General features: G+C 56.2%; 423 protein-coding genes, 13 tRNA genes, 1 other RNA gene, 2 pseudogenes, 1 riboswitch and 1 other annotated feature (2 of these 441 running past the window's edge). Of the genes and pseudogenes, 202 read left to right on the top strand and 237 right to left on the bottom strand.

The annotated features are described in order from the left end of the window. The 3 genes in view from ACWKXX_RS02500 to ACWKXX_RS02490 are tightly spaced (at most 57 nt apart) and all read left to right on the top strand, a layout consistent with a single transcriptional unit that may run on beyond the window. Positions 1-1,005, top strand: partial view of an ATP-binding cassette domain-containing protein gene (locus tag ACWKXX_RS02500; RefSeq protein ID WP_015571076.1) — the 3' portion only. The gene continues 735 nt to the left of window position 1, outside the view; the window shows 1,005 of its 1,740 coding nt (coding positions 736-1,740); its start codon lies beyond the left edge, outside the window; it ends in the stop codon at positions 1,003-1,005. After that, positions 995-2,128, top strand: coding sequence for an ABC transporter permease (locus ACWKXX_RS02495; RefSeq protein ID WP_023296150.1), 1,134 nt, complete (start codon positions 995-997; stop codon positions 2,126-2,128). Before ACWKXX_RS02500 ends, ACWKXX_RS02495 begins: the two co-directional genes overlap by 11 nt. 57 nt (positions 2,129-2,185) lie before the next feature. Beyond that, entirely contained in the window at positions 2,186-3,292 is a 1,107-nt protein-coding gene (locus ACWKXX_RS02490; protein WP_017384932.1) for an ABC transporter permease, read from the top strand. Here the strand turns inward: ACWKXX_RS02490 and ACWKXX_RS02485 are convergent. Beyond that, positions 3,254-3,664 carry a YbhQ family protein gene (locus ACWKXX_RS02485; RefSeq protein ID WP_003858499.1) on the bottom strand — a complete coding sequence of 137 codons (411 nt, stop codon included), beginning with the start codon at positions 3,662-3,664 and terminating at the stop codon, positions 3,254-3,256. The two genes, ACWKXX_RS02490 and ACWKXX_RS02485, sit on opposite strands and share 39 nt — an antisense overlap. Before the next feature lie 133 nt (positions 3,665-3,797). On the opposite strand from ACWKXX_RS02485, the gene ACWKXX_RS02480 reads away from it, so the two are divergent. Genes ACWKXX_RS02480 through ACWKXX_RS02470 form a run of 3 tightly spaced genes read left to right on the top strand, consistent with a single transcriptional unit; the run spans position 3,798 to position 6,756 of the window. Beyond that, positions 3,798-4,559, top strand: a complete 762-nt coding sequence (locus tag ACWKXX_RS02480) for an endonuclease/exonuclease/phosphatase family protein (protein WP_017384933.1) — start codon at positions 3,798-3,800, stop codon at positions 4,557-4,559. Then, the gene (clsB, locus tag ACWKXX_RS02475; protein ID WP_015571079.1) at positions 4,556-5,794 is read left to right on the top strand and encodes a cardiolipin synthase ClsB; all 1,239 of its coding nucleotides are present in this window, start codon (positions 4,556-4,558) and stop codon (positions 5,792-5,794) included. The genes ACWKXX_RS02480 and clsB overlap by 4 nt, the downstream gene beginning before the upstream one ends. Further along, the gene (locus ACWKXX_RS02470) at positions 5,794-6,756 is read left to right on the top strand and encodes a lysylphosphatidylglycerol synthase domain-containing protein (RefSeq protein ID WP_032670295.1); all 963 of its coding nucleotides are present in this window, start codon (positions 5,794-5,796) and stop codon (positions 6,754-6,756) included. The genes clsB and ACWKXX_RS02470 overlap by 1 nt, the downstream gene beginning before the upstream one ends. Positions 6,757-6,882: 126 nt before the next feature. Here ACWKXX_RS02470 and ACWKXX_RS02465 read toward each other — a convergent pair whose 3' ends face one another. The 6 genes from ACWKXX_RS02465 to moaA all read right to left on the bottom strand — a co-directional run bounded on the left by ACWKXX_RS02465 (position 6,883) and on the right by moaA (position 10,356). Then, positions 6,883-7,590: a Bax inhibitor-1/YccA family protein gene (locus tag ACWKXX_RS02465; protein ID WP_015571081.1), complete on the bottom strand. Its 708-nt coding sequence runs from the start codon at positions 7,588-7,590 to the stop codon at positions 6,883-6,885. A 58-nt stretch (positions 7,591-7,648) separates the two neighbouring features. Then, positions 7,649-8,101: a molybdopterin synthase catalytic subunit MoaE gene (gene moaE, locus ACWKXX_RS02460; RefSeq protein ID WP_015571082.1), complete on the bottom strand. Its 453-nt coding sequence runs from the start codon at positions 8,099-8,101 to the stop codon at positions 7,649-7,651. A gap of 1 nt (position 8,102) precedes the next feature. After that, on the bottom strand, positions 8,103-8,348 hold the full coding sequence (gene moaD / locus ACWKXX_RS02455; protein ID WP_003858510.1) for a molybdopterin synthase sulfur carrier subunit: 246 nt from the start codon (positions 8,346-8,348) through the stop codon (positions 8,103-8,105). Continuing rightward, positions 8,341-8,826 (bottom strand): cyclic pyranopterin monophosphate synthase MoaC, encoded by a 486-nt coding sequence (gene moaC, locus ACWKXX_RS02450; RefSeq protein WP_017384934.1) that lies wholly within the window; start codon positions 8,824-8,826, stop codon positions 8,341-8,343. The genes moaD and moaC overlap by 8 nt, the downstream gene beginning before the upstream one ends. A gap of 3 nt (positions 8,827-8,829) precedes the next feature. Beyond that, positions 8,830-9,342, bottom strand: a complete 513-nt coding sequence (gene moaB / locus ACWKXX_RS02445) for a molybdenum cofactor biosynthesis protein B (protein WP_015571084.1) — start codon at positions 9,340-9,342, stop codon at positions 8,830-8,832. 24 nt (positions 9,343-9,366) lie between these two features. Further along, the gene (moaA, locus tag ACWKXX_RS02440) at positions 9,367-10,356 is read right to left on the bottom strand and encodes a GTP 3',8-cyclase MoaA (RefSeq protein ID WP_017384935.1); all 990 of its coding nucleotides are present in this window, start codon (positions 10,354-10,356) and stop codon (positions 9,367-9,369) included. Beyond that, a riboswitch (molybdenum cofactor riboswitch) is annotated at positions 10,344-10,477 on the bottom strand. Its footprint overlaps the gene before it by 13 nt. Before the next feature lie 226 nt (positions 10,478-10,703). Between moaA and yvcK the strand changes: the two genes are divergently transcribed. Then, a complete protein-coding gene (yvcK, locus tag ACWKXX_RS02435) occupies positions 10,704-11,612 on the top strand; it encodes a uridine diphosphate-N-acetylglucosamine-binding protein YvcK (RefSeq protein ID WP_017384936.1) in 909 nt (302 codons plus the stop codon). 78 nt (positions 11,613-11,690) lie between these two features. Here yvcK and uvrB read toward each other — a convergent pair whose 3' ends face one another. Then, entirely contained in the window at positions 11,691-13,706 is a 2,016-nt protein-coding gene (uvrB, locus tag ACWKXX_RS02430; RefSeq protein WP_023303330.1) for an excinuclease ABC subunit UvrB, read from the bottom strand. A gap of 748 nt (positions 13,707-14,454) precedes the next feature. Here uvrB and ACWKXX_RS02425 point away from each other — a divergent pair. Next, entirely contained in the window at positions 14,455-15,177 is a 723-nt protein-coding gene (locus tag ACWKXX_RS02425; protein WP_015571086.1) for an ABC transporter ATP-binding protein, read from the top strand. Here ACWKXX_RS02425 and bioD read toward each other — a convergent pair. The 4 genes from bioD to bioB are packed head-to-tail and all read right to left on the bottom strand — an operon-like array spanning position 15,140 to position 18,767. Further along, the gene (gene bioD / locus ACWKXX_RS02420; protein ID WP_023303329.1) at positions 15,140-15,841 is read right to left on the bottom strand and encodes a dethiobiotin synthase; all 702 of its coding nucleotides are present in this window, start codon (positions 15,839-15,841) and stop codon (positions 15,140-15,142) included. The genes ACWKXX_RS02425 and bioD overlap by 38 nt on opposite strands. Next, positions 15,834-16,589 carry a malonyl-ACP O-methyltransferase BioC gene (gene bioC / locus ACWKXX_RS02415; RefSeq protein ID WP_048247634.1) on the bottom strand — a complete coding sequence of 252 codons (756 nt, stop codon included), beginning with the start codon at positions 16,587-16,589 and terminating at the stop codon, positions 15,834-15,836. The genes bioD and bioC overlap by 8 nt, the downstream gene beginning before the upstream one ends. After that, positions 16,573-17,730, bottom strand: a complete 1,158-nt coding sequence (gene bioF, locus ACWKXX_RS02410; RefSeq protein WP_032102637.1) for an 8-amino-7-oxononanoate synthase — start codon at positions 17,728-17,730, stop codon at positions 16,573-16,575. Before bioF ends, bioC begins: the two co-directional genes overlap by 17 nt. Next, a complete protein-coding gene (gene bioB, locus ACWKXX_RS02405; RefSeq protein ID WP_017694116.1) occupies positions 17,727-18,767 on the bottom strand; it encodes a biotin synthase BioB in 1,041 nt (346 codons plus the stop codon). The genes bioF and bioB overlap by 4 nt, the downstream gene beginning before the upstream one ends. 86 nt (positions 18,768-18,853) lie before the next feature. Here bioB and bioA point away from each other — a divergent pair, with 86 nt between their 5' ends. Next, on the top strand, positions 18,854-20,143 hold the full coding sequence (bioA, locus tag ACWKXX_RS02400) for an adenosylmethionine--8-amino-7-oxononanoate transaminase (protein WP_039271302.1): 1,290 nt from the start codon (positions 18,854-18,856) through the stop codon (positions 20,141-20,143). Between the two features lie 47 nt (positions 20,144-20,190). Then, positions 20,191-20,667, top strand: coding sequence for a kinase inhibitor (locus tag ACWKXX_RS02395; protein WP_003858531.1), 477 nt, complete (start codon positions 20,191-20,193; stop codon positions 20,665-20,667). 103 nt (positions 20,668-20,770) lie between these two features. Here ACWKXX_RS02395 and hutH read toward each other — a convergent pair whose 3' ends face one another. From hutH to hutI, 5 genes are all read right to left on the bottom strand, one after another. After that, positions 20,771-22,291 (bottom strand): histidine ammonia-lyase, encoded by a 1,521-nt coding sequence (gene hutH, locus ACWKXX_RS02390; RefSeq protein WP_015571090.1) that lies wholly within the window; start codon positions 22,289-22,291, stop codon positions 20,771-20,773. Beyond that, positions 22,288-23,976 carry a urocanate hydratase gene (gene hutU / locus ACWKXX_RS02385; RefSeq protein WP_003858533.1) on the bottom strand — a complete coding sequence of 563 codons (1,689 nt, stop codon included), beginning with the start codon at positions 23,974-23,976 and terminating at the stop codon, positions 22,288-22,290. The genes hutH and hutU overlap by 4 nt, the downstream gene beginning before the upstream one ends. Positions 23,977-24,103: 127 nt before the next feature. Beyond that, positions 24,104-24,838, bottom strand: a complete 735-nt coding sequence (locus ACWKXX_RS02380) for a histidine utilization repressor (RefSeq protein ID WP_017694120.1) — start codon at positions 24,836-24,838, stop codon at positions 24,104-24,106. Positions 24,839-24,857: 19 nt separating this feature from the next. Continuing rightward, the gene (hutG, locus tag ACWKXX_RS02375; RefSeq protein ID WP_261666359.1) at positions 24,858-25,796 is read right to left on the bottom strand and encodes a formimidoylglutamase; all 939 of its coding nucleotides are present in this window, start codon (positions 25,794-25,796) and stop codon (positions 24,858-24,860) included. Further along, the gene (hutI, locus tag ACWKXX_RS02370; RefSeq protein WP_261666360.1) at positions 25,793-27,016 is read right to left on the bottom strand and encodes an imidazolonepropionase; all 1,224 of its coding nucleotides are present in this window, start codon (positions 27,014-27,016) and stop codon (positions 25,793-25,795) included. Before hutI ends, hutG begins: the two co-directional genes overlap by 4 nt. Positions 27,017-27,239: 223 nt before the next feature. Between hutI and ACWKXX_RS02365 the strand changes: the two genes are divergently transcribed. After that, positions 27,240-28,523, top strand: a complete 1,284-nt coding sequence (locus ACWKXX_RS02365; RefSeq protein ID WP_017384948.1) for a putative acyl-CoA thioester hydrolase — start codon at positions 27,240-27,242, stop codon at positions 28,521-28,523. Between the two features lie 103 nt (positions 28,524-28,626). Here ACWKXX_RS02365 and pgl read toward each other — a convergent pair whose 3' ends face one another. Next, positions 28,627-29,622 (bottom strand): 6-phosphogluconolactonase, encoded by a 996-nt coding sequence (gene pgl / locus ACWKXX_RS02360; RefSeq protein ID WP_015571095.1) that lies wholly within the window; start codon positions 29,620-29,622, stop codon positions 28,627-28,629. Positions 29,623-29,741: 119 nt separating this feature from the next. Between pgl and ACWKXX_RS02355 the strand changes: the two genes are divergently transcribed. After that, the gene (locus ACWKXX_RS02355; RefSeq protein WP_260673301.1) at positions 29,742-30,560 is read left to right on the top strand and encodes a pyridoxal phosphatase; all 819 of its coding nucleotides are present in this window, start codon (positions 29,742-29,744) and stop codon (positions 30,558-30,560) included. On the opposite strand, the gene modC is transcribed toward ACWKXX_RS02355, so the two are convergent. From modC to ACWKXX_RS02335, 4 genes are all read right to left on the bottom strand, one after another. Beyond that, positions 30,561-31,619, bottom strand: a complete 1,059-nt coding sequence (gene modC, locus ACWKXX_RS02350; RefSeq protein ID WP_017694124.1) for a molybdenum ABC transporter ATP-binding protein ModC — start codon at positions 31,617-31,619, stop codon at positions 30,561-30,563. After that, a complete protein-coding gene (gene modB, locus ACWKXX_RS02345; RefSeq protein ID WP_003858545.1) occupies positions 31,619-32,311 on the bottom strand; it encodes a molybdate ABC transporter permease subunit in 693 nt (230 codons plus the stop codon). Before modB ends, modC begins: the two co-directional genes overlap by 1 nt. After that, complete coding sequence (gene modA / locus ACWKXX_RS02340; protein WP_047741160.1) at positions 32,308-33,084, bottom strand: molybdate ABC transporter substrate-binding protein; 777 nt, start codon at positions 33,082-33,084, stop codon at positions 32,308-32,310. Before modA ends, modB begins: the two co-directional genes overlap by 4 nt. A gap of 178 nt (positions 33,085-33,262) precedes the next feature. Then, positions 33,263-33,415 (bottom strand): AcrZ family multidrug efflux pump-associated protein, encoded by a 153-nt coding sequence (locus ACWKXX_RS02335; RefSeq protein ID WP_003858549.1) that lies wholly within the window; start codon positions 33,413-33,415, stop codon positions 33,263-33,265. A 127-nt stretch (positions 33,416-33,542) separates the two neighbouring features. On the opposite strand from ACWKXX_RS02335, the gene modE reads away from it, so the two are divergent. The 7 genes from modE (at position 33,543) to gpmA (ending at position 41,352) form a co-directional block, all read left to right on the top strand. Then, positions 33,543-34,331, top strand: a complete 789-nt coding sequence (gene modE / locus ACWKXX_RS02330; protein WP_015571099.1) for a molybdenum-dependent transcriptional regulator — start codon at positions 33,543-33,545, stop codon at positions 34,329-34,331. A 67-nt stretch (positions 34,332-34,398) separates the two neighbouring features. Further along, positions 34,399-35,871: a molybdate ABC transporter ATP-binding protein ModF gene (modF, locus tag ACWKXX_RS02325; RefSeq protein WP_261666361.1), complete on the top strand. Its 1,473-nt coding sequence runs from the start codon at positions 34,399-34,401 to the stop codon at positions 35,869-35,871. Between the two features lie 201 nt (positions 35,872-36,072). Continuing rightward, positions 36,073-37,089, top strand: coding sequence for a UDP-glucose 4-epimerase GalE (gene galE / locus ACWKXX_RS02320; RefSeq protein WP_003858554.1), 1,017 nt, complete (start codon positions 36,073-36,075; stop codon positions 37,087-37,089). A 9-nt stretch (positions 37,090-37,098) separates the two neighbouring features. Continuing rightward, complete coding sequence (gene galT, locus ACWKXX_RS02315) at positions 37,099-38,145, top strand: galactose-1-phosphate uridylyltransferase (RefSeq protein ID WP_017384954.1); 1,047 nt, start codon at positions 37,099-37,101, stop codon at positions 38,143-38,145. Between the two features lie 3 nt (positions 38,146-38,148). After that, positions 38,149-39,297 (top strand): galactokinase, encoded by a 1,149-nt coding sequence (galK, locus tag ACWKXX_RS02310; protein WP_023324336.1) that lies wholly within the window; start codon positions 38,149-38,151, stop codon positions 39,295-39,297. Then, complete coding sequence (galM, locus tag ACWKXX_RS02305) at positions 39,291-40,334, top strand: galactose-1-epimerase (RefSeq protein ID WP_045328178.1); 1,044 nt, start codon at positions 39,291-39,293, stop codon at positions 40,332-40,334. The genes galK and galM overlap by 7 nt, the downstream gene beginning before the upstream one ends. A gap of 265 nt (positions 40,335-40,599) precedes the next feature. Beyond that, positions 40,600-41,352 carry a 2,3-diphosphoglycerate-dependent phosphoglycerate mutase gene (gene gpmA, locus ACWKXX_RS02300; RefSeq protein ID WP_006809557.1) on the top strand — a complete coding sequence of 251 codons (753 nt, stop codon included), beginning with the start codon at positions 40,600-40,602 and terminating at the stop codon, positions 41,350-41,352. A 61-nt stretch (positions 41,353-41,413) separates the two neighbouring features. On the opposite strand, the gene aroG is transcribed toward gpmA, so the two are convergent. Continuing rightward, complete coding sequence (gene aroG / locus ACWKXX_RS02295; RefSeq protein ID WP_003858564.1) at positions 41,414-42,466, bottom strand: 3-deoxy-7-phosphoheptulonate synthase AroG; 1,053 nt, start codon at positions 42,464-42,466, stop codon at positions 41,414-41,416. A gap of 304 nt (positions 42,467-42,770) precedes the next feature. On the opposite strand from aroG, the gene ACWKXX_RS02290 reads away from it, so the two are divergent. Together ACWKXX_RS02290 and zitB are read left to right on the top strand one after the other, a co-directional pair. Then, a complete protein-coding gene (locus ACWKXX_RS02290; protein ID WP_017384957.1) occupies positions 42,771-43,130 on the top strand; it encodes a protein YbgS in 360 nt (119 codons plus the stop codon). 99 nt (positions 43,131-43,229) lie between these two features. After that, a complete protein-coding gene (gene zitB, locus ACWKXX_RS02285) occupies positions 43,230-44,168 on the top strand; it encodes a CDF family zinc transporter ZitB (protein ID WP_015571102.1) in 939 nt (312 codons plus the stop codon). Here zitB and pnuC read toward each other — a convergent pair. From pnuC to mngA, 20 genes are all read right to left on the bottom strand, one after another. Next, positions 44,165-44,884 (bottom strand): nicotinamide riboside transporter PnuC, encoded by a 720-nt coding sequence (gene pnuC, locus ACWKXX_RS02280; RefSeq protein ID WP_023303313.1) that lies wholly within the window; start codon positions 44,882-44,884, stop codon positions 44,165-44,167. The genes zitB and pnuC overlap by 4 nt on opposite strands. A gap of 22 nt (positions 44,885-44,906) precedes the next feature. Then, complete coding sequence (gene nadA, locus ACWKXX_RS02275) at positions 44,907-45,950, bottom strand: quinolinate synthase NadA (protein WP_023303312.1); 1,044 nt, start codon at positions 45,948-45,950, stop codon at positions 44,907-44,909. A 230-nt stretch (positions 45,951-46,180) separates the two neighbouring features. Then, positions 46,181-46,256: transfer RNA gene (locus tag ACWKXX_RS02270), tRNA-Lys, on the bottom strand. A 31-nt stretch (positions 46,257-46,287) separates the two neighbouring features. Then, a tRNA-Lys gene (locus ACWKXX_RS02265) sits at positions 46,288-46,363 on the bottom strand. Positions 46,364-46,404: 41 nt separating this feature from the next. Beyond that, positions 46,405-46,480 (bottom strand) — tRNA-Lys (locus tag ACWKXX_RS02260). A 3-nt stretch (positions 46,481-46,483) separates the two neighbouring features. Further along, positions 46,484-46,559, bottom strand: a tRNA-Val gene (locus tag ACWKXX_RS02255). A gap of 27 nt (positions 46,560-46,586) precedes the next feature. Continuing rightward, a tRNA-Lys gene (locus ACWKXX_RS02250) sits at positions 46,587-46,662 on the bottom strand. A 161-nt stretch (positions 46,663-46,823) separates the two neighbouring features. Next, positions 46,824-47,612 carry a cell division protein CpoB gene (cpoB, locus tag ACWKXX_RS02245; protein WP_003858574.1) on the bottom strand — a complete coding sequence of 263 codons (789 nt, stop codon included), beginning with the start codon at positions 47,610-47,612 and terminating at the stop codon, positions 46,824-46,826. A 9-nt stretch (positions 47,613-47,621) separates the two neighbouring features. After that, complete coding sequence (gene pal / locus ACWKXX_RS02240) at positions 47,622-48,143, bottom strand: peptidoglycan-associated lipoprotein Pal (protein WP_003858578.1); 522 nt, start codon at positions 48,141-48,143, stop codon at positions 47,622-47,624. A gap of 34 nt (positions 48,144-48,177) precedes the next feature. After that, the gene (gene tolB, locus ACWKXX_RS02235) at positions 48,178-49,470 is read right to left on the bottom strand and encodes a Tol-Pal system beta propeller repeat protein TolB (RefSeq protein WP_017384962.1); all 1,293 of its coding nucleotides are present in this window, start codon (positions 49,468-49,470) and stop codon (positions 48,178-48,180) included. A 100-nt stretch (positions 49,471-49,570) separates the two neighbouring features. Continuing rightward, a complete protein-coding gene (gene tolA / locus ACWKXX_RS02230; RefSeq protein ID WP_047063386.1) occupies positions 49,571-50,800 on the bottom strand; it encodes a cell envelope integrity protein TolA in 1,230 nt (409 codons plus the stop codon). Positions 50,801-50,828: 28 nt separating this feature from the next. Next, positions 50,829-51,257, bottom strand: coding sequence for a colicin uptake protein TolR (gene tolR / locus ACWKXX_RS02225; RefSeq protein ID WP_003858589.1), 429 nt, complete (start codon positions 51,255-51,257; stop codon positions 50,829-50,831). Positions 51,258-51,260: 3 nt separating this feature from the next. Beyond that, positions 51,261-51,953, bottom strand: coding sequence for a Tol-Pal system protein TolQ (gene tolQ / locus ACWKXX_RS02220; RefSeq protein ID WP_003858590.1), 693 nt, complete (start codon positions 51,951-51,953; stop codon positions 51,261-51,263). After that, positions 51,950-52,354, bottom strand: coding sequence for a tol-pal system-associated acyl-CoA thioesterase (gene ybgC, locus ACWKXX_RS02215; protein ID WP_003858593.1), 405 nt, complete (start codon positions 52,352-52,354; stop codon positions 51,950-51,952). Before ybgC ends, tolQ begins: the two co-directional genes overlap by 4 nt. Before the next feature lie 148 nt (positions 52,355-52,502). After that, positions 52,503-52,793 (bottom strand): cyd operon protein YbgE, encoded by a 291-nt coding sequence (gene ybgE, locus ACWKXX_RS02210; protein ID WP_003858596.1) that lies wholly within the window; start codon positions 52,791-52,793, stop codon positions 52,503-52,505. Next, entirely contained in the window at positions 52,793-52,906 is a 114-nt protein-coding gene (gene cydX / locus ACWKXX_RS02205; RefSeq protein ID WP_003858598.1) for a cytochrome bd-I oxidase subunit CydX, read from the bottom strand. Before cydX ends, ybgE begins: the two co-directional genes overlap by 1 nt. A 14-nt stretch (positions 52,907-52,920) precedes the next feature. After that, the gene (cydB, locus tag ACWKXX_RS02200; protein WP_023303309.1) at positions 52,921-54,060 is read right to left on the bottom strand and encodes a cytochrome d ubiquinol oxidase subunit II; all 1,140 of its coding nucleotides are present in this window, start codon (positions 54,058-54,060) and stop codon (positions 52,921-52,923) included. Between the two features lie 15 nt (positions 54,061-54,075). Next, positions 54,076-55,644, bottom strand: coding sequence for a cytochrome ubiquinol oxidase subunit I (cydA, locus tag ACWKXX_RS02195; RefSeq protein ID WP_003858601.1), 1,569 nt, complete (start codon positions 55,642-55,644; stop codon positions 54,076-54,078). A 679-nt stretch (positions 55,645-56,323) separates the two neighbouring features. Next, positions 56,324-58,960 carry a mannosylglycerate hydrolase gene (mngB, locus tag ACWKXX_RS02190; RefSeq protein WP_261666362.1) on the bottom strand — a complete coding sequence of 879 codons (2,637 nt, stop codon included), beginning with the start codon at positions 58,958-58,960 and terminating at the stop codon, positions 56,324-56,326. Between the two features lie 23 nt (positions 58,961-58,983). Beyond that, positions 58,984-60,900: a PTS 2-O-a-mannosyl-D-glycerate transporter subunit IIABC gene (gene mngA / locus ACWKXX_RS02185; protein ID WP_261666363.1), complete on the bottom strand. Its 1,917-nt coding sequence runs from the start codon at positions 60,898-60,900 to the stop codon at positions 58,984-58,986. 171 nt (positions 60,901-61,071) lie between these two features. On the opposite strand from mngA, the gene ACWKXX_RS02180 reads away from it, so the two are divergent. Then, positions 61,072-61,788, top strand: a complete 717-nt coding sequence (locus ACWKXX_RS02180; RefSeq protein ID WP_017384967.1) for a GntR family transcriptional regulator — start codon at positions 61,072-61,074, stop codon at positions 61,786-61,788. 86 nt (positions 61,789-61,874) lie between these two features. On the opposite strand, the gene sucD is transcribed toward ACWKXX_RS02180, so the two are convergent. The 8 genes from sucD to sdhC all read right to left on the bottom strand — a co-directional run bounded on the left by sucD (position 61,875) and on the right by sdhC (position 71,525). After that, on the bottom strand, positions 61,875-62,744 hold the full coding sequence (gene sucD / locus ACWKXX_RS02175) for a succinate--CoA ligase subunit alpha (protein WP_003858609.1): 870 nt from the start codon (positions 62,742-62,744) through the stop codon (positions 61,875-61,877). Beyond that, positions 62,744-63,910, bottom strand: coding sequence for an ADP-forming succinate--CoA ligase subunit beta (gene sucC, locus ACWKXX_RS02170; protein WP_017384968.1), 1,167 nt, complete (start codon positions 63,908-63,910; stop codon positions 62,744-62,746). The genes sucD and sucC overlap by 1 nt, the downstream gene beginning before the upstream one ends. 84 nt (positions 63,911-63,994) lie before the next feature. Continuing rightward, on the bottom strand, positions 63,995-65,221 hold the full coding sequence (gene odhB / locus ACWKXX_RS02165; protein WP_003858613.1) for a 2-oxoglutarate dehydrogenase complex dihydrolipoyllysine-residue succinyltransferase: 1,227 nt from the start codon (positions 65,219-65,221) through the stop codon (positions 63,995-63,997). Between the two features lie 14 nt (positions 65,222-65,235). Beyond that, complete coding sequence (gene sucA / locus ACWKXX_RS02160; RefSeq protein ID WP_003858615.1) at positions 65,236-68,043, bottom strand: 2-oxoglutarate dehydrogenase E1 component; 2,808 nt, start codon at positions 68,041-68,043, stop codon at positions 65,236-65,238. A 238-nt stretch (positions 68,044-68,281) separates the two neighbouring features. Further along, complete coding sequence (locus ACWKXX_RS02155) at positions 68,282-68,998, bottom strand: succinate dehydrogenase iron-sulfur subunit (protein ID WP_023303307.1); 717 nt, start codon at positions 68,996-68,998, stop codon at positions 68,282-68,284. Between the two features lie 15 nt (positions 68,999-69,013). Continuing rightward, positions 69,014-70,780: a succinate dehydrogenase flavoprotein subunit gene (sdhA, locus tag ACWKXX_RS02150; protein WP_003858619.1), complete on the bottom strand. Its 1,767-nt coding sequence runs from the start codon at positions 70,778-70,780 to the stop codon at positions 69,014-69,016. Beyond that, the gene (gene sdhD, locus ACWKXX_RS02145) at positions 70,780-71,127 is read right to left on the bottom strand and encodes a succinate dehydrogenase membrane anchor subunit (protein ID WP_003858621.1); all 348 of its coding nucleotides are present in this window, start codon (positions 71,125-71,127) and stop codon (positions 70,780-70,782) included. Before sdhD ends, sdhA begins: the two co-directional genes overlap by 1 nt. Next, positions 71,121-71,525 (bottom strand): succinate dehydrogenase cytochrome b556 subunit, encoded by a 405-nt coding sequence (gene sdhC / locus ACWKXX_RS02140; protein WP_026080740.1) that lies wholly within the window; start codon positions 71,523-71,525, stop codon positions 71,121-71,123. Before sdhC ends, sdhD begins: the two co-directional genes overlap by 7 nt. Positions 71,526-72,164: 639 nt before the next feature. Here sdhC and ACWKXX_RS02135 point away from each other — a divergent pair. After that, entirely contained in the window at positions 72,165-73,448 is a 1,284-nt protein-coding gene (locus ACWKXX_RS02135; RefSeq protein ID WP_006809584.1) for a citrate synthase, read from the top strand. An 84-nt stretch (positions 73,449-73,532) separates the two neighbouring features. Here the strand turns inward: ACWKXX_RS02135 and nei are convergent, their stop codons facing one another. From nei to ACWKXX_RS02100, 7 genes are all read right to left on the bottom strand, one after another. Continuing rightward, positions 73,533-74,324 (bottom strand): endonuclease VIII, encoded by a 792-nt coding sequence (nei, locus tag ACWKXX_RS02130; RefSeq protein ID WP_261666365.1) that lies wholly within the window; start codon positions 74,322-74,324, stop codon positions 73,533-73,535. A gap of 18 nt (positions 74,325-74,342) precedes the next feature. Further along, entirely contained in the window at positions 74,343-75,107 is a 765-nt protein-coding gene (pxpA, locus tag ACWKXX_RS02125) for a 5-oxoprolinase subunit PxpA (RefSeq protein ID WP_454540758.1), read from the bottom strand. Then, a complete protein-coding gene (gene pxpC, locus ACWKXX_RS02120; RefSeq protein ID WP_284329779.1) occupies positions 75,094-76,026 on the bottom strand; it encodes a 5-oxoprolinase subunit PxpC in 933 nt (310 codons plus the stop codon). Before pxpC ends, pxpA begins: the two co-directional genes overlap by 14 nt. Next, entirely contained in the window at positions 76,020-76,676 is a 657-nt protein-coding gene (pxpB, locus tag ACWKXX_RS02115) for a 5-oxoprolinase subunit PxpB (RefSeq protein WP_045340891.1), read from the bottom strand. The genes pxpC and pxpB overlap by 7 nt, the downstream gene beginning before the upstream one ends. Positions 76,677-76,690: 14 nt before the next feature. Beyond that, positions 76,691-77,434, bottom strand: a complete 744-nt coding sequence (locus tag ACWKXX_RS02110) for a type 2 GTP cyclohydrolase I (RefSeq protein WP_026094364.1) — start codon at positions 77,432-77,434, stop codon at positions 76,691-76,693. A gap of 10 nt (positions 77,435-77,444) precedes the next feature. Beyond that, positions 77,445-78,857: a deoxyribodipyrimidine photo-lyase gene (gene phrB, locus ACWKXX_RS02105; RefSeq protein WP_023303302.1), complete on the bottom strand. Its 1,413-nt coding sequence runs from the start codon at positions 78,855-78,857 to the stop codon at positions 77,445-77,447. Positions 78,858-79,458: 601 nt separating this feature from the next. Then, the gene (locus ACWKXX_RS02100) at positions 79,459-79,665 is read right to left on the bottom strand and encodes a YbfA family protein (RefSeq protein ID WP_003858637.1); all 207 of its coding nucleotides are present in this window, start codon (positions 79,663-79,665) and stop codon (positions 79,459-79,461) included. 309 nt (positions 79,666-79,974) lie between these two features. On the opposite strand from ACWKXX_RS02100, the gene kdpF reads away from it, so the two are divergent. From kdpF to potE, 9 genes are all read left to right on the top strand, one after another. After that, positions 79,975-80,064 (top strand): K(+)-transporting ATPase subunit F, encoded by a 90-nt coding sequence (gene kdpF / locus ACWKXX_RS02095; protein ID WP_003858638.1) that lies wholly within the window; start codon positions 79,975-79,977, stop codon positions 80,062-80,064. After that, positions 80,064-81,743 carry a potassium-transporting ATPase subunit KdpA gene (gene kdpA / locus ACWKXX_RS02090; protein ID WP_261666366.1) on the top strand — a complete coding sequence of 560 codons (1,680 nt, stop codon included), beginning with the start codon at positions 80,064-80,066 and terminating at the stop codon, positions 81,741-81,743. The genes kdpF and kdpA overlap by 1 nt, the downstream gene beginning before the upstream one ends. Positions 81,744-81,761: 18 nt before the next feature. Continuing rightward, positions 81,762-83,810: a potassium-transporting ATPase subunit KdpB gene (gene kdpB, locus ACWKXX_RS02085; RefSeq protein ID WP_110870917.1), complete on the top strand. Its 2,049-nt coding sequence runs from the start codon at positions 81,762-81,764 to the stop codon at positions 83,808-83,810. 12 nt (positions 83,811-83,822) lie between these two features. Then, on the top strand, positions 83,823-84,398 hold the full coding sequence (gene kdpC, locus ACWKXX_RS02080; protein ID WP_261666367.1) for a potassium-transporting ATPase subunit KdpC: 576 nt from the start codon (positions 83,823-83,825) through the stop codon (positions 84,396-84,398). After that, a complete protein-coding gene (kdpD, locus tag ACWKXX_RS02075; RefSeq protein WP_047057821.1) occupies positions 84,399-87,086 on the top strand; it encodes a two-component system sensor histidine kinase KdpD in 2,688 nt (895 codons plus the stop codon). Next, positions 87,083-87,760 carry a two-component system response regulator KdpE gene (gene kdpE / locus ACWKXX_RS02070; RefSeq protein WP_003858643.1) on the top strand — a complete coding sequence of 226 codons (678 nt, stop codon included), beginning with the start codon at positions 87,083-87,085 and terminating at the stop codon, positions 87,758-87,760. The genes kdpD and kdpE overlap by 4 nt, the downstream gene beginning before the upstream one ends. A gap of 279 nt (positions 87,761-88,039) precedes the next feature. Beyond that, a complete protein-coding gene (gene speFL / locus ACWKXX_RS02065; protein ID WP_003858645.1) occupies positions 88,040-88,144 on the top strand; it encodes a leader peptide SpeFL in 105 nt (34 codons plus the stop codon). 256 nt (positions 88,145-88,400) lie between these two features. Continuing rightward, on the top strand, positions 88,401-90,599 hold the full coding sequence (gene speF / locus ACWKXX_RS02060) for an ornithine decarboxylase SpeF (RefSeq protein WP_015571121.1): 2,199 nt from the start codon (positions 88,401-88,403) through the stop codon (positions 90,597-90,599). Continuing rightward, entirely contained in the window at positions 90,596-91,909 is a 1,314-nt protein-coding gene (gene potE / locus ACWKXX_RS02055; RefSeq protein ID WP_003858648.1) for a putrescine-ornithine antiporter, read from the top strand. The genes speF and potE overlap by 4 nt, the downstream gene beginning before the upstream one ends. A gap of 89 nt (positions 91,910-91,998) precedes the next feature. Here potE and pgm read toward each other — a convergent pair whose 3' ends face one another. Together pgm and seqA are read right to left on the bottom strand one after the other, a co-directional pair. Continuing rightward, positions 91,999-93,639 (bottom strand): phosphoglucomutase (alpha-D-glucose-1,6-bisphosphate-dependent), encoded by a 1,641-nt coding sequence (gene pgm, locus ACWKXX_RS02050; RefSeq protein WP_017384980.1) that lies wholly within the window; start codon positions 93,637-93,639, stop codon positions 91,999-92,001. A 24-nt stretch (positions 93,640-93,663) separates the two neighbouring features. Further along, a complete protein-coding gene (gene seqA / locus ACWKXX_RS02045) occupies positions 93,664-94,209 on the bottom strand; it encodes a replication initiation negative regulator SeqA (RefSeq protein WP_003858650.1) in 546 nt (181 codons plus the stop codon). Between the two features lie 183 nt (positions 94,210-94,392). On the opposite strand from seqA, the gene ybfF reads away from it, so the two are divergent. The 4 genes from ybfF to fur all read left to right on the top strand — a co-directional run bounded on the left by ybfF (position 94,393) and on the right by fur (position 97,006). Then, positions 94,393-95,166, top strand: coding sequence for an esterase (gene ybfF / locus ACWKXX_RS02040; protein WP_015571124.1), 774 nt, complete (start codon positions 94,393-94,395; stop codon positions 95,164-95,166). Between the two features lie 128 nt (positions 95,167-95,294). Then, the gene (gene ybfE, locus ACWKXX_RS02035) at positions 95,295-95,582 is read left to right on the top strand and encodes a LexA regulated protein (RefSeq protein ID WP_003858652.1); all 288 of its coding nucleotides are present in this window, start codon (positions 95,295-95,297) and stop codon (positions 95,580-95,582) included. 155 nt (positions 95,583-95,737) lie between these two features. Beyond that, entirely contained in the window at positions 95,738-96,268 is a 531-nt protein-coding gene (gene fldA, locus ACWKXX_RS02030; protein ID WP_003858653.1) for a flavodoxin FldA, read from the top strand. 291 nt (positions 96,269-96,559) lie between these two features. After that, positions 96,560-97,006, top strand: coding sequence for a ferric iron uptake transcriptional regulator (gene fur / locus ACWKXX_RS02025; RefSeq protein WP_010428651.1), 447 nt, complete (start codon positions 96,560-96,562; stop codon positions 97,004-97,006). A gap of 142 nt (positions 97,007-97,148) precedes the next feature. Here the strand turns inward: fur and chiQ are convergent, their stop codons facing one another. The 4 genes from chiQ to nagE form a co-directional block, all read right to left on the bottom strand. Then, entirely contained in the window at positions 97,149-97,475 is a 327-nt protein-coding gene (gene chiQ, locus ACWKXX_RS02020) for a ChiQ/YbfN family lipoprotein (RefSeq protein WP_032102682.1), read from the bottom strand. 47 nt (positions 97,476-97,522) lie between these two features. Further along, the gene (chiP, locus tag ACWKXX_RS02015) at positions 97,523-98,920 is read right to left on the bottom strand and encodes a chitoporin ChiP (protein ID WP_017694280.1); all 1,398 of its coding nucleotides are present in this window, start codon (positions 98,918-98,920) and stop codon (positions 97,523-97,525) included. A 446-nt stretch (positions 98,921-99,366) separates the two neighbouring features. Next, the gene (gene glnS, locus ACWKXX_RS02010; protein ID WP_023303298.1) at positions 99,367-101,034 is read right to left on the bottom strand and encodes a glutamine--tRNA ligase; all 1,668 of its coding nucleotides are present in this window, start codon (positions 101,032-101,034) and stop codon (positions 99,367-99,369) included. Between the two features lie 169 nt (positions 101,035-101,203). Continuing rightward, the gene (gene nagE / locus ACWKXX_RS02005) at positions 101,204-103,153 is read right to left on the bottom strand and encodes a PTS N-acetyl glucosamine transporter subunit IIABC (protein WP_023296120.1); all 1,950 of its coding nucleotides are present in this window, start codon (positions 103,151-103,153) and stop codon (positions 101,204-101,206) included. A 325-nt stretch (positions 103,154-103,478) separates the two neighbouring features. On the opposite strand from nagE, the gene nagB reads away from it, so the two are divergent. The 12 genes from nagB (at position 103,479) to ACWKXX_RS01945 (ending at position 110,345) form a co-directional block, all read left to right on the top strand. After that, entirely contained in the window at positions 103,479-104,279 is an 801-nt protein-coding gene (nagB, locus tag ACWKXX_RS02000) for a glucosamine-6-phosphate deaminase (protein WP_003858663.1), read from the top strand. A 56-nt stretch (positions 104,280-104,335) separates the two neighbouring features. Beyond that, a complete protein-coding gene (gene nagA, locus ACWKXX_RS01995; RefSeq protein WP_045328931.1) occupies positions 104,336-105,484 on the top strand; it encodes an N-acetylglucosamine-6-phosphate deacetylase in 1,149 nt (382 codons plus the stop codon). Positions 105,485-105,492: 8 nt separating this feature from the next. Then, positions 105,493-106,713 carry a DNA-binding transcriptional regulator NagC gene (gene nagC / locus ACWKXX_RS01990; RefSeq protein WP_261666369.1) on the top strand — a complete coding sequence of 407 codons (1,221 nt, stop codon included), beginning with the start codon at positions 105,493-105,495 and terminating at the stop codon, positions 106,711-106,713. A gap of 45 nt (positions 106,714-106,758) precedes the next feature. Beyond that, a complete protein-coding gene (gene nagD, locus ACWKXX_RS01985) occupies positions 106,759-107,511 on the top strand; it encodes a ribonucleotide monophosphatase NagD (RefSeq protein WP_003858667.1) in 753 nt (250 codons plus the stop codon). 250 nt (positions 107,512-107,761) lie between these two features. After that, the gene (asnB, locus tag ACWKXX_RS01980) at positions 107,762-109,426 is read left to right on the top strand and encodes an asparagine synthase B (RefSeq protein ID WP_015571128.1); all 1,665 of its coding nucleotides are present in this window, start codon (positions 107,762-107,764) and stop codon (positions 109,424-109,426) included. A gap of 225 nt (positions 109,427-109,651) precedes the next feature. Further along, a tRNA-Met gene (locus tag ACWKXX_RS01975) sits at positions 109,652-109,728 on the top strand. Between the two features lie 8 nt (positions 109,729-109,736). Then, positions 109,737-109,821: transfer RNA gene (locus ACWKXX_RS01970), tRNA-Leu, on the top strand. Positions 109,822-109,844: 23 nt separating this feature from the next. Then, a tRNA-Gln gene (locus ACWKXX_RS01965) sits at positions 109,845-109,919 on the top strand. Between the two features lie 32 nt (positions 109,920-109,951). Beyond that, positions 109,952-110,026 (top strand) — tRNA-Gln (locus ACWKXX_RS01960). 17 nt (positions 110,027-110,043) lie between these two features. Continuing rightward, positions 110,044-110,120: transfer RNA gene (locus tag ACWKXX_RS01955), tRNA-Met, on the top strand. A 41-nt stretch (positions 110,121-110,161) separates the two neighbouring features. Then, positions 110,162-110,236: transfer RNA gene (locus ACWKXX_RS01950), tRNA-Gln, on the top strand. A gap of 34 nt (positions 110,237-110,270) precedes the next feature. Then, a tRNA-Gln gene (locus ACWKXX_RS01945) sits at positions 110,271-110,345 on the top strand. Positions 110,346-110,453: 108 nt separating this feature from the next. Here the strand turns inward: ACWKXX_RS01945 and ubiF are convergent. Beyond that, positions 110,454-111,629, bottom strand: coding sequence for a 3-demethoxyubiquinol 3-hydroxylase (gene ubiF, locus ACWKXX_RS01940; RefSeq protein WP_015571129.1), 1,176 nt, complete (start codon positions 111,627-111,629; stop codon positions 110,454-110,456). 135 nt (positions 111,630-111,764) lie between these two features. On the opposite strand from ubiF, the gene miaB reads away from it, so the two are divergent. The 10 genes from miaB to rihA all read left to right on the top strand — a co-directional run bounded on the left by miaB (position 111,765) and on the right by rihA (position 122,013). Further along, positions 111,765-113,189 (top strand): tRNA (N6-isopentenyl adenosine(37)-C2)-methylthiotransferase MiaB, encoded by a 1,425-nt coding sequence (gene miaB / locus ACWKXX_RS01935; RefSeq protein ID WP_015571130.1) that lies wholly within the window; start codon positions 111,765-111,767, stop codon positions 113,187-113,189. 163 nt (positions 113,190-113,352) lie between these two features. Continuing rightward, positions 113,353-114,399, top strand: coding sequence for a PhoH family protein (locus ACWKXX_RS01930; RefSeq protein ID WP_003858674.1), 1,047 nt, complete (start codon positions 113,353-113,355; stop codon positions 114,397-114,399). Then, complete coding sequence (ybeY, locus tag ACWKXX_RS01925) at positions 114,396-114,863, top strand: rRNA maturation RNase YbeY (RefSeq protein WP_023296118.1); 468 nt, start codon at positions 114,396-114,398, stop codon at positions 114,861-114,863. The genes ACWKXX_RS01930 and ybeY overlap by 4 nt, the downstream gene beginning before the upstream one ends. Positions 114,864-114,947: 84 nt before the next feature. Continuing rightward, entirely contained in the window at positions 114,948-115,826 is an 879-nt protein-coding gene (gene corC / locus ACWKXX_RS01920; RefSeq protein ID WP_003858679.1) for a CNNM family magnesium/cobalt transport protein CorC, read from the top strand. Between the two features lie 5 nt (positions 115,827-115,831). Then, positions 115,832-117,370 carry an apolipoprotein N-acyltransferase gene (gene lnt, locus ACWKXX_RS01915; protein WP_017382463.1) on the top strand — a complete coding sequence of 513 codons (1,539 nt, stop codon included), beginning with the start codon at positions 115,832-115,834 and terminating at the stop codon, positions 117,368-117,370. 380 nt (positions 117,371-117,750) lie between these two features. Beyond that, entirely contained in the window at positions 117,751-118,656 is a 906-nt protein-coding gene (locus ACWKXX_RS01910; protein WP_003858681.1) for an amino acid ABC transporter substrate-binding protein, read from the top strand. Between the two features lie 155 nt (positions 118,657-118,811). Beyond that, a complete protein-coding gene (gltJ, locus tag ACWKXX_RS01905) occupies positions 118,812-119,552 on the top strand; it encodes a glutamate/aspartate ABC transporter permease GltJ (protein ID WP_015571133.1) in 741 nt (246 codons plus the stop codon). Beyond that, complete coding sequence (gltK, locus tag ACWKXX_RS01900) at positions 119,553-120,227, top strand: glutamate/aspartate ABC transporter permease GltK (protein ID WP_003858686.1); 675 nt, start codon at positions 119,553-119,555, stop codon at positions 120,225-120,227. It abuts the gene before it with no gap. After that, on the top strand, positions 120,227-120,952 hold the full coding sequence (locus ACWKXX_RS01895; RefSeq protein ID WP_017382465.1) for an amino acid ABC transporter ATP-binding protein: 726 nt from the start codon (positions 120,227-120,229) through the stop codon (positions 120,950-120,952). The genes gltK and ACWKXX_RS01895 overlap by 1 nt, the downstream gene beginning before the upstream one ends. Positions 120,953-121,071: 119 nt before the next feature. Then, entirely contained in the window at positions 121,072-122,013 is a 942-nt protein-coding gene (rihA, locus tag ACWKXX_RS01890; RefSeq protein ID WP_023296115.1) for a pyrimidine-specific ribonucleoside hydrolase RihA, read from the top strand. A 56-nt stretch (positions 122,014-122,069) separates the two neighbouring features. Here rihA and ACWKXX_RS01885 read toward each other — a convergent pair whose 3' ends face one another. Continuing rightward, the gene (locus ACWKXX_RS01885) at positions 122,070-122,552 is read right to left on the bottom strand and encodes a zinc ribbon-containing protein (RefSeq protein ID WP_003858689.1); all 483 of its coding nucleotides are present in this window, start codon (positions 122,550-122,552) and stop codon (positions 122,070-122,072) included. Positions 122,553-122,766: 214 nt separating this feature from the next. Here ACWKXX_RS01885 and leuS point away from each other — a divergent pair, with 214 nt between their 5' ends. The 14 genes from leuS to lipA all read left to right on the top strand — a co-directional run bounded on the left by leuS (position 122,767) and on the right by lipA (position 137,723). Continuing rightward, on the top strand, positions 122,767-125,349 hold the full coding sequence (gene leuS / locus ACWKXX_RS01880) for a leucine--tRNA ligase (protein ID WP_261666370.1): 2,583 nt from the start codon (positions 122,767-122,769) through the stop codon (positions 125,347-125,349). A gap of 14 nt (positions 125,350-125,363) precedes the next feature. Beyond that, on the top strand, positions 125,364-125,933 hold the full coding sequence (gene lptE, locus ACWKXX_RS01875) for an LPS assembly lipoprotein LptE (RefSeq protein WP_006809628.1): 570 nt from the start codon (positions 125,364-125,366) through the stop codon (positions 125,931-125,933). Beyond that, a complete protein-coding gene (gene holA / locus ACWKXX_RS01870) occupies positions 125,933-126,964 on the top strand; it encodes a DNA polymerase III subunit delta (protein WP_015571137.1) in 1,032 nt (343 codons plus the stop codon). Before lptE ends, holA begins: the two co-directional genes overlap by 1 nt. Continuing rightward, complete coding sequence (nadD, locus tag ACWKXX_RS01865) at positions 126,957-127,622, top strand: nicotinate-nucleotide adenylyltransferase (protein ID WP_003858694.1); 666 nt, start codon at positions 126,957-126,959, stop codon at positions 127,620-127,622. Before holA ends, nadD begins: the two co-directional genes overlap by 8 nt. A gap of 268 nt (positions 127,623-127,890) precedes the next feature. Next, positions 127,891-128,208, top strand: a complete 318-nt coding sequence (gene rsfS / locus ACWKXX_RS01860) for a ribosome silencing factor (RefSeq protein WP_003858696.1) — start codon at positions 127,891-127,893, stop codon at positions 128,206-128,208. A 3-nt stretch (positions 128,209-128,211) separates the two neighbouring features. Beyond that, a complete protein-coding gene (gene rlmH, locus ACWKXX_RS01855; RefSeq protein ID WP_003858701.1) occupies positions 128,212-128,679 on the top strand; it encodes a 23S rRNA (pseudouridine(1915)-N(3))-methyltransferase RlmH in 468 nt (155 codons plus the stop codon). 28 nt (positions 128,680-128,707) lie between these two features. Continuing rightward, the gene (mrdA, locus tag ACWKXX_RS01850; protein ID WP_284329778.1) at positions 128,708-130,609 is read left to right on the top strand and encodes a peptidoglycan DD-transpeptidase MrdA; all 1,902 of its coding nucleotides are present in this window, start codon (positions 128,708-128,710) and stop codon (positions 130,607-130,609) included. A gap of 2 nt (positions 130,610-130,611) precedes the next feature. Further along, positions 130,612-131,724 (top strand): peptidoglycan glycosyltransferase MrdB, encoded by a 1,113-nt coding sequence (gene mrdB, locus ACWKXX_RS01845; protein WP_015571139.1) that lies wholly within the window; start codon positions 130,612-130,614, stop codon positions 131,722-131,724. A 16-nt stretch (positions 131,725-131,740) separates the two neighbouring features. Further along, a complete protein-coding gene (rlpA, locus tag ACWKXX_RS01840) occupies positions 131,741-132,847 on the top strand; it encodes an endolytic peptidoglycan transglycosylase RlpA (RefSeq protein WP_261666371.1) in 1,107 nt (368 codons plus the stop codon). Between the two features lie 139 nt (positions 132,848-132,986). Continuing rightward, entirely contained in the window at positions 132,987-134,198 is a 1,212-nt protein-coding gene (gene dacA, locus ACWKXX_RS01835; RefSeq protein ID WP_003858714.1) for a D-alanyl-D-alanine carboxypeptidase DacA, read from the top strand. Positions 134,199-134,305: 107 nt separating this feature from the next. Next, positions 134,306-134,569 carry a DUF493 family protein YbeD gene (gene ybeD / locus ACWKXX_RS01830; protein WP_003858718.1) on the top strand — a complete coding sequence of 88 codons (264 nt, stop codon included), beginning with the start codon at positions 134,306-134,308 and terminating at the stop codon, positions 134,567-134,569. A gap of 94 nt (positions 134,570-134,663) precedes the next feature. Continuing rightward, positions 134,664-135,305, top strand: a complete 642-nt coding sequence (gene lipB / locus ACWKXX_RS01825) for a lipoyl(octanoyl) transferase LipB (RefSeq protein WP_017382471.1) — start codon at positions 134,664-134,666, stop codon at positions 135,303-135,305. A 291-nt stretch (positions 135,306-135,596) separates the two neighbouring features. Continuing rightward, on the top strand, positions 135,597-136,550 hold the full coding sequence (locus tag ACWKXX_RS01820) for a YbeF family transcriptional regulator (protein ID WP_017694314.1): 954 nt from the start codon (positions 135,597-135,599) through the stop codon (positions 136,548-136,550). Positions 136,551-136,757: 207 nt separating this feature from the next. After that, complete coding sequence (gene lipA, locus ACWKXX_RS01815; protein ID WP_006809637.1) at positions 136,758-137,723, top strand: lipoyl synthase; 966 nt, start codon at positions 136,758-136,760, stop codon at positions 137,721-137,723. A gap of 80 nt (positions 137,724-137,803) precedes the next feature. Here lipA and tatE read toward each other — a convergent pair whose 3' ends face one another. Continuing rightward, on the bottom strand, positions 137,804-138,007 hold the full coding sequence (gene tatE / locus ACWKXX_RS01810) for a twin-arginine translocase subunit TatE (protein ID WP_003858723.1): 204 nt from the start codon (positions 138,005-138,007) through the stop codon (positions 137,804-137,806). A 125-nt stretch (positions 138,008-138,132) separates the two neighbouring features. Further along, positions 138,133-138,921 (bottom strand): deaminated glutathione amidase, encoded by a 789-nt coding sequence (locus tag ACWKXX_RS01805; protein WP_032103123.1) that lies wholly within the window; start codon positions 138,919-138,921, stop codon positions 138,133-138,135. Between the two features lie 67 nt (positions 138,922-138,988). On the opposite strand from ACWKXX_RS01805, the gene crcB reads away from it, so the two are divergent. Then, positions 138,989-139,372, top strand: coding sequence for a fluoride efflux transporter CrcB (gene crcB / locus ACWKXX_RS01800; protein WP_017382474.1), 384 nt, complete (start codon positions 138,989-138,991; stop codon positions 139,370-139,372). Between the two features lie 219 nt (positions 139,373-139,591). Here the strand turns inward: crcB and cspE are convergent, their stop codons facing one another. The 7 genes and pseudogenes from cspE to ACWKXX_RS01765 form a co-directional block, all read right to left on the bottom strand. Continuing rightward, a complete protein-coding gene (cspE, locus tag ACWKXX_RS01795) occupies positions 139,592-139,801 on the bottom strand; it encodes a transcription antiterminator/RNA stability regulator CspE (RefSeq protein WP_002439184.1) in 210 nt (69 codons plus the stop codon). Between the two features lie 190 nt (positions 139,802-139,991). Then, the gene (gene pagP, locus ACWKXX_RS01790; protein WP_261666372.1) at positions 139,992-140,567 is read right to left on the bottom strand and encodes a lipid IV(A) palmitoyltransferase PagP; all 576 of its coding nucleotides are present in this window, start codon (positions 140,565-140,567) and stop codon (positions 139,992-139,994) included. Positions 140,568-140,728: 161 nt separating this feature from the next. After that, positions 140,729-143,845: pseudogene (locus tag ACWKXX_RS01785) on the bottom strand (efflux RND transporter permease subunit). Next, positions 143,842-145,041: an efflux RND transporter periplasmic adaptor subunit gene (locus ACWKXX_RS01780; RefSeq protein ID WP_261666373.1), complete on the bottom strand. Its 1,200-nt coding sequence runs from the start codon at positions 145,039-145,041 to the stop codon at positions 143,842-143,844. Before ACWKXX_RS01780 ends, ACWKXX_RS01785 begins: the two are co-directional and overlap by 4 nt. Beyond that, positions 145,038-146,294, bottom strand: coding sequence for a TolC family protein (locus ACWKXX_RS01775; protein ID WP_023303289.1), 1,257 nt, complete (start codon positions 146,292-146,294; stop codon positions 145,038-145,040). The genes ACWKXX_RS01780 and ACWKXX_RS01775 overlap by 4 nt, the downstream gene beginning before the upstream one ends. 11 nt (positions 146,295-146,305) lie before the next feature. Continuing rightward, on the bottom strand, positions 146,306-146,599 hold the full coding sequence (locus ACWKXX_RS01770) for a copper-binding protein (protein ID WP_017694319.1): 294 nt from the start codon (positions 146,597-146,599) through the stop codon (positions 146,306-146,308). A 53-nt stretch (positions 146,600-146,652) separates the two neighbouring features. Beyond that, the gene (locus ACWKXX_RS01765) at positions 146,653-147,054 is read right to left on the bottom strand and encodes a hypothetical protein (RefSeq protein ID WP_032620077.1); all 402 of its coding nucleotides are present in this window, start codon (positions 147,052-147,054) and stop codon (positions 146,653-146,655) included. Between the two features lie 339 nt (positions 147,055-147,393). Here ACWKXX_RS01765 and dcuC point away from each other — a divergent pair, with 339 nt between their 5' ends. The 7 genes from dcuC (at position 147,394) to ptsP (ending at position 156,095) form a co-directional block, all read left to right on the top strand. Continuing rightward, positions 147,394-148,761, top strand: coding sequence for an anaerobic C4-dicarboxylate transporter DcuC (gene dcuC, locus ACWKXX_RS01760; RefSeq protein WP_017382481.1), 1,368 nt, complete (start codon positions 147,394-147,396; stop codon positions 148,759-148,761). A gap of 94 nt (positions 148,762-148,855) precedes the next feature. Continuing rightward, on the top strand, positions 148,856-149,665 hold the full coding sequence (rna, locus tag ACWKXX_RS01755; RefSeq protein WP_003858741.1) for a ribonuclease I: 810 nt from the start codon (positions 148,856-148,858) through the stop codon (positions 149,663-149,665). 173 nt (positions 149,666-149,838) lie between these two features. Beyond that, the gene (locus ACWKXX_RS01750) at positions 149,839-150,162 is read left to right on the top strand and encodes a PTS fructose transporter subunit IIB (protein WP_017382483.1); all 324 of its coding nucleotides are present in this window, start codon (positions 149,839-149,841) and stop codon (positions 150,160-150,162) included. Positions 150,163-150,189: 27 nt separating this feature from the next. Beyond that, positions 150,190-151,440, top strand: a complete 1,251-nt coding sequence (locus ACWKXX_RS01745; RefSeq protein WP_017382484.1) for a PTS fructose transporter subunit IIC — start codon at positions 150,190-150,192, stop codon at positions 151,438-151,440. 11 nt (positions 151,441-151,451) lie between these two features. Next, positions 151,452-152,564: an aminopeptidase gene (ypdF, locus tag ACWKXX_RS01740; RefSeq protein WP_261666374.1), complete on the top strand. Its 1,113-nt coding sequence runs from the start codon at positions 151,452-151,454 to the stop codon at positions 152,562-152,564. Then, a complete protein-coding gene (gene ypdE / locus ACWKXX_RS01735; RefSeq protein ID WP_261666375.1) occupies positions 152,537-153,577 on the top strand; it encodes an aminopeptidase in 1,041 nt (346 codons plus the stop codon). Before ypdF ends, ypdE begins: the two co-directional genes overlap by 28 nt. A gap of 22 nt (positions 153,578-153,599) precedes the next feature. After that, positions 153,600-156,095, top strand: coding sequence for a phosphoenolpyruvate--protein phosphotransferase (gene ptsP / locus ACWKXX_RS01730; RefSeq protein ID WP_047737904.1), 2,496 nt, complete (start codon positions 153,600-153,602; stop codon positions 156,093-156,095). Between the two features lie 3 nt (positions 156,096-156,098). Here ptsP and ACWKXX_RS01725 read toward each other — a convergent pair whose 3' ends face one another. Both ACWKXX_RS01725 and ACWKXX_RS01720 read right to left on the bottom strand, forming a co-directional pair. Next, positions 156,099-156,953 (bottom strand): helix-turn-helix domain-containing protein, encoded by an 855-nt coding sequence (locus tag ACWKXX_RS01725; RefSeq protein WP_026094381.1) that lies wholly within the window; start codon positions 156,951-156,953, stop codon positions 156,099-156,101. A 1-nt stretch (position 156,954) separates the two neighbouring features. Beyond that, positions 156,955-157,575: a flavin reductase family protein gene (locus tag ACWKXX_RS01720; protein WP_003858756.1), complete on the bottom strand. Its 621-nt coding sequence runs from the start codon at positions 157,573-157,575 to the stop codon at positions 156,955-156,957. Between the two features lie 262 nt (positions 157,576-157,837). On the opposite strand from ACWKXX_RS01720, the gene rnk reads away from it, so the two are divergent. Both rnk and yldA read left to right on the top strand, forming a co-directional pair. Continuing rightward, a complete protein-coding gene (rnk, locus tag ACWKXX_RS01715; RefSeq protein ID WP_261666376.1) occupies positions 157,838-158,248 on the top strand; it encodes a nucleoside diphosphate kinase regulator in 411 nt (136 codons plus the stop codon). A gap of 137 nt (positions 158,249-158,385) precedes the next feature. After that, on the top strand, positions 158,386-158,475 hold the full coding sequence (gene yldA / locus ACWKXX_RS01710) for a small membrane protein YldA (RefSeq protein ID WP_015571155.1): 90 nt from the start codon (positions 158,386-158,388) through the stop codon (positions 158,473-158,475). A gap of 10 nt (positions 158,476-158,485) precedes the next feature. Here the strand turns inward: yldA and ACWKXX_RS01705 are convergent, their stop codons facing one another. Continuing rightward, on the bottom strand, positions 158,486-159,724 hold the full coding sequence (locus ACWKXX_RS01705) for a zinc-dependent alcohol dehydrogenase (protein ID WP_015571156.1): 1,239 nt from the start codon (positions 159,722-159,724) through the stop codon (positions 158,486-158,488). 181 nt (positions 159,725-159,905) lie between these two features. On the opposite strand from ACWKXX_RS01705, the gene uspG reads away from it, so the two are divergent. Then, positions 159,906-160,334: a universal stress protein UspG gene (gene uspG / locus ACWKXX_RS01700; protein WP_006809652.1), complete on the top strand. Its 429-nt coding sequence runs from the start codon at positions 159,906-159,908 to the stop codon at positions 160,332-160,334. Between the two features lie 59 nt (positions 160,335-160,393). Here the strand turns inward: uspG and ahpF are convergent, their stop codons facing one another. Both ahpF and ahpC read right to left on the bottom strand, forming a co-directional pair. Beyond that, positions 160,394-161,959, bottom strand: coding sequence for an alkyl hydroperoxide reductase subunit F (gene ahpF / locus ACWKXX_RS01695; RefSeq protein WP_022650587.1), 1,566 nt, complete (start codon positions 161,957-161,959; stop codon positions 160,394-160,396). A gap of 187 nt (positions 161,960-162,146) precedes the next feature. Beyond that, positions 162,147-162,710, bottom strand: coding sequence for an alkyl hydroperoxide reductase subunit C (ahpC, locus tag ACWKXX_RS01690; protein ID WP_014882974.1), 564 nt, complete (start codon positions 162,708-162,710; stop codon positions 162,147-162,149). Between the two features lie 621 nt (positions 162,711-163,331). On the opposite strand from ahpC, the gene citR reads away from it, so the two are divergent. From citR to ACWKXX_RS01675, 3 genes are all read left to right on the top strand, one after another. Beyond that, on the top strand, positions 163,332-164,252 hold the full coding sequence (citR, locus tag ACWKXX_RS01685; RefSeq protein WP_032620085.1) for a DNA-binding transcriptional repressor CitR: 921 nt from the start codon (positions 163,332-163,334) through the stop codon (positions 164,250-164,252). A 126-nt stretch (positions 164,253-164,378) separates the two neighbouring features. Further along, the gene (locus ACWKXX_RS01680) at positions 164,379-165,602 is read left to right on the top strand and encodes a phosphoadenosine phosphosulfate reductase (protein ID WP_032103104.1); all 1,224 of its coding nucleotides are present in this window, start codon (positions 164,379-164,381) and stop codon (positions 165,600-165,602) included. Beyond that, positions 165,587-166,213 (top strand): IbrB-like domain-containing protein, encoded by a 627-nt coding sequence (locus ACWKXX_RS01675; RefSeq protein WP_023303279.1) that lies wholly within the window; start codon positions 165,587-165,589, stop codon positions 166,211-166,213. Before ACWKXX_RS01680 ends, ACWKXX_RS01675 begins: the two co-directional genes overlap by 16 nt. Here the strand turns inward: ACWKXX_RS01675 and ACWKXX_RS01670 are convergent, their stop codons facing one another. Next, positions 166,214-167,374 carry a pyridoxal phosphate-dependent aminotransferase gene (locus tag ACWKXX_RS01670; RefSeq protein ID WP_261666377.1) on the bottom strand — a complete coding sequence of 387 codons (1,161 nt, stop codon included), beginning with the start codon at positions 167,372-167,374 and terminating at the stop codon, positions 166,214-166,216. A 122-nt stretch (positions 167,375-167,496) separates the two neighbouring features. Here ACWKXX_RS01670 and ACWKXX_RS01665 point away from each other — a divergent pair, with 122 nt between their 5' ends. From ACWKXX_RS01665 to ACWKXX_RS01655, 3 genes are read left to right on the top strand one after another with little or no spacing between them, the layout of a single operon-like run. Next, positions 167,497-168,111, top strand: coding sequence for a methylthioribulose 1-phosphate dehydratase (locus ACWKXX_RS01665; RefSeq protein WP_261666378.1), 615 nt, complete (start codon positions 167,497-167,499; stop codon positions 168,109-168,111). Then, positions 168,108-168,797 carry an acireductone synthase gene (gene mtnC, locus ACWKXX_RS01660; protein ID WP_047052951.1) on the top strand — a complete coding sequence of 230 codons (690 nt, stop codon included), beginning with the start codon at positions 168,108-168,110 and terminating at the stop codon, positions 168,795-168,797. The genes ACWKXX_RS01665 and mtnC overlap by 4 nt, the downstream gene beginning before the upstream one ends. Continuing rightward, the gene (locus ACWKXX_RS01655; protein ID WP_261666379.1) at positions 168,794-169,336 is read left to right on the top strand and encodes a 1,2-dihydroxy-3-keto-5-methylthiopentene dioxygenase; all 543 of its coding nucleotides are present in this window, start codon (positions 168,794-168,796) and stop codon (positions 169,334-169,336) included. Before mtnC ends, ACWKXX_RS01655 begins: the two co-directional genes overlap by 4 nt. A 70-nt stretch (positions 169,337-169,406) precedes the next feature. Here the strand turns inward: ACWKXX_RS01655 and ACWKXX_RS01650 are convergent, their stop codons facing one another. Together ACWKXX_RS01650 and ACWKXX_RS01645 are read right to left on the bottom strand one after the other, a co-directional pair. Next, on the bottom strand, positions 169,407-170,726 hold the full coding sequence (locus ACWKXX_RS01650; protein ID WP_261666380.1) for a DUF6602 domain-containing protein: 1,320 nt from the start codon (positions 170,724-170,726) through the stop codon (positions 169,407-169,409). Positions 170,727-170,739: 13 nt separating this feature from the next. Next, the gene (locus ACWKXX_RS01645; RefSeq protein WP_045349844.1) at positions 170,740-170,976 is read right to left on the bottom strand and encodes a helix-turn-helix domain-containing protein; all 237 of its coding nucleotides are present in this window, start codon (positions 170,974-170,976) and stop codon (positions 170,740-170,742) included. Positions 170,977-171,082: 106 nt separating this feature from the next. Here ACWKXX_RS01645 and ACWKXX_RS01640 point away from each other — a divergent pair, with 106 nt between their 5' ends. After that, positions 171,083-171,355, top strand: a complete 273-nt coding sequence (locus ACWKXX_RS01640) for a helix-turn-helix domain-containing protein (protein ID WP_045325706.1) — start codon at positions 171,083-171,085, stop codon at positions 171,353-171,355. Positions 171,356-171,390: 35 nt separating this feature from the next. On the opposite strand, the gene ACWKXX_RS01635 is transcribed toward ACWKXX_RS01640, so the two are convergent. Together ACWKXX_RS01635 and mtnA are read right to left on the bottom strand one after the other, a co-directional pair. Continuing rightward, positions 171,391-171,870 (bottom strand): SRPBCC family protein, encoded by a 480-nt coding sequence (locus tag ACWKXX_RS01635; protein WP_213813006.1) that lies wholly within the window; start codon positions 171,868-171,870, stop codon positions 171,391-171,393. A gap of 42 nt (positions 171,871-171,912) precedes the next feature. After that, the gene (mtnA, locus tag ACWKXX_RS01630; protein WP_261666382.1) at positions 171,913-172,929 is read right to left on the bottom strand and encodes an S-methyl-5-thioribose-1-phosphate isomerase; all 1,017 of its coding nucleotides are present in this window, start codon (positions 172,927-172,929) and stop codon (positions 171,913-171,915) included. Between the two features lie 102 nt (positions 172,930-173,031). On the opposite strand from mtnA, the gene mtnK reads away from it, so the two are divergent. Next, complete coding sequence (mtnK, locus tag ACWKXX_RS01625; protein WP_017694331.1) at positions 173,032-174,231, top strand: S-methyl-5-thioribose kinase; 1,200 nt, start codon at positions 173,032-173,034, stop codon at positions 174,229-174,231. Positions 174,232-174,318: 87 nt separating this feature from the next. Here the strand turns inward: mtnK and ACWKXX_RS01620 are convergent, their stop codons facing one another. From ACWKXX_RS01620 to ACWKXX_RS01605, 4 genes are all read right to left on the bottom strand, one after another. Beyond that, positions 174,319-175,560, bottom strand: a complete 1,242-nt coding sequence (locus ACWKXX_RS01620; protein ID WP_261666383.1) for an LVIVD repeat-containing protein — start codon at positions 175,558-175,560, stop codon at positions 174,319-174,321. A gap of 83 nt (positions 175,561-175,643) precedes the next feature. Continuing rightward, the gene (locus ACWKXX_RS01615) at positions 175,644-176,708 is read right to left on the bottom strand and encodes a sugar ABC transporter substrate-binding protein (protein WP_032103097.1); all 1,065 of its coding nucleotides are present in this window, start codon (positions 176,706-176,708) and stop codon (positions 175,644-175,646) included. A gap of 19 nt (positions 176,709-176,727) precedes the next feature. After that, a complete protein-coding gene (locus tag ACWKXX_RS01610; RefSeq protein ID WP_032103096.1) occupies positions 176,728-177,723 on the bottom strand; it encodes an ABC transporter permease in 996 nt (331 codons plus the stop codon). Then, on the bottom strand, positions 177,720-179,222 hold the full coding sequence (locus ACWKXX_RS01605) for a sugar ABC transporter ATP-binding protein (RefSeq protein WP_261666384.1): 1,503 nt from the start codon (positions 179,220-179,222) through the stop codon (positions 177,720-177,722). The genes ACWKXX_RS01610 and ACWKXX_RS01605 overlap by 4 nt, the downstream gene beginning before the upstream one ends. A gap of 159 nt (positions 179,223-179,381) precedes the next feature. Here ACWKXX_RS01605 and ACWKXX_RS01600 point away from each other — a divergent pair, with 159 nt between their 5' ends. The 3 genes from ACWKXX_RS01600 (at position 179,382) to ACWKXX_RS01590 (ending at position 181,508) form a co-directional block, all read left to right on the top strand. Next, complete coding sequence (locus ACWKXX_RS01600; protein WP_261666385.1) at positions 179,382-180,470, top strand: oxidoreductase; 1,089 nt, start codon at positions 179,382-179,384, stop codon at positions 180,468-180,470. 356 nt (positions 180,471-180,826) lie between these two features. Further along, positions 180,827-181,132, top strand: a complete 306-nt coding sequence (locus ACWKXX_RS01595) for a type II toxin-antitoxin system RelE family toxin (protein WP_045142683.1) — start codon at positions 180,827-180,829, stop codon at positions 181,130-181,132. Then, a complete protein-coding gene (locus ACWKXX_RS01590) occupies positions 181,104-181,508 on the top strand; it encodes a helix-turn-helix domain-containing protein (protein WP_032670385.1) in 405 nt (134 codons plus the stop codon). Before ACWKXX_RS01595 ends, ACWKXX_RS01590 begins: the two co-directional genes overlap by 29 nt. Here the strand turns inward: ACWKXX_RS01590 and ACWKXX_RS01585 are convergent. The 7 genes from ACWKXX_RS01585 to entC all read right to left on the bottom strand — a co-directional run bounded on the left by ACWKXX_RS01585 (position 181,505) and on the right by entC (position 188,843). After that, a complete protein-coding gene (locus tag ACWKXX_RS01585; RefSeq protein WP_126818659.1) occupies positions 181,505-181,702 on the bottom strand; it encodes a YbdD/YjiX family protein in 198 nt (65 codons plus the stop codon). The genes ACWKXX_RS01590 and ACWKXX_RS01585 overlap by 4 nt on opposite strands. A gap of 60 nt (positions 181,703-181,762) precedes the next feature. Further along, positions 181,763-183,868 carry a pyruvate/proton symporter CstA gene (cstA, locus tag ACWKXX_RS01580; protein ID WP_261666386.1) on the bottom strand — a complete coding sequence of 702 codons (2,106 nt, stop codon included), beginning with the start codon at positions 183,866-183,868 and terminating at the stop codon, positions 181,763-181,765. Positions 183,869-184,017: 149 nt separating this feature from the next. Next, positions 184,018-184,431: a proofreading thioesterase EntH gene (gene entH / locus ACWKXX_RS01575; protein ID WP_196278037.1), complete on the bottom strand. Its 414-nt coding sequence runs from the start codon at positions 184,429-184,431 to the stop codon at positions 184,018-184,020. Beyond that, positions 184,431-185,183 carry a 2,3-dihydro-2,3-dihydroxybenzoate dehydrogenase EntA gene (entA, locus tag ACWKXX_RS01570; protein WP_165768964.1) on the bottom strand — a complete coding sequence of 251 codons (753 nt, stop codon included), beginning with the start codon at positions 185,181-185,183 and terminating at the stop codon, positions 184,431-184,433. The genes entH and entA overlap by 1 nt, the downstream gene beginning before the upstream one ends. Next, positions 185,183-186,037 carry an isochorismatase gene (locus tag ACWKXX_RS01565; protein WP_047734276.1) on the bottom strand — a complete coding sequence of 285 codons (855 nt, stop codon included), beginning with the start codon at positions 186,035-186,037 and terminating at the stop codon, positions 185,183-185,185. The genes entA and ACWKXX_RS01565 overlap by 1 nt, the downstream gene beginning before the upstream one ends. Positions 186,038-186,047: 10 nt before the next feature. Next, the gene (gene entE / locus ACWKXX_RS01560) at positions 186,048-187,658 is read right to left on the bottom strand and encodes a (2,3-dihydroxybenzoyl)adenylate synthase EntE (RefSeq protein WP_196278035.1); all 1,611 of its coding nucleotides are present in this window, start codon (positions 187,656-187,658) and stop codon (positions 186,048-186,050) included. A gap of 9 nt (positions 187,659-187,667) precedes the next feature. Continuing rightward, positions 187,668-188,843, bottom strand: a complete 1,176-nt coding sequence (gene entC, locus ACWKXX_RS01555) for an isochorismate synthase EntC (RefSeq protein ID WP_017382512.1) — start codon at positions 188,841-188,843, stop codon at positions 187,668-187,670. Between the two features lie 187 nt (positions 188,844-189,030). Here entC and fepB point away from each other — a divergent pair, with 187 nt between their 5' ends. Then, positions 189,031-189,990, top strand: a complete 960-nt coding sequence (fepB, locus tag ACWKXX_RS01550; RefSeq protein ID WP_261666387.1) for a Fe2+-enterobactin ABC transporter substrate-binding protein — start codon at positions 189,031-189,033, stop codon at positions 189,988-189,990. 77 nt (positions 189,991-190,067) lie between these two features. Here fepB and entS read toward each other — a convergent pair whose 3' ends face one another. Beyond that, the gene (gene entS / locus ACWKXX_RS01545) at positions 190,068-191,294 is read right to left on the bottom strand and encodes an enterobactin transporter EntS (protein WP_023296096.1); all 1,227 of its coding nucleotides are present in this window, start codon (positions 191,292-191,294) and stop codon (positions 190,068-190,070) included. 109 nt (positions 191,295-191,403) lie between these two features. Here entS and fepD point away from each other — a divergent pair, with 109 nt between their 5' ends. Genes fepD through fepC form a run of 3 tightly spaced genes read left to right on the top strand, consistent with a single transcriptional unit; the run spans position 191,404 to position 194,194 of the window. After that, on the top strand, positions 191,404-192,408 hold the full coding sequence (gene fepD, locus ACWKXX_RS01540; protein WP_017382515.1) for a Fe(3+)-siderophore ABC transporter permease: 1,005 nt from the start codon (positions 191,404-191,406) through the stop codon (positions 192,406-192,408). After that, positions 192,408-193,397 (top strand): iron-enterobactin ABC transporter permease, encoded by a 990-nt coding sequence (gene fepG / locus ACWKXX_RS01535; protein ID WP_072203935.1) that lies wholly within the window; start codon positions 192,408-192,410, stop codon positions 193,395-193,397. The genes fepD and fepG overlap by 1 nt, the downstream gene beginning before the upstream one ends. Continuing rightward, on the top strand, positions 193,394-194,194 hold the full coding sequence (gene fepC / locus ACWKXX_RS01530; RefSeq protein WP_032647637.1) for an iron-enterobactin ABC transporter ATP-binding protein: 801 nt from the start codon (positions 193,394-193,396) through the stop codon (positions 194,192-194,194). The genes fepG and fepC overlap by 4 nt, the downstream gene beginning before the upstream one ends. Positions 194,195-194,283: 89 nt before the next feature. On the opposite strand, the gene entF is transcribed toward fepC, so the two are convergent. The 3 genes from entF to fes are packed head-to-tail and all read right to left on the bottom strand — an operon-like array spanning position 194,284 to position 199,560. Then, on the bottom strand, positions 194,284-198,141 hold the full coding sequence (entF, locus tag ACWKXX_RS01525; protein WP_261666388.1) for an enterobactin non-ribosomal peptide synthetase EntF: 3,858 nt from the start codon (positions 198,139-198,141) through the stop codon (positions 194,284-194,286). After that, the gene (locus tag ACWKXX_RS01520) at positions 198,138-198,350 is read right to left on the bottom strand and encodes an MbtH family protein (RefSeq protein WP_015571182.1); all 213 of its coding nucleotides are present in this window, start codon (positions 198,348-198,350) and stop codon (positions 198,138-198,140) included. The genes entF and ACWKXX_RS01520 overlap by 4 nt, the downstream gene beginning before the upstream one ends. A 10-nt stretch (positions 198,351-198,360) precedes the next feature. Beyond that, complete coding sequence (gene fes / locus ACWKXX_RS01515; RefSeq protein ID WP_017694342.1) at positions 198,361-199,560, bottom strand: enterochelin esterase; 1,200 nt, start codon at positions 199,558-199,560, stop codon at positions 198,361-198,363. 146 nt (positions 199,561-199,706) lie between these two features. On the opposite strand from fes, the gene ACWKXX_RS01510 reads away from it, so the two are divergent. Together ACWKXX_RS01510 and entD are read left to right on the top strand one after the other, a co-directional pair. After that, positions 199,707-201,956, top strand: a complete 2,250-nt coding sequence (locus tag ACWKXX_RS01510; RefSeq protein ID WP_017382520.1) for a TonB-dependent siderophore receptor — start codon at positions 199,707-199,709, stop codon at positions 201,954-201,956. Positions 201,957-202,018: 62 nt separating this feature from the next. Next, complete coding sequence (gene entD, locus ACWKXX_RS01505; RefSeq protein ID WP_261666389.1) at positions 202,019-202,708, top strand: enterobactin synthase subunit EntD; 690 nt, start codon at positions 202,019-202,021, stop codon at positions 202,706-202,708. Here the strand turns inward: entD and ACWKXX_RS01500 are convergent. The 5 genes from ACWKXX_RS01500 to betT form a co-directional block, all read right to left on the bottom strand. Beyond that, positions 202,644-203,483, bottom strand: a complete 840-nt coding sequence (locus ACWKXX_RS01500) for a metal ABC transporter permease (protein WP_045907147.1) — start codon at positions 203,481-203,483, stop codon at positions 202,644-202,646. The two genes, entD and ACWKXX_RS01500, sit on opposite strands and share 65 nt — an antisense overlap. After that, positions 203,477-204,328: an iron/manganese ABC transporter permease subunit SitC gene (sitC, locus tag ACWKXX_RS01495; RefSeq protein ID WP_261666390.1), complete on the bottom strand. Its 852-nt coding sequence runs from the start codon at positions 204,326-204,328 to the stop codon at positions 203,477-203,479. Before sitC ends, ACWKXX_RS01500 begins: the two co-directional genes overlap by 7 nt. Further along, positions 204,325-205,131, bottom strand: coding sequence for an iron/manganese ABC transporter ATP-binding protein SitB (gene sitB / locus ACWKXX_RS01490; RefSeq protein WP_032647626.1), 807 nt, complete (start codon positions 205,129-205,131; stop codon positions 204,325-204,327). Before sitB ends, sitC begins: the two co-directional genes overlap by 4 nt. Positions 205,132-205,133: 2 nt before the next feature. After that, positions 205,134-206,045, bottom strand: a complete 912-nt coding sequence (gene sitA / locus ACWKXX_RS01485; RefSeq protein ID WP_059295218.1) for an iron/manganese ABC transporter substrate-binding protein SitA — start codon at positions 206,043-206,045, stop codon at positions 205,134-205,136. 235 nt (positions 206,046-206,280) lie between these two features. Beyond that, the gene (gene betT / locus ACWKXX_RS01480) at positions 206,281-208,314 is read right to left on the bottom strand and encodes a choline BCCT transporter BetT (protein ID WP_045329137.1); all 2,034 of its coding nucleotides are present in this window, start codon (positions 208,312-208,314) and stop codon (positions 206,281-206,283) included. A gap of 128 nt (positions 208,315-208,442) precedes the next feature. Between betT and betI the strand changes: the two genes are divergently transcribed. Genes betI through betA form a run of 3 tightly spaced genes read left to right on the top strand, consistent with a single transcriptional unit; the run spans position 208,443 to position 212,194 of the window. Further along, complete coding sequence (betI, locus tag ACWKXX_RS01475) at positions 208,443-209,030, top strand: transcriptional regulator BetI (protein WP_017382531.1); 588 nt, start codon at positions 208,443-208,445, stop codon at positions 209,028-209,030. 13 nt (positions 209,031-209,043) lie between these two features. Then, the gene (betB, locus tag ACWKXX_RS01470; RefSeq protein WP_261666391.1) at positions 209,044-210,516 is read left to right on the top strand and encodes a betaine-aldehyde dehydrogenase; all 1,473 of its coding nucleotides are present in this window, start codon (positions 209,044-209,046) and stop codon (positions 210,514-210,516) included. Positions 210,517-210,529: 13 nt separating this feature from the next. After that, on the top strand, positions 210,530-212,194 hold the full coding sequence (gene betA / locus ACWKXX_RS01465) for a choline dehydrogenase (RefSeq protein ID WP_032647619.1): 1,665 nt from the start codon (positions 210,530-210,532) through the stop codon (positions 212,192-212,194). A 62-nt stretch (positions 212,195-212,256) separates the two neighbouring features. Here the strand turns inward: betA and ACWKXX_RS01460 are convergent, their stop codons facing one another. Beyond that, the gene (locus ACWKXX_RS01460; RefSeq protein WP_047737941.1) at positions 212,257-212,955 is read right to left on the bottom strand and encodes a GNAT family N-acetyltransferase; all 699 of its coding nucleotides are present in this window, start codon (positions 212,953-212,955) and stop codon (positions 212,257-212,259) included. A gap of 200 nt (positions 212,956-213,155) precedes the next feature. On the opposite strand from ACWKXX_RS01460, the gene ACWKXX_RS01455 reads away from it, so the two are divergent. From ACWKXX_RS01455 to ACWKXX_RS01435, 5 genes are all read left to right on the top strand, one after another. Continuing rightward, positions 213,156-214,724, top strand: coding sequence for an ABC transporter substrate-binding protein (locus ACWKXX_RS01455; protein WP_261666392.1), 1,569 nt, complete (start codon positions 213,156-213,158; stop codon positions 214,722-214,724). Between the two features lie 98 nt (positions 214,725-214,822). After that, positions 214,823-215,836 carry an ABC transporter permease gene (locus ACWKXX_RS01450; RefSeq protein WP_032652907.1) on the top strand — a complete coding sequence of 338 codons (1,014 nt, stop codon included), beginning with the start codon at positions 214,823-214,825 and terminating at the stop codon, positions 215,834-215,836. After that, positions 215,836-216,669: an ABC transporter permease gene (locus ACWKXX_RS01445; protein ID WP_015571190.1), complete on the top strand. Its 834-nt coding sequence runs from the start codon at positions 215,836-215,838 to the stop codon at positions 216,667-216,669. The genes ACWKXX_RS01450 and ACWKXX_RS01445 overlap by 1 nt, the downstream gene beginning before the upstream one ends. Further along, positions 216,662-217,498, top strand: coding sequence for an ABC transporter ATP-binding protein (locus tag ACWKXX_RS01440; protein WP_032652905.1), 837 nt, complete (start codon positions 216,662-216,664; stop codon positions 217,496-217,498). Before ACWKXX_RS01445 ends, ACWKXX_RS01440 begins: the two co-directional genes overlap by 8 nt. Further along, positions 217,485-218,189: an ABC transporter ATP-binding protein gene (locus ACWKXX_RS01435; RefSeq protein ID WP_110870967.1), complete on the top strand. Its 705-nt coding sequence runs from the start codon at positions 217,485-217,487 to the stop codon at positions 218,187-218,189. The genes ACWKXX_RS01440 and ACWKXX_RS01435 overlap by 14 nt, the downstream gene beginning before the upstream one ends. A gap of 69 nt (positions 218,190-218,258) precedes the next feature. Here the strand turns inward: ACWKXX_RS01435 and ACWKXX_RS01430 are convergent, their stop codons facing one another. From ACWKXX_RS01430 to budA, 4 genes are all read right to left on the bottom strand, one after another. Continuing rightward, the gene (locus ACWKXX_RS01430; RefSeq protein ID WP_015571193.1) at positions 218,259-218,732 is read right to left on the bottom strand and encodes a cold-shock protein; all 474 of its coding nucleotides are present in this window, start codon (positions 218,730-218,732) and stop codon (positions 218,259-218,261) included. Between the two features lie 137 nt (positions 218,733-218,869). Then, complete coding sequence (locus ACWKXX_RS01425) at positions 218,870-219,640, bottom strand: (S)-acetoin forming diacetyl reductase (protein ID WP_003858846.1); 771 nt, start codon at positions 219,638-219,640, stop codon at positions 218,870-218,872. 20 nt (positions 219,641-219,660) lie between these two features. Continuing rightward, positions 219,661-221,382, bottom strand: a complete 1,722-nt coding sequence (alsS, locus tag ACWKXX_RS01420; RefSeq protein ID WP_152818972.1) for an acetolactate synthase AlsS — start codon at positions 221,380-221,382, stop codon at positions 219,661-219,663. Next, on the bottom strand, positions 221,354-222,133 hold the full coding sequence (gene budA / locus ACWKXX_RS01415) for an acetolactate decarboxylase (protein ID WP_003858848.1): 780 nt from the start codon (positions 222,131-222,133) through the stop codon (positions 221,354-221,356). The genes alsS and budA overlap by 29 nt, the downstream gene beginning before the upstream one ends. A 105-nt stretch (positions 222,134-222,238) precedes the next feature. Here budA and ACWKXX_RS01410 point away from each other — a divergent pair, with 105 nt between their 5' ends. The 3 genes from ACWKXX_RS01410 to ACWKXX_RS01400 all read left to right on the top strand — a co-directional run bounded on the left by ACWKXX_RS01410 (position 222,239) and on the right by ACWKXX_RS01400 (position 224,012). Then, positions 222,239-223,120: a LysR family transcriptional regulator gene (locus ACWKXX_RS01410; protein WP_003858850.1), complete on the top strand. Its 882-nt coding sequence runs from the start codon at positions 222,239-222,241 to the stop codon at positions 223,118-223,120. 302 nt (positions 223,121-223,422) lie between these two features. Then, the gene (locus ACWKXX_RS01405) at positions 223,423-223,530 is read left to right on the top strand and encodes an ash family protein (protein WP_157843337.1); all 108 of its coding nucleotides are present in this window, start codon (positions 223,423-223,425) and stop codon (positions 223,528-223,530) included. 26 nt (positions 223,531-223,556) lie between these two features. Continuing rightward, positions 223,557-224,012, top strand: a complete 456-nt coding sequence (locus tag ACWKXX_RS01400; protein WP_045142667.1) for a hypothetical protein — start codon at positions 223,557-223,559, stop codon at positions 224,010-224,012. Between the two features lie 251 nt (positions 224,013-224,263). On the opposite strand, the gene ACWKXX_RS01395 is transcribed toward ACWKXX_RS01400, so the two are convergent. The 4 genes from ACWKXX_RS01395 to ACWKXX_RS01380 form a co-directional block, all read right to left on the bottom strand. Then, a complete protein-coding gene (locus tag ACWKXX_RS01395; protein ID WP_196277483.1) occupies positions 224,264-227,896 on the bottom strand; it encodes a YobI family P-loop NTPase in 3,633 nt (1,210 codons plus the stop codon). A 398-nt stretch (positions 227,897-228,294) separates the two neighbouring features. Then, the gene (locus ACWKXX_RS01390; RefSeq protein WP_045344561.1) at positions 228,295-228,897 is read right to left on the bottom strand and encodes a site-specific integrase; all 603 of its coding nucleotides are present in this window, start codon (positions 228,895-228,897) and stop codon (positions 228,295-228,297) included. Positions 228,898-229,087: 190 nt separating this feature from the next. After that, a complete protein-coding gene (locus ACWKXX_RS01385) occupies positions 229,088-229,483 on the bottom strand; it encodes a VOC family protein (RefSeq protein WP_045344562.1) in 396 nt (131 codons plus the stop codon). 11 nt (positions 229,484-229,494) lie between these two features. After that, positions 229,495-230,097 carry a TetR/AcrR family transcriptional regulator gene (locus ACWKXX_RS01380; RefSeq protein WP_045344563.1) on the bottom strand — a complete coding sequence of 201 codons (603 nt, stop codon included), beginning with the start codon at positions 230,095-230,097 and terminating at the stop codon, positions 229,495-229,497. Positions 230,098-230,235: 138 nt separating this feature from the next. Between ACWKXX_RS01380 and ACWKXX_RS01375 the strand changes: the two genes are divergently transcribed. The 3 genes from ACWKXX_RS01375 (at position 230,236) to ACWKXX_RS01365 (ending at position 232,292) form a co-directional block, all read left to right on the top strand. Continuing rightward, positions 230,236-230,982 carry an SDR family NAD(P)-dependent oxidoreductase gene (locus ACWKXX_RS01375; RefSeq protein ID WP_045344564.1) on the top strand — a complete coding sequence of 249 codons (747 nt, stop codon included), beginning with the start codon at positions 230,236-230,238 and terminating at the stop codon, positions 230,980-230,982. A 90-nt stretch (positions 230,983-231,072) separates the two neighbouring features. Next, positions 231,073-231,555 carry a nuclear transport factor 2 family protein gene (locus tag ACWKXX_RS01370; protein ID WP_048242175.1) on the top strand — a complete coding sequence of 161 codons (483 nt, stop codon included), beginning with the start codon at positions 231,073-231,075 and terminating at the stop codon, positions 231,553-231,555. Further along, entirely contained in the window at positions 231,552-232,292 is a 741-nt protein-coding gene (locus tag ACWKXX_RS01365) for an SDR family oxidoreductase (protein ID WP_045344566.1), read from the top strand. Before ACWKXX_RS01370 ends, ACWKXX_RS01365 begins: the two co-directional genes overlap by 4 nt. Before the next feature lie 56 nt (positions 232,293-232,348). Here ACWKXX_RS01365 and ACWKXX_RS01360 read toward each other — a convergent pair whose 3' ends face one another. The 3 genes from ACWKXX_RS01360 to ACWKXX_RS01350 form a co-directional block, all read right to left on the bottom strand. After that, the gene (locus ACWKXX_RS01360; protein ID WP_251993203.1) at positions 232,349-233,344 is read right to left on the bottom strand and encodes a saccharopine dehydrogenase family protein; all 996 of its coding nucleotides are present in this window, start codon (positions 233,342-233,344) and stop codon (positions 232,349-232,351) included. Between the two features lie 93 nt (positions 233,345-233,437). Further along, positions 233,438-233,839 (bottom strand): VOC family protein, encoded by a 402-nt coding sequence (locus tag ACWKXX_RS01355; RefSeq protein ID WP_032611598.1) that lies wholly within the window; start codon positions 233,837-233,839, stop codon positions 233,438-233,440. Positions 233,840-233,853: 14 nt separating this feature from the next. Further along, on the bottom strand, positions 233,854-234,597 hold the full coding sequence (locus tag ACWKXX_RS01350; protein ID WP_045344568.1) for an SDR family NAD(P)-dependent oxidoreductase: 744 nt from the start codon (positions 234,595-234,597) through the stop codon (positions 233,854-233,856). Between the two features lie 136 nt (positions 234,598-234,733). Here ACWKXX_RS01350 and ACWKXX_RS01345 point away from each other — a divergent pair, with 136 nt between their 5' ends. Further along, positions 234,734-235,621, top strand: coding sequence for an AraC family transcriptional regulator (locus tag ACWKXX_RS01345; RefSeq protein ID WP_045344569.1), 888 nt, complete (start codon positions 234,734-234,736; stop codon positions 235,619-235,621). A gap of 169 nt (positions 235,622-235,790) precedes the next feature. Here ACWKXX_RS01345 and ACWKXX_RS01340 read toward each other — a convergent pair whose 3' ends face one another. Then, positions 235,791-236,681 carry an oxidoreductase gene (locus ACWKXX_RS01340; protein ID WP_126290932.1) on the bottom strand — a complete coding sequence of 297 codons (891 nt, stop codon included), beginning with the start codon at positions 236,679-236,681 and terminating at the stop codon, positions 235,791-235,793. A gap of 105 nt (positions 236,682-236,786) precedes the next feature. On the opposite strand from ACWKXX_RS01340, the gene ACWKXX_RS01335 reads away from it, so the two are divergent. Further along, positions 236,787-237,908, top strand: a complete 1,122-nt coding sequence (locus ACWKXX_RS01335) for a YbdK family carboxylate-amine ligase (RefSeq protein WP_015571201.1) — start codon at positions 236,787-236,789, stop codon at positions 237,906-237,908. Here the strand turns inward: ACWKXX_RS01335 and ACWKXX_RS01330 are convergent. From ACWKXX_RS01330 to ACWKXX_RS01320, 3 genes are all read right to left on the bottom strand, one after another. After that, on the bottom strand, positions 237,838-240,993 hold the full coding sequence (locus ACWKXX_RS01330; RefSeq protein ID WP_261666393.1) for an efflux RND transporter permease subunit: 3,156 nt from the start codon (positions 240,991-240,993) through the stop codon (positions 237,838-237,840). The two genes, ACWKXX_RS01335 and ACWKXX_RS01330, sit on opposite strands and share 71 nt — an antisense overlap. A gap of 9 nt (positions 240,994-241,002) precedes the next feature. Beyond that, entirely contained in the window at positions 241,003-242,067 is a 1,065-nt protein-coding gene (locus ACWKXX_RS01325) for an efflux RND transporter periplasmic adaptor subunit (protein WP_017694366.1), read from the bottom strand. Between the two features lie 106 nt (positions 242,068-242,173). Further along, positions 242,174-244,882 carry a cation-transporting P-type ATPase gene (locus ACWKXX_RS01320; protein ID WP_454540757.1) on the bottom strand — a complete coding sequence of 903 codons (2,709 nt, stop codon included), beginning with the start codon at positions 244,880-244,882 and terminating at the stop codon, positions 242,174-242,176. A 488-nt stretch (positions 244,883-245,370) separates the two neighbouring features. On the opposite strand from ACWKXX_RS01320, the gene ACWKXX_RS01315 reads away from it, so the two are divergent. Then, on the top strand, positions 245,371-245,619 hold the full coding sequence (locus ACWKXX_RS01315) for a DUF1158 domain-containing protein (RefSeq protein ID WP_003858875.1): 249 nt from the start codon (positions 245,371-245,373) through the stop codon (positions 245,617-245,619). Here ACWKXX_RS01315 and ACWKXX_RS01310 read toward each other — a convergent pair. Then, a complete protein-coding gene (locus ACWKXX_RS01310) occupies positions 245,605-247,173 on the bottom strand; it encodes an alpha/beta hydrolase-fold protein (RefSeq protein WP_261666394.1) in 1,569 nt (522 codons plus the stop codon). The genes ACWKXX_RS01315 and ACWKXX_RS01310 overlap by 15 nt on opposite strands. Positions 247,174-247,296: 123 nt before the next feature. On the opposite strand from ACWKXX_RS01310, the gene ACWKXX_RS01305 reads away from it, so the two are divergent. Next, on the top strand, positions 247,297-249,441 hold the full coding sequence (locus ACWKXX_RS01305; protein ID WP_261666395.1) for a TonB-dependent siderophore receptor: 2,145 nt from the start codon (positions 247,297-247,299) through the stop codon (positions 249,439-249,441). A gap of 106 nt (positions 249,442-249,547) precedes the next feature. Here ACWKXX_RS01305 and ACWKXX_RS01300 read toward each other — a convergent pair whose 3' ends face one another. Together ACWKXX_RS01300 and ACWKXX_RS01295 are read right to left on the bottom strand one after the other, a co-directional pair. Next, complete coding sequence (locus ACWKXX_RS01300) at positions 249,548-249,889, bottom strand: RamA family antibiotic efflux transcriptional regulator (RefSeq protein ID WP_003858880.1); 342 nt, start codon at positions 249,887-249,889, stop codon at positions 249,548-249,550. Between the two features lie 32 nt (positions 249,890-249,921). Then, on the bottom strand, positions 249,922-251,025 hold the full coding sequence (locus ACWKXX_RS01295; RefSeq protein WP_149604001.1) for a RomA family MBL fold metallo-hydrolase: 1,104 nt from the start codon (positions 251,023-251,025) through the stop codon (positions 249,922-249,924). Between the two features lie 191 nt (positions 251,026-251,216). On the opposite strand from ACWKXX_RS01295, the gene ACWKXX_RS01290 reads away from it, so the two are divergent. The 3 genes from ACWKXX_RS01290 (at position 251,217) to nfsB (ending at position 252,939) form a co-directional block, all read left to right on the top strand. Then, entirely contained in the window at positions 251,217-251,807 is a 591-nt protein-coding gene (locus ACWKXX_RS01290; RefSeq protein ID WP_003858882.1) for a TetR/AcrR family transcriptional regulator, read from the top strand. After that, the gene (locus ACWKXX_RS01285) at positions 251,797-252,165 is read left to right on the top strand and encodes an MmcQ/YjbR family DNA-binding protein (RefSeq protein WP_063136474.1); all 369 of its coding nucleotides are present in this window, start codon (positions 251,797-251,799) and stop codon (positions 252,163-252,165) included. The genes ACWKXX_RS01290 and ACWKXX_RS01285 overlap by 11 nt, the downstream gene beginning before the upstream one ends. A 120-nt stretch (positions 252,166-252,285) precedes the next feature. Beyond that, positions 252,286-252,939: an oxygen-insensitive NAD(P)H nitroreductase gene (gene nfsB / locus ACWKXX_RS01280; protein WP_003858884.1), complete on the top strand. Its 654-nt coding sequence runs from the start codon at positions 252,286-252,288 to the stop codon at positions 252,937-252,939. 36 nt (positions 252,940-252,975) lie between these two features. On the opposite strand, the gene ACWKXX_RS01275 is transcribed toward nfsB, so the two are convergent. From ACWKXX_RS01275 to ACWKXX_RS01265, 3 genes are all read right to left on the bottom strand, one after another. Next, on the bottom strand, positions 252,976-253,263 hold the full coding sequence (locus ACWKXX_RS01275; protein ID WP_015571209.1) for a helix-turn-helix domain-containing protein: 288 nt from the start codon (positions 253,261-253,263) through the stop codon (positions 252,976-252,978). Continuing rightward, positions 253,244-253,573, bottom strand: a complete 330-nt coding sequence (locus tag ACWKXX_RS01270) for a type II toxin-antitoxin system RelE/ParE family toxin (RefSeq protein WP_017382553.1) — start codon at positions 253,571-253,573, stop codon at positions 253,244-253,246. The genes ACWKXX_RS01275 and ACWKXX_RS01270 overlap by 20 nt, the downstream gene beginning before the upstream one ends. Positions 253,574-253,712: 139 nt before the next feature. Next, positions 253,713-254,582 carry a helix-turn-helix transcriptional regulator gene (locus tag ACWKXX_RS01265; protein ID WP_017382554.1) on the bottom strand — a complete coding sequence of 290 codons (870 nt, stop codon included), beginning with the start codon at positions 254,580-254,582 and terminating at the stop codon, positions 253,713-253,715. A 107-nt stretch (positions 254,583-254,689) separates the two neighbouring features. Between ACWKXX_RS01265 and ACWKXX_RS01260 the strand changes: the two genes are divergently transcribed. Continuing rightward, the gene (locus tag ACWKXX_RS01260; RefSeq protein WP_017382555.1) at positions 254,690-256,126 is read left to right on the top strand and encodes an MFS transporter; all 1,437 of its coding nucleotides are present in this window, start codon (positions 254,690-254,692) and stop codon (positions 256,124-256,126) included. 67 nt (positions 256,127-256,193) lie between these two features. After that, the gene (locus ACWKXX_RS01255; protein WP_015571212.1) at positions 256,194-257,438 is read left to right on the top strand and encodes a mechanosensitive ion channel family protein; all 1,245 of its coding nucleotides are present in this window, start codon (positions 256,194-256,196) and stop codon (positions 257,436-257,438) included. On the opposite strand, the gene ACWKXX_RS01250 is transcribed toward ACWKXX_RS01255, so the two are convergent. The 9 genes from ACWKXX_RS01250 to ACWKXX_RS01210 form a co-directional block, all read right to left on the bottom strand. Further along, the gene (locus tag ACWKXX_RS01250) at positions 257,439-258,410 is read right to left on the bottom strand and encodes a LacI family DNA-binding transcriptional regulator (RefSeq protein ID WP_015571213.1); all 972 of its coding nucleotides are present in this window, start codon (positions 258,408-258,410) and stop codon (positions 257,439-257,441) included. 75 nt (positions 258,411-258,485) lie between these two features. Then, the gene (locus tag ACWKXX_RS01245) at positions 258,486-259,628 is read right to left on the bottom strand and encodes a Gfo/Idh/MocA family protein (RefSeq protein ID WP_032620131.1); all 1,143 of its coding nucleotides are present in this window, start codon (positions 259,626-259,628) and stop codon (positions 258,486-258,488) included. After that, the gene (locus tag ACWKXX_RS01240) at positions 259,621-260,646 is read right to left on the bottom strand and encodes a sugar phosphate isomerase/epimerase family protein (protein WP_032620133.1); all 1,026 of its coding nucleotides are present in this window, start codon (positions 260,644-260,646) and stop codon (positions 259,621-259,623) included. The genes ACWKXX_RS01245 and ACWKXX_RS01240 overlap by 8 nt, the downstream gene beginning before the upstream one ends. A gap of 15 nt (positions 260,647-260,661) precedes the next feature. Next, positions 260,662-261,897 (bottom strand): MFS transporter, encoded by a 1,236-nt coding sequence (locus tag ACWKXX_RS01235; protein ID WP_261666396.1) that lies wholly within the window; start codon positions 261,895-261,897, stop codon positions 260,662-260,664. 294 nt (positions 261,898-262,191) lie between these two features. Further along, a complete protein-coding gene (gene pheP / locus ACWKXX_RS01230) occupies positions 262,192-263,580 on the bottom strand; it encodes a phenylalanine transporter (RefSeq protein ID WP_017382559.1) in 1,389 nt (462 codons plus the stop codon). A gap of 102 nt (positions 263,581-263,682) precedes the next feature. Next, positions 263,683-265,656: a PhoX family protein gene (locus ACWKXX_RS01225; RefSeq protein ID WP_045348589.1), complete on the bottom strand. Its 1,974-nt coding sequence runs from the start codon at positions 265,654-265,656 to the stop codon at positions 263,683-263,685. 127 nt (positions 265,657-265,783) lie between these two features. Beyond that, positions 265,784-267,967: a TonB-dependent receptor gene (locus ACWKXX_RS01220; RefSeq protein WP_017382561.1), complete on the bottom strand. Its 2,184-nt coding sequence runs from the start codon at positions 267,965-267,967 to the stop codon at positions 265,784-265,786. 200 nt (positions 267,968-268,167) lie between these two features. Continuing rightward, on the bottom strand, positions 268,168-268,443 hold the full coding sequence (gene yahO / locus ACWKXX_RS01215; protein WP_015571217.1) for a DUF1471 family periplasmic protein YahO: 276 nt from the start codon (positions 268,441-268,443) through the stop codon (positions 268,168-268,170). Between the two features lie 225 nt (positions 268,444-268,668). Then, positions 268,669-268,745 (bottom strand) — tRNA-Arg (locus ACWKXX_RS01210). A gap of 303 nt (positions 268,746-269,048) precedes the next feature. Between ACWKXX_RS01210 and ACWKXX_RS01205 the strand changes: the two genes are divergently transcribed. From ACWKXX_RS01205 to fimZ, 3 genes are all read left to right on the top strand, one after another. Then, entirely contained in the window at positions 269,049-269,711 is a 663-nt protein-coding gene (locus ACWKXX_RS01205) for an EAL domain-containing protein (RefSeq protein ID WP_017383241.1), read from the top strand. Between the two features lie 24 nt (positions 269,712-269,735). Next, positions 269,736-270,452, top strand: a complete 717-nt coding sequence (locus ACWKXX_RS01200) for a helix-turn-helix transcriptional regulator (protein WP_017383240.1) — start codon at positions 269,736-269,738, stop codon at positions 270,450-270,452. Between the two features lie 809 nt (positions 270,453-271,261). Further along, complete coding sequence (gene fimZ, locus ACWKXX_RS01195) at positions 271,262-271,894, top strand: fimbria biosynthesis transcriptional regulator FimZ (protein WP_003858901.1); 633 nt, start codon at positions 271,262-271,264, stop codon at positions 271,892-271,894. Positions 271,895-271,944: 50 nt separating this feature from the next. On the opposite strand, the gene sfmF is transcribed toward fimZ, so the two are convergent. The 6 genes from sfmF to fimA all read right to left on the bottom strand — a co-directional run bounded on the left by sfmF (position 271,945) and on the right by fimA (position 277,951). Further along, the gene (sfmF, locus tag ACWKXX_RS01190) at positions 271,945-272,466 is read right to left on the bottom strand and encodes a fimbria assembly protein (protein ID WP_017383239.1); all 522 of its coding nucleotides are present in this window, start codon (positions 272,464-272,466) and stop codon (positions 271,945-271,947) included. Positions 272,467-272,475: 9 nt separating this feature from the next. Next, positions 272,476-273,483, bottom strand: a complete 1,008-nt coding sequence (fimH, locus tag ACWKXX_RS01185; RefSeq protein ID WP_047063265.1) for a type 1 fimbria D-mannose specific adhesin FimH — start codon at positions 273,481-273,483, stop codon at positions 272,476-272,478. After that, complete coding sequence (locus tag ACWKXX_RS01180) at positions 273,476-276,034, bottom strand: fimbrial biogenesis usher protein (protein WP_015571221.1); 2,559 nt, start codon at positions 276,032-276,034, stop codon at positions 273,476-273,478. Before ACWKXX_RS01180 ends, fimH begins: the two co-directional genes overlap by 8 nt. A gap of 14 nt (positions 276,035-276,048) precedes the next feature. Continuing rightward, positions 276,049-276,741, bottom strand: coding sequence for a type 1 fimbria chaperone FimC (gene fimC, locus ACWKXX_RS01175; protein WP_015571222.1), 693 nt, complete (start codon positions 276,739-276,741; stop codon positions 276,049-276,051). Between the two features lie 34 nt (positions 276,742-276,775). Then, positions 276,776-277,318 carry a type 1 fimbrial protein subunit FimI gene (gene fimI, locus ACWKXX_RS01170; RefSeq protein ID WP_017383235.1) on the bottom strand — a complete coding sequence of 181 codons (543 nt, stop codon included), beginning with the start codon at positions 277,316-277,318 and terminating at the stop codon, positions 276,776-276,778. Positions 277,319-277,387: 69 nt separating this feature from the next. Then, a complete protein-coding gene (gene fimA, locus ACWKXX_RS01165) occupies positions 277,388-277,951 on the bottom strand; it encodes a type 1 fimbrial major subunit FimA (protein WP_454540756.1) in 564 nt (187 codons plus the stop codon). A gap of 310 nt (positions 277,952-278,261) precedes the next feature. On the opposite strand from fimA, the gene folD reads away from it, so the two are divergent. The 5 genes from folD (at position 278,262) to ACWKXX_RS01140 (ending at position 282,819) form a co-directional block, all read left to right on the top strand. Further along, positions 278,262-279,128 (top strand): bifunctional methylenetetrahydrofolate dehydrogenase/methenyltetrahydrofolate cyclohydrolase FolD, encoded by an 867-nt coding sequence (gene folD, locus ACWKXX_RS01160; RefSeq protein WP_006809817.1) that lies wholly within the window; start codon positions 278,262-278,264, stop codon positions 279,126-279,128. A gap of 2 nt (positions 279,129-279,130) precedes the next feature. Continuing rightward, positions 279,131-279,343, top strand: coding sequence for a ribosome-associated protein YbcJ (gene ybcJ / locus ACWKXX_RS01155; RefSeq protein ID WP_017694378.1), 213 nt, complete (start codon positions 279,131-279,133; stop codon positions 279,341-279,343). Between the two features lie 281 nt (positions 279,344-279,624). Then, a complete protein-coding gene (locus ACWKXX_RS01150) occupies positions 279,625-281,124 on the top strand; it encodes a PTS transporter subunit EIIC (RefSeq protein ID WP_003858916.1) in 1,500 nt (499 codons plus the stop codon). Between the two features lie 83 nt (positions 281,125-281,207). After that, the gene (gene malI, locus ACWKXX_RS01145; RefSeq protein ID WP_017383234.1) at positions 281,208-282,224 is read left to right on the top strand and encodes a Mal regulon transcriptional regulator MalI; all 1,017 of its coding nucleotides are present in this window, start codon (positions 281,208-281,210) and stop codon (positions 282,222-282,224) included. A gap of 73 nt (positions 282,225-282,297) precedes the next feature. Then, complete coding sequence (locus ACWKXX_RS01140; RefSeq protein WP_017383233.1) at positions 282,298-282,819, top strand: metal-dependent hydrolase; 522 nt, start codon at positions 282,298-282,300, stop codon at positions 282,817-282,819. A 91-nt stretch (positions 282,820-282,910) separates the two neighbouring features. On the opposite strand, the gene cysS is transcribed toward ACWKXX_RS01140, so the two are convergent. Beyond that, entirely contained in the window at positions 282,911-284,296 is a 1,386-nt protein-coding gene (gene cysS / locus ACWKXX_RS01135; protein ID WP_261666397.1) for a cysteine--tRNA ligase, read from the bottom strand. Positions 284,297-284,471: 175 nt separating this feature from the next. On the opposite strand from cysS, the gene ppiB reads away from it, so the two are divergent. The 5 genes from ppiB to mnmH all read left to right on the top strand — a co-directional run bounded on the left by ppiB (position 284,472) and on the right by mnmH (position 288,540). Next, on the top strand, positions 284,472-284,966 hold the full coding sequence (gene ppiB, locus ACWKXX_RS01130; protein WP_045334435.1) for a peptidylprolyl isomerase B: 495 nt from the start codon (positions 284,472-284,474) through the stop codon (positions 284,964-284,966). A gap of 3 nt (positions 284,967-284,969) precedes the next feature. Then, complete coding sequence (lpxH, locus tag ACWKXX_RS01125) at positions 284,970-285,692, top strand: UDP-2,3-diacylglucosamine diphosphatase (protein ID WP_023303214.1); 723 nt, start codon at positions 284,970-284,972, stop codon at positions 285,690-285,692. 119 nt (positions 285,693-285,811) lie between these two features. After that, complete coding sequence (purE, locus tag ACWKXX_RS01120; protein ID WP_006809824.1) at positions 285,812-286,321, top strand: 5-(carboxyamino)imidazole ribonucleotide mutase; 510 nt, start codon at positions 285,812-285,814, stop codon at positions 286,319-286,321. Continuing rightward, entirely contained in the window at positions 286,318-287,385 is a 1,068-nt protein-coding gene (gene purK / locus ACWKXX_RS01115) for a 5-(carboxyamino)imidazole ribonucleotide synthase (RefSeq protein ID WP_003858922.1), read from the top strand. Before purE ends, purK begins: the two co-directional genes overlap by 4 nt. 84 nt (positions 287,386-287,469) lie before the next feature. Further along, on the top strand, positions 287,470-288,540 hold the full coding sequence (mnmH, locus tag ACWKXX_RS01110; protein WP_126804812.1) for a tRNA 2-selenouridine(34) synthase MnmH: 1,071 nt from the start codon (positions 287,470-287,472) through the stop codon (positions 288,538-288,540). A 125-nt stretch (positions 288,541-288,665) separates the two neighbouring features. Here mnmH and ACWKXX_RS01105 read toward each other — a convergent pair whose 3' ends face one another. The 3 genes from ACWKXX_RS01105 to ybbA form a co-directional block, all read right to left on the bottom strand. After that, on the bottom strand, positions 288,666-289,811 hold the full coding sequence (locus ACWKXX_RS01105; protein WP_261666398.1) for a porin: 1,146 nt from the start codon (positions 289,809-289,811) through the stop codon (positions 288,666-288,668). Between the two features lie 182 nt (positions 289,812-289,993). Beyond that, entirely contained in the window at positions 289,994-292,408 is a 2,415-nt protein-coding gene (gene ybbP, locus ACWKXX_RS01100; protein ID WP_261666399.1) for a putative ABC transporter permease subunit YbbP, read from the bottom strand. Further along, positions 292,405-293,091: a putative ABC transporter ATP-binding protein YbbA gene (gene ybbA, locus ACWKXX_RS01095; protein WP_017383226.1), complete on the bottom strand. Its 687-nt coding sequence runs from the start codon at positions 293,089-293,091 to the stop codon at positions 292,405-292,407. The genes ybbP and ybbA overlap by 4 nt, the downstream gene beginning before the upstream one ends. On the opposite strand from ybbA, the gene tesA reads away from it, so the two are divergent. Genes tesA through ACWKXX_RS01080 form a run of 3 tightly spaced genes read left to right on the top strand, consistent with a single transcriptional unit; the run spans position 293,062 to position 295,397 of the window. Then, positions 293,062-293,694, top strand: coding sequence for a multifunctional acyl-CoA thioesterase I/protease I/lysophospholipase L1 (gene tesA, locus ACWKXX_RS01090; RefSeq protein ID WP_003858933.1), 633 nt, complete (start codon positions 293,062-293,064; stop codon positions 293,692-293,694). The two genes, ybbA and tesA, sit on opposite strands and share 30 nt — an antisense overlap. Continuing rightward, the gene (locus tag ACWKXX_RS01085) at positions 293,675-294,484 is read left to right on the top strand and encodes an SDR family oxidoreductase (protein ID WP_006809829.1); all 810 of its coding nucleotides are present in this window, start codon (positions 293,675-293,677) and stop codon (positions 294,482-294,484) included. Before tesA ends, ACWKXX_RS01085 begins: the two co-directional genes overlap by 20 nt. Positions 294,485-294,542: 58 nt before the next feature. Beyond that, positions 294,543-295,397, top strand: coding sequence for a co-chaperone YbbN (locus ACWKXX_RS01080; RefSeq protein WP_017383224.1), 855 nt, complete (start codon positions 294,543-294,545; stop codon positions 295,395-295,397). A 51-nt stretch (positions 295,398-295,448) separates the two neighbouring features. Here the strand turns inward: ACWKXX_RS01080 and fetB are convergent, their stop codons facing one another. Then, a complete protein-coding gene (gene fetB, locus ACWKXX_RS01075; protein ID WP_017383223.1) occupies positions 295,449-296,231 on the bottom strand; it encodes an iron efflux ABC transporter permease subunit FetB in 783 nt (260 codons plus the stop codon). Further along, positions 296,224-296,895 carry an iron efflux ABC transporter ATP-binding subunit FetA gene (fetA, locus tag ACWKXX_RS01070; RefSeq protein WP_015571235.1) on the bottom strand — a complete coding sequence of 224 codons (672 nt, stop codon included), beginning with the start codon at positions 296,893-296,895 and terminating at the stop codon, positions 296,224-296,226. Before fetA ends, fetB begins: the two co-directional genes overlap by 8 nt. Positions 296,896-297,037: 142 nt before the next feature. On the opposite strand from fetA, the gene ACWKXX_RS01065 reads away from it, so the two are divergent. From ACWKXX_RS01065 to ACWKXX_RS01055, 3 genes are all read left to right on the top strand, one after another. Next, a complete protein-coding gene (locus ACWKXX_RS01065; RefSeq protein ID WP_015571236.1) occupies positions 297,038-297,892 on the top strand; it encodes a hypothetical protein in 855 nt (284 codons plus the stop codon). 154 nt (positions 297,893-298,046) lie between these two features. Continuing rightward, positions 298,047-298,961, top strand: coding sequence for an SPFH domain-containing protein (locus ACWKXX_RS01060; protein ID WP_003858941.1), 915 nt, complete (start codon positions 298,047-298,049; stop codon positions 298,959-298,961). Continuing rightward, positions 298,958-299,410: an NfeD family protein gene (locus tag ACWKXX_RS01055; protein ID WP_015571238.1), complete on the top strand. Its 453-nt coding sequence runs from the start codon at positions 298,958-298,960 to the stop codon at positions 299,408-299,410. Before ACWKXX_RS01060 ends, ACWKXX_RS01055 begins: the two co-directional genes overlap by 4 nt. Here the strand turns inward: ACWKXX_RS01055 and cueR are convergent. After that, positions 299,407-299,817, bottom strand: coding sequence for a Cu(I)-responsive transcriptional regulator (gene cueR / locus ACWKXX_RS01050; protein WP_017383222.1), 411 nt, complete (start codon positions 299,815-299,817; stop codon positions 299,407-299,409). The genes ACWKXX_RS01055 and cueR overlap by 4 nt on opposite strands. Positions 299,818-299,925: 108 nt before the next feature. Between cueR and copA the strand changes: the two genes are divergently transcribed. From copA to ybaK, 3 genes are all read left to right on the top strand, one after another. Further along, entirely contained in the window at positions 299,926-302,424 is a 2,499-nt protein-coding gene (copA, locus tag ACWKXX_RS01045; RefSeq protein WP_023303209.1) for a copper-exporting P-type ATPase CopA, read from the top strand. A gap of 50 nt (positions 302,425-302,474) precedes the next feature. Continuing rightward, positions 302,475-303,269, top strand: a complete 795-nt coding sequence (locus ACWKXX_RS01040) for a TraB/GumN family protein (RefSeq protein WP_023303208.1) — start codon at positions 302,475-302,477, stop codon at positions 303,267-303,269. Positions 303,270-303,467: 198 nt separating this feature from the next. Continuing rightward, positions 303,468-303,947, top strand: coding sequence for a Cys-tRNA(Pro)/Cys-tRNA(Cys) deacylase YbaK (gene ybaK / locus ACWKXX_RS01035; protein WP_010428207.1), 480 nt, complete (start codon positions 303,468-303,470; stop codon positions 303,945-303,947). A gap of 89 nt (positions 303,948-304,036) precedes the next feature. Here ybaK and ushA read toward each other — a convergent pair whose 3' ends face one another. After that, positions 304,037-305,689: a bifunctional UDP-sugar hydrolase/5'-nucleotidase UshA gene (gene ushA / locus ACWKXX_RS01030; RefSeq protein ID WP_261666400.1), complete on the bottom strand. Its 1,653-nt coding sequence runs from the start codon at positions 305,687-305,689 to the stop codon at positions 304,037-304,039. Between the two features lie 164 nt (positions 305,690-305,853). Between ushA and ACWKXX_RS01025 the strand changes: the two genes are divergently transcribed. Both ACWKXX_RS01025 and ybaL read left to right on the top strand, forming a co-directional pair. Beyond that, on the top strand, positions 305,854-307,074 hold the full coding sequence (locus ACWKXX_RS01025; RefSeq protein WP_015571242.1) for an MFS transporter: 1,221 nt from the start codon (positions 305,854-305,856) through the stop codon (positions 307,072-307,074). Positions 307,075-307,306: 232 nt separating this feature from the next. Then, a complete protein-coding gene (gene ybaL, locus ACWKXX_RS01020; protein WP_017383218.1) occupies positions 307,307-308,983 on the top strand; it encodes a YbaL family putative K(+) efflux transporter in 1,677 nt (558 codons plus the stop codon). A gap of 93 nt (positions 308,984-309,076) precedes the next feature. On the opposite strand, the gene ACWKXX_RS01015 is transcribed toward ybaL, so the two are convergent. The 9 genes from ACWKXX_RS01015 to ACWKXX_RS00975 all read right to left on the bottom strand — a co-directional run bounded on the left by ACWKXX_RS01015 (position 309,077) and on the right by ACWKXX_RS00975 (position 318,436). Further along, the gene (locus ACWKXX_RS01015) at positions 309,077-310,381 is read right to left on the bottom strand and encodes an inosine/guanosine kinase (protein ID WP_032647466.1); all 1,305 of its coding nucleotides are present in this window, start codon (positions 310,379-310,381) and stop codon (positions 309,077-309,079) included. 62 nt (positions 310,382-310,443) lie between these two features. After that, the gene (gene hemH / locus ACWKXX_RS01010; RefSeq protein ID WP_017383216.1) at positions 310,444-311,406 is read right to left on the bottom strand and encodes a ferrochelatase; all 963 of its coding nucleotides are present in this window, start codon (positions 311,404-311,406) and stop codon (positions 310,444-310,446) included. Positions 311,407-311,530: 124 nt separating this feature from the next. Then, entirely contained in the window at positions 311,531-312,175 is a 645-nt protein-coding gene (adk, locus tag ACWKXX_RS01005) for an adenylate kinase (RefSeq protein WP_006809841.1), read from the bottom strand. 187 nt (positions 312,176-312,362) lie between these two features. Further along, complete coding sequence (gene htpG / locus ACWKXX_RS01000) at positions 312,363-314,237, bottom strand: molecular chaperone HtpG (protein WP_015571245.1); 1,875 nt, start codon at positions 314,235-314,237, stop codon at positions 312,363-312,365. A gap of 110 nt (positions 314,238-314,347) precedes the next feature. Continuing rightward, entirely contained in the window at positions 314,348-314,953 is a 606-nt protein-coding gene (gene recR / locus ACWKXX_RS00995) for a recombination mediator RecR (protein WP_006809843.1), read from the bottom strand. After that, on the bottom strand, positions 314,953-315,285 hold the full coding sequence (locus ACWKXX_RS00990) for a YbaB/EbfC family nucleoid-associated protein (RefSeq protein ID WP_003858972.1): 333 nt from the start codon (positions 315,283-315,285) through the stop codon (positions 314,953-314,955). Before ACWKXX_RS00990 ends, recR begins: the two co-directional genes overlap by 1 nt. Positions 315,286-315,338: 53 nt before the next feature. Continuing rightward, positions 315,339-317,267 carry a DNA polymerase III subunit gamma/tau gene (dnaX, locus tag ACWKXX_RS00985; protein WP_017383214.1) on the bottom strand — a complete coding sequence of 643 codons (1,929 nt, stop codon included), beginning with the start codon at positions 317,265-317,267 and terminating at the stop codon, positions 315,339-315,341. Continuing rightward, positions 315,945-316,009 (bottom strand) — a sequence feature (DnaX frameshifting element). (Overlaps the previous gene by 65 nt.) An 88-nt stretch (positions 317,268-317,355) precedes the next feature. Beyond that, positions 317,356-317,907: an adenine phosphoribosyltransferase gene (apt, locus tag ACWKXX_RS00980; RefSeq protein ID WP_000127359.1), complete on the bottom strand. Its 552-nt coding sequence runs from the start codon at positions 317,905-317,907 to the stop codon at positions 317,356-317,358. Between the two features lie 151 nt (positions 317,908-318,058). Next, a complete protein-coding gene (locus ACWKXX_RS00975) occupies positions 318,059-318,436 on the bottom strand; it encodes a DUF454 family protein (protein ID WP_015571246.1) in 378 nt (125 codons plus the stop codon). Positions 318,437-318,486: 50 nt separating this feature from the next. Between ACWKXX_RS00975 and priC the strand changes: the two genes are divergently transcribed. Together priC and rsmS are read left to right on the top strand one after the other, a co-directional pair. Continuing rightward, a complete protein-coding gene (gene priC / locus ACWKXX_RS00970; RefSeq protein WP_017383213.1) occupies positions 318,487-319,014 on the top strand; it encodes a primosomal replication protein N'' in 528 nt (175 codons plus the stop codon). A gap of 12 nt (positions 319,015-319,026) precedes the next feature. Then, a complete protein-coding gene (gene rsmS / locus ACWKXX_RS00965) occupies positions 319,027-319,203 on the top strand; it encodes a pleiotropic regulatory protein RsmS (protein ID WP_017694394.1) in 177 nt (58 codons plus the stop codon). Between the two features lies 1 nt (position 319,204). Here the strand turns inward: rsmS and mscK are convergent, their stop codons facing one another. Both mscK and acrR read right to left on the bottom strand, forming a co-directional pair. After that, entirely contained in the window at positions 319,205-322,552 is a 3,348-nt protein-coding gene (gene mscK, locus ACWKXX_RS00960) for a mechanosensitive channel MscK (RefSeq protein WP_023296044.1), read from the bottom strand. Positions 322,553-322,665: 113 nt separating this feature from the next. Beyond that, positions 322,666-323,319: a multidrug efflux transporter transcriptional repressor AcrR gene (gene acrR, locus ACWKXX_RS00955; RefSeq protein WP_015571247.1), complete on the bottom strand. Its 654-nt coding sequence runs from the start codon at positions 323,317-323,319 to the stop codon at positions 322,666-322,668. A gap of 141 nt (positions 323,320-323,460) precedes the next feature. Here acrR and acrA point away from each other — a divergent pair, with 141 nt between their 5' ends. The 6 genes from acrA to ACWKXX_RS00925 all read left to right on the top strand — a co-directional run bounded on the left by acrA (position 323,461) and on the right by ACWKXX_RS00925 (position 330,298). After that, positions 323,461-324,654 (top strand): multidrug efflux RND transporter periplasmic adaptor subunit AcrA, encoded by a 1,194-nt coding sequence (acrA, locus tag ACWKXX_RS00950; protein ID WP_047365350.1) that lies wholly within the window; start codon positions 323,461-323,463, stop codon positions 324,652-324,654. A 22-nt stretch (positions 324,655-324,676) separates the two neighbouring features. Then, positions 324,677-327,823, top strand: coding sequence for a multidrug efflux RND transporter permease subunit AcrB (gene acrB, locus ACWKXX_RS00945; RefSeq protein ID WP_015571248.1), 3,147 nt, complete (start codon positions 324,677-324,679; stop codon positions 327,821-327,823). 510 nt (positions 327,824-328,333) lie between these two features. After that, on the top strand, positions 328,334-328,708 hold the full coding sequence (tomB, locus tag ACWKXX_RS00940; protein ID WP_006809850.1) for an Hha toxicity modulator TomB: 375 nt from the start codon (positions 328,334-328,336) through the stop codon (positions 328,706-328,708). A 27-nt stretch (positions 328,709-328,735) separates the two neighbouring features. Continuing rightward, positions 328,736-328,954 carry an HHA domain-containing protein gene (locus ACWKXX_RS00935; RefSeq protein WP_015571250.1) on the top strand — a complete coding sequence of 73 codons (219 nt, stop codon included), beginning with the start codon at positions 328,736-328,738 and terminating at the stop codon, positions 328,952-328,954. A 208-nt stretch (positions 328,955-329,162) separates the two neighbouring features. Next, positions 329,163-329,714: a maltose O-acetyltransferase gene (maa, locus tag ACWKXX_RS00930; protein WP_015571251.1), complete on the top strand. Its 552-nt coding sequence runs from the start codon at positions 329,163-329,165 to the stop codon at positions 329,712-329,714. Positions 329,715-329,830: 116 nt separating this feature from the next. Continuing rightward, positions 329,831-330,298: a YlaC family protein gene (locus ACWKXX_RS00925; RefSeq protein ID WP_015571252.1), complete on the top strand. Its 468-nt coding sequence runs from the start codon at positions 329,831-329,833 to the stop codon at positions 330,296-330,298. On the opposite strand, the gene pdxR is transcribed toward ACWKXX_RS00925, so the two are convergent. Continuing rightward, positions 330,270-331,730 (bottom strand): MocR-like pyridoxine biosynthesis transcription factor PdxR, encoded by a 1,461-nt coding sequence (gene pdxR / locus ACWKXX_RS00920; protein ID WP_032647455.1) that lies wholly within the window; start codon positions 331,728-331,730, stop codon positions 330,270-330,272. The two genes, ACWKXX_RS00925 and pdxR, sit on opposite strands and share 29 nt — an antisense overlap. A gap of 101 nt (positions 331,731-331,831) precedes the next feature. Here pdxR and ACWKXX_RS00915 point away from each other — a divergent pair, with 101 nt between their 5' ends. Then, positions 331,832-332,542: a GNAT family N-acetyltransferase gene (locus tag ACWKXX_RS00915; protein WP_017383207.1), complete on the top strand. Its 711-nt coding sequence runs from the start codon at positions 331,832-331,834 to the stop codon at positions 332,540-332,542. On the opposite strand, the gene ykgO is transcribed toward ACWKXX_RS00915, so the two are convergent. Both ykgO and ACWKXX_RS00905 read right to left on the bottom strand, forming a co-directional pair. Then, a complete protein-coding gene (gene ykgO / locus ACWKXX_RS00910) occupies positions 332,539-332,679 on the bottom strand; it encodes a type B 50S ribosomal protein L36 (RefSeq protein WP_003859006.1) in 141 nt (46 codons plus the stop codon). The two genes, ACWKXX_RS00915 and ykgO, sit on opposite strands and share 4 nt — an antisense overlap. A 2-nt stretch (positions 332,680-332,681) precedes the next feature. Then, complete coding sequence (locus tag ACWKXX_RS00905) at positions 332,682-332,942, bottom strand: type B 50S ribosomal protein L31 (RefSeq protein ID WP_015571255.1); 261 nt, start codon at positions 332,940-332,942, stop codon at positions 332,682-332,684. A gap of 217 nt (positions 332,943-333,159) precedes the next feature. Here ACWKXX_RS00905 and ACWKXX_RS00900 point away from each other — a divergent pair, with 217 nt between their 5' ends. Continuing rightward, positions 333,160-334,728 (top strand): EAL domain-containing protein, encoded by a 1,569-nt coding sequence (locus ACWKXX_RS00900; RefSeq protein WP_086524294.1) that lies wholly within the window; start codon positions 333,160-333,162, stop codon positions 334,726-334,728. Here ACWKXX_RS00900 and ACWKXX_RS00895 read toward each other — a convergent pair. Next, positions 334,721-334,993, bottom strand: a complete 273-nt coding sequence (locus ACWKXX_RS00895) for a metal-sensing transcriptional repressor (RefSeq protein ID WP_015571258.1) — start codon at positions 334,991-334,993, stop codon at positions 334,721-334,723. The genes ACWKXX_RS00900 and ACWKXX_RS00895 overlap by 8 nt on opposite strands. 134 nt (positions 334,994-335,127) lie before the next feature. Between ACWKXX_RS00895 and ACWKXX_RS00890 the strand changes: the two genes are divergently transcribed. Next, positions 335,128-335,943 carry a nickel/cobalt efflux protein RcnA gene (locus ACWKXX_RS00890; protein ID WP_261666401.1) on the top strand — a complete coding sequence of 272 codons (816 nt, stop codon included), beginning with the start codon at positions 335,128-335,130 and terminating at the stop codon, positions 335,941-335,943. 35 nt (positions 335,944-335,978) lie between these two features. On the opposite strand, the gene ACWKXX_RS00885 is transcribed toward ACWKXX_RS00890, so the two are convergent. From ACWKXX_RS00885 to yczE, 3 genes are all read right to left on the bottom strand, one after another. Then, positions 335,979-339,068 carry a beta-galactosidase gene (locus ACWKXX_RS00885; protein ID WP_039271544.1) on the bottom strand — a complete coding sequence of 1,030 codons (3,090 nt, stop codon included), beginning with the start codon at positions 339,066-339,068 and terminating at the stop codon, positions 335,979-335,981. Positions 339,069-339,171: 103 nt separating this feature from the next. Then, complete coding sequence (locus tag ACWKXX_RS00880) at positions 339,172-340,242, bottom strand: LacI family DNA-binding transcriptional regulator (RefSeq protein WP_017694402.1); 1,071 nt, start codon at positions 340,240-340,242, stop codon at positions 339,172-339,174. Between the two features lie 76 nt (positions 340,243-340,318). Next, a complete protein-coding gene (gene yczE, locus ACWKXX_RS00875) occupies positions 340,319-340,930 on the bottom strand; it encodes a membrane protein YczE (RefSeq protein ID WP_017694403.1) in 612 nt (203 codons plus the stop codon). 84 nt (positions 340,931-341,014) lie between these two features. Here yczE and yczR point away from each other — a divergent pair, with 84 nt between their 5' ends. Next, positions 341,015-342,436, top strand: a complete 1,422-nt coding sequence (gene yczR, locus ACWKXX_RS00870; protein WP_045614997.1) for a MocR-like transcription factor YczR — start codon at positions 341,015-341,017, stop codon at positions 342,434-342,436. Between the two features lie 70 nt (positions 342,437-342,506). Here the strand turns inward: yczR and ACWKXX_RS00865 are convergent, their stop codons facing one another. From ACWKXX_RS00865 to ffs, 3 genes are all read right to left on the bottom strand, one after another. Beyond that, a complete protein-coding gene (locus tag ACWKXX_RS00865) occupies positions 342,507-342,722 on the bottom strand; it encodes a hypothetical protein (RefSeq protein WP_015571263.1) in 216 nt (71 codons plus the stop codon). Further along, positions 342,719-342,970 (bottom strand): hypothetical protein, encoded by a 252-nt coding sequence (locus tag ACWKXX_RS00860; protein WP_006809862.1) that lies wholly within the window; start codon positions 342,968-342,970, stop codon positions 342,719-342,721. The genes ACWKXX_RS00865 and ACWKXX_RS00860 overlap by 4 nt, the downstream gene beginning before the upstream one ends. A gap of 247 nt (positions 342,971-343,217) precedes the next feature. Beyond that, positions 343,218-343,314, bottom strand: an RNA gene (gene ffs, locus ACWKXX_RS00855) — signal recognition particle sRNA small type. Positions 343,315-343,484: 170 nt separating this feature from the next. Between ffs and ACWKXX_RS00850 the strand changes: the two genes are divergently transcribed. Then, positions 343,485-343,796 (top strand): MGMT family protein, encoded by a 312-nt coding sequence (locus tag ACWKXX_RS00850; protein WP_003859016.1) that lies wholly within the window; start codon positions 343,485-343,487, stop codon positions 343,794-343,796. 37 nt (positions 343,797-343,833) lie between these two features. Here the strand turns inward: ACWKXX_RS00850 and ACWKXX_RS00845 are convergent, their stop codons facing one another. Beyond that, positions 343,834-344,361, bottom strand: a complete 528-nt coding sequence (locus ACWKXX_RS00845; protein WP_017383199.1) for a YbaY family lipoprotein — start codon at positions 344,359-344,361, stop codon at positions 343,834-343,836. Positions 344,362-344,564: 203 nt separating this feature from the next. Between ACWKXX_RS00845 and tesB the strand changes: the two genes are divergently transcribed. After that, the gene (tesB, locus tag ACWKXX_RS00840; protein ID WP_039271549.1) at positions 344,565-345,425 is read left to right on the top strand and encodes an acyl-CoA thioesterase II; all 861 of its coding nucleotides are present in this window, start codon (positions 344,565-344,567) and stop codon (positions 345,423-345,425) included. A gap of 95 nt (positions 345,426-345,520) precedes the next feature. Here the strand turns inward: tesB and amtB are convergent, their stop codons facing one another. The 5 genes from amtB to ACWKXX_RS00815 all read right to left on the bottom strand — a co-directional run bounded on the left by amtB (position 345,521) and on the right by ACWKXX_RS00815 (position 351,410). Then, positions 345,521-346,807 carry an ammonium transporter AmtB gene (gene amtB / locus ACWKXX_RS00835; protein WP_015571265.1) on the bottom strand — a complete coding sequence of 429 codons (1,287 nt, stop codon included), beginning with the start codon at positions 346,805-346,807 and terminating at the stop codon, positions 345,521-345,523. Between the two features lie 35 nt (positions 346,808-346,842). Beyond that, the gene (gene glnK, locus ACWKXX_RS00830) at positions 346,843-347,181 is read right to left on the bottom strand and encodes a P-II family nitrogen regulator (RefSeq protein WP_006809867.1); all 339 of its coding nucleotides are present in this window, start codon (positions 347,179-347,181) and stop codon (positions 346,843-346,845) included. 211 nt (positions 347,182-347,392) lie between these two features. Beyond that, the gene (locus tag ACWKXX_RS00825; RefSeq protein WP_261666402.1) at positions 347,393-349,174 is read right to left on the bottom strand and encodes a SmdB family multidrug efflux ABC transporter permease/ATP-binding protein; all 1,782 of its coding nucleotides are present in this window, start codon (positions 349,172-349,174) and stop codon (positions 347,393-347,395) included. Beyond that, positions 349,167-350,921 carry a SmdA family multidrug ABC transporter permease/ATP-binding protein gene (locus ACWKXX_RS00820; RefSeq protein ID WP_039271554.1) on the bottom strand — a complete coding sequence of 585 codons (1,755 nt, stop codon included), beginning with the start codon at positions 350,919-350,921 and terminating at the stop codon, positions 349,167-349,169. The genes ACWKXX_RS00825 and ACWKXX_RS00820 overlap by 8 nt, the downstream gene beginning before the upstream one ends. 30 nt (positions 350,922-350,951) lie before the next feature. After that, positions 350,952-351,410, bottom strand: coding sequence for an Lrp/AsnC family transcriptional regulator (locus tag ACWKXX_RS00815; RefSeq protein ID WP_015571267.1), 459 nt, complete (start codon positions 351,408-351,410; stop codon positions 350,952-350,954). 115 nt (positions 351,411-351,525) lie between these two features. Between ACWKXX_RS00815 and ACWKXX_RS00810 the strand changes: the two genes are divergently transcribed. Beyond that, positions 351,526-352,572 (top strand): PLP-dependent cysteine synthase family protein, encoded by a 1,047-nt coding sequence (locus ACWKXX_RS00810; RefSeq protein ID WP_015571268.1) that lies wholly within the window; start codon positions 351,526-351,528, stop codon positions 352,570-352,572. A gap of 41 nt (positions 352,573-352,613) precedes the next feature. Here ACWKXX_RS00810 and cof read toward each other — a convergent pair whose 3' ends face one another. Next, positions 352,614-353,432: an HMP-PP phosphatase gene (cof, locus tag ACWKXX_RS00805; RefSeq protein ID WP_017383195.1), complete on the bottom strand. Its 819-nt coding sequence runs from the start codon at positions 353,430-353,432 to the stop codon at positions 352,614-352,616. 101 nt (positions 353,433-353,533) lie between these two features. On the opposite strand from cof, the gene ACWKXX_RS00800 reads away from it, so the two are divergent. Then, the gene (locus ACWKXX_RS00800) at positions 353,534-355,234 is read left to right on the top strand and encodes an SgrR family transcriptional regulator (RefSeq protein WP_252066784.1); all 1,701 of its coding nucleotides are present in this window, start codon (positions 353,534-353,536) and stop codon (positions 355,232-355,234) included. A gap of 66 nt (positions 355,235-355,300) precedes the next feature. Further along, positions 355,301-355,996 (top strand): 7-cyano-7-deazaguanine synthase QueC, encoded by a 696-nt coding sequence (gene queC / locus ACWKXX_RS00795; RefSeq protein WP_015571271.1) that lies wholly within the window; start codon positions 355,301-355,303, stop codon positions 355,994-355,996. A gap of 62 nt (positions 355,997-356,058) precedes the next feature. On the opposite strand, the gene ACWKXX_RS00790 is transcribed toward queC, so the two are convergent. From ACWKXX_RS00790 to bolA, 9 genes are all read right to left on the bottom strand, one after another. Then, on the bottom strand, positions 356,059-356,457 hold the full coding sequence (locus ACWKXX_RS00790; protein ID WP_017694410.1) for a YbgC/FadM family acyl-CoA thioesterase: 399 nt from the start codon (positions 356,455-356,457) through the stop codon (positions 356,059-356,061). A gap of 97 nt (positions 356,458-356,554) precedes the next feature. Next, positions 356,555-356,935: a helix-hairpin-helix domain-containing protein gene (locus ACWKXX_RS00785; RefSeq protein ID WP_017383193.1), complete on the bottom strand. Its 381-nt coding sequence runs from the start codon at positions 356,933-356,935 to the stop codon at positions 356,555-356,557. Between the two features lie 148 nt (positions 356,936-357,083). Next, positions 357,084-358,955 carry a peptidylprolyl isomerase gene (gene ppiD, locus ACWKXX_RS00780; protein ID WP_017383192.1) on the bottom strand — a complete coding sequence of 624 codons (1,872 nt, stop codon included), beginning with the start codon at positions 358,953-358,955 and terminating at the stop codon, positions 357,084-357,086. Positions 358,956-359,167: 212 nt separating this feature from the next. Continuing rightward, a complete protein-coding gene (gene hupB, locus ACWKXX_RS00775) occupies positions 359,168-359,440 on the bottom strand; it encodes a nucleoid-associated protein HU-beta (RefSeq protein ID WP_002444653.1) in 273 nt (90 codons plus the stop codon). Positions 359,441-359,650: 210 nt separating this feature from the next. Then, on the bottom strand, positions 359,651-362,005 hold the full coding sequence (gene lon / locus ACWKXX_RS00770; RefSeq protein ID WP_014882775.1) for an endopeptidase La: 2,355 nt from the start codon (positions 362,003-362,005) through the stop codon (positions 359,651-359,653). A gap of 184 nt (positions 362,006-362,189) precedes the next feature. Continuing rightward, positions 362,190-363,464 carry an ATP-dependent protease ATP-binding subunit ClpX gene (gene clpX / locus ACWKXX_RS00765; RefSeq protein WP_015571275.1) on the bottom strand — a complete coding sequence of 425 codons (1,275 nt, stop codon included), beginning with the start codon at positions 363,462-363,464 and terminating at the stop codon, positions 362,190-362,192. Between the two features lie 127 nt (positions 363,465-363,591). Further along, positions 363,592-364,215, bottom strand: a complete 624-nt coding sequence (gene clpP / locus ACWKXX_RS00760; RefSeq protein WP_006809880.1) for an ATP-dependent Clp endopeptidase proteolytic subunit ClpP — start codon at positions 364,213-364,215, stop codon at positions 363,592-363,594. A gap of 260 nt (positions 364,216-364,475) precedes the next feature. After that, positions 364,476-365,774, bottom strand: a complete 1,299-nt coding sequence (gene tig / locus ACWKXX_RS00755; protein WP_015571277.1) for a trigger factor — start codon at positions 365,772-365,774, stop codon at positions 364,476-364,478. Positions 365,775-366,105: 331 nt separating this feature from the next. Then, on the bottom strand, positions 366,106-366,423 hold the full coding sequence (gene bolA / locus ACWKXX_RS00750; RefSeq protein ID WP_003859051.1) for a transcriptional regulator BolA: 318 nt from the start codon (positions 366,421-366,423) through the stop codon (positions 366,106-366,108). Between the two features lie 303 nt (positions 366,424-366,726). Here bolA and ACWKXX_RS00745 point away from each other — a divergent pair, with 303 nt between their 5' ends. The 7 genes from ACWKXX_RS00745 (at position 366,727) to cyoE (ending at position 374,089) form a co-directional block, all read left to right on the top strand. Then, on the top strand, positions 366,727-367,305 hold the full coding sequence (locus ACWKXX_RS00745) for a lipoprotein (RefSeq protein ID WP_003859052.1): 579 nt from the start codon (positions 366,727-366,729) through the stop codon (positions 367,303-367,305). Between the two features lie 45 nt (positions 367,306-367,350). Next, entirely contained in the window at positions 367,351-368,826 is a 1,476-nt protein-coding gene (ampG, locus tag ACWKXX_RS00740) for a muropeptide MFS transporter AmpG (protein WP_017383190.1), read from the top strand. Between the two features lie 478 nt (positions 368,827-369,304). After that, positions 369,305-370,252: a cytochrome o ubiquinol oxidase subunit II gene (gene cyoA, locus ACWKXX_RS00735; RefSeq protein ID WP_006809886.1), complete on the top strand. Its 948-nt coding sequence runs from the start codon at positions 369,305-369,307 to the stop codon at positions 370,250-370,252. Between the two features lie 16 nt (positions 370,253-370,268). After that, positions 370,269-372,260, top strand: a complete 1,992-nt coding sequence (gene cyoB / locus ACWKXX_RS00730; RefSeq protein WP_017383189.1) for a cytochrome o ubiquinol oxidase subunit I — start codon at positions 370,269-370,271, stop codon at positions 372,258-372,260. After that, entirely contained in the window at positions 372,250-372,864 is a 615-nt protein-coding gene (locus ACWKXX_RS00725) for a cytochrome o ubiquinol oxidase subunit III (RefSeq protein ID WP_003859057.1), read from the top strand. Before cyoB ends, ACWKXX_RS00725 begins: the two co-directional genes overlap by 11 nt. After that, entirely contained in the window at positions 372,864-373,190 is a 327-nt protein-coding gene (locus ACWKXX_RS00720; RefSeq protein WP_006809888.1) for a cytochrome o ubiquinol oxidase subunit IV, read from the top strand. Before ACWKXX_RS00725 ends, ACWKXX_RS00720 begins: the two co-directional genes overlap by 1 nt. An 11-nt stretch (positions 373,191-373,201) precedes the next feature. Next, the gene (gene cyoE, locus ACWKXX_RS00715; RefSeq protein WP_017383188.1) at positions 373,202-374,089 is read left to right on the top strand and encodes a heme o synthase; all 888 of its coding nucleotides are present in this window, start codon (positions 373,202-373,204) and stop codon (positions 374,087-374,089) included. Between the two features lie 40 nt (positions 374,090-374,129). Here cyoE and fucU read toward each other — a convergent pair whose 3' ends face one another. Genes fucU through fucI form a run of 3 tightly spaced genes read right to left on the bottom strand, consistent with a single transcriptional unit; the run spans position 374,130 to position 377,782 of the window. Then, the gene (fucU, locus tag ACWKXX_RS00710; protein WP_022647241.1) at positions 374,130-374,558 is read right to left on the bottom strand and encodes an L-fucose mutarotase; all 429 of its coding nucleotides are present in this window, start codon (positions 374,556-374,558) and stop codon (positions 374,130-374,132) included. After that, positions 374,551-375,954, bottom strand: a complete 1,404-nt coding sequence (gene fucK / locus ACWKXX_RS00705) for an L-fuculokinase (protein WP_261666485.1) — start codon at positions 375,952-375,954, stop codon at positions 374,551-374,553. The genes fucU and fucK overlap by 8 nt, the downstream gene beginning before the upstream one ends. 49 nt (positions 375,955-376,003) lie before the next feature. Beyond that, entirely contained in the window at positions 376,004-377,782 is a 1,779-nt protein-coding gene (gene fucI / locus ACWKXX_RS00700; protein WP_017383185.1) for an L-fucose isomerase, read from the bottom strand. A gap of 407 nt (positions 377,783-378,189) precedes the next feature. On the opposite strand from fucI, the gene ACWKXX_RS00695 reads away from it, so the two are divergent. From ACWKXX_RS00695 to ACWKXX_RS00665, 7 genes are all read left to right on the top strand, one after another. Continuing rightward, positions 378,190-379,689 carry a sugar ABC transporter ATP-binding protein gene (locus ACWKXX_RS00695; protein WP_017383184.1) on the top strand — a complete coding sequence of 500 codons (1,500 nt, stop codon included), beginning with the start codon at positions 378,190-378,192 and terminating at the stop codon, positions 379,687-379,689. Positions 379,690-379,691: 2 nt separating this feature from the next. Next, positions 379,692-380,675, top strand: coding sequence for an ABC transporter permease (locus tag ACWKXX_RS00690; RefSeq protein ID WP_017383183.1), 984 nt, complete (start codon positions 379,692-379,694; stop codon positions 380,673-380,675). A gap of 46 nt (positions 380,676-380,721) precedes the next feature. Continuing rightward, positions 380,722-381,672: an ABC transporter substrate-binding protein gene (locus ACWKXX_RS00685; protein ID WP_000858088.1), complete on the top strand. Its 951-nt coding sequence runs from the start codon at positions 380,722-380,724 to the stop codon at positions 381,670-381,672. Positions 381,673-381,683: 11 nt separating this feature from the next. Next, entirely contained in the window at positions 381,684-383,273 is a 1,590-nt protein-coding gene (locus ACWKXX_RS00680; RefSeq protein WP_261666486.1) for an FGGY-family carbohydrate kinase, read from the top strand. Positions 383,274-383,334: 61 nt separating this feature from the next. Next, a complete protein-coding gene (locus ACWKXX_RS00675; protein ID WP_015571284.1) occupies positions 383,335-384,330 on the top strand; it encodes a LacI family DNA-binding transcriptional regulator in 996 nt (331 codons plus the stop codon). 28 nt (positions 384,331-384,358) lie between these two features. Beyond that, on the top strand, positions 384,359-385,006 hold the full coding sequence (fucA, locus tag ACWKXX_RS00670; protein WP_017383181.1) for an L-fuculose-phosphate aldolase: 648 nt from the start codon (positions 384,359-384,361) through the stop codon (positions 385,004-385,006). 114 nt (positions 385,007-385,120) lie between these two features. Then, the gene (locus ACWKXX_RS00665) at positions 385,121-386,482 is read left to right on the top strand and encodes an MFS transporter (protein ID WP_261666404.1); all 1,362 of its coding nucleotides are present in this window, start codon (positions 385,121-385,123) and stop codon (positions 386,480-386,482) included. Positions 386,483-386,514: 32 nt separating this feature from the next. On the opposite strand, the gene ACWKXX_RS00660 is transcribed toward ACWKXX_RS00665, so the two are convergent. Further along, on the bottom strand, positions 386,515-387,006 hold the full coding sequence (locus ACWKXX_RS00660; RefSeq protein WP_017383179.1) for a YajQ family cyclic di-GMP-binding protein: 492 nt from the start codon (positions 387,004-387,006) through the stop codon (positions 386,515-386,517). A 125-nt stretch (positions 387,007-387,131) separates the two neighbouring features. Between ACWKXX_RS00660 and panE the strand changes: the two genes are divergently transcribed. From panE to ACWKXX_RS00635, 5 genes are all read left to right on the top strand, one after another. Further along, complete coding sequence (gene panE, locus ACWKXX_RS00655) at positions 387,132-388,043, top strand: 2-dehydropantoate 2-reductase (protein WP_017383178.1); 912 nt, start codon at positions 387,132-387,134, stop codon at positions 388,041-388,043. Then, positions 388,006-388,599, top strand: a complete 594-nt coding sequence (gene yajL / locus ACWKXX_RS00650) for a protein deglycase YajL (protein ID WP_039271576.1) — start codon at positions 388,006-388,008, stop codon at positions 388,597-388,599. The genes panE and yajL overlap by 38 nt, the downstream gene beginning before the upstream one ends. Before the next feature lie 300 nt (positions 388,600-388,899). After that, positions 388,900-390,168, top strand: a complete 1,269-nt coding sequence (locus ACWKXX_RS00645; protein WP_454540755.1) for a PTS sugar transporter subunit IIC — start codon at positions 388,900-388,902, stop codon at positions 390,166-390,168. Positions 390,169-390,180: 12 nt separating this feature from the next. Continuing rightward, positions 390,181-391,506 carry a 6-phospho-beta-glucosidase gene (locus ACWKXX_RS00640; RefSeq protein WP_017383176.1) on the top strand — a complete coding sequence of 442 codons (1,326 nt, stop codon included), beginning with the start codon at positions 390,181-390,183 and terminating at the stop codon, positions 391,504-391,506. After that, complete coding sequence (locus tag ACWKXX_RS00635; RefSeq protein WP_023303188.1) at positions 391,503-392,225, top strand: glucosamine-6-phosphate deaminase; 723 nt, start codon at positions 391,503-391,505, stop codon at positions 392,223-392,225. The genes ACWKXX_RS00640 and ACWKXX_RS00635 overlap by 4 nt, the downstream gene beginning before the upstream one ends. Positions 392,226-392,251: 26 nt before the next feature. Here the strand turns inward: ACWKXX_RS00635 and ACWKXX_RS00630 are convergent, their stop codons facing one another. Together ACWKXX_RS00630 and thiI are read right to left on the bottom strand one after the other, a co-directional pair. Beyond that, entirely contained in the window at positions 392,252-392,986 is a 735-nt protein-coding gene (locus ACWKXX_RS00630; RefSeq protein WP_015571291.1) for a GntR family transcriptional regulator, read from the bottom strand. 69 nt (positions 392,987-393,055) lie between these two features. After that, complete coding sequence (gene thiI, locus ACWKXX_RS00625; protein ID WP_006809903.1) at positions 393,056-394,504, bottom strand: tRNA uracil 4-sulfurtransferase ThiI; 1,449 nt, start codon at positions 394,502-394,504, stop codon at positions 393,056-393,058. Between the two features lie 178 nt (positions 394,505-394,682). Here thiI and xseB point away from each other — a divergent pair, with 178 nt between their 5' ends. The 4 genes from xseB (at position 394,683) to ACWKXX_RS00605 (ending at position 398,749) form a co-directional block, all read left to right on the top strand. Further along, the gene (gene xseB, locus ACWKXX_RS00620) at positions 394,683-394,925 is read left to right on the top strand and encodes an exodeoxyribonuclease VII small subunit (protein ID WP_003859094.1); all 243 of its coding nucleotides are present in this window, start codon (positions 394,683-394,685) and stop codon (positions 394,923-394,925) included. After that, positions 394,926-395,825: a (2E,6E)-farnesyl diphosphate synthase gene (ispA, locus tag ACWKXX_RS00615; RefSeq protein ID WP_015571293.1), complete on the top strand. Its 900-nt coding sequence runs from the start codon at positions 394,926-394,928 to the stop codon at positions 395,823-395,825. Between the two features lie 24 nt (positions 395,826-395,849). Further along, positions 395,850-397,712 (top strand): 1-deoxy-D-xylulose-5-phosphate synthase, encoded by a 1,863-nt coding sequence (dxs, locus tag ACWKXX_RS00610; protein WP_015571294.1) that lies wholly within the window; start codon positions 395,850-395,852, stop codon positions 397,710-397,712. A 62-nt stretch (positions 397,713-397,774) separates the two neighbouring features. Beyond that, the gene (locus tag ACWKXX_RS00605; RefSeq protein WP_261666405.1) at positions 397,775-398,749 is read left to right on the top strand and encodes an aldo/keto reductase; all 975 of its coding nucleotides are present in this window, start codon (positions 397,775-397,777) and stop codon (positions 398,747-398,749) included. Between the two features lie 66 nt (positions 398,750-398,815). Here the strand turns inward: ACWKXX_RS00605 and ACWKXX_RS00600 are convergent, their stop codons facing one another. The 3 genes from ACWKXX_RS00600 to ACWKXX_RS00590 all read right to left on the bottom strand — a co-directional run bounded on the left by ACWKXX_RS00600 (position 398,816) and on the right by ACWKXX_RS00590 (position 400,628). Continuing rightward, positions 398,816-399,253 (bottom strand): DUF943 family protein, encoded by a 438-nt coding sequence (locus ACWKXX_RS00600; RefSeq protein ID WP_261666406.1) that lies wholly within the window; start codon positions 399,251-399,253, stop codon positions 398,816-398,818. A 66-nt stretch (positions 399,254-399,319) separates the two neighbouring features. After that, positions 399,320-399,781, bottom strand: coding sequence for a DUF943 family protein (locus ACWKXX_RS00595; RefSeq protein ID WP_196356809.1), 462 nt, complete (start codon positions 399,779-399,781; stop codon positions 399,320-399,322). A gap of 7 nt (positions 399,782-399,788) precedes the next feature. Next, positions 399,789-400,628 (bottom strand): DUF3289 family protein, encoded by an 840-nt coding sequence (locus ACWKXX_RS00590; protein WP_261666407.1) that lies wholly within the window; start codon positions 400,626-400,628, stop codon positions 399,789-399,791. Between the two features lie 209 nt (positions 400,629-400,837). On the opposite strand from ACWKXX_RS00590, the pseudogene ACWKXX_RS00585 reads away from it, so the two are divergent. Next, a pseudogene (locus ACWKXX_RS00585) lies at positions 400,838-400,948 on the top strand (IS630 family transposase); the annotation flags it as partial. Between the two features lie 19 nt (positions 400,949-400,967). Here the strand turns inward: ACWKXX_RS00585 and thiL are convergent. From thiL to nrdR, 5 genes are all read right to left on the bottom strand, one after another. Next, positions 400,968-401,939: a thiamine-phosphate kinase gene (gene thiL, locus ACWKXX_RS00580; protein ID WP_261666408.1), complete on the bottom strand. Its 972-nt coding sequence runs from the start codon at positions 401,937-401,939 to the stop codon at positions 400,968-400,970. A 78-nt stretch (positions 401,940-402,017) separates the two neighbouring features. Further along, entirely contained in the window at positions 402,018-402,437 is a 420-nt protein-coding gene (gene nusB / locus ACWKXX_RS00575; RefSeq protein ID WP_006809908.1) for a transcription antitermination factor NusB, read from the bottom strand. A 21-nt stretch (positions 402,438-402,458) separates the two neighbouring features. Then, on the bottom strand, positions 402,459-402,929 hold the full coding sequence (ribH, locus tag ACWKXX_RS00570) for a 6,7-dimethyl-8-ribityllumazine synthase (protein WP_003859098.1): 471 nt from the start codon (positions 402,927-402,929) through the stop codon (positions 402,459-402,461). An 87-nt stretch (positions 402,930-403,016) separates the two neighbouring features. Beyond that, positions 403,017-404,120: a bifunctional diaminohydroxyphosphoribosylaminopyrimidine deaminase/5-amino-6-(5-phosphoribosylamino)uracil reductase RibD gene (gene ribD, locus ACWKXX_RS00565; RefSeq protein ID WP_454540754.1), complete on the bottom strand. Its 1,104-nt coding sequence runs from the start codon at positions 404,118-404,120 to the stop codon at positions 403,017-403,019. A gap of 4 nt (positions 404,121-404,124) precedes the next feature. Continuing rightward, entirely contained in the window at positions 404,125-404,574 is a 450-nt protein-coding gene (gene nrdR / locus ACWKXX_RS00560) for a transcriptional regulator NrdR (RefSeq protein ID WP_003859099.1), read from the bottom strand. 152 nt (positions 404,575-404,726) lie between these two features. Between nrdR and ACWKXX_RS00555 the strand changes: the two genes are divergently transcribed. Both ACWKXX_RS00555 and ACWKXX_RS00550 read left to right on the top strand, forming a co-directional pair. After that, positions 404,727-405,266 (top strand): SadB/YajI family lipoprotein, encoded by a 540-nt coding sequence (locus ACWKXX_RS00555; protein WP_003859100.1) that lies wholly within the window; start codon positions 404,727-404,729, stop codon positions 405,264-405,266. Between the two features lie 268 nt (positions 405,267-405,534). Next, positions 405,535-406,419 (top strand): nucleoside-specific channel-forming protein Tsx, encoded by an 885-nt coding sequence (locus ACWKXX_RS00550; protein ID WP_026080602.1) that lies wholly within the window; start codon positions 405,535-405,537, stop codon positions 406,417-406,419. Positions 406,420-406,507: 88 nt separating this feature from the next. On the opposite strand, the gene ACWKXX_RS00545 is transcribed toward ACWKXX_RS00550, so the two are convergent. The 7 genes from ACWKXX_RS00545 to queA all read right to left on the bottom strand — a co-directional run bounded on the left by ACWKXX_RS00545 (position 406,508) and on the right by queA (position 413,165). After that, positions 406,508-407,188: a helix-turn-helix transcriptional regulator gene (locus ACWKXX_RS00545; RefSeq protein WP_017694425.1), complete on the bottom strand. Its 681-nt coding sequence runs from the start codon at positions 407,186-407,188 to the stop codon at positions 406,508-406,510. A 10-nt stretch (positions 407,189-407,198) separates the two neighbouring features. Then, positions 407,199-407,564 (bottom strand): VOC family protein, encoded by a 366-nt coding sequence (locus ACWKXX_RS00540; RefSeq protein WP_017383165.1) that lies wholly within the window; start codon positions 407,562-407,564, stop codon positions 407,199-407,201. Between the two features lie 137 nt (positions 407,565-407,701). Further along, entirely contained in the window at positions 407,702-408,673 is a 972-nt protein-coding gene (gene secF, locus ACWKXX_RS00535) for a protein translocase subunit SecF (protein WP_003859105.1), read from the bottom strand. 10 nt (positions 408,674-408,683) lie between these two features. After that, positions 408,684-410,531, bottom strand: a complete 1,848-nt coding sequence (secD, locus tag ACWKXX_RS00530; protein ID WP_017383164.1) for a protein translocase subunit SecD — start codon at positions 410,529-410,531, stop codon at positions 408,684-408,686. A 27-nt stretch (positions 410,532-410,558) separates the two neighbouring features. After that, positions 410,559-410,891, bottom strand: coding sequence for a preprotein translocase subunit YajC (yajC, locus tag ACWKXX_RS00525; protein ID WP_003859109.1), 333 nt, complete (start codon positions 410,889-410,891; stop codon positions 410,559-410,561). A 22-nt stretch (positions 410,892-410,913) separates the two neighbouring features. Next, on the bottom strand, positions 410,914-412,041 hold the full coding sequence (gene tgt / locus ACWKXX_RS00520) for a tRNA guanosine(34) transglycosylase Tgt (RefSeq protein ID WP_015571303.1): 1,128 nt from the start codon (positions 412,039-412,041) through the stop codon (positions 410,914-410,916). Between the two features lie 53 nt (positions 412,042-412,094). After that, a complete protein-coding gene (gene queA / locus ACWKXX_RS00515) occupies positions 412,095-413,165 on the bottom strand; it encodes a tRNA preQ1(34) S-adenosylmethionine ribosyltransferase-isomerase QueA (RefSeq protein ID WP_039271583.1) in 1,071 nt (356 codons plus the stop codon). Between the two features lie 92 nt (positions 413,166-413,257). On the opposite strand from queA, the gene acpH reads away from it, so the two are divergent. Continuing rightward, positions 413,258-413,839 (top strand): ACP phosphodiesterase, encoded by a 582-nt coding sequence (gene acpH / locus ACWKXX_RS00510; RefSeq protein WP_261666410.1) that lies wholly within the window; start codon positions 413,258-413,260, stop codon positions 413,837-413,839. A gap of 127 nt (positions 413,840-413,966) precedes the next feature. Further along, positions 413,967-414,569 carry a peroxiredoxin C gene (locus ACWKXX_RS00505; RefSeq protein WP_003859113.1) on the top strand — a complete coding sequence of 201 codons (603 nt, stop codon included), beginning with the start codon at positions 413,967-413,969 and terminating at the stop codon, positions 414,567-414,569. A gap of 49 nt (positions 414,570-414,618) precedes the next feature. Here the strand turns inward: ACWKXX_RS00505 and ACWKXX_RS00500 are convergent, their stop codons facing one another. The 7 genes from ACWKXX_RS00500 to phoB form a co-directional block, all read right to left on the bottom strand. Then, the gene (locus ACWKXX_RS00500; RefSeq protein WP_040117263.1) at positions 414,619-415,998 is read right to left on the bottom strand and encodes a DUF3999 domain-containing protein; all 1,380 of its coding nucleotides are present in this window, start codon (positions 415,996-415,998) and stop codon (positions 414,619-414,621) included. Then, positions 415,995-418,604 (bottom strand): DUF2339 domain-containing protein, encoded by a 2,610-nt coding sequence (locus ACWKXX_RS00495; protein ID WP_261666411.1) that lies wholly within the window; start codon positions 418,602-418,604, stop codon positions 415,995-415,997. Before ACWKXX_RS00495 ends, ACWKXX_RS00500 begins: the two co-directional genes overlap by 4 nt. Before the next feature lie 91 nt (positions 418,605-418,695). Beyond that, complete coding sequence (gene malZ, locus ACWKXX_RS00490) at positions 418,696-420,513, bottom strand: maltodextrin glucosidase (RefSeq protein WP_261666412.1); 1,818 nt, start codon at positions 420,511-420,513, stop codon at positions 418,696-418,698. Between the two features lie 163 nt (positions 420,514-420,676). Next, on the bottom strand, positions 420,677-422,050 hold the full coding sequence (gene proY, locus ACWKXX_RS00485; protein ID WP_017383160.1) for a proline-specific permease ProY: 1,374 nt from the start codon (positions 422,048-422,050) through the stop codon (positions 420,677-420,679). A gap of 81 nt (positions 422,051-422,131) precedes the next feature. After that, entirely contained in the window at positions 422,132-423,451 is a 1,320-nt protein-coding gene (gene brnQ / locus ACWKXX_RS00480; protein WP_017694430.1) for a branched-chain amino acid transporter carrier protein BrnQ, read from the bottom strand. A 409-nt stretch (positions 423,452-423,860) separates the two neighbouring features. Then, positions 423,861-425,156 (bottom strand): phosphate regulon sensor histidine kinase PhoR, encoded by a 1,296-nt coding sequence (phoR, locus tag ACWKXX_RS00475; protein WP_023303180.1) that lies wholly within the window; start codon positions 425,154-425,156, stop codon positions 423,861-423,863. Between the two features lie 21 nt (positions 425,157-425,177). Next, on the bottom strand, positions 425,178-425,867 hold the full coding sequence (phoB, locus tag ACWKXX_RS00470) for a phosphate response regulator transcription factor PhoB (protein WP_003859122.1): 690 nt from the start codon (positions 425,865-425,867) through the stop codon (positions 425,178-425,180). 187 nt (positions 425,868-426,054) lie between these two features. On the opposite strand from phoB, the gene sbcD reads away from it, so the two are divergent. Further along, on the top strand, positions 426,055-427,260 hold the full coding sequence (gene sbcD, locus ACWKXX_RS00465) for an exonuclease subunit SbcD (RefSeq protein WP_284329777.1): 1,206 nt from the start codon (positions 426,055-426,057) through the stop codon (positions 427,258-427,260). Continuing rightward, the gene (gene sbcC, locus ACWKXX_RS00460) at positions 427,257-430,388 is read left to right on the top strand and encodes an exonuclease subunit SbcC (protein WP_045331384.1); all 3,132 of its coding nucleotides are present in this window, start codon (positions 427,257-427,259) and stop codon (positions 430,386-430,388) included. Before sbcD ends, sbcC begins: the two co-directional genes overlap by 4 nt. Positions 430,389-430,471: 83 nt before the next feature. On the opposite strand, the gene mak is transcribed toward sbcC, so the two are convergent. Next, a complete protein-coding gene (gene mak, locus ACWKXX_RS00455) occupies positions 430,472-431,377 on the bottom strand; it encodes a fructokinase (RefSeq protein ID WP_023303177.1) in 906 nt (301 codons plus the stop codon). Positions 431,378-431,500: 123 nt separating this feature from the next. Between mak and rdgC the strand changes: the two genes are divergently transcribed. After that, the gene (gene rdgC, locus ACWKXX_RS00450) at positions 431,501-432,415 is read left to right on the top strand and encodes a recombination-associated protein RdgC (protein ID WP_006809928.1); all 915 of its coding nucleotides are present in this window, start codon (positions 431,501-431,503) and stop codon (positions 432,413-432,415) included. 47 nt (positions 432,416-432,462) lie between these two features. On the opposite strand, the gene ppnP is transcribed toward rdgC, so the two are convergent. From ppnP to ACWKXX_RS00425, 5 genes are all read right to left on the bottom strand, one after another. Beyond that, positions 432,463-432,750, bottom strand: coding sequence for a pyrimidine/purine nucleoside phosphorylase (ppnP, locus tag ACWKXX_RS00445; protein ID WP_003859131.1), 288 nt, complete (start codon positions 432,748-432,750; stop codon positions 432,463-432,465). Between the two features lie 71 nt (positions 432,751-432,821). Continuing rightward, positions 432,822-433,499 (bottom strand): AroM family protein, encoded by a 678-nt coding sequence (locus ACWKXX_RS00440; protein WP_045344925.1) that lies wholly within the window; start codon positions 433,497-433,499, stop codon positions 432,822-432,824. A gap of 236 nt (positions 433,500-433,735) precedes the next feature. Beyond that, on the bottom strand, positions 433,736-433,927 hold the full coding sequence (gene yaiA, locus ACWKXX_RS00435; RefSeq protein WP_003859135.1) for a protein YaiA: 192 nt from the start codon (positions 433,925-433,927) through the stop codon (positions 433,736-433,738). A 44-nt stretch (positions 433,928-433,971) separates the two neighbouring features. After that, positions 433,972-434,496 (bottom strand): shikimate kinase AroL, encoded by a 525-nt coding sequence (gene aroL, locus ACWKXX_RS00430; protein WP_017383154.1) that lies wholly within the window; start codon positions 434,494-434,496, stop codon positions 433,972-433,974. 144 nt (positions 434,497-434,640) lie between these two features. Then, on the bottom strand, positions 434,641-435,099 hold the full coding sequence (locus tag ACWKXX_RS00425; protein ID WP_045142035.1) for a YaiI/YqxD family protein: 459 nt from the start codon (positions 435,097-435,099) through the stop codon (positions 434,641-434,643). Between the two features lie 97 nt (positions 435,100-435,196). Here ACWKXX_RS00425 and proC point away from each other — a divergent pair, with 97 nt between their 5' ends. Next, positions 435,197-436,006 carry a pyrroline-5-carboxylate reductase gene (proC, locus tag ACWKXX_RS00420; protein ID WP_261666413.1) on the top strand — a complete coding sequence of 270 codons (810 nt, stop codon included), beginning with the start codon at positions 435,197-435,199 and terminating at the stop codon, positions 436,004-436,006. A gap of 16 nt (positions 436,007-436,022) precedes the next feature. Here the strand turns inward: proC and adrA are convergent, their stop codons facing one another. The 5 genes from adrA to ACWKXX_RS00395 all read right to left on the bottom strand — a co-directional run bounded on the left by adrA (position 436,023) and on the right by ACWKXX_RS00395 (position 440,380). Continuing rightward, positions 436,023-437,126 carry a diguanylate cyclase AdrA gene (gene adrA / locus ACWKXX_RS00415; protein ID WP_261666414.1) on the bottom strand — a complete coding sequence of 368 codons (1,104 nt, stop codon included), beginning with the start codon at positions 437,124-437,126 and terminating at the stop codon, positions 436,023-436,025. A gap of 102 nt (positions 437,127-437,228) precedes the next feature. After that, positions 437,229-437,549 (bottom strand): phosphate starvation-inducible protein PsiF, encoded by a 321-nt coding sequence (gene psiF, locus ACWKXX_RS00410; RefSeq protein WP_032102863.1) that lies wholly within the window; start codon positions 437,547-437,549, stop codon positions 437,229-437,231. Between the two features lie 294 nt (positions 437,550-437,843). Beyond that, positions 437,844-438,104, bottom strand: a complete 261-nt coding sequence (gene iraP / locus ACWKXX_RS00405; RefSeq protein ID WP_003859148.1) for an anti-adapter protein IraP — start codon at positions 438,102-438,104, stop codon at positions 437,844-437,846. Positions 438,105-438,312: 208 nt separating this feature from the next. Further along, a complete protein-coding gene (locus ACWKXX_RS00400) occupies positions 438,313-439,527 on the bottom strand; it encodes a multidrug efflux MFS transporter (RefSeq protein WP_015571317.1) in 1,215 nt (404 codons plus the stop codon). A 169-nt stretch (positions 439,528-439,696) separates the two neighbouring features. Continuing rightward, entirely contained in the window at positions 439,697-440,380 is a 684-nt protein-coding gene (locus ACWKXX_RS00395) for an extensin-like domain-containing protein (protein ID WP_017383151.1), read from the bottom strand. A gap of 104 nt (positions 440,381-440,484) precedes the next feature. On the opposite strand from ACWKXX_RS00395, the gene ddlA reads away from it, so the two are divergent. Further along, a complete protein-coding gene (gene ddlA / locus ACWKXX_RS00390; protein ID WP_017383150.1) occupies positions 440,485-441,582 on the top strand; it encodes a D-alanine--D-alanine ligase in 1,098 nt (365 codons plus the stop codon). Between the two features lie 3 nt (positions 441,583-441,585). On the opposite strand, the gene ACWKXX_RS00385 is transcribed toward ddlA, so the two are convergent. Then, entirely contained in the window at positions 441,586-441,807 is a 222-nt protein-coding gene (locus ACWKXX_RS00385; protein WP_015571318.1) for a DUF2754 domain-containing protein, read from the bottom strand. A gap of 248 nt (positions 441,808-442,055) precedes the next feature. On the opposite strand from ACWKXX_RS00385, the gene ACWKXX_RS00380 reads away from it, so the two are divergent. Continuing rightward, entirely contained in the window at positions 442,056-442,358 is a 303-nt protein-coding gene (locus tag ACWKXX_RS00380) for a DUF2755 family protein (protein WP_003859159.1), read from the top strand. Here the strand turns inward: ACWKXX_RS00380 and ACWKXX_RS00375 are convergent, their stop codons facing one another. Both ACWKXX_RS00375 and sbmA read right to left on the bottom strand, forming a co-directional pair. Next, entirely contained in the window at positions 442,359-443,456 is a 1,098-nt protein-coding gene (locus ACWKXX_RS00375) for a DUF1615 domain-containing protein (RefSeq protein ID WP_017383149.1), read from the bottom strand. Positions 443,457-443,468: 12 nt separating this feature from the next. Then, positions 443,469-444,689, bottom strand: a complete 1,221-nt coding sequence (gene sbmA, locus ACWKXX_RS00370; protein ID WP_261666415.1) for a peptide antibiotic transporter SbmA — start codon at positions 444,687-444,689, stop codon at positions 443,469-443,471. A gap of 351 nt (positions 444,690-445,040) precedes the next feature. Between sbmA and ampH the strand changes: the two genes are divergently transcribed. Further along, positions 445,041-446,201 (top strand): D-alanyl-D-alanine-carboxypeptidase/endopeptidase AmpH, encoded by a 1,161-nt coding sequence (gene ampH, locus ACWKXX_RS00365; RefSeq protein WP_003859164.1) that lies wholly within the window; start codon positions 445,041-445,043, stop codon positions 446,199-446,201. A gap of 2 nt (positions 446,202-446,203) precedes the next feature. Here the strand turns inward: ampH and ACWKXX_RS00360 are convergent, their stop codons facing one another. Beyond that, positions 446,204-446,830, bottom strand: coding sequence for a helix-turn-helix domain-containing protein (locus tag ACWKXX_RS00360; protein WP_015571320.1), 627 nt, complete (start codon positions 446,828-446,830; stop codon positions 446,204-446,206). 88 nt (positions 446,831-446,918) lie between these two features. Further along, positions 446,919-449,693: an autotransporter outer membrane beta-barrel domain-containing protein gene (locus ACWKXX_RS00355; RefSeq protein ID WP_032652677.1), complete on the bottom strand. Its 2,775-nt coding sequence runs from the start codon at positions 449,691-449,693 to the stop codon at positions 446,919-446,921. Between the two features lie 452 nt (positions 449,694-450,145). Here ACWKXX_RS00355 and hemB point away from each other — a divergent pair, with 452 nt between their 5' ends. Both hemB and ACWKXX_RS00345 read left to right on the top strand, forming a co-directional pair. After that, positions 450,146-451,120 (top strand): porphobilinogen synthase, encoded by a 975-nt coding sequence (gene hemB / locus ACWKXX_RS00350; RefSeq protein WP_015571323.1) that lies wholly within the window; start codon positions 450,146-450,148, stop codon positions 451,118-451,120. 128 nt (positions 451,121-451,248) lie between these two features. Beyond that, the gene (locus tag ACWKXX_RS00345) at positions 451,249-452,949 is read left to right on the top strand and encodes a lysophospholipid acyltransferase family protein (protein WP_261666416.1); all 1,701 of its coding nucleotides are present in this window, start codon (positions 451,249-451,251) and stop codon (positions 452,947-452,949) included. A 79-nt stretch (positions 452,950-453,028) separates the two neighbouring features. On the opposite strand, the gene tauD is transcribed toward ACWKXX_RS00345, so the two are convergent. The 6 genes from tauD to mmuP form a co-directional block, all read right to left on the bottom strand. Then, entirely contained in the window at positions 453,029-453,880 is an 852-nt protein-coding gene (gene tauD, locus ACWKXX_RS00340) for a taurine dioxygenase (RefSeq protein WP_017694443.1), read from the bottom strand. After that, positions 453,877-454,704, bottom strand: coding sequence for a taurine ABC transporter permease TauC (gene tauC, locus ACWKXX_RS00335; protein WP_017383144.1), 828 nt, complete (start codon positions 454,702-454,704; stop codon positions 453,877-453,879). The genes tauD and tauC overlap by 4 nt, the downstream gene beginning before the upstream one ends. Further along, complete coding sequence (gene tauB, locus ACWKXX_RS00330) at positions 454,701-455,468, bottom strand: taurine ABC transporter ATP-binding subunit (RefSeq protein ID WP_015571326.1); 768 nt, start codon at positions 455,466-455,468, stop codon at positions 454,701-454,703. Before tauB ends, tauC begins: the two co-directional genes overlap by 4 nt. A gap of 10 nt (positions 455,469-455,478) precedes the next feature. After that, positions 455,479-456,441, bottom strand: a complete 963-nt coding sequence (gene tauA, locus ACWKXX_RS00325) for a taurine ABC transporter substrate-binding protein (RefSeq protein ID WP_032647375.1) — start codon at positions 456,439-456,441, stop codon at positions 455,479-455,481. Positions 456,442-456,663: 222 nt separating this feature from the next. Next, positions 456,664-457,596, bottom strand: coding sequence for a homocysteine S-methyltransferase (mmuM, locus tag ACWKXX_RS00320; protein ID WP_116481041.1), 933 nt, complete (start codon positions 457,594-457,596; stop codon positions 456,664-456,666). Continuing rightward, a complete protein-coding gene (mmuP, locus tag ACWKXX_RS00315) occupies positions 457,583-458,983 on the bottom strand; it encodes an S-methylmethionine permease (protein WP_116481040.1) in 1,401 nt (466 codons plus the stop codon). The genes mmuM and mmuP overlap by 14 nt, the downstream gene beginning before the upstream one ends. 157 nt (positions 458,984-459,140) lie before the next feature. Here mmuP and ACWKXX_RS00310 point away from each other — a divergent pair, with 157 nt between their 5' ends. Next, a protein-coding gene (locus ACWKXX_RS00310) for an AI-2E family transporter (RefSeq protein ID WP_017383139.1) crosses the window boundary here: on the top strand, positions 459,141-459,453 show its 5' end (the start). 797 nt of this gene lie beyond the right edge of the window; 313 of the gene's 1,110 nt are visible here — the first part of the coding sequence; it begins with the start codon at positions 459,141-459,143; the stop codon falls past the right edge of the window.

Below are 459,453 nucleotides of genomic sequence, written 5' to 3'. Positions count from 1 at the left end.
CTGCAACGGGTACTGAAGCTGCCGCAGGTGAGCGATGGGATGATTCAGGGCCGTTCGGTGCGCGTGATCCTCAAAAAAGAGACTACCGCCGACGATATCCGCCGTGCGCAGGGTATGCCTGAGATCGACATGACAGAGACCGCGCCGCGCTTTGAAGATGCGTTTATCGATCTGCTGGGCGGGGCGGGAACCTCAGAATCACCGCTTGGCGCCATCCTGCACACGGTGGAAGGCACGCCGGGCGAAACGGTCATTGAAGCAAAATCGCTCACCAAAAAATTCGGCGATTTCGCCGCCACCGATAACGTCAATTTTGCCGTGAAGCGCGGCGAGATATTTGGCCTGCTCGGGCCGAACGGCGCGGGGAAATCCACCACCTTTAAAATGATGTGCGGCCTGCTGGTACCGACCTCCGGCAAAGCGCTGGTGCTGAACATGGATCTCAAAGTCAGCTCCGGCAAGGCGCGCCAGCACCTGGGCTATATGGCGCAGAAGTTTTCGCTCTACGGCAACCTGACGGTGGAGCAAAATCTGCGATTTTTCTCCGGCGTCTACGGCCTGCGGGGACGGGCACAGAATGAGAAGATCGGCCGCATGTGCGACGCCTTCGGCCTGACCGATATCGCCTCACACGCTACCGAAGCGCTGCCGCTTGGCTTCAAACAGCGGCTGGCGCTGGCCTGCTCACTGATGCACGAGCCGGATATCCTGTTTCTTGATGAACCGACTTCAGGCGTGGACCCCCTCACCCGCCGAGAATTCTGGTTGCATATCAATAGCATGGTGGAAAAAGGCGTGACCGTGATGGTCACCACCCACTTTATGGACGAGGCAGAGTATTGCGACCGCATCGGGCTGGTCTATCGCGGCAAGCTGATTGCCCACGGCACGCCGGATGACCTGAAAGCGCAGGCCGCCGACGACGCGCAGCCAGACCCGACCATGGAGCAGGCGTTTATCACCCTCATCCAAGACTGGGATAAGGAGAATACTCATGCGCAGTAACACCCTTTCCTGGCGCCGGGTGCGCGCCCTGTGCGTCAAAGAGACGCGGCAGATTGTGCGTGACCCCAGCAGCTGGCTGATTGCGGTGGTGATCCCCCTGCTGCTGCTGTTTATTTTCGGCTACGGGATTAACCTCGACTCCAGCAAGCTGCGGGTCGGGATTTTGCTGGAGCAGCAGAGCGAAGAGGCGCTGGACTTCACCCACGCCATGACCGGCTCGCCCTACATCGATGCCACCATCAGCGACAACCGGCAGGAACTGATCCAGAAAATGCAGGCCGGAAAAATTCGCGGTCTGATCGTCATTCCGGTCGATTTTGCCGCCAATATGGCACGCCCGGGCGCCGATGCGCCAATTCAGGTGATCACCGACGGCAGCGAGCCGAACACCGCCAACTTCGTGCAGGGCTACGCGGAGGGTATCTGGCAGCTCTGGCAGATGCAGCGCGCCGAAGACCGGGGGGAGGAGTTTGAACCGCTGATTGACGTGCAGACGCGCTACTGGTTTAACCCCGCCGCCATCAGCCAGCATTTTATTATTCCGGGGGCGGTCACCATCATCATGACGGTGATTGGCGCGATCCTCACCTCGCTGGTGATCGCCCGCGAATGGGAGCGCGGCACCATGGAGGCGCTGCTCTCGACCGAAGTAACGCGCGTCGAGCTGCTGCTCTGCAAGCTGATCCCCTACTACTTCCTCGGCATGCTGGCGATGCTGCTGTGTATGCTGGTCTCGGTATTTATTCTTGGCGTGCCGTACCGCGGCTCGCTGGTGCTGCTGTTCTTTATTACCAGCCTGTTTTTGCTCAGCACGCTGGGGATGGGACTGTTAATTTCCACCATCACCCGCAACCAGTTTAACGCCGCGCAGGTGGCGCTTAATGCCGCCTTCCTGCCGTCGATTATGCTCTCCGGCTTTATCTTCCAGATAGACAGTATGCCGGCGGTGATCCGCGCCGTGACGTACATCATTCCGGCGCGCTACTTTGTGAGCACCCTGCAAAGCCTGTTCCTGGCGGGAAATATTCCGGTGGTGCTGATTATCAACACCCTGTTTTTGCTGGCGTCGGCGGTGATGTTTATCGGGCTGACGTGGATGAAAACGAAAAGAAGATTAGATTAGCCATCGGATTTTGTAGGTCGGGTAAGCGCAAGCGCCACCCGACAGGAGGACGACGCGATGTTTCACCGTTTATGGACATTGATCCGCAAAGAGCTGCAATCCTTGCTGCGCGAGCCGCAGACCCGCGCCATTCTGGTGCTGCCGGTGCTGCTTCAGGTTGTACTGTTTCCGTTTGCCGCCACGCTGGAGGTCACCAACGCCACCATCGCCATTTACAACGAAGACAACGGCAAGCATTCCGTCGAGTTGACGCAGCGTTTCGCCCGCGCCAAAGCCTTTACCCATGTCCTGCTTCTGGAAAGCCCGCAGGCGATCCAGCCCACCATCGACACGCAAAAAGCATTATTGCTGGTACGCTTCCCGGCGGACTTCTCCCGCAACCTGGACACATTCCAGACCGCGCCGATGCAGCTGATCCTCGACGGACGTAACTCCAACAGCGCCCAGATTGCGGCGAACTATTTGCAACAGGTGGTGAAGGATTACCAGCAGGAGCTGATGGCGGGCAAACCCAAACCCAACAACAGCGAACTGGTGGTGCGCAACTGGTACAACCCGAACCTGGACTACAAATGGTTTGTGGTGCCGTCGCTGATCGCCATGATCACCACCATTGGCGTGATGATTGTCACCTCGCTGTCCGTGGCGCGCGAACGTGAGCAAGGTACGCTGGATCAGCTGCTGGTCTCACCGCTCGCCACCTGGCAGATATTTGTCGGCAAGGCGGTGCCGGCACTGATTGTCGCGACGTTCCAGGCCACCATCGTGCTGGGGGTGGGAATATGGGCGTACCAGATCCCGTTTGCCGGATCGCTGGCGCTGTTTTACTTCACGATGGTGATTTACGGCCTGTCGCTGGTGGGGTTTGGGCTGCTGATTTCCGCGCTCTGCTCAACGCAGCAGCAGGCGTTTATCGGGGTGTTTGTCTTTATGATGCCGGCGATTTTGCTTTCAGGGTACGTTTCGCCAGTGGAGAACATGCCGGTGTGGTTACAGGATTTGACGTGGATAAACCCGATTCGTCACTTCACGGATATCACCAAGCAAATCTATCTGAAGGATGCGAGTCTGGATATTGTGTGGGGAAGTTTGTGGCCGCTACTGGTCATCGCGGCCACAACGGGCTCAGTGGCCTATGCGATGTTTAGACGAAACATCGCGTAGTTTTTTCTCTTTGGTGAGCAATGACACCACCGCAGGCCCTGCGAGGATAGCCAGACCCGCCAGGGCCAGCAGCAGGTTGTTTTGCAGCACGCGTGACAACAGCCACAGGACGATCATTGCCGCACCAAAATACCAGGTGGTGGTGAGCTCTTCGAGCACATCACCCACTTCACGCCAGCGCGCGTCGTGGTGACGCTGTAAAAACAGCATCGACAGCACGGTCACGCCGTAAACCACGCATAACCCTAAGCCGACACGCACCAGCGTGCCGCTCATCCAGCCCATCACCAGTACGGCCACGACCAGTAAATGCAACATTATCTGCCAGCAACTCAACCCGGTTGCGACACGAACGCGTTGTTGCCACTTCATGGCTTCTCTCCTGAAGGATTTTTCTCTGCTAATTCAGACTACCGCACTTTACGGAAAATTCCGTAACGCCGCATCTTTTTGTGACGCCTACTACACTTTATTTTCATCGGGATAGTCACCCAGGAAGGTGTTTATGAGCAAAAAAACGCAGCATTTCTCGCTTAAGGTGCTGACGATAAACATTCATAAGGGCTTCACAGCATTTAACCGCCGCTTCATTTTACCGGAGCTGCGCGACGCGGTACGCACCGTCAGCGCCGATATTGTCTGCCTCCAGGAGGTCATGGGCGCGCACGAAGTGCACCCGATGCATTTCGAAAACTGGCCCGACACGCCCCACTACGAGTTTCTGGCGGATACCATGTGGAGCGATTACGCCTACGGGCGCAATGCGGTCTACCCGGAGGGGCATCACGGTAACGCGGTGCTGTCGCGTTTTCCTATCGAGCATTATGAGAACCGCGACGTCTCCGTTGGCGAGAGCGAAAAACGCGGGCTGTTATACTGTCGTATCACCCCCCCGGCGCTCGATTTTCCCATTCATGTGGGCTGTGTTCATCTTGGCCTGCGTGAAGCCCACCGTCAGGCCCAGCTACAGATGCTGGCAGACTGGACCAATGCGCTGCCGGAGGGCGAGCCCGTCGTGGTGGCCGGTGATTTCAACGACTGGCGACAGCGGGCCAACCATCCGCTGAAGGTGAAGGCGGGGCTGGAGGAGATCTTTACCCGCTCACGCGGTCGTCCCGCGCGGACGTTTCCGGTGCGCTTCCCCCTGCTGCGCCTTGACCGCATCTACGTAAAAAATGCCCACGCCAGCAGCCCGACGGCGCTGGCTTTACTCAACTGGCGACATCTCTCCGACCATGCCCCACTCAGCGCGGAGATCCACTTATGAAATGCACATGGCAGGAAGGTAACCGTATTACGCTGCTGGAAAATGGCGATAACTTTTATCCGGCGGTTTTTGAGGCGATTAGCCACGCACAGCAGAAAGTCTTTCTGGAAACGTTTATCTGGTTTGAAGACGACGTGGGCAGGCAGTTGCACAGCGCACTGCTGCATGCCGCCCGTCGCGGTGTAAAAATCGAGGTTCTGCTCGACGGATATGGTTCGCCGGATCTCAGCGACGAATTTGTTAACGAGCTCACCGCCGCAGGGGTGGTGTTCCGCTATTACGATCCCGGCCCGCGTCTGTTCGGCATGCGCACCAACCTGTTCCGCCGAATGCACCGCAAAATTGTGGTGGTGGATGAAACGGTGGCCTTCGTTGGCGGCATTAACTACTCCGCCGAGCATATGTCGGATTACGGTCCCGAAGCTAAACAGGACTACGCGATCCGTATCGAAGGACCGGTGGTTCAGGACATCCAGCTGTTCGTGCTGGAAAACTTACCCGGCAAAGAGGCCGCTCGCCGCTGGTGGCGACGCCGTCATCGCCCGGAAGAGAACCGCAAGCCCGGCGAGGCGCAGGCGCTGTTCGTCTGGCGGGATAACGAGGAGCACCGGGACGATATCGAGCGTCATTACCTGAAGATGCTGGCGAACGCGAAGCGCGAGGTGATTATCGCCAACGCCTATTTCTTCCCTGGTTACCGGATTTTGCACGCCATGCGCAACGCGGCCCGACGCGGCGTGAGCGTGAAGCTTATCGTGCAGGGTGAGCCCGATATGCCGATTGTGAAGGTCGGCGCGCGTCTGCTCTATCGCTATCTGGTCAAAAGCGGCGTGCAGATCTATGAATATCGCCGCCGCCCGCTGCACGGCAAAGTCGCCGTGATGGATGACCACTGGGCGACCGTTGGCTCCAGCAACCTCGATCCGCTGAGCTTATCGCTCAATCTGGAAGCGAACCTGATCATCCACGATCGCCAGTTTAATCAGACCCTGCGCGATAACCTTCAGGGTCTTATCAATAAAGACTGCGTGCGTGTGGATGAGTCCATGGTGCCGAAACGGAGCTGGTGGAACGTGGGCATCGGCGTGGTGGTGTTCCACTTCCTGCGCCACTTCCCGGCCATGGTGGGCTGGCTGCCCGCGCATACGCCGAAACTGGCGCTGGTGGATCCGCCTGTGCAACCCGAAATGGAAACCCAGGACCGCGTAGAGGCGGAAGATGGAGGGAAAACCTGATGTCGAAATCTCATCCTCGCTGGCGGCTGGCGAAAAAAATCCTGACCTGGCTGTTCTTCATTGCCGTCGCGGTCCTGCTGGTGGTGTATGCCCAAAAGGTGGACTGGGAAGAGGTGTGGAAAGTTATTCGCAACTACAACCGGACAGTCCTGCTGGGGGCCGTTGGGCTGGTGATTGTGAGCTACCTGATGTACGGCTGCTATGACCTGCTGGGACGTGCCTACTGCGGACATAAGCTTGCCAAACGGCAGGTTATGCTGGTGTCATTCATCTGCTACGCCTTTAACCTGACGCTGAGCACCTGGGTGGGCGGGATTGGTATGCGCTATCGCCTGTACTCCCGCCTTGGCTTACCGGGCGGCACCATCACGCGTATTTTCTCCTTAAGCATCACCACCAACTGGCTGGGGTATATCCTGCTGGGCGGGGTGATTTTCACCATCGGCGTGGTGCAGCTGCCTGCGCACTGGTACATCGATGAGGCTACCCTGCGCATCCTGGGCATCGTACTGCTGATGATCATCGCCGCCTACCTGTGGGCCTGCGCCTTTGCCAAACGTCGTCACATGACCATTAAAGGCCAGAAGCTGGTGCTGCCGTCATGGAAGTTTGCCGTCCTGCAAATGGTGGTTTCCAGCGCTAACTGGATGGCGATGGGGGCCATTATCTGGCTGTTGATTGGCGAAGATGTGAACTACTTCTTCGTGCTGGGCGTGCTGCTGGTAAGCAGTATTGCCGGGGTGATTGTGCATATTCCGGCGGGTATTGGCGTACTGGAGGCGGTGTTTATCGCGCTGCTTGCGGGGGAGCATGTGTCTCACGGGACGATTATCGCCGCCCTGCTCGCGTACCGCATGATCTACTACTTCCTGCCGCTGGCGCTGGCAACGGTCTGTTATCTGGTGCTGGAGAGTCGGGCGAAGAAGCTGCGCGCGAAGAACGAGAGGATGTTGGCGAAGTGAGTTGTGTCGGGTAGCGCTGCGGTCTGATGCCCTCACCCCGGCCCTCTCCCACGGGGAGAGGGAGAAAAGCCCGCACCGTGCAATCCCCTCTCCCTGAGGGAGAGGGTTAGGGTGAGGGGGAAATAACTAGCGACGGTTGCCAAAAATACGCAGCAGCATCAGGAACAGGTTGATGAAATCCAGATAAAGCGTCAGCGCGCCCAGAATCGAGTATTTGCGCAGGTTTGAACTGTCGCGAACATCAATTTGTTCACCGATGTTTTTCAGCTTCTGGGTGTCGTAAGCGGTTAAGCCCACGAAGATCACCACCCCGATATAGGTCACCGCCCACATCAGCGCGTCACTCTTCAGCCACAGGTTAACCAGCGACGCCAGCACAATCCCAATCAGCCCCATAAACAGCATGTTGCCGAAGCCGCTCAGGTCACGTTTGGTGGTGTAACCGTACAGGCTCATCACACCGAACATCCCGCCAGTCACCACAAACGTGCTGGCGATGGAAGAGTAGGTGTAAACGATGAAAATACTGGAAAGCGTCAGCCCGGTCAGCGCCGAATAGAGCATAAACAGCGTGGTCGCCATACCCGCGCTGAGCTTGTGCACCAGCCCGGAGAGCACGAACACCAGCGCCAGTTGCGCAATAATCAGCCCAAAGAAGGTGATTTTGCTTGAGAAGATAAACATCATCAGTTCAGGCGTATTTGCCGCATACCACGCGATAAACGCGGTAAGCAGCAGGCCAACCGTCATCCAGCCATACACCTGAGCCATGTAGGTTTGCAGCCCGCTACGGGTCTGCTGAACTATCGAATCGGAACGCGGAAATCGGTCCATGATTCACTCCTGATTAAGTAAACACACACGTTAAGAGTAACACATCCGCGTAAACCAACTACCAACGGCTGGCGGCATGTTTATCGCTGTCGCGTGATTCCACCCAGCGCTCACCTTCCGGCGTCGCTTCACGCTTCCAGAACGGCGCTTTGGTTTTAAGGTAATCCATGATGAACTCCCCCGCCGCAAAAGCACTCCCGCGATGGGCGCTGGTGACGCCGACAAACACAATCTCTTCGCCGGGCCACATTTCGCCGATGCGATGGATAACCGTAACGCGCCCTAGTGGCCAGCGGCCTCGCGCCTCTTCCACAATGGCCGCCAGCGATTTTTCGGTCATTCCCGGATAGTGCTCCAGCGTCAGCGCTTTTACGCTGTCGCCGAGATTATGATTACGCACTTTCCCGGTAAACGTCACGACCGCGCCGTCTTCGTCGCGCCCGGCCAGCCAGTCATATTCCGTGCCCACGTTAAAACGCTCATGGCCGACCAGAATTCGGGTTTCCGTCATCTTAACCCCCTGTGACCGGCGGGAAGAAGGCCACTTCGTCCCCATCGGCCAGCGGGTGGGTCAACTCCACCAGCGTCTGGTTCACGGCGGCCAGCAGTTTGCCTTCGTCCAGCGCCAGCGCCCAGCGGTCGCCTTGCGCCGCCAGATGCGCACGCAGGGCGGCGACATTTTCGAAAGAGCCGTCCAGCGTCAGGCTGTCGGTATTGACCAGCTCACGGACCTGGGCAAAAAAGAGCACCTTAATCATGGCTTTCCACCTTAAAATCACCGGATTTGCCGCCGCTTTTTGCCAGCAGACGCACCGGGCCAATCACCATATCTTTCTGTACCGCTTTACACATGTCGTAGATGGTCAGCGCCGCCACGGAGGCCGCCGTCAACGCCTCCATCTCCACGCCGGTTTTCCCGGTTAAGCGGCACAGGGACTCGATACGCACACGGTTATGCGCCGGCTGCGCCTGCAAATTTACCTCCACTTTGCTGAGCATCAGCGGATGGCAGAGCGGGATGAGGTCCCAGGTACGTTTAGCGGCCTGAATACCGGCGATGCGGGCGGTGGCAAACACGTCACCCTTGTGATGGCTGCCGTCGATAATCATCGCCAGCGTCTCCGGCAGCATGGTGACGAACGCTTCAGCACGCGCCTCGCGCACCGTTTCGGCTTTGGCGGAGACATCCACCATATGCGCTTCGCCAGCGGCGTTTATGTGGGTCAGTTGTGACATAGCTTATTTCTTTAAATGGGGATGAAAATTACACGGACGGGTACGGGCATCCAGCTGCGGGGCAATAATGTTTTCCCACGCGGTGCGGCAGGCTTTGGTCGACCCCGGCATGGCGAAGATCAGCGTCTTATTCGCCACCCCCGCGACGGCACGGGACTGAAGCGTAGAGGTGCCAATCTCTTCAAAGGAGAGCATGCGGAACACTTCGCCGAAGCCTTCCACTTCGCGATCGAACAGCGGGAGCAGCGCTTCCGGTGCCTGGTCGCCTGCGGTAAAGCCGGTGCCGCCAGTGATCAGCACCACCTGGACGTCATCACCCGCAATCCACTGTGAGACCTGAGCGCGAATGGCGTAACGGTTTTCTTTGACGATCGCTTTATCAACAATCTGGTGTCCGGCTTCGTGTGCCGCCTCGCGCAGCCAGTGGCCAGAGGTATCATCCTCTTCACCACGACGTTCGGAAACGGTAAGAATAGCAATGCGTGTCGGGATAAATTCCGCGCTTACCTGACTCATCTTCTGGTTCCTTCTAAAGCCTGATTACCCGCCGATATAGGACAGGTTCTGAGTAATGCCGGTGTTGCCCTGATGCAGGAAATGGGTCTGCTTTTTGTGCGTCAGCGCCTCGGAAATACGTGCTTCAAGCGCGTCCTGCTGGGCGTCATCTTCCAGCAAATCGCGTAGATCGACGCCGCCATCCCCGAACAGGCAAAGATGGAGCTTGCCGACGGAGGAGACGCGCAGGCGGTTGCAGCTGGCACAGAAGTCTTTTTCATAGGGCATGATCAGGCCGATTTCGCCTTCATAATCCGGATGACAAAAGACCTGCGCCGGGCCATCGCTGCGCTGGCGGATCTGGTGGATCCAGCCGCGTTTCAGCAGTTCGTCGCGCAGAACCATGCCGGAGATATGATGGCGACGGAACAGCTCGCTACCCTCCCCGGTCTCCATCAGCTCAATAAAACGCAGTTGAATGCGGCGCGGTTTGATCCACGCCAGGAAAGTGTCCAGCTGATGGTGGTTCACATCACGCATCAACACGGTATTGACTTTGACCTTGTCGAAACCGGCGGTGAACGCGGCATCGATGCCGTCCATCACCTGCTGGAACTTATCCTGGCCGGTAATGGCGTGGAACTGACGGGCGTCCAGGCTATCGACGCTGACGTTGATCGCCGTCAGCCCCGCATCGCGCCAGTTCGCCACGTCACGCGCCATGCGGTAACCGTTGGTGGTCACCGCGATCTGGCGGATACGTTCGTTTTCACGCACGGCGGCAATGATGTCAGGGAAATCACGGCGCAGGGAGGGCTCTCCCCCGGTAAGACGCACTTTTTCCGTGCCAAGTTCAGAGAACGCGCGCGTGACGCGGCGTACTTCATCCACGGAGAGAAAGCCATTATTGGTGACGCTGCCCGGCTTGTAGCCATCGGGCAGGCAGTAGGTGCAACGGAAGTTACACACGTCGGTAATCGACAAACGTAAGTAGAAAAACTTACGCGCGAAAGCATCAGTAAGTTGTGAAGCCATGTACACCTTTCCAGATCGGGAGGCACAGTCATTTCTTTCTGTACCCTGGTGGCAAATCCGCCACGGCCAGGGCGCCATATCTCTCGACACAGGCGCCAGGGCTAGAGTGTATGTTTTCAGTTTTGAAAACGGGGTTATGGCGATAGTAGCGTGGAAATCGCCACTTCGCCATTGTCGCTTTTCGCTATATAAATTTATATATAACGATGTTATCGTGCATTTTCACTACAGAATACGCAAAAACAGCGCTTTCGCATTGATATACGTCATTATGGTTTGTGAGAGGCATCGTCTTTTAGGAGTAGTTGCGTTACTGTGACGCAAGCTTAACAGGATAAGGAATAGGTATGCGCAATCGCACTTTTGCGGATCTGGACCGTGTGGTCGCTCTTGGCGGAGGTCACGGTCTGGGACGAGTGATGTCGTCGTTATCGTCACTGGGCTCGCGCCTGACGGGCATCGTGACAACAACGGACAACGGCGGCTCAACCGGGCGGATCCGACGTGCTGAAGGCGGGATAGCCTGGGGTGACATGCGCAATTGCCTCAACCAGCTCATCACGGAGCCAAGCGTGGCCTCGGCAATGTTTGAGTACCGTTTTGGCGGAAATGGTGAACTTTCAGGCCATAACCTTGGAAATCTGATGTTAAAGGCGTTGGATCACCTGAGCGTGCGCCCTCTGGAAGCGATCAATTTAATTCGTAACCTGTTAAAGGTGGATGCATTCCTGATCCCGATGTCCGAACAGCCGGTGGATTTAATGGCGATCGATGCCGACGATCACGAAGTGTATGGTGAAGTGAATATCGACCAGCTTCTTCTTCCGCCAAAAGAGCTAATGACCTACCCCAGCGTACCCGCAACGCGTGAAGCGGTAGAAGCGATTGCCGAGGCCGATCTGATCCTGATTGGGCCGGGAAGTTTTTATACCAGCCTGATGCCGATCCTGCTGGTGAAAGAGCTGGCGCAGGCGCTGCGCAGAACGCCTGCGCCCATGGTCTATATCGGTAATTTAGGCCGCGAACTCAGCCCGGCGGCGGCAAGCCTGTCGCTGGCGGATAAGCTGGACCTGATGGAACAGTACGTTGGTAAGAAAATTATCGATGGTGTCGTGGTCGGGCCGAAAGTGGATGTATCGGGGATTGGCGATCGCGTGGTGGTGCAGGAGCCGCTGGAAGCCAGCGATATTAAATATCGCCACGACCGCCATCTGCTGCGCGAGGCGCTGGAGAAGGCGATTCAGGCATTAGGTTAGGTTCGTTTTGTGCGGCCTGATGCCCTCACCCCGGCCCTCTCCCACAGGGAGAGGGAGAAAACGCCACCGGGCAAAAAACTACGATGCCGCAATAAACAGATCCCGCAGCTGATGCAGCTGATCGCGGATTTGCGCGGCCTCTTCGAACTCCAGGTTCTGCGCGTGCTGCATCATCTGCCCTTCCAGCTCGTGGATCTTCTGCTGCAACGCTTTCGGCGTCAGCGCGACGGTATCCTCTTCCACCACTGAACGGGCCTTGCTGCGGCCTTTCGCTTTGGTCTTCGCAATGTTCTGACCCAGCGCCAGGATATCCACCACCTTCTTGTTCAGCCCCTGCGGCGTGATGCCGTGCTCTTCGTTGTAGCGCTGCTGCTTCTCGCGACGACGTTCCGTTTCGCCAATCGCTTTGGCCATCGACGGGGTGATTTTATCCCCGTACAGGATCGCCTTCCCGTTGACGTTACGCGCGGCGCGGCCTATGGTCTGGATCAGCGAGCGCTCGGAACGCAGGAAGCCCTCTTTGTCCGCGTCCAGAATCGCCACCAGCGACACCTCAGGCATATCCAGCCCTTCTCGCAGAAGGTTAATACCGACCAGCACGTCGAACTCGCCCAGACGCAGATCGCGGATGATCTCCATACGCTCCACGGTATCGATATCCGAGTGCAGATACCGCACCTTCTCACCGTGTTCTTCCAGATACTCCGTCAAATCTTCCGCCATACGTTTGGTGAGCGTGGTAACCAGCACGCGCTCGTTGATGGCGGAACGGGCACGTATTTCCGAGAGCAGATCGTCCACCTGCGTCGCCACCGGACGCACCTCGATAATCGGATCCAGCAGCCCGGTCGGACGCACCACCTGGTCCACCACGTCATCACCGGATTTTTCCAGCTCGTAGTTGCCCGGCGTGGCCGATACGTAGATGGTCTGCGGAGCAAGCGCCTCAAATTCTTCAAACTTCATCGGACGGTTGTCCAGCGCTGACGGCAGTCGGAACCCGTACTCCACCAGCGTCTCTTTACGCGCGCGGTCACCGCGGTACATCCCGCCGATCTGGGGGATCGTAACGTGGGATTCGTCGATCACCAGCAGGCCGTCCGCCGGAAGGTAGTCAAACAGCGTCGGCGGCGCTTCGCCCGGCCCGCGCCCGGAGAGGTAGCGCGAGTAGTTTTCGATGCCGGAGCAGTAGCCCAGCTCGTTCATCATCTCCAGATCGAACTGGGTACGCTGGCTCAGGCGCTGCTCTTCCAGCAGCTTATTGTTCGCCAGCAGCACCTTGCGGCGGTCCGCCAGCTCGGTTTTGATCTCTTCCATCGCCTGCACAATACGCTCGCGCGGCGTTACATAGTGCGTTTTCGGGTAGATGGTGAAGCGCTGGATCACCGACTCGACGTGACCGGTCAACGGATCGAACAGCGACAGGCGTTCAACCTCTTCGTCGAACAGCTCCACGCGCAGCGCCATATCGTCCGACTCCGCCGGGAAGATATCAATCACCTCGCCGCGCACGCGGAAGGTCCCGCGCTGGAACGCCTGATCGTTACGGGTGTACTGCAACTCCGCCAGACGGCGCAAAATCGCACGCTGATCGATGATCATCCCCTGCGTCAGGTGCAGCATCATCTTGAGATAGAGATCCGGATCGCCCAGGCCGTAGATCGCCGACACCGAGGCCACCACCACCACATCACGACGCTCCAGCAGCGCCTTGGTCGCCGACAAACGCATCTGCTCGATATGTTCGTTCACCGAGGCATCTTTCTCGATAAACGTGTCGGAGCTGGGAACGTAGGCTTCCGGCTGGTAGTAGTCGTAGTAGGAGACGAAATACTCCACCGCGTTTTCCGGGAAGAACTCTTTCATCTCACCATACAGCTGCGCCGCCAGCGTTTTGTTCGGCGCGAGAACCATCGTCGGACGCTGGAGATCGGCAATGACGTTGGCAATGGTGAAGGTTTTGCCCGAACCGGTAACCCCCAGCAGGGTCTGGTGCGCCAGCCCGTCCTCCAGCCCCTCTTCCAGGCGACGAATAGCCTCGGGCTGATCCCCGGAAGGACGGAAAGCAGAATTCAGTTTAAACGGTTTACTCATGGGCGACGACCTGATGACAGAATAAGCGGCAGGTGAGTAATTTTACTCGTTGTGGCCAGGATTGCCAGTAAAAAACACTGGATGAAAAACCAGTAGCGTGTCAGGATATTTAGCGTAGCGCAGAGAGGATTAGTGCGTTCGCGAGCCAAATTTCGACTGTGACAAAATAAAACACCAGCCTCAGGGGGTTATCCCCAGAACTATTACTTTTTTAACATTTGTCAAGGGCGGTTATGAAAGTTTTATGGCAACAGGTCTCGCTGGCGTTGAGGGAATTGCTTTTATCTAATTCGTTAAAAAATAAAGACTAATTTATTAAGCCGCGTTTCGCATCAATTTGGTTGTAACCCGCGTATTCTCTCGCTTATCGCGGGTTTTCTAACTCTAATGCACAAGGTTATCCACAGGAATAGTGGATAACTGCCTCCAGCCCGTACAGCATGCACTCCAGCAAATTCCCGGTTTTTCCCACGAAGCGGCAGTAAAAAATTTTTATCACTCTTTTTTGCCTGGAAAACGTTCATTTTTTCATAAGCGACTGGCGAGATCTTAATCACAATTCTGTCATTTCTCCTGCACCACAATTTGACATACGCAGCACCGGGAGTGTGCAATTCGTATAAACGTTCAGCTTTTGATAGTGAGTTATTCCTAAAAATGGCCTTTATTTAATCATTATGAAGTTCCTGGCAGGCGTTTTGCAGACATCACTCTGTGCATCACCCCACACATTTTTAAGGAGAGAAAGATGTTGAGTCTGCGTGCTGTAAATCAGTTTTACGGAAGCCAACATACGCTATGGAACGTGAATATCGATTTCCCGCAAGGCATCTGTACGGGCATTGTTGGCCTGCCTGGCATGGGCAAATCCACGCTTATGAACTGCATTACCGGAAAGGTGCCCGTCGAGAGCGGCACCATCATCTGGCATGAGGCTGGCGCGCCGCCGCATAACTTGCTCAACCCTGCGTCCGCATTCCCGGCGCCGCCGACGATAGGCTACGTCCCGCAGGATCGGCGAATATTTTCCCAGCTCACCGTCGATGAAAATCTGCATATCGCTATGCGGGCGACGGGGAAACCCGACCCGGCATCAAAAAGTGACGTGTATGCCCTGTTTCCGGAGCTCTATCCGCTGCGACAGAGCCGTGCCTCTGCGCTGTCCCCTGACGACCAGTATCAGCTGGCCCTCGCCAGTGCGCTGGTTAATCGTCCGCGCGTGCTGATTCTGGATGAGCCCATGCATGGCGCAGGGCACGGTTTCGCGCGCAGGCTGGGGCAGCTGCTGGTGCGGCTGAATCGGGAGCTGGGAATGACGGTGCTGTTAGCGGAGCAACAGCTGTCGTTTATCCGCCGGGTAGCGGATCGTTTCTGCATGCTCTATCGCGGGCGTAACGTGGCACAGGGCCACGTTAACGAGCTGGATGACGACCTTATTGCGCACTGGATGGCGCGGGACATAAGGCGCTGAGGTCGAGATAGCGTCCGGTTTCCGCCTGCTCTGCGCCGTCGGCAAGCCACGGGATCTCGCCGAGAAACGGCGCAGGCAGCACCCGCTTCAGCGTCGCCAGATACTCAGCATGACGTTTACCCGGCGCTACCACGTCATTGGCAATCCACCCTGCCAGACGCAACCCGGCCTGCTGCACGGCCTGGGCGGTCAGCATGGCGTGATTGATACAGCCAAGCTTCACGCCAACCACCAGAATGACCGGAAGCTGCTCGGCCTGCACCCAGTCAGCAAATGTCTGCTCGTCGGACAGCGGGGTAAACCAGCCGCCAGCCCCCTCCACCAGCACCCAGTCGGCCTGCGTTTCCAGGACGCGTAACCCGGAAGAGAGCACCGAAAAATCAATCGGACGATCTTCATCGACGCTGACGATGTGCGGCGAGGTGGGTTCAGCAAAGGTATAGGGGTTCACCGCAGAATAGGCCAGCGTAAGGCTGCTGTTACGCTGTAGCGCCAGCGCATCGGTATTACGTAAGCCTTCCGGCGTCATCTCGCTGCCGGAGGCTACGGGCTTATACCCGGCCGTAGTTTTCCCCAGCAGACGCGCCGCCTGCAACAGCGCGGCGCTGGCAACCGTTTTACCGACTTCAGTGTCCGTGCCGGTAACAAAATAACGTTCAGTCACGTTCAATAATCCCATGAAAAAGATGATAAGAGAGCGGGAACCGGCCCCGCTCCTGCGGCCAGGCCAGCTCGAGACGCTGGAGTTGGCCACGGGTAAGGGGTTTCTTCTCCCGTCCGGCGTGCAGGTGCGTCGCGCCTATGCCCTTAAGCGATCGCATGGCGCTTAACGCATCGCTAAATTCGAGGGTGACGGTCTGGACCACGCTGCGATAGCGCCAGCCTGCCAGCGCCTGAGTGACCTGTTGGTGCGAGAGAAACCGGTTGGCGTGCGGCTGCGCATCCACTGCCCTCCACGCCTGATTTAGCTCTGGCAACGAACTTTCCAGCATGGTGGTAAAGGCCACCGCTCCGCCGGGCCGCGCCACGCGGTATAGCTCGCGTAGGGCCTGCGGCAGGCTGGCGCACCACTGCACCGCCAGATGGCTCCAGACAAGGTCAAACAGCGCATCCTCCAGCGGGATGGCCTCGATATCGGCCACCAGATAACGGTCTGCTGACTGCTGCTGGCGGGCCTCATCCAGCATCTGCGCGGATAAATCCAGCGCCGTGACGTGGCTACCCGTTGCGCGCCAGTAGCGGCTATTGCCGCCAGGCCCGCAGCCAGCGTCGAGCACCTGCGCAAAACGCCCCTCACCGAGCGCGGCCAGCAGCCCGCGGGCGCTCAGGCGTTGCAGCTCATCGTGCTGTGAATAGCTTTGCGCTGCCCGGCCAAACGCGGCGGCAACGGCCTGTTTATTGACAGGAGACATACAGTGCCTCCAGAAGCGTATCGATATCCTGCGGCTCGTGCGCTGCCGTGAGCGTCAGACGCAAGCGCGCGGTGCCTGGCGGCACGGTGGGTGGGCGGATCGCCGTGACCCACTGCCCGCGTTCTCGTAGCGCCTGTGCCAGCATCAGCGCCCGATGGTTTTCACCCACAATCACGGGCTGAATGGCGCTGTGCGAGTCGGTAAGCCGGTAAGGCAGTGCGCTTACCCCCCGGCGAAAACGCTGAATATGGTCGGCCAGGCGCGCCCGGCGTTCAGCGCCGTCTTCGCCGCGGATCACCGCAAGCGACGCAGAGAGCGCCACGGCCTGCGCCGGGGGCATGCTGGTGCTGTAGATCAGGTGCCGGGCGAACTGCACCAGGTAATCGGCCACCGGCTCGCTGCACAACACCGCGGCGCCGCTGACGCCGAAGCCTTTGCCGAAGGTGACCACCAGCAGTTCCGGCCTGACGCGTTGCTGGTGCGCGCTTCCGCGCCCCTCCTCGCCGGTGACGCCAATGCCGTGGGCATCGTCGACCAGCAGCCAGGCGTTCTGCTGTTTTGCGACGTCATGCAAGGTGGCAAGGGGCGCGCTGTCGCCGTCCATGCTGAATACCCCTTCCGTCACCGCCAGCTGAAGCCCTGAACAGGGTTTACCCAGCAGGACGTTCAGCTGAGAGGCATCGTTATGGGCAAAACGCCGCAGCTGCGCCGGGCTGAGACTGGCCGCTTCAAGCAGGGACGCGTGGCTCAGGCGGTCCGCGATGATGCGGTCGTCTTTGCCCATCAGGGCGGCAATCACCGCCTGATTCGCGGCAAAACCGGAGATAAACAGCAGCGCCCGCGGGTAGCCCAGCCAGTCGGCCAGCTCTTCCTCCAGCGCCTGATGCGCCGTGGTGTAGCCGCTGACGTGCCCGGAGCCACCGCTGCCCACGCCGTAACGATCCGCGCCCTGCTGCCAGGCGCGAACGATCTGCGGGTGCTGGCTCAGGCCCAGATAATCGTTGCTGGAGAAATTACAGAACCGCTCTCCTTCCCGGGAGAGAAAACGGCCTGCACCGTTTTCCACTACCCTGCGCACCCGAAACGCATCCGCCGCCCGCCGCTCGTCGAGCGCGGTCCTGATACGTGCCTGCCAGGTCATACGGCTGCCGCGTTGTAGAACTGGTCGGTGTCGGCGTTAAAAATCTGCTGCTCCAGCTGCTGCTGTTGCTCGTTATCCCCCGCCTGTACCTCGGTCTGGTGTGGGTTCAGCCCCAGCTTACGGAACAGCTGGACATCTTTGTCCTCTTCCGGGTTTGGCGTGGTCAGCAGTTTGCAGCCGTAGAAGATGGAGTTGGCCCCGGCCATGAAGCACATCGCCTGGGTCTGCTCGCTCATCTGCTCGCGACCGGCAGAGAGGCGAACGTAAGAGGTCGGCATCATGATGCGCGCCACCGCGATGGTGCGGATGAAATCGAAGGCATCCACGTCCTCGTTATCCGCCAGCGGCGTCCCTTTTACCTTCACCAGCATGTTGATGGGCACGCTTTCCGGCGGGGTCGGCAGGTTTGCCAGCTGTAACAGCAGGCCGGCACGATCTTTTACCGTCTCGCCCAGTCCCACGATCCCGCCGGAACAGACCTTGATCCCCGCATCACGCACTTTATCCAGCGTGTCCAGACGCTCCTGATAGGTGCGCGTGGTGATGATGTTGCCGTAAAACTCCGGCGAAGTATCGAGGTTGTGGTTGTAGTAATCCAGCCCCGCCGCCGAGAGACGCTGCGCCTGCTCCTCGTTCAGCGTGCCCAGGGTCATGCAGGCTTCAAGCCCCATCGCCTTCACCCCCTTCACCATCTGCTCCAGATAGGGCATGTCGCGGTCATGTGGATTTTTCCACGCCGCGCCCATGCAGAAGCGGGTCGAGCCAGCGTTTTTGGCCTTGCGCGCGGAGTCGAGCACCTGCTCGACTTCCATCAGGCGTTCGGATTCGAGACCGGTTTTATAGCGCGCGCTTTGCGGGCAATATTTGCAGTCTTCCGGGCAAGCCCCGGTTTTGATCGACAGCAGCGTGCTGACCTGAACATGACGCGGATCGAAGTGCTGGCGGTGCACCTGTTGCGCTTCAAACATCAGCTCCAGGAAAGGTTTATTGAATAATTCAGTGACTTGCGACATCGTCCAGCGTGCGTGGTGAGCCATCGGGCTTCTCCAAAGGGTTTTGTTAATTGTCGGTTCGGTTTATACTTGTAAACCTAAAACTTTTCAAAATGGTTTACAAGTCGATTATGACCCAGGACGATCTCGCCTTCGACAAGCAGCATATCTGGCACCCTTACACCTCCACGACCCGCCCCCTTCCCGTCTATCCGGTGGCCTCTGCCCACGGCTGCGAGCTGCATCTCGCCAGCGGCGAGCGGCTTGTTGACGGGATGTCCTCCTGGTGGGCAGCGATCCATGGCTACAACCACCCGCGACTGAACGCGGCGATGAAAGCGCAGATTGACCAGATGTCACACGTGATGTTTGGCGGGATCACGCATCAGCCCGCGGTGGATTTATGCCGTCGCCTGGTAGCGATGACGCCTGAATCGCTGGAGTGCGTTTTCCTGGCCGACTCCGGCTCGGTGGCCGTGGAAGTGGCGATGAAAATGGCGTTGCAGTACTGGCATGCGAAGGGCGAAACGCGCCAGCGGTTCCTTACCTTCCGCAACGGCTATCACGGCGACACTTTCGGCGCGATGTCGGTATGTGATCCGGACAACTCCATGCACAGCCTGTGGAAAGGCTATCTGCCGGAAAACCTGTTTGCGCCAGCCCCGCAGAGCCGCTTCGACGGCGAATGGGACGAGATGGACATGGTGGGCTTCGCGCGGCTGATGGCGGCCCATCGCCACGAGATTGCCGCCGTTATTCTCGAACCGATTGTGCAGGGCGCGGGCGGAATGCGGATGTACCATCCCGAGTGGCTGAAGCGCATTCGGAAGATGTGCGACCGCGAAGGGATCCTGTTGATTGCCGATGAGATCGCCACCGGCTTTGGCCGCACCGGGAAGCTGTTCGCCTGCGAGCATGCGGGGATCGCGCCGGATATTCTGTGCCTGGGGAAAGCGCTCACCGGCGGCACCATGACGCTCTCCGCCACGCTTACCACCCGCCAGGTTGCCGATACCATCAGCGACGGCGACGCGGGCTGCTTTATGCACGGCCCGACATTTATGGGCAACCCGCTGGCCTGCGCCGTGGCAAGCGAAAGCCTCGCCATTCTGGAAAGCGGCGCGTGGCAGACGCAGGTGGCGGCGATTGAGGCGCAGCTGAAGCAGCAGTTAAGCGCGGCGGCGGAGGCGGAATACGTCGCGGACGTCCGCGTACTGGGCGCCATCGGGGTAATCGAGACAACGCATCCGGTGAACATGGCCGCGTTGCAGCGCTTCTTCGTTGACCAGGGCGTGTGGGTGCGACCTTTCGGTAAGCTGATTTACCTCATGCCGCCGTACACCATTTCTGCGGATCAGCTCCGCAAGCTGACCGGGGCAGTGGTTGAAGCCGTTAACACTTCAGCGCATTTCGCGATTTAACCCCATGCGTTACACTTTCTGAATGAGTGAGTAACGAGGGAAATCGGATGAAAATCATCAGTAAAGATTTGCGCGACGGCGAAAAGCTGCCGGAACGTCACGTGTTTAACGGGATGGGTTATCAGGGGGATAATATCTCTCCCCATCTGGCGTGGGACGATGTGCCAGCGGGAACCAAAAGTTTTGTCGTGACCTGCTACGATCCGGATGCGCCAACCGGGTCGGGCTGGTGGCACTGGATCGTGGCAAACCTGCCCGCCGACACGCGCGTGCTGCCGCAGGGCTCCGGTTCCGATCTGGTTGCTCTGCCTGACGGTGCGATTCAGACGCGCACTGACTTTGGCAAAGCGGGCTACGGCGGCGCGGCGCCGCCAAAAGGGGAAACGCACCGCTATATCTTCACCGTGCACGCGCTGGATGTGGACAAGATTGAGGTCGACGAAGGGGCGAGCGGCGCGATGGTAGGCTTTAACGTGCATTTCCATTCGCTGGGTAGCGCGTCGATTACGGCGATGTATTCGTAATCGTGCGGGCTGATGCCCTCACCCCGGCCCTCTCCCACAGGGAGAGGGAGAAAACCTAACAATTCCCTCTCCCTGTGGGAGAGGGTTAGGGTGAGGGTAAAAATCACAGCACCGAAGGTAACAGCCCCACCAGCCGTCCTTCTTCCAGAAGTTGCATTGCCTTATCAATATCCGGCGCAAAGAAGCGGTCGTCATCGTAGTGCGTAACGTGCTCGCGCAGTTCCTGGCGCGCCTGCTCCAGCAGTGGGCTGGATTTTAACCCTTCGCGCAAATCAATACCCTGACACGCCGCCAGCCACTCCACCGCCAGCACGCCGCGGGTGTTAGAGGCCATCTCCCAGAGGCGACGCCCGGCAGCCGGGGCCATCGAAACGTGATCTTCCTGGTTGGCTGAGGTTGGCAGGCTGTCCACGCTGTGCGGATGCGACAGGGCTTTGTTCTCGCTTGCCAGTGCCGCGGCGGTGACCTGGGCTATCATGAAGCCCGAGTTCACGCCGCCGTTGCGCACCAGGAATGGCGGTAGCTGGGACATGTGCTTATCCATCATCAGCGCGATTCGACGCTCAGACAGCGCCCCGATTTCGGCAATCGCCAGGGCGATATTATCTGCGGCCATCGCCACCGGCTCGGCGTGGAAGTTACCGCCAGAAACCACCTCATTTTCCTGAGCAAATACCAGTGGGTTATCGGACACCGCATTGGCTTCGACCAGCAGCACTTCTGCCGCCTGGCGCAGCTGCGTCAGGCATGCGCCCATCACCTGCGGCTGGCAGCGCAGGGAATACGGATCCTGCACCTTCTCACAGTTGTGATGCGAATCGGCAATGTCGCTGGTATCGGTAAGTACGTGGCGGTACATGGCAGCGGCATCAATCTGCCCGCGCTGGCCGCGCACCTCGTGGATGCGGGCATCGAACGGACGACGCGAGCCGAGCACCGCCTCAGTGGTCAGTGCACCGCACACCACCGCCGAGGCGAACAGATCTTCCGCTTCAAACAGACCGCGCAGCGCGAAAGCGGTCGACGCCTGCGTGCCGTTGAGCAGCGCCAGCCCCTCTTTTGCCGCGAGGGTGATCGGCGTTAAGCCAGCTTTTTTCAGCGCCTCTTTCGCAGGCAGCCACTCCCCTTGCCAGCGCGCCTGGCCTTCACCCAGCAGGAGCAGCGACATATGCGCCAGCGGCGCCAGATCGCCGGAGGCGCCGACGGAGCCCTTCGCCGGGATCCACGGATAAACTTCCGCATTGACCAGCGCCATCAGCGCCTGGATCACGCTCAGACGAATGCCGGAAAACCCACGCGCCAGGCTGTTGATTTTCAACACCATCATCAGGCGGACGATCTCATCGTCCAGCGGCTGGCCAACCCCCGCCGCGTGCGACAGCACCAGCGAACGCTGTAAATTCTCCAGATCGTGCGTGGCGATGCGGGTCTGCGCCAGCAGGCCAAACCCGGTATTGATGCCGTAGGCGGTGCGCCCCTCCGCCACAATCGCCTCCACGCAGGCCACGCTGTCGTTAATGGCACGGTGGGCGCTTTCATCAAGGGAGAGTGTCACCGGCTGACGCCAGACGTGACGCAGCTGTTTGAGCGTCAGCGAGCCGGGAGTAAGTGTTAACGCGTTCATGCAGGCTTTCCTTGTGTGGCGGGGATCATCGGCAGGTTCAGGCCCTGCTCTTTGGCACAATCAATGGCAATCTCGTAACCCGCATCCGCGTGACGCATCACGCCGGTTGCCGGGTCGTTGTGCAGCACGCGAGCGATACGCGCGGCCGCTTCATCAGTTCCGTCACAGACGATGACCATCCCGGAGTGCTGGGAGAAGCCCATCCCGACGCCGCCGCCGTGGTGCAGCGACACCCAGGTCGCGCCGCTGGCGGTGTTCAGCAGGGCATTCAGCAGCGGCCAGTCGGAGACCGCATCCGAGCCGTCGCGCATGGCTTCGGTTTCACGGTTCGGACTGGCGACAGAGCCGGAGTCCAGGTGGTCGCGGCCAATGACGATCGGCGCGGAGACTTCGCCGCTGCGCACCATTTCGTTAAAGGCGAGGCCGAGTTTTTGCCGCCACTCCAGCCCGACCCAGCAGATACGCGCCGGCAGGCCCTGGAAGTTAATGCGTTCGCGCGCCATATCCAGCCAGCGATGCAGGTGTTCGTCATCGGCGACAATCTCTTTCACTCTGGCGTCGGTTTTGTAGATATCCTCCGGGTCGCCGGACAGGGCAACCCAGCGGAACGGCCCGATGCCGCGGCAGAACAGAGGACGAATATAGGCGGGCACGAAGCCGGGGAAGTCAAAGGCGTTATTCACCCCCATCTCTTTCGCCATCTGGCGGATGTTATTCCCGTAATCAAAGGTCGGAATACCCATCTTACTGAAGGCCAGCATCGCGGAGACGTGTTCCGCCATGGCGCGTTTAGCCGCCAGTACCGTGCCCTCAGGATCGGTTTCCGCTTTTTGCTGGTAGTCTTCCCACGTCCAGCCTTTTGGCAGATAGCCGTGGAGCGGATCGTGAGCGCTGGTCTGGTCGGTGACCAGATCCGGACGCACGCCGCGCGCCACCAGTTCCGGCAGAATATCCGCCGCGTTGCCGCACAGGGCAACCGACACGGCTTTGCCTTCAGCGGTGTACTTTTTGATGCGCGCCAGCGCGTCATCGAGGTTGTCGGCCTGTTCATCAACATAGCGGGTACGCAGACGGAAATCGATGCGGCTCTGCTGGCACTCAATGTTCAGGGAGCACGCGCCCGCCAGCGTCGCGGCCAGCGGCTGCGCGCCGCCCATGCCGCCCAGTCCGGCGGTGAGCACCCAGCGGCCTTTCAGTGATCCGTTATAGTGCTGACGGCCCGCTTCCACGAAGGTTTCATACGTGCCCTGCACAATCCCCTGGCTGCCGATGTAGATCCAGCTACCCGCGGTCATCTGGCCGTACATGGCCAGCCCTTTTGCGTCCAGCTCGTTGAAGTGTTCCCACGTCGCCCAGTGCGGCACCAGGTTGGAGTTGGCAATCAGCACGCGGGGCGCATTTTTATGGGTTTTGAATACGCCAACCGGTTTGCCGGATTGCACCAGCAGCGTTTCGTCGTTTTCGAGATTCGTCAAAGACTCAACAATCGCGTCATAGCACGCCCAGTTGCGCGCGGCGCGGCCAATGCCGCCGTAGACCACCAGCTCGTGGGGATTTTCTGCTACCTCAGGATCAAGGTTGTTCATCAACATGCGCAGCGGTGCTTCGGTGAGCCAGCTTTTTGCGGTGAGCGTGGTGCCGCGCGCGGCGCGGACATCCTGCTTGCGGTATTTATCTGACGACATTGTGTGTTCCTCATAAGGGCCAGGTGATGCATTTAGATATACTTGTATAGACAAGCACACACAAGGTCGGATTTAACAAAAAAGATACAATTTTGCTATATTGCGTTAGCGATCACGCTTATAAAACTTATGACATAAAGTGGCCCTGCAACCGGTAGCGATTCCCCGGGAATAGCAGCTTCGCATGCGACACAATTTGCGAGGACGACCAGGTACGACGGCGGATCAGCAGACAGGGATCGTGCTCTTTAATACGCAACAGCACGCACTCCTGCGGCGTGGCGCGCACGGCTTCCACGATATGCTCCCCTTCCGTCAGCGGGGCGACGAGCGAGAGATACGCATGCGGTGTGGTTTGGGTGTAATCCTGGCTCAGGTAATCCGGTATCCGCTCCGCGTTGACGCAGCGATCTTCAATCTGGACCGGAATGTCGTTCTCATAATGCACCATCACCGAATGGAAAATCCGGGTGCCCTCGGTAACGTTCAGCTCGATGGCCTGTTCGGCGCTGGCCTGCGTCTCTTCAAGCACCAGCACCTCGCAGTGGTGCTGATGGTTGCGGGCGGCAATTTCATCGGCAATGCTGCGGATTTCAAACAGCGCCGACTGTCCTTTTGGCTCGGCGACAAAGGTTCCGACACCCTGCAAACGCACCAGCAACCCTTCATCGGTCAGTTCACGCAGTGCGCGGTTGATGGTCATTCGGCTAAAGCCAAACTGCGCCACCAGCTCGGCCTCGGACGGAATGCGGTCGTGCGGGCGCCAGACGCCGGCGGCGATTTTTTCGCTGATCGCCTGCTTCACCTTTTCGTAAAAAGGCGCGGGAGGGCTCGGCTGCGGCAGGGGCGAGCGTGAAAACATCATGACTCCTTGAATGTTGTTATGCCCACCAGTGAGCAATTTGCCAGGCCAGTCGGGCGGCGAGCTTAGCGCCCTGTCCGTCCCGATCGTAGTGCGGATTAAATTCCACCAGATCCGCCGCCTGTAGTTTACCGCTTCGGCAGATACGCTCAATCACCGGGAACAGATCCAGCGCCGGGATCCCCAACGCCGCAGGGGCGGACACGGCGGGCATTTCTGCGGCAGGCAACACATCAAGGTCAACGGTGAGATAAACCCGGTCTGCCTGCGCAAGCACGCTATCCAGCGCGGATAGCGCATCCCGGCGAAAATCGAGATCTTCAACCAGCGTCACGTTCAACCGCTCAGCTTCCTCCCACAGCGCCTGAGTATTCGCCGCACGGCTTACCCCCAGGCAGGCGTAGTGAAACACCCGCGACTGAGACGCGCAGTAGTGCGCCAGCTGGCGGAACGGCGTGCCGGACGTTGCCCGTTCGGCCTTGCGTAAATCGAGGTGCGCATCCAGGTTGATCACCGCAAGGCGATCGTTCGGAAAGGCGTCCAGCACGCCGCGCCCGTGCGCCCAGGCGGTTTCATGTCCACCGCCGAAAACCAGAGTACGCATCCCGGATTGCTGGCACGCGGTTATGGCCTCGCTCAGCGCCTGCTGTGCCGCCTCCAGCGCGTGGCCTTCAACATAAATAGCGCCCATATCCACGAGGCGCGCATGCCCCTGATGGCTCGCCATATTCGCCAGCGCGCCACGCAACACATCGGGCGCCTGTGCAGCACCGGGCCTGCCCTGGTTACGCTTAACACCTTCATCACATTCAAAGCCCAGCAGGGCGATGCCTGACGGCGCGGGAGAAAAGTCTTCGCGCTGCTGTATGGTCTGGAAGAGACGTTTCGCGGTGCTGGACTCGGCGCTGTCGTCACGACCCTGCCAGACCTGCGGAGAGACGGGATGCCACAGTTTCATGCTACCTGCCCCCGAAACACGCGTTGATACAAAGGATTCCGCCCCGGCTCGTAAACCATCTCAACCGGATGATTCGCCTCCCAGACGACGAAATCAGCCACATAACCTGGCTTTAACTGCCCGTGCGTCGCACCACGTCCTAGCGCCTGCGCCGCATGCCGCGTCACGCCAGCCCAGGCCTCTTCCGGCGTGAGGCCAAACTGGACGCAGGCCATGTTCATTGCCAGATGCAGGCTGGCAAACGGGCTGGTGCCCGGATTGTAGTCGGTAGCCACCGCCATCGGCACGCCCTGCTCTCTCAGCTGCGCCACCGGTGGACGCTGGCGCTCCTGAAGAAAATAGAACGCGCCGGGGAGCAATACCGCCACCGTGCCGCTTTGCGCCATCGCCTGAATACCTGAATCATCGAGATACTCAATATGATCGGCCGACAGCCCTTTATACTGGCTGACCAGCGCCGCGCCGCCGAGATTCGACAGTTGTTCTACATGCCCTTTTACCGGGATCCCGAGCGCGGCGGCGGCCCGGAACAGGCGCTCGGTTTGCGCCGGGGTAAAGCCGACGTTTTCACAAAACACGTCCACCGCTTCAAATAACTCTTTTTGCCACAGCGTGGGCATGATCTGCTCACAGACCAGCGCCAGATAGGCATCCGGATCCTGTCGGTACTCGGCAGGAACGGCGTGCGCGGCCAGCAGCGTCGGGCTGATATCGACCAGATTATTCAGGCTGAGCTGGCGGGCAACCAGCAGCATTTTCTCTTCGGCTTCGGCATTCAGTCCGTATCCCGATTTGATTTCAACGGTCGTTACGCCTTCATTCATCAGCCGCTGGAGTCGCTGCTGCGCCACCGTCAGGAGCGTTTCCGGCGAACTGTTGCGGGTGGCCGTGACCGTGGCGTTAATTCCGCCGCCCTGCGCGCTAATGGTCTGATATGACACGCCGTTAAGCCGTTGCTCCCATTCCGCTGCGCGATCGCCGCCGAACACCAGATGGGTGTGGCAATCGATCAGGCCGGGGGTAACCAGACGCCCGTCGAGATCGACACACTGACGATGCCCGGAGGGGATCTCGGATTCAGGAACAATGGCCAGAATCGTCTGGCCGCGCACAACGAGGGCATGTTGTTCTCTCAGGCCGTAGGGCTCCGCCTCACCTGTCGCCAGGGTTGCCAGTCGCGCATTTCGCCATATCACATCATCGGGATGAAGCTGCTGCATGTGCCTTCCACTTGTCATGGGTTGTATAGACATTTATTTTCATCTGCCGCCTGCTGTCAACCGCATTGGGGGAAAATGTTATTTATTTGTGATGACTTTCCCGTCGCCTGCGGGCAAAAATGCAACTTTTCCGGTTTTTATCTTCCCGTTTCGCTCAACTTAGTATAAAAAAGCAGGCTATTTCGTCTATCCAGATAAGACTTGCATACCCAGGAGCATTACCTTGAATATTTCCAGGATTTCCCGTCTGGCGTTGGCACTCGCCTTTGGCGTGACTTTATCCGCTTGCAGTTCAACACCACCGGATCAGCAACCTTCTGAGCAGGTTGCTCCGGGCACCGCTTCCCGTCCGATCCTGTCAGCGGCTGAAGCGAAGAACTTCACCCGTGCGCACTATTTCTCGGCGATGGATCCCAATGCAGCCCCGTGGACGCCTTCTTCTATTAACCTGCCGAAACAGCCAGACTTCGTTGTCGGCCCGGCCGGGGCAGAGGGCGTTACACACACCTCTATTCAGGCAGCCGTTGATGCCGCAATTACCAAACACAGCGCATCTCGTCAGTACATTGCCATCCTGCCGGGTGAATACGAAGGAACCGTTTATGTTCCGGCGGCACCGGGAAGCATTACGCTTTACGGCTTGGGCGAAAAAGCGGTCGACGTAAAAATTGGCCTGGCGATTGATTCAGAGATCGACAGCACCACCTGGCGCCATCTGGTGAACCCGGCCGGTAAATACATGCCAGGTAAACCGGCGTGGTATATGTTTGATAACTGCCAGCGCAAGCGTGCCGCCACCATTGGCGTGATGTGTTCAGCGGTATTCTGGTCACAGAACAATGGCCTGCAATTGCAGAACCTGACCATTCAGAACACCCTGGGCGACAGCGTTGACGCAGGTAATCATCAGGCCGTGGCGCTGCGTAGCGATGGCGACAAGGTACAGATTAACAACGTCAATATCCTGGGCCGCCAGAACACCTTCTTCGTGACCAACAGCGGCGTGCAGAATACCCTTCAGAACAACCGTCTGACGCGTACTCTGGTCACCAACAGCTACATTGAAGGCGACGTGGATATGGTCTCTGGCCGCGGCGCGGTGGTATTTGATAACACCGACTTCCGCGTGGTGAATTCACGTACGCAGCAGGAAGGTTACGTCTTTGCCCCGGCCACGCAGTCTAACCTGTTCTATGGCTTCCTGGCCGTGAATAGCCGCTTTACTGCTGCTGGCGATGGCGTGGCGCAGCTTGGTCGCTCGCTGGACGTGGACTCCGCCACTAACGGCCAGGTCGTGATCCGCGACAGCGTGATTAACGAAGGCTTTAACATGGCAAAACCGTGGGCGGATGCGGCGATCTCGAAACGTCCTTTCTCCGGCAACACCGGCACGGTGGATGATAAAGACAATGTGCAGCGTAACCTGAACGACGCTAACTTTAACCGCATGTGGGAATACAACAACCGCGGTCTGGGTAGCAAAGTGGTTGCTGAGCCGAAGCAGTAAAATGCCTGCTGCCGGGTGGCGGCTGCGCCTTACCCGGCCTACCTCATGCATTAACCGCGCATAAAAAAAACCTCGCATTTGCGAGGTTTTTTTCGTCTACGGATCAATGAGCGTTAATCACAACCCACATCGGCCCTTGTCCGACCGCATAGCGTCCTTTCTCTTCCAGTAGACCCTGCACGCCCTGGATTTCATAGAGCGCAATGTGGTGGGATTTCTGCCCCGCCGCAATCAGGTATTTGCCGCTGTGATCGACATTAAAGCCGCGCGGCTGGGTTTCTGTCGGCTGGAAGCCTTCAACTGCCAGAACGCTGCCGTCTTCAGAGACGCTGAAGATGGTGATCAGACTGGAGGTACGGTCACAGGCATACAGGTGACGGCCATCCGGCGTAATGTGAATGTCTGCCGCCCAGCGTGTGTCGGAGAAATCAGATGGCATCATGTCCAGCGTCTGTACGCACTCGATCTGTCCATTAGGATCGTTCAGTTCCCACACGTCTACCGAGCTGTTCAGCTCGTTAACGACATAGGCATACTGCTGATTCGGGTGGAAGACCATGTGGCGCGGGCCTGCGCCTTCCACGGTGGTGACTTCCGCCGGGCTCTGCGCGACCAGATGGCCGTCATCGCTCAGGGTGAACAGGCAGATGCGGTCCTGCTTAAGCGCTGGCACCCACAGCGTGCGGTTATCCGGCGAAATGTTGGCGGAGTGGCAACCTTCTAGCCCTTCTACCACGTCGACGGTTTCAACGGGAATACCGTCTTCCAGGCGGGTGACGCTCACGCAGCCTGCATTGTAGGAGCCGCTGAAGATAAAGTTGCCTTTATGGTCAGTGGAAATATGGGTCGGGCTGCCCGGCAGCGGGGCTTCTGCGGTATAGGTCAGCGCGCCGTCATCCGGGGAGATACGGTATGCCAGTACGCGGAATTCCGGGCGTACGCCGACATAAAGAAAACGTTTATCCGGGCTGACGACCATCGGCTGCACCTGGCCTGGCACATCAACAACCTGAACCAGCGTAAGCGAACCTTCTGTATTCAAACGCCAGACATGGATCTGCTGACTTTCAGGACTGGCGGTATAAACGGTTTGTTTCATGAATACTCCTGATTATTTTTAACGGTGAATGCTGAATTGTAGTCCGGGATTTTGCAGGGTTCCGCTCTCGGTGTACCATCCCGACAGACCTTAAATTCAACATTAACCCGGAAGAAAAAATGACCTCGCGAGTGATTGCCCTGGATTTAGACGGAACACTGCTTACCCCTCAGAAAACCCTGCTCCCCTCTTCTCTTGAGGCCCTCAAACGAGCCCAGGAAGCGGGGTATCAACTTCTCATCGTAACGGGTCGACATCACGTAGCCATTCATCCTTTTTATCAGGCACTGGGCTTAGATACACCTGCAATTTGTTGTAATGGCACCTATTTGTATGATTATCAGGCAAAAAAGGTTTTAGCCTCCGATCCGCTTCCCGTTACGCAGGCGCTGCAATTGATTGATTTACTGGATGAGCATGCCATTCACGGCCTGATGTATGTGGACAACGCCATGGTGTATGAACGCCCTACCGGCCATGTGATCCGCACCAGCAACTGGGCTCTGTCTCTGCCGGAAGCGCAGCGTCCGGAGTTCACTCAGGTTTCCTCCCTGCGCCAGGCGGCGGAAGACGTCGACGCAATCTGGAAATTTGCCCTGACCGATGAAGACACCGCCAAACTGAATACCTTCGCAAAACATGTCGAGCATACGCTGGGTCTGGAATGTGAATGGTCCTGGCACGATCAGGTGGATATCGCCCGCAAAGGCAACAGCAAAGGAAAGCGTCTGACCCAGTTCGTCGAATCGCAGGGCGGATCAATGCAGGACGTAATTGCCTTCGGCGATAACTATAACGACATCAGCATGCTGGAAGCGTCCGGAACGGGCGTGGCGATGGGTAATGCCGATGACGCGGTGAAAGCGCGCGCTGACGTGGTGATTGGCGATAACACCACCGACAGCATCGCGCAATATATTTATACCCACCTGCTGTAATCAGGCGGTTATGGAAACGCTCTTGATTTGCGCGTAAAGCCACAGGCCAGGCTTGATGCCCAGCTCATCCCTGGCCCACGGGCTGATGCGCGCCCACAGCGTTCTGTTGCCTACTTCCAGCTGCACTTCCACCTGGCCGTTATCATCAAAACACTGCGCCACTTTTGCGCGCAAAATATTGCGGATACTGGTTTGCAGCGGCGGTTGCAGGACCAGGGAGACATCCGACGCCTGAATGCGGATCCGTAACGTGGACTGAATCGGCGTATCGATTTTATTCACCCACAAATGCTGATCGCCCAGCGCCAGCGCGGTCATCGCGTAGTGCGGATGGTGCTCCAGCACGCTCACCTTCAGAATGCTGCTCTGCTGCTCCTTTGGCAGCCATGGATGCATAACGCTGCTGCCCCACACCTCCTCCAGATTGCCGAATGCCTTCACCCTGCCCGCTTCCAGCACCAGCACTTTGTCGGCCAGATGTAAGATCTCATCCAGCGAATGGCTGACGTAGAGCATTGGCACATTGATTTCCCGCGCCAGACGTTGCAGATACGGCAGCAGCTCGCGCTTGCGCGGAATATCCAGCGAGGCCAGCGGCTCATCCAGCAGCAACAGTTCCGGCGCGGTTAACAGGGCGCGGCCAATCGCCACGCGCTGTTTTTCACCACCCGACAGCGACGACGGCAGACGATCCAGCAGCGGTTCGATGCCCAGCAGCGCCACCAGCTTATCGAACTGTCCGGCCATGTTTTTTGCCATGCCGTAACGCAGGTTCCCGCGAACGCTGTAGTGCGGAAACAGGCGCGCATCCTGAAACACATAGCCGATACGGCGTTTGTCCGGTGACAGGCAGACCTTCTTCTCCGCGTCATTTAAGACGCGGTTATTTAGCACAATACGGCCAGACTGGGGACGCGTCAGGCCGCTAATCGCATTAATCAGCGACGTTTTCCCCGCCCCGGACACGCCAAAAATGGCGGTGATACCGCTGGCAGGCAGCGTTTCGTTCAGCGTCAGGGTGTGGCTGCCCAGGGTTTGCGTAAAGTTGAGTTCCAGCATCACGATTTCCCCATCCGTTCACGGCTGAGGCGCGCCAGCCACTCAGATACCAGCAGCGAGACCAGAGCGAGCACAATCGAAATAATACACAGCCGGGCCGCCGCACCTTCGCCGCCCGGGGTCTGAATCAGGGTATACATGGCCGACGGGATGGTCCGCGTCTCGCCGGGAATGTTCGACACAAAGGTGATGGTCGCGCCAAACTCACCCAACGAGCGGGCGAAGGCTAACACCGTACCGACGATAATGCCCGGTAACGTGAGCGGAAGCGTAATGGTCAGGAATACCCGCCAGCGGCCTGCGCCCAGCGTGCGGGCGGCCTGTTCTAACCGGATATCTACCCCTTCCAGCGCCAGGCGGATAGCGCGCACCATCAGCGGGAAGGACATTACTGCCGCGGCCAGAACCGCGCCGCGCCAGCTGAAAGCAAAGGTCAGTCCGAACCAGTCGTACAGCCATTCGCCGATAAAACCGCGCCGCCCCATGGAGATCAGCAGCAGATATCCGACCACCACAGGCGGTAAGACAAGCGGAAGATGGAGAACACTGTCGAGCAGGGCTTTGCCTGGAAACTTCACGCGAACCAGTAACCAGGCAAAGAACACCCCAAAGGGCAAACTCAGCGCAACCGCCAGGGAAGAGACTTTCAGGCTCAGCAGCACGGCCTGCCATTCAGGTTCGGTCAATATCATTCGTGAGTCGTAAATCCGTAACGTTTAAAGATCGCGGACGCTTCCGGCCCCTTCAGGTAGTCAACAAAGGCCGTCACGGTCGCATTTTTATGTCCATCAACTATCGCAACAGGATATTCTACTTTCTTATGCGAGTCTTCCGGGAAGGTGCCCACCACCTTCACACCTTTACTGGCGACGGCATCGGAGCCGTAAACGATCCCGAGTGGCGCTTCGTTACGCTCCACCAGCGCCAGCGCGCCACGCACATCTTCTGCGGGAGCCAGCTTCGGCGATAAGGTCTCCCATGCACCCAGTTTTTGTAGCGCTTCTTTCGCATAAATCCCGGCAGGAACATGCTCCGGATCGCCTACCGCCAGACGGCCACCGTTGAGCAGACGGGTCCAGTCCGTCTGTTTGTTGATGGCGATGTCGTCCTGCTTGCTGTTTGTGGGCGCGACCACCACCAGGCTATTTCCCAGCAGCGTTTCGCGGGTAGCCGTATCAACAGATTTTTTCTCCACCGCGTAATCCATCCATTTCTGATCGGCAGAGATGAACAGATCCGCGGGTGCCCCCGCTTCAATCTGGCGGGCCAGCGTGGACGAGGAGGCAAACGACGAGACCACCTCGACGTTTTTCTCTTTTTTGTATACCGCAGCAATATCCTGCATCGCGTTAGTCAGCGACGCCGCCGCAAAGACCGTGATTTTTCCTTCATCCGCCAGCGCGTGGCCGGTGAGTGAGAGAGTCAGCGTTGCCCCTGCGAAAAGGCGTACCCATGAACGTGCCATTTGAAGCTCCTGTGCGTATCGTTATATACAAATAAATATAACGACATATCGCAGGTGTTCCTAGCGCTAAATCGTACCCATTAATGCGTAAACTCAAGGAACGTTGTAAAAGATATCGGCGGGAAAGGAATAAACTTGAGAGCAAAACGCCCGGGCTGGCCGGGCGTTTTGGAGGAAATCATTGCTGCTTTTTAGGCTGGTCACGACGATGACCAATGTTCGAAAAGACGTTGAACACTTCACCCAGGCCGTAGATGGCACCGAGGATGATAGCCATCACTACTGGCACCATGATTACCGCGAATACCAGACTTTTCAACAATTCTAACATGGTTTTCTCCAGATCTTGTGAACGGCTTATTCTACCCTGAAAAGCAAGAAAAACATCCCCTTTTGTGCGGTGCGCTTTCCGCCCCCGGGCATTTGGGTCACAATAGCCTTTTTGCCGGGACACTGTTATGCAGGCCGAAATTCTCCTCACACTACGACTTCAGCAGAAGCTTTTCGCCGATCCGCGACGCATCGCCCTGTTAAAACAAATAGAACAAACTGGCTCGATTAGCCAGGGAGCCAAAAACGCCGGCATCAGCTATAAAAGCGCCTGGGATGCGATTAACGACATGAACACCCTGAGCGAACACACGCTGGTTGAGCGCGCCACCGGCGGGAAAGGCGGCGGCGGCGCCGTGTTGACGCGTTACGGGCAACGTCTGATCCAGCTCTACGATTTACTGGCGCAGATCCAGCAAAAAGCATTTGATGTGCTGAGCGATGACGACAACCTGCCGCTGGACAGCCTGCTGGGCGCCATCTCCCGTTTCTCTTTGCAGACCAGCGCCCGCAACCAGTGGTTTGGTACGGTGACGGGGCGCGATCATTCGCAGGTGCAGGAGCATATAGAGATTCTGCTCGCGGACGGTACGACGCGCCTGAAAGCCGCCATCACCGCGCAAAGTGGTCAACGCCTTGGGCTGAACGAAGGTCAGGAGGTGCTGGTATTACTCAAAGCGCCCTGGATCAGCATCGCACTCAACCCTGAGCAGGCCGCAGAGGCCGACAACCAGCTACGCGGGCGTATCAGCCACATCGAGCGCGGCGCAGAACAATGTGAAGTGCTGATGACCCTGCCGGATGGACAGTTGCTCTGCGCCACCGTTCCGGTGAACGACGCGACCGAATTAGACGAAGGTGCTGTGGTGACCGCATATTTCAATGCAGACAGGGTAATTATCGCCACATTATGCTAAGCGCATTGACAACCCTGCTTACACTGAGTATCCCTGACATCTGTTGCTGCAAAAAATGGGATAACACATGTCATCATTGCATATTTCGCAAGGCACGTTTCGTCTTAGTGATACCCGTACCTTATCGCTGCCAGAGTTAACCCTTCGCGCCGGAGAAAGCTGGGCGTTTGTGGGCACGAATGGCAGCGGAAAATCCGCGCTGGCCCGCGCTCTGGCAGGCGAATTAACCCAACTGAAGGGTGAACGTCGCTGCACCTTTACCCGGCTGACGCGCCTTTCCTTCGAACAGCTGCAAAAGCTGGTCAGCGATGAGTGGCAGCGTAACAATACCGATTTGCTCAGCCCCGGCGAAGAAGATACCGGCCGCACGACGGCGGAAATTATCCAGGATGAGATAAAAGATCCTGCCCGCTGTCAGCAGCTGGCGGAGCAATTTGGCATTACCGCCCTGCTTAATCGCCGCTTTAAATACCTTTCAACCGGTGAAACGCGCAAAACGCTGCTGTGTCAGGCGCTGATGAGCGAGCCGGAACTCCTGATCCTGGATGAACCGTTTGACGGACTGGATGTGCAATCCCGCGCGCAACTGGCAGCGTTGCTGGCGTCGCTTAACCAGCAGGGATACACGCTTGTGCTGGTTCTTAACCGCTTTGATGAGATCCCGGATTTCGTACATTATGCGGGCGTGCTGGCGGACTGTAGCCTGACCAAAACCGGCGAGAAAGCCGTACTGCTTCGGCAGGCGCTGATTGCGCAGCTGGCGCACAGCGAGAAACTGGACGGTATTGCCCTGCCGGAGCCGGATGCGCCTTCAGCACGCCACGGGCTGGACCCTGACCAGCCGCGCATTGTGCTGCGCGATGGGGTGGTTGCTTACGACGATCGCCCTATTCTTAATCACCTCAGCTGGACGGTTAATCCTGGTGAGCACTGGCAGATCGTCGGCCCCAACGGGGCGGGTAAATCCACGCTGCTGAGCCTGATCACCGGGGATCACCCGCAGGGATACAGCAACGATCTCACCCTGTTCGGCCGTCGCCGCGGCAGCGGGGAAACCATCTGGGATATCAAAAAGCACATCGGCTATGTCAGCAGCAGCCTGCACCTGGACTACCGGGTGAGCACCACGGTGCGAAACGTGATCCTCTCTGGCTTCTTCGACTCCATTGGTATTTATCAGGCGGTATCCGACAAGCAGCACAAGCTGGCGCAGCAGTGGCTGGATATTCTGGGTATGGATAACCGGGTCGCCGATGCGCCATTCCACAGCCTGTCGTGGGGGCAGCAGCGGCTGGCATTGATCGTCCGCGCGCTGGTCAAGCACCCTACGCTGCTGATTCTTGACGAACCGTTGCAGGGGCTGGATCCGCTCAACCGTCAGCTGATCCGCCGCTTTGTGGATGTCCTGATTAGCGAAGGTGAAACCCAGCTGCTGTTTGTGTCCCACCATGCTGAAGATGCCCCGTCCTGCATCACCCATCGGCTGGAATTTGTCCCTGACGGCGAGCAATACCGCTACCTGCTGAGCAAAATCGATTAACGCGTGGAGGGCGCTGCCCTCCGCTTTTCAGACAACCTGCAACAATACATCTCTATCTCTTTGATCTACAATGCACTCAGTCTGTGAAAAAGCGCGTGTGAAAACCAGTGTAAACGATACCACTATTTTATCCCATGTCACACTTTTCGCGTCTCTGATATGCTATGGTTAATTCATACCATAAGCCTAATGGAGCGAAATATGCGAGTTCTGGTAACAGGTGGTAGCGGTTACATAGGAAGTCATACCTGTGTGCAACTGCTGCAAAGCGGCCACGATGTCGTCATTCTTGATAACCTGTGCAACAGTAAGCGCAGCGTGCTGCCGGTCATTGAACGCCTTTCGGGTAAACAGCCGACTTTCGTGGAAGGCGACATCCGCAATGAAGCGTTGATGACTGAAATCCTTCACGATCACGCGATTGAAACCGTTATCCACTTCGCGGGCCTGAAAGCGGTTGGCGAATCGGTGGCAAAACCGCTTGAGTACTATGACAACAACGTCAACGGTACCCTGCGTCTGATCTCCGCCATGCGTGCGGCCAACGTTAAAAATTTTATCTTCAGCTCCTCCGCGACCGTCTACGGCGATCAGCCAAAAATCCCTTACGTTGAAAGCTTCCCGACCGGTACGCCGCAAAGCCCGTATGGCAAAAGCAAGCTGATGGTAGAGCAGATCCTGACCGACCTGCAAAAAGCCCAGCCTGAGTGGAGCATCGCCTTGCTGCGCTACTTCAACCCGGTCGGCGCACATCCGTCAGGTGATATGGGCGAAGATCCGCAGGGCATTCCTAATAACCTGATGCCGTATATCGCGCAGGTTGCCGTAGGGCGCCGCGATTCCCTGGCGATTTTTGGTAACGATTATCCCACCGAAGATGGCACCGGCGTGCGCGATTACATTCACGTCATGGATCTGGCCGACGGCCACGTGGCGGCGATGCAGCAGCTGGCTGATAAACCGGGCGTGCATATTTACAACCTCGGCGCCGGGATCGGCAGCAGCGTGCTGGACGTGGTGAATGCCTTCAGTAAAGCCTGCGGCAAGCCGGTGAAGTATCACTTCGCTCCCCGCCGGGATGGCGACCTCCCGGCTTACTGGGCCGATGCCACCAAAGCGGATAAAGAGCTTAACTGGCGTGTCACCCGCACGCTTGATGAAATGGCACAGGATACCTGGCACTGGCAGTCGCGCCATCCGCAAGGCTATCCAGATTAAGGATTTGTCATGACGCAATTCAATCCCGTCGATCACCCGCATCGTCGTTTTAACCCGCTCAGCGGGCAATGGATTTTAGTTTCACCGCATCGCGCCAAGCGCCCCTGGCAGGGGGCGCAAGAGACGCCTGCCAAACAGACGCTGCCGCAGCATGATCCGGACTGTTTCCTCTGCCCGGGCAATACGCGCGTGACGGGCGATAAAAACCCGGACTACCAAGGCACCTTCGTGTTTACTAACGACTTTGCCGCGCTGATGACCGATACGCCGGACGCGCCGGAAAGCCATGACCCGCTGATGCGCTGCGAAAGCGCCCGCGGCACCAGCCGCGTGATCTGCTTCTCGCCCGATCACAGCAAAACGCTGCCGGAGCTGAGCGTGGAGGCGCTGAAAGAGGTGGTCAGCACCTGGCAGGCGCAAACCGCAGAGCTGGGGCAGAGCTATCCCTGGGTGCAGGTGTTCGAAAACAAAGGCGCGGCGATGGGCTGCTCCAACCCGCATCCGCACGGTCAGATCTGGGCGAACAGCTTCCTGCCGAATGAAGCCGAGCGTGAGGACCGACTGCAAAAAGCGTATTTCGCCCAGAACGGTTCGCCGATGCTGGTGGATTACACCCAGCGTGAGCTGGCAGATGGCAGCCGTACCGTAGTGGAAACCGAGCACTGGCTTGCGGTGGTCCCTTACTGGGCGGCGTGGCCGTTTGAGACGCTGCTGCTGCCGAAGGCCCATGTTCAGCGCATTACCGAACTCAGCGACGCCCAGCGAGACGACCTTGCGCTGGCGCTGAAAAAACTGACCAGCCGCTACGACAACCTCTTCCAGTGCTCCTTCCCCTACTCCATGGGCTGGCACGGCGCGCCGTTTAACGGCGAAGAGAATCAACACTGGCAGTTACATGCACACTTCTACCCGCCGCTGCTGCGTTCTGCGACGGTACGTAAATTCATGGTGGGCTATGAAATGCTGGCGGAAACCCAGCGCGACCTGACGGCGGAACAGGCGGCAGAACGTCTGCGTGCCGTTAGCGACGTCCATTACCGCGAATCAGGAGTCTAAAAAATGAGTCTGAAAGATAAAACACAATCCCTGTTTGCTGAAAAATTTGGCTACCCTGCCACCCATGTTATCCAGGCGCCAGGCCGCGTTAATCTGATCGGCGAGCACACCGACTATAACGACGGTTTTGTCCTGCCGTGTGCCATCGACTACCAGACGGTGATCAGCTGCGCGAAACGCGACGATCGTCATGTGCGAGTGATCGCCGCGGATTACGGCAACGAAATTGACGAATTTTCCCTCGATGCGCCGATCGTGACCCACGACAGCCAGCAGTGGTCGAACTATGTTCGCGGCGTGGTGAAGCACCTGCAAAAGCGTAACAAGAATTTCGGCGGGGCCGATCTGGTGATCAGCGGCAACGTGCCGCAGGGGGCGGGATTAAGCTCTTCCGCATCGCTGGAAGTGGCGGTCGGCACCGTGTTCCAGCAGCTTTATCATCTGCCGCTGGACGGGGCGCAAATCGCCCTCAACGGTCAGGAAGCGGAAAACCAGTTCGTAGGCTGCAACTGCGGCATTATGGATCAGCTGATTTCCGCGCTGGGCAAGAAAGAACACGCTTTGCTGATTGACTGCCGCTCCCTCGGGACCAAAGCGGTTCCGCTGCCTAAAGGGGCGGCTGTGGTGATCATCAACAGCAACTTCAAACGCACCCTGGTGGGCAGCGAGTACAACACCCGTCGCGAACAGTGCGAAACCGGCGCGCGCTTCTTCCAGCAGCCAGCCCTGCGTGATGTCTCACTTGATGAATTTAACAAGGTTGCCCACGAGCTGGACCCGGTTGTCACGAAGCGCGTGCGTCATATACTGACGGAAAATGCCCGTACCGTAGAAGCCGCCTCCGCGCTGGCAAAAGGTGACCTGAAGCGGATGGGCGAGCTGATGGCCGAATCGCATGCCTCCATGCGTGACGATTTCGAAATCACCGTGCCGCAAATCGACACCCTGGTTGAAATTGTGAAAGCCACGATTGGCGACAAAGGCGGCGTGCGTATGACCGGCGGCGGATTTGGCGGGTGCGTCGTCGCCCTGGTGCCGGAAGAGCTGGTCCCTGCCATTCAGGACGCGGTGGCTAAACAGTACGAAGCCAAAACGGGCATCAAAGAAACTTTCTATGTCTGCAAAGCATCACAAGGAGCCGGACAGTGCTAAACGAAACACCGACACTCGCACCGGATGGTCTGCCGTATCGCCTGTTAACCCTGCGCAACAGCGCCGGTATGGTGGTTACGCTGATGGACTGGGGCGCAACGTTACTTTCTGCCCGCGTACCGATGCCTGACGGCAGCGTGCGCGAAACCCTGCTTGGCTGCGCATCGCCGGAGCAGTATATCGAGCAGACCGCTTTTCTGGGCGCATCCATAGGCCGCTACGCTAACCGCATCGCCAGAAGCCAGTTTACGCTGGACGGCGTAACGTATTCCCTGCTTGCCAGCCAGGGCGAAAATCAGCTACACGGCGGCCCGGAAGGGTTTGATAAACGTCGCTGGAAGATTGTGCAGCAAAATGACGGTGAGGTCTGGTTCTCTCTGGACTCCCTCGATGGAGACCAGGGCTTCCCGGGCAATCTCACCGCAACCGCGCGCTTCACCCTGACCGAAGATAATCGCATCGCCATTGAGTACCGCGCGACCGTCGATAAGCCGTGCCCGGTCAACCTGACTAACCACGCCTATTTCAACCTTGACGGTAATCAGACCGATGTCCGCAGCCACAAACTCCAGATCCTGGCGGATGAGTATCTGCCGGTCGATGAGATGGGTATCCCTTATCAGGGGCTGAAACCGGTAAGCGGAAATAGCTTTGATTTCCGTCAGCCGAAAACCATCGCCCAGGATTTCCTGAGTGATGACGATCAGCGCAAGGTGAAAGGCTACGACCACGCGTTCCTGTTGCAGGCGAAAGGCGATCTTTCTCAACCTGCCGCACAGGTCTGGTCTGCTGATGAGAAGTTACAGATGACGGTCTACACCACCGCCCCTGCCCTACAGTTCTACTCCGGTAACTATCTGGAGGGTACTACGGCGCGTGAACATGACGCCTACGGCGCCTGGCAAGGACTGGCGCTGGAGAGCGAGTTCCTGCCGGACACGCCTAACCATCCTGAATGGCCGCAGCCGGACTGCGTGCTACGTCCGGGTGAAGAGTACGTAAGCGTCACCGAGTATCATTTCATTCCGCGCGCTTAATGTCCGGCGGCGCACGGGCCTACGAATATAGGCCTGATAAGCGAAGCGCCATCCGGCAAAAAAGACTGGCCCTCATCGCGAGGGCTTTTTTATCTCCGCCTTGCTGAAAATAGCGGCGATCGCAGACAAAATCATAACCCTGGATTCACATGCATCTTACACTCTCGAACTATTTTCGCTATGGTTAGGGTTAAGCGTTGCTGCTGGCACAGTCACGGCAATATAATGAGAATTGTTATCATTCAAAATGCTTGAGGAGTAAGAAATGGCTAATACTAAGCTTGTCCTGGTGCGCCACGGCGAAAGCCAGTGGAACAACGAAAACCGCTTCACCGGTTGGTATGACGTTGATCTGTCCGAGAAAGGCGTGAGCGAAGCAAAAGCGGCAGGTAAACTGCTGAAAGAAGAAGGCTTCACCTTTGACTTTGCTTACACCTCTGTGCTGAAACGTGCCATCCATACCCTGTGGAACGTTCTGGACGAGCTGGATCAGGCCTGGCTGCCGGTTGAGAAATCCTGGAAACTGAACGAGCGTCACTACGGTGCGCTGCAAGGTCTGAACAAAGCGGAAACCGCAGAAAAATACGGTGACGAGCAGGTTAAGCAGTGGCGTCGTGGTTTTGCGGTCACGCCTCCAGAGCTGAGCAAAGATGACGAGCGCTACCCGGGCCACGATCCGCGTTACGCGAAGCTGACTGAGGCTGAACTGCCGCAGACCGAAAGCCTGGCGCTGACCATCGACCGCGTTGTGCCTTACTGGAACGAAACCATTCTGCCACGCCTGAAAAGCGGCGAGCGCGTCATTATCGCTGCTCACGGTAACTCCCTGCGTGCGCTGGTGAAATACCTGGACAACATGGGTGAAGATGAAATCCTCGAGCTGAATATCCCTACCGGCGTGCCGCTGGTGTACGAGTTCGACGAAAACTTCAAGCCAGTTAAACATTACTACCTGGGTAACGCCGACGAAATCGCTGCAAAAGCGGCGGCCGTGGCGAACCAGGGTAAAGCGAAGTAATATTCGCCGGACATAAAAAAAGCGTGGAGCAATCCACGCTTTTTTATTGCCCGGGACAAACTTAGCCGCGACGCGCTTTAACCGCATCCGCCAACTGACGCAGGATCGCATCGGTATCGTCCCAGCCAATGCAGGCATCCGTCACGCTCTTACCGTAGACCAGCGGCTCACTGCCCTCCAGGTTCTGGTTGCCTTCCACCAGATGGCTCTCAATCATCACCCCAATCACTGCGCGTTCACCGCTGGCGATTTGCTGACACACATCTGCGCCGACTTCCATCTGCTTTTTGAACTGTTTGCTGGAGTTGGCATGGCTGAAATCGATCATCACCTGCGGTGCCAGACCCGCTTTCTCCAGCCCTGCTTTTACCTCCGCTACGTGTTTAGCACTGTAGTTAGGCTCTTTACCGCCGCGCAGTATAATATGGCAATCGCCATTACCGCTGGTATTCACGATAGCGGAGTGGCCCCACTTGGTCACCGACAGGAAGCAGTGCGGCGCGCCAGCCGCATTAATGGCGTCAATAGCGACTTTAATGGTGCCATCAGTGCCATTTTTGAACCCCACCGGGCATGACAGGCCAGACGCCAGCTCACGGTGAACCTGAGATTCCGTCGTACGCGCGCCAATAGCGCCCCAGCTCATCAGGTCAGCCAGATACTGCGGGGTGATCATATCGAGGAATTCTCCGGCAGCAGGCAGCCCGCTGTCGTTGATCTCCAGCAGCAGCTTACGCGCAATGCGCAGGCCGTCGTTGATCTGGAAACTGTTGTCCATATGCGGATCGTTGATCAACCCTTTCCAGCCCACGGTGGTACGCGGTTTTTCGAAATAAACGCGCATCACGATTTCCAGTTCGCCTTTCAGCTCTTCACGCAGGGCGAGCAGACGGGACGCATACTCTTTGGCCGCAGCAGGATCGTGAATGGAGCACGGCCCAATGACCACCAGAAGACGATCGTCGCTACCTTTCAGGATCTTGTGGATCGCCTTGCGGGCATGAGACACCGTGTTGGCGGCATTTTCGGTGGCGGGGAATTTTTCAAGGAGCGCTACGGGAGGTAATAACTCATTGATCTCTTTAATGCGTAAATCGTCGTTCTGATAATTCATCTTCTTTCCGGCTCTGCCATATCTTTAGTAATGAAAGCAATCCTTTCAATCTAACTTGTCGGCCACGAAGTGTAAACGGGCTTTTACACTTCGCGCAGATAATTCCTGGAATTCGCCTAAAATACACAACAAAATAGCGAAAAATGAGATCTGGCCTAAGCTTTTTACTTGTAACGACTGTTTTTAAATATTTATACGCGATTCCATCCTGACATAAATCAGGAAACTGGGATCTTTCGCCACTGAACAAGATGCACTGTTGGAGAATGTTATCCAGCGTAACGATAAGAACAGGAGCACCATGATGAAAATGACGAAACTGACTACGCTTTTCCTGACGGCAACCCTTACTCTGGCAAGCGGTAGCGTACTGGCTGCTGACGCAGGCTCATCCGGCAGCAACGGCGACGCGAATGCCGCTGCCGAAGCAGGCCAGGTTGCGCCGGATGCAAAACAGAATATTGCGCCAAACAATGTTGATAACAGTAATATCAACACGGGCAATACCAACACCGGCGGGACGAGCACAGGCACGATGAACCATGAGGGTATGACCACCGACGAGGTTCATAAAAACTCTGTGTGTAAAGACGGGAAATGCCCGGACCCGAATGACAAAGTAGGCAGCGATGCCAATACCAAAACGGACGGTACTACCCAGTAACCTTCCGTAAGGTAAAACAGGGAGAGCGAATGCTCTCCTTTTTTATTTAAGCTCTTAAAAACGCTACACTAAAAATAATAATAAATCAGGAACGATACCATGGCGCACTCCCACTCCCATTCCCACTCCACTGGCGATGAAAATGCCAAACGGCTTCTGCTGGCTTTTGGCGTCACTGCCACCTTTATGATAATTGAGGTAACAGGCGGGCTGATATCCGGATCGCTGGCGCTGCTGGCCGATGCCGGGCATATGCTGACCGACGCTGCCGCGCTCCTGTTTGCTCTGCTGGCCGTGCAGTTTGCCCGTCGCCCTCCCAATACTCGCCACACCTTTGGCTGGCTCAGACTGACCACGCTTGCCGCCTTTGTGAATGCGATTGCACTGGTGGTCATTACTCTTCTTATCGTCTGGGAGGCTTTTCAGCGCTTTCGGCATCCACAACCGATAGCCGGGACGACAATGATGGTTATCGCCATTGCCGGGTTGGTCGCCAATATTCTGGCGTTCTGGATATTGCACCGCGGCAGCAGTGAAAAAAATCTGAACGTACGGGCCGCGGCGCTTCATGTGCTGGGCGATCTGCTGGGTTCCGTAGGGGCCATCGTAGCCGCGCTGATCATTATGGGCACGGGCTGGACTCCCATCGACCCGATTCTTTCCGTGCTGGTATCGTGCCTTGTATTACGCAGTGCCTGGCGGCTGTTGAAAGAGAGCGTCAATGAGCTGCTGGAAGGCGCTCCCACGTCGCTGGATATTGGCGAGCTAAAACGCAATCTGTGTCGTTCCATTCCTGAAGTCCGTAACGTTCACCACGTTCACGTCTGGCTGGTGGGTGAGAAACCGCTTATGACGCTGCACGTTCAGGTTATTCCGCCCCACGATCACGATGCGTTGCTTGAACGTATTCGGCACTTCCTTGAGCATCACTACGAAATTGCGCACGCCACCATCCAGATGGAGTATCAGCCATGTAACGGGCCAGACTGTCACCTGAACGAGGCGCAGTCCGGCCACTCACACGCCCATCACCATTAACGGGAAAGCGCGCGCGAGCCACGCTCACGCGCGCTGTTAATCCACATGCGGCTACCGTTCAGGGCAATGACCGTCAGCAGCATGTACTCCAGCGACATGGCATAAACACCCTGGCGGGCAAAAATCACCACGCTAATGACGTTGATGACCACCCACAGCAGCCAGTTCTCAACGTATTTACGGGTCATCAGGATCATTGCGGCAATCGACAGTACCATCATGCAGGAATCCCAGAACGGGAAGGCATCCGGCTGAAGCTCAGCCATCGTCACGTTTAATCCCAGACCCGACATGACCGAGACCGCCACGCGCGTCAGGAAGGCAAATACCGGATCAATAAAGACGGTCATAAAGCCGATAGCTACCACGCAGGCCGCGAACCAGGTGATGGCTTTTGGCAACGGCAGCCAGCGGATTTGCAGTTCCGCCTCCTGCTGACTGTTTTGCCGAGACCAGGCGTACCAGCCATAGATATTGGCTGCGAAGAAGAACAGCTGTAGAAGCAGGCTGGCGTAGAGCTGGATCTGGAAAAAGATGATCGCAAACAGCGTGACGTTTATCAGCCCGAACGCATAGTTGCTGATCTTCTCAAGGCTGGCCAGCCAGATACAGAGTAAACCGGCCAGCGTACCCACCGCTTCAATCCACGACAGGTCATAGCCGCCCGCACCAATCGGGATATGAACCAGGATGTTCTGTGTGCTAAAAAAATCCATTTTTTCTCCGGGGCGTAATAAGTTAAGTACGTAGTGTAGCCGCAAAATCCAGCATACGGTTAAGTGGAATTAACGCGCCTTCACGCAGAGCGGCATCCACGTGGATCTCATGCGCTGCGCCACCGTTTTCCAGCCCCTCCGCAATCGCTTTGAGCCCATTCATCGCCATCCACGGGCAATGCGCGCAGCTTCGGCAGGTCGCCCCTTCTCCGGCGGTCGGCGCTTCGAGCAACGTTTTTTCCGGCACGGCCTGCTGCATCTTGTAGAAGATACCGCGATCGGTCGCCACAATGAGCTGCTTGTGTGACAGGGTTTTCGCAGCATGAATGAGCTGGCTGGTTGACCCGACGGCATCCGCCATGTCGACGATGGACTGCGGGGATTCCGGGTGCACCAGAATCGCGGCGTCTGGGTATAACCCTCTCATGCGCGTCAGGGCCTGGGTCTTAAACTCGTCGTGAACGATACAGGCGCCCTGCCAGCACAGCACATCCGCACCGGTTTGTTTTTGTACATAGTTTCCCAGGTGACGATCGGGCGCCCAGATGATTTTCTCCCCCAGGCTGTCCAGATGCTCAATCAGCTCAACGGCGATACTGGAGGTCACTACCCAGTCTGCCCGGGCTTTCACCGCCGCAGACGTGTTGGCATAGACCACCACGGTACGATCAGGGTGGGCATCACAGAAGGCGGTGAACTCATCAATCGGGCAACCGAGGTCAAGGGAGCATTCGGCATTCAGCGTCGGCAACAGTATGGTTTTTTCCGGGCTGAGAATTTTTGCCGTTTCGCCCATGAAGCGCACACCTGCAACCAGCAGCGTGGAGGCAGGATGTTTTGCACCGAAACGCGCCATTTCCAGGGAGTCTGAGATACAGCCGCCCGTCTCTTCTGCCAGCTGCTGAATTTCCGGGTCGGTGTAGTAATGCGCCACCATCACCGCATCACGCTCTTTAAGCAGGCGCTTAATTTTTTCACGATAGAACTGTTTTTCATCCCGGCTTAGCGGAGCGGGCTTCGGCGGGAAGGGATAGATTGCGGTTTCGGGATCAAACATCACACTCATTATGGCTTCTCGTTTTACTGGCTTAACAATATTGCCTTTGTTTTGCATGAGATAACAAAAATGAGGCAATGGTGTTTTGTATACTAAACAAGATAGCGAATTTGAGGGGGAATGTCATCGGGAATTGATGCCGGTAGCATCTGTCGGGTGGCGGCTTCGCCTTACCCGACCTATAAGGCACTGGCGAACGACAGATAGCAAAAAGGCGCCTTTAGGGCGCCTTTCAACACTGGTGGGTCGTGCAGGATTCGAACCTGCGACCAATTGATTAAAAGTCAACTGCTCTACCAACTGAGCTAACGACCCCTTGCGGGATGTACTTCAAATCTATTCAGGCTGGTGGGTCGTGCAGGATTCGAACCTGCGACCAATTGATTAAAAGTCAACTGCTCTACCAACTGAGCTAACGACCCGTTCGGGTGTTGCCTGAATTATCACTCGGAACCAATAAAATTGGTGGGTCGTGCAGGATTCGAACCTGCGACCAATTGATTAAAAGTCAACTGCTCTACCAACTGAGCTAACGACCCGAGTGGTGGGTGATGACGGGCTCGAACCGCCGACCCCCTCCGTGTAAAGGAGATGCTCTACCAACTGAGCTAATCACCCACTCTGTACTGCCAGAACTGCTTTAAGTGGTGGGTCGTGCAGGATTCGAACCTGCGACCAATTGATTAAAAGTCAACTGCTCTACCAACTGAGCTAACGACCCACTTTTGCGCTGCTTTCACGTTGTTTGATATCCCGTGGCAACGGCGGCATATATTACTGATTTAAGAATTCTGCGCAACAAAAATTTCGATGAAGATCACTTAACTGCTTAGGAATCATGCTGCACGACCAGAAATGACGCGATTTCTGGTCATGCGATAATCAACCCATCGAACTTAAACGTTTTTGCGCTTGTTTGGCGCCGTCTGTACCCGGGAATTTTGCAACCACCTGCTGATAAACCGCTTTGGCTTTTGCAGTGTCGCCTTTGTCCTGCATGATCACGCCGACTTTATACATCGCATCAGGCGCTTTCGGTGATTTCGGGTAATTTTTCACCACAGAGGCAAAATAAAACGCCGCATCATCCTTTTTACCCTTGTTGTAATTCAACTGACCCAGCCAGTAGTTCGCATTTGGCTGGTAAGTGGAATCAGGGTACTTCTTAACGAAGTTCTGAAACGCAACGATAGCATCGTCCTGGCGCGATTTGTCCTGCACCAGGGCAATGGCCGCGTTGTAGTCCGTATTCGCGTCACCGCTCTGTACAGGCGCACCAGACGACGCGGAGGCATCTGCCGCAGGTGCAGGCGTTGCCGCACCGCTTTGATCGCCTGCTGCTGGCTGTGCTGCTGCTCCGCCGCTGTTAAGGCTATCCATCTGCAACAAAATTTGCTTCTGGCGCTCCACAACCTGATTAAGCTGATACTGACTCTCCTGGATCTGACCACGAAGGGAATCAATATCATTCTGGTTATCGGAAAGCTGCTGCTGGAGTTGAGTTAAAAGCTGGCTGTGAGCGTTAGAAATACGCTCGAGTTGAGTGACCCGGTCTTCTACCGAGCCTGAGCCGACACTACTGATTGGTGCCTGAGCAAAAGCGGCCCAGGGGGCCGCTATTCCAACCAGTAACGACAGACTCATCAGATGATGTCTGAAGTTACTGCTCATGCAATTCTCTTAGTAAACGAGTACGGCACGACGGTTTTTGGAGTAAGCCGCTTCGTCGTGACCCAGTACTGCTGGTTTTTCTTTACCGTAAGAAACGATGGAGATCTGGTCAGCAGAAACGCCTTTACCCTGGAGGTACATTTTAACAGCGTTTGCACGACGTTCACCCAGGGAGATGTTGTACTCCGGAGTACCACGTTCGTCCGCATGACCTTCTACGGTGACTTTGTAAGACGGGTTGCTACGCAGGAAGTTTGCGTGCGCATCCAGCATTGCAGCGAAGTCAGAACGGATGTCGTATTTATCCAGATCGAAGTAAACGATGTTGTTCTGCTGTAACTGCTGCATCTGAAGACGCGCTTGCTCTTCAGAAGACATATTGCCATTGCCGTTAGCGTCCATACCGGTGCCGGCACCCATCATGCCTTCGCCGCTCTGGTCATTGCTTGCGTTCTTGTTAGAAGAACACGCTGCGATTGCCATAACAGGCAGAGCGATCATCAGCCCCTTCAGCACTTTGTTCAGTTGCATTTCTAAGATTCCTTTAGTAATCAATTAATTATTATTACAGATACGGCGACCAGGCAGGTGATTTTACCTGTCCATCAGTTGCCGGAAGACGCGCTTTGAAACGCCCATCTGTAGAAACCAGATTCAGCACGGATCCCATCCCCTGAGAAGAGCTGTAGATTACCATGGTGCCGTTAGGTGCCAGACTTGGCGTTTCATCCAGGAACGTTGACGACAGTACTTGTACGCCCCCCGTTACCAGATCTTGTTTGGCAATGTGCTGCTGACCACCCGCAGTACTGACCATTACCATTGTTTTACCATCGGCACTGACGTCAGCATCCTGGTTCTGAGAACCTTCCCAGGTAATACGCTGCGCTGCTCCGCCGTTGATATTCACTTTATAAACTTGTGGACGACCTGCCTGGTCAGACGTAAAGGCCAGATTCTGGCTGTCCGGGAACCAGGTTGGCTCAGTGTTGTTGCTACGACCATCCGTGACCTGACGGATCTGACCAGAACCAATATCCATCACGTACAGGTTCAGGCTACCGGTTTTAGACAGGGCAAACGCCAGTTTGGTACCGTCCGGAGAGAACGCAGGCGCACCGTTGTGACGCGGGAATGACGCAACCTGACGCACAGCACCGTTAGAGAGCGTCTGGATAACCAGCGCGGAACGGCCGCTTTCGAAGGTCACGTACGCCAGCTTAGAGCCGTCCGGAGACCATGCCGGAGACATCAGCGGCTGTGGTGAACGGTGTACGGTGAACTGGTTGTAGCCATCGTAATCAGAGACGCGCAGCTCATAAGGGAACTGGCCGCCGTTGGTCTGTACTACGTACGCGATACGAGTACGGAACGCACCTTTAATACCGGTCAGCTTCTCAAACACTTCGTCACTCGCCGTATGGCCTGCGTAACGCAGCCACTGCTTGTTCACCTTATACGTGTTTTGAGCCAGAACGGTACCCGGCGCACCGCCGGTATCCACCAGCTGATAAGCGACGTTATAGCCGCCGTCTGGCGCAGGAGTAACCTGTCCGACAACCACGGCATCAATACCCAGTGCAGACCATGCAGCAGGTTGAACTTCCTGAGCGGTACCCGGCTGCTGCGGCAGACGAGAACGATCTAAGGGGTTAAATTTACCGCTGTTACGCAGGTCAGCTGCAACAATGCCGCCAATGTCTTCAGGCGCAGCGCCCGGGCCTGCCCACTGGAACGGAACGACACCGATTGGACGCGCTGAGTCGTTCCAGTCGGTAATGTCGATGCTTACTGTGGCATGCACTGCTGACGTCAACAGTACTAAAAAACCAAAAGCTAATCGTAATGCCTGCTTCATCATATCTCCCTTATCCGAACAATAAGTCCTGGATAATTTAGCAGAAGGTTAACAAACTCAAATACACAAAACTATCAGAACCCGATAACCGCAGCTCTGCTTATGGCTTAAAGTTCAGCGAAGCGTCTTTGAACACTTCATAGACAGCCTGTGACGGAGGTTTTGGCAGTTTTGCCTGATTCACTGCCACAAGTGCAGCCTGGCATAATGCGTCATCGCCTCCTTCAGACTCAACGCTCAGCACGGTACCATCAGTATGCAGTTTAATATGCAGTCTGCATGTTTTCCCTGTATACAATGATTTATCGTTAAGCCTGCTGGATATAGCCGCAGCAATCTGGTTCTTGTAGTCGTTAATCTCAGCGCCAGAAGCACCGTTGTTCTTAGTGTTACCGCTTCCCGCCGGGGCTGCATTACTCCCTTTTGCCCCACCGCCAGTTTTCGGCGCATTCTTACCAGAACTCAGGTCGCCAATGATATCGTCAGCGGTGGCTGCTTCAGCGGCAGCTTTTTCAGCAGCGGCCTTCCTGGCAGCGGCTTTTTCAGCGGCAGCTTTCTTGTCGGCTGCGGCTTTTTCGGCAGCAGCTTTTTTATCAGCCGCAGCTTTTTCAGCGGCAGCCGCTTTTTCAGCCGCTTTCTTCGCAGCATCGGCAGCAGCTTTCTTCTCTGCTTCCTGAGCGGCTTTCTTCGCGGCTTCTGCTTCCGCTTTCTTCTGGGCATCAGCAGCGGCTTTCTTCGCAGCTTCTGCTTCCGCTTTCTTCTGGGCATCAGCAGCGGCTTTCTTCGCAGCTTCTGCTTCCGCTTTTTTCTGAGCATCAGCAGCGGCTTTCTTCGCCGCGTCAGCCGCTAATTTCGCCTGTGCGTCAGCCTGCGCTTTTGCATCAGCCGCGGCTTTGGCTGCCGCCTCTTCCGCCTGCTTCTGCTGTTCCTGCGCCTTCTTCGCAGCGGCTTCAGCCTGCTTCTGCTGCTCTGCCTGCTCTTTCGCCGCTTCCTGCGCCTGCAAACGCTCTTTCTCTAGCTGCTTCAGACGTTCCTGCTCAGCGGCCTGCTTTTCACGCAGCTCTTCCGCCTGCTGTTGCGCCTGTTTTTCTCGCTGCTCTTCAGCACGTTTAGAGCTCGCCTGCTGCTGTTGCTGACGATTATAGTTCTGAACGATCGCACCAGGATCCACCATAACGGCGTCGATGGAGGACCCCCCACCGCCGCCTGATGCATCAAGGTGCTCATCGAACGAACTCCAGATCAGCGCTGCAAAAAGAATTACGTGCAGCACTGCGGAGACGATTATCGCTCGCTTAAGCTTGTCGTTCTGTTCGGTTGCCTTTGACACTATCGGTTCCCAAAAACTACGCAGATGATCAAATAGGCTGAGTCATTAAGCCAACTGACTTAACGCCCGCGCTATGTAGCAAGTTCAGCGCTTTGATAATTTCATCATATGGTACGTCTTTCGCACCACCGATTAAGAAGACCGTCTTCGGATTTGACTCCAGGCGTCGTTGCGCTTCAGCAATAACCTGCTCTGGCGGAAGCTGATCCATACGATCTTTCTCTACCACCACGCTGTACTGCCCTACGCCGGAAACCTCAATGATGACCGGAGGATCGTCATTGGTGCTTACCGCCTGTGATTCTGTCGCATCCGGCAGATCAACTTCCACGCTCTGGGTGATGATGGGCGCCGTCGCCATAAAGATCAGCAGCAGCACCAGCAGCACGTCCAGTAACGGAACGATATTGATTTCGGACTTGAGCTCGCGACGACCTCGTCCACGCGATCTGGCCATGGTTTACCCCTTGTTGCTCTCGGTGCTGGTAAACGCCTGACGATGCAGAATCGCGGTGAACTCTTCCATAAAGTTGTCGTAGTTCAGTTCCAGTTTGTTCACGCGCTGGTTCAGACGGTTGTACGCCATTACCGCCGGAATTGCGGCGAACAGACCGATTGCGGTCGCGATCAGTGCTTCTGCGATACCCGGCGCAACCATCTGCAACGTTGCCTGCTTCACCGCCCCAAGGGCGATAAAGGCGTGCATGATCCCCCACACCGTACCAAACAGGCCGATATACGGGCTGATGGAGCCAACGGTTCCGAGGAAAGGAATATGCGTTTCAAGATTTTCCAGTTCGCGGTTCATGGAGATGCGCATCGCACGCGACGCTCCTTCTACCACGGCTTCCGGCGCATGGCTGTTAGCGCGATGTAAGCGAGCGAACTCTTTGAAACCGCTATAGAAAATTTGTTCGGAGCCTGAAAGGTTATCACGGCGTCCCTGGCTTTCCTGGTACAGACGAGAAAGCTCAATACCCGACCAGAACTTATCTTCAAACGCTTCGGCTTCGCGGCCAGCGGCATTGAGGATACGCGTTCTCTGGATGATGATGGCCCAGGATGCGATTGAAAAACCAATCAAAATCAACATGATAAGTTTAACCAGAAGGCTTGCCTTCAGGAACAAATCAAGGATATTCATGTCAGTCACTGCTTAAACTCCGCGACAATAGACTTAGGAAGCGCACGAGGCTTCATTATGGTTGGATCAACACAGACAATCAGGACTTCAGCTGAGTTCAGTACCGTATTCTCTGCATTGACTATCCGCTGCGTGAAAACCAGTGAAGTTCCGCGCATTGATGTAATTTCTGTTTGAACTTCGAGCATATCGTCGAGTCTGGCAGGCGCAAAATACTCAAGCGTCATCTTGCGTACCACGAAGGCAACTCGCTCAGCCAACAGCACCTGTTGACTAAAGTGATGATGGCGCAGCATCTCTGTGCGTGCCCGTTCATAAAAAGCAACGTAGCTGGCGTGGTAGACCACACCACCGGCATCAGTATCTTCGTAATAGACACGTACCGGCCATCGAAACAGCGTTGTATTCACTTTACATCCCGGTAATACAAGAAAAGTTGGAGCTTTCAAACTTCGCTACTATACGCGCGGGAATGATGGTTTGGAATGGGGGAAAGTAAACGGAGAGTAAATTTTTATGGGCCAGGGTAAGCCCATAACGTTAACGGACATTTCTTATTCAGAAGAAGAAGAAAATCAAACCGGCGAGGAGAACCAGATCGGCAATCAGTGGGCAGAAGATGCCCTGCCAGTGAAGCGCTTTCGGACGAAAGCCGACACCGTGAATCACGCCTGCGCACACCGCCCACATAATCAGGAAGCCGTGCCAGATTTCAAGCTCGCTGGTTTTCGCCGCGAAGCGCGACGGGTCCCAGAAGATACAGCCTGCCAGCAGTAATGCCATAATGAGGGAAAGCGCCCTCAAAGGGCGCTTATCCATTACCGCATATAACGTTGCGATAATATTCATTAGTGCTTTTCTTCACCTGCTTTGGTCGCTTCTACATGCTCAAGCGCCAGGGCAGTGATGACACCAAACGCACAGGCAAGAAGCGTCCCTAAAATCCATGCGAAATACCACATATTCAGCTCCTTACTTAGTACATAGAGTGGGTGTTGCTTTCGATATGTTCTTTAGTGATACGACCGAACATTTTCCAGTAACACCAGATGGTGTAAGCCAGAACAATCGGAACGAACACGCAAGCAACATAGGTCATTAAGTTAAGCGTCATATGGCTGGACGTTGCATCCCACATGGTCAGGCTGGCATTCATCATGGTGCTGGATGGCATCACGAACGGGAACATCGCAATACCGGCCGTCAGGATGATGCACGCCAGCGTCAGGGAAGAGAATACGAACGCCAGAGCGCCTTTCTCCAGACGAGACGTCAGCACGGTCAGCAGTGGCAGCAGCACACCCAGAGCCGGGATAGCCCACAGCACAGGGGTATTGTTGAAGTTCACCAGCCATGCACCGGCCTGACGCGCCACCTCTTTGGTCAGCGGGTTAGACGGCGCAGCATGGTTGATAGCAGACGTCACCACGTATCCATCAATACCATACACCACCCACACGCCTGCCAGCGCGAAGCAGACCAGCGTCACCAGCGCCGCCACCTGAGCGGTAGCGCGGGAACGCAGGTGCAGTTCACCTACGGTACGCATCTGGAGATAGGTTGCGCCCTGGGTGATGATCATCGCCACGCTCACCACGCCTGCCAGCAGACCAAACGGATTCAGCAGCTGGAAGAAGTTACCGGTGTAGAACAGACGCATATATTCGTCGACGTGGAACGGTACGCCCTGCAACAGGTTACCAAACGCCACACCAATGACCAGCGGTGGAACGAAGCTACCGATGAAGATGCCCCAGTCCCACATGTTACGCCAGCGGGTGTCTTCAATCTTGGAACGGTAGTCGAAACCCACCGGACGGAAGAATAAAGAAGCCAGCACCAGAATCATCGCCACATAGAAGCCGGAGAACGCAGCCGCGTAGACCATCGGCCAGGCAGCGAACAGCGCGCCGCCTGCGGTGATCAGCCACACCTGGTTACCGTCCCAGTGCGGGGCGATGGAGTTGATCATGATTCGACGCTCGGTGTCATTACGACCGAGGAAACGGGTGAGCATGCCCACGCCCATGTCGAAACCATCGGTGACCGCGAAACCAATCAGCAGAACACCGATCAGCAGCCACCAGATAAAACGCAATACTTCATAATCGATCATTTGATGACTCCTGTCTTAGCGTGCCGGCTGAGTAGTCGCAACAGACTGCTCGTAGTGGTAGCGACCGGTTTTCAGGCTGCTTGGGCCAAGGCGCGCGAACTTGAACATCAGGAACAGTTCAGCCACCAGGAACAGGGTGTACAGACCGCAAATGAGCAGCATGGAGAAGATCAGGTCGCCTGCGGTCAGGGAGGAGTTTGCTACCGCTGTTGGCAGCACCTCACCGATCGCCCACGGCTGACGGCCATATTCCGCAACAAACCAGCCGGACTCGATAGCAATCCATGGCAGTGGGATACCGTACAGCGCGGTGCGCAGCAGCCATTTTTTCTCACCGATACGGTTACGAATGACTGACCAGAACGAGGCCGCGATGATCAGCAGCATGATAATGCCGCAACCCACCATGATGCGGAACGCGAAGTACAGCGGCGCAACGCGTGGAATAGAGTCTTTGGTTGCCATCTGGATCTGCGCTTCCGTCGCGTCGGAGACGTTCGGGGTATAGCGTTTCAGCAGCAGACCGTAACCGAGGTCTTTCTTCACGTCGTTAAATTGATCGCGAACGGCCTGGTCGGTAGAGCCGGCGCGCAGCTGTTCCAGCAGCGAGTAAGCTTTCATCCCGTTACGGATACGCTCTTCATGCTGCACCATCAGATCTTTCAGGCCAGTCACCTGTTTGTCGACGGAGCGCGTGGCGATAATACCCAGCGCGTAAGGAATTTGAATGGCGAAGCGGTTTTCCTGCGCTTCCTGGTCAGGCACACCGAACAGGGTAAACGCTGCCGGTGCCGGCTGGGTTTCCCATTCAGCTTCAATTGCGGCGAGTTTGGTTTTCTGCACGTCGCCCATTTCGTAACCGGATTCATCACCCAGAACAATAACGGACAGAATCGCGGCCATACCGAAGCTTGCTGCGATAGCAAAAGAACGCTTGGCAAAGGCGAAGTCGCGGCCGCGCAGCATATAGTAGGAGCTGATGCCCAGCACGAACATCGCGCCGCACACATAGCCAGACGCCACGGTGTGAACGAATTTAACCTGAGCAACCGGGTTCAGGACCAGCTCAGCGAAGCTGACCATCTCCATACGCATGGTTTCGAAGTTGAAATCAGATGCGATTGGGTTTTGCATCCAGCCGTTCGCCACCAGGATCCACAGTGCGGACAAGTTGGAGCCTAATGCCACCAGCCAGGTTACCGCCATATGCTGGACTTTACCCAGACGGTCCCAACCGAAGAAGAACAGACCTACAAAGGTGGATTCGAGGAAGAAGGCCATCAGACCTTCAATGGCCAGCGGCGCACCGAAAATATCCCCCACATAATGGGAATAGTAAGACCAGTTTGTCCCGAACTGGAACTCCATGGTCAGACCGGTTGCCACGCCCAGCGCAAAGTTGATACCAAACAACTTGCCCCAGAACTTGGTCATATCTTTATAAATCTGTTTGCCGGAGAGGACGTAAACCGTTTCCATGATGGCCAGCAGGAACGCCATACCGAGCGTCAGCGGCACAAACAGGAAGTGGTACATCGCGGTCAAGGCAAACTGTAAGCGCGACAGTTCGACTACGTCTAACATTATGACTCCTTGCTCATCGCATGAAGACTCCGAGAGTGAACCCCGTTAGATAAGGATCCACACGCATGCCCCAATACAAAGTTATCTGCTTCCCTTCTTCGTTGCTTATTCTCTTCAGGAGGAAAAAGCAATGATGAAAGGTTACAAATACGTTAAGAAAAAACCAAATTGATCCCGTAAATATAATACGCTGCAAAACCCTTACAATAAACAGGTTTTTATTCGAACAGATTTACGTTTTTCGACGGCGATCAATTTATAGCAAAATTACCACTTTTCGGCCATTTTGATCGGGAACAATTTAACGCCTTTCGGAGCCTTTTTCCAAGTATTAAACATTGATTTAAATCAAAAACAGTCAGAGCTGTTAATGATGTTTCTTTGTGGTGCGGATAGTAAAAACCTTGTTAACAATATGTATATTTAAAGGCGTTATTGGTTATAAAAGCCAGAAGATAATATAAACAGTTGTGATTTTTATTAACGCGCAAGAAAAAACGCATTTTGCCGGAAGATAAACATATAATGTTATCTGCTTCACAGTATTTTTCTTTCGCTTTGCTACCCGCCGAAGCGATTACATTTCATTCACCTTTAATAATCTTAAAATTAACACCCTTTCGTGACTATTTGATGAAATAAAGGCCGCATTCCTGCGGCCTTTATTTTGTTCGGAGGATTACCTTTCAATTTTTATGCTAAAGGTGCGTGACTGGCATGGCCGGAACGACCCCGTAATGGCTGAACCCTCCTCCCCTTGCGCCTTGCGCACCTCATTCATGTCCGTTTCGCAACAGGCCTGGACCTCACGGTTCACAGACAAAGCCACGTCACCGGAGCGGGTCTCCGCAGGATTGTACAGACGAAGAATCATCTCGTCACGATCCTCCGCTTTTTTCAGCGCACTGAGTACGCATCCGTTAGGCGCCAGCGTTAACAGGCTATAGCTACAAGGGGTGGTGAAAGAGGCGCGGTTAAGCTTCATCGCATCCCACGGGATTTTGTTATAGCAGTGCACTGGCGTTAACCACGACTTCGCCTGCTGCGCAACGCCAGCACTGACGGGCGTACCATTAAAACTGAACAGGCTAAAGCGACAGGTTAACTGGCCCCGCATCTGCGAATCAGGCACCGGCATTTTGATCCCGGACGGTCTGCCGGGGCGCAGCAGTAAATCTTCCTTCCCAAGCACCCCCACGCCGCGAAGCAACGTCAGGGCAAACGTTTTTTGACGCTCGCCAGTCACTTCAAATTCGCGCAACCCTTCGGTAAACAGCGCCATCCCGTTACGCCGTTCCTGGAGCACAGCGTAGTTAAGCAGATTCCACACCGGCAGCGGCGCTTCCTTCCAGCCCTCCTCCTGCCAGTTCGCCATCGCTTCATCCTGTACAGGACGCGTCAGCGAACCGAACTGGGTATCGGCTAACACCGTGTCTGTGGTAAATGGCGTCGGGATCAGCACCCGCACACGGTGGTCATCCGCGTGATTTCCGAGACGCGCCTCAACGTCGATACGTCGGCTGTTATGGCTGAGCGTGACCGTGAGTTCTGCCTCAAGCGTTCCCGTCTGCTGACGCGCAGAACGTTCAGCGAGATCCGCTGGCACCGCCATGCGATGGCGGATCACCGCCCTGCTCTGCCAGGCCTCGTGGATCACCTCAACCTCATGCTCGCCCTGAGTGGAAGTGAGTCTCCACTCTTCCCGTGAAGGCGAGTAGTCGTACTCATCGCCATCATCCGAGCTCTCTTCTATTTCCAGCGCGCGGTCATAGATAAGCCCGGACGCTTTATCGAGCAGACGCAGGGTGCCGTCGTCGTTTAACGTTATTTCCCAGAAAGCATTATCCAGCAACGCCTCCGACGATTTTTCTGCCGCCAGCAGCTTGCCGGCCACGTGCGGCTCGATATAGAGCGTGCGGTAACCCATTGATGGCAGGATCTGATTGAGCTGGATATCAAACTCCATAAAGGGATCGTAGTTACCGTAATGCACAATTTGCCGGTCAATCAAGCCGGGGTCGATTTCACGCGCGCTGCGCAGGCAGTAAGGGATTTCATTCCCCCTATCGTCCAGCAGGCGGAACTGGCTGGCGCGCAGACGTATCGTGGTGTTAATCACTTCCTCACGCGGCCAGGGCGTGAGGTTAAACATCACCAGTTTGTCTTCCTCGCTCTGCGGCATGTTGTCGACAATCTTGCGCATATAGAAGCATGTCAGGTTATCGGCCATGTCTTCCGCCAGCTCGAAGCGTGACATCACCTCACGATGCACTTTGTCACTACAGCAGCAGCCGATACTGTCATGGGCGTGATTCTTGAGGATCTCTTTCCACATTTTTTCCAGCAAGCCGTGGTGATACTCAAAGCCCAGCGTCCAGGCAAGCGTGGCCAGCGGCTCAAGGACGTTGACGATTTTATTCTCTATCCGGGCGTGGGCGATTTTGATATCCATCCGCGTGGAGCCTATCGTCCGGTGCACCCGCATATATTTACCGTCAATAAACTCCCCTTTCAGCGTCGCCAGTTCATCGCGGTGCGCGTCAATGTGGTCAAACACGTCCTCGAAGCGGCTCAACACAAACTGACGCTGCGGATAGATTTCGCGCAGCTTATCCATCACCGCAAAGATGTTCTGCTGGAGCGGCATCTGATCATGGCCGTTAGGCAGCAAAATTTCTTTCGTCACGGAGGCTTTTTCCAGCACCTCGAAGTACGTGTCGAGCCGTTTGCGCAGCCCGGCCTCATCCTCCGGTAAGTACTTACCAATCGCGTAGCCCAGCGGCAGCACCTGTGCCGTCACTTCGCTGCCGTCCTGACTTTGCCAGAGAAATTCGGTTTTATCGGTACCGTGCCGCTCGGAACACCCGCGCCAGAACATGGTACGCGTGATGCCAAAACCATTGTAAATGTGCGGCAGCTGGGAAGACATGCCGAAGGAGTCCGGCAGATAGCCAATTTTCATCGGCTCGCCAAAGGCCAGACAGTCGCGTATACCGTACATCAGATTTCGGACAATCGACTCGCCGGAAACAAGGGTGGTATCCGTCTGGGTATACCACGGCCCGATAATCAGCTTCCCGGCCGCCACCAGTGCCTTCACGCGTGGCCTGTTTTCCGGTTTCACGGCAAAATAATCTTCCAGCACCGCCGTCTGGCCGTCGAGTACGTAGTATTTATACTCTGTGTCCTGCTCAAGACGAGTGAGGATCTCTTCCATATTATTGACCAGAAGAATACGTGACGCTTCGGTGGTGAAGTACCACTCCCGGTCCCAGTGCATATGTGGCGTGATATGAACGCGAGATACAGCTTTCATCTTCGTTTCCTGTCAGTGCGTGTTTACGATGGTATGTCTTCAGTCACGTAGGTGCCGCTCTTCACGGCCTGGCGTCGCCAGAGCAGTAAAATGAGCGTAGAGATTGCGGCGCCAGCCAGCGCGGCGCCAAACCAGCCGACAGCGGCCATCACGCCGCCCAGCCCGGCATCATGCAGTAAGAAGAGCGAGAAAATGCCCGCGCCGGGGGTGGATAGCCCAATCCCCATCGCCCCGACAATCGCTCCGGTCACCATTGACCCCAGAACAAATGAGCCAATGACCCGCAACGGATCCTCGATAGCCATCGGAATTGCCCCTTCGGTGATGCCCGCCAGCCCCAGCAGCCAGGTGGACTTGCCGGTTTCAATTTCGAACTGTTTGAACAGGTTCGGAGCCAACATCGTTGATGCCGTCACGGTAAAGGCCGATACCATTTTGACGGAGGCAAAAATCGCATAAGGCCCGTATACGCCATTCGCCATCGCCCCCAGACAGAACGCGTAAGAGGCTTTGTTGACCGGACCGCCCAGATCGAACGAGCACATAAAGCCCAGGATCGCCCCCAGCAGCAGCGCATTCGCGCCGGACAGACCGTTAAGCCAGGCGGTCAGGGCGTTATTGATCCAGGCTACCGGTTCGCCGATCACAAACAGCATCAGGCTGCCTGCGCCCAGCACGCCAATCACCGGATAGAGATAAAAGGTCAGAAAGCCGTTGTAGCGGCTACTCAGCCGGATGTGGTTTTTCACCCAGCGCATCAGGTAGCCCGCAATCAGCCCGCCGACGATGGCCCCGAGAAAACCAGAGCCGATCATATTGGCGGCAAGACCCGCCGCAAAGCCGGGCGTAAGTGCAGGTTTATCCGCCAGCGAGTAAGCGGTATAGGCCGCCAGAACAGGCACCATCAGAATACCGAGCATCCCGCCGCCCAGTTTGCGGTACATCCACAGCCACGAATTTTCCTGATCGAACAGATGCTGCAAGCCCAGGATTTGCGCCAGCAGTACCGACACGGCCAGCACCGTGCCGCCAGCGACAATCAGCGGCACCGCAAAGGAGATACCGCTGAGCAGCGCCTGCTTGAGTTCGGTTTTAACGCACTTTTTCGCGTCCGTGTCGACGTGCGCAGGACGCGCATCGGATACAGGCTGTAGCGCCAGCGCACGCTCAATGAGCGCTTCCGCATGGCGTAAGGGTTCCGCGACGGGCACGGAAATGGCGGGGATCCCCTGAAAACGCTCACGCTCTTTGATCGCCACTTCCGCCGCGAAGATACACGCTTTTGCCTCCTGCAACTGCTGCGCGGTGATGCGCCCCTCAATACCATTTGCCCCCTGCTTTTCGACCACCACATTGACGCCGAGCTTACGTCCCGCTTTTTCGAGATACTCCGCTGCCATGTAAGTATGGGCGATCCCGGCCGGACAGGCGGTTACGCAGACGATCGTCGGGGCATTCACCGCAACGGCGGTTTCTTGTGCGTCAGGCGCCGTCTCCATCGCCGCAAGCACCGCTTCCGCGCTGGTCGCCGTCATCACGCGCGCCCTGAGCTCGTCATCCGCCAGGCGAGACGTCAGTTCCGTCAGGACCTGAATATGCGTTGACCCCGCTTGAGCGGGAGGAATGGCGAGCAGAAAAATCAGCTCGACCTCCTCCGGCCCGTCCACGCCTTCCCAGGCCAGCGGCTCGCGCAGTGTGGCCACGGCAAAAGCCGCTTCCTTTACCGCCACTGATTTACCATGGGGTACGGCCAGCCCCTCGCCCAACGCCGTCGGGCCAAGCGATTCCCGATGGAAAACGTCTGCCAGAAACGTATCGGCGTCGGCTATTTTGCCCAACGCCACCAGCCGCGTCGCAAGCTGACGGATTGCCTCATCACGGCTGGTAAACTGCGCCTGCACGCAGACAGCACGGGGGTCGGTCAGAGTCGTCAGGTTCATAAAGATCCTCACCTATCCAAAGTTATTGTCTGGGGAGGATTGTGGCAGACCAGATAATACATTTATGTGATCATTTTCACTAACATCAATATTTGTATCTTATTTGTATTATTTACAAATTCACCACTGAAGGCATAATTCCCTGAAAAGGTATTAAAAAGGCGCGACACAATGGGCAATAAACCGATGTACCGGCAGATCGCCGATGCGTTCCGCGAGAAAATTAATGCCGGTGAGTTAAAACCTGGCGACGCGCTGCCGACGGAATCCAGCCTTCAGGAGGCGTTTAGCGTCAGCCGGGTCACCGTGCGGCAGGCTTTGAAGCTGCTCGCCGACGAGCAGATCATCGAAAGTATTCAGGGCAGCGGCTCGTATGTAAAAGAGGAGCGGGTGAATTACGATATTTATCAGCTCACCGGCTTTTACGAAAAGTTAGCGGATCGCAACGTCGATACGCACAGCGACGTCAGCGTCTTCGAAGTGGTGAAAGCCGATGAGCGGCTCGCGGCAAAACTTGCGCTCAATCCGGATGATAAGGTCTGGCACGTCAAGCGCGTACGCTTCATCAGGGAAAAGCCGGTGAATCTGGAAGAGACATGGATGCCGCTGGCGATGTTCCCCGACCTCACCTGGGAAGTGATGGAACAGTCGAAATACCATTACATTGAGCAGATCAAAAAGATGGTGATCGATCGCAGCGAGCAGGAGCTGGTGCCAGTCATGCCATCGGATGAGGCGATTGCCGCCCTGGCGCTCGATCCGGCAAAACCGATTCTGGAAAAAGTCTCTCGTGGCTTTCTGAAAGACGGCCGGGTATTTGAATACAGTCGCAACGTGTTTAACACCGACGACTATAAATTCACTCTGGTGGCTAAACGCAGGCAATAAAAAAAGGCCGCTTTACAGCGGCCAACCATGTCGAAACGGACATTTTTTTATACTTCAACGCGCCCCAATCGGGGAGCAGAGAGGACTTACTTAATGATGGATTTCAGTGCTTCACCGATATCCGCCAGGCTGCGAACGGTTTTCACGCCTGCGGCTTCCAGTGCTGCGAATTTCTCATCAGCCGTACCTTTACCGCCTGCGATAATCGCGCCCGCGTGACCCATACGTTTGCCTTTCGGCGCGGTCACACCTGCGATGTAACCCACCACCGGCTTGGTCACATGATCTTTGATGTAAGCAGCCGCTTCTTCTTCCGCGCTACCACCGATCTCACCGATCATCACGATCGCTTCGGTCTGTGGATCTTCCTGGAACAGCTTCAGGATGTCGATGAAGTTAGAGCCCGGGATCGGGTCACCGCCGATGCCCACGCAGGTGGACTGGCCGAAACCGTAGTCGGTGGTCTGCTTAACCGCTTCATAGGTCAGGGTACCGGAACGGGACACGATACCCACTTTGCCTGGGCGATGAATGTGGCCCGGCATGATGCCGATTTTGCATTCGCCTGGAGTGATAACGCCTGGGCAGTTCGGGCCGATCATGCGCACGCCTGCTTCGTCCAGCTTCACCTTCACGGTCAGCATATCCAGCGTCGGGATGCCTTCGGTGATGGTGATGATCAGCTTAATGCCTGCGTCGATCGCTTCCAGAATAGAGTCTTTGCAGAACGGCGCCGGTACGTAGATCACGGTCGCGGTTGCGCCCGTCGCTTCTACCGCTTCACGCACGGTGTTGAACACCGGCAGGCCCAGGTGCGTGGTGCCGCCTTTACCTGGCGTTACGCCGCCAACCATCTGCGTACCGTAGGCAATCGCCTGTTCGGAGTGGAAAGTCCCCTGGCTACCGGTGAAGCCCTGGCAGATAACCTTGGTATCTTTATTAATTAAAACGGACATTATTTCCCCTCCACTGCGGCAACAACCTGCTGAGCTGCATCCGTCAGACTTTTCGCTGCAATAATATTCAGGCCGCTGTCAGCCAGTTTTTTCGCGCCGAGTTCAGCGTTGTTCCCTTCCAGACGTACAACAACCGGAACGTTAACGCCCACTTCTTCTACCGCGCCGATGATACCGTCGGCGATCAGGTCGCAACGTACGATACCGCCGAAGATGTTCACCAGAACCGCTTTCACGTTGCTGTCAGAGAGAATGATTTTGAACGCTTCGGTTACGCGCTCTTTGGTTGCGCCACCGCCCACGTCGAGGAAGTTCGCTGGCTCACCGCCGTGCAGCTTAACGATGTCCATGGTGCCCATTGCCAGGCCCGCACCGTTAACCATGCAGCCGATGTTGCCATCCAGCGCCACGTAGTTCAGTTCCCACTGTGCAGCCTGCGCTTCACGCGGATCTTCCTGAGACTGGTCGCGCATTTCGCGCAGATCGGACTGGCGGAACAGCGCGTTGCCGTCAGCGCCCAGCTTGCCGTCGAGGCAGATCAGGTCACCTTGGGTGGTGATCACCAGCGGGTTGATCTCGATCAGCGCCAGATCGCGCTCCAGGAAAATGGTCGCCAGACCCATGAAGATCTTGGTGAACTGCTGAACCAGCTTGCCTTCCAGACCCAGTTTGAATGCCAGCTCACGACCCTGGTAAGGCATTGGGCCCGCCAGCGGATCGATAGCCACTTTGTGGATCAGGTGCGGGGTTTCTTCCGCCACTTTTTCGATTTCCACGCCGCCTTCGGTAGACGCCATGAACACCACGCGACGGGAGCTACGGTCTACGACTGCGCCGAGGTACAGTTCTTTCGCGATGTCGGTTGCCGCTTCCACCAGGATCTGGTTAACCGGCTGCCCGTTCGCATCTGTCTGGTAGGTTACCAGACGCTTGCCGAGCCAATGTTCAGCAAACGCACGGATCTCTTCTTTGCTCTTAACAACCTTCACACCGCCCGCTTTACCACGGCCACCAGCGTGAACCTGACATTTAACTACCCACGGGCCGGAACCGATTTTAGACGCGGCTTCTTCTGCTTCACGCGGGGTAGTACAGGCATAACCCACCGGAGCCGGTAAGCCATACCGGGCAAACAGCTGTTTGGCCTGATATTCATGTAAGTTCATGTGTTCTATCCATCCTTCAGGTAATCGTTAGGTAGTGCTTTGTAGGCCCGGCAAGCAACGCGCCGCCGGGCAAGACTGCAAAAACTAGACGTCCAGCAGCAGACGCGTTGGATCTTCCAGCAGCTCTTTAATGGCAACCAGGAAGCCTACGGACTCGCGGCCGTCGATCAGGCGGTGATCGTAAGAGAGCGCCAGGTACATCATCGGCAGGATCTCCACTTTACCGTCTACCGCCATTGGACGATCTTTAATGGCGTGCATACCCAGGATCGCGCTCTGCGGCGGGTTGATGATCGGGGTAGACATCAGCGAGCCGAACACACCACCGTTGGTAATGGTGAAGTTACCGCCAGTCAGGTCCTCAACGGTCAGCTTGCCGTCGCGGCCTTTCACGGCCAGCTCTTTGATTTTCTTCTCGATGTCAGCCATACCCAGGGTATCCACGTCACGCAGAACCGGGGTAACCAGGCCGCGTGGGGTAGAAACCGCCATGCTGACGTCGAAGTAGTTGTGGTAAACCACGTCATCGCCATCGATAGACGCGTTCACTTCCGGGTAGCGTTTCAGCGCTTCAACTACCGCTTTCACGTAGAAGGACATGAAGCCCAGACGGATACCGTGACGTTTTTCAAACGCGTCACCGTACTGCTTGCGCAGATCCATGATTGGCTTCATGTTGACTTCGTTAAAGGTGGTCAGCATCGCGGTGGAGTTTTTCGCTTCCAGCAGACGCTCGGCCACGCGCTTACGCAGGCGGGTCATCGGCACGCGTTTTTCGCTACGTGCGCCCAGAGCTGGCTGTGCCGCTGGTGCTGCCGCAGGGGCTTTCGCTTCCGCTTTCGCCTCAGAAGGCGCTTTTGCCAGATGCTTGTCGATGTCTTCGCGCGTCAGACGGCCACCCACGCCGGTGCCTTTGATGGCTGCCGGATCGAGGCTGTGCTCAGCCAGCAGGCGACGGATCGCCGGGCTGAGCGCGTCATTGGTCTGATCGGACAGAGACGCCTGCTGGCGCTGGGCCGGAGTAGACGCTTTCTCTTCAGATTTGGCGCTGGACTCTTTGCCCGCGCTATTGCCTTCACGCAGGCGACCCAGGATCTGGCGAGAAGTGACGGTCGTACCTTCATCTTCCAGGACTGCATCCAGAATGCCATCCGCTGAAGCCGGTACTTCCAGTACCACTTTGTCAGTTTCGATTTCTACCAGCACTTCGTCACGGGTTACCGCGTCGCCTGGTTTTTTGTGCCAGGTGGCGACGGTTGCATCTGCTACGGACTCAGGCAGGTCGGGAACAAGAATATCTACGCTACTCATTATGTATCCTTTAATTAATCGACGTTCAGCGCGTCATTGACCAGATCTTGTTGCTGCTTCTGGTGAACGGACATATACCCTACCGCCGGAGAGGCGGAGGCCGGGCGACCTGCATAACGCAGGGCAGACCCAAATGGAATCACTTCACGGAAATGATGCTGGCTGCAATACCATGCGCCCTGGTTGAGCGGCTCTTCCTGGCACCAGACAAAATCATGAACGTGAGCGTACTGTTTCAGCACTTCCTGCATCGCCTGATGCGGGAACGGATAAAGCTGTTCGATACGCACGATGGCGACATCTTTCTGATCGTTCTTACGGCGCTGTTCCAGCAGGTCGTAATAAACCTTACCAGAACACATTACGACACGCTTAACGGCCTGCGGATCCAGCTCGTCAATTTCACCGATGGCCGGCAGGAAGGTGCCGTTTGCCAGCTCTTCCAGGCTGGAGACCGCCAGTGGATGGCGCAGCAGGGATTTTGGCGACATGACCACCAGCGGACGGCGCATACCGCGCAGCGCCTGACGACGCAGCATGTGGTAAACCTGAGCCGGAGTGGACGGCACGCAAACCTGCATATTCTGCTCGGCGCAGAGTTGCAGATAACGCTCCAGACGCGCGGAGGAGTGCTCCGGACCTTGTCCTTCATAGCCGTGCGGCAGCAGCATCACCAGACCGCACATACGGCCCCACTTCTGCTCACCGGAGGAGATGAACTGGTCGATGACGACCTGCGCACCGTTGGCGAAGTCACCGAACTGCGCTTCCCAGATGGTCAGGGTGCGGGGTTCTGCGGTGGCGTAGCCGTATTCGAAGGCCAGAACCGCTTCTTCTGACAGCACGGAGTCCCAGACCTTGAACTGGCCCTGACCGTTATGCACGTGCTGAAGCGGAGTGTACGTTGAACCGTTAGACTGGTTGTGTACAACCGCATGACGGTGGAAGAAGGTGCCACGACCCGCATCTTCACCGGACAGACGAACCGGAATACCTTCGTCAACCAGCGTCGCATAGGCCAGCGTTTCCGCGCCGCCCCAGTCGAACAGCTTCTCACCCGCCGCCATTGCCTGGCGATCGCCATAGATCTTGGCCACGCGGGACTGCATCTCGATCGCTTCCGGCACGGTGCTGATGCGTTTAGCCAGTTCCTGCAAACGCTTCATCTCAACCTTGTTCGGGTAGCTCTCGTCCCACTCGTGGTTGAGATACGGCGACCAGGTAAAGGAGTGCATGTTCATTGGGCGCAGCTCTTTCACTACGCATTCACCCGCATCCAGCGCGTCGCGATAAAGATTGACCATCTCGGTCGCATCTTCCAGCGTCGCCACTTTTTCGCTTTCCAGCTTGTCAGCGTAGATTTTACGCGGCGTCGGGTGTTTTTTGATTTTCTGGTACATCAGCGGCTGGGTTGCACTTGGCTCATCCGCTTCGTTGTGGCCGTGACGGCGGTAGCAGAAGAGGTCAATGAACACATCGCGCTTGAAGGTGTTACGGAAGTCCAGCGCCAGACGGGTAACGAAAGCAACGGCTTCAGGGTCATCCGCGTTAACGTGGAAGATGGGCGCCTGAACCATTTTACCGATGTCGGTGCAGTACGGGGTGGAACGCGCATCCAGCGGGTTAGAGGTGGTGAAGCCCACCTGGTTGTTGATTACGATGCGAACGGTACCGCCCACTTCATAACCACGCGCTTTCGACATGTTCAGGGTTTCCTGAACCACGCCCTGCCCTGTGACCGCCGCATCACCGTGAATAGTGATTGGCAGTACTTTATTGCTGCTCGGCTCGTCCAGACGATCCAGACGCGCACGCACGGAACCGATAACCACCGGGCTGACGATTTCCAGGTGCGACGGGTTAAACGCCAGCGCCAGGTGAACCTGACCGCCCTCGGTTTCGATATCCGACGAGAAGCCCATGTGGTACTTCACGTCACCGGTGCCGAGGTGCTCTTTATGTTTACCCGCAAATTCGTCGAACAGATCCTGCGGCTTTTTACCCAGCACGTTAACCAGCACGTTCAGGCGACCACGGTGCGCCATGCCCAGCACCACTTCGCGCGTGCCGCTCTTACCGGCATGACGAATCAGCTCTTTCAGCATCGGGACTAACGCATCGCCGCCCTCCAGTGAGAAGCGTTTTGCGCCAGGGAATTTCGCGCCCAGATAGCGCTCAAGGCCTTCCGCTGCGGTCAGTTCGCTGAGGAAACGTTTTTTCTCTTCTGCTGAGAAATTCGCGTGGCCTGCCACGGATTCGATACGCTGCTGGATCCAGCGTTTCTCTTCGGTGGAGGTAATGTGCATATATTCCGCGCCGATGGAGCCGCAGTAGGTTTGCTTGAGCGCGTCAATCAGATCGCCCAGCTTCATCGTGTCTTTGCCGATGGCAAAGGAACCTACGTTAAAGCTTTCCTGGAAATCGGCCTCGGTCAGATCGTGATAAGCCGGATCGAGATCCGCTACACGTTCCTGCTGCCACAGTCCCAGCGGATCGAGATTCGCATGCTGGTGACCACGGAAGCGATAAGCGTTGATAAGTTGCAGGACTTTAACCTGCTTCGCATTGGTGTCAGGGTCGGAAATCGCAGAAGAGTAACGTGAGGCATCCTTCGCCAGACGACGGAAATAATCACGTGTTTTTGAATGGAATTGATCCGGTTTGACCCCTGTACCAGGCAACTGCTGGAACATGGAACGCCAGTTTGCGTCCACTGAGTCAGGATCGGTTAAGAAGTCTTCATAGAGCTGTTCTATCCAGCTCTGGTTTGAACCAGAGAGGTAAGAAGAGTCCAGCCAGGCTTTCATTGCGCCGTTCTGCATCGTGATCCCTTAAGCATTTTTATGCTTACTTTCGCCGTAGAAACTACCACGCACACCACGTGTACGTGCCGGGGTTCACCTGCGAGCTCTTTTCATTTGGCCCGCGAAGGAACCTTTAGAAACTGTCTAAACTTCAGGGCAGTTTTTAAAGGTTTCTGCAATTTGCCCGGTGACGCTACGCTTACCGGGCCTACTGTTACGTAGGCCGGATAAGCGCAGCGCCATCCGGCGTTGTTACTTACGCACTGCGCTGCAACAACATCGACTTAATATGGCCGATGGCGCGCGTCGGGTTCAGCCCCTTAGGACACACACTGACGCAGTTCATGATGCTATGGCAGCGGAATACGCTGAAAGCGTCACTTAGCCCTTCCAGACGATTCTCGGTTTCGGTATCGCGGCTGTCGATCAGGAAGCGATAGGCAGCCAGCAGACCCGCAGGGCCGATAAATTTATCCGGGTTCCACCAGAAAGACGGGCATGACGTTGAACAGCATGCACAGAGAATACACTCGTACAACCCATCGAGTTTTTCACGCTGCTCAGGAGACTGTAAGTGCTCGCGAGCGGGTGGATTTTGCCCATTATTCAATAAGTAAGGCTTAATCTTCTCATATTGTGCATAGAATTGCCCCATGTCCACCACCAAATCACGCACGACCGGCAGGCCAGGCAAAGGACGGATCACAATTTTCTGGCCAGAACGCTGTAGCGCTGAAATTGGCGTAATACAGGCCAGACCGTTTTTGCCGTTCATGTTTACACCGTCAGAGCCACACACCCCTTCACGGCAGGAGCGGCGGAACGACAGCGTAGGATCTTTCTCTTTCAGCTGGATTAAGGCATCCAGCAGCATCATGTCACGACCTTCTTCCGCTTCGAGGGTGTAATCCTGCATACGCGGAGCATCGTCTACATCCGGGTTATAACGATAAACTGAGAATTCGAGTTTCATTATCCTGTCTCCGCATTAGTAGGTACGAATCTTCGGCGGGAACGCCGGACGCAGTTTCGGTTCCATGTTAACGCTACGACGCGTCATGGTTTCCGACTCTGGCAGATACAGGGAATGGCACAGCCAGTTTTCGTCATCACGATCCGGGAAGTCGAAGCGGCTATGGGCGCCACGGCTTTCGGTACGGAAGTTTGCCGACATCGCAGTGGCGAACGCGGTTTCCATCAGGTTATCCAGCTCCAGGCACTCAACGCGCTGGGTGTTGAACTCGCTTGAGGTATCGTCCAGACGGGCATTCTTCAGACGCTCACGGATCGCTTTCAGCTGCTCAAGCCCTTTGGCCATCGCGTCACCTTCACGGAATACCGAGAAGTTGTGCTGCATACACTCCTGCAACGCCTTACGGATCTCCACCGGATCTTCGCCGTTACGATTACCGTTCCAGCGATTGAGGCGCTCAAGAGAGGCATCTATTTCGTCATCGGTCGCATCACGCAGCGCGCCCTGCTCGGCAATAGATTCCTGGAGATGCAGCCCCACCGCACGACCAAATACCACCAGGTCCAGCAGGGAGTTGCCGCCCAGACGGTTTGCGCCGTGCACGGATACGCAGGCAATTTCGCCTACCGCGAACAGGCCAGGGATGACCACGTCTTCGCCCTGCTCGTTCACGGTCAGCGCCTGACCGGTCACTTTGGTCGGAATACCGCCCATCATGTAGTGACAGGTTGGGATAACCGGAATTGGCTCTTTCACAGGGTCGACGTGCGCGAAGGTGCGGGACAGTTCCAGAATGCCCGGTAGACGGGATTCCAACACTTCTTTACCCAGATGGTCGAGTTTCAGCTTCGCGTGTGGACCCCAAGGGCCGTCACAGCCGCGGCCTTCACGGATTTCGATCATGATGGAACGCGCCACCACGTCACGGCCCGCAAGGTCTTTTGCGTTTGGCGCATAACGCTCCATGAAGCGCTCGCCATGTTTGTTCAGCAGGTAACCACCTTCACCACGGCAGCCTTCTGTCACCAGTACGCCCGCACCGGCGATACCGGTTGGGTGGAACTGCCACATCTCCATGTCCTGCACCGGCACGCCAGCGCGGATCGCCATCCCTACGCCGTCACCGGTGTTGATATGGGCGTTGGTAGTGGACTGATAGATACGGCCTGCGCCGCCGGTCGCCAGCACGGTTGCGCGGGCTTTGAAGTAGACCACTTCACCGGTTTCGATGCACAGGGCGGTACATCCCACCACGGCGCCATCGGCGTTTTTCACCAGATCCAGCGCATACCACTCGGAGAAAATTGTGGTGTGGTTTTTCAGGTTCTGCTGATACAGCGTGTGCAGCAGCGCGTGGCCGGTACGGTCAGCCGCCGCTGCGGTACGTGCCGCCTGCTCGCCGCCGAAGTTTTTCGACTGGCCGCCAAACGGACGCTGATAGATGGTGCCATTTTCCAGACGAGAGAACGGCAGACCCATGTGGTCCAGCTCCAGAATCGCTTCCGGGCCGGTTTTACACATATATTCGATGGCATCCTGGTCACCGATGTAATCGGAACCTTTTACCGTATCGTACATATGCCATTCCCAGTTATCTTCATGGGAATTACCCAGCGCAACGGTGATACCGCCCTGCGCAGACACAGTGTGGGAACGGGTAGGGAATACTTTAGAGAGCAGCGCACAGGTCTGGCCGCTCTGGGAAATTTGTAGTGCGGCGCGCATACCTGCGCCACCCGCACCAATCACAACAGCATCAAATTCTCTGACTGGCAGTTTCATTACACACCCCACACCACAACAAATCCATAAATGACGTAAACCAGCAGAGCAACAACAATAATCAGTTGCAGCGGAAGGCGAATCGCCAGCGGTTTAACGTAATCGGTCAACACCTGCCACATGCCAATCCAGGCATGAATAAGGATGGAGAACAGGGCCAGCAGGGTGAACACTTTGGTGAAGGCCGATCCGAAGAAACCACTCCAGATTTCCCACGTCAGCGTGCCGCTGGTCGCGAAGAAACCGATCATATAGATGATGTAAAGGGTGAGAACGATGGCGGTAGCACGGACCAGGATGAAGTCATGTACGCCATTGCGTCCTAATGCGGAGGCGTTGCTTACCATACGAGAACTCCTGCGAGAAGTGAAAGCACGACAGTGATCACAAATGAAATGTTAGCGGTACGTTTACCGGCCTCGAACGTCTCTTCCAGGTAGCCAAAGTCCATCAGCATATGGCGAACGCCGCCAACCACGTGATAGGCCAGCGCGGTCAGAATGCCCCACATGATAAATTTCACGAAGAAGCTATTCATAATGGCTGAGGCCTGGAGGAATCCTTCAGGGGATGAGAGGCTGGTTCCCAGTAACCACAGCAAGATACCGACCGCCACAAACGTAATCACACCAGAAACACGGTGCAGAATGGACGCTATTGCTGTTACAGGGAATCGGATCGTTTTCAGATCCAGATTGACAGGTCTTTGTTTTTTCACATTTCTTATCATGAATAACGCCCACATGCTGTTCTTATTGTTTCCTTCCTCCGGACTGCGATGCGGGTCAGACAGCGTTCCTTTTCTATAACTGCGCGTCATGCAAAACATTGCTTCCAAATGCTAAAACGACACGTTACAACGCTGGGTGGCTCGGGATTGCAGGGTGTTCCGGAGACCTGGCGGCAGTATAGGCCGTTCACAAAATCATTACAATTAACCTACATACAGTTTGTTGGGTTTTCTCTGGAACAGTGATCGGGGTCACGATAACAACATCTTTTTAATTTTTAATCATCTGATTTGACAAATATTAAACAATATTGTTACAAACGTCAGCAGAAAAGGCATATAATGCGCAAAAGTTATGAGGTCTCACTTTCACCTGACAAATAGTTATGTAACAGTGTGATGGTATTGACCGAAGTTATCAGGACAGTTATTAGTGATATACAGGTTTGAATAATTCGGACTGCAAAAACGCTGATTTGCTGTTGTTTCACTGATATTTCATTCGTTTACCTGCAAGGCGCCATAGCTCTGTACCCTGGTTTCTCCTCGTGAGCTGAGCGGTAAGCCAAATAACAATCTGGTAACGATGATTAACAGCTGAAAGCAAATCCGGTAAAGCGCAGTCTTAAGCATAAGGCGCTAAGGAGACCGTAAATGGCTGATACAAAGGCAAAACTCACCCTAAATGGTGATGATGCTATTGAACTGGATGTGCTAAAAGGCACGCTCGGTCAGGATGTTATTGATATCCGTACGCTGGGTTCCAAAGGGGTATTCACCTTTGACCCTGGATTCACCTCCACCGCATCTTGCGAATCCAAAATCACCTACATTGACGGTGACGAAGGTATCCTGCTCCATCGCGGCTTCCCCATCGATCAGTTAGCCACCGAATCCAACTATCTGGAAGTGTGCTACATCCTGCTGAACGGCGAAAAACCGACGCAGGCCCAATACGATGAATTTAAAACCACCGTGACCCGTCACACCATGATCCATGAGCAGATTACCCGTCTGTTCCATGCGTTCCGTCGTGACTCTCATCCGATGGCGGTCATGTGCGGTATTACCGGTGCGCTGGCGGCGTTCTACCACGATTCTCTGGACGTGAATAACCCACGTCACCGTGATATCGCGGCGTTCCGTCTGCTGTCTAAAATGCCTACCATGGCGGCGATGTGTTACAAATACTCTATCGGTCAGCCGTTTGTGTACCCACGCAACGACCTCTCCTACGCGGGTAACTTCCTGCGTATGATGTTCTCCACGCCGTGCGAAGAGTACGAAGTGAACCCGGTGCTGGAACGCGCGATGGACCGTATTCTGATCCTGCACGCTGACCACGAACAAAACGCCTCGACCTCTACCGTCCGTACCGCGGGCTCTTCCGGCGCGAACCCGTTCGCCTGTATCGCTGCGGGCATCGCCTCCCTGTGGGGACCGGCGCACGGCGGCGCGAACGAAGCGGCACTGAAGATGCTGGAAGAGATCAGCTCCGTTGAGCACATTCCTGAGTTCGTGCGCCGCGCGAAAGACAAGAATGACTCCTTCCGTCTGATGGGCTTCGGTCACCGTGTTTACAAAAACTACGACCCGCGCGCGACCGTCATGCGTGAGACCTGCCACGAAGTGCTGAAAGAGCTGGGCACCAAAGATGATCTGCTGGAAGTGGCGATGGAGCTGGAACACATCGCGCTGAACGACCCGTACTTCATCGAGAAGAAACTCTACCCGAACGTCGATTTCTACTCTGGCATTATTCTGAAAGCGATGGGCATTCCGTCTTCCATGTTCACCGTAATCTTCGCCATGGCGCGTACCGTGGGCTGGATTGCGCACTGGAACGAAATGCACAGCGAAGGCATGAAAATCGCGCGTCCTCGTCAGCTGTATACCGGCTACGAGCAGCGTGATTTTAAGTCTGACATTAAGCGCTAAAAAACACGCCCGGCGGCGCTTCGCTTGCCGGGCCTACAAGTGCGAGATGTAGGCCGGGTAAGGCGTAGCCACCACCCGGCTTTTTTACATCTGGCACCCAGGACACCAGTAAAACGGCCTGGAAGAGATCGTCGCCTTCTCAATCACCCCGCCGCACCGCTCACACTTTTTACCTGCCCGATGAAACACCTTGAAGCGGAACAGCGCCCCGTGATGCTTGTTCTCATCCACCACGCCGCGCGTGTTGTACGACAGCCGTGGAATATCCAGTAACGCGTGCGACAGCGCCTCCAGCTGTTCATCGCTCAGTTGCGACGCTTTGCGCTGCGGCGCCAGCCCCACTTCCCAGAGGATCTCCACCCGCAGGTAGTTTCCCAGCCCCGCCAGAAATGCCTGATCGAGCAATAGCCCGGAAAACTGCCGGTTGCGGAATGTGGGGGATAACAACCGGGCTTTCACATCGCTTGCCGTCAGACGCATGTCGAGCACGTCCGGCCCGACCCGCTGTAAGAACGGATGCGTCAGCAGTTGCTCCGGCGTTAACATTTCGATATCAGAGGCGCTGTAGAGCAGGATCGCCTTATCCGCCGTTTGTAGCCGCACGCGCAGCACGCGGGTCGTTTGCGGCTGCTCGTCCGCCTCCACCACCCGCCAGACACCGTAAAGCTGATTATGGCTGTATAACGTCAGGTTATGGGAAAAGTGGGTGAGTAACGCCTTGCCGCACGTTTCAATGTGGGTCACCGTCTGCCCCACCAGCTGCGATTCAAACGGCTTGAGTTGAGGAAAGGCAAACCAGACGTGTGTCAGAGGTTTGCCCTTTATCGCCGCCTCCAGGCTATCCGCCGCGCGGCGGATCTCCGGACCTTCTGGCATGTTATTGTCCTTTCATGATTATTCTGCGCTGACAACAATGCCCTCTTCCGAGAACGCCGCCCGCAGGCGTCGCGCAAACTGGAGCGCATGCTCGCCGTCACCGTGCAAGCACACCGTATCAGCCTGAACGTTTGCCGTTGTACCCTCCGTTGAGGTTACTCGCCCGAAGCGCACCATCTCCAGCGTCTGCGCCAGTGCTTTACCTTCGTCGGTGATCAGCGCACCGGCCTGCGTACGCGGAACCAGACTACCGTCCGGCAGGTATCCCCGATCGGCAAACACTTCCTGCCGCGTAGTCAGCCCCAGCCGTTCTCCGGCACGAATAAGCTCGCTGCCCGCCAGGCCTACCAGAATCAGTTGCGGATTACAGTCCCGCACCGCACGGGCAATGGCATCCGCCAGCACCGGATCTTTCGCCGCCTGGTTATAGAGCATGCCGTGCGGCTTGACGTGGCGCAACACGCCATTCTCAGCGCGCACTATCGCCTCCAGCGCGCCGATCTGGTAGAGCATTTGCGCGTAAACCGTCTCAGGCGGCAGATCCATCGCTGTGCGACCAAAGTTTTCCCGGTCGGGAAAGCTGGGGTGAGCGCCAATCGCCACGCCGTTTTTCATGGCATTGCGCACGCTCGCCAGCATGGTCTGCGCATCGCCGGCATGAAACCCGCAGGCGATATTCACCGAGGAGACCAGCGTCATCAGCGCCGCATCGGCGTTGCTGCCCTCCCCCAGATCGGCGTTGCTGCCCTCCCCCAGATCGGCGTTTAAATCAATCTTTACCATCGAGCCTCCACGCCAGCTGTTCGAGATAACGCTGCTGATCCTGCCGGGCTTTCAGCGCCTCCTCCAACGAACACTGCACAAAATGAATGGGCTGACCGAGAGGAATTTGCGCCAGATGGTAGCGATCCGCTTCGATAATGCAGGCAATACGCGGATATCCCCCCGTGGTTTGCGCATCGTTCATCAGTACGATGGGCTGCCCGTTGCCCGGCACCTGAATCACCCCGGGCAACAGACCATGGGAAAGCAGCTCCCGGTCAGTCGTGCGGGTCAGCGGCTGGCCCTGAAGCCGGTAACCCATGCGGTTACTCTGCGGGCTGATCTTCCACGGCGAGCGCCAGAAAGACTCTTTCGAGGCTTCATCAAACTCCTGATATTCCGGCCCCGGTAAGGCGCGGATCACGTTCCCCCACAGCAGCTGTTTCACGCCCTGCGTGGTGGTGAAATGGCGCGTTGAGGTCTTTATTCGCAGACGATCGCCGTCACGCAGCAGCCGTCCTTCATGGCCGCCCATTCCCGCTTTCTGATCGGTGCTGGATGAGCCCAGCACCTCCGGCACGTCGATCCCCCCCGCCACCGCAAGATAGCTGCGCACGCCGTGCAGAGGACGCTTGAGCGTCAGACGCTGTCCGGCCTTCGCCCGCAGGCGCCAGCCGGTCCACACCGCTTTGCCGTCCAGCGTCGCGTCACAGCCCGCGCCGGTTAAGGCAAACCAGGTTTCCTGACCAAACTCAATCACGCACTGACCCAGCGTAATTTCTAACGCCGCCGTGCTGCCTGCGTTACCTACCAGCAGGTTGGCAATCTCCAGCGAAGGGCGATCGAGCGCACCGCAGTAGCTCACGCCCGACTGACGCAGCCCAAAACGCCCGGCATCCTGTACCGAGGTGTAAAGCCCTGCGCGAATAAGCGTTAACATACCCCCTCCTTCTGCGGGATAAAGCGCAGGGTATCCCCCGGACGCAGAAGTATGGGCGCGTCCTGGCCTGGTTCAAATAACGGCGTGGACGTGTGCCCAATCAGCTGCCAGCCTCCCGGTGAGGCGAGCGGATAAATTCCCGTTTGCTCGCCACCAATCGCCACGCTGCCCGCCGGTACGCTCAGGCGCGGCTCAGCCCGGCGCGGAGTATGCAGCTGGGGCGATAACCCGCCCAGATAGGGGAAACCCGGCTGAAATCCCAAAAACCAGACAACATAGTCGACTGAGCTATGCAGCTCCACAACCTGCTTCTCCGTTAATCCACAGTGTTCGGCCACCACGCCAAGGTCGGGACCTCCCTTGCCGCCATAGACAACCGGGATCTCAATCGTCCGCGATTCCGGCTCCAGCGCCTCGCTCTCCTCCCACCAGCGTTGCAGACGCTCAATGGCATCCAGCGCCCCCGTGTGCGGATCATGCAGCACCACGGTGATATTATTCATACCCGGAATAGCTTCAACCACGCCGGGTAGCTCGGGCAGTCGCTGAGCCAGACGCCAGATACGCTTTTGCGTGGCAAGCGTCACCGGAGGCTCAAGCTCCAGAACTACCGCGGTTTCACCCAGAAGATAACAACGCGCTCGCTGCACTTAACTACCTCTCATCAGGCCGGATTAGGGATATCAATAAACGTCACATCCAGATCGGTATTTTCCGTCAGCCACTCGCTGAGGGCGCGGATGCCGCCACGCTCGGTGGCGTGATGGCCCGCCGCGTAAAAATGCAGGCCTTGTTCACGGGCTGAGTGAATGGTCTGCTCGGAGACTTCGCCGGTAATGAAGGCGTCGACACCAAAACGCGCCGCGCTGTCAATAAAGCCCTGGCCGCCGCCGGTGCACCATGCTACGCGCTTCACGGTATCCGGCCCGGTGTCGCCGCACCACAGCGGACGACGCCCCAGGCGCGCTTCGATCCACGAAGCCAGCTCCAGACCCGGAACCGGCATCGACAGTTCGCCCCACGGCACCAGAGGTTCAATTTCACCCATCACGGTAATCCCCAGCAGCTGCGCAAGCTGAACGTTATTTCCCAGTTCAGGATGCGCATCGAGCGGCAGGTGATAGCCGTACAGATTGATGTCATTCGCCAGCAGCGTTTTAAGTCGGTTGCGCTTCATGCCGCGAATAATCGGTGATTCGTTTTTCCAGAAATAACCGTGGTGGACAATCACCGCATCGGCTTCCTGACGCACCGCCTCATCCAGCAGCGCCTGGCTTGCCGTTACGCCGGTGATGATTTTTTGCACCGCCTCGCGCCCCTCCACCTGCAAGCCATTCGGGCCGTAGTCGCTAAACGAAGCCGTGTTGAGTTTTTCGTTAATCAGGCGTTCCAGTTCACTGTTTTTCATCATCATTCTCTCAAACTTTTCGGGCGGCTTCGTACGCCGCCAGCGTGGCGACGCGCGCCTGTTTATGGTCGACAATGGGACGGGGATAGTTCAGGGTAACACGCTGTTTATCCGCCCATACCCAGGGTTCATGAATGGCTTTGGCCGGGACATCCTTTAGCTCAGGCAGCCAGCGACGGATAAACTCGCCGTCGGCGTCAAATCGTTGTCCCTGCGTGGTCGGATTGAAGATCCGAAAATAGGGAGCCGCATCCGTTCCGGTGGAGGCCGCCCACTGCCAGCCGCCGTTATTCGCCGCCAGATCGCCATCGATCAGCTGAGAGATAAAATAACGCTCTCCGGTTCGCCAGTCGATAAGCAGATCCTTCACCAGGAAGCTGGCGGTAATCATACGCAGGCGGTTATGCATCCACCCGGTTTCATTGAGCTGCCGCATAGCCGCATCAACAATCGGGAAGCCGGTGAGCCCACGCTGCCATGCTTTAAGCAGCTTCTCATTCGACTGCCACTGTACCTGTTCGGTCCAACGAATAAAGGGCCGATGTTTACACAAATCAGGATGATACGTCATCAGATGGCGATAAAACTCACGCCAGATCAGTTCGTTCAGCCACACTGCGCCCGCCCCCCCGTCTAAGGCCTGAGGCTGTTCCGCCAGCAGGCGATGTAAACACTGGCGCGGAGAGAGCGCGCCCAGCGCTAAACAGGCCGACAAGCGGCTGGTGCCTTCAGTCGCTGGAAAATCCCGACGCGCCTCGTACTCTGCCGCCCCCTGCGTGCAGAACTGACGCAACCGGTCAATAGCTGCTTTCTCACTGGCGGGGAATACTGTTTCATCGAACGACTGCTGGGGATAATTCAGCCTGATCGCCGGCAGATCCGTTATCGTTTCCCCTCTCACGGTCGGGGCGGTAACGCACTCAGGTAGTCCCTCTTTCAGGCGTTTGATAAAGGCATTTTTAAACGGCGTGAAAACTTTATACATTTCGTGGCTACCGGTCATTACGCTGCCCGGCGCGAGCATCACGCTGTCATCAAAGCCTTCACAGACCACGCCCGCAAGGGTTTTCTCCAGCTGACGATCCCGCTGTTGCTCGTTGAATTCATACTGATAGTTGTAATAAAGATGCGTTACTGCGTGCTGCTGGCAGATTGCCTGCACCGTCTGGCGCTGCGCGGCAAAATCATGGGCCTCTTTATAGATCAGCGGAATGCCTTTTTCAGCCAGTGAATGTTGCAGGTCATTCAGATACGCGCTGAGTAGTGCCGCTTGCCGGGGCGCCATGTCGTGCTGCCGCCACTGTTCAGGCGTGGCGATAAACAGGGCCAGCACATTCGCGTCTTTAGCGCGGCAGGCCGCCGCGAGAGCGAAGTTGTCGTGAATGCGTAAATCCGCGCGAAACCAAACCAGATGGGTGGGCATAAAACTCCAGGCAATTGTCCATTATGTCCGTAAGGGCATGCCGTAAAAGGAAAAAGGCATGCATTGAACTACTTTGCCATGAAGTGTAGACGGGATGAAATAAAAAAGGCCGCCCGAGGCGGCCTTAACGCTACTTGTCCTGCGCTATCAGGGTAAAGGCAATAAACACATCCGGTTTATCACTCTTTACAACGAGTGCGCTGGCGACAATGAACGCGATGCATAAATAGCGTTTCACTATGCGGTCCCTGCTGCTAACCGCTCCACCTATCACCACCGGTGATATATCGGTGGACACAAGCTCTGTGTGGAGCCTGACTCACGGTTGTGGTAACACCTTTCCCGGGACCGGTGCCCATTTGCGAGATGGCGGAAAGGGACGCTGCATAGTAGGCATCACGTGAGCAAAACGTCATCCATTGAACCTGTTTTTAAGAATTTATTTAGGAGTGAAGCGTTTGCTTATTAAACCAGCAGAAGTATGCTTGTAAGCCTCTGTGTGAGAGCTTGAAAACTACCCAACGGACCGCGAATCCCGAGGGACAAAAAAACCGCCACATTGCTGTAGGCGGTTTTTTTATGGCTACGATGTCACACCGTATCAGTAGAAATCGCAGGTCGCTTTCTCGGCCTGATCCATCCACACCGGCTTCTCGCTGGTTTTCGCCCAGACGCGGTGCAGGTAACTGTAGAAACGTGCGCGATCTTTCCAGAACAGCATCACCGGCAGGGCCAGCACGCCAGCCACTACGGCGAAAGTGCGACGCATGAAAATGATATGAGCCGGAAACTCTTTATAAAGATCCATAATTTTCTCCCCTGTAGTTGGCCGGAAACCGTCTCCGGAAAATGTGAAATCTGTGACCTGGTTAAAATAATACCGCTTTGTTTGTAATTTTACTACTCATCCGACCACTTATTTTCATTCATTTCGTGAATATTTACATTCCCGCCTGTAATTAAGTTACAAAAAAGTTAACGATTTACTTACCAATAGTTAAATTGTGGTCTTTCCCTTTTTATACTTTTTTTACACCTGCCCTTCTGATTTTTGCGAAATCTTTGCGCCATAAATCCTACCGTTTGTACAACAACAAAAGTCACCCGGAGGTGGATTGTGAGTGCAGGTCTGATTGCCGGCATCGTGCTGGTGTTCCTGTTATTGGGTTATCTGATTTATGCCCTGATTAATGCGGAGGCATTCTGATGGCTGCTCAGGCGTTTTTGCTTATTGCCAGCTTTTTACTGGTGCTGTTTGTGCTCGCCAGGCCGCTGGGAACAGCGCTGGCGCGTCTGATAAATAACGTGCCATTGCCGGGCACGCGAAATATTGAAAACGTGCTCTGGCGCATTTCAGGTATCAGCGATCGGGAAATGAACTGGCGCCAGTACCTGATGGCGATACTGCTTCTGAATATCCTGGGGCTTATTGCCCTCTTTACGCTGCTGATGCTCCAGGGCAGTCTGCCGTTGAACCCGCAGCAGTTACCGGGTTTATCCTGGCATCTGGCGCTGAACACGGCGGTCAGCTTTGTCACCAACACCAACTGGCAGTCTTACGCCGGTGAAACCACGCTCAGCTACTTCAGCCAGATGGCCGGGTTAACCGTGCAAAACTTTCTTTCTGCGGCCAGCGGTATCGCGGTGATCTTCGCCCTGACGCGCGCGTTTGCCCGTCAGAATGTCAGCACCCTCGGCAACGCCTGGGTTGATGTCACGCGCATCACCCTTTGGATCCTGGTGCCTGTTGCGCTGATTATTGCCCTGTTCTTTATTCAGCAAGGCACTCTGCAAAACCTGCTGCCTTATACCCCTTACACCTCGCTTGAAGGGGCCAGGGAACTCCTTCCTATGGGGCCGGTGGCGTCGCAGGAAGCGATCAAGATACTGGGCACCAACGGCGGCGGCTTCTTCAACGCCAACTCATCGCATCCGTTTGAAAACCCAACGGCATTAACCAATTTTGTACAGATGCTGGCGATCTTCCTGATCCCCGCCGCGCTCTGCTTCGCCTTTGGCGATGTGGTTAACGATCGCCGCCAGGGACGTACGCTGCTGTGGGCGATGTCGTTGATCTTCGTGGTCTGCGTAGCACTGGTGATGTGGGCCGAATGGAACGGCAACAGCCACTTCATGCAGCTGGGGGCTAACAGCAATATCAACCTGGAAGGCAAAGAGAGCCGCTTCGGCATTCTTGCCAGCAGCCTCTATGCGGTGGTCACCACGGCGGCCTCCTGCGGGGCAGTGAACGCCATGCACGACTCTTTTACCGCGCTCGGCGGCATGATCCCGATGTGGCTGATGCAGATTGGCGAGGTAGTTTTCGGTGGGGTCGGTTCGGGGCTGTACGGCATGCTGTTGTTCGTTCTGCTCGCCGTGTTTATCGCCGGGCTAATGATCGGTCGCACGCCGGAGTATCTCGGCAAAAAAATCGACGTCCGCGAAATGAAATTAACCGCGCTGGCAATTCTGGTCACCCCCACCCTTGTGCTGCTCGGTACCGCGCTGGCGCTGATGACCGACGCCGGGCGCAGCGGCATCTTTAACCCGGGCATTCACGGCTTTAGCGAAGTGCTTTACGCCGTTTCGTCTGCCGCCAACAACAACGGCAGCGCCTTTGCAGGGTTAAGCGCCAACTCGCCGTTCTGGAACTGTTTGCTGGCGTTCTGCATGTTCATCGGACGTTTCGGCGTGATTATTCCCGTCATGGCGATCGCTGGAACACTGGTGAATAAGAAGATCCAGCCGACCACCACCGGTACGTTACCGACTCACGGCGCGCTGTTCGTCGGCCTGCTGATTGGCACCGTTTTGCTGGTGGGTGCCCTGACCTTTATCCCCGCCCTCGCGTTAGGCCCGGTTGCGGAATATCTCTCTTTACGCTGATTTTGCGGAGAATTTGTCATGAGTCGTAAACAACTGGCCCTGCTCGAACCGACGTTAGTTCGTCAGGCCCTCATGGATGCGGTAAAAAAACTGAGCCCGCGCGTGCAGTGGCACAACCCGGTGATGTTTATTGTCTGGACTGGAAGTTTACTCACCACCGCACTGGCGATTGCCATGGGAACGGGACACCTTTCAGGGAATGCAACCTTTACCGCCGCCATCAGCCTGTGGCTGTGGTTTACCGTGCTGTTCGCCAACTTCGCCGAAGCGTTAGCGGAAGGCCGCAGTAAGGCACAGGCCAACAGCCTGAAAGGGGTAAAAAAGACCGCCTTTGCGCGCAAATTACGCGAACCTAAATACGGCGCGCAGATGGACCACGTTCCGGCGGATGAACTGCGCAAAGGTGACGTGGTGCTGGTGGAAGCTGGCGACATCATCCCCTGCGACGGTGAGGTGATTGAGGGCGGCGCGTCGGTAGACGAAAGCGCCATTACCGGGGAATCTGCACCGGTGATCCGTGAGTCGGGCGGAGATTTCGCCTCAGTTACCGGCGGAACGCGCATTCTTTCCGACTGGCTGGTGATCCAGTGCAGCGTTAACCCGGGCGAAACCTTTCTCGACCGGATGATCGCCATGGTGGAAGGCGCACAGCGTCGTAAAACGCCGAACGAGATCGCCCTGACCATTCTGCTGGTGGCGCTCACCATTGTCTTCCTGCTGGCAACGGCGACCCTGTGGCCCTTCTCCGCCTACGGCGGTACAGCGGTTAGCATCACCGTACTGATCGCCCTGCTCGTCTGTCTGATCCCCACCACTATCGGCGGCCTGCTTTCCGCGATTGGCGTGGCGGGGATGAGCCGGATGCTGGGCGCGAACGTCATCGCCACCAGCGGACGCGCCGTTGAAGCGGCGGGTGACGTAGACGTGCTGCTGCTGGATAAAACCGGGACCATCACCCTGGGCAATCGTCAGGCCTCTGACTTTCTACCTGCTCCCGGCGTGGATGAAAAAACGCTGGCTGACGCGGCGCAGCTTTCCTCGCTGGCCGATGAAACGCCGGAAGGCCGCAGTATCGTGATCCTCGCCAAGCAGCGCTTTAACCTGCGCCAGCGCGACGTTCAGAGCCTGCACGCCACGTTCGTGCCCTTCACAGCGCAAACCCGAATGAGCGGAATTAACATTCAGGACCGGATGATCCGTAAAGGGTCCGTTGATGCCATTCGCCGTCATATTGAAGCCAATAATGGACACTTCCCCCCGGAAGTCGACCACCTGGTGGAAAGCGTGGCGCGTCAGGGAGCAACCCCGCTGGTGGTGGCGGAAGGTGCAAGCGTTCTGGGGGTTATCGCCCTGAAGGATATCGTTAAAGGCGGTATTAAAGAGCGTTTCGCCCAGATGCGTAAGATGGGCATTAAAACAGTGATGATCACCGGGGATAACCGTCTGACTGCGGCGGCCATTGCCGCCGAAGCGGGCGTGGATGATTTCCTTTCCGAAGCGACGCCGGAAGCGAAGCTGGCACTCATTCGCCAGTATCAGGCGGAAGGCCGTCTGGTGGCGATGACCGGCGACGGCACCAACGACGCCCCGGCGCTGGCGCAGGCCGACGTGGCGGTGGCGATGAACTCCGGTACCCAGGCGGCAAAAGAGGCGGGCAACATGGTGGATCTCGACTCGAACCCGACCAAGCTGATCGAAGTGGTACATATCGGGAAGCAGATGCTGATGACGCGCGGCTCGCTGACCACGTTCAGTATCGCCAACGACGTGGCGAAGTATTTCGCCATCATTCCGGCGGCTTTTGCGGCAACCTACCCGCAGTTGAATGCCCTGAACGTGATGCACCTGCACTCTCCGGCCTCGGCCATTTTGAGCGCGGTGATCTTCAACGCGCTGATTATTGTCTTTCTTATTCCGCTGGCGCTGAAAGGGGTGAGCTATAAGCCGCTGTCGGCCGCCGCCATGCTACGCCGTAACCTGTGGATTTACGGTCTGGGTGGGCTGGTGGTGCCCTTTATTGGGATCAAGGTTATCGACATGCTGTTAACGCTGTTCGGGCTGGTTTAAAAGGTGGATCCAATGACGATGTTACGTCCCGCTATACTGTTGTTTATTCTGCTGTCTCTGATTACCGGCGGGCTTTACCCGCTGATGACTACCGCGCTGGGCCAGTGGTGGTTTAAAGATCAGGCCAACGGCTCGCTGATTATCCAGAACGGTGAAAACCGCGGCTCGCGTCTGATTGGGCAGAACTTTACGGACCCGCGCTACTTCCAGGGACGCCCTTCCGCCACTGCGGAAAGCCCGTATAATCCAATGGCCTCCGGCGGCAGCAATCAGGCTGGCAGTAATCCTGACCTGGACAAAGCCGTTGCTGAACGCGTTGCCGCCCTGCGCGCCGCGAATCCGCAGGCCAGCCGTGAGGTGCCGGTTGAGCTGATCACCGCTTCCGGGAGCGGGCTGGATTACAGCCTGACGCCGGATGCGGTGGTGTGGCAGATCCCACGCGTGGCAGCCGCCCGTCAGCTGACCGTCGAGCAGGTGAGCCAGCTGGTCGCAGAACATACGCAAAAGCCGCTGGTCAGCTTCATCGGCATGCCGGTAGTGAACATTGTTGAGCTGAATCTGGCGCTGGACGCGCTAAGGAAGAACTAAATGACCGACGAGCCCATGCGCCCGGATCCGGACAGGCTGCTTGAACAGACGGCTGAAGCCCACCGCGGCAAGCTGAAAATTTTCTTCGGCGCCTGCGCGGGCGTCGGGAAAACCTTCGCCATGCTGACGGAAGCCCAGCGGCTTCGGGCGCAGGGGCTTGATATTCTCATCGGCGTGGTGGAAACCCACGGTCGCAAAGAGACGGCTGCGCTGCTGACGGGGCTGGCGACGCAGCCGCCCCAGCGTATCAGCCATCGCGGGCGGCTGGTCACGGAGTTTGATCTTGATGCCGCCCTCGCCCGCCGCCCTGCCCTGATCCTGATGGACGAACTGGCGCACAGCAATGCGCCAGGCTCCCGCCATCCGAAGCGCTGGCAGGATGTTGAGGAGCTGCTTGAGGCAGGCATTGACGTCTTCACCACGGTGAATGTTCAGCATCTGGAAAGCCTGAACGACGTAGTGAGCGGCGTAACCGGTATCCAGGTGCGGGAAACCGTCCCCGATCCGTTTTTTGATTCTGCCGATGAAGTCGTACTGGTTGACCTGCCGCCGGACGATCTACGCCAGCGCCTGCACGAAGGCAAAGTGTATATTGCCGGCCAGGCCGAACGCGCCATCGAACATTTTTTCCGCAAAGGAAACCTGATTGCCCTGCGCGAGCTGGCCCTGCGCCGCACCGCCGATCGCGTTGATGACCAGATGCGCGCCTGGCGAGACCTACAGGGACAAGAGCGCGTCTGGCACACGCGGGACGCCATTCTGTTATGCATTGGTCACGGCAGCGGCAACGAAAAACTGGTTCGCACCGCCGCCCGGCTGGCAGCGAAATTTGGCAGCGTCTGGCACGCGGTCTACGTCGAAACGCCGCAGCTGCATGGTCTGCCAGAAAATCAGCGTCGCGCCATTTTGAGCGCGCTGCGGCTGGCGCAGGAGCTGGGTGCCGAAACCGCCACCCTTTCCGAACCGCAGGAAGATAAAGCCATTCTGCGCTACGCGCGCGAGCACAACCTGGGCAAGATTGTCATTGGACGTCGACAGCATCGCCGCTGGTTTAGCCGCGAATCTTTTGCCGACAGGCTGGCCCGCCGCGCGCCGGATCTTGATTTAGTCATCGTCGCGCTGGATGACAAGCCCGCCCCTCTGCCCAACCGTACGCCGGATGCTCGCACCTTTGGCGATAAATGGCGCATTCAGATCCGGGGTTGCCTGGTGGCCGTGGTCCTTTGCGCCCTGATTACGGTGATTGCCAGCCAGTGGCTCATCGCCTTCGACGCCGCCAATCTGGTCATGATTTATCTGCTCGGCGTCGTTGTGGTCGCGCTCTTTTATGGCCGCTGGCCGTCGGTGCTGGCAACGGTGATCAACGTCATCAGCTTCGACCTTTTTTTTATCGCTCCGCGCGGGACGCTTGCTGTCTCGGACGTGCAGTACATTCTGACCTTTGCCGTGATGCTTACCGTCGGGCTGGTGATCGGGAATCTGACGGCAGGCGTACGCTACCAGGCACGCATTGCCCGCTATCGCGAGCAGCGCACGCGCCATCTGTATGAAATGTCAAAATCGCTGGCGGTTGGCCGCACGCAGCGAGATATCGTGCAGACCAGCGAGCAGTTTATTCGTTCGACCTTTCATGCCATTAACCTGATTTTGCTCCCCGACGAACAGGGGCGCCTTCGCCCGCTGACCTCCCCTTCGGGGATGACGCCCTGGGATGAAGCGATTGCCCGCTGGAGTTTCGATAAGGGGTTACCTGCCGGCGCCGGCACCGACACTCTGCCCGGCGTGCCTTACCAGATCCTGCCGCTGCGCAGCGCGGATAAAAATCACGGGCTGGTCATCGTCGAGCCGTCTAACCTGCGTCAGCTGATGATCCCAGAGCAGCAGCGCCTGCTGGAAACCTTCACCCTGCTGGTCGCCAGCGCCCTTGAACGGCTGGCGCTCACCGCCAGCGAAGAGCAGGCGCGGCTGGCAAGCGAGCGCGAAAGTATTCGCAATTCGCTGCTGGCAGCGCTGTCTCACGATTTACGCACCCCGCTTACCGTGCTGTTTGGCCAGTCCGAAATTCTGACGCTGGATCTGGCGGCAGAAGGATCAAAGCACGCGATGCAGGCCAGCGAAATTCGCCAGCATGTGCTGAATACCACGCGACTGGTGAACAATCTGCTGGACATGGCGCGCATTCAGTCCGGCGGGTTTAACCTCAAAAAAGAGTGGCTCACCCTTGAGGAGGTTGTCGGCAGTGCGCTGAAGATGCTGGAGCCGGGTCTCGGCGGGCGCCATATCGAGCTGGACATGCCGGAACCCCTGACGTTAATCCATGTGGATGGCCCGCTGTTTGAGCGCGTGCTGATTAATCTGCTGGAAAACGCGGCTAAATACGCCGGGGCAAAGGCCCGGCTGGGGATTGCGGCCAGGGTGGATAAACGTGTGCTGCGGCTCGACGTCTGGGATACCGGGCCGGGTATTCCGGCCGGTCAGGAGCGCGCCATATTCGAAAAATTTGCTCGCGGTAATAAGGAATCCGCCATTCCGGGCGTTGGGCTGGGGCTGGCGATCTGCCAGGCGATTGTCGACGTGCATGGCGGCACCATTTCAGCCGAGAACCGCCCGGAAGGTGGGGCACGCTTTTGTGTTACACTTCCTCTTGAAACCCCACCAGAACTTGATGAATTACCAGAGGATTTGTGATTAACGTTCTGATTGTTGAAGATGAGCTCGCTATCAGCCGATTTCTGCGTACCGCGCTGGAAGGCGACGGTTTGCGCGTGCATGAAGCCGGTACGCTTCAACGGGGGTTAATTGAAGCCGCCACCCGCAAGCCAGATCTGGTGATCCTGGATCTGGGACTTCCGGATGGCGACGGCATCGATTTTATTCGTGAGGTGCGTCAGTGGAGCCAGATGCCCATTCTGGTGCTCTCTGCCCGCACCGAAGAGACGGATAAAATCGCCGCGCTGGATGCCGGAGCAGATGATTATCTGATCAAACCGTTTGGCATTGGCGAGTTACAGGCCCGGCTTCGTGTGGCGCTGCGTCGACACAGTGCCACGTCCCCTTCCGATCCGGTGTACGCCTTTGGCGATATCCGCGTCGATCTTGCCGCCCGCCGCATCGTGCGGGGGGAAGAAGAGATCCACCTTACGCCTATCGAATTTCGTCTGCTGGCCGTGCTGCTCAATAACCACGGAAAAGTGTTAACGCAGCGACAGCTGTTAAGCCAGGTCTGGGGACCGAATGCTGTCGAGCATAGTCACTATTTACGCATTTATATGGGACACCTTCGCCAGAAACTTGAAGCCGATCCCGCGCGTCCTCGTCATTTATTAACAGAAACCGGTATCGGATATCGGTTTATGATATGAATAAGTATTCAATTTAATTTTAAATAAAAAACATACCAGCCTGAATATAGCCATGAAAATAACGATGAGATTATTTTCATGGCTATATTCGCCCTTTTTTAAACACAATTAAAACATCAATTTAACACCAAACCAACAAAACAGCATTTTGATCTGCGTTATTCACTCAAAACGACTAATTATTTCTGAAATGATCGGTTATTGGTGATCTGTTTCACAGTTAATCCCTTTTTCCTGGATAAAATGACCATGCTTTCAATTACTGAAAGGAAACTGAACATGGAAAACAATAATCGTTTAATGCCCCATATAAGGCGGACAACACATATCATGATGTTTGCCCACCGTAACTGTTTTGACTTTCATCTCTTTAACGCCCGGTAGTCCTTCGACTTCTGGCGCATCTGCTTACAGGTTATCCTGAAAAACGCTATTTTACAGGCTGTTGCCTGTGAACACCTGCGCTCACTCCTTGTGATTCAGATTCTCCGCAACCGGGCGGACTGAATTCTACTCAGCAAAAAAGCAATTAACTGATTTCGTATCAGCGGACACGCTTTGCTTTTTTTTCCGGAAATAATCGATTTCTTTACCGCAAGAAGTCGAGGGCCCCATATTGCCTGAAAATAAAGAGATAAAGATGAAAACGTTAAAAATTGCCGTCAGCCGTGCCTGCCCTGAATGCTTTACCACTTCGCGCGACATCGTGGATATCACCGCATCGGATTATATTGATGTGGCAGCCGTGGTTCTGGCCGTCAGCGATATTTTCAATGGCGCCATAGAAGAAATAGAAGCCACGGGATTCGGTATCCCGGTGTTTATTGCCACGCATAAAGAAGAAAGGGTTCCGGCTGAATTTCTGTCGCGTATTCACGGCGTTTTTGAGTACTCCGACACCAGCAATGCGTACTACGGACGCCAGCTTGAAGCGGCTGCGCAGAAGTACGAAACCCAGCTCCGCCCGCCGTTCTTCCGCGCGCTGGTCGATTACGTCCAGCAGGGGAACAGCGCGTTTGACTGCCCCGGACATCAGGGAGGCCAGTTCTTCCGCCGCCATCCGGCCGGAAACCAGTTTGTCGATTTCTTTGGCGAAACGCTTTTCCGCGCCGATCTGTGCAATGCCGACGTGGCAATGGGCGATCTGCTGATCCACGAAGGCGCGCCATGCATCGCCCAGCAGCATGCGGCAAAAGTCTTTAATGCGGATAAAACCTACTTCGTGCTGAACGGCACCTCCTCTTCCAACAAGGTGGTGCTCAATGCCCTGCTCACGCCAGGCGATCTGGTGCTGTTCGATCGCAATAACCATAAATCTAATCACCACGGGGCGCTGTTACAGGCGGGCGCGACGCCGGTGTATCTGGAAACGGCGCGCAACCCGTACGGGTTTATCGGCGGTATCGACGCACACTGTTTCGACGAGAGCTACCTGCGGGAGCTGGTGTCAGAGGTCGCGCCTGGCCGTGCGCGGGATGAACGTCCGTTCCGTCTGGCGGTGATCCAGCTGGGCACCTACGACGGTACCATTTATAACGCCCGTCAGGTGGTGGATAAGATTGGTCACCTGTGCGATTACATTCTGTTTGACTCCGCCTGGGTGGGTTACGAGCAGTTTATCCCGATGATGGCCGACTGCTCGCCGCTGCTGCTGGAGCTGAACGAAAACGATCCGGGCATTCTGGTGACCCAGTCGGTGCATAAGCAGCAGGCGGGCTTCTCGCAAACCTCGCAAATCCATAAGAAGGACAGCCACATAAAAGGCCAGCCGCGCTATGTCCCGCATAAACGCCTCAACAACGCCTTTATGATGCACGCCTCCACCAGCCCGTTTTATCCGCTGTTTGCCGCCCTGGATATCAACGCCCGCATGCACGAGGGGCAAAGTGGGCGCAACATGTGGATGGACTGCGTGGTGACGGGTATCGAAGCGCGGAAACTGATCCTTCAGAACTGTCAGTTTATTCGTCCGTTCGTGCCGGAGACGGTGGATGGCCGTCCATGGGAAAGCTGGGATACGGCCGAGATTGCTACCGATCTGCGCTTCTTCCATTTCGTTCCGGGCGAACGCTGGCACGCCTTTGAGGGATATGCCGAGCATCAGTATTTTATCGATCCCTGCAAACTGCTGCTGACTACGCCGGGCATCAACGCCCGCACCGGTGAGTACGATGATTTCGGCGTGCCCGCCACCATCCTCGCCAACTTCCTGCGTGAAAACGGTATCGTGCCGGAAAAATGCGACCTCAATTCCATTCTGTTCCTGCTCACCCCGGCGGAGGACATGGGCAAATTGCAGCAGCTCGTCGCCCAGCTGGTGCGCTTCGAAAAACTGCTCCAGAGCGATGTGCCGCTGAAAGAGGTTCTGCCCTCTCTTTATAAGCAACATCCGGAACGTTATGCGGATTATACCCTGCGTCAGATTTGTCAGGAGATGCATGACCTCTACGCCCGCCATAACGTGAAGCAACTGCAAAAAGAGATGTTCCGCAAGTCTCACTTCCCACGCGTCATGATGAACCCGCAGGAGGCGAACTATGCCTATCTGCGCGGTGAGGTCGAGCTGGTGTCCCTGCGCGACGCGGAAGGCCGTATCGCCGCGGAAGGCGCGCTGCCTTACCCACCGGGGGTGTTGTGCGTGGTGCCGGGAGAAGTCTGGGGCGGTTCCGTGCTGCGCTATTTCGCCGCGCTGGAAGACGGGATCAATCTGCTGCCGGGTTTTGCGCCGGAGTTACAGGGGGTTTACGTCGAGGAGTGTGACGGTCGCAAACAGGTGCGCTGCTACGTCATCAAACAACCTGCCGCTCAGCCATCGCTGCTGAAAGGAGAAAAATTATGAGTAAGGCCAACAAGATGGGCGTGGTGCAACTCACTATTCTCACCATGGTGAATATGATGGGTTCGGGGATCATCATGCTCCCCACCAAGCTCGCTGAAGTGGGGACGATTTCGATTATCTCCTGGCTTGTTACCGCCGTGGGTTCGATGGCGCTGGCGTGGGCGTTTGCCAAGTGCGGTATGTTCAGCCGCAAGTCCGGCGGCATGGGCGGCTATGCCGAATATGCGTTTGGTAAGTCCGGTAACTTTATGGCGAACTATACCTATGGCGTGTCGCTGCTGATCGCCAATGTGGCGATTGCCATTTCCGCTGTCGGTTACGGCACAGAGCTGTTTGGCGCGACGCTGACCCCGGTGCAAATTGGGCTGGCGACCATCGGCGTGCTCTGGATCTGCACCGTCGCTAACTTTGGCGGCGCGCGCATCACCGGACAGCTCAGCAGCATCACCGTCTGGGGCGTCATCATCCCGGTTGTCGGCCTGTGCATCATCGGCTGGTTCTGGTTCAGCCCGACGCTGTACGCCAATTCCTGGAATCCGCATCACGTACCATTCTTCACCGCCGTGGGATCGTCCATCGCCATGACGCTGTGGGCCTTCCTCGGGCTGGAGTCGGCCTGTGCGAATGCGGAAGTGGTGGAAAACCCGGAGAAAAATGTGCCGATCGCGGTACTCGGCGGGACGCTGGGGGCGGCGGTGATCTATATCGTCTCAACCAACGTGATTGCGGGAATTGTGCCCAACATGGATCTGGCTAACTCCACGGCGCCGTTCGGACTGGCGTTTGCGCAGATGTTTACGCCGGAGGTAGGGAAAGTGATCATGGGACTGATGGTGATGTCCTGCTGCGGCTCGCTGCTGGGCTGGCAGTTCACCATCGCCCAGGTATTCAAATCTTCCGCTGACGAAGGTTATTTCCCGAAAATCTTCTCCCGCGTCACCAAAGCGGATGCGCCGGTGCAGGGTATGCTGGCGATTGTGATTTTCCAGAGCGGTTTGTCGCTGATGACCATCAGCCCGTCACTGAACAGCCAGTTTAACGTGCTGGTCAACCTGGCGGTGGTGACGAACATCATTCCGTACATTCTGTCGATGGCGGCGCTGGTGATTATTCAGAAGGTGGCGAAGGTGGATCCGCGCAAAGCCCGGGCGGCCAATATCGTGGCGCTGATTGGGGCGATTTACAGCTTCTATGCGCTCTACTCGTCCGGTCAGGAGGCGATGCTGTATGGGGCGATGGTGACCTTTATGGGCTGGACGCTGTACGGTCTGGTGTCGCCGAGATTTGAATTGAAGAACAAACATAGCTAAAAAAAGCCCGGTGGCGCTAACGCTTACCGGGCCTACGATCGCTGTTGTAGGCCGGGCAAACGCAGTGCCGCCCGGCACACAAACCGCACTTACGCGTTTTTCAGCACTTCGCTGACAATCTCTACCGCTTCTTTCTCAATCTGCTGACGGTGCTCAGCGCCGAGGAAACTTTCGCAATAGATTTTGTACGCATCTTCCGTACCGGATGGACGCGCGGCGAACCAGCCGTTTTCGGTCATCACTTTCAGGCCGCCGATGGATGCGCCGTTACCCGGCGCCGCCGTCAGACGCGCGGTGATCGGGTCACCTGCCAGGGTACTGGCACTGACCATCTCCGGAGAGAGTTTTGACAGAGCTGCTTTTTGCGCAGACGTGGCGCTAGCCTGAATACGGTTATAGCTTGGCGCACCAAAACGTTCCGCCAGCTCGTTGTAATGTTCCTGCGGGTTCTTACCGGTGACCGCGGTGATTTCCGCCGCCAGCAGGCACATGATGATGCCGTCTTTATCGGTTGACCATGGGGTGCCGTCGAAGCGCAGGAAGGATGCCCCCGCGCTCTCTTCACCGCCAAAGCCGAAGCTGCCGTCGTGCAGACCATCAACAAACCACTTAAAGCCCACCGGCACTTCCACCAGCTTGCGACCCAGCGCGTCGACCACACGGTCAATCATAGCGGAAGAGACCAGCGTTTTACCCACCGCGACCTCTTTGCCCCACTGCGGACGGTGCTGGAAGAGATAATTGATTGCAACAGCCAGGTAGTGGTTCGGGTTCATCAGCCCTGCCGGGGTGACGATACCGTGGCGGTCGTAGTCCGGGTCGTTGGCAAACGCCAGATCGAACTTGTCGCGCAGCGCCAGCAGGCCAGCCATTGCGCATTCGGAGGAGCAGTCCATACGGATCGCGCCGTCTTTGTCCAGGTGCATAAAGCGGAAGGTCTGATCGACGTGATCGTTCACGATGGTCAGATCCAGCTTGTAGTGCTCGGCAATGCGTTTCCAGTATTCAATACCGGAGCCGCCCAGTGGATCCACGCCCAGCTTCAGACCGGCTTTCTGGATAGCGGCCATATCGACGATATCCGCCAGCCCTTCCACGAACGGCTGCACCAGATCCTGCTCTTTCACGTGGCCGGAGGCCATGGCTTCATCCAGCGAGATGCGTTTCACACCGTTCAGACCGTTAGCCAGTAACGCGTTGGCACGATCTTCCACCACTTTCGTGACGTTGGTATCCGCCGGGCCACCGTTAGGTGGGTTGTACTTGATGCCGCCATCTTCCGGTGGGTTGTGGGACGGGGTGATCACAATGCCGTCAGCCTGCGCGCCACCTTTTTTGTTGTGTACCAGAATAGCGTTAGAAACCGCTGGCGTTGGCGTAAAACCGTTGTTCTCCTGAACAATCACGTCTACGCCGTTCGCCGCCAGCACTTCCAGCACGGAGATAAAAGCAGGTTCAGACAGGGCGTGGGTATCTTTCCCTACATAGCACGGACCGGTGACGCCATTTTTGGCGCGCTCTTCCGCGATGGCCTGAGCAATGGCCAGAATGTGCGGTTCGTTAAAGCTGTGGCGCGCCGCACTACCGCGGTGGCCAGATGTACCAAACTTCACTGCGTGTTCTGCGTTGCCCACCACCGGCTTCAGCACGTAGTACTGCGCGGTCAGTTGAGCGACGTTAATCAAATCGCGTTGTTGTGCAGGTTGTCCTGCACGGCTGTGATTTGCCATTGCCTGGTCCTTCTGATGCAAGGGTTAAATTGTACCGCAAACCTTTTCGATCAATTCCGCCGGGAACTGCATGGACTGCATGATATGTTCGATCATGCTGCACTTACGGCCCGTATTGGTGTTGGTGATCACCCAGTATGGTGTACCGGGAACGTGTTTGGGTTTGGTTTGGTTGCCATTTTGCAGCAGGGTCTGCTCGTCGCCTGCGAAGTAAACGCGCGTGCGACCGTGCAGCGACTCTGTCGCTTCTGCAAATGCGTTGTTATCCAGTGAGTAAAGTGTAGACAGCACCAGCATAAAGCGGTTAACCGCCTTTTTCTGCTCGGCATATTCATCGGACAGCAGCAGCTCGCGCATCGCTCGCACTTTGTCTTTTGCCGGCATGACGGCAGGTTTTACTTGTGCAACAACGCTCGGCTGAGACACGACATCTTTAGTGACAGGAGTGGGCTGTGAGGCGGCGGAAATTTTGAGCATGCGCCGTAAAATGTCGGACGCGCTCTCCCCAATATGCCGCGTCTGGCTGGCAATATACTGATAGAGTTCGTCATCAACTTCGATTGTTTTCATCTTAATCCAGTGCGATATCTTATCTGAATACAAGTCGTTGAGATTATAAGGTCAAATCCCAACAGCGGATAGCGTCAAACCAGGTTGGCGGCAAAAGTCAGATTAAACTGGATCCTTGCCCCCGGGCGGCAGAATGGTCAACATGATACCCTAACCTGACAAACCTAAAAAAAGAACTTTGCCATGAAATTGAATACCCGAGCGCAAACTGCACAATCGCCGAACAATAATTCTCCCATCGTACTGGTTCACGGCCTGTTTGGTAGCCTGGATAATCTGGGTGTGCTTGCGCGCGATTTAGTGGCCGATCACGCGATCCTCCAGGTTGATATGCGCAATCACGGTCTTTCTGGGCGCTCGGAGGAGATGACCTACGCAGCCATGGCGCAGGATCTGCGGGACACCCTCGATGCGAATAATATCCAGAAAGCGACGCTTATCGGGCATTCAATGGGCGGCAAAGCGGTGATGGCGCTCACTGCGCTGGCCCCTGAGCGAATTTCCGGGCTGGTGGTCATCGACGTTGCGCCCGTCAATTACGACGTTCGCCGTCACGATGAGATTTTTGCCGCCATCAATGCGGTCACCGAAGCGGGTGTCGCAACCCGCCAGCAGGCGGCTGCCGTTATGCGTGAGCATCTTGATGAGGAAGGCGTGGTCCAGTTCCTGCTGAAATCGTTTGTTGACGGACAATGGCGCTTTAACGTCCCGGTATTGTGGGATCAGTATTCGCATATTGTGGGCTGGGAAACCGTCCCCGCCTGGCCGCACCCTACCCTTTTTATTCGCGGCGGCAACTCCCCTTACGTCACTGATGCATACCGTGACACGCTGCTGGCGCAATTCCCGCAGGCTCGCGCTCACGTTATTGCGGGTGCCGGGCACTGGGTACACGCGGAAAAACCGGATGCCGTCCTGCGCGCCATTCGCCGCTATCTTACTGATACAGCGAATTGATTAAAAAGCCAGCGACCGGAAGACGACGGGCTTCCAGTCGTTGGCGTGTGGATTTGGGTGATGTATGATGGCGCGCTTATCGCCCGGGCATTAGCAGGGCGGCGTGTTTCCCCCGAAGTCTCAGAATCATGGCCAAAGAACAAACGGACCGTACGACACTAGATCTGTTCGCGAATGAGCGTCGACCGGGACGACCGAAAACGAATCCGCTTTCGCGCGATGAACAGCTGCGTATCAATAAACGCAACCAGCTTAAACGCGATAAAAATCGTGGGCTTAAGCGTGTCGAACTGAAGCTGAATGCCGATGCCGTCGATGCGCTTAACGAGTTAGCTGACGCGCGCAACATCAGCCGCAGCGAACTGATCGAAGAGATGCTGATCGCCCAGCTTGAGACGTTACGCGGCAAGGCGTGAGTCAGAAAATCCCCAATATTACCTTTTTCATGTAGCACAGAGTGCAGTCCTGCGTGATAGCTGTTTCCGCAGGGTTGCCTGTTCTGCTATTATTGCCCTTATCCGTGGACAATTTGCGCCACCATACCATTAAGTTTCAAGAGGTTATTTTACTCATGGCAATCATCGGCATTTTCTTTGGCAGTGATACCGGCAATACTGAAAATATCGCAAAAAACATTCAAAAACAGCTCGGTAAAGACGTTGCTGATGTGCATGACATCGCCAAGAGCAGCAAAGAAGATCTCGAGGGCTATGACATCCTGCTGCTGGGCATCCCGACCTGGTACTACGGTGAAGCACAGTGTGACTGGGACGATTTCTTCCCGACGCTGGAAGAAGTAGACTTCAACGGCAAGCTGGTTGCCCTGTTTGGCTGTGGCGATCAGGAAGACTATGCTGAGTATTTCTGTGATGCGCTGGGCACTATTCGCGACATCATTGAGCCACGCGGTGCGGCGATCGTCGGTCACTGGCCAACGGCGGGTTACCATTTCGAAGCGTCCAAAGGTCTGGCAGATGACGATCACTTCGTTGGCCTGGCCATTGATGAAGACCGTCAGCCAGAGCTGACCGCTGAGCGTGTAGAAAAATGGGTTAAGCAGGTTCGTGAAGAGCTGAACCTGGACGATATCCTTAACGCCTGATATCCCTGCGGCGCAACTCCGGTTGCGCCCGTTTTCCAGGTAAAACCGATTAAATTAATTGCTACAAACTTTTAACTTTTTCGCCCAGACCTGTACAATATCCCCCTGGTAAAAAGTGGGTGCCATCGAACAAGTTTGTTGGTGATACCACGTTTTTATAAGCATACTTTGCTTGAGACTTGCAGTTTTCATTTAGCCATGGCAGTTCTATAATGAGACGCATTATCCCAAGTGCATTTTCTGTCACTTCTTCTTTTGAAGTGAATCGTTTAGCAACAGGACAGATTCCGCATGACTGACAACAATACCGCATTAAAGAAAGCTGGCCTGAAAGTAACGCTTCCTCGGTTAAAAATCCTTGAAGTGCTTCAGGGGCCAGACAATCACCATGTCAGTGCGGAAGACCTTTATAAGCGTCTTATCGATATGGGTGAAGAGATTGGGCTGGCAACCGTCTATCGTGTGCTGAACCAGTTTGATGACGCGGGCATTGTTACTCGTCATAATTTCGAAGGCGGTAAATCCGTGTTCGAGCTGACTCAGCAGCATCACCACGATCACCTGATCTGCCTCGACTGTGGCAAGGTCATTGAATTTAGCGATGATTCCATTGAATCACGCCAGCGTGAAATCGCCGCCCGTCATGGCATCCGCCTGACCAACCACAGCCTGTACCTGTACGGTCACTGCGCTGAAGGCGATTGCCGCGAAGACGACCACGCGCACGACGCGAAATAATATCGTGTTCATACTCTGAGCCAGCCGTAAGGTTGGCTTTTTTTTGCCTGAAAAAAGTCCGGTGGCGCTGCGCTTACCGGGCCTACGGGCTGTGACACCGTTGTAGGCCCGGTAAGCGCAGCGCCACCGGGCATAAAGCAACTTATTTATTGTTATTGCGAATCTCGTCCCAGATCTTATCGCAACGCTTCGCCACTTCCTGATCGTTACCGCTTTTCCGCGCCTGGATACAGGCCTGGTAATCCATCACGCGAACATTTTCCTGCGTCGCAAACTGCTCATGCGCTTTCTCTTTTTTCAGCACATTCAGCACGCTCTGGCAGGCTTCAATCTTCTCTGGCGATCCTTGTGCTGTATTGATGCAGGCGCTATACGCCTCCTTCAGACGGGAGTCTTCTTTCTGCGCCTGATCCTGCGCACACGCCACCAGCCCCGATGCCAGCAGCGCAACGATTACCATTTTTTTCATCATATGCAGTCTCCATGCAGGCGGGATTTCGCCCGCCTGCGTATTCATCAGAAGATTGTGAATGGCGCAATGACCATGAATTTCACGTCACGTTCATCCTGGAAGATGTTGCCGTAACCGCCCGCGTAGCTCGGGATATCGGAGTGGTTGTCATACTGGGTGAAGTGCAGTTTGAACATCGTGCCTTTCGCACGGCCCTCCTGAAGGGTGTAAATCGCATCCAGACTGTATGAAGACTCTTTCAGACGGTAATTCGGATCGTAGTAGGCGTCTGGCGTAGCCATATCTGCTGGCTTCGCGTCCCAGGCGTACGCGTAGGACGCACCCACTGCCCAGCCAGGCAGGTTCCAGTTCTTCAGGTCATACATTGCGCCGAAGAAGACCGCCTTTTCGCCGTCGGCGTTGAAGTCAGAGCGGTTATCCCACCAGATATCCAGACGACCATTGGAAGAGGCGTAGGTTGGCGTCATACGTTGCAGGAAGTAGCCCTGCTGCCCTTCTGCCTTGACCCATGTTCCCTCCAGACGTAAATCAACCTGACCTACCTTGTAGCCGAAGGTCAACGCCTGTAACCACGCGGTGCCGTCATAGATATCATTTACGCTGCCATCACTGACTTTGTCGCGCGTACCGTAGAACTGATAGCTGGTGCTCAGCGGGCTACCCGCGATATCAAATTTGTAGCTGGCTTTAGCAAAGTACTGATCGATATAGCCTTCAGCCTGACCAAAAGCAGCTTCCAGCACCAGATCGTTTTTGAAGTCGTACTTCGCCCCCAGCGAGTGGAGATAATCAACTTTGGTTTTTTTATCATTCTGATAGAACTTGTCCATCTCAATGTGCCACGGCGCTTTGTACTCGTTGGTCCACATATAGGAGAAGCTCAACGCCCCCGCATCGCCGTAGTCAAAATTAGCACCGGCTTCCGCACCCTGATAGGTACCTGGCATAAAGCTCCAGTGCGGTGCTAACAGCGTCTGGCCGGTTGGCTGGATATAACCTCCACGCGCCCAGACCGGACCATATTTGAATTTTGCAGCCGCTTTATACAGGCTGATTCCGCTTTTATCGCCGGACCAGTCTTCGTCGTAGGCTTTATTGCTGGAGGAGAACGCAATTTCGTTCGGATGGCCGCTGTCGCCATTTTCGGCCATTTCAATTGCGGTGAACGCTGCAATATCGATCCCGAACATATCGGCGGCATATCCCGACTGGAAATCAAGGTTAGCGTTCCAGGTCGAGTGAGAAAGGTTGGTTTTGTATTTATCTTCAGTGACGTCTTTACGGTCACGCTCACGCTGCCAGTAATAAATACCGCCCGTGAGGGTGGAATCTTCGATGAAACCTGCTGCTTTTGCCTCTGGCGCAACCACCAGGCCCGACATTGCTGTCACACCGGCGATAGCCAGCGCCAGCGCACTACGTTTGCCACTGAACGTACGCATAGATTATTCCTCTTTGACGAATTAAAACGCCTTAAACGGCGAAAAACAGAAAAGACCAAGTGGTCAGGGGTAGTCAGAAATACCCTCGAATTAACTACCGTCTTTAGGTTATTTTTCGCGACGCGAATTATCAATGCTTTTAATCAGGCAAAAGTCAGGATTATGACGAAGAGCACATATTTCGTAGTGCTTTGTAACATTTACCGGGAAGCAAGTACTGGCGGGGGAATACGCTAATTTTCAGTAAGTAACATTGATATTGTGAATATATTTTTCAGCGTTTCTGTTTTTGGAAAACAACAAACTTTTTTAAATAAAATAAGTAGCACCACATTGACCTGGAATGTTGGCTTTAATTCATCATCCCGATGCTTAACGACATGATCGTTAAATAAAAAAACGCCGCATTATGCGGCGTTTGTTTCTCATTGACCATGCCAGCGTGATTATTCGCCGATCTTAGTCCAGGTATCACGCAGACCGACGGTACGGTTAAATACCGGTTTTTCCGCCGTGCTGTAACGGCTGTCCAGGCAGAAGTAACCCTCACGTTCAAACTGGAACGCTTTACCGGCTTCAGCGGCTTTCAGAGACGGCTCGGCATACCCCTGCTTGATAATCAGCGACTCAGGGTTGATAACCGCCAGGAAGTCCTCCGCAGCACCTGGGTTAGGTACGCTGAACAGACGATCGTAGAGACGGATCTCAACCGGCAGCGCATGCTGCGCGCTCACCCAGTGGATCACACCTTTCACTTTACGGCCATCCGCCGGATCTTTACTCAGCGTCTCTGCGTCGTACGTACAGAAGATGGTCGTGATGTTACCTTCCGCATCTTTCTCTACGCGCTCGGCTTTGATCACATAGGCGTTACGCAGACGCACTTCTTTGCCCAGCACCAGACGCTTGTACTGCTTGTTCGCTTCTTCGCGGAAGTCGGCGCGATCGATCCAGATTTCACCGCTGAACGGCACGTCGCGGGTGCCCATTTCCGGTTTGTTCGGATGGTTAGGCATCGAGACCAGTTCGCTTCCACCCTGCGGATAGTTTTCGATGACCAGTTTCACTGGATCGATCACTGCCATCGCGCGCGGCGCGTTTTCGTTCAGGTCTTCGCGAATGCAGGATTCCAGAGACGCCATTTCGATGGTGTTGTCCTGCTTGGTAACGCCAATACGTTTGCAGAACTCACGAATGGACGCCGAGGTGTAGCCACGACGACGCAGGCCAGAGATGGTCGGCATACGCGGGTCGTCCCAGCCTTCAACGTGCTTGTCGGTGACCAGCAGGTTCAGCTTACGCTTGGACATCACGGTGTATTCCAGGTTCAGACGAGAGAATTCGTACTGACGCGGATGCACAGGAATGGTGATGTTATCCAGCACCCAGTCGTACAGACGACGGTTGTCCTGGAATTCCAGCGTGCACAGAGAGTGCGTAATGCCTTCCAGCGCATCGCTGATGCAGTGGGTGAAGTCGTACATCGGGTAGATGCACCACTTGTTACCGGTCTGGTGGTGTTCAGCGAACTTAATGCGGTACAGCACCGGATCGCGCATCACGATGAACGGAGACGCCATATCGATTTTGGCACGCAGACACGCTTTACCTTCTTCGAAGCCACCGGCACGCATTTTTTCAAACAGCGCCAGGTTCTCTTCCACGCTACGATCGCGGAACGGGCTGTTTTTACCAGGCTGAGTCAGCGTACCGCGGTATTCACGGATTTCGTCACCAGACAATTCGTCGACGTATGCCAGACCTTTGTTAATCAGTTCAACCGCATAGGCATACAGCTGATCGAAATAGTCTGAGGAGTAGCAGATATCGCCAGACCAGTTGAAGCCCAGCCATTGCACGTCGTTTTTAATCGACTCAACGTATTCGATGTCTTCTTTTACTGGGTTGGTGTCATCGAAACGCAGGTTGCACTGCCCCTGGTAATCTTGCGCAATACCAAAGTTCAGGCAGATCGATTTGGCGTGACCAATGTGCAGGTAGCCATTTGGCTCCGGCGGGAAACGCGTGTGGACTGTGGTGTGCTTACCACTGGCCAGATCTTCATCGATGATCTGACGAATAAAGTTACTCGGGCGGGCTTCTGCCTCACTCATCGTGGATTCCTCAAAGCGTAAACAACGTATAACGGCATATGATCTTATAAGCCGGACGTAGTGACAACCCTTAAAACGTCCCGGAAGAAAATAATGGGGGCAATTGCTGCAAAAAAAAGCGGCGGAGGATATCCCCCGCCGCTAAAGGCATAACTCTACTCAGGAGCGATTACTTGCCTTTAATCTCATACAGTGGCGTCTGGCCTGCAACCACCTGCCCCTGCGCCTGGATCACCAGACCGCTGAAGTCGTCGATGTTGCTGCACACGACCGGGCTTATCATGGAGCGCGCGTTGGCGTTCAGGAAGTCCAGATCCATTTCCAGAATCGGCTGACCTGCCGCCACTTCAGCACCCTCTTCCACCAGACGAGTAAAGCCCTGACCGTTCAGCGCAACGGTATCGATACCCATATGGACAACGATCTCCGCGCCTTTTTCCGTTTCCAGGCAGAACGCGTGGTTGGTGTTGAAGATTTTCACGATAGTACCGGCAGCCGGAGAGACCACGGTTTTGTCCGTTGGTTTCACCGCCACGCCGTCACCGACCGCTTTGCTGGCGAACGCTTCGTCAGGCACCTGCTCAAGCGCAACAACGTCACCTGTCACCGGAGAAACCAGCGCAGCGATGGTCACCGCGTTTGGCACAGCCTGCGGTTTTGCAACCGGCGCGTCAGCCACTGGCGCGTTATCCGTTGAGGCGGCAGCGACCGGCCCACGGGCAACCACTTTTTTCATTTCATCGCCGATAGATTCGGCTTTCGCACCCACGATAACCTGGATGGTTTGTTTGTTCAGTTTCACCACACCAGACGCACCCAGGCGTTTGCACATTGCATCGCTCACGCGCGCGGAGTCACCTACGGTCAGACGCAGACGGGTAATACAGGCATCGATCGCTTTCAGGTTGTCGGTGCCACCCACAGCGGCAATGTAGTTGGTTGCCAGCTGGGTTAAACCCTCTTCGGTATTGCTGTTGGCTTCACTGGTCACAACATCATCTTTCGTATCTTCGCGGCCCGGCGTCTTCAGGTTAAACATACGAATAACCGCGCTGAACAGAACGAAGTAGATAACGAAGAAGATCAGGCCCATCACCATCAGGATCCAGACGTTGCTGCTTGCCGCCGGCAGGTTGTACATCAACACATAGTCGATGGCGCCTGCGGAGAAGGAGAAGCCAGCATGGATACCCAGAAGGGTGGCGACGAACAGGCTGATACCGGTCAGGATCGCGTGCATCAGATACAGCAGCGGAGCCAGGAACATGAACAGGAATTCCAGTGGCTCGGTCACGCCGGTCAGGAAGGCGGTGATCGCAACGGACAGCAGCATCCCGCCAACCATTGAGCGACGCGCTTTCGGCGCAGCCAGGTACATTGCCAGCGCCGCGCCAGGCAGACCAAACATCATGATTGGGAAGAAGCCAGACATGAACATGCCCGCGGTGCCGTCGCCTGCGTAGAAGCGGTTGATATCACCGTGGAATACCGCGCCGGCCGCGTTGGTGAACTCACCAATCTGGAACCAGGCGATGGTGTTCAGTACCTGATGCAGACCGGTTGGGATCAGCAGACGGTTAATGAAACCGAAGATGCCCGCGCCCATTGCGCCCGCAGACACGATCCACTCGCCACCCGCATGGATAGCATGCTGCACCGGTGGCCAAACGTAGCCAAAGATGGCGGCGAGGATCAGACAGAAAAAGCCCGTCGCAATCGGCACAAAACGTTTACCGCCGAAGAAGCTCAGGAAGTCAGGAAGTTTGATACCTGCCCAACGGTTGTACACGGCGCCACCCACCAGGCCGGTAATGATACCTGCCAGCACACCCATATTGATTTCAGGGTTGATGGTTACCATCGCTTTCGTGAGGATGAAGTAACCGACAGCCCCTGCCAGTGCCGCGGCACCAGCGCTGTCTTTTGACCAGCTTGACGCCACACCGATGGCGAAAATCAGCGCCAGGTTGTCAAAAATTGCGCCGCCTGCCTGGGCGATAAACGGCACGTTAAGAAGATCGGGTTGCCCGAATCGCAGCAGCAACGCTGCAACCGGTAGCACGGCGATAGGGAGCTGCAAAGCCCTACCGAGGCGCTGGAAAAAACCTAAAATATTCATCCTATTCCCCCTACGAGACCCTTTGTTAAGACTCGCGCATAAACTATGTTTTTATTGTGTCACGAACGATAGATACAGTTGATGATTCACTGGCAGTGTGAGTGTGTGAAAAATTAATTCGTATCGCAAATTAAACACCTATTTTTTGTGATTATTGTCACCAAATATCGTATTAAACCCTCCCTTTCACTGGCTAACGACGAAAACTTATTTTATCATTCAAAAAATCAAGACGGATTGATCCGGCCTGAAAGGTTCCAGGTTACGCTTAGTTCAGGTTGCACTAATCATCCGCCCACTTTTACTTAAACTTTAGAGGTGAATAATGAGACTGATTCCCCTGGCAACAGCTGAACAAGTCGGAAAATGGGCTGCTCGTCATATCGTTAACCGCATCAACGCGTTCAAACCAACAGCCGATCGTCCTTTCGTTCTCGGTCTTCCAACCGGTGGCACGCCCCTGACCGCGTATAAAGCTCTGGTTGAAATGCACAAAGCGGGCCAGGTTAGCTTTAAACACGTTGTGACCTTCAACATGGACGAATATGTCGGCCTGCCGAAGGAACATCCGGAAAGTTACCACAGCTTTATGCACCGTAATTTCTTCGATCACGTTGATATTCCGGCTGAAAACATTAACCTGCTGAATGGAAACGCGCCTGATATTGACGCAGAATGCCGTCAGTATGAAGAAAAAATCCGTTCCTACGGTAAAATCCACCTGTTTATGGGCGGCGTAGGCAACGATGGTCATATCGCGTTCAACGAACCGGCATCTTCACTGGCTTCCCGTACCCGTATTAAAACGCTGACCCATGATACGCGCGTGGCTAACTCCCGCTTCTTTGACGGCGACGTCAATCAGGTGCCTAAATACGCGCTGACCGTGGGCGTGGGCACGCTGCTGGATGCCGAAGAAGTGATGATTCTGGTGCTGGGCGCGGTGAAAGCGCAAGCGCTTCAGGCTGCCGTTGAAGGTAACGTGAACCATATGTGGACGATCAGCTGCTTACAGCTGCATCCAAAAGCGGTTGTCGTGTGTGACGAACCGTCCACCATGGAGCTGAAAGTGAAAACGCTGAAATACTTCAACGAGCTGGAAGCTGAGAACATCAAAGGTCTGTAATTGAATAACCGCCTCTTTATATCCGGGGCGGTCGATTTTTTTAACCGGGGGTCGATATGTACGCTTTAACCCACGGTCGGATTTATACCGGCCATGAAATTCTGGATGACCATGCGATTGTAATCGCCAATGGCCTGATTGAACGTGTTTGCCCGCTGGCAGAACTGCCGCCGGAGATCGAACAGCGTTCCCTCAATGGAGCAGTAATCTCCCCCGGTTTCATCGACGTACAGCTCAACGGCTGCGGCGGTGTCCAGTTTAACGATACCGCAGAGGCGGTATCGGTTGAAACGCTGGAAATCATGCAAAAAGCCAACGAGAAATCGGGCTGCACCAGCTATCTGCCTACGCTTATCACCAGCAGCGATGACCTGATGAAACAGGGTATCCGCGTCATGCGCGAATACCTGGCAAAGCATCCGAACCAGGCGCTGGGCCTGCACCTGGAAGGGCCCTGGCTGAATATGGTCAAGAAAGGCACCCATAACCCAAACTACGTGCGCAAACCGGATGCCGAGCTGGTGGATTACATGTGCGCCAATGCCGATGTGATCGCCAAAGTGACGCTGGCCCCGGAAATGACCGGCACGGACGTTATCAGCAAACTGGCCGCTGCCGGGATTGTGGTATCTGCGGGTCATTCGAACGCGACGCTGAAAGAGGCGAAGGCCGGTTTCCGCGCAGGCATTACGTTTGCCACACACCTTTATAACGCGATGCCCTATATTACTGGCCGCGAACCGGGACTGGTTGGCGCCATTCTGGATGAACCAGACGTCTACTGCGGCATTATCGCCGACGGTTTGCATGTCGATTACACCAACATCCGCAATGCCAAGCGGCTGAAAGGTGACAAGCTCTGTCTGGTAACAGATGCCACCGCTCCGGCAGGAGCGAATATTGAGCAGTTCATTTTTGCTGGTAAAACAATATACTACCGGAATGGACTGTGTGTGGATGAGAACGGCACGCTGAGCGGTTCTTCTCTGACGATGATCGAAGGGGTACGTAACCTCGTTGAACATTGCGGCATCGCGCTTGAGGAAGTGCTGCGCATGGCCACGCTTTATCCGGCGCGCGCCATTGGCGTCGATAAACAGCTCGGCGGTATTGCGCCAGGTATGGTTGCAAACCTGACGGCGTTCACACACGATTATAAAATTATTAAGACCATCGTTAATGGTAACGAGGTCGTCACTGAGTAAGTAAAAGTATGACACCAGACGGACAAGCTCAAATCGGTAATGTCGATCTCGTTAAACAACTTAACAGCGCGGCGGTTTATCGCCTGATTGACCAGCACGGGCCAATCTCGCGCATTCAGATAGCCGAACAAAGCCAGCTTGCTCCCGCCAGCGTGACAAAAATTACACGTCAGCTTATTGAGCGCGGCCTGATCAAAGAAGTCGATCAGCAGGCCTCCACTGGGGGCCGCCGCGCGATTTCCATCGTCACGGAAACCCGCAATTTTCAGGCCATTGGCGTTCGCTTAGGACGTCATGACACCACGCTTACGCTCTACGATCTGAGCAGCAAGGCCATTGCCGAAGAGCACTACCCCCTTCCTGAGCGCACGCAGGAGACGCTTGAACACGCGTTACTGAATACCATTGCGCAGTTTATCGAAAGCTGTCAGCGCAAGATCCGTGAACTCATCTCCATCTCGGTGATTTTGCCCGGCCTGGTTGACCCGGAAAGCGGCGTTATTCGCTACATGCCGCATATTAAGGTAGAGAACTGGGGGCTGGTTGAGGCGCTGGAAAAGCGCTTCAAGCTGACCTGCTTTGTTGGTCACGATATTCGCTCGCTCGCGCTGGCGGAGCACTACTTTGGTGCGAGCCAGGACTGCGAAGACTCTATTCTGGTGCGCGTTCACCGTGGTACAGGTGCGGGCATCATCTCGAATGGCCGCATTTTTATTGGCCGTAACGGTAACGTAGGCGAGATTGGTCATATCCAGGTGGAACCGCTTGGCGAGCGCTGCCACTGCGGTAACTTTGGCTGTCTTGAAACCGTTGCCGCCAATGCCGCCATTGAACATCGCGTTCGCCATCTGCTGGAGCAGGGTTACCAGAGCCGCGTCACGCTGGACGATTGTAAGATCGGTGCCATCTGCAAAGCGGCAAACAAAGGCGATGCGCTGGCCTGCGAAGTGATCGAACAGGTAGGACGCCACCTGGGTAAGACCATCGCCATTGCCATCAACCTGTTTAATCCGCAGAAAGTGGTGATTGCCGGCGAGATCGTTGAAGCCGAAAAAGTGTTACTGCCCGCCATTGAAGGCTGCATCAATACCCAGGCGCTGAAGGCATTTCGCCAGAATTTGCCGGTGGTGCGATCTACGCTCGATCACCGCTCGGCAATTGGCGCATTCGCCCTGGTAAAACGTGCCATGCTCAACGGGATCCTGCTGCAACATTTGCTGGAATCCTGATCGGACCTTATAGTAACGCCTTCTTTTTTTGATGTCGGATTGTCCATGACCATTAAGAATGTAATTTGTGATATCGACGGCGTGCTGATGCACGACAACGTTGCCGTGCCGGGTGCTGCGGAGTTTCTTCACCGCATCATCGACAAAGGAATGCCACTGGTTCTTCTCACGAACTACCCTTCACAGACTGGTCAGGATCTGGCAAACCGCTTTGCTACCGCAGGCGTCAACGTCCCGGACAGCGTGTTCTATACCTCTGCGATGGCGACCGCGGATTTCCTGAAGCGTCAGGAAGGCAAAAAAGCCTATGTCGTTGGTGAAGGTGCGCTGATCCACGAGCTGTATAAAGCGGGCTTCACCATCACCGACGTGAACCCGGACTTTGTCATCGTGGGCGAAACGCGCTCCTTTAACTGGGAGATGATGCATAAGGCAGCCTACTTTGTCGCCAACGGTGCGCGTTTTATCGCCACCAACCCGGACACGCACGGTCGTGGTTTTTATCCCGCCTGCGGTGCGCTGTGCGCCGGTATCGAAAAAATCTCGGGTCGTAAGCCGTTTGTTGTCGGTAAACCGAGCCCGTGGATCATCCGCGCCGCACTGAATACGATGCAGGCACACTCAGAAGAAACCGTCATTGTGGGCGACAACCTGCGTACCGATATTCTGGCTGGCTTCCAGGCGGGGCTTGAAACCATCCTGGTGCTTTCTGGCGTTTCACAGCTTGATGACATTGATACGATGCCGTTCCGGCCAAGCTGGATTTACCCCTCTGTCGACGAAATCGACGTTATTTGATTCAGAACCACGCCTCAGGGCGTGGTTTTTCATTTCTGCCGTCTGAAAACATCACTTCATCTAACGAAATCAGCCCTTCATTGAGAAATCATCAATAGAATTGCTTAAGACATACTCTTTTTTTAAGATTCGGCAATCGCCATTGCACTTTTTACGTTTTCATCGGTAAAACGCTTGCGCCCCCTCCCCCTTTTGCGGCATTTTCATAAGCAAGCAACATCACAACGCAACAGGGTTAACGGAGAAGGTTATGTGTTCTATTTTTGGCGTACTGGATATTAAAACTGACGCGGGCGAACTGCGTAAAAAAGCACTCGAATTGTCCCGCCTGATGCGCCATCGCGGTCCGGACTGGTCAGGCGTATACGCCAGCGATAAAGCGATTCTGGCTCACGAACGTCTCTCCATTGTTGATGTCAACGCTGGCGCACAGCCGCTGTATAACGAGAAAAAAACGCACGCGCTGGCTGTTAACGGTGAAATTTACAACCATCAGGCGCTGCGCGCCGAGTACGGCGATCGCTACGCGTTTCAGACCGGCTCAGACTGCGAAGTGATCCTGGCGCTGTATCAGGAGAAAGGCCCGGAGTTCCTCGACGATCTGCAAGGTATGTTCGCCTTCGCGCTGTACGACAGCGAAAAAGACGCTTACCTGATTGGCCGCGACCATATCGGTATTATCCCGCTGTACATGGGACACGATGAGCACGGCAACTTCTACGTTGCCTCAGAGATGAAAGCCCTGGTACCGGTGTGCCGCACCATCAAAGAGTTCCCGGCAGGTAGCTACCTCTGGAGTAAAGACGGCGAGATCCGCCCGTACTACCAGCGCGACTGGTTTGATTATGAGGCGGTGAAAGACAACGTGACGGACAAAGCCGAACTGCGTCAGGCCCTGGAAGAGTCAGTGAAAAGCCACCTGATGTCAGACGTACCTTACGGCGTACTGCTCTCCGGCGGTCTGGACTCCTCCGTGATCTCCGCGATCACCAAGAAATTCGCCGCACGTCGCGTGGAAGATCAGGAGCGCTCTGAAGCCTGGTGGCCGCAGCTGCACTCCTTTGCCGTGGGTCTGGAAGGGGCACCTGACCTGAAAGCCGCCCAGGAAGTGGCAAATCATCTCGGCACGGTGCACCATGAAATTCACTTCACCGTACAGGAAGGTCTGGATGCGATCCGCGATGTGATCTATCACATTGAAACCTATGATGTGACCACCATTCGCGCCTCCACGCCGATGTATTTGATGTCGCGGAAGATCAAAGCGATGGGCATCAAGATGGTGCTCTCCGGCGAGGGTTCTGACGAAGTATTTGGCGGTTACCTCTATTTCCACAAAGCGCCAAACGCCAAAGAGCTGCATGAAGAAACGGTGCGTAAGCTACAGGCGCTGCACATGTTTGACTGCGCGCGCGCCAACAAAGCGATGTCCGCCTGGGGTGTGGAAGCCCGCGTGCCGTTCCTCGATAAGAAATTCCTTGATGTGGCGATGCGCATCAACCCGCAGGACAAAATGTGCGGCAACGGCAAAATGGAGAAACATATCCTGCGAGAATGTTTTGAATCCTACCTGCCGGCGAGCGTGGCGTGGCGTCAGAAAGAGCAGTTCTCGGATGGCGTGGGTTACAGCTGGATCGACACCCTGAAAGAGGTGGCGGCGAAACAGGTTTCTGATCAACAACTGGAAACTGCGAGCTTCCGTTTCCCGTACAACACGCCAGCCTCGAAAGAAGCGTATTTGTACCGTGAGATCTTTGAGGAGCTGTTCCCGGTTCCAAGCGCAGCAGAGTGCGTACCGGGTGGCCCATCGGTCGCCTGCTCTTCTGCTAAAGCCATTGAATGGGATGAATCATTCAAAGCGATGAACGATCCGTCAGGACGCGCGGTGGGCGTTCACCAGTCTGCCTATAAATAATGTTCAGAGTATCATCAGGCCCTCCGGGGCCTGATTTTTTTGCCTCTCTTTTCTCCGCATAAAATCGATTAATAACCAATAATTGTCGAATATTCGGCCTCGCTGTTCGCAACCTAACCAAACAGTCACATTCCGGCTATTTTCATTGAAAAAGGTGTTGACGCTGCAAGGGTCTATACGCATAATGCGCCCCGCAACGCCGATAAGGTAACGCGAAAAAAAGATGGCTACGTAGCTCAGTTGGTTAGAGCACATCACTCATAATGATGGGGTCACAGGTTCGAATCCCGTCGTAGCCACCATCTTTTTTGCGGGAGTGGCGAAATTGGTAGACGCACCAGATTTAGGTTCTGGCGCCGCAAGGTGTGCGAGTTCAAGTCTCGCCTCCCGCACCATTCCCAAGTAAGCGTTGCACGGATGGGGTATCGCCAAGCGGTAAGGCACCGGTTTTTGATACCGGCATTCCCTGGTTCGAATCCAGGTACCCCAGCCATATTTCTTCGATTATGCGGTTCTCCGCGGTATTGGGGTATCGCCAAGCGGTAAGGCACCGGTTTTTGATACCGGCATTCCCTGGTTCGAATCCAGGTACCCCAGCCATCGAAGATTGCAGTACTGGCTACGTAGCTCAGTTGGTTAGAGCACATCACTCATAATGATGGGGTCACAGGTTCGAATCCCGTCGTAGCCACCATATTTATGTTATCGAATACGATTCGGTAAACTGAACATTGTTGGGGTATCGCCAAGCGGTAAGGCACCGGATTCTGATTCCGGCATTCCGAGGTTCGAATCCTCGTACCCCAGCCACTTTAAAGTCGTTAAGCAGTTTGTTTAACGCAATTGGGGTGTCGCCAAGCGGTAAGGCTCTGGTTTCTGATACCAGCATTCCGGGGTTCGAATCCCTGCACCCCAGCCACTTAAAACAAACAAGCCCGCTCTGCGGGCTTTTTTGTTTTTGTTGCTCAGAATAGTGCGGCCTGATGCCCTCACCCTAACCCTCTCCCACGGGGAGAGGGAATAAAGATCAGAGTCCGAGGGCATATTTCAGGGCCTGACGCTTCAGACCACCGGCACGCTCCGCCGCCATCAATCCAATATTGCGCACTATACGCACCGGACCAACATCATTGCTGAACCCGGCATAGAACAGATCCATCCCCGACTGCATAATGAAGTTATCCGCCATACGGCGCGTCTGGTAGCGCTTCAGTACCTGATGGCTGGCCCAGGCTTCCGCGTGGGCGCGAGCGTTACCCAGCACATCCAGTAACGCATCGACGTCACGGTATCCCAGATTCACCCCCTGCCCCGCCAGCGGATGAATGGTGTGCGCCGCGTCCCCCACCAGCACCAGTCCTTCACGGGCATACTGTAACGCATGGCGTCGCATCAGCGGGAATGCGCCGGCGGCAACCGGGGTCACGTTACCCAGACGACTCGGGAAGTGCTGGCGAATTTCGCGCTGCAACTGATCCATGGACAGCCCCTGCAACTGTCGAATGCGCGCCGGTTTGTCGTACCACACCAGCGAGGCCCAGTTATCAAACAGCGGTAAGAATGCATGCGGGCCGTTCGGCGTAAAATGCTGCCAGGTGCTTTCGCCCGGCGCGTTTTCTGACTGAACGGTGATCAGCATGCAGGACTGCTGGTACTGCCAGGCATGGATCCCAATGCCTGCCATCTGCCTGACCTGCGAGTTCGCGCCATCCGCCCCCACCACCAGCTTCACGGCCAGCTCATCGTCGTTGTCCAGCGTCAGGAGATACCCGCCATCATGACGATGCAGGGCTTTCAGCGAGTCCGGAACGCGCAGCGTCACCTTCGGGTGCGCCTCCAGCGCCTGCCAGAGTGCCTGCTGGAGCACGTTGTTTTCCACCATATAGCCCAGGCGCGGCAGTTTCAGCTCGGCGGCATCAAACGACACGTGAGCATTTTCCCACTCCCAGGTTTCAAGACGGCTGTATGGGTGCGCGCGCATCGCCAGCACCGCCTCCCAGACGCCCAGCCCGCGAAGCAGATCAACAGAGGCCGCGCTGATGGCGGAAATACGCACGTCCGGTTGGCTGGCAGGATCGAATGCCGGCGGAGCCGCCTGTTCAATAACGGTTACGTCAAATCCCTGCTGCGCCAGCCCCAGCGCCAGTGCGCCGCCGACCATACCGCCGCCAACAACGGCAACTTCGGTGTTCAGGAGTGTCATGGTCACTATTCCTTATTGAAGAATACCTTAAGTTTACCGGATTTTTGCGGCCCTGAGGTTGACAACCTTCATACTGGTCACAACCGCACCAAAGCATTACAATACGCGGCTTGCAATCCTGAGCTGAGCAAGTCGATGACTAAAAAACTCCATATAAAAACCTGGGGCTGTCAGATGAACGAATACGATTCATCGAAGATGGCCGATCTGCTGGATACCACCCACGGATACCAGCTGACTGAAAATGCGAAAGAAGCCGATGTGCTGCTGCTGAACACCTGTTCAATTCGTGAAAAAGCACAGGAAAAAGTTTTTCATGTGTTAGGCCGCTGGAAGCTTCTCAAACGGAAAAATCCGGACCTGATTATTGGCGTGGGTGGCTGCGTCGCATCGCAGGAAGGTAAGCTGATCCGCCAGAGAGCCCCCTATGTGGATATCGTTTTTGGCCCTCAGACCCTGCACCGCCTGCCAGAGATGATTAATCAGGTTCGCGGCAGCCGTAGCCCGGTGGTTGACGTGAGCTTCCCGGAGATCGAGAAATTTGACCGTCTGCCAGAGCCGCGCGCTGATGGCCCGACCGCCTTCGTCTCCATCATGGAAGGCTGCAACAAATACTGTACTTACTGCGTGGTGCCTTACACCCGCGGTGAAGAAGTGAGCCGCCCGGCAGACGATATCCTGTTTGAAATCGCGCAGCTTGCCGCGCAGGGCGTTCGTGAAGTGAACCTGCTGGGTCAGAACGTGAACGCCTGGCGCGGGGAAAACTACGACGGTACCACCGGCAGCTTTGCTGAACTGCTACGTCTGGTGGCGGCGATTGACGGCATCGACCGCATTCGCTTTACCACCAGCCATCCGATGGAATTTACCGACGACATTATTGACGTCTATCGCGATACGCCAGAGCTGGTGAGCTTCCTGCACCTGCCGATCCAGTGCGGTTCTGATCGCGTGCTGAACCTGATGGGTCGTCCACATACGGTGCTCGAGTATAAGTCCACCATCCGCAAGCTGCGTGAAGCGCGCCCGGATATCCAGATTAGCTCCGACTTTATCGTCGGCTTCCCTGGCGAAACCGCTGATGACTTTGAGCGCACCATGAAGCTCATCGGCGAGGTGAATTTCGACGTCAGCTACAGCTTTATCTTCTCTGCGCGCCCGGGCACCCCTGCGGCCGATATGGTTGACGATGTGCCGGAAGAAGAGAAAAAGCAGCGTCTGTATATTCTACAGGAGCGTATCAACCAGCAGGCCAACGCCTGGAGTCGTCGTATGCTCGGTACTGTCCAGCGTATTCTGGTGGAAGGCACCTCCCGTAAGAGCGTCATGGAACTGTCTGGTCGAACCGAAAATAACCGCGTGGTGAATTTTGAAGGCACCCCGGACATGATCGGTAAGTTTGTGGACGTCGAGATTGTCGAAGTACTCACGAACTCGCTGCGCGGGAAGGTGGTACGCACTGAGGACGAAATGGGTCTGCGAATTGCACAGACTCCGGAATCCGTTATCTCTCGCACCCGCAAAGTCAACGACTCTGGCGTGGGTATTTACCAGCCTTGATCCTTCTGGCCTGCCTGTCCGGCAGGCCTTGTATTTCCTCTCATCACCCCCAATATCTACCGCAACGCTTGCGCCTTTATTGTGTGGCGTGAATAATTTCGGTAATGACCGTTTTATTACGCCGTGTGGCGGCGAGTCAGTTAACTACTCAAAGAGGAACAGTTTGAACATAGATACGCGTGAAATTAGCCTTGAGCCAGCAGACAACGCTCGCCTGCTGAGCCTGTGCGGGCCGTTTGATGACAACATCAAACAACTTGAGCGACGTCTGGGTATCGAAATCAATCGTCGCGATAACCATTTCAAACTCACCGGACGCCCAATCTGCGTCAACGCCGCGGCGGATATTCTCCGCAGCCTGTATGTTGATACCGCCCCGATGCGCGGTGAGATCCAGGATATTGAACCTGAACAGATCCACCTGGCCATTAAAGAGGCGCGCGTGCTTGAGCAGAGCGCGGAGAGCGTGCCGGACTATGGCAAAGCCATCAACATCAAAACTAAACGCGGCGTGATTAAGCCTCGTACCCCGAACCAGGCGCAGTACATCGCCAACATTCTCGACCACGACATCACCTTCGGTGTAGGCCCGGCGGGTACGGGTAAAACCTATCTGGCGGTTGCCGCTGCGGTTGATGCGCTCGAGCGTCAGGAGATCCGCCGTATCCTGCTGACCCGCCCTGCTGTTGAAGCCGGTGAAAAACTGGGCTTCTTGCCGGGTGATTTGAGTCAGAAAGTAGATCCCTACCTGCGTCCGCTGTATGACGCGCTGTTCGAAATGCTCGGCTTCGAGAAAGTTGAAAAGCTCATCGAGCGTAACGTGATTGAAGTTGCTCCGCTGGCCTACATGCGTGGCCGTACGCTTAACGACGCGTTCATCATTCTGGATGAGAGCCAGAACACCACCATCGAACAGATGAAGATGTTCCTGACGCGTATTGGCTTTAACTCGAAAGCGGTTATCACCGGTGACGTCACCCAGATTGACCTGCCGCGTAACACCAAATCGGGTCTGCGTCACGCCATCGAAGTCCTGGCCGAGGTAGAGGAAATCAGCTTTAACTTCTTCCACAGTGAAGACGTGGTACGCCATCCGGTCGTCGCGCGTATCGTTAACGCTTATGAGGCCTGGGAAGAGGCAGATCAGAAGCGCAGGGCCGAACTGGCCGCAGAACGTAAGCGCGAAGCGCAGGAGCATGAACAGAAATGAGTCAGGTGATCCTCGATTTACAGCTGGCCTGTGAAGATAATTCCGACATGCCAGAAGAGGCACAGTTTCAGAAATGGCTGGATGCCGTTATCCCCCAGTTTCAGGAAGAATCAGAGGTCACGATTCGCCTGGTGGATGAAGCAGAAAGCCATGAGCTCAACCTGACCTACCGCGGGAAAGATAAGCCGACCAACGTGCTCTCTTTCCCGTTCGAAGCCCCTCCGGGCATTGAGATGCCGCTGCTGGGCGATCTGATCATCTGCCGTCAGGTGGTTGAGCAGGAAGCCAAAGAGCAGCAAAAGCCGCTGGAAGCGCACTGGGCACACATGGTGGTGCACGGTAGCCTGCATCTTCTGGGTTACGACCATATTGAAGATGACGAAGCGGAAGAGATGGAATCCCTCGAGACAGAGATAATGCTTGCTCTGGGCTATGAGGATCCGTACATTGCCGAGAAAGAATAGTCAGTCACTGACTACCATGCCGCCGCGCAGGGACATAGCGCGGCGGTTAACATTGAACTAACAAGAGAACCCTTAACAAACGCCATGAGCGACGACAATTCACACAGTAGCGACACGACAACCACTAAAAAGGGATTTTTCTCCCTCATTCTGAACCAGCTTTTCCACGGCGAACCGAAAAACCGTGATGAACTGCTGGAGCTGATTCGTGATTCCGGGCAGAACGACCTTATCGACGAAGATACACGCGAAATGCTCGAAGGGGTTATGGACATCGCCGACCAGCGCGTCCGCGACATCATGATCCCCCGCTCGCAGATGATTACCCTGAAACGCAACCAGACGCTGGACGAGTGCCTCGATGTGATTATCGAATCGGCTCACTCACGTTTCCCGGTCATCAGCGAAGACAAAGATCACATTGAAGGGATTTTGATGGCGAAAGATCTGCTGCCGTTTATGCGCAGCGATGCCGAAGCCTTCAGTATGGAAAAGGTGTTACGCCCGGCCGTGGTTGTGCCGGAAAGTAAACGTGTGGATCGGATGCTGAAGGAGTTTCGCTCCCAGCGCTATCACATGGCGATTGTTATTGATGAATTTGGTGGCGTTTCCGGTCTGGTCACAATCGAAGATATCCTTGAGCTGATCGTGGGCGAAATCGAAGATGAGTATGACGAAGAAGAGGATATCGACTTCCGTCAGCTGAGCCGCCACACCTGGACCGTGCGCGCGCTGGCCTCCATTGAAGACTTCAACGATACCTTTGGCACCAGCTTCAGCGATGAAGAAGTGGACACCATTGGTGGTCTGGTGATGCAGGCCTTCGGCCATCTTCCGGCCCGCGGTGAAACCGTTGACATCGATGGTTACCAGTTCAAGGTCGCAATGGCTGACAGCCGACGTATTATTCAGGTTCACGTCAGAATGCCGGACGACTCACCGGTGCCAAAACTGGAAGATTAATGTAAATGGCATTTGCCCCACTCTTTGAACGCCAGCGCGTCCGTTTGCTGCTGGCGCTGTTACTCGGAGCCAGCGGTACGCTGGCTTTTTCTCCTTACGATATCTGGCCGGCCGCTATTCTCTCCCTGATGGGGCTACAGGGTCTTACCCTGAACCGTCGTCCGGTACAGGCCGCGGCCATTGGCTACTTCTGGGGGCTGGGGCTGTTCGGCTCTGGTATCAACTGGGTCTACGTCAGTATCGCGCAATTTGGCGGAATGCCGGGGCCGGTTAACGTCTTCCTGGTTGTGCTGCTCGCCGCCTATCTCTCACTCTACACCGGCCTGTTCGCGGGCATCCTGTCTCGCCTGTGGCCAAAAACGACCTGGCTGCGCGTGGCGATAGCGGCACCCGTTGTCTGGCAAATCACCGAATTTCTGCGCGGCTGGGTACTGACCGGCTTCCCGTGGTTGCAGTTCGGCTATAGCCAGGTAGACGGCCCGCTGAAAGGCCTGGCCCCGGTCATGGGCGTGGAGGCGATCAACTTCCTGCTCATGGCGGTCAGCGGCCTTCTGGTGCTGGCTCTGGTGACACGTAACTGGAAGCCGCTGGTTGCCGCGTTGATCCTGTTTGCCCTGCCCTTCCCGCTGCGTTATATCCAGTGGTTTACGCTGGAGCCCGCGCGCGCCACGCAGGTTTCTCTGGTACAGGGCGATATCCCGCAGTCCCTGAAATGGGATGAGAATCAGCTGCTGAACACGCTGAAAATCTACGCCAACGCCACTGAAAAGGTGATGGGCAAATCGCAGCTCATCATCTGGCCTGAGTCTGCGATCCCGGACCTGGAGATCAATCAGCAGCCCTTCCTGAAGATGATGGACGATCTGCTGCGCGCGCGCGGCAGTACGCTGATCACCGGAATTGTGGATGCGCGTCTCAATCAGCAGAACCGCTATGACACGTACAACACGATCATTACGCTCGGTAAGGACAGCGAATACAGCTATACCTCCACCAATCGCTACAACAAAAACCACCTTGTACCGTTTGGCGAATTTGTTCCGCTGGAGTCTATTTTGCGCCCACTGGCACCGTTCTTTGATTTGCCGATGTCCTCATTCAGCCGGGGCCCTTACGTTCAGCCGCAGCTGCATGCGCACGGTTTTGCCCTGACGGCCGCCATTTGCTACGAGATTATCCTCGGCGAGCAGGTGCGCGATAATTTCCGCCCGGACACCGACTATCTGCTGACCATCTCAAACGATGCGTGGTTCGGTAAATCGATTGGCCCGTGGCAGCACTTCCAGATGGCGCGAATGCGTTCTCTGGAGCTGGCACGTCCGTTGCTGCGCAGCACCAATAACGGCATTACCGCCGTGATTGGTCCGCAGGGTGAAATCCAGGCCATGATCCCGCAATTTACCCGTGAGGTGCTGACTACTAACGTCACGCCAACTACCGGGCTTACGCCTTACGCGCGCACCGGGAACTGGCCGCTGTGGATTTTGACCTTGCTCTTCGGCTTTGGCGCAGTACTGATGAGCCTGCGTCAGCGTCGTAAATAACCTTACCTTCTGTTGCCGGGTGGCGGCTACGCCTTACCCGGCCTACTCTCCGCCGCCCCCACCCGACAATTTCCTCCCAAACTTCAATTCTGGCACGCCTGTTGCTTTGTTTATTCATATCAACGCTGTCTGGCTTAACGTGCAACTTTGTCGCACCAGCGTAGATCATCGGTAGCACCGAAACGGTGCAACGAGGGATTATTGCCTCTGAATGGTGCGGCGCGCTTCGCAAAAATAAACAATAACGCAGCAAAATCTTTACATTAAGCCAGACTAAATGTTAACAAGCTTGCATAACACTGCACTCGCATTGCGCGAGATATAACAACATCACAATGGGTATCTATGCGTCACTGGCGCTGATAAGAAAGGAGTTGGGTATGCAATTACGTAAACTGGCCACAGCAATGCTGGTTATGGGAATGTCTGCGGGGGTTGTCCACGCTGAAGACGCTCCGGCAGCAGGAAGCACTCTCGACAAGATTGCCAAAAACGGCGTGATCGTGGTCGGCCACCGTGAATCTTCTGTCCCGTTCTCTTACTACGACAACACGCAAAAAGTCGTGGGCTATTCACAGGATTACTCCAACGCCATCGTTGAAGCCGTGAAGAAAAAGCTGAACAAACCTGACCTGCAAGTGAAGCTGATCCCCATCACTTCACAGAACCGTATTCCTCTGCTGCAAAACGGCACATTTGATTTTGAATGTGGCTCAACCACCAACAACCTTGAACGTCAGAAACAGGCCGCTTTCTCGGACACCATCTTCGTTGTGGGCACCCGCCTGCTGACGAAGAAAGGCGGCGACATCAAAGATTTTGCTGACCTGAAAGGCAAAGCGGTTGTCGTGACCTCCGGTACCACGTCCGAAGTGCTGCTGCACAAGCTGAACGACGAGAAGAAAATGGACATGCGCATCATCAGCGCGAAAGACCATGGCGACTCCTTCCGTACCCTGGAAAGCGGCCGTGCTGTCGCGTTTATGATGGATGACGCCCTGCTGGCGGGCGAACGCGCGAAAGCGAAGAAACCAGACAACTGGGAAATCGTCGGTACCGCCCAGTCGAAAGAAGCCTACGGCTGTATGCTGCGTAAAGGTGACGAGGACTTCAAGAAACTGATCGATGACACCATCGCTCAGGCGCAAACCTCCGGCGAAGCGGCAAAATGGTTCGACAAATGGTTCAAGAACCCAATTCCACCAAAAAACCTGAACATGAACTTTGAACTGTCTGACGACATGAAAGCGCTGTTCAAATCACCAAACGACAAAGCTCTTAACTAATTAGAACGACAGGGGCGGGATCTCCTGCCCTCTCGATTGTCGGGAAGCATGGACAGACTATACGTTGAGTGGTCGTTCCCCACTCAGCGCAAAAATTGAGCTTCTCACCAATCTTCGAGGGTAGCGCTGCTACCCTTTTTTTTCTGGAGTTTACTATGTCAATTGACTGGAACTGGGGCATCTTTCTGCAACAAGCCCCGTTCGGCAACACCACCTATCTCGGCTGGCTGTGGAGCGGCTTTCAGGTTACCGTTGCGTTATCGATAACGGCGTGGATTATCGCGTTTCTTGTCGGTTCGCTGTTCGGTATTCTGCGTACCGTCCCTAACCGTTTTCTCTCTTCGATTGGCACGCTCTATGTGGAACTGTTCCGTAACGTTCCGCTGATCGTGCAGTTCTTTACCTGGTATCTGGTGATCCCGGAACTGCTGCCGGAAGATCTCGGCATGTGGTTTAAGGCCGAGCTGGATCCTAACGTACAATTTTTTGTCTCCTCTATGCTGTGTCTGGGGCTGTTCACCGCTGCGCGCGTCTGCGAGCAGGTACGTGCCGCCATACAGTCACTGCCGCGCGGGCAAAAGAATGCGGCACTGGCAATGGGCCTGACTCTGCCCCAGGCCTACCGTTACGTACTGCTGCCTAACGCTTACCGCGTCATCGTTCCGCCGATGACGTCCGAGATGATGAACCTGGTAAAAAACTCGGCTATCGCCTCAACCATCGGTCTGGTGGATATGGCGGCACAGGCGGGCAAACTGCTGGATTACTCCGCTCACGCCTGGGAATCCTTCACGGCGATCACGCTCGCCTATGTTCTGATTAACGCTTTCATCATGCTGGTGATGAACCTGGTTGAACGCAAAGTACGCCTGCCGGGCAATCTGGGGGGCAAATAAATGTACGATTTTGACTGGAGTTCCATTGTTCCCTCCATGCCCTATCTGCTGGATGGACTGGCAATCACCTTAAAGATCACCGTTATCGCCATTATCGTCGGTATTGTCTGGGGCACCCTGCTGGCAGTGATGCGCCTGTCGAGCTTTAAGCCGCTCGCCTGGTTTGCCACGGCTTACGTTAACGTATTCCGCTCCATTCCACTGGTCATGGTGCTGCTGTGGTTTTATCTGATTGTTCCCGGCTTTTTACAGAACGTACTGGGACTGTCGCCAAAGACCGATATCCGCCTGATCTCTGCCATGGTGGCGTTTTCCATGTTTGAAGCCGCCTACTACTCAGAGATCATCCGCGCAGGTATTCAGAGTATCTCTCGCGGGCAGTCCAGCGCTGCGCTGGCGCTCGGTATGACGCACTGGCAGTCCATGAAGCTCATTATTTTGCCGCAGGCGTTTCGCGCCATGGTTCCGCTGCTGCTGACGCAGGGCATCGTCCTGTTCCAGGATACCTCCCTGGTCTACGTGCTGAGTCTGGCAGACTTCTTCCGTACCGCCTCCACCATTGGCGAACGTGACGGAACGCAGGTTGAGATGATCCTCTTCGCGGGCGGGGTCTATTTTGTGATTAGTTTAAGCGCATCGCTGTTGGTCAGCTGGCTGAAGAAAAGGACGGTATAATGATTTCCCTGAAAAATGTTTCTAAATGGTATGGGCACTTTCAGGTGCTGACCGACTGCTCAACGGAAGTGAAAAAAGGCGATGTGGTGGTGGTATGCGGCCCGTCCGGTTCCGGTAAGTCGACGCTTATCAAAACCGTTAATGGGCTGGAACCTGTCCAGCAGGGCGAGATTGTCGTTAACGGTACCAAAGTAAATGACCGCAAAACCAACCTTGCCCAGCTTCGCTCTCACGTAGGGATGGTGTTCCAGCATTTTGAGCTGTTCCCTCACCTGTCCATCATTGAGAACCTGACGCTGGCGCAGGTCAAAGTGCTGAAGCGCGACAAAAAAGCGGCGCGCGAAAAGGGGCTGAAGCTGCTGGAACGCGTCGGGCTGTCTGCGCATGCGAATAAGTTCCCGGCCCAGCTTTCGGGCGGCCAACAGCAGCGTGTGGCAATCGCGCGTGCGCTGTGCATGGATCCGGTGGCAATGCTGTTTGATGAGCCGACGTCCGCGCTCGACCCTGAGATGATCAACGAAGTGCTGGACGTCATGGTGGAGCTGGCGCACGAAGGGATGACCATGATGGTGGTGACGCACGAAATGGGCTTCGCCCGTAAAGTGGCCAACCGCGTGATCTTCATGGATGAAGGGAAAATTGTTGAAGACTCACCAAAAGAAGAGTTCTTCGCAAATCCTAAATCTGAACGTGCAAAAGACTTCCTCGCCAAAATCCTGCATTAATCTTTTTAGTGCGCAATCTGCGGATTGCGCACTGCTTCACGCTTTAGATCTCTTTTTCTATTCGGCGTCACATCGCAGCGTTAACCTTGTCACAAATAATGCTGAGAATGGAGAACGCTATGGCACAGCCAATTATTCTCGACTGCGATCCGGGTCATGATGACGCGATCGCACTCGTCCTTGCTCTTGCTTCCCCTGAACTGGACGTAAAAGCTGTCACCTCCTCCGCCGGGAACCAGACGCCGGATAAAACCTTGCGAAACGTGTTGCGCATGTTGACGCTGCTGAAACGCACCGATATTCCGGTCGCAGGTGGCGCCGTTAAGCCACTGATGCGCGAGCTGATCATTGCGGATAATGTTCACGGTGAGAGTGGGCTGGATGGCCCGGCGCTACCGGAGCCGAATTTCGCACCGCAAAACTGCACTGCCGTCGAGCTCATGGCGAAGGTGCTGCGTGAGAGCGCAGAGCCCGTGACGCTGGTGGCGACCGGCCCGCAGACCAACGTTGCGCTGCTGCTGAACAGCCATCCTGAACTGCACAGCAACATCGCCCGTATCGTCATCATGGGCGGGGCAATGGGGCTGGGGAACTGGACGCCAGCAGCAGAGTTCAACATCTTCGTTGACCCGGAAGCCGCGGAAATCGTCTTCCAGTCGGGCCTGCCGATTGTGATGGCGGGGCTGGACGTGACGCATCGGGCACAGATTATGACAGACGATATTGAACGCTTCCGCGCCGTGGGCAACCCGGTTGCAACGACCGTGGCCGAGCTGCTCGACTTCTTTATGGAGTATCACAAAGCCGAGAAGTGGGGCTTCCACGGCGCCCCGCTGCATGACCCATGCACCATCGCCTGGCTGCTGAAGCCGGAAATGTTTACCACGGTCGAGCGTTGGGTTGGTGTGGAAACACAGGGGAAATATACCCAGGGAATGACGGTGGTGGACTATTACTCGCTGACGGGAAACAAGCCGAATACCACGGTAATGGTGGATATCGATCGGGAAGCGTTTGTGGATTTGCTGGCGGAGCGGCTGCCTTATTATTCTGCGGCCTGATGCCCTCACCCCGCCCCTCTCCCACAGGGAGAGGGTGCAAACAGTTTTGCTTTTACCTACGGCTCAAATGGCCGACGCTGGAACTGGTCGTGCCCGCACTTCGGACACAGCGACAGCACCTCCGGCGTATAAACGGCGATATGGTGGTGGCACTTCTCACACACCAGGTTCCCCAACCCCACTACTTCGCCGCTGTGATAGACACCGTGGTGGTTTAAATCCTGAAACACCTCACGCCATTCCAGCTGAGTTTTATCGGTAATATCCGCCAGCTCCTGCCACAGGCTCTCTTTGATGACCCGCATAAAAACGCTGTCGGCGATCTCGTCCTGGCTCTCTTCATAGCTTCGCGCGAACTCCTCCAGGTCACGGCGCACGGCGCGCGTCACCTCTTCCACTTCGGTTCGCGTTAACTCACCCGTTTGCGTCACGCGTGCGCGTGCCTGTTCGACCAGCGCGTCGATATCACGCTCGCCGTTACGCAGCCGTTCCGTCAGAGTCGCTACCAGTTCACGGTAAAATTGAGCAACCTTGTTCATCATTTTGCCTCCCGGGTAAGTAACTGTCTCTAATAATAGACCTTATTTCGCCGCCGCTTTGTCAGGTGAAGCACAGACCCGGTAAATTCCTGCAAAGTGCATTTGCGTGAAAGGCTGTTTTGACGCGGGCGTTTGGGCTATGCTATGCGGATCTGAATTACCACATCCATTGGCTACATTTGTAGCTGTATTGAACACAGGACCACTGGCTGCCATGCAAGAGCAATACCGCCCGGAAGAGATAGAATCAAAAGTCCAGCAACACTGGGACGAGAAGCGCACCTTTGAAGTAACCGAAGACGAGAGCAAAGAGAAGTATTACTGCCTGTCGATGCTTCCCTATCCTTCTGGTCGACTACACATGGGCCACGTGCGTAACTACACCATCGGAGACGTGATTGCGCGCTACCAGCGTATGCTGGGCAAAAACGTTCTTCAGCCTATCGGCTGGGATGCGTTCGGCCTGCCTGCTGAAGGCGCGGCGGTGAAAAACAACACGGCACCGGCTCCGTGGACGTACGACAACATTGCGTACATGAAAAACCAGCTGAAAATGCTGGGCTTTGGCTATGACTGGAGTCGCGAGCTGGCAACCTGTACCCCGGAATACTACCGCTGGGAGCAGAAATTCTTTACCGAGCTGTATAAAAAAGGCCTGGTGTACAAGAAGACCTCTGCCGTTAACTGGTGCCCGAATGACCAGACCGTTCTCGCGAACGAACAGGTTATCGACGGCTGCTGCTGGCGCTGCGACACCAAAGTAGAGCGTAAAGAGATCCCGCAGTGGTTTATCAAAATCACCGCCTACGCTGACGAACTGCTGAACGATCTGGATAATCTGGACCACTGGCCAGATACCGTTAAGACCATGCAGCGCAACTGGATCGGCCGTTCCGAAGGTGTGGAAATTACCTTCAACGTTGAGAACTACGACCAGACCCTGACCGTCTATACCACCCGTCCGGACACCTTCATGGGCGCGACCTACCTGGCCGTGGCCGCAGGTCACCCGCTGGCGCAGAAAGCGGCAGAAAACAATCCGGAACTGGCGACCTTCATCGACGAATGCCGCAATACTAAAGTGGCCGAAGCCGACATGGCGACGATGGAGAAAAAAGGCGTTGATACCGGCTTTAAAGCCATTCACCCGCTGACGGGCGAAGCGATCCCTGTCTGGGCAGCCAACTTCGTACTGATGGAATACGGCACAGGCGCAGTGATGGCCGTGCCGGGTCACGACCAGCGCGACTACGAATTTGCCACCAAATACGGCCTGACCATCAAGCCTGTTATTCTTGCCGCTGACGGCTCTGAGCCCGATCTCTCTGAGCAAGCGCTGACTGAAAAAGGCACCCTGTTTAACTCCGGTGAGTTCAGCGGCCTGAGCTTCGAAGAAGGCTTCAACGCCATCGCCGACAAGCTGGCCTCCCTGGGCGTGGGCGAGCGTAAAGTGAACTACCGTCTGCGCGACTGGGGCGTTTCCCGTCAGCGTTACTGGGGTGCGCCAATCCCAATGGTGACTCTGGAAGATGGCACCGTGATGCCAACGCCGGAAGATCAGCTGCCGGTGATCCTGCCGGAAGACGTGGTCATGGACGGCATCACCAGCCCGATCAAAGCCGATCCTGAGTGGGCGAAAACCACCGTCAACGGTCAGCCAGCGCTGCGTGAAACCGACACCTTCGACACCTTTATGGAATCCTCCTGGTACTATGCGCGCTACACCTGCCCGCAGTACAAAGAAGGCATGCTGGATTCCGATGCAGCAAACTACTGGCTGCCGGTAGACATCTACATCGGTGGCATTGAACACGCCATCATGCACCTGCTCTACTTCCGCTTCTTCCACAAACTGATGCGTGACGCAGGCCTCGTCAACTCCGACGAGCCGGCAAAACAGCTGCTGTGTCAGGGTATGGTGCTGGCAGATGCGTTCTACTACGTTGGCGCGAACGGCGAGCGTAACTGGGTTTCTCCGGTTGATGCGATTGTGGAGCGCGACGAGAAAGGCCGTATCGTGAAGGCGAAAGACGCCGAAGGTCATGAACTGGTGTATACCGGCATGAGCAAGATGTCCAAGTCGAAAAATAACGGTATCGACCCGCAGGTAATGGTTGAGCGTTACGGCGCTGACACCGTGCGTCTGTTCATGATGTTCGCCTCCCCGGCAGATATGACGCTGGAATGGCAGGAATCCGGCGTTGAAGGGGCAAACCGCTTCCTGAAACGCGTCTGGAAACTGGTGTACGAGCACACCTCTCAGGGTGATGCGCCAGCGCTGAACGTGGCTGCACTGAGCGAAGATCAGCAGGCGCTGCGTCGTGATGTTCATAAAACCATTGCGAAAGTCACCGATGATATTGGTCGTCGTCAGACCTTCAATACCGCAATTGCGGCTATTATGGAACTGATGAACAAGCTGGCGAAAGCCCCGCAGGACGGCGAGCAGGATCGCGCCTTAATGCGTGAAGCGCTGCTGGCGGTCGTTCGCATGCTTAACCCGTTCACGCCGCACGTTAGCTTCACCCTGTGGCAGGAGCTGAAAGGCGAAGGCGATATCGACAACGCGCCGTGGCCAGTGGCGGATGAATCCGCTATGGTGGAAAACACCACGCTGGTGGTGGTGCAGGTTAACGGTAAAGTGCGCGGTAAAATTACCGTCGCGGTCGACGCAACCGAAGAACAGGTTCGCGAGCGCGCAAGCCAGGAGCATCTGGTCGCGAAATACCTTGAGGGCTTTACCGTACGTAAAGTGATCTACGTACCTGGTAAACTGCTGAATCTGGTCGTTGGCTAAGCGCGGGAGGAAACGTGCGACAACTGGCAACAATACTCTTATCTCTGGCGGTGCTGGTCACCGCTGGCTGCGGCTGGCACCTGCGCAACACCACGGCAGTGCCTGCTCAGATGAAAACAATGATCTTCGACTCATCCGATCCGAACGGACCGCTGAGCCGGGCCATTCGTAACCAGCTGCGTTTGAACGATGTTGAGCTGATCGAGAAGGGAACCCTGCGTCAGGATGTTCCTTCGCTTCGCGTCCTGAAATCAACGCTGTCACAAGATACGGCCTCGATCTTCCAGGATGGGCGGACGGCGGAATATCAGATGGTGCTTACCGTTGATGCGGCCGTCTTGATGCCAGGTAAAGATATTTACCCTATCAATACCAAAGTCTACCGCTCGTTCTTCGATAACCCGCAGACGGCGCTGGCAAAAGACGCCGAACAGCAGATTATCATCAAAGAGATGTACGATAAGGCCGCGGAACAGCTGATCCGCAGACTGCCTGCCATTGCCGCGTCGACGAAAAAAGGCGCTGACGTCATCGAAACACCGGATGCCAGCACGCCGGATATGCCAACGTCTCTGGGTAACTGATGATCAGGTTGTATCCTGAACAACTCCGCGCGCAGCTCAACGAAGGGCTGCGCGCGGCCTATCTGCTACTCGGCAATGACCCCCTGTTACTTCAGGAAAGCCTTGATGCGGTTCGCCATGCGGCAGCCGCGCAGGGTTTCGATGAGCATCATACGTTCCAGATCGATAACAGTACCGACTGGAACGCTATCTTCTCGCTTTGTCAGGCCATGAGCCTGTTTGCCTCTCGTCAGACAATCCAGATCCTGCTGCCAGAGAATGGACCTAACGCTGCTATCAATGAACAGCTGGCCATGCTGGTAAGTTTGTTACACGACGATCTGCTGCTTATCGTACGCGGCAACAAACTCACAAAAGCGCAGGAAAACGCGGCCTGGTTTACCCGGCTAGCCCCCAGTGCGGTGCTGGTCACCTGCCAGACGCCAGAGCAGGCGCATCTGCCAAAATGGGTTGCCGCGCGAGCAAAGCAGCACAATTTGCAGCTGGATGAGGCCGCCAGTCAGCTCCTGTGCTACTGCTACGAAGGCAACCTTCTGGCACTGGCGCAGGCGCTGGACAGGCTCGCCCTGCTGTGGCCCGATGGTAAGCTGACGCTGCCGCGCGTGGAACAGGCGGTGAATGATGCCGCGCACTTTACCCCCTTCCACTGGGTTGATGCGCTGCTGTCGGCGAAAAGTAAGCGTGCCCTGCACATCCTGCAACAGCTGCGCCTGGAAGGGAGTGAGCCGGTCATCCTGCTCCGTACGCTCCAGCGCGAATTACTGCTGCTGAACAACCTTAAACGCCAGTCAGCACACACGCCCCTGCGCGCCTTATTCGACAAACATCGCGTCTGGCAAAACCGTCGGGCGATGACCACGGAGGCGATAAACCGCCTGAGCCAGGAGCAGTTGCGTCAGGCAGTACAACTTCTGATGCGCGCCGAACTGACGTTAAAACAGGATTACGGCCAGTCTGTCTGGGCGGAGCTGGAGAGCCTCTCTTTGCTGCTCTGCCATAAGGCGCTGGCAGACGTATTTATCGATGGGTGATATGCATTCTTTACAGGCAATGTATGGCGGGACCTTCGACCCGGTACACTATGGGCATCTTAAGCCGGTAGAAATCCTCGCGAATTTGATTGGGTTGCAGCGGGTAATCATCATGCCCAACAATGTTCCGCCGCACCGTCCTCAGCCAGAAGCAACCAGCGAGCAGCGTAAAGCGATGCTCGCGCTGGCTATCGCCGATAAGCCTCTCTTCACGCTGGATGAGCGTGAACTGCGCAGGGATACCCCTTCCTGGACATCGCAAACGCTGCGGGAGTGGCGCGCTGAGCAAGGGCCCATGAAACCGCTGGCGTTTATTATCGGCCAGGATTCCTTGCTCAACTTTCCCAGCTGGTACCAGTACGAAACCATTCTGGAAAACAGTCATCTGCTGGTCTGCCGCCGTCCGGGCTACCCGCTGACCATGCGCGACGCACAGCATCAGCAGTGGCTTGACGCGCATCTGACGGACAATATAGAAGACCTGCACAGTCTCCCCGCCGGGAAAATTTATCTCGCTGAAACGCCGTGGTTTGATATTTCCGCAACCCTCATCCGCGAGCGTCTCCAGCAGGGTTTAGACTGTGACGATCTCCTCCCCTCGCCCGTGCTGGCCTATATCCACGCACACGGTCTGTATCAGAAAAGTACAGATGTCTGAGCATCGCCGGCGAAATTGTCCGTTAATGATTATCCTGCCTTGACAGGCTAAGCCATACTGATATCCTCCGCTGCCAGACTTTCCCGCCGATCGCTGCTTTACAGAAATTGTTTTACAAAAATGGCGATGCAATATCAGGCGGAGGGTGGGATGATACCCGCCTTCAAAAGCCGGGCGGTGACATTTGTCCCGCGACTGGCGTCAGTTCAGGTATACTGACTGACCACGAATTCATAGTTGTACAATCTCATTCACCCAGGGGGAAAACTTGCAGGGTAAAGCACTCCAGGATTTTGTTATCGACAAAATTGATGACCTGAAAGGTCAGGACATCATCGCTATCGACGTTAAGGGTAAATCCAGCATCACCGACTGCATGATCATCTGCACCGGGACCTCAACTCGTCACGTTGTTTCGATTGCTGACCATGTTGTTCAGGAATCGCGCGCGGCAGGGCTGCTTCCGCTGGGCGTTGAAGGTGAAGCGACCGCTGACTGGGTGGTTGTCGATCTCGGCGATGTGATTGTCCACGTCATGCAGGAAGAGAGCCGTCGCCTGTATGAGCTGGAAAAACTCTGGGGTTAATGCGTGAAGTTGCAACTGGTCGCCGTCGGCACCAAAATGCCGGACTGGGTACAAACCGGTTTTACTGAGTATCTGCGTCGTTTTCCAAAAGATATGCCGTTCGAACTGGTGGAGATCCCAGCAGGAAAGCGCGGCAAGAACGCAGATATCAAACGTATTCTCGATAAAGAGGGAGAACTGATGCTGGCTGCCGCAGGCAAAAACCGCATCGTGACCCTCGATATTCCGGGCAAACCCTGGGATACGCCGCAGCTGGCGCACGAACTGGAGCGCTGGAAGCAGGATGGTCGGGACGTCAGTCTGTTGATTGGCGGACCAGAGGGGTTATCTCCCGCCTGCAAAGCGGCAGCAGAACAAAGTTGGTCACTCTCGGCGCTGACGCTGCCCCACCCGCTTGTACGGGTTCTCGTGGCAGAAAGTTTGTATCGCGCATGGAGCATCACTACCAACCACCCTTATCACCGCGAGTAATGACTGACCAGGGTAATTTAAGCAGCGGATGAAACTACAGAATTCTTTTCGCGACTATACGGCTGAGTCCGCGCTGTTTGTGCGCCGGGCGCTGGTCGCCTTTACGGGGATTTTGCTGCTTACCGGCGTGCTGATCGCCAACCTCTATAATCTGCAAATTGTCCGCTATACCGATTACCAGACCCGCTCAAACGAAAACCGTATCAAGCTGGTGCCCATCGCGCCCAGCCGCGGCATTATCTACGATCGTAACGGCACGCCGCTGGCGCTTAATCGCACCATCTACCAGATAGAGATGATGCCCGAGAAAGTGGATAACGTGCAGGATACCCTGAACGCGCTGAGAAGCGTTGTCGACCTGACTGATGACGATATCGCTGCGTTCAAAAAAGAGCGCGCACGTTCTCACCGCTTCACCTCCATTCCGGTAAAAACCAACCTGACGGAAGTGCAGGTCGCCCGTTTTGCCGTTAACCAGTACCGTTTCCCCGGTGTGGAAGTCAAAGGCTATAAACGCCGCTACTATCCTTACGGCTCCGCGCTGACGCACGTCATTGGTTACGTCTCCAAAATCAACGATAAAGACGTCGAACGCCTTGATAAAGACGGCAAGCTGGCTAACTACGCCGCCACCCATGATATTGGCAAGCTGGGGATCGAACGTTATTACGAAGACGTGCTGCACGGTCAGACCGGGTATGAAGAGGTTGAAGTTAACAACCGTGGCCGCGTGATCCGTCAGCTGAAAGAGGTTCCCCCCCAGGCGGGGCATGACGTCTATCTGACGCTCGACCTGAAGCTACAGCAGTATATCGAGACGCTGCTGGCGGGTAGCCGTGCCGCGGTTATTGTGACCGACCCGCGTACCGGCGGCATTCTGGCGATGGTTTCGATGCCAAGCTACGATCCGAACCTGTTCGTGGATGGCATCTCCAGCAAGGATTACTCCGGCCTGCTCAACGATCCAAACACGCCGCTGGTGAATCGCGCGACGCAGGGGGTTTATCCTCCAGCTTCAACGGTTAAACCGTATGTCGCCGTGTCTGCGCTAAGCGCGGGCGTCATCACCCGTAATACCAGTCTGTTTGACCCCGGCTGGTGGCAGTTGCCTGGCTCTGAGAAACGCTACCGCGACTGGAAAAAATGGGGCCACGGCCATCTGAACGTGACCAAATCACTGGAGGAGTCGGCGGATACCTTCTTCTATCAGGTCGCCTACGACATGGGTATTGACCGTCTGTCTGAATGGATGAGCAAATTCGGCTACGGGCATTACACCGGCATAGATTTGGCGGAAGAGCGTTCCGGCAACATGCCAACCCGCGAATGGAAGCTGAAGCGCTTTAAAAAACCCTGGTATCAGGGTGACACCATTCCGGTAGGGATCGGCCAGGGCTACTGGACGGCAACGCCGCTGCAAATGAACAAGGCGATGATGATCCTCATTAACGATGGCGTTGTGAAAGTGCCGCACCTGCTGCAAAGCACCGTTGAAGACGGCAAAAAAGTGCCGTGGATACAGCCGCACGAGCCGCCGGTGGGTGACATTCATTCCGGGTACTGGGAAATCGCGAAAGACGGCATGTACGGTGTAGCCAACCGCCCTAACGGGACGGCGCACAAATATTTCGCTAGCGCACCGTATAAGGTAGCCGCGAAATCAGGTACGGCTCAGGTCTTCGGTCTGAAAGCGAATGAAACCTATAACGCACATAAAATTGCCGAACGTCTGCGTGACCACAAGCTCATGACGGCGTTTGCCCCTTATGATAACCCGCAGGTTGCGGTGGCGATGATTCTGGAGAACGGCGGCGCAGGCCCGGCGGTGGGTACCATCATGCGTCAAATCCTCGACCACATCATGCTGGGTGACAACAACACCGAACTGCCAGCTGAAAACCCGGCAGCCGCTGCGGCGGAGGACCAATAATCATGACGGATAATCCGAATAAAAAATCGCTGTGGGACAAGATCCACATCGACCCTGCCATGCTGCTGATCCTGCTGGCTCTGCTGGTCTATAGCGCCCTCGTTATCTGGAGCGCCAGCGGCCAGGATATCGGCATGATGGAGCGTAAAATCGGCCAGATCGCCATGGGTCTGGTCATTATGGTGGTGATGGCGCAAATACCGCCACGCGTGTACGAGGGCTGGGCACCCTATCTCTATATTTTTTGTATCATTTTGTTGGTGGCAGTAGATGCTTTCGGCGCCATCTCGAAGGGGGCGCAACGCTGGCTGGATCTGGGGATTGTCCGCTTCCAGCCGTCGGAAATCGCCAAAATCGCCGTCCCGCTGATGGTGGCGCGCTTTATTAACCGCGACGTCTGCCCGCCGTCGTTGAAAAATACCGCCATTGCGCTGGTGCTGATTTTCCTGCCGACGCTGCTCGTGGCCGCACAGCCGGACCTTGGTACTTCAATTCTTATCGCCCTCTCCGGCCTGTTCGTCCTGTTCCTGTCCGGCCTGAGCTGGCGTCTGATCGGTATCGCCGTGGTGCTGGTTGCCGCGTTTATCCCTATCCTCTGGTTCTTCCTGATGCATGATTACCAGCGTCAGCGCGTTATGATGCTGCTCGATCCCGAGACCGATCCGCTGGGCGCAGGCTATCATATTATTCAGTCGAAGATTGCGATTGGCTCCGGCGGCCTGCGTGGTAAAGGCTGGCTGCACGGTACGCAGTCGCAGCTCGAATTTTTACCGGAACGCCACACCGACTTTATCTTTGCCGTTCTGGCTGAGGAGTTAGGGCTGGTTGGCATCCTGGTGCTGCTTGCACTCTACGTGCTGCTGATCATGCGAGGTTTGTGGATCGCCGCGCGCGCGCAAACCACCTTTGGTCGCGTGATGGCAGGCGGATTAATGTTGATTTTGTTCGTTTATGTCTTCGTAAATATTGGTATGGTGAGTGGTATTCTGCCGGTTGTTGGCGTACCGCTGCCGCTGGTGAGTTACGGGGGCTCGGCACTGATCGTGTTGATGGCCGGGTTTGGTATCGTCATGTCGATCCATACCCACAGGAAAATGTTGTCCAAAAGCGTATAAAAATAAGGGGATCGCAATGCGTAAGCAGTGGCTGGGGATCTGCATCGCAGCAAGTTTACTTGCCGCCTGTACAAGTGATGATGGTCAGCAACAGGCAACCGTCGCGCCGCCGCAGCCTGCGGTCTGTAATGGCCCGATTGTTGAGATTAGCGGTGCCGATCCCATTTATGAACCGCTGAACGCCAGCGTGAATCAGGATTATCAGCGCGACGGTAAAAGCTATAAAATCGTTCAGGATCCTTCCCGTTTCAGCCAGGCTGGCTTTGCTGCCATCTATGATGCTGAGCCCGGCAGCAATCTGACCGCGTCGGGTGAAACCTTCGATCCGATGCAGATCACGGCGGCACACCCGACGTTGCCTGTCCCGAGCTATGCACGCATCACTAACCTGGCGAATGGCCGAATGATCGTGGTGCGTATCAACGATCGCGGTCCTTACGGCACCGATCGCGTGATCTCCCTGTCCCGCGCGGCGGCCGACCGTCTGAACACCTCAAACAATACTAAAGTGCGTATCGACCCGATTATCGTGGCGCAGGATGGTTCACTGTCTGGCCCGGGCACGGCCTGTACCACGGTCGCGAAACAGACCTATGCCCTGCCCGCTCGCCCGGATCTGAGCGGTGGTATGGGGGGCGCTTCAACGCCGGCAGAGCCCGCACAGCCGCAGGGTGAAGTGCGTGCTATCAGCAACGATACGCTGCAAAGTGAAGACGCGACCGGCGCCCCGGTGAAAAGCAGTGGTTTCCTTGGCGCACCCACCACGTTAGCGCCGGGCGTGATTGAATCAAATGAACCTGCCCCAGCGCCTGCGCCCGTCGTTGCTGCACCCGCTACACAACCCGCCCCGGTAACCGCGCCTGCTGCTACGCAGACTGCGGCGCCTGCGACTGCGAGCGGCAGCTACATGGTTCAGGTTGGTGCCGTCAGCGATCGGACCCGTGCAGAGCAATATCAGCAGCGTTTAAGCAAGCAGTTTGGCGTGCCAGGCCGCGTTGAGCAAAACGGTGCGGTATGGCGTATCCAGATGGGTCCGTTTGCCAGTAAATCGCAGGCAGCATCCCTGCAACAGCGTTTGCAGAGCGAGGCGCAGCTCCAGTCGTTTATCGCTGTTGCAAAATAATTAATCGGTGGTATCCGAAATGTCAGTTTGTGTAAACCACGTTAACACTCTCATGATGAAAGTCGGATGCCTGCCCGTATAGCATTTGCTATAGTAAGGCACTTTTTTTAATTCCATCACGGATGTCGTAGTTCTGACCATGAAGACCACTTTTTCTGCTCGTTTTGTGCAGCGCATGGCGCTGACCACGGCCCTTTGCGCTGCTGCGTTCTCCGCAGCTCACGCGGACGACCTGAACATCAAGACCATGATCCCTGGCGTTCCGCAGATCGACGCGGAATCCTACATCCTGATTGATTACAACTCCGGCAAAGTTCTGGCAGAACAGAACGCCGATGCCCGCCGCGATCCGGCCAGCCTGACCAAAATGATGACCAGCTATGTTATCGGCCAGGCCATGAAAGCAGGCAAATTCAAAGAAACCGACCTGGTGACCATCGGTAACGATGCGTGGGCAACCGGCAACCCGGTGTTCAAAGGTTCATCGCTGATGTTCCTGAAGCCAGGCATGCAGGTTCCGGTCTCTCAGCTTATCCGTGGCATCAACTTGCAGTCCGGTAACGACGCCTGCGTGGCCATGGCCGATTTTGCAGCGGGCAGCCAGGACGCGTTTGTGGGCCTGATGAACAGCTACGTCTCCGCCCTGGGCCTGAAAAACAGCCACTTCCAGACCGTTCACGGCCTGGACGCCGAGGGTCAGTACAGCTCCGCGCGTGACATGGCGCTGATCGGTCAGGCGCTGATCCGCGATGTGCCAAACGAGTACTCTATCTACAAAGAGAAAGAGTTCACCTTCAACGGCATTCGTCAGACCAACCGTAACGGCCTGCTGTGGGACAACAGCCTGAACGTCGACGGCATCAAAACTGGCCACACCGATAAAGCCGGCTATAACCTGGTGGCCTCCGCCACTGAAGGCCAGATGCGTCTGATCTCTGCCGTGATGGGGGGACGTACGTTTAAAGGCCGCGAAACGGAAAGCAAAAAGCTGCTGACCTGGGGCTTCCGCTTCTTCGAAACCGTGAACCCGCTGAAAGCCGGTAAAGAATTTGCCTCTGAACCTGTCTGGTTTGGCGATAACGATCGCGCTTCCCTGGGCGTGGACAAAGATCTCTATCTGACGATCCCACGCGGTCGTATGAAAGATCTGAAAGCCAGCTACGTGCTGAATACCACCGAGCTGCACGCCCCGCTGCAAAAGAATCAGGTCGTGGGTACGATTAACTTCCAGCTGGATGGCAAAACCATCGATCAGCGCCCGCTGGTGGTGCTGGAGGAAATTCCTGAAGGCAATTTCTTCGGCAAAATCATTGATTACATTAAGCTGATGTTCCATCACTGGTTTGGTTAAAAATCGAACACTTGAAAGTGTGATTTTGATCCCCATATACTACGTATCAGTAAAACTCCCGCCCCGTGGCGGGAGTTATTATTTTTTATACACACGCCGGAGCTGACATGAAAACCAAACTTAACGAACTGCTTGAATTCCCTACCCCTTTTACTTACAAAGTAATGGGTCTGGCGAAACCTGAGCTGGTTGATCAGGTGGTTGAAGTGGTACAGCGCCATGCGCCGGGTGACTACTCTCCATCAGTCAAACCGAGCAGCAAAGGTAACTACCACTCGGTCTCAATCACCATCACTGCGACACACATTGAGCAGGTTGAGACGCTGTACGAAGAGCTCGGCAATATCGAAATTGTTCGTATGGTGCTGTAGTCCCTCAGCGGTTACCCGGTTTGCCGGGTAACCCACTTCCCCGCTGTGATATACTCCCCGTTACCTATTCTCCCTTGTCTTCGGAGACGTCCTTTTGTACCAGGATAAAATTCTTGTCCGCCATCTTGGGCTACAGCCTTACGAGCCAGTCTCTCAGGCTATGCATGACTTTACCGATATGCGCGATGACACCACCCCTGATGAAATCTGGCTGGTTGAACACTTGCCGGTGTTTACTCAAGGCCAGGCAGGAAAAGCCGAACATTTGTTGATGACGGGTGATATCCCGGTGATCCAGAGCGATCGCGGTGGACAGGTAACCTACCACGGCCCGGGCCAGCAGGTAATGTATGTCCTGCTTAACCTGAAACGCAGAAAGCTGGGCGTGCGTGAGCTCGTGACCTTACTGGAACAAACCGTGGTGAACACGCTCGCTGAGTACGGTATCGATGCTCACCCTCGCGCCGATGCCCCGGGCGTCTACGTGGGAGAGATGAAGATCTGTTCGCTGGGGCTGCGTATCCGTAAAGGTTGCTCGTTCCACGGGCTGGCGCTGAATATCAATATGGATCTGACTCCTTTCCAGCGCATCAACCCATGCGGGTATGCCGGTATGGAAATGACGCAAATGCGCCAGTGGGTCGATACCGCCACCCCTGAGAATATCCGCCCCGTGCTTCTGAAGAAGTTTTTAGCGCTGCTTAACAATCCTGACTACGAATATATTGCTGCTTAACACACTTCCGGCAGTGGTTCGGTTATTTGACCAGCCACTGCTTAATTGCCGCATTTACGCTTTACAATAAACCGCATATTCTATATTTTCGAGTCGCCCATATATTAGCGTCCCATATTAATTAGAACCTTAATAGTACCATCACCGGGTATCGTGTAACGTGCGTGATAATCACCCAACTGCTTGTTTTCGATAAACAAGGGAAGCTTACGAAACACTTTACGAATCTCTGCAAGCATAATAAATAAATTCAACTATCATTCATATTGTGAATGGATACGGAGTAAGAGCGTGGAGCCTACTAATTTACCAGCCAAACGCCTGAATGAAACCAGCGGCGAAGATAAGCCGCAAATTTTCCGGACTTTACGTAATATTGATCTCAATTTATTGACTATTTTTGAGGCGGTATATGTCCACAAAGGTATCGTTAATGCTGCGAAAATTCTTAATCTCACGCCCTCTGCTATTAGCCAGTCAATTCAAAAATTGCGCGCGATATTTCCCGATCCCTTATTTATTCGTAAAGGCCAGGGCGTAACCCCCACCGCGTACGCCACCCATCTGCATGAGTACATCAGCCAGGGTCTTGAATCGATTCTGGGCGCGCTGGATCTCACCGGCAGTTACGATAAGCAACGAACCATCACCATAGGCACCTCTCCCTCTGTGGGCGTTCTGGTCATGCCCGCTATTTACCAGGCTGTTAAACAGCATGCGCCACAGCTGCTGATCCGCAACGTGCCCGTTAACGATCCGGAAACTCAGCTGGCACAATTCCAGACGGACTTGATCATCGACAGCAACAGCTTCGCGGCCAGGGCATTAGGGCATAACGTTCTCTATACCGACTCTCTGGCGCTCGTGTGTCGTCAGAATCATCCTGCATTGGGCGCAGCTTTGACGCCTGAAAATTTGCGTCATTACGAACATGCAACCTTTATGTCCGAGGGACAGGGTCCGGATCCGCTGCGCCAGCGTATTGACGAACTGTTCCCGGACCGTCTGATCAGCTTCAGCAGTTACAATATGTTTACCCTCGCGGCCCTGATTGGCAGCAGCGATTTGCTCTGTATTATGCCTGTGCGTCTCTTCACTCTGCTTCAAAAGTGCTGGCCGCTGGAGAGCATTCCATTGAGTCAACTTACGACGGAATCTGTTGAAATCTCACTGCATTACAACAAGCTAAGCCTGCGCGATCCGGTGCTGGAAAACGTCATTAACGTGATCCGCCAGGCGTTCTGATCCCGCCTTTCAGCACAAGCCCCTGCCGCAAGCGGGGCAAAAGGCACAAAACAACAACTATTTTACAAATTGGCGACCTGGCAGGCTGCTTTATCGCCCCTTTAAATGATATACTGCCTGTCGTTCGTTCAAAAATAGTTGATAATTACAACATTCCCTTGAATTGAAACGCTTTCCTTCGATATTCGCAACTGGAACACGCACGCTATGAGTAAACCCATTGTGATGGAACGCGGTGTTAAATACCGCGATGCCGATAAAATGGCCCTTATCCCGGTTAAAAACGTGGCTACAGAGCGCGAGGCGCTGTTAAGAAAACCGGAATGGATGAAAATCAAACTTCCGGCCGACTCTTCGCGTATCCAGGGGATCAAAGCGGCGATGCGCAAAAATGGCCTTCACTCTGTCTGTGAAGAGGCCTCCTGCCCTAACCTTGCTGAATGTTTCAATCACGGTACCGCGACATTTATGATTCTGGGTGCCATCTGCACCCGCCGCTGTCCGTTCTGTGACGTTGCCCATGGCCGTCCTGTTGCGCCTGACGCAAACGAACCGCAAAAACTGGCGCAGACGATTGCCGATATGGCGCTGCGTTATGTTGTTATCACCTCCGTTGACCGTGACGATCTGCGCGATGGCGGTGCTCAGCATTTTGCTGACTGTATTACCGCCATCCGCGAAAAAAGCCCGAACATTAAGATTGAGACGCTGGTGCCGGACTTCCGTGGCCGTATGGATCGCGCGCTCGATATCCTGACCGCGACGCCACCAGACGTATTCAACCACAACCTGGAGAACGTACCGCGTATCTACCGTCAGGTACGTCCCGGTGCAGACTACAACTGGTCGCTGAAGCTGCTGGAGCGCTTTAAAGAAGCCCATCCGCATATTCCAACCAAGTCCGGCCTGATGGTCGGCCTGGGTGAAACCAACGCTGAGATCATTGAAGTGATGCGCGATCTGCGCCGCCACGGCGTCACCATGCTGACGCTGGGCCAGTACCTCCAGCCAAGCCGTCACCACCTGCCTGTACAGCGTTACGTGAGCCCGGATGAGTTCGATGAAATGAAAGCCGAAGCGATGGCGATGGGCTTTACCCATGCCGCGTGCGGTCCGTTTGTTCGCTCCTCTTATCACGCCGATATGCAGGCGAAGGGCGAAGAAGTGAAATAAAGCTGTAAAATTTATTTACAGTAAAACAAAAAACCGGCCTCGTGAGCCGGTTTTTTTATGCAAGCCTTGCAGCATTGCCATTACTCTTTGTGTGAAAGCTTCTGTGCAGTGATGTCATCTTCGGCGCTTTTCTTTGCTGCCGCGTCGTCATCGTTCATTGCTTTCTTAAAGCCCTTAATGGCAGCACCCAGGTCTCCACCCAGCGTGCGTAACTTCTTGGTACCGAACAGCAGGACGACCAGTGCGGCAACCACCAGCAGTTTGGTAATACTAATCTCACCCATAAATACCTTCTTTACATGAAACAGGCTGCATTCCGCCAAAAAACCTGAACGTATTAACGGTCATTTGGCGCGTGCACACAATAGCAATCTGTAACAAGGTGAATCAAGCATTGTTGAAAAAAACATCACATTAATTGCGGTGGCGCAAACCTGCGGTTGCGCAGAACAGGTAATTGCTGACGCGCAAGCGCTATTCGGGCGGAAATTATCTCCGTCAGCAATAACGCAGGCGTCTCCGCTGCTGCCGCAACCGTCACCCCCAGCGGATCGACAACCCTGCTCTGCCCGATATTTTTGTTACCACATTCACCCGCGGCTACCACGTAACAGGTGGTATCCAGCGCACGTGCTGCCAGCAGCGTCGCCCAGTGATGCTCCTTAAGCGGTCCTTTGACCCACGCGGCAGGCAGAACCAGCACCTCGGCCCCCTGCAATGCCAGGTTCAGCGCCAGCTCGGGAAAACGGATATCGTAGCAGGTCATCAGGCCAATCTTAAAACCCTCGACCTCAATCAGCGGCGGAATTACACTCCCCGGATCGACCAGGCGCGACTCCTGAACGCTGAACGCATCATACAGATGAAGTTTGGCGTAGCTCGCGACGATGGCACCCTCACGTATCGCCACCAGCGTGTTTACCGCGCGCCCCGGCGAGGACGGAATATGGACCGTCAAGATGGTGGTGAGCGTGTTGCCAACGCTTTCGGCCAGCAGTCGTTTCAGAAACGCCCCTTCCAGCGTTTGCGCAGACTTTACCGACAGGTCTGGATCGCCATCATCACGGGCCAGTAACGCCTCGGGAAGTACCAGCAACGACGCCCCCTTTTGCTTCGCCTGATGCATCAGGGAGACGCATTTTTCCGCGTTTTCATTCCAGTCCGGCGTCACCGCGAACTGCCCTACTGCAACATACATAATTGTCTCCCGGTTAAAAACAGCGTTACACTCGATGCACTTACACAGCAAATAGCAGGTATTGACAGTGTTACAACTACTTATAGCCGTTTTTATTGGTGGAGGCACGGGTAGCGTTGCGCGGTGGCTCTTAAGCATGCGGTTTAACCCCCTGCATCAGGCCATTCCGATGGGGACACTGGCGGCAAATCTGATCGGGGCGTTTATTATTGGGATGGGGCTGGCCTGGTTTAATCGCATGACCAACATCGACCCTATGTGGAAGGTTCTGATTACAACTGGTTTCTGCGGCGGCTTAACAACGTTTTCTACCTTCTCTGCGGAGGTGGTGTTTCTGTTTCAGGAAGGCCGGATGGGCTGGGCGCTGACGAACATTGCCGTTAACATGCTTGGCTCGTTTGCGATGACTGCGATCGCATTCTGGTTATTTTCCTCCGCCAGCGGACATTAAGCACGGCAACCTTAATGTTGGCTTAATTTTTCTCTGTCACTCTTGGCTCAATATTGAACGAGGGTGATAGCATGAAAGAAAATCTCTTAGGCGCAGGTATGGTATTGCTAAGCGTCGCGATCGTCGCCAGCTTCCTGAAGATCTATCTTATTGGTTGATTCAGAACGAAAAAAACCCGCTCATTGAGCGGGTTTTGAAATTCTTGCTGACGCGTCTGAATTACAGAGCGATTACGTTAGCAGCAGAAGGGCCTTTGGCACCGTTAGTGATTTCGAACTCTACGCGCTGACCTTCAGCCAGAGTTTTGAAACCATTAGACTGGATTGCAGAGAAGTGTACGAACACGTCTTTGCTGCCATCTTCAGGAGTAATGAAACCGAATCCTTTGGACTCATTAAACCACTTAACGTTACCTTTAATCTTAGACATCAAAATTACCTTTACATTAAAAAACGACACAAATGCTGTGTCGGGTATCAGTACAACAATTGTGAGGCGTTTTGTCCAGCGGATCTTTGATAAAAAGTGACAAAAGTCGCGTTAATTTTCGCTGTTCGATTTTTATCCTTTACATTTCAATGTCTGTGCGTTTTTTGGCCGATTTAGCAGAAAAATTCAGTTAAAACTGAAACCGCATCCAGGCAAAGTAAACGTTACCGTTGTTATAGGTACCCGGTATGTAGGTCATCTGAAACGTTGCCGGACCATAGCCGATGGAGGCAAGCGGCAGCAGTACCGGAACAGGAATGTATTTCCAGTTATCACGCGCCGTGAACCCTGCCGTATAGCCCAGCCCCAGACGGAAGTTGTCGTCTGATAACGGACGCCAGGTTTTTTCCCAGCCGTAGCCACCAATAGGCTCCCATTTATTGTAGGAGTCCTTAAACGCCATCAGGTACAGGCCATGCCAGTTACCTTTTTCATCCCAGCGAGACTGACCGAAGCCGGCCCCCCACGGACGCTCGTTATAACGTTCAGTTTTTTCTTTATCGTAGGCAAAACGTGCATGCCACGTAATGGCCGGAATATAGAGATCGTAATGCTCAGGTTCATTCCATGTTTGCGCCACGTTATCCGTGAAGGTGGTGAACCAGCCTTTATCCGCTGTATTGCTGTCTGCATTAACCGCAGACGCAAACGATAACTGCCCAATAATAAACAACAAAATCAGGGGGAATTTAATTCGTACAATCACAATGCCATTACCATATTTAGTATTCGGTGCAGACCTTAACACAGAATACTTGAATGAACGCTTAACAGCATGGGTGTTATTCCTAATTACCATCCCGTTCCTGGGAATAATCTGAGGATACATAAACTGCATGCCTGAATAAGCACATGCAGTTGACATATTTAACGTTGATGTAACAATTTGTAGAGTGCGGGAATAACTAACATCGACAATAACGGTGCCGTTACCATGCCACCAATCATCGGCGCGGCAATACGTTGCATCACCTCCGAACCACTCCCACTCCCCCACATGATGGGCAGCAGTCCTGCCATAATAGTGGCGACCGTCATCACCTTCGGACGCACGCGCAGCACGGCACCTTCGTGGATCGCCCGCATCAGCACCGTATTTCCCCCTTCTGGCTCCAGCCTGTGATATTTATCGAGCGCATGATTCAAATAAAGAACCATAATTACGCCGAATTCTGCCGCCACCCCGGAAAGGGCGATAAAGCCAACGGCCCCCGCCACTGACAAATTATATTCAAGCAGCCACAGTAACCACACGCCCCCAATAAGCGCGAAAGGCAATGTCCCCATTATTATCAGGACATTTGATATCCGCCTGAAGGTTAACCATAAAAGGACGAATATAATCATCAGCGTGACAGGTAAAACTATTTTGAGCGTCGCGGTCGCCCGTTCCAGATATTCAAACTGCCCGGACCAGGAGAGAGACACGCCCTGCGGCAATACCACCTTCTCCTCCACCCGTTTTTGCATTTCATCCACGGCGGACTTCAGATCGCGCCCGCGCAAGTCCACATAGATCCAGCTGGAAAGGCGCGCGTTTTCACTTTTTAGCATCGGTGGGCCTTCCGTCACGACGATATCGGCCAATTCCCCCAGCGCCACCTGGTTACCGCTGGCGGTCACTACCGGCAACACCCGCAACGTGCCGACGTTATCACGCAAATCGCGGGGATAACGCAGGTTGATGGGATACCGCTCGCGTCCCTGGATCACCTCGCCAATGTTATCCCCCCCGACCAGCGTGGAGACCAGGCTTTGCAGTTCATCGACGGAAACGCCGTAGCGCGCGGCTTTTTGCCGGTCGATACGTATATCCACATAGCGCCCGCCTTCCAGACGCTCCGCCAGCGCAGAGGAGACGCCAGGAACGTCCTTCACCACCTGCTCAATCTGCCGGGCCACACGCTCAATGTCGGCAATATTATTGCCGTTCACCTTAATGCCGACCGGGCTTTTGATCCCGGTTGCCAGCATGTCCAGGCGGTTACGGACAGGCGGCACCCACACATTGGCAATACCCGGCAGCGACACGGTTTTATCAAGCGCCTCCACCAGCTTTTGCGGCGTCATTCCTGGCCGCCACTGCTCGCGGGGCTTAAAGTGAATGGTTGTTTCCAGCATGGTTAATGGCGCGGGATCGGTTGCCGACTCCGCGCGACCGGCTTTGCCAAACACACTCGCGACCTCCGGTACGCTTTTGATCAAGCGGTCCGTCTGCTGAAGCAGCCGCGATGCCTCGCGAGCAGAGATCCCCGGCAGCGTGGAGGGCATATAGAGTAAATCCCCTTCATCCAGCGGCGGCATAAATTCGCTTCCCAGGCGGCTCAGCGGCCAGAGCGTGGCGATCAGCAGCAGACATGCCAGTGCCATCGTCATTTTCGGGAAGGTCAGTACCTTGTCCAGCAGCGGCTCATACAGGCGGATCAGGAGGCGGTTGATCGGGTTTGCCTTTTCATCCGGGATTCTCCCGCGAATGAAAAAGCCCATTAGCACCGGCACCAGGGTGATCCCAAGCCCGGCGGCCACGGCCATCGACCAGGTTTTGGTGAACGCCAGCGGCGAGAACATTCGCCCCTCCTGCGCTTCCAGCGAAAAAACCGGTATAAATGACAGCGTGATGATTAACAGGCTGCAAAACAGCGCCGGTCCCACTTCAACCGCCGCCTTTTCCGCCAGACGCCAGTATTCCCCCGGCGCGGGCTCCTTGCCCGGATTATCATGCCGCCACTGCTCCAGCACCTTGTGCATGTTTTCAATCATCACAATTGCCGCATCCACCATCGCCCCGATGGCAATGGCGATCCCGCCGAGCGACATCATATTCGCGTTAATGCCCTGATAGTGCATCACCACAAAAGCACCGAGGATCCCCAGCGGCAGAGAGACCATCGCCACCAGCGCGGAGCGCAGGTGGAACAGGAACAGCGCGCACACCAGTACCACCACGGCAAACTCTTCGAGCAGCTTATGCGTCAGCGTTTTGACCGAGTCCTCAATCAGCGTGGAGCGATCGTAGACGGGAACAATCTCGACGCCCTGCGGCAGCGTTTTTTGAAGCTCGCTCAGTTTCGCTTTTACCGCACGAAGCGTGTCCAGCGCATTCTGCCCGTAGCGCATCACGATCACGCCGCCAGCGACCTCCCCTTCACCGTTAAGCTCTGCCACGCCCCGGCGGATCTCCGGGCCAATGCCAAGGGTGGCGACATCTTTCAGCAGAACAGGTACGCCATCGCGGGTGGCGATCACCACATTGCGAAAATCCTCCAGCGAGCGCAAATAGCCTGTTGTCCGCACCATATACTCCGCTTCGCCCATCTCCAGCAGGGCGCCGCCGCTCTCTTTATTGGCGTCCTGCACCGCGCCGGATAGCTGGCTGTGGGTAATATTCAGCGCGCGCATCTTCGCCGGGTCCGCCATGATCTGATACTGACGCACCATTCCGCCAATGCTTGCCACTTCAGATACATTCGGTACTGTCTTAAGCTCGAACTTAAGCGTCCAGTCCTGAAGGGCCCGCAGATCTGCCAGGCTGTGTTTTCCACTACGGTCGATCAGCGCATATTCGTAGATCCAGCCCACGCCCGTCGCATCCGGCCCCAGCGACACCTTCACGCCCGGCGGAAACTGCGCCTATACCTGGCTTAAATATTCCAGTACCCGGGATCGCGCCCAGTAGAGATCGGTGCCATCCTCAAACAGCACATACACATAAGCGTCACCAAACATTGAAAAACCACGCACGGTTTTAGCGCCCGGCACAGACAACATGGAAGTTGTCAGCGGCCAGGTCACCTGATCTTCAATCACCTGCGGCGCTTTTCCGGGGTAACTCGCCTTGATAATGACCTGCACATCAGACAGATCGGGCAACGCGTCCAGCGGCGCGCGCTGCACCGCCCACCAGCCCCAGCCGGCCATCATCAGCGCGGCCAGGATCACCAGCAGGCGGTTACGCAACGAGGCGCGAATCACAGCGGCAATCATGGCGTCACCTCCGGCATCACGCTACGCAGGCTGGCTTCGGAATCAATGAGGAATTGCCCGGACGTCACCACCTTATCGCCCTCTTTGACCCCGGACAGGATCGCCGTCCAGCCCTGCGCCGTCAGGCCGGTTGTCACCGTCACAGGCTGGAAATAACCGTCCCCGGTGGCCAGCAGCAGACGCGCAGACTCTCCGCTGTTAATCACCGCCTCTTCCGGCACCGCCAGCACCGGCGGGCCTTTCATCTCTTCCGCACGCCTGACGGAGAGGTACATGCCTGGCTTCAGCTTATGTGCGGTATTTTCCAGCACGATACGGGCTTTCAGGGTTCGCGTGGTCGCCTCCATCTGCGGCAGCAATTCGCTGACCGTGCCGTGGAATTGCTCCCCCGGCCAGCTTTCTGACGTTGCTACCACGTAGCTGCCCACTGCCAGAGACTGCGCCTGCGTTTGCGGGTAGTCGACCACCAGCCAGACCGGATCGAGGCTGGCGATCTCAAACAGCGGCGCCGTTGCGGTGATTTGCGCCCCTTCCCGCACGTCCAGCTTCACCACATAGCCCGCCCGGTCAGCGCGCAGGGTGAGCGTGGTCTGCGGCTTACCGCTACGCTCCAGCAAACGAATGACCTCTTCCGGCATAAACTGCAACGCCAGCCGCTCGCGTGCGGCGCGGGTCAATGCGGCATCGCCAAGCTGACGAACCGCGAGGTACTCCTGCTGGGCGGTGGTCCATTGCGGGATCCACAGTTGCGCCAGCGCCTCTCCGGCTTTCACCTGCTGCTCTGGCGCATTAACAAACAATTTTGACACCACGCCATTGGCCGGGGCTGACACCACCGAGACGTTACGTTCATCCGTTGCAACCGTGGCAAAGGCCGAGAACGGCGAAACCAGCTGGCGCATCTCAACGTTGGCGGTTTTCATCCCCAGGTTTTGCTGCTGTTGAGTGCTGATGGCCACGCCTGACGCCGCCTGCGCTTCATCGGCGTAGCGCGGGACCAGATCCATATCCATAAAGGGGGATTTACCCGGCTTATCGAAGCGCTGACCGGGCACCATAGGGTCGTACCAGTAAAGCACCTTACGTTCAGAGGGTTGTGCAGCCGCAGCCGGCTGATGCGTCTGCTTCTTTCCGACAAAATAGCCGCCAGCGGCAGCTATCGCGATGGCAATAGCCATTAACGTTATTTTTTTCATTGCGCCAGCTCCTGCGGGATCAGCCAGTTCACGGCAGCCCAGGTTCGCGCCATTTCGCGCTCCGCCTGGTTCACCGCCAGTTCCGTATCCAGTACGCCACGACGCGCCTCCAGCAGGGCCGGAAGCGCCGACTGTCCAGAGCGATATTGCGCCGTCAGCACCGCCAGCCGTTGACGTTGCAACGGCAGTACCTCGTCCCGCTGACGCTGCCACACCGTTTGCGCAGCCTGATACTGCGCCACCAGCGTTTGCACCTGGGCAATGTGTTCACGTTTGAGCAGCGTCAGTTGATCCACCGCCTGCATTGAGCGGGAAACATCGGCGGCGTAATCCTTGTCCTGACGTTTTGACTGGAACAAAGGCAGATCCACGCTGAACATCACGCCAGCCATATCGTCATAGCCTTCGGCGCGGTGGGCGTAATAGACCTCCACATCCACATCGGGTATCGCCGCCACGGCAGATTGCGCTGAACGCGCTTTCGCGGTCTCGGCTTCACGTCGTGCGGCCTCCACTTCCGGGTGCCTGACGATCCCCTCCTGCAACGTTTTTTCATCGGCAGGAAGACGCTGATAGCGCGGCAGCGGACCGCGAACCGCCGTAATCGCGTGCCCCGTAAGCTCCAGCAGACGGCTTTGCGCCAGCTGCACATCCCGCTGCGCCAGCGTCTCTTTGTCGCGCATGGCGCTGAGGATCATTTGCAGGGCCAGTACGCTGTCCGGCGTGGCGCTTCCCGCCCCGACGCTCGCCTTCTGCACGCCCCGCTGGCGTTCGGTTTCACGGACCAGCGTTCTGGCCGTGTTCAGCGCCTGCTGGGCCAGCGCCAGATCCAGCCAGGCCTGGGCGGTATCACGCTGAAGCGCGGCGCGGACGGCTTCGGATTTTGCCAGCACGCTTCGCGCCTGCGCCTGAAAGGTCTGCGCTTTACGTTCCCGCTTCTCTGAGCTGACGTAGCTTTGCATGATGCCAACCTTCTGCATGGTCATCCCTTCGCGCGTCAGCCGCCGATCGTTGCTGCCCTGTACCGGCACGTTTTCGATACCGAATTTCAGTTTTGGGTCAGGTAATTGCGTGGCGGAATCCGCCATCGCATCCAGCGCCTGCGCTTCGTTACGGCTGGCGGAGAGTTCTGCTGAGTAGCGCTGGGCTTCGGTCAGGGTGTGTTCGAGCGTCCACGGCTCCGCCTGCGCGGCGGAGGTTAACAGGCCGAACAACACCCCACCGAGCCACAGGCTCAGTGTGTGTTGTTTCATGGTGACCTCGCTTAGCGTGCTGGCGTCAGCGAGATAATCTGGAAACCGTCACCCGCACGCTCAAGCGTGAAGGTCACTTCATCCCCTGGTTTGGCGTCATTCAGCGTGGCGCCGGCAGATAAAGTAAACGGCATGGTCATTGCTGGCCATTTTAGTTCCGGTATGGCCTCGTGCCGGAGCATGACGGCGCTGTCAGAGATCGACTGAACCACGCCGTGGCCCTGCCAGGTCTGGTTTGCCTGAACGGTATAAGAAGCGAAAGAGACGGACGCGCCAACCAGCGCGGAAAGGAATATAGTACGCATGATAAATCTCCTGTTAAACGTTAAGTAAATAAAATCAACGAATTAACAGGTTTTTACTCCCGAAACCGGCAGTAGCGGATCGTTGCCGGCGGCCCCACAGCAGGAGGGGTAACGGACCACGCAGAATGGCTTGCAGATGAGCACTCTGGGGTCGTTAAGGTCAGGGTCATGGCGGCAGGCAGCGCCACCAGATGCGGCTGGGCAGGATCTTTTTGTACCTGATCCGGCACACAATGCTTTTCACACAGCGGTGAAGCACCGGCAGCATAATGCGGCCCCGGTTGCGCCATCATCTCCATATGCTGGATGGTGGCCACCTCGCCGCGCAAATCCATTGAACATTGATGGGAGGCGACGGCCACCTGACTCTGGATCAACAGCCAGCCAAACGCCAGCAAAAACATCAGCAGATGTTTTTTGATAAAGCGCAGGCGATATGTCCAGCTGGCGTGCATATTCAGATCGTCGGACAGGAGAAAGTGAACCGAGTATAAGCAGGCAAAAGAATGAAAGAGAAGTGGTTTTAAAGAGATTTACGTTTTAAATCGATTCTCGGCAAGTAATACTCAAAACCTTAACACTTCACCATCAATTTAATGACATATAATATCTATTCATCAGGTCAATAACGTCTTAATATAAATGACGCAGGGTTAGCAAAAATATCGTCATCAGTGCCTTTAGTAGTCTCTTTCTTGATTTTAATCAGCAAGGACTGGACATTTATTCGGCACATTTCAGCTTCTTTTTTATTGATTATTTGTCTCTCGGGCAGCAAGGATACAGGGGAAATCATGCTTACTTTTCTCGAACTCCTCATTGGAGTCGTGGTCATTGTCGGTGTAGCACGCTACATCATTAAAGGTTACTCAGCCACCGGCGTGCTATTTGTCGGCGGCCTGACGCTGCTGATCATTAGCGCGCTAATGGGTCATCAGGTTTTACCCGCCAGTGAAGCCAGCACCGGATATACCGCTACCGATATTGTGGAATATATAAAAATTCTGCTGATGAGCCGCGGCGGCGATCTGGGCATGATGATCATGATGCTCTGCGGATTTGCTGCCTATATGACCCATATCGGCGCGAATGATATGGTGGTAAAGCTGGCTTCTAAGCCGCTGCAATATATTAATTCCCCCTATCTGCTGATGGTCGCGGCCTATTTCCTGGCCTGTCTGATGTCATTAGCCGTTTCCTCAGCAACGGGTCTTGGTGTGCTGTTAATGGCAACGTTGTTCCCGGTAATGGTTAACGTCGGGATCAGCCGTGGCGCAGCGGCGGCTATTTGCGCCTCTCCGGCGGCGATTATTCTCTCCCCGACTTCCGGTGACGTAGTGCTGGCCGCAAAAGCCGCGGAAATGTCGTTGATTGACTTCGCCTTCAAAACCACACTACCGATCTCCATCACCGCTATTCTCGGCATGGGCGTGGCGCATTTCTTCTGGCAGCGCTATCTCGATAAGAAAGAGAACGTCAGCCACGAAATGATGGACGTCAGCGAAATCACCACTACCGCCCCGGCGTTTTATTCCATCCTGCCCTTCACGCCGATTATTGGCGTGCTTATTTTCGACGGCAAATGGGGCCCGCAGCTGCACATCATCACTATCCTGGTGATCTGTATGCTGCTGGCGGCCATCCTGGAATTCGTTCGTGGTTTTAACACCCAGAAAGTGTTCACGGGTCTGGAAGTTGCCTTCCGCGGTATGGCGGATGCCTTCGCGGGCGTGGTGATGCTGCTGGTTGCCGCGGGGGTGTTTGCCCAGGGGCTGAGCACCATCGGCTTTATTCAGAGCCTGATCTCTATCGCCACCTCGTTCGGCTCGGCCAGCATTATCCTGATGCTGGTGCTGGTGGTGCTGACCATGCTGGCGGCGATGACCACCGGCTCCGGTAACGCGCCGTTCTACGCCTTTGTTGAGATGATCCCTAAGCTGGCGCACTCCTCCGGCATCAACCCGGCTTACCTGTCCATTCCAATGCTTCAGGCTTCCAACCTGGGTCGTACCATTTCTCCGGTATCGGGCGTGGTGGTTGCGGTTGCGGGGATGGCGAAAATCTCTCCGTTTGAAGTGGTAAAACGCACGTCAGTGCCAGTGCTGGTTGGCCTGATTATCGTTATTATCGCCACCGAAGTACTGGTTCCCGGCGCTGCCTAAGCGAAATTCCTGATTTCCAAAAAGCGCCTGCGGGCGCTTTTTGTGCTTTAATAACCCCCAGAAATTAATCGCGCCCAACCAATCAGGAAAGCAAATGTTCAGGAAGGATATCGTTATCCCGTCTGGCGCAGTAGCGCTTGCACTCTGTGTCTTCTCAATTCAGGCAGATCCGCTTAAGCCAACCCAGTACGGCGATTTCGATCGCTACGTTCTGGCCCTTTCCTGGCAAACCGGATTTTGCCAGAGCATGGTCGAACGTAACCGTGACGAACCGGAAGAGTGTCGCCTGCAAAAAGAGAGCAGCAACAAAACCGATTTTCTGACCGTCCACGGCTTATGGCCCGCGCTGCCGAAATCTATTGCCGCTCGCGGAGTGGATGAACGCCGCTGGATGCGCTTCGGCTGTGCCACTCGTCCGGTTCCAAATATGCCGGAAGCAAAAGCCAGCCGCAAATGTGACGCCGCAGAGACCGGGCTATCGCTAACCGGCGCGGCGAAGCTGAACAGCGTGATGCCCGGCGCGGGCGGCAACTCCTGCCTTGAACGTTATGAATACGCGAAACACGGCGTCTGCTTTGGTTTTGATCCCGACGCTTACTTCGGCACCATGGTGCGCATGAACCAGGAAGTGAAGCACAGCGCGGCAGGAAAATTTCTGGCGGAAAATTATGGCAAAACCGTCCGCCGCAGCGACTTCGATGCAGCCGTGGCCAAAAGCTGGGGGAAACAGAGCGTAAAAGCGTTCAAGCTTACCTGCCACGGCAATCCGGCTTATCTGACCGAGATGCAGATCTCGCTGAACGCCAGCACCATCAACAACCCGCTCTCTGCCGGCTCCTTTGCGCCACAGCCGCATCCGGGCAACTGCGGCAAACAGTTTGTCATTGATAAAGCCGGTTACTGATGCTGCGCCGGGCACCTTTTTGCCCGGTTTTTCATTGATTTCCGTGATATGACGATTAACCTCACACTTCCGCTCACACGCATCATTTTTCCAGCTAAAGCATTATTAATCCGGTAAACATCACTGAAACCTCCCCGCCATAATCATGGCGTTATCTACAGGAGGAATTTCACATGGCTAAAAAACTGATTGCACTGTGCGCCTGCCCGATGGGCCTGGCACATACCTTCATGGCAGCCCAGGCGCTGGAAGACGCGGCGACGGAAGCCGGTTATGAGGTAAAAATTGAAACCCAGGGCGCGGACGGGATCCAGAATCGCCTGACCCCGCAGGATATTGCCGACGCTGACATTATTATCCACGCCATCGCGATCACCCCGGAAGACAATGAGCGCTTCGAAACGCGCGACGTGTATGAGATTACGCTTCAGGACGCTATTAAAAACGCGGCAGGCACCCTGAAAGAGATCGAAGAGATGATTGCAGCAGAACAATAATAATCCTCACACCCAGGGGTTTTCGTCATGGCTATTAAAAAACGCAGCGCGGTTCGCCCGGACAGTCACGAGGGTGACACACTTGCCATCAAATCCGCACCGGTTGCCGCCGGTGCGTCTTTCTGGAAAGAGCTTCCACAGCACATTATGTCGGGGATATCCCGCATGGTGCCAACGCTTATCATGGGCGGGGTTATCCTCGCCATTTCACAGCTCATCGCCTACGTCTGGCTGGAGATCCCGCCTGACACCGGTATTCTCGACGCGCTTAACTCTGGCAAATTCACCGGTTTCAATCTCTCGGTATTGAAATTTGGCTATCTGACCGAATCGTTCGGCGGGCTGCTGTTCAGCTTCGCCATCCCGATGTTTGCCGCCTTTGTCGCCAACTCTATCGGCGGAAAGCTGGCCTTCCCGGCCGGGTTTATCGGTGGCCTTGTCGCCACGCAGCCGACGCTGGTGCTGAACTTTGATGCGGAAAAACTGACCTGGCTTGCCACCAAACCCGTGCCCTCCACGTTTATTGGCGCGCTGATTATCGCCATAGCCGCAGGCTATCTGGTCAAATGGCTGAATAGCCGTATTAACGTACCGCAGTATCTGCTGGCCTTTAAAAGCACCTTTCTGATCCCAATCCTCTCGGCGCTGTTTGTGATGCTGGCGATGTATTACATCATCACGCCGATTGGCGGCTGGCTGAATGCAGGTATGCGGACCGTACTGCTGGCGGCGGGTCAGGCGGGCTCCATGATGTATGCCATCGGGATGGCGGCGGCCACGGCGATTGATCTTGGCGGCCCCATTAACAAAGCGGCGGGATTTGTTGGCCTGGGGCTGACAACCGATCATGTCCTGCCCATCACCTCCCGCGCCGTGGCGATTGTTATTCCGCCCATTGGTCTGGGGCTGGCCACGCTGATTGACCATCGTCTGACCGGCAAACGACTGTTTAGTCCGCAGCTTTATCCGCAAGGCAAAACGGCCATGTTCCTCGCCTTTATGGGCATCAGTGAAGGGGCCATCCCGTTCCTGCTGGAAAATCCGCTTGCGACGCTGCCGGCGTATATGGCGGGTGCGATCGCGGGTGCGATGACCGCCACCGCGCTCGGTGCCGTGCAGTGGTTCCCTGAATCGGCGATCTGGGCGTGGCCGCTGGTCACCAATCTGGGGGCGTACATGCTCAGTATTGTGGTCGGGGCGGCGATCACCGCGCTGTTGGTCGTGATTATTCGTAACAGTCTGCACAAGCGCGGAAAACTCGCTATCGACACGCTGTAACGGGGTGAACCATGGAATTACTGAGAAGGCTTCATGCCTGGCTGGCTGCGGAAAAACTGGACGGCGTGCTCATCTCTTCGCGCCAGAATAAACAGCCGCACCTGGGCATTTCAACCGGTTCGGGATATGTGCTGGTGACACAAACCGCGGCACATATCCTGGTGGATTTCCGTTACTACAGCGATATCGCTTCACGAGCGGCGGGCTATGAAATGCACCTGCTTAACACGGAGAACCCGTTTGCGCAGGCGGTGAATCAGATTATTGCGAAGGAAGATCTTACCCGTCTTGGCTTTGAGGGTGAATACGTGAGCTGGCAAACAGGCGTGCTGTGGCGCGATACGCTGAATACCACCCTTTGCAGCACCTCGCTAGACGCGCTGCGGCAGATAAAAACCGCTGACGAAATCGACCGTATCCGTGCAGCATGCGGCATTGCCGACCGCGCCGCACAGCACATCCGGCGTTTCATTCAGCCCGGTATGCGCGAGCGTGAAGTCGCTGCCGAGCTGGAGTGGTTTATGAAGCAGGAGGGTGCGGACAAGCCCTCTTTCGACACCATTGTCGCCAGCGGGCCGCGCGGTGCGCTGCCCCACGGCAAAGCCTCTGACAAAGTGATTATGCCTGGCGAGATGATCACCCTTGATTTCGGCGCCCGACACCAGGGGTATTGCTCGGATATGACAAGGACCTTTCTTGTCGCCGGGCAAAACACGCCGCCGGAGGAGCACCCTCTCTATGCGGTGTACCAGATCGTTCTGGCGGCACAACAGGCGGCCATTGATGCCATCCGCCCCGGCGTTTCCTGTCATCAGATCGATAGCGCCGCACGTTCCGTGATTGAACGTGCAGGTTACGGTCCGCAGTTCGGGCATAACACCGGTCATGCCATTGGTATTGATGTCCATGAAAATCCACGTTTTTCCCCTACCGACCGCACCCCGTTGCAGCCCGGCATGGTGCTGACCGTTGAACCGGGGATCTACCTTGAACACCAGGGCGGGGTACGAATTGAAGATGTGGTGCTGGTGACGGAAACGGGCGCCGAGGTGCTTTATACCCTCGACAAACGGCTATTGCTGACGGGAGAACAAGAGTGGACAGAGATTTACTGCGCGCCCTGAGCGAAGCAGACGCCATTGCGGCCTCAGAGCAAGAGGTGCGCGACATCCTGCTCAGTGAGGCGCAAAAATACCATAAAGAGGTTCAGTTTGATGGGCTGGGTTCCGTGCTTATCCGCGTCAACCAGAGCCGGGGCCCGAAGGTGATGGTCTGCGCCCATATGGATGAAGTCGGTTTTATGGTGCGTAGCGTCTCGCGCGAAGGGGCCATTGATGTCCTGCCCATCGGCAACGTGCGCATGATGGCCCGTACCCTTCAGCCGGTGCGCATCACCACGCGTAACGGGGAAAAAATACCGGGACTGCTGGATGGGGATCTGAAAGGAGAAAACGTTGACAATTTACGTGTCGACATTGGCGCGACGTCGGCGGAGGAGGTGTTCGCCGCCGGTATCGACTCAGGCGACCGCGTGGCGTTCGATACACCCTTTCAGACCCTTCCCCACAATCGGGTGATGGGTAAAGCCTTCGACGATCGTCTCGGCTGTTACCTGCTGATCGCGCTGCTGCGTGAGCTGCACCAGACGCCGCTCGACTGCGAGCTTTGGCTGGTGGCCAGCTCAAGTGAAGAGGTCGGCCTGCGCGGCGGCCAGACCGCCACGCGCGCCATTCATCCTGATATCGCGCTGGTGCTGGATACCGCCTGCTGGTCAAAAAATTTCGATTATGGCAGCGCCAACCATCGCCAGATCGGTGCGGGCCCGATGCTGGTGCTGTACGACAAAACGCTCATCGCCCCAGCCAAACTGATTGCGCTGGCTGAGACGATCGCGCGCTCGCAAGGGATCCCGCTGCAAAAAGACATGTTCAGCAACGGCGGAACGGACGGCGGGGCGATCCATCTCTCCGGCACTGGCGTGCCGACTCTTGTGCTTGGTCCCCCAACCCGACACGGGCACTGCGCGGCATCCATTGCCGACGAAAAAGACATTCATCACACCCAACAACTGCTTGTCGCGCTTGTGGCATGCATGAACCGTGAGACCGTGGATCATCTGACGGACTTCAGATGCTGATCTCACGCGGCCAGGAGGAAGTATGCTTTCAATTGAATTTTTCTGCCCACTGCCCAACGGCCTGCATGCGCGTCCGGCCTGGGCGTTAAAAGAGCAGTGCAGCGCATGGCGCAGCGACATCCGTTTTATCAACAGACGGCTTAACACTCACGCGGATGCCAAAAGCTCGCTGGCGCTGATCAGTACCGGTACGCTGTTTAATGACAGCTGCGTGCTGGAAATTAACGGCAGCGACGAGGAGCAGGCCCGACGCGTGCTGGAGGCGTATCTCACCGGCGCGTTTATCGACAGCGACAGTATTCCTTCCGGCGACGCGCCGCACGTTGCGCATCCCCTGCCCCGCTCGCTTGTAAGGCTTGCTCCCCATCTTCAGCACGGCATTACGCTCGCCAGTGGCATCGGGGCTGGCACTCTGCGAGGCTGGCAGAGCGATAACCTCAAACGTTATTGTCAGATCCCCGCCTCACCGGAAGATATTACCCGCCTGGAACACAGCCTGGCAACGCTGGCTGAACAGCTCAACCACCGTCTGCGCGGGCTGGACGGCGAGAGTAAAACCATTCTCAGCGCGCATCTTTCGCTGATCCAGGATGAGGAGTTTGGCGGCACCATACGCCGACTGATCGCCGAGGAGCGGCTAAGCCTTGCGGAGGCGATCATTCGTAATATGGAGCTGATCTGCGACAAGCTGTCGCTCTCCGCCAGCGACTACCTGCGTGAACGCGTCAGCGATATTCGCGACATCAGCGAGCAGCTTCTTAACATTACCTGGCCGGAGTTGCAGCAAACCTCCGCATTCACCCTCAGCGCTCCCACTATTCTGGTGGCGGAAGATCTGACGCCCAGCCAGTTTCTCAGCCTCGACACGCAGTATCTGAAAGGCATGGTGCTTGAAAAAACAGGCCGGACGTCGCATACGCTGATCCTGGCACGCGCGGCCTCCGTGCCTGTGCTGAGTGGTTTAACGGTCGCCTCGCTGGCGCCGTTGATGGGAAAAGAGGTCATTCTGGACGGCATCTGTAGCGTGCTGGTCGTTGAACCCAACGACGCGGTGAATGATTACTATAGCGTGGCGCAGCGCCTTGCCGACCGACGCCACCAGCAGCAGATCAAAGATGCGGGTCTTCCAGCACTCACCCGCGACAACGTACCGGTAGAGATTGCCGCTAACATCGGCAGCGCGCTGGAAGCGCCCGGGGCGTTTACCTGCGGCGCGCAGGGTATCGGGCTGTTTCGCACTGAAATGCTGTATATGGACAGAGACTCCGCGCCGGACGAGCAGGAGCAATTCGAAGCCTATCAGCAGGTGCTGCTCTCCGCGCAGGGCAAGCCGGTCATCTTTCGCACAATGGACATCGGCGGCGATAAGCAGATCCCTTACCTGAACATTCCCCAGGAAGAAAACCCGTTCCTCGGCTATCGCGCCGTTCGTATTTATCCCGAATTTGCCGATCTCTTCCGCACCCAACTGCGCGCGATCTTACGCGCAGGCGCGAGCGGCAATGCGCTGTTGATGATCCCGATGGTGCACAGTCTCGATCAGATTTTATGGATCAAACAGGAGCTGCAAAACGTTCGTGACGCCCTGGCCTCACAGGGGTTACGTCACACCGCGCACCTGCCGCTGGGGATCATGGTTGAAGTGCCTTCAGTCTGCTTTATCATCGATCACTTCTGCGAAGAGGTGGATTTCTTCAGTATCGGCTCGAACGATATGACTCAGTATCTCTACGCTGTCGATCGCAACAACCCGCGCGTTTCGGGGCTGTATAACCCCATCACACCGTCTTTTTTACGCATGGTTCGCCAGATTGTCGCCGCAGCGCATCGTCACGGGAAATGGGTCGGCATTTGCGGGGAACTTGGCGGAGAGCAGCGCTACCTCCCTCTTCTGCTTGGTCTGGGCTTAGATGAGTTCAGCATGAGCGGGCCGCGCATCCCTGCGGTAAAAACCCAGCTGCGTCAGCTGGACATGGCAACCTGCCGGGCGCTGGCGGAAAAGGCCTGCGACAGCCGCAGCGCAGAGGAGATTGAAGCCCTGTTGGCGGATTTCACACCGGAAGCGCCGCCGCGTCCCTTGCTGGCCCTGGAGACTATCGTGGTCAATGAGCCGCTGACCTCAAAAGAGCAGGTGCTTCAGTTCTTATGCGGAAATCTTGCGATTCATGGCAGGACCGAAAACCCGCTCGAACTTGAAGAAGATCTCTGGCAGCGCGAAGAGATTGTCACCACCGCCGTCGGGTTTGGCGTGGCGATCCCTCACACCAAATCGCAATGGATACGCCACTCCAGCATCAGCATTGCACGCCTGGACAAGGCGATTGACTGGGAGTCGGATTTGGGCGACGTCGAGCTGGTGATCATGCTGACGCTCGGCGCTCAGGAAGGGATTAATCACGTGAAGGTCTTTTCCCAGCTGGCGCGGAAGCTGGTCAATAAAACGTTTCGCGAGTCGCTGTTTGCAGCAACGACGCCGCAAAGTATCCTGGATCTGCTGAACGCTGAAATCACGTTCTGACTGTCACTGAAAGCGTGCGCGATACTCCCCCGGCGTCAGGCCAAACTGGCGCCGGAACAGACGGCTAAAATAGTCGCTATCGGCATAGCCGCAGCGCTTCGCCACTTCCCCCACCGGCAGGTGGTATTTTTGCAGGATGGTTCTCGCCTTCGCCATACGCACCCAACGAACGTAATCCACAAAACTCATCGTCCCCTGTTGGGAGAACAGGCGTGACAGATGGTTAGCCGAAATATTAAAAAGCGCGGCGACGCTGTCCCGCGACAGGGATTCAGCATAGTTTTCCTGCACCCAGTTACAAATGCTCTGATAGAGAAAATCCCCGCGCGACAGTCCCGGTTCAGGCAGCGACGACACCACTTTCCGGCACCAGTGCAGCAGGCTCAGCACCAGCGGTTGAATAATGGCCTGATCCTGCGGGGAAGCGCTCAGGTGCGTCAGGGCCATCAGCATCGCAGCACATTCGCCTCGTTCAGGGTGAGGAAGCTCAACGTGTCGCTGCGCAGGCACGGAGCGCCCGTGACGGGTATCATGAAACACCAGCCCCAGCCACGACGGCGCAAAAAGAATGCTCAGCAGCATGACCGGTCGTTCAAACACCGGGACGCTGGCGGCCTGGGCGGGAAGAAACAGCATTTCCCCCTGGCAGAGGGTCTGCTGCCCGGTAACCAGTCTGTTGCCATATTCCCCGCGAAGAACGACATCAAGCCGTGGCCAGTCGCGGCTCACGCTTCCGACAGCGTCAGACGCGCCACGTTGAGCAAACCAGACTCGCCCCAGCTGCTGTGGGTTGAGCACCAGGCCGCTCAACAGATCGGCAAAAAACTGCTGATCGGCGGGCAACAGGGTTGCGCGCATATCACCCCCTGCGCGCATCCGGGCGTACCAGGTCGAAGCGATGGCTGTCACTGATGGCGTAGTAGGCTGTAGGTCCACCCGCACGCAGAATGGGCTGCGCTTTCGCGGTCTGGTAAATCCCCTCTTCCAGCAAACTCTCGGCGATATGGACGCCCACGACTTCGCCGAGCACCAGCCAGGTATCAATCGGTGTCCCATCCGCGCCGGTAAGCTGAATGCACTGTGACAATCGACACTCGAAATTCACCGGGCTTTCCGCCACGCGCGGCGAGCTCACAAGCTGGCTGGCTACGGGCGTCAGGCCGGCAAAGGTAAATTCATCCTCGCCATGAGGGAGCGTGGCGGAGGTTTCATTCATCGCCTCGGCCAGATCGCGCGTTGCGAGGTTCCAGACAAACTCCCCCGTTTCGGTAATATTCCGCACGCTATCCTTCCAGCCGTTGCTGGAAAAACCAATGATCGGTGGGCGATAGTTAAAGCAGTTAAAGAAGCTGTACGGGGCAAGGTTCAGTTGACCGGCCTTGTCACAGGATGAGATCCAGCCAATCGGACGTGGACCGATAATGGCGTTCAGCGGGTCGTGCGGCAGGCCGTGCCCCTGAGACGGTTGGTAAAAGTACATATCGCTCTCTCTACGCTGGGGCTGCAACGCGCATTGCCCGGGTTCAGTCTTTCCAGCGTAACGAAATTTCCGTTCAGCGTGAATCGGGACGCCGGGTTTATTGCCAAAAATTCATATGGCGCATGATTGTGACCTTCATCACTTCAAACTTACGGTTTCAGACAGTATCATCAGATAAGTTAAACCCTCGCTGCCAGACGGCGAGGGTTTTCTTTTGGATTGGTTTCTGCGTTACACGCAGCATTAACGACATGGAGTAAAAATGTCCAGACCTACGATTATCATCAATGAACTCGACGCAGAACGTATTGACCGACTGTTGGAGAAACCAGAATTCGCCTCGCTGCCGGTAGCCGATGCGCTGAACGAAGAGCTCGACCGGGCGCAGATGTGTACGCCTGAGACCATGCCGCATGATGTGGTCACCATGAACAGCCAGGTGAAGTTCCGCAACCTGACCACCGGAGAGGAGCTCACCCGTACGCTGGTCTATCCGGCGCAGATGACCGACAGCAGCACGCAACTGTCGGTACTGGCACCCGTGGGCGCAGCGCTGCTTGGACTGCGCACGGGCGATACCATCCACTGGGAACTCCCGGGCTGTGCCTCAGCTCACCTGGAAGTGCTTGAGCTGCTCTACCAGCCCGAAGCCGCTGGCGATTACCTGCGTTAATCCCTTCTGAACAAGCGACCCCGCTTTGCACAGAGGATGCACCCGCATCCTCTTTCCGCAAATTCACCCTATTGTGCTATACCGGACAAAAACCGCTTAATCCACGCTTAGTCTGTTGTAGTGCCGTGGGGACGGTCATGGGTGAGATACTTGTTATCACACTGGTTTTTCTCATCATCCTGGCGATCCTCGTCGTGGCGGTGCTGTATCTTGAGCGCCACTGGTGAGTGAGGAACCTCACACAACGCCGCCGGGGAAGGCATTCACCAGTCCCTTCACTTTCTGCTGCGCTGCCTCCGGGGTATCTGCGCCAGGCACCAGGATCACCTTGCGGCACTCCTCCTCCCGTTTTTCGAAGATCTTATAGGCGCGTTCCGCATCAGCCAGCGGAAGATAGTGGGTCACAATATCTTCTGGGGTAAGCAGCCCTTTTTCGATGAGCGGCAGCAGCTCTCCCAGCCAGGCATGGACGTGGGTCTGCCCCATCTTAAAGCTCAGCCCTTTATCGAAGGCATCGCCAAACAGGAAGCCGTGAATAAAACCGGCGTACACGCCCGGCACGCTGACCACGCCGCCGCGCCGCACCGCAGCAATGCACTGGCGCAGGGCTTTGCCGCTGCTGCCTTCAATTTTCAGGTTACTGAGGATCGTTTCCGTGGTGCTGCCTTTGGCCTCAAACCCGACGGCATCAATCACCGCATCCACTCCGCGCTGTCCGGCCGTTTGCTCAATGATTTTCTCCGCCGCGTCGTTATCGTCATCAAAGTTAATCGGGATCGCGCCGTAGCGCTCCTGGGCAAACCGCAGTCGATAGGGATGATGGTCAACCACGAAAATCTGCTCTGCGCCGAGAAGCCGCGCGCAGGCAATGGTCAGTAACCCCACCGGCCCGGCCCCGAATACGGCGACGCTGGAGCCTTTCTGGATCTGCGCATTTTTTGCCGCCTGCCAGGCGGTAGGCAGAATATCTGACAGGAAAAGCGCTTTGTCGTCAGACAGCAGCTGGGGCACTTTAAACGGCCCCACGTTGCCTTTCGGGACGCGCACATACTCCGCCTGTCCGCCCGGCACGCCGCCGTAAAGATGGCTGTAGCCAAACAGCGCGGCAGGGGCGGGAATTTGCTTTTTGTTCAGCGCCGCGCCCTGCCCGCGGTTCGTGTTTTCGCAGGCCGCGTACTGTTGCATCTGGCAAAAGAAGCAGTCACCGCAGGCAATCACAAACGGGATCACCACCCGGTCACCTTTCTGCACGTTTTTCACTTCGCTCCCGCACTCCACCACCTCGCCCATAAATTCATGACCAAAGATATCGCCGTGCTGGACCTTGGGAATTTTTCCGCGATAAAGATGCAAATCAGAACCACAGATCGCCGTGGCCGTTACGCGCAGGATGATATCGTCAGGCTGTTCGATGCCCGGATCGGGGACATTATCGACCCGAACATGATGTGGACCGTGATAGGTGAGAGCTTTCATGCAACCTCCGAAAGGGTGTGGGTAAGCTTATAAAAGGGTAGCTACCTCTCGGGATCTGCCCCGGAATCCGGCTGTTTTGAGATTTATCCTGGCGAGATAAAAAAGTGCTGTCGGGATTACAGAAACCTTTTATATTTTGTGGTTGAATGATTTCAGCGTTTATAAACAAGGAGAAACGGTTATGTATCAAACAATCATTATGCCGGTTGATGTTTTCGAAATGGAACTGAGTGATAAGGCTGTACGTCACGCGGAATTTCTCGCGCAGCAGGACGGAGTTATTCATCTTCTGCATGTTTTACCGGGCTCTGCCAGCCTGAGCCTGCATCGTTTCGCTGCTGATGTGCGTCGTTTTGAAGAGCATTTACAGCATGAAGCCGAGACACGCCTGCAAACCATGGTCGGGCACTTCAGCATCGATCCTTCCCGCATCAAAACCCACGTCCGGTTCGGTAGCGTGCGCGACGCCGTTAATGAGCTGGCGGGAGAATTAAATGCCGACGTGGTAGTGATTGGTTCACGTAACCCTTCCATCACCACTCACCTGCTGGGGTCGAACGCCTCCAGCGTAATCCGCCACACCCACATTCCGGTGATGGTCGTGAGATAAAAAAAGAGGCCACCTTTTGGTGGCCTCTGGCATTGCAGGTGTCGTCTTGCTTTCTTTTATTATGCGGTTTTGGTGCGGATCAGATAATCAAACGAGCTCAGCGACGCTTTCGCACCTTCGCCAGTGGCGATGATGATCTGTTTGTACGGCACGGTGGTGCAGTCGCCCGCCGCAAACACGCCCTTCACGCTGGTTTCGCATTTCGCATCAATGATGATCTCGCCCATGCGGTTGCGCTCAATCGCGCCTTCCAGCCAGGTGGTGTTTGGCAGCAGGCCAATCTGAACAAAGATCCCTGCCAGCGCCACGCTGTGGATATCGCCACTCACGCGGTCACGGTATTCCAGACCGGTCACTTTGCTGCCGTCGCCTTTCACTTCTGTCGTCTGGGCATTGAGCACAATATCGACGTTATTCAGGCTACGCACCTTATCCTGCAACACCTGGTCCGCTTTCATCTCCGGGGCGAACTCCAGCAGGGTAACGTGTTCAACAATTCCCGCCAGATCGATAGCCGCTTCCACGCCGGAGTTACCGCCGCCGATCACCGCGACGCGTTTACCTTTGAACAGCGGGCCGTCACAGTGCGGGCAATAGGTCACGCCTTTGGTGCGATACTGATCTTCGCCCGGGACGTTCATGTTGCGCCATTTCGCGCCGGTGGCAATGATCACGCTGCGCGCCTTCAGCACCGCGCCGGACGCCGTTTCAATCTGGTGCAAACCACCCTCGACCGCCGCCGGAACCAGTTTGCTGGCGCTCTGGCTGTCAATGACATCCACGTCGTAGTCGCTGACGTGCGCCTTCAGCGCCCCGGCCAGTTTCTGGCCTTCAGTTTTCGGCACGGAAATGTAGTTTTCAATGTCTACGGTATCCAGAACCTGACCACCGAAACGCTCGCCCATCAGACCGGTACGGATCCCTTTACGTGCGGAGTAGACCGCCGCTGCCGCGCCCGCCGGGCCGGAGCCAACAATCAGCACGTCATAAGCATCGCGTTGATTCAACTCTTCCGCCGCGCGTTTTTCTGCGCCAGTATCCACTTTGGCGACGATTTCGGTCAGCGTCATACGCCCCTGGCCGAACTCCTGACCATTCAGGTAAACCGCCGGAACGCCCATCACGTTGCGCTCGGTGATTTCGTTCTGGAACGTACCGCCGTCAATCGCCGTGTGCTTAATGCGCGGGTTGAGGACTGACATCAGGTTCAGCGCCTGCACCACGTCCGGGCAGTTGTGGCAGGAGAGTGAGTAATAGGTTTCAAACTCAAAATCACCGTCGATATCGCGGATCTGCTCCAGCAGCGCCTGCGCTTCTTTTGACGGATGACCACCGGTCCACAGCAGCGCCAGCACCAGGGACGTAAATTCGTGCCCCAGCGGAGAACCCGCGAAACGTGGCCCCTGGTCAGACCCTGGGTTGGCGATCAGGAAAGAAGGTTTACGGACTGCCAGGGTGTTGTCTTCTTTGAAGGTCACTTTCGGCGACAGCTCAGCAATCTCTGTCAGCAGTGCTTTGATTTCTGCCGATTTCGCGCTGTCGTCCAGCGTGGCAATCAGCTCAACAGGTTTGGTCAGTTTCTCAAGGTAGGCCTTGAGCTGGGTTTTCATGTTAGTGTCGAGCATTATTCTTCCCTCTCTTAAAACGTCATCATGCAAGCCGCCTTATACGGGCTGCCTGAATGCAACTTGCATCATGGTGCTGGAATGAAATGGGCGCGGGTGCGCCCATTGATTGCCGGGTGGCACTTCGTTTACCCGGCCTACGATACTGTAAGCCTGTGCAAGCGCAGCGCCGCCAGGTTTTACAGACTTAGATCTTGCCAACCAGGTCCAGAGATGGCGCCAGCGTCGCTTCGCCTTCTTTCCATTTCGCCGGGCACACTTCGCCTGGGTGAGAAGCAACGTACTGAGCCGCTTTCACTTTGCGCAGCAGGTCAGATGCATCACGGCCGATACCTTCAGCGGTAACTTCGATAGCCTGGATAATGCCCTGCGGGTCAACAACGAAGGTCGCACGGTCAGCCAGGCCTTCATCTTCACGCATGTTGTCGAAGTTACGGGTCAGGGCGCCAGTCGGGTCGCCGATCATCGCGTATTTGATTTTCGCGATAGTTTCAGAGCTGCTGTGCCACGCTTTGTGGGTGAAGTGGGTATCAGTAGACACAGAGTAAACGTCTACGCCCAGCTTTTGCAGTTCTTCGTAGTGGTCTGCCACGTCACCCAGTTCAGTCGGGCAAACGAAGGTGAAGTCAGCCGGATAGAAGAAGAACACGCTCCAGCGGCCTTCGGTATCTTTCTCGGTCACTTCGATGAACTCACCGTTTTTGAACGCCTGGTTTTTGAAAGGTTTAATTTTGGTGTTAATCAAGGACATCTGTACTTCCTCCGTGTTTTCGTTGAGATGTAAGGTAACCAACTTTGTTCATCGGGGCTAATGCGTATGCTTTATCAAATCAATCAGCCAAACCTTACAACAGCAACAAGACAGCAAGGTGAACCTTTTACAGGAAAGCCTGAAAGTAAAAAGGCCGCCTCAACGGGCGGCCCTGATACCTGAATTCCCCGCAGGTACATTCAGTGCCAGCCGAAGCTGGCGTTGCGTTGCGCTCTACATACCTTGTATCAAGGCCGTAACAGCGGTTTGATTACAGCATCCGTGCGCGCATTGAGCAATGCATAAGAGGGATAGTCCTGCCTATGGTTGTGATAGGCAGAATCGAACAGGCCTCAGAAACGTTATAAATTTAATTTCATTATAAATTCCGCGCTATATATAAATGCCAGTTGTCATTCAAATAATTCAATCACACTTTAAAGATAAAATTATCTTAATAAATCTTGAAGTTGTGTTTCAATAATCCAAAGCCGTGATATATTAAGATCACTTAATTTTTAAATTAAGCGAGTTACCCCCACGGATTGTTAAAGGTAACTTCCCTCTGTCGTACTCCATGATGTGATAACGACAGCAAACACAGCACACTCAGGACGAAACATGGCCAACCTCTACGACCTAAAAAAATTCGATCTCAATCTGTTAGTCATCTTCGAATGCATTTACCAACATCTCAGTATCAGTAAGGCTGCCGAGACACTTTATATCACGCCATCCGCCGTGAGCCAGTCGCTGCAACGTCTGCGTGGCCAGCTCAATGACCCCCTGTTCATCCGCTCAGGTAAGGGAATTACGCCGACCACGGTGGGCACCAACCTGCATCATCATCTTGAACAGAATCTCAACCAAATTGAGCAGACGATCAACATGATGCATCACTCGGACATCAAGAAAAAGTTCGTTATCTATTGCTCTCAAATGATGTCGCCCGGCTATATGCTCGAACCAATGAAGCTGCTAATGTCAGAGGAAAATTACGAGATAGAACAACGAGATATGCTTATCTCTCCGGAATCCGCAGAGGACCTGCTCGCCTACCGTAAAGCCGACCTGATCTTTACTATTGCCCCAATTAAGAATCGCTCTGTGGTGTGTTCTCACTTTGCCACGGTGCCAATAGCGTTAATCTGCCGAGAAAACCATCCAAGACTCGCCGATACGGTCAGTCTTGAAGCGTTATACCGGGAAAAATTCACCTTTTACCAGAGTGCGCACCCGGGCGTTAAAGAGTTCCAGAATCGTGCCAATGACCTTTTCCCGGAAAGAGATATTGCTTTTCGCACGGACTCCATCATTTCGCTTATCTCCATGGTCAGTTCATCTGATCTGTTAGGCTTTATACCCGTATCAATCTATGAAGCCTATAAAGAGACGTTAAAAATAAAACGGATCGCCGACCCATTTGAATTGCCCGAAATACATGTCTATATGCTTTACAGCCGTTCATCGCTGAACAGCAGCGTTTTTTCAACGTTCATTGAGAAAATGCATAAACTCTGTCTTTCCGCTCCGTCTGCGTAAAATCATTTATATGATGAATACAAAAATCGCAAACTGAAAAAATGATCCCGTGAAAATAATGAAAAATGATTTCATAATATCGTCTTAATTTTTTCCAGACATTTAACACGCAGGATGCGATTAACCATGTCGATCTATAAAATCCCTTTACAGGAAAATGTTTTAGACGCTTCAGCGGAACGCATAGACTGGACGCTAAACAATTTCTCCAGGGTATGCGTTTCCTTTTCCGGTGGAAAAGATTCTACCGTGATGCTGCATCTCGTTGCCCAGCAAGCACGGCAATTAAAGCGAAAAATAGATGTCATCTTTCTGGACTGGGAAGCGCAATTCTCCTCAACCATTCAGCATGTTGACACGATGAGAACGCAGTATCGGGATGTTATCCATCAGTTCTGGTGGGTAGCGCTTCCGCTCACGACCCAGAACGCCCTGTCACAGTTTCAACCTGAATGGCAGTGCTGGGAACCCGGGACAAACTGGGTTCGCCAGCCACCGGAAGATGCCATTACCGATTATCACTATTTCGATTTTTATCAGCAGGGAATGACGTTTGAAGTCTTCGTGCGAGAGTTTGCCGAATGGTATGCGCAAAAACGTCCTGCCGCCGTCATGGTGGGGATCCGCGCCGATGAATCCTACAACCGCTTTCTGGCTATCGCGTCGGCACGTAAGCAGCGCTTTTCTGACGATAAACCCTGGACGACCGTCGCACCGGGCGGGCACACCTGGTATATCTACCCTTTGTACGACTGGAAAACCGCCGACATCTGGACGTGGTTCGCGAAATCGAAATGTTGCTATAACCCGTTATACGACCTGATGTACAAGGCGGGGGTGCCGCCGCGTTATATGCGCATCTGCGAACCGTTTGGCCCGGAACAGCGTCAGGGCTTGTGGCTCTATCATGTCATTGAACCCGAACGCTGGGCGGCGATGTGTGAGCGTGCCTGCGGGGTGCGCAGCGGCGGTATTTATGCCGGGCACGATAACCATTTTTATGGCCACCGGAAGATCCTGAAACCAGACCATCTTGGCTGGCGCGAATACGCCATGCTGCTACTCGACAGCATGCCGCAAAATACGGCGGAACATTACCGCAATAAAATCGCGGTTTATCTCCACTGGTATCAAAAGCGAGGCATGAACGATATTCCCGATACGCAGGAGGGTGACATTGGTGCAAAAGATATCCCCTCCTGGCGACGCATTTGTAAGGTTTTACTCAACAATGACTATTGGTGCCGGGCACTTTCGTTTAGCCCAAATAAGCCCAAACACTATCAGCGCTACAGCGACAGAGTGAAAGCAAAACGCAAGGAATGGGGGATTTTATGCAACAACGAATAATCACCGAAATGGAAACGTACCTTCAGGCACTTTCTGAGGAAGAGCGAATAGCCGCTATTAATGCGTTTCGTCAGGCATTACATGAAATCAGCCCTTTTCGCGATCAGCCCGTCGATTGCGTATTGTGGATAAAAAAGACAAACATCAGCGCTAACGATTACAACCCAAATAACGTCGCGCCACCGGAAAAGCGGCTGCTCAGCAAGTCACTGGAGCTGGATGGATTCACACAGCCTATCGTGGTGACGGAAAATGCGCCACAGCACTACGAAATTGTCGATGGTTTTCACCGCCATGATATCGGCAGTAACCGGGCGACCCTGAAGCGCCAGCTTAAGGGTTACCTTCCTGTCACCTGCCTGCGTAAAGCGCGGCAGGAAAAGTTCGACCGCATGGCTGCGACCATTCGCCACAACCGCGCGCGCGGACGCCACCAGATCAACGCCATGTCAGAAATCGTGCGCGAGCTGGTGCTTATGGGCTGGAGTGAGCAGAAAATTGGCCAGGAGTTGGGTATGGACAGCGATGAAGTACTGCGTCTGAAGCAGATCAACGGTCTGCTCGAACTCTTCGCAGACCGTCGTTTTTCTGAAGCCTGGACGGTGAAATAGTCAGAGCGCGTTTAACCGCGCTGCCGCTGCCAGCAGCGTCGATTCCTGCTTCGCAAAGCAAAGTCGGATCAGCTTATGCGGGAAGGGATCGGCGCAGAACACCGACAGCGGAATGGCCGCCACGCCCACCTCTTTCGTCAGCCACTGGCAGAAACTCACGTCGTCCAGATCGGAAATCGCGCTGTAGTCGGCCAGCAAGAAATAGGTCCCTTCACAGGGTAAAATCTCCAGACGGCTTTTGCTCAACGCAGCCACAAACCGATCCCGACGCGCACGGTAGAAATCCGGTAGCTCACGGTAGTGTCCGGGTTCGCTGCGCAGCATATCCGCCAGCGCCAGCTGAGCGGGTGTGTTCACCGCAAACGTCAGATACTGATGCACTTTACGCAGCTCAGCGCTGATGGCGGCGGGCGCCACGCAGTACCCGACCTTCCAGCCGGTCATATGGTAGGTTTTGCCAAATGACGATACCGCGATTGCACGCTCACGAAGCTGCGGATGCGCCAGCACGCTGGCATGCCCCTCTTCGGCGAAGCAGATATGCTCATACACCTCGTCGCTCAGAACATAGATTTCACGTTCGGCGATGGCCTGCCACAGGGCGGCAAAATCGCTCTTCTGCCACACCGTCGCCGATGGGTTGTGCGGCGTATTCAGGATCACCAGCCGGGTTTTATCGCTCAGCAGCGCGGCAAACGCCTGCCAGTCCGGACGAAAATGCGGCGGCTGGAGCGCCACGCGTTTCACTACGCCGCCGGCCAGTTCAATCGCCGGGGCGTAGCTATCGTAGCTGGGGTCAAAACAAATAACCTCGTCGCCGGTACGCACCAGGGCGGTTATCGCCGCATACAGCGCTTCGGTCGCCCCTGCGGTTACCGTGATATCGCTGTTCGCGTCAGGCTTATGGCCGTATAACTCCGCCGTTTTATCCGCAATGGCTTCACGCAACGCCTGCACGCCGGTCATCGGCGCATACTGGTTGGCTCCCTGCGCAACGTGGTACGCCAGACGCTCCTGCAAATATTTCGGCCCGTCAAAATCCGGGAAACCTTGTGAGAGGTTAATGGCGTTGTGCTGCTGCGCCAGGGCGCTCATCTGCGTAAAAATCGTCGTGCCGAGATTCGGAAGTTTACTCTGCGGGATCAACGGGTTATTGCTCATTGTAGTGTGCCTGCCTGTAATACTTATGTTGCTGACACTATAACACGATGTTAGTCTTTGGCAATCAAGACGCTTAGACGTCTAAACGATATAAATATTCCTGGCCGAGAGGGTAAAAGGAAATGACAGACAACCTGCAACTCACACACCTTGTCGAGGCCTGCCGCTGGATTGGCGCTAAAGGCTGGGCGCCCGCTACCGGCGGCAATATGTCCGTGCGTCAGGATGAACACCTGTGCTGGCTGAGCGAATCCGGAAAAGACAAAGGCAGCCTGACCACCGCCGATTTTCTACAGGTTGAAATCGCCACCAACCGGGCGCCGCCTGGCCGTAAACCGTCGGCAGAGACCGGGCTGCATACCCTCATCTATCGCCTGTTCCCCGAGGCTAACGCCGTCCTGCACGTTCACACCGTCAATGCCACGGTACTGTCGCGTCTGGTCAACGAGGCCGAGCTGAAGATCACCGGTTTTGAGATGCAAAAATCCCTTACCGGGCAGACCACGCACCGGGATACGGTGGCCATCCCCGTGTTTGATAACGACCAGGACATCGACGCCCTCGCCTCACGCATCGCCCATTACGCGCAGGAACGCCCGCTTAATTATGGTTTTCTTCTGCGCGGCCATGGCTTAACCTGCTGGGGACGCGACGTGGCCGAAGCCCGCCGTCATCTGGAAGGTTTAGAATTCTTATTTGAATGCGAAATGCGTTTACGACAATGGGAGAGAGTATGATTCGCGCGATTGTGACGGATATTGAAGGGACTACCAGCGATATCCGTTTTGTCCATGATGTTTTGTTCCCCTACGCGCGTGAGCGGCTGGCGGCCTTTGTGACCGCGCAGCAGTACGCCGAGCCGGTCAAATCGATTCTGGACAACCTGCGCGATGAAATCAGCGCTCCGCATGCCAGCGTCAGCGATCTCATCAACGTGCTGTTTACCTTTATGGATGAAGACCGCAAATCAACGGCGCTCAAAGCCCTGCAAGGCATCATCTGGCAGGACGGTTACGTCAACGGTGACTTTACCGGACATCTCTATCCTGACGTACTGCCCGCGCTGGAAAAATGGAAGGCGCAAGGAATTGATCTTTATGTTTATTCCTCTGGCTCCGTCGCCGCGCAGAAACTGTTATTTGGCTACAGCGACGAAGGTGATATTACTCATCTGTTCAGCGGCTATTTTGATACCCACATTGGCGCCAAGCGCGAGGTGCAGTCTTATCAAAATATTGCGACGCAAACGGGCATCGCCCCGTCGCAGATCCTGTTCCTGTCGGATATTCATCAGGAGCTGGACGCGGCTGAACAGGCGGGTTTTCGCACCCTGCAACTGATTCGCGGTGAAGATGACGGCGCAAGCCATCATCATCAGATCCACCAGTTTGACGAGATTAATCCGGAGCAGATCCCTTCATGAGCGCATTGACCATTTATTCCGATAAAGACGCCAGTCAGCACCAGTGGCACAGCACCGACGCCGCCGAGATTGCTCAACAGCTGAACGCCAAAGGCGTGCGTTTTGAACGCTGGGCGGCGGATCGCGATTTAGGGCACGATCCCGCGCCTGAAGCCGTGATCGCGGCGTATCAGCATGCGATCGACAAGCTGGTGGCAGAGAAAGGTTACCAGAGCTGGGATGTGATCAGCCTGCGCGCCGACAATCCGCAGAAAGAGGCGCTGCGCGCGAAGTTCCTGAACGAACACACCCACGGCGAAGACGAAGTGCGCTTTTTCGTGGAAGGGGCGGGATTATTCTGCCTGCACATCGGCGATGAGGTGTATCAGGTGCTGTGCGAGAAAAACGACCTGATTTCCGTTCCCGCGGGCACGCCGCACTGGTTTGATATGGGCTCAGAGCCGAACTTTACCGCCATTCGTATTTTCGATAACCCGGAGGGTTGGGTCGCACAGTTTACCGGGGATGCGATTGCGGATGCGTATCCACGCTTAGATTAAACATTCTACTAGTACTTCAGTCATTCCATTACCGTGTTGAATGTTGTGACTGAAGTCATAAAGAAAAGTATCACTCTATAACAATCAAATGAATATAATCTTTTGCCACCCCTTTTTTATCACACCATATATCCAAATTCTCTCGATTTGACGTTAAATAGCTAAAACCATCAATATCGGTAACAAGCAATAAACAGGAAGAAATCGGACGAATGTAATGCTCAACTTGTTTAAATAAAAACAAACTCATCATTTCTCCCATTAACTCTTTCTGCGTAACATGATAATTTTCAGCAATCGATGCCAAATGATCCTCATGAATATAACCGCCATTTATTAACATGATATGAAAAACAGCTAGTAGTTTTTTGTCTATACGTTCCGGCTCCCAATTTTTTAGAAATACTCTCTTTTTTAATTCATTTTCTTTCATTTCTACATATCTAAAGTTCCAACCAGTACGTCCGTCCTGATGTACGGGTATAGCATACAATAACGGTGCCAGAATTTCATCTTTTGGATTATTTCCCCATGGCATTTTTACATCAAAATAAAATGATATTTTTGACCAGATTATTTCCAACATAATTCTTGCAGCATTGTCCCTCATTGATACCAACGCCGACCATTGCTGATCTTTATTGATAGCAAGAAAAGGCATGCCATTAGCCTTAACAATACTGATATTATTAGTTGTCACCAATGTAGGAAAGCTGGGTACTCCGAAGCCTTCCCCAGATAACTTACTTTTCTCAATTAAGATATCAACAAAGGCATTCCGGATTCCATATTCAGTTGTATATCCACCATATCCATGGATAATGCTTGATGGGGCCAGACTTTCTTGTACCAAAGCATAGAAAAGAATGGCATCTGTTTTGGATAAGGAATGAATATCTCTATAAAAAGTCGGTGCATCTCTTCCTGTTATTTGAGAATAGTGCTTACTTGCAATAGAAATATTAGGATTAAATGTTGGATCTCTCAATTTAAGTTCAAAATATTTAGCAAATTCCTTCCTAATAAACCTTAGATGGTCAAAAGCATCTGCGTAATCTGACTTATTCAAAGTTTTCTTCACTTCAAAAACACATAAAACTTGATCTATAGGATAAATAAAGTCACTAGTTAATCCATACCTTTTCCCTTCTCCATGAACAAGCATTCCATCAATTTGGTTAGATAAAATTTTATCACGTATAGAGATAAACCCCGAAACTACTTTAAGCTCTAATCCGCTAGGGATAATAAACTCTTGATCAATACTTTGCTTTGTAATTTCTTCATAAGCAGAACCAAGTGTAGGCATATGAGGCATTTCAACTTCATTAAGTTTACTTCTTTCGATTTCTATAAACCGCTCTAATAACTCAGAAGCTTTCTCAATCATAAAACCTCACATTTTAATCATGGGATTTTATAGTATTAATCACAGTTGATGGTTCTAATCCTATCATCTGCGCCAGATGCACAAACTCCACCACATCTAACCTGCGCTCCCCGTTTTCCACTTTAGCGATAAACGACTGCGGTTTGCCCAGTGCCTCAGCAAGCTGTGCCTGAGTAATTCCCTTCTCCTTACGAGCTTTCTTCAACGCATTGATAACACGTTGGTATTCTTCTGAATAGACTGAGGCCATTGTTCCGATTCCATACAAATATCCTGAAATCGAATATCCTCCCATTGCGTTTTTATCCCAAAACAGGATAATTGAGTGCGTAACGAACACATGTAAGGAGGACACAATGCGTCATCAGAACTGGCATCCTGCCGATATCATCGCCGCACTAAAGAAACATGGAACAAGCCTCGCAGCCTTGTCTCGAAAGGCTGGGCTTTCATCATCCACACTGGCAAATGCGCTTACCCGACCATGGCCTAAAGGTGAATTGCTTATCGCTCAGGCGCTAGACATTCCGCCTGATGTGATATGGCCGGAAAGATATTTTGATGAAAAGGGAGCGCCAGTATTTCGTCAGATGAGGAATACAAAAAAGAGAAATCTGTCTTCAACATGATCAACGCCTTCTCCCCCTCACCCCAACCCTCTCCCTCAAGGGAGAGGGGGTTGAAGAGACTTCACATACCCCACCAGCTGATCCAGCACCACGCCCCACCCCTCGTCGAAGCCCATTTGCTCATGCTGCTCGCGGATTTCCTTCGTCGGATGACGCGCAATCGCCGTGTAGCGGGTTTTGCCCTCCCCAACGTCCTCCAGCAGCAGGATCGCCGTCATAAACGGCTTTTCGGCAGGCTTCCAGCCCTCGGTATAACCGTCGGTAAAGACCAGCTTGTTCCCCGGGTCGATTTCAAGAAACACGCCCCGGTTATCCATCCGCTGCCCATCCACCTCAAATATGGTGTTGAACCGCCCACCCACGCGCAGATCGAGGTCGCAGTCGATCACCTTATGCGGTGCAGGAATGAAGAAGTTTTTGATGTGCTCCGGCGTGGTCCAGCAGAGCCACAGCAGGTCGCGCGGTGCATCCACCACGCGCTCCAGTTTTAAGTCTGTGTCAGGATCGAGCGTCACGATGTTGTCCTCTCAGGAAACCCCCTTAAAGAATAGCCGGACTCAGGCAAATTTCCCTTCCGCCACCTCGTCCGGTGTGACCACGCCTGTATCCAGCACCCAGCCGCTAATCAGCGAGGCGGGCGTGACGTCAAACGCCGGGTTATAAACCTGCGCCTCTTGCGGCGCCCACTGCACCGCGCCAAAGCTTCCCGCCACGCCCGTCACTTCGCTGGCGGCGCGCTGCTCAATCGGGATTGCGTCACCGTTCGGGCAGTCCGGGTCGAGGGTCGTTTGCGGGGCAGCGACGTAGAACGGAATGCCGTGAAACTTCGCCAGCACCGCCAGGGAATAGGTGCCGATTTTGTTCGCCACGTCGCCGTTGGCGGCAATGCGGTCTGCACCCACCCACACGGCGTCCACCTGCCCTTTTGCCATCAGGCTGGCGGCCATGGAGTCGGTAATCAGCTGATACGGTACGCCCAGCTCGCCGAGTTCCCACGCGGTCAGCCTGCCGCCCTGCAATAGCGGACGGGTTTCATCCACCCAGACGTTGCTTACCTTGCCTTCCTGATGCGCGCGAGCAATCACCCCCAGCGCGGTACCGACGCCCGCCGTCGCCAGCCCGCCGGTGTTGCAGTGGGTCAGCAGACGGCTGCCGGGCTTCACCAGCGCGCTGCCCGCACTGGCAATAGCGTCACAGAGCCGTTTGTCTTCGTCAATCAGCCGCAGCGCTTCAGCCACCAGCGCCGGAATATAATCTTCCTGCCACAGCGCAATCTTCATGCGATCGAGGTTATTCATCAGGTTCACCGCCGTCGGGCGGGAGGCGCGCAGGGTTTCCAGCGCCACCGCCAGCTCGTCGCGGCTTTTGCCGCTTTCCGCTAACAGCGCCAGCAGCAGGCTTGCAGAGAGTCCAATCAGCGGCGCGCCGCGCACCCGCAGGGCGTGGATGTGCCCGACCAGCGCCTCGACCGTCGAGGCATCCAGCCAGCGTTTCTCCTGTGGAAGCGCCTGCTGGTCGAGAATAAAGAGCTGATTATCCGCCACCCGCAGGCTGGTCGTCTGTAATGTCTGCATGTCGTTAATTCCCTGTTGCGTTGTTGTAGCACATTGTGTCAGGATGAAATCCAGATGTATAGACGTCTACATGTCTTAATTAGCAAAACTGAGGAGCAGTCCATGTCGCAATACCGTACCTTTACCGCTCAGGACGCCGTGGAGTATGCCAGGCAGTTTGGCGGACTTGACGATCCTTCATCGCTGGTAGAGGCGCAGGAAATCGGCGACGGCAACCTCAACCTGGTCTTTAAAATTTTCGACCGCGCGGGCGTGAGCCGCATCGTCGTTAAGCAGGCGCTGCCCTATGTACGCTGCGTCGGCGAATCCTGGCCGCTGACGCTGGATCGTGCCCGTCTTGAAGCGCAAACCCTGGTCGAGCATTACCAGCACAGCCCGCAGCACACGGTGAAAATCCACCACTTTGACCCGGAACTGGCGGTGATGGTGATGGAAGATCTCTCCAGCCATCGCATCTGGCGCGGCGAGCTGATTAACAACATTTACTACCCCCAGGCGGCGCGTCAGCTGGGGGAATATCTGGCTCACACCCTGTTTCACACCAGCGATTTTTATCTGCATCCGCACGATAAAAAAGCGCAGGTAGCGAAATTCATCAACCCGGAGATGTGCGAGATCACCGAAGATCTGTTCTTTAACGATCCGTACCAGATCCACGCGCGCAACAGCTACCCGGCCGAGCTGGAAAACGATGTTGCCGCCCTGCGCGACGACGCCCAGCTTAAAATCGCCGTGGCCTCCCTCAAGCACCGCTTTTTCTCGCACGCCGAAGCCCTGCTGCACGGAGACATTCACAGCGGTTCGATTTTTGTGGCCGACGGCAGCCTGAAGGCCATCGACGCTGAGTTCGGCTATTTTGGGCCGATTGGCTTTGACGTTGGCACCGCCATCGGCAACCTGCTGCTGAACTTCTGCGGCCTGCCTGGGCACCTCGGCATTCGCGATGCCGCCGCCGCGCGCGAGCAGCGCCTGACCGATATTCAGGAACTGTGGAACACCTTCGCGGAGCGCTTCCAGGCGCTGGCAAACGAGAAAGCCCGCGACGCCGCACTCAGCGCGCCGGGCTATGCCTCCGCGTTCCTGAAAAAGGTCTGGCATGACGCCATCGGGTTTTGCGGCACCGAGTTGATTCGCCGCAGCGTCGGGCTTTCACACGTGGCGGATATCGATACCATCCAGGATGAAGCCATGCGCCACGAATGCCTCCGCCATGCAATATCCCTCGGTAAAGCGCTGATTGTCATTGCCGACCGCATCGACAGCGCGGAAGAGCTGGTGGCGAGAGTGCGGCAGTACAGTTGAGAACGTTTGCCCGGTGGCACTGCGCTTACCGGGCCTACGGGTGCAAAATGTAGGCCGGGTAAGGCGAAGCTGCCACCCGGCAAAAACTCACCCCAGATACTCAATCACCGACATCCCGCCGTTATAGTCCGTGCTGTAAATAATCCCCTGCGCATCCACAAATACGTCACACGACTGGATCACCTGCGGGCGGTTGGGCCGCGTATCCATCATCCTCTCCGGCGCCGCGGGCACCAGTGCTCCCGTTTCTACCGGGCGATACGGATTGGAAATGTCATACGCGCGCACGCCCGCGTTCTGGTACGTCGCGAAGATCAGCGTTGAGCTGACGAAGCTCCCCGGCCGGTTTTCGTGCAGGTTGTGCGGGCCGAAATGCGCCCCTTTCGCCACGTAGTCAGTTTCATCCGGCTGCGGGAAGGTGGCAATACTTACCGGATTCGACGGCTCGCGGATATCAAACAGCCAGATCAGCTTTTCGCCGTCCTGCTGGTTATCCAGCACCGCCTCGTCCAGCACCACCAGCAGGTCGCGGTCCGGCAGCGGCAGCGCGGTGTGCGTCCCACCGCCAAACGGCGGGCTCCAGTTACGGTGGCTAATGAGCTTAGGCCGGGTGCGGTCCTTCACGTCCAGCAGCGTCAGGCCGCCGTCACGCCAGCTGCCATACGCGGTGTCGCCGGCAATAATCGCATGGTGCAGCGCGTAGCGTTTGCCTTCCGGCCAGTCCGGCTTCTCACCTTCGGCCTGGTTCATCCCGGGCAGCCACCAGCGCCCCGCGACTTCAGGCTTACGCGGGTCCGCAAGATCGATGATCAGAAAGATGTAATCGGTAAAGCCGTCGATCAGCGCTGAAACGTAGGCCCAGCGGCCGCCGACGTACCAGATGCGGTGAATGCCGATGCCGCTCAGCGACAGAAAGCCGATTTCGCGTGGCCTGTCCGGCGTGGAGATATCAAAGACGCGAAGCCCGGCGCTCCAGACTTTATCCTGCACGTCGCTGACGGTCTCCCCCACCTGGCGGGTGTAGTAGACCTTCTCATCGGCAAAACGCGCATCGGCAAACAGATCCCGGGCGTTGATCACCAGCAGCAGATCGTCGTGCGCCTGGAGGTGTACGTTCCAGGTACCCGGCGGCGCGGGCACGTAACCTGCGGCTTTTGGTTTTTTCGGATCGCGCACGTCAACAATGGAAAAGCCCTGCGACACCATATGACCGATATAGGCGAAACCACGGTGCACCATCAGCTGTACACCGTCCGGACGACCGCCCTGGTCGCTGTGGCCAATCAGCCGCATATTGCGGCTGTATTCGGGTTGAGGTAATGCAGACATGTATAAGTCCTTTCGCCGGATGGCGGCTGCGCCTTATCCGGCCTACAACACCGTAGGCCCGGTAAGCGAAGCGCCACCGGGCATTATTTTGACCTGGCTTCAAGCGTCGCAAACCACGGCGCGATAAAATCTTCCGTCTGGCCCCAGCCCGGAATGATTTTCCCCAGAGACGCCACGTTCACCGCGCCCGGCTGGGCGGTCAGCAGCGCCTGCGGAATAGCCGCCGCCTTGAAATCGTAGGTGGCAGGCGTCGCTTCTCCGGCAATCTTATTGGCGATCAGGCGTACGTTGGTCGCGCCAATCAGCTTCGGATCTACCGCCACGCTCACCTTCCACGGGCTACCCGGCTCGCGCATCAGCTGGAGATCCTGGTTGGAGATGTCGATGCTGTAGAGCTTGATCTCGGTGCGACCATTCTCTTTCAGCGCCTTATACGCGCCCTGACTGAAGGCATCCCAGGTCCCCCAGATGGCGTCGATTTTACCTTTCGGGTATTTCGCGAGGATCGCCCCCACCTTGTTGGCGGTGTCGCCCTGCACGTCCGAGGAGACCGCGCCGATGGACTCCAGCTCTTTAATCTCCGGATACTGTTTTTGCAGTTCTTTGTAGGCCGCCTGACGGCGCTCCATCGGTGGGAAGCCCGCGACCCACAGCTTGACGATATTGGCCTTGCCGTTGAAATCTTTCGCCAGTTGACCAAAAGAGAGGTTGGTCAGGGAGGCATCGTCCTGCTGGGTAACGGTTACGCCCGGGATCTCGCCGTTCACGGCGGTATCAAACACCGAAACTTTAATCCCGGCATCCACCGCCTTCTTTACCAGCGCGGTGGAGTACGGATCGCGCCCCTGAGAGAGAATAATCCCGTCGTATTTCTGGCTGATGGCCTGGTTCACGAAATCCTGGAATCTGGCGTCGTCCCCGTTACTTAAAAACGTGCTGACCTTAAAGCCGAGCTTTTTCCCTTCCTGAATCGCCCCGGCAACAAACTGCGTGGTGTTGTCGTCCGAGCCCAGGTTGCGGATCACCGCAATGCGAATGGGGCCGTCATGGCTGGCAATGGCGGCCGGAACCGGCGCGGGGGTAGCCGCCAGGCCCGGCAAAGAAGTGAGTAATCCAAGAGCTACCAAAGAGAGCGCAATCTTTTTCATTTATTATCCCGTTGTGTTGTCAGCGTTTTTGTATGTAAGTAATCGCCAGTGCCATCGCGAGCACCAGCCCTTTTATAATGTCCATGGCGTAATACGGCACGGAGAGCATCACCAGCCCGTTCGACAGCACGCCGAGGATCACCGCCCCCACCAGCGTGCCCAGCGCGTTCGGCTTGCCGGACCCGGCCAGCGAGAACCCGATCCACGCCGCCGCCACCGCATCCATCAGGTAGCCGCCCCCCGCATTCACCTGCGATGAACCGATACGCGAAGCCAGCAAAATTCCGCCCAGTCCCGCCAGCAGCGAGGCGATCACGTAGGCCGCCACCTTGTAGCGCGTGGTGCGAATACCGGAGAGACGCGCAGCTTCCGGGTTGCCGCCAATGGCGTACATCCGGCGTCCGTGGGTGGTCAGCGACAGGCCAAGCTGCGCCAGAATCGTCACCACCAGCATGACGATCACAATGGTCGGCACCTGCCCCAGCAGGCTGAACGCCGCCGGAATGGTCCCTTCCGCCATGTCGCCGCTCGGCAGCACCATGTTCTCGGTAATCGACCCGCCGTAGCTGTAGGTCATCGCCACGCCCTGGATGACAAACAGGCTGGCAAGGGTCGCGAGCATGTCCGGAATGCGCAGGATGACGATCAGAAAGGCGTTAAACAGGCCGACCAGCGTGCAGAGCGCAAGGGTCAGCAGAATCGACTCGGTGGTGCCGAAGCCGTGCCAGACGAAAAGCGAAATCACCAGCGCGTTCGCCAGCGACGCGGTTGACCCCACCGAGAGATCGAACCCGCCGACGGTCAGCGAAATCGAGACGCCGATGGCAATCACCGTCACGATGGCAATCGAGCGCAGAATGTTGATGATGTTGTTCGGATCGAGGAAGCTGTCCGACGCCAGGCCAAACACCGCCACCAGCGCGACGACGGTCAACAGCATGCCCCACCTGTAGAGAAAATCGAAAATCTGCTGACGGCCAGACGCCGCCGCGTTCACTGAAAGGGCCTTGCTCACGACGCCGTTCCTCCGGTTGAATAATAAAGTAGTGTCTCTTCCCGGGCCTCGGCTCCGGCGATTTCCGCCACGATGCGTCCGTCCCACAGCACGCAGATGCGGTCGCACAGCCCGACCAGCTCGGCGAACTCGCCCGAGGCGTAAATGACACCTTTGCCCTCGCGCGCCAGGCCGTCGATCAGCTGAAACAGATCGGTTTTGGCCTTCACGTCCACGCCTTTGGTCGGCTCGTCGAATATCAGCACGCTGGCGTCATTGCGCAGCCATTTGCCGATGGCGACCTTCTGCTGGTTACCGCCGGAAAGCCGACGCAGCACCTGCCCCGGCCCGCGCGTGCGCACACCGACGCGGGCAATCACCTCTTCTGCCCAGCGCCACGCCTGACGATGACCAAACAGGCTCCAGCGCGAGAAGCTGTTATCGGCGCACACGGCAAGGTTCATGCTCACCGGCTCGTCGATAAAAATGCCCTCTTTGCGCCGCTCCTCCGGCACCAGCGCCAGACCGCGCAGTACCGAGTCTGCCGGATCGCGCGGTTTCCAGGCCTGATGGTTCAGCTCGCCGCTCGCGACGCGGCTTTTGCTGGCGCCAAACAGCGCCTTGCAGAGTTCCGTTTTCCCCGCTCCCGCCAGCCCGGCAATGCCGAGGATTTCGCCTTTGCGCAGGTGCAGGGAGATATCTTTCAGCAGCGCGTCGTCGTGCAGCCCTTCCACCCGCAGCAGCGTCTCTTCACCGTGCGGCGGACGCGGGGGCGGATAGATATCGCTCAGCTCGTGGCCGAGCATCTTCTCGACGATCTCCTCTCCGCTCAGATCCGCCATCGGGCCGGACTCAATCAGCCTGCCGTCGCGCAGCACCGTCAGGGTGTCGCAGATGGCCTTCAGCTCGTGAATGCGGTGAGAGATAAACACCACGCCGATATCCTGCTGTTGCAGACGTCTTACTACCGCAAACAGACGCTCACTCTCGTGCGCGTCCAGCGGCGCGGTGGGCTCATCAAGAATGAGAAAACGGCAGTGGTGCGACAGCGCCCGCGCCAGCAAAATCTGCTGTTTTTCAGCCAGCGAACAGCTGTCGATGGAGCGGCGAACGTCAAGCGAAACATCCAGCTGCGCCAGCGCCTGCCTTGCCTGCTGACGAATTGTGCGCCAGCTGTAGCGGTGCCCCGGCTGCGCCAGCTGGTCGAGCATGATGTTTTCGGCAATGCTTAACCCGGGGATAAGCGCCACATCCACCTCCTGCTGCACGAGGTGGATACCCAGTCGTTTAGCGTCCAGCGGCTCGCGGATGCTTACCGGCTGGTTGTTAATGCAGATTTCGCCTTCATAACGATCGTGCGTCCCGCACAGCACCGCCATCAGCGTCGATTTCCCCGCACCGTTGGCGCCGGTCAGCGCATGCACCGACCCGCCGTTCAGGGTGAAATCCACGCGTGACAGGGCCTGAAAGCCGGAAAAGGCCAGGCTTATACCGCGCATCTCAAGGCGACTGGAAACCATCCGCGTAAATCCTTCATTACTCTTCTGATTTAGCGAATTTTTCACAGCTCCTGTTGACTGACAACGACGGAAAAGGCATAAGATAAAGCGAAATATTATTAGCCATCCGGATGTCCAGACATAACATCGGGTTAGCGCTTGCTAAAAAAGGACAACTTCATGAGCAACACCGATATCCGCGTCGTGCCCGGCCCGGCGAACTACTTCTCTCATCCGGGAAGCCTTGCGCGCCTGGATGATTTCTTTACTCCGGAACAGCTTTCCCGCGCGGTGTGGATCTACGGCGAGCGGGCAATCGAGGGCGCACGCCCTTATCTGCCGCAGAGTTTTAACGCGACGGGGGCAAAACATCTGTTGTTTAAGGGCCATTGCAGCGAGCGTGACGTCACTCATCTGGTGAACGAGTCGGGAAATGAAGCCAGCGTGGTGATTGGCGTGGGCGGCGGCGCGGTGATGGATACGGTCAAGGCCGTGGCGCGTCGTCTGGGCGTGCCGTTCGTGGGCATTCCCACCATCGCCGCCACCTGCGCGGCGTGGACCCCGCTCTCCGTCTGGTACAACGATGCCGGTCAGGCGCTACAGTTTGAGATTTTTGACGACGCCAACTTTCTGGTGCTGGTGGAGCCGCAGATCATCCTTAACGCCCCGGCGGAATATCTGCTGGCGGGCATCGGCGATACGCTGGCGAAGTGGTACGAAGCGGCGGTGCTCGCCCCTCAACCTGAGAGTCTGCCGCTGACCGTGCGTCTTGGCCTGAACGGTGCGCTGGCGATCCGTGACGTGCTGCTGGCACGCAGCGAAGAGGCGCTTGCGGATCAGCAGCGCGGCGAACAGACGCAGGCGTTCCGGGACGTGGTGGATGCGATTATTGCCGGAGGCGGAATGGTCGGCGGTCTGGGTGAGCGCTATACCCGCGTGGCGGCGGCGCACGCGGTGCACAACGGGTTAACCGTGCTGCCGCAGACGGAAAAATACCTGCACGGCACCAAGGTGGCCTACGGCATTCTGGTGCAGAGCGCCCTGCTCGGTCAGGACGACGTGCTGGCGCAGCTGGTGGCGGCGTACCAGCGCTTCAATCTGCCGACCACGCTTCGCGAGCTGGACGTCGATATTCACAACCGCGACGAGCTGGATAAGGTCATTGCCCACACCCTGCGCCCGGTGGAGTCGATTCACTATCTGCCGGTGACGTTAACGCCTGAGGTGCTGCGCGCCGCGTTTGAGAAGGTGGAATCCTTCAGCCGCTAATCGCGCCGACGGGCTATACCTAATGATGATTCTCTCCACTCTTGCAACGAGGTCATCATGCAGATCGATTTAACAGGTAAAAAGGCGCTGGTTACTGGCGCCAGTCGTGGGCTGGGGCCGCGGGGCAAATTTCCGGCACCGGTCTGGATGTCGACGGCGGTCTGAACGCCTGATCGCAAATTTACTGCAAGCCTCTGTCGCCCGGCAGAGGCCTGTTCGAGGCGCCTCGACGATTCGCGTTTTGCCGCTTTCACCCGTTTTTTCTCCGCTCTACAGTACCCCATTAGAAATTCGGAATTTATCTAATAGTCTTATTATTTCCTTATATTTTGTGTGGGCGTACAGTGGAGGTACGGATGAAGATTGTCTGGTCCAATGGTGCAAAAAAGGCATTTTCCAGAATTGACGAGCGGTATCAGCGTCGCATTGAGGTAAAGCTTACTGAGCTGGATGACCGCTCGGCTCCCCGGCCCGATATCAAAAAAATATCGGCGACCGAAGATCATTTCCGGCTTCGCGTAGGCGATTACCGCATCGTCTATACGCTTCGGGACAATCCTGATAACCATTGTTATGTTTTGGCCGTCAAGCGCAGAACTTCAACGACTTACCTGCATGAGGAGAGTGCCACCTATGGCTGTTCAGCTAATCAAGGACGATAACGGGAAAACGCAGTACGCCGTTATTCCCTATCACGAATATTTTCGTATGCTCTTACAAATGTCAGAAATTGACGACGAAACCGACGACGATCTGGAGGATATTGAAGTCGAACACGATAGTCTGGATGACGTGGAATTGCCCGGAGAAGTATGCAGCATCATGACCTGGCAAAACGTCAGCCTACAGGCCGCCTGGCGCATTTTACGCGGCATGTCCCAGCAGGAGGTGGCGGAGAAGCTTGGCATCAGCCAGTCCGCCGTGTCACAGCTGGAAGCGCTGGACTCCCGACCGCAAAAGCGCACCCGCGAAAAGCTGGCGGCAATTTACGGCTGTAAACAGGAGCAGATCAGCCTCTATTTACCAAAAGAGGGTTAACAGCACTTCGCCCCGCCCTTGCCGCCGTAGCGGGCGTCCTGACGGTCGCGGAAAAATTCTTCGTAGGTCATGGGCGTCTGATCCGGGTGGTTGACGCGCATATGCTCGATGTAGTTGTCGTAATCCGGCACGCCAATCATCATTTTAGCGGCCTGGCCCAGGTATTTACCTGCTTTGGAAAGGGTGTCGAACATAGTTCTGATCTCACAGGAAATGTAGGCCGGGTAAGGCGAAGCCGCCACCCGGCACACGGGTTAATGCGCCCCTTTCGCCTGGGTGACAATCTCGTCCAGGTTCTCAGGCATTGGCTCATACGGCGTCTCTTTCGCCGTCGGTGTGTCGACTTTCAACGCCGCCAGCGCGGTTTTCAGAGAATACAACGCCAGCACCACAACCACCACCATAAAGAAGATGGTCAGCCCGGCGTCCAGACGGTTGTTAAACACCAACTGCGACAGTTGAGATTCGGTGTACTGTGCCGGGATCTTACCGCTGTCGATCATCGCCTGGAACTTGTTGGCGATCGCCAGGAAGCCCACCTTATTGTCCGGGCTGAAGGCTTTCTGCCAGCCCGCGGTCAGGGTACAGATCAGCAGCCACGCCGTTGGCACCAGCGCCACCCATGCGTAACGCTGGCGCTTCATCTTGAACAGGACTACGGCACAGAGCATCAGGGCCATGCCCGCCAGCATCTGGTTGGCGATACCGAACAGCGGCCACAGGGTGTTAATCCCGCCCAGCGGATCGACCACGCCCTGATGCAGGAAGTAGCCCCACGCCAGCACGCACAGCGCCGTCGCCAGCAGGTTAGCCGGGAGTGAATCGGTACGCTTCAGGTTCGGGGAGATCACCCCCAGCAGATCCTGCAACATAAAGCGCGCCGCACGCGTACCGGCATCCACCGCCGTCAGAATAAACAGCGCCTCGAACAGAATGGCGAAGTGATACCAGAACGAGACATCCATCAGCCCGCCCAGCGCGCCGTGCAGAATGTAGGCCATGCCCACCGCCAGCGTTGGTGCCCCGCCTGCACGAGAGATAATCGACTGCTCGCCGACCTCATTAGCGATATGCGTCAACGTTTCAGGGGTAATCGCAAAGCCCCAGCCGCTGACCACCTGCGCGGCAGAGGCCACCACGTCAACGGTGCCCACCGGGGCCAGTACCGCCATTGGGCTGTTCATCGCAAAGTAAACGCCCGGGTCAATAATACAGGCCGAAACCAGCGCCATAATCGCCACGAAGGACTCCATCAGCATGCCGCCATAGCCGATCAGGCAGGCCTGATTTTCATTCGCCAGCATCTTCGGCGTGGTCCCGGAGGCGATCAGCGCGTGGAAGCCCGACACCGCCCCACAGGCGATGGTGATAAACAGGAACGGGAACAGGTTGCCGGTCCAGACCGGGCCGGTGCCGTCAATAAATTTGGTCAGCGCAGGCATGGTCAGAGTCGGGCGCATAATCAGAATGCCGATCGCCAGCCCGACGATGGTGCCGATTTTCAGGAAGGTGGAGAGGTAGTCACGCGGGGCCAGCAGCAGCCACACCGGCAGCACCGCCGCCACAAAGCCATAGCCCACCAGCATCCAGGTCAGCTGCACGCCGGTGAAGTCGAAGAACGGCGCCCAGGTCGGGCTTTCCGCTACCCAGCCGCCGGAGATAATGGCAAACACCAGGAACACCAGGCCAATAACTGAAACTTCACCAATGCGCCCCGGACGCAGATAGCGGATATAGATCCCCATAAACAGCGCCAGCGGAATGGTGAAGGCGACGGTATAGGTTCCCCACGGGCTGTGGGTCAAGGCTTTCACAACGATCATCGCCAGCACCGCGAGGATGATCACCATGATCATAAAGGTCGCCACCAGCGCAATCACCCCGGCGGTTGCGCCCATCTCCTCTTTCACCAGCTCACCCAGCGAACGACCGTCGCGGCGGGTGGAGACGAACAGCACCATGAAGTCCTGCACCGCGCCCGCCAGCACCACCCCCGCGAGGATCCAGATCATCCCTGGCAGGTAGCCCATCTGCGCGGCCAGTACCGGCCCCACCAGCGGGCCTGCCCCGGCAATCGCCGCGAAATGGTGACCGAACAGCACTTTTTTATCGGTCGGCACGTAGTCCAGACCGTCGTTATGACGCACGGCCGGCGTCATGCGCGTGCCGTCTACGCCCAGTACCGTCTTAGCGATATAGCGGCCATAAAAACGGTATGCGATCAGATAAATGCAGACGGAGGCGACGACGATCCACAGCGCGTTGATCTGCTCCCCCCGGTTGAGGGCGATATAGCCCAGGGCAAAGGCTCCCACCACGGAGAGCACCGCCCACGTAAGGTATTTCCCTGAGTTGTTCATAGTTGTTGTCCGTTGTTGTGAAACAGTGAGATGTTACATTTTGTTTCTAGAACAACGGATAAAATTTAACAACTTTGAAACGCAATAATGCGTGGTCAAACCAGAGATTTACACCACAGTGTTAAGCCGATCACTTTCAGCTGAATGACTTACCCCAACACCATCGTACTCAACCGACAGGTACAGCACCGCCGCCCCTGCTCGTCGAACACCACGATCTCCCAGCTCTGGCTGGAACGGCCCAGATGCAGCGGCTGACACACGCCGCGTACCTTACCGTGAGAGACCGCGCGGTGGTGCGTGGCATTCAGTTCCGTGCCCACCACGTTCTGCCCGTCACGGGTCATCAGAAAACCGGCCATTGAGCCCAGCGTTTCCGCCAGCGCCGCCGAGGCGCCGCCATGCAGCAGGCCAAACGGCTGGTGGGTGCGGGCATCCACCGGCATCTCCGCTTCCAGCGTATCGTCCCCGAGGCGGGTATAGACGATGCCAAGGTGCCCCACCATCGTATTCAGGCTGGTGACGTTCAGCTCCTCGAGCGTTAAATGACGTTTCCAGATCATTACGCCCCCAGCGTGGAGCCGCCGTCCACCACGATATCCTGCAAGGTGATATGGCTGGCGGCATCGGATGCCAGGAACAGCACGGTCGCAGCAATCTCCTGTGGACGGGCAATTTTACCGAGCGGAATGCCGAGCTTGAACTGCTCGCCAAAGCCGCGAATGCGCCGCTGTTCCGCATCATCGCTGGTCCACAGGGTGCGCTGCATGTCGGTATCCGTTGAACCCGGCGACACCAGGTTACAGCGTACGCCGCTGCCCGCCAGTTCCAGCCCGACGGTCAGCGCCAGGCTTTTCAGCGCCGCTTTCGACGCGCCGTAGGCGCTCATGCCGATGCGCGGCGTGTGCGCCGCGTCAGAGGCCACCGTCACAATCGCCCCCCCCTGCTGATGACGGAACTGGCCCATCGTCTGCTGGAACAGGTTGAACGCGCCGCCGACGTTGACCGCAAAGGTCTGCTGCCAGTCCTCCTGCGAGAGCTGATCCGTCGCGCCCATACGCAGAATGCCCGCCGCGTTAACCAGCACATCGAGCCGCTCAAGGCTGCTGAGCAAACGCCCGCAGACGTCACTCGCCTGCACCGCATCCGCCACGTCCAGCGTTTCGGTGGCAAACGGATATTCGCCGTGAGGGAAAGCCAGATCGAACCCGGTCACCTGCGCCCCGGCCTCCACAAATGCCAGCGCGGTCGCATAACCAATGCCCTTACCCGCGCCCGTCACCCAGACCGTTTTACCGGTGAAATCAAAAGCCATCACTTCACCTCGCGGGAGAGCAGCGCCCACCAGGCATCGAGGGTCGGATTTTTTGCCAGCATCACGAAATCAATGTCGCCGTGCACTTTGCGCCAGCGGGCGGCCAGCGCCATCATGCGCACTGAATCCAGACCGTAGTCGATCAGGTTTTCGTCATCCATCGGCTCGTCGGACTCGTCCAGCAGCGGCAGGATCAGCTCACGCAGCGCGGCTTTCGTTGTCGGAACGGACGGCAGCAGCTCGTCGGTCATCACCACGCGGCCCGAACGTCCTGCCACGTATTTCAGCGACATCAGGTGCTCGTCGCGGGTGAAATCCGCCAGCGCGTCGGCGATAAAGAACGGTTTGATGTCGCGCATAAAGGCGTCGGTGGCGGTGGTCATGCAGCCGATGTGGGCGTACACGCCGGTGATCAAAAGCTGGTTGCGCCCGGTCTCTTTAAGCATCTGCTCCAGCGGCGAGCGGTGAAACGCGCTGTAGCGCCACTTCACCAGCACAGTGTCCGCTTCGTCCGGGGTCAGCTCAGCGACGATGCGCTGCTGATCCGGCGAGCGAGTCAGGCCCGGCCCCCACATATCGTTCAGCAGGGCGCGGTCTTCATCGCTCTGATCTTTCGGCTGCGCGGTGTAGTACACTGGAATATTGTGCTCTTTGCAGTACGCGCGCAGTTTAGCGATGTTCGCCACTACCTGCTGCATCATGTCGCTATTTTCGCCCCAGAAGTTCAGGAAGTACTCCTGCATATCGTGGATCAGCAGCGCGGCGCGCTCCGGTTCAAACGCCCAGTTCACTTTACTGGTCGGCAGTTCGGCGGCGGTTGGCAGCGCGTATGCGGTTAATTTTGGAATGGCCATTCTCTGTTCCTCAGCCCCGGGCGCGTTCAGCAAGCCACAGGCGCAACTGTTTCTTATCAACTTTGCCGACCGGCGTGAGCGGAAGCGCATCCACGCTCTCCACGCGGTCCGGCAGCTTAAATTCGGCGACGCCCTGCTCGCGCAGGAAGCGGCGCACCTCCACCGCGCGCAGGGGCTGTTTCACCACCAGGTACGCGCAGCTTTTTTCGCCCAGCAGGCTGTCTTCCATGCTCACCAGCGCGGCGTGGATCACCGCGTCGTGGCGCAGCAGCAGGTTTTCGATCTCTTCGGCGGCGATCTTCTCGCCACCGCGGTTGATCTGATCTTTCTCGCGCCCCTGCACGGTGATGTAACCCTGCTCATCGATGGCGATCAGATCGCCCGAGCAGTAGAAACCGTTGGCATCAAAGGCGCTGGCGTTGTGTTCCGGGCTATTGAAATAGCCGCGGAAGGTGTAAGGGCCGCGCGTCATCAGACGCCCGACTTCCCCGCGCGGCAGCGGGTTGCCGTCCTCGTCCGCCACCCACACTTCATCGTCCGGGCACATCGGGCGGCCCTGGGTATTGATGATGCGCTCCGGCGCATCGTCGAGGGCGGTGTAGTTCACCAGCCCTTCCGCCATGCCAAACACCTGCTGAAGCTGGCAGCCAATTTCCGCCGGAATACGTGCCGCAAGCGTGGCGGAGAGACGTGCGCCGCCTACCTGGAGCAGTTCAAGGGATTTCAGCTGGGCGTTCCCCGCGCCGTCGGCAATCGCCTGCAACCACAGGCTGACCGCGGGCGGCACCAGTGAGGTGACGTTTATCTGATGCTGCTCAATCAGCGGGAAGCAGAGCGTGGCGCTCGGATCGTTCGCCAGCACCACGCAGCCGCCCGCGGTGAAGACGCCTAACGATCCCGGCGAGCTCATGGCGTAGTTATGCGCCGCGGGAAGCGCGTTCAGATAGCGGGTGTGCGCAGTGATACCGCAGATTTCGTTGCTGCGACGGATGCTGTAGTCGTAGTCGTTGTGCGTACGCGGGATCAGCTTCGGCGTGCCGGTGCTGCCGCCGGAGAGCTGGAAGAACGCCACTTCGTCGGCGGGCGTCGGGTTCGGGATGAAATTGTCCGCCGGGCGTGCAATCGCCGCCTCCAGCGCGTGTTCGCCCTTATCGCCGCGTAGCAGCACAACGCGTACCGAGCGATGCGCATCCACAAAGGTATTGAGAAAATCATCACCCGCGAACAGCGTGTGGTCGCGGTCGGCAATCAGCACGGCGGGTTTGATCTGCTCCGCGTAGGCGTTGAGTTCGCTGCGCTGATGGCTAAAGAGCGCGTTGACCGGTGCGACGCCGATTTGCAGCAGCGCGAAGAAGGTGATGTAGAACTCGGCCACGTTGCCGAGCTGCACCAGCGCGGTCTCGCCGCGATGCAGCCCCTGCGCCTGAAAGACAGACGCCAGATTCGTCACCGCCTGATTAAACGCGCGGTAGGTGATGCGGCGATCGCCGTCAATTATCGCGACCGCATCGTTGTCCGCATGGTCCGTCAGGATGTGGGTCAGCGGCAGATCCTGCCAGTAGCCTTTTTCACGGTAGCGGCGGGCAAAATCCTCAGGCCAGCGGGTAAAAGGGATGGTCATGAGTATTCCTTAGTGCAAACCAAACACGTTGAGCATGGTGGAGAGCTTCACGCCCGTCTCGCGCCACTCGCCCACCGGGGAGGAAGCAGGCACAATGCCCGCGCCGGCAAACAGGCGAACGGTATTTTGATGCAGCCGCGCGCAGCGGATAGTTACCACCCACTCGCCGTTACCTTCGCTGTCGCACCAGCCGACGATGCCGCCGAACAGCTCACGATCGAACGGCTCCAGCTCGGCAATCAGCTCTTTTGCCGCCTGATGCGGGAAGCCGCTTAGCGCTGGCGTCGGGTGCAGCAGACAGGCCAGCGTCAGAGCGTTCTCGTTTTCACGCGCGTCACCTTCTACCGGCGTCGCCAGATGCCACAGCGTCGGGGTGGTGATGAGCTGCGGGGAAGCCGGCATGGTCAGATGATGGCTGCGCGGTTCCAGAATGGTTTTCATCGCCTGCGTTACCAGGTCGTGCTCGTGACGGTCTTTTTCGGAGGCCAGCAGCTTAGTGCCCGCTTCGCGATCCAGCACATCGTCCGGCTGACGGCGCGCAGAGCCCGCCAGCGGCAGCGAGCTAAAGTGCGCGCCCTCTTTACGCAGCAGCAGTTCCGGGCTGGCGCCCAGCAGCACGCCGCCGTCTTCCAGCGGTACGTGGAAGTTAAAGCTCGCCGGGTTCTGGGCGATAAGACGCTCCATCAGCGCGCTGCTATCAATCTGTTTGTCGGTGGCGATATCAATCAGGCGCGACAGCACCACCTTATTCACCTGCGGCGTGGCGGTGAGCGACGCGGCGCGGGCGACCATCTCCTCGAAAACCGGCTGCGGCGGGATCTCGGTGCGTTGTTGCACATTCAGCGTCTGCGCGCCGGAGGCGTAGCGTGCGGACTGCTGACGCGCCGGGCGAGAGAAGGTTTGCCAGCGTTGCGGAATAAACAGCGATGACGGTTTGCGGGTATCGAAGGGGATCGCCCCTACCATCACCGGATGGGCAATGCCGCTGTTTTTCGCATTCTGGAAAGCCTGAGCTAATTTCTGCTGAAAGGGGCCCGCCGGATCGTCACCGCCGACGGCGGGTTCAGAAAAACGGGCAAAACAGCCTGACGTGGTAAAACTGCGATAGGGCGACATAAAGAAAAAGCTGTCTGATTGCAGCGTGGTCGCGGTGTGCTGAAGGTCCTCAGCCAATGACGTATCCATATCATCCTCCTAAAATGATAAAAGCAGTAATAATGATTATCATTTATATTTTCGTCGGCTAACCTAATCCCACATCGCCCTGGTGTCAACCGCAGAGCAAACAACTTGTGCGACTAACGCTTGCATACCTTCCCCGCAATCATGAAAATGAGAAGCATTAACTTCAACAAAAACAGGATGCCGCTCTGTGAAACTCCCTGCCGTTTGCCGTAATGCCTTTCTTTTAACAGGACTTTTTGTTTTAGGACTAACCTCAGCGACGGCCGCCGACTGGCCGCGTCAGGTCACAGACAGCCGCGGCGTACATACGCTGGAGAGCAAACCGACGCGCATTGTCTCCACCAGCGTGACCCTAACCGGCTCCCTGCTGGCCATTGACGCCCCGGTTATTGCCAGCGGAGCCACCACGCCAAACAACCGCGTGGCGGATGCACAGGGCTTTTTACGTCAGTGGGGCGATATCGCGAAACAGCGTAAGGTTGCCCGGCTGTACATCGGCGAGCCGAGCGCCGAAGCGGTCGCGGCCCAGATGCCGGACCTGATTTTGATCAGCGCCACCGGCGGGGATTCCGCTCTGGCACTCTACGATCAGCTTTCCGCCATCGCCCCGACGCTTATCATTAACTACGACGACAAAAGCTGGCAGGAACTGCTGACCCAGCTGGGGACGATCACCGGGCAGGAAACACAGGCCGCAGAGCGCCTCGCTGCCTTCGATAAACAGCTCGCCCAGGTGAAGCAGCAGATGAAGCTGCCGCCGCAGCCGGTGAACGCCATCGTCTACACCGCCGCGGCGCACACGGCGAACCTGTGGACGACAGACTCGGCTCAGGGCAAGCTGCTGCACCAGCTGGGCTTCACGCTGGCGGCGTTACCTGATGGATTGCACACCTCGCAAAGCCAGGGCAAGCGTCACGACATTATTCAGTTGGGCGGGGAAAACCTGGCGACGGGGCTGAACGGCGAAGGGCTGTTCGTGTTTGCCGGCGACCAGAAAGACGTGGACGCGATTTACGCCAATCCGCTGCTGGCGCATCTGCCGTCGGTCAAGAACAAGCGCGTCTGGGCGCTGGGAACGGAGACGTTCCGCCTGGATTATTACAGCGCGTTGTTGGTGTTGCAGCGTTTGAATTCAATTTTTAAATAAGTGGCACGTTTCCCGTAGGCCCGGTAAGCGCAGCGCCACCGGGCGTTTTGTCGGGTGGCGGCTACGCCTTACCCGACCTACAGGTTCTGCCTGAACCGACGCAACTCCACCAAAACCGCCAATAAAATTACGCCAACCACGGCTAACACAAACCCGCTGCTGCTCGCCGACGCCACCGGGGTCATTATCGCCCCCAGCCCGCCGAGGATCGCTGCGCCAATCGCATCGCCCGTGACGTTCTGCGCCGTCCACAGGCCGTTAATGCGCCCGAGCATCCCTTCCGGCGTCTGGGTCTGGATCAGGGTGTACTGTAAAAGAGAGCTGACCGCGCTCAGCCAGCCAAAAATCACCAGACACATCACCCCCAGCGCCCACACCGGCATCAGGCTGAAGAAACCAATCGCGATAAACGAGGCCAGCGTCGCCACCAGCATGATTAACCCCGGTCTCGCGCTCTGCGCCAGATTTCCGCTGGTCAGCGCCCCGCACGCGGCGCCGAGCGGAATGGCGGCGTACAGCACCCCAATCTCTGAGGCGCTCATCTGCCACTCGCCCGCCAGCGCCGGGTACAGCACGCGCACGGCGCTCGCCATCGTCAGCAGGCCGCCGAGCAGCGCAATGCCGCCAATCAGCGGGTTGCTGAACAGGAAACGAATCGCGGCCATCAGGGACTTCAGCGGATGCTCGCGCGGCTGCGGCGGGGGTGGCAGGAGCGGCAGACGCAGCAGCGTCAGGGTGGTGATAAAGGTTCCCGCCGCGGCAAGGCCGTAGTTCCACGCCACGTTGCCGGTCGCCAGCAGCAGGCCGCCGAACATCGGCGAAATCACCGATCCCAGACGCACGGTGAGCATGGTGATCGCCCCCGCCTGCATCAGGTTCTCGCGCCCGACCAGCGCGGGCGTGGCCGCCAGCAGCGCCGTCACGCCTAACGAGGCAAAAAAGCCGTCCCACAGGCCCAGGGCATAAATCGCCATCAGCGACGGCTCCGGCAGCATTGCGTTCAGACACAGCCCGACAAAGCCCACCCCGCAGGTGCCGCGCGCCAGCAGGATCAGTTTTTTACGCTCGTAGCGGTCCGCCAGCACGCCGCCCACCATCAGGCCGATAAACATCGCCCCGCCGGTTAAGGTGACGGATAACCCCACCAGCCAGCTGGAGTGGGTCATGGTCTGGATCTGTACCGGCACGGCGACCCCGAGCAGGCCGAGGGATAAAATGGAGATAAAGCGGGCGATAAAAACCGCTCGAAACGCCGGGTGCGTTTTCAGCAGGCTGAGGTTGAGCAGCCAGGATTTTTGATTCATGACAAGGCCTTGAGGTATCGGTCTACCATTTCCATGGGCGCACATGCTAACATAGCCAAATAAGATAGATAACGATAATTACTATCATTATCACATCATGGACGTTGCTATGTCGTTTTCCTCTTCCGCGGTGCGCGCCGTAGCCGTGCCCGTTTTATTGCTGCTGTTGATCCTTGCGATTGCACTCAGTTTGCTGGTTGGCGCGAAGCCGCTGCCCGCGTCCGTTATTGTCGATGCGCTCTCCGGTACCTGCCAGAGCGCCGACTGCATTATCGTGCTCGACGCCCGCCTGCCCCGCACCCTTGCCGGCCTGCTGGCCGGTGGCGCACTCGGGCTTGCCGGTGCCCTGATGCAAACCCTCACCCGCAACCCGCTGGCGGACCCTGGCATTCTCGGCGTGAACTCTGGTGCCAGTTTCGCCATTGTGCTCGGCGCGGCGCTGTTTGGTTTCACCTCTCCGTCTGAACAGCTGGTGATGGCCTTCTGCGGCGCGCTGGCCGCCTCGCTGGTGGTGGCCTTTACCGGCAGCCAGGGCGGCGGACAGCTCAGCCCGGTACGTCTGACACTGGCGGGCGTGGCGCTCGCGGCGGTGCTGGAAGGCTTATCGAACGGCATCGCCCTGCTCAACCCGGACGTGTATGACCAGCTGCGCTTCTGGCAGGCCGGTTCGCTGGATATCCGTACCCTTGATACCCTGAAAGTGGTGGCATTCCCGGTGTTTATCTCTGCCGCCGTAGCGCTGTGTTTAAGCCGGGCGCTCAACAGCCTGAGCCTCGGCAGCGACACCGCGACCGCCCTCGGCAACCGCGTGGCGCGCACGCAGCTGACGGGCCTGCTTGTCATCACCGTGCTGTGCGGCAGCGCGACCGCCGTCGTCGGGCCGATTGCCTTTATCGGCCTGATGATGCCGCACATGGCGCGCTGGCTGGTGGGGGCGGATCACCGCTGGTCACTGCCGGTCACGCTGCTGGCGACCCCTGCCCTGCTGCTGTTTGCCGACGTACTGGGCCGCCTGCTGGTGCCGGGTGAATTGCGCGTCTCGGTGGTCAGCGCCTTTATCGGCGCGCCGGTGCTGATCTTCCTGGTACGACGCAGACGCGGGGGTGGCGCATGATGGCCCCGTCCCGTCGATTACTCACCAGCGTCGCCCTGCTGGTCGTCGCCAGTCTGCTGCTGGCGGTCTGGAGCCTGCAAAGCGGTGCCGTAACGCTTGATTTCGCGCAGGTCTTTCATGCTCTCACCGGCAGCGCGCCGCGTAACATCACCATGGTGGTCACCGAATGGCGACTGCCGCGCGTGGCGATGGCGATCCTGGTTGGCGCGGCGCTTGGCGTCAGCGGCGCGATATTCCAGTCGCTGATGCGTAACCCCCTCGGCAGCCCGGACGTGATGGGCCTGAATACCGGCGCGTGGAGCGGCGTGCTGGTGGCGATGGTGCTGTTCGGGCAGCATCTCATGGCCATTACCTTTACGGCGATGGCGGGCGGCATTCTCACCTCCCTGCTTATCTGGGCCCTGGCCTGGCGCAACGGCATCGACACCTTCCGCCTGATCATCATCGGGATCGGCATCCGCGCGATGCTGATGGCGTTTAACACCTGGCTTCTGCTACAGGCGTCGCTGGAAACCGCACTCTCCGCCGGGCTGTGGTACGCCGGTTCCCTCAACGGTCTGACGTGGGGAAAAACCTGGCCCGCCGCGCCGCTGATTATCCTGATGTTTATTGGCGCGTTGCTGCTGGTCAGGCGCATGCGGCTGCTGGAGATGGGCGACGACAGCGCCTGCGCGCTGGGCGTGAGCGTAGAGCGCTCGCGCCTGATGCTGATGCTGGTGGCGGTCTTGCTGACCGCAGCGTCTACCGCCATCGCCGGGCCGATCTCGTTTATTGCCCTTGTCGCGCCGCATATCGCGCGGCGACTTAGCGGCACCGCGCGCTGGGGATTAACCCAAGCAGCGCTGTGCGGCGCAGTATTACTGCTGGCCGCCGATCTCTGCGCTCAGCAGCTGTTTACGCCTTATCAACTGCCGGTGGGCGTGGTGACCGTCAGCCTCGGCGGGATTTACCTCATCGTCTTGCTCGTTCAGGAGTCACGCAAGAAATGACAGATTCAACACCCCGCTTGCGCGGCGAAAACTTGACCCTCGGCTACGGTAAAAAAATCATTGCCCGGGACTTATCCGTTGCCATTCCGGACGGCCACTTCACCGCCATTATCGGGCCAAACGGCTGCGGCAAATCGACATTGCTGCGCACGCTGAGCCGCCTGATGTCGCCGGTTGAGGGCAGCGTGTTCCTCGACGGGGAGCAGATCCAGCGCTTCGCCAGCAAAGAGGTGGCGCGCCGAATTGGGCTGCTGGCGCAAAACGCCACCACGCCGGGGGATATTACCGTGCAGGAGCTGGTCTCCCGCGGGCGCTATCCGCACCAGCCGCTGTTTACCCGCTGGCGCAAGGAGGACGACGAGGCCGTGAAGCGCGCGATGCAGGCGACGGGCATCACCGATCTGGCCCAGCAAAGCGTCGATACCCTCTCCGGCGGACAGCGCCAGCGCGCGTGGATCGCGATGGTGCTGGCGCAGGAGACCTCCATCATGCTGCTGGACGAGCCGACGACCTGGCTGGATATCAGCCATCAGATTGACCTGCTGGAGCTGCTGAGCGAACTGAATCGTACGCAGGGGTACACCCTGGCGGCAGTGCTGCACGACTTAAACCAGGCGTGCCGCTACGCGACGCATTTGATTGCGCTGCGCGACGGCGAGATTGTGGCGCAGGGCGCGCCGAAAGAGATTGTGACGCCGGATCTGATCGCGCGGATCTACGGAATGCGCTGCATGATTATTGACGATCCGGTGGCGGGTACGCCGTTGGTGGTGCCGTTGGGCAAGCGTGCGGTCTGATGCCCTCACCCCGGCCCTCTCCCACGGGGAGAGGGAGCAAACCATCCCCTCTCCCCGTGGGAGAGGGTTAGGGTGAGGGGCTTTAAACGTTACCCAAAAATTTCCTTCAGTACCGGCCCAATCTTTTCAAACGCCTGCGGTGAAATAATATCCACGTGGGCGCAGTCCTGGCTGTATACCTCCAGCTCACCCACCCACGGCGCCCACGCGGCCTGCGGATCCAGGGTTCGCGTTCGCTCGGCGACAAACAGCGTCGCTTTACCGTCAAACCGCGCGCTGTGCGCCGTGGTGAGCAGCCGCACCGCGTCGGTGTAGTTGCCTTCGATAGCGTTAAACAACTCGCTGGAGCCCTGCCCCTGCTGGGCAGCGATAAACGCCTGGCGTTCGCGCTCAATTTCCGCCAGCACCTCCGGATCGAGGCCGTTGGCCTCTTTCTCCGCCCAGTTCTGGGTTTCCGGTGGCCAGGTATCCAGCAGGCCGAGGAACGCTACGTCTTCACCCTGCTCGCGCAGACGCGCCGCAATGCCCTGCGCCAGCGTGCCGCCGAGGGAATAGCCGAACAGATAATACGGCCCCTGCGGCTGTTGCTTACGCAACGTGTTCAGATGATGTTCGATCACCGCATCGAGATCCGCACACTGCTGCATCGGCCCCTCAGGCCGGGGAGACTGAATGCCGACGATTGACCAGCGCGGGCTGAGGTAGCGCGCCAGGACGCTAAACTGCCAGGCAAAGCCGGACGCCGGATGGAAGCAGAACAGCGTGGGGCCGTTGCTTTCACGCAGCGGGAGAACGGTTTCATACCCCAGACGCTGCGCCTGCTCGTCGCTCATCTGCGAGTCCAGCAGGGCGCTAAGCTTGCTCACCGTCGAGGCGACCATAATCTGCCCCGGCGTGACCTTGCGGCTGAACGCACGGCTGAGCTGAGCCGCAAGGCGCATCGCCAGCAGCGAGTGGCCGCCGAGGGCAAAGAAATCGGCCTCGATATCGTTCACCGCGCAGCCCAGCAGGGCAGAAAACGCCTGCGCCACGGTGACTTCAGTTTGCGTCTCGGGCGCGCGACCGGAAGTTTTGCTGGTCAGCTCCGGCAGCGGCAGCGCCTTACGATCCAGCTTGCCGTTGGCGCTTAACGGCAGCGCGCTGATTTGCAGCAGCACCACCGGCACCATATGCGGCGGCAGCTGGGCTTTGAGTGATGCAAGCAGCGCGTCGCGATCCAGCGGTAAGCCGGATTCAGAGACAACGTATCCCACCAGCTGGCGGGCATCGCCGCCCGTGGCAGCCGCCTGGTTGAACACGCAGGCGTGCGCCACCGCCTGGGCCACATCCGGCAGCGCGAGCATCGCCCGGTCGATTTCGCCCAGCTCAATGCGCTGGCCGCGGATTTTCAGCTGATCGTCGCTGCGGCCCAGATATTCCACCGCGCCGTTGTCCAGCCAGCGGGCAACGTCCCCGGTGCGGTACATTCGCTCGCCGGGGGCAAACGGATCGGCGATAAAGCGGCTGGCGGTAAGGTCGGGGCGTCCCAGATACCCCTGCGCCAGCTGAATGCCGGTGAGATAGAGATCCCCCGCCACGCCGAACGGCACCGGGCGCATCATCGCGTCCAGAATGCGCAGCCCCGTATTCCACACCGGGAAGCCGATAGGCACGCTGTTGCCTTCCACCGCCGCCAGCTCGGGGCCGTACGCCGGATACCAGCTCACATCCACCGCCGCTTCGGTCGGGCCATAGAGGTTGTGCAGCGGCGCATGGGTGAGCTGTTCCCACTCGCGACACAGCGCAGTCGGCAACGCCTCGCCGCTACAGAACACCTGCTTCAGCGTCCTGCAACAGTCGACGTTTTCCGGCGTCAGCGAGGCGACGAACGCCGCCAGCATCGACGGCACGAAGTGGGTGGTGGTCACGCCGTACTGCGCGAAGAAACTCTGCATTGCCTGCGGATCGCGGTGCGCGTCCGGCTCGGCCATCACCAGCTTCGCCCCGGCGATAAACGGCCACCAGAACTCCCACACCGACACGTCAAAGCTGCACGGCGTTTTCTGCGCCACCACGTCATGCGCCGCCAGTGGATAATGATCCTGCATCCACTTCAGGCGGTTAACGATGGCGGTATGGCCGACCATCACCCCTTTTGGACGCCCCGTCGAACCGGAGGTAAATATGATGTACGCGGTCTGCTCCGGCTTCGCCAGTCGCAGAGGTTCAGCATCGGTGGCCGGTAATAGTGTGTTGTAACTAAAGGTGGCGATCGGCAGATCGTTAAAGCGCGGAAGCTGCTCGTCGGTGGTAATGAGCAGCGACGGCTTCGCGTCCTCCAGCATCATCCGCAGACGGTCATCCGGGTAACCGGTATCCAGCGGCAGCCAGGCGGCGCCTGCTTCAACAATCCCGTGCAGCGCCAGGGTCAGGAACACCGAGCGCGGGAGCGCCACCGCCACGCTGTCGCCCGGCTTCACGCCGCGCGCGCGCAGCAGGTTTGCCAGCGCGACCACCTGCTCGCGCAGCTGGCGGTAGTTCAGTTCAGTATGGGCATCCGCCAGCGCGGGGGCGTCCGGCGTTTTGCTCGCCTGCTCCGCCACAAGATCCGCCAGCGTGGTGGACGGCAGCGCCAGCCCGGTATCGTTGATGCGCGCCAGCCGGGCGTATTCCTGCTCTGATACGGTTTCCACGTCGCCACAGCGCAGGTCCGGATTGGCGGCAAACTGCGTCAGCATTGCGTTCAGGCGCGCCGCGTGCCCCTTCAGCGTCGCCTCGTCGTAACGCTGCCCGTTGGCGAGGATCTCAATGCTCAGTCCGCCCTGCTCGTCCGGGAACAGCGCCAGCTCGAGATCGTTCACCGGGCCGGTTGCCAGCGTATGGGTGATGGCCTCCACGCCATCGATATCCAGCTGATAATCGAACACCTTAACGTTCAGCACCGGACCAAAAAGGGCTTCGTCGCCTGCGGCACGTCCGCTGTCGCGCACGATCTGCTCGGCGTCGTAACGCTGATGGCGGCGCATCTTTTTCAGCTGGTTCGCCAGGCGCAGCGCCAGTTCCGGCAGGCTCTCCTGCGGGCGAATATTCACCGCCAGCGGCAGGACGTTGAGCACCGGTCCGGTCGCGGTCAGCGCGGCGGAGCCCATGCGGCGCATAAAGATAAACCCGGCGGCGTAGTCCAGCCGTCCGGTCAGGCGGCCCAGCCACAGCGCCACCAGCGCAAGCGCCAGATCGGTACGCTGCGCCTGGCCTGCCATCTGTGTAAGCTGGCTGAACGCACGGCCGTCCATCGCAATTTTCAGGCGCAGGATGTCGGTGGTGGCGGCGCGTCCCGGCAGCGGCGCGGAAGAGAGCGAGACCGGAGAAGGAAGCTGTTTGCGCTGCTCGGCCCAGAAAGCACCGTCGCGCTGATACGCCTCGCTGTCGCGATAGCGCTGATACTCCTCCACCACCTCGGCGAACGGGGTGAACGGCGAGGCGGGCGCGGGTTCACCTTTCTGCCACGCAGCGTAAATGGCGGCGATCTGACGGGTAATGGCCGGGAAGCTGAAGCCATCTACCACCAGATGATGATACCGCTGATACCAGTACCAGTGGCTTTCTCCCACCTGGATCAGCTGGTGAAACGCCAGCGGCTGACCGCTGTCGACGCGCAGGTTCTGGTTGAGATCGGCCTCCATCAGCGCCACGGCGGCGTCGTGGGAGTCAACGCGCACGATGGACGGCTCCGGCAGGAGCATGGCCTCATCGATCCACTGCCACACCTCACCGTTATCTTCGGCAAAACGCATCCGCAGGGTGTCGGCCTGCATCATGCCTTCAGCGATGGCTTTTGCCAGCAATGGCGCATCGATAGCGCCGTTCAGCTCGGTGTAGTGCGCGACGCTCCAGGCGTTTGGCAGGGAGGAAAGCTGCTCTGCCATCCAGATCCCCGGCTGGGCGGCGACAAGAGGGAGACGGTTCATGCGCGCTCCCCCGCAAAACATGACGGCTCAAGCGTCTGCCACTGTTCCGCCAGCCACTGCTGGCACGCCTCCTGAGATTGCGGTTCGCAGACCACGCGCCAGCCCGCGGGCAACTCGCACTGCTGCGGCCACAGGCTGTACTGCCCCTGGTCATTTTGCAAAATGGCGAACTGTCCCTGCGGATTATCGAAAGGATTGCTGAATTCCATACAGACTCCGTTATTGAATAAGCGGCTGCCAGAGGGTCATCAGCCCCTGCGTCAGCCCACCGCGCCAGCAAAGCGCATCGTGTCCGCCGTCGACCTGACGCCAGAAAACCGGTTGCTGAGTGTGTAGTTCGGCGAGGATCGCCTGGTTTGCGCGCAAAATAAGCGGCTCGTTGCGCCCGGCCTCAAGGACGATGCGCAGCCCGCGAGCGGTTTTGTCACCCGCTTTGAGTTGTTCGATGAGCAGCCCGTCCTGCTGCGCGCCGCGGTGCGGCCACCAGTAGGATCCGGACTGGCTGAGGATGCAGCCAAAACGCTGCGGCCAGTTGAGGCCCGCATAGAGGGAAGAGAGCCCGCCGAAGCTCTGACCCGCCACCACGGTATGGTCGGCGCGGTCGCTGAACGGGGCCATGCTTTTCACCTGCGGGAGAAGTTCGTCCTGCACCGCCAGCCAGAAATCAGGGTTACACGGCAGCTCGCGGCTGCGGTGTGCGGTGTCAATCACGTCGATTAAGACATAGACCGCAGGCGGCAGTTTGCCTTCAAGGGTGAGCGACGCCAGCGCAGGCCAGACGGGCATGCTTTCGGCCCAGAACTGCCCGTCGAGCAGCACCGCCAGCGGGCGCTCGGGGCTTTCATCCCCGGTGGTAAAAATCCACACGCGGCGACGGTTCTTCAGACGCGCGCTGTGCCACTCAATGCAGACAGGCTTTTTGTAAGGGGTATCGGGATGGTTCCAGCCGGGCTGTACGGGCGCCTCCGGCATCTCCAGCGCCGAGACGGCGTGCCCGCGCCCGCCGCGCCAGCTCTGGGCATTCAGCGGGTCGGACACCGCGTGCGGCAATAGTTTGCGCCAGCCTTCGCGCAGCGCCATGCGGTCCGGCTGATCGCCTTCAAACACTGCGCTGGCAAAATCGTTTTCATTGTCGGAGGGGATAAAACAGTAGCTGCCGCGCCATTCCGGGCTGAACTCGCCCTGCCACTGCCAGACGTCGGTATCCGGGATACGTTCAAGGGACTGCGGACGGGCATTTTGATGGTGATCGGTCACACCGGTGACGTAGAGCCAGACGCGTTTAACCGTCGACGTTTTCTGCGTTCCCGCCGGGTCCCGCCACCAGAATGTCACGCGATAGTTTTCCTGATGACGTTCCCGTTCCGGCCCGTCTTTCGCCTGCCACCACGCTTCACTTCCGGTTGTTAACGCCGTCACCCTTATAACCCCATGTTTAACAGTCTTTTTCGTTTCAGAGCAAATTTTATTGATAATATTATTGATAACTATTTGCATTTGCAATAGCGTAATGCCCGCGCTGTGGGAAGCGCGCTCATTAAATAACCATAAAAGCGGGACGTACAATGAATAAGAAGATTCACTCTCTGGCCTTGCTGGTCAATTTAGGGATTTATGGTGTCGCGCTGCCCGTCATGGCAGACGACAACACCGCCTCCGCGCAGCATGAAGACACCATGGTGATCACCGCCGCCGAGCAGAATTTGCAGGCGCCGGGCGTGTCGACCATCACCGCCGACGAGATCCGCAAAAACCCGCCCGCGCGCGACGTGGCGGAAATCATCCGCACCATGCCGGGCGTTAACCTGACCGGCAACTCCACCAGCGGCCAGCGCGGGAATAACCGTCAGATTGACATTCGCGGCATGGGCCCGGAAAACACCCTGATCCTGATCGACGGCAAGCCGGTCACCAGCCGCAACTCCATCCGTCTGGGCTGGCGCGGCGAGCGTGATACCCGCGGCGATACCGGCTGGGTCCCGCCGGAGATGATCGAGCGCATCGAAGTGATCCGTGGCCCGGCTGCTGCCCGCTACGGTAACGGTGCGGCGGGCGGCGTGGTGAACATCATCACCAAAAAATTTGACGACCAGTGGCACGGCTCCTGGAACACCTACCTGAATGCGCCAGAGCATAAAGACGAAGGTTCCACCAAACGCACTAACTTCAGCCTGAGCGGCCCGCTGGGCGGGGATTTCAGCTTCCGCATGTACGGTAACCTGGATAAAACTCAGGCCGACGCCTGGGACATTAACCAGGGCCATCAGTCTGACCGTACCGGCGCATATGCCGACACGCTGCCGGCAGGCCGTGAAGGGGTCGAGAATAAAGACATCAACGGCGTGGTGCGCTGGGACTTTGCGCCTATGCAGTCCCTGGAGTTTGAGGCGGGATACAGCCGCCAGAACAACCTTTACGCGGGCGATACCCAGAATACCAACAACGACAACAGCTCAAGCGGGCTGGTGAAGAAGAACTACGGTAAAGAGACTAACCGTATCTATCGTCAGAACTTCGCCGTGACCTGGAACGGCGGCTGGGATAACGGCATTACCACCAGCAACTGGGCGCAGTACGAGCACACCCGCAACTCGCGTCTGGGCGAAGGCCTGGCGGGCGGTCTGGAAGGATTGTTCAACAGCAATAAATTCACCGATACCGACCTGGCCGACGTGATGCTGCACAGCGAAATCAACCTGCCGATTGATTTCATTGTGAATCAAAACCTGACGCTCGGCACCGAGTGGAACCAGCAGCGCATGAAGGACTCGACCTCCTTCACGCAAACCCAGCAGGGCGGCACCATTCCGGGCATGAGCGAAGACCGTAGCCCGTACACTTCAGCGGAGATCTTCTCCCTGTTTGCCGAAAACAACATGGAGTTGACCGACAGCACCATGCTGACCCCTGCCCTGCGCTTCGACCACCACACCATTGTGGGTAATAACTGGAGCCCGTCCCTGAACCTGTCGCAGGGTCTGGGGGATGACTTCACCCTGAAGATGGGCATCGCGCGCGCCTATAAAGCGCCAAGCCTGTACCAGACCAACCCGAACTATCTGCTGTACAGTAAAGGCCAGGGCTGCTACGCAAGTTCCGACGGCGTGGGCTGCTACATGATGGGTAACGACGATCTGAAAGCGGAAACCAGCATCAACAAAGAGATTGGCCTGGAGTGGAAACGCGACGGCTGGCTGGCGGGCGTGACCTGGTTCCGCAACGACTACCGCAACAAGATTGAAGCGGGCTACGCGCCGATTGGCCAGACGTCCACCGGCAAAGTCACCACCGATATCTACCAGTGGGAAAACGTGCCGAAGGCGGTAGTAGAAGGTCTGGAAGGCTCCCTGAACGTGCCGGTCAGCGATACCATCAACTGGACCAACAACATCACTTACATGCTGCAAAGCAAGAACAAGGAGACCGGCGATCGTCTGTCGATCATTCCTGAGTACACGCTGAACTCAACCCTGAGCTGGCAGGTGCATCAGGACGTATCGCTCCAGTCGACCTTCACCTGGTACGGCAAGCAGCAGCCGAAGAAGTACAACTACAAAGGTCAGCCGGTCACCGGGTCTGAGAAAGACGAAGTCAGCCCGTACAGCATCGTGGGCCTGAGCGCGACCTGGGACGTGACCAAAAACGTCAGCCTGACCGGCGGCGTGGACAACGTCTTCGACAAGCGCCAGTGGCGTGCGGGTAACGCCCAGACCACGGGTAATACCACCACCGGCGCGTATATGTACGGTGCGGGCGCGTATACGTATAATGAACCGGGCCGTACCTGGTATATGAGCGTGAATACGCGTTTTTAAGGGACTGAAGTCAATCCTTCCCTCTCCCCTCCGGGGAGAGGGTCAGGGTGAGGGGAAAAACCATGCACACCACCCACAGCACATTTTCTCTCGCCGGCCACACCCTCCACCGCATCACTTTCGACCCCGCCACCTTTACCGACGCCGATCTCCTCTGGCTCCCCCATCACGCGCAGCTTGCTGACGCCGGACGCAAACGCAAGGCCGACCACCTGGCAGGCCGCATCGCCGCCGCGCACGCCTTACCTGACCACACCATGCCCGCCATCGGCCCCAGCGGGGAACCGCTCTGGCCGCAAGGTATTTCCGGCAGCATCACCCACAGCGGCACGCAGGCGATATCCGTCGTCACGCAATACCCGGCGCTTATCGGCATCGATTGTGAAACGATCCTCTTCGAAAACGAAGCCAGGGAAATCAAAGACGGCATTATTGATACGCAGGAAGAACCTGTGCTTTCCCGCCAGGGATACCCGTTCGCCCTCGCCCTGACGCTGGTCTTCAGCGCCAAAGAGAGCCTGTTCAAGGCCCTCTTTCCGCAGGTACAGGCCTGGATGGGTTTTGACAGCGCCCGCGTTACCAAGCTCGACGACAAGACGCTCACGCTGGCGTTGACCCGTCAACTGGCAGGCTTTGAAGAAGGCACCGCCTTCCGCCTGCACTGGCAGCAGCACGGCGAACAGGTCATCACCCTGCTGTCACACGCTCCTGGCGACGAGCCTTCACGCTGGTCACCACAAACGTCACGATAAACACCATCGCGAACAGGACCACAATGGTCGGCGCAGGCGCGCTGTCGAGATAAAACGAGGCATAAACGCCGCTTACCGACACCAGCGCTGAAACGGCGACCGCCACCAGCAGCGCCATGTGAAAGCGTCGGGTAATCAGCACCGCCACGGCGCCGGGCGCAATCAGCAGGGAAATCGACAGAATGATCCCCACCGCTTTCAGCGTCGCAACGATGGTCAGCGAAACCATGCACAGTAAGCCGTAGTGCAGCCAGTGGGTGCGCAAGCCACTCGCCTGCGCCTGCTGATAGTCAAAGCAGAACAGCAGAAAATCGCGCCACTTCAGGCCAATCACCAGCGCAATCAGCCCCGCGACGAGACCGCTTTGCAGAATGTCCATCCCGTTAATACCCAGCATATCGCCGAACAGAATGTGGTCGAGATGCACCTCAGGTTTGACGGCGATATAGAGGATCAGCCCGGCGCCGAACATGCCGGAAAAGACGATCCCCATGACCGTATCCTGTTTGATGCGGCTGTTATCCTTCAGATATCCGGTGGCGACCGCGCAGAAAAGACCGGCTACGAACGCGCCCAGCGCCAGCGGCAGGCCCATCATCCAGGCCAGCACGACGCCGGGAAACACCGCGTGGCTCATGGCGTCGCCCATCAGCGCCCAGCCTTTCAGCACCAGAAAAACCGACAGCAGCGCGCAGGGCACGGCCACCATGAGTGAAATCAGCAGCGCGTTGTTCATAAACGCAAACTGGAACGGTTCGAGAAGCAGCGTCAACATGGGTGTGCCTCCCGCGCCCGACGGCGGCTGGCAAGCAGTCCGTGCTTCGGCGCAAAGACGAACGCCATCAGGAACAGCAGCGTCTGGGCGACCACGATAATGCCGCCGGTGGCGCCGTCCAGGTAATAGCTGGCCCACGCGCCGAGGAAGCTGGTGATGCTGCCAATGGCGACCGCAATCATCAGCAGGCGCGGGAAGCGGTCGGTCAGCAGCCACGCGGTCGCGCCGGGCGTGACCACCAGACAGATCACCAGAAATGCGCCGACGGTTTGCAGCGCCGCCACGGTAGAGACCGCCAGCAGCGTGAAGAAGAGAATTTTCAGGCGTTCAGGACGCAGGCCGATGGCGCGGGCGTGGTTCTCATCAAAAAAGGTCACCATCAGATCTTTCCATTTGAACAGCAGGATAACTATCGACACCACGCCGATAATCGCCAGCTGGACGATATCTTCCGGGGCGATAGCCAGAATATTGCCGAGGACGATGGTCTGAATGTTCACCGAGGTCGGGTTGAGCGAGACCATAAACAGCCCCAACCCGAAAAACGAGGAGAAGATCAGCCCGATAATGGCGTCCTCCTTCAGGCGGCTGCGCTGGTTGAGAAACAGCATGCTGCCCGCCGCCAGCCCGCCCGATAAAAACGCCCCCAGCGAGAACGGCAGCCCGAGCATGTAGGCCCCCGCTATGCCCGGCACGATGGAGTGCGACAGCGCATCGCCGATCAGCGACCAGCCTTTGAGCATCAGATAGCAGGAGAGAAACGCGCACAGCCCGCCCACCATCGCCGAGACCCACATCGCGTTGAGCATGTACTCGTAGCCGAAGGGTTCGAGAAGCACGTTCATTTGGCCTCCTGACGGTGCGTGACGAAGGGGCGTTCGTCGTCGGTAATAATGCGATCTTCCGAGCCGCTGAGCACCACGTGGCGCAGCACGCCGCTAAAGGCGCGCTCGAGATTCTCGGCGGTAAAGGTGGTTTCCGTCGGGCCGCTCGCCAGCACGGTGCCTTTGACCATCACCGTGTAATCGCAGAATTCCGTGACCGAGCCCAGGTTATGGGTCGAGACCAGCATCGTTTTGCCCTCGTCGCGCAGCTCCCGCAGCAGGCTGATGATCCTGGCTTCGGTTTTGACGTCCACGCCGGTAAACGGCTCGTCGAGCAGGATCACCTCGCCCTGCTGGGCAATCGCCCGCGCCAGAAACACGCGCTTCTTCTGCCCGCCGGACAGCTCGCCAATCTGCCGATGGCGCAGCTCGAGCATATCTACACGCTTCAGGGCGTCGGTGACGATCTGCTTATCGCATTCTTTGGGACGACGCAGAAACCCCATATGCCCGTAGCGGCCCATCATCACCACGTCCTCGACGAGCACCGGAAACGACCAGTCGACCTCTTCCGACTGCGGCACGTAGGCGACCAGGTTCTGACGCAGCGCCCGGTGAGGCGGCAACCCCAGAATGGAGATAGTGCCGCTCGCCGCCCGCACAAACCCCATCACCGCCTTAAACAGCGTGGACTTGCCGGAACCGTTCACCCCCACCAGGGCGGCAATCGATCCGCCCGGCACGCTGAACGACGCGTCGCGCAGCGCCGTGTGGCCGTTGCGGTAGGTCACGGTCACGTCGGTTACAACAATCCCTTTCTGCATGGTTACTCCTTCATCCCGTCGCGGATGCCCTGCACCAGCGTGCGGGTGGTGACGTTCAGCAGATCGATATAGGTCGGCACCGGGCCGTTTTCCGCGCTCAGAGAGTCGACGTACAGCACGCCGCCATAGTGGGCGCCGGTTTCACGCGCCACCTGACGGGCGGGCTTATCCGAGACCGTACTTTCGCTAAACACCGCCGGAATGTGATGTTTTTTCACCATGTCGATAACCTTGCGCACCTGCTGGGGCGTGCCCTGCTGATCGGCGTTGATCGGCCACAGGTAAAGCTCCTTCAGGCCCAAATCCCGCGCCAGATAGGAGAACGCCCCTTCGCTGGTTACCATCCAGCGTTTGTCTTCAGGTATCTCCGCGACCTGCTTGCGCAGCGGTTCGAGAGTGGCGGTGATCTTATGCTTGTAGGCTTCCGCATTGCGCTGATAGGTCTGTGCGTTGGCCGGATCGTACTTCACCAGCGCGTCGCGGATGTTATCGACGTAAATCAGGGCGTTGTCCGGCGACATCCACGCGTGCGGATTGGGCTTGCCGTTATAGGGCCCTTCGCTGATGCCCATCGGGGTGATGCCTTTGGTGACAATCACCTCCGGCACGCCGTTCAGATGCTGATAAAAGCGCTGGAACCACAGCTCCAGATTCATGCCGTTCGCCAGGATCAGCTGTGCCTTCTGCGCGCGTTTGATATCGCCCGGGGTGGGCTGGTATTCGTGAATTTCCGCGCCCGGTTTGGTGATGGAGGTGACCTCTGCGGCATCCCCCGCCACGTTTTTCGCCATATCAGCGATAACGGTAAAAGTGGTGATGACCTGGAACTTTTCAGCCGCCAGCGCGCCGGTCGTGGTCGCAGTCATGAGCAGCGCGCCGAGCAACAGACGCTTCAATCCTTGCCGTGGATGCATCGCAGAAGTCTCCTGAGGTGATTAAATTCAAAGCAAAATTAGCCTGTGCTATAAGGTATAGCACAGGCTATGTTTAAATGAAAATAATTATCATTAAAGTTGTGTCAATGAAGGGCGTGCCTGATGACGCTTCGCTTATCAGGCCTACGGTAAAGCAGATTTGTAGGCCGGGTAAGCTCAGCGCCACCCGGCAAGAAAGATGGCTGGATTGTTAACGACAGGGGTTTGTCATCATTTAAACATCCGGAAACATCACGCTATTCCCCGGCGCTTCCCTGTGCAGATGGATAAAGTTCAGGTGCCGTTCATACTGGTCCAGAATGTCAGTGATCACCTGCTCCTTGCTGTAATCCATCAAATCATTCCCCTGGCTGCCTTCCAGCAGGAAGGTCTCAAGCCGGTAGTAGGTCGACTTCCCGCTGCGCGCCCGGTAGGTAAACCCGGGCACCGAATACTGCTGCGGCCAGATTTGATAGACAAAGTTCTGCTCGTCGCCCATGTGCACCAGCAGATCCAGGTGCCCCAGGGTTTCGCCCTCCTCCGGCGGCAGGTTTTTCAGCTCCACGTAGGCGCCACGCAGCTTCAGCTCCTGGGCCACCTCTTCCATCGCCGGGAAACAGACCGTCTCCATCATCTGGCTGGTGTAGCGCGTGCCGGGGTAGTTCATCAGGCGCGAGAGACGTTTTTTCCAGCTCAGCCTGTCCTGCGCGCCCAGCGGACGCGGGGCGGTGTCGCGGCTGGCGCTGACGCGGCGGTAGTCTTCCACCTTAAGCGATTTATACAGCCCGGCCATCACGAAGAAGATCACGAAGCTGAACGGCAGGCCCATGATCACCGTGGTGTTCTGCAACGCCGAGATACCGTTGGTCATCAGCATGCCGAGCGTCAGCAGGCCGATGGCGACGGACCAGAAGATGCGCAGCCAGTTCGGCGCGTCGCTGTTAATGTCCTTGAGCTTCGAGGTGAAGTTCCCCAGCACCAGCGCGCCGGAGTCCGCCGAGGTGACGTAGAACAGCAGGCCGGTAATGGTCGCTACGGACGCGCTAAAGGTAAACGCCGGATACTGCGCCAGCAGGCTGTAGAAGCCGCGCTCCGGGTGCGCCATCGCTTCCTGGGCAAAAGTCGCATTGCCGTGGATGATCTCGTGCAGCGCGCTGTTGCCGAAAATCGACAGCCACAGCAGGGTAAAGGTGAACGGGATGATCAGCGTGCCCATCACGAACTGACGGATGGTGCGCCCACGCGAAATACGCGCCAGGAACAGGCCGACAAACGGCGACCACGCCACCCACCACGCCCAGAAGAAGAGCGTCCAGTTGTTCATCCACTCTGTCGGACGGTCAAAGGCGAAGCTGTTCAGCGTCATGCCCATAAAGCGGTTCACGTAATCACCCACGTTCAGCACTAAGGCATTGAGCAGGAACGAGGTGTCGCCCATAAACAGCACGAACAGGATCAGCCCCAGCGCCAGCGCGACGTTCAGCTCGGAGAGCACGCGAATCCCTTTATCCACGCCGGAGGTCACCGAGATGGTGGCGATAATCACCGACAGCGCAATCAGCGCCGCCTTCGCCGCCATCGAATCCGGGATGTCAAACAGCACGCTCAGCCCGTAGTTAAGCTGCACTACGCCAATTCCGAGCGTTGTCGCGATACCAAAGATGGTGCCGATCACCGCCGCGATGTCTACCGTGTGCCCAATAGGGCCGTTGATCTTTTTGCCGAAAATCGGGTACAGCGCGGAGCGGATAGTGAGAGGCAAATTATAACGATAGCTAAAGTATCCAAGCGCCATGCCCATCAGAGCGTACATCGACCAGCCCGTCAGGCCGTAGTGGAACAGCGTCCAGACCATCGCCTGGCGCGCGGCCTCCATCGTCTGCCCTGCCCCTTCCGGCGGCTGCATATACTGCGTGACCGGTTCCGCCACGGAGAAGAACATCAGGTCGATGCCGATGCCCGCGGCAAACAGCATCGCGGCCCAGCTCAGCAGGCTGAACTCGGGCTTGGACTGCTCAGGCCCGAGCTTCACCGAACCGAAGCGCGAGCAGGCAATGCAGACCACGAAGACAATATAGAGCGTCGCCGCCAGCAGATAGTACCAGCCGAAGGTCTTCGACACCCAGTTCAGGGTGCGCCCAATCCACTCGGCAGAAAAATCACGAAAGAAAATGGTCGTCAGGGAAAACAACAAAATCAGCCCGGCGGACGTATAAAAAACGACCGGGTTGATTTTGTCTTTTTCTCTGTCCTGTGAAAGGTCTGTCATCCAGTATCCCCACTGTTTTTGTAACTATTGAAATCCAAATCCGCAACAATTAAGACACATTTTATATTGAACGTCCAATCAAAAACCGCTTTAATGGTTAACCAACGCTGATGAATGGAGTGGCAAAAATGCCCAAAGTGGGGATGCAGCCGATCCGGCGCAGGCAGCTAATCGATGCCACGCTGGAAGCAATTAATGAAGTGGGAATGCATGACGCAACCATCGCGCAAATCGCCCGTCGGGCGGGCGTATCCACGGGGATCATCAGCCACTATTTCAAAGATAAAAACGGTCTGCTGGAAGCGACCATGCGTGACATCACCGGTCAGCTGCGCGACGCGGTATTAAGCCGTTTACGCGCCCTGCCGGACGGCAGCGCAGAGCAGCGATTGCAGGCGATTGTCGGCGGCAATTTTGATGAAACCCAGATCAGCGGCGCGGCGATGAAGGCCTGGCTGGCCTTCTGGGCCAGCAGCATGCATCAGCCGATGCTCTACCGTTTGCAGCAGGTCAGCAGCCGCCGATTGCTCTCTAACCTGGTGTACGAGTTCCGCCGCGAGCTGCCGCGTGAACAGGCTGAAGAGGCGGGCTACGGGCTCGCCGCACTGATTGACGGGCTATGGCTGCGCGCTGCGCTCAGCGGCAAACCGCTGGATAAAACCCTGGCCCAGTCGCTCACCAGCCACTTTATCAGCCAGCATTTACCGACCGATTAACCGAGGAGAATTTATGTCCCGAATGGCAGAACAGCAGCTTTATATCAATGGTGGTTACACATCGGCCACCAGCGGTCGCACCTTCGAGACCATCAACCCGGCGAACGGTGAAGTTCTGGCAACCGTGCAGGCCGCCGGGCGCGAAGACGTGGACCGCGCCGTGGAAAGCGCACAGCGCGGGCAGAAGATCTGGGCGGCGATGACCGCCATGGAGCGCTCGCGCATTTTGCGCCGCGCCGTCGATATCCTGCGCGAGCGCAACGACGAGCTGGCAACGCTGGAAACCCTCGACACCGGTAAAGCGTATTCCGAAACCTCGACCGTCGACATCGTTACCGGCGCGGACGTGCTGGAGTACTACGCGGGGCTGATCCCGGCGCTGGAAGGCAGCCAGATCCCGCTGCGCGACACCTCGTTCGTCTACACCCGCCGCGAGCCGCTGGGCGTGGTGGCGGGCATCGGCGCGTGGAACTACCCGATCCAGATCGCCCTGTGGAAATCGGCCCCGGCGCTGGCGGCGGGCAACGCGATGATCTTCAAGCCGAGCGAAGTGACGCCGCTTACCGCCCTGAAACTGGCGGAGATCTACACCGAAGCGGGCGTGCCGGACGGCGTGTTTAACGTCCTGCCGGGCGTGGGCGCAGAGACCGGCCAGTTTCTGACCGAGCATCCGGGCATCGCCAAAGTCTCCTTTACCGGCGGCGTCGCCAGCGGCAAAAAGGTGATGGCGAACTCGGCGGCCTCGTCCCTGAAAGAGGTGACGATGGAGCTGGGCGGTAAATCCCCACTGATTGTTTTCGACGATGCGGATCTGGATCTCGCGGCAGATATCGCCATGATGGCGAACTTCTTCAGCTCCGGCCAGGTGTGCACCAACGGCACCCGCGTGTTCGTGCCCGCGAAGGTCAAAGCCGCGTTTGAGCAAAAAATCGTTGAGCGCGTGGGCCGCATCCGCGCGGGCGACCTGTTCGATGAAAACACCAACTTTGGCCCGATGGTCAGCTTCCCGCACCGCGAGAGCGTGCTGCGCTACATCGCCAGAGGCAAAGAGGAAGGCGCGCGCGTGCTGTGCGGCGGCGACGTGCTGAAGGGCGACGGCTTTGATAACGGCGCGTGGGTGGCCCCGACCGTGTTCACCGACTGCACCGACGAAATGACCATCGTGCGCGAAGAGATCTTCGGCCCGGTGATGTCCATTCTTACCTATGACACTGACGAAGAAGCCATTCGCCGCGCCAATGATACCGACTACGGTCTGGCGGTGGGCATCGTCACTGCCGATCTGAACCGCGCCCACGGCGCCATTCATCAGCTCGAAGCGGGCATCTGCTGGATCAACACCTGGGGCGAATCCGCCGCAGAGATGCCGGTCGGTGGCTACAAACACTCCGGCATTGGCCGTGAGAACGGCGTCATGACGCTTCAGAGTTACACCCAGGTGAAGTCCATCCAGGTTGAGATGGGTAAATTCCAGTCCATATTTTAACCGGGAGGTTTATTTGCAATTTGACTACATCATTATCGGGGCCGGCTCTGCCGGCAACGTACTGGCAACACGACTGACTGAAGATCCGAACACCACCGTCCTGCTGCTTGAGGCGGGCGGGCCGGACTACCGCTTTGACTTCCGCACCCAGATGCCTGCCGCGCTGGCCTTCCCGTTGCAGGGCAAGCGCTACAACTGGGCGTATGAAACCGAGCCTGAGCCTTTCATGAACAATCGCCGCATGGAATGCGGACGGGGTAAAGGGCTGGGCGGCTCGTCGCTGATCAACGGCATGTGCTACGTGCGCGGTAACGCGATGGATCTGGACAACTGGGCGAAACAATCGGGTCTGGAGCACTGGAGCTACCTCAACTGCCTGCCCTATTACCGCAAGGCAGAGACCCGCGACGTGGGGCCGAACGACTACCACGGCGGCGACGGTCCGGTGAGCGTCACCACCTCTAAGCCGGGCGTGAACCCGCTGTTTGAAGCGATGGTAGAGGCGGGCGTGCAGGCGGGATACCCGCGCACCGACGATCTCAACGGCTACCAGCAGGAAGGCTTTGGCCCGATGGACCGTACGGTCACGCCGCAGGGCCGACGCGCCAGCACCGCGCGCGGCTATCTGGACCAGGCCAAACCGCGCCCGAATCTGACCATCCGCACCCACGCCATGACCGATCACATTATCTTTGACGGCAAGCGCGCGGTGGGCGTCGAGTGGCTGGAAGGCGAAAGCACCATTCCGTCAAAAGCGACAGCGAAGAAAGAGGTGCTGCTGTGCGCGGGCGCCATCGCGTCTCCGCAGATCCTCCAGCGCTCCGGCGTGGGCAACGCTGAACTGCTGAAGCAGTTTGATATCCCGCTGGTGCATGATTTACCCGGGGTGGGTGAAAACTTGCAGGATCACCTGGAGATGTACCTTCAGTATGAATGTAAGGAGCCGGTCTCCCTCTACCCTGCCCTGCAATGGTGGAACCAGCCGAAGATTGGCGCGGAGTGGCTGTTTGGCGGCACAGGCGTGGGCGCGAGCAACCACTTCGAAGCGGGCGGGTTTATCCGCAGCCGCGAGGAGTTCGAGTGGCCGAACATTCAGTATCACTTCCTGCCGGTGGCGATTAACTACAACGGCTCGAACGCGGTGAAAGAACATGGCTTCCAGTGCCACGTTGGCTCCATGCGCTCGCCGAGCCGCGGCCACGTGCGCATCAAGTCGCGCGATCCGCAACAGCATCCGGCGATCCTGTTCAACTACATGTCCCACGAGCAGGACTGGCAGGAGTTCCGCGACGCGATCCGCATCACCCGCGAGATCATGCACCAGCCTGCGCTGGACAAGTATCGCGGTCGTGAAATCAGCCCAGGTGTCGAATGCCAGACCGACGAACAGCTGGACGAGTTCGTGCGCAACCACGCCGAAACCGCCTTCCACCCGTGCGGCACCTGCAAAATGGGCTACGACGAAATGGCGGTGGTTGACGGCGAAGGCCGGGTTCACGGGCTGGAAGGGTTACGCGTAGTGGATGCGTCGATTATGCCGCAGATTATCACCGGCAACCTGAACGCCACCACCATTATGATTGGCGAAAAGATTGCCGACGCCATTCGCGGGCGCGAGCCGCTGGCGAAGAGCACGGCGGCGTATTATGTGGCGGATGGGGCGCCGGTTCGCCGCTGAGTGCGAACTTCTCCCCTCACCCCGGCCCTCTCCCAAAGGGAGAGGGTTAGGGTGAGGGGAAATTATTGCCGAAATGCTTCAAGCCGCTTAACCTGCCGTCCTTCCCCGTCAAAATTCTCCGCCGCCAGCCAGGCGCGCAGCTCTGCATCGCGCTGCGGCCATTCGCCGTCAATAATCGAAAGCATATCGCTGTCGCGGTTGCGTCCTTTACGCACCAGCTTCTGGCGCAGGCGCCCTTCCAGGACAAACCCCAGCCGCTCCGCCGCGTTGCGTGAGGCGATGTTCATCGAATCGCACTTCCACTCCAGCCGGCGATATTGATGCTCAAAGGCATTTTTCAGCAGCAGCCACACCGCTTCGGTACCCACGCGGGTGCCCTTCATTCTGCGCGACCAGGTGACGTGGCCGATCTCAACCGAGCCCTGAAAGCGTTCTATCGCCATATAGCTGACCAGCCCTACCGCCTTTTCGGTGCGCAGATCGATAACGGCAAAGGGCACCAGGTCGTCATCCAGCACCTTTCCCAGCACCCAGTGCGCAGTGGCCTCAACGCTCCCAGGCTGGGTGCTGGCAAGCCACGTCCAGTCGCTGTCGTCACCCAGCGCATAGGCTTCAAACAAATCAGCCGAATGGCGGTCGGCATCCAGCGGCTCCAGGCGGCAATACTGCCCGGTGAGCAGGGTACGGGTTAACGCGCGGGCGCATTTCCAGTCCGGGACAATATCGTTAACGGTTTGACCATGTTGATTGATTTCGGGCACGGCGGTGACTCCCTGAAAGGTAAGGAGTTTGTTATAGCAGGTTAAAAAGCGAACGAAAAGAGAGGTGACTCATAACCAGACCGAATGCGTTATTCCCGGAGGGCATAAGCAAAGCAGAATTTCGACTTTGAGGAAATCCTCAGCCAGCCTACCGTAACGGTGCATAAAACAATCACAATATATTTTCTTCAGGGATCGCTATGAATAAAAAACTGCTGCCGTTACTGGTGCTGGCTGCGCTCTCAAGCGCTGCTCACGCCGCTACCCCGCCCAACACGCTGGTTGTCGCCCAGGGTCTGGATGATATCGTGAGCCTTGACCCGGCCGAAGCCAACGAACTTTCCAGCATCCAGACCGTACCGAGTTTGTATCAGCGTCTGGTACAGCCGGACCGCGATAACCCGGAAAAAATCACCCCGGTTCTGGCCGAAAGCTGGGAAGCGGACGCGGCAGCAAAAACCCTGACCATCAAACTTAAGCCCGATGCAAAATTTGCCTCCGGCAACCCGCTGCGCCCGGAAGATGTGATCTTCTCATATACCCGCGCCGTGACGCTGAACAAATCCCCGGCGTTTATCCTCAACGTACTGGGCTGGGACGCCAGCAACATCGCCAGCCAGCTGAAGAAAGTGGACGACCATACCCTCACGCTTCGCTGGACGGCGGACGTCAGCCCGTCGGTAGCGCTGAATATACTCTCCACGCCGATTGCCTCCATCGTCGATGAAAAGCAGGTTGCGGCGAACGTGAAGGATAACGACTTCGGCAACGCGTGGTTAAAAATGCACTCTGCGGGCAGCGGCGCGTTCAAAATGCGCGTTTACCAGCCGCATCAGGCCATCGTGCTGGAAGCCAACGAATCCGCGCCCGGCGGCGCGCCGAAGCTTAAAAGCATCATCATTAAAAACGTCCCCGATCCCGCTTCCCGCCGCCTGCTGATCCAGCAGGGTGATGCGGACGTGGCGCGCGATCTGGGTGCAGACCAGATAAGCGCCCTCAGCGGCAAGCCGGGCGTGAAGGTGCTGAGCATCCCTTCTGCCGAGCAAAACTATCTGGTGTTTAACACCGGCAACAGCGCTAACCCGCTGCTGAATAATCCAGCGTTCTGGGAAGCCTCGCGCTGGCTGGTGGATTATGAAGGCATCACCAAGGACCTGCTGAAAGGCCAGTATTTTGTTCATCAGAGCTTCCTGCCGGTCGGCCTGCCGGGCGCGCTGGAGGACAATCCGTTCACGTTTGACCCGGCAAAAGCAAAAGCGATCCTCGCCAGGGCGGGCATCAAAGACGCGCATTTCACGCTGGACGTAGAGAATAAACCGCCGTTCATCACCATCGCGCAATCCATGCAGGCGAGCTTCGCTCAGGGCGGCGTGAAGGTGGATCTGCTGCCCGCGGCGGGTAGCCAGGTGTACGCCCGCGTGCGTGCGAAACAGCATCAGGCGGCCATACGTCTGTGGATCCCGGACTACTTCGATGCACACTCCAACGCCAGCGCCTTCGCATGGAATGACGGGAAATCCAGCACCGTGGCCGGGCTTAACGGCTGGAAAATTCCGAAGCTGAACAACGCTACGCTGGCGGCGGTTGCCGAGCCGGATCCGGCAAAACGTCTGGATCTGTATAAGAAGATGCAGGAACAGTTACAGCATAACTCGCCGTATGTGTTCGTTGACCAGGGCAAAACCCAGATCGTGGTGCGCGATAACGTGAAGGGGTATCAGCAGGGGCTGAACGCGGATATGGTCTGGTACGATCGCGTTACGAAGTAGCCCTTGTTGCCGGGTGGCGCTGCGCTTACCCGGCCTACGTTCCTGGTTTTTGTAGGCCGGGTAAGGCGAAGCCGCCACCCGGCATAAAGAGATTTCCCATGCCACATCTTTCCACCCGCGTGCTTCAGGGTCTGCTGACTCTCCTGCTCACGCTGTTCGGGCTACTGCTGGTCACGTTTGCGCTCTCTGCCTTTTCCCCGGTCGATCGCGTATTGCAGATCGTCGGCGATCACGCCAGCCAGTCCACTTACGATCAGGTTCGCCACCAGCTTGGGCTGGATCGGCCCCTGCCGGTGCAGTTCTTGCACTACCTGCAAAACCTCGCTCACGGGGATTTAGGCACCGCCAGCGCTACCGGTCAGCCGGTATTGCAGGACCTGCTGCACGCCTTTCCCGCCACGCTGGAACTGGCAACGCTGGCGCTAATTATCGGCACGGTACTCGGCGTGATTGCGGGTGTACTGTGCGCCCGCTACGCCGGTTCGCCACTGGACTTAGCGATCAGAACGCTCACCCTGCTCGGCAATTCGGTGCCAATATTCTGGCTCGGACTGCTGATGCTGGCTCTGTTCTACGCGAAACTACAGTGGAGCGCTGGCCCCGGCAGGCTGGACGACATCTGGCAATTCACCGTCGAGCCACGAACCGGATTTGCGCTGGTTGATACCTGGCTTTCCGGCGACCGCGAGGCGTTCCGCAACGCCATCAGCCACCTGGTGCTGCCGGTGCTGCTGCTGGCCTACTACTCGCTGGCAAGTATCACCCGCCTGACGCGCTCCGCCTGTCTGAGCGAGATGAACAAAGAGTACATATTGCTCGCCCGCGCCAAGGGCGCTGGAGAGATGACCATCCTGCTGCGTCACGTGCTGCCGAACATTCGCAGCACCCTGCTGACGGTGATTGCCCTGGCCTACACCAGCATGCTGGAGGGCGCGGTATTAACCGAAACCGTCTTCTCGTGGCCGGGCATCGGGCGCTACCTCACCACGGCCCTGTTCGCCGGTGACACCACCGCCGTGATGGGCGGCACGCTGCTGATTGGCGTCTGCTTTGTTCTGATCAATAACCTTACCGACCTGCTTGTGCGGGCGACCGATCCCAGGGTGCGCTAATGCCGTTTTATCTCTTCTTACGCCGCCTGCGCCGCTCCCCTGCCGCGTTTTGCGGGCTGATCGCCATCGCGCTGCTGGTGCTTATTGCCCTGTTCGCACCGTGGCTTGCGCCGCATGACCCCAACTGGCAGGACGCCGCCGCGCGTCTGCAACCGCCCAACGCGCAGCACTGGCTGGGTACCGATAGCTATGGGCGGGATCTGCTCTCCCGATTAATCTACGGCACCCGTCCGGCACTGGGGCTGGTGGCCTTAGTCACCGTTATTACCCTCCCCGCCGGTCTGCTGGTTGGGATTTTGTCAGGCTACTACGGCGGCTGGATGGAGCGCATCCTGATGCGCTTTACCGACGTGGTGATGTCGATGCCGCGCCTGATCCTCGCCTTCGCGTTTGTCGCGATGCTCGGCCCCGGTCTGGTGAACGGCGCGCTGGCGCTGGCCTTAACGACCTGGCCTGCCTATGCGCGCCAGGCGCGCAGTGAAATCCAGCGTCTGCGCCACAGCGATTATCTGGCCGCCGCGGAGATGATGGGCATTCGCGGCCCGCGCCTGCTGGTCGGCCATATTCTGCCCCTGTGCCTGCCCTCCGCGATTGTACGGCTGGCGCTGGATCTGGCCGGGATCATTCTGGCCGCCGCCGGGCTGGGCTTCCTTGGCCTGGGCGCACGTCCACCGATGGCGGAATGGGGCGCGATGATAGCCGACGGCATGCAGGTCATTTTTGACCAGTGGTGGATTGCCGCCATTCCAGGTGGGGCGATTCTGTTTGCCAGCCTGGCCTTTAACCTGCTGGGCGATGGCCTGCGCGACGTACTGGAGCCACAGCATGACTGAACACCGCGTCATCGTCGATGCGCTAAATATCGACTACCCCGCCGCGCGCGTGGTCAACAACCTGAGCTTTACGTTAGGCAACGAGCGGCTGGCGCTGGTGGGAGAATCCGGCTCCGGCAAGTCCATGTCTGCCCGCGCCCTGCTGGGGCTGGTGCGCAAGCCCGGCATCGTGAGCGCTAAGCGGCTTAACGTGCTTGGCAACGACCTGCTGACCCTGAACAGCCGCCGCTGGCAGGCGCTGCGCGGCAACGGCATTGCGATGGTTCTACAGGACCCGCGCTACGCGCTAAACCCGGTGAAAACCGTCGCCGCCCAGCTTGATGAGGCGCTGACCCTCCATCAGCGCCTGCCCCGCGCCGAACGCCTGGCGCGCATTCACGATATCATCCGCGCCGTGGGGCTGAACGAGCACGTGCTCCAGCGCTATCCCAGCGAACTCTCCGGCGGCATGGGCCAGCGCGTGATGATCGCCATTGCGCTCGTCAACAACCCGCAGGTGCTGATCGCCGACGAACCGACTTCCGCGCTGGACGCACGCCTGCGCAACCAGATCCTGGAGCTGCTGGTACAGCAGTGCGAGGCGCGGCAGATGGCGATGCTGTTAATCAGCCACGATTTGCCGCTCGTCGCGGAACACTGTGACCGCGTGCTGGTGATGTATCAGGGTGAGAAAGTTGATGAAATGGCGGCGAGCCAGTTGCCGCAGGCAACCCATCCTTACACGCGCACGCTCTGGACCTGCCGCCCGAACGCCGGGACGTTTGGCCAGATGCTGCCGACGCTCGACCGTTCGCAACCGTGGAAGGAGGCCGACAATGGCACTCGTTGAGGTTAACCAGCTCCGGGTGAGTTTTGGTGAAAAAACGGCGGTTTCCGCCGCCAGTTTTGCGATCGAAAAAGGCGAAACCTTCAGCCTGATCGGTGAATCCGGCTGCGGCAAATCGACTATTCTGCGCGTGCTGGCGGGGCTGCTGCGCGAGTGGAATGGCCACATTTCCGTCCTCGGGGAAAATTTACGGCCAGGACGACGTTTTGAAGGCGCGCTTCGACGTAACGTGCAGATGGTGTTCCAGGATCCGTGGGCGTCTTTGCACCCGAACCACACCATTGCCCGCACCCTGTCGGAGCCGTTAAACATCCACGGCGAAACCCAGGTTGCCGAAAAGGTGGCGGATGCGCTGCAACAGGTGGGTCTGGCTGCCGACGCCAGCAGGCGTTACCCGCATCAGCTTTCCGGCGGACAGCGTCAGCGCGTGGCCATTGCCCGCGCGCTGCTGCTGCGCCCGCAGCTTCTGCTGCTGGATGAACCGACCTCGGCGCTGGATATGTCGGTACAGGCGGAGATCCTGAACCTGCTCAACCGCCTGAAGGCGCAGCACGGCATGACCTACCTGCTGGTGAGCCACGATGCGGACGTGATTGCGCATATGTCCGACCGGGCGGCATTTATGGCGCACGGGAAGATCCAGCGGGTATTTGACCGTGAAGCAATGTTGCGGGGGGAGCACAGGATGGGGTAAACCGTGCGGCGGCGAGTGCCGCACGCATTTCGTAGGCCGGGTAAGGCGTAGCCGCCACCCGGCAAAACGTTACTTCAGCAGCTTCACCGTGGCATCGATGTCGATCTCATCTTCAGTGAAGATCAGCGTCGTGTTCTGGAAGGTAGTGATCGCCAGCTTCTTCACCGTGCGCATTTCGCCCGGCTTTTTCTCGGTTTTGGGTTTGATGCTGTTCATCAGCAGCCCCACCGACAGCACCGCATTCTCTTTGTCGATTTTGGTCTCAACGGGCTCTTCCTCGCTGAACACCACGAAGGATTTAATTGAGGTGAGCTTCACGCGCTCGCCCGCAATATAAAGATGCTTACTCTCCGGGATCACCTTCACCGCATACGCGGAAAGGCCTTTGCTGTTGGTGGTTGGCTCGAAGGTCACCGCCGCATCTTTCTTAATCAGATCAGGGTTGGCGACCTTAATCACATGAAAATAGCGGTTGTCGCCGTTTTCATCTTTGATAAATCCAAAGCCTTTATCTTTAAACCACGTTGTGATTGTACCGTTCATCGCTGTTACCGCCTGTCAGATCTCAAGACTAAAGTTTTGCAGCGCGCAGTGTAATGCACAATGGCTGACGAGACAAAAAAAAGCCCCTGCACGGGAGCAGGGGAAAGTTCATGTCAGAGCTTTTTAGTATTGTGTATTTAGTTGAACACCATCCCACCATCAATCAGCAGCGACTGACCGGTCATGTAGTCGGAATCCGGCCCGGCGAGGTAAGAGACGCAGGCGGCCACGTCTTCCGGTTCGGACAAACGGCCAAGCGTGATGCGTTTGGCAAAGGTTTCCGTCCCGTAGCCAAGCGGTTTACCCGCCGCCTCGGAGACCTGACGGTCGATTTCCGCCCACATCGGCGTTTTGACGATCCCCGGGCAGTAGGCGTTAACAGTGATCCCCAGCGGCGCGAGATCCCGCGCGGCGGTCTGGGTTAAGCCACGCACCGCGAACTTGCTGGAGCTGTAGACCGCCAGCTCCGGGTTGCCGGTGTGGCCCGCCTGAGAGCAGGCGTTGATAATTTTGCCGCCGTGCCCCTCTTTGCGAAAGGCGTCAATCGCGGCCTGAATGCCCCAGATCACCCCTTTCACGTTGATGTTGTAGACCTTGTCGACAATCTCCGGCGTGATGGATTCGATGGGCGTGGACGGCGCCACCCCGGCGTTATTGACGATGACGTTAAAACCGCCCAGCGCGGTGCGGGCTTTTTCCACCGCCGCGAACACCTGCTCGCGGTCAGAGACGTCCACCTTCACGGCGACGGCCTTCCCGCCGTTACGGGTGATCTCATCCGCGACCGCTTTCGCCGTCTCTTCGTTGTAATCCGCAATAGCAACGGCAAAACCATCCTTCACCAGGCGAAGCGCGATCGCTTTGCCAATCCCCTGACCGGAGCCGGTTACGAGAGCCACTTTTTGCATTTCTCTGTCCTTATATTGATTCACAAAATCTGGCTGAGATGGAGCTGGCCCATCAGCAGCGGGTTATCGCTGTAGTCAACGGGAATGGCCACCACGGCCGGGCCATCGACATCCATTGCCGCACGCAGCGTCGGTTCGAGCGCATCGGCGCTCTCGACGGCAAAGCCTTTCGCACCGAACGCGTCGGCATAGGCTTTGAAATCGACCGGGCCGAACTCGACGCCGGAAAGCCTCTGGTATTTTTTCTCTTCCTGGATGGCCACCATGTTGTAGGCGTTATCCACCCAGATGATGTGCAGCACGTTGGCGTTGAGGCGTACGGCGGTTTCCAGCTCCATGCTCGACTGCAAAAAGCCGCCGTCCCCGGAGACCGAGACCACCTTGCGCCCCGGGTTGACCAGCCACGCGCCAATCGCCCACGGCAGCGCCACGCCCATGGTCTGCTGACCGTTGGAGATCATCACCTGACGCGCCCGGAAGCTGTAGAGGTAGCGGGCGATCCAGATATGGAAGCTGCCCATGTCGACGGTGAGCGTCACGTCGTTGTTCACGATATCCTGCATGGCGCGCACGATGCGCAGCGGATGCAGGGCAAACTGGTTGAGCGAGGCGCCGCGACGGTCGAGGAGGTCCCGCTGATGCTGGCGATCGACAAGAATTTCCGAGGCGCGCTGGCTGAGTTCAAGTTTGTGCTCGATTCGACTGGCAAGCAGATTCAGCGTGGCGGCAATATCCCCGACCAGTTCCAGATCGGGAACATACTTGCGCTCCTCATAGGCGGGCAGCACGTCAATGTGCACCAGCGTGGCGTCGCCGCTGTTCCACATGGACGGCTCGTACTCCACCGGGCTGTAGCCGATGCAGATAATCAGGTCCGCCAGATGCAGCAGCCGGTCGCCCGCCTGGTTGTTAAAGAGGCCGACGCGTCCGGCGAAGCGGGTGAAGTGTTCCTGATTCACCGCCCCGGCGGCCTGATAGGTGCTGGTGACCGGAATACGGCTTCTCTCCAGCAGCTTATGCAGCGCGGCGCTGTTGGCGGGCTGGCTGGCCATCAGGCCGAGTAAGATGACCGGGTTTTTGGCCTTCGCGATAAGCTTCGCCACGTCGTTGATGGCTGACTCCGGCGCCGGGCCCATCAGCGCCGCGGTGCTGGCGGGTAAAATCGCCCCAGTGGTGGGCTGGTCGACAATATCCTGCGGCAGGCTGACAAACGCCCCGCCCGGCCTGCCCTGCTCGGCAGCGCGAAACGCGTTCGACACCACCTCGGCAATCGCGTCCGGTGAATTGACTTCGACGGCGTATTTGGTGACCGGGCTGAACATGGCGACGGTATCCATGCTCTGGTGCACCAGTTTCGCTTTATCTGCCCGCTTCACCGCCCCGCCCAGCGCCACCACCGGGTCACCTTCGCTGTTGGCGGTGGCAATGCCGGTGATCAGGTTGGAGCAGCCCGGCCCGGAGGTGACCAGCGCGACCCCGGCCTTACCGGTTAGCCGCCCTACCGCTGCCGCCATAAACGCCGCGTTCGCCTCGTGACGCACCGGGATAATCTCGATGGAGGAGTCCAGCAGGGAGTCAAAGACCTTGTCGATTTTTGCGCCCGGTATGCCGAACACCTGCTTCACACCCTGCGCTTCCAGCTGGCCGACAACCATATCGGCGCCGTGCGCCCACTGACGTGACTGTTTCTCACTGTTCACGGTAGTTCTCCTGTTAGTTTTCGACGGCGCGGATAGCCGCATCAAGGTTGCTGGGGTGCAGGTTGGCCTGTAAAAACGCGCTGTCGGCGGGCAGGTCAATCATCAGCTTGTGGATTTCGCCGAAGGTGAGCACGCCGTTCTCCAGCTGATAGTCGAGCAGGTGGCCCCCGCCCTGACGGTCGTCGGTGATAAAGTGTTCGTGATAGCCCGCCACGTTAATGCCCTGCATATGCTGTGGGGTGCGGAACCCGACCAGCACGCCCTCGCGCTGGTTAAAGCGGAACACCGGCTGGTCATCCAGCACGTCGGTCATCGCCCGGTACGGCGGTGTCTGGCGCGGTACGGTGCGGGTGTGCGCGTGGCGGAAATTGCCGTCGATGCGCAGCGCACAGAACAGGTTATCGGAGGGGATTTGCTGGTCGATCACGTCGTGGATCTGCTGACGGCTGACCGGCCCGTCGAAGGTTTTGCGGTACTGCGGCTGGAACCAGGTCATCACCGCGAACGGCGTTTTTTGCTCCGGCTTCGCGGCGCGGGCGCTGCCGTCGGCGCGCAGCTGGTACACCTGGCTGCTGAAGGCAATCATTTCGCCATCCAGCTCGTTAAAGGTACCGAGACCAAAATCACCGTGTGCCAGCAGGTCGGCGATGGTGGTCTCTCCTTCGTAGACGCCGCTTAGCAGCGCGCTCATTAGCGATGTCTGATAGATCACGCTGTCAGGATGCTGAGCCGAGAACCCGCGCAGGGTCTCGCATAAACTCGCCTCACAGTCGCATGCAGATGAATGCATCATCATGCCCGTCCTCTTCAACTTTATTTATAAAGGTTAAATAAATGTTGACCCGATTCAGCAGAGAGTTCCAATATAGAATCCATGCTGGTTTGAGATGTTTTTGATATGGAACTTCGTTATCTGCGCTATTTTGTCGCGGTAGCACGCGAGCGACACTTCACCAGGGCGGCCAAAGCGCTGGGTATTTCACAGCCTCCTCTGAGTCAGCAGATCAAACGGCTCGAAGAGGAAGTGGGCACGCCGCTGTTCAGGCGCCTGACACGGGGCGTGGAGCTGACCGAAGCGGGAGAGGCCTTCTATGAGGACGCCTGTAAGATACTGGCGCTGAGCGATGCCGCGCTGGAGAAAGCCCGGGGCATCGCGCGCGGGCTGAACGGCAGCCTGTCGATTGGCATCACCAGTTCAGATGCTTTTCATCCCAAAATCTTCGCCCTGATTCGCCAGTTTCAGGTGCAGAACATGGCGGTGCAGGTTCACCAGGTGGAAGCCAATATGTCGTCGCTGACGACGATGCTGGCGGAGGGTGAGCTGGATATCGCCTTTGTGCGCCTGCCGTGCGAGAGCAGCAAGGTGTTTGAGTTAAAAATCCTCGATCGGGAGCCGATGGTGGTGGCGCTGCATCGCGATCATCCTCTGGCGGCATGTGGCGATCTGGCGCTGGATGAGCTGCGGGATACGCCGGTGGTGCTGTTCCCCCAGGAGGTAGCACCGGGGCTGTATGACCGCGTTTACGGCAGCTGCGAGCGGGCCGGGATCGATATGCAACACACGCTGCAATCCTCACAACTTTCCTCTTCCCTGAGCATGGTCTCCGCTGGCGGCGGGTTCGCGCTGGTGCCGAAATCCATGGCCGCTATTTCTCCGCCGAATGTCACCTACCATGCGCTGCGCTCGCCGGAGCTTTATACCGATATCGCGCTCTGCTGGCGGCGTTTTGAACGCTCGCGGACGGTGAAACGGTTTCTGGCGATGATGAGCGAGGGGTAGCTACGGTGTGGCTGTGCCCGGCGGCGCTGCGCTTGCGCGGGCCTACGGTTCGTGTCGCGGATAGGTTGGCTGGTTGGCGGTTTTGTAGGCCGGGTAAGGCGCAGCCGCCACCCGGCAATGCCCTTTGGAAGCCGCCTCGCAAACTTTTAAGCAACCTTATGTAATTCAGGGGCATCCCTTTTCATCCCTTCTTCGCGGTTTTAAAGTGCCTGCGTTGCGGCACATCCGTAACCGGGCGTAGGAACCCGTTAGCATAAAGCGATATTTTTTGTCGCGACAGCGCATATCCCGTTAGAATCACGGTGGCGCTGACGGAGCAGTCGAAAGGCTGGCCGTTTTTCTTTATGCACGGTATTCCTACCTCCGTCAGCGCTACCCCCTCTGAGCGTAGGAACTCATCGGGCGGTTAACATTTTTTGCATAAAGAGGATGCCTTATGGCTACTATCCCTGGATTTTCTTACGCGCTTACTGAAGAAAGCGCTCTTCATCACCTTCTTCACCTGCAACTTCCCGATTCTGCGGATCTCTTTGAATTGGCTGACACCTGTGCGGCGTACGTAAGCGTACTGGTGGAAACGGACGATGCGGTGACATTTGCCACGCTCTGTAAGCAACTGCTGGCTGCGCTAAAACGAATGCGTGAGCGCTGTGACTCGGAACTTCCGCCGTATCTGGTGGAACAGCTAATTGCGGGGGAAAAGATCGCCTCCTGCGTACCGGACTGCTGGCAGGATACGGCGTTGCAGGTGGATTATGCTGTGGCGTTAACGCTGGCGGTAATGGGCGGGACGTTGCCTGTGAGCGTGGCGAAAGAACTCACCGGGCTACTGCATGATATGGTCTGGCTGCTGGCGGAGTTTGTGAAGGAGCCTTATATAACGGCGCACTGAGGCGGGTGATGGGAGGCCGGGGCTCTGCTGGGGTAAAAAGCAGGATTTCGGCCTTATGCATAATGCAATGTGGTTTGTTGAATGTCCGTTAAGAGCGAGGAGCGGACGCTCGCATCTTTCCCAACACACAGAGGGCTTAACGAACACCTAGGAGTACATGTCAACTGAGAAAAAGTCAGATTAGCTACGTAAGTTTCAGCGTAAAAATTGGGCACTATAAAAGTGCCCAAACTGTAGAAAAATACATAATGCTATGTATCTGAGCCAAACATTGAGCGCCGCCTTGTTATTTTATAATAAGTGGGATTTTCATCATCCACCTCAAAATCAGAGAAGAAATGGTTATCTCGTAATGCTGTTAATAAAATTTGATTAGTTGTATCAACTTCAATTTTAGGTTTGCCTCGCCCCAAAATTTTACTGAACTCCGATAAACCAAGCAGATCAAGATACTCTTTGCAAGTCGTCTTACTCAAATCCTTACCCGGCAGCAGAGCGATTAGCAGTGCTATTTTATTCTGCATATTCAGTCCCTCTGCGACAAACAGATCTTTTAGTAACAGCTCAGCAACATCATCAGGGTTTGCTATCAATGTCGATATATCCTGTATTGCTCTGATCAGAATGAGTGACTGAGTAGAGGTTCCCCAATTTTTATAAGATGACGTCAAGCTTAATAATTCGCCTGAATTAAAATTATTCTCTAAAATATAATCATTAACGACCGGAGGGTATTTTTTATCATGAATAGTTAATGGTACTTTAATCAATTCGAGTAACTTAATTTTCAAATCATCATCAACTTTCCAAGAAAGAATTGATATGGCTTCATCTAAGACAAAATTATCAATTGTCATTAACTCAACGTAGGTTTGGATATTTTTCTTAATGTAGTAGGAGTTTTGTTCAGGATAATTGTCTCGTATGAAATCAAGTGAACTAAGACTCATACGAATAATGTTCTTATCCACTAATATTTTAAATTTATCACCAGCAATATTAGCAGTGCCAAAGGAGGTCGGATAAATCCTATTTAGCGAGCAAATTAATTCATCATATTTATTATTTGATAAATCATTACAGACAATAATCGATCTAAATAATTTGATTCTCTGCTCGTCTTCGAGGTCAATTTTTTTAAAATCAAGCTCGGTATCAGTTCTATTGATAAATTCGATAAGTGAACCATCCAGTCCATCAACATGTTCAAAGTAAGAAACAATATTTCCCTCAGAGCAAATTGCTCTATCTTTATCCAACAAAGATGACCATAAGGATTCGCTCTCAACCTCACTCAGAGAGGTCACGAAAGTTTGCAAAGAGTTTATATACTGCCCTTTTTGTTCATCAGTTATTTCCTCATTATTAAGAACGGATAAAACAATGGCTTCATCATCCACGATTGATCCATCACAACTAGATAAAACCATATCCAGATAGTCACTAATATGGTTATTAACATAACTAGCCAAGGGGGAATCAGGCTGTGACATAACTAGGGTATAGTTCTTATGGCGAATATCATCTTCACTGTTAAATGTGTAAACCTTACTCAGCATTAAGGTCAGGTTGGCAAAATTAATATCATAAAGTGAATGCTGATAAACCGCATCAAAGAGTACTTTATTTGCGCTTTCGAATTTAATACTGACAAATGAGACATTAAGCAACTTAAAACCACTGATTAACTTGTCAACCTTCGGTTCTGATATTGCTAAATAATCCGACGAGTCAGAGAGGTAATCAGTCAGACAATCATCAATGTTAATAGCCTCAATGGCGTTACTGGCAGAATAATAAAGTGTGCCTATAGAGTAGCGTTTAACCCAATCAGCAGAAAATTCACTATCGGTTAGCGCATAAGAAAAGAATTCAGGCCACTGCGTATTTAATCGATTGATGAAGCCTGACTGAGCCCTCTCAGTTTCAAAGTAGCTACGAATAAACTCAACTCTTCTATCTTTTCTTAGTTGTTTGAATAAACGTTCTATTAAGTTTACTTGGGCTGGCGTTTGAAGCAGATAAGCTAATAGATCAAAATTAAGCGCCTCTTCCTTTTCAAAATCCACTTCTCGAAGGCGGGTAACGACCAGTTTGGGGTTCTTGAGTTGATAAGTGAAATCTTTGCCTTTTTGATCGGTAATGCTGCGTAAAAACATCTTATCATTTCGACTCAGGCTATTTTCATAAAAATAGGTCATATAGTCGGTATAGGTTTCATCAATATATCCATCACGAATAAGGTATTTAAGCAAGTCAAAATACTCACTACTTTTTATTTCATTAAAATCTCTTTTTTCTCCAATTTCATTAGTGTAGGTGAGCTTAAATATTTCATCAATGTTTTCTCTTGTTATTATTTCTTTAAGTCTTTTATTCCTAGAGTCAACCAAACTATCTCTTGATTTTGATATAAGTTCATTGATTTCTTCTATTTTTCCATTGGTTTTATTTTCAACACTTTCCCTTCTAGCTGCTCTTCTCTTTTCTATATCAGCTTTCTCAGCCTGATTATAGTAATGATGACTGTTATATTTAGACAATTCCTTATCATATATAGCATCAACCTCTTGGCTAGAATTGAGCATTTCATTCTTGATTACCTCAATCTCCTTTTTTCTATCGCTAATGTATTTTTCTATATCTTTTATCTCTTTTATAATAAGATTATCCCGTTCACTAAATATGGAATAAACCATACCTTGATTAAGTTGTAACTCACTAAAATCTCGTGGGAATATATTTTTATAGGCAATAATGGCCAGCATTTTATTACAGTCAAGTTCTGTTGTATTTAATTTATTGTAATAAATTTGAAATTCATTATAAATGTTCTTCAATATTCTCATATCATCAATATACAGAGACATCCCTTGTAGGAATCTTTCGTTGAACAATTTGAGAATACCACCATTGTTAAAATGTGAGATAAACTGATCGTAAGAGTTAGAACTATCAACAACAGGAATAACTGGAATGATATAATCAAAGAATTTGGTTCTATCCTTTGAAATGAAGATATCATCACGAAGCAAGTAAATAAAACGTAACGTCGATTTCTTGTGCCCTGCCAGGGTTCGTTGAATATTAACCAGTCTATTCACTTCATGAAGACGTTCAAAGATATGATTGCTATTAAAACGATCCATGTCTTCAAAAATAATGGCATCAGCATTAACATTCTCGAAAAGGTATAATACTTCATTTAAATACCGATCAAAATAAGACTCTTCGCTCTCTTCGAAAATCTCTATTTCATTGCCTTGTAAATTTATTTTTTTAAGGACATTGCGATTTTTTTGGGTTTTTATTAATTTATAAATAAAGATGCAAGAAAGGATTGTAGCTATAAAACCGCTAATTAATAAAGAATCGTGTCTAGTAGATAATGTTAGTAGTGTCTTTGCAACTCCATCAGATAAAAGTGAAACAAAGTCACCCCATTTATTAAATAGAGTAATATGCAGTGCCGTGGCGATAAATAATACCGTGAAGATAGTATTCATCACAATGCTGCTCGTTTTTACTTTTTTCTTTACTTTAAAATGCGTTTGGGGAATATCTTCAGCATTAATTTGGTGAATTAACTGGTTTAGAATTTTACCTTCTAACGCGGTTTCACTCATGACTCTACCGGGTTCATTAGTTTCAGCTTCCTCCGTCGCTCTGAAATGGGCAAGTGAAATATGAACAAACTTTATATTCGAATGACTTTTCTTATAGGACTCTACAAGACTACTTTTTCCTGCACTATATTGCCCTGATATAGCAACATTTTTTAAATCGTCATTGGCAAAAACAAAATCTATCGCATTTTTATATATACCCAGCTCAACATCGCTTATCGGTGTTAGCTTTTGAAATTTATAGCTGTCATCACTCATTGATATCCCTTCCCCATCTTCACCGAGAGACCTACTTCTCGCAGTTAATCAAACAAAATCATACCTATAAAAGTTAGCGTTATTATACCAGAAACAACGCTAAAGATTAGCTAAAGCCAGTTCATTTTCTTCAGCTATCCCTCTGATTTTACTCTATTGTTAGCACAGATTATGCCTGAAAGCCTTGTTCGTAAAGAGCGCGATCGTAAGTCATGTAAAACATGACTTTGCAATTAGGCGCCACTAAAACATAGCTGAACCGTGACAGGCTCAACAGAAATCTCAGAGTTCAACAATAGGGCAGTATTGTCTGCCAGAGTGGGGGGGCCAATATCGAAATTACATGCGACGACAACGACTGTTTTTGGCACAGGGCTGCTGTTGCAGCCCTGACAACCTTAGACTTCAATCGATTCAGATATCTCTAACGCATCATCGACTTCGATGCCCAGATAACGGACTGTGCTTTCCAGTTTCTTATGGCCCAACAGAATTTGTATCACCCGGAGATTCTTGGTTTTCTTGTATATCAAGTAAGGTTTTGTTCTTCTCATGGAATGTGTGCTGTAAAGCGAAGCTTCGAGACCAAGCTTTTCTACCCACCCATGAAAAATTCGGCTGTATTGTCGGGTTGATATGTGCCGGTTAGTTCCGATCCGAGACCGAAACAAGAAGTCTTTACTGTGCAAATTGCCAAGCTTTATCAATGCAGCAACAGCTTCTCTTGTCCCTTTGGTTATCTCAAATTGCACAGGGCTACCGGTTTTCTGTTGCAGCACCGTAGCTCTGCTTGAAACCGAGCTACCATATGCAACATCAGATACTTTGAGGCTCACCAGATCGCAGCCTCGTAGCTTACTGTCTAAGGCCATATTGAACAGAGCTAAATCACGCGTTTTACCTTCCAGTTCAAGCCGGATTCGGATCCCCCAGATATGAGATATCTGAAGTGGTCTTTTTTGGCCTATGATACGGTCTTTATTCCACGGTGACGTGTTCATACTCAAATCTCCTGCAATGTGGGAGATTTGAGTATGGTTGTCCTTTATGAGCGAGGTGCGGACGATTTTGGCGTTAAGCAACGCACATGACAAACCACGAAGCGAGCAAATCCGGGCAAAAATTTCGCGTGTCATTTCCACCCAGATTAAGCTGCGGGTTAACATAATAAGCGTAGCATGGACGACTTGATTAACTTACCTGCTGGCAGACGACTTCCAGATTATTACCGTCAGGATCAAAAACGTACGCTGCATAGTATTGTGAATGATAATGCTTACGAATTCCCGGTGCTCCGTTATCTTTCCCGCCCGCCAGAAGAGCCTGTTTCCAGAACTGATCCACAATGCTGCGCTTATCAGTAGAAAAAGCCAGATGCAACGATGCACCGGTTTCCTCATTGTCATGCAGCCATAACCGGGGGTAGCCCTGCGGCCCAAGCCCGTAACGAAAACCGCCGGTTCGTGTTTTGGCTGGCTCCTGGGTAATAACCAGCCTGAAGCCTAACGGCTCAAGTGCCTGCTGATAGAAGCGCAGCGATAACGGCGCATTTTTCACTGAAATCTCAAGATGGTCGATGGCAGACATAAAAACTCCCGTTATGTGTCAGGGTTTAGACTGAGTAACGCAGCAAAAGCTTGCCCGTTCATGCGGGCCACTTTTAACAGGCGGGGACGTGATAAGCCGGTGACCGCCGCAGCCGAAAATCCGCGCAGTGTGGTGACGACGAAATCGCTCAGTTCTTTCGCTCTTTCCGGTTCTGACTGGCGGATGTAATCTTCAATAAACAGTATTCCTGGTCTTGCATACTGGTTTGCCAGTTCTCGCGCCTGTTCATCGTCAGCACGCATACCTTCTGCGACGAGGCATCCCCGCTGCAGCGGAGATTTCACGTACAGACGCGCGGCCGTGATAAATAATTCTTCAATGGCTTCGGCCAGAGAGCGTCCGGCGATGAGGATCTTATCCGCCGGCAGGTTGCCTTCATCAACGTATCGCGCAAGGCACCGGCCAAACAGGCCTGCTTTACTGCCATAGGCGGCGTAAAGGCTTGGCGGATTAATATTTAATGCTTTTGTCAGTTCAGAAATACCAACAGCGTCATATCCTCTCTGATGAAACAGTGCCTGAGCTGTCTCAATCCCTGCTTCCCGGTCAAATGCACGCCTGCGTGTCCTGACGTTATTTTCTGTCTCACTCATATGCTCATTACCCGGCTGTGCCCGTAAAAATATACGGCTATTTTACGCCATTATTGTAGTGGTCGCTACAAATTAATGGTGACAGATTATCTGCTTCTGTTTATAGTGACCACTACATAAAATGAAGGGGGAGCGCAAATGAACCAGCCACTCAAAGGCAAATTTGCCGTAGTTACTGGCGGAAGCAGTGGTATTGGCCTGGCTATAGCCAGACGCCTGATCGATGACGGTGCGGACGTGGTGATTACTGGAAGAACCGCAGTAAAACTGAATCGGGCAGTTATGACGCTGGGAGAAAAAGCGAATGGAGTTGTGACTGATGTCAGCAGTAGAGCAAGTCTTGATGAACTTTACCAGCAGATCAAAACAGCAACTGGTCATATCGATATCCTGGTGGCAAATGCAGGGGGCGGTATTCATGCGCCTCTCGGTCAAATAACTGAACAGCAGATTGATGAACAGTTCGCGACCAACGTTAAAGGCGTGGTTCTGACTGTTCAGCAGGCGCTGCCTTTGCTTGGACAAGGCTCCAGCGTGGTCATCATCGGTTCAACATCCTCCTTTGATCCCGGACCGGCAATGAGTATTTACGGTGCAACCAAAGCCGCAGTGCGCAACATGGTCAGGAGCTGGGTGGCAGAACTCCATGGTTCAGGCATTCGCCTCAACATCGTTAGTCCGGGGCCGACGAACACGCCTTCTCTACGGGCTGCTTTTGGCGATAAGGCTGAAGAGGGACTTGCCTTCCTTACCGCGAAAAGCCCGCTGGGCCGTATCGGCGAGCCGGAAGAAATTGCTGCCGCTGTGGCATTCCTGGCCAGTGATGATTCAGGCTATGTGAACGGCATCGAGTTATTCGCTGACGGTGGCGCATCGCAAACCTAACAGGCCCGGCCATAAACCTGCACGGTGGCACACAACCATCGTGTTCCTGTTGTATCTCGTTTTTTCCATGAAACAAAAGGAAACGCTATTATGTATCCGCAAAATGAAAAAGATCTGGTCTCTGTTCTGCAGGCTGAGCGCGACATTACCCGTCTCATCAACTCTTACCCTTATCTGCTCGACAGTGGAAAATTTAGTGAAGTTGCAGGACTTTTACGCCATGCCACGCTGGAGGTGCCCGGTCATCAGATTACGGGCAGGAATGAGATTGAGAGATTTCTGTCGTCGGGCATTCAGCTGCACCAGGACGGCACGCCTCGCACCTGGCACGCCGTCTCCAATATTCTGGTTGAGGGAAACCCCTTCAGCGGTGAAGCTTCAGCGACCAGTTATTTTACCGTTCATCAGGAACTGCCCGGCTTCCCCCTGCAACCGATTTGCACTGGTCATTACAAAGACCGCTTTGCACTCATCGGCGATGAATGGCAGTTCGTACACCGTGCCGTTGTGCCTCATCTGATAGGGGATATCCGGTTTCATGTCAGCGGTGCAAATGCAGAGGCAAATCTATGACTGCGAAAACATCGGATAACCGTACGGCACTGATTACGGGAGCCAATAAAGGCATTGGACTGGCGATCGCAAAAGGACTGGCACGGCAGGGATTTCGTGTCTGGATCACAGCGCGCGATCGGCGACGCGGCGAAGAGGCTGTTCAGCAACTAAAGGCAGAAGGACTCACTGTCCAGCTACTGATAATGGATGTAACTGACGACGCAAGTGTACAGCAGGCAGCGGCAATTTTATCGGCAGTCACTGACAGGCTGGACGTACTGATCAATAACGCAGGCGTGTTGCTTGATGTCTCAGCTACGCCGAGCCAGACACGTTTATCAGACATGAAAAACACGTTTGAGGTTAATTTCTTCGGTCCGGTACGGGTAACCCAGGCGTTTCTTCCCCTGCTTCAAACAGCAGAAAATGCCAGTGTTATCATGTTGGGAAGCGGTCTGGGATCTCTTGCTCTGATTACTGATGAGGCATCAATTTACTCAACCGTAAACCTGCTCAGCTATAGTGCCTCAAAAGTGGCGCTCAATGCGGCCACGGTGTGTTTTGCCAAAGAGTTAGCCGAACAGGGCATTAAGATCAATGTCGTCGAGCCGGGTAACGTCAAAACCGATCTCAATGGCAATACCGGTGCGCTTACACCGGAACAGGGGGCGATGCCGGTTATCAGGCTAGCACTGGCGGAAAGACATGGCCCGACAGGAAAATTCTTTGGCCCGGAAGGCCGACGACCCTGGTAATTCATTTTCACAAGCTCCTTCCGGAAAAAACGGACGGAGCTTGTATTTCCTTCTTTTCAGCGCAGAGCTTCAGATGTCGTAATCCGGGTATCGGCGATGGTTTCGGCAAAGTGTTTGCCGAATAGCGCCGCCGGTGTCTGGAATCCCGGACGATATTCTCCCGCCAGCACTCTGCGCCCGGCTTCGGCAGCCGCCAGCGCAGTGAAGCTATATCCATTAACCGCATCCAGTAGCATATGCAGGGTCTCGCCATCTGCATTTAGCACTTCCGCAACGGCCTTATAACGACTGGCCTCACGTTCCTGAGCTGTCGGGCCATCGGGCAGTTCAGCCAAATTGCCCTGCGGAAAACCCTCACCGGAAATATGTACGAAAGTTTTGATATCAGAAATGCCAGTCGCTTTCCAGACGGTGATTACATCAGGAAGCGTCACAGGAAAACAGGCCTGCAGACCGTTGCCAAAATCGAAGCCCCGCAGCTCACCTGACTCGCTCTGCATCAGCTGGCCGTTACGGCGAATCAGGCACTGGGTTGATAAATTCTCAGCTGCGCTTACCGCAGAGCCGCGAGACATCGTGCCGGTGATATGCAGCGCCAGTGAGATACTGGCCGGATTTTTGACCCGCGTGGCCGCGTGAGCTGCGAGGCATCCCAGCATTGCTACGCTCCCGCCACAGCCAGGAAGCAGCATAACGCCCGCTGAAGAAGCGGCTTCATCGAGGATTTCTGCAAGCTGGTAACTGTCCAGTTCGGCAGCCACATCAAGGTAGTGTACCTTCTGGCGGATTGCTGCCTCCATTAACGGCCGTGCGGTATGCAAAAACGGACCGGCACAATTTAAGACAGCGTTAATATCCGCTAAGCCACCATCAATGGTGTCAGGATTATCCAGCCTGAAAGCCCGGAAAGGGACATCCAGAACAGACGACATCGCTGCCAGTTTTTCCCGATCGCGCCCGGCAATAATTATCTGCAGGCTGGATTCCAGCGCATGTCGTACGATCATACTGCCGGTATAGCCTGTCGCACCGTAAATCATGAGTTTTTTCATACAGAAATAGCATCCTTAAAGCGGAATGATTAAGGTCGGCATTAGTGGGGTTACACCCATATAAAATTTTTTCTGGCCAGCACCACCCTGTTATCAGCGCCCGTGCTGCCAGCTTTTATAAACAAACTCCAGGCTGTATCCATCCGGATCTCTGACCTGGGCGGCGTAATAGCGCGGGTCATAATGAAGTTGTGCTCCTGGCGGATGAATTTCTGTTGCTCCCGCCGCGATTGCTTCTGCATAAGCCTGGTTAACCATCGTTTCAGAATCCGCCGCGAACCCCACATGAACGGCCTGCGGACATGGCATTCCTGGCCTAAGCCAGAAAAATACGCGGCCACTGGCTCCAAATCCCTTAAGATCGGGATGGCCTGACGGGCCATCGCTGCCGTCATAATCGTGGCGGTTGATGATGCCGAGAAGAGGAAGCACGCGTTCATAGAAGGTAATTGAGCGCTCGGTATCGCTTACGGTAATAAAGATATGGTCCAGCATAAAAAGCTCCGTTGTCAGATGTTATAACCGCCCGCGACTTCGATCGTCTGTGCATTAATCCAGCCGCCATCGGCTGTCAGTAATCCGGCGATAACACGGGCAACTTCATCAGGTTCACCAATTCGTCCAAGTGCCGTTTGTCCGGCGAGCAATGCTTCAAACTCATCACTTAGGCCCCCTCCCAGTTCAGTACGGATCGGGCCTGGCGATACGGCGTTTACCCTAATCCCCCGTTCACCAAACTCTTTGGCCATATAACGTGTCAGCACTTCGAGGCCACCCTTAAAAGTGGCGTAAGGTGCCACACCAGCGGTCGCCACGCGGGTGGTGGCACTGGTGAGATTAACAATAGCGGCATCCCGCTGAAGAAGTGGAAGCAGCGTCTGAGTTAGAAAGAAGGGGCCCTTCAGATGCACATTCATTAAGCTGTCAAACTGCGCTTCAGTCACGGTTTCAATGGGGTTATACAAACCATATCCTGCATTGTTTACCAGCCCGTTCAGTCCCCTGGCGCCCCAGTGTGTCTCCATTGTCATAGCCAGTTGTGAACGAAAAGTACTGAAACTGCCGACATCCTCTAAATCCAGCCGCAATGCTAACGCGCGTCCCCCCTCGTTTTTAATCCGCTTAACGACCTGGCTGGCCGCTTCCGGCTGGCTATTCCAGGTGAGAATGACGCCGTAGCCGCGATGTGCACATTCAATCGCCGTACTGGCTCCGATGCCGCGGCTTCCGCCGGTAATCAAGACATGTTTCATAAAAGCTCCTGACAGAATGGATGACGAGTTCAAGATTACGCACAGCACCAGGCTCTGGCTCCTGTAATCCTCTCTGACATTTGCCTAATCCTGCTTTAATCTTGTTGCCTGTCCCGTGCCGTGTTATTTTACGAAGATGCAAAAACAATTAACTGAACTGCGACTGCTGGCTTCCGGAGCCGGAAACAAGGCCACAGAAACCGGTATACCGCGTGTCGCAATGGTGCAGGGAGAAATTCCTGAACACAGACTTTCAGCGGTATATGAACCGATGATTAACCTGATCCTGACTGGCTCCAAGAGCATGACGGTTGGGAATAAAACCTGGCAGTATGACCCTGCCACCTACTTTGTGATGTCGGTTGATTTGCCCGCCGTGGGTAAGGTCTGTGCAGATGAGAAAACCGGCGCGCCGTATCTTGCTGTGAGCCTGACGCCGAAGCCGGAAATTATTGCTGAACTGCTGGATGACATGCCGGCTGTTGACAAGATGCATCTTTACCATGCGGGATTTTCTGTGGCTCCGGTTACGTCTGAATTGCTGGATGCATGGCTGAGGATGCTGCGATTAATCAACAAGCCTGAGGAGATATCTGCTCTGGCACCGGCCTATGAGCGTGAAATTTTATTCCGGGTGTTGCAGGGGCCGCTTGGCTGGATGCTGCGTAATATCGCCACGCCGGAATCGCATCTTTCCCGGATTTATAGGGTAATTAACTGGTTGAAGCTCAACTACATGCAGGCCGTGCGGGTGGAAGAATTGGCAGCGATGGCCGCGCTGAGCGTTTCGGCATTTCATCGTCATTTTCAGGCTATAACGGCGCTCAGCCCCATGCAGTATCAGAAACGGGTGCGGCTCATGCAGGCACGGCTGAGATTAGCCACTACCGGTGATAGCATTACTGCCATAGCGCATTCTGTTGGTTATCAAAGTCATACTCAGTTCAGTCGCGAATATGCGCGCCATTTTGGTCTTTCTCCCTCATCAGATTTGAAAAATATTTTGTTAACCAAGAACGCATAAGCTGTGAGTTATGTCCGCTTATGGCACAGAGCGGACATTCATATTCATCTCTCTTCCTCTCTATCGGCCCGCCGCCACTCTCAGGTATGAATGCGTTTATCACCTTGTTTAGAAAAGCGATGGGCAGCACGGCCGCCCATTACTATGCCGAACGGAAAAACAGCGGCCGTTAGCCCGGCCCCTCGCTCCCCGCCGCCAGCAGCGGCACCACCACATCGCTGACGGGCACCGCAATCCCGTGCCTGCGGCCATAGCGCTGGATCACACCGTTGCGGATGTCCCACTCCATCGGGCGATCCGCCTGACGGTCGGCAAGGATCGACGTGCCTAAATCCACTGGCGCACGCTGGAAATTCGCCAGGATCTCCTCAGCCACCGCATCGTCCAGCTTCGCCCCTTCGGCGCGGGCGACGGTAAGCCCCTCGCGCAGGTAGGCCAGCGCCAGCTCGCTGATATCCTCGCGCCTGAACATCCCGGCGCGGCGATTGGCCAGCACCATCAGCCCGGCGACCGCGTTTTGCAGCAGCTTGCGCCAGGCGACGGTAGTGAAATCTGTCGAGAGCTCAACGTCACAGCGCGTGCCGCGAAGCGCCTCCACCACCCGCTGCGCCTGCGGCACGTCCGGCAGCGTAAGGCGCGGTTTGGCGCGCAGCCAGACGGAGGCATCCGGCTCGCGCTGGGCAGGGAACCAGACCACCGAGGGCAGCACCGTTGCGCCATTGACCAAAGGCGCAAGCTGGGCTTTCTGCTCCACGCCGTTTTGCAGCGCGCAGACCACGGTGTTTTCATCGCACAGAGCGCGCAGCCACCCGGCGCTGTCGGCATTTTGCGTCGTTTTGACCGCCAAAAAAACGAGGTCAACGGGGCGCGTAATGACGCTGGGATCGGTGAGTACCGGACCGGGCACCACAATTTCACCCTCATCATGACGCAGGCGCAGTTCCGGATGCGCGGTGCGCCCACACAGCAGCGGCGTGCGGCCCGCTTCATGCAGCACCGCGGCGATGGTGGTCCCTATCGCACCGGGTCCTGTCAGCGCAATGGTTGGATAGTCAGACATGGATCACTCCCCTTTTGCTAAGCCTGCTATCAGTTATACCACCCTGAGACGAGCGCGCCACGCCCATTGTCTATACTCAACTCATAACAGACAACGGAGTGCGCCATGCCTTTACCCGACTTCAAATCCTCTGAACCTTATACCCTCGGCATTGAGCTCGAACTCCAGGTGGTTAACCCGCCGGGTTACGATCTGAGCCAGGACTCCTCTGCCCTCATCGCCGCCGTCAAAGACGACATCAAAGGGGGGGAAGTCAAACACGACATCACCGAAAGCATGCTCGAAATCGCCACCGGCGTGTGCCAGACCATCGACCAGGCAGCGGCGCAGTTTTCAGTGATGCAGCAGAGCATCCTGCGCGCGGCGGAAGATCAGCATATCCAGATCTGCGGCGGTGGGACGCATCCGTTCCAGAAATGGCAGCGGCAGGAAGTGTGCGACGACGAGCGCTATAACGTCACGCTGGAGCGCTTTGGCTATCTGATTTTGCAGGCGACGGTGTTCGGCCAGCACGTACACGTCGGCTGTCGGACCGGGGACGACGCCATTTACCTGCTGCACGGCCTGTCGCGCTTTGTGCCGCACTTTATCGCCCTGGCCGCCGCATCACCGTATATGCAGGGCACGGACACGAAGTTCGCCTCATCGCGTCTCAACATCTTCTCGGGCTTCCCGGATAACGGTCAGATGCCGTGGGTCAACAGCTGGCAGGAGTTCGAGGGGCTGTTCCGCCGCCTGAGCTCCACCAGCATGATCGACAGCATTAAGGATCTGCACTGGGACATCCGCCCCAGCCCGCACTTCGGCACCGTCGAGGTGCGGGTGATGGATACGCCGCTGACGCTCAGCCACGCCATTAACATCGCCGGGCTTATTCAGGCGACGTCGCACTGGCTGCTGACCGCGCGGCCGTATAAGCATCAGGAACGGGATTTTTTGCTGTATCGCTTTAACCGTTTTCAGGCCTGTCGCTACGGGCTGGAAGGCATTCTGACGGACGTACATACCGGCGAGCACAAAACCGTGGCGGAAGATATCGCCTGGCTGCTCGAGCAGGTTGCGCCGTCGGCCGAGAAGCTCGGCGCGACAAGCGCAATCAATGAGATTGCCCTGCTGTTAAAGCAGGGCAAGAGCGAGGCGCAGCGCATGCGGGACTTTATCGCCGATGGCGGCTCGCTGATTTCTCTGGTGCAGAAGCACTGTGAGCTGTGGGCGACGAGTCCGTAAGGCCGTGGCCCCACTCGCGCAGGTGCTGGAACAGCACGAACAGCGCCGGGATGAACACTATCCCCACCACGGTCGCCACCAGCATGCCGCTGAACACCGTAGTGCCGATGATGCGGCGGCTCTGGGCACCCGCCCCGGTCGCCAGCATCATCGGCAGGACGCCGATAATGAACGACACGGCGGTCATCATTACCGCGCGGAAGCGGCGCGATGCCCCCTCCCGTGCGGCATCGACAATCGCCATTCCATCCATGCGCCGGGCGCGGGCAAACTCCACGATAAGAATTGCGTTCTTGGCGGCGAGGGCTATCAGTAGCACCAGACCTATCTGCACATACACGTCGTTGGCGTAGCCCGCCAGCCACAGCCAGACCAGCGCCCCGCCGATGGCGAACAGCACCGAGAGCATCACGCTCGCCGGCAGCGTCCAGCTCTCATACTGGGCGACGAGAAACAGCCACGCCATCACCACCGCCGCCAGCACAATCCATATCGCCTGATTGCCGGTCTGCTGCTCCTGATACGACATGCCGCTCCAGGCGTAGTCGTACCCGGCTGGCAGGTTTTCCGCCAGAATCTCGCCCATCGCCGCCATTGCGGTGCTGCTGCTCACCCCTTCCGCTGCCGAGCCGCTCACCGATACCGACGGGAACTGGTTGTACTGCTGAATAAATGGCGCGCCGACGGTCGGCGTGATGGTGATGAGGTTGCTCAGACGCACCCGCTCGCCGCTGTTGCTGCGCACGAACAGCTCGCTGATTTGCTCCGCGCGCTCGCGCCACTGCATCTCGTTCTGCATCACTACGTGGTAGACGCGGTTGTTGACGCTGAAATCCCCGGCGCGCGTGCCGCCAAAGGCGGTTTGCAGGCTGCTGAAGATGCGTGACACCGGCACGTCGAGGCGGGCCGCGCGCTCGCGGTCAACGGTGAGCGTCATCTGCGGCACGTTGCTGCTCCAGGTGGTGAACACGCGGCTCAGCTGCGGGTTCTGGTTGGCTTTCGCCAGCACCTCACGCGTCACGCGCTCCAGCTCCGCCGGACTTTGCCCCGCCTGCGCCTGAATGCGCAGGTCGAAGCCGGAGGCGTTGCCCAGCCCCGGCAGCGTCGGCGGCGCAAAGGTCATGATGGTGGCTTCCGGCAGGGCCAGCAGCTGGCGCTGAAGGATGCCCATCACCTCATCCAGCGGCGGACGCTCGCTCCAGTCTTTGAGCATGATGGAGATAAACCCGCCGTTCGATGCGCTGGTGCCGTTGAGGATGTTAAACCCGGAGACCTGAATCACGTCTTCTACCGCCGGGTTGTTAGCGATCAGCTCGCGCGCGGTGGTCATCACCGCTTCGGTGCGCTCCAGCGAGGCTGCCTCCGGCAGCTGGACGCTGGCGAAGAAGTAGCCCTGATCCTCCTGCGGCAGGAAGCCCTTTGGCATCGACATAAAGCTGAATACCACCACCGCCGCCGCGCCTGCGGTGGCCAGCAGCGCCAGCCACGGGCGCAGGTTTAAAACGTTCACGATGCGGGTGTAGAAACCGCGCGTGGCGTCCAGCCCGTGGTTAAAGGCGCGATAGAGTGCCGCAGGTTTCTCCGGTCGCGGGCGCAGCAACAGCGCGCACAGGGCGGGCGTAAGAGTCAACGCCACCAGGCTTGAGAGCGTGACGGCAGTCGAGAGCGTCACCGCGAACTGGCGGTACAGCTCGCCGACAATCCCCGGCAGGAGCGCCACCGGCACAAACACCGCCAGCAGCACCAGCGTGGTGGCAATCACTGGCCCGGCGATCTGGCGCAGCGCCAGCGCGGTCGCCGCCGTACGGCTCTGCCCTTCCGCCATCAGCGTTTCGACGCTCTCCACCACCACGATGGCGTCATCCACCACCATGGTCAGCGCCAGAATGATAGCGAACAGGCTCAGCGTATTGGCGGAGTAGCCGAGCGTATAGAGCACCGCGAAGGTGCCCACCAGCGACACCGGAATGGCAAGGGCAACAATCAGCGTCGCGCGCCAGCTTTGCAGGAACAGGGACACCACGACCACCACCGCCAGCATCGTCAGCGCCAGCGAGACGCCAATCTCTTTGATGGTGGCGGCCACAAACGAGGTGGTGTCGAATTTGACTTCATAGACCAGATCGTCCGGGAAGCGCGTGGATAACCGTTCCAGCTCCGCGCGCACCGCATCGGCCACGCGCAGGGCGTTAGCGGACGGCGTCGGGTAGATGCCGAGGTAGGCGGAGTCGTGCCCGTTCAGCTGCGCGCCAGAGCTGTAGCTGCGCGAGCCAAGCTCGATGGTGGCGACGTCCTTCAGGCGCACCAGCTGACCCATCTCCCCGGCGCGGATAATGATGTTGGCAAAGTCATCGGCCTGATTTAAGCGCCCCAGCCCGTTAATGGTCAGGGTCTGCTGCTGGCCGTTAAACACCGGCGGCGTGCCGACCTGGCCTGCCGCCCCCTGCACGTTCTGCTCGCGCAGCGCCTGCGCCACGTCATCGCTGGTCACGTTCAGGGCGTTCATGCGGTCCGGACGCAGCCAGATGCGCATGCTGTAGTCCCGTGCGCCAAACATCTGTACCTGCCCGACGCCCGGCAGACGCGACAGCGCCTCGCGCACCTGGGTGCTGGCGTAGTTGCTGACGAACAGCGGCGTGTGGGTGTTGTTCGGTGAGTAAAGGCTTACCCCCATCATCAGGTTGGTGGCGCGCTTGCGCACCTGCACGCCGTTTTGCTGTGCCTCGGTCGGCAGTTGCGCCACGGCCTGCGCCACGCGGTTCTGCACGTCGATGGCGGCGAGATCCGGGTCGGTGCCTGCCGCAAAGGTAATGTTCAGGCTATAGCTACCCTCGTCCGAACTGGTGGACTCCATATAGAGCATATGATCCACCCCGTTCAGCTGGGTTTCCAGCGGCGTGGCGATGGCCTCCGCCACGTCAGCCGAGCTGGCGCCCGGCCATGACGCTGACACATTCACGACCGGCGGGGTGATCTGCGGGTACTGCTCCACCGGAATAATCCTCAGCGCGATGGCCCCCAGCAGGGTGATGACCAGCGCTATCACCATCGCAAAGCGCGGGCGTTTGATGAAAAACGTCAGCATGATGGCTCCTTAATTCAGTATCTGGACGGCAACGCCTGGCTGCACGCGCTGCGCACCGTCAGTAATCGCTCGCTCACCGGGCTTCAGGCCGGAGGCAATCTGGAACTGCTGGCCGATCTGTCCGGCGACCTTCAGCGGACGCATTTCGGCTTTATCCTCGGCGTTAACCACCCATGCGAAGAACCCGTGGCCATTCTGCTGTACGGCAGCGGCGGGCAGAGTCAGCACTGGTTGCTCACTTGACGGACGCAGGTAGACGTTCACGTTGCCGCCGGGCAGCAGCTGATGGCGCGGGTTGGCGAACTCGGCGCGCAGCATCACGCTGGCGGTGCGCGGGTCGATGCGGTTGTCCACGGAGGTGAGTTCCCCGCTGATGCGCTGGCCGTTGCTGTCAATCAGCGCCTGCCAGGCCTGCTTCATGGCGCTGATATCCGCATGCTGTCCGGCTTTAGTGGCAAACGTGCCCTCTTCCAGCGCAAAGGCAATGCGGATGGGATCGAGCTGCACCACCTCCACCAGCACACCGCTGGCAGGATTCACCAGGCTGCCGACGTGAAAGTTGCTGTGCCCCACGCGCCCGTCAATCGGTGAGGTAATGCGCGTGTAGTTGAGGGTGACGCTGCGGGTGTCGAGACGGGCTTTCGCCTGCTCCAGCGCGGCGCTCGCTACGTCGCGCTGCATGCGGGCGTTGTCCACGTCGTGGCGGCTGATGGCGTTGCTGCTGCCCAGGCTTTCGAAGCGTGACAGCTGCTGCTGCGCCTGACGCAGCGTGGCTTCGGCGCTTCTCACTTCGGCCTGCGCCAGACGCAGGGCGGCGCGCGGCTCGGCGTCGTCCAGTTCGAACAACACGTCGCCTTTTTTCACGTACTGCCCGTCGCGGAAGTGGATTCTGGTGATGACGCCTTCCGTGCGGGCGCGCAGTTCAACGGTGTGGATAGCTTCAATGCGACCCGGGATCTGACGCTCGGCGGCGTGGGCGGTCTGCTCCACGGTGGCGACACGCACGGGAATGGCCGCGGCGAATGCGGGTGGCAGGGTGCAGGCGAGGAGCGCGAACAGGAGTGGGAATTTCATGGGAGTACCTCGGCGTTGTTTTCCCTCACCCCGGCCCTCTCCCACAGGGAGAGGGAGGTCAGAGTTCCCTCTCCCTGTGGGAGAGGGTTAGGGTGAGGGCAAAAGGTTATGCAGCCTTACGGAACCTGCGGGTCAGTCGCTTCTCGATTTCGACGACGAAGAACATCACGCCCGCCACCGCCAGCGTCACGAACCAGTAGCGCAGCGGCAGCGCTTCGGTGCCGAACAGCATCTGCATAAACGGCAGGTAGATAATCGCCGCCTGGAGCAGGAACAGTACGCCCGTTACCAGCCAGATCCCTTTGTTCGCCAGCAGGCCGTGGTTCAGGGAGAACCCGTCGGTGTTGCGGCAGTTAATCATGTATACCCACTGGGCGCAGACCAGCATCTGCAACAGCACGGTGCGGATGAACTCCGCGCTGTGGCCGCGCGGGGCCAGCCAGGCTTCCAGCGCAAAGGCGGCGATGGCAATCATGGTGCCGACGAAGGCCACGCGCCAGACGGCGTAGGCGTCCATCACGTGCTGCCCGGTCTGACGCGGCGGGCGGCGCATAATGTTGCGCTCGGCGGCCTCGAAGGCCAGGCCGAAGGAGAGCGTGGCGGAGGTCGCCATGTTCATCCACAGGATCAGCACTGGCGTCAGCGGAATGATGTTCCCCGCCAGCAGCGCAATCACAATCAATAGCCCCTGCGCCAGGTTGGTCGGCATGATGAACAGGATGGTCTTCTTCAGGTTGTCGTAAACGCGACGCCCCTCTTTTACCGCGCTGGCGATGGTGGCGAAGTTATCGTCCGTCAGGACCATGTCCGCCGCCTCTTTGGTCACTTCCGTGCCTTTGATGCCCATCGCGATACCCACGTCCGCCTGGCGCAGCGCCGGGGCATCGTTCACGCCGTCACCGGTCATGCCGACGATTTCGCCTTTGTCCTGCAACGCTTTCACCAGGCGCAGCTTATGCTCCGGGCTGGTACGGGCGAAGATGTCATACTTCACCGCCGCTTCCGCCAGCTCGGCGTCGTCCATCTTCTCCAGCTGGTAGCCGGTAACCGCCTGCTCGCTGTTGGTGATCCCCAGCATCTGGCCGATGCTCATCGCCGTCTGTGGGTGATCCCCGGTGATCATCTTCACGCGGATCCCCGCCTGCTGGCAGGCGTTAATCGCCTCAATCGCTTCCGGACGCGGCGGATCCATCATCCCGGCAATGCCGAGGAAGATCAGACCGTGGCTCAGGTCGTCGTGAGTTAATGCCTGCTCGCCGTTCGCTGGCTTGAACGCCGCGGCGACCATGCGCAGCCCCTGACGCGCATAGCGCTCCATCTCCGTTTCCCAGTACGCGCGGTCAAAGGCTTGCGCACCGTTGCGGGTCTCCTGCTGCTCACACAGGGCGAAAATCACGTCCGGCGCGCCGGTAATCAAAATCTGCTCCTCACTGCCAATCTGGTAGTGGGTGCTCATGTACTTGTACTGAGAGTCGAACGGGATCTTGTTAACCAGCGTGGTCACGACCGGCTCGAGGTGGGCCTTGGCCGCCAGCACCTTCAGCGCGCCCTCGGTTGGCCCGCCGGTGATGCCCCACAGGCCACGCTCGTCCTGAATCAGCTGGCTGTCGTTACACAGGTCGATGGTGCGCAGATACTGCTCCAGCACGGTGCCCGGCTGGATCTGCACCGGCTCGTCGCTGCCTTCGAGGTAGATGTTGCCCACCGGCTCGTAGCTGTTGCCGTCCACGCGATAGCAGGTGTCGGCGGTGATGATGGCTTTCACCGTCATCTCGTTCATGGTCAGGGTGCCGGTTTTATCCGAGCAGACCACGGTCATCGCGCCCAGGGTTTCAACCGTCGGCAGCTTGCGGATGATGGCCCGCTTGCGCGCCATCGCCTGTACGCCCAGCGAGAGGATGATGGAGATAATCGCTGGCAGACCTTCCGGTACGGAGGCTACCGCCAGGCTAATCAGGGAGAGCAGCAGCTCGCCCATCGGGATCTCGCGGAACACCAGGCTGAAGACAAACAGCGCGGCCATCATCGCCAGAATGATGGCGAAGATCGCTTTACCCAGCTTGTCCATCTGCACCAGCAGCGGGGTGCGGTGTTTTTCAATGCCCGCCATCATCTGGTTGATGTGGCCGAGTTCGGTCTCCTGGCCCGTGGCAATGACCACGCCAACGCCGCCGCCCGCGCTTACCGTCGTACCGGAAAAGACCAGGTTCGTGCGGTCGCCCAGCGGTAATTCGCCGTTCAGCGGGTTCGTGTGTTTATCCACCACGGTGGATTCACCGGTCAGAATTGCCTCTTCCACGCGTAAATTATGCGCTTCGATTAAGCGCATATCCGCCGGTATACGATCTCCTGCGCGCAACACAATAATATCGCCCGGGACGATTTCCGTCGTCGGGATAGTTTCATGGTTGCCGTTACGAATAACGCGCGCCTCGCTGGAGAGCATATTGCGAATACTCTTCAGGGATTTTTCCGCGTTACTTTCCTGAATGTGGCCAATTAAGGCATTGATTACCGCCACGCCCAGAATAACCAGCGTATCAACCCAGTGTCCCATTACTGCCGTTAATACGGCGGCTGCCAGCAGGACGTAAATCAGGACATCGTTAAAATGCGCGAGAAAACGCAGCCAGCCCGGCTTGCCTTTTTTCTCCGGCAGCGCGTTCGGGCCATGCTTCTGTAAACGCGCCTGCGCCTCGGCACGGTCCAGGCCATTAGCCTGGCTCTGCGCCTGAGCAAGCACCTGCTCTACGGTCTGCTGGTACGCCTGCCCGCCTGCGGGTGGCATATTCTGCGAGAAATTTTTTTTGGTCATGGTATTTTTCCTTCAATATCCGGTGGACGGAAGCCGGAATTCCTTTCTGGCTTTAAATAATTCATTTTTAAGTCTTGCGGGTTAAATTGATCTACCGCAATATATTGACTACCCGGTTATTCAAAACTGATTAAAATTATTTCGACGCGTTGATTTTTACAAAATATTTCTAAACCAACACTAAACGAGGAGGAAGCATGTTTGGTATTTATCGCGGACGGCGTCTGGCGTTATACATTGTCGCAGCCATTGTTATTGCGACGTTAATTGGATATAGCACCTATAGCTTTGTAAAATTATTTTCGTGAGAAAGACGTTTATTTACATAACGCGATATTAATTTAATCGCCCCGAAAATATTATCTATTTTCTGTTATTAATTCGCAGAATAACGGTGGCCTTTTACCCAATTTTGCCAGCGGGGATGATATTGCTTTACGTTTCAGGATGCCGGACAATGACATTTTTAACTGACGATTAACATTACGATGAAACACCCGTTAGAATCGCTGCTCACCGCAGGGGGCATTTTGCTGATGGCCCTGCTCTCCTGCCTGCTGTTACCCGCGCCGTCGCTGGGTCTGGTGCTGGCGCAGAAGCTGGTTCAGACCTTTCATATGGTCGATCTGAATCAGCTGTACACCATTCTGTTCTGTCTGTGGTTTTTGGTGCTCGGCGCCATCGAATTCTTTATCCTGCGTTTCATCTGGCGCCGCTGGTTTTCACTGGCGTCGTAAGCCAGTGAGATCGCGCATCCCGTGGATCAGCGCTTCACACCAGGCCGCGTAGTCGTGGCCGCTGGATGAGGGGTGGAAGCTGACGCGGTAGCCTTTATTCCTCAGCACCTGTTCAAAATCCTGCGTGGTGCGATAGATGCCGCCGCCCGGTCCCGTGGTTTCAAACTTCCCGGCCTGTAACCAGAAGCGCACCGGATACGGTGGAGACTGTTGGTACTGACGCGTCAGCCAGCCGGGAGCGTCACCTTCTGGTGCCCACCAGTAAGAACCGGAAAGGCTCAGCACGTTGCCAAACAGGCGCGGATAGCGCAGCGCCACCCATGAAGAGGCAATTCCCCCGTAGCTTGATCCTGCCAGTACGGTTTTCTGCCGCTGCATGCCGATGCCCTTCCCCCGCAGCCACGGCAGCAGCTCGTGCGCCATAAAGTCAGCAAAATCCGGGTTCGGCGGCAGCTCGTTGCCGCGACGGGCGTGATCGAGGCTGTCGATAAACACCACGTTAATCGGAGGCAGGTGATGTCGGGCAATCAGACCGTCCAGCACGTTGGCAAAATGGTATTCGTCCTGATAAACCTGTCCGTCGAAAAGGATGAGCGTCCAGCGTGCAAGCTGTGCGCCGCGCGGTTGGTAGATCATCACGTCGCGGGCATTGCCGAGGATGTTGCTGCTCAGCCTCTGGCGGCTCAACGTCCCGTGTAACAGCGGCTGTGCCGTAGCCCGAACGGAGCAGTAGCGCGCCGGGCTGAGATCGAGCAGAGAATAGCGATTCCAGCGATCGGTCTTCTGCTCCCCAAAGCTATTCGGGTTAAGCGGATCGGCCTGCGCGCTTACCAGGATGGCGCGGCGTTGATCGCGGGCAGAGCCTTCAACGATCGGCACATCGGGGGCGAGCTTGTACTGCATCACCGTATCAGCGGGGACCACGTAGCTGCGGAACCAGACGTCGCTGTTGCCCAGGCGGAACAGCGGATCGTGATCCCCCGCCGGCGAGCCGAGAATGAAGACGTTATCCCGCGCGCCGCGCCACAGAAAGGTCACGCGCTTATGGCTCGCATCTACCGGCTCCACCATCGGCGTTCCCTGTCGACGCTGCGCCTGCCAGAACGCCTCGGTACTTCCACCGGCAGAAATGACGTTTGCCAGCGCCTTCAGCGTCGGGCTTTCTGGCGCCAGCATCTGCACGCGTGGTAACGGAGAGGTCTCTTTCATCCGCCACTGAAAACGCCACGGCTTGCCAGCTTCGCCGTGTAGCACCAGCGAGGTGTTCTGTTTCACCGGCAGGGCAAACAGCAGCGTGTGTTCCCCGTCCGCAGGACCGTTTTCGATCAGCGTGCGGATGCGACGGTTTTGCCCATCCAGCAGGCGCGCATCCGTCACGCCATGCAGCGTGGCGGAAACGTAATTTTCATCCAGCTCGGGCAGGGAAAAGCAGACTTCGGCGCTGGCATCAAACTTTCCCTGAACATCGCCCTGCCGGGACGACTGCTCGCACGTTGCCGCCACGGCGGGCAGCGCGCCGATCCCCAACAGCAACCCACTCCATACCCTCTTCATTACCGCTTGTTCCCCAACGAAATTTGTTAACAACGCTAATGCAAATGGTAATAATTTGCAATATCATCAACGGCGTTTTACCGGTGTTTTTATGGCGATAGCAACCAAGGACGTTCAATAAAAATGTTTAAAAATAATAAGATAATACAGCTCTGGCTGCTGAGTCTGGCGACGACCAGCGTCGCGGCTCAGGCAGAAACGAAAGAAGAAACGATTACAGTGACGCAGGGCGTGAGTGAAGAGCCCACTGCGCCCGTAAAAGGCATTGTGGCGACGAAAACGCTCTCCGCCACCAAGACCAGCGCGGAGATCGTGAAGACGCCGCAGTCGGTATCAGTGATCACCCGCGATCAGATGAACATGCAGGACGTCACCTCCGTTTCGCAGGCGCTGCGCTACTCGGCGGGCGTGTTTACCGAGTACCGGGGCTCGTCTAACCGTAACGACGAGGTGTTTGTGCGCGGCTTTAGCTACGTGCCGAAATTCCTCGACGGCTTAAGCTTTGGCGCAACGGCTTCCTCACAGACGGGCACAGTTGACCCGTGGCTGCTGGAGCGCGTGGAGCTGGTGCGCGGCCCGGCGTCGGTGCTGTTTGGACAGGTGAATCCGGGCGGATTAATCAGCATGACCAGCAAGCGCCCGACGGCGGAGGCCATTCACAACGTGCAGTTCCGCACCGGCAATAACGATCTCGCCGAAGGTGCGTTTGATTTCGGCGGCAAGCTGAGCGACGACGGCCGCGTGCTGTATCGCGTGAACGGTATCGCCCGTACGCAGCATAATCAGGTGGACGATTATAAAGAGACGCGGATGGCGATTGCCCCGGCGATCACCTGGTACCCGAACGATCAGACCCGCTTTACGCTGCTGACCAGCTACCAGAAAGATCCGGATGCCGGATACCGCAACTTCCTGCCCGCGTATGGCACGGTGAAAAGTGCCGACGGGAAGTACATCCCGCGCGACTTTAACGTCAGCGATCCGAATTACAATCAATCCTGGCGCGAGCAGACGATGATTGGCTACGAGCTGGAACACCAGTTCGCCGACAACCTCACCTTCCGCCAGAACGCCCGTTACGCCACCATCAAGCAGAAATATCGTTATCTGGTTTACGCCAACAGCGCGGCCAACAGCACGGTGTTGACCCGTCGCGCCCAGCGTGAAGAGCGCACGACCAACGAATTTGGCCTTGATAACCAGCTGGAATATCTGCTGGAGACCGGAAGCGTCAACCACACCCTGCTCGGCGGGTTTGATTACAAGACCAGTAAGGATAAACAGCTGCTGGCGCGCGGGAGCGGCTCACAGTATGACCTCGACTGGACAAACCCGGTTTACGGCGTGAACGTGGATGAAAGTACCTTCAAAACGGCCACCGACGAGCAGCAAAATCTCGACCAGATGGGCCTGTATCTTCAGGATCAGATGAGCTGGAACAACTGGGAGTGGCTGGTTTCCGGGCGCTACGACTGGAGCGAAGTGCGTACCAACGACTTCACCGATAACAGCTTTACGCAGCAGAACGACAACAAATTTACCTGGCGCACTGGCCTGCTGTACGCGTTTGATTCTGGCCTGTCGCCGTACATCAGCTACAGCACCTCGTTTGAACCGAACCTGCAAACCAACCGTGCGCCGGGCGTTGCGCCATTCAGGCCTACTACCGGGGAGCAGACCGAGATTGGCATGAAATATCAGCCGGTCGACACCACGCTGATGACCCTGGCGCTGTACGATTTGACTCAGGACAACGTCGCGACCTATAACAGCGCTGAAGGCTGGTTCGAAAATGCGGGCAAGGTGCGTTCGAAAGGCGCTGAAGCGGAAATCCACGCCACGCTGATGGATAACATCAACCTGATTGGCTCCTACACTTACACCGATGCAAAAACCGAAAGCACCACGGTGGCGGGAACTGAAGGCAAAACGCCTGCGCGCATTCCAGCGCATATGGCATCGGCGTTCGCCAGCTATACCGTTCCGGGCGGAGCGCTGAAGAGCCTGACCGCTGGCGTGGGGATGCGCTACATCGGCACCAGCTACGGCGATGCGAAGAACACCTTCAAGGTGCCATCGGTGGATCTGTATGACGCGATGCTGCGCTACGATCTGGGCGAGATGAACCGCAGCCTGAAAGGGGCAAGCGTGCAGTTCAACGTCAATAACGTGGCAGACACGAAGTATGTGGCGTCATGCGCAAGCGATACGGCGTGCTTCTACGGGATTGGCCGGACGGTGACGGCGACGGTGAATTACAGCTGGTAAGCATGGTGCTGTCTGATCCCCTCACCCCGGCCCTCTCCCCAAAGGGGCGAGGGTGTAATCGTCCCCTCTCCCCTTTGGGGAGAGGGTTAGGGTGAGGGGATGTTTTTCAGTGCGCCCGACCGTGGTTTTCTTTGCGATACGCCCCGGGCGGCTGGTTGAAGGTGCGGGTAAAGATGCGGGTAAACGTCTGCTGCGAGTCAAACCCGTAGCGCAGGCAGATATCGTACACGCGCTCGTCTGACTCACGCAGATCGCGCGCCGCCATCAGCAGCTTGCGTTCGCGGATGTAGCGCCCCAGACTTTCGCCTTTGTACTGCATAAACAGCCGCTGTAGATGCCATTTTGAGTAACCCGCATGGCGGGCAATCTCTTCGATGCGTAACGGCTGGTGTAGATTGTCATCAATCCATTCGACAATCGTATCAATGACCTGAGCGGAAATCGTCATACTGCTCTCCCCCTCTGCTTCTCGCTTAAACATTATTCCCACCACTCGCGAAATTGTTGCGTGGTATCACTCACCCGCACGGGCTCGCCCAGCTCCGGCGTCAGCAGCCGGTAGTTTTTATCCTTACTGGCTTTCGCCAGCTGGATCAGTGGATCGTTCCAGGTATGTTTCGCCAGCACAAAACGCCCGTTATGTCCCGGTACGACCGCTTTGGCATTGAGATCTGCCGAGGCCTGCGCCGTTTCTACCGGGTGCATATGGATGTACTTCCAGTCCTGGTCGTACTGGCCGTTTTCCATGATGGCTAAGTCAACTCCGCCAAACTGCTCGCCAATCGCTTTGAAGTGCGGGCCGTAACCGGAGTCTCCGCTGTAGTAGACCTTTCGCTCTGGGGTGACAAACATAAAGCTGCCCCACAGGGTCTGGTTACGCTTAATGCCGCGCCCGGAAAAATGGCGCGCCGGCAGAACGTGTACCGTCAGCGCATCGCTGATATGCACCGACTGGTTCCAGTCCCGCTCGTCGATAATCTCAGGGTTCATCCCCCAGTAGCGCAGATGCGACCCCACGCCCAGCGGGGTGACCACGCGCTTAACCTTCGGCAGCAGCGCCTTGATGGTGGCGTAATCCAGATGGTCATAGTGATCGTGGGAGATAATCAGCAGGTCGATCTCCGGCATGCTCTCCGCACGCCACGGGTACTCCCCCGCAAACGCTTTATTGAGGAAGGAGAACGGTGCGGCGTAGCTACTCAGAACCGGATCGATCAGGATGCGTTTCCCCGCCAGCTGCATATACCAGGAGGAGTGGCCGAGCCACACCAGCGTGTCCTGTTCAGGCGACAGGCTCGCCAGATCGGTTTTCACCAGCGGCAGCGGCTGCGCAGGACGGGCGTTTTCGGTTTTACGGGTAAGGAACTGCCACCACGCCACCAGCATATTTTGTTGCCCGGTAAAGCCCGGCGTAGGGAGCGTGTTATGGAATTGCCCGTCGCGATAGTGCGGAGAGGCTTCCACTTCAGAGAGCTGCGCACCCTGCGGTGGCTGGCCAAATCCGGCATTCAGTACAAACGGTAAACTGGCAGCTGAAGCAATAATCATGACTAACACCACGCAGATGAATAGAGGCTTTTTCATTTCCTGACCCGCCTACGCGCCCCATCCGATGGTTTGCGCGGGTGACACTTGATTATGAGTGAGTAAGCACTCATTATAGATAGGATGATTACGCCGTCAAGAAGGTTTTCGTTCTTTGACATTCCGCGTTGCAGCGTATCAAGGCTCGTGTTTCAATCAGGGCTTTTACAATTGACGGGAGGAAAAATTTAGTGGCACGTCCGAAGAGTGAAGATAAAAAACAGGCCTTACTGGAAGCAGCAACGGCTGCGTTTGCGCAGTCAGGTATTGCCGCCTCAACGGCGTTAATTGCCCGTAATGCGGGCGTCGCTGAAGGGACACTGTTTCGCTACTTTGCTACCAAAGACGATCTGCTGAATGCCCTCTACCTGCATCTGAAGCAGGATCTCTGCCAGACCATGCTGGCGAATCTCGATCGCACCATCACCGAGCCAAAAGAGCATACCCGCAATATCTGGAACAGCTATGTAGACTGGGGTATTCGTAACCCCCTGGCGCATGCGGCTATCCGCCAGATTGGCGTCAGTGAAAAGCTGAACGCCGAAACCGAGCAGGCGGTGAAAGACATGTTCCCGGAACTGCATGAACTGTGTCGTCGTTCGATCCGCCCGGTGTTTATGTCTGACGAGTTTAAGACCTTCGGTGATGCAATGTTCTTATCGCTGGCTGAAACCACCATGGAGTTTGCCGCGCGCGATCCGTCCCGAGCCGTCGATTTTAAAGCGCTGGGCTTTGAAGCCATGTGGCGCGGGCTTGCTGAGGAAGATAACCATGGACAGTAAATCCTTGCAGGAACATGCCAGACGCGTCGCGCTGGAGATGCCTTTTACCGAACATTGCTGGCCGTTTGGCCCGGAGTATGACGTGTTTAAGGTGGGCGGGAAAATTTTTATGCTGATGGCGACCGCACACGGTCGGGCCCACGTCAGCCTGAAATCCGATCCGGAAAAATCGCTGCTCAATCAGCAGATCTACCGTGGCGTGGAGCCCGGTTACCATCTGAATAAAAAACACTGGATCTCACTTTATGGCACGGACGACATCACGCCTGAACTGGTCAGCGACCTGATTACGGATTCGTGGAATCTGGTCGTTGATAAACTGCCGAAAAAAGATCAGAAGTGGATTCGGCCAGCCTGATTGTTCGTCTGAGACGAACAGAATAAGCGCTCGAATCGCACTTATCTTTTCCCGCTTCGCGCGGTAATCTGCTTTCCTTTCACGCCCGCCCGCGGGCGAATTTCATCACCAGGAGTTGTTATGGATATTATTTCTGTCGCCCTGAAACGCCACTCTACCAAGGCGTTCGACCCAGCCAAAAAACTGACCGCAGAAGAAGCGGAAAAAATCAAAACGCTGCTGCAATACAGCCCGTCCAGCACCAACTCCCAGCCGTGGCACTTTATTGTTGCCAGCACTGAAGAGGGTAAAGCGCGCGTGGCAAAATCCGCGGCGGGCACCTATGTGTTTAACGAACGCAAAATGCTGGACGCCTCTCACGTGGTGGTGTTCTGCGCGAAAACCGCGATGGACGATGCCTGGCTTGAGCGCGTTGTCGATCAGGAAGAGGCTGACGGCCGTTTCGCCACGCCAGAAGCAAAAGCCGCGAACCACAAAGGCCGCTGCTATTTTGCCGACATGCACCGCGTGGATCTGAAAGATGACGACCAGTGGATGGCGAAGCAGGTTTACCTGAACGTCGGCAACTTCCTGCTGGGCGTGGCCGCGATGGGCCTGGATGCGGTACCCATCGAAGGGTTTGACGCCGCGATCCTCGACGAAGAGTTTGGCCTGAAAGAGAAAGGCTTCACCAGCCTGGTGGTGGTCCCGGTCGGGCATCACAGCGTGGAAGATTTCAACGCCACGCTGCCGAAATCTCGCCTGCCGCTGAGCACGATTGTGACTGAATGCTAAGCGCTTCTGGCACGCCGGCTATCGGCGTGCCCGTTTTCAGTAAAGCGTTATCTGCGGATGCTTTACCCCGCACACCAGCGCATAACGCGTTAATGTATCGAGACTCGCCCGGGTAATATTTGCTTCCATTCGTGATACCGTCGGTGCGCTGACGCCCATCCGCTCCGCCACCTGGGCGCGCGTCAGACCAGCATGATTGCGCCATTGCGCCAGCATCTCCCGCAGACGCTCCTTGCGCTCTTCTGCATCAAAGGAAGCCTGTACCTCTGAATCGCTTAACAGTTCAGCTCTGAGTTCGTCCCAGTCAATAATCTTTTTGCTCATCCAACATCTCCTGTTGTCGTTTCAGTGCCAGACGGAGTTCAGCAGAGGGCGTTTTTTGCGTCTTCTTGATAAACACCCGCAGCAGAAAAATGGTTCTTTCCCGCTGATAAACGTAGATCCCACGAGTATGGATCAGCCCGACGGTTCGGATTTCGAACAAACCATTGGGTAAGGGTTTGCTGTCAGGTTCACGCAATACTGTCGGGTTGTTGCGTAATTTATCAAGCTGGCGAATCAGCTTCGCCTGTACTCCCGCAGGCAATGAGAGGATCTCCTCCCTGACTGCCGCATGAACGATAAGTCTGAACACTGTATTTCATCCCTGATAATATTAGCATGTAAGGCAATTTGCATTAAAGGCTAATTTTGCCTTTCGTGATTCACCTTACCAGCTTATTCCAGGCAGGACCGGATCCGCGTTGATTCCCTCAAAGCCCCTCGCAAAAAACTTATTTCCCCTGCTCCGCCAGCCACGCCATCGCCCTCTCCCCTGCCTCATCCACGGGTAAATAGACCAGCAGCCGCGATCCGTTTCGCGGGGCGGAGTACCAGTACATCTGCTGGAGATGAAAATCCCCCAGCTCGGGATGGGTAAACAGCTTGAGCTGGTTCTCCACGCCGCGCACGTCGTTACGCTGGTGCCACAGGGTTTTGAACTCTTCGGACACCGCAAAAAAACGCGCCAGCTTCGCTTCCCAGAGCGGGTCACCACGGTGCTCAGCCATGGCCGCGCGGAAGTAGGAGACGAAAATCGGCAGCACGTCGTCACGTTTGCCGAGCCGCGCGCGCCACGCCGGATGGGTGAGGAACAGGTAAATACAGTTGCGATCTTCCGGCGGGATGGCGTTGAAATCGACGCCCATCAGGTGTCCGAAGCTGTCGTTCCAGGCCACGATATCGAAATTCGGTTTCTGAATACTGGCTGGTTTCGGCATCAGGGTATCCAGCAGGCGACGCGTGCCTTCGCTGATCCCCTCGCAGCACACCGCCTGCGGGGCTTCGCCCGGCGGCAAACCGGCGAGCACAAAAAGATGCCGGGCTTCGGTCGGGGTGCATTGCAGCGCTTTTGCGATGGCGGCCATCACCGCGCTGGACGGATTGACGTCCCGGCCCTGTTCCAGCCAGGTGTACCAGGTCACGCCGACATCCGCGAGCATCGCCACCTCCTCCCGGCGCAGGCCCGGCGTGCGGCGGCGGCCGCTGCGCGGTAAGCCGAGCCGCTGCGGATCGAGGCTTTCGCGCCGGGCACGCAAAAACGCGCCCAGCTGCTTGCGGGTGTCATCCTGAAGAGAGGTGACAGGTTCAGACATCAGCGCCATAACATCTCCTGCATGGTAGTGTCAGTACCAGTATAAGCAAGAACTGGTACCCGTTTATCAGATGGTTGATGCTACGACTCTACGCTGTTTGACGCAATGGAGTCACCATGAATACGTCAGTTGTTTCACCGGGTCGTGCGGGCCTGATACTGCTGTTAACCGGCCAGATGCTGCCGCTGATTGATACCTCAATCACCAACGTGGCGCTGGATTCCATCACCCATTCGTTACACGCCACCGCCACCGAACTGGAGCTGATCGTCGCCCTCTACGGCGTGGCCTTTGCCGTCTGCCTGGCCCCCGGCAGCAAGCTGGGCGATAACCTTGGCCGCCGTCGCCTGTTTATGTGGGGCGTGGCGTGTTTTGGCCTGGCCTCGCTGCTGTGCGGCATGGCGGGCAATATCGAACAGTTGCTTGGCGCGCGCATTCTTCAGGGCGCGGGCGCCGCGCTGATCATGCCGCAAATTCTCGCGACGTTGCATGTGACGTTAAAAGGAACGGCACACGCCAGGGCGATCAGCCTGTTCGGGGGTATCGGCGGAATTGCATTTATCGTCGGCCAGATGGGTGGCGGCTGGCTGGTGTCGGCGGACATCGCCGGGCTGGGCTGGCGCAACGCCTTCTTTATCAACGTGCCGATTTGTCTGGTGGTGCTGGCGCTGAGCCGTCGCTACGTGCCGGAAACCCGCCGCGACACGCCGTCGCGCATTGACTGGACCGGGACTGTCCTGCTGACGGCAATACTGTGCTGTCTGCTGTTCCCGATGGCGCTCGGCCCGCAGTGGCACTGGTCGTGGCCGCTGAAAGCCGCACTGCTGGCGATTGTACCGCTGGCCTGTTTGATGGTGCTGAACGCGCGCAAAAAAGAGCGTGAGAATGCCCACCCGCTCATCGCGCCGCGCCTGTTGCAGCTGCGCAGCATCCGCTTTGGCGTGCTGATCGGGATACTCTTTTTCAGCGTCTGGTCCGGGTTCATGTTCTGTATGGCGCTGACCATGCAAAGCGGTCTGGGGATGGCGCCGTGGCAGTCCGGGAACAGCTTTATCGCGCTTGGCGTCACCTATTTTATTTCTGCCTGGTTCGCCCCACGCCTGATTGCCCGCTACAGCACCAGCGCCATCCTGCTGACCGGGCTTGCGATTCAGCTTGTCGGCCTGGTGGCGTTGATCGCCACGTTCCGTCACTGGGGAATGCAGAATACCGCGCTGACGCTGGCCCCGGCCACCGGGCTGGTGGGTTACGGGCAGGCGCTGATTGTAAACAGCTTCTACCGTATCGGGATGCGCGATATTCAGCCTGACGACGCGGGGGCCGCGAGCGCGATTTTAAGCACGCTGCAACAGGCTGCGCTGGGGCTTGGCCCGGCCATTTTCGGCGCGATTTTGCTGCACGGGCTGCAAAATCATCACGGAGATTATACCCAGGCGGTCAACGTCTTCCTGATGGTGGAAACGGCCATGATGGTGGTGCTGGCGCTGGTCACGCTGCGTATGCGTCATCGTCTGTGTTTACCGGTCGTCAAGGCCTGTCCGGCGACAAAATAAAACTGCCTGAATTTGCATAATAGATCCGCAGCCGCCATTATGGGGCTGCATCAATACAGGAGACGTTATGCAGGAATTAATTGCTCAGGTTGAAGAGTTAGGGATTGAAATTAATCACACCACCTCTTTAGTGATTATCTTTGGTATTATTTTTCTTACGGCCATTATCGTTCATTTTATTCTGCACAAAGTGGTGCTGCGCGCATTCGAGAAACGCGCCCAGGCCAGCAGTCATTTATGGTTGCAGATCATTACGCAGAACAAATTATTTCACCGTCTGGCGTTTACCCTCCAGGGGATAATCGTCAACGTTCAGGCGGTTCTGTGGCTGCAAAAAGGCAGCGAAGCGGCGGAATTACTCACCACCTGCGCGAAATTGTGGGTGATGGTTTATGCCCTGCTCTCCTTCTTCTCGTTGCTGGACGTGATTTTCAATCTGTCGCAGAAAATGGCTACCGCCTCGCAGCTGCCGCTGAAGGGGATATTCCAGGGCGTTAAGCTGGTGAGTGCCATTCTGGTGGGGATACTGATTATCTCCCTGCTGATCGGTCAGTCACCCGCCATTCTGATAAGCGGCCTGGGTGCAATGGCTGCCGTTCTGATGCTGGTCTTTAAAGACCCGATACTCGGCCTGGTGGCGGGTATTCAGCTCTCCGCCAACGACATGCTCAAGCTCGGCGACTGGCTGGAGATGCCGAAGTACGGCGCCAACGGCACGGTGACGGACATCGGCCTGACCACCGTGAAAGTGCGCAATTTCGATAACACCATCACCACCATCCCGACGTGGGCGCTGGTGTCCGATGCGTTCATCAACTGGAGCGGCATGTCCGCCTCCGGCGGACGCCGCATCAAGCGCAGCCTGAATATCGATACCACCAGCATTCATTTCCTCGACGAGCAGGAGCAGCAGAAGCTGATTCAGGCGAAACTGCTGAAGCCGTATCTGGCGGCGCGTCATGAGGAAATTAACCTGTGGAATCAGCAGAACGGCGAAGGGGAATCGGTATTAAACCTGCGCAAGATGACCAATATCGGCACCTTCCGTGCCTACCTGAATGAATATCTGCGTAACCACCCGCGCATTCGCAAAGATATGACGCTGATGGTGCGCCAGCTCGCGCCGGATGCCAACGGGCTGCCGATTGAAATATATGCCTTTACCAACACGGTGATCTGGGCGGAATACGAAGATATTCAGGCCGACATCTTCGATCATATTTTCGCGGTGGTAGATGAATTTGGCCTGCGTATTCACCAGTCGCCAACCGGAAACGATATTCGCTCGCTGGCTGGCGTCATCGCCAGATAATCAGGAGCTGGCGCGGGAAATAAAGCGCCAGTCCATCATGACCCTTTCCGTGGGCGCATCCGGGTTGTCGATCTTATTTAACAGCAGATTGACCGCCTTGCGCCCGATATCCCGCGACGGCTGTTCAATAGTGGTGAGTGAAATCATCTCCGCCAGCTCAGTGCCGTCAAAGCCGACCACCGCGATATCTTCTGGCACCCGCAGCCCTGCCTGCTGAATGGCGCGCAGCGCCCCCGCCGCCAGCGTATCGGAAACGGCAAACACCGCATCCGGCGGGTTTGCTTTTAACAGATTTTGCATCGCCGCCATGCCCGCACCAGAGCTGAGCTCACTGGCGTACTCCACCGCCTGATAATCCAGATCCCGCAGGTGTATGACGCTCTTATAGCCGCGCTCGCGCAGACGGGCATATTTGTAGCTGAGGTCGTGGTTGATGAGCGCAATGCGTTTGCGTCCCCCGTCGGCAAGCTGGCTGACAACGTGCTGGGAGGCATCAACATCATTAATCCCCACGCAGGAGACCGCGCCCGCATCGGCGTATTCAGCGCACTGCACCCACGGCGCGTTGCCAATCAGCGCGGCCAGCTCCGGCAGTTTCGAGAATGCATCCATGGTGATAATGCCGTCGACGATTTTGCCGGAGAGCAGGCTTAAGCCCGAGCGGGAGCGCTCAATATCCGAGCCGGAGTTGCAAAGCAGAATGCGATAGCCGTTCTTTTCTGCCTCGGCTTCAATGCCCTTCACCACTTCGGCGCAGAACGGGTTGGCGATGTTCGAGACCATCACCAGGATCATATAGCTGCGGGCAGTGCGCAGCTGACGCGCCAGCAGATTGGGCTGATAGTTACTCTCCTGGATCGCCTGCAAAACGCGCTCGCGGTTTTTCGCCTTCACGGTATCGCTGTTATTCAGTACGCGGGAGACCGTTGCTACGGATACCCCGGCCAGTTGAGCGATTTTCTGAATTGACATAGCGACGATACATCCTGCGGTTAGCGTTTTGTGCAGGCTACCATAAATTGATTGCCCGGCGAACCGGGCAATGCGTCAGTATTCCACGCGCACCCAGCGCTGCTGCTGATGACTTTTCATAATCGCATCAATGATATACATCACACAGGCGCCATCGTGGAAGGTGGCAAACTGCGGATTATCCGGCATCGCGCCCGCCTGCACGGCACGGTAAAACTGCGCCATCATATTTTTAAAGGCATCCGGCCAGCCTTCAATGTGCCCGCCGGGGAAGTGGGCGCTGTCGGCCACGTCACGGTTCATAAGGCCCGGATCGTCGCAGAGTATCTGGTTTGCCCTGGCGCGATGGCCGACCCACAGCTGCTGCGGGATTTCCTGATCCCACGCCACCGACTGCTCGCTGCCGTTAATTTCAAAGGTCAGGCGATTTTTTCGCCCCGCGCTCACCTGCGAGACGCTAAAGCTGCCCTTGCTGCCGTCGTCAAAGCGGAACAGCACCGAGCCAAAGTCTTCGGTGGTGACCGGTTTGTCTTCATACTCCGCCTGCTCGTCATGGGAGAAGGTCTGATGACCGCCCGCGCTGGCCTTGCGCGTCGGCCAGACGGTGGATAAATCAGCCATCACCCCGGTAATACGCCTGCCGGTCACATACTGTACCGTATCGCACCAGTGGGAGCCGATGTCCGCCACCGCCCGCGACGCGCCGCCGAGCGCGGCATCCACCCGCCAGTTGTAGTCGGTTTCCAGCAGCATCCAGTCCTGTAAATAGCTGCCGTGCGAAGCAAACAGCCGCCCGAGGCTGCCCGCACGCATCATGCTCGCCGCCTGGCGCACCATCGCAAACTGGCGATAGACAAAACTCACGCCATGCACCACGCCTGCCTGCTCCGCCAGCGCCACCAGCTCGCGCGCCTCGTCCGGCGTCATGCACAGCGGCTTTTCGGAAAACACGTGCTTGCCCGCACGCAGGATCTGGCGGTTAATCTCCGCGTGCAGGTGGTTCGGCGTGCAGTTGTGCACCGCGTGCAGATTAGGGAGCGCGAGCAGTTCCTCCACGCTGGCACAGGCGTGCGGCACATTGAGCTGGTGCGCCTTTTCCTGCGCCTTAACGAGCGAGCCGTCACAGAGCGCGACCACCTGCACAAACCCGAGACGCCTGAGCGCCTCGATATGCGCCGGGCCAATAAACCCGCTGCCGATAATCCCGACGTTAATCATGGCTGCCCCCTGCGGCGAAATCATCAAACGCCCGTCCGGAAACCGGGATGATATGACGGCGGATAAATTCGCTGCCCTCACTCGCGCCGGTATCGCCATCCTTCAGGCAGCACTCCCACTCCAGCACCGCCCAGCCGTCGTAGTCGTACTGGGTCAGCTTGCTGAAAATGCCCTTAAAGTCGATCTGTCCGTCGCCGGGCGAGCGGAAGCGTCCGGCGCGGTTGATCCACGGCTGGTAGCCGCCGTAGACGCCGCTGCGCCCGCTGGGGCGGAACTCGGCGTCCTTCACGTGGAACGCTTTAATGCGCGCATGGTAGATATCAATAAAGGTCAGATAGTCCATCTGCTGGAGCAGCATATGGCTTGGATCGTAGAGAATATTACAGCGCGGATGGTTGTCGACCAGCGCCAGAAAACGCTCGAAGGTGACGCCGTCGTGCAGATCTTCCCCCGGATGCAGCTCAAAGCAGACGTCCACGCCCTGCTCGTCGAAGGTATCCAGAATCGGCCGCCAGCGGGTTGCCAGCGCCTGGAACGCCTCCTGAAAGCGCTGCTCGTTGTGCGGCGGCCACGGATAGAAAAACGGCCAGGCCAGCGATCCGGAGAAGGTAGCGTGCGCTTTCAGGCCTAATCGGGCCGAGGCGACCGCCGCCTGCTTCAGCTTTTCCGTCGCCCACGCCTGACGCGCCGCCTCGTTACCGCGCACGGAAGCAGGGGCGAAGTGGTCAAACGCCTCGCTGTAAACCGGGTTTACCGCCACAAGCTGCCCTTCCAGATGGGTCGACAGCTCGCTGATGACCAGCCCGTGCGCGGCCAGCTTGCCCGCGATTTCATCGCAGTAGGCCTGACTCTCTGCGGCTTTCTCCACATCAAAGATATGCGGATGGTTGCAGGGGATCTGCACCGCTTTGTAACCCTTCCCCGCCGCCCATCCTGCCAGCCCGTCGAGCGTGTTGAAGGGCGCTTCCCCGCCAATAAACTGCGACAGAAAAATGCCAGGTCCTTTCATTGTCCTCATACCACCTCCTGAACATTACGCCTTGTCATCGTCATACTTAAACGTGAGAAGGAAAATCAGCGCGATCGCCGCGGCAGCCACCGCCGGGATCCACCAGAATGTGACCCACGCCTGCGGCACGGTCTGCCCTGCCACCAGACGGTTGTAGAGCGCGCCGGAAATCTGCGAGCCGAGCAGCATGCCGATGCCGTAGGTGAACATCACGATCATGCTCTGCGCCTGACCTTTCACCTTTTCGCCCGCCACGCGGTCGGTATAGATAAAGCCGACGACAAAGAAGAAATCGTAGCAGACGCCGTGGAGCAGAATGCCGAGATACAGCAGAATGCGCCCCTCCTCGCTGACGCCCAGCGCGAACATGGCATAACGCACGAACCACGCCAGCATGCCGATCAGCAGCATATATTTCACGCCCAGGCGGCGGAACAGCAGAGGGATGACCAACATGAAGACGATCTCAGACATCTGCCCGAAGGACATGGCGGTGCTGACGTCGGCAATCCCGGCATCCGCCAGATACGAGGCGGTGTAGGCGTAGTAGGTGCCGAGCGGGACGGAGATCAGCATCGCGCAGACGGAGAAGACGAAGAAGTGGCGGGTTTTAAGCAGCGCGAAGGCGTCCGCGCAGAAGAGATCCCGCACCTTTACCGGCAGGCCTTTCGCCGGGGCGGGCGTGTGCGGCAGCGTCAGGCTGTAGAGCGCCAGCAGCACGGAGCTTATCGCCGCCACCTGGAAGATGGTGACGCTGGACGCCACGCCGGTGACGCCGATGAAAATGCCCGCCGCGATCCAGCCGATGGTGCCGAACACGCGCACTACCGGGAAGGTTTTATCCACGTTCGCCAGGCTGTGAAACGCAATGTTGTTGGTCAGCGCCAGCGTCGGCATATAGCAGAGCGTGTAGCCAAACAGCAGGCCAATCAGCAGCGCGCCGTTCTCAGCAATCAGCGCCCCCGGCACGAACCAGAGGATCGCCGCGCCCGCGAGGTGCATCACCGCCATCACCTTCTGCGAGGCAAAGAAGCGGTCCACCAGCATCCCGAGCACGAACGGCGAAAGAATGGAAGCGATAGGCCCGGCAGAGAACGCGTCGCCAATCAGCAAAGACATGTTGTGCTGGCTCATCACCAGGCCAAGCGTGACCGACCAGCTACCCCAGATAAAAAATTGCAGAAACATCATCAGCGACAGACGCGGCACCAGCAGCCGGTGCTGTGTTATCGCCTTTTCACTACTCTCAGTTGACACCATGATAAGCCTCACCCGGAAAAAGTAATCGATTACAAATTCGTTCAAATGAAAAGTAATCGATTACAAAATAAAGATCCTGTGGATCGAAACAGAATTGGGAGAGGGGTCACGATAAAGGTGAAGGGGAGGTGCCGGGTGACGGCTGCGCCTTACCCGGCCTACTAAATAACGTCCCCGAACATGTAGGCCCGGTAAGCGCAGCGCCACCGGGCGTGAAGGCGGGTGCGGTCTGGTTTGGTGCGGTCTGGTGCCCTCACCCCGGCCCTCTCCCACAGGGAGAGGGAGAAAACCGCGCTACTTTTTGCGTGAAAGCTTAAATGCGATAAACAGGAACACCACCCACACCGGCAGCAGCATCGCTGACAGGCGCATCTCATCCATGGTGCACATCAGCACCAGAATCAGGCCGAGGAAGGCGATACAGAGGTAGTTCCCCGCCGGATAGAGCAGCGCTTTAAACTGCGTCTCGCGCCCCTTGCGTCGCATCGCCGCGCGGAAGCGAAGGTGCGCCAGGCAGATCATGATCCAGTTCAGCAGCAGCGTGGCGACAACCAGCGCCATCAGCAGGCCAAACGCCTCTTTCGGCAGCAGATAGTTAATCAGCACCACCAGCGAGGTGATAGCGCCAGAAAGGAACAGCGAATTGATCGGCACGCCGCGACGGCTGACGCGGGTGAGGAACTTCGGCGCGTTGCCCTGTACGGAGAGGCCAAACAGCATGCGGCTGTTGGAGTAAACCCCGCTGTTGTAAACCGACAATGACGCCACGAGAATGACGAAGTTCAGCGCCGAAGCCACCACGTTACTGTTCAAATCGTGGAAAATCATCACGAACGGGCTACTGTCAGATTTCACTTCTACCCACGGATAGAGCGCCAGCAGCACCACCAGCGAGCCGATATAGAACAGCAGGATACGGTACACCACCTGGTTGACCGCTTTCGGAATGCTTTTGTGCGGATCGCGCGCTTCAGCTGCGGTGATGCCAATCAGCTCCAGCCCGCCGAAGGAGAACATAATGACCGCCAGCGAGAGGATCAGCCCTTTCCAGCCGGTCGCCAGAAAGCCGCCGTGCTGCCAAAGGTTGTCGATGCTTGCACGCTCGCCGCCGTGACCGGAGAACAGCAGCCACAGGCCAAAGCCGATCATGCCAATAATCGCCAGCACCTTGATCAGCGCAAACCAGAACTCGGTCTCGCCATACAGGCGCACGTTCACAAGGTTAACGGCGTTAATGATGATGAAGAAGGCCGCGGCCCAAATCCACGTCGGCACGTCCGGGAGCCAGTACTGCATATAGATGCCGGCGGCGGTCAGCTCTGCCATGCCCACCAGCACGAACATCACCCAGTAGTTCCAGCCGGAGAGGAAGCCTGCGAACGGCCCCCAGTATTTATAGGCAAAGTGTGCGAAGGAGCCGGACACCGGCTCTTCAACGACCATCTCGCCGAGCTGGCGCATGATCAGGAAGGCGATAATCCCGGCGATAGCGTAACCCAGCAGAACCGCCGGGCCAGCCATTTGAATGGCGGGGCCGATGCCGAGAAACAGCCCGGTACCGATCGCGCCGCCAAGGGCAATTAACTGAATATGTCGATTTTGCAAACCACGTTGCAGCGTCGGACTCTGATCCGACGAAGCTTCAGCGCTACCATGGCCTGAAGCGGATGACGCGTCTTTCACGCCCTACCCCTGTCTCTTTTTTAGAAGGGGCACGTTTTAACACTTCATGCTGGTGGTAGCAAGCTTAACGCCGGGCCAGCGCATGCGCCCGGCGGATAAACGTCACGACCCGATGATCCCGCCGTCCGCTTTGGTAATCACCACCGTTGACGATCGCGGACGCCCGTTCGGGCTGGCGTCTGGCCAGTTGGAAACAGCGCGCGGATTGGCCGGGTCGGTAATATCATCCCCGCCCTCCCCCGGATGCTGAATGTTGATAAACAGCGTGCGGTTGTCCGGCGTAAACGCAATGCCGGTGATTTCACATCCGCGCGGCCCGGTCAGGAAACGGCGATACTCGTTGGTGCCTGGAATGGTGGCGACCATCTGGTTATTGCCCATCCCCTCGTACGCTTTCTTATTGATGGTGCTGGAGGAGACGTCGGTCTGGATCCACAGGACGCCCTGGTGATCGAACGACAACCCATCCGGGCTGCCGAATGCCGCGCCCTGCATGGAGCCTTTGGCCTTCGGATCGTCGCCGTCGGTGCGCCCGGCCATAACCAGAATATCCCACTTAAAGCGTGCGGCGGCAGGATCGGCACCCTCTTCGTGCCAGTGCATGATGTGACCAAACACGTTGTTGGCGCGCGGGTTAGCGGCATCGACCGGTGCCTTCCCCTCTTTACCGCGATCGCTGTTGTTGGTGAGCGTACAGTAGACGCTGCCGCTGGCGTGCGGATCGACGGCAATCCACTCGGGACGATCCATTTTCGTTGCCCCCACCGCGTCGGCCGCCAGGCGGGTTTTGATCAGCAGATCGCCCTGGCTTTCAAACCCGTTGCTTTTATCCAGGCCGTTTTGCCCGAAGATCAGCGGCAGCCAGTCGCCGCTTCCGTCCTGGTTGAACCTGGCGACGTACAGCGTGCCGGACGTCAGCAGCTGCATATTGGCTTCCCGGTTCGCGGGATCGTATTTTTTGTCGGAGACAAACTTATAGATGTACTCAAACTTCTGGTCGTCGCCCATGTAGACCACCACGCGATTATCGGCGGCAAGCGTGACGGCGGCCCCCTCATGCTTGAAGCGGCCCAGCGCGGTGTGCTTGCGCGGGGTGGAGGTCGGGTTGAAGGGATCGATCTCCACCACCCAGCCGAAACGGTTGGGTTCGTTAGGGGTTTTATCGACGCTAAACCGCTCATCCACCTCGTTCCAGCGATAGGACTCATCGCTGTCGCTGATGCCGTAGCGTTTTTCCAGCGGATTGAGATCGGCTTTTTTCACAAAAATGTCCGACCAGTTCTCCTCGCAGGTGAGATAGGTGCCCCACGGCGTGTGGCCGTTGGCGCAGTTCTGCATGGTGCCCAGAACGCGTTCCCCCTGCGGATCGGCGGCGGTTTTCATTAACTCCTGATGCCGCGCCGGGCCGGTAAGCTGCATCGGCGTATTGACGGTAATACGCCGGGCGAAGGAAGACGGACGCACCACCTCCCAGCCGCTGCCCGTTTTTTTCACTTCCACCACCGACACGCCCATCGCGTTCTGCCCCTTGCGGGCTTTATCGAGGCTCCAGTTCGCCGTACCGTCGGTAAACAGCATCCCGTTATCGATGTATTCATGGTTCAGCGCCAGCAGGCCATGTTCCGGGTTTTGCGCCCCCTGCGGCAGGCTAAACCACGCCATGCCGTCGTGGTGCATGCCCGCCTGCACAGCCTGTTCGTCTGTGGTATTACTGGCGTCCGGCTTAAATGCCGGCATGTTGTCTTTGATTCCCGTCGGATCACCCCAGCGATAGAACGGGCGGGCAATATAGCCTTCTGGCACCCTGACCGTGTCTTCCGTGGAGACGTCGATGCTGGTAAAGCCCAGGGAAACCGCTTTTGCCAGCGCGGAAGGCTTCGATACCGCGGCAATGGCATTTTCGGGTGTGATCAGATACGGGAATGATACGGCGGCCCCCGCTACGGCCCCCATCTGGAGAAAACGGCGGCGGGAGAGGAACACCTCTGCAACCTCGGAGAATACCGGGTTAGCGCTGCGGTTACTGATATCGTCGCGATGTTCTTTTTTAAATACGGATTTGAGGGGTCTGCCCATAGCGGCTTCCTGTCATTGGCCAAGAGGTAAGGATGTGGCGACCAGTGTAAGAAGCTTTTATTACAATTTTATAACACGACAACGAAGGGATTGGGGCGTCCCTGCCCCGGATAACGAGGTGGAACGCTTAGAACTCGTAGCCAACCGAGACCTTAAAGGTACGCGGCTCGCCCTGAGTGATGTAAGTACCGGAATCGTCCACGCTTGACCAGTAGTTCTCGTTGGTCACGTTGTCGATGCCTGCCCGCACGGTCATCTGGTTTTCATTGTGGTTCACCGCGAAGCGATAGCGCATGCCCAGATCCAGCGTGGTGTAGCTGTCCAGCTTTTTGGTGTTCGCAAGATCGGCATACTGCGTGCCGGAGTGGTTAACGCGTGCGGTCGCCGTCAGGCCTTCAATCGGCTTGATATCGTACTCTGCGCCCAGCACGGCGTAGAAGCTCGGAATACCGATCGCATCGTTGCCCTGATTGACGCCGTTTTTGGTTTTGGTCAGCTCGGCCTGCAACCAGGTGGCGCTGGCATTCAGACGCATCCCAAGCATTGGCTCGCCGAAGACGTTCAGCTCCACGCCGCGGTTACGCTGTTCTGCATCCAGGCCGTAGTGACCGCTGTCGTCAAGGATCGCCGACGGCATTTTGATCTCAAACAGCGCCAGGGAGCCGCCCACGCGGCCAAAGTCCGCCTTTACGCCCACTTCGTTCTGCTTAGAGTGCACGATACCGGTGCTCTGGCCGTAGTTAGTAGCAGTGTTCGGCGCAGTTTCACCGGGCTGTAACGCCTCGGTGTGGTTGGCGTAGAGGGAAATTTCCTCCCACGGTTTATAGACTACGCCGTAGGTTGGCATCCAGCGGCTGCCGTCGAAACCGTCCGCGTCGTTTTCCGCGCCGGTGATTTTGTTGTACCCGCGGATGACAACTTTCTGATGACGTGCGCCTGCGGTGAACAGCAGCTTGTCGTCCAGTACGCCCAGCGTATCGCTCAGCAGCCAGCCCTGGGTACGGGTGCGCCCGCTGGTCAGCGGATCGCTGTATTTCCCGCCTAAGCCGTTGAAGTTAGTGCTGTCCGGCATATCAACGCCGGTGTTGTGATAGATGTTGGTGGTCGGATTATCCGCCGCCGCCGACATTTTCCACGCGATTTTTTCGTTTTTGGTCATCGCTGAATACCCGACGTTGACCTTGTGCGAGACAAAACCGGTGTCAAAGTTACCGCGAATGCCCGCCATGCCGCTGACGGAATCGCTGATGCGGTTGGTATCAAGGCGGCTGACCGTCGCATTACCGCTCTTATCGAGGAGCTTCGGCGCGCTGTAGATCCCTTCTTCGTGCGCGTGCTGCGCGCCGAGACCGGTATATGCCGTCCAGCTATCGGTGATGTCATACTCGCTGCGCCACATCCCGAACTCGTTTTCGATATCGCTGTAGGCCCACTTCTGCGAGAAGTTGCGATCGTTCTTCGGCGGCTCAGGCACAAAGTCCACCGCCGAGATGTTGACGCTGGTTGGGCTGCCGTGGAAGGTTTTTTTCTGGTAGCCCAGGTCCAGCGAGGTGCGGAAGCGGTCGCCTTTGTAATCCAGGCCGGTGGAGAGCAGCGTGGTGCGGCGGCGGTCGTTCGGCACGCCGGTTTCCCCTTCGCGATGCACGAGGTTCACGCGCGCGCCAAACTGGTCGTTATCGCCAAAGCGACGACCCGCATCCAGCGTGGTGCCAATCTGGGAATCCGAGGTGTAGTCAACGCCCACTTTCGCCTGCGGGGTGTCGCCCGCGTGTTTGGGCTCAAGGTTGATCATCCCGCCCACGCCGGAGCTTGCTGCACCGTTCATCAGGGAGTTGGCCCCTTTGAAGATCTCGATGCGGTCGACCATCTGGGCATCCACCACCTGACGCGGCAGCACCCCGGACAATCCGCCAAAGGTCATATCGTCGCCGTCAAACTTCAGGCCGCGAATGCGGAAGGTTTCCGCGCTGTTGCCGTAACCCTGAACAAATTGCACGCCCGCGTCGTTGGCAACCACGTCAGCAATGGTTTTTGCCTGCTGATCTTCCACCAGCTTCGAGGTGTAGCTGATGATGTTGAACGGCACGTCCATGGCGTTCTGCTGACCGAGCATACCCATGCGCCCGCCGTTCGCCACCTGGCCGTCGAGGAAGGCTGGAAGCAGCTGGTCACCACCGGGTTTGAAATCACTCCCCGCCGTGGACTGGACCACGATGGTGTCCTCTTTTTTCTCATCCGCCGCAAAAGCGGAGTGTGTAACCGCGCCGATGGCAATCGCCAGCAGCGTTTTGTGCATTGTGGTGTTGTTCATAATGAGCTCTTAACGTGCGCGCAAAAATGACCCGTTGTCGGGCCTTAAAAGTTATTAAAAGAAATGCAAATGAGAACTATACGCATTATGAATGCGTAATCAAGTGTCAACGGACATCTCTGAGCGAGAAGAGACAAGAAACAAGGCTGGCGGGAGGTATGGCGCGCAACCACCCCGAAACAGGGGTGGTTGCTAAGGCATTATTTTTTCTTGAAAATATCGGCGGTACCGTGAATTTTGTTGTTGGTGTTGCCGGAAGTCAGCACCAGAACATCAGCACCTTCTTTATCGGCTTTCTCGATCAGCTCTTTTTTCGCGTCGTCTACCGAGACTTCATTGGAAGTGCTAACCGTACCGATTTTTTCATACTGTGATTCCACTTTCTCAAACTCGTTTTTCGTCAGCAGTTCAGCCGCAAAGGTATTGGTGGTAAACAGAAATGCAGCGCCCATCAAAATAGCAGTCGTTTTTTTCATAACCTTTTTCCTTGAGATTAATCAGCAACTACGAAAAGCCCCACGAGTAAGAGTGAGGTGATATGAGCATGGTAGAGGAATAGCAAAATTGCCATAGGGTAAGAAAAATACTGTTATAACAGTCAATTGTGCTGTGAAAAATGTGCGTTAACGCTACTTTCGCGAGGGGTATTTCATGGAGAAAATCAGCAGGACGTCGCGCAGGCGGCAATCTGTGAAATTTAATGGCACGCCCTGTAGGATTCGAACCTACGACCTACGGCTTAGAAGGCCGTTGCTCTATCCAACTGAGCTAAGGGCGCACGGAGAAGAGTGTACTTCGCGGTGGTGAAACGCCTGGAATTATACGGTCAATGCGTAGTGAGTCAATGCCTTTTCCGCCTTCTCTGGCGATAATGACTAGCTGATTGTAAATACGGCTGTTTTTTCAACATTTATCCCTCTTTTACGGGCTGCGAAAAGGCTTAGCCGCTTTTAAGTAACGCCTGCTGTTTTCCTGTTTACTTCACCTTCACACTGTCCAGCGGTAACCCGGCCGCCTGGAGGCTGGAAGTGAACAGGACGACGGAGTGACAGCGCCAGACCAGACAGGTTTTCCCTCGTGCGTGCAGCACATCTCACACGATATTACAGGCATTAAGCTTGAACCCATTGTCGCCCTCTCATCTTCGCGCACGGTGGGGGCCGAAGTGCTCAGCGTGCTGTCGCCGCATCAGCAAAACGAAAGCTTTTTCCAGGACTGGTCCGCCGCCCGGGCGCTTATGCTGCTGGAAGCACAGATCGCCGCGTTAAAAAACCCCTTCCCCTGTGACAACCTTTTCATAAATTTGCCGATAACCGTTCTGACCATACCGGAAATGTTCCAGCGTTTACTGCAACTTAACAGCCCACCGCTGAACATTGAACTCGTGGAGCCTGCCTCGTTCTTTACACTCTCAGACCCGGCGCGTCTGAGGGTGAGTTGTGCGCTTCAGCAGTTGACCGCGCGAGGACACCGGATCTGGCTGGATGATATTGATGAAGCGTCAGGACAAGCATTTTTATCCTGCCGCCTGCCATTAAGCGGAATAAAAATCGATAAGATCGCTTTCTGGCGTTTACGTGAAACGCAGGCGCTGACACAGCTGGTCACCCTTTGTTCAAAAATCGCTGCGAATGTGCTTATTGAAGGCATTGAAACAGAACGGGACCGTACTTGCGCGCTTCATGCTGGCGCGCGCTTCGGTCAGGGATATTATTGGCCATCCTGGAGATGGCAGGAGGACTGAACGGTCATCGCCAAGAGGGAAGCTATGCGAATGACAGTGCGCCGTTACCGGCGTCGTCGGACAGGAAGTGATTCACTGGGTTCTACGCACTCGCCTTTTGCTCTCCCATTTTTTGATCGTCTCGAATATTTGAGCCAGTCAATCAACCAGACCCGCAAAACCGATGCTCCCTTTATCATTCTGGTCACACAGGATAATTTTTTCCGTTCCGGTTTACTGAGCGGGCAGTCGCCCCTGAGCAATTGCTGCGACTATTCCACGCTGGAAGCCGCCCTCAGTGATTTAAATCACTGGCCTTCATCGCGTCTGGTAATAGACATTGAGAGCCGCGCCTCGCCGCTCATCGACCTGCTGGACCGATTACGCCGCCACAGCCTGTTCGCCCCCTACCTGACACCCTACCTGCTCGTCCGCGCCGATGATTATGATGCTCGCCTGTTTTGTAAAGCGGCTGGCCCTTTTCATGTGCTTGAACGCCAGCTAACGGCGCTGGCTATGCAACAAACCTTGCTGGAAGCACCGTCACCCGCCGGCAACCGCAAAGAGTGGTTTTCACGGGATGAATGGCCGATCTTACAGGCGCTGTCGCAGGGGAGCTCCTTGCGGCAGATCGCGCAGTTACAGAACCGCCCCTACAGCCGCATTATTTACCGTCTCAGCTGCATCCTGGCGAAACTTGGGCTGAATCATCGTCATGAGTTGCTACATCTTCTCAACAACCTCTCAGATTTCACGTATTAACGTATTCAGTAACTTCTTAATTCCTAAAGACCTTTAGGAAATTACTTAGGATGTATGTTAAATTTTTGTGTTTTTTAACAAAACTTTCGATTTTATAACTATTCCTAATTCCAGGTCTTAAACCATGCGAAATGCTGCCGGTACGCTCAACGAGAGTGATTTTATCCATGCCTTAAGGTTCTGGCGCTTCAGTTAACAGGATGATAATGGTGTAAAAACAAGCGATTCACCTGTAAAAGAATGCGATGAGAGGTGAAGAAAACAGCAGATAGTACTGTTCTGTTGTTGGGAACGGCAATTTGCCAGGAGGCGTTTGAAACGGAGAGATGACGCACGAAATGGCGGATTTCAGGGATGGCAGGCAGGCGGGATGTTGGTTGTCACAGTCTGCCCGCTGTTAACATTAATTTAACATACAGTAAAATCGTTTATTTTTTGTTATTACATAAAGATGAAAGTGTGTGGTAAATGCAATATCAGGACATTTTTGCTAATTTTAAAAAGTTAGTGATTCAGATCCAGAACATAATAATCAGCAATATATGGATATTAATTTACAGGCTTTTCGGACAATACTTAAACGGTATAATAAGACGTGTTTGACACGCGAATAAGAAAAATCATTTTGCCATAACCAGCCTTATGAGATAACTGCGCTGAGGCATTGATATCACCACTACGTAAACAAGGATGCTTTCGCTCTTCCCAGGGACATTTACCGTACAAGGATCTGCGCAATTATCCTTCCGGCTTTTCGAGAGTTTTAACAAAACTCAGCATAACGCTTTTAACAATCTGAGGCATAAAAAATGAAACCGGCATCCGTTATCATTATGGACGAACACCCTATCGTCAGAATGTCGATAGAAGTCCTGCTACAGAAAAATAAAAACATCCAGGTCAAACTGAAGTCAGGCGACAGCCACGAGGTGCTTGACTGTATACGCAACCACCCCATTGACCTGGTCATTCTCGATATTGAAATGACGGGCACGGATGGGTTCGTATTACTGAAAAGAATCAGGAACTTAAATAAAGACATTAAGGTTCTTTTCCTCTCTTCGAAATCTGAAGCCTTCTACGCAGGACGCGCCATCCGCGCCGGGGCAAATGGTTTTGTCAGTAAGCGAAAAGATCTGGGGGAAATTTATAACGCGGTGGAAATGATCCTGACGGGCTATTCCTTCTTCCCCTCAGAAACATTGAGTTTTATAAACCATCTGGGCTCGCGGACGGGCGCCGCTGTGGATATGCCATTATCAAATCGTGAAGTGACGGTTCTGCGATATCTGGCGAACGGATTATCTAATAAGGAGATTGCGGATCAATTATTACTTAGCAACAAAACAATTAGCGCCCATAAGTCTAATATCTTTTCCAAGCTGGGCGTGCAAAGTATCGTTGAATTAATTGATTACGCGAAGGCGCACGAATTACTATAATCCTACCCTCTCCCTGCAACATATAACCGTTACAGGGAGAGTGGATACGATTAATTATAATTAATCATGAAAGTTGCATCGGCGTCAGCCCGTCCCGGCTGCGGGTTATCCGCCGTGGCGATATAATTGGCATAAAACGACAGTTCGGCATTTCCCTGCGCATCTACCGCCACCGTCTGGCTGGTCTGCTGCAACGCGAGGCGCGTTTTATCCCGGTCGAGGATCTCCACGGCCACGTTGCTGGCCGCGCTGGCATCATTCAGCGCCAGCAGGCTATTATCATGCCCGTCCATCTTCCCCGTAAATGTGACCGAAGCCGCCCCCGGCGGACATCCGGTCAGCTTCAGGGTGAACGGTACAGGCTGCGTCCGGCTCCCCGTTGTGCGAAGCTGTTTCGTGGGCCAGGTGCCGAGCGTGACGGTTTTATTGCTGTCGTCCCCCTCCGCCACGCAGGTAAAATCCACGATATTGCCGTAGAGCTGAATGTTAATTTCCCCAAGCGCCGTCTCTGCGTGTGCAGGGGAGCAAAGCGCAAAGAGCGCGACGGCTAAATACCGCATTCCGTTTCGCATACCTGCTCCTTAGTCGTAGTCGACGCGTAAATAGCCGCGAGAGGTAAAACGCCCCTCGGCAGGTTTTTTACCGGTTACGCTGACGGGCCACGCGCGGATCCCCACCTGCGCCTGAGCGCTGTCGTCCAGACGGAACGGGATTTTGCTGGTCAGGTTGTTGGGCGTCAGCGGCACGCCATTACTGTTGGCAATCACAAAACCCACATCCGCGTTATCGGAAACCAGCGCACTGCCTGAAACCTTCTCCGCTTCAACACGCATCGTGAGCATGGCGTTCGCCTCGACGTTGGTGCATTTGATGCCGATGGTTTTGCTTTGCGCTGAGATCCCCTCCGGCTTATTCCCGATGCCTGCTTTACTGAACAGGGAGGCGCCGATGTCTCCGAAATCGAACTCCACCACATTCCCGGCATTAATTTCACAGCTCTGAGGCACCTGAATAGTCCCGCTGTAGCTGATGGTATAAACCGGCGTGGTGAGCGGATCCGAGGAGGTCGTGGTGACGTAAACCCGGAACATGGTCGCCCGGGGGATCACCACCATATTGATAAAGCGTCGGGTCACTTTAAGCCGGAAGACGAGGCTGGAATCCTGTACGCCAAACGGTTTGTTTTTAGACACATTCGGGTGGCTCCCCATCTGGATGTAGCTTTTGGGCGGATAAAACGTGCCAGCGTAGCTGTCGGTAATTTTCATCGCCCCGTCCAGATAGTCGTTTAGCTTCAGATACTGGTAGCCATCGCTGGTGCCCGTAACAGGGAAATCGGTAACATAGCTGCGCTTGGTGGTGTTCCCGGACGTTCCCTTAGGGCAGACGGCGTTGACGCCCACCCACTGGGACTTCTCGCTGAGCGTGACAATCTGCCCCACCTGGTTATTGGAGCTGTTAAATTTATCCGTCAGGTCGTAATACACCTCCGTCGGCACGCCATTTTCATTGACGCAGACCGTGGCGAAGGCCTCAGATAGCGGAAAAAACGCCAGCAGGGATAGCCCCAGATAATGGATTTTATTCACAGCGGATCCCCTTAAGTGTGATCGCCTGTTGCAGGCTTTGTTCTGGCAGGCTGTAGGGCGCACGACACTGGGACTGTTTCCCGTCTCCCCACTGAATCAGCAGTTCTCCGCTCAGCGGCAGCCCGCTCAGGTAAATCTGACCGTCATCTCCCACCATGCTGGTTACGCCGCTCTGCGTCTCGCGTACCACCGCCCCAAACGGTACAGGCTGGTTATCACGCTTCACGGTGAGCAGCGCACGCACGCCGATGCGGGTGTCAAAACTGGCGCGCACCAGCGCACCGTTCGTCGGCACGACACTGGAAACGTTATTTTCAATGTCGGTGTTGTTGCTCATGGTGTTGGTGTCGAGCGCCACGCGGTTGTAACGGTACACCGTGGCGTACGGCATCACCGCATAGCCACGCCAGTCTGTTTTGACGCCGGTCTGGTTTTCGACGCTCACGCCTGACGCGCCCGGCGCTTTGATCAAGACGTTGGTATCGCCCAGCGGCTGACTGAATGTGATGCCGTCTGAATGCCCTACCACGCCGCCGGAGAGCTGCCAGTTGAGGTCGTGCTGATCCCGGGCGTAGTTGTAGCCCACGCCCAGCGTGCCGTACGTCGCCTGCCAGTTAGCGCTGGCGCTGCCGCTGGCACCGTTATTGCTGGTGTGACCCTGCGTGACGCTGTAGTTCAGGTTACGATCCTGGAGCAGCGTTCCGCTGATCCCGGTCTGCCAGCTGGTATCACCATCGCTGTTACGGCTGGCAGAGGCTGTGGCATAGGCCCGGTCGATCGCGTTATCGCGACGGTAGCCGTGACGGGTGAACAGGCTGAACGGGACGGAGACGTTGAACGAGGCGATCCGGTCGGTTCCGTCAATGCCGACGGCCTTGTTCCACGACCAGGATAAGGCGTAGCTGACCCCTTTCACCCCGCCCGCGTAGCCAAGCTGATACCAGACGTTGGATTCGCTGGTGCCCCAGTAACTCTGCTGGCTGCCCGACACGTACACCGAGCCGTAATCGCCGAGAGACTGGGAGATATTGAGCTGGAAACGCCCTTTTTTATTCAGCGTCAGGTTGTGATAGCTCTGCACGTCCGGCACGCCGTCATCGTCCTGATCGTCGCCATACTGGTAGCCTTCCATTGTGCGCCAGGCCACATCGTCGAGGGTGTAGAAGCCTTTGGTCGAGTAGCGATAGCCCAGCAGCTGGAAGTTGGTGCCGAATCCGTTAAGGGATTTTGCGTACAGGAACCGCAGGGACTGCCCTTCATGGCGGCTGTCATCGGCAAGCTGGCTGCGGGCATGGGTGAGATCAAGTGAAACCGCCCCCCAGTCACCGAGGTTTTTACCCGCGCCAATAGCGATGGCAGTATAGCGCGAGGCCAGCTGCGTTCCGCCGTACAGCGTGTAGCCGTCGGCAAGACCCGCAATCATCGTACCCTGAGTAAAGAACGGCGTGTCCTGCTCGCTGTTGCCGCTGCGATAGTCCCCTGCCACCAGATCGTATTTCCAGCGTCCTTCACGCTGGAGCAGCGGAACGGTGGAATACGGGACGGTGTAGCGCTGCTGGCTGCCGTCCTTCTCTTCCACCGTCACCTCCAGGTCACCGCTTGAGGAGGTCGGGTTAAGATCAGTTATCGCAAAAGCCCCCGGCTGCACATAGCTCTGGTAAATCACGTATCCGTTCTGGCGGATCACCACTTTGGCAGGGGTGCGGGCGATTCCGCGCACGGTAGGCGCGTAACCTTGCAGGCTGTCCGGGTACATACTGTCGGACGAATAGAGGCGACCACCGCGAAAACCAACGCTGTCGAAGACATCGTTACCGGTGTTGCTGTCGCCAAGCACCAGCTCGCTTTTCAGCGGGATGATCGTACGCTGCGCCCAGGTACCAATATTTTGCCAGCTGCTGTGCCGCTGGCCGTTGCTTTCGGTATAACGCCACGCGCCGTTATTGCGTAATCGCCAGGCGCCATAGTTCAACCCGCTTTGCAGGTTCAGATAGTAGCTGTCGTCGTCGCTGCCCCGGTTGCCGGTAAAGCTGTAGTTCAGCAGCGCGGCGGGGATGCCTTCATCCCACTGTTCAGGCGGAATATACCCGCGGGCGCTGTTTTGCATCGCCACCTGAGGCAGGCTGACGTTCAGGCGCAACGAGGCGAAGTTGAACGCCGTTTCGCTGCCCGGAATAGCCGTGGTGAGCGGAACGCAGGTATCGCCCTGCACGTTGCTCAGTTCCGGGAAGGCGGCGATATTGACCCCAAAGCGATCGAGCATCGCGCGCGTAATGCACGGCGACAAACCGCCCGCGACCGGCGGCGTGTTGTCAGCTTGCTCAAACCGCACGTCCTGCGTGCCGATAAACTCATCGTTACGCCAGATATCGACGCGATAGACGCCCGGTGCCTGCTGGTGGCCTTTTTCAAAACGCGACAAATCCGCCACGTTCGCCGTGTCATCGGAGAGAAACGCCGGGTTAAAGTAGCTTTCGCCCCAGCCAGCGAGTGGCCAGAGCGTTGCCATCAGTGCCAGCGCAACCGGGCAGTAACGCCATTGAGTGTTCATCGCCCTGTCTCTGCTCACAGGCTGACGCTACGCGCCGGCGTAATGGCGCCATAGTCATTCACACTCTGCCAGGAGAGCGTGCCGCTCGCAGCGGCAGGCAGCACCTGCTGCGCCGAGCTTTTAGGAGCAACCATCAGGTTATCCAGCGTCTGACCGCCGAGCTTCAGATTGACCAGCGTGACGTAATACGGCGAGGCATTGCTCACCTTAAGATGGTTGCCGACGCGCTCAAAGCGCAGCTGTGAGAGCGCCTCTTCCGGCGGCATCGCCAGGTTAGCCGGGCGAACAAACAGCTTGATACGTGACAGAATAGCCAGTTGCAGGACGTTGTTGCCGTCCTGATGTTTTTTGCTGACGGAGGGAATCGCTTTGACGTTCATGTAAAAGAGCGATTCGCGATCGGCAGGCAGCGCCGGGCCTGCGTAGATAATGCGCAGGGTGTTTTCGCTGGCCGGCTCGCTGACAAACAGCGGCGGCGTGACGGCAAAGGTTTTTTCCTTTTGCCCGTTGGCATTTTCTATCCACGCGTTAATTAAATAGCGCTCTTGTTTATTGCTGTTGGTGATCGCCAGCGACGTTTGTTTGGCATCGGCCGGATAAATAACGCGCGTCGCGCCCAGCGCAATTCCGCCGGACGCATTCGCGCTGGCAGAAACCATCATCAAAATAAAAGCTAAAAACAGTCCAGGTTTAATCAGGGTGTTCATCACAACCGTACCTTTAATAATTAGTTCGCAGGCGTCAGGGATAAATCAACGTAAACCAGACATTCGACTGAATAGTGCCTGGTACAAGGTGTTCGGAAATTGCCCGGTAGCGGGCGCTGAAATGAAATACCAGCTCGCGGGTGTCAATGGGTAACCAGCTCACCGCCGTCGCGTTCGGGATGATCTGACGTTGCTGTTCGTCAAAAAGCGCCAGCCCGACACCACTGCTGACCGCATTTTCCCCCGGCCGCGATGTCGCCAGGAAAACCTGCGGATCTTCTGCCGGTGTCACTCCCTGGAACTGGATCCCCACGGTGCGGGAGACGTCCACGCTGCAATCCAGCAGACGTACGGTGAAAGGCACATTAACCGTGGAAAAGCTGCCGACGCCGGAAAAGGCGTTTGTGCGGTATTGCCCCATATCCACGCGCATATTCTGGCTGTCCGGGGCCACGGCGCAGCCGCCGTTAACCAGCTCTCCCCTGAGGTGTACTTTGCCGCCGTCTATGACCACGGTATGTGCGTTTACCGCTGAGGCAATCGCAAGGGCACACAGCAGTATCCCAGTCCTTGTCATCCTTCGCTCCCGGTATAGGCGATCAAAAGACCTCTTCCCTGAGGCCAGCCACATCCCTGTACTCAGTCATTACTCGTATTTCATTACGAATGTTGCGTCCGCGTTTGCCTGGCCTGGCTCGGTGGTCGCCGCCGTGGCTTTATAGCGCGCGGTGAAGTTCAGGGTGTTAGTCCCTTCAATCAGGTTCTGCGCCGCAGAGAAGGTGGCGCCGTCCGGGGTCAGCGTGGAGGATTTGCTGTCGAGGATCTCAATACCCACGCCCTTCGCGGAGTTGTCGTTATTACCGGAGCTTACCGCCAGCAGCGTTTTGTCGGTGGCGTCGATCTGGCCGGTAAACGCGACAGCAGCGGTTTTCGCTACCGCAGGATCGCAGTCGTTCAGTTCGATGGTGAACGGAATATTGGAGGTGGTGTCACCTACTTTAGTGAATTTCGCGGTACGGTACTGGCCAAGATTAACCGTCTGCTCTGAAGAGTCAGTATTCACTGAGCACGCGGCATTCACTAATTCACCTTTAAAATGCACCGTACCACCGTTTACAGATACAGGCGTGGTAGTATCTTCTGCGTGAGCGGCACCCGCGACCAGGGCCAGAGTTGCAATAACAGTAGAAGCAATGTTGCTGAGTTCCATGTCTATTCCTTTAAAATGTAAATAACCCTTCCCGCGCATATTCGGGAATAAGAAATACGATCAATTAAAAAATTGAAGGCTTATTTCGGAGAGGACAAAGTAGCTCAGGAATCTATTTTGTAATATGTCAAAACGCTGCCATTTTGCCAGGTCACATCCTAATCACCTCTAAGAAATTGACCATGCCCTGAGAAGGGATTTTGCGGGACATCGATGAAATCTCGTAAAGGGTGACTGACAGCGGCGCTCGCTTCTGACAAAATACAGGCAATCCCTCCTTTCTAACGTTACAGACGGAATCTTCTCTCTGATGGCAGCAAAGATTATTGACGGTAAAACGATTGCGCAGCAGGTGCGCTCTGAGGTTGCGGAAAAAGTGAAGGCGCGTAAAGCCGCCGGATTTCGCGCCCCCGGGCTGGCCGTTGTGCTGGTTGGCAGCAACCCGGCTTCGCAAATTTATGTCGGCAGCAAACGCAAAGCGTGTGAAGAGGTGGGGTTCGTCTCCCGCTCTTACGATCTGCCGGAAACCACCAGCGAAGCGGAACTGCTGGAACTGATCGACACTCTGAATGCCGATAAGGAGATCGACGGCATCCTGGTTCAGCTGCCGCTGCCTGCGGGCATTGACAACGTGAAGGTGCTGGAGCGCATCGCGCCGGACAAAGACGTTGACGGTTTCCATCCGTATAACGTAGGCCGACTGTGCCAGCGCGCGCCACGCCTGCGTCCGTGCACCCCGCGCGGCATCGTGACGCTGCTGGAGCGTTATAACATCGATACCTACGGCCTCAACGCCGTGGTGATTGGCGCCTCCAACATCGTGGGCCGCCCGATGAGCATGGAGCTGCTGCTGGCGGGCTGTACCACCACCGTTACCCACCGCTTCACTAAAAACCTGCGTCACCACGTCGAAAACGCCGATCTGCTGATCGTTGCGGTCGGCAAGCCGGGCTTTATTCCGGGCGAGTGGATCAAAGAGGGCGCAATCGTCGTGGACGTGGGTATTAACCGTCTGGAAAATGGCAAAGTGGTCGGCGACGTGGTGTATGAAGATGCCGCAGCGCGCGCATCCTATATCACTCCGGTCCCGGGCGGCGTAGGCCCGATGACGGTAGCAACACTGATTCAGAATACCTTGCAGGCGTGCGAGGAGTATCACGACGTAGAGGACGCGTAATCATGGCAACTTTTTCTTTAGGTAAACATCCGCACGTTGAGCTGTGCGATCTGCTGAAGCTGGAAGGCTGGAGCGAAAGCGGTGCGCAGGCGAAGATCGTCATCGCCGACGGGCAGGTAAAAGTAGACGGCGCGGTGGAAACCCGCAAGCGCTGCAAAATTGTCGCGGGTCAGACCGTGAGCTTTGCAGGTCAGAGCGTGACCGTGACGGCGTAAGCTGTCTGATGCCCGGTGGCGCTGCGCTTACCGGGCCTACGTACGGTCTCCGTTTGTAAGCCGGGTAAGGCGAAGCCGCCACCCGGCAATTTCTCTCACAATCCCCTCACACCCATCACGGTTAATTATCGATCAACTTCAAATAATCACTATTCCCTCTGGCGAAATGTGAAATTTAAGTTGCGCGATTTTCAGACTTTCCTCACGATAAGTAGAACGTTCTACTAAAACGTTCTACTTACAATAACAGCGCGAAAAAGCGCTACTCGGGGGAAATCAGCATGAGCCTGATATCAGGGTTTGTTAAATCGCTGTCTAAGTTATCGATGATTGGTCGCGCCTTAATGCTGCCAATTTCACTGCTTCCCGCTGCGGGCCTGCTGCTGGCCTTCGGCGATAAGTTCCATCTGCCGCTGATGATGAACGCCGGCGGGGTTATCTTTGATAACCTGCCGATGCTGTTCGCCATCGGCTCTGCCGTCGGTCTGGCTTCGGAATCCGGCATTGCCGCACTCTCTGCGGCGGTCTCCGTGTTTGTCACCAACATCACCATCAGCACCGTGCTGAGCATCACGCCAGAAATGGCCTCTCAGGGCGGCAAATACGCCATGGTCGTTGGCATTCCGACGTTGCAGATGGGCGTCTTTGGCGGCCTGATCTGCGGTATTCTTGCGGCCTGGTGTTACAACCGCTTTCACACCATGCAGCTGCCGGAGTTCCTCGGCTTCTTCTCCGGCAAGCGCTTTGTGGCGATTGCGACGGCGTTTCTGTCGTTCCTGCTCGGCCTGCTGCTGCCGTACGTCTGGCAGCATATTCAGTCCGGGATCGACGCCCTGTCCGTGGTGGTGAACGGCGATAACCAGGCGGCCTCGACCTTTATCTTCGGGCTGGTGGAGCGCGCGTTGATCCCGCTCGGCCTGCACCATATCTGGTATCCCTCCTTCTGGTATTCGTTCGGGGATTACACTACCCAGGCGGGACAGGTGATCCACGGTGACCAGACCATCTGGTTCAAGATGCTGGAAGAGGGAGTGAAATCCTTCAGCAGCGACACCTACCAGAACGCCGGGAAATTCATGCAGGGCGAGTTCCCGCTGATGCTGTTCGCACTGCCCGCGGCGTGTCTGGCGATGTACCACGAAGCGCACACGAAGAATAAGAAAATCGCGGCCGGTATTCTGTTCTCTGCGGCCCTCACCTGCTTCCTGACGGGCATCACCGAGCCGGTAGAGTTCACCTTTATCTTCGTGGCGCCGATCCTTTACGTCTTCAACGCCATCATGGCGGGCCTGGCGTACATGACCATGTACCTGCTGCATGCGCACATCGCCAAGTCGTTCTCGGCGGGCTTTATCGACTACCTGTCGTTCGGGATCCTGCCGTCGTTTAACGGCTATCAGACCAACTTCCTGAGCGCCATTATCATCGGCATTCCGATGGCATTGATCTACTACTTCACCTTCCGCTTCGTGATCCGTCGCTTCGACGTGAAAACGCCGGGCCGCACCGAAGTGACCGCCAGTGCGAATGACAAGTCCGATTCCGAACTTGCCACCGAAATCATCGGCCTACTGGGCGGTGCGCAGAACATTGATTCCGTCGGCTCCTGCATCACACGTCTGCGTCTGGAAGTGGCGAAGAGCGAAGCGGTGGACCGGGACGGGCTGAACGGGCTTGGCGCGCGCGGCGTGGTGTTCGTTGGCGATAACGGAATACAGGTGATTTTCGGGGCCAGAGCACAGTTTATCGCCCAGACCATGTCCACGATGATTGGCAAATAATAAGATGCCTGAAGGAGGCGTCTCCTGTACGCTGGGGGACGCCTCTTATCTGGCTGATAATCGGGAAATTTCAGGGAGCGGTTTTGAAGAAAGTCAGCATCATTGATGTCGCAAAGCATGCGGGCGTGTCGGTTTCTACCGTTTCGCTGGTGCTGCGCCAGAAAGGGAAGATCTCAGAGGCGACGATCGGGAAGGTCAATGCCGCCATCACAACGCTGGGCTATGTTCATAACGTCGCCGCTGCCAATCTTCGCGCCAACACCTCCAACTTAATCGGCCTGATCCTGCGCGACTTCAGCGACAGCTTTTCCATCAAGGTGATGGCGAGCATCGTTCAGGAGCTGGAGAAACAGGGTTATATGGTATTTCTCGGTCAGCCGCTGAACGACGGCGAACATCTTGAGCGTACCCTGCTCTCATTTAAGCAGCAGGGCGTGGCGGGCGTCATCTACCTGGCGTCGGACACCCGCGCCGCCTCTCTTCCGGAACACATTCGTCACTGCCCGCTGCCGCTTGTGGCGGTTTCGCAGTCGTTGCTGGAAGAGAAATGCAACCTGGTGATGCGCGATAATCGCCAGGCGGCGAACCTGGCCGCGCGTTATCTTATCGAGCGCGGGCACCGTAACATCGCCTACATTGGCGGGCGCGACGGGTGCCGTATCCGCGAGCAGCGCCTGCTTGGTTTTCGCAGCGCGATGACGCAGAGCGGCCTGGTCTGGCGTGAGGAATATTCTCCCGCCTGCACCGATGACACGCAGGCGGCGGCCATGGCGACTCGTCAGCTGCTGGAGAAGAACAACACGATTACCGCCCTGCTCTGCCATTCACCGGACGCGATGATCGGTTCAATCTCAGGTATTCACCAGGTGGGGCGCACGGTGGGTAAAGACGTGTTTTTAACCCAGCAGGTGGCGCTGATTGGTTTTGAAGATATGCTCCACATTAATCTCACGTCGCCGTCACTAACTTACGTTTCGTCTGCCAGCGAAGAGACCGGCCGCCAGGCGGCAGGGCTGATGATCCGCAGGCTGAAAGAGCCGGATCTGCAAACGCAGCGCATTACCCTCTCCGGGCAGCTTATCGCGCGGGAATCGGCGTAAAATCAGAATTTAGCACAGGTTTGCTGCGGCGGATCTGCTGCTATATTCCCATGATTTGCCATGGATAAATGCAATGCCTACCGTTATCACCCACGCTGCCGTACCTCTGTGTATGGGCTTAGGGCTCGGAACCAAAGTCATCCCACCCCGCCTGCTGTTTGCCGGGATCGTCCTCGCCATGCTGCCCGATGCCGACGTACTGGCGTTTAAATTCGGTGTCGCCTACGGGAATATTTTCGGCCACCGCGGTTTCACTCATTCGCTACTGTTTGCCCTGGTGGTGCCGATACTCTGCGTGCTGGCAGGCCGACGTTGGTTCAGGGCCAGCCTGACGCGGTGCTGGCTGTTTTTAACCGTGTCATTGCTGTCGCACAGCCTGCTGGATTCAATAACGACAGGCGGGAAAGGCGTCGGCTGGCTGTGGCCCTGGTCAGATGAGCGCTTCTTTGCGCCGTGGCAGGTGATCAAGGTCGCGCCGTTTGCGCTGTCGCGCTATACCACGCCGTACGGGCATCAGGTAATCATTTCAGAACTGCTGTGGGTGTGGCTGCCGGGGATGGTGCTGATGGGGTTGCTGTGGTGGAGGCGGAGGTAAAAGAAAAGCCGGGTGGCGGCTACGCCTTACCCGGCCTACGGTCGTGATTTTGTAGGCCCGGTAAGCGTTAGCGCCACCGGGCGTTACGGACCTACTTACGACGCCAGGTGGTTCCCTGCGGGCCGTCTTCCAGAATAATGCCCATCTCGGTCAGACGGTTACGCGCCGCATCCGCCGCCGCCCAGTCTTTCGCCTGACGCGCTTCGAGACGTGCTTTGATCAGTGCTTCAATTTCCGCCACTTCACCGTCGTCCGCCTGCGCGCCGCTTTGCAGGAACAGGTCCGGCTCCTGCTCCAGCAGGCCGAGCACGGAAGAGAGCTTACGCAGATGAGACGCCAGCGCATTGGCCGCCGCCATATCTTCTGACTTCAGGCGGTTCACCTCACGCGCCATGTCGAACAGCACGGAGTAGGCTTCCGGGGTGTTGAAGTCGTCGTTCATGACCTCAACGAAGCGGGCCTCGAACGCCTCACCGCCTGCGGCCGGAACAGATTTATCGGTGCCGCGCAAGGCGGTATACAGACGCTCCAGCGCAGCGCGCGCCTGCTTCAGGTTCTCTTCGCTGTAGTTCAGCTGGCTGCGATAGTGGCCAGACATCAGGAAGTAGCGCACGGTTTCCGCGTCGTAATACTTCAGCACGTCGCGCACGGTGAAGAAGTTACCCAGCGATTTCGACATCTTCTCGCGGTCAACCATCACCATCCCGGAGTGCATCCAGTAGTTCACGTACTCGCCGCCGTGTGCACAGGTGGACTGCGCGATTTCGTTTTCATGGTGCGGGAACATCAGATCCGAACCGCCGCCATGGATGTCGAAATGGTTGCCCAGCTGCTTGCAGTTCATCGCGGAACATTCAATGTGCCAGCCCGGACGCCCTTCGCCCCACGGGGATGGCCAGCTCGGTTCGCCCGCTTTGGACATCTTCCACAGCACGAAGTCCATCGGATTACGCTTCACGTCAACCACGTCCACGCGCGCACCGGCCTGGAGCTGGTCCAGATCCTGGCGGGAAAGCGCACCGTAGGTTGGGTCCGTTGGCACCGAGAACATCACGTCGCCGTTGTCCGCCACATAGGCGTGACCGCGCTCGATCAGCTTTTGGGTGATATCAATGATTTCAAGGATATGGTGGGTCGCACGCGGCTCGCTGTCCGGGCGCAGAATATTTAAGGCATCAAAATCCTTGTGCATTTCGGCGATCATGCGATCCACCAGCGCGACAAAGCTTTCGCCATTTTCATTAGCACGTTTAATGATTTTGTCGTCGATATCGGTGATGTTGCGCACGTACTTCAGGTTGTAGCCCAGGAAGCGCAGGTAGCGTGACACCACGTCGAACGCGACAAAGGTACGGCCATGGCCGATATGACAGAGATCGTAAACCGTAATACCACACACGTACATGCCGACTTCCCCGGCATGGATAGGTTTAAATTCCTCTTTTTGGCGCGTCATTGTATTAAAGATTTTTAACATCGAAGATTCCATGTAAACACGTGTGTGGATTGTTTGTTCCTTATAATACCCATAATTCGGAGTACGGTCAGCACACAATGCAAGGTGATCGTGTCCTGTGGTTATGCTATAACAAGCCCCTATATGTGACCCGAGCACGGGTCGACGCACCACAATAACGGAACAGGATGCAAAAATGGTTACTTTCCACACTAATCATGGCGATATCGTAATCAAAACCTTTGATGACAAAGCGCCTGAAACAGTTAAAAACTTCCTGGACTACTGCCGCGAAGGTTTCTACAACAACACTATTTTCCACCGTGTGATCAACGGCTTTATGATCCAGGGCGGCGGTTTCGAGCCTGGCATGCGCCAGAAAGATACGAAAGAAGCGATCAAAAACGAAGCGAACAACGGCCTGAAAAACACCCGTGGTACGCTGGCAATGGCCCGTACTCAAGCGCCACACTCTGCGACCGCACAGTTCTTCATCAACGTAGCGGACAACGACTTCCTGAACTTCTCTGGCGAAAGTCTGCAAGGCTGGGGCTACTGCGTATTCGCAGAAGTGGTTGAAGGGATGGACGTGGTCGACAAGATCAAAGCCGTTTCTACTGGCCGCAGCGGTATGCACCAGGACGTTCCTAAAGAAGACGTTGTGATCACAAGCGTGACCGTCAGCGAGTAATTCGTGGCGACACTCTTTATTGCGGATCTGCATCTGCAAACAGAAGAACCGGCGATAACCGCCGGTTTTCTGCGTTTTTTACGCGGTGAAGCGAAAAGCGCCGACGCGCTGTACATTCTGGGCGACCTGTTTGAGGCCTGGATTGGCGACGACGATCCGAACCCGCTGCACCGTGAGATGGCGGCGGCCATTAAAGCACTGGTGGATTCCGGCGTCCCCTGCTATTTCATTCACGGCAACCGTGATTTCCTGATCGGCCAGCGCTACGCCCGCGAGAGCGGTATGACGCTGCTGCCGGAAGAGCAGGTGCTCAACCTCTATGGCCGCAATATTCTGATCATGCACGGCGACACGCTCTGCACTGACGATACCGGCTACCTGGCGTTTCGCGCCAAAGTTCACACCCCGTGGATCCAGAAAGTGTTCCTCGCCCTGCCGCTGTTTATCCGCAACCGCATCGCCGCCAGAATGCGCGCGGGCAGCAAGGCCGCCAACAGCAGCAAATCGATGACCATCATGGACGTCAATCCGCAGGCGGTGGTGAAGGTGATGGAGAAGCATCGCGTTCAGTGGCTGATCCACGGCCATACCCATCGTCCCGATGTGCATTCCCTTATCGCCAACGGCGAGCCCGCCCATCGCGTGGTTTTAGGCGCCTGGCACAGCGAAGGATCGATGGTCAAAGTTACGCCGGAAGGTGTCGAACTGATCGCCTTCCCGTTTTAACGCCTCCCCGTCTTTTCGCTCATTTCCCGACCACGCAACCGTTTTCCTTGCCGGTATTACATGCTATTCTCTGTGCCCTCGAAAGCAGTGTGTTCCGCACCACAGGAGTTTTAAGACGCATGTCTTCCCGCAATAATCCGGCGCGTGTCGCCATCGTGATGGGGTCCAAAAGCGACTGGGCTACCATGCAGTTCGCCGCCGAAATCTTTGAAATCCTGAATGTTCCGCACCACGTCGAAGTGGTTTCCGCGCACCGTACGCCGGATAAACTGTTCAGCTTCGCCGAAAGCGCCGAAGAGAACGGTTACGAGGTGATCATTGCCGGTGCGGGCGGCGCAGCACATCTGCCGGGCATGATTGCCGCCAAAACGCTGGTGCCGGTACTGGGTGTTCCCGTGCAAAGCGCCGCGTTAAGCGGGGTGGATAGCCTTTACTCTATTGTCCAGATGCCGCGCGGTATTCCTGTCGGTACCCTGGCGATTGGTAAAGCAGGTGCGGCAAATGCCGCCCTGCTGGCCGCGCAGATCCTGGCGACGCATGATAAAGATTTGCACCAGCGTCTGGCGGAGTGGCGTAAAGCCCAGACCGATGAGGTGCTGGATAACCCGGATCCGCGGGGTGCAGCATGAAGCAGGTTTGCGTTCTTGGTAATGGTCAGCTTGGCCGGATGCTGCGTCAGGCCGGTGAGCCGCTGGGTATTGCCGTCTGGCCTGTCGGGCTGGATGCCGAGCCGGAAGCCGTGCCGTTCCATCAGAGCGTGATCACCGCCGAAATTGAACGCTGGCCGGAAACCGCCCTGACCCGCGAGCTGGCGCGCCATAACGCCTTTGTGAACCGCGACGTCTTCCCGATCATTGCCGACCGTCTCACGCAAAAACAGCTTTTCGACAAGCTCGGCCTCGCGACCGCGCCGTGGCAGCTGCTTTCCGATAAGCGCGAGTGGGATGACGTGTTTGCGATGCTGGGAGACCTGGCGATTGTGAAGCGTCGCGTCGGCGGCTACGACGGCCGCGGGCAGTGGCGCCTGCGCGCGAACGACACCGCCGAGCTGCCGGACGACTGCTACGGCGAGTGCATTGTTGAGCAGGGCATAAACTTTAGCGGTGAAGTGTCGCTGGTTGGCGCGCGCGGGCATGACGGGCACACCGTTTTTTATCCGCTAACGCATAACCTGCATCAGGACGGGATTCTGCGCACCAGCGTCGCCTTCCCGCAGGCCAATGCTGACCAGCAGGCGCAGGCGGAAGAGATGCTCTCTGCCATCATGCATGAGCTGGGCTATGTGGGCGTGATGGCGATGGAGTGTTTCGTCACGCCGTCGGGTCTGCTGATCAACGAACTTGCGCCGCGCGTGCACAACAGCGGCCACTGGACGCAAAACGGCGCCTCCATCAGCCAGTTCGAGCTGCACCTGCGCGCCATCACTGACCTGCCGCTGCCGCAGCCGGTGGTGACCAGCCCGTCGGTGATGATCAACCTGATCGGCACCGATCTGAACTACAACTGGCTGAAGCTACCGCTGGTGCACCTGCACTGGTACGACAAAGAGGTGCGTCCGGGGCGTAAGGTCGGCCATCTGAACCTGAACGATACCGACACGGACCGACTGAGCGCCACGCTGGAAGCGATTGTTCCCCTGCTGCCGCCAGAATATGCGAGCGGTATTGTCTGGGCGCAGTCAAAACTGAAGTAAGTATCCCTCGCCGGGGAGTTGACCTTCCCCTTCCCCGGCGTACAATCCCCGCCCATTGCTGCTCAGTTTTCTTCTGGAACCACCATGAACGATGGAACGGACTATCGCGCGATCCTCGCGTCCGATACCCCTTTAATCGACGTTCGCGCGCCGATCGAATTTGCCCAGGGTGCGATGCCCGCCGCACTCAACCTGCCCTTAATGAACGACGACGAGCGTGCCGCCGTCGGCACCTGCTATAAACGCCAGGGTCCAGACGCCGCGCTGGCGCTCGGCCATAGCCTGGTCAACGGCGAGACGCGCGAGGCGCGCATCAGCGCCTGGCGGGAAGCCAGCCTTGCCCATCCTGAGGGCTACCTTTGCTGCGCGCGCGGTGGCCAGCGCTCACACATCTCCCAGGCCTGGCTGAAAGAGGCGGGCATCGACTACCCGCTGATCCGCGGCGGCTATAAGGCCCTGCGTCAGACGGCGATTCAGGCGACCATTGAGCAGTCACAAAAGCCGATGGTGCTTATCGGCGGCTGTACCGGTAACGGTAAAACGCTGCTGGTGAAGCAGCATGCGCAGGGCATCGATCTGGAAGGGCTGGCGCACCATCGCGGCTCGTCGTTTGGTCGCACGCTCACCCCGCAGCTTTCACAGGCGAGCTTCGAGAATCACCTTGCGGTTGAGCTATTGAAAAAAGACGCCGCGCGCTGGGTGCTGGAAGATGAAGGCCGGATGATTGGCTCTAACCACCTGCCGGAGTGCCTGCGCGACCGCATGGCTGAAGCGCCTGTCGTGGTGGTCGACGATCCGTTTGAGATCCGTCTTGAGCGCCTGCGCGAAGAGTATTTCGTCCACATGTGGGCCGACTTTTCTGCCGCCTGCGGTGAAGAGGCGGGCTGGAAAGCGTACAGCGAATATCTGCATCACGGCCTGTACGCCATTCGTCGCCGTCTGGGGCTGCAACGCTTTGCGGAATTTACCGCCCTGCTGGATGCCGCGCTTGTCGAGCAACAGCGTACTGGCAGCACTGACGCGCACTTCAGCTGGCTTGTGCCGTTGCTGAAGGACTATTACGACCCGATGTACGGCTATCAGCTGGAGAAAAAGGCGGAGAAGATTGTGTATCGCGGGACGTACGAAGAAATTGCTGAGTGGCTCGATCGCTGAAAAATAAAGCCGGGTGGCGAGGTAAAAGCAAAACGGCAACCTGGGTTGCCGTTTTTAATGTTTTTTCCCTCTCCCCGTGGGAGAGGGTCAGGGTGAGGGCATCAGGCCGCACCCTACATGACAACTTAGAAGTCGTAACGCAGACGCACCAGGTTCATATCGCCCAGGTTGTCGGTGCTGGAGGTGAACACGTGTTCGTAATCCACGCGGAAACCGTAATCCAGCTGGAAGCTGATACCCACACCGTTGTCGATGCGCTGGTAGTTACGGCCATTCACGTACTCAATACGGTCGCCCATGAAGTACGGCTGGATGGATTTCACCGCATACTGACCAACCGGGAACTTGTAACCCGCAAAGTATTCAATACCCCATGCATCACCGGCGAAGTAGTCGTTAACGGACACTTTTTTGGTGGTCAGGAAGTTCTGATACCAGCCGCCGCCTGCGGAGAAGGTCCAGTTATCCGGCGTCCAGCTCAGGGCGGTACCAAGGATGTTCTGGTCGTAGGATTTGCTGTCGCCGTTGTCCGGGTTACGCATGTCCGCGCGGGTGTAGTTCCACGCTGCGCCCCAGGTCAGATCGGTAGTCAGGTGATAATCGATACCCAGTGAACCGCCGCCTTTACGTTTGTAACGCAGGCCGTTGCCCGGCAGGTATTCGCTGTCTTCAAACAGGTAAGAGGCGTAGATGTCAGCATCGCCCACGGTTTTCTTGTACTTCAGCATCTGGCGTGAACGGTAAGAGCCGTCATAGTCGCCGTTGATCCCGTTACCTGGCGCCTGACCAATCATGTCGTAGTCCCAGATATCGGTTTTTACGCCCACTACGTCATAGTACACGCTGTTCTGCTGGCCGAAGGTCAGCGTACCCCAGGTGTCGCTCTTCAGACCGGTGTAGAGCATACGACGAGAGGTGTCGTGCGCGCCGTCGGCATAGTGATGATCCCAGTTGAACTGCGCCGGAATGTTCACACCCAGCTCGTAGTAGCTGATCCAGCTGATGTCATCGAACAGGTAGTAATCCGCAGCGAAACGGAAGCGGGTGCCGCCGTCAAAGCCGTTGCGCTTGTAGCTGTTTTTGCCGTCATCACCGGTCATATTCTGGAACTGAGGACGAATACTGCCGCCAACGGTGAAGTTCAGGCGGCTCAGCGGGTTACCCGCCTGCGGATCCTGTTTCAGAAGGGTGATTTCCGCCTGAGATGCGAAAGAAGCCAATGCCACTGCTGCGCCGATCGTTGTCGCCAGCGCTGTTTTTCTTATAGTCATTCTTTTTCCTTGATAGACACGCTGCTAAATATTTAGCTGGTGAATATTAACCGGAAAAATTCGGGCTGTGTGGGCGGGTTTTTAATGTTTTGTGCTACTAAATGCAGGGGCATTAACGATTTGTGCCGTTAAGCGATGACGCACCAGCAGAAATGCCGGTGCGTCATCATCACGTCAGTAAACTAGCTGACAAACTGGCGGAATAGCGCTTTACCTTTCAACAGCCGGGTTCCGAGCCAGCCGCCGCACAGGGACAGCAGCACGGCGCCGCAGACGGGCAGCGTGAGCCACAGCCGCCAGTCGGGCTCCCACGGGAAGTCGAAGACTTTGCTCTGGAGTACCGCCAGCGCGGTTTCCGCTCCGATGGCCGCCACCAGGCCCGCCACCAGCCCGAGCAGGGCAAATTCGCTCCACAGCGTGGCGCGCAGCAGCCGTTTACTGGCCCCCAGCGTGCGGTAGACCACCAGCTCCTGATGACGCTGACGCATGCCCACCTGCACCTGCGCCAGCAGCAACAGCACACCGCAGACGGTCACCAGCACTACCATCACCTCCAGCGCGCGGCTCACCTGCTCCAGCACCTGCCCCACCTGTTTAAGGATCGCGCCGATATCCAGCAGGCTCACGGTCGGAAATTCCCGGTTAAGCTGCGTCAGCATGCCGTTGCCGTTTTCCCAGCGGAAGCTGGTCAGCCAGCTCTGGGGCTGACCGTCCAGCGCACCCGGCGGGAAGATGAAGAAGAAGTTTGGCCGCAGGCTTTCCCAGTCCACTTTACGCAGGCTGGTAACTTTGGCGGTGAAATCCTGGGTATCACCGGTGAAGGTCACGCTGTCGCCGGGCTTCACGTTCAGGCGTGTCGCCAGCCCCTCCTCCATCGACACTTCCCCCGCTTTCGGCGGCCAGGTGCCGGCAACGATCGGGTTATGGTCCGGACGTTTCGCCTGCCAGGTCAGGTTGAGTTCGCGATTGAGCGATTCATCCTTATTTCCCTCCGTGGACTGGCCGTTGATCTGCGTCAGGCGGGCGCGCACGATCGGATAGAACGATTCCGGAATAATGTGATGCTCAGACAGGAAACCCTTCAGCGGCGTCACCTGTTCGGGAGCAATGTTGATCAGGAAATAGTTCGGGCTTTCCGGCGGAAGCTGCTGCTGCCAGCGATCCAGCAGATCCCCGCGCAGCACCAGCAGAAGCGCCAGCAGCATAAAAGACAGCGAAAATGCCGAGAGCTGGCTGAGGGTAGACCACGGCTGGTGCAGCAGTCGGTTAACCGCTAACCGTATGGGGAGTGATTTAACTGTCAGCTTTCTCAGGACATTAAGCAGTATCCAGCCCACTACGCCGCACAGCAGCGCCAGCACCACCGCGCCCGCCAGCACCGCCCACAGCAGCGTACTGCCGCCCATCAGCCAGGCCAACAGCCCGACCGCCACCGCAATAATCACCGGCAGATAGAACTTCAGCGGCCAGACGCTGGCCACCACATCGCGGCGCAGCACGCGCAGCGGCTGGGTGGCGAGCAGCAGCCGGTACGGGCGAAGCCCCACCAGCAGGGAGATCGTCGTCATCGCGCCGATGGCCCACAGCCACGGCCAGAGGCTGGCAGGCGGTAATGCGGCGGGGAGTACCGGTTTGAGCAGCACCATCAGCAGCTTTTCAAACAGCAGCCCTATCGCCCCGCCGGTCAGAGCCGACAGCGCCAGCACCATCAGCCACTGGCCGACAATCAGCTTGCGCAGCTGCGCGCGGCCCGCGCCGAGGGTTTTGAGGATCGCCGCCAGATCGTAACGGCTGCGGCAGTAGTGCCCCATCGCCACGGCAACCGCCGCAATGGCAAGCAGCAGAGTTAACAGCGCCGACAGCAGCAGGAACTGCTGGGAACGTTCGAGGGATTTGCCGAGCGCCCCGTCATCCTGCTCCAGCCCGTACCAGCGGTGTTCCGGCTTGAGCTGCGGCAGGAGCCATTTTTCGTACGCCTCCAGCTGCGCAGGCGTCCCGCCAAACTTATACCGCCAGGTGACACGGCTTCCCGGCTGGACGGCGTTGGTTTTCGCCACATCAGCGCTGTTCATCAGCAGGCGCGGCGCAAGCTGGAACGGATTAAATCCAGAGTCGGGCTCCTGCACCACTTCCCCGGCAATTTTGAGTGTCGCGTCGCCGACGTCGATACTGTCGCCGGGTTTCAGGTTCAGCAGCGCCATCAGTCGCGATGCCAGCAGGACCGTACCGGCCGTCGGTTTTAGCCCCGGCGGGCTGGTTTGTAAGTCACCGTACATCGGGTAGATGTCATCCACGGCTTTTACGCTTGCAAGCTGCGGCGTGTCGCCCGCAAAGGTCATAGTCTGAAAGGTGATCTGCTCCCCTACCTTCAGCCCCTCTTTGCGCGCTTCCTCAATCCAGCCCGGCGGCACGGGGCGAGAACTTTGCAGAGCCCGGTCCCCGGCCATAAATTCCCGACTCTGCTGGCTAAGCCCTTTCTCCATACGATCGCTGACGCTACCGAGCGCCAGCACGCAGGCCACCGCCAGGCTCAACGCCAGCCAGACAATCAGCAGCGAGGGCGAGCGCCACTCGCGCCAGAACCAGCGGGCAATCATGCTTCCTCCTGAAGAATACCGTTCACCAGCCGCAGGCGGCGGTCGCAGCGGGCGGCCAGCTGCGGATCGTGGGTAACCAGAATCAGCGTGGTGCCGTGCTCGCGGTTGAGGGAAAACAGCAGATCGGCAATTTTGTCCCCGGTTTTACGGTCGAGATTGCCCGTTGGCTCATCGGCAAACAGCACTTCCGGGCGGCCGTTAAACGCCCGGGCCAGCGCCACGCGCTGCTGCTCACCGCCGGAAAGCTGTGCCGGAAGGTGGTCGAGACGTTTGCCCAGCCCCAGCTGTTCCAGCAACGCCTTCGCGTGATCGCGGCTTTCACGAGTATTGTCACCGCGCAGCAGGCCGGGCAGCTCAACGTTTTCCAGCGCGTTCAGCGTCGGGATCAGCATGAATGACTGAAAGACAAACCCGATATGCCGGGCACGCAGCGCGGCGCGGGCCTCTTCATCAAGCGCGTGGAGGGGCTGGCCGACCAGGTTCACTTCCCCACTGCTGCCATCGTCCAGACCGGCGAGAATGGCCAGCAGCGTGGACTTACCGGAACCGGATTCACCAATCAGGGCGATGGTTTCGGCACGTTTGACAACGAGTTCAACTCCGGTGAGGATGGAAAGCTCGTGTTCTCCCTGACCGACGGACTTCTTAAGACGATGAACTTCAACAATGTTTTCCGCTGGCATTTGCCCTTCCTGTTTTTGATGCTGATGACCTTCCGCGCGGCGGCTGCGGACACGTTATTGATTCTGGGCGACAGCCTGAGTGCGGGCTATCGTATGGCCGCCAGTGCGGCCTGGCCCGCCCTGCTCAATGATAAATGGCAGTCCCGGGCGTCTGTCGTGAACGGCAGCATCAGCGGCGATACGTCGCAGCAAGGCTTATCGCGCCTGCCTGCCCTGCTTAAGCAGCATCAACCGCGTTGGGTGCTGGTTGAACTGGGCGGTAATGATGGTTTGCGCGGCTTCCAGCCTCAGCAAACGGAGCAAACGCTGCGGACCATTTTGCAGACCATTAAGGCCGCCAATGCCCAGCCGCTGCTGATGCAAATTCGCCTGCCCGCCAACTACGGCCGTCGGTATAATGAGGCGTTTAGCGCGATCTATCCTAAGCTTGCCAAAGAGTTTGATATTCCGCTGCTGCCATTTTTCATGGAAGAGGTCTATCTGAAACCCCAGTGGATGCAGGATGATGGCATTCACCCCAATCGCGATGCCCAGCCGTTCATTGCCGACTGGATGGCAACCCGGCTGGCTCCTTTAGTAAAACATGACTCGTCAAACAGCTGAGAACCTGACAGGTAAAGTTATGCAAAAATCGGTCTTAATAACAGGATGTTCCAGCGGAATTGGCCTTGAAAGCGCCCTTGAACTGAAACGTCAGGGGTTTTGGGTACTGGCAGCCTGCCGCAAACCCGAGGATGTCGAACGCATGCGAGGGCTGGGATTTACCGGCATTCTGCTGGATCTCGATTCGCCAGAGAGCGTAGAGCAGGCCGCCGATGAGGTTATCGCCCTGACCAACAACCGTCTTTACGGTCTCTTCAACAATGCGGGCTACGGCGTGTACGGCCCGCTACAGACTCTCTCACGGGAACAGCTGGAGCAGCAGTTCTCCGCAAACTTTTTCGGGGCGCATCAGCTTACCATGCGCCTTCTCCCCGCCATGCTGCCGCACGGCGAAGGGCGCATCGTGATGACCTCCTCGGTCATGGGCCTGATCTCCACGCCGGGCCGCGGGGCTTACGCCGCCAGCAAATATGCGCTTGAAGCCTGGTCCGATGCGTTGCGCATGGAGCTGCGCCACAGCGGTATTAAGGTCAGCCTGATTGAACCGGGCCCGATCCGCACCCGCTTTACGGAAAACGTTAACCAGACGCAGGCGGACAAACCGGTCGAAAACCCCGGCATCGCGGCGCGTTTTACGCTTGGGCCAGAAGCCGTCGTTGCCAAAGTGCGCCACGCGTTTGAGAGCGATACCCCTAAAATGCGCTATCCGGTCACGCTGGTAACCCATGCCGTCGGCTGGTTGAAACGCCTGCTGCCGGGGCGGATGATGGACAAAATTTTGCAGGGTTGAGTTGAAGCGACGACGCTTACCCCCATGTAAAGAGTAAACCGATAAAAGAGAATGCCGCATGTCCGTACAGAATATCGTCAACATAACTGAAGCTAACCTGCAACAGACGCTCGAACAGTCAATGATTAAACCGGTGCTGTTCTACTTCTGGTCTGAACGCAGCCAACACTGCCTGCAACTGACGCCGGTCCTGGAAAGCCTTGCCGCGCAGTACAACGGTCAGTTCATTCTGGCGAAGCTGGATTGTGACGCCGAACCAATGGTGGCTTCCCAGTTTGGCCTGCGCGCGATCCCAACCGTCTACCTGTTCCAGAACGGTCAGCCGGTGGATGGCTTCCAGGGGCCGCAGCCGGAAGAGGCGATCCGCGCCCTGCTGGATAAAGTTCTGCCGCGCGAAGAAGAGCTGAAAGCGCAGGAAGCCATGGCGCTGATGCAGGAAGGTAAGTACGACGAGGCGCTGCCGCTGTTAAAAGACGCGTGGCAGCTGTCGAACCAGAACAGCCAGATTGGTCTGCTGCTGGCAGAGACCCAGATTGCGCTGCACCGCCCTGAAGACGCGGAAGCCGTGCTGAAAACGGTGCCGATGCAGGATCAGGATACCCGTTATCAGGGTCTGGTGGCGCAGATTGACCTGCTGAAACAGGCGGCCGATACCCCTGAAATTCAACAGCTTCAGCAGCAGGTTGCGGACAACCCGCAGGATGCCGCGCTGGCAAGCCAGCTGGCGCTTCAGCTTCATCAGGTGGGGCGTAACGAAGAGGCGCTGGAGCTGCTGTTTAGCCATCTTCAGAAGGACCTGGGCGCCGCAGACGGACAGGCGCGGAAGATGTTCCAGGAGATCCTGGCCGCGCTGGGTACCGGTGACGCGCTGGCGTCGAAATATCGTCGTCAGCTGTACGCGTTGCTCTACTAGTAAAAAAATGCCCGGTGGCGCTAACGCTTACCGGGCCTACAAAAGCCGATATTACCCCGTCTTTTTCAACTGCGTCACCACCAGCTGGTGGCGCGCGTTGTAAAACTTCCGATAGGTCAGGTAGCAGGCAATGATGGTGGACAGGCTCGCCGTAGAGAGCAGCATAAACGTCACCATAATCTGGTACTTAATCGCTTTTACCGGATCGATACCGGCAAAAATCAGCCCCGACATCATGCCCGGCAGGCTCACCAGACCCACCGTTTTGGCGGAATCCACCGTTGGGATCAGCGAAGAGCGAATGCTGTCGCGGATCAACCGCGCAGAGGCCACCTTCGGCGTCGCGCCCAGGCTTAGCTTCTCCTGAAGCTGCTGCTGTTCACTGCTGAACCGTTGCCCCAGATTGTTGTAGCACAACCCGACCGCCACCATCGCATTGCCCGCAATCATCCCGGAAATGGGGATCACCTGCATCGGCGTAAATTCTATCGAGCCGGAGAGTACCAGTACCGCCAGCGTTAACGCGGTCCCGGTAGTGATGGCGATCAACGACGAAATGAACGCTTTATCGATGTATTTACTGCGTTTCTGCGCGTTCCATGCCGCGTTAAAGCAGATAAACAGCACCATCAACAGGGTCAGCACGGCATGATTGACGTTGAAGATGTATTTCAGCACATAGCCGACGATGATGAGCTGAATGACCGCGCGGGCGATACTCCAAAGAATATCTTTTTCCAGCCCCAGCTTTTCCCGGTAGCTGACCACAATCGCCACCAGCACCAGGACCATCGACAGCGCCAGCGATTCGTTGGTTATGTTATGTTCACCCACGATGAGCCTCCTCCATTTTCCCGCCCTGCGGCCTGAGCGTGATGACATCATCCGCATGGGTAATTTCATTTGAATCATGCGTCACCCACAGCACGGCAATATTCTGCTCCCGGGCGTAGCGATGGATAATGTCATTGACGTTGCGCTTGTTAGCGTCATCCAGCGCGCTGGTGATTTCGTCCAGCAACAGCGCCTTCGGCAAGAATTGCAGGTTACGGATCAGCGAGACGCGCTGCTTTTCCCCTCCCGACAGTTCGGCGATCGATTTGGTCAGCGTCTCCGGCGAAAGCCCGAACCGAGTCAGATCGTCGGTAAACTTTTTTGGATCAGGCGTTTGGTTGCGGATGTGCCAGGGGAAAACCAGATTGTCGTACACCGTGTCGCCAAACAGGGACGGCGTTTGCACGCAGTATGACACCTGCTGGCGATAGCTTTCCGGTGAAAGCGTGGCGATATCTTTTCCTGCAAACAGGATGGTTCCCTCCGTTGGGCTCAGTAGCGAAGCCACGATTTTCAGGAGGGTGCTTTTGCCGCAGCCGGAGGGGCCAGTTATCAGTTTAAATTCGCCCGGAGAGAGACAAAAATCAACGTGCTGAAGGATGGTGTTATCACCCACACGAAAGCCAACATCCCTGATATCCAGAAGATTTTTTTTATTATTCATTCCGATTCCATTAACCGCTGTAATAAGAACAGCCTTTAGCATAATCCTTTCCGCTACGCAGCGCGAATAGCCTTAACCTATAGCAAGTGTTAAACTTTTTGCTCGCTAATTGTCACCTCTATAACTACAGGAAGTCAGCAACATGACACATATCTTTTATGAGTTCTCTTCCCTGAAGCCTGGTGTTCCTGATGTGGAAACATTAATGGAAGTCATCAATTCTTCTGAACTCACGCGTTTTGTCATGGGTGCAGAGGTGGTCGATTTTGTTAAGAAGGCGCTCATCGTTAACACCACAATCGGTAGCTTTAAAAACTGCTATTTTGCTTTCGATGATGGGGCTTACTTTCTCGAGTTTGACGGCAAGGGTAAATCCAGACGCTTTACTGAGGTGCCGGACTGGTTCGTTTCCCCCGCGGAATTTGCCCGCTCGCAATGGCTGATTAACCATGATCTGGCCGATGTGAAGGCGACGGCGTTTATTGACGTGCTGATGTCCTATCCGCTTAAAGAGCGCCGGGCGCACTGCAATCTGCTGTTTGGTCTGGATCTGCATAAGGTCAATGTGGTTCCGGCGCCTACAGCCCCTGCCGGAAAAATGGGCAATAAAAACGGAAAAACCACCAAGCCTCGCGTCACAGACCTCGGCTCTTTTGAGCTTTTTACCGCGTTCTTTGCGCGTATGAAAACCGCCGTCAATGCTAATGAATTCCCTACCCTACAGGTGCTGACCGGCCAGGAGGATCTTACAAAAGCGCCGCACAGCTTAAAGCAAGGGATCAGAACCTGGTTTAAGGCGATTACCGGCGATCTGCCGCCGAACAACAAACGTGTCGGGGCGGGCAATGCGGTATTGTTCTGCGCTCCCGTTCGCGAGCAGATCCAGCAGATAGAGGCCATCGGCCTGGAAAAATACTATCAGGGCTTATCAAAAGCTATCGCTGACGCCGGGGATGGGTTTATCACTGACTTCAGCTATACCTGGTCTGAAAAGTAACGCTTTGCGCCCCGCATCCCGAACGGGGCGTTTTATTTCTGCCAGTCCGGTTCCCACCTCTTTACAGGGGCGAAATCCTGTTCGTTAGCCGATATACTTACGTTCAACAAATACGCAGTTTTTCTCGTTACGGCATGCAAAACAGGAGGTTTTTATGCTCATCGTTGTTCCTGTCCTTATATTCGTTGCGCTGGTTATCGTGGGCGCAGGCGTCAAAATTGTCCCGCAGGGTTACCAGTGGACCGTCGAACGCTTCGGTCGCTACACCAATACTCTTCAGCCGGGTTTAAGCCTGATCGTCCCGTTCATGGACAGAATTGGGCGTAAGATCAATATGATGGAGCAGGTGCTGGATATCCCTTCCCAGGAAGTCATCTCCAAGGATAACGCCAACGTCACCATCGATGCGGTTTGCTTTATTCAGGTGATTGATGCGCCGAAAGCGGCCTATGAGGTGAGCAACCTGGAGCTGGCGATCGTCAACCTGACCATGACCAACATCCGTACCGTGCTTGGCTCAATGGAGCTGGACGAAATGCTCTCCCAGCGCGACAGCATAAATACCCGCCTGCTGCACATTGTGGATGAAGCCACCAATCCGTGGGGGATCAAAGTGACCCGCATTGAGATCCGCGACGTGCGCCCACCGGCAGAGCTGATTGCTTCCATGAACGCGCAGATGAAGGCCGAGCGTACCAAGCGTGCCTATATTCTTGAAGCCGAAGGGGTGCGTCAGGCTGAAATCCTGAAAGCGGAAGGGGAAAAACAGTCGCAGATCCTGAAAGCCGAGGGCGACCGTCAGTCTGCCTTCCTCCAGGCGGAAGCGCGTGAACGTTCGGCAGAAGCGGAAGCCCGCGCGACGCAAATGGTCTCCGAGGCGATTGCCGCCGGGGATATCCAGGCCGTGAACTACTTCGTCGCGCAAAAATATACCGATGCGCTGAAGGAGATCGGCTCCGCGAACAACAGCAAGGTGGTAATGATGCCGCTGGATGCCAGCAGTCTGATGGGATCTATCGCCGGAATTGCCGAGTTGATCAAAGACGGCGGAAACGAGCGTAAAAAATGATTGAGCTCATCGTTGCACATCCTCATGCGTTCTGGCTAAGCCTTGGCGGTTTACTGCTGGCCGCCGAGATGCTTGGCGGCAACGGTTATCTGCTGTGGAGCGGGGTTGCCGCGGTGATTACCGGGCTGGTCGTCTGGCTGCTGCCTGTCGGCTGGGAGTGGCAGGGCGCGCTGTTTGCCGTGCTGACGCTGCTGGCCGCCTGGCTGTGGTGGCGCTGGCTGAACAAACGGGTGAAGGCGCAGAAGCCGGTCGACGCGCACCTCAACCAGCGTGGGCAGCAGATCGTGGGTAGACGCTTTACGCTTGATAACGCGCTGATCAACGGACGCGGTCATATGCGCGTGGGGGACAGTTCGTGGCCGGTGGTGGCCGACGATGACCTCAGCGCCGGCACGCGGGTTGAGGTCATTGCGGTGGAAGGCATTACCCTGCGGGTTAAAGCCTGTTAGGCGTGGGTTTTACGGTGGCAGCAGCCGGAAAGATTGTCGATAATCGGGCACTCGGCGCTGTCATCTCCCGGGCAGGATTCTGCCAGCTGTAACAGTTGCTCACGCATCGCCTGTAATTCGATGATATGGCGTTCGATCTCCGCCACTTTTTCCAGCGTACGTTTTTTCACGTCGGCACTGTGGCGTTTCGGATCGTTAAACAGGTTAACCAGCTCGCCGCACTCTTCAAGGTTAAATCCTACCTGTCTTGCCTGGCGCAGTAACGTCAGTTCATCAAGATGCAGCTGCGTATAGCTGCGGTAGCCGTTTTCACTGCGCAACGGTGGCGTCACCAGCCCTTTTTCCTCATAAAAGCGAATCGCTTTGCTGGTTAAGCCGGTTTTTTTCGCAACATCGCTGATATTCACATTTCCCCCTTGACCTTCCCCTTGATGGAAGGTTTAACCTTCATAACAGTTAGCGAAAAGCAGAGTGAAGGTCAACAATTGACCAGAACATTATACGGGAGTTTTGTTATGTCTCACACTATTGACCTGACACTGGACGGCCTCTCCTGCGGCCACTGTGTCAAACGCGTTAAAGAAAGCCTGGAGCAGCGTCCTGACGTGGAAAGCGCTGAGGTGAGTATCGATCATGCCGCCGTGACCGGCAGCGCCAGCGCCGACGCGCTGATTGATACCATTAAACAGGCCGGTTACGGGGCGGAGTTAAGCCACCCAAAGGCTAAACCGCTGGCAGAGTCATCATCCCCGTCGGAAGCACTGACAGCGGCCACTCCTGAGCTTCCGGTAGCTGATGATATTGATGACAGCCAACAGCTGCTGATCAACGGCATGAGCTGCGCCAGCTGCGTCTCCCGGGTACAAAACGCCTTACAGGCGGTACCGGGCGTCGCACAGGCACGGGTAAACCTGGCGGAGCGTACTGCGCTGGTGATGGGCAGCGCCTCCGCCGCAGAGTTAGTGCAGGCCGTGGAGAAAGCGGGCTACGGGGCGGAGGCCATCGAAGATGATGCCGAGCGCCGCGAGCGCCAGCAGGAAACGGCTGTCGCCACTATGAAGCGTTTCCGCTGGCAGGCGATTGTCGCCCTGCTGGTCGGTATTCCGGTGATGGTGTGGGGCATGATGGGTGACAACATGATGGTCACCGCTGACAACCGCACCCTGTGGCTGGTGATTGGTCTGATTACCCTTGCGGTGATGGTGTTTGCTGGCGGACATTTCTATACCAGCGCCTGGAAGAGCCTGAAAAACCGCACCGCGACGATGGACACGCTGGTCGCGCTCGGTACCGGCGCGGCGTGGCTGTATTCGATGAGCGTGAACGTCTGGCCGCAGTGGTTCCCGATGGAGGCGCGCCATCTCTATTATGAAGCGAGTGCGATGATTATCGGTCTGATTAACTTAGGCCATATGCTCGAAGCCCGAGCGCGTCAGCGCTCGTCGAAAGCGCTGGAAAGATTACTCGATTTAACCCCGCCGACGGCCCGCGTGGTCACGGACGACGGGGAAAAAAGCGTTCCGCTCTCAGAGGTACAGCCGGGAATGACGCTGCGCCTGACCACCGGCGACCGCGTGCCCGTCGACGGTGAAATCACCCAGGGCGATGCCTGGCTGGATGAAGCGATGCTGACCGGCGAGCCGATACCCCAGCAGAAATCTCAGGGCGATGCGGTGCATGCGGGTACGGTGGTACAGGACGGCAGCGTACTGTTCCGCGCCAGCGCGGTCGGGAGCCATACCACGCTGTCACGCATCATTCGCATGGTCCGCCAGGCGCAGAGCAGTAAGCCGGAGATTGGTCAGCTTGCCGATAAAATCTCCGCCATTTTTGTGCCGGTGGTCGTCGGTATTGCCCTGCTGAGCGCGGCGATCTGGTATTTCTTCGGCCCGGCGCCGCAGATTGTCTACACCCTGGTGATCGCCACCACGGTGCTGATCATCGCCTGCCCTTGTGCCCTTGGCCTGGCCACGCCGATGTCGATTATCTCTGGCGTCGGACGCGCCGCCGAATTTGGCGTACTGGTCCGTGATGCTGACGCCCTGCAACGGGCAAGCACGCTGGACACCCTTGTCTTTGATAAAACCGGCACGCTCACCGAGGGCAAACCGCAGGTGGTGGCCGTCAGTACCGTTGGCTGTACGGAGACGGACGCCCTGCGCCTTGCCGCCGCGCTGGAACAAGGTTCCAGCCACCCGCTGGCGCGCGCCATCCTGGAGAAAGCCGGTGATGGCCGTCTGCCGCAGGTCAGCAACTTCCGCACCCTGCGCGGTTTAGGGGTCAGCGGTGAAGCCGAAGGCCATACGCTGCTGCTGGGCAACCAGGCACTGCTGACTGAACACGGCGTTGATACGTCCGCGCTGGACGCAGAGCTAAACGCGCAGGCCTCTCAGGGCGCGACGCCGGTTCTGCTGGCGAGGGATGGTCAGGTGGCGGCGCTGCTGGCCGTGCGCGATCCGTTACGCCAGGACAGCGTAGATGCCTTACAGCGCCTGCACCGCGCGGGCTATCGTCTGGTGATGCTGACCGGGGACAACCCGACCACCGCCAACGCCATTGCGAAAGAAGCCGGTATTGATGAGGTGATCGCGGGCGTGCTGCCGGACGGCAAAGCGGACGCCATCAAGAACCTGCAAAGTCAGGGTCGCCAGGTGGCGATGGTGGGCGACGGCATCAACGACGCCCCGGCGCTGGCGCAGGCTGACGTAGGCATTGCGATGGGCGGCGGGAGCGATGTCGCCATTGAAACCGCGGCGATCACCCTGATGCGCCACAGCCTGATGGGGGTGGCGGATGCGCTGGCGATTTCGCAAGCCACGTTGCGCAACATGAAGCAGAACCTGCTGGGGGCCTTCGTCTATAACTCGCTCGGCATTCCGATTGCCGCCGGGATTTTGTGGCCGCTGACCGGTACCCTGCTGAACCCGGTTGTTGCGGGTGCGGCGATGGCGCTCTCGTCAATTACCGTGGTGAGCAACGCTAACCGTCTGCTGCGGTTTAAACCGAAGGATTGAACCTTGTACCCGTACGCGCTAGCATGAACCTTTCCGATCATGGAGCGCGTATGGGTCTGTTTAATCGTCTAAAAACATCGTTTCGCGCCCTTTTTCCCCGCCGTTATGCCTGGCCCGGTATGGATATTTCGCTTCCGGGCGGGCAGCATCTGCACCTGGTGGGAAGCATTCATATGGGCACGCAGGACATGTCCCCCCTGCCCTCCGGCCTGATTAAACTGCTGAAGCGCGCCGACGCGCTGATCGTCGAAGCCGACATCTCCGGCCATGAATCGCCGTTTGCCGGGCTGGAAAGCGATCGCCCCCTGGCGGAACGTCTTAACGGGACGCAGCTGGCTGAGCTTACCCGTCTTGCGGATGAGACCGGCGTCTCGCTCTCAATGCTCGACACTCTGCCCCTGTGGCAAATTGCCATGGTGTTACAGGCCACCCAGGCGCAGCGCCTGGGGCTGCGCGGCGATTACGGTATCGATTATCAACTGCTGAATGCGGCAAGGGCGCGCAACCTGTCCGTCATTGAACTGGAAGGCACGGACAGCCAGATTGCGCTTCTTCGCCAGCTTCCCGATGACGGCCTGATGCTGCTGGATGATACCCTGACCCACTGGCACACCAACGCGCGTCTGCTGCAAACGATGATTGGCTGGTGGCTGGATGCGCCGCCCGCAGACGGTAAGCTGGCGTTACCGTCGACGTTCAGTGAATCGTTGTATGATGTGCTGATGAACGCGCGCAACCAGGCGTGGCGGGAGATACTATATGCCCTGCCTGCCGGTCGTTATGTTGTCGCGGTTGGCGCGTTGCATTTGTACGGAGAAGGGAATTTGCCGTCGCTGCTGAAATAAAAAAATGGCCAATATCTCTATTGGCCCGTCAAAGAGGAATTTCATCGTTTTTATTATACCGAAGTGACCTTCGGCTACGCCGATTGTCGCTCAAAGTAACCATCACTGCCAATACTATTGCGCAAGATGGTGCTATTTTTTAGACAAACGTCAGGCGTATGCTGCTGGTATGAATCGTCTGTCGTAAGAAGGATAGCCATGACTCCCGCCGTTAAATTACTCGAAAAAAACAAAATTTCTTTCCGGATCCACACATACGATCACGATCCGAACGAAACCAACTTTGGTGATGAAGTGGTGCGCAAGCTGGGGCTGAACGCGGACCAGGTCTACAAAACGCTGCTGGTCGCGGTGAACGGCGATATGAAGCACCTCGCCGTGGCAGTGACGCCCGTCGCCGGACAGCTTGATCTGAAGAAAGTGGCCAAAGCGCTGGGAGCGAAAAAGGTCGATATGGCTGACCCGATGGTTGCGCAACGCACAACGGGTTATCTGGTCGGCGGGATCAGCCCGCTCGGCCAGAAAAAGCGTCTGCCGACGCTGATCGATGCGCCTTCGCAGGAATTTGAGACGATCTATATTTCTGGCGGCAAACGCGGGCTGGATATCGAACTGGCCGCAGGCGATCTGGCGAAAATGCTGGACGCGAAATTTGCGGATATTGCGCGCCGGGATTGAGAAAATTGCCCGGTGGCGCTGCGCTTACCGGGCCTACGATTCAAATGTAGGCCGCGTAAGGCGAAGCCGCCACCCGGCAAAAAAACGCACTACTGCCAGCTCACCTCGCCTTTCGGCTCATACATGTTCACGTCAATCGGTGAATTTTGCTGGATAAACTGCTTCAACACTTCCGCATCAATAAACCCGGTATTTACATAGCCCGGTTTGTTATCGATATGCGGATAGCCGTCGCCGCCGGTGGCGTTAAAGCTTAACGTTGCCAGGCGGTAGGTTTTCGCCGGATCAACCGGTTCGCCTTTGATTTTGAGATCGTTAAGCTTGCCGTCCTTCGCGACGAAGCTGACGTTAGCAAACTGCGGATACGCCCCGGAATCCGGCTTCATCTGCGCCACGGCGGTCAGGTAGTCAATCACCTCCTTCCCGCTCATGTCCGCATAGACCACCACGTTGCCAAACGGCTGCACTTTGAGCACGTCTTTATAGGTGATGTCTCCGCCTTCAATGGAATCACGAATACCGCCGCCGCTCATCACGCCGAAATCAGCATTCGTGCGCGCCATCTGCGCGGCCAGCACCAGACGCCCCATGTTGGTCTGTACAAAGCGGACTTTGCTGCGGTCCCCTTCCAGTCGTCCGTTAAGCGTGCCAATCTTCACGTCCAGCTGCGCTTTCCCTTTGCTCTGGAACGGCGTCAGCAAAGAGAGCATCTGCTGGTTTTCAGCGATCTCTGGCGTGTAGAGTACCCGCTCGCTTTTGCCATCCGGGTAGGTCACTTTCTTCTTCAGGTTGACCGGGATGAGCTGATAGTGCACCAGCTTCATTTCGCCGTTACGGAATTCGAAATCCGCGCGGCCAACGTATTTACCCCACTCGTGGGCCTGTACAATCCAGATTCCGTTCTGACGATCAGGCGCGCACGGCGTGCCGGGCACATAATCTGCCTGCTTTTTATTCTCAGAAGCCATGCAGACCGGATCCTGTGAGTGACCGCCCACAATCATCGCCAGCGAGCCCGCAGGAAGGCTGCGCGCCATCTCCACGTCGCCCGGCGCGTTAGAGCCGTGCTGACCGTTATCGTAATGCCCCATGTGGGTGGTCGCGATAATCACATCCGGTTTTTCATTCTGCTGCAACTCCTGGATCACCAGCTTCGCTTCGTCCGCCGGTTTACGGAATTCAATGTCGGTGAAAAATTCAGGATTACCAATTTTGGCCGTATCGTCGGTGGTTAAGCCGATGACCGCGATCTTCAGATCCTGACGCTTAAACAGCGCCCACGGTTTAAACAGGCGCTCGCCGGTGCTTTTCTGATAAATATTGGCGGAAAGGAACGGGAATTTGGACCACTTCTCCTGCTGGTGCAACACGCTCAGCGGATTATCAAACTCGTGGTTTCCGACCGCCATCGCGTCGTAACCAATTAAATTCATGCCGCGGAAATCAGGCTCGGCATCCTGTAAATCAGATTCCGGCACCCCGGTATTAATATCCCCGCCCGACAGCAGCAGGACGCTGCCGCCCTGGGCCGCGACCTCTTTACGAATGCCGTCCACCAGCGTTTTTTGCGCCGCCAGGCCATATTCACCGTATTCGCTGCGCCAGAAATGGCCGTGATGATCGTTAGTATGCAGAATGGTAATTTTATAGGTTTTATCTTTTTCATACGCCTGCGCGGGCTGGCTTGTCAGCCCCCATGCGGCGATGAGCGCCAGCGCGACGCCACGCTTCATTAACTTCATCTTCTCTCTCCCTGACCCATAGACAAACGCAAAAATTACAGTGACTCACAAGAATAGACAAATAAGTTTTCAGAATTGCGACTTTCTTCAAATGTCACGGACGGGTATGTTAGTCGGATAATAATTACTCCCTGCATCTCTAATAACAAATCGACGTGGTATTTATGGCAATCAGTGAATCAACCCAGCCCGTCCAGGGCGCTCCGGCGTCGCCGCCGAAATCGCGCACTTCCTTTAAAGTATTAGGCGCAATCAGTCTCTCTCATCTGCTCAACGACATGATCCAGTCGCTGATTCTGGCGATCTACCCGCTGTTGCAATCTGAGTTCTCATTAACCTTCGTGCAGATCGGGATGATCACCCTGACCTTCCAGCTGGCCTCTTCGCTGCTACAGCCGGTGGTGGGCTACTGGACGGACAAATACCCGATGCCATGGTCGCTGCCCATTGGGATGTGCTTTACCCTGAGCGGGCTGGTGCTGCTGGCCATGGCGGGCAGCTTTGAGGCGGTACTGGTTGCCGCGGCGCTGGTGGGAACCGGTTCATCGGTGTTCCATCCGGAATCGTCCCGCGTGGCACGTATGGCCTCCGGCGGACGTCACGGGCTGGCGCAGTCTCTGTTCCAGGTGGGGGGTAACTTTGGTAGCTCCCTCGGTCCTCTGCTGGCGGCGGTAATTATCGCGCCTTACGGCAAAGGCAACGTGGCGTGGTTTGTGCTGGCCGCGCTGCTGGCGATTGTCGTCCTGGCGCAAATCAGCCGCTGGTATGCCGCGCAGCATCGCGTAAATAAGGGAAAACCTGCCGCGAAGATAACCAATCCCCTTCCGCGCAATAAGGTGATCCTTGCCGTCAGCGTGCTGCTGGTGCTGATTTTCTCGAAATATTTCTATATGGCGAGCATCAGCAGCTATTACACCTTCTATCTGATGCAAAAATTCGGATTATCAGTACAAAACGCCCAGTTCCACCTCTTTGCCTTCCTGTTTGCGGTGGCGGCAGGCACGGTGATAGGCGGCCCTGTAGGGGATAAAATTGGACGTAAATATGTGATTTGGGGCTCTATCCTCGGCGTCGCGCCGTTTACGCTTGTTTTACCGTACGCAACGCTGGAATGGACCGGAATATTGACGGTGATTATTGGTTTTATTCTCGCATCGGCATTTTCAGCCATCCTGGTCTACGCGCAGGAGCTGCTGCCGGGACGTATCGGTATGGTTTCCGGCCTCTTTTTCGGTTTTGCCTTTGGCATGGGCGGCCTTGGCGCAGCCGTGTTGGGGATGGTTGCAGACCACACCAGCATCTTCCTGGTCTATAAAATCTGCGCTTTCCTGCCACTTCTGGGGATGTTGACCATATTCCTGCCTGACAATCGTCATAAAGCGTGACTTCACGGCTGCCAAAGTTAAACTTTGGCAGCCGGATAACCTGATGCCATAAGGCTTTCCTCTCCCTCCCCTCAGCAAATTTATCAAAATCTGCCTTTTTTCATGCTTATTGCCTTTTTATTGTGATTTCAACAATTATTCATAAACATAAGCGTAAAAATTGTCATAAACTATTAATCGGCTTTTTGGTATTTGCACCAAAAATGGATCACCCATCGCGAAAGGAGACGGAATGCACCACGCCACACCGCTTATCACCACCATTGTTGGTGGACTTGTGCTCGCTTTTATTCTCGGCATGATTGCCAATAAACTGCGTATTTCGCCCCTTGTAGGCTATTTGCTGGCGGGCGTGCTGGCAGGGCCCTTTACGCCGGGTTTTGTCGCAGATACCAAACTGGCGCCTGAGCTGGCGGAATTGGGCGTGATCCTGCTGATGTTTGGCGTCGGACTGCATTTTTCCCTGAAGGATCTGATGGCGGTAAAGTCGATCGCCATACCGGGAGCGATCGCCCAGATAGGGGTGGCGACGCTGCTGGGCATGGCGCTTTCGGCGGTGCTGGGCTGGTCAATCATGACCGGTATCGTATTTGGGCTGTGTCTTTCAACCGCCAGTACCGTGGTGCTGCTGCGCGCGCTTGAAGAGAGACAGCTGATAGACAGCCAGCGCGGACAAATCGCGATAGGCTGGCTGATTGTTGAAGATCTGGTAATGGTGTTGACGCTGGTTCTGCTGCCTGCCGTTGCCGGGATGATGGAAAAAGAGAATATCGGCTTCGCCTCGCTGGCGCTGGATATGAGCATTACCATCGGTAAAGTCGTGGCGTTTATCGCCATCATGATGCTGGTGGGCCGCCGTCTGGTGCCGTGGATCATGTCCCGCAGCGCCGCCACGGGCTCGCGTGAACTGTTCACGCTTTCGGTCCTTGCGCTGGCGCTGGGCATTGCCTTTGGCGCCGTCGAGCTGTTTGACGTCTCCTTTGCGCTGGGCGCGTTCTTCGCCGGGATGGTGCTGAACGAGTCCGAGCTGAGCCACCGTGCCGCGCACGATACCCTGCCGCTACGTGATGCATTCGCGGTGCTGTTCTTTGTCTCCGTCGGGATGCTGTTCGACCCGCTGATCCTCATTCAGCAGCCGCTGGCCGTGCTGGGTACGCTGGCAATCATCATCTTTGGTAAGTCCGTTGCCGCCTTCTTCCTGGTACGGATGTTCGGTCACTCGCCGCGCACGGCGCTGACCATCGCCGCCAGCCTGGCGCAGATTGGCGAGTTCGCCTTTATTCTTGCTGGTCTGGGGATGGCCCTGAACCTGCTGCCACAGGCGGGGCAAAATCTGGTGCTGGCGGGGGCGATCCTCTCCATCATGCTAAACCCGGTATTGTTTGCCCTGCTGGAGAAATATCTCGAGAAGACCGAAACCCTCGAAGAGCAAACCCTGGAAGAAGCGATTGAGGAGGAGAAACAGATCCCCGTAGATATCTGCAACCACGCGCTGCTGGTCGGTTTTGGCCGCGTCGGCAGCCTGCTCGGTGAGAAGCTGATGGCCCAGGGGATCCCCCTGGTAGTGATTGAAACCTCCCGCACTCGCGTCGACGAGCTTCGCGAGCGCGGCATCCGCGCGGTGCTGGGCAACGCGGCTAACGAAGAGATTATGAATCTGGCGCATCTGGACTGCGCTCGCTGGCTGCTGCTCACTATCCCGAACGGTTACGAGGCTGGCGAGATTGTCGCCACAGCCCGTGAAAAATGCCCACATATCGAAATCATTGCCCGCGCCCATTATGATGACGAAGTGGAGTACATCACCGAGCGCGGCGCGAATCAGGTGGTGATGGGTGAGCGTGAGATTGCGAATACAATGCTGACAATGCTGACGAAACCGCCAGTTGAAGAGGCGGTGACGGGGTAAGTTTTGTGCGGCCTGATGCCCTCACCCTGGCCCTCTCCCACAGGGAGAGGGAACAAACACTAAAAACGGCAACCACAGGTTGCCGTTTTGCTTTTACCTGTCCCAATACGCCTCTTCGAGGCTGTCTTCCCGTTCCGGCAGCCCCCGCGTTAAGCGCGGTGAATGCTGGTTCAGCACCTGATAACTCACGCGGTTCGCGTACTTGCACACCTGCGCCAGCGAGGAGTAGGTCAGCCAGTTGAAGGTGTGCTTGCTGGAATTCGGCACATTGGTTTTGTGGTAGGCGTTGGCGGTGATGTCGTGCAGCAGCGCGGCCAGCGCGCCGTCGCCCGCGCCGTTGGTGTTCATGATCTTCTCGGGGCCACCCATATACGGTGCGATGTGGGAGAAGATACGCAGCGGGTTGATGCAGTCTTTATAACGCATGGCGCGGCTGAACTCGTACTGGTTAAATTCGGCGATTGCGCCCGGCAGCAGCGGGTGCTGGGTTTTCCGCTTGCTCTCTTCTTCCGTGAAGCCCGCCATATACAGCCCGACCGGCCCGGCGGTGCAGAGCACCAGATCTACCCAGTCCAGCGCCTTATCAGACGCCAGCAGCGGATCGCTTTCGCCGGTCAGCGCTTCGGCTTCTTCTTCATTCATCGCCAGAATCGAGACGTGTTCTTTCAGGAAGGCCTGCCACCACTCCGGGTTGTCGGCAATGACGAATTTGGTGCCCAGCGTCAGAACCACAGGCACGTTGTATTTCTTCGCGTACTCAATTGCCTTCATGGTTGCGTCCGGCATTGGTTCGCCCGGCTTGCAGCGCACCAGATAGGAGGTCAGTACCAGCGCAGACGCGCCCGCGATCACCTCTTCCGGGATACTTTCAGCGCGCAGCTTGTTCATATGGCCGGGGCTGATGGCAAAGGTACGCTCGCCGGAATCGCTTATCAGCGTAAAGCAGCGGCCAATCGGCCCGTCAACGCCCTGCAAATAGTTCAGATCGGTGCGGCTGGAGGTATTGCACAGGTAGCGGTAGGCATAGCCACCGATTTCGATATTGCTGCACATCACGCCAAGCAGCACCGAGCGGTCGTCTGCCAGTACGGAGTAGTTGTGCATGGTGTTGCCGATGGTGCCGCCGGCAAACTGGTGGGTGATAAGATTTTCGCGCACCAGCTCCTGATACAGCGCTTCAGCAACGTCATCCTCAATCACCAGCGAGTGCCCGGCGCTCAGACCGTAACGTGCGACAAACGCATCATCCACTTTGGCTTCAATGTCCACCAGCGTCTGATCGATACCGACCACCCAGGCAGCGCTGGTTTCGCTTTCCTGCTGAATTTGCTGTAACAGCGGATCGCGGGCATCGACGGGGAAATAGTGTTTGGACTTACGTTTACCGGGAAATTTCATGGTCTGAACTGTGCAAAGAATACGGGCCGGGAATGGTAGCACAAACCCGGCCCGTAACGCGATCAGCGGCGGGTGGTGACCAGTGACACCATCATGTCGATGTGTTCAGGGGAGTCGTTAAGCGCAGGAATGTATTCGTATTTCGTTCCGCCCGCCTCCATAAAGAACTCTTTGTTCTGGACAGCAATCTCTTCCAGCGTTTCCAGACAGTCCGCCGAGAAGCCCGGCGACATCACCTGAATGTGCTTCACGCCCTTCTCGCCCAGCATCTTAAGCGTTTCATCAGTATACGGGGTGAGCCACGGTTCACGGCCGAAGCGCGACTGGAAGGTCATCATCACCTTCTCAGGCGGCAGGCCGAGGGCGGAGACCAGCTCGCGGGTGGTATCGCGGCAACGCTGGGGGTAATCATCCCCTTCGTTCGCGAAACGCTGCGGAATACCGTGATAGGAGAGCAGCAGCAGATCCGGCTCGCCGTGTTTTTCAAACGACGCGCGCGCGCTGCTGGCAAGCGCCTGAATGTACAGCTCGTTATCGGCGTAGTCGCGGATAAAGGTGATACCCGGTATACGGCGGCGGGTCGCCAGAATGCGCGCCAGTTCGTCCCAGACGGCAGCTACCGTGGAGCACGAATACTGCGGATAAAGGGCCAGCACCACAATGTGTTCAACGCCCTGCGCCAGCAGAGAGTCGACGGCGCTTTCCAGGGACGGCTTACCGTAGCTCATGCCGAGCGCAACGGGCATGTCCGGCAGGCGGGCGGCCAGCGCCTTCTCCTGACGACGGCTGTACACCATCAGCGGCGAGCCCTCTTCCATCCACACGGACTGATAGAGCTTTGCCACACGCGGGGAACGAATCGGCAGAATGACGCCACGCAGCAGTGGCCACCACAGCAGTCTTGGGGTATCCACGACGCGCGTGTCGCTTAAAAATTGTCGCAGGTAGCGTTTGACCGCCGCTGGAGTAGGTGCTTCTGGGGTGCCCAGATTGGCAAGCAGGATGCCGGTTTTCGCCTGACTCATTCACGCCTCTTAACCATTTGATAGGCTGTCAATTGTAGCGGAAATGCGTTTAAACGAAACCCATTGCTGTAATAGGTAAGATGAGAATTTTTCTCACCCGGGGCTCCGGGTGAGAGAGGTGCGCTTAGCCGAGGATTTTTTCCAGCTCTGCACGTACGTCAGCCACGGCTTTGGTGCCGTCCACTTTCGCGTATTTGGTGTTACCCGCCTGCGCTTCTTTGGTGTAGTAGCCGATCAGCGGTGCGGTCATCTGATGATATTCCACCAGGCGTTTACGCACGGTTTCTTCCTGATCGTCTTTACGGGTGGTCAGCTCTTCGCCGGTCACGTCGTCTTTGCCTTCAACCTTAGGTGGGTTGAATTTGATGTGGTAAACGCGGCCAGAAGCAGCGTGTACGCGACGGCCAACGATACGGTCAACGATCAGCTCGTCTGGTACGTCGAACTCCAGCACGTAATCCACGTTGATGCCCGCTTCTTTCATGGCGTCAGCCTGAGGAATGGTGCGCGGGAAGCCGTCCAGCAGGAAACCGTTACGGCAGTCTTCCTGAGCAATGCGCTCTTTAACCAGCGCGATAACCAGTTCGTCGGTCACCAGTTTGCCTGCGTCCATGATGTCTTTCGCTTGTTTACCCAGCTCGGAGCCAGATTTAACAGCGGCGCGCAGCATGTCACCGGTGGAGATTTGCGGAATACCGTATTTCTCCATGATGAACTGAGCCTGAGTTCCTTTACCCGCGCCCGGAGCGCCAAGCAGAATAATACGCATTGCGAAAATCCCCTCAAAAGTCGATTCAATTTTTCAAAAAGCGCTAAACAATACCACCAGAACGGGTATGGCTCAAGGAAGGTGGGAAGGCTGAAACGGTTAACGGGGGGAGATAATTTGGGAGAGTGCGGTCTGGTGCCCTCACCCTAACCCTCTCCCACAGGGAGAGGGCCGGGGTGAGGGAAGATTACGCCAGCAGCAGCGCATTCACACGTTTAATGAACAGGTTAGGATCTTCCAGCGTACCGCGCTCGGCCAGCAGGGACTGATCCAGCAGCAGTTCAACCCACTCCGCAAAGCGGGCGTCGTCCTGGGTATCCGCCGCGCGTTTCACCAGCGGGTGATCCGGATTAAGCTCAAAGATATATTTCACTTCCGGCACGGCCTGGCCCGCCGCAGCGAACAGTTTCGCCATCTGGGTGCTCATTTCGTCCGCATCGGTGGTGACAATGGCTGGCGTATCGGTCAGACGGTGCGTGAAGCGCACCTCTTTCACGCGGTCGCCCAGCAGCGTTTTAACGCGCTCAACGAACGGCTCCAGCGCCTTCTCGGCTTCTTTCGCGCTGTCGTCCACTTCATCCGCCAGCTTATCGATAGACTCGTCGGCTTTGGCAACGGACTGGAAGGATTTACCGTCGAACTCGGTCAGGTAGTTCATCATCCACTCGTCGATGCGGTCAGACAGCAGCAGCACTTCGATGCCTTTCTTACGCAGCAGTTCCAGATGCGGGCTGCTCTTCGCTGCCGCATAGCTGTCGGCGGTGATGTAGTAGATCTTCTCCTGCCCTTCTTTCATGCGGGAGACGTACTCTTCCAGCGACACGGTCTGGGCGGAGGAGTCGTTGTGCGTAGAGGCGAAGCGCAGCAGTTTAGCGATAGCTTCCACGTTCGCAGTATCTTCCGCCGGACCTTCTTTCAGCACCAGGCCAAACTGTTTCCAGAAGGTCTGGTATTTTTCCGCATCGTCCTTCGCCAGTTTTTCCAGCATCTGCAACGCACGTTTGGTCAGGGCGTTGCGCAGGTTACGGGTGACGGTGCTGTCCTGAAGAATTTCACGGGAGACGTTCAGCGGCAGATCGTTGGAGTCTATCAGGCCACGCACAAAGCGCAGGTAGTTCGGCATGAACTGCTCGGCGTCGTCCATGATGAAGACGCGCTGCACGTACAGCTTCAGGCCGTGCTTGTGATCGCGGTTCCACATGTCCCACGGCGCCTGCGCCGGAATGTACAGCAGGCTGGTGTACTCCTGTTTCCCTTCCACACGGTTGTGGCTCCAGGTCAGCGGATCGGTGAAGTCGTGGGCGATGTGCTTGTAAAACTCGTTGTACTCGTCGTCTTTAATTTCAGCTTTATTACGCGTCCACAGCGCCTGCGCCTTGTTGATTTTCTCCCAGGAAACCACGGTTTCGCCGTCTTTCTCTTCCTGTTTTTCAATCTCTACCGGCAGCGCGATATGGTCGGAATATTTGCTGATGATGGAGCGTACGCGCCAGTCGTTCAGGAAATCGTCTTCGCCTTCACGCAGGTGCAGGGTGATTTCGGTGCCGCGATCCGCTTTGGTGATGTCATCAACGGTGTACTCGCCTTCACCTTTAGACTCCCACAGCACGCCGTTCTCGGCGCTGTCGCCCGCGGCGCGGGTGCGCACGGTGACTTTGTCCGCCACGATGAACGCCGAGTAGAAGCCTACGCCGAACTGACCGATCAGCTGGCTGTCTTTCGCCTGGTCAGAGCCCATGGACTCAAGGAACGCTTTGGTGCCGGATTTGGCGATGGTTCCGAGGTGGTCAATCACCTCGTCGCGGTTCATCCCGATGCCGTTATCGGCGATGGTCAGGGTGCGGTTCTCTTTATTAAACGAGACGCGCACGCGCAGCTCGCCGTCGCCTTCATACAGATCCGGGTTAGACAGCGCGCGGAAGCGCAGCTTGTCCGCCGCATCAGAGGCGTTGGAAATCAGCTCACGCAGGAAGATTTCTTTGTTGGAATACAGGGAATGGATCATCAGGTGCAGAAGCTGTTTTACTTCTGACTGGAAACCACGGGTTTCTTGTCCTTTCATCTAAGTCGACCTCAACAATGCCATTTAATGGGGTTGTAAAACGTTGAGTGAGAGATGGGGATAAGGGGAGGAATTTTCAAGCGGAGGCCGCGCGCGCAGCCTCCGTTTGGTCAGAAAATAATCTTGTGACGTCCGGCCAGCGAGTGTGACAGCGTGGTGCCGTCGACCATCTCCAGCTCACCGCCGACCGGCACGCCGTGGGCGATGCGGCTGGCGTCAACGCCGTACTGCGCGCACAGCTCGGCGATGTAGTTGGCGGTTGCCTCCCCTTCCACCGTCGGGTTGGTGGCGAGGATCACCTCTTTGATGGTTTCCGACTCCAGGCGCTGCTCCAGGCGATCGAGACCGATATCGTCCGGGCCGATGCCATCCAGCGGGGAGAGATGCCCCATCAGCACGAAATAGCGGCCGGAAAACTGCCCGGTTTGTTCGATGGCGTAGATGTCCGCCGGACTCTCCACCACGCAAATCTGACCGTTTTCCTGACGACGCGGGTTCGTACAAATGTTACATACGTCCTGCTCGGTAAAGGTCCGGCAATCCGCACAGTGGCCAATTTCTGACATGGCGCGGGTCAGAGCCTGCGCCAGGCGCATCCCGCCGCTGCGGTCGCGCTGCAATAGCGTAAACGCCATACGCTGCGCCGACTTCGGGCCAACGCCCGGCAGGCAGCGCAGTGCTTCCATTAACTGCGTGAGCAGCGGACTGGTTTGCATCAGAATGGCATCTTAAAGCCCGGCGGCAGTTGCATACCGCTGGAAACAGAGGCCATTTTCTCTTTCTGGGTTTCGTCGATACGGCGAGCGGCATCGTTAAACGCGGCTGCAACCAGATCTTCCAGCATCTCTTTGTCGTCTTCGAGCAGGCTCGGGTCGATTTCAACGCGACGGCAGTTATGCGCACCGTTGATGGTCACCTTGACCAGACCGGCACCGGATTCACCCGTGACTTCCAGCTGAGCGATCTCTTCCTGCATCTTCTGCATTTTTTCCTGCATCTGCTGAGCCTGCTTCATCAGACCACCCAGACCGCCTTTTCCACCAAACATAGGCTTCTCTCTTCTTTCACGTTAAGGATTACAACCGTAAGTCAGACTCACGATCAAATGGGGCGAATACTCTCTTCATCCAGATCGGCGTCGAAGAACCGACGCAGGGTCTGGATGTTGTTATCCGCAATTATCGCCTCGCGCGCCTGCGCGAGCTTCTCTTCATAAATGGCCTGACGCCACTCGAGCGGCGTTTTCACCGCCGGATTATCATCTTCAATGATAGTCAATTCAACCGGTACACCCTGTAATGCGGTAAGCGCCTCGGCCAGCGCCTTTTGCGCGCCAGGGGAGTTGAGGTGCCGCTGGCCAGGGCGCAGGTGCAGACGCACCTGATTACCGTCCTGCTCTTTCCAGGCGTTCAGCGCGACCTGCTCCACCAGCTTCGGCAGTTGCAGTTTGCTGACCTCGGCGGCCCAGGCATCGCGCTCAATGGATTCTTCCGCGAGCTTCGCGGATAGCTCCGGCGTTTTTTCATGCTCCAGCGCCTTTTTCAGCGCTTTTGGCGTGGCGACCACTTCCTTGACCGTTTCAACAACGGTGGTCGCCTTCCAGCGGTATGCCTCTTCTTTCGCCGGGGCTTTTTGCTCGAGCGCGGACGGTGCCGGACGCGACTGCACGCGCTCCGTTACCGAGGCCAGTCGTTCAAGCGCGGCGTTGTTCACCGGCCGCGCTCTTGCAGGCGCTGCCGGTTCACTCTTTTTTGGTTTGGTTGCTCCCTGCGCACGTTGCAACTGGCTTCGTGCGGCAAGCACCGAACTGGTGGCATCCGACAGTGGCACGTTTTGCGGCGGCGGCGATGCCGGTTGCGGTGGCACCTGCTGCGGTGACATTACCGCGGTCGGCGCAACCGGCGCAAAGGACTGCCGGGGCGTTTCCGGCTCCGGTAATGGCTTGCGCGGATGGAAGGCCAGCGCGCGCAGCAGCGTCATTTCAACGCCCATCCGGCGATCCGGTGCAAACGGCAGCTCTTTGCGGCCAATCAGCAGCGTCTGATAATAAAGCTGAACGTCAGCTGGCGGCACGGTGCGCGCAAGTTCACGCATCCTCTGTTCAATGGTCGCCATGTCCGCGCCAATAGCCGACGGAGACAGTTGCAGCATCGCCACGCGGTGCAGCAGGCTGAGCATCTCGACCAGCAGCGCTTCCCACTCAATGCCACGGGCAGCGGCGTCGTTGACGAGGGTCATTACCCGCTCACCGTTGGCGGCAATCATCGCTTCAATAAGCGACAGCGCCTGATCGTCATCCAGCGTGCCGAGCATGGTACTGACCGCGTCGGTGGAGAGTTTACCGTCACCGCTGGCAATCGCCTGATCGGTCAGGCTCAACGCATCGCGCAGGCTGCCGTCCGCGGCACGGGCCAGCAGTTGCAGCGCACGCGGCTCGTGGACAATGTTCTCTTCATCGAGGATATGCTCAAGCTGAGCGCGGATCTGCTCAACGTCGAGCGCCTTCAGGTGGAATTGCAGGCAGCGCGAGAGGATCGTGACCGGCAGCTTTTGCGGATCGGTGGTCGCCAGCAGGAATTTGACATGCGCAGGCGGCTCTTCCAGCGTTTTCAGCAGGGCGTTGAAGCTGTGGCGCGACAGCATGTGCACTTCATCGATCAGATAGACCTTGAAGCGGCCGCGCGCCGGGGCGTACTGCACGTTGTCGAGCAGATCGCGGGTATCTTCCACTTTGGTGCGCGAGGCGGCGTCGATCTCAATCAGATCGACAAAACGCCCCTGCTCGATCTCACGACAGTTGTCGCACACGCCGCACGGGGTGGCGGTGATCCCGGTTTCGCAGTTCAGACCTTTTGCCAGCAGACGGGCAATAGAGGTTTTACCGACGCCGCGGGTGCCGGAAAAAAGATAGGCGTGATGGATGCGACCTAGCGACAAGCCGTTCGCCAGGGCCGTCAGCACATGTTCCTGACCGACAACGTCAGCAAAGGTTTGTGGTCGCCATTTACGGGCTAACACCTGATAACTCATGGGCAGGCTCTGCAACGCTGGAAGGTGAATTAATGGAGGGGAATGCTATCACAACCTCACCCATTGAGCGAGGTTGTGAGATACGGGATTAATGTCCCGGGAATGGCACCAGGCTGTAGCTGGTAATACCCTGTTTTTCCAGGCGCTGCTCGCCGCCGAGATCGAACAGGTTGATGATGAATGCCGCGTCGGTCACTTCCCCGCCCAGACGACGGATCAGCTTCACGGTCGCTTCGATGGTGCCGCCGGTTGCCAGCAGATCGTCCACCACCAGCACTTTGTCGCCTGGCTTGATGGCATCAACGTGAATTTCCAGCTGATCGGTGCCGTATTCCAGCTCATAGCTCTCAGCAATGGTTTCACGCGGCAGTTTGCGCGGCTTACGCACCGGCACAAAACCCACGCCCATCGCCAGCGCAACCGGTGCGCCAAACAGGAAGCCACGGGCTTCAGTACCTACTACTTTGGTGATCCCGGCGTTTTTATAACGCTCAACCAGCAGTTCAATGCTGAGGGCGTACGCTTTCGGGTCTTCCAGCAAGCTGGTGACATCGCGGAAAAGAATGCCAGGTTTTGGATAGTCCTGGATACTTTTGATGCTATTTTTCAGATATTCAAGCTGCTGTGCAGTTGCGGTCATCGGTTTGTGCCTAAATGAAACAGTGTTACTCACGGCGCGCGACGAGTCGGTCAAAGTAACAGTTGTTTAACCTTTGACCAGGCGCACCTGTGCTCGAAAACGGTCGAATTTACTGGCTGTGCGCCATAATTGCAACCGCCATGATGAGGCTTCAGTGCTTTTGTTGCTTTTCATCAACCACGGGGATCCGCCACATAAAGATCAGCAGGCAAACCAGGATCGCCAGCAGCAGAATGCGCACCCACATCATTTTCACCAGCCATAACGAGACGGCGAAGGTGATCAAGATGAAGGCAATGGCGCGCGGCTTAGCCCCGGGCGGCATGGCCCGGTGTTTTTGCCAGTGCCGCAGGTAGCCGCCAAACCACGAGCGGTACAGAAGCCAGTGGTGAAAACGCGGCGACGAGCGGGCGAAGCACCAGGCGGCCAACAGGATAAACGGGGTGGTCGGCAGCAAGGGTAAAACCACACCCAGCGTGCCCAGCACTACCGCGAGCCAGCCAATGATGATTAAAATAGTACGCTGCATAATGCGAATCGTTATCAAACTGAACGGCTACTTTACCACTGGAGAGCGCCTTGAAAACAGCACTGCTTCTTGAGAGGCTGCAAAATCAGCTGATCGCGCTGCGGGCGCAGGCCACGCCGTTGATGGGCCACGCCACGCTGAAACCGCGCTTTGACCGGCAGCTCTTCCGCACCCGCAGCACCGTCATTGAGGATTATCTTGCTGAAGCGCAGACCAATCTCGACGAGCTTCGTCACGCGGTTGAGAGTGAACAGCAGGAACAGGTCGCGTGGCTTGCGGAGCATCTTACCGAGCAGATCACCGCCCTGCACCGGGAAATCGCCGCCTGGCCGTTACGGGCGTGGGACAGCGCCTCGCCGGGGCTCGGTAAATGGCAGCGCAAGCGGCTGGAGAACCAGGAGTTTGAGCGCCGTCTGTTTGAGATGAAGCGCGAGCGCGAAGCCCGCCTGAACACCAGCGAAACGCTGGAAGAGCAGCAGTTATTAATGCGTGAAATCAGCGCGCTGGAAGGCCGTATCGTCCGCTGCCGTCAGGCGCTGGATGAGATTGAACGCGTCATTGAACGCCTGACCCGTTAACAGGAGCCACTGATGTCACTGGAAAATGCCCCCGACGAGGTCAAGCTGGCCGTCGATTTAATTATGCTGCTGGAAAATCACGAGATCCCGGCGGAGACGGTGCTGAAAGCGCTGGAGATTGTGCGACGAGATTTTGAGGGGAAACTTCCCCCTCACCCTACCCTCTCCCCAGAGGGGAGAGGGAAATAGATTAGGCGGGAGTAGGGTCGTCCCCCTTAATCTCGCGCTTCACTTCCGTATGCTCATCGCCTTTCTCGTTGCGCAGATGAACCTCAAGCTGGTTAAAGGCGATATTAATATCGTTTTCACGACACAGACGGTCAATGGTGCGGTTCAGCTCATCGACGGTGTAGCTGCGATCGCGCAGTTCGCGTACGTACAGGCGCAGCTCATGATCCAAAGTGCTCGGCCCGAAGGTGGTGAAGAATACCGCTGGCGCAGGATCGTGCATCACTTTTGGATGGTCAGCTGCCGCCTTCAGCAGTACCTCTTTCACCTTGTCCAGATCCGAGCCATAGGCCACCCCGAGTCGGATCACCACGCGAGTGGTGGTATCCGAGAGCGACCAGTTGATCAGACGCTCGGTCACAAACGCTTTGTTCGGGATGATCACCTCTTTACGATCGAAGTCGGTAATGGTGGTCGCACGAATGCGGATCTTGCTGACGGTCCCGGAGAAAGTACCGATGGTGACGGTATCGCCGATACGCACCGGACGTTCGAACAGGATAATCAGGCCAGAGACAAAGTTACCGAAGATCTCCTGCAAGCCGAAGCCCAGACCCACCGACAACGCCGCCGCCAGCCACTGGAGTTTATCCCACGAGACGCCCAGCGAGCCGAATACCGTCATCGCCCCGACAATAATAATGACATAGTTCAGGATGGTGGTAATGGCGTACGACGCCCCCTGACGCAGGTTCAGCCTTGAGAGCACCAGCACTTCCAGCAGACCCGGCAGGTTGCGGATCAACGCCCAGGCAACCACTGACGACACCAGCGCAAAGAGCAGACTGCCCATGGTGACGCTTTTCATTACCGCAGCGCCCGCTTCGGTACCGTTGTATTGCCAGAGCGTGATACTGTCGAGGTAGGCGAAGACGGTAATTAAATCAGACCAGATGGCCCAGAACATCACAGCAAACAGGGCGATCATCACCAGCATGGTAATACGCATCGTTTGCTGGTTAACCTGCTCCAGAGCAATGGTCGGCTCTTCCTGCGGCTCTGCCCCTTCAGCCCCCTCTTTCACCTGATGCTGCCGACGGGCAACAGCACGACGATAAGCAATGCGGCGCGCCGCCACGCTCAAACCACGCAGCACGGTCTGGAACAGCAGGTTCCATACAATCACCAGATAAACCGTTTCGATCCAGCGGCCGGACAGACGCAGCGTGGTATAGAAGTAACCCGTCGCCGTCAGCACCATCAGCGCCAGAGGAATGATCGCCAGTACCGTTACGGTAGCCAGACGAAGATTGTGGGACTCTTTATCCCGCCAGCTGTCGCGGCACATTGGCCACATCAGAACGGCAATCAGCAGCAGGTTCAGCATAATCACCAGTTGCCCCAGCACGTCATCCATCAGGTGCAGCGGGGAAAGCTCCGCCACAACTGACCAGAAGTGCAGCGGCAGCAGCGCGAGGCTGATGCGCACAATCTGGCGACGCCAGTGGCTGGTGAGTTTTTCCGGCATGTTGAAGTGGCGGACGGCGACGCCATCTTTTTCCAGCACTTTCCAGCACAGACCAAACACCAGCCAGAACAGCGCCAGCTTCTTGCTGAACGCCCACAGCAGATCGCTGATATTCAGCTGCATGGTCAGCAGGATCAGGCCCACGGCGAGTATCAACAGGCAGACCGGCAGAGCACGGATCAGATCGATCAGGATCGCTTTCGGGGTGTGCAGCTGGCTGTCGTTACGCAGTTGCCCCACTTCCGAGGCCAGCTTCGCCTGGTACTGTTTCAGCCATTTCAAACGCCAGCGTATGACGCCAGCGATGAGCAGCAAAGGCAGCCCCGTCAGGAAGGCAATCATCACCGCAGGCCAGGCTTTCTCCCAGTTCACGGTAATTTTCATGCTTTTGATCTGGGATTTCAGCGTTTCCGGGAAAGATTTAAACCAGTCCCAGTCCATGGGTTTATTGCTGTTCACCCAGAAAATCTGCTGGGTCAGGATCTCCTGGAGGCTTTTAGAAACGCTCACCAGCTGCTGCTGGTTGATTTGCAGGTTAATCGCCATCATCAGCTGGTTGCCCAGCTGCTTGTTAAGCTGATCGAGCAATTCGCGGCGCATGTCCACCACCTGCAACAGCGCGTCGTGAACTTCAGCGTTCACTTCACCTGAATGGCCCTCTTCCACTTTGGCAACGAAGGTATCGCTCTGGAATAGCGCATCGCGCTGCTGGTTAACGTCAAACTGTTCAAGACGCAAATCCGCAATGCGGTTGGTCATGTCTTCCAGCTCGTCGGCGGACGGCAGCGTCTGCTGTTGCTGGTAGAGAATGCGCGACAGCAGCAGGCTGCCCTTCAGGACGGCAATCTGCTCCTTGACGTTGCGCTCGGCCTGCAAAGCGCGATCCAGCCAGTTTTTGACCTTAATATTCTGCTGCACCAGCGCGCTGCCGCTTTCAGTCGCCTGAATCAGACGCTCGCTCAGCTGGTGGTTAATCTCCAGCTCCTGCTTCACCAGCGGGTTGGCCTGAATACGGGCCGTCTCGTCTGGCGAAACCGCTTCTTGCGCCGTTTTTTCAGTCAGCGTCAGGCGCTTGCTGTTCACCGCTTCCTGCAACAGCTGAAGCTGATGCTCAAGCCGGTTGATATTCGCGGTCACGTAGTCACGCTGTTTTTGCAGCGCATCCTGTAGCACCGTGTTGCCTTCCAGGCTCTTACGCTGCTGTTCAATCTCCGCGTTTAGCAGCGTCTGCTGGATGTTCAGCAGCGTTTGCTGGGTGGGACGAAGCGCCCCTTCCCCCACGGTGATGCCATTCAGACGGTTACGTATCTGCTGTAGCTGTTGCGACGCCGAGTACATGGCGTTCTGCACGCGCTCAGGCTGGGTTTGCAGCGAAACCAGCTGGCTGTTGTAGGTTGAGAGATCGGATTGCGCCGTTTGCAGATCGTCCAGCAGCTGCGCCACGCGCGACTCAAGCTGGCGCAACGACAGCGTGGCAAGCGTTTTTCGGGTTTCATCGTCGTTATCGACGTCGCTGAGCGCACTCAGCGCCTCCGTTGCCTTACGCATGTTCTCCGGCGCCTGAGCGACCTTCTGCCGTAGCTGGGCCGTTTCGGCTTTGATGCGATCGATCTTGTCCAGCGTTTCCAGGGTTTCCGTCAGATCCTGCTGAACGAGCTTTTCCTGGGCGGAGAGATCTTTTTGCTTATTCAGGGTGTCGAGTTGCGACTGAACATCAGCACGCGTGGGAATGTCACTGCCGTTGTCTGCACGTGCCCATGAAAGCGGCGCGGCTGCAAAGTAAAACAGCAGGATCAAAAACAGGGCCAGAACAGGATGTTGCGAGCGATTGATGTGCAGCATAGTTGTGAATGTGATGTGAGAAATGACCGGAAATAGTCGGGCATGAAGGATATCACGCCCGGCTGAAGCAGAATAGTACGACGGAAAGGGTCTACGATTTTTCCCATGCCCGATCAGGCAGAGCGCGGGCTAAGTTTACTTTGAAGGGTCGGACAGAGCTGGCACATCTCAAGAAAAATTTCGACGTAGCTGCGCGCCTCTGATCTGAGATCGAACGACTCCGGAGCAAAAAGCCAGTTTTCCATCAGGCCGGAAATATAGCTGCGCATCAGGATCGCCGCCCGGCGGGTGAGTAATGTGGCAGGAAGCATTTTGGCCTGCATGCACTCCGTGAGGACCTGTTCGATGCGATCGTAGCTTTCCAGACACAGGTCGCGCTGCGCCTGCTGAACCACCGCCATTTCACCAACGAACTCACATTTATGGAAGATGATTTCCATCATCAGACGACGACGCTCTTCAACAACCGTCGCTTCAAGGATATATACTAGAATTTCTCTTAACACTGAGAGTGGATCGTGAGGGAATTTTGCCCGATACTCACTCTCAAGATCGCTAATGCTGGACTCTGAAAGCTCCCAGATTTCACCAAACAGATCGGACTTGTCTTTGAAATGCCAGTAAATCGCTCCCCGCGTGACGCCCGCGGCCTGAGCAATCTGTGCCAGCGAGGTTGCCGAAACACCCTGCTGTGAGAACAAACGCATTGCCACATCCAGAATGTGTTGTCGGGTTTCCAGCGCTTGTTGTTTGGTTTTTCGTGCCATACGTTGATGAATTTACAGGAGTCAGATTTACATACATTTATGAATGTATGTACCATAGCATGACGATAATATAAACGCAGCAATGGGTTTTTAGACTCAGGACCCTTGATCAATTTGAAATCGGACACTCGAGGTTTACATATGAACAAAAACAGAGGGTTAACGCCTCTGGCGGTCGTTCTGATGCTCTCAGGCAGCTTAGCGCTTACAGGATGTGACGACAAACAGGCTCAACAAGGAGCTCAGCAGGTGCCAGAAGTTGGCGTCGTGACGCTCAAATCCGAACCTCTCCAGATGACAACAGAACTACCGGGCCGCACCAGCGCCTACCGCATTGCGGAAGTGCGTCCGCAGGTGAGCGGTATCATCCTGAAACGTAACTTCACCGAAGGCGGTGATGTCAAGGCAGGCGAGTCTCTGTATCAGATTGATCCAGCAACCTATCAGGCGTCTTATGAGAGCGCTAAGGGCGATCTGGCCAAAGCCGAAGCGGCAGCCAAAATCTCGCAGCTGACGTTGAATCGTTACAAGAAACTGCTCGGCACGCAGTACATCAGCCAACAGGATTACGATTCTGCCCTGGCCGATGCACAGCAAGCCAACGCAGCCGTTGTGGCGGCGAAAGCGGCGGTAGAAACCGCGCGTATTAACCTGGCCTACACCAAAGTGACCTCCCCTATCAGCGGTCGCATTGGTAAATCAGCCGTCACCGAAGGTGCGCTGGTGCAGAACGGTCAAACCAACGCGCTGGCCACCGTGCAGCAGCTCGACCCGATCTACGTTGACGTCACCCAGTCCAGCAACGATTTCCTGCGTCTCAAACAGGAGCTGGCTAACGGCACCCTGAAACAGGAAAACGGTAAAGCCAAAGTGGAACTGGTTACCAACGACGGTATCAAGTTCTCACAGACTGGCACACTGGAATTTTCTGATGTGACCGTCGATCAGACCACCGGCTCTATCACCATCCGGGCCATTTTCCCCAATCCGGATAAAACCCTGCTGCCGGGTATGTTCGTACGCGCCCGTCTTGAGGAAGGGACTAACCCAAGCGCCATTCTGGTTCCTCAACAAGGTGTGACCCGTACGCCACGCGGCGATGCGAGCGCACTGGTTGTGGGTGCCGATAACAAAGTCGAAACGCGCAATATCACTGCAACGCAGGCGATTGGCGACAAGTGGCTGGTAACGGAAGGTCTGAAAGATGGCGATCGCGTAATTATTACTGGTTTGCAAAAAGTTCGTCCTGGTGCGCAGGTCAAAGCTCAGGAAGTGAAATCTGACGACAAACAACAAGCGTCGGCCACTGGCCAGTCAGAACAAACCAAGTCTTAACTTAAACAGGAGCCGTTAAGACATGCCTAATTTCTTTATCGATCGCCCCATATTTGCGTGGGTGATCGCCATAATCATCATGCTGGCCGGGGGACTTGCGATCCTGAAGCTGCCTGTCGCGCAATATCCAACGATTGCGCCGCCGGCAGTGACGATCTCCGCAACCTATCCGGGCGCTGATGCCAAAACGGTGCAGGATACCGTTACGCAGGTTATCGAACAGAACATGAACGGTATCGATAACCTGATGTACATGTCCTCAAACAGTGACTCAACCGGTACGGTTCAGATCACCCTGACCTTTGAATCCGGTACGGATGCGGACATTGCACAGGTTCAGGTGCAGAACAAATTGCAGCTGGCGATGCCTCTGCTGCCGCAGGAAGTACAACAGCAGGGCGTGAGCGTCGAGAAATCGTCCAGTAGCTTCCTGATGGTTGTCGGCGTGATCAACACCAACGGCACCATGACGCAGGAGGATATTTCCGACTACGTGGGCGCCAACATGAAGGACGCCATCAGCCGTACGTCTGGTGTGGGTGACGTTCAGCTGTTCGGTTCCCAGTACGCGATGCGTATCTGGATGGATCCGAATAAACTGAACAACTTCCAGCTGACGCCGGTTGACGTTATCAGCGCAATTAAAGCGCAGAACGCCCAGGTTGCCGCCGGTCAGTTGGGTGGTACACCGCCGGTGAAAGGCCAGCAGCTTAACGCGTCGATCATCGCGCAAACGCGTCTGACCTCCGCCGATGAGTTCAGCAAAATTCTGCTGAAGGTGAATCAGGACGGTTCGCAGGTTCGCCTGCGTGACGTGGCGAAGGTTGAGCTGGGCGGTGAGAACTACGACATCATTGCGAAGTTCAACGGTAAACCGGCTTCCGGTCTGGGTATCAAACTGGCGACGGGCGCGAACGCCCTGGACACCGCGACGGCTATCCGTGCAGAACTGAAGAAGATGGAACCGTTCTTCCCGTCAGGTCTGAAAATCGTTTATCCGTATGACACCACGCCATTCGTTAAAATTTCGATTCACGAAGTGGTGAAAACACTGGTTGAGGCGATCATTCTCGTCTTCCTGGTGATGTACCTGTTCCTGCAAAACTTCCGCGCAACGCTGATCCCAACCATCGCCGTGCCGGTTGTACTGCTCGGGACCTTCGCGGTGCTGGCGATATTTGGCTACTCGATAAACACCCTGACGATGTTCGGGATGGTGCTCGCCATCGGCCTGCTGGTGGATGACGCCATCGTGGTGGTCGAAAACGTCGAGCGTGTCATGGCGGAAGAAGGCCTGCCGCCGAAGGAAGCAACCCGTAAATCAATGGGCCAGATCCAGGGCGCGCTGGTCGGTATCGCGATGGTACTGTCTGCGGTATTTATCCCGATGGCCTTCTTTGGCGGCTCTACCGGTGCGATTTACCGTCAGTTCTCCATCACCATTGTTTCGGCGATGGCGCTGTCGGTACTGGTTGCACTGATCCTGACGCCAGCCCTGTGCGCGACGATGCTGAAGCCGATTCAGAAAGGCGGTCACGGCGAGCATAAGGGCTTCTTCGGCTGGTTCAACCGCATGTTTGATAAGAGTACGCACCACTACACCGACAGCGTGGGTAACATCCTGCGCAGCACCGGTCGTTACCTGCTGCTCTATATCATCATCGTGGTGGGGATGGCTTTCCTGTTCGTTCGTCTGCCAAGCTCGTTCCTGCCAGATGAAGACCAGGGCGTGTTCCTGAGTATGGCGCAGCTTCCGGCCGGTGCGACGCAAGAGCGTACGCAAAAGGTGCTGGATGAGATGACCGACTACTTCCTGACCAAAGAGAAAGACAACGTCGAATCCGTGTTTGCGGTTAACGGCTTTGGCTTCGCGGGTCGTGGTCAGAACACCGGTATCGCCTTCGTTTCTCTGAAAGACTGGTCTGAACGTCCGGGCGCAGAGAACAAGGTAGAAGCCATTACCGGCCGCGCGATGGGCACCTTCTCACAGATTAAAGATGCGATGGTCTTCGCCTTTAACCTGCCAGCGATTGTTGAACTGGGTACGGCGACCGGCTTCGACTTCCAGCTGATTGACCAGGGCGGTCTGGGCCACGAAAAACTGACTCAGGCGCGTAACCAGCTGTTTGGCGAGGTGGCAAAACACCCTGACCTGCTGGTGGGCGTTCGCCCTAACGGTCTGGAAGATACGCCGCAGTACAAGATCGATATCGACCAGGAAAAAGCGCAGGCGCTGGGTGTTTCCATCAGCGACATTAATACCACGCTGGGTGCAGCCTGGGGTGGCAGCTACGTCAACGACTTCATCGACCGTGGTCGCGTGAAGAAAGTCTACGTGATGTCCGAAGCGCAATACCGTATGCTGCCGAACGATATCAACAACTGGTATGTTCGCGGCAGCGATGGCCAGATGGTGCCGTTCTCCGCCTTCTCAACCTCGCGCTGGGAATACGGTTCACCGCGTCTGGAGCGTTATAACGGCTTGCCATCGATGGAAATCCTCGGTCAGGCAGCGCCGGGCCGAAGCACCGGTGAAGCCATGAACCTGATGGAAGAACTGGCCAGCAAACTGCCTGCGGGTGTCGGCTACGACTGGACCGGCATGTCCTACCAGGAACGTCTGTCCGGTAACCAGGCCCCTGCCCTGTACGCCATTTCACTGATTGTGGTGTTCCTGTGTCTGGCGGCATTGTATGAGAGCTGGTCGATTCCATTCTCCGTTATGCTGGTGGTTCCGCTGGGGGTTATCGGTGCGCTGCTTGCCGCAACGTTCCGTGGGCTGACCAACGACGTTTACTTCCAGGTGGGCCTGCTGACAACCATTGGCTTGTCGGCGAAGAACGCGATACTAATCGTCGAATTCGCCAAAGATCTGATGGAGAAAGAAGGAAAAGGCCTGATTGAAGCAACGCTGGAAGCCGTTCGTATGCGTTTGCGTCCAATCCTGATGACGTCCCTGGCATTTATCCTCGGCGTTATGCCGCTGGTTATCAGCTCCGGCGCGGGCTCCGGCGCACAGAACGCAGTAGGTACCGGCGTAATGGGTGGGATGGTAACCGCGACCGTTCTTGCGATCTTCTTCGTACCGGTGTTCTTCGTGGTGGTTCGCCGCCGCTTCAGCCGTAAGAATGAAGACGTTGAGCACAATCATTCGGTAGAACATCACTGATACCGGTTTCACATGATAAAAAGGCCGCATTTGCGGCCTTTTTCTTTTTCAGAAAAAATCATAAAATAGACCTATTGCCTTTCTATTTATTTTCCTCCTTTTTAATAAGGCCTATCATAATAGGCCGATAACTTACACCAGGAACTCAGCATACTTTTATTATCATTTCGTGACGTAAATTATTCGGATTATTCCTAAGCAATGGAAAATATCTGAAGATATCTGGTTTCGGACTTCACATGAAACTTTGCGCTAACTCAATGAATTCTAAGGAACCGATAAAAATCGGCTTTTTTATTGATTAACGCGTTCGCTGCAAAAGGTAGATTTGCGTAAAGGCTCGAACAGTAACGATTTAATTGTAATTTTTCGTAATAGCGCGGTGAAATCTTGATCAGAGTGGCTTATAGTTAGAGTTATCAGGAACACAGCTCCCGTGTGGCTAAGCAAGTTGTATCCATCCCGACATGATGTTCGGTGAGTAAAAAATCACTCAGAAGGGGATGCGCTATGGACGAGTACTCGCCAAAAAGGCATGATATCGCGCAGTTGAAATTTCTCTGCGAATCCTTGTACCATGACTGCCTTGCCAATCTTGAAGAAAGTAACCATGGCTGGGTGAACGATCCAACGTCTGCTATCAATTTACAGCTTAACGAGCTGATCGAGCATATCGCCACCTTCGCACTTAATTATAAAATTAAGTACAATGAAGATAATAAGTTGATAGAGCAAATTGATGAATACCTGGACGACACCTTTATGTTGTTCAGCAGCTACGGCATTAACGCACAGGATTTGCAGAAATGGCGTAAATCAGGAAACCGTCTATTTCGCTGCTTCACTAATGTCAGCAGAGCTAATCCGGTTAGTCTTTCCTGTTAAAATTATTACAATTACTAAGGTGAATTTATGTCTGATAAACCATTAACAAAAGTCGATTATTTGATGCGCCTGCGACGCTGCCAGTCAATTGACACCCTTGAACGAGTTATTGAGAAAAATAAATACGAGCTGTCTGATAATGAACTGGCGGTATTTTATTCAGCTGCCGACCATCGTCTTGCTGAGCTGACCATGAATAAACTGTATGACAAGATCCCCTCTTCGGTTTGGAAATTTGTTCGTTAATCGTTGAAGAGAGACTGTAAAGGCATTACGCCCGTTGTTAAGCTGAATTTACCTTTCGAATTACGCTTCAAATGCAAACGCCAGGTTCCCGTATAAAACGTATTTATGCGCAAGAATGTTGTGACTCCCGTCACAGCCACCTTTAGGGAACGTTCCCTTTCTGGTTAATCCTCTTTACGCTGCGTAAAACGATTCCAGAGAGGTTCCCATGAGTGAAGAAAAACAGAAGATGATTGCAGGTGAATATTACCGCCCTGGCGATGACACGCTGAGGGCTGACCGTTTACGCGCGCGTCATCTTGTTCACCGCTATAACCATACCGCACCCGATGAGAAGGCCGAACGTCGCGCCTTATTAGCTGACCTACTGGGTCAAAGCGAAGGTGCCTATATAGAGCCAAGCTTCCGCTGCGACTACGGGTATAACATCTATCTGGGCAACAATTTTTACGCTAACTTCGATTGCGTCATGCTGGACGTCTGCCCTGTCCGCATTGGCGATAACTGTATGCTTGCGCCGGGAGTGCACATTTATACGGCCACGCATCCTCTGGATGCGACCGAACGTAACAGCGGGCTGGAGTACGGTAAACCGGTCACCATTGGTGATAATGTCTGGATCGGCGGACGCGCGGTGATTAATCCAGGCGTGACCATTGGCGATAATGCGGTTATCGCTTCCGGCGCGGTAGTGACCAAAGACGTGCCGGCCAATGCGGTAGTGGGCGGGAATCCGGCGAAAATCATTAAAATGATCTAAGCGCATCCTGAGTAACTGTTATGCTTTTTCCTGGCATAACTGTTACTTTCATCGCATAAACCCCTCTCATAAAATAGGCAGATCACCTGTATTTTTAACAATCATAAAGGCAAAAAATGACAGAGATACAGCGCCTGCTTACCGCCACCATCGACGATCTCAATACCCGCGAAAAGCGCGACAATCGCCCGCGCTTTAGCATCAGCTTTATTCGCAAACACCCCGGATTGTTCGTCGCCATGTACGCCGCCTGGCTGGCAACGCTTATCGTCATGCTGAAGTCTGAAACACTGGTCGATTCCGTCTGGCTACTGGTTGTGCTGTTCGTGGTGTTTAACGCGTTTTTCTTTTTCGACGTCAATCCGCGTTACCGGTATGAAGATATCGACGTACTCGATTTCCGCGTGTGCTACAACGGGGAGTGGTACAACACGCGCTACGTGCCGAAGGAGCTGATCGACAGCATCCTGCACTCGCCGGCCGTCGAAGCCGGGCAAAAAGAGAAGTTGCAGAAAATGGTCATCACTAAGGGCCAGCTCTCTTTTTATGATGTCTTTACCCTTTCCCGCCCCACTGCTGTGTAATGAGCGCCTGAAGACGTCGGATACCCGGCGCAAACTGCGAAGCAGAGGTATTACCGTAACCTAAAACCAGACCGGTTTGCCCCTGCTTCGTCTCAAGGTAATACCCGCTCAGCGCAGCGGGTGCCAGCTGAAACGCTCTCGCCTGCTCCACCAGCCGCTGGTCGTCGATACCGTCAATTGCCAGCGTCAGATGCATTCCCCCTTCCCCGGCAAGAACACGGTGCGGCGTATGAAGCTCTGCGCTCAGCACCTCCCGCAGCTGGCGGTAACGCTTACGATAAAGGCGGCGCATGGCGGCAAGATGTCGTGCATAGTGGCCTTCCTCAATAAACAGCGCCAGGGTGCGCTGTTCAGCGCGATGCCCGCCGCGCAGCAGCGAGCCGATGGCCGGACGCGCCGCCTTCGCCAGCGCTGGCGGTAACACCATGAACCCCATCCGGAGCGATGGAAACAGCGTTTTGCTGAACGTCCCCAGATACACAACGGGCGCATTGTTGACCATTCCCAGCATCGCCGGGACGGGCTCACCGGTATAACGAAATTCGCTGTCGTAATCATCCTCAATGATCCACGCGCTGTGCTGCCGGGCCAGTTCCAGCAGCGCCAGACGCCGCCGCGCGCTGAGCACGCTTCCGCAAGGGAACTGATGCGATGGCGAGGTAAAAATCAGCGTGGGTGAAGGCGCAGACAGCCCTTCCCAGCACATCCCCTCGTCATCCACCGGTATGCCTGTCATCGCCAGGCCGGTTTTGACAAAAGCGCTTTTGGCGCCGCTATAGCCGGGATTTTCCACCCAGGCGACATCCCCCGGCTCGCTTAACAGCATCGTGCAGAGATTGACGCCCTCCAGCGCCCCTTCGGTTATCACTATCTGGCTGGCATCGCAGTCAATGCCGCGGGAGAGCGCAAGATGGCGGGCAATGGCGGCCCGCAGCGTCGGCTCGCCGGCCGGGTCGCCATACCCTAACAGGGCGCTTCCCTCCTCGCGCAGGACGCGATCGTACAACCGCCGCCACAGCGGCAAGGGGAAATAGTTGATGGCAGGCGTTCCCGGCGTAAACGCCATCACCGGAGTGTCGCGCGGCACAGGCGCGGGCAGCAGGGCGACACGTTTTGTCAGCCTGACGTCCGGGTCCGGTAATGTCCGGGCAATCGTCCGAGGAGCGAATTGCCCCACCCGCGTGCCCTGGCGGCTACGCAGCAAATAACCTTCGAGCGTGAGCTGGTCCAGCGCCGCGTTGACGGTATTTCGGGACACAGAGATCTGCTGCGCCAGCGTTCGTGAGCCGGGCAAATGGCTGCCGGATCGAAGCCTTCCGCACAGTATGGCCTCCCGCAAAGCAAGATAGAGCGCACGCTGGAGCGTCTCTTCCCCACGTTTTTTCAGCGCAGCATGGAGCAAGGTGTAAAGCTCATCACCCGGTATATTCATCTTTCCTCCTCGTGGTACCAGAAAAACATAGCCTGGTGGTTCTTTTTAAGGAACCAGCAATTCATTAATCTGGAGATCTTTTCAATGTGACGGGAATAAAGATGAATACATTCAATGAGTTTGGACAACCTGTTGGCGAAAGCCTCATCGACTGGCAGCCTCGCCCGCACCCGTCCCGGGTGATACTTCAGGGTCGCTATTGTCGGCTTGAGCCTCTGCGCGTGGAGCATGCCCCGGCGTTGTTCTCTGCGTATTCCCTGGCCGGAGATACCCGAAGCTGGACGTGGCTGCTGCGTGAACCCGATGCCACCGCAGAGGAGTTTGCCGAATGGGTGGCGAGCGTGAGCGAATTAGCCGATCCCATCCACTTTACCGTTATCGATAACCAGACCCAGTCTCCTGTCGGGACGCTGTCCCTGATGCGGATCGATCCTAAAAACGGCGTTGTGGAAGTGGGACATGTTCACTTCTCGTCACTGTTAAGTCGCACGCCCATGTCGACAGAAGCGCAGTATCTGCTGATGCGGTACGTGTTCGATACCCTGGGCTACCGGCGTTATGAATGGAAGTGCAACAGCCTGAACGAACCATCCCGCAAAGCGGCTCTGCGTCTGGGCTTTCAGTTTGAAGGGCGTTTTCGCCAGGCGCTGGTCATTAAAGGCCGAAACCGGGACACCGACTGGTTTTCAATTCTCGACAAAGAGTGGCCAGCGCTGGCGAGCGCGTTTGAAAGCTGGCTTGCCACCGACAATTTTACCGCCGATGGCAAACAGAAAAGATCCCTGGAAAGCTGGCGAGAGACGCGCGTCTAGCGTCTTTTTTTACGTCCCTGCACCGCCTTAAAGCGCGGGTTAGATTTGCAAATCACGTATAAGCGTCCCTTGCGTTTGACTATCTGGCAATCCGGGTGACGCTGTTTTGCACTGCGCAATGAGTTCAGCACCTGCATGATTAGCCTCGCTTCGCATCAAGAAAGCCACCAAAACGCTTGCGGAAGCGTGCCGCGCTGCCATCCGTCGAGAAGGTCTTCTGCTTCCCGGTATAAAACGGATGTGATTTAGAGGAGACATCAAGGGTAACGTAGGGATACGTTTTCCCCTCCAGCTCAATTTCACGGTCTGTCTTAATTGTTGAGCCGACTTTAAAGTATTCATTCGCCGTGGTGTCGTGAAACACAACGGTGCGATAGGTTGGATGGATATTCGGTTTCATCTCTGGCCTTCATGTGTTGTTATAACATAACAAAATACTATCTGAGCTTTACTGCAAAAACAACCCCTGTGACGCACAGCCTGTTTTTGAAAGGTTGATTCAGATACCTGCCTGAGACTGTCACATGCTATAACTATATCATTTAGCGATAAAAAACTTTTTCTTCTGGCGCGCAAACTCCAGGCCCAAGGTGGGCATATGGAAAGGATAAAGCAGCATGCGAACCCGACATCTGGTCAGCCTGGTAACAGGCATACTGATCTTCTCTGTGCTGGTCCCTGTGTGCCTCAGTATCTGGCTGGCGCATCGTCAGGCAGAGGATAAATTTGTGGACGCTCTGGACAGCTATGCCTCGCGCGTCCTGATCCGTACCGACAGAGTCGTTGCGCAGGCAAAACAGGCGCTCACGCACCTACAGACATTCCGCGCCCCGCCCTGCACTCCCCCGCATTTACGCGAGATGCGTCGGGTTGCATTCTCCTGGCGCTATATTCAGGAAGTGATGTATACCGATAACCTGAAGCCGCTCTGCTCATCCCTGGAACAATCCAGTAATACGGCGATCTTGCCGCCCCCGATGCGGATCACCGCAGACGGGTATAGCGCGTGGCTCACCTCGCAAAACGACCTCGGCATTCACCGTTATATGGCCGTTCTGGGGAAAGGACATTATCTGGTGATGGTTGATCCTGCCTCGCTTGTGGATGTTGTCCCGTTTGGTGAAATTTCGATGGATGCCGCCCTGGTGGGCAGTGAAACCCATCGGATATTTGCCAGAAGCAATATTGTCGACCCGTATATTCTTTCTGTCGTTAAGGAGCAGCAGGACGTTACGCGCGTACAATACAACGGCTCGATGTACGTGTTGAAACCTGTACCCGAACTGGGGTTTACGGTGATCGCGTGGGCGTCGTTAAAACCGCTGGCGGAATCCTGGCACCAGCAGCTGATCATCTGGCTACCGGCTGGCATCTTGCTAAGCCTGGCTGCTGCCCTTATTGTCCTGCGCATCCTCCGCCGTTTGCTGTCCCCGCGTCACCGCCTGATCGACGCAATCAACAACCGGGAGATCGAGGTTTACTATCAGCCCATCGTGGCGCTGTGCAGTGGAAAACTGGTGGGTGCTGAAGCGCTGATGCGCTGGCCGCAGCCAGATGGCAGTCACCTGTCGCCCAATCTCTTTGTGCCGCTGGCTGAGCAGACGGGGCTTATTTCAACGCTGACGCAGCTGGTGGTGAATAAGGTGTTTGAGGATTTAGGCGCCTGGCTGCATCATCATCCGGAACTGCACATTTCTGTCAACCTTGCGCCATCGGATTTAACGTCCCCCGAGCTGCCTCGCCAGCTGAGTCAGTTGCTCAACAAATGGGGCGTCCACCCGCGCCAGATCGCCCTTGAATTAACCGAGCGCGGTTTTGCCGATCCCGCCGTCAGCGTGCCTGCCATCGCTGCGTTTCGCCGCGCCGGGCACGCTATCTACATTGATGATTTTGGTACGGGTTACTCCAGCCTGAGCTATTTGCAGGATCTGGATGTCGATACCCTGAAGATTGATAAATCCTTTGTGGATGCGCTGGAGTACAAGAACGTGACTCCCCACATCATCGAAATGGCCAAATCGCTTAAACTGGCGATGGTCGCAGAAGGCATTGAAACTGAAGGGCAGATCGAATGGTTGCATCGCCACGGCGTGCAGTACGGCCAGGGCTGGTATTTCAGCAAGGCGCTGCCTAAAGAGGATTTCATTCTCTGGGCCGGGCACAATCTGGAGAAGCACATTACTTAAGGTACGATTTGATCACCTGCATCACGACCCCGAGATCGGCCTCGCGCTGCGCTTCCTCTGGCTCTTTCACCACGTGATCGGTTAAATGTCCCTCAATCACTTGCATCATCATGCCGTTTACCGCGCCCCTGATCGCCGCCAGCTGCTGTAACACCTCGGCGCATTCATGATCGCTGTTGAGCATTTTTTCCAGCGCAGCGCTTTGCCCCTGAATTTTTTTCAGGCGGGTCAATAACTTCTTTTTATCACGAACTGTGTGTGACATCGCTTAGCTCCTCTTTGGTGGCGTAAAAAGCATATCACGCTCTACTCCCCCTGGGTATTTTTCTACTGGGGGGTAGTATTATACTACTGGGGGGGAGTAGTATTCTCGGCATGTTTTCCACCCCGGAATGTTCAATGAACGATTTTTCTTCTCTTCTACAGCAGGGTAACGCCTGGCTGTTTGTCCCCAGCGCCATCCTGCTTGGCGCGCTCCACGGCCTCGAGCCAGGCCATTCAAAAACAATGATGGCGGCTTTCATCGTGGCGATCCGCGGTACGCTGAAACAGGCAGTGTTGCTTGGGTTGTCCGCAACGCTGTCTCATACGGCGGTCGTCTGGATCATTGCGATGGCAGGATTATGGTTTGGTCGGGGATGGGACGCAGATACATCTGAGCCCTGGTTTCAGTTGATTTCCGGGGTTCTGATCGTGTTGATCGCCCTGTGGATGGCGTGGCGAACCTGGCATGAGAGCCAGCCGCATCACCAGCATGATGATCATCATCACCATCATGATCATCACGACCACGCGCATCATCACGACCACACGTCTCCTCTGGTTGAAGAGGAGTGGCAGGATGCCCACCAGCGCGCACACGCTCAGGACATTAACCGACGCTTCAACGGTAAAGAGGTCACCACCGGGCAAATCGCGCTATTCGGCCTGACCGGTGGGCTTATCCCCTGTCCGGCCTCCATTACGGTGCTGCTGATCTGCCTGCAACTGAAACATTTCGCGCTCGGCGCCACGCTGGTGTTCAGTTTCAGTATCGGGCTGGCGCTCACTCTCGTCGCCTCTGGCGCAATTGCCGCATTAAGCATGAAACATGCGGCGAAGCGCTGGCCCGGCTTTAGCGCCTTTTCGCGCAAGGCGCCGTGGATCTCAGCGGCACTGATCGCGATAGTCGGAGTTTATATGAGCATTCACGGCGTAAGCGGGATCCTGAGATAAGCATTGCGGCCACGGCAGTGGCCGCACGCTTCTGCTTAGCCGTTCTGCTGCCAGCTAAACGTGTAGCGCAGCCGGCGGTTTTGCAGAATGAAGGCCGGGGCTACGCTCGGGCTCCATGAGTCGTCTCCCCCTACGCCCATGTGAAACGCATCAAGATTTAACCAGCAGCCAGCCTCTTCCCGCAGAAAATGCTGATGCGTTGTCTCATGCAGCTGCCGCTGGCTATAACGGCTCAGGGAGAAATGGAACTGTCCCTGCAACTGATGGGAGCCAAACGTCAGCTCGCGGGTGTCGCAGCGCAAACCGTTCTCCGTCGGGAAGATATACGGCGTCTGCATCTCTTCCAGCGGTAACGCCCAGCGCCCCTGCTGCGCCGCCAGTTTTCTGTCCGGATAGTTCTCCAGCGGGCCTAGCCCCAGCCAGCGCACCGTTTCCGGGATATCCGCCAGCATAACGCTCAGGCCCACGCGAGCGGGCTCAGGAATGTCAGACGCCACCGTCACCTGCACATCACCGTGCAGCACCCCGTGGTCATCAATCCGCCAGAGCTTGCAGCTGATAAACAGCGCTTTACCCTGATGCTCCCACACGTGCTGCGTGGTCACCACCACCTCACGGGCATGCTGCTCCGCTTCACACTGGAGGAGGCGCGCGGACATCCCATACATCCCTGCCGCTTTCCAGCGTTCCACCCACGCGTTCGGATCGATGCGGGTCGCCTCGCTGACGCCAATGTCATTGTCCAGCGGCGCGCGGGTGAAGTTATCCGTTAGCGGGGAACGGAGCGTTTCAGCGCCCTCGTTCCACCACTGGGCCAGGTTTCCGGTGAGACGGCTAAACTGCCAGCGCTGCTGCTGATGAGTAATGTCCAGCGCCTCGTCCTGCACCGTTAGCTGCGGAGGGGTTCCGCCTGCTTTCGGTGGCGCAAGGTACAGCGGAGCCGGGAGCGGCCACTGATCCCAGGCACAACGGTGGCCGGGCGGCGACCACGGCGTGGCCTGCGGCTGAACGATCTCCACGTTGAGCCAGACCTCGCCCGGCTCAGCGTCAAGCTCAGGCAGCGGGATCTCAACGCGCTGCGTCTCCTGAGGCGCAACAGAAAGGGGTGTTTCGCCGGAGGCCAATACCGCACCGTCACGCGCCACCGACCATCGCAGATATTCGTTGTCAGTATGACGGAACAGATATTCGCTCTGGATCTCGACGACCAGCGGAACGGTGCTCACCAGCGTAAAGGTAAAGAACTGCTGGGCACGCTGCGCCTCGTAAAGGGCGGGGTGCGGAGTGCGATCGGGAAACACCAGCCCGTTGAGGCAGAACTGACGGTCGTTGGGCTTATCGCCAAAATCGCCGCCGTAGGCCCAGAATGCCGTGCCGTCTTCCGCTTTTTTCGTCAGCGCCTGATCGACCCAGTCCCAGACAAATCCGCCCTGCAACCGGGGATGGCTGCGGAATGCCTGCCAGTAGCTGGCAAAGCCGCCAAAGCTGTTGCCCATCGCGTGAGCATACTCGCACAGGATCAGCGGACGGGTTTCGTCCGGCATGCCGATCCACTTTTTAATCGACCACTTTGGCACCGCCGGGAATGGCTGATCCTGATCGACGCGGGCATACATCGGGCAGACAATATCGGTAGCGGCCGTACTGGCGCCACCGCCTTCGTACTGCACCGGCCGCGTGGGATCGGCGGTTTTCAGCCAGCGGTACAGCGCATCGTGATTCGCCCCATGCCCGGACTCATTCCCCAGGGACCAGATGATGATGGACGGATGATTCCGGTCCCGCTGCACCATACGCGTTACGCGTTCGCTCATGGCAGGCAACCAGCGCGGATCGTCCGCCAGGCGGCTCATCGGCACCATGCCGTGGGTTTCAATATTCGCCTCATCGACCACGTACAGGCCGTAGCGATCGCAAAGCGTGTACCACAGAGGATGGTTCGGATAATGCGAGCAGCGCACGGCGTTGAAGTTATGCTGCTTCATCAGTTCGATGTCGCGGCGCATGGTCGCCTCATCCATCACCTGCCCCTTCTCAGGATGATGTTCGTGACGGTTCACGCCGCGGATCAGCAGCGGTTTGCCGTTAAGCTTCAGCAGGCCGTTGCTGATTTCGACGCGTCTGAAACCGACATCGCAGGCTTCAGTCTCCAGCACGTTACCCTGCGCATCCCGAAGCGACATTGTCAGCCGATAGCATTCCGGTGTTTCAGCGCTCCACAGCGCGGGAGCGTTCACGGGTATCGCCACCGTAAGCCGTTCAGCCCAACTGCCGCGTTCGTCCACGATGGCCGATCCGGGCTGCTGCGTGGTTTGCGCGCAGGCTTCGCCATTACGCCACAGGGTAAACGCCACCTCGCATTCGGCGTAGCGTGAGCCTTCCAGCGCAACGTCAACCCGGAGTATCGCCCGATCGCATTCGGCATTCAGATCGGTCACGATCTGATAATCGGCAATTCGCGTTTCCGGCTTGTGCAGCAGCGAGACGTCGCGGAAAATGCCGCTCATCCGCCACATGTCCTGATCTTCCAGGTAGCTTCCGTCGCACCAGCGTAACACCATCACCGCCAGACGGTTCTGCCCCGGTCGCAGCACCGCGCTGAGATCGAACTCCGCAGGCAGACGGCTGTCCTGCGAATAACCCACCCACTGGCCGTTACACCACAGATGAAAAGCTGAATTCACCCCGTCAAAAATAATGCGGGTTTGCCCGCTGCACAGCCAGGCGTCATCCATATCAAATGTGAGCGAGTAACAACCGGTTGGGTTTTCAGCCGGAACATACGGCGGGTTCACATTTATCGGATAGGTGACGTTGGTATAGATGGGAGTATCAAATCCCTCCATCTGCCAGTTCGACGGCACGGGCATCTCAACGGCGTCAGCCAGATCGTCCGTTAACCATGTCTCGGGAACCTGCTCTGGCGCCGGGAAAAAGCTGAATCGCCAGACGCCATTAAGCAGACGCTTGCTCAGCGAAGGCTTATCCTCGCGGGCGAAGGTATCATCGCGCCAGCTATGAAAAGGCGCGTGTGCGGCCAGACGATTCCACTGCGTCACGCCCGGGTTTTCCCAGTCACGACGCGCCAGAAGTGCGCTGAGGGTCAGCGGCAATGTAGAAGACATATCAACCTCTTTGCGAAGCGCTCACAATTTTAGCCAACATGCCCTGGTAAACGGTGGCGGTAAAGACTTTGATCGTCACCAGGCGAGCACGATCACAAAAGTGCTAGCTGCGCGCCAGCTTCTCCGCCAGCAGCGCCAGAGTTCTGAGCTGTTGCGCCAGATCTTCACGATCGGCCTGCTGTGCGGCGCGCGGCGCGGTGGAATGACGCACGATCAACGTAACGGGAAGTTGTTCCTGCCAGCATTCGTCGTGATGGGCAGGTGCCATCAGCCGCTCCACGCTGCGCTCACCGGCCTCGCGGAACGCCTGCCGAACGGTGGTGAGCGGAGGTGAAAACCACGCGCTGTCAGCCGTATCATCAAACCCGACAACCGAGATCTGCCCCGGTACCGCAACGCCTTTTTCCGCACAGGCGCGTAAAACGCCAAGCGCCATCTGATCGTTAGCGACGAGGATCGCCTCCGGCAGCTGCGCGCCCGCCAGGAGCTGATGCCCTTTCTCATAGCCCGAGGCCGCGCTCCAGTCGCCCTGCGCCACCGCAAACGCCTCCACGCCGGCCCGGGCCAGCGTGGTTTTCCATCCCGCCAGACGAGCCCGGGCAGAGACAGAACTTTCCGGCCCGGCGAGCAGCGCAATTCGCTGGTGCCCCAGCGAAAGCAGATGCTCTGCCCCCAGGCCAGCGCCCTGTTCGGCATTGAAAACAAGGCTGTTAACCCGAGCTGTGGGGGAAACATCGAGAAAAAGAACCGGGGTCGGCGAGGCCATTTCCTGAAGCATTTCTGCCTGTGCATCTTCCAGCGGAACGTTCACCAGCAGCGCCTCCACGCGCTGCGCCAGTAATTCCTGCAAAGCAGCCTGACACTGCGCGGGTTGCTCCACCATGGAGATGAGTACGCTAGCCCCCTGCTCCACTGCCCGGGATTTTACAGCTGAGGCGATTTGCGACGGCGCATGCAGCGCCAGATCGCTGGTCATCAGCCCCAGCGTGCGGGTACGTTTCCCGGCCAGCTGCTGCGCGCCACGGTTAGGCACATAGTGTAGCGCCGCCATGGCCTGCCGGACCTTTTCCCGCGTACGGGCAGAAACGTGTTCTGCGTCGTTAATCACCCGGGAAACGGTCTGATAGGAAACGCCCGCCACGCGGGCAACGTCATAAAGAGTGATCGCTTTCATACATTCTGGCGTCGTAAAAGAGAAGTCTCTATTCTGACACAGTTACGCCATCATAGCCTGTGAGCGCTTCGCAAAATTAAACAATCCGCTCCGGCCGCGCGGCTTTCTGAATGCGCGGTCTCTGCCGAAACCACGGCAAACAGAGCTGGATCAGCGGGCCGATGGTTAATGCATACAGTACGGTTCCAACGCCAAACGCTCCCCCGAGGAGGTAGCCGACGATCAACACGGTCACCTCGATCGCGGTACGCACGCTGCGGATCGACCAGCCCAGCCGGGTATGTATGCCGGTCATCAGACCGTCGCGCGGGCCTGCGCCAAAACCCGCGCCGATATACATCCCGGTGGCAAGGGCGTTAACCACAATGCCGGAAACCAGCAGGGTGATGCGCACGGGCAGCGAGGTGAGCTCAGGGATCAGCGCCATTGACGCATCGGCCGCCAGACCAATACAAATCACATTACTGATAGTACCCAGTCCCGGCAGCTGACGCAGCGGGATCCACAGCAGCAGCACCGCGGCCCCGGTTAAAATAATCACCGTGCCGATACTCATCCCGGTCTGGATGGCGACGCCAAGGTGAAAGACATCCCACGGGTCGACACCCAGATCCGAACGAATAAACATCGCGGTTGAAAGCCCATACAGGCCTAAACCGACATAAAGTTGTACCAGACGACGTACCATTTTCTCTTCTCCGAAGAACCAGGTTCCATCTTCGGTGAAAATGGCACTATGATTAATGTCCAGTTTTCAAATAGTGGACTGCACATGTCATCACGTCGTTTTGGTAGCCAGTCTCTGGTTCGCCTGTTAGGGCACTGGCAGCAAGCCTCTTCCCGCACCCCTCTGTGGCGCCAGCTGGCTGACGCGTTACGCCTGTTAATTCTGGATGGCAGGCTGGCGTTAAACACGCGCCTGCCCGGAGAGCGGGAACTGGCCGCCGCTCTGAGCGTAAGCCGCACCACCATCAGCAGCGCGCTGGCGCATCTGCGGGAAGAGGGTTATCTGGAGAGCCGTCACGGCAGCGGTTCGCGGGCGATCCTGCCAGACCGCCGCGCCGTGCCCACGCTTTCTACTGCCAGCGCGGCGCTGGATCTCTCAACCGCCGCACTCAACGCGGGACCAGAGATCCACCAGGCCTACGCCCACGCGCTGACGGCCATCACGCCGAATCTGGCGCTGACCGGGTACGATCAGCTTGGGCTTCCGGCGCTGCGTGAAGCTATCGCCGCCCGCTACACCGCACGCGGTCTGCCCACCCGGGCAGACGAAGTGATGGTAGTGAACGGCGCCGTCAGCGGCTTCGCCCTGATCTTAAGAATGATGACCGGTCCCGGGGATCGCGTGGTGGTGGATCATCCCACCTACCCGCTGGCGATAGCCGCTATTCAGGGGGCGCTATGCCGGCCCGTGGGCGTTTCGCTGCCTGAAACGGGCTGGGATACCGACGGTTTTGCCGCAACGCTTGCCCAGACCGCCCCGCGTCTGGCCTATCTGATGCCGGATTTTCATAATCCAACCGGACGTTGCATGGATGCCGCGACACGCCAGACCATAACCGACATCGCCGCGCAGACCCGCACCACGCTGGTGGTGGATGAAACCATGGTCGATCTCTGGTTCGATGTTCCCCCGCCGCCGCCGCTGGCCGCCTTTAACCCGGAGGCCACGGTGATGACGCTGGGTTCCGCAGGTAAAAGCTTCTGGGGTGGGCTGCGTCTCGGCTGGATCCGCGCCTCGTCACGCACTATCGCCACCCTCGCGCAAACGCGCGACACGCTGGATCTGGGCTCGCCGGTGCTGGAACAGCTGGCCACGCTGTGGCTTATCGAAAACAGTGCAACCTTCCTGCCTGCCCGGCGGCAAATGCTGGCAGAACGGCGCGACCGCTGCGGCCAGATGCTGCGGGAACATTTCCCCGAATGGCGGTTTCAGGAAGCGGAGGGAGGGCTTTCATACTGGATTGAATTACCCGGCATGCTGGCGACACAGCTGGCGGCACGCGCCGAAACGACAGGCATCATTATGGGCACCGGCACGCGTTTTGGACTATCAGGCGCGTTTGACCGCTACCTGCGTATGCCCTTCTCACTCAGTTCACCAGAACTTGAAGAGGCATTATTGCGGATCAAACCGCTGTGGCGTGCATTAAATAAAAGTGTAGCGCCAGTAAAACGGAGCCTGGTGTAAATTATTCGCCAGAAACAATAAAAACTGCTGACTGTATCGCATGCAGTCAGCAGTTTTCATGAAGAACAACTTAATGTTGAGGTGGAATCGGGAAGCCTTTCAGCGAAATAATGAAATTATCCCCTTCTTTCTTTATTTTTGCACCGGTATCACACCAGTCAGACGCAATACGAAAGAACTCATCACTTCCTACATTCCAGCCAAGACGAACATGTTTCACGTAGCCGGAACGTAACAGATTGCAGGCCTCGTTGTAGTCACTGGCAGTCGATAGTTGTTGTTTCATTTTCTCTTCTTCAGAAGTTTACGTAGTGCTTTGATTTCTTTAGGAGTAAATGGAGTTACGCTCTCTTCTTCCGTATGCTGATTATCAACATCCTCTTCCGATACTCCCGCCTCTTCTACTGCTTCAAATGCCAGCAGCAGCAGTTTCTCTGTGGTCACGCTTAAATTCTCATTATTGTCTTCCGCATAGTGGCGAAGTCTTTCTTTTAGCGCTTCATCAATTTTAACGTTTAAAACCGCAGTAACCATGATTGTCACATCCTTTCGGAACACGTGTTTAATTTAATACACGAAGATAAGTTTGTTATCCAGATATATATTTTTTAGCTTATAACAGAATAAAGGCATCGAAAAATAAAATGACAGTCTATTATTACAGGTTTATGACATTATTATTTCAGTTAAATGAAGGTTGCATTACAAAAAATACAATAGTCACATAATTTAGAAGGTTTATTCAGGGGAACGACTGGAGAGGAGCTCAAATGGGTGGGGGCCCTGCCAGCTACATCCCGGCACCCACGTCGTCTGCCCTGGCTGCTTCCTTCCGGACCTGACCTGGTGAACAGAGTAGCGTTGCGGGAGAACCAACAGAGCCCCCATTGAGAGCGTTGATAACCAACGCGCTGGCGCATTATCCCTGCGGAGCACCTCAATTGCAAGCTGCTGGCAACCGGATGCTGGATTATTGCGCAAACTGCCCCGACAATCTTCTTTATCTTCGTATAACATTACCCTTCGCTGATTTCCCGCAGGAGAAACAATGGACGAACATGACACTTTCCCACAGCGAGTTTGGCAAATCGTAGCCTCGATCCCGGAAGGCTGTGTCACGACCTATGGGGAAGTCGCCCGGCTGGCGGGTTCTCCGCGCGCGGCGCGTCAGGTAGGCGGCGTGCTGAGGAGGCTACCGGAAGGAAGCACGTTACCGTGGCACCGGGTCGTCAATCGCCATGGCGCCATTTCCCTCACCGGGCCAGACTTGCAGCGCCAGCGTCAGGCTTTACTTTCAGAAGGGGTGCAGGTGTCCGGGGCAGGACAAATTGATATGCAGAAGTATCGCTGGGAGTACTGACGCCCTCTCCCGTCAACATGGAGAGGGCGAAAGAGAATTACAGCTGTGTTGGCGGTGTAGGCAGAGTCGGCTGATTGTTCTGCGTTGCAACAGGTACTTCAGTTTGCTGCACCGGTACCAGGGTCAGGTCGATTTTGGTGCCGCCTTTGTTGACCGCTTCCTGCACGGTATCGGTGATAAAGACCAGCTTATCGTTGATCGTTACCGCCGCGCTCAGGAGGATACGCGCATTGGGTTGCACGTCAGACGGGTTGTACGGCAGCACAAAGCTGAACGGCGCCTGTTTACCCTCTGTACGAACCGCGCGCTGCGCAAGCACTTTGGACGGCGCATCCGCCAGGGAAGCATCAGACAGCGTGACCGTTAAAACCGCATCCGGCGGCAGCGCAACCTTCTGTTTGATCCAGATCGTACCGGAAACATTTGGCTGCTGAATAGCTTGCTGTGAAAGGGTGTTAATCCCGTTTGCGCTTGCTGTTGGCACCGGTACATCGGCACTCTTACCAGCACAGGCGGACAACGCTACCGCAATTGCTACACCACTGAGCATAGGCACGAGTTTCATTGAAGTCTCCTTATCATCAATGCACCAGCGGGATCGATCCCATCTGATGTCGTTTTATTCACATAACGAATACAAGTGTGGCACAAATCACGGATTTATGCCTAATTTCGTCCGGATATTAAGATTATTCTACCCATCGGACCACTTTCATTTCTGGGTTATACTCAGCGTATCTTTCGCCACGGCGTTTATTGAGGACCACTATGAGTCAGGCACTGAACAATCTGCTGACATTACTGAACCTGGAAAAAATAGAAGAAGGGCTATTTCGCGGACAGAGCGAAGATTTAGGCTTACGCCAGGTTTTTGGCGGCCAGGTCGTGGGGCAAGCGCTGTATGCCGCCAGGGAGACCGTCCCGGCAGACCGTCTGGTGCACTCGTTTCACAGCTACTTTTTACGCCCCGGTGACAGCGCTAAACCGATTGTTTACGACGTGGAAGTTCTGCGTGACGGTCAAAGCTTCAGCGCCCGTCGCGTGGCGGCCATCCAGCATGGCAAACCCATCTTCTACATGACCGCCTCGTTCCAGGCGCCAGAGCCGGGCTATGAGCATCAAAAAAAGATGCCGTCTGCCCCGTCGCCGGACGATCTGAAATCGGAAACCGAAATTGCCCGCGCTCTCGCGCATCTGCTGCCGCCGCAGGTAAAAGAGAAGTTTCTGTGCGATAAACCGCTGGAGATCCGCCCGGTCGAATTTCATAACCCAATGAAGGGGCATACCGCTGAGCCCGCCCGCCAGGTGTGGATCCGCGCCAACGGCAGCGTACCCGCAGATTTACGCGTGCATCAGTACCTGCTGGGGTATGCGTCGGATTTCAACTTCCTGCCGGTTGCGCTACAGCCGCACGGTGTGGGCTTCCTCGAAAAAGGGATGCAGGTAGCCACAATTGACCATTCCATGTGGTTCCACCGTCCATTCGATATGAACGAATGGCTGCTTTACAGCGTGGAAAGTACCTCTGCGTCCAGCGCGCGCGGCTTTGTACGCGGGGAGTTTTACACTCAGGATGGCGTGCTGGTGGCTTCTACCGTGCAGGAAGGTGTGATGCGTAATCGCGGGTGATGTAAAAAGCCCGGTGGCGCTGCGCTCACCGGGCCTGCGAATTGTGCTTTTTCAGGCCGGGTAAGGCGAAGCCGCCGCCCGGCAAGGCACTCAAATTATGCGTTATAGGCATTCTCGCCGTGGCTGTTGACGTCCAGGCCTTCGCGCTCCTGCTCTTCCGGCACGCGCAGCCCAACGGTCATATCAGCCAGCTTGTAACCGATAAAGGCCACAACACCGGACCAGACAACGGTGATCGCGATGCTTTCCAGCTGTACCAGCACCTGATGCATCATGGTCACGCCTTCTGCGTAACCTACTCCGCCCAGAGATTGGGCAGCAAAGATACCGGTCATGATACAGCCGACGATGCCGCACACACCGTGTACGCCGAATACATCACACGGATCGTCAACGCGCAGAACACGTTTCAGTGCGGTAACGCCCCACAGCCCCGCCAGTCCTGCGACGATACCGATCAGCAGCGCACCGCCCACGCCCACGTAACCGCACGCTGGCGTAATACCTACCAGACCGGCAATCGCCCCGGAACAGGCACCCAGCAGCGATGGCTTGCCGCGAACGGCCCACTCGCCAAATACCCATGAGAGGATAGCGCCGGCGGTTGCCACAACGGTATTCACGAAGGCCAGCGCGGCGATTTCGTTAGCGGCGCTGGCTGAACCTGCGTTGAAGCCGAACCAGCCAAAATAGAGGATGGCGGTGCCGGTAAAGACCATCGGCAGATTGTGCGGCTTGAATGCTTCCTTCCCGAAGCCCACGCGCTTACCAATCAGGTATGCGCCTACCAGACCTGCTACCGCGGCGTTGATGTGCACAACGGTACCGCCCGCAAAGTCCAGCGCGCCATGGGAAGCCAACAGACCACCTCCCCAGACCATATGCGCAATCGGGATATAGGAGAGCGTCAGCCAGACCACCACGAAAATCAGTACCGCAGAGAAGCGGATACGCTCAGCCAGCGCGCCCACAATCAGCCCCACGGTGATGCAGGCGAATGAACCCTGAAACGCGACATGAATATACTGATAGAAGCTGCCCATCACTGCGGTCAGTTCGATATTTTTTAGCATCGCCCAGTTAACGTTGCCGAAGAAGGCGTTGCCCTCCCCGAAGGCCAGCGAGTAACCGTAAACCACCCACAGCACGCACACCAGCGCGAACGTGACGGCAACCTGCGTCAGCATGGAGAGTACGTTCTTGCCGCGGATCAGGCCGCCGTAAAACAGCGCGATCCCCGGAATCGTCATGAACAGCACCAGCGCGGTGCAAATCATCATAAAGGCGTTATCGGCTTTGTCTGCCACAGCAGGTGCAGCCATTGCCAGGCCCGGCAGCAGTGCCAGCGAACCCAGACCTGTTTTCATTGTTGCTTTCTTCATTTTCTCGATCCCTATCACTGTGTGCCAGGAGTTACTTACAACGCCGCTTCGTCAGATTCGCCGGTACGGATGCGAATGACGCGCTGTAGTTCGGCAACGAAAATTTTGCCGTCGCCAATTTTTCCGGTGTAGGCTGCTTTGCTGACGACATCAATCACCTCATCAAGCTGATCGTCGGCAATCGCCACATCAATCTTCACTTTTGGCAGGAAGTTAACGCTGTATTCCGCCCCGCGATAAAGCTCGGCATGACCTTTCTGACGCCCAAAGCCTTTCACTTCGGTGACAGTCAGTCCCTGAATACCCATGGAAGACAGCGCTTCACGCACGTCTTCGAGTTTGAATGGTTTGATTACCACCGTAACCAGCTTCATATATCCCCTCCAGTCAGAATTCGGTAATGGCCGCAGCTAACACGAAAGGGATATTGCAAAGGGTGTGCCAGAAGTGAAAGGTGAGGAGGAAAGCGCCGCGGCGCGCATGCGCCGGGTAGGGATGAAAAAAAACGCACCATGACAGTGCAGGGTGCGTTTCAGTTTTGCACCAACGGTTAAGTCTGTTAGCGCATTGCCTTGTTATGGTGCATCAGGCGCTGAGTGATTCTTCCTCGCGCTCGCTGGCGGCCAGTTCGTCGCCTGCCAGCTGCAACTGATACATCTGCCAGTAGCGTCCTTTTGCCTCAAGCAGCGCTCTGTGCGTCCCCCGTTCAACGGCCTGGCCACGGTGCAACACCAGAATGGTATCAGCATCGACGATCGTTGAGAGGCGGTGGGCGATTACCACCAGCGTAGTGCGATCCCGCACGGCAGCCAGCGCCTGCTGGATCGCCTGCTCGGTACCGGAGTCAATGCTTGCGGTCGCTTCATCCAGAATTAACACCTGTGGCGTCTCAATCAGCACGCGCGCCAGCGCAAGAAGTTGCTTTTGCCCGACCGAGAGATTATTGCCCTGCTCACCCAGCCGGGTATGGATCCCCTCGCTTAACCCGCGCGCCAGATCCGCAAGCTGCACCGTTTCCAGCACCTCCCATACCTGCTCAGGCGTGAAAGGTCGTCCCAGCGTCACGTTGGCATAAAAGGTATCCGCCAGTACCACCGGATCCTGCTGCACCATCGCGACGCCCTTACGTAACGCGTTGTGGCTAAGCGCGGCAAGCGGCCGTCCGTCCAGACGGATCTCCCCTTGCGTCAACGGATAGTAGCCCATCAGCAAACTGGCGAGCGTGCTTTTGCCGCTGCCGGTATGCCCAACCAGGGCGACAAAACCGCGCGACGGTACCTCGAGGTTGATATCCTGCAAGACAAGCTGGTCGTCGCGGTAGGCAAACGAGACATGATCAAACGCTATGGATCCACTTTCCAGCGGGCGTTCGTCATCGCCATAGGTCTGACGCGGCCTGTCCATCAGCTCGAATACACGTTCGCCCGCGACCACTGCCTGTTGCAGCATCGATTGCTGCGTGGTGAGTTCAATCAGCGGTTCGTTAAGGCGTCCAAGGTAGCTGATAAATGCGTACAGTACCCCCACCTCGATGGTTCCGCGCGTCGTCAGGCCAAACAGCATCAACAGCCCGCACAGCACCAGCGCAGAGAAGAGGCTCAGCAGCGGGCGTAACAGGAAGCCATCCAGCCGTAACGTCTGCATCCGCGCCATATAGTGCGAGCGGCTGGCTTCTCCCATTCGCTCGCCAAAACGCGCCTGCTGGCGAAACTGCTGGATAACGCTCATGCCGTTGATCACTTCGTTGAAGCCATCATTGATATCTGCGAGGTAAGCGCGCACGCGACGAACAATCGGCGTGCTGTAGCGCTGGTAAATTACCATCACAATCAGCACCGCCGGGAAAATAGCGATCGCCACCAGCGCCATACGCCAGTCCAGGCTGAACATCGCCACCAGCATCGCGCCAATCAACGCGGCACTGCGCAGAACCGTTGCGACAACGGTTACATAGAGGTCGCGGATCACCTCGGTGTCATTGGTGACGCGCGAAATAACCTGCCCGACCGGCTGAGTATCAAACTCGCTCAGCGGCTGGCGCAGCGCGGCATCCATCACATCCGTGCGAAGCTGCTGGACCACGCCCACGGCGGCCCGGTTAAACAGCAGCGAATGCGCATAGTGCAGCCCCGCCGCCGTCAGCTGTAGGCCGACATACGCCACGCCCAGCCCCGTCACCAGCCCCAGCGGCAGATAGTTTTTCGCCACCATATTGTCGATGAAATAGCTGATAAGCAGCGGACCGGTCACCTCCGCAATCGCGGCGATCCACAGCAACAGCACGGCGATGGAAAGCGGTTTGCGCCACGGCGAGCCATAGGCCAGCAGCCGTTTTAACGTCGGCCACATCTGTCCAAACTTACGCATCGGCGACCTCCTCATCCAGCGCGGCTTCAAGCTGTTGATAGCGGTACATATCCCGATACCATCCGGTCTGCCCGGCAAGCTGCTCATGCTGACCACGCTGAGCAATATGCCCGTGCTGAAGCACCAGAATTTCGCTGGCTTCGGTAAGGGCCGACAGACGGTGCGCGCTGATGATGACCGTGCGCCCCTCTCCCCACTGGCGAAGGTTATGCAAAATTTGATGTTCAGTACGCCCGTCAACCGCGGACAGCGCATCATCCAGTATCAGGATCTCAGCGTCCAGCAGCAGCGCGCGGGCAATAGAGATACGCTGTTTTTGTCCGCCGGAGAGCATAACGCCCCGCTCACCCACTTCCGTGTCGTAGCCCTGCGGCAGGCGCAGAATATCCTCGTGGACGCTGGCCAGACGCGCCACGTGCTCGATCTGGTCCTGTGTCGCCGTCGGACACCCGAGCGCGATATTGTTGGCAATGGTGTCTGAAAACAAAAACGGCGTCTGGCTGACGACCGCCAGGCGGCTGCGCCAGTCATCCAGCAGCAGACGTGGCAGAGGGACGTCGTGGAAACGGATATCGCCTTCGCTCACGTCAAAATGGCGCTGAATCAGTGACAGAATGGTGCTTTTACCGGAACCCGTCGGGCCACAGATGCCCAGCATCTGACCAGGACGCAGCGTGAAACTGACGTTCTCAAGCACCGGATGTTCCGTTTGCGGGTAGATAAAGGCGCGGATATCAGCCTTGAGAATACCCGGACCTTCCGCCACCGGCTCGCTGCCATCGTTCACGACCGGCACTTCCGCCAGCATGGCGCGGATACGGCTGTAAGCGGCGCTCCCGCGTTCAACGATATTAAACATCCAGGCCAGCGCCAGCATCGGCCAGATCATCAGCCCAAGGTACATCGCAAAGCTGGTTAACTGCCCGAGGGTCATCGTGCCTTGCACCACCATCCAGCTGCCGCCGCCCACTGCCAGCAGGTTCGCCATGCCAATCGCAATATAAATTGTCGGATCGAAACGGGCATCAATACGCGCCACGCGCATGTTTTTCGCGCCGGTATCGGCGGCGTCGGCGGCAAACAGCGCGGACTGGCGATCTTCCAGACCAAACGCTTTAATCATGCGGATGCTGGTCATGCTCTCCTGGGTGCGATCGTTCAGCGACGAGAACGCCGCCTGCGCCAGCTTAAAGCGTTCATGGAGCTGCTCGCCGTAGCGGTTAATTGCCAGCGCCATCAGCGGCATCGGCAGCAGCGCCAGCAGCGTGAGCTCCCAGCTAATTTGCGTAGACATCACAATCAGTACCGCACAGCCCATCACCAGGGAATCCACCAGCGTTAGCACCCCTTCACCGGCGGCAAACACCACGCGGTCTACATCGTTAGTGGCGCGGGCGATGAGATCCCCGGTACGGTGACGCAGATAAAACTCAGGGTGCTGGCGGCTCAGCTGGCGGTAAAAGTCCTCGCGCAGCTCAACGGCAAGCTGATAGGACGCGCCGAACAGCAGCACTCGCCAGACATAACGCAGCAGGTAAACCACCACGGCCGTCAGCACCAGCGTACCGCCCCACATCATCACCCGTGCGGCGGTGTAATGTTGTTCCGTAACGCCATCCACGACGTAACCCACCACTTTGGGCGGGATCAGTTGCAGAATGGCAATGATAATAAGCAGGGCCACCGCGCCGAGGTAGCGTTGCCACTCCCGACGAAAGTACCAGCTTAATTGGGCAAATAATCGCACGCGGTCTTTTCCTGAAGGTATTTTAAGAAGTTATTCAATGGGTAACGCTGTGGTGTATTTAATCTGTTCCATGGCGAAACTGGAGGTAACATCGGACAAGCCCGGTACGCTATTGACCAGCCGCTTGTAGAAATCATCGTAGCGCTTCATGTCTGCCACCTGAACGCGCATCAGATAGTCGTATTCCCCCGCCATGCGCCAGAAGCCGAGCACCTCGGGCATGTCGGAAACCTGGGTGACGAAGCGGCAGTACCATTCGCTACTGTGATGCTGCGTTTTTATCAGGACGAAGGCGGTCAGTCCAAGCCCCAGTTTTTCGGGGTCCAGCAACGCCACGCGTCCCAGCAGAATGCCATCATCTTCCAGCTTCTTGAGGCGCTTCCAGCACGGTGTGGTGGTCAGATTAACGGCATCTGCCAGCGCCTGCAAAGAGAGGGTGCAGTCGCTTTGCAGCAAAGAAAGCAGCTTACGATCAATTTTATCTAACATAGCCACCTCGAAGAGAAAATTATTCTCCTTACATTCTATTTTAAAGGTCAGATAGCAACAATTTTTTCTGTGCTTTTCGCTATGCTGGGCACAAAATGACAAACGGATAACTACGATGAATAGCAACTGGGTTAAACATGCCATCAGCGAAATAAATGCCGACTATCAGCGCTCGGCAGACACCCACTTGATCCGCCTGCCTCTGCCTGGATTTCCCGGCATTCAGCTTTACCTGAAGGATGAAAGCACCCATCCTACCGGCAGCCTGAAGCATCGCCTGGCGCGTTCACTCTTTTTATACGGTTTATGTAACGGCTGGATCAAAGAAGGCACCACGATTATTGAATCGTCGTCCGGATCAACTGCCGTTTCCGAAGCCTACTTTGCCCGCCTGCTGGGCCTCCCGTTCATCGCCGTGATGCCCTCCTGCACGGCGAAACGTAAAGTCGAACAGATCGAATTTTACGGCGGACGCTGCCACTTTGTGGAAAGCGCCTGCGAAATCTATGCGGCCTCCGAAATGCTGGCCCGCGAACTGAATGGTCACTATATGGACCAGTTCACCTTCGCCGAGCGCGCCACCGACTGGCGCGGCAATAATAACATTGCGGATAGCATTTTCCGCCAGATGACCCACGAGCCGCATCCTGTTCCCTCTTACATTGTCATGAGCGCGGGCACGGGCGGAACCTCCGCCACCATCGGACGTTATATCCGCTGTCAGGGTTATGATACGCAGCTGATGGTGGTTGACCCGCAAAACTCGGTGTTCCTCGATTACTGGCAATCCCGCGATGCCAGCCTGCGCAGCCCCGTGGGGAGCAAGATCGAAGGGATTGGTCGCCCGCGCGTCGAACCCTCGTTCATTCCGGACGTTGTGGATGAGATGCTCCGCGTGCCGGACGCCGCCAGCGTCGCGACGGCGCACTGGCTGGAGACACAGCTTGGCCGTAAAGTCGGGGCTTCCACCGGCACCAATATGTGGGGCGCGCTACAGCTGGCCGCGAGGATGCGCGAAGAAGGCCGTACCGGCTCTGTCGTCACGCTGCTGTGTGACAGCGGGGAGCGCTACCTGGACACCTATTACAACGCAGAATGGGTGCAGGCAACTATTGGCGATGTAGAACCGTGGAAAGCGCAGATTTCGCAGCTGGTGAAATAAAAAAAAGCCAGGCTAAAGCCTGGCTTGCTGGAAGGGTCTCACTATTCGGGGGAATATGGGAGGTTATTTTTGTCCAGCCAATGCGTCAAAAAATGGGACACCGCTTCGTTACGACAGTGTCCGATAACCGGTAAATGCGGGAGCGCGGCAATAAGTTGCGGCATCGCGTTCCCCATAATCAGTCCACGACCCACGCTGCTCAGCATCTCGTGGTCGTTCATGGCGTCACCAAAGGCCATACAGTCCTGCATCGTCAGCCCCAGATGATCGCTCAGCACCGCCAGCGCAGATCCTTTGTTACAGCCCACCGGCAGCACTTCAAGGCAGTCCACCGCCGAGAAGGTCAGGTGCGCCCGGTCGCCCAGCGCCTCGTTAAGCTGAATACGCAGGCGGCAGAGATCGTCGTGATCGCCACAGAAGCAGATCTTGGTCACCTTGTGTGCCGGAATGCGGCGCAAATCGATAAGCTGATATTTAAAGCCGCTGTAAACGTGAGCGTGCAGCAAGGCCGGGATCTCACGCCCGGTAAACCAGCCTTCATCATTAAAAACATGCACGCTGGCCTGCGTATCCCAGGTGCTGTGCAGGACAATGTCCGCCACTTCCGGATTCAGATCCTGACGGTGCAGCATATTGCCGTCGACGGAGTGAATGCGCGTCCCGTTGCCGGTGATCAGGAACGCATCGAGGGCAAATGTTCCCAGCAGATGGCGCATCTCGAGAACATGACGACCAGTGGCAAACGTCAGGGTGACTTCACGCTCGCGCAGGCGCTTAAGTGTGTTCAGGGTTTTCTCCCCTAAACGGTGATCCGGCATTAACAGCGTGCCGTCCATATCAAATGCAGCGAGCCGAGCCATAATTACTCCCGAAATGTGATGCGGTTAACTTGTGCATCAGTATTACGTGAGATATACGGAAGTAATAGTGAATAGATGATAATTATTGTTCCGGGTTTTTCATGCGCCAGCTTAATCGTCTTAACCAGTATCAGCGTCTGTGGCACCCCTCCGCCGGCGCACCGCAGCAGGTTACCATCAGTGAACTTGCCAGCCGCTGCTTTTGCAGCGAGCGACATGTTCGCACCCTGCTGCGCCAGGCGCAGGAGGCGGGCTGGCTAAGCTGGCACGCCCGCTCCGGACGAGGTAAGCGTGGGGAATTACGCTTTCACGTCACCCCGGACTCGTTGCGTAATACGATGATGGAAGAGGCCCTGAAAAGTGGACAGCAGCACAACGCGCTGGAGCTGGCCCAGCTCGCGCCTGAAGATTTGCGATCGCTGCTGCATCCGTTTATGGGCGGGCAGTGGCAGAACGATACGCCGACGCTGCGTATTCCCTACTATCGCTCGCTGGAGCCGCTTCAGCCGGGGTTTCTCCCTGGCCGGGCGGAGCAGCATCTGGCGGGACAGGTATTCTCAGGTTTGACGCGTTTTAATGGTACCAGCAGTGAACCCACGGGCGATCTGGCGCATCACTGGGAAATCTCCGCTGAGGGCCTGCGCTGGCATTTCTACATTCGCTCCACCCTGCACTGGCATAACGGCGATAAAATAGAGACGGCACAGCTCCGGAAAAGCCTGACGGCGCTGTTATCGCAGCCCGGCATGGGCACGCTTTTCCGCAGCGTCTTACGTATCGAAACCACGCATCCGCAGTGCCTGACGTTTATTCTCCATCAACCTGACTACTGGCTGGCGCACAGGCTGGCAACCTACTGTAGCCGTCTGGCGCATCCCGATTACCCCGTGGTGGGCAGCGGTCCCTTTCGACTGAGCGTTTTTGAGCCTGAACTGGTGCGTCTGGAAAGCCACGAGCAGTATCACCTTGGCCATCCGTTGCTTAAGGCTATCGAGTACTGGATCACGCCCCAGCTTTTTGACTACAGTCTGGGCACCAGCTGTCGCCACCCGGTGCAAATCGCCATTGGCGAGGCCGACGAGCTGGCCAGCCTGCGGCTGGTGAGTAACAGCACCAGTCTGGGTTTCTGCTACCTCACGCTGAAACAGAGCCCACGTCTGAGCGAACTTCAGGCAAAGCGGCTGATTAATATCATTCATCTCTCAACGCTGCTGCACACGCTTCCCCTGAACGAAGGGCTCATCACCCCTACCGAGGAACTGCTTCCCGGCTGGGCGATCCCCCAATGGCCTGATTTAACCGACGTTGCGCTGCCAGAGGCATTGACGCTCGTCTACCACCTGCCGGTTGAGCTTCACACCATGGCCAGCCAGTTAAAAGCATACCTTGCGCGGCAGGGTTGTGAACTGACCGTCATCTTTCACGACGCCAAAACGTGGGACGGGTGCCAGCAGCTTGCCGATGCAGACATCATGATGGGAGACAGACTGATTGGCGAAGCGCCAGCGTACACGCTTGAGCAGTGGCTCCGCTGCGATGCGCTCTGGCCGCATCTGCTGAGCGCACCGGCATACGCCCATTTGCAGGCCACGCTGGATGCGGTGCAGACGCAGGCCGACGAACGTGACCGACACGCAGGACTTCAGGCTATATTCAGCCGGTTAATGGAGACAGCCGTCCTGACGCCGCTCTTTAACTACCAGTATCAAATCAGCGCGCCTCCGGGCGTCAACGGCATACGCCTTAACACTCGCGGCTGGTTTGACTTCACCGAAGCCTGGCTTCCTCCCCCAAACGCGTGAAGAAGCTGGTCGCCGCTTTAGCCAGGCGTTAACATGACGCTTTTACTGTAACTGTCGAGATGATCTATGAAACGTGCCGTCGTCGTGTTCAGCGGAGGACAAGATTCCACCACCTGCCTGATTCAGGCGCTTCACCAGTATGATGAAGTGCACTGCGTCACTTTTGATTATGGTCAGCGTCATCGCGCTGAAATCGATGTCGCTCGTGAACTGGCCCTCAAACTGGGCGCCCGCGCTCATAAAGTGCTGGACGTGACGCTGTTAAATGAACTGGCCGTCAGCAGCCTCACCCGCGACAGCATTCCGGTGCCTGATTACGAACCGGATGCCAGCGGCATTCCGAACACCTTCGTACCGGGCCGCAACATTCTCTTCCTGACCCTGACGGCGATCTATGCCTACCAGGTGAAAGCCGAAGCGGTGATCACGGGCGTATGTGAGACCGACTTCTCTGGCTACCCGGACTGCCGGGATGAATTCGTGAAAGCACTCAATCACGCTGTCGATCTGGGAATGGCAAAAGAGACCCGCTTCGAAACGCCGCTGATGTGGCTGGATAAGGCTGAAACCTGGGCCCTGGCCGACTACTGGGGCAAGCTGGATGTTGTTCGCAACGAGACCCTGACCTGCTACAACGGCATTAAAGGGGACGGCTGCGGGCAGTGTGCCGCCTGTAACCTGCGCGCGAACGGTCTGAATCATTATTTTGCGGATAAAGCGGGCGTGATGGCCGCGATGCAGAAAAAGACCGGGCTGAAATAAGGGCTACCTGACCGTGCTGTCGAACGGTAAGTGTCGACAGCACAGTTATTCCTGAACATTTCTTACGCGATCATCAGCTCCAGCTTTTCGCGCAACTCCCCTTCCAGCGGCAACGCTTTCTGGGTTTTGAGATCGATACAGACAAAGGTGATCAGCGCATCGGCCACCACCTGCCCTTCTGGCTCCAGCGTAACGACCTGGCTCAATACACCACTTTTGCCATTCAGTTGTTGGACCTCACTGGTCACGGTGAGCACATCCCCCAGCACAGCCGGGCGGCGGTAGTTAATGTTGATATTGACGACCACAAACGCGATGTTGTGTGCGGTCAGCCACTGGAAGCTTTCGCTGTTCTCCAGACCGTCCCAGCGCGCCTCTTCAAGAAATTCAAGGTAGCGGGCGTTATTGACGTGCTGGTAAACATCGAGGTGATAACCACGGACTTTGATTTGTGTCTGCATAGCGCAATAGCCTTTCGTTGTTATAGGTTCAGAGGTCATAACTGGTATGACCTCTTTATCCTGGCAAATTTTTGCCGCAGTGCAAGTGATTACGCGATTACAGCGTCAGGTGTGCGAGATTGCGCTCAACCAGCGCGCTGCCCATACCCGGCACCTGCTTGAGATCGTCAAGGGTTTTGAAAGGGCCATACTCTTCACGATAGCTGACGATGGCCTGCGCTTTTTTTAGACCCACACCATTCATAACGCGAGCAAGATCGTCCGCAGAGGCAGTATTGATACTGACCCGCGTACCCTCGTCCTCAATGGCTTTCGTGCTGGCCGTCGCGTTGGCTTTAACATGACCTTGTGACGTTGCATCGGCCTGGTTTTGTGCAGCCTGCGCTTTAACCGAGGGGGACGCCGCCAGCGCGCCCGCACTCATCCCGGAAGTGGCAATAGCCAGTGTAATTAACAGTGCTTTGATTCCACATTTCATGCTGTTTTCTCCTTGTTTGTTGACAGCCACGCCACGATAACCGCACGGGAAAACAGGGACAAACAACAGATTGCAGAAATGGAAAAGGCCGCGAAAGCGGCCTTTAGTTTTTGCAGAGCGTTACTAAAATCTGCGAGCAGATACGTAATTATTGCTCCTGAGTGACCACATCACCCAGTTTGATTTTGGCTTCTTTACGCAGGTTGCTCATCATCGCTTCGAAAGCAATCTGGGCATTGTTCTGGGTAATTCCCTGAACCATGGCCTTCTTCTGCGCGTCTGGCAGCGTACCGGCTTTTACTTCATCCAGCGCCAGAAGCACCACGTTACCCTGCATATCGGTCGTGGTGCCAAAGACAGGTTTGTCTTTCGCCGGCAGGCTCAGGCCAAACGCCGCCTGGCTGACAGGATCCTGACCGGTACGGCTCAGCGTTTTTGCTTCGCCAAAGCTCAGGCCAGCCGCTTTCAGCGCATCGTTCTTACCGGCTTTCAGATCGGCCAGAATTTTCTCTGCATCCAGTTTTGCCTGCTGTGCCGCTTTGTTGTGTTTGACCAGCGCCACCACCTGATCTTTCACTTCCGCCAGGGGCTTCACTGCCTCGGCTTTGTGCTCGCTGACGCGCAGTACGAACGCACGGTCACCGTCAACGGTAATGATGTCTGAGTTGCTGCCCGGCGTACCGTTCTCACCGACCAGACCACCATTGAAAATGGCATCTGAAACTGGTTTGAAGTTCAGTTCTTCCGGCAGGTTTTCGTGGCTGAACCAGCCCGTCTCAACCGCTTTAACGCCAGCAGCCTGCTCAGCACCCGCCAGTGATTCGTTGTCGTTGCTTGCGGCATCGCTCACTTTCTGTTGCAGAGCATAGAAGGCGTCCAGCGCTTTCTCCTGCTTCACTTTCGCAGCGATATCATCACGAACGTCAGCCAGCGGCTTGGTTTTCGCCGCCACAACATCGTCCAGACGCGCCACCAGGAAACCAACGGAGGATTTGATTACACCAGACAGTTGGCCTTTCTCTTTCAGGCCTGCATTTTTCAGCTCGTCCGGGGTAGTGGACTCTTCCAGCCAGCCCATATCACCGCCGTTTTTGGCAGAAATAATGTCGGTGGATTTTGCTTTCGCTAAGGTGGCGAAATCAGCGCCTTTGTTCAGCTCGTCCAGCACGGCTTTCGCTTCTGCTTCCGTTTTGGTCTGGATCACGCTGTAACGGTTACGCTGCGGCTGAGTGAACTGATCCTGATGCTGGTCGTAATAAGACTGGATCTCGGCGTCAGTCGCGTTTTCCTGCATCGCAGCTGCATCCAGCTTGATATAGCTTACGCGGAACTGTTCCGGAGAGATGAAGTTGTTCTTGTTTTGCTCGTAGTAAGCATTAACTTCAGCGTCGCTAACCTGCTGTTTCGCTGCCAGTGCGTTGACATCAATCGTCGCTTCACGCACCACGCGTTGCTGCGCCACCAGTGCCGCCAGCTCTTCAGTTTCGCCTTTCAGCATGAAATCGGTGCCCACCACCGCGTTGATCAGCTGTTGCGTGGTCAACTGGTTACGCAGCGCCTGAGCGTACTGGTCAGCCGTCATACCCATCTGGTTAACAATGCTGTTGTAACGCGCGTTGTCGAACTTCCCATTAGACTGGAAAGCCTGCGTCGAGAAGATGGCTTTTTTAACCTGCTCATCGCTGATGCCCAGACCCAGGCTTTTCGCGTACTGATCCAGCAGCGCTTCGTCGATAAGGCGGTTCAGCGTCTGCTGACGCAGGTTTTTCATATAGCCTTCGTTGGCTGCAAGTTCAGAGTATTGGTCGCCCAGTTGCTGCTGCATGCGGTTACGTTCACCAGCAAAAGCGTTCTCGAACTGCCCACGGCTAATTTCCTGGCCATTCACTTTTGCGGCGTAGTTCGCGCCACCGCCGATGAGGTAACTACTCACACCGGTCAATATGAACGACACGATAATGATACCGAAAATAATCTTGAGCACGAGACTGTTAGCAGCCGTGCGTAAGCTGTCCATCATGGTGTAACAACACTCCGCTGTAGGTGACTGGTTACCTGACGCTGACGGAAAATCCTGACCGTCGCGCGTAAAGGCGTATTGTGACAAGAAAACAGGGCAATTGTCAGCCCACAACTCGCATAAACTCGCACAAATCAGGTCTGGACAAACAAAAAAGGCACATCAAACGATGCGCCCTTGTACTTTTCAGCTTCCCTGGAGCGGGAAAGCAATCAGTTTACTGCGTCTTTCAGCGCTTTACCTGCACGGAAACCCGGCACTTTAGCGGCAGCAATGGTGATCTCTTTACCGGTCTGAGGGTTGCGGCCAGTACGGGCTGCACGCTCTTTAACCGCAAAAGTACCGAAGCCTACCAGTGCAACGTCGTCCCCAGCTTGCAGAGATTCAGTAACAGAAGCAATTAAAGCATCTAAAGCACGTCCCGCTGCAGCTTTAGAAATATCAGCACCCGCAGCAATTTTGTCAATCAGTTGAGATTTATTCACTGTTCTCTTCCTCTCTTTATAATTTATATCGCACCTGAATCCTTCACAGCGCGACCGCGCAGCAGTTATATCAGTCCTGCTATGACCTTACAACACCCGTTGTTGATGGCTAACCCAATCAGCAATCTAAATTAGCTATACAAAAAAAGGCTGGCAAGTACGAAATGACTTACCAGCCTTGTTTTTATTGGCGCTCTTTGCGCGAGGTCACTATTTTGCGGTTACAACCTGCATTCCGGACGGTTCATTTTGCAGTGCGAGAGTCAGAACTTCCTCAATGCGTTTCACCGGATGGATCTGCAAATCGGCAATAACGTTGTCCGGAATCTCTTCCAGATCGCGTTTATTTTCGTAAGGGATCAATACGGTTTTGATCCCACCGCGGTGTGCCGCCAGCAGTTTTTCTTTTAACCCGCCGATAGGCAGTACCTGACCACGCAGCGTAATTTCACCGGTCATGGCCACATCAGCACGAACCGGGTTCCCTGTCAGGCAGGAAACCAGCGCCGTACACATGGCAATACCCGCGCTTGGGCCATCTTTCGGCGTCGCCCCTTCCGGAACGTGAACGTGAATGTCGCGTTTTTCGTAGAAATCCGGGTTGATACCCAGTTTTTCCGCACGCGCGCGCACCACGGTCAGCGCCGCCTGGATGGACTCCTGCATCACTTCACCCAGTGAACCGGTGTAGGTCAGCTTGCCTTTGCCCGGGACACAGGCGGTTTCGATGGTCAGCAGATCGCCGCCCACTTCCGTCCATGCCAGACCGGTCACCTGACCAACGCGGTTTTCGTTGTCCGCACGACCGTAGTCGAAGCGCTGAACGCCAAGGTAAGCATGCAGATTGTCGCCGTTAATCACAATGTGCTTCAGGCTCTTATCCAGCAGCAGCTGTTTCACCGCCTTACGGCACAGCTTAGAGATCTCACGCTCGAGGCTACGCACGCCCGCTTCACGGGTGTAATAGCGAATGATGCCAATAATCGCGCTGTCCTCGACGGTCAGCTCGTTGGCTTTCAGCGCGTTACGCTCAATCTGTTTCGGCAGCAGGTGCTGCTTAGCAATGTTCAGCTTCTCATCTTCGGTATAACCGGAGAGACGGATCACTTCCATACGGTCCAGCAGCGGGGCCGGAATGTTCATGGAGTTGGAGGTCGCCACGAACATCACATCGCTCAGGTCGTAGTCCACTTCCAGGTAGTGATCGCTGAACGCCACGTTCTGTTCTGGATCAAGCACTTCCAGCAGCGCCGACGCAGGGTCGCCACGCATGTCCGAAGACATTTTGTCGATCTCATCGAGCAGGAACAGCGGGTTTTTAACCCCCACTTTCGCCATCTTCTGGATCAGCTTGCCCGGCATGGAACCGATATAGGTGCGACGATGGCCGCGGATTTCCGCTTCATCGCGTACGCCGCCCAGCGCCATACGGATATACTTACGTCCGGTCGCTTTGGCGATGGACTGGCCCAGAGAGGTTTTACCCACGCCTGGAGGCCCTACCAGGCACAGAATTGGGCCTTTGATTTTGTTCACACGGCTCTGTACCGCGAGGTACTCAAGAATGCGGTCTTTCACGCGTTCCAGGCCGTAGTGGTCGGTATCGAGGATTTCCTGCGCCTGACGCAGGTCTTTTTTGACCTTGCTGCGGGCATTCCACGGAACCTGCACCATCCACTCAATATAGCCGCGCACGACGGTCGCCTCTGCCGACATCGGAGACATCATTTTCAGCTTCTGCAACTCAGCTTCGGCTTTCTCTTTCGCCTCTTTCGGCATCTTCGCCGCGTCGATCTTACGCTTCAGCGCTTCGTTTTCATCCGGCGCATCGTCCATCTCGCCGAGCTCTTTCTGAATGGCTTTCATTTGCTCGTTCAGATAGTACTCACGCTGCGATTTTTCCATCTGCTTTTTGACGCGGTTGCGAATGCGCTTCTCAACCTGGAGCAGATCGATCTCAGACTCCATCATCGCCATCAGGTATTCCAGACGTTCGTTAACGTCGGACATTTCCAGCACGGACTGTTTGTCAGCAAGCTTCAGCGGCATGTGCGCAGCGATGGTATCCGCCAGACGTGCAGGATCGTCGATGCTGTTCAGCGACGTCAGCACTTCAGGTGGGATTTTCTTATTCAGCTTGATGTAGCCTTCGAACTGGCTGATCGCGGTGCGTACCAGCACTTCCTGTTCGCGCTCATCAAGTTCCGGTGAATCAAGGTACTCTGCCTTCGCAGAGAAGTGCTCGCCATCGTCTGACAGAGTGGTAATACGCGCACGCTGTAAGCCTTCCACCAGCACCTTCACGGTGCCGTCTGGCAGCTTCAGCATCTGCAAAATAGAGGCCACGGTCCCGACGGTGAAAAGATCGTTTACACCCGGCTCATCCGTTGATGCTTCCTTCTGCGCGACCAACATGATTTTTTTATCATGATCCATGGCGGCTTCGAGGCAACGGATAGATTTTTCCCGCCCTACAAATAAGGGTATGACCATGTGCGGATAAACCACCACATCGCGCAACGGCAATACGGGGATTTCAATGCGTTCAGAACGCTCAGGATTCATAGAGCTCTCTCTTAGTTTAGTGTCCGCCAGGTAAACTGGTCATGTAACTGTGCTTCACACAACCATTAACATGTAATCCAGTATATGGGGATGTTTCCCATACATTCAACGCCATGAATACGGAAAAAGTAAAGGGGAGATAAAATCCCCCCTTTTTGATTAACTGATTGTATGAAATGGTGAATTATTCGCCAGATGCCTGCTGCGCTTCCGGTTTACCGTAAATCAGTAACGGCTTGGACTGGCCACCAATGACGGACTCGTCGATCACGACTTTTTCAACGTCTTCCATAGAAGGAAGATCGTACATCGTGTCGAGCAATGCTGCTTCTACGATAGAACGCAGGCCACGGGCACCGGTTTTACGCGCCATCGCTTTCTTGGCAATCGCGTCCAGTGCTTCGTCACGGAATTCCAGCTCAACGCCTTCCAGATTAAACAGCGCCTGATACTGCTTGGTCAGCGCGTTTTTCGGCTCTTTCAGGATCTGAATCAGCGCGTCTTCGCTCAGTTCGTTCAGGGTCGCCACAACAGGCAGACGGCCGATAAATTCCGGAATCAAACCGAATTTGATCAGATCTTCCGGTTCAACCTGCGCCAGCAGCTGGCCTTCGTTTGGTTTTTCAGACGTGGCTTTCACCGTTGCGCCAAAACCAATGCCGGAGCCGGTTTCCACACGGTGAGAGATCACTTTATCCAGGCCTGCAAACGCACCACCACAGATAAACAGGATCTTGGAGGTATCAACCTGCAAGAATTCCTGCTGCGGATGTTTACGCCCACCCTGCGGTGGAACAGCCGCAACCGTACCTTCAATCAGCTTCAGCAGCGCCTGCTGCACGCCCTCGCCCGAGACGTCACGGGTGATCGACGGGTTGTCTGATTTACGGGAGATTTTGTCGATCTCATCGATATAGACGATCCCGCGCTGGGCTTTCTGTACGTCGTAATCGCACTTCTGGAGCAGCTTCTGGATAATATTTTCAACGTCTTCACCCACATAACCGGCTTCGGTCAGGGTGGTGGCATCCGCCATGGTGAACGGAACATCCAGCAGGCGCGCCAGCGTTTCCGCCAGCAGGGTTTTACCAGAACCCGTAGGCCCGATCAGCAGAATGTTACTTTTGCCCAGCTCTACGCCATTGCTGGTATCGCCGTTACGCAGACGTTTGTAGTGGTTGTATACCGCCACCGCCAGCACTTTTTTCGCCTGCTCCTGACCAATGACATAGTCGTCCAGGTGGTGGCGAATCTCGTGTGGCGTTGGTAACGCGCTGCGCTCACGGTGCGGCGCGACTTCTTTAATCTCTTCGCGAATGATGTCGTTACATAAATCGACGCATTCGTCGCAGATATACACGGACGGCCCGGCAATCAGTTTACGCACTTCATGCTGGCTTTTGCCGCAAAAAGAGCAGTACAGCAGTTTGCCCGAACCATCTTTGCGTTTATCTGTCATGAGTCCAAACCTCTTTTTAAGTTCTATGTGCCGCACATGACGACGCAAATGCCATTCTCAGACGCAAGCTGCTTACAGGCAACGTTCCGCCCTACCTTAGTATAGCGGCACACTCGCGTCGCGGGCATCAATTACGATGGGTCAAAATGGAGTCGACTAAGCCGTACTCAACTGCCTCTGGTGCAGAGAGGAAGCGATCGCGCTCGGTATCGCGCTCGATCTGCTCGAGAGGTTGACCCGTATGCTGCGCCATAAGTTCATTCATGCGCGCTTTTACTTTCAGAATTTCTCGGGCGTGGATTTCAATATCCGTCGCCTGGCCCTGGTAACCACCCAGCGGCTGGTGAATCATCACGCGGGAGTTAGGCAGGCAGAAACGCTTACCTTTCGCCCCTGCGGTTAACAGGAAAGCACCCATGGACGCCGCCTGCCCCATACAGATGGTGCTGACATCCGGCTTGATGAATTGCATGGTGTCATAAATTGACATGCCCGCCGTAATCACACCGCCTGGCGAGTTGATGTACAGGTAAATGTCTTTTTCCGGGTTTTCCGCTTCCAGGAACAGCATCTGCGCCACGATCAGGTTAGCCATATGGTCTTCCACCTGGCCGGTCAGAAAGATAACGCGTTCCTTGAGCAGACGGGAATAGATATCGAAAGAACGCTCACCGCGTGAGGTCTGTTCAATAACCATTGGCACCAGCGCCATATGGGGTGCAAAGTTATCTCGTTCGCCACTGTATGACATTTCCGTCTCCTGGTTCAAAATTGAAAACACCTGCTGTACTGATTGTAACCTTATGGACGGATTATCAGCCAGTCTCAATCATCGTGATTACATACTAATGGGGGTCGTCATGCCCTATTTCAAGCATAACAACGTTTTGTTGTAACGCTAACACTGAAAGGGCGTTTTAGCACCCTTCCAGGACTAAAGCTGTGATAAAAAAAACCCGTCGCCGGAGGGCAACGGGTTTTTTGTTCAAACTTTAAACCGTCGGGGCGAAATTATGCCTGCTGGTTCATCAGTTCGGTGAAAGAGGTCTCTTTTTCGGTCACTTTCGCTTTCGCCAGTACCGCTTCAACAGCCTGCTCTTCCAGTGCGACGTTGCGCATGTTGTCCATCAGCTCTTTGTTCTTACCGTAGAACTCGATCACTTCTGATGGGTCTTCGTATGCAGAAGCCATCTCTTCGATCAGGCCTTTCACACGCTCTTCGTCAGCTTTCAGCTCGTGGGTACGAATCACTTCGCCCAGCAGCAGGCCGACAACAACGCGACGTTTCGCTTGCTCTTCGAACAGCTCGCGTGGCAGTTCCATCGCTTGCTGCTGGTTGCCACCGAAGCGCTGTGCAGCCTGACGGCGCAGAACGTCGATTTCGCTGTCGATCAGGGCAGCAGGAACGTCGATGTCGTTCGCTTTCACCAGACCTTCAATCGCCTGAGACTTCACGCGGTTACGTACAGCGCCGTTCAGCTCGCGCTCCATGTTTTTACGCACTTCGGTACGCAGACCCGCAACAGAACCATCTTCCACGCCGAAACGCTTGATGAATTCTTCAGTCAGTTCTGGCAGTTCGCGCTCTTCCACTTTCTTCAGGTTGATAACGAACTTCGCTGCTTTACCTTTCAGGTTTTCAGCGTGGTATTCTTCAGGGAAGGTCACGTCAATGGTGAACTCTTCGCCCGCTTTGTGGCCTTTGATACCGTCTTCGAAGCCTGGGATCATACGACCCTGGCCCATCGCCAGTACGAAGTCAGACGCTTTACCGCCTTCGAACTCTTCGCCGTCTACAGAACCGGTGAAGTCGATGGTTACGCGGTCTTCCGCGTCAACAGCGCCTTCTTTCTCTTTCCAGTTCGCCTGCTGCTTGCGCAGGGTATCCAGCATGCCGTCAACGTCTTCGTCAGTCACGGAAACGATCGGTTTTTCAACTTCGATAGATTCCAGACCTTTCAGCTCAACTTCCGGGTACACTTCGAACTCTACGGAGTAGGTGAAGTCTTCGCCCTGCTTGTATTCACCTGGAACGTAGTTCGGCGCGCCGGCTGGATTGATTTTTTCTTTGATGATCGCGTCGATAAAGTTGCGGCTCATCAGTTCACCCAGCACATCCTGACGCACGGAAGCGCCATAACGCTGAGCAACAACATTCATTGGTACTTTGCCCTTGCGGAAGCCGTCAATACGTACTTTTTTTGCTACGTTGACCAGCTCGCTTTTCACAGCAGTTTCGATGCTGTCAGCAGCGATAGTAATCGTTACACGGCGGCCAAGGCCTTGAGTGGTTTCAACTGAAACTTGCATCTTGTTACCTCAAAAAAATCACAGTGCTCGGTCAACTCTGAATCTGTCTGTTATACCGGGATGCTCTCTTATGTGCAGATTCACATTCCCTGTCGCCAGAATCATCCCGAAGACATTCAATAAGACGCGGCATTATAGCGGCATCACTTAGGTGAGTCGAGAACGGTTGGAGCATGTTGCTGCGGCTTTTTTCACACTTTAAGGCTATTTTTAGCCTTAAAAACGCGCCATCCGCTCAAAACTCAGACAAAACAAAACGGCCCGAAGGCCGTTTTGACGAAATCTGTAAGCAACATACTGGAAAAACTCCGGCGGTTGCAAATCCGATTTATCAGGCGATGGTGCCTGCACCCCGACAAGGCGGTGATGCGAATACCGTATCCTGTAGCCCTTCCCATTCCTTAATGGTGTAGGTATGCAGCGCCAGCGCATGTACGGTTGTGGAGAGTTCTTCCGTCAAGGTGCTGTAGATCAAGCGGTGTCGGTTCAGGAAACGTTCTCCCGTGAAGCGATCGCTGACCAGAACCACTTTAAAGTGGCTTTCAGAACCTGCCGGCACGTTATGACGATAGCTTTCGTCGACAACTTCGAGAAACACAGGGTTGAACGCTGCCCTTAATTTTTCTTCTATCTGTTCACGTATCATCATGAAATCACTCCTCCGACAACGCTAAGGTGTCACCCATCCCTTTAAATATTAGCCGCTTTTACCGGTTCCATTACACCTTGACAACAAATATTTAGCTTTCGTCTGATTTTCTCATCCAAACGAATGAAGTTCACTATGAGGTTCATACGTTTTGTCACTTACAGGCAGAGAAAAGCGGAAAGGTGGTCAGTTTTCGGACAAGGCGATGAATTTACATGCGTTGACCACTTCCCCTGGCCGTTAGCGATGTTATGATGGCGGCAATTTTTCTCTCTTTGCTTACGATTCGTTGAGAACCCGAAAATGTTAAAAAAACTCTTCTTTCCGTTGGTAGCACTCTTTATGCTCGCCGGCTGCGCGACTCCGCCGACGACCATTGACGTTTCACCAAAAATTACCCTGCCTCAGCAGGATCCAAGCCTGATGGGCGTCACAGTCAGCATTAATGGCGCCGATCAGCGTCAGGACCAGGCGCTGGCGAAAGTGACTCGCGACAACCAGCAGGTCACGCTGACCGCCTCCCGCGACCTGCGCTTCCTGTTGCAGGAAGTGCTGGAAAAACAGATGACCTCCCGTGGCTACATGATTGGCCCAAGCGGCGCGGTTGATCTGCAAATCATCGTGAACAACCTGTACGCTGACGTCTCCCAGGGTAACGTTCGCTACAACATTGCGACCAAAGCCGATATCGCCATCATTGCTACCGCGAAGAACGGCAATAAAATGAACAAAAACTACCGTGCAAGCTATTCCGTTGAAGGCGCATTCCAGGCCTCCAACAAAAATATCGCTGACGCGGTTAACAGTGTGCTGACTGACACCATTGCCGACATGGCACAGGACACCAGCATTCACGACTTCATCAAGCAGAACGCCCGTTAATCCTGCTGACTGACCCGGTGCTTCACCGGGTCAGTTCATAAGAACATGTCCAGTCACTACTTACGTATTTTCCAGCAACCGAAATCAGCTATTCTGCTGATCCTTGGTTTCGCCTCCGGTTTACCCCTTGCGCTCACCTCCGGCACGTTACAGGCGTGGATGACGGTTGAGAACATCGATCTTAAAACCATTGGTTTCTTCTCGCTCGTCGGCCAGGCTTACGTCTTTAAGTTCCTGTGGTCGCCGGTGATGGATCGCTATACCCCACCGTTCCTCGGGCGCCGTCGCGGCTGGTTAGTGATGACGCAGGTGCTGCTGTTGCTGGCCATTGCCGCAATGGGTTTCCTTGAGCCGTCAACACAGCTGCGCTGGATGGCCGCGCTTGCGGTGGTCATCGCCTTCTGCTCCGCTTCGCAGGACATTGTTTTTGACGCCTGGAAGACGGACGTCCTGCCAGCAGAAGAGCGTGGCGCCGGTGCGGCAATCAGCGTGCTTGGCTACCGCCTGGGTATGCTGGTTTCCGGCGGGCTGGCCCTCTGGCTTGCCGACCGCTATCTCGGCTGGCAGGGAATGTACTGGCTGATGGCCGCTCTGCTGATCCCCTGCATTATTGCCACGCTATTCGCGCCTGAACCGAGCGATGTGATTCCGGTCCCCCGCTCGCTGGAGCAGGCCGTCGCCGCACCGCTCCGCGATTTCTTTGGTCGCAATAATGCCTGGCTGATCCTGCTGCTGATTGTCCTTTATAAGCTTGGCGACGCTTTCGCCATGAGTCTGACCACCACCTTCCTGATCCGCGGCGTCGGGTTTGATGCGGGCGAAGTCGGCGTGGTGAACAAAACCCTGGGACTGTTTGCCACGATCGTCGGCGCGCTGTACGGCGGTGTATTAATGCAGCGCCTGACGCTGTTCCGCGCTCTGCTGATCTTCGGCATCCTTCAGGGCGCATCGAATGCCGGTTACTGGCTGCTGTCGATCACCGACAAGCATATGATCAGCATGGCGACGGCGGTATTCTTTGAAAACCTGTGTGGCGGTATGGGCACTGCGGCATTTGTCGCCCTGCTGATGACGCTGTGCAATAAGTCATTTTCCGCCACCCAATTTGCGCTACTGTCTGCCCTTTCTGCCGTCGGGCGCGTATACGTTGGCCCCGTCGCGGGCTGGTTTGTTGAAGCTCACGGCTGGCCGACGTTTTATCTCTTCTCGGTGGTGGCGGCGGTGCCGGGGATTTTATTGCTGCTGGTCTGTCGCCAGACGCTGGAATATACCCAGCGGACGGAACACTTCATGCCGCGCACGGAATATCAGGCTGCCTATCGGTTTGCCCTGCGTCTGCTGATGGCTGGTTGTCTTGCGCTGGTAGTGTGGCTCGCGGTACTCATCTTGAATGCGACGACCACCTTGTCGCTTCCGTTTGAAACCCAGCTGCTTGATGCAGGGGTGTTACTCGCCATCGTGGGTATCCTGACCGGTGGGATGCTGGATTTCATGTCATTGCGGAAAACGCAGATGACATGAAGTAAAAAGCGAAAGGTTATTTCCCGTTGTAATAACGACACGAAATTATAACGGCGAAATAACCGCCATCGGCAAAAAAAATATTTGTTGTTTTGTGCGGGATAGCATTCGGAAATTATTGGAGCTTATTTCGCTACGCTATTTTCCGTTAAACGATTCAGCATTCGAAAGATTGAATTTTCGTTTTTTAGTTGTCTTTTTATTGATAATTAATTGTTAATTATTTGTGTGTTTTTCACAATGGTTATACCAATTGTCCCTTTTGCGGTATGCTGGGGCACCCTTTCGTTATAACGCCCGCTCCGTGCGGCTTCCCCCGGAAAACGCGACATAATTTGCAACACTTGTGACATGTGCGGCAGAACCCGGTAACACCTTCCTGACACAGGGCTAATGATGTTTACAGTAATGTAACCTTCCCGTAAAATGCCCCCACACTTTAAACGCCACCAGACTCCCGTGGAATTGAGGTCGTTAAATGAGACTCAGGAAATACAATAAAAGTTTGGGATGGTTGTCATTATTCGCAGGCACTGTATTACTCAGTGGCTGCGATTCTGCACTACTAGACCCCAAAGGACAGATTGGACTGGAACAACGTTCATTGATACTGACGGCTTTTGGCCTGATGTTGATTGTGGTTATTCCTGCCATCTTGATGGCTGTTGGTTTCGCCTGGAAGTATCGTGCGAGCAATAAAGATGCGAAGTATAGCCCTAACTGGTCACACTCCAATAAAGTGGAAGCTGTGGTCTGGACGGTACCTATTCTGATCATCCTGTTCCTTGCTGTACTGACCTGGAAAACCACTCACGCACTTGAGCCGAGCAAACCGCTGGTTCACGATGAAAAACCTATTACCATTGAAGTGGTCTCCATGGACTGGAAATGGTTCTTCATCTATCCAGAACAGGGCATTGCTACCGTGAATGAAATCGCCTTCCCGGCGAACACTCCGGTTCAGTTCAAAGTGACCTCCAACTCCGTAATGAACTCCTTCTTCATCCCACGTCTGGGCAGCCAGATTTACGCGATGGCCGGTATGCAGACTAACCTGCACCTGATCGCGAATGAAGCAGGCACCTACGACGGTATCTCCGCCAGCTATAGTGGCCCGGGCTTCTCGGGTATGAAGTTCAAAGCTATCGCTACGCCAGACCGCGCGACTTTCGACCAGTGGGTTGCAAAAGCGAAGCAGTCTCCAAACACCATGTCTGACATGGCGGCGTTCGAAAAAGTGGCTGCACCTAGCGAATACAACAAGGTGGAGTACTTCTCTAACGTGAAACCGAATCTGTTCAAAGACGTTATTGGCAAATTTATGGATCACGGCATGAGCATGGACATGACCCAGCCTGAAGGCGAGCACAACACGCACCAGGGTATGGAAGGCATGGACATGAGCCACGCGGAAACCGCTCACTAAGGGGCCGAGGAAGAAAATGTTCGGAAAATTGACACTGGATGCAGTGCCCTACCATGAACCGATTATTATGGTTACGGTGGCTGCAATTATCATTGGTGGCGCGGCCTTAGTTGGCCTGATCACTTACTTCGGTAAGTGGAGCTACCTGTGGAATGAGTGGCTGACTTCGGTTGACCACAAAAAACTCGGTATCATGTACTGCATCGTCGGTATCGTCATGTTAATTCGTGGCTTTGCGGATGCAATCATGATGCGTAGCCAGCAGGCGCTTGCGTCTGCGGGCGAAGCCGGCTTCCTGCCACCGCACCATTACGATCAGATCTTTACCGCCCACGGCGTTATCATGATCTTCTTCGTGGCGATGCCGCTGGTAATCGGTCTGATGAACGTGGTCGTTCCGCTGCAAATCGGCGCGCGCGACGTTGCGTTCCCGTTCCTGAACAACCTGAGCTTCTGGTTCACGGTTGTCGGCGTTATCCTGGTTAACCTGTCACTGGGTGTGGGCGAATTTGCTCAGACTGGCTGGCTGGCCTACCCGCCGCTGTCGGGAATTGAGTACAGTCCGGGCGTGGGCGTTGACTACTGGATTTGGGCGCTTCAGCTCTCCGGTGTCGGTACCACCCTGACCGGTATTAACTTCTTCGTGACCATCCTGAAGATGCGTGCACCAGGTATGACGATGTTCAAGATGCCAGTATTTACCTGGGCATCTCTGTGCGCCAACGTCCTGATTATCGCGTCGTTCCCAATTCTGACCGTCACCATCGCGCTGCTGACCCTGGATCGCTATCTGGGTACCCATTTCTTCACGAATGATATGGGTGGCAACATGATGATGTACATCAACCTGATTTGGGCCTGGGGTCACCCGGAAGTGTACATCCTGGTTCTGCCGGTGTTCGGTGTGTTCTCCGAAATCGCGGCAACCTTCTCGCGTAAACGCCTGTTTGGTTACACCTCTCTGGTGTGGGCAACCGTATGTATTACCGTCCTGTCGTTCATCGTCTGGCTGCACCACTTCTTCACCATGGGTGCGGGTGCCAACGTAAACGCCTTCTTCGGTATTACCACCATGATTATCGCGATCCCGACCGGGGTTAAGATCTTCAACTGGCTGTTCACCATGTACCAGGGTCGTATTGTGTTCCACTCAGCTATGCTGTGGACCATCGGCTTCATCGTGACCTTCTCCGTAGGTGGGATGACCGGCGTACTGCTGGCGGTACCAGGTGCTGACTTCGTTCTGCACAACAGTCTGTTCCTGATTGCGCACTTCCATAACGTTATCATCGGTGGCGTGGTCTTCGGCTGCTTCGCTGGTGTGACCTACTGGTGGCCAAAAGCGTTCGGTTTCACCCTGAACGAAAAATGGGGTAAACGCGCGTTCTGGTTCTGGATCATCGGCTTCTTCGTGGCGTTTATGCCGCTGTACGTGCTGGGCTTCATGGGGATGACCCGTCGTCTGAGCCAGCAGATCGATCCGCAGTTCCACCCAATGCTGATGGTTGCAGCGGGCGGCGCAGCGCTGATTGCCTGCGGTATTCTGTGCCAGCTGATTCAGTACTACGTGTCTATCCGTGACCGTAACCTGAACCGCGACCTGACCGGTGACCCATGGGGTGGTCGTACGCTGGAGTGGGCGACCTCTTCTCCGCCTCCGTTCTATAACTTTGCCGTAGTGCCGCACATTCACGAGCGTGATGCATTCTGGGAAATGAAAGAAAAAGGTGAAGCGTACAAGCAACCTGAGCATTACGAAGAGATCCATATGCCGAAAAACAGCGCCGCGGGCATGGTCATTGCCGCTTTCGCAACGGTATTTGGTTTCGCAATGATCTGGCACATCTGGTGGATGGCGATTGTTGGCTTCGCTGGCATCGTAATCAGCTGGATTGTGAAGAGCTTTGACGAGGACGTGGACTACTACGTACCAGTCCGTGAAGTTGAAAAGCTGGAAAACCAGCATTTTGACGAGATTTCTAAAGCGGGGCTGAAAAATGGCAACTGATACTCTGGCGCACTCAACTGCCCACGCGCATGAACATGCGCACCATGATACAGGACCGACGAAAGTCTTCGGTTTCTGGATCTACCTGATGAGCGACTGCATCCTGTTCTGCTGTCTGTTCGCAACCTATGCCGTTCTGGTGAACGGGACAGCGGGCGGCCCGACCGGTAAGGACATCTTTGAACTGCCGTTCGTTCTGGTTGAAACCGCACTGCTGTTATTCAGCTCCATCACCTACGGCATGGCGGCTATCGCCATGTACAAAAACAACAAGAGCCAGGTTGTCTCCTGGCTGGCGTTGACCTGGCTGTTTGGTGCTGGCTTTATCGGGATGGAAATCTATGAATTCCATCACCTGATCATGGAAGGTTTCGGCCCGGATCGTAGCGGCTTCCTGTCAGCGTTCTTCGCGCTGGTAGGCACCCACGGTCTGCACGTGACCTCGGGTCTGATCTGGATGGCGGTGCTGATGTTCCAGATCTCCCGTCGCGGCCTGACCAGTACTAACCGTACCCGTATTATGTGCCTGAGCCTGTTCTGGCACTTCCTGGACGTGGTATGGATCTGTGTGTTCTCTGTTGTCTATCTGATGGGGGCGATGTAATGAGTCATTCTAACGATCATGGCGCTTCCCACGGCAGCGTAAAAACCTACATGACAGGTTTCATCCTGTCGATCATTCTGACGGTGATCCCGTTCTGGATGGTGATGAACGGTTCTGCATCTAAGCCGGTTATCCTGGGCGCAATCCTGGTGACCGCGGTGATTCAGATTCTGGTGCATCTGGTTTGCTTCCTGCACATGAACACCAAGTCCGATGAAGGCTGGAACATGACGGCCTTTATCTTTACCGTGATTATCATCGCTATCCTGGTAGTCGGTTCCATCTGGATTATGTGGAACCTTAACTACAACATGATGGTTCACTAAGAGCGGCGAGTATGTTTAAGCAATACCTGCAAGTCACGAAACCAGGCATCATCTTTGGCAACCTGATCTCCGTAATCGGAGGGTTCCTGCTGGCCTCTAAAGGCAGCATTGATTACACCCTCTTTATTTACACGCTGGTCGGTGTGTCACTGGTGGTTGCGTCCGGTTGTGTATTTAACAACTACATCGACATGGATATCGACAAGAAGATGGAAAGGACCAAAAATCGGGTGCTGGTTAAAGGCCTGATTGCTCCTTCCGTCTCGCTGGTGTACGCCACCTTGCTGGGTATTGCTGGCTTTATGCTGCTGTGGTTTGGTGCTAACCCGCTGGCCTGCTGGCTGGGGGTGATGGGGTTCGTGGTGTATGTGGGCGTCTACAGCCTGTATATGAAACGTCACTCCGTCTACGGCACGCTGATTGGTTCTCTCTCCGGCGCGGCGCCGCCGGTGATTGGCTACTGCGCCGTCACGAACGAGTTCGACAGCGGTGCGCTCATCCTGCTGGCTATCTTTAGCCTGTGGCAGATGCCGCACTCCTACGCCATCGCGATTTTCCGCTTTAAGGATTATCAGGCGGCGAACATTCCGGTTCTGCCGGTCGTGAAAGGCATTTCGGTTGCCAAGAACCACATCACGCTCTACATCATCGCTTTTGCCGTGGCAACGCTGATGCTCTCTCTGGGCGGTTACGCCGGATATAAATATCTGGTGGTAGCAGCTGCGGTGAGCGTATGGTGGCTCGGCATGGCCCTGCGCGGTTATAAAGTGGAAGATGACAAGGTCTGGGCACGCAAGCTGTTTGTGTTCTCGATTGTCGCCATCACCTCCCTGTCCGTGATGATGTCCGTAGACTTCATGGTGCCAGATTCACAACACTTGCTGACTTACGTCTGGTAAGAAGACTGATGTAAAAACGCCGGGTTTAGCCCGGCGTTTTTTATTGGTACGGCGTAACCCCTTTCTTTAACAGTATATTGCCGTATTTCGCGGTCTCGCCCGTCACCACGATGGCGTACGCTTTCTGTGCCCGCGCATAAAACGCATAACGGTCAATACGCGTAATCCCCTCCCCTTCCGCCTCACCAAAGAGTGCGTTGCGATAGCGCGCTTCTACCTGTATATCGAGCGTATCCCCGTCGACAGGGGCCATCATCACCAGCGGTGGCGCATAGCTGTCCAGTTCAAACAGCGGTATCACCGCGGCCAGTAAATCGCTGATGAGCAGGCCATCTGCGCGGATCGTCTTTGGCCCCAGGCTGTGCGCGGGAAAGTGAGCATCTGCAAAAATAATCTCGTCACCATGACCCATTTCTGCCAGCGTTTTCAGCAGCTCGGGTGAAATCAGAGGGGATATCGTTTTAAGCACAAGGTTGCTCCTCAGGATAGAAATAACGGTAACGATAGTGGACCCGATCGCGAGCAGCCTCAGCGCTGGCCGTTTCTCCGACGCCCCACCATCCGTACAAAGACGCCCCCAGCACGGTCGTATCAGCCTCTTCAAGAACCTTCACCGGGATCCCAAGCGCATTGGACTTGAGCTGATTCCACAGCATATTGCGGCTACCTCCCCCCACCAGCAGGAGTTCACGCGCCTTAAATTGCGCGATCGCCTCCAGCGCCAGGCATTTTTCTTGCAGATGCACCGTGAGTCCTTCCAGGGCTGCGCGGTAAAAATGGGCTGGCGTTGTGGTGAGCGTAACGCCCTGCCAGCCGGCGAGTGGAGAATCGAGCAGTTGGGTATTCATCGTGACGCCATCCGCGCCGTTCGGAATTGCCGCCGCCTGAGCCAGAATAGTGTCCCAGTCGGTATCAGGCGACCAGAACAGCGCGCGGATCCACTCCAGTACGCCAGACGCCAGATATTGCATTCCCGGATTATAGAGCCCCGTCCGGCTATCCAGTTCGCAGGTTGCGCCCGGGTATTGCCCCAGCAAAGCGGTATCAACCTGCATGGTGCGCGCCATTAAAATCTCCCAGGTACCCGAAGAGAGAACTGGCTCATTAATTCCCGCCCCGGCGCCAAAAAGGGCAAACTGCGTGTCGTGCCCGGCGGAGATCACCGGCACACCGCAAGGCAATCCGAGCCTGGATGCAGCGTCGGGCCGCAATTCACCAATCCTTTCTCCGGGGGAAACCAGCGGCGGGAAAAGGGAATGAGGCACGCCGATCTTGCTTAAGATCGTTTCACTGAAGCGCTGCTGATGCAGATCGAACATCTGACTGGTACCGGCCATCGTGAGATCGGTCGTCATCTTTCCGGTCAGGCGATGGTTGATTAGCGAGGAGATAAAAAGCCAGGCGTGAGCACGCTGTAACAGATCGGGATGGTTGTCCTGAAGCCAGCCTAGCTTATACAACGTGTTAAAACTAAACTGCCCAACGCCGGTGATCTGCTGTAGTTCTGCCGGGGAGCATGAACGGGCCACCGCTTCCATCACCGGCACGGTTCGTGGGCACTTCCAGCTGATGATCGGGTAAAGCAGTTCTCCCCGCTCATCTACCAGTGCGCCATCCACGCCAAAGGTCGTCACACTCATTCCGCACAGTTGATGCTCGCTCAGCGCTGCGCTGATTTTCTGACAACAGACGGCAAACCGTTGCATGATGGCGTCGAGCGACCACTGGTGCCAGGCCGGATTTTCAGCGGCGCTTTCGCTTTCGTTCGCCACCGCGGCGCGCGCCACAATATTCCCTTCGGGATCCAGCGCAATGGCGCGCACGTTCGTCGCGCCACAATCGAGAACCAGAAAACATTTTTTCATCGCGGTCCCCACAGGCTGCCAGCCCGCCGGAGCAGGCTGGCAGGCCGGATTAATGTTTGTATAACGGTCCGTAATTTTCACAGGCGCGGTAATCCTGCCCTTCCGGATCCATACCGTGAGCGCCCCAGGCCGTCGGCCGATAAATCAGTGCCTCCGGTACGTTATGCATGCATACAGGGATGCGCAGCATGGACGCCAGGGTGATGAAATCAGCGCCGACGTGCCCGACGGTTAATACCCCGTGGTTAGCGCCCCAGTTCGCCATCACTGAATAGACGTCGCTGAACGGGCCTTTACCGGTCAGGCGTGGGGCAAACCAGGTGGTGGGCCAGGTTGAATCGGTGCGCTTATTCAGAATGTCATGTACGTGTTCCGGCAGCTCAACACTCCAGCCTTCCGCTATCTGTAATACCGGACCCACACCCTTGATGAGGTTTACGCGGGTCATGGTAAATGGCACGCCACCCCGGGTGAGGAAGTTTGATGAGAAACCGCCCCCGCGGAAGTATTCATGCACCGCCGGACACCAGTGGGTTGCGGCCAGGCACGCGTTGGCTTCCTGCTCAGTAATGTCCCAGTGTGGTTTCAGGGTCGGTTTCCCCTCGGCGTCTTTCTGCTCCGCTGTACCGTCCAGCGCCGCCGAGCCGGAGTTGATCAGATGAATAATGCCGTGCTCAGCCCGTCCAGTGAGCTTCTGGCCGGTAACACGCTCAACCGACTCCGGCGACCAGTAGGTGCGTACATCAGCAAAAATCTGCGCGGTGCCGGTCATCAGATGCCCAAACAGCATCGCTACCCCGTTAAGGCTGTCATTTTCCGTCGCCACTACCAACGGCTGGCGAATACCGTTCCAGTCGAAAGAGCTGTTCAGCAGCGCCTCTGCGGTATCGCCATTTGGATACTGATCCGTCCAGTGGCGCTGCCCCTGGAAACCGGACGCAATGGCGTTATAGCCCAGCGATTCCTCCACGCGGCCCATCGCAGCGAGTTTAGGGTTGCCCTGCATCATGTCGCGGATGCACATCGCCATTAGCAGGCTCTCCCGCAGGATCGCGGCATTTTCCTGTTCATTGCGACGATACTGCTCTGCGTTTTTATCCTCGCCGAAACGGAAATGTGCCTTCGCCCAGCTCAGGGCCAGCTCAAGTTCTTGCTCGTCGTAAATCTTATGATCGATGCGGCGACGCAGTTCGGTCATATCCACCGCCTGCACCTTCATCCCCAGCCAGGATTCAAAGAAGTTGTGATCGACAATCGAGCCCGCGATCCCCATTGAGACACCGCCCACCGACAGATAACTTTTCCCCTTCATGCTGGCGACCGCCAGGCCCGCCCGGGCGAAGCGCAACAATTTTTCCTCAACGTCTGCCGGGATGGTCTCGTCGCCCGCATCCTGTACATCGTGGCCGTAAATGGAAAACGCCGGGATCCCTTTCTGGTTATGCGCTGCCAGCGCCGCTGCGAGGTATACCGCCCCCGGACGCTCGGTGCCATTAAAGCCCCAGATCGCTTTCGGGCGCAGCGGATCCATATCAATGGTTTCACTCCCGTAACACCAGCAGGGGGTGATGGTGATCGTCAGACCAACGTGGCACGTGCTGAACTTCTCTTCGCAAGCGGCGGATTCCGCCATTCCGGCAATGCAGCTGTCGGCAATTACGCACTCTACGGGCGTACCGCAGGGGTGGCGTAATTTTTCACTGAGTAGCGCCGCCGTGGCTTTCGCCATGTTCATGGTCTGCTCTTCCAGAGACTCGCGTACGCCCATTCGGCGGCCATCAATAACAGGTCGAATGCCAATCCGGGGTAACGCTTTTATCGTTTTCATAGCCCTTCCTCACGTTGGTTAACCTATCCGTCTCAGGGGCATAGCCGTGAAAAAGCGCCCGGGCAGCACCGTGAACGGAAAGCGGTGAAATTTGCTAACTCGAATTAGCTTAGGGTTCTCACTAAAAATGAGACAAGATAAATGTGCAGGATCTGTGAGCAGTTTCACGATGAGAGGTCAAAATTCGATCAGCGTCAGGTATTACGATTCAGCAAAAACTAAACATATCGTTTAAATTCAATTAAATAAAAAAATACCTTTGCACGACGTCACAATTTGAATACAAATGATTTGGCTAAATTATGACCCTAAAATAGCTTTTAAGGACGAAAGCTAAGTCGAGTTAGCTTAATAACTAAATCACTGTGGCTTGTGATTCATTGCCTTTCCAACACAGGAATTTTGCAATGTCAGAGACTCTTATTCAGATGACGCGCATCACCAAACGCTTTCCCGGCGTGCTGGCGCTGAATCAGGTTGATTTCGATTTACGCCGCGGCGAAGTTCATGCCCTGTTAGGTGAAAACGGTGCCGGCAAATCGACGCTGATGAAAATATTATCCGGTGTTTACCAACCCGATTCCGGTGAAATTCGCTTTGAAGGGCAATCCGTATCATTCAGCGATCCGCTAAGTGCTCAGCACGCAGGTATTACGATTATCCATCAGGAATTTAATCTCTTTCCCGATTTAACCGTGGAAGAGAATATCTTTATTGGCCGTGAATTCTGCAAAAATAGTCGCTGGCAGTTAGATAAACGCGCCCAGCGACAGGCGGTTGAGAAAATACTGCACACGCTGAATTTAAAAATCGCCCCGGACGCCCGCGTCAGTGAATTAACCGTAGCCCAGCAGCAGATGGTGGAAATTGCCAAAGCGATTTCGGTCAATGCCAAAGTGCTAATCATGGATGAACCCACCGCCGCGCTGACCGAAAGTGAAATCGAGAGTTTGTTTGACGTCACGCGGATGCTCAAGGCTCAGGGCACGGGGATAGTCTACATCTCGCACCGTCTGGAAGAATTGGCGCTGATCGCCGATCGCGCGACCGTCATGCGCGACGGACAATACATCGCCACCGTAGATTATGAAACGGTTCAGATCGGCGAGCTTATCGCCATGATGGTTGGCCGCAATCTCGATAACATCTACCCAAAACGCCCGCCGCATCAGCGCAGAGAAAAAGTGCTGGAGGTGAATGGCCTGACGCGAAATGGTGTACTGCACGACATCAACTTTACCCTCTGGCGCGGTGAGATCCTCGGCCTCGCTGGCTTAATGGGCGCAGGCCGAACGGAACTGGGCCGGGCCCTGTTTGGCGCCGATGCGATCGACGCCGGTACACTGACGCTGAACGGCACCCCCACACGGATTAAAGACGTGGCTGACGCCATTGAGAAAGGCATCAGCTATTTAACAGAAGACCGCAAAAAAGAGGGACTCGCCCTCGGCCTTTCCGTTGAGATGAACATTATGCTCGGCAATTACCCGGACTACGCCGGCGCCGCGGGTAATGTCGATGAAAAACGCTGCCGGGAGTCCAGCCAGAAACTGGTGGATGCGCTGCGAATAAAAACGCCGCATCTGGAACAGGCGGCACTGAATTTAAGCGGCGGTAATCAACAGAAGATCATTATTGCCCGCTGGGTCTGTAAAGATACCGATATTTTAATTTTTGATGAGCCAACCCGGGGAATTGATGTTGGCGCCAAGCTGGAAATTTATGAACTAATGAACCGCCTTGTCGCTAAAGGTAAATCGATCATCATGATTTCATCCGAACTGCCGGAAGTATTAGGAATGTGCGACCGCATACTTGTGATGCGCAGCGGCCACATTGCCGGCGAAATAGAGGCTGAGCACGCCACCCAGGAAAAAATCATGCAATACGCCACGCTGGAGGATTAATCATGTCCGTTACCGTTCCATCGCCGCAAAGCGGAAGTCATACGATGAAAATAAATAAAGCGCTCCTGATGCGTCTGGCGCCTCTTTTTAGCCTGGTATTGCTGGTTCTGTTTTTCAGCTTCAGCTCACCGTTCTTCTTTAATACTGAAAATATCATGACTATCGCCCTGCAAACGGCGGTGATTGGCATCATGGCCATTGGCGTAACCTTTGTGATTATTACCGCCGGGATCGACCTGTCGCTCGGATCGGTGGTGGCGTTCTCAGGGGTTGCGGTGGGCATCGCCGCCGGGTTTGGTATGCCGCTGCCGGTCTGTATTCTGGCAGGCGTGCTCGCCGGCGGGCTTTGCGGCTATGTGAACGCGTTTCTGGTCACCAAAATGACCATACCACCGTTTATTGCCACCCTCGGCTTAATGATGTCGGTACGCGGCATCAATATGGTGATGACCGATGGCCGCGCGATTTATTTTTCTGACTACCCGCAGTTCAAGCTGCTAGCGCAGGGTCGCCTGTTCGACGTCCTGCCTTACCCGGTGTTCTACCTGGTCATCGTGGCACTGATCGCCATGTGGATCCTGAAGAAAACGGTGATGGGCCGCTATATCTACGCTGTCGGCAGCAATGAAACGGCGGCACATCTTTCCGGGATCAAAGTCCAGCGAGTGAAAATTTTCGTTTACGCCTTATGCGGCCTGTTAACCGGCGTGGCCGGGGTGATCCTCGCCTCTCGTCTCAATTCAGGCCAGCCAACCGTAGGCGTGGGTTATGAGCTGGAAGCCATTGCGGCGGTAGTGATTGGCGGTACCAGTCTGATGGGCGGCGTGGGCACGATTGGCGGCACCATCATAGGTGCGTTCATTATGAGCGTACTGAAAAACGGCCTCAATCTCATGGGCGTGTCCCAGTTCTGGCAGATGGTGGCGATGGGCGTGGTCGTCGTTGCCGCCGTCTACCTGGACACGTTACGTAAAAGAATGCGTTAGGTTCTCGATACAACAAGCCCTGCCAACCCTACAACGGAGCAAAATAATGAAAACCAGCCATATCCTGAGCGCCCTGTCGCTCGTTGCCATCCTGTCCAGCAGCGCGCTGGCAAAAGATTTGAACCTGCCGGTAGTCAGTAAAGGTTACCAGCACGAATTCTGGCAGACGGTCAAAATGGGGACGGAAGCTGCCGCAAAAGAGTTGGGTGACAAAACCAGCTACGTTGGCCCTGCCGATGAAACGCAAATCGCCGAGCAGATCCAGTTAGTCGAAAACACCATGGCACAAAAGCCAAACGGCCTGTTGCTGGCCGCGCTTGATGCAAACGCCCTTGCCCCGCTGGTCGAAACCGCCAACAGCCGGGGGATCAAAGTGGTGACCTTCGACTCGGGCGTGAACTCCGATATCCCGGCCAGCTTTGTCGCCACCAATAACCGTAAGGCGGGCGCACAGGCTGCGGATGCGCTGGCGGAGCAGGTAGGCCAGAAGGGGAAAGTGGGTATTATCGCCCACGTAGCCGGAACGACGTCCGCCATTGAGCGCTCTGAAGGATTCAGCGAGCGAATGAAAGAGAAGTACCCGAATATTCAGGTACTGCCGGTGCAATATAGCGACGGCGACCCGCAAAAGGCGATGGATAAAACCATTGATATGGTTCAGGCCAACCCGGATATCGCCGGTATTTATGCCACCAACGAAGGCTCAACCCTGGGCGTTGCGAACGCGATCGACAGCCAGAATCTGAAGGGCAAAGTGAAAGTCATCGGTTTTGACAGCACCGAAGCCATCATTAACTTCCTCAAAAACGGCGTGATTCAGGGCTTCGTGGTGCAGGACGCGTACCAGATTGGTTATCAGGGCATAAAGGCGCTGAACGCGGTGATTTCCGGACAGACGGTGGCTAAAGAAATTGATATTCCAGTGAAATATGTCAATGCGCAGAATATCAACACCCCTGAAATTGATAAACTGTTACATCCGTTTGGTAAAAAATAAGGAAGTTCATGATGAGTGACGGCTATTTCCTCGGGGTCGATGTGGGTTCAGCCAGCGTTCGTGCTGGGCTTTACTCTGCGCAAGGCGAGCGTTTGAGCTTCGCGACCCGTCCGATTTCGCAGTTTCACGCCAGCAACGCGCGCGTGGAACAGTCCTCCGCGGAGATCTGGCAGCAGGTTTGCGCGGTGGTGCGGGAAGCCGTCAACTCCTCTGGGATCTCACCCGACGCCATTCGTTCGATTGGCTTCGACGCCACCTGCTCGCTGGTCGCGCTGGATGCTGAGGGTAACGGCCTGAGCGTGTCCCCCGACAGTCCGGCATCGCAGGACATCATTATGTGGATGGATCATCGTGCTCACGAAGAAACCGTTCGCATCAATGCCACACGCGATCCGGCCCTGTGCTACGTGGGCGGCGAGGTGAGTATTGAAATGGAACTGCCAAAACTGCTGTGGTTGCAGCGACATCATCCTGAAACCTGGAATCAGGCCTGGCGCTTTTTCGACCTTGCCGATTTTCTGGTCTGGAAAGCGACGGGCCAGGACGCCGCCAGCCTGTGCACCCTCACCTGCAAATGGAGCTACCTTGCGCATGAGGCGCAGTTCAGCGAATCGCTGCTCAGGGAGGTGGGGCTGGAGACCTTACTGACAAAAATTCCCGATACTATTCTGGACGTCGCTGAATGCGTCGGGAAACTCAGCCCACAGGCAGCGCAAGCTCTGGGGTTGCCCGAAGAGGTGGTTGTGGCAAGCGGCATGATCGATGCCCACGCGGGTGGCGTGGCGCTGACGGGCTCACACCCGGAGGGCACGCTGGCGCTCATCAGCGGAACCTCGAACTGCCATATGCTTGCCAGTCAGACGGAGATCCATACGCCCGGCGTCTGGGGGCCTTACTGGAGCGCCATGCTGCCGGGCTACTGGCTGACGGAAGGCGGGCAAAGTGCTGCCGGGGCACTGGTCGACTGGACGTTGCGCGAGCACGGAGCCAGCGCAGACCTGTTTGCAAAAGCAGAAGCGGCGCAACGCCATCCGGTGGCGCTGCTCAACGACTGGGTAGCCGCGCTTGAACAGGAAGAAAAATATCCCACCCGCAACCTGCACATTCTGGCCGATCACCACGGCAACCGCTCGCCGCGTTCGCGTCCGGATGCGCGGGGCAGCGTGGTCGGTCTGACATTAGAAACCGGTGAACGTGCGCTGGCGAGGCTCTATCTGGCCACGCTACAGGCCATAGCCTATGGCACACGACATATTATGGATACCCTGAAACATCACGGGCACACCTTGTCGCGCATTGTCATTTGTGGAGGAGCCACCCATAACCGGCTCTGGCTGCGGGAGTATGCCGATGCCACGGGCTGCGATATTCATCTCTTAGCCGAAGAAGATGCCGTCACTCTCGGCGCGGCCATTTGCGGCGCTGTGGCGAGCGGTGCATGGGCAACGCTCACCGATGCCACCCGGGAAATGGTCAAAGCCGGCGACATCATCACCCGTCGGCCGCAAACCGCGGCTTTCCACAGGCAAAAATATGAGGCGTACCTGATGCTGTGGACCCAGCAGCAGGCGCTTAATCTCCTGATGCAGCAGGAAATGTAATGGCAGGATGCGTATGCTTTATCAGCAGTTTTTTACGTACGTTAAGGATTGAGGCGTAGCGATGGCCAAAACAGTTGAACAGATAGCGAAGGATCTGAATTTATCCGTCACCACCGTGCGGCTGGTACTGAGCGGGAAAGCCGAACAGTATCGGATCAGCGTGAAAACACAGTCCCGAATTAATGAACACGTCGAGCGCTTCGGCTATACCCTCAACCATTCGGCGCGCAGTCTTAAGCTAAACAAAACCGAGACGCTGGGACTCATCGTACCCAACATCTCGAACGTGTTCTTTGCAACGCTCGCCGAGAAACTCGAACTGCGCTGCCGCCGTTCGGGCTACCAGCTGATGATCAGCTGTACTTACAACGATGTGGATTACGAAAACAAGCTGGTCAAAGCCCTGATGGCGCGCAACGTGGACGGCTTGTTTATCGTTCCCTCGACGCTGGAAAACCAGCAGCATCATTTGCGGCAGATCCAAAAACCACTGGTGCTCCTCGACCGGGATTTTGGCTTTACTGACAACGCGCTGGTTGAGAGTCATAACGAGGCCGGGGGGGATGAACTGGCCCGCAACATGCTGGCAGAGAGAAAAACGCCGCTCTGGTTCCTTGTGGGCGATACCGCACTGCCCAGTATTACGGACCGTCTGAACGGCTACTTACAGGCCCTGAAAACAGCCGGTATTCACCATCGCGAGTGGGTCATCGAAGGGCCGGACAATACGCCGGAGGGCGGATATGCCCTGATGGATTCGCTTATCGACAGCCAGGGTGTTCCGCAGGCGTTTATCGCCTCATCGTTACCCGTTCTGGAAGGGGCAATTGAAGCCCTGCGGACGCGTACCGGCACCGTGCCCCAACACATCAATATCGGCACCTTCGATGAGCACCCCATGCTGGGGTTCCTGCCTAACAGCGTCTGGTCCATGCAGCAGGATGAAGATACCTGGGCGGAAAAAGCGTTTGAACTGATGCAGCGAGCCATCGACGGCGAAGCGGTTAACGAGACGGCGAAAGTCGATATGAAGCTGGTCAAACGTTCCCGCCAGTAAAAATAAAACTGTACCCGGAGAATAAAAAATGGAACGAGCCCGATTAGCCAGAGACATTATCGACACCTGCCTTGAGATGACCCGCATGGGGTTAAATCAGGGCACCGCCGGCAATATCAGCGTTCGCTATCGCGACGGCATGCTGATTACGCCGACCGGAATTCCCTACGAGCATCTGACCGAAGAGAGTATCGTCTATGTAGATGCACAGGGGCGACACGAAGAAGATAAACTGCCCTCCAGCGAATGGCGTTTTCATCAGGTTGTGTATCAGACCCGCCCGGATGCTAACGCCGTCGTCCATAACCATGCGGTTAACTGTACCGCCGTCTCGATACTCAACCGCCCCATTCCTGCTATTCACTATATGATTGCCGCCGCCGGGGGAAACTCCATTCCCTGCGCCCCTTACGCGACCTTCGGGACGCGCGCGCTGTCAGAGCATGTCGCGGTCGCATTACGCGATCGCAAAGCGACGCTATTACAGCACCACGGCCTGATAACCTGCGAAGAAAATCTTGAAAAGGCACTGTGGCTGGCGCAGGAGGTAGAGGTGCTGGCAAAACTCTACCTGGCCACGCTGGCGATAGTAGATCCCGTTCCGGTACTCAGTGACGATGAAATTGCCATTGTTCTTGAGAAATTCAAAAGCTACGGATTGCGCGTCGAGGCGTAATTTTTTATCCGGGGGTGCTTTTATCACACCCTCGTAATATCTCTTAAACAAACACCTATTTACCGCACTTATCACCCCGCCTAAACTATGGCCTGCTTTTTGGTAGAGGTGGTAATGAACGATTATAAAATGACGCCAGGCGAACTGCGTGCGACCTGGGGTTTAGGGACTGTTTTCTCGCTGCGGATGCTTGGCATGTTTATGGTCCTGCCCGTTCTGACCACATATGGCATGGCGTTACAGGGTGCCAGCGAAGCGCTGATTGGTCTGGCGATTGGTATCTACGGCCTGGCGCAGGCGATATTCCAGATCCCCTTTGGCCTGCTCTCCGACCGCGTAGGTCGCAAACCGCTGATTGTCGGCGGGCTGCTGGTGTTTGTACTTGGCAGCATCATCGCCGCCCTCTCCCACTCCATCTGGGGAATTATTCTTGGGCGCGCCCTGCAAGGTTCCGGGGCGATTGCCGCCGCCGTGATGGCGCTGCTGTCAGACTTAACCCGCGAGCAAAACCGCACCAAAGCCATGGCGTTTATCGGCGTCAGCTTCGGCGTCACGTTTGCCATTGCCATGGTGCTGGGGCCTGTTATCACTCATGCGCTCGGCCTGCACGCCCTGTTCTGGATGATTGCGGTGCTGGCGACCATTGGGATCGCACTCACGCTGTGGGTTGTGCCTGACAGTAAAAACCACGTCCTCAACCGTGAATCCGGGATGGTGAAAGGCTGCTTCAGCAAAGTCATCGCCGAGCCGCGCCTGCATAAGCTGAACTTCGGCATTATGTGCCTGCACATTCTGCTGATGTCCACCTTCGTCGCCCTGCCCGGTCAACTTGCCGCAGCCGGTTTCCCGGCGGCAGAGCACTGGAAAATTTATCTGGTCACAATGCTGATCTCGTTTGTCTCCGTTGTGCCCTTCATTATTTACGCCGAAGTGAAGCGCAAAATGAAACGCGTCTTCGTGGGCTGCGTGGCGTTATTGCTGATTGCCGAGATTGTGCTGTGGGGCGCTGGCCCGCATTTCTGGGAACTGATCGCCGGCGTACAGCTGTTCTTCCTGGCGTTTAATCTGATGGAAGCCCTGCTGCCGTCGCTTATCAGCAAAGAGTCTCCGGCAGGATACAAAGGCACCGCGATGGGCATTTACTCCACCAGCCAGTTTCTCGGCGTGGCGATCGGCGGGTCGCTCGGCGGCTGGGTGGACGGTCTGTTTGACTCCCAGACCGTTTTCCTCGCCGGTGCGCTGCTGGCGATGCTCTGGCTGTTTGTTGCCAGCACCATGAAAGAGCCGCGCTATGTAAGTAGCCTACGGGTAGAAATTCCCGATGACGTGGCAATCGGTGACGCGTTAAAACAGCGTCTGGAAGCGACAGAGGGCGTGAGCGAAGTGCTGATTGTCCCGGAAGAGCGCAGTGCGTATGTCAAAATTGACAGCAAAGTGACTAACCGCTTTGAGGTGGAGCAGGCGCTGAAGGCCTGAAAAAATGCCCGGTTTAGCCGGGCATGATTGTCTTAATCGCGGAAGTTTTTAAACTGGAATGGCTGACCGAGATCGCCGCCACGCACCAGCGCCATCACGGATTGCAGGTCATCACGGGATTTTCCGGTCACGCGGATCTCTTCACCCTGGATCTGCGCCTGCACTTTGAGCTTACTGTCTTTGATAAGCTTAACGATTTTTTTCTGTACCGCGCTCTCAATCCCCTGCTTCAGCTTCGCTTCCACAAACCAGGTTTTGCCGCTGTGAACAAAATCTTCCGGTACATCGAGTGAGGTCCCTTCAATGCCGCGCTTGAGCAGCTTGGCGCGCAGGATATCCAGCAACTGGTTGACCTGGAAATCAGACTCGCTCAGGACTTTGATCGTCTTGTTCGCGTCGTTCAGTTCAATGGTCGCCTCAACGCCACGAAAATCGAAACGTGACTCAACCTCACGGACAGCATTTTCTACGCCGTTACGCGCTTCCTGCAAATCAACTTCAGAAACAATATCGAAAGATGGCATCTTTTCTTCTCCCTTCATTTTTGTTGCGTTGCATAATACCCGCAACGAGGCATAACGAGAAGCTTAGCTGATGGCGCTATACTTGGCGTCATAGCACCTGGCGCCGTTGCAGGTGAGGAGGAACGATGAAAGTAACAGTGCTTGGATGCGGAGCCCTTGGCCAACTCTGGCTTACAGCGCTATGCAAACAGGGACACGACGTTCAGGGCTGGCTGCGAATTCCCCAGCCCTATTGCAGTGTGAACGTAATTGGTACAGACGGTTCAATTTTTAACGAGTCTTTGACGGCAAACGATCCGGAATTTCTCGCCACCAGTGATTTGCTGCTGGTCACGCTGAAGGCCTGGCAGGTCTCCGATGCGGTGAAAAGCCTGGCCGCCCAGTTACCTGAACGCACGCCAATCCTGCTGATTCACAACGGTATGGGTACCATTGAAGAGCTAAAATCTGTCCGGCAACCGCTGCTGATGGGGACAACCACCCACGCGGCACGTCGCGACGGTAACGTCATTATCCATGTTGCCAGTGGTATCACCCATATCGGTCCTGCGCGTGAACAGCCCGGCGATTACAGCTATCTTGCGGATACCCTGCAAAGCACGCTGCCTGACGTCGCCTGGCACAATAACATTCGCGCGGAACTGTGGCGCAAACTGGCGGTCAACTGCGCGATCAATCCGCTGACCGCCCTGCTGGATTGCCCTAACGGTGAGCTGCGCAAGCATCCCGATCGGGTAGCGCTGATTTGCCGGGAAGTTGCCGCCGTCATTGAACGCGAAGGCTACCACACCTCAGAGTCCGATTTACGTTATTATGTCGACCAGGTTATTGAGAGTACGGCAGAAAATATCTCCTCAATGTTGCAGGATATCCGGGCTATGCGGCATACCGAAATTGATTACATTACCGGTTATCTGTTAAAACGCGCCCGGGCACACGGTATTACCGTTGCGGAAAACAGCCGTCTGTTTGAGTTAGTAAAACGAAAGGAGAGTGAGTATGAGCGCATCGGCACTGGTATGCCTCGCCCCTGGTAGCGAAGAGACAGAAGCGGTCACTACCATTGATTTGATGGTGCGTGGTGGTATTAAGGTTACTACCGCCAGCGTCGCCAGCGACGGAAGTCTGGCGATTACCTGCTCGCGTGGGGTGAAGATCCTGGCGGATGCACCGCTTGTACAGGTGGCGGACGGTGATTACGACATGATCGTTTTGCCGGGTGGGCTGAAGGGTGCAGAGTGTTTCCGCGACAGCCCGCTGCTGGTTGAAACCGTTCGTCAGTTTCATCTTTCCGGGCGTATCGTCGCGGCAATCTGTGCGGCCGCGGGTACGGTGCTGGTTCCGCACGACATTTTCCCCATCGGCAATATGACAGGCTTTCCTGGCCTGAAGGACACAATTCCGGAAGACCAGTGGGTGGATAAACGCGTGGTCTGGGATCCGCGCGTTAACCTGCTCACCAGCCAGGGGCCGGGCACCGCCATTGATTTTGGCCTGAAGATTATTGACCTGCTGATTGGGCGCGAAAAAGCGTACGAAGTGGCGTCATCGCTGGTGATGGCGGCGGGGATTTATAATTTCTACGAAGCCTGATGTCCTCCCGGGCTGGCAACGCGCTGGCCCGTCTGCCCTACAGAAATAGTGCAGCCAGCGTCACAGTTCTGCGATTCATTTTCCTGCCCTGAAGCGTCTCCCCACCGTTTTACCCTTTCAAAAACCCTTTATTTTCAGAGAAATAATCAAATCCGCACCGCATTGCATGCCTGTTTGACAGGCTAAAAGAACCGTGAAAAACTGCATTCAACTGGTATATACCAGTTTAAAAATCCGCCAGCAAAGCCTGATAACATCAACAGCGGCGGGAGAGCAGAAATCTCTTCTGGAGTAAGCAATGTGATTACATTTCTTGAGCACAGAGTCATTCCTGTACTGATTCGCGTAGGCGAAAATAAAATACTGGTCGCCGTGCGCAACGGTATTGCGCTGACCTTACCCTTCACCATCACCGGTAGCCTGTTTCTCATTCTCGCCAATCTACCGATACCCGGCTGGAGTGAATGGCTTGGCCCGTTTGCCGAAAAGCTCAGCGCCCCGGTGGGCGTTACCTTTGGTGCGATAGGGCTGATTTCTGCGGTGGGTATCAGCTACAACCTCGCGAAGGAGTACAACCTCAACGCTATCACCTGCTGCATAGTCACGCTGGTGGTTTTCTTACTGGCGCAACTCAACGACAGCTATCAGCTCAACGTTGACAATCTTGGTGCGGCGGGGCTGTTTTCTGCCATCATCCTGGCGATTTTGACGGTGCACATCGTGCGATTTTTTATCCGGCACAACGTCGTGATCACCCTGCCGGAGGGCGTGCCTCCTGCCGTGGCGCAATCTTTTGCGAGCCTGATCCCCGCCGCGGTAGCAATCACTCTGATCTGGCTGATTAGGGTCATCCTGAATTTTGATATCAACCACTTCTTCACCCTGCTGCTCAGCCCGCTCGTCTCCGGCCTCGGTTCGCTGCCGGGCATGCTGGTGCTTATTTTTCTGATTTCGCTGCTGTGGTGCTGCGGCATACATGGCGACAACGTGCTTTCCGGCATCACCAGTCCCATTTTCCTGAAATACATCGCTGAAAATACTCAGGCCTATCTGCATCATCAGCCCATTCCCCATATTACCGCCGACGGGTTTTATATCGTCTTTATGTGCCTGGGCGGAACGGGCGCGACCATGGGGCTGGTCATTGCCATGCTGCGTTCCCGCAGTCGGCTGTACAAATCAGTGGGCAACCTCTCCCTGCCCTCCGCGATATTTTGTATTAACGAACCTGTCATTTTCGGTTGCCCGATAGTCTTCAACCCACTGCTGATGATCCCGTTTACCCTGACGCCGATGATCCTGTGCATCTCAACCTGGTCGCTGATGTACTTCGACATCATTGGTCGCCCCGTCTTACAGATCCCCTGGACCATGCCGCCGATTTTCGCCGCATGGTTCGTGACCGGCGGCAATATCCCTGCCGTGATCTGGTCCGTCTGCACGCTGGTTATTTCCGCCCTGGTCTGGCTGCCGTTTTTCAAACTGGCCGAGCGCAAACAACTTGAAACCGAAGCGGCCGAAGAGAATGCCCGCCGCAACGCGGACACGCTTTCCGACCCCATCTTGTAAAAAGGAACCACGATGAAAAAGCTCAAGGTTGTCACTATTGGCGGCGGCTCCAGCTACACGCCAGAATTGATCGACGGTTTTATCAAACGCTACGCAGAGCTGCCGGTCACCGATTATTATTTGCTGGATATTGAAGAGGGAAAAGAGAAGCTGGAGATTGTCGGAAAGCTGGCCCAGCGCATGGTAGCTGAAGCCGGGCTCCCAATGAATATCCACCTGACGCTCGATCGGGAAGAGGCGCTGAAAGATGCCGATTTTGTCACCACGCAGCTGCGTGTCGGCTTTCTTGATGCCCGCATCAACGATGAAAAAATCCCGCTAAAATACGGCGTTCTGGGGCAAGAGACGACAGGTCCCGGCGGGTTTATGAAAGCTCAACGCACGATCCCGGTCCTGCTGGATATCTGTAAGGACATGGAAAGATGGTGCCCGAACGGCTGGCTGATTAACTTCACCAACCCGGCCGGGATTGTCACCGAGGCAATCACCCGCCACTCGGCCATTCGGACCATAGGCATTTGCAGTGGCGCAAACAGCATGATGATGGACATCGCCACAGCCTACGGCGTGCAGAAGTCGGACGTTTACGCACGCATTATTGGTCTGAACCATCTTATTTTTGCCGACCAAATTTTCCTCAAGGGAGAGGATTATACCGACGACTTTATTGAAAAACTGGCCGAGGGCAGCGCAAATAACTCCCTGAAAAATATACCGGACATTGGGTTTAGTGCCCGCTTTGCCAGGGCACTCCACATGTACCCTATCTCCTACCTCAAATACTATTTTTTGACCCGCGAGATGACCGACGCCGCGCTGCGCGATGCAAATACTAAGGGAACCCGCGGCGAGCAGACGCGCGAAATTGAGCAACGGCTTTTTACGCTTTACCAGGACCCCCATCTCGCGCACAAGCCGAAAGAGCTGGAGCAGCGCGGAGGCGCCTGGTACTCCGATACTGCATGCTCGATCATCAGCGCTATTTATAACGATAAAAAAGAGATCCACGTCGTAAATGTTCCTAACAGGGGCACAACACCCGATCTGCCGGATCACGTTACGCTGGAAACCAACGCCATGATCGACCGAAACGGCGCGCATCCCCTCGCCTATGGCAGGCTGCCCGTGAAGATCCGCGGCCTGATCCAGAGCGTGAAGGCCTATGAAGAGCTCACCGTTGAGGCCGCTGTCACTGGAAATTACGACACGGCGCTGCTGGCGCTGAGCGTAAATCCCCTTGTGCCTTCTGCCGCCGCGGCAGAACAGATCCTTAATGAATATCTTGAGGTCAACCACCGTTATTTACCCCAGTATGCTAAACGTAAGGACGCACAATGAACGTAGAACAGACAGACGATTATGCGGCGCTGAGTGACGCCGTGGCGAAAGCGGTCATTGAAACCGTTACGCAAAAACCCGATGCGCTGATTTGCATCGCGGGTGGAGATACGCCGCTGGGCGTTTTTGCCGCGCTTGTGCACGCCAGCAAACAGGGTAAGGTCGATTTTTCCCGTGCGGCATTTGTTGGCCTGGATGAGTGGCTGGGGCTCGGTCAGGCCGATAAAGGCAGCTGCCGGGAGATGGTATGGGGCCATTTCTTCAGCCACCTGGCCCTGCGCGACGATCAGATCTGTTTCTTTGATGGCCTGACGCAATCCCCCGAGGAAGAGTGTCAGCGTGTGGATAACTTTATTACGGCCCACGGTGGGCCTGACATCATTGTGTTGGGGATCGGTATGAACGGCCATATCGGCTTCAATGAACCGGGCGCCGCCCTCGATACCGGTTGCCACATCGTGGACCTGGATGCGGTGACGCAGGCCGTTTCGGTTAAATACTTCGGCCAGCAGCGTCATATCCGTCAGGGCATTTCGCTGGGGATGAAGACTATCCTGGCCTCACGGGCCATTATTTTGATGGCAAGCGGCGAGAAAAAAGCCGACATCATCGCAACAACCGTCAATTCCGCACCGGACCCGGCGGTTCCCGCGACGCTGCTAAAGCCGCACCCACGGTTAAGGATCATTGTCGATAAAGCGGCAGCCGCTAAGCTGTAAAAGAGAAACAGGCGCTGATGCGCCTGTTATCGTTTGATGTGCATATTCTTGACGCGGAAAATATCTGCCCGGTTGTAGCTGATGGAGAAGTTAAATGCTCTACCGTCATCGAGGCGCGTGACTTCGGTAATTTTCAACATCGGCTGGCCTGGCAGAATATTGAGATGGGCCGCCAGCTCCTCATCAAAAAGATCCGCTTCAATCAGTGAATCGGCGTCGCTGATTTTCTTACCGGTAAAGTCTTCAATATAGCCATACAGCGATCCCACTTCGAGAATAGCCTGCGGAACAGTGGCAACCACCTTGTGAGGAATATTGCTGTCTTCAATTAACACCGGCTGTCCGTCCAGTAAACGGATACGGCGAATAAACCAGACATCATCACCCTGCGCAATTTCGAGGTGCTGTGCCAGCGCCGCGTCGGCGTGAAGGGTCGTCAACGTCAGCAAGCGGCTGGTTACGTTGACCCGCCCCTGAAATTCACGGGAAAACCCGAGAATACTGTCACTCTTTTCATTATTCAGAATGTAAATATTGCTGGCAGTATTCTTTAAAACAAACATGCCCTTGCCGTGGATACGCTCGATATACCCTTCCTGTACCAGCATCGCCATGGCTTTCTGAACCGTTACGCGCGTAACGTCATAAATACTGGCAAGATCGCGCTCCGACGGAATGCTTTCGCCCTTTTTGTAGACTTCATTGAGAATATCTTTTTTGATTCTCTCTTTGATTTCCCAGTACTTATGTTTTTTTTCCATTGTCGATTACCCGGCCAAAAAGAGCATAGAATCGCAGGCCCGGTAGCGCTCGCGCCACCGGGCGAGAAACTACGGGCGATACACCTTCACGTTCGCGAAGCCCTGCTCACGCAGATACAGCGCCTGCAAACGGCTCATGACCCCACGTTCGCACCACAGCAGATACGTTTTGCTCTGGTCGAGATCGCCAAACTGGGTGCTCAGCTTGTAGAACGGCAGCGAAACCACCTCGACGCCTTCCACCTGCAACGGCTTGTCATCCTGCTCATCAACAGAACGGATATCCAGAATCGTATCGTTAGCACCGAAGCCGCTGACCGTCTCCACCTCAACCACTTCCTGCTCGGTCTGCTGAGCGATCTCACGGATATCGATGTTGGACGCTTCCGCCACCACTTTTTCCAGGATGCTGAAATCGAAGTTCTCTTCTTCCGCTTCGATCTTCGCCTTCACCGCTTTGATGGTTGGACTTTTTGAGATCACACCGCAATATTCCGGCATGGTGCGGGCAAAATCTTCAGTACCGATTTTACGCGCCAGATCGATGATGTGCTCTTTATCGTGAGAGATCAGCGGACGCAGGATCAGCGTATCAGACACGTTATCGATAAGACGCAGGTTAGTCAGCGTCTGGCTGGAGACCTGCCCCAGCGCTTCACCGGTGACCAGCGCCTGCACGCCGTAGCGCTCAGCCACTTTGGACGCCGCACGCACCATCATACGTTTCAGAACCACGCCCATCTGGCCGTCGTCCACTTTTTCGAGGATTTCGCCGACCACCGGCTCAAAGTTGATCGCCACAAAACGCACGCGGTGAGAGCTGCCGAAGCGGTTCCACAGGTAATGCGCCACCTGACGTACGCCGATTTCATGCGCCGCGCCGCCCAGGTTAAAGAAGCAGTAGTGCACGCGGCAGCCACGACGCATCAGCATATAGCTGGACACGCCGGAGTCGAACCCGCCGGAGATCAGCGACAGCACATCTTCCTGAGTGCCGATAGGGAAACCGCCAATACCTTCATAACGACCCTTGACCAGCAGCAGGCGATCGTTTTCGATCTCAAGGTTAACGGTGACGTCCGGGTTAGTCAGGCGCACGCGCGCCGTTTCAACGTGCTGGTTCAGACCACCACCGACGTAGCGCTCAACCTCAATAGAGCTAAACTCATGCTTACCCCGGCGCTTCACGCGCACGCAGAACGTTTTCCCTTCGATCTGGTCGCGGTACTGCACCAGCGCCTTTTCGAAGATATCGTGCATATCGGTGAAGGGAACGTCTTCCACTTCCAGAATATGGTGAATACCCGGGATACGGGTCAGCGCGTCGCGAATATCAAGACGTTTGTTTTCGTCTTTCGCGCGGACTTCTACGTGGTCCCAGTGACGCACCACGGCGAGCGTTTCGTCGTAGTGTTTTAATACGTTACGAATGTTCCCGGTGAGAATTTTAATAAAGCGCAAACGCACGGATTGGCTTTTGATGGTGATTTCAGGGAACAATTTAATGATAAACTTCATGGCGGCAATGTTTCTTAGGCAAGCTTATAAAGGCTTGTAGTGGAAAATGATACAGCAGCCCACACCCGTGGCTGCATCCAGGCGCGCAAGTATACCACCATCGCGCCACTCGCGTTATTTGATAATTGCTCCGAGTCCGTTACCATGTCAGGGCGAAAAATTTAAGAGTCAATTCACTATGCCGAAGAAAAACGACGCACCGGCCAGTTTCGAAACTGCGCTGAGTGAACTGGAGCAGATCGTTACCCGTCTTGAGAGTGGCGATCTCCCGCTGGAAGACGCGCTCAACGAATTTGAACGCGGCGTGCAGCTCGCGCGCCAGGGGCAGGTAAAACTCCAGCAGGCCGAGCAGCGTGTGCAGATCCTGCTTTCCGACAGCGAAGACGCTAAAACCACGCCATTCACACCGGACGCCGAGTAAATGGATTTTTCCAACGCGCTTCAGGCGCGCGTCATCCGCGCCAACGATGCGCTGCGCCGATTCATTGAGCCGCAGCCTTTTCAGAACACTCCACTGGTTGAAGCCATGCACTATGGCGCACTCTTGGGGGGTAAACGCCTGCGTCCGTTCCTGGTGTATGCCACGGGCAATATGTTCGGTATCAGCGATAACACGCTGGACGCCCCGGCAGCCGCCGTGGAGTGTATCCACGCCTATTCGCTGATCCATGATGATTTGCCGGCCATGGACGATGACGATTTGCGTCGCGGTCAGCCAACCTGCCATATCAAATTTGGCGAAGCGAATGCCATTCTGGCGGGGGATGCGCTGCAAACCCTGGCCTTCTCCATTCTGAGCGATGCGCCGATGGTTGAGGTGAGCGATCGCGATCGTCTGGCAATGGTGTCCGAACTGGCAATGGCCAGCGGCGTCGCCGGGATGTGCGGCGGCCAGGCGCTGGATTTAGAGGCTGAAGGGCGTCAGGTTACTCTGGAACAGCTGGAGCGCATCCACCGTCACAAAACGGGCGCACTGATTCGTGCAGCCGTTCGCCTGGGCGCGCTGAGCGCGGGTGAACGCGGGCGTAAAGCCCTGCCGATTCTGGACAGATACGCAGAAAGTATCGGTCTGGCATTCCAGGTTCAGGATGACATTCTGGATGTGGTGGGCGATACTGCAACATTGGGAAAACGTCAGGGTGCGGATCAGCAGCTTGGCAAAAGTACCTACCCCGCCCTGTTGGGCCTTGAGCATGCCCAACGTAAAGCCCGGGATCTGATAGACGATGCCCGCCGGTCGCTGAATGAGCTGGCCGCGCAATCGCTGGATACCTCGGCACTGGAAGCGCTAGCGGACTACATAATCCAGCGTGATAAATAAACTATAAATCTCGATGAGCCTTTGATGAGTTTTGATATTGCCAAATACCCGACACTGGCGTTAGTTGACTCCACTCAGGAGTTACGTCTGTTGCCGAAAGAGAGTCTGCCGAAGCTGTGTGACGAGCTGCGTCGCTACCTGCTCGACAGCGTTAGCCGCTCCAGCGGCCACTTCGCCTCCGGACTTGGCACGGTTGAGCTGACCGTGGCGTTGCATTACGTCTATAACACGCCGTTCGATCAGCTGATCTGGGATGTAGGCCACCAGGCCTATCCGCACAAAATTCTGACCGGACGTCGCGATAAAATTGGCACCATTCGCCAGAAAGGGGGCCTGCACCCGTTCCCGTGGCGCGGCGAGAGTGAATATGATGTGTTAAGCGTCGGCCACTCTTCCACCTCCATTTCTGCGGGCATTGGTATTGCCGTTGCCGCCGAAAAAGAGAATAAACAACGCCGCACCGTCTGCGTGATTGGCGACGGGGCGATCACCGCCGGGATGGCCTTTGAGGCCATGAACCACGCGGGCGATATCAAACCGGACATGCTGGTGATCCTCAACGATAACGAAATGTCGATCTCCGAGAACGTCGGCGCGCTGAATAACCATCTGGCGCAGCTGCTGTCCGGCAAGCTTTACTCCTCACTGCGTGAAGGCGGTAAAAAAGTCTTCTCCGGCGTACCGCCGATTAAAGAGCTGCTTAAGCGTACCGAAGAACACATCAAAGGCATGGTCGTGCCGGGTACGCTGTTCGAAGAGCTGGGCTTTAACTATATTGGCCCGGTGGACGGCCACGATGTGCTGGGCCTGGTGACGACGCTTAAAAACATGCGCGACCTGAAAGGCCCGCAGTTCCTGCATATCATGACCAAAAAAGGGCGTGGTTACGAACCGGCGGAAAAAGATCCGATCACCTTCCACGCGGTGCCTAAGTTCGACCATACCAGCGGCTGCCTGCCGAAAAGCAGCGGCGGGATGCCGAGCTACTCAAAAATCTTTGGCGACTGGCTGTGCGAAACGGCGGCGAAAGACAACATGCTGATGGCGGTGACGCCTGCCATGCGTGAAGGCTCCGGCATGGTGGAGTTTTCCAAAAAATACCCGGACCAGTATTTCGACGTGGCTATCGCCGAGCAGCACGCGGTAACCTTTGCTGCGGGCCTGGCGATTGGCGGCTACAAGCCGGTGGTAGCGATCTACTCTACCTTCCTGCAACGCGCCTACGATCAGGTTATCCATGACGTTGCCATTCAGAAGCTGCCGGTGCTGTTTGCTATCGATCGCGCGGGCATTGTGGGGGCTGACGGCCAGACGCACCAGGGCGCGTTTGATCTCTCCTTCCTGCGCTGCATCCCTGATATGGTGATCATGACGCCAAGCGACGAAAACGAGTGTCGTCAGATGCTGTATACCGGTTACCACTATCAGGACGGCCCCTGCGCGGTACGTTATCCGCGCGGTAATGCCCTTGGCGTTGAATTACAGCCGCTGGAAAAACTGGACATCGGTAAAGGTCTGGTGAAACGCCGTGGTGAAAAAGTGGCGATCCTGAACTTTGGTACGTTGATGCCGGAAGCGGCAAAAGTCGCTGAAAACCTGAATGCGACGCTGGTCGATATGCGCTTCGTGAAGCCGCTCGATGAATCTCTGATTCTGAGCATGGCGGAAAGCCATGACGTGCTGGTCACGCTGGAAGAGAACGCCATCATGGGTGGCGCGGGTAGCGGCGTGAACGAAGTGCTGATGGCGAACCGTAAAGCCGTTCCGGTGCTTAATCTCGGCCTCCCTGACCACTTCATCCCGCAAGGCACCCAGGATGAGGCGCGCGCCGACATTGGTCTGGACGCCGCCGGTATCGAAGCTAAAATCCGCACCTGGCTGGCCTGATCCCTCCCCTTTTCTGCTCCTGCTATGCTTAAACGTATTGTTTAAACAGCAGGAGCGGAACCATGCAATACACGACATTAGGAAAAACGGACCTTAAGGTGTCCCGGCTTTGCCTGGGATGCATGACGTTTGGCGAGCCTGACCGGGGAAATCATGCCTGGACGCTGCCGGAAGAGAGCAGCCGCCCTATCATCAAGCGCGCCATTGACAACGGCATCAACTTCTTCGATACCGCCAACAGCTACTCAGACGGCAGCAGCGAAGAGATTGTCGGCCGCGCCCTGCGAGATTTTGCCCGTCGTGATGACATTGTGGTCGCCACTAAGGTGTACTACCCGTCAGGCGATCTGGCGGAAGGCCTTTCTCGCGCGCAGATCCTGCGTTCCATTGATGACAGCCTCAGACGCCTGAACATGGATTACGTCGACCTGCTGCAAATCCACCGCTGGGATTACAACACCCCGATCGAAGAGACGCTTGAAGCGTTAAACGACGTTGTGAAAGCCGGTAAAGCGCGCTACATCGGCGCATCGTCCATGCATGCCTCACAGTTTGCCCAGGCGCTCGATCTCCAGGCGCAGCACGGCTGGGCGCGCTTTGTCACCATGCAGGATCACTACAACCTGATTTACCGGGAAGAAGAGCGCGAGATGCTGCCGCTCTGCTACCAGGAAGGCGTGGCGGTGATCCCGTGGAGCCCGCTGGCGCGCGGAAGGTTAACCCGTCCGTGGGGGGAAACTACCGCCCGGCTGGTATCGGATGAAGTGGGTAAAAACCTGTATGACGATACAGAAGCCAGCGATGCGTTAATTGCCGAACGCTTAGCCGGGATCGCCGACGATATCGGTGCAACGCGCGCGCAGGTGGCGCTGGCGTGGCTGCTGAGCAAGCGCGGTGTCGCCGCGCCGATTGTGGGCACGTCGCGGGAAGAACAGCTGGATGAGTTGTTGAGTGCGGTGGACTTATCGTTGACGCCGGAGCAGATTGCCGAGCTGGAGACGCCGTATCAGCAGCATCCGGTGGTAGGGTTTAAGTAAACACTTGCCGGGTGGCGCTGCGCTTACCCGGCCTACACTCTCTGACGCCATTATAGGCAGTAGCTTTCAATACCGCTCTTTGGTCATTGAGCCATCTTTTTTATTCATAATGTACAGATTACCATCAACATAAAACTTGATTTTATTGCTTTCAGGAAATCTGAAAGTAACCTCAAGTAGTTCAATTTTCTCAATACAATTTTTCTCTGAAGTCATTTCAGGAAAACAAAAATAATCCTCGTGCGGCGAATCCCGCAGATACCCGTCCCCCACATCCCAGACCGTCAAAACAAATCTCTGCCCGGAGGGTATGTTGTATTTTTTCTTAAGCATATCCCGCTGAGATAGCCACCAGTTGATTCTCCCCCGGTCAGTTAACGGGAAATGGTCAACGATAATATAATCATAGCCAAGTCCATTCGTGCTGCGATGGATATCAATAATTCTCACAGGATAAATATAATCCCAGGAACTAAGAACAATTACAACCAAAGCAATCGCCATATAAAGAAACCAGGATTTTTCATAGCATTATCGCTCCGATAATTTGATAATTCCCAATTGCGGTTTTCAGTACCGCGCTTTCGTCATTGAACCATCTTTTTTATCCATAACATACTTATTATCACCAATAATGAAATTAACTTTGTTCTTATCAGAAAATCTGGCATCAACCTTAAGAAGTTTATTTTTCTCAATACAGTTCTTCTCTGATGTCATATCAGGAAAACAAAAATAATCCTCTCGTGGTGAGTCCCGCAGATACCCGCCCCCCATATCCCAGACCGTCAAAACAAACTCCTGCCCGGAGGGGATGTTATATTTTTTCTTAAGCATATCCCGCTGAGATAGCCACCAGTTGATTCTTCCCCGATCCGTTAACGGAAAATGGTCAACGATAATATCATCATAGCCAAAGCGATCAGTACTGCGATGGACATCAATGATTTTCACCGGATAAATATCACCCCAATGACTGCAAACAATCACAACAAAAACAGTTGCTATATAAAGAAACCTGGATTTCTTCATAGCATTATTACCCCGTTAATTTTATAGAAGCATTAAAGTTCGTCACAAAAGGTTTAAATGAAAAGCGGTTGTAACGCTGAAGAACAAACCATATCCGAAAAAACCTGAAGTTTTGGTATAATTTTTTAGTAATATCTTCTCGCCCCAGACCAAAATGATCCTGAGCTTCAAATAATATATCTGCCTCCCACCCCATTTGATATTGCCTAAAATTAAGCATAACAATCCGCTGGAAATAAATATCATGGACGGTGATGCCCATTCCGTTAAATCTGTCTTCGAAATCATTAAACTTAGGTAATATCGTCCTCGATATTTCTGTTTGTACATCCCAAATAAAATCCTGACTACCAACTTGTTTTCGCCTGTCACTGATATATTTATTAATTACATCCCTGATAACACCAAGCGTAGTATCTCCATATTGCTTTGCCCTGAGAAGATCAGAAAATGCTCTGTTGAGTAACGCATTATCACCAAAAGGTCTGCCATCTCCATGTTGAAAATGGTTAATCATCTCTCCAGTTAAGTTTTTATATTGCCCGAACGCAAACGCCCCTGACAACTCCCACATTTCATCAAAAAGTATACTGGCGCATTCATCAGGGGTAACGCGTTGATCGTCTTTAAGGGAGTATCCAGCAATAAACGGATAGTGAAGATATTTAACTGTGTTATCTTTGAAGGTCATATTATAGGGATCAACTATAGTAGAAACATCGTTTAGCCCTAATGATTGCAACTCTAAAGCGGACAGATCACTATGCTGCATATCATCTGTACTTGCATCATTAATTCTATGTTCTGTCTGAAACAGTATTTCGCAAGGAAAATTCATTTCGTACATATTCATCCCTTAATAGTACATGTGCTAACAATCCTATAACTTACGCCCTCACACCAAGAATAATCATACGCCAGACGGCAAGATAAAAACATTATAAATAAAGTAATTGCCAAAATTATATAAATGACATTCACGCAATGAATAATATTGCACTGATAAATCTATTAACCTAATTAAATTTTGCGATCCGTTTTATAAAAAAGAACTTTCATTATCTTTCACCTTACAACCCTAACCTGAATCCGATAGAGAGAAGGTGGAAGTTAATGAGCGAGCATGCCCGGAACATTCGTTATTCAAATAATCCGCGAGAATTCAGGATGCAATCTGCATCCTGAGTCAGGCAAAGTGATCAAACCCTTTCACGTCAAGTTCTCGCAGTGCGCCATTCTGCACAAACTTCAGCCCTTCACTTTCCGGCATCACCTGCCCGATGCAGGTAAATTTCGCCCCCAGATGCGCTAGCGCCACATCCAGCGTCCCGCGATTCAGCTCAGGCACGGTGAAGCACAGCTCATAATCTTCTCCACCGGATAACGCCCAGCGCAGCGCCTGTTCAGGTTCGACATGGCGAAGCAGTTGCTCCGACAGCGGGAACAGATCCAGGTCAACGCGTGCGCCCACGCCGCTGGCCTTCAGGATATGGCCGAGATCGGAGATCAGCCCGTCAGACAAATCGATAGCCGAACTGGCCCGCTCGCGCAGCGCCTGACCGTGCAGAATACGCGGCGTTGGCCGCAGATGGCGCTTCACCAGATACGCCGCATCGTCAGCATCTTCAACCGTTAAACGGTTCTGAAGGATCGCCAGCCCTGCCGCGCTGTCGCCCGGCGTACCGGTCACGTAGAGCCAGTCGCCTGGTTTTGCACCCGAGCGCTTCAGCGCGCGCCCGGCAGGCACATAGCCGTGGATTGCCAGGGTCATGGACAGCGGACCGGCGGTGGTATCACCGCCAATCAGCTGCATATCGTAATAATTCAGCTGTTCAAACAGGGCATCGCTGAAGGCTTCAAGCCAGGCTTCATCCACCTCCGGCAGGGTCAGAGCCAGCGTCAGCCAGGCCGGGTCGGCGCCCATTGCCGCCAGATCGCTGACGTTCACCGCCAGCGCTTTATACGCCAGATCGGCAGGATCGATATCCGGCAGGAAATGACGCCCACACACTAAGGTGTCGGTGCTGATTGCCAGCGTCTGTTTTTCGGGAATATTGAGAAGTGCGCAGTCATCGCCAATGCCGGTTTCAACATCAAGACGAGAGGTTCTGACACGGTCGAAATAACGGGCAATCAGGGAGAATTCGCCGCATGCCATACGTTATGCCTCAGCAAATTAAATAAAAAAACCGGAGCCGCACTGCCAAAAAGGCAATGCAAGACTCCGGTTTGCGGATCACTTTTTGTGGGGACGGATCGCAGGTGCGGCTTTATCCAGCACGCCGTTAACAAACTTGTGGCTGTCTTCAGCGCCGAAGGTTTTCGCCAGTTCGATCGCTTCGTTGATGGCCACTTTGTACGGCACATCATCACGTTTAGACAGCTCAAACAGCGCGATACGCAACACTGCTTTTTCGACCTGGCCCAGCTCTTCGAGCAGACGGGACAGGTATGGCTTCATCAGACCATCGAGATACGCGCTATTAGTCGCCACTCCCGACAGCAGTTCACGGAAGTACAGAACGTCAACGTCTTTCACGTCCTGTTCTGACAGGAACTGGTATTCAACATCAGCGATGTCGTTCTGGGACAACTGCCAGGAGTAAAGTGCCTGGACGGCACATTCACGGGCGCGGCGACGAGCAGCAGGTTTCACGGAATTCCCCTTACAAAAAAATCAGGCCTTGATGGCTTTCAATACATTGATCATTTCAAGCGCGGTCAGTGCAGCTTCTGCACCTTTGTTACCGGCTTTAGTGCCAGCACGTTCGATGGCTTGTTCAATACTTTCGGTGGTCAGCACGCCGAACGCGACAGGGATTTCAGCATCCTGTGCAACGTGTGCCAGACCGTTGCTTGCACCGCCCGCAACGTATTCGAAGTGCGCAGTGCCGCCACGAATAACGGTACCCAGCGCAATCACCGCGTCGTATTTACCGGTTTTCGCCAGCGCGCCCGCTGCCAGTGGCAGTTCGTAAGCACCTGGTACCCAAACGACGGTAATGTTGTCATCTTTAACCTGGCCGATACGTTTCAGGGCGTCAACCGCACCTTCCAGCAGGCTATCGTTGATGAAGTTGTTGAAACGCGCAATGGTGATGGCGACGCGAGCGTCCGGGGTAGCTACAGCAGCTTCAATAATGTTCATACTCTTCCTTTACGGGTTCATTTGGCCCCGCAGGGGGGCGGATTTTATCATAATACTTTGCGCACTGCTTCCCTATTTCAGGAGCAATTACGCTGTCGTTAAATGGAGGCAGACATCCGGGCCTACCGGACGAATCTCGCTGAATGAGAGTTGCGGCGCATCGGCCAGTTTTTCAAGGCCGGGCAGCACAAACAGGCCGCGCGCGTCATTACCTAACAGTTTAGGCGCAACGTAGACGAGAAGCTCATCCACCAGCCCCGCCTGAAGCAGTGCGCCGGCGAGCGTCGGACCGGCTTCAACCCAGATGCTGTTGACCTGCTGTTTGCCGAGCAACATCATCAGCACCACGAGATCGAGATGCCCGTTATGTTCCGGCACCATAATGCTGCGCACGCCTTCCGGCCACTCGCGCGTATCTTCTTTGGTGCGGGCAATCCAGGTTTCACCCGGCTGCTGCACGATGCGGTGCTCCGGCGTCACGCGGTTCTGGCTATCAACAATAATGCGCAGCGGCTGACGCAGGTTCTCCTGCGGATAGAGCGCCTGCGTATCCGCATTCAGCTCTTCCCAGCGCACGGTCATGGCCGGATCGTCAGCCAGTACCGTTTCACTGCTGGTGAGAATAGCATGGCTTTGCGCGCGCAGACGTTGCACATCGCGCCTTGCCAGCGGCGAGGTGATCCACTGGCTCTCGCCGTTCGCCATCGCCGTGCGGCCATCCAGTGACGCGCCAAGCTTAAGCTGGATAAACGGGAAGCCGGTGCGCATACGCTTCAGGAAGCCTTTGTTGATGTTTTCGGCATCCTGCATCATCAGGCCGTGGCTGACGTCGATGCCTTCCTGTTGCAGACGATACAGCCCGCGGCCCGCCACCTGCGGATTAGGATCCTGCATGGCGGCGACAACGCGCGAGACGCCCGCCGCAATCAGCGCTTCACAGCACGGCGGCGTACGTCCGTGATGACTGCATGGCTCCAGCGTCACATAGGCCGTCGCGCCACGCGCTTTCTCACCCGCCATGCGCAGGGCATGCACTTCAGCATGCGGCTCGCCTGCGCGGTAGTGAAAACCTTCCCCCACGATCTCGCCATCTTTAACAATGACGCACCCGACATTGGGGTTAGGGTGAGTGGTAAACCGACCGCGCTGCGCCAGCTTCATGGCTCGCGCCATGTACATCTCGTCGTGCATGGGCTTAATCCTGTAAGCGGGCGATCTCTTCGCCAAATTCTTTGATGTCTTCGAAGCTGCGGTAAACGGAGGCAAAGCGGATATAGGCGACTTTATCGAGCTTTTTCAGCTGTTCCATCACCAGATTGCCGATCATTTTGCTCGGCACTTCGCGCTCACCTAACCCCCGCAGATAAGATTTAATATGGTTTAACGCCATTTCGACGTCATCGGAGCTGACGGGCCGTTTCTCCAGCGCCTTGAGCATCCCGCTACGCAGTTTCTCTTCATTGAACGGTTCGCGCACATCGTTACTTTTTACCACGCGCGGCATTACCAGCTCTGCCACCTCGAAGGTGGTAAAACGCTCGTTGCACACCAGACACTGCCGACGACGACGCACGGAAGACCCTTCGCCTACAAGACGTGAGTCGATGACTTTGGTATCCACAGCGGAGCAAAATGGGCAATGCATACGATGTCCCTGTTATCTGGTTAACTGATTTCTATTTTACCCTGAACTGGCCCGACAACAAAGGAAGAGCTTTTTGAGACAAAGGATCTATGCCTGACGGCACTATCCTGTCTACCATTGCAGCAATCTGTGATTTCAAGGAATTAAACGCAATGACAAGACGTTACCTGAAAATAGTGCTGGTGGGGAGCCTGTTCACGCTCAGCGCCTGCGCACAGCAAAGTGAAGTCCGCGAAATGAAACAAAGCGTGAATACGCTTAACGTGGCGATGGACAAACTTAACAAAGAAACCGTGAAGATCACCCAGCAGAACGCGCTGAATGCCAAATCCAGCAATGGCGTTTATTTATTGCCAGGTGCAAACACGCCCGCGCGTCTGAACAGCCAGATTGGCACCCTAAAGATGTCTCTGGTGAATGTTGCAGCGAATGCCGATGGTACTCGCGCAACATTACGCATTCAGGGTGAGTCCAACGATCCGCTTCCCGCGTTCAGCGGCACCGTAGAGTGGGGCCAGATTCAGGGCACCACGGAGAGCTATCAGGAAGTGAACGTGAAGAATCAGCTCTTCACCGCCCCCGCCAGCACGCTGGCGCCGAGCGATGTTGATATCCCGCTCCAGCTGAGCGGACTGACCCCAGAACAGCTGGGCTTTATCCGTATTCACGACATTCAACCCGCCGCGCAATAACCCGCCCTTCTAGCGGAGTGAAATGTCACTCCGCTAACATTTACATTTCGTATGGATTGGCAACATAAATGATTGCCGCTACAATCCCGCCCGTCTAAAGTACGCAAACGTGAACGCAATCGATTACGTATGTGAGAGATATGTGAAACAACACATATTTTTGTGAGCAAGGATTCCTATAATAGGCTCCGCAGAAATACGAAATATTTAGAAACGCAATTCGCGCATTTTTCACTCCCGGAAGGGAATTTCAATCAGTGGCATGATTATGAAAAAAACATTACTCGCAGCCGGTGCAGTTCTGGCACTCTCCACCTCTTTCACTGTTAACGCAGCGGAAAACGACAAACCACAATACCTCTCCGACTGGTGGCATCAGAGCGTTAACGTTGTAGGCAGCTACCATACCCGTTTCGGACCGCAGATCCGTAACGATACCTACCTCGAGTACGAAGCATTCGCTAAAAAAGACTGGTTTGATTTCTATGGCTACATGGACGCACCGGTATTCTTCGGCGGTAACACCGACGCGAAAGGTATCTGGAACCACGGTTCCCCACTGTTCATGGAGATCGAACCCCGCTTCTCCATTGATAAACTGACCGGTACCAGTCTGGCGTTTGGTCCGTTCAAAGAGTGGTATTTCGCAAACAACTACATCTACGACATGGGTCGCAACAAGTCCGGTCGCCAGAGCACCTGGTACATGGGTCTGGGTACAGACATTGAGACTGGCCTGCCGATGAGCCTGTCCATGAACGTATACGCAAAATACCAGTGGCAGAACTACGGCGCCGCGAACGAGAACGAGTGGGACGGCTACCGTTTCAAAGTGAAATACTTCGTGCCAATTACCCAACTGTGGGGCGGCAACCTGAGCTATATCGGCTTCACCAACTTTGACTGGGGTTCAGACCTGGGCGATAACGATTTCCGCGACCTGAACGGCAGAAAAGCGCGCACTAACGACTCCATCGCGTCCAGCCACATCCTGGCGCTGAACTACGATCACTGGCACTACTCTGTTGTTGCGCGTTACTGGCACAACGGTGGCCAGTGGAACGACGACGCCAGCCTGAACTTTGGCAACGGCGACTTCAGCGTTCGCTCTACCGGTTGGGGTGGTTACCTGGTCGTGGGTTACAACTTCTAATCAGTGCGGATTCCGCCCGGTGGCGCTACGCTTACCGGGCCTACGATCCGAATGTAGGCCGGGTAAGGCGTAGCCGCCCCCCGGCTTTTTACTGCCTCACCTTGCGCAAAAAATCTGCCAATGACCTGTCCGCACTCTCGCTAAACCGCCTCTCCGTCTGCACAATATTGAGGCATCGGTCGAGCCGGAAACAGCGGTAGTCATCGCGTCGCTCGCACCACGCCGCCAGCAGCCAGCGCTCTCCCCAGAAGAACAAGCCCAGCGGCTGAACCTCGCGCTTTGAGAGCTGCCCAGCCTCATCACGATAATGCAGTGCCAGCACGCGCTGGGCGGAAATCGCCTGATGGATCACGTCGAAACCACTACGGGAATGTGGCTGAAGGGCAATATCCGGCGCGTAAATCCGCGTCTGCTCAGCCTTGCGGCGGCTCTCTTCTGGCAGGATCGCCAGCACTTTTTCCTGGGCCGACTCCAGCTCGCGCGACAGCGATTCCCCGCCCCAGGTTTTGAGCAGGCGAATCGCCACCATCAGCGCCTCGGACTCTTTGTTGGTCAGCATCAGCGGGGGTAAATCAAAACCCGACATCAGCCGATATCCGCTTCCCGCCTCGCCTTCCACCGGCACGCCGGAAAGCGACAGGTCGCGGATATCGCGGTACACCGTGCGCTCGGACACGCCAAGCCTTTCCGCCAGATGCGCTGCCGTTGTCAGACGCCTGCCCCGAAGGATCTGCACAATCTGGAACAAACGGTCAGCGCGTCGGGTCATCGGTTTACTCTCATACCGGTTGATGGAGGCCGACGCGATTACCTTCGCTGTCGGTAAACAGGGCTATAGTGCCAATGCCTTGCGGCAGTTCCAGCGGGCCAAACACGCACTCACCGCCCGCAGAAGCAATACGATCGAGCGTGGCCGCCAGATTGTCAGTATGCAGGTAGATAATAGCGCCCTGCGAAGACGGTGTAACGCCGTCAAATTTCGCCAGCGCGCCGCCGGTGGCCGGATCCTCGTGCGGGAAAATCGCCAGATCAGCCACGTCCATCTTCTCGCGCCGCAGCGCGACCTGCATCACCGACTCATAAAATTTGATGGCGCGATCCATATCGGCGACCGGAATTTCAAACCAGTTAATAACACTTTTCATACGTCCTCCTGCCTGTTGTTAGGGTTCAGAAGGAGTCTACGACAGGGCTCCTGACAGCATACTGTCAGGAGTGTTGTGAGATGCAGACAAAAAAAATCCCGGCCAACAGGCCGGGATTTCGATACTACATAAGACTCTTACGGCAGAATGGACGGCTGATCCGCCCCTTCTTTCTCGACTTTCTGCTGGATCAGATGCTCGCGCTTCATGCCCAGCTTCAGCGCCAGTGCGGACGCGACGTAGATAGACGAGGCCGTACCGATAGACACACCGATCAGCATGGTCAGCGAGAAGCCTTCCAGCACCGGGCCACCGAACAGGAACAGCATCAGGATCACCATCAGGGTGGTGCCGGAGGTGATCAACGTACGGTGCAACGTCTGGGTCAACGACACGTTAAAGATTTCGTACGGCGTGCCGCGACGGATCTTACGGAAGTTTTCACGAATACGGTCAGATACCACGATACTGTCGTTCAGTGAGTAACCGATAACGGACATCAGGGATGCCACAATCGTCAGGTCAATCTCAATGTGGAAGAGAGACAGTATGCCCATGGTGATCACCACGTCGTGCGCCAGGGCGATAACCACGCCTGCCGCCAGTCGCCACTCAAAGCGGAAACCGACGTAAATCAGGATCGAGATCAGCGCCACCAGCAGCGCCATCGCACCGGTCTGCGCCAGGTCAGCACCAACGCTCGGGCCGACAAACTCAATACGCTTAACCGTTGCATCCTGGCTGGTCGTTTCGTTAATAACCTGGACGACCTTGCTGCCCAGCTCCTGGCTGCCGTTGGCATCGTGTACCGGCGGCATACGCACCATGATGTCGCGGCTGCTGCCGAAGTTCTGTAGCAGCGGCTCTTCAAAGCCCGCTTTTTGCAGAGACTCACGCATCTGGTCCATATCGACCGGTTTTTCCAGGGTAATTTCGATCACCGTACCACCGGTGAAATCCAGACCCCAGTTAAAGCCTTTCACGCCCATAATGACGATGGACAAGATCAGCAGAAAACCTGAAATGCCGAAGGCCCAGTAGTCCCAGCGCATAAAGTCCCAGACTTTACGGCCGTGGTTCAATTGTTCAACAGTATATTCCTGTGCCACAACGCACTCCTCAGATAGACAGCTTTTTGACGCGCTTGCCGCCGTACAGCAGGTTCACGATGGCACGGGTGCCGACAATAGCGGTAAACATCGACGTTGCGACACCGATACCGGTAGTAATCGCAAAGCCTTTGATCGCGCCAGTACCCACTGCATACAGGATAAGAACCTTAATCAGTGTTGTTACGTTCGCATCGAAGATGGAGCTGAACGCCCCTTTGTAGCCTTCTTCAATCGCCTGCTGTACAGAACGACCGTTGCTCAGCTCTTCTTTGATACGTTCGTTTATCAGTACGTTGGCGTCGACCGCCACCGCAAGGGTTAGAACGATACCCGCAATCCCCGGCATGGTCAGCGTCGCCCCCGGCAGCAGGGACATGATACCGATGATCAGCACCAGGTTGGCAATCAGCGCGGAGGTCGCAATCAGGCCGAACTTCTTATAGAAGAAGATCATGAAGATGATGGACACCGCCAGACCGGCCAGACACGCTTCCAGACCCTGTTTGATGTTCTGCATACCCAGGGTTGGACCGATGGTACGTTCTTCAACAATCTGAATTGGCGCAATCAGCGCACCGGCACGCAGCAGCAGAGAGAGCTGACGCGCTTCGTTCGGGTTGCTGATACCGGTAATACGGAAGCTGTTACCCAGACGAGACTGGATGTTGGCGATGTTAATCACCTCTTCCTCTTTCACCAGCACGGCACGGCCATTGGCGTCTTTCTTACCGCTGTCTTTGTACTCCACGAACAGGGTCGCCATCGGTTTGCCGATGTTGTCCTTGGTGAAGTTAGACATGATGTTGCCGCCTGCGCTATCCAGCGAGATGTTAACCTGCGGCTGGTTGTATTCGTCCTGGCTGGAAGTGGAGTCGGTGATATGGTCACCGGTCAGGATCACGCGTTTGTACAGCACAACGGGCTGGCCTTCGCGGGTCTGTTTCACTTCAGAATCGCCCGGCACACGGCCTGAAGCCGCAGCAGCCTGGTCGACATTGGAGTTAACCAGACGGAACTCCAGGGTCGCCGTCGCGCCCAGAATCTCTTTCGCACGGGCGGTATCCTGGATACCCGGCAGTTCGACCACGATACGGTCAGCACCCTGACGCTGTACCAGTGGCTCAGCCACGCCCAGCTGGTTTACACGGTTACGCAGAATGTTAATGTTCTGCTGAACGGCGTATTCACGTGCTTCACTCAGACGCGCGTCGGTCATTACCGCACGCAGCTGGTTGCTGCCCTGAGAGGTGATCACCAGATCGCGGTGACGCTGAGACAGATACGTCACAGCCTGATCGCGTGCCGCGCTGTCGCGGAACGTGATGCTCAGGCCGTAGTTATCTTCTTTACGTACGGTGGTGTACGGAATGCCCTTATCGCGCAGATCGCTGCGCAGGCTGTCGATATTCTGTTCCTGTAGCTTGCCGAGCGCGGTATCCATATCCACTTCCATCAGGAAGTGAACGCCGCCACGCAGGTCAAGACCCAGTTTCATTGGCTCTGCGTTCAGCGCAGCCAGCCAGCGTGGGGTTGCAGGAGCAAGGTTAAGCGCCACGACATATTTATCACCCAGCACGCCCATCAGCGCTTCACGTGCGCGGAGCTGCGTGTCGGTGGTGTCGAAGCGAGCAAGAATTGCGCCCTCTTCCAGTGCCACAGACTTAGCGGTAATTTTTTCTTCTTGTAACGTTTTCTGGACCTGGATCAGCGTTTGCTCACTGGCGGCGACACCGCGCGCGCCAGTGATTTGAACGGCCGGATCCTCACCATACAGGTTGGGAAGCGCGTACAGCAGGCCGACGATAATCACGACGACCAGCATGATGTACTTCCACAAAGGATAACGGTTTAACACGGCAGTTCCCTTTGGGAAAAGTTGGGATTACAGCGCCTTCATGGTGCCTTTCGGCAGAACGGCAGCTACGAAGTCACGTTTGATAACCACTTCAGTGGTGTCGTTGAGGGCGATAGCAATGTAGCCGTTTTCCGCTACTTTGGTTACGCGACCCACCAGGCCACCATTGGTCAGGACTTCATCGCCCTTCGCGATGGAGTTCATCAGGTTTTTGTGCTCTTTAGTACGCTTCTGCTGTGGACGCAGGATCATGAAGTAGAAGATCAGACCGAACACAACCAGCATCAGAATCAGAGACATCGGGCTGCCCTGCGCTGGTGCACCCGTTGCTGCTACCGCATCAGAAATAAAAAAGCTCATTCAAATTCCCTCATTATTAAAATTAATCAACGTTCAACGGTGGAACATCCCGCCCCTGACGTTGGTAGAAATCGGTCACGAAGCTCTCTAATTTACCCTCTTCGATAGCCTTACGTAAACCAGCCATTAAGCGCTGATAATAACGAAGATTATGAATGGTATTGAGACGCGCCCCCAAAATCTCGTTGCAACGATCGAGATGATGCAGATACGCGCGAGAATAATTGCGACAGGTATAGCAATCGCACTCGGAATCGAGCGGGCTGGTGTCACTCTTATGCTTCGCGTTACGGATTTTCACCACGCCATCGGTAACGAACAAATGACCGTTACGCGCGTTTCGGGTTGGCATAACGCAGTCGAACATATCAATGCCGCGACGTACGCCTTCCACCAGATCTTCTGGTTTACCCACACCCATCAGGTATCGTGGTTTATCCGCCGGGATTTGCGGGCAGACATGCTCCAGAATGCGGTGCATGTCTTCCTTCGGCTCACCCACAGCCAAACCGCCGACAGCGTAGCCATCAAAGCCTATCTCTACCAGACCTTTAACCGAGATATCGCGTAAATCTTCGTAAACGCTGCCCTGGATAATGCCGAACAGCGCATTTTTGTTTTGCAGGGCGTCAAAACGGTCGCGGCTACGCTTCGCCCAACGCAGGGACATCTCCATGGAACGCTTGGCGTAGTCCCAGTCCGCCGGGTATGGCGTACATTCGTCGAAGATCATTACGATATCGGAGCCGAGATCGTACTGAATCTCCATAGACTTTTCCGGATCGAGGAAGATTGGATCGCCGTTGATCGGGTTACGGAAGTGTACGCCCTGCTCAGTGATCTTACGGATATCGCCCAGGCTGAAGACCTGGAAACCGCCGGAGTCGGTGAGGATCGGGCCTTTCCACTGCATGAAATCGTGCAGGTCGCCGTGGAGCTTCATGATCTCCTGACCCGGACGCAGCCACAGGTGGAAGGTGTTGCCGAGGATAATCTGTGCGCCAGTGGCTTCAACTTCTTCCGGCGTCATTCCTTTTACGGTGCCGTACGTGCCCACAGGCATAAACGCGGGGGTTTCTACCACGCCGCGATCAAACACCAGACGACCGCGACGCGCGCGGCCATCGGTGGTATCGAGTTCAAATTTCATTTTTTCTCCGACGTCAGAAAAACAGTCCAACGTTGTAATACGGTGCCGCGGACTTATTCCCCGACACGCTCATTCAAAGCCTGCGGATTGTACGTGATAAACATCGCGTCACCGTAGCTAAAAAAGCGATATTTTTGTTCTACCGCAGACTTGTAGGCGTTCATCGTATGCTCATACCCCGCAAACGCGGAAACCAGCATAATCAGCGTCGATTCAGGCAGATGGAAGTTGGTCACCAGCGCATCAATGACTTTGTACTGATAGCCCGGGTAGATAAAGATCTGCGTATCGCCAAAGAACGGCTCAATCAGCTCGCTTTTCGCGGCCTGCGCAGCGCTCTCAAGGGAACGTACCGACGTTGTACCGACGGCCACGACGCGACTACCGCGCGCTTTCGCCGCCAGCACCGCATCCACCACCTCCTGCGGCACTTCGGCATACTCAGAGTGCATGATGTGGTCTTCGATGCTGTCCACGCGCACCGGCTGGAAGGTCCCCGCGCCGACGTGCAGCGTCACGAACGCCATCTCAATGCCTTTCGCGCGCAGCTTTTCCAGCAGCGGTTCATCAAAGTGCAGGCCCGCCGTTGGCGCCGCCACCGCGCCAGGCTTCTGGCTGTAGACGGTCTGATACAGCTCGCGGTCGGCCTCTTCGTCCGGGCGCTCAATATACGGCGGCAGCGGCATGTGGCCGATGGCGTTGAGGATATCGAGCACCGTGCGCTCGTCGTTGAATTCCACTTCAAATAGCGCGTCGTGACGCGCGGTCATGGTCGCTTTGATGCTCTCGTCATCCCCCAGCAGCAGTTCAGCGCCCGGCTTCGGCGCTTTAGAGGCGCGAATATGTGCCAGAATACGTTTATCATCGAGCATACGTTCGACCAGCACCTCGATCTTGCCGCCGCTGGCTTTACGGCCAAACAGACGCGCCGGGATCACGCGGGTATTGTTAAAGACCAGCAGATCGCCAGGGTTGAGCTTGTCGAGAAGATCGGTGAAAGTACCGTGCGTCAGCGCGCCCGTTGGCCCGTCCAGTGACAGCAAGCGACAGCTGCTACGCTCAGGCATGGGGTAGTGAGCAATCAGGGATTCAGGTAGTTCAAAGGAGAAATCGGCGACGCGCATGACGTATACTCGTGACTTAAAAACAGGCGGCATAGTCTAGTGCTCACACCCTTTTGCTGCAACAACTAGCCGCCACCGGACAACGAAAACGCATGAATTTTCTCGCTCATCTGCATCTCGCTCATCTCGCGGACAGCTCCCTCTCCGGCAATTTGCTGGCCGATTTTGTACGCGGCAACCCCGCGGAAGCGTACTCCCCTGAGGTTGTCGACGGGATTTTTATGCACCGCCGCATCGACGTGCTGACCGATAACCTGCCGGAAGTGACGGAAGCCAAAGCCTGGTTCCGCCCCGAAACCCGACGCGTGGCGCCGATCACGCTCGACGTCATGTGGGATCATTTCCTGTCGCGCCACTGGTCCCGGCTGTCGCCTGATATGTCGCTGCCTGAGTTTGTGCGCTACGCCCACGCGCAGGTGTCGATCATTTTGCCGGACTCCCCGCCGCGCTTTGTGAATCTGAATAACTATCTCTGGTCTGAACGCTGGCTGGAGCGATACCGCGAGATGGATTTCATTCAGAACGTCCTGAACGGCATGGCGAGCCGTCGACCGCGTCTGAACGCGCTGCGCGACTCATGGCATGACCTGGATGAACATTATGATGCGCTGGAAATCCGCTTCTGGCAGTTCTATCCACGTATGATGACGCAGGCGAAAAATAAAGAACTGTGAAGTCGGTTCGATTGATAGGTAAAAGCTGGTGGAACGATTGTTACCACCTCTTTGTCTTATTCCCGTACTGCCTCTATACTGGCCCGCGTTGCGTTCCAAATAACCTTAGTATCTACAGGAGAATCATATGGTTCTGGTAACACGTCCGGCTCCGGATTTTACAGCTGCCGCCGTTCTGGGCAATGGTGAAATCGTTGAAAACTTCAACTTCAAACAGCACACCAACGGTAAAGCGACCGTTCTGTTCTTCTGGCCAATGGACTTCACTTTCGTTTGCCCGTCTGAGCTGATCGCGTTCGACAAACGTTACGAAGAATTCCAGAAGCGTGGCGTGGAAGTGGTTGGCGTCTCCTTCGACTCTGAATTTGTACACAACGCATGGCGTAACACCCCTGTCGAAAACGGCGGCATCGGTGCAGTGAAATACGCGATGGTTGCGGACATCAAACGCGAAATCCAGCAGGCTTACGGTATCGAACATCCGGACGCTGGCGTTGCACTGCGTGGTTCTTTCCTGATCGACGCGAACGGCATCGTTCGTCACCAGGTTGTGAACGATCTGCCGCTGGGTCGTAACATCGACGAAATGCTGCGCATGGTTGACGCGCTCCAGTTCCACGAAGAGCACGGTGAAGTGTGCCCGGCTCAGTGGGAAAAAGGTAAAGAAGGTATGGCGGCTTCCCCAGACGGCGTAGCTAAATACCTGTCTGAGAACGTATCCAGCCTGTAATCGGCACGGTTTACCAAAAAACCCGCGAATACGCGGGTTTTTTTATGGCTTATGCTGCGCCGTCTTTTTTTACCTCGCGCCAGATGCGCCATGCCATACCCGCAAGCACCATCACCCCCGCAATCAGTACGCCCCAGACCATCAGCGTTTTCATTCTGCTTTCCTGCTCAGCCGCAGACGTCGCGGTTAAACGCGCCTCGCCACCCAGCGGGACAGGTTCCAGCGTATCCGCCATCGGCAGGGCTGCCAGATCGTAGGTTTTACGCAGTTCGGTCGGGATCAGCATATCCGTCTCCACGCTCGCCGGTTTCGCAGCCCCGTTCCCCCACGCGAGCAGGTACGGCCCCTTCCCCTGCGCGTTAAACACCAGATCGTAGCGCACGCGTTGCCCGGTCACGCCAGGCAGGTTCTCAGGCAAACGCGCATTGAGGGTCTTGATTTTTACCGCCTCGACCAGTCCGCCAGGGAGCGGAACAGGTTCAGACGTTTTGCCGCCGAGCTGGTAGATCACCTCTTTTTTCAGCGTATGCCACCGATCCTTATCCGCCTCCCGCCAGGCTATTTCTGCCGGGAGAACACCGTCGCCATTCAGCATGAAGCCGATCGCACTCAGAGGCTGCGGATGTTTCCAGCGCCACACGGCTTCGCTTTCGGATAACCGCTCCCCCTCTCCCGCCAGGCTAATGTGCTCAGATTCCGGCTGTTCAGTCGCGTTAATCGCGTTGACGCCGGTTAACGTCAGGGCAGAACGCCCCGTGTTCAGCACCAGCAGCAGATAACGATTCGCCTCAGGCGATAACACCAGATCGGTATCGATGCGGTCGAGCTTCAGGCGATCCTGTCCACTCATCACGTCCAGCAGGGGCATCTCTTCGCGCAGGGTATACCAGTTTTTCAGATCCTCGCTGTAATAGACCGATGCCGTCCCCTGCCACGAGCCCTGCGGCGTGTCCCAGAAAAGCTGGAGCTGAGAGAGCGGAACCTCCGTCGCGTTTTCCGGCAGGGTCAGCAGATAGTGCTGTCCGGCAGCCGCCGCGTGTTGCCCTTCCAGCACAATTTCCACGCCGTTTCTGGCCCGTAGCATAATTTTATCGCCGCTGTCCTCTTCTCCGCCCGGCGAGGCGTTAAGCGCAAAGAGGCGCAGCGCCGTGGTGGTCGGTGCCGGCTGCGGACGCGTCGTGGTAACCAGGCTGAACGGTACCGGCTCGCCCGACTGATTAAACACGCGCACGTCGCGCAGATCGGGCGATGTGCTCTGCTGATAAACCGCCAGCGGCAGCATGACCCGATACCACGGCGAAGAGGCAGAGGTATCAAGGGACAGGCCATAGGCATAATCCCGCGGGGATTCCGCTGGCGCGCCCTCGCAGAATGCCGGACCGGCCACGGCCAGCAGTGCCGCACAAACAACCGCGTTCATCCATTTCATTTTTCTTCTCCTGCTTTAGGCGGTAGCGGCGAGAAATAGCCCACAATCAGGACCAGGATCGCCACGCCAATAAACGCGACGGCGCGCGCCAGGCCGCCACCGCCCGCGCTGTCCACCAGCATCAGTTTGAGCATGACCACCCCCAGTAGCGCCGCACCGCCAAGCCACTGCTGACGGGAGGCGTGACGGGTGGCGCGGATCATGACCACCAGCGCGCACAACATCCAGAACAGGGCAAAGGTGGTCTGGATAAGCCGCGAATGCCACAACGACTCCCAATTCCAGGCCACCTCGCCGTACCACGCCAGCGCGCGCAGCAATGCGCCGTTAAGCCACCAGAAACCCAGGGCCATCAGCACAACGGCGGGCCACGGACGGGACTGCGCAAGCGATGCCGGATAGTAGCGATCCACTTCCCGATAAAACACCACCAGCCCCAGCAGCGCGAACGCCGCCCCTTCCTCAAGCGGGTTCACCAGCGGCAGCCATGTCTGTTGATAGACCACACCGTCCTGCAAATTGGTCACGACCAGCAATACCACCAGCGCCACAACCACAGGGATCGCGGCAAGGCAGGCGTAGAGCGCAGGCCATACCCGGAACGGCCACCCGCGACGCCGTACGGCCGCGGAGAGCGCCATAATCACCCCACCGCCAACAGCCATCGCAATGCCGCTTCCCCAGGCCGCCATGCCCCACGGCAGGGAGCGGGCAAACCAGTAAAGCTCGGCGGCTATGGCGAGTAAAATCATCCACACCAGCGACAGATGCAGCCCCATTGAGATGCGCGGCAGAAGTTTATCTTCGTCGCGCCGCAGCAGCATCAGGGCGGCAGGCAGCGCAATAGCCCAGGCCAGATTTGCCCAGCCGGCCGCCAGGATTTGCTGTTGCCAGATCTGATACAGCACCATCAGCAGCATCACCGGCCACAGCAGCCATTTGCTGGCATCCAGCTCCCGCCACGCCAGACGAGCGGCAGCCTGCCGCCATCCCCAGGCCGACGCCGCCGTCAGCGCCATTACGCCTTCCAGAACCGATAACTCCTGCTTCAGGAACAGCTGCGACGCGCCCAGCAGCGCCACTAACCAGAACAGCAGCCCACCGGCCAGCAATGCCCAACTGCCCGGCTGTGCGATTTTCTGCCACAGCCAGGCCGCAGCCAGCCAGCAAAGACTGAGCACTGCGAAAATAAGCAGCAGGCTCAACGAGGTGACGCCGTCCATTTGCGCCCATATCGCGCTGCCGAGCGCCAGCACCAGCAGCGCCGTCCCGCTATAGCTCATGCGCCGCTGCTGCTGTTGCACGCCCAGCCAGAGAATACCCAACCCTTCCAGCGCCCAGGCCATCGCCGTCCAGCGCGCTGAAAGCGCCAGCGGAATGGCAAGCGTGGCAAACCCGCCGCCGATCGCCAGCGCCGCCATAATCAGTGGCCGCCCGACAGACGGATAGCGTCGCAGTGCGAGAAACGCCAGTGAGAGATAAAACGCCCCATAGCCCAGCGCGCTGAGCGCCGGGCCGTACGTCCAGTGAGACGTCATGCCATACTGCATCCCAAAACCAATCAGCGGCGGAGCAAACAGCAGTGCGCCGTCAATAATCTGTTTGCCTTTTTCCTGCGCCCGCAGCGACAGCGCCACGCTAAACACGCCAAAAATAAGCGTATTGGCAATCAGGAACAGCTGACAGATAGCATAGTCTTCCGGCTGGTAGTCGCTCAGCCCCCATACCCCGCCAACGCCAAACGTGAAGAGCAGCCCGAGCAGGTTGAGCTCGCGCCAGTGCTGCCAGATGCTGATGGCGAGAATGCCGATGGAAAGCATGAGATAGAAGGAGAACAGCGCCACAACGCTGCCGCCTCCGGTAGACAACAGCAGCGGCGCAAGGTATCCGCCGAGGCTCGCCAGCATGGCAAGGCTCAGTGCCTTTTGCAGCACGGCCAGCCCGACGCTCGCCGCGCAAATCACCACCAGCAGCGCAAACGCCAGCGTCATCGGCAGCATTTGCCACAGCCGGAATGCGCCAAAGACGGTCAGATAAAGCACGCCGGTCGCCCCGCCCTGGAGGATCAGCGCGTAGATCCGCTGCCTGTGCCGCAGCCGCCATCCAACGGCCAGCAGAACCATGGCAAACAGCGCCGTGGCGGCAAGACGCAGCTCAAGCGGAAACAGTGAATGTTCAACGGTATAGCGCAGCAGGAAAGAGAGGCCGAGGAAGAGCAGTACAATCCCCAGTTTTGCCAGCGGATTGCCCTGCATAAACCAGCGCGTCAGCGAGGACAGGATGCCGCCAAAGGCGGAAGGCCGTTTTGCCGCCGGTACAAGCGCTGGTTCTGCTTCAGTGACGGGCGGTTCGGGACGCCAGGGATCGACAGGTGCGGTAACGGCTTCTGCCACCAACGCTGGCGTCTCCACCGGCGCGGCGGTCTGCACCGGCTCCGGCGCTTTCTCAGTGACACCGCGCTGCTCAAGCGCCTCAATGCGCTGGCGAAGCCGGGCGATCTCCTGCCGCGCCGCCGTGCTTCGGTTAAAACCTATCACCGCGAGCACGGGTGCCACGACCAGCGCAAAAACCAGGAACAAACAGCCAAGGATGTAAAGCTCGTCCATGTTTCCACCTTCACCGTAAACGATCCGCTAAGATTGACACAAATCGTTGCATTTGCGCCATCTTAAAAGGTGAAAACCATTCTGCCTGCGCTTAGCTGCCGAACCAGACCGCAGCGGAGATCGCGGGCAGCGTGAGCACGCTCTCCTGGAACGTCGCTTTACCCTCTTTGATCTTCCACGTTTTACCGGCCAGCAGCGGTGAATCTTCCAGCATTACTTCACACGCTTCGCCCCGGTTGATCGCCACCAGCACGCGCTGCTGGTTATAGACGCGGACAAACACCACTACGTTATCGTGGGCGTACATCACCTGACAGCCCCCGTAGCGCAGGGCCTGACTCTGCCTGCGCAGCGTCGCCATACGCTGGTACAGGCTGAACAGATCCTGATCCTGTTTTTCACTCTCCCACGGGAAGGTTTTACGGCAGAACGGATCGTTATTCCCCTCCAGCCCCACTTCATCGCCATAGTAGATGCAGGGTACGCCCGGCCAGGTAAAGAGCCAGGTCACCGCCAGCGGCAGACGCGCCACATCTTTACCCAGCAATGATTTAAAGCGCGCGGTATCATGGCTGTCGAGCTGGTTAAACATCCGCAGCTGCTGCTGATGCGACAGGCCAGCGCGATAGTTTTCCATCCACGCCATGCAGGTTTCGGCGTCGATATGCTGCGGATCGTAAGAGATATCGGTGTTAGCGAGGAAACCCCACAGCGGGAAGGTGAAGCCGCGATAGTTCATCGCCGCGTCTTCTGCATCAGCCTGCAACCACTGACGCGCGTCGCCAAAGTGCTCCCCGAAGACGAACGCTTCCGACCGGGCCGCTTTTGCCGACCGGGTAATGGCGGCGACATGTTGAAGGTTATTCCGCGCCCCGCCTGATTCACCCAGCATATGCACCACGTCCAGCCGCCAGCCGTCCATTTTCCACGGCGCTTTCAGCCAGTGGCGCACGATGCTGTCGTCGTCGCCGTAGATCTCATTCACCAGCGATGGCGACTGGAAATCGAGCTTCGGCAGGCTCGGGTAGCCCAGCCAGTCCAGGGCGCGGCCATTCTCATCAAAACTGTACCAGTCACGCTGCGGTGAGTCTGGATTATGGCATGCGCCGCTCATCGACTGATTATGACGGTCAAACCACGCGTGAGAATCACCGCTGTGATTGAACACGCCATCAAGGATCAGGCGCATACCCTCTTTTTGCGTGTTGTGCCGCAGCCGCAGCAGCGCCTCGTCACCGCCAAACTGCTCGTCAACGTGGCGGTAGTCCTGCGTATCGTATTTGTGCACGCTTGGCGCTTTAAACACCGGGTTCAGGTACAGCGCCGTGACGCCGAGCTTTTTCAGGTACGGCAGTTTTTCGCTGATACCGTCGAGATCGCCGCCGTAAAAGGTCGATCCCCCCGCCTGGGCGGTCAGCGGCTCGTCCCATTTTTTCAGAATGATGTCGTGACCGACCGCATGATGGTAATAAACCTTGTCCTGATCGGCGGTGCGCTTTTCGCTGCGCGCAAAGCGGTCCGGGAAAATCTGGTAAAAGACCTGATCGTTAACCCACTGCGGGCCGTTATCCGGGTGATCCACGGCAAACTGCTCCAGCCGGGCCGGAGGAAAACGGCTGAAGCCCTGCGGGGTAAACCACAGCTGCCGGTTGTTCCACAGCAGCTTGAAGCCGTAGCGGCGACGCGGCTGCCCGCTGCGCAAATCGATATTTGCCCGCCACGCCGTGACGCCCGGCTGCGGCTGGCTGCGCACTTTGTGCATTTTCAGCGACGTTTCTTCGTTATCCACTTCGGCGCGCAGGGTCACACGTTCAGGCTGATTGTCCCCTGCCAGCCAGAGCGTAATCACAAGGTTGTCTTTGTTTTGCTTAACAAATGGGGCAACCGGAAGGTGCCAGGCGTTTAACATCACGAATCCCCTTTGATGAAATTGACGTCACCTTGCCACAGGGTGATTAAAGATAGCTCATCGTGTTCGGGATTATTGGGGGAGGAGAACGGAGGAGGAGATTTTTTCCAGGGCAAAAGGGAGTGTAGGCCGGGTAAGCGCAGCGCCACCCGGCATTTTTACCTTACTGTGCTTCCGCCAGCTGACGATCGCGGCGACATTTAAACATCCAGCCCACCAGCAGCAGGACGATCCACGCGAAGCCCACGTACAGAGAAATACGGGTATCCGGGTGATAACCAATCAGGCCAATGATGAAGACCAGGAAGATGAGACCGACAATGGTCGTTGGCACGCCGCCCGGCACTTTAAACTTCAGCGCTTTGGCCTCTTCTGGCGACAGGCGGCGACGGAACGCAATCTGCGACAGCAGGATCATGATCCACACCCACACCGTCGCAAAGGTCGCCAGTGACGCAATCACCAGGAAGACGTTCTCCGGCATGATGTAATTCAGGTAAACCGAGAACAGCAGCGCCACGGTCATGACCAGCACCGTTACCCACGGGGTGCCGCGACGCGACGTTTTGGCAAACACCTTCGGCGCACTGCCCTGCTCCGCCATGCCGTGCAGCATACGACCCACGCCGAACACGTCACTGTTGATGGCCGACAGCGAGGCAGTCAGCACCACAAAGTTGAGAATGCTGGCGGCAAACGCAATGCCCATATGCTGGAAAGTCAGGACAAATGGGCTGCCGTTGGTGCCCACCTGGTTCCACGGGTAGATGGACATAATCACAAACAACGTGCCCACGTAAAACACCAGGATACGCATCGGCACCGAGTTGATGGCGCGCGGAATGGACTTCTCCGGATCTTTCGCTTCCCCGGCGGTGATGCCGATAATCTCAATACCGCCATAGGCGAACATGACCATCTGAAGCGACATGACCATCCCGAGCCAGCCGTTGCTGAAGAAGCCGCCGTTGCTCCACAGGTTATGGATGCCGGTTGGCTGCCCACCGTTGCCGATACCCCAGATGATGATGCCGAAACCAGCGAGGATCATGATGATAATGGTCGCGACCTTGAAGAAGGAGAACCAGAACTCCAGCTCGCCAAACACCTTCACGCTCATCAGGTTGACGGCGCAGATGATCAGCACCACGCTCAGTACCCAGATCCAGTGCGGCACGGCGGGGAACCAGACCCCCATATAGATGCCAAACGCCGTCACATCGGCAATGGCGACAATCAGAATTTCGAAGCAGTAGGTCCAGCCGGTGATAAACCCGGCCAGCGGGCCTAAGTTTTCTTGTGCGTAGCGGGAGAAGGAACTGGCAGAGGGGTTGTGAACCGACATCTCCCCCAGCGCACGCATGATGATATAGGCCGCCACGCCGCCGATGATGTAGGCCAGCAGAACGCTTGGACCGGCCATTTTGATGGCATCTGCCGAGCCATAAAAAAGACCGGTGCCGATAGCCGAGCCCAGCGCCATAAAGCGGATGTGGCGGGTGCTCAATCCACGTTTAAGTTTGTTAGTGCTTTCCATTAAAATCTTGCCATTCAACACGAAAAAAACAAAAAACCACGGGGCCTTAAGCCCCGTGGTTAAACAATTTGTTGCCGTTGATTAATGGGCGTTGGATGTCACCTGACGCCCTGCCGCACGGTCCCAGATAATCGCCAGAACCAGCGCTACAACGGAAGGCATCAGCCAGGCCAGGCCCTGCTCGGACAGCGGCAGACGCTGTGTCCAGGCTGGCAGGATTTCTGCAAATGCTGATGCTTTGATCCCGTCAAGGATACCAAAAATCAGGCTGATAAACATGGCCGGCGCAATAATTCGCGTCGAGTTATGCCACCACGGGCGGGTGAAGCTCAGCACCACCAGCACGATACATGGCGGATAGATCGCCGTCAGCACCGGAATTGACACCTGAATCAGGTGGCTCAGACCGAGGTTTGACACCGCCATGGAGAAGATGCCGAGGATAAACACCAGCGTGCGGTAAGAGAGCGGCAGATACTGGGCGAAGAACTCCGCGCAGGCGCAGGTCAGACCCACCGCCGTCACCAGACAGGCCAGGAAAATCAGCGCCGCCAGCAGCATGCTGCCTGCACCACCAAAGGTATGCTGCACGTAAGCATGCAGGATCGCCGCGCCGTTTGCGTTCTGATCGACCAGCGTTGCGCTATCTGAGCCCAGACGGAACAGCGCCAGATACAGCAGCGTCAGGCCGACACCGGCCATCAGGCCAGCCCAGATGGTGTAGCGAGTCAGCAGACGCGCTTCGGTCACCCCGCGGGAACGCGCGGCGTTAACGATAACGATACCAAACACCATCGCACCGAGCGTATCCATTGTCAGATAGCCGTTCACGAAACCGTTTGAGAACGCCGCGTTCTGATAAGCGTCCATCGCGGAGCTGATGGGCCCCGCAGGCCAGACGATAGCCGCAACCGCCAGCACGATCAGCGCCACAATTTTCAGCGGTGCCAGGAAGTTACCCACGGTATCCAGCAGTTTGCCCGGATAGAGAGAAACCAGAATCACGATGGCGAAGTAAATGAGGCTGTAAATAAACAGCGGCATCGCGCCGTCACCGGTCAGCGGAGCGATACCCACTTCAAAGGAGACGGTCGCCGTACGCGGGGTCGCGAACAGCGGGCCAACGGCCAGATAGCAGACGGTTGCCAGCAGAACGCCAGCCACTTTGCCAATCGGGGTGCTGAGGCTGTCCACACCGCCACCGACTTTCGCCAGCGCGATAACGGTCAGTACCGGCAGGCCCACGGCAGTAAGCAGGAAGCCAAACGCAGCCGTCCAGACGTGTTCACCCGCCTGTAAGCCAACCATTGGAGGAAAAATGATGTTACCTGCGCCAACGAACAGCGCAAATGTCATAAAGCCCAGCGCGATAATGTCACGCGATTTCAAGTGATGGGTCATAAAACCTTACTGCCTGTGGATGTGGTGTTGAATACGTTGAGATTTTCGCCATCCCTGACGGGACGATACAGCGGAAAATTTGCTCAATTTCAGCGGGATATGCTCCCGTCCTGGCGTGGCGAAGAATAGTTTTTCGATTTACCACGCAAATACAGTCGGTCTGACAGTATATGGGGGGCAATTTAAACGCTTATAACGTTTAAAGGCAAGAAGGGATCGTAAAACCAGAACAATATGCCAGCATGAAAATGCAGACCAACATAATATGCCATGTATAAGAAAAACTCATGGCTAATCATGCGAACAAAAAAGCACCAGCCGTATAATATTCATCCGCGTTTCGCTTGACTGCAAAGCAAACGGGCCAGCAATCGCTGGCCCGTGGAAAGGTAGCCTGACACATCTGCCGTCAGGCGCTTTTTTTGGCAATTAATCGTTCCGGAATCACGAAGCTAAAGCGCGTGCCCTTACCCAGGGTGCTTTCGATATTGAGCCGGCTTTCGTGGTGGCTGACGGCATGCTTCACAATTGCCAGTCCCAGTCCGCTCCCGCCGGTCTGCCGCGAGCGCGCCTTATCCACCCGGTAGAATCGTTCGGTGAGACGCGGGAGGTGCTCGGGCCCAATCCCCGGCCCGTTGTCCTCGACGCTAAACTCAGCGCCCGCCGGGGTATGCTGCCAGCGCACCGCGATATGCGTCCCTTTCGGGGTATGATTCACGGCGTTATAGACCAGGTTTGAGATAGCGCTTCGCAGCTCATCTTCACTGCCGAGCACTTTCAGCGTGTTATCAACGTCAAAACTCAGGGTGTGCTGATTATGACTCAGCGTTTGGGCTTCGCGCTCCACCACCCGCAACATCATCGGTACATCAATGATGTCGTTTAGCGCCAGCGACGGGGCAGCCTCAATCTTTGAAAGCGTCAGCAGCTGTTTGACCAGCCCTTCCATGCGGAACGTCTGCTCCCGCATGGTATGCAGCGCTTTCTCACGCGGCGGCCCCTCAAGCGTTTGCTCCTGCATCATCTCCAGGTAGCCCTGAAGCACCGTCAACGGCGTACGCAGCTCGTGGCTGACGTTGGCAAAGAAGTTACGTCTCGCGCCCTCAAGCTGGTGCATCTGGGTGACGTCCCGCGCCACCATCAGCCACTGCCGATCGCTGTAGGGCATCACGCGGATTTCCAGATGGCGACCGTTATTGAGCTTCAGATTATGCGGGCGCGAAAAATCCCGCTTTTTCAGATACAGCGTGAACTCGGGATAACGCAGAAGGTTCAGGATGTTCTGACCATTATCATCCGGCCAGCGCAGGCCCAGCAGCTGTTGCGCGAGGCCATTACACCAGAAGATTGTCCCTTCTTCTGTCGTCAGGATCACCGCGTCCGGCAGCGACTCCGCACCGCTACGAAAGCGTTTGATCAGGCTTCCCAGCTCACGACGGCGCTTTTTGTTACGCATCTGCATCTGGTGCAGACCGTAGAGTAGCGGTTCCCAGCTCCCGCTTCCCGGCGGGGGTGTCATACTTCTGTCGACCCACAGCCACCAGGAGAGACGCAGTAAATTCCAGAAATGCCAGACGAGCAATCCCGTCACGGCCACCAGTAAAAACCACGGCAGATAGCCAAAGATAGCCCCCAGAATGAGGGCCGGAATACAGCATAAGATCAGTTCAAAGACGAGCCTTTTCCATGACAGACGTTCCAGCACGCGTCACACTCCTGTCATTGTTCAGAAACGGGTCGAGAAACGATAACCCGTGCCGCGGACCGTCTGTACCATGCGATCGTGGCCGCTCAGTTCCAGTGCTTTACGCAGGCGGCGAATATGGACGTCAACCGTTCGGTCTTCGACATAGACGTTAGTTCCCCAGACGTTATTCAGCAACTGTTCGCGGCTGTAAACGCGCTCCGGGTGGGTCATAAAGAAGTGCAGGAGCTTAAATTCGGTCGGTCCCATATCGAGGGGATTTTCACCGGTCATGACCCGGTGTGAGGTAGGATCCAGGCTCAGCCCCTGCATCTCAATCACCTCTTCCACCGCCATCGGTGAAATACGGCGCATCACGGCTTTAATACGCGCCACCAGCTCTTTCGGGGAGAACGGTTTAGTGATGTAATCGTCCGCGCCGGTTTCCAGACCGCGCACGCGATCCTCTTCCTCGCCGCGCGCCGTCAGCATTACCACCGGGATATCGCGGGTCATCGCCTCGCGTTTGATATGCTTGATAAACTGCAATCCGGAACCGCCAGGCAGCATCCAGTCCAGCAGGATCAGATCGGGCCAGGGTTCATTCAGCTGGTTCACCGCGCTGTCATAATCTTCCGCTTCAACCGGCTGGAAGCCATTTTGTTCAAGCACGAAGCACACCATTTCACGGATCGGAGCTTCATCTTCTACGACCAGAATACGTCTCGCCATACTTTGCCCTGTCTTATCGTATTTAAGTTACAAGTCTGTAATGCGGCGTCATTATGCGTCAGATTTATGACAGATTTATGAAAAACATTACCACTATAAATAGCAAACTGTTGTTTTATTACAGCGGTTATTTTCCGTTCCCCGAACGTTTATAATCCTGCTTTCTTATTATTGCCACGGATCTTTTATGCGCATACTTCACACCTCAGACTGGCACCTGGGTCAAAATTTTTACAGCAAAAGCCGCGCCGCGGAACATGAAGCGTTCCTGAACTGGCTGCTGGAGACGGCTCAGGCTCACGAGGTGGACGCGATTATTGTGGCGGGCGACATTTTTGATACCGGATCGCCGCCGAGCTATGCGCGTGAGCTGTACAACCGTTTTGTGGTCAACCTCCAGCAAACCGGTTGTCACCTGGTGATTGTCGCCGGAAACCATGACTCGGTGGCGACGCTGAATGAATCCCGCGATATTCTGGCGTTCCTCAATACCACCGTGGTGGCCAGCGCCGGACACGCGCCGCAGATCCTGAAAAAACGCGACGGCACGCCGGGCGCAGTGCTGTGCCCAATTCCGTTTTTACGCCCGCGCGATATCGTGCAAAGCCAGGCAGGTCTGTCCGGCAGCGAAAAACAGCAGCATCTGTTGCAGGCCATCACCCGCTATTATCACCAGCAACATACGGAAGCCTGCGCCCTGCGCGGCGATCAGGCCATTCCGATCATTGCCACCGGACACCTCACCACCGTCGGAGCCAGTAAGAGTGATGCGGTGCGCGAGATCTATATCGGTACGCTGGACGCGTTTCCGGCGCAAAACTTCCCCCCCGCCGACTACATTGCCCTCGGGCATATTCACCGGGCGCAGATCATCGGCGGCTGCGAGCATATCCGCTACTGCGGCTCGCCCATTTCGCTCAGTTTTGACGAAACGGGCAAAGCCAAATCCGTGCATCTGGTGAGCTTCACCGGAGGCAAACTCAGCGCCGTTGAGACGCTTGAGGTGCCGGTCACCCAGCCGCTGGCGGTGCTGAAAGGCGATCTGGCCGCCATTACCGCTCAGCTTGAGCAGTGGCGCGGCGCAGCGCTTAATCCCCCCGTCTGGCTCGATATCGAAATCACCACCGACGACTACCTGTACGATATGCAGCGTAAAATACAGACGCTGACGGAAGACCTTCCCGTGGAGGTGCTGCTGGTACGCCGCAGCCGCGAGCAGCGCGAGAAAATACTGCTCAACGCCCAGCGTGAAACGCTTAGCGAACTTCGGCTTGAAGAGGTGTTCGCGCGGCGGCTTGCGCATGAAGAGGTGGACGAGGCCAGACGCACCAGGCTTAACGAGCTGTTTGCCCAGACCCTGCATTCCCTCCATGACGAGGACGAAAACGCATGAAAATTCTGAGCCTGCGTCTGAAAAATCTGAATTCGCTAAAGGGTGAGTGGAAAATTGATTTCACCGCGGAGCCGTTCGCCAGCAACGGGCTGTTTGCCATCACCGGCGCAACCGGCGCGGGTAAAACCACGCTGCTGGATGCCATCTGCCTGGCGCTTTACCACGAAACGCCGCGTCTTAATAAGGTCTCTCAGGCGCAAAACGACCTGATGACGCGCGATACCGCCGAATGCCTGGCGGAAGTAGAATTTGAGGTCAAAGGCGTTGCTTATCGCGCTTTCTGGAGCCAGAACCGCGCCCGCAACCAGCCGGACGGGAACTTACAGGCACCGCGCGTTGAGCTGGCCCGCTGCGAAGACGGCAAAATTCTGGCCGACAAAGTCACGGATAAGCTGGAACAAACCGCCGCGCTTACCGGGCTGGACTATGGTCGCTTTACCCGCTCGATGTTGCTCTCTCAGGGGCAGTTTGCCGCCTTCCTGAATGCTAAACCGAGCGATCGCGCAGAGCTGTTGGAAGAACTGACCGGCACGGAAATTTACGGCCAGATTTCCGCCATGGTTTTTGAAAAACACAAAGCGGCACGTAACGCGCTGGAGATGTGCGAAGCGCAGGCCGCAGGGGTTGTGCTGCTGAGCGAGGAACAGCAGCAGCACTTGCAGCAAAGTTTGCAGGCACTTACTGACGAAGAAAAAGTCCTGCTGGCACAGCAGCAAAGCCAACAGAAAGATTTTCAGTGGCTTACGCGTAACGACGAACTGATACGTGAGCAGCAGCGTGCAGCCGCTTCGCAGCAGCAGGCGCAACAGGCTCTGACGGACGCCGCGCCCCAACTGGCGAAGCTCAAGCTGGCGCAGCCCGCCGCCCAGCTACGTCCGCTATGGGAGTATCAGCAGGAGCAGACCACCCGCCTGGCGCAGACAACAGAGCGAATTGTTGAAGTAAATACTCGCTTACTCGACAGAGCGGTGCAGCGCTCGCGTATTCGCAACGGTGCGCTGCGCAACCGTGAACAGTTGCAGACAGAGCACAAGGTACTGACGCAGTGGCTGACCGAACACGATCGTTTCCGTCAGTGGGGGCAGGAAATTGCCGGCTGGCGGGCGCATTTTACGCAACTGGGTCGCGATAAAAATCAGCTTGTTGCCCAGTCAGCGCGCATGGCTGAGCTTCGTCAGAAGCTGGCTGAGATGCCTGAAAGTAGGTTGACGCTGACGGCTGAGGATCTCGCGACGGCAATGGAGCAACAGGCACAGTCGCGGGCGCTCCGCCAGCGTCTGACAGCGCTTCACGCTCGCTATCAGCCGCTGCAAAAACGACTGCGCCAGAATGCGGAAAGCGTGCAGAAAGCGCAGGCTGAGCAGGCTAAGTTCAATGAAACGCTGATCCTGCGGCGTCAGCAGTTCAAAGAGAAAAATCAGCACTATGCCGACCTGAAAGCGCTCTGTGAGCGTGAGGCGACAATCAAGGATCTTGAGAACTATCGTGCACAGCTCGAAGCGGGTAAGCCTTGCCCGCTCTGCGGTTCACGCGAACACCCGGCAGTTGTGCAGTATCAGGCGCTTGAACTGACTGACAATCAGCGCCGCCGCGACGCGCTGGAGAAAGAGGTTGCCGCGCTAAAAGAGGAAGGATTGCTGGTGCTCGGGCAGGTGAATGCGCTGACCCAACAGATCCAGCGCGAGACAGAGGAAGCACAGGCTCTCTCTGAGGAAGAGCAAGCACTTACTAAGGAGTGGCTGGAGGTCTGCGCCTCCCTGAACATAGCGCTGAATATTCAGGATGATATAGCCCCCTGGATGAGCGAACAGGAACAGTATGAACGCCAGCTGTATCAGCTCAGCCAGCGTCTGACGCTGCAAAACCAGCTCAATGAACAGGAAGGTCAGGCGCGCCAGTACCAGCAGCAGCTGACGGCGACGCGTCAGGCGCTGGCAGCCTCGTTACAATCGCTGTCGCTTAGCGTGCCCGATGAAGGGGCTGAAAGCGCCTGGCTGAGCGCGCGCGAAAGCGAATATACCCTGTGGCAGGAAAAACAGGCCCAGCACGGTACGATTCAGGAAGGTATTAACGCCCTGATGCCCATTCTGGAAACGCTGCCGGTTACCAATGATGCAGAAGCCGACGCGGTTATCCCTGAGAACTGGCGCGGCATCCACGACGAATGCGTGTCGCTGCAAAGTCAGCTCACCACCCTACAGCAACAGGAGACGCTTGAGCGTGAACGGCTCCAGCAATCACAGGCTCAGTTCAACGCCGCGCTGACCGCGAGCTGCTTTGCCGATCGGGACGCATTTCTCTCCGCCCTGCTGGATGAAACGTCGATCCACCAGCTTGAACAACAAAAGCAGACGCTGGAAAACCAGCTCCAGCAGGCCACGGCGCTTTCGATGCAGGCAAGCCAGCAGCTTCAGGCGCATCAGGCACAGCGCCCCGAGGGGCTGGAAACCGATGCCGCAACGCTTCAGGCGCAGTTACACCAGCTGGCGCAACAGCTTCGGGACAACACCACGCATCAGGGGGAGATCCGCCAGCAGCTCAAACAGGACGCCGATAACCGTCTGCACCAGCAGGCGCTTATGCAGCAGATTGAGGAGGCGGCGCGTCAGGCCGACGACTGGGGCTATCTCAACGCGCTGATAGGCTCCAGCACCGGCGATAAATTCCGTAAATTCGCCCAGGGGCTGACGCTGGATAATCTGGTGTGGCTTGCCAACCAGCAGCTCAACCGTCTGCATGGCCGCTATCTGCTTCAGCGTAAAGCCAGCGACGCGCTGGAGCTGGAAGTGGTCGATACCTGGCAGGCCGATGCGGTACGCGATACCCGTACCCTTTCCGGCGGGGAGAGTTTCCTGGTCAGTCTGGCGCTGGCTTTAGCGCTTTCCGATCTGGTCAGTCACAAAACGCGCATTGACTCGCTGTTCCTGGATGAAGGATTCGGCACGCTCGACAGCGAAACGCTGGACACCGCGCTGGACGCGCTCGACGCGCTGAACGCCACCGGGAAAACCATTGGCGTGATCAGCCACGTAGAGGCAATGAAAGAGCGCATTCCGGTGCAGATCAAAGTGAAGAAGATCAACGGGCTGGGATATAGCAGGCTGGACAGGGAGTTTGCGGTGCAGTAAATGGGGGGATGATGCGCTCTGGTGCCCTCACCCTGGCCCTCTCCCACGGGGAGAGGGCACAAACATCAAAAACGGTTTTGCGTTTATTCCGGCCAGAGCCACGCCGCGCCGCGCACTCCGCTGGAATCTCCGTGGACGGCTTTGCGGATCGGCGTTTCGCACTCGCCGCCAAATACCCACTGTTTCACCAGCGTTGGCACCGTGGCGTACAGCCGGTCGACGTTGCTCATGCCGCCGCCCAGTACAATCACGTCGGGATCAAGAATATTGATCACATGCGCCAGTGACTTAGCCAGCCGCATTTCGTAGCGGCTGAGCGCCAGTTCAGCCACCGGATCCTGCTCCTCAACCAGACGCATAATCTCGTTACCTTTCAGCGGCTGACCGCTCAGACGATGATAATCGGTGGCAAACCCCGTGCCGGAAATAAAGGTCTCAATACAGCCCTGCTTGCCACAGTAGCACGGTACTTCGGCGCGGTATTTGAGTTCATCTTCGTCCATCCACGGCAACGGATTGTGTCCCCACTCGCCCGCGGTGCCGTTGCTGCCAATATGCGAGCGCCCACCGAAGGCCACGCCCGCCCCGCAGCCGGTGCCGATAATGACCGCAAATACGGTCTGCGCGCCAGCCGCTGCGCCATCCACGGCCTCAGACACCGCCAGGCAGTTGGCATCATTCGCCAGACGCACCTCCCGGTTCAGGCGTTGGCTTAAGTCTTTATCAAACGGCTGACCGTTGAGCCAGGTGGAGTTGGCATTTTTCACCACGCCGGTATACGGCGAAATGGAGCCGGGGATCCCCATCCCGACCGTGCCCGTCTCGCCCGTTGCCTGCTCTGCCATATCGACCAGACGGGCAATCGTCTCTATGGTCTGGTGATAATCATCGCGCGGCGTAGGCAGACGGTGGCGAAACAGTTGCTCCCCCTGCTCGCTCAGCGCAATAACTTCTGTTTTGGTGCCGCCCAAATCAATCCCAATACGCACAAGACACTCCTCATTATTTTGATTATCAACAGAGTAGAAGCCCGCTTCCCGATTAGCAATGCAAGCGATGCGACAATTCGTTATCATGCCCGCTGATTTAACGACAAGGCCGTGGAAATTATCATGCTGTGGTTCAAAAATTTGATGGTTTACCGTCTCAGCCGCGACGTTTCGCTGCGTGCAGAAGAGATGGAAAAACAGTTAGCCGCTTACTCCTTTACCCCTTGCGGTAGCCAGGATATGGCAAAAACCGGCTGGGTTCCGCCAATGGGTTCTCAAAGCGATGCGCTGACCCACGCCAGCAGCACGGGGCAAATCATCGTTTGCGCCCGTAAAGAAGAGAAGATCCTGCCGACGCCCGTGGTTAAGCAAGCGCTCGAAGCGAAGATCTTCAAGCTGGAAGCTGAACAGGGCCGTAAGCTTAAAAAAACCGAAAAAGATTCGCTGAAGGATGAAGTGCTGCACTCGCTGCTGCCGCGCGCCTTTAGCCGCTTTAGCCAGACCATGATGTGGATCGACACCGTGAACGGGCTGATCATGGTGGACTGCGCCAGCGCCAAAAAAGCGGAAGATACGCTGGCGCTGCTGCGTAAGAGCCTTGGCTCATTACCGGTGGTACCGCTGGCGCTGGAAACGCCGATTGAGCTGACCCTGACCGAGTGGGTGCGCAGCGGGACTGCCGCGCAGGGCTTCCAGATCCTTGATGAAGCAGAGCTGAAAGCGCTGCTGGAAGATGGCGGCGTGATCCGCGCGAAGAAACAGGATCTGGTGAGCGACGAAATCGCCGTGCACATTGAAGCGGGCAAAGTGGTGACCAAACTGGCACTCGACTGGCAGCAGCGCATTCAGTTTGTGATGTGTGATGACGGCTCCGTGAAGCGCCTGAAATTCTGCGATGAACTGCGCGATCAGAACGAAGATATCGACCGCGAAGATTATGCTCAGCGCTTTGACGCAGACTTTATCCTGATGACCGGCGAGCTGGCGGCGCTGATTCAGAACCTGGTGGAAGGTCTCGGCGGCGAAGCGCAGCGCTAACAGGCAAAACGCAGGCCGGGTAAGCGAATGCGCCACCCGGCATGCTTTTATTTCAGATAGCGGCACAGATAAGAGGTTGGCTCTGCAACCTGTAAATGGAACTCGCTGTGGCCCGGCACGTTGAAGACCTGCCCGGCACTATAGACTTTCCACTCCGTTTCACCTGGCAGCAGGACGTTCAGCGCGCCGCTGACCACCGTCATCTCTTCCGCTTCTGCGGTGCCAAAGGTGTATTCCCCTTCCGCCATGACGCCGACACTGGCGCGGCCAGTGCTGCTGCTGGTAAAACCAATGGATTTCACTTTACCGGAAAAGTATTCGTTACTTTGAAGCATGAACTGGCCCTTATATTTATAGAGAAAAATCCACTATAGGGGCCATGCTCATGACCTGTCACGCAAAATCATTACACCAGTAATTCTGACGCCAGGCGCGCCATCAGGACGTTAGAGAGCAGCACCGGAACATCCAGCGCCTTTTGCAGTAAATCACGATGCCGCTGATGGAAGCCCAGGCAGTCGAGCATCAGGACATCCGCCCCTCTGTCGATCAACTCCTGCCCGGCCGCAATCAGCTTCGCTTCGCTGTCCCAGAACGGGTTTGCCAGCGCGTAAAGCGGGGTGTGCTCCAGCGCGGCCCACTTCACCGTCTGGTTATCCAGCAGTTCCTCAACGGGAACGATGACCCCAACCTGATGACCATCAACAATTGAGGCCACCAGCGGGGGGATAATCCGCATCGGTTCGAGCAGAATGGTATTACGCGCGCTGAGTCCTTTAACGGGTGCCGTGCTCATCAGCAAAATAACGTCATAGTCCTGATTGTCGAGCACTTCGATCACGCCCTGTAGCGCGCGCTCGATTTTCTGGCGCGACACATGCGCCAGTTTACCGTCACTGAGTAACGTTGCCAGGGGATCTTCCCCCTCTCCGACCGCGTAGTCTTCCATGACCTCTTCCCGACTCAGCTTCCCTAACAGACTGAGATGCGTAATTTGTTGTTCAGAGACATGCTCGGTTAAGAGCGGTAATACTTCGCTTACAGGCACCACACCAATCGTGAGGATCGCCAACGTCGCCTTCATTTTGATCGCCTTCCGTTACTACCACAACTGCCACACAGGTACAGGCTCACTACGCTGCACTGTTCATTTTTTCAACAAAACAGCACCAAGGGTAGCAGGGGATCTCTACACCGTAATGTAAAGATCGACTGGCCTTTCCGAATCCACCTGTAATAACTAAATATTAACTGCTGCTTAACATCAGCGATATGTTAAAAGTGTGATTCAGGCACGGTTGTAACGAATTCGGATTCCTGTCAGGACTTCTCAGGATCCTCATAGCGCCGTTTCGCATCCAGCGCTTCCTGTTCGGTTTCATGTTCGCTGATCAGCGAATCAGGTTTAGGGTGATCGGCACGCAGCTGGTACCAGGTTACGGTCTGATCGCCGTTACCTTTTTCAACGGTAACGATGCGGGCTTCACGTGGATAGGGAGGTCTGGTTGGCATAGCTCATCCTTTTTTTATGTCTGAGCTATGAGTATAGACGGCTGTTAGCTGGCGCAAGCCAAACGCAGGGCGGTAATAATCTGAATCGCAACTTTCTCGGGTGACGCTGACGCATCCACAACGTGGTGTGCCGCCTCGCGGTACAGTGCATCGCGTTCGGCGAGGACGTCGCTGACCTCTTCACTCAGCGGTTTCGCGGTCAGAGCCGGGCGCTGTCCCTCTTCCGGAAACGCCTCCAGCCGCCCCACCAGCGTAGAGACCGGGGCACAGAGGTAGATCACGACACCCTTTTCGCGCATAAACTGGCGGTTATACGGTGCCAGAATAATGCCCCCACCGGTCGCGATCACGGTTGACGGCGCGGTCACCGCTTCCAGCGTGGCTGTTTCACGCGCACGAAAGCTCTCCCAACCCTCATCCTCAACGATATCGGCAATGGTCTTACCGGCATTCTCCTGGAGCCAATGGTCAGTATCGACAAACTGACTCTGGCACAGACGCGCCAGCTCCAGACCAACGGTGGTTTTCCCACAGCCGCGAGGGCCAACTAAAAAGATGGGTGGGTTCATAACCAGGTGTTCCCCTTGCTGCCGGATAACTGAAGGCTGTAAAGAAATGATTGCAGTAGATGTTGCGCTAACTTTACTGCAAAGCGGTACGGAATGACAAGCCTGTGGAAGCCACACTGTACCACAAAACCGCCCGGAGGTGGGCTACGCCGGGCGGCGCTTCACTTCCAGCAGCCATTTATCCAGCTCGGCGGCAAACTGCTGGCGATCGCGCTGCGACAGGCTGTCCGGCCCACCGGTTTGCACGCCGCTGGAACGAAGCGTATCCATAAAATCACGCATGGTGAGCTTCTCCCGGATCGTTGCCGGCGAATAGCGTTCTCCGCGCGGGTTCAGCGCCGCCGCCCCTTTCGCCAGTACATCGGCAGCCAGCGGGATATCCGCGGTGATCACCAGATCTCCTGCGTCACACAGGCGTACTATCTCGTTATCCGCCACGTCAAACCCGGACGGAACGCGCAGAGAACGGATGTATCTGGAGGGCGGCACGCGGATATTCTGGTTCGCCACCAGCGTCAGCGGCATCTGCACGCGCTCGGCAGCACGAAATAAAATCTCTTTGATGACATTCGGACACGCGTCCGCATCAACCCAAATCGCCATAGTCTCTCCCCATTATGATTCTGGTGACTATTGTCGCCTGCATTTCGTTGTTAAGCTATCAATGAGAGATAACAACGCATAATAACGGAGAGACGTGATGGATAAGAAAATCGGGTTTATCGGCTGCGGAAATATGGGCAAAGCTATCCTCGGCGGACTGATTGCCAGCGGGCAGGTGCTGCCGGGGCAGATTTGGGTCTATACCCCATCCCCGGATAAAGTCGCGGCGCTGCGTGATGAGTATGGTGTCAACGCTGCCGAAAGCGCACAGGACGTGGCTCAGGTGGCGGATATTGTCTTTGGCGCCGTTAAGCCGAATATCATGATTAAAGTCCTGAGCGAGATCACCTCCAGCCTTAACAAAGAGACCCTGGTGGTATCGATTGCCGCAGGCGTGACCCTCGATCAGCTCGCCCGCGCGCTGGGCCACGACCGTAAGATTGTTCGCGCCATGCCAAACACCCCGTCGCTGGTGAATGCCGGTATGACATCCGTTACCCCGAACTCGCTGGTCACATCTGAAGACGTGGCGGATGTACTGAATATTTTCCGCTGCTTCGGCGAAGCGGAAGTGATTGCCGAACCGATGATCCACCCGGTAGTCGGCGTGAGCGGCTCTGCCCCGGCGTATGTCTTTATGTTTATCGAAGCCATGGCCGATGCCGCCGTACTGGGTGGAATGCCGCGCGCGCAGGCCTACAAATTTGCAGCGCAGGCGGTGATGGGTTCGGCCAAAATGGTGCTGGAAACGGGTAAACATCCGGGCGAACTGAAAGATATGGTGTGCTCACCGGGGGGCACAACCATTGAAGCCGTGCGCGTGCTGGAAGATCGCGGGTTCCGCTCCGCCGTGATCGAGGCGATGGAAAAATGCATGGAAAAATCAGAGAAGCTCAGTAAGTCCTGATGCGCTACGCCGGGCGTCAGGCGGCCACTTCGGTGCGGCCCCGTCCGGCATTTTTGGCTTTATAGAGGGCCACGTCCGCCGCCTTTAGCCATTCACGATAGTGGGTGAACTGCGCCCCCCAGGGGGCAACCCCAACGCTGATACACAACCTCGCCATAGGTGCTCCGTGCAGCGGCATGTTGACCAGCCGTTCGTGGACGCGCGACATCGCTGCAATCGCGCTGTCGGCAGGCGTGCCGGACATGATCACCGCGAACTCATCCCCGCCAAAACGGCCAATATAATCGCCTGAGCGCAGGGTCAGCTGAAGCTGGCGCGTGATGGCGACAATCGCTTCATCCCCCACGTCATGCCCCCAGGTGTCGTTGATCGTCTTGAAGTGATCGATATCGATGAGCAGTATCGTCGCCTGTCGATGGCTTCGACGGCAGGCCTCAAATTCGTTACGCAGCAGCGTTTCCCAGTGACGGCGATTGAATACGCCGGTCATTCCGTCGCGGGTACTCATCAGCTCAAGCCGACGCTTATGCTCTGCCAGACGGATCGCCGTGCGGTGGCTGAGCCAGGCAAACAGTATGGGGTAGACCACCAGCACGGGGAGCGTCAGCCACAACGCCAGCGGTTCAGAGGTCAATACCACAGGAGTACCCGTGGATTGCACGGTCAACAGGGCAGACAGGGCAAGTAGCGAGAGTCCTGTCAGAAATAACCGGCATCCCCCCGATCCCATCATATTCATGCCGATCATCACGATCAGCGCCGCCGTTGGTAGCGCATTGAACCCTGTTAGCCCCATCCAGACACCGGCAATAATGGCATCGATTTTCAGATTAACAATTTCACTGCTGTGGGGTTCAGCCGAACGAAAAGCCAGCTGCCAGGCCAGATGGGGCCAGACAAAGACCCAGCCCACCAGCAATAACCACCAGACGCCGGAAAGAAACTGGCTCACCAGAACGCTGGCAAGCGGAACAAATAGCGCCGCCAGACCAACGATGCGTGCCAGCCGTATTCGCCGGGCAAATCGCAGACCGGAACGGTATGAATCATCCTGAGAAAGCTGCTGGTGCCACGCTTCCCGAATGTTCTCGTGATTGTCATAAAACTCATCATTCATCATTTTTGGGAATATTCTGAAACATTTTCCCAAATTATAGAGAGGGGGATAGCGGGGAAAGTATGAAATTTTGGGTGAGCCACAGCCGTGACTCACCCGTTAGCACTACGCCTGTTTTTTCAGGCACGCGCTCATAAACTTGCTGCGATCGTCGCCTTTCAGCATCTGCTGTGTCGCCTGGGCGTTGCACTCACGCATTTTTTGCTGCTGTGGGGTCAGGCTTTTTACACCGGGTTTAGCCGCACCATTTTTAAGGCAGTCGCTCATGTACGTTTTACGGGCATCCCCTTTCAGGCTTTGCGATGTCGCCTGTTGGTTACAGGTCGTCATGCGCTGCTGCTGGGGCGTTAACGTTTTCTCTTCCGCGTGTGCTGAGGCGATCAGACACAGGCCAGAGAGCAGGGTAACCAGTATTGTTGTTTTCATTGCACCATCCTTTATGTGAAGTTCCACGTTAAGTCTGGCTCGTTACGGGAAAAAAACCACCCTGCGACTCTGATTTTCGCCGGGCTCTGCGGTTATTTCAGCCCTGTATCGGAACAATATTCATTAACCGATTTCGCCGGGTGGGAGGCGGTAATTAATAACAGAAATTATGCGGTGAAAGGTGTGCTCTGTCTCAATTAAATTTTCCCTGCATAAATGTGTAAAAATAAAAACAGAGCGACGCCAGGCATCCTGCATGACAATTCTGTGACACGTCATTTCACCTCAGGCAGGTTAGCTGCGAGGATGCCTTAAAAGCTTCTTTACGTATTGCTGAAGCAGCTCCGCATCTTCCGCAGGCACCTGGGAATCAGGACGCGCTTTTTCCAGCGCGCCTTCAACGTTGTCGATCAACGCCTCCTGCTCCGGTTTTGCCATCTGTCGCAGCAGCGCCGTCACAACGATTTCCAGCGCCTCGACCTGGGCAACCAGCTCTTTCGACTCTTCTTCCTTTTGGGCAAGCTTAACCAACAACTCAGCAATGAGATTTTTCATGGTGCTATTTCCTTATGTGATTTCCCCTGAAATTAACACCCTCTCTGAATAATGAAAAGCATGGATTAGCTTTATCTTATGCAAAAGTGACATCGCTGCCAAAAAAGATATTTCAGCGCGAAAGCGAAACGTTTTCCTGAAAGAAAGGCGCCGCATTTCGTTATATAAAAATGCGGCGTTCATAAGAATAAATAATATATTATCGTGTTTACCGGGCCGACTTTGCCTCAGCGATTCGCCTGCGGCGTCGCAAGGCAAAGGCCAGTTGAATAATATTCAGCAGGACCACCACCGCCGTCGCGGCAAATACCCAGCGGAAACCCGCCATCGCCGAGACCGAGGCGCCGATAAGCGGGCCCGCTACGTTGCCTAAATACATGAACGACTGGTTGTAGCCAAAAATGCGGCCGGTTACCTGGTCACTGGAATATTTCACCAGCAGCGTCTGAACAGCGGGCAGCATGGCGCCATCTGCGAAGCCAAGCAGGAAGCGCAGGATGCCGAGCTGAAGAGGTGTGGTGACGAATGACATGGCAAAGAAAAGGATCACCGCAATGATGAGCGTTGCCATCAGAATACGTGCCGTACCGATCCTGTCGCCCAGTTTCCCCAGACGCGGAGCAGACATCAGCGCCGACACGCCCGGCACCGCGGCAATCATCCCGCTCAGAAAAGCAATGTTGCTGCTGTCCGGCGCCATCGACTTGATAAACAGCGCCAGAATCGGCCCTACCGAACCGTTACAGAGCTGGATCACCATCGTCGTCACAAAGAGGCTAATCATCAGGCCAGGATAAGGCAGCGAGGCGAAAACCGCTTTTCCGCTCAGGCGTTCGGATTTACTGACAACAGGCCGCCCGCCCTCTTTAATCAGAAAAAGGGTGACCAGAAAGCTGATCGTTAGCAGGATCGCGGTAATGATAAAGACCGCACGCAGCCCGACATGGTCCGCCAGGAAGCCGCCGAGCAGCGGGCCGCCAATGACCCCGCTGATCTGGGCCGTGGAAAGCGTGCTGAGCGCCCAGCCGCTTCGCTCACGCGGTACCTGTGAGGCCACCAGCGCCATGGCATTCGGAATGTAACCGGAGGTCAGCCCCATTATCGCCCGCAGAATAAACAGCTGCCAGACGTTGGTGGCGAAGGCCTGGAGCAAAATGGCTATCGCCATCCCCAGCGAGGCGCGGAGCAGCATCAACTTGCGCCCCTTGCGATCCGCCAGGCTGCCCCACATCGGCGACACAATGGCGGAGACCAGAAACGTCACGCTGAACGTCAGGCCGGACCACATCGAGAGCGCTTCATGGGAAGTCACTCCCAGCTGCGACACATACAGCGGCAGGAAGGGCAATATCTGGCTGATAGCCAGTCCGGTGAAGAAGCAGCCGAACCAGACTGAAATGAGATTAACTTTCCAGGATTCCATAACAGAAATAGTCTTCATTTTTAGGCGAATTCGCCGACAGATTAGCAAGTTACGCGCAATGACATAGCGCCAGAGATGCGGCCTTGCAGACTTTGGTGTTTTATCTTCCCAGTCATCATATTTGTGAAATAAGTCACAATTTATCCAATTTTTGGCGGAAGATTATGCTTCATCGACATAATCCATAGCCGCGCATCCCCAGATGGAAATGGTTGGCATGGGCGGCATTATAGTCCGGCCCCAGACCGTTACCGTAATAGCCACAGCTTGCCGAGAGCAGGGCCTGTAGCCAGGGCTGCGTCTTTTCCGCTTTCCAGCCGTTCAGGACGGTAACGCGCTGTCCATTTGCCAGCCTGAAAGCGCTGATATCCAGCGCATCCGCCGTGGCATGTTCGCTGCGCCGCGCATCCGGGCGGCTGTAGATATTGCGGCAGGCGAAGCTGCCCAGATGTTCAATACGCGTAAGCTCGCTTCCGGTCCAGGTTTTGGTGAGCGGTCGGGCCTGCTGGCTGACAAACAGCGCCGAACTTAACGCCAGCGGGCAACTGGCCAGAAAGCTGCTGTTCAGGCTCACCGGGCCAAAATCGCGCACGCGCACCACGTTACTCAGCGGACACTCACCGGCGCTGTCAGCGACAGCCTGGGTACGGATAAGCTGGCGTTGATTCGCCTGCGCTAACAGGCTTTCGCACGCCTGCGGTGTTAAACGTCGAAGTTTAAACTGGGTGATTTTTCCGGGCGGATCGTCAAGCGTAAGCGGCACGAAAGGATTGTAATACGGCGGCAACCAGCGGTAGCCCACCGTGGCGATCCCGGCAATAACAATAAGAATAAGCAGACCTTTTCCTTTCACGCGCCCCCCTTCAGCATCCCTCAAAACATTATGGCAGAAGGCCGCGAAACCCGCCGGGCATCGTGGTATGTTATTGGCTTTTCGTCAGACTGGAAGAGAGTGAGATGGCAAAGCAGCGCGTAGGTATTGTCTTTGGGGGAAAATCGGCAGAGCACGAGGTGTCATTGCAATCGGCTAAAAATATCGTTGATGCGATTGATAAAAGCCGTTTTGACGTGGTGCTGCTGGGCATTGATAAACAGGGCCAGTGGCATGTTAACGATGCCAGCCAGTATCTGTTACACGCTGACGATCCGGCGCACATTGCCCTTAATCCTTCTGATGTCAGCGTCGCAACGGTTCCAGGCGTGGAACAGGGACAGCTTATCGATGCAGGGAACGCGCAGGCGCTGGCACAGATTGACGTGGTATTCCCTATCGTTCACGGCACGCTGGGCGAAGACGGCTCCCTGCAAGGCATGTTGCGGATGGCGAACCTGCCGTTTGTCGGTTCCGATGTGCTGGGCTCTGCCGCCTGCATGGATAAAGACGTCACAAAACGTCTCCTGCGCGACGCCGGTCTGAATATTGCGCCGTTCGTGACGCTCACTCGCGCCAACCGCGATAAACACAGCTTCGCGCAGATCCAGGCGCAACTCGGCCTGCCGCTGTTTGTGAAACCAGCAAATCAGGGCTCGTCCGTCGGCGTCAGCAAAGTCACCAGCGAAGCGCAGTTTAACGATGCCGTTCGTCTGGCCTTTGAATTTGACCATAAGGTGGTGGTTGAGCAGGGAATTAACGGTCGTGAAATTGAGTGCGCCGTACTGGGCAACGACTTCCCGCAGGCGAGTACCTGTGGTGAAGTGGTACTGAACAGTGACTTCTATTCCTACGACACCAAATATATTGACGACAAAGGTGCCCAGGTTGTGGTTCCCGCCGCGCTCGATCCTGACGTTAACGACAAGATCCGGGCGATCGCCGTTGAAGCCTATCAGGCGCTGGGATGCTGTGGGATGGCGCGCGTCGACGTGTTTCTGACGCCGGATAACGAGGTGGTGATTAACGAAATCAACACTCTGCCGGGCTTTACCAATATCAGCATGTACCCGAAGCTGTGGCAGGCCAGCGGGATAAGCTATCCGGAACTGATCACCCGCCTGATTGAACTGGCACTGGAGCGCCACGCCGCTGACAGCGCCCTGAAAAGTTCCGTTAACTAACGCTTAGTCAGCTTTCTCTGCCGTCGTCGTCTCATCGGGACGACGGCGGATAATAAATCCCGCCAGCCAGAAACTGATTACCCAGGTTACCAGCCCAACCGCATAGGTTTGCCAGCCTTTCGCTTCAAATCCCAGCAGCCCGACAACACCGTTGAGAATAAAGATCAGCCCGATCGCAAAGGCGTAGTAATGCCAGTCACGGCGTAATTTGGAAGTGAGCTTCATGACAACTCCGGCAGAAAAAAAACTATCCTCTCACAGTTTGATAAAGGCGTCTGTGGCGGATACGTAAATTCTGAAATGCAGCGCAGTTTCACTTATGTTATCAATTTGTGACGTGATGCAGAAATCGACAATCCAGGAGAAATCCTGAGCCGAATTTCCCACGATTCTGATATTGACAAATGCTATGACCTGTCACACTCACCCTGTACGACGCGTATTAAAACAGAGTGATATTATCGGGAGGTCTTATGGCAGACTTTACATTGTCGAAACCGATTTTTGGCGGAAAACAACCAAAAACCTCCACGGCGGGGAATATTGCCTATGCCCTGTTTGTTCTGTTTTGTTTCTGGGCAGGAACCCAACTGCTGAATATGCTGGTGCATGCCCCTGGCGTGTATGAGCATCTGATGCAGGTGCAGGATACAGGCCGCCCGCGCGTTGAAATCGGTTTAGGCGTGAGCACCGTATTTGGACTCATTCCCTTCCTCGCGGGCAGCATGGTTCTGGGCGTGATTGCCCTTGTCCTGCGCTGGCGCAACCGCCACTGATTACAGTCCCATACAGCGTGCCCGACGATCGTCAACGCGTTTCGCGAACCAGGCGGTCGTCAGGTTACGCGTGATCTTCGGGCTTTCCAGCTGAATGCCTGGCAGAATGGCTCTGGGTAAAGCCTTTCCACTTTTCTTCTCGGCCAGCGCAAAGACCTGCTTATACAGATCCGTTTTCTCAAACGCCAGGCTGTCGCCCTTCTCCAGCTGTCGGCGAATGTCGCTGTTGCTCATCTCCAGCTTCGTCGAGAGTTTTCGCACCGCACGTTCGGTGGTCCCGGCCTCACTGCTGCCGTAAGCAATGAGATCGCCGTCCAAAGCGAGCTTCACACCGCTGGCGCGGCTTACCGCATTCTGGAAGGCTGCATTTCGGCTGGCATACCAGCCCGCGTTAAAGTCGGCAAAGCGATACAGCGGTTTATCGTAGTTGGCCGGATAATTCAGCAGGTGATACGTCCCAAACCACAGCCCACCGCGCAGGGAGAAGACCTCCTGACGTACCGTACCGTCGATATCCCACGGATAGCCGTCGGTATGCTTTTCCGCAAATGCGATACTGACCTGCATCGGACCGCCGGTATGCACCGGATTCAGTGAGCCAAACAGCTTCTGCCCCATCGGCACCATATTGATGAAATCATCGAAAATGGCGCTAAGCTGTTTCTCGGTTTTCACCGTATCCAGCCGTTCACTGTAGCTTTTACCGTTTGGCGAGGTGATTTTAAGGGCGGTATGCACCAGGAAAACCGGGATATGCATCGATTCGGCCCGGCGGTCGATCTCCTTCCAGGCGATTTTGTTCAGGCCAGGCACTACAGGATCTGACTGATACATCGATTCCTGCTGCGCCACCGCGAGCACCGAGCAGATATTCTCCTCGGTAGGCGCGATCTTCTGACTTTTGAAGGTCGCGGCCAGCGCATCAGCCCACTCACTGCGATCCTTCACGCTGGCGGGCATTTTTTGCCGCACCACGCTCGCCACATCAACGGGCTTCTCCCCTTCTTTGAGCGGGGCAGCCCCTTTTTCGGCACAGCCCGCCAGCACGAAAGCGGCGAGTAACGTCAGCGGTAATGCACGTGGTACGGCAAATGGCATAGCAATTCCTTTTTAACCTAATGTATGGGTGACTTCCTGCACGTCCTTATCGTCCAGCTCACGCTCGAAACTGCGTAAACGTTTGTAGATGGACATCAGCTCCACCAGCGTAGTCCAGGAGCTGATCAGATACTGGAACGAACCGCGAACCTGACCAAAGACGTTGGTGATTTGGGTCATCAGACCGAGCGTAATCGTACCCGCAACGATGGACGGGAACAGCAGGAACAACCCGAAAACGTTATCAACCTGAAGATAAAGAATGCGCGCGATATTGAAATACATGTAATGGAAATAGAGGCGGAAATAGTTACGACGTACAGCGCCAAACAGCTCACGCACGGTAGGCGGTGACGCACGGTTGGCATCGTCTTCGCCATACACCAGTTCTTTACGGTAGGCCGCTTCCACGCGCTGGTTTTTAAACTCCAGCCCCGGCAGCTTGATCCCCACCACCGCCAGCAGCCCCGTTCCCATCAGCGACCAGACAATCGCAGCAATCACCAGGCCGTATGGCAGATGGCCGACAATCGGCAGCTCCGGAACGTGCGACGAGAGCGTCACCAGCACCGGCAGGAAGGCGATCAGCGTCATGATGGCGTTGACAAAGCTTACGCCCATATCTTCCAGAGTAGAGGCAAAACGCATGGTGTCTTCCTGCACACGCTGTGCGGCACCTTCGATATGCCGCAGGTGCTGCCAGTGCGCCATATAGTGTTCGTTCATCGCGGTACGCCAGCGGAACACATAGTGGCTGACGAAAAAGTTATTCATCACGCCGATCACCACGGCGATGAGGGCGATGCCGAGGAAGATCCCCACCTCATGGTAGAACTGGTTAATGGTCACTTTATGCGGCGAACTCAGCGCCGTCTGGATCAGATCGTAAAACGGCGCATACCAGGCGTTTACCGCTACGCCCACCTCCACCAGGAACCAGGTGACAAAGATGATTAACGACGTGCCGAGAATCGACCAGTATTGCCAGCGGTGAGGAGAATAGACAAACCAGAACATGGCAAAAAGCCCTACGCAGAGCACGTAATAAGCGTAGAAAAGTAGATAGCTCATGGACCAGAAGCGCGCTGCGCTAATGGGAATGTCGCCCGTTGCCCCCGTAAGACGGGTCAGCCACGCGCCGCCACCGGCCTGCCAGAAAATGACAGCCAGCAGTGCCCAAATAAATGCCGACAGGAAAAAGGGCCCCGGCTTTGGGAAAAAAGACTTAAACATTGTGCTTCCTTCTTGTTGTTATGGCTGTTGCTGTGTTCAACATATCGCCACACGAAACCTTGCCTGTGCCAGCCTCCCGGCTCAGGCAAAAAAGTGAGACCTGCGGGTGAATTATTAGTTCGCTTCACAGTTTTCAGGAATTGTTTCGGTGCGTTTCATTCGCAACAGCGATCGTAGCGTCTATCATACGGTCGATGTCACAAAATGGGAGCCACGCCGCAAGTAAATTGTTCAAATTTACCCACGGTTACGTTTTTCTCGCTATCGTTATGCAAATCGGGCCATTGCCCGACGCCGATTAGTAGTATAACTACCCGTAACTTTCCTTATTCACTTGATGGATGCTTTTCGTTGAAACGTTGTCTGCTCTCTATCGCCGCGCTGTGTGCGGTGAGCCTGTCCACCGCCCAGGCAGCACAGCCTCTGACGGCCCCGGTTCTGGCCTCTGACATTGCCGATCGCTACGCGAACCTTATTTATTACGGCAGCGGTGCGACGGGAATGGCGCTGGTCGTGATCGACGGTAACCAGCGGGTGTTTCGCAGCTTCGGTGAAACACGACCGGGAAATAACGTTCGTCCGCAGCTGGATTCCGTTATCCGTGTCGCATCGATAACCAAGCTGATGACCAGCGAAATGCTGGTGAAACTGCTCGATCAGGGCGTGGTGAAACTCGACGATCCGCTCAGCAAATATGCACCGCCCGGCGCTCGCGTTCCGACATATCAGGGAACGCCGATCAGACTGGTGAATCTGGCGACCCATACCAGCGCCCTGCCGCGAGAACAGCCCGGTGGCGCTGCGCATCGCCCTGTCTTTGTCTGGCCAACCCGCGAGCAACGCTGGAACTACCTGAGCACAGCAACCCTGAAATCGGCCCCGGGCTCGCAGGCCGGCTATTCTAACCTGGCGTTTGATCTGCTGGCCGACGCTTTAGCGACGGCGTCGGGTAAGCCCTACCCTCAACTGTTTGAAGAGCAGATCACGCGTCCGCTCGGGATGAAAGATACCACTTACACCCCCTCCCCGGACCAGTGCAAGCGTCTGATGGTGGCGGAAAAAGGGGCCAGCCCGTGCAATAACACGCTGGCCGCCATTGGCAGCGGTGGCGTTTACTCTACGCCTGGCGACATGATGCGCTGGATGCAACAGTTCCTCTCATCGGATTTTTACGCGCGCAGCAATCAGGCCGACCGAATGCAGACGCTCATCTACCAGCGTGCTCAGCTACGACGCGTCATTGGCATGGATGTTCCAGGTAAAGCCGATGCCCTCGGCATGGGCTGGGTGTATATGGCGCCAAAAGATGGCCGACCGGGGATTATTCAAAAAACCGGTGGAGGTGGCGGGTTCATCACCTACATGGCGATGATTCCGCAATCAAACGTAGGCGCTTTTGTGGTGGTCACCCGGTCGCCAAATACACGCTTCGTGAATATGAGTGATGGCGTAAATAATCTGGTGGCCGAGCTGAGCGCCAATAAAGCGCAGGTGCTTACGGCCTCTAACTGATCTCAATAGTCCGTGGGCAAACGGTTGATACTGATCAGTTTGCCCCGGCTCATATTGATGTAGTTCCCCTGTCGCAGCGCCGCCAGAACCTCAGCAACGACCGAACGAGAAATACGAGTGCTACGCTGAATATGATTCATAACACCAATTTTTGAACGTAGCGTGTCATCCCACTCGGCCATATTGATCAGCATCGCCCGGATTTGGCTATAGGAATTATTTCCGACCAATTGCATGTCACGTTTTCCCAATAAATGGTTAAGCCATGACAGCCAGCAGAAAGCCTCTTGCCAAAGTTGCGCGTCCTGAATAAGCTGGTACGCGTCAGATGCCGGTAAATAAAATCCGGTACAAGGCGTCTGTGCCATCAAAGAATATTCAAGATAGTTTTCATTTATCCATGCGCTTAAACCGTGGATATACGGTGCCCGCGCAATACCCATAAGTAATTCGTCTGATTTACGGTGGACGGCCGTCAGGCCGGATTGTATGACAACGGTCAATGGTTCATCATCATTATTGCCGGTAGTTATTAATTGTTGTGGTTCGATCTTAAATGGGGTACCGGCGACTTCCAGACACTTTATGAGCCGGCTTAATTCAGAAAGTGGCTTCGCATTAACGTTCATGCATACCTCAAGTCATCTGTATATGTCGGTTCTTTATAATTTTTAAAACACATAAAAAAGCGGGGGAAAAATCCCCCGCGCTTTTCTCTTACCAGGTATATTTCACACCCAGGTTTGCTCCCCAGTTCTGGTCAACGTCGCCGCCGCCCAGATAAGTCGCATCAGTGTAAGCACTGAAGTTTTTCGTGAAGCTGAACTGAGTGCCCAGTCCCACGCGAACCGCAGAGCCTTCCACGCCGTTATCAATGCTGTCATTGTTGATATCAGCATTGTTGTCGGCATCGTCATACACGTAAGCCAGTTTGAAGTAAGGCGTTAATGCCTGCTCGCCGCCGTAGTTGAAGGTATAACCTGCATCCACGCCGAGTTCATAACGCATACTGTCGTAAGACTGACCATCGATACGCATGTCGTTGCTTAGCTGGTAGTCATCACCGGACTGGAACAGGCCAGAGATCGCCGCGTAAGGCGTGACGTAGCCAGACAGGTTTGGTTTCCAGTCATAGCCCAGTTTCATCCCGAAACCAACGGCGTCAGTCGTGGTATTACCGTCAACATACTGACCGTTGCTCATGGTAGCAGAGAGGTCGTTGTTGAAGCGGGTGTAGCTCAGGGAGCTGTCGAGGAAGATGTCGTTCATGAACTTCGCCGACGCGTAGATCATCGCAGTCTGGCTGTCCTGATCGACCTGACCAGTACGATCGCTGATATCACCCTTCGCGAAACCAGCCGCACCACCGACAATCCACTTCGCGTTATTACCGTCGATCTGAGTATCCAGACCTACCATAATGCCGCTTACGTCCTGATCGTAGCTAACGGTGCCATTATCCGCGTCAAAGTTGCCGCCGAAATAGCTCACCCATGCGCCGCCGTTATCTGCCAGGCCATGACGGCTGTTGGTCAGACGGGTACCCACGGTATCCTGTTGCAGATTCCAGATGTTGGTATTAGCAGAAGGAATGCTCAGCGCCATGTTGGCGTAGTCAGTCAGCTCTTCCTGCTGGAGAACAACGGTGTCGCCCTTCTGCTGCGCCTGATAGGTATAAGCACCTAAATCGGCTTTGTTTGCGGCAGTAAAGCTGGCTGCGGTATCCGCGTTATTGTCATAGACGCGAACGATCTCTTTGTTTTCGTAGTCAGCTACGGAGCCTGCGCCGGTCGCATCGTCGATGCGCACTTTATAGTTACCGGCAACGTCACCGTTCACCGCCAGATGGCCGTCAGAGTTCAGCGCGACAACACCATAGTCGTAGTCCGCTTTAGAGCGATCGTTGGTGATATAGCGTGCGTTGTTCAGGTCGCTGTTCAGCACATAATCACGGCTGGCAACGTTAAGCACACCGCCATCGGTCAGCACCATATTGTGCGTATCAACCTGACCCAGACCCAGAGCCAGCTCTGCACCGTTGTCCACGGTAATGGTGTTGGCATACAGCTCAGCTGTCTCTTCAGTGAGTGCAGCACGGCTGTAGCTATCCAGATACAGGCTGTCGGTAGCCACACCACCGCTGTCGCCAATATTCAGGCTAGACGCATTGGTCAGGGTGATGGAATCTGCCAGCAGGCCGGAGTTTTCAACATTGACCTGAGACTGGTTGTTCACCGTCAGCGCGTCGATGTTGGAGATCTTACGGGTATCCCACTCGGAACCGTTATCCAGCGCCACGTTGAACAGGCCGCTCTGATAAACTTCTTCACCTGCAACATGACCGTTGCTGTCAAAGGTAGAATCAGGCCAGATGCTGTTTGGAGAAAGCGTGTGCCAGTCTACATCGCTGTAGCCTTCACCATACATCTGCGCCGTGCCGATGGCTTCAACGCTGGACTGCGCGGCGCCAACCCATTTACTGCCGTTGGTCAGCGTGACATCCAGCTTGTCGGTATCATCCCAGCCGTTGGTAGTTGGGTTATAGACGCCGTCATCGGTGGTATCCGTTGCCGGATCGCCATTCTCGTAGAAGTTGTTATCAAAGGTGCTGGCGAAAAGGATGTCGCCGGTAATGGTAGAGTGATCGAAGGTAGCGGTGGTCTGCATAGCGTTATCAGACGCGCCAGCAACAACGATCAGCGCCGCATCATCCGCAGCCGTGGCGTTGGTTTCACCGTAGTCGCTCGGCTTCGCCGTTTGACCGTAGAAGCCACTGGTACCCAGATCGCTGTACGCACCAGAGGTCAGCACAGAATCTTTCACCACCAGCGTATCGGTAAAGATATTGCTGCTGTTAGCAACGCCTTCAACACCGTCGTATGGCGTGTTATCCAGCTCCTGATAACCCTGCGTCAGCGTGATGCCCGCGATATGGGAGTTGTTCTGAATAACGATGTCAGATTCAACGTCCAGCGTGATCGCGTTACCCAGACCATAGGTGTCCAGATAATGCGTTTCAGTGGTTTCACCATTGACGACATCGTAGGCGTAATGCTCGTAGGTATCGTTGATGGTGGAGTTATCAACAGTCAGGCTAAAACGATCATACTGGGTATGAGTGGTACCGTCAGTATCCACGCCATCTGCACACGTCGTGGTCATACACTCTGACGTGATCATGCCGTTAATGGTGCTGTTAGAAATACTCAACGCGTTCGCACGGCCATTGACACCATCATCCAGATAGTATGTCGAAATAACTCCGTTTACGGTTGATTTATTGATGACTGGATAAATGTCACCATCATGTGTGGCATCTGAATAATCCCAGTCAGCATAACCATAATACCAGGGCGTGGACGCGGTATTGTCATAGCCAAAAGTATTATATGTTGTGCCGGATATATCTTTCGCATTGGCCTGAGAAGCGATAGCCAGTGTGCAGGCTAATGCAAGTTGTGATACAACCAGTTTCTTTTTCCATGTTTGCATTGGGTCATCCCTCCTCAGGGACGTAAGCAAGTTTGTCCATCAAATCATTTAGCAACATTAAATTGCGGAAGGAATTATGCAGTTTCACTTCGAAAAGGTTCAATGAATGATTCCATTAAGTCCGTATTCAGACAAATAAGCTTGTAAACCCAGGGCAATATCAATCATTATGAATAAATATTATAAATTCAACTGATTGCAAACCACTTTAGTTGCTTTGGCACATATAATAAAAAGCAATAAATCATTAATATTTATAATCCCGAACCAATATAGAAACCTCACCAATATTACATATCACACTGAACACCAGAATAAGCTTTATAATATAGACAAAATACATACAGCGAATATTAGTCGATTTCAAAAATCTAAAAGACAACTTTAGTAAAACACCGCTCCCTGCTTTCAGGTACACTATACCTCTTTGTTCCACAAACATCAGGCATACCATGACCGATTTAATTGCACGTCCCCGTCGCCTGCGCAAGTCTCCCGCACTGCGCGCCATGTTTGAAGAGACAACACTGACCTTAAACGATCTGGTGTTGCCGATTTTTGTTGAAGAAGAGATCGATGACTACAAAGCCATCGACGCGATGCCGGGCGTGATGCGCATTCCTGAAAAGCATCTGGCCCGCGAGATCGAACGCATTGCGAATGCGGGCATCCGCTCGGTGATGACGTTCGGTATCTCCCACCACACTGACGCGACCGGCAGCGATGCCTGGAAAGAAGACGGCCTCGTCGCCCGCATGTCGCGCATCTGCAAAGAGAGTGTGCCGGAGATGATCGTCATGTCCGATACCTGCTTCTGCGAATACACCTCTCATGGCCACTGTGGTGTGCTGTGCGATCACGGCGTGGACAACGATGCGACCCTGCTGAATCTGGGCAAGCAGGCGGTAGTTGCCGCCGCTGCGGGTGCGGATTTCATTGCGCCTTCTGCGGCAATGGATGGGCAGGTACAGGCGATCCGTCAGGCGCTGGACGCTGCGGGCTTCACCGACACCGCCATCATGTCCTATTCCACCAAATTTGCCTCCTCTTTCTACGGCCCGTTCCGTGAAGCAGCCGGCACGGCGCTGAAAGGCGATCGTAAAACCTATCAGATGAACCCGCTGAACCGCCGCGAAGCGATTCGTGAGTCTCTGCTGGATGAAGCCCAGGGCGCTGACTGCCTGATGGTGAAACCGGCTGGCGCATACCTGGATATCCTGCGCGACATTCGCGAACGCACCGAACTGCCGCTGGGCGCCTACCAGGTGAGCGGCGAGTACGCGATGATCAAATTCGCCGCGCAGGCGGGTGCCATCGACGAAGAGAAAGTGATCCTCGAAAGCCTGGGGGCGATCAAACGCGCGGGCGCGGATCTGATCTTCAGCTATTTCGCGCTGGATCTGGCTGAGAAGAAAATTCTGCGTTAATCCGCTTTAGCGCCGGGTAACGGCTTCGCCTTACCCGGCCTGCTCTCTGCGCTAATCTTCACCAAACTGCAATACAAACGACATCTCCTCCTTCTACTGTCTGGGCAAGACGGCAGGAGGAGTGATCAATGTTTAGTCTCGACAGCGTTCTTGATGACCTTTGGCCTCAGGCGAGGCCCGCACCCTGGCAAAAAAGTCTGTTAAAAAGACTGCTTCACGAAGACGAATTTCAGCAGTTTGCCGCCAGCCACCGTCACCTGAAAGGGCTGGATATGGTGGAGCAGGTACTGGAACACCTTGATATTCACTGCTCCGTTTCCGCCCGCGACCTCGAACAAATCCCCGAACACGGCCCACTCATTGTGATAGCGAACCACCCCACCGGCACCCTGGATGGGCTGGCGCTGCTGTATGCCGTTTCCCGCGTGCGCCGCGACGTGAGGGTTGTTACCAACAGGATGCTGTCCCACCTTGAGCCCCTCAGTTCATTATTTATTCCCGTAGATAATATGGGCGGCAGAACCGCAAAATCCTCGCTGATACAGATGGAGCAGCACCTGCAAAACGCCGGCGTGCTGATCTTCTTTCCGGCGGGCGAAGTTTCCCGCCCAACGCGCAAAGGCATCCGCGATAAAAAATGGCATCCGGGCTTTATCAAGCTGGCCGGCAAACTACGGGTGCCGCTACTCCCGGTACATATCCAGGCGCACAACAGCCTGCTGTTTTATGCCAGTACCCTGGTCTCGCCAACGGTATCCATGCTGCTGCTGATGCAACAGATGTTTCGCCGCCGTCACAGTCAGTTGCCGATCAAAATCGGCCAGCAGATTGCCTGGAATGACCGGTTTAGTTCTATCCTTTCATCGCGTGAGATGGCCGAGCAGTGTCGTCAGCACGTGATACGTCTTGGCAAGGGATTGCCTGGCGTCTTTAAAACCCAGTGCGCCATTGCCCGCCCGGAAGACAGGGCGACGCTCAAGCGCGAACTGGCGCAGGCCGAGTGTCTGGGCAAAACGAGCGATGGTAAGGCCATCTATCTTTGGCAGCGCAACGGGCAGGAAGAGGCGCCTCTGCTGCGCGAGCTGGGGCGGCTGCGCGAGATTGCCTTTCGTGCCGTGGAGGAAGGCAGCGGGAAGCGCCGGGATACCGACAGCTACGATGATGACTATCTGCACCTTATTCTGTGGGATGACGATGACCTGGAGATTGTCGGCGCGTACCGCTTTATGCCAACGGCCATGCAGGTGGAAAAGCGCGGCGTCGAGGGGTTGTACAGCTACAGCCTGTTCCACTACGACGAAAAAATGCAGGACATACTGGAGCACGGTATTGAGCTGGGGCGCAGCTTTATACAGCCGCGCTACTGGGGGCGTCGCGGTCTGGACTATCTGTGGTCAGGCATTGGCGCCTATCTGGCACGCTATCCCCATTACCGTTACCTGTTTGGTCCGGTGTCCATCTCCGGCGGCTTACCGCCAGCCGCACGGGATCTGCTGGTGGCGTTTTATCGTCTCTGGTTTCCGGCCAGCCATCCCCTAGCCGCCTCGCGTCAACCCTACCCGGCCTCACTTCCGGACGTGCTGGCACAGTTTGGCGGAGTGGATTACGTGGATGACCTGACAAAGCTGAAATCCCTGCTCGGCAACCTGGGTTGCGGCATCCCGCCGCTCTACAAACAGTATTCCGAGCTATGCGAACCCGGCGGCGTGCAGTTTATCGATTTCGGCAGCGATCCGGCGTTCAATAACTGTATCGACGGGCTGGTGCTGGTGGATCTGTGTTATCTGAAGGCAAACCGCTATCAGCGGTATATAGAAGCACACCTTTAGCTCCGTTGCCCGGTGGCGCTGCGCTTACCGGGCCTACAATTAAACGTAGGCCGGGTAAGGCAACGCCGCCACCCGGCAATCAAGGCGCACGGTAAAACGGCTTATCCCCCAGGATAGTCGCCCGCTGCATAATCCTTCGCTGCGGCAGGTAATCCGCATTGGCGTAATGCTGCGTGACGCGGTTATCCCAGATCGCCAGATCGTTCTCCTGCCAGCGCCAGCGCACCTGGAACTCCGGTTTGGTGATGTGCGCGAACAGGAAGCCGAGCAGCGCCTCACTCTCTTTTTCCGCTACGTCCACGATGCGCGTGGTAAACCCTTCATTCACAAACAGCGCCTGCTTTCCGGTCACCGGATGGGTACGCACCACCGGGTGCAGCAGCGGGGGATGTTTTGCGACCGCATCCAGCCAGCGCTGGTGCTCCTCTTCGCTTTTGCGGTACTTGTACTCCGGGAACGATTTTTTGAAGTCATGCTCCGCCCGAAGGCCGCTCAGCAGGGTCTGGAGCGGCGCGGAGAGCGCCTCAAACGCGGCAATCCCGCTGGCCCATAGCGTATCCCCACCCGTTTCCGGCAGCTGTTTTGCTGCCAGAATCGCCCCGGCTGGCGGTGTGTCGATAAAGGTAACGTCCGTGTGCCAGTTGTCATTATCGGGCGGGTTATCGTTATGGGTGTCCAGCACGATAATTTCCTCCACCCCTTCCGCATGCGGGTAGACCGGGTGGATATGCAGGTCGCCAAAACGTAGGGCCAGCGCGCGCTGCTGCTGCGGGGTAATGGCCTGTTCACGCAGGAAAACCACCTGATGACGCAGCACCGCGTGGTACAGCTGCTCAAACTGGTTATCGCTCAGCGGACGTGTTACGTCCAGGCCCGACACCTGCGCGCCAATATATGGCCCCAGCGGGGTAATGGTCAGTCGTTCACTCATTGTATTTCTCCATGCCAGGGCGTCAGGCGACGCTGTAGCGCGCGCAGTCCCAGTTCTAATCCAAAGGCAATCGCGGCGATCACCGCGATCCCTGCCAGTACCACGTCAGTCGCCAGGAACTCTCCCGCCGACTGCACCATAAACCCAAGGCCGCGCGTGGCGGCTATCAGCTCTGCCGCCACCAGCGTAGACCAGCCCACCCCAAGGCCGATGCGCAGCCCGGTCAGTATCTCCGGCAGCGCGCCTGGTAAAATGACGAACAGCAGTATCTGCGCGCGGCTGGCGCCGAGCGACTGCGCCGCACGTATGCGTACCTGCTGCGCACTTTTTACGCCAGCCAGGGCCGACATGGCTACCGGCGCAAATATCGCCAGGTATATCAGTAAGATCTTTGACGTCTCGCCGATGCCAAACCAGATCACCATCAGGGGCAGGTAAGCCAGCGGCGGGACGGGACGGTAAAGCTCTATCAGCGGGTCGAGAATGCCGCGTACCGTCGGGCTCAGTCCCATCGCGATCCCCACCGGAACGCCAATAATGACCGCCGCCAGCAGCGCCACCAGAATACGCATCAGACTGGCGCCTAAATGCTGCCAGAGCGTGGCATCCATAAAGCCCTGCGGCCCGGCGATAGTAATCAGTTTTTCCAGAACCTGGCCTGGCGGGGGCAGAAACAGCGGGCTGACCCACTGCTGCGCGGCAACCGCCCACCATACCGCCAGCAGCACCACCAGCGTGCTGAGGCTTAAGGTGAGCTGGCGAGAGAACGGCCAGCGTAAGGCAAGGCGCGTCCGCCGCGTTTTTTCACTGAAAACAATGCTCATGAGAACGCCTCCCGTTGCTCAAACACGCGGCTTAAGACGTATTCACGCTGTTCAATAAACAGCGGATCGGATTTGATGCTGCGTACCGGCTCTCCCGCCACATAGCGGCGGGCAAACTCAAGCGGCAGGCGCTCCAGCACGCGTCCCGGCCCCGGTGAGAGCAGCACCAGCTCCGTCGCCATAAACACGGCCTCTTCGATATCGTGGGTGATTAACAGCACCTGCTTGCCGGTTTCGTGCCACAGGCGCAGCAGCAGGGTTTGCATCTGCTCGCGGGTGAAGGCATCCAGCGCCCCGAAAGGTTCGTCCAGCAACAGCAGCTGTGGGTTAGCCGCCAGCGCACGGGCGATCCCGACGCGCTGACGCTGCCCGCCTGAAAGCTGCCAGATAAAGCGTTTTTCAGCCCCCTCCAGCCCGACCTTTTTCAGCATATCGCGCGCCGTATTCAGGCGCTGTTCACGCGCTACACCTGCCAGTTGCAGACCAAACGCAACGTTTTCCTGAACGTTTCGCCACGGGAGTAATCCTTCATTCTGAAAGACCACGCCGCGCTCTGCGCCCGGCCCCGTTACCCGTTTTCCTTCCAGCTGGATCGTGCCGTGCTGATACGGTACAAACCCGGCGATCAGGTTCAGCAGCGTCGTTTTCCCGCAGCCGGACGGCCCCAGCACCACCAGCAGTTCACCGCTGTCCAGCGTCAGGTTGATCTCTTCCAGGGCGGGTTTGCCGCCGTAATCGGCAGACAGGTTTGTAATGTTCAGCATTGCAGCCCCCTTATTTCACAAAGCGATCGGTCACGAACTGGCTGTAATCCGCCGCCACCGCAGGCACTTTGCCCTGCTCTTTCAGGAACGTCGCAGTGTCGACAATCGCTTTGCTCACCGGCCCGTTCAGCTGCTGGATCTGCTGCGCAGGCGTCAGATAGGTGTTGCCTTTTACCAGCCCCGGCACGTCAGCTTCCGGCACGCCGCTCAGACGTGAGAGTTTCTCCAGGTTGGCGGGCTGTTTCAGCCATTCATCCGGGTTGCTGATGTATGGCTGCTGTGCGTCGATGGCGCTTTTGGCGAAGGCTTTCACCACTTCAGGGTGTTTCTCGGCAAAGTCCTTACGTACGACCCAGACGTCAAGGGTTGGCGCGCCCCACTGCCCCACTTTTTCGGAGTCGGTCAGCACGGTGCCCTCTTTTTCCAGCTCGTTGACGGCGGGCGCCCAGACGTATGCTCCATCGATGTCGCCACGCTGCCAGGCGGCAATAATCGCCGGAGGTTGCAGGTTAATGATCTGCACCTGGCCCGGCTTAATGCCCCAGTGTTTCAGCGCTGCCAGCAGACTGTAATGCGTGGTGGAGATAAACGGCACCGCGATGCGTTTGCCAATCAAATCTTCGGGTTTCGTGATGCTTTTCTTCACCACCAGCGCTTCGGAATTTCCGAGCTGCGACGCCAGCAGGAAGACTTCAATCGGCACCTGCTGGCTGGCAGCCACCGCCAGCGGGCTGGAGCCCAGGTTGCCAATCTGCACGTCGCCCGAGGCTAACGCCCGCACAATCGCCGCGCCGCTGTCGAACTTGCGCCAGTCGACATTCGCCCCGCTCGCTTTGGCAAAGGTGTTGTCCGCCTGCGCGACTTTCGCCGGCTCAGCGGAAGTCTGATACGCGACGGTGACGTCCACCGCCTGCGCCTGAAATGCCCACAGCGCCAGTGCGCCGAGAAGTGTGATCCGCGATGAAATTGCCATAGTGCCTGCTCCCCTTGTTGTTATGAGGGCAGTATTTCCGGCGCGAGAATTTTGATAAAGGAATAAAAAAGAATCGCTAATGACGATTCGTTTTTAGAAAAAAAGCGGGAAAGGATAGTGAATTTTGTGCGGTTGTTTCTCCGGGTGGCGCTGCGCTTACCCGGCCTACGGTTCGTGCAATTTGTAGGCCGGGTAAGGCGCAGCCGCCACCCGGCAAAGACCTCAGCGCTGAACCGTCAGCGCAGCAATATCCTGCGGCGTGGTGCGACAGCAGCCGCCAATCAGCTTCGCACCGGCATCCAGCCACTGCGGTAAATACCCTGCCAGCGTCTCGCAGGCTTCACCGTGGTGATGCCAGGTTTTGCTCACCGCGTCATAATGCTCGCCGGAGTTCGGATAGACCACCAGCGGCAGCGATGTCAGGCTGTGCAGATGCGTCAGCGCCGAGGTGGTGTTTTCCAGCGCGATACAGTTGATCCCCAGCGCAACAATCTGCGGGTAGCTTTCCAGCGCAGAAACGACATCCCGCAGCGGCGTTCCGTCACTCAGATGCTCGCTGTCACGCAGGGTAAATGAGAACCATGCCCGGGCGCGGGGATACGCCGTCAGCAACGCCGCAAGCGCCTTAATCTCCGGGAACGAAGGCAGCGTTTCACAGGCCAGCAGATCCGCGCCCGCATCCAGCAGCGCCTCCACGCGGGGACGATGGAACGCGGTGAACTCTTCAGCTCGACGCACGTAATCGCCGCGATATTCAGATCCATCGGCAAGATACGCGCCGTAGGGCCCTACCGACCCCGCCACCAGCAGCGTGCCCGCCTGCGCATTCTCAGCCAGGTACGCTTCCCGCGCTTTGCGCGCCAGCTCTACGCTTTTGCCAATCAGTGCCCGTGATTGCGCCTCGTCCAGCCCGCGTGCGGCAAAGCCCGCAGGCGTGGCCTGATAGCTGGCGGTAATCGCCACCTGTGCCCCCGCGCGGTAGTAGTCGAGGTGCACGTCACGGATCAGCTCCGGGTTTTCCATCAGCACTTTGGCCGACCAGAGGCTGTCGGCAAGGTTACAACCGCGCGCTTCCAGCTCCGTTGCCATCGCCCCATCCAGCACGACAAACGGCTGGTTTTCAAGGAGGGCGGTAAGCGGATTATTCTGCGACATGTTCAGGCTCCTGCGATGTCAGGTTTCGGGTCAGGTAGTACGCACCATAACACAGGGCGACAAACGGCAGCCCGCAATAAAGGGCAATACGCTGGCTGGGGTCAAACCACAGGCCGACGCAGGCCACCAGACAGAGGATAAAGCCAAGCACGGGCACCAGCGGATACCATGGCGCGCGATACTGCAACGCCGAAAGCGGCTGCCCGGACTGCACGTGACGGCGACGAAACACAAAGTGTGACGCGCAGATGCTGATCCACACCGCCACCACCGCAAAACCGGAAATGGCTGACAGGGCCACAAACACCGTATCCGGCGCGACCACGCTGGAGAACAGCGCCAGCACGCCACCCAGCATGGAAACGGAGAGCGCCGTCAGCGGCACGCCGTTTTTGTTGACGCGGGCAAAGCAGCGCGGCAGCGTTTTCTCGTTAGACAGAGACCACAGCATACGGCCAGAAGCGTATAGGCCCGAGTTCGCCGCCGAGAGGATCGCCGTCAGGATCACGAAGTTAAAGATATCCGCCGCATACGGAATGCCGACCTTTTCAAACACCAGCACGAACGGGCTTTTCTCCACGCCAGCCTGCTGCATCGGGATCAGCGCCGCCAGCACAAACACGGTGCCAATAAAGAAGATGATGAGCCGGGCGATGGTGGTGCGAATAGCAACCGGAATAACCTTGTGTGGGTTTTCCGTTTCTCCTGCCGCGATGCCGATAAGCTCCGTTCCGGAGAAGGCAAAGTTGACCGCCACCATGGTCATCAGGATCGGCAGACCGCCGTGCGGGAACCAGCCTTCGGCAGTAAGGTTGCTTAAGCCCGGCGCCGGTGAACCGTCCTGCATCGGGATAAAACCGAAGATCGCCGCCCCGCCGAGAATAATGAAGGCGATGATGGTGATGACTTTCACCAGCGAGAACCAGAATTCCCCTTCGGCGAAGAAGCGCGTGGAAATGACGTTAAGAGCAAAAATCACCACGCAAAAGACGACGCACCACGTCCAGACGGGAACCTGCGGGAACCAGTACTGCATACAGAACCCGGCTGCGGTAAAGCTCGATCCCAGCGCCACTGTCCACGTAAGCCAGTAGAGCCAGGCCACGGTATACCCTGTCGCCGGGCCGAGATAACGAGCGGCGTAGACGTGGAACGCGCCGGTTTCCGGCATCGCTACGGAAAGTTCCCCCAGGCATTGCATAACCAGCCAGACCACCAGCGCACCAATAAGATACGCCAGCAGTGTGCCCGCCGCGCCGGTTGTCGAAATGATGTATCCGGTATTGAAGAATAACCCTGTGCCGATAACGCCCCCCAGCGAGAGCATAATCAGGTGACGGGTTTTCATGGTGCGCTTAAGCTGCCCGTTTTGTTGTTCTGTTTGCATATTACCTTCTAAACGTATGGACATCTAAACATCCAAAGAAGGGTGTTATACCGCGATTGTTAACAAAAAGCCACCCGGCACGACTTCGGCGCAATTATTGGTAAATCTTTAAATCAGTTCTATAGTCGACACAGTTTCTTCTTCACCAGGACTCACTATGCGATTTAACGGACTGACCAAAGGTTTCTTTATTCTCATCCTGGCCCTTGTTACCTGGGCTTTCTTTGACGTGCTGTCACCCTATTTCTCGGCGATTCTGTGGGCCGCGATCCTGACCATCATTTTCAACCCGGTGAAAAACAAATTGCGTACCGCACTGGGCGATCGCAACGGGCTGGCTTCCCTCCTTACACTCGGCATTATCTGCTTGATCGTGTTTATTCCGTTGATGGTGATCCTTTCCTCGCTCGCGGTGGAACTGAACATGGTTTACACCAAGCTGCAACAGAACAACACGCAGTTCCCGGAAG

The sequence above is a fragment of the Enterobacter sp. UPMP2061 genome (assembly GCF_053709615.1).
This window is presented reverse-complemented; position numbering and strand designations above follow the sequence as displayed.

Coding starts and splice junctions, on each gene's coding strand:
- sbcC (WP_045331384.1), top strand. CDS start 427,257: ATGAAAATTCTGAGCCTGCGTCTGAAAAATCTGAATTCGCTAAAGGGT.
- ACWKXX_RS01015 (WP_032647466.1), bottom strand. CDS start 310,381: ATGAAATTTCCCGGTAAACGTAAGTCCAAACACTATTTCCCCGTCGAT.
- ACWKXX_RS01400 (WP_045142667.1), top strand. CDS start 223,557: ATGGCTACTATCCCTGGATTTTCTTACGCGCTTACTGAAGAAAGCGCT.
- ACWKXX_RS01670 (WP_261666377.1), bottom strand. CDS start 167,374: ATGAGCAATAACCCGTTGATCCCGCAGAGTAAACTTCCGAATCTCGGC.
- ACWKXX_RS01390 (WP_045344561.1), bottom strand. CDS start 228,897: ATGAACACGTCACCGTGGAATAAAGACCGTATCATAGGCCAAAAAAGA.
- mngA (WP_261666363.1), bottom strand. CDS start 60,900: ATGAACCTGACGACTCTGACCGACCCCCGTGCTGTCTGCGTGCAGGCG.
- fldA (WP_003858653.1), top strand. CDS start 95,738: ATGGCAATCATCGGCATTTTCTTTGGCAGTGATACCGGCAATACTGAA.
- clsB (WP_015571079.1), top strand. CDS start 4,556: ATGAAATGCACATGGCAGGAAGGTAACCGTATTACGCTGCTGGAAAAT.
- ACWKXX_RS01620 (WP_261666383.1), bottom strand. CDS start 175,560: ATGTCTGCATTACCTCAACCCGAATACAGCCGCAATATGCGGCTGATT.
- ACWKXX_RS01910 (WP_003858681.1), top strand. CDS start 117,751: ATGCAATTACGTAAACTGGCCACAGCAATGCTGGTTATGGGAATGTCT.
- thiI (WP_006809903.1), bottom strand. CDS start 394,504: ATGAAGTTTATCATTAAATTGTTCCCTGAAATCACCATCAAAAGCCAA.
- adk (WP_006809841.1), bottom strand. CDS start 312,175: ATGCGTATTATTCTGCTTGGCGCTCCGGGCGCGGGTAAAGGAACTCAG.
- ACWKXX_RS02495 (WP_023296150.1), top strand. CDS start 995: ATGCGCAGTAACACCCTTTCCTGGCGCCGGGTGCGCGCCCTGTGCGTC.
- ppiB (WP_045334435.1), top strand. CDS start 284,472: ATGGTTACTTTCCACACTAATCATGGCGATATCGTAATCAAAACCTTT.
- ACWKXX_RS01750 (WP_017382483.1), top strand. CDS start 149,839: ATGGCTAAAAAACTGATTGCACTGTGCGCCTGCCCGATGGGCCTGGCA.
- brnQ (WP_017694430.1), bottom strand. CDS start 423,451: ATGACCCATCACTTGAAATCGCGTGACATTATCGCGCTGGGCTTTATG.
- ACWKXX_RS02485 (WP_003858499.1), bottom strand. CDS start 3,664: ATGAAGTGGCAACAACGCGTTCGTGTCGCAACCGGGTTGAGTTGCTGG.
- ACWKXX_RS01200 (WP_017383240.1), top strand. CDS start 269,736: ATGCGAATGACAGTGCGCCGTTACCGGCGTCGTCGGACAGGAAGTGAT.
- ushA (WP_261666400.1), bottom strand. CDS start 305,689: ATGAAGTTAATGAAGCGTGGCGTCGCGCTGGCGCTCATCGCCGCATGG.
- ACWKXX_RS01350 (WP_045344568.1), bottom strand. CDS start 234,597: ATGAAACATGTCTTGATTACCGGCGGAAGCCGCGGCATCGGAGCCAGT.
- acrB (WP_015571248.1), top strand. CDS start 324,677: ATGCCTAATTTCTTTATCGATCGCCCCATATTTGCGTGGGTGATCGCC.
- mmuP (WP_116481040.1), bottom strand. CDS start 458,983: ATGCAAACAGAACAACAAAACGGGCAGCTTAAGCGCACCATGAAAACC.
- bioB (WP_017694116.1), bottom strand. CDS start 18,767: ATGGCTCACCACGCACGCTGGACGATGTCGCAAGTCACTGAATTATTC.
- tauC (WP_017383144.1), bottom strand. CDS start 454,704: ATGAGCATTGTTTTCAGTGAAAAAACGCGGCGGACGCGCCTTGCCTTA.
- ACWKXX_RS01425 (WP_003858846.1), bottom strand. CDS start 219,640: ATGCAAAAAGTGGCTCTCGTAACCGGCTCCGGTCAGGGGATTGGCAAA.
- mtnK (WP_017694331.1), top strand. CDS start 173,032: ATGTCGCAATACCGTACCTTTACCGCTCAGGACGCCGTGGAGTATGCC.
- cydA (WP_003858601.1), bottom strand. CDS start 55,644: ATGTTAGACGTAGTCGAACTGTCGCGCTTACAGTTTGCCTTGACCGCG.
- ACWKXX_RS00885 (WP_039271544.1), bottom strand. CDS start 339,068: ATGTCTTCTACATTGCCGCTGACCCTCAGCGCACTTCTGGCGCGTCGT.
- ACWKXX_RS00900 (WP_086524294.1), top strand. CDS start 333,160: ATGCGAACCCGACATCTGGTCAGCCTGGTAACAGGCATACTGATCTTC.
- ACWKXX_RS00385 (WP_015571318.1), bottom strand. CDS start 441,807: ATGAAGCTCACTTCCAAATTACGCCGTGACTGGCATTACTACGCCTTT.
- tauD (WP_017694443.1), bottom strand. CDS start 453,880: ATGAGTGAACGACTGACCATTACCCCGCTGGGGCCATATATTGGCGCG.
- ACWKXX_RS01065 (WP_015571236.1), top strand. CDS start 297,038: ATGACACATATCTTTTATGAGTTCTCTTCCCTGAAGCCTGGTGTTCCT.
- aroG (WP_003858564.1), bottom strand. CDS start 42,466: ATGAATTATCAGAACGACGATTTACGCATTAAAGAGATCAATGAGTTA.
- ACWKXX_RS01105 (WP_261666398.1), bottom strand. CDS start 289,811: ATGACTATAAGAAAAACAGCGCTGGCGACAACGATCGGCGCAGCAGTG.
- betT (WP_045329137.1), bottom strand. CDS start 208,314: ATGACAGACCTTTCACAGGACAGAGAAAAAGACAAAATCAACCCGGTC.
- alsS (WP_152818972.1), bottom strand. CDS start 221,382: ATGCGGCTATCCGCGCCGTCGAAAACTAACAGGAGAACTACCGTGAAC.
- ACWKXX_RS01140 (WP_017383233.1), top strand. CDS start 282,298: ATGCCTACCGTTATCACCCACGCTGCCGTACCTCTGTGTATGGGCTTA.
- budA (WP_003858848.1), bottom strand. CDS start 222,133: ATGATGCATTCATCTGCATGCGACTGTGAGGCGAGTTTATGCGAGACC.
- ampG (WP_017383190.1), top strand. CDS start 367,351: ATGTCCAGTCACTACTTACGTATTTTCCAGCAACCGAAATCAGCTATT.
- ACWKXX_RS00680 (WP_261666486.1), top strand. CDS start 381,684: ATGAGTGACGGCTATTTCCTCGGGGTCGATGTGGGTTCAGCCAGCGTT.
- ACWKXX_RS00860 (WP_006809862.1), bottom strand. CDS start 342,970: ATGGTTACTGCGGTTTTAAACGTTAAAATTGATGAAGCGCTAAAAGAA.
- ACWKXX_RS02395 (WP_003858531.1), top strand. CDS start 20,191: ATGAAAATCATCAGTAAAGATTTGCGCGACGGCGAAAAGCTGCCGGAA.
- ddlA (WP_017383150.1), top strand. CDS start 440,485: ATGGCAAAGCAGCGCGTAGGTATTGTCTTTGGGGGAAAATCGGCAGAG.
- lnt (WP_017382463.1), top strand. CDS start 115,832: ATGGCATTTGCCCCACTCTTTGAACGCCAGCGCGTCCGTTTGCTGCTG.
- ACWKXX_RS01595 (WP_045142683.1), top strand. CDS start 180,827: ATGAAGATTGTCTGGTCCAATGGTGCAAAAAAGGCATTTTCCAGAATT.
- kdpC (WP_261666367.1), top strand. CDS start 83,823: ATGACGATGTTACGTCCCGCTATACTGTTGTTTATTCTGCTGTCTCTG.
- yldA (WP_015571155.1), top strand. CDS start 158,386: ATGGGTGAGATACTTGTTATCACACTGGTTTTTCTCATCATCCTGGCG.
- ACWKXX_RS01380 (WP_045344563.1), bottom strand. CDS start 230,097: ATGAGTGAGACAGAAAATAACGTCAGGACACGCAGGCGTGCATTTGAC.
- odhB (WP_003858613.1), bottom strand. CDS start 65,221: ATGAGTAGCGTAGATATTCTTGTTCCCGACCTGCCTGAGTCCGTAGCA.
- ACWKXX_RS00425 (WP_045142035.1), bottom strand. CDS start 435,099: ATGGCGATTTGGGTTGATGCGGACGCGTGTCCGAATGTCATCAAAGAG.
- tauB (WP_015571326.1), bottom strand. CDS start 455,468: ATGCTGAACATTACAAACCTGTCTGCCGATTACGGCGGCAAACCCGCC.
- ACWKXX_RS01300 (WP_003858880.1), bottom strand. CDS start 249,889: ATGACGATTTCCGCTCAGGTCATTGATACGATTGTCGAATGGATTGAT.
- entE (WP_196278035.1), bottom strand. CDS start 187,658: ATGACCATCCCTTTTACCCGCTGGCCTGAGGATTTTGCCCGCCGCTAC.
- nadD (WP_003858694.1), top strand. CDS start 126,957: ATGGGTGATATGCATTCTTTACAGGCAATGTATGGCGGGACCTTCGAC.
- amtB (WP_015571265.1), bottom strand. CDS start 346,807: ATGAAGAAAGCAACAATGAAAACAGGTCTGGGTTCGCTGGCACTGCTG.
- mscK (WP_023296044.1), bottom strand. CDS start 322,552: ATGCTGCACATCAATCGCTCGCAACATCCTGTTCTGGCCCTGTTTTTG.
- ACWKXX_RS01590 (WP_032670385.1), top strand. CDS start 181,104: ATGGCTGTTCAGCTAATCAAGGACGATAACGGGAAAACGCAGTACGCC.
- ACWKXX_RS01675 (WP_023303279.1), top strand. CDS start 165,587: ATGCAACAACGAATAATCACCGAAATGGAAACGTACCTTCAGGCACTT.
- seqA (WP_003858650.1), bottom strand. CDS start 94,209: ATGAAAACAATCGAAGTTGATGACGAACTCTATCAGTATATTGCCAGC.
- mrdA (WP_284329778.1), top strand. CDS start 128,708: ATGAAACTACAGAATTCTTTTCGCGACTATACGGCTGAGTCCGCGCTG.
- ACWKXX_RS01895 (WP_017382465.1), top strand. CDS start 120,227: ATGATTTCCCTGAAAAATGTTTCTAAATGGTATGGGCACTTTCAGGTG.
- pnuC (WP_023303313.1), bottom strand. CDS start 44,884: ATGGATTTTTTTAGCACACAGAACATCCTGGTTCATATCCCGATTGGT.
- ypdF (WP_261666374.1), top strand. CDS start 151,452: ATGGAATTACTGAGAAGGCTTCATGCCTGGCTGGCTGCGGAAAAACTG.
- ACWKXX_RS01305 (WP_261666395.1), top strand. CDS start 247,297: ATGTTTAAAAATAATAAGATAATACAGCTCTGGCTGCTGAGTCTGGCG.
- ACWKXX_RS00595 (WP_196356809.1), bottom strand. CDS start 399,781: ATGAAGAAATCCAGGTTTCTTTATATAGCAACTGTTTTTGTTGTGATT.
- ACWKXX_RS01325 (WP_017694366.1), bottom strand. CDS start 242,067: ATGAAATTCCCACTCCTGTTCGCGCTCCTCGCCTGCACCCTGCCACCC.
- ACWKXX_RS01520 (WP_015571182.1), bottom strand. CDS start 198,350: ATGGAATTCAGCAATCCTTTCGATAATCCGCAGGGACAGTTCGCCATT.
- speFL (WP_003858645.1), top strand. CDS start 88,040: ATGGAAAACAATAATCGTTTAATGCCCCATATAAGGCGGACAACACAT.
- speF (WP_015571121.1), top strand. CDS start 88,401: ATGAAAACGTTAAAAATTGCCGTCAGCCGTGCCTGCCCTGAATGCTTT.
- ACWKXX_RS00880 (WP_017694402.1), bottom strand. CDS start 340,242: ATGAAAGCGATCACTCTTTATGACGTTGCCCGCGTGGCGGGCGTTTCC.
- cydX (WP_003858598.1), bottom strand. CDS start 52,906: ATGTGGTATTTCGCATGGATTTTAGGGACGCTTCTTGCCTGTGCGTTT.
- tig (WP_015571277.1), bottom strand. CDS start 365,774: ATGCAAGTTTCAGTTGAAACCACTCAAGGCCTTGGCCGCCGTGTAACG.
- sdhA (WP_003858619.1), bottom strand. CDS start 70,780: ATGAAACTGCCAGTCAGAGAATTTGATGCTGTTGTGATTGGTGCGGGT.
- yajC (WP_003859109.1), bottom strand. CDS start 410,891: ATGAGCTTTTTTATTTCTGATGCGGTAGCAGCAACGGGTGCACCAGCG.
- tgt (WP_015571303.1), bottom strand. CDS start 412,041: ATGAAATTTGAACTCGATACCACCGATGGCCGCGCGCGTCGCGGTCGT.
- pgl (WP_015571095.1), bottom strand. CDS start 29,622: ATGAAACAAACCGTTTATACCGCCAGTCCTGAAAGTCAGCAGATCCAT.
- dxs (WP_015571294.1), top strand. CDS start 395,850: ATGAGTTTTGATATTGCCAAATACCCGACACTGGCGTTAGTTGACTCC.
- ACWKXX_RS00675 (WP_015571284.1), top strand. CDS start 383,335: ATGGCCAAAACAGTTGAACAGATAGCGAAGGATCTGAATTTATCCGTC.
- fimI (WP_017383235.1), bottom strand. CDS start 277,318: ATGACAAGGACTGGGATACTGCTGTGTGCCCTTGCGATTGCCTCAGCG.
- tolR (WP_003858589.1), bottom strand. CDS start 51,257: ATGGCCAGATCGCGTGGACGAGGTCGTCGCGAGCTCAAGTCCGAAATC.
- nei (WP_261666365.1), bottom strand. CDS start 74,324: ATGCCAGAAGGTCCGGAGATCCGCCGCGCGGCGGATAGCCTGGAGGCG.
- ACWKXX_RS01780 (WP_261666373.1), bottom strand. CDS start 145,041: ATGAAAAAAATAACGTTAATGGCTATTGCCATCGCGATAGCTGCCGCT.
- chiP (WP_017694280.1), bottom strand. CDS start 98,920: ATGCGTACGTTCAGTGGCAAACGTAGTGCGCTGGCGCTGGCTATCGCC.
- mngB (WP_261666362.1), bottom strand. CDS start 58,960: ATGAAAGCTGTATCTCGCGTTCATATCACGCCACATATGCACTGGGAC.
- kdpB (WP_110870917.1), top strand. CDS start 81,762: ATGAGTCGTAAACAACTGGCCCTGCTCGAACCGACGTTAGTTCGTCAG.
- ACWKXX_RS01775 (WP_023303289.1), bottom strand. CDS start 146,294: ATGAAACAACACACACTGAGCCTGTGGCTCGGTGGGGTGTTGTTCGGC.
- pxpC (WP_284329779.1), bottom strand. CDS start 76,026: ATGTTAACGCTTATTCGCGCAGGGCTTTACACCTCGGTACAGGATGCC.
- ACWKXX_RS00555 (WP_003859100.1), top strand. CDS start 404,727: ATGACAAGACGTTACCTGAAAATAGTGCTGGTGGGGAGCCTGTTCACG.
- fepD (WP_017382515.1), top strand. CDS start 191,404: ATGTCGTTTTCCTCTTCCGCGGTGCGCGCCGTAGCCGTGCCCGTTTTA.
- modA (WP_047741160.1), bottom strand. CDS start 33,084: ATGGCACGTTCATGGGTACGCCTTTTCGCAGGGGCAACGCTGACTCTC.
- ACWKXX_RS02355 (WP_260673301.1), top strand. CDS start 29,742: ATGACCTCGCGAGTGATTGCCCTGGATTTAGACGGAACACTGCTTACC.
- ACWKXX_RS01225 (WP_045348589.1), bottom strand. CDS start 265,656: ATGGGCAGACCCCTCAAATCCGTATTTAAAAAAGAACATCGCGACGAT.
- ACWKXX_RS00440 (WP_045344925.1), bottom strand. CDS start 433,499: ATGAAGGCGACGTTGGCGATCCTCACGATTGGTGTGGTGCCTGTAAGC.
- ACWKXX_RS00590 (WP_261666407.1), bottom strand. CDS start 400,628: ATGTACGAAATGAATTTTCCTTGCGAAATACTGTTTCAGACAGAACAT.
- kdpA (WP_261666366.1), top strand. CDS start 80,064: ATGGCTGCTCAGGCGTTTTTGCTTATTGCCAGCTTTTTACTGGTGCTG.
- ACWKXX_RS01585 (WP_126818659.1), bottom strand. CDS start 181,702: ATGTTCGACACCCTTTCCAAAGCAGGTAAATACCTGGGCCAGGCCGCT.
- fimA (WP_454540756.1), bottom strand. CDS start 277,951: ATGGAACTCAGCAACATTGCTTCTACTGTTATTGCAACTCTGGCCCTG.
- betI (WP_017382531.1), top strand. CDS start 208,443: ATGCCCAAAGTGGGGATGCAGCCGATCCGGCGCAGGCAGCTAATCGAT.
- yczR (WP_045614997.1), top strand. CDS start 341,015: ATGTCATCACGTCGTTTTGGTAGCCAGTCTCTGGTTCGCCTGTTAGGG.
- ACWKXX_RS01315 (WP_003858875.1), top strand. CDS start 245,371: ATGAAACACCCGTTAGAATCGCTGCTCACCGCAGGGGGCATTTTGCTG.
- ribH (WP_003859098.1), bottom strand. CDS start 402,929: ATGAACATTATTGAAGCTGCTGTAGCTACCCCGGACGCTCGCGTCGCC.
- ACWKXX_RS00935 (WP_015571250.1), top strand. CDS start 328,736: ATGTCTGATAAACCATTAACAAAAGTCGATTATTTGATGCGCCTGCGA.
- ahpF (WP_022650587.1), bottom strand. CDS start 161,959: ATGCTCGACACTAACATGAAAACCCAGCTCAAGGCCTACCTTGAGAAA.
- ybbA (WP_017383226.1), bottom strand. CDS start 293,091: ATGCCAGCGGAAAACATTGTTGAAGTTCATCGTCTTAAGAAGTCCGTC.
- ACWKXX_RS00400 (WP_015571317.1), bottom strand. CDS start 439,527: ATGGAATCCTGGAAAGTTAATCTCATTTCAGTCTGGTTCGGCTGCTTC.
- ACWKXX_RS02480 (WP_017384933.1), top strand. CDS start 3,798: ATGAGCAAAAAAACGCAGCATTTCTCGCTTAAGGTGCTGACGATAAAC.
- ACWKXX_RS01235 (WP_261666396.1), bottom strand. CDS start 261,897: ATGGTGTCAACTGAGAGTAGTGAAAAGGCGATAACACAGCACCGGCTG.
- uvrB (WP_023303330.1), bottom strand. CDS start 13,706: ATGAGTAAACCGTTTAAACTGAATTCTGCTTTCCGTCCTTCCGGGGAT.
- ACWKXX_RS00785 (WP_017383193.1), bottom strand. CDS start 356,935: ATGAAATGTGGAATCAAAGCACTGTTAATTACACTGGCTATTGCCACT.
- galE (WP_003858554.1), top strand. CDS start 36,073: ATGCGAGTTCTGGTAACAGGTGGTAGCGGTTACATAGGAAGTCATACC.
- ACWKXX_RS01805 (WP_032103123.1), bottom strand. CDS start 138,921: ATGTATGTTGCAGTAGGGCAGTTCGCGGTGACGCCGGACTGGAATGAA.
- ACWKXX_RS01330 (WP_261666393.1), bottom strand. CDS start 240,993: ATGCTGACGTTTTTCATCAAACGCCCGCGCTTTGCGATGGTGATAGCG.
- cspE (WP_002439184.1), bottom strand. CDS start 139,801: ATGTCTAAGATTAAAGGTAACGTTAAGTGGTTTAATGAGTCCAAAGGA.
- ACWKXX_RS01370 (WP_048242175.1), top strand. CDS start 231,073: ATGTATCCGCAAAATGAAAAAGATCTGGTCTCTGTTCTGCAGGCTGAG.
- ACWKXX_RS00600 (WP_261666406.1), bottom strand. CDS start 399,253: ATGGCGATTGCTTTGGTTGTAATTGTTCTTAGTTCCTGGGATTATATT.
- ACWKXX_RS00690 (WP_017383183.1), top strand. CDS start 379,692: ATGTCCGTTACCGTTCCATCGCCGCAAAGCGGAAGTCATACGATGAAA.
- galK (WP_023324336.1), top strand. CDS start 38,149: ATGAGTCTGAAAGATAAAACACAATCCCTGTTTGCTGAAAAATTTGGC.
- ACWKXX_RS00825 (WP_261666402.1), bottom strand. CDS start 349,174: ATGCGTAAGTTTGGACAGATGTGGCCGACGTTAAAACGGCTGCTGGCC.
- bioC (WP_048247634.1), bottom strand. CDS start 16,589: ATGTCTCCTGTCAATAAACAGGCCGTTGCCGCCGCGTTTGGCCGGGCA.
- ACWKXX_RS02135 (WP_006809584.1), top strand. CDS start 72,165: ATGGCTGATACAAAGGCAAAACTCACCCTAAATGGTGATGATGCTATT.
- ACWKXX_RS00890 (WP_261666401.1), top strand. CDS start 335,128: ATGAACGATTTTTCTTCTCTTCTACAGCAGGGTAACGCCTGGCTGTTT.
- gltJ (WP_015571133.1), top strand. CDS start 118,812: ATGTCAATTGACTGGAACTGGGGCATCTTTCTGCAACAAGCCCCGTTC.
- ACWKXX_RS00810 (WP_015571268.1), top strand. CDS start 351,526: ATGAATAGCAACTGGGTTAAACATGCCATCAGCGAAATAAATGCCGAC.
- entA (WP_165768964.1), bottom strand. CDS start 185,183: ATGGCTTTTGATTTCACCGGTAAAACGGTCTGGGTGACGGGCGCGGGT.
- leuS (WP_261666370.1), top strand. CDS start 122,767: ATGCAAGAGCAATACCGCCCGGAAGAGATAGAATCAAAAGTCCAGCAA.
- cyoB (WP_017383189.1), top strand. CDS start 370,269: ATGTTCGGAAAATTGACACTGGATGCAGTGCCCTACCATGAACCGATT.
- ACWKXX_RS01450 (WP_032652907.1), top strand. CDS start 214,823: ATGCCACATCTTTCCACCCGCGTGCTTCAGGGTCTGCTGACTCTCCTG.
- fimC (WP_015571222.1), bottom strand. CDS start 276,741: ATGAACACCCTGATTAAACCTGGACTGTTTTTAGCTTTTATTTTGATG.
- ybcJ (WP_017694378.1), top strand. CDS start 279,131: ATGGCAACTTTTTCTTTAGGTAAACATCCGCACGTTGAGCTGTGCGAT.
- yajL (WP_039271576.1), top strand. CDS start 388,006: ATGAGCGCATCGGCACTGGTATGCCTCGCCCCTGGTAGCGAAGAGACA.
- ACWKXX_RS01640 (WP_045325706.1), top strand. CDS start 171,083: ATGCGTCATCAGAACTGGCATCCTGCCGATATCATCGCCGCACTAAAG.
- queA (WP_039271583.1), bottom strand. CDS start 413,165: ATGCGCGTCGCCGATTTCTCCTTTGAACTACCTGAATCCCTGATTGCT.
- ACWKXX_RS01665 (WP_261666378.1), top strand. CDS start 167,497: ATGACAGACAACCTGCAACTCACACACCTTGTCGAGGCCTGCCGCTGG.
- potE (WP_003858648.1), top strand. CDS start 90,596: ATGAGTAAGGCCAACAAGATGGGCGTGGTGCAACTCACTATTCTCACC.
- citR (WP_032620085.1), top strand. CDS start 163,332: ATGGCCAACCTCTACGACCTAAAAAAATTCGATCTCAATCTGTTAGTC.
- ACWKXX_RS01295 (WP_149604001.1), bottom strand. CDS start 251,025: ATGAAAAAGCCTCTATTCATCTGCGTGGTGTTAGTCATGATTATTGCT.
- ybaL (WP_017383218.1), top strand. CDS start 307,307: ATGCACCACGCCACACCGCTTATCACCACCATTGTTGGTGGACTTGTG.
- ACWKXX_RS01430 (WP_015571193.1), bottom strand. CDS start 218,732: ATGAACGGTACAATCACAACGTGGTTTAAAGATAAAGGCTTTGGATTT.
- ACWKXX_RS00665 (WP_261666404.1), top strand. CDS start 385,121: ATGAACGATTATAAAATGACGCCAGGCGAACTGCGTGCGACCTGGGGT.
- ACWKXX_RS02335 (WP_003858549.1), bottom strand. CDS start 33,415: ATGTTAGAATTGTTGAAAAGTCTGGTATTCGCGGTAATCATGGTGCCA.
- acrR (WP_015571247.1), bottom strand. CDS start 323,319: ATGGCACGAAAAACCAAACAACAAGCGCTGGAAACCCGACAACACATT.
- ACWKXX_RS01600 (WP_261666385.1), top strand. CDS start 179,382: ATGAGCAACACCGATATCCGCGTCGTGCCCGGCCCGGCGAACTACTTC.
- uspG (WP_006809652.1), top strand. CDS start 159,906: ATGTATCAAACAATCATTATGCCGGTTGATGTTTTCGAAATGGAACTG.
- acrA (WP_047365350.1), top strand. CDS start 323,461: ATGAACAAAAACAGAGGGTTAACGCCTCTGGCGGTCGTTCTGATGCTC.
- clpP (WP_006809880.1), bottom strand. CDS start 364,215: ATGTCATACAGTGGCGAACGAGATAACTTTGCACCCCATATGGCGCTG.
- moaD (WP_003858510.1), bottom strand. CDS start 8,348: ATGATTAAGGTGCTCTTTTTTGCCCAGGTCCGTGAGCTGGTCAATACC.
- ubiF (WP_015571129.1), bottom strand. CDS start 111,629: ATGACACTCCTGAACACCGAAGTTGCCGTTGTTGGCGGCGGTATGGTC.
- queC (WP_015571271.1), top strand. CDS start 355,301: ATGAAACGTGCCGTCGTCGTGTTCAGCGGAGGACAAGATTCCACCACC.
- modF (WP_261666361.1), top strand. CDS start 34,399: ATGTCATCATTGCATATTTCGCAAGGCACGTTTCGTCTTAGTGATACC.
- cpoB (WP_003858574.1), bottom strand. CDS start 47,612: ATGAGCAGTAACTTCAGACATCATCTGATGAGTCTGTCGTTACTGGTT.
- ACWKXX_RS00865 (WP_015571263.1), bottom strand. CDS start 342,722: ATGAAACAACAACTATCGACTGCCAGTGACTACAACGAGGCCTGCAAT.
- mtnC (WP_047052951.1), top strand. CDS start 168,108: ATGATTCGCGCGATTGTGACGGATATTGAAGGGACTACCAGCGATATC.
- ACWKXX_RS01260 (WP_017382555.1), top strand. CDS start 254,690: ATGAATACGTCAGTTGTTTCACCGGGTCGTGCGGGCCTGATACTGCTG.
- ybbP (WP_261666399.1), bottom strand. CDS start 292,408: ATGATTGCCCGCTGGTTCTGGCGCGAGTGGCGCTCGCCCTCGCTGCTG.
- fepG (WP_072203935.1), top strand. CDS start 192,408: ATGGCCCCGTCCCGTCGATTACTCACCAGCGTCGCCCTGCTGGTCGTC.
- ACWKXX_RS01055 (WP_015571238.1), top strand. CDS start 298,958: ATGATTGAGCTCATCGTTGCACATCCTCATGCGTTCTGGCTAAGCCTT.
- cof (WP_017383195.1), bottom strand. CDS start 353,432: ATGGCTCGGCTCGCTGCATTTGATATGGACGGCACGCTGTTAATGCCG.
- entC (WP_017382512.1), bottom strand. CDS start 188,843: ATGGATACGTCATTGGCTGAGGACCTTCAGCACACCGCGACCACGCTG.
- ACWKXX_RS00640 (WP_017383176.1), top strand. CDS start 390,181: ATGAAAAAGCTCAAGGTTGTCACTATTGGCGGCGGCTCCAGCTACACG.
- ACWKXX_RS00540 (WP_017383165.1), bottom strand. CDS start 407,564: ATGAAAAGTGTTATTAACTGGTTTGAAATTCCGGTCGCCGATATGGAT.
- copA (WP_023303209.1), top strand. CDS start 299,926: ATGTCTCACACTATTGACCTGACACTGGACGGCCTCTCCTGCGGCCAC.
- ybeY (WP_023296118.1), top strand. CDS start 114,396: ATGAGTCAGGTGATCCTCGATTTACAGCTGGCCTGTGAAGATAATTCC.
- dacA (WP_003858714.1), top strand. CDS start 132,987: ATGAAGACCACTTTTTCTGCTCGTTTTGTGCAGCGCATGGCGCTGACC.
- sitC (WP_261666390.1), bottom strand. CDS start 204,328: ATGAACGTGCTTCTCGAACCCTTCGGCTACGAGTACATGCTCAACGCG.
- ACWKXX_RS01180 (WP_015571221.1), bottom strand. CDS start 276,034: ATGAACACTCAATGGCGTTACTGCCCGGTTGCGCTGGCACTGATGGCA.
- ACWKXX_RS01565 (WP_047734276.1), bottom strand. CDS start 186,037: ATGGCCATTCCAAAATTAACCGCATACGCGCTGCCAACCGCCGCCGAA.
- ACWKXX_RS01340 (WP_126290932.1), bottom strand. CDS start 236,681: ATGTCTGACTATCCAACCATTGCGCTGACAGGACCCGGTGCGATAGGG.
- ACWKXX_RS00975 (WP_015571246.1), bottom strand. CDS start 318,436: ATGCAGCGTACTATTTTAATCATCATTGGCTGGCTCGCGGTAGTGCTG.
- ACWKXX_RS01435 (WP_110870967.1), top strand. CDS start 217,485: ATGGCACTCGTTGAGGTTAACCAGCTCCGGGTGAGTTTTGGTGAAAAA.
- ykgO (WP_003859006.1), bottom strand. CDS start 332,679: ATGCAGGTGCTGAACTCATTGCGCAGTGCAAAACAGCGTCACCCGGAT.
- ACWKXX_RS00355 (WP_032652677.1), bottom strand. CDS start 449,693: ATGCAAACATGGAAAAAGAAACTGGTTGTATCACAACTTGCATTAGCC.
- ACWKXX_RS01745 (WP_017382484.1), top strand. CDS start 150,190: ATGGCTATTAAAAAACGCAGCGCGGTTCGCCCGGACAGTCACGAGGGT.
- tesA (WP_003858933.1), top strand. CDS start 293,062: ATGAACTTCAACAATGTTTTCCGCTGGCATTTGCCCTTCCTGTTTTTG.
- tolB (WP_017384962.1), bottom strand. CDS start 49,470: ATGAAGCAGGCATTACGATTAGCTTTTGGTTTTTTAGTACTGTTGACG.
- galT (WP_017384954.1), top strand. CDS start 37,099: ATGACGCAATTCAATCCCGTCGATCACCCGCATCGTCGTTTTAACCCG.
- ACWKXX_RS01455 (WP_261666392.1), top strand. CDS start 213,156: ATGAATAAAAAACTGCTGCCGTTACTGGTGCTGGCTGCGCTCTCAAGC.
- ACWKXX_RS00550 (WP_026080602.1), top strand. CDS start 405,535: ATGAAAAAAACATTACTCGCAGCCGGTGCAGTTCTGGCACTCTCCACC.
- purK (WP_003858922.1), top strand. CDS start 286,318: ATGAAGCAGGTTTGCGTTCTTGGTAATGGTCAGCTTGGCCGGATGCTG.
- pgm (WP_017384980.1), bottom strand. CDS start 93,639: ATGGCAAATCACAGCCGTGCAGGACAACCTGCACAACAACGCGATTTG.
- ACWKXX_RS02490 (WP_017384932.1), top strand. CDS start 2,186: ATGTTTCACCGTTTATGGACATTGATCCGCAAAGAGCTGCAATCCTTG.
- maa (WP_015571251.1), top strand. CDS start 329,163: ATGAGTGAAGAAAAACAGAAGATGATTGCAGGTGAATATTACCGCCCT.
- rlpA (WP_261666371.1), top strand. CDS start 131,741: ATGCGTAAGCAGTGGCTGGGGATCTGCATCGCAGCAAGTTTACTTGCC.
- entS (WP_023296096.1), bottom strand. CDS start 191,294: ATGAATCAAAAATCCTGGCTGCTCAACCTCAGCCTGCTGAAAACGCAC.
- asnB (WP_015571128.1), top strand. CDS start 107,762: ATGTGTTCTATTTTTGGCGTACTGGATATTAAAACTGACGCGGGCGAA.
- nrdR (WP_003859099.1), bottom strand. CDS start 404,574: ATGCATTGCCCATTTTGCTCCGCTGTGGATACCAAAGTCATCGACTCA.
- ACWKXX_RS01725 (WP_026094381.1), bottom strand. CDS start 156,953: ATGCGCGCAACCCTGTTGCCCGCCGATCAGCAGTTTTTTGCCGATCTG.
- ACWKXX_RS00360 (WP_015571320.1), bottom strand. CDS start 446,830: ATGAACGTTAATGCGAAGCCACTTTCTGAATTAAGCCGGCTCATAAAG.
- ACWKXX_RS00845 (WP_017383199.1), bottom strand. CDS start 344,361: ATGAAACTCGTGCCTATGCTCAGTGGTGTAGCAATTGCGGTAGCGTTG.
- mrdB (WP_015571139.1), top strand. CDS start 130,612: ATGACGGATAATCCGAATAAAAAATCGCTGTGGGACAAGATCCACATC.
- bioA (WP_039271302.1), top strand. CDS start 18,854: ATGACCCAGGACGATCTCGCCTTCGACAAGCAGCATATCTGGCACCCT.
- moaB (WP_015571084.1), bottom strand. CDS start 9,342: ATGAGTCAGGTAAGCGCGGAATTTATCCCGACACGCATTGCTATTCTT.
- pal (WP_003858578.1), bottom strand. CDS start 48,143: ATGCAACTGAACAAAGTGCTGAAGGGGCTGATGATCGCTCTGCCTGTT.
- ACWKXX_RS01310 (WP_261666394.1), bottom strand. CDS start 247,173: ATGAAGAGGGTATGGAGTGGGTTGCTGTTGGGGATCGGCGCGCTGCCC.
- ACWKXX_RS00895 (WP_015571258.1), bottom strand. CDS start 334,993: ATGTCACACACAGTTCGTGATAAAAAGAAGTTATTGACCCGCCTGAAA.
- ACWKXX_RS02100 (WP_003858637.1), bottom strand. CDS start 79,665: ATGGATCTTTATAAAGAGTTTCCGGCTCATATCATTTTCATGCGTCGC.
- sucA (WP_003858615.1), bottom strand. CDS start 68,043: ATGCAGAACGGCGCAATGAAAGCCTGGCTGGACTCTTCTTACCTCTCT.
- ACWKXX_RS01080 (WP_017383224.1), top strand. CDS start 294,543: ATGTCCGTACAGAATATCGTCAACATAACTGAAGCTAACCTGCAACAG.
- ACWKXX_RS01645 (WP_045349844.1), bottom strand. CDS start 170,976: ATGGCCTCAGTCTATTCAGAAGAATACCAACGTGTTATCAATGCGTTG.
- malZ (WP_261666412.1), bottom strand. CDS start 420,513: ATGTTAAACGCCTGGCACCTTCCGGTTGCCCCATTTGTTAAGCAAAAC.
- ACWKXX_RS01245 (WP_032620131.1), bottom strand. CDS start 259,628: ATGATTAACGTCGGGATTATCGGCAGCGGGTTTATTGGCCCGGCGCAT.
- nfsB (WP_003858884.1), top strand. CDS start 252,286: ATGGATATTATTTCTGTCGCCCTGAAACGCCACTCTACCAAGGCGTTC.
- ACWKXX_RS01655 (WP_261666379.1), top strand. CDS start 168,794: ATGAGCGCATTGACCATTTATTCCGATAAAGACGCCAGTCAGCACCAG.
- ACWKXX_RS01395 (WP_196277483.1), bottom strand. CDS start 227,896: ATGAGTGATGACAGCTATAAATTTCAAAAGCTAACACCGATAAGCGAT.
- mmuM (WP_116481041.1), bottom strand. CDS start 457,596: ATGTCGCAGAATAATCCGCTTACCGCCCTCCTTGAAAACCAGCCGTTT.
- betB (WP_261666391.1), top strand. CDS start 209,044: ATGTCCCGAATGGCAGAACAGCAGCTTTATATCAATGGTGGTTACACA.
- psiF (WP_032102863.1), bottom strand. CDS start 437,549: ATGAAAACAACAATACTGGTTACCCTGCTCTCTGGCCTGTGTCTGATC.
- ACWKXX_RS01255 (WP_015571212.1), top strand. CDS start 256,194: ATGCAGGAATTAATTGCTCAGGTTGAAGAGTTAGGGATTGAAATTAAT.
- ACWKXX_RS01040 (WP_023303208.1), top strand. CDS start 302,475: ATGGGTCTGTTTAATCGTCTAAAAACATCGTTTCGCGCCCTTTTTCCC.
- glnK (WP_006809867.1), bottom strand. CDS start 347,181: ATGAAGCTGGTTACGGTGGTAATCAAACCATTCAAACTCGAAGACGTG.
- ACWKXX_RS02380 (WP_017694120.1), bottom strand. CDS start 24,838: ATGTTTTCACGCTCGCCCCTGCCGCAGCCGAGCCCTCCCGCGCCTTTT.
- ACWKXX_RS00815 (WP_015571267.1), bottom strand. CDS start 351,410: ATGTTAGATAAAATTGATCGTAAGCTGCTTTCTTTGCTGCAAAGCGAC.
- ACWKXX_RS00545 (WP_017694425.1), bottom strand. CDS start 407,188: ATGACCCGACGCGCTGACCGTTTGTTCCAGATTGTGCAGATCCTTCGG.
- ACWKXX_RS00915 (WP_017383207.1), top strand. CDS start 331,832: ATGAATACATTCAATGAGTTTGGACAACCTGTTGGCGAAAGCCTCATC.
- ACWKXX_RS02470 (WP_032670295.1), top strand. CDS start 5,794: ATGTCGAAATCTCATCCTCGCTGGCGGCTGGCGAAAAAAATCCTGACC.
- ACWKXX_RS01240 (WP_032620133.1), bottom strand. CDS start 260,646: ATGAGGACAATGAAAGGACCTGGCATTTTTCTGTCGCAGTTTATTGGC.
- yczE (WP_017694403.1), bottom strand. CDS start 340,930: ATGGTACGTCGTCTGGTACAACTTTATGTCGGTTTAGGCCTGTATGGG.
- ACWKXX_RS00500 (WP_040117263.1), bottom strand. CDS start 415,998: ATGAAATGGATGAACGCGGTTGTTTGTGCGGCACTGCTGGCCGTGGCC.
- moaA (WP_017384935.1), bottom strand. CDS start 10,356: ATGGCTTCACAACTTACTGATGCTTTCGCGCGTAAGTTTTTCTACTTA.
- ACWKXX_RS01650 (WP_261666380.1), bottom strand. CDS start 170,726: ATGATTGAGAAAGCTTCTGAGTTATTAGAGCGGTTTATAGAAATCGAA.
- ACWKXX_RS01440 (WP_032652905.1), top strand. CDS start 216,662: ATGACTGAACACCGCGTCATCGTCGATGCGCTAAATATCGACTACCCC.
- pxpA (WP_454540758.1), bottom strand. CDS start 75,107: ATGGTAAAGATTGATTTAAACGCCGATCTGGGGGAGGGCAGCAACGCC.
- ACWKXX_RS00375 (WP_017383149.1), bottom strand. CDS start 443,456: ATGCCATTTGCCGTACCACGTGCATTACCGCTGACGTTACTCGCCGCT.
- acpH (WP_261666410.1), top strand. CDS start 413,258: ATGAATTTTCTCGCTCATCTGCATCTCGCTCATCTCGCGGACAGCTCC.
- nagA (WP_045328931.1), top strand. CDS start 104,336: ATGTACGCTTTAACCCACGGTCGGATTTATACCGGCCATGAAATTCTG.
- ACWKXX_RS00790 (WP_017694410.1), bottom strand. CDS start 356,457: ATGCAGACACAAATCAAAGTCCGTGGTTATCACCTCGATGTTTACCAG.
- lipA (WP_006809637.1), top strand. CDS start 136,758: ATGAGTAAACCCATTGTGATGGAACGCGGTGTTAAATACCGCGATGCC.
- htpG (WP_015571245.1), bottom strand. CDS start 314,237: ATGAAAGGACAAGAAACCCGTGGTTTCCAGTCAGAAGTAAAACAGCTT.
- panE (WP_017383178.1), top strand. CDS start 387,132: ATGAAAGTAACAGTGCTTGGATGCGGAGCCCTTGGCCAACTCTGGCTT.
- folD (WP_006809817.1), top strand. CDS start 278,262: ATGGCAGCAAAGATTATTGACGGTAAAACGATTGCGCAGCAGGTGCGC.
- ACWKXX_RS01085 (WP_006809829.1), top strand. CDS start 293,675: ATGACTCGTCAAACAGCTGAGAACCTGACAGGTAAAGTTATGCAAAAA.
- bioF (WP_032102637.1), bottom strand. CDS start 17,730: ATGACCTGGCAGGCACGTATCAGGACCGCGCTCGACGAGCGGCGGGCG.
- cstA (WP_261666386.1), bottom strand. CDS start 183,868: ATGAACAACTCAGGGAAATACCTTACGTGGGCGGTGCTCTCCGTGGTG.
- mnmH (WP_126804812.1), top strand. CDS start 287,470: ATGAACGATGGAACGGACTATCGCGCGATCCTCGCGTCCGATACCCCT.
- rihA (WP_023296115.1), top strand. CDS start 121,072: ATGGCACAGCCAATTATTCTCGACTGCGATCCGGGTCATGATGACGCG.
- ACWKXX_RS02425 (WP_015571086.1), top strand. CDS start 14,455: ATGTTGAGTCTGCGTGCTGTAAATCAGTTTTACGGAAGCCAACATACG.
- yahO (WP_015571217.1), bottom strand. CDS start 268,443: ATGAAAAAAACGACTGCTATTTTGATGGGCGCTGCATTTCTGTTTACC.
- tesB (WP_039271549.1), top strand. CDS start 344,565: ATGAGTCAGGCACTGAACAATCTGCTGACATTACTGAACCTGGAAAAA.
- moaC (WP_017384934.1), bottom strand. CDS start 8,826: ATGTCACAACTGACCCACATAAACGCCGCTGGCGAAGCGCATATGGTG.
- fucI (WP_017383185.1), bottom strand. CDS start 377,782: ATGAAAACGATAAAAGCGTTACCCCGGATTGGCATTCGACCTGTTATT.
- ACWKXX_RS01615 (WP_032103097.1), bottom strand. CDS start 176,708: ATGAAAAAGATTGCGCTCTCTTTGGTAGCTCTTGGATTACTCACTTCT.
- ACWKXX_RS00495 (WP_261666411.1), bottom strand. CDS start 418,604: ATGGACGAGCTTTACATCCTTGGCTGTTTGTTCCTGGTTTTTGCGCTG.
- ACWKXX_RS01385 (WP_045344562.1), bottom strand. CDS start 229,483: ATGTCTGCCATCGACCATCTTGAGATTTCAGTGAAAAATGCGCCGTTA.
- cysS (WP_261666397.1), bottom strand. CDS start 284,296: ATGTTAAAAATCTTTAATACAATGACGCGCCAAAAAGAGGAATTTAAA.
- entD (WP_261666389.1), top strand. CDS start 202,019: ATGCACACCACCCACAGCACATTTTCTCTCGCCGGCCACACCCTCCAC.
- ACWKXX_RS00380 (WP_003859159.1), top strand. CDS start 442,056: ATGGCAGACTTTACATTGTCGAAACCGATTTTTGGCGGAAAACAACCA.
- nadA (WP_023303312.1), bottom strand. CDS start 45,950: ATGAGTGTGATGTTTGATCCCGAAACCGCAATCTATCCCTTCCCGCCG.
- ACWKXX_RS00630 (WP_015571291.1), bottom strand. CDS start 392,986: ATGGAAAAAAAACATAAGTACTGGGAAATCAAAGAGAGAATCAAAAAA.
- ACWKXX_RS01765 (WP_032620077.1), bottom strand. CDS start 147,054: ATGCACGCCAGCTGGACATATCGCCTGCGCTTTATCAAAAAACATCTG.
- nagB (WP_003858663.1), top strand. CDS start 103,479: ATGAGACTGATTCCCCTGGCAACAGCTGAACAAGTCGGAAAATGGGCT.
- ACWKXX_RS00925 (WP_015571252.1), top strand. CDS start 329,831: ATGACAGAGATACAGCGCCTGCTTACCGCCACCATCGACGATCTCAAT.
- ppiD (WP_017383192.1), bottom strand. CDS start 358,955: ATGATGGACAGCTTACGCACGGCTGCTAACAGTCTCGTGCTCAAGATT.
- aroL (WP_017383154.1), bottom strand. CDS start 434,496: ATGAACCCACCCATCTTTTTAGTTGGCCCTCGCGGCTGTGGGAAAACC.
- xseB (WP_003859094.1), top strand. CDS start 394,683: ATGCCGAAGAAAAACGACGCACCGGCCAGTTTCGAAACTGCGCTGAGT.
- zitB (WP_015571102.1), top strand. CDS start 43,230: ATGGCGCACTCCCACTCCCATTCCCACTCCACTGGCGATGAAAATGCC.
- lon (WP_014882775.1), bottom strand. CDS start 362,005: ATGAATCCTGAGCGTTCTGAACGCATTGAAATCCCCGTATTGCCGTTG.
- sbcD (WP_284329777.1), top strand. CDS start 426,055: ATGCGCATACTTCACACCTCAGACTGGCACCTGGGTCAAAATTTTTAC.
- hutG (WP_261666359.1), bottom strand. CDS start 25,796: ATGAAACTGTGGCATCCCGTCTCTCCGCAGGTCTGGCAGGGTCGTGAC.
- glnS (WP_023303298.1), bottom strand. CDS start 101,034: ATGAGTGAGGCAGAAGCCCGCCCGAGTAACTTTATTCGTCAGATCATC.
- ACWKXX_RS01025 (WP_015571242.1), top strand. CDS start 305,854: ATGGCAATCAGTGAATCAACCCAGCCCGTCCAGGGCGCTCCGGCGTCG.
- ACWKXX_RS00720 (WP_006809888.1), top strand. CDS start 372,864: ATGAGTCATTCTAACGATCATGGCGCTTCCCACGGCAGCGTAAAAACC.
- sbmA (WP_261666415.1), bottom strand. CDS start 444,689: ATGTTTAAGTCTTTTTTCCCAAAGCCGGGGCCCTTTTTCCTGTCGGCA.
- purE (WP_006809824.1), top strand. CDS start 285,812: ATGTCTTCCCGCAATAATCCGGCGCGTGTCGCCATCGTGATGGGGTCC.
- sdhD (WP_003858621.1), bottom strand. CDS start 71,127: ATGGTAAGCAACGCCTCCGCATTAGGACGCAATGGCGTACATGACTTC.
- ACWKXX_RS00725 (WP_003859057.1), top strand. CDS start 372,250: ATGGCAACTGATACTCTGGCGCACTCAACTGCCCACGCGCATGAACAT.
- ACWKXX_RS01720 (WP_003858756.1), bottom strand. CDS start 157,575: ATGTACTTTTACCAACCGTCTCAGGGGCACGGCCTGCCGCACGACCCG.
- cydB (WP_023303309.1), bottom strand. CDS start 54,060: ATGATCGATTATGAAGTATTGCGTTTTATCTGGTGGCTGCTGATCGGT.
- proC (WP_261666413.1), top strand. CDS start 435,197: ATGGATAAGAAAATCGGGTTTATCGGCTGCGGAAATATGGGCAAAGCT.
- ACWKXX_RS01410 (WP_003858850.1), top strand. CDS start 222,239: ATGGAACTTCGTTATCTGCGCTATTTTGTCGCGGTAGCACGCGAGCGA.
- tomB (WP_006809850.1), top strand. CDS start 328,334: ATGGACGAGTACTCGCCAAAAAGGCATGATATCGCGCAGTTGAAATTT.
- proY (WP_017383160.1), bottom strand. CDS start 422,050: ATGGAAAGCACTAACAAACTTAAACGTGGATTGAGCACCCGCCACATC.
- chiQ (WP_032102682.1), bottom strand. CDS start 97,475: ATGAAAAAAATGGTAATCGTTGCGCTGCTGGCATCGGGGCTGGTGGCG.
- ybgE (WP_003858596.1), bottom strand. CDS start 52,793: ATGAATATTATCGCAACGTTATATGCGGTAATGGATAAGCGCCCTTTG.
- dnaX (WP_017383214.1), bottom strand. CDS start 317,267: ATGAGTTATCAGGTGTTAGCCCGTAAATGGCGACCACAAACCTTTGCT.
- nagD (WP_003858667.1), top strand. CDS start 106,759: ATGACCATTAAGAATGTAATTTGTGATATCGACGGCGTGCTGATGCAC.
- ybeD (WP_003858718.1), top strand. CDS start 134,306: ATGAAAACCAAACTTAACGAACTGCTTGAATTCCCTACCCCTTTTACT.
- iraP (WP_003859148.1), bottom strand. CDS start 438,104: ATGAAAAATCTCATTGCTGAGTTGTTGGTTAAGCTTGCCCAAAAGGAA.
- ribD (WP_454540754.1), bottom strand. CDS start 404,120: ATGCACGACGAGATGTACATGGCGCGAGCCATGAAGCTGGCGCAGCGC.
- rsmS (WP_017694394.1), top strand. CDS start 319,027: ATGTCACTGGAAAATGCCCCCGACGAGGTCAAGCTGGCCGTCGATTTA.
- ACWKXX_RS00850 (WP_003859016.1), top strand. CDS start 343,485: ATGGACGAACATGACACTTTCCCACAGCGAGTTTGGCAAATCGTAGCC.
- ACWKXX_RS00605 (WP_261666405.1), top strand. CDS start 397,775: ATGCAATACACGACATTAGGAAAAACGGACCTTAAGGTGTCCCGGCTT.
- cyoA (WP_006809886.1), top strand. CDS start 369,305: ATGAGACTCAGGAAATACAATAAAAGTTTGGGATGGTTGTCATTATTC.
- fetA (WP_015571235.1), bottom strand. CDS start 296,895: ATGAATAATAAAAAAAATCTTCTGGATATCAGGGATGTTGGCTTTCGT.
- ACWKXX_RS01150 (WP_003858916.1), top strand. CDS start 279,625: ATGAGCCTGATATCAGGGTTTGTTAAATCGCTGTCTAAGTTATCGATG.
- rna (WP_003858741.1), top strand. CDS start 148,856: ATGTTCAGGAAGGATATCGTTATCCCGTCTGGCGCAGTAGCGCTTGCA.
- fimZ (WP_003858901.1), top strand. CDS start 271,262: ATGAAACCGGCATCCGTTATCATTATGGACGAACACCCTATCGTCAGA.
- hutI (WP_261666360.1), bottom strand. CDS start 27,016: ATGCAGCAGCTTCATCCCGATGATGTGATATGGCGAAATGCGCGACTG.
- hemB (WP_015571323.1), top strand. CDS start 450,146: ATGACCGATTTAATTGCACGTCCCCGTCGCCTGCGCAAGTCTCCCGCA.
- modE (WP_015571099.1), top strand. CDS start 33,543: ATGCAGGCCGAAATTCTCCTCACACTACGACTTCAGCAGAAGCTTTTC.
- entH (WP_196278037.1), bottom strand. CDS start 184,431: ATGATCTGGAAACGTCATTTAACGCTCGAGGAGCTGAACGTCACCAGC.
- ACWKXX_RS01355 (WP_032611598.1), bottom strand. CDS start 233,839: ATGCTGGACCATATCTTTATTACCGTAAGCGATACCGAGCGCTCAATT.
- rdgC (WP_006809928.1), top strand. CDS start 431,501: ATGCTGTGGTTCAAAAATTTGATGGTTTACCGTCTCAGCCGCGACGTT.
- phoB (WP_003859122.1), bottom strand. CDS start 425,867: ATGGCGAGACGTATTCTGGTCGTAGAAGATGAAGCTCCGATCCGTGAA.
- holA (WP_015571137.1), top strand. CDS start 125,933: ATGATCAGGTTGTATCCTGAACAACTCCGCGCGCAGCTCAACGAAGGG.
- ACWKXX_RS00745 (WP_003859052.1), top strand. CDS start 366,727: ATGTTAAAAAAACTCTTCTTTCCGTTGGTAGCACTCTTTATGCTCGCC.
- dcuC (WP_017382481.1), top strand. CDS start 147,394: ATGCTTACTTTTCTCGAACTCCTCATTGGAGTCGTGGTCATTGTCGGT.
- yaiA (WP_003859135.1), bottom strand. CDS start 433,927: ATGCCAACCAGACCTCCCTATCCACGTGAAGCCCGCATCGTTACCGTT.
- gltK (WP_003858686.1), top strand. CDS start 119,553: ATGTACGATTTTGACTGGAGTTCCATTGTTCCCTCCATGCCCTATCTG.
- sdhC (WP_026080740.1), bottom strand. CDS start 71,525: ATGTGGGCGTTATTCATGATAAGAAATGTGAAAAAACAAAGACCTGTC.
- ACWKXX_RS02180 (WP_017384967.1), top strand. CDS start 61,072: ATGGGCAATAAACCGATGTACCGGCAGATCGCCGATGCGTTCCGCGAG.
- yvcK (WP_017384936.1), top strand. CDS start 10,704: ATGCGCAATCGCACTTTTGCGGATCTGGACCGTGTGGTCGCTCTTGGC.
- ACWKXX_RS01375 (WP_045344564.1), top strand. CDS start 230,236: ATGAACCAGCCACTCAAAGGCAAATTTGCCGTAGTTACTGGCGGAAGC.
- hutU (WP_003858533.1), bottom strand. CDS start 23,976: ATGTCGTCAGATAAATACCGCAAGCAGGATGTCCGCGCCGCGCGCGGC.
- clpX (WP_015571275.1), bottom strand. CDS start 363,464: ATGACAGATAAACGCAAAGATGGTTCGGGCAAACTGCTGTACTGCTCT.
- ptsP (WP_047737904.1), top strand. CDS start 153,600: ATGCTTTCAATTGAATTTTTCTGCCCACTGCCCAACGGCCTGCATGCG.
- ACWKXX_RS00800 (WP_252066784.1), top strand. CDS start 353,534: ATGCGCCAGCTTAATCGTCTTAACCAGTATCAGCGTCTGTGGCACCCC.
- fucA (WP_017383181.1), top strand. CDS start 384,359: ATGGAACGAGCCCGATTAGCCAGAGACATTATCGACACCTGCCTTGAG.
- ispA (WP_015571293.1), top strand. CDS start 394,926: ATGGATTTTTCCAACGCGCTTCAGGCGCGCGTCATCCGCGCCAACGAT.
- fucK (WP_261666485.1), bottom strand. CDS start 375,954: ATGAAAAAATGTTTTCTGGTTCTCGATTGTGGCGCGACGAACGTGCGC.
- sitB (WP_032647626.1), bottom strand. CDS start 205,131: ATGCAGAAAGGGATTGTTGTAACCGACGTGACCGTGACCTACCGCAAC.
- ACWKXX_RS01770 (WP_017694319.1), bottom strand. CDS start 146,599: ATGCGTACTATATTCCTTTCCGCGCTGGTTGGCGCGTCCGTCTCTTTC.
- ACWKXX_RS00695 (WP_017383184.1), top strand. CDS start 378,190: ATGTCAGAGACTCTTATTCAGATGACGCGCATCACCAAACGCTTTCCC.
- ybfE (WP_003858652.1), top strand. CDS start 95,295: ATGGCCAAAGAACAAACGGACCGTACGACACTAGATCTGTTCGCGAAT.
- nagC (WP_261666369.1), top strand. CDS start 105,493: ATGACACCAGACGGACAAGCTCAAATCGGTAATGTCGATCTCGTTAAA.
- sfmF (WP_017383239.1), bottom strand. CDS start 272,466: ATGCGAAACGGAATGCGGTATTTAGCCGTCGCGCTCTTTGCGCTTTGC.
- sitA (WP_059295218.1), bottom strand. CDS start 206,045: ATGCATCCACGGCAAGGATTGAAGCGTCTGTTGCTCGGCGCGCTGCTC.
- ybaK (WP_010428207.1), top strand. CDS start 303,468: ATGACTCCCGCCGTTAAATTACTCGAAAAAAACAAAATTTCTTTCCGG.
- adrA (WP_261666414.1), bottom strand. CDS start 437,126: ATGATGAATGATGAGTTTTATGACAATCACGAGAACATTCGGGAAGCG.
- mtnA (WP_261666382.1), bottom strand. CDS start 172,929: ATGCAGACATTACAGACGACCAGCCTGCGGGTGGCGGATAATCAGCTC.
- phrB (WP_023303302.1), bottom strand. CDS start 78,857: ATGCCCACCCATCTGGTTTGGTTTCGCGCGGATTTACGCATTCACGAC.
- ACWKXX_RS01365 (WP_045344566.1), top strand. CDS start 231,552: ATGACTGCGAAAACATCGGATAACCGTACGGCACTGATTACGGGAGCC.
- ACWKXX_RS00505 (WP_003859113.1), top strand. CDS start 413,967: ATGGTTCTGGTAACACGTCCGGCTCCGGATTTTACAGCTGCCGCCGTT.
- ACWKXX_RS01360 (WP_251993203.1), bottom strand. CDS start 233,344: ATGAAAAAACTCATGATTTACGGTGCGACAGGCTATACCGGCAGTATG.
- nagE (WP_023296120.1), bottom strand. CDS start 103,153: ATGAATATTTTAGGTTTTTTCCAGCGCCTCGGTAGGGCTTTGCAGCTC.
- ppnP (WP_003859131.1), bottom strand. CDS start 432,750: ATGCTTCAAAGTAACGAATACTTTTCCGGTAAAGTGAAATCCATTGGT.
- ACWKXX_RS00990 (WP_003858972.1), bottom strand. CDS start 315,285: ATGTTTGGTGGAAAAGGCGGTCTGGGTGGTCTGATGAAGCAGGCTCAG.
- fur (WP_010428651.1), top strand. CDS start 96,560: ATGACTGACAACAATACCGCATTAAAGAAAGCTGGCCTGAAAGTAACG.
- ahpC (WP_014882974.1), bottom strand. CDS start 162,710: ATGTCCTTGATTAACACCAAAATTAAACCTTTCAAAAACCAGGCGTTC.
- ACWKXX_RS01060 (WP_003858941.1), top strand. CDS start 298,047: ATGCTCATCGTTGTTCCTGTCCTTATATTCGTTGCGCTGGTTATCGTG.
- fepC (WP_032647637.1), top strand. CDS start 193,394: ATGACAGATTCAACACCCCGCTTGCGCGGCGAAAACTTGACCCTCGGC.
- ACWKXX_RS00660 (WP_017383179.1), bottom strand. CDS start 387,006: ATGCCATCTTTCGATATTGTTTCTGAAGTTGATTTGCAGGAAGCGCGT.
- tatE (WP_003858723.1), bottom strand. CDS start 138,007: ATGGGTGAGATTAGTATTACCAAACTGCTGGTGGTTGCCGCACTGGTC.
- pdxR (WP_032647455.1), bottom strand. CDS start 331,730: ATGAATATACCGGGTGATGAGCTTTACACCTTGCTCCATGCTGCGCTG.
- tauA (WP_032647375.1), bottom strand. CDS start 456,441: ATGGCAATTTCATCGCGGATCACACTTCTCGGCGCACTGGCGCTGTGG.
- ACWKXX_RS01250 (WP_015571213.1), bottom strand. CDS start 258,410: ATGTCAATTCAGAAAATCGCTCAACTGGCCGGGGTATCCGTAGCAACG.
- ACWKXX_RS02110 (WP_026094364.1), bottom strand. CDS start 77,434: ATGAAAAACAGTGAACTGGAACGCCTGATTAACGAAAAACTCAACACG.
- corC (WP_003858679.1), top strand. CDS start 114,948: ATGAGCGACGACAATTCACACAGTAGCGACACGACAACCACTAAAAAG.
- ACWKXX_RS01705 (WP_015571156.1), bottom strand. CDS start 159,724: ATGAAAGCTCTCACCTATCACGGTCCACATCATGTTCGGGTCGATAAT.
- ACWKXX_RS01285 (WP_063136474.1), top strand. CDS start 251,797: ATGGACAGTAAATCCTTGCAGGAACATGCCAGACGCGTCGCGCTGGAG.
- moaE (WP_015571082.1), bottom strand. CDS start 8,101: ATGACGGAAACCCGAATTCTGGTCGGCCATGAGCGTTTTAACGTGGGC.
- ACWKXX_RS00345 (WP_261666416.1), top strand. CDS start 451,249: ATGTTTAGTCTCGACAGCGTTCTTGATGACCTTTGGCCTCAGGCGAGG.
- entF (WP_261666388.1), bottom strand. CDS start 198,141: ATGAACCGTCTCCCTCTTGTCGCCGCCCAGCCGGGGATCTGGATGGCA.
- ybfF (WP_015571124.1), top strand. CDS start 94,393: ATGAAATTGAATACCCGAGCGCAAACTGCACAATCGCCGAACAATAAT.
- recR (WP_006809843.1), bottom strand. CDS start 314,953: ATGCAAACCAGTCCGCTGCTCACGCAGTTAATGGAAGCACTGCGCTGC.
- ACWKXX_RS01320 (WP_454540757.1), bottom strand. CDS start 244,882: ATGACCAAAAAAAATTTCTCGCAGAATATGCCACCCGCAGGCGGGCAG.
- ACWKXX_RS00635 (WP_023303188.1), top strand. CDS start 391,503: ATGAACGTAGAACAGACAGACGATTATGCGGCGCTGAGTGACGCCGTG.
- ACWKXX_RS01335 (WP_015571201.1), top strand. CDS start 236,787: ATGCCTTTACCCGACTTCAAATCCTCTGAACCTTATACCCTCGGCATT.
- modC (WP_017694124.1), bottom strand. CDS start 31,619: ATGCTGGAACTCAACTTTACGCAAACCCTGGGCAGCCACACCCTGACG.
- ACWKXX_RS00905 (WP_015571255.1), bottom strand. CDS start 332,942: ATGAAACCGAATATCCATCCAACCTATCGCACCGTTGTGTTTCACGAC.
- ACWKXX_RS02465 (WP_015571081.1), bottom strand. CDS start 7,590: ATGGACCGATTTCCGCGTTCCGATTCGATAGTTCAGCAGACCCGTAGC.
- ACWKXX_RS01885 (WP_003858689.1), bottom strand. CDS start 122,552: ATGAACAAGGTTGCTCAATTTTACCGTGAACTGGTAGCGACTCTGACG.
- thiL (WP_261666408.1), bottom strand. CDS start 401,939: ATGGCATGCGGCGAATTCTCCCTGATTGCCCGTTATTTCGACCGTGTC.
- rnk (WP_261666376.1), top strand. CDS start 157,838: ATGTCCAGACCTACGATTATCATCAATGAACTCGACGCAGAACGTATT.
- miaB (WP_015571130.1), top strand. CDS start 111,765: ATGACTAAAAAACTCCATATAAAAACCTGGGGCTGTCAGATGAACGAA.
- hutH (WP_015571090.1), bottom strand. CDS start 22,291: ATGAACGCGTTAACACTTACTCCCGGCTCGCTGACGCTCAAACAGCTG.
- ACWKXX_RS02155 (WP_023303307.1), bottom strand. CDS start 68,998: ATGAAACTCGAATTCTCAGTTTATCGTTATAACCCGGATGTAGACGAT.
- gpmA (WP_006809557.1), top strand. CDS start 40,600: ATGGCTAATACTAAGCTTGTCCTGGTGCGCCACGGCGAAAGCCAGTGG.
- ACWKXX_RS00685 (WP_000858088.1), top strand. CDS start 380,722: ATGAAAACCAGCCATATCCTGAGCGCCCTGTCGCTCGTTGCCATCCTG.
- ACWKXX_RS01275 (WP_015571209.1), bottom strand. CDS start 253,263: ATGAGCAAAAAGATTATTGACTGGGACGAACTCAGAGCTGAACTGTTA.
- ACWKXX_RS01500 (WP_045907147.1), bottom strand. CDS start 203,483: ATGTTGACGCTGCTTCTCGAACCGTTCCAGTTTGCGTTTATGAACAAC.
- ACWKXX_RS01605 (WP_261666384.1), bottom strand. CDS start 179,222: ATGGTTTCCAGTCGCCTTGAGATGCGCGGTATAAGCCTGGCCTTTTCC.
- ACWKXX_RS01445 (WP_015571190.1), top strand. CDS start 215,836: ATGCCGTTTTATCTCTTCTTACGCCGCCTGCGCCGCTCCCCTGCCGCG.
- cyoE (WP_017383188.1), top strand. CDS start 373,202: ATGTTTAAGCAATACCTGCAAGTCACGAAACCAGGCATCATCTTTGGC.
- ACWKXX_RS01345 (WP_045344569.1), top strand. CDS start 234,734: ATGCAAAAACAATTAACTGAACTGCGACTGCTGGCTTCCGGAGCCGGA.
- ACWKXX_RS01510 (WP_017382520.1), top strand. CDS start 199,707: ATGAATAAGAAGATTCACTCTCTGGCCTTGCTGGTCAATTTAGGGATT.
- bolA (WP_003859051.1), bottom strand. CDS start 366,423: ATGATGATACGTGAACAGATAGAAGAAAAATTAAGGGCAGCGTTCAAC.
- kdpD (WP_047057821.1), top strand. CDS start 84,399: ATGACCGACGAGCCCATGCGCCCGGATCCGGACAGGCTGCTTGAACAG.
- apt (WP_000127359.1), bottom strand. CDS start 317,907: ATGACCGCAACTGCACAGCAGCTTGAATATCTGAAAAATAGCATCAAA.
- ACWKXX_RS01220 (WP_017382561.1), bottom strand. CDS start 267,967: ATGAACAACACCACAATGCACAAAACGCTGCTGGCGATTGCCATCGGC.
- hemH (WP_017383216.1), bottom strand. CDS start 311,406: ATGAGTCAGGCGAAAACCGGCATCCTGCTTGCCAATCTGGGCACCCCA.
- ACWKXX_RS01680 (WP_032103104.1), top strand. CDS start 164,379: ATGTCGATCTATAAAATCCCTTTACAGGAAAATGTTTTAGACGCTTCA.
- ACWKXX_RS02290 (WP_017384957.1), top strand. CDS start 42,771: ATGAAAATGACGAAACTGACTACGCTTTTCCTGACGGCAACCCTTACT.
- ACWKXX_RS01265 (WP_017382554.1), bottom strand. CDS start 254,582: ATGGCGCTGATGTCTGAACCTGTCACCTCTCTTCAGGATGACACCCGC.
- sucD (WP_003858609.1), bottom strand. CDS start 62,744: ATGTCCGTTTTAATTAATAAAGATACCAAGGTTATCTGCCAGGGCTTC.
- modB (WP_003858545.1), bottom strand. CDS start 32,311: ATGATATTGACCGAACCTGAATGGCAGGCCGTGCTGCTGAGCCTGAAA.
- sucC (WP_017384968.1), bottom strand. CDS start 63,910: ATGAACTTACATGAATATCAGGCCAAACAGCTGTTTGCCCGGTATGGC.